The 453,898-nt window shown below is 60.9% G+C and carries 425 protein-coding genes, 8 tRNA genes, 1 other RNA gene, 5 pseudogenes and 1 riboswitch (2 of these 440 only partly in view); of the genes and pseudogenes, 207 read left to right on the forward strand and 232 right to left on the reverse strand.

The annotated features are described in order from the left end of the window. Both JL2886_RS01850 and JL2886_RS01855 read left to right on the forward strand, forming a co-directional pair. Positions 1 to 226, forward strand: partial view of a flagellar motor switch protein FliG gene (locus tag JL2886_RS01850; protein ID WP_065270460.1) — the final stretch only. The gene continues 920 nt to the left of window position 1, outside the view; the window shows 226 of its 1,146 coding nt (coding positions 921-1,146); the start codon falls outside the window, past its left edge; its stop codon occupies positions 224 to 226. 127 nt (positions 227 to 353) lie between these two features. Then, on the forward strand, positions 354 to 1,277 hold the full coding sequence (locus JL2886_RS01855; RefSeq protein WP_065270461.1) for a lysophospholipid acyltransferase family protein: 924 nt from the start codon (positions 354 to 356) through the stop codon (positions 1,275 to 1,277). 43 nt (positions 1,278 to 1,320) lie between these two features. Here the strand turns inward: JL2886_RS01855 and JL2886_RS01860 are convergent, their stop codons facing one another. After that, positions 1,321 to 2,028 carry a DUF1223 domain-containing protein gene (locus JL2886_RS01860; protein WP_335645289.1) on the reverse strand — a complete coding sequence of 236 codons (708 nt, stop codon included), beginning with the start codon at positions 2,026 to 2,028 and terminating at the stop codon, positions 1,321 to 1,323. Between the two features lie 245 nt (positions 2,029 to 2,273). Between JL2886_RS01860 and acnA the strand changes: the two genes are divergently transcribed. Together acnA and JL2886_RS01870 are read left to right on the forward strand one after the other, a co-directional pair. Further along, positions 2,274 to 4,961, forward strand: coding sequence for an aconitate hydratase AcnA (gene acnA / locus JL2886_RS01865; protein ID WP_065270462.1), 2,688 nt, complete (start codon positions 2,274 to 2,276; stop codon positions 4,959 to 4,961). Between the two features lie 103 nt (positions 4,962 to 5,064). Further along, positions 5,065 to 5,427: a DOPA 4,5-dioxygenase family protein gene (locus JL2886_RS01870; RefSeq protein WP_065270463.1), complete on the forward strand. Its 363-nt coding sequence runs from the start codon at positions 5,065 to 5,067 to the stop codon at positions 5,425 to 5,427. 66 nt (positions 5,428 to 5,493) lie between these two features. On the opposite strand, the gene JL2886_RS01875 is transcribed toward JL2886_RS01870, so the two are convergent. The 9 genes from JL2886_RS01875 to yajC form a co-directional block, all read right to left on the reverse strand. Beyond that, positions 5,494 to 6,033: a DsbE family thiol:disulfide interchange protein gene (locus JL2886_RS01875; RefSeq protein WP_065270464.1), complete on the reverse strand. Its 540-nt coding sequence runs from the start codon at positions 6,031 to 6,033 to the stop codon at positions 5,494 to 5,496. After that, entirely contained in the window at positions 6,026 to 6,187 is a 162-nt protein-coding gene (gene ccmD, locus JL2886_RS01880; protein ID WP_065270465.1) for a heme exporter protein CcmD, read from the reverse strand. The genes JL2886_RS01875 and ccmD overlap by 8 nt, the downstream gene beginning before the upstream one ends. After that, positions 6,184 to 6,915, reverse strand: a complete 732-nt coding sequence (locus JL2886_RS01885; protein WP_065270466.1) for a heme ABC transporter permease — start codon at positions 6,913 to 6,915, stop codon at positions 6,184 to 6,186. Before JL2886_RS01885 ends, ccmD begins: the two co-directional genes overlap by 4 nt. Before the next feature lie 82 nt (positions 6,916 to 6,997). Beyond that, a complete protein-coding gene (gene ccmB, locus JL2886_RS01890) occupies positions 6,998 to 7,654 on the reverse strand; it encodes a heme exporter protein CcmB (RefSeq protein ID WP_065270467.1) in 657 nt (218 codons plus the stop codon). Continuing rightward, the gene (ccmA, locus tag JL2886_RS01895; protein WP_065270468.1) at positions 7,651 to 8,268 is read right to left on the reverse strand and encodes a heme ABC exporter ATP-binding protein CcmA; all 618 of its coding nucleotides are present in this window, start codon (positions 8,266 to 8,268) and stop codon (positions 7,651 to 7,653) included. The genes ccmB and ccmA overlap by 4 nt, the downstream gene beginning before the upstream one ends. Before the next feature lie 58 nt (positions 8,269 to 8,326). Beyond that, positions 8,327 to 8,680: an Mth938-like domain-containing protein gene (locus JL2886_RS01900; protein ID WP_065270469.1), complete on the reverse strand. Its 354-nt coding sequence runs from the start codon at positions 8,678 to 8,680 to the stop codon at positions 8,327 to 8,329. A gap of 115 nt (positions 8,681 to 8,795) precedes the next feature. Continuing rightward, a complete protein-coding gene (gene secF, locus JL2886_RS01905; RefSeq protein ID WP_065270470.1) occupies positions 8,796 to 9,764 on the reverse strand; it encodes a protein translocase subunit SecF in 969 nt (322 codons plus the stop codon). A 1-nt stretch (position 9,765) separates the two neighbouring features. Next, positions 9,766 to 11,427, reverse strand: a complete 1,662-nt coding sequence (secD, locus tag JL2886_RS01910; protein ID WP_065270471.1) for a protein translocase subunit SecD — start codon at positions 11,425 to 11,427, stop codon at positions 9,766 to 9,768. 34 nt (positions 11,428 to 11,461) lie between these two features. After that, positions 11,462 to 11,776, reverse strand: coding sequence for a preprotein translocase subunit YajC (gene yajC, locus JL2886_RS01915; RefSeq protein WP_116560284.1), 315 nt, complete (start codon positions 11,774 to 11,776; stop codon positions 11,462 to 11,464). Positions 11,777 to 11,971: 195 nt separating this feature from the next. Here yajC and serS point away from each other — a divergent pair, with 195 nt between their 5' ends. After that, positions 11,972 to 13,264, forward strand: a complete 1,293-nt coding sequence (serS, locus tag JL2886_RS01920) for a serine--tRNA ligase (protein ID WP_065270473.1) — start codon at positions 11,972 to 11,974, stop codon at positions 13,262 to 13,264. Positions 13,265 to 13,359: 95 nt separating this feature from the next. Here the strand turns inward: serS and JL2886_RS01925 are convergent, their stop codons facing one another. The 5 genes from JL2886_RS01925 to JL2886_RS01945 form a co-directional block, all read right to left on the reverse strand. Continuing rightward, positions 13,360 to 14,022 (reverse strand): helix-hairpin-helix domain-containing protein, encoded by a 663-nt coding sequence (locus tag JL2886_RS01925; RefSeq protein WP_065270474.1) that lies wholly within the window; start codon positions 14,020 to 14,022, stop codon positions 13,360 to 13,362. A gap of 89 nt (positions 14,023 to 14,111) precedes the next feature. Continuing rightward, positions 14,112 to 15,065, reverse strand: a complete 954-nt coding sequence (locus tag JL2886_RS01930; RefSeq protein WP_065270475.1) for a fatty acid desaturase — start codon at positions 15,063 to 15,065, stop codon at positions 14,112 to 14,114. 244 nt (positions 15,066 to 15,309) lie between these two features. Continuing rightward, the gene (gene der / locus JL2886_RS01935; protein WP_065273481.1) at positions 15,310 to 16,776 is read right to left on the reverse strand and encodes a ribosome biogenesis GTPase Der; all 1,467 of its coding nucleotides are present in this window, start codon (positions 16,774 to 16,776) and stop codon (positions 15,310 to 15,312) included. 74 nt (positions 16,777 to 16,850) lie between these two features. Further along, positions 16,851 to 18,119 (reverse strand): PQQ-like beta-propeller repeat protein, encoded by a 1,269-nt coding sequence (locus tag JL2886_RS01940; RefSeq protein WP_237028407.1) that lies wholly within the window; start codon positions 18,117 to 18,119, stop codon positions 16,851 to 16,853. A 107-nt stretch (positions 18,120 to 18,226) separates the two neighbouring features. Beyond that, a complete protein-coding gene (locus JL2886_RS01945; RefSeq protein WP_065270477.1) occupies positions 18,227 to 18,898 on the reverse strand; it encodes a hypothetical protein in 672 nt (223 codons plus the stop codon). Between the two features lie 274 nt (positions 18,899 to 19,172). Between JL2886_RS01945 and JL2886_RS01950 the strand changes: the two genes are divergently transcribed. Both JL2886_RS01950 and JL2886_RS01955 read left to right on the forward strand, forming a co-directional pair. Beyond that, positions 19,173 to 20,423: an efflux RND transporter periplasmic adaptor subunit gene (locus tag JL2886_RS01950; protein ID WP_065270478.1), complete on the forward strand. Its 1,251-nt coding sequence runs from the start codon at positions 19,173 to 19,175 to the stop codon at positions 20,421 to 20,423. After that, entirely contained in the window at positions 20,420 to 24,226 is a 3,807-nt protein-coding gene (locus JL2886_RS01955) for an efflux RND transporter permease subunit (protein ID WP_065270479.1), read from the forward strand. The genes JL2886_RS01950 and JL2886_RS01955 overlap by 4 nt, the downstream gene beginning before the upstream one ends. 98 nt (positions 24,227 to 24,324) lie before the next feature. Here the strand turns inward: JL2886_RS01955 and JL2886_RS01960 are convergent, their stop codons facing one another. From JL2886_RS01960 to JL2886_RS01970, 3 genes are all read right to left on the reverse strand, one after another. Then, complete coding sequence (locus JL2886_RS01960) at positions 24,325 to 25,407, reverse strand: endonuclease/exonuclease/phosphatase family protein (RefSeq protein WP_065270480.1); 1,083 nt, start codon at positions 25,405 to 25,407, stop codon at positions 24,325 to 24,327. A 63-nt stretch (positions 25,408 to 25,470) separates the two neighbouring features. Further along, a complete protein-coding gene (locus JL2886_RS01965) occupies positions 25,471 to 27,288 on the reverse strand; it encodes an ABCB family ABC transporter ATP-binding protein/permease (RefSeq protein WP_065270481.1) in 1,818 nt (605 codons plus the stop codon). Between the two features lie 144 nt (positions 27,289 to 27,432). Then, positions 27,433 to 29,286, reverse strand: coding sequence for a LysM peptidoglycan-binding domain-containing protein (locus JL2886_RS01970; RefSeq protein ID WP_082995965.1), 1,854 nt, complete (start codon positions 29,284 to 29,286; stop codon positions 27,433 to 27,435). A 121-nt stretch (positions 29,287 to 29,407) separates the two neighbouring features. On the opposite strand from JL2886_RS01970, the gene JL2886_RS01975 reads away from it, so the two are divergent. Continuing rightward, complete coding sequence (locus JL2886_RS01975) at positions 29,408 to 29,950, forward strand: TIGR00730 family Rossman fold protein (RefSeq protein WP_065273483.1); 543 nt, start codon at positions 29,408 to 29,410, stop codon at positions 29,948 to 29,950. A 69-nt stretch (positions 29,951 to 30,019) separates the two neighbouring features. Here the strand turns inward: JL2886_RS01975 and JL2886_RS01980 are convergent, their stop codons facing one another. Then, on the reverse strand, positions 30,020 to 30,475 hold the full coding sequence (locus JL2886_RS01980) for a host attachment family protein (RefSeq protein WP_065273484.1): 456 nt from the start codon (positions 30,473 to 30,475) through the stop codon (positions 30,020 to 30,022). A 144-nt stretch (positions 30,476 to 30,619) separates the two neighbouring features. Next, positions 30,620 to 31,219 (reverse strand): superoxide dismutase, encoded by a 600-nt coding sequence (locus JL2886_RS01985; RefSeq protein ID WP_065270482.1) that lies wholly within the window; start codon positions 31,217 to 31,219, stop codon positions 30,620 to 30,622. 133 nt (positions 31,220 to 31,352) lie between these two features. Here JL2886_RS01985 and JL2886_RS01990 point away from each other — a divergent pair, with 133 nt between their 5' ends. Continuing rightward, the gene (locus JL2886_RS01990; RefSeq protein WP_065273485.1) at positions 31,353 to 32,123 is read left to right on the forward strand and encodes an FkbM family methyltransferase; all 771 of its coding nucleotides are present in this window, start codon (positions 31,353 to 31,355) and stop codon (positions 32,121 to 32,123) included. An 18-nt stretch (positions 32,124 to 32,141) separates the two neighbouring features. On the opposite strand, the gene JL2886_RS01995 is transcribed toward JL2886_RS01990, so the two are convergent. From JL2886_RS01995 to JL2886_RS02015, 5 genes are all read right to left on the reverse strand, one after another. Further along, a complete protein-coding gene (locus JL2886_RS01995; RefSeq protein WP_133245340.1) occupies positions 32,142 to 32,552 on the reverse strand; it encodes a hypothetical protein in 411 nt (136 codons plus the stop codon). 132 nt (positions 32,553 to 32,684) lie between these two features. Further along, on the reverse strand, positions 32,685 to 33,251 hold the full coding sequence (locus JL2886_RS02000) for a sarcosine oxidase subunit gamma (protein ID WP_065270484.1): 567 nt from the start codon (positions 33,249 to 33,251) through the stop codon (positions 32,685 to 32,687). After that, a complete protein-coding gene (locus JL2886_RS02005; RefSeq protein WP_065270485.1) occupies positions 33,244 to 36,273 on the reverse strand; it encodes a sarcosine oxidase subunit alpha family protein in 3,030 nt (1,009 codons plus the stop codon). The genes JL2886_RS02000 and JL2886_RS02005 overlap by 8 nt, the downstream gene beginning before the upstream one ends. Before the next feature lie 100 nt (positions 36,274 to 36,373). After that, the gene (locus JL2886_RS02010) at positions 36,374 to 36,715 is read right to left on the reverse strand and encodes a sarcosine oxidase subunit delta (RefSeq protein ID WP_065270486.1); all 342 of its coding nucleotides are present in this window, start codon (positions 36,713 to 36,715) and stop codon (positions 36,374 to 36,376) included. 106 nt (positions 36,716 to 36,821) lie between these two features. Beyond that, positions 36,822 to 38,066, reverse strand: coding sequence for a sarcosine oxidase subunit beta family protein (locus tag JL2886_RS02015; protein WP_065270487.1), 1,245 nt, complete (start codon positions 38,064 to 38,066; stop codon positions 36,822 to 36,824). Positions 38,067 to 38,312: 246 nt separating this feature from the next. On the opposite strand from JL2886_RS02015, the gene ccmI reads away from it, so the two are divergent. The 3 genes from ccmI to JL2886_RS02030 are packed head-to-tail and all read left to right on the forward strand — an operon-like array spanning position 38,313 to position 40,271. Continuing rightward, entirely contained in the window at positions 38,313 to 39,563 is a 1,251-nt protein-coding gene (gene ccmI, locus JL2886_RS02020) for a c-type cytochrome biogenesis protein CcmI (protein WP_065270488.1), read from the forward strand. Then, positions 39,560 to 40,033, forward strand: coding sequence for a Holliday junction resolvase RuvX (ruvX, locus tag JL2886_RS02025; protein WP_065270489.1), 474 nt, complete (start codon positions 39,560 to 39,562; stop codon positions 40,031 to 40,033). The genes ccmI and ruvX overlap by 4 nt, the downstream gene beginning before the upstream one ends. Before the next feature lie 4 nt (positions 40,034 to 40,037). After that, positions 40,038 to 40,271 carry a DUF1289 domain-containing protein gene (locus tag JL2886_RS02030; RefSeq protein WP_065273486.1) on the forward strand — a complete coding sequence of 78 codons (234 nt, stop codon included), beginning with the start codon at positions 40,038 to 40,040 and terminating at the stop codon, positions 40,269 to 40,271. 68 nt (positions 40,272 to 40,339) lie between these two features. Here JL2886_RS02030 and dusA read toward each other — a convergent pair whose 3' ends face one another. After that, positions 40,340 to 41,335, reverse strand: coding sequence for a tRNA dihydrouridine(20/20a) synthase DusA (gene dusA / locus JL2886_RS02035; protein ID WP_274840675.1), 996 nt, complete (start codon positions 41,333 to 41,335; stop codon positions 40,340 to 40,342). Between the two features lie 336 nt (positions 41,336 to 41,671). Between dusA and JL2886_RS02040 the strand changes: the two genes are divergently transcribed. From JL2886_RS02040 to JL2886_RS02055, 4 genes are all read left to right on the forward strand, one after another. After that, positions 41,672 to 41,761: transfer RNA gene (locus JL2886_RS02040), tRNA-Ser, on the forward strand. Positions 41,762 to 42,119: 358 nt separating this feature from the next. Beyond that, positions 42,120 to 42,953, forward strand: a complete 834-nt coding sequence (locus JL2886_RS02045) for an LOG family protein (RefSeq protein ID WP_237028408.1) — start codon at positions 42,120 to 42,122, stop codon at positions 42,951 to 42,953. A 3-nt stretch (positions 42,954 to 42,956) separates the two neighbouring features. After that, positions 42,957 to 44,336: an MBL fold metallo-hydrolase RNA specificity domain-containing protein gene (locus JL2886_RS02050; protein WP_065270491.1), complete on the forward strand. Its 1,380-nt coding sequence runs from the start codon at positions 42,957 to 42,959 to the stop codon at positions 44,334 to 44,336. A gap of 70 nt (positions 44,337 to 44,406) precedes the next feature. After that, positions 44,407 to 44,766, forward strand: a complete 360-nt coding sequence (locus tag JL2886_RS02055) for an STAS/SEC14 domain-containing protein (protein ID WP_065270492.1) — start codon at positions 44,407 to 44,409, stop codon at positions 44,764 to 44,766. Between the two features lie 11 nt (positions 44,767 to 44,777). Here the strand turns inward: JL2886_RS02055 and JL2886_RS02060 are convergent, their stop codons facing one another. From JL2886_RS02060 to JL2886_RS02105, 10 genes are read right to left on the reverse strand one after another with little or no spacing between them, the layout of a single operon-like run. After that, positions 44,778 to 45,635 (reverse strand): F0F1 ATP synthase subunit gamma, encoded by an 858-nt coding sequence (locus JL2886_RS02060; RefSeq protein WP_165832657.1) that lies wholly within the window; start codon positions 45,633 to 45,635, stop codon positions 44,778 to 44,780. After that, positions 45,589 to 47,133 (reverse strand): F0F1 ATP synthase subunit alpha, encoded by a 1,545-nt coding sequence (locus JL2886_RS02065; protein ID WP_065270494.1) that lies wholly within the window; start codon positions 47,131 to 47,133, stop codon positions 45,589 to 45,591. Before JL2886_RS02065 ends, JL2886_RS02060 begins: the two co-directional genes overlap by 47 nt. A 3-nt stretch (positions 47,134 to 47,136) precedes the next feature. Further along, positions 47,137 to 47,871, reverse strand: a complete 735-nt coding sequence (locus tag JL2886_RS02070) for a F0F1 ATP synthase subunit delta (RefSeq protein WP_065270495.1) — start codon at positions 47,869 to 47,871, stop codon at positions 47,137 to 47,139. Between the two features lie 2 nt (positions 47,872 to 47,873). Next, positions 47,874 to 48,119, reverse strand: a complete 246-nt coding sequence (locus tag JL2886_RS02075; protein WP_065270496.1) for a F0F1 ATP synthase subunit C — start codon at positions 48,117 to 48,119, stop codon at positions 47,874 to 47,876. Between the two features lie 13 nt (positions 48,120 to 48,132). After that, a complete protein-coding gene (atpB, locus tag JL2886_RS02080; RefSeq protein WP_065270497.1) occupies positions 48,133 to 48,801 on the reverse strand; it encodes a F0F1 ATP synthase subunit A in 669 nt (222 codons plus the stop codon). Continuing rightward, positions 48,801 to 49,088, reverse strand: a complete 288-nt coding sequence (locus tag JL2886_RS02085; protein WP_082995969.1) for an ATP synthase subunit I — start codon at positions 49,086 to 49,088, stop codon at positions 48,801 to 48,803. Before JL2886_RS02085 ends, atpB begins: the two co-directional genes overlap by 1 nt. Then, the gene (locus JL2886_RS02090) at positions 49,085 to 49,372 is read right to left on the reverse strand and encodes an AtpZ/AtpI family protein (RefSeq protein ID WP_065270499.1); all 288 of its coding nucleotides are present in this window, start codon (positions 49,370 to 49,372) and stop codon (positions 49,085 to 49,087) included. Before JL2886_RS02090 ends, JL2886_RS02085 begins: the two co-directional genes overlap by 4 nt. Next, complete coding sequence (locus tag JL2886_RS02095; protein WP_065270500.1) at positions 49,369 to 49,827, reverse strand: hypothetical protein; 459 nt, start codon at positions 49,825 to 49,827, stop codon at positions 49,369 to 49,371. The genes JL2886_RS02090 and JL2886_RS02095 overlap by 4 nt, the downstream gene beginning before the upstream one ends. After that, positions 49,824 to 51,278, reverse strand: a complete 1,455-nt coding sequence (gene atpD / locus JL2886_RS02100) for a F0F1 ATP synthase subunit beta (RefSeq protein ID WP_065270501.1) — start codon at positions 51,276 to 51,278, stop codon at positions 49,824 to 49,826. Before atpD ends, JL2886_RS02095 begins: the two co-directional genes overlap by 4 nt. Before the next feature lies 1 nt (position 51,279). After that, positions 51,280 to 52,155 (reverse strand): universal stress protein, encoded by an 876-nt coding sequence (locus JL2886_RS02105; RefSeq protein WP_133245339.1) that lies wholly within the window; start codon positions 52,153 to 52,155, stop codon positions 51,280 to 51,282. Between the two features lie 218 nt (positions 52,156 to 52,373). Between JL2886_RS02105 and JL2886_RS02110 the strand changes: the two genes are divergently transcribed. The 4 genes from JL2886_RS02110 (at position 52,374) to JL2886_RS02125 (ending at position 56,786) form a co-directional block, all read left to right on the forward strand. After that, entirely contained in the window at positions 52,374 to 53,333 is a 960-nt protein-coding gene (locus tag JL2886_RS02110) for an HlyD family secretion protein (protein WP_065270503.1), read from the forward strand. After that, positions 53,330 to 54,268, forward strand: coding sequence for an ABC transporter ATP-binding protein (locus JL2886_RS02115; protein ID WP_065270504.1), 939 nt, complete (start codon positions 53,330 to 53,332; stop codon positions 54,266 to 54,268). Before JL2886_RS02110 ends, JL2886_RS02115 begins: the two co-directional genes overlap by 4 nt. Further along, positions 54,265 to 55,410: an ABC transporter permease gene (locus JL2886_RS02120; protein WP_065270505.1), complete on the forward strand. Its 1,146-nt coding sequence runs from the start codon at positions 54,265 to 54,267 to the stop codon at positions 55,408 to 55,410. The genes JL2886_RS02115 and JL2886_RS02120 overlap by 4 nt, the downstream gene beginning before the upstream one ends. A gap of 131 nt (positions 55,411 to 55,541) precedes the next feature. Beyond that, positions 55,542 to 56,786 carry an MFS transporter gene (locus tag JL2886_RS02125; protein ID WP_065270506.1) on the forward strand — a complete coding sequence of 415 codons (1,245 nt, stop codon included), beginning with the start codon at positions 55,542 to 55,544 and terminating at the stop codon, positions 56,784 to 56,786. Between the two features lie 127 nt (positions 56,787 to 56,913). On the opposite strand, the gene JL2886_RS02130 is transcribed toward JL2886_RS02125, so the two are convergent. From JL2886_RS02130 to JL2886_RS02145, 4 genes are all read right to left on the reverse strand, one after another. Next, positions 56,914 to 58,407, reverse strand: a complete 1,494-nt coding sequence (locus JL2886_RS02130) for a globin-coupled sensor protein (protein ID WP_065270507.1) — start codon at positions 58,405 to 58,407, stop codon at positions 56,914 to 56,916. Between the two features lie 412 nt (positions 58,408 to 58,819). Continuing rightward, on the reverse strand, positions 58,820 to 60,220 hold the full coding sequence (locus tag JL2886_RS02135; RefSeq protein ID WP_065270508.1) for a TRAP transporter large permease: 1,401 nt from the start codon (positions 60,218 to 60,220) through the stop codon (positions 58,820 to 58,822). A 9-nt stretch (positions 60,221 to 60,229) separates the two neighbouring features. Continuing rightward, positions 60,230 to 60,901 carry a TRAP transporter small permease subunit gene (locus tag JL2886_RS02140; RefSeq protein WP_065270509.1) on the reverse strand — a complete coding sequence of 224 codons (672 nt, stop codon included), beginning with the start codon at positions 60,899 to 60,901 and terminating at the stop codon, positions 60,230 to 60,232. Between the two features lie 81 nt (positions 60,902 to 60,982). Further along, on the reverse strand, positions 60,983 to 61,999 hold the full coding sequence (locus JL2886_RS02145) for a C4-dicarboxylate TRAP transporter substrate-binding protein (protein ID WP_065270510.1): 1,017 nt from the start codon (positions 61,997 to 61,999) through the stop codon (positions 60,983 to 60,985). 500 nt (positions 62,000 to 62,499) lie between these two features. On the opposite strand from JL2886_RS02145, the gene acs reads away from it, so the two are divergent. From acs to JL2886_RS02185, 8 genes are all read left to right on the forward strand, one after another. Then, on the forward strand, positions 62,500 to 64,461 hold the full coding sequence (acs, locus tag JL2886_RS02150; protein ID WP_065270511.1) for an acetate--CoA ligase: 1,962 nt from the start codon (positions 62,500 to 62,502) through the stop codon (positions 64,459 to 64,461). A gap of 4 nt (positions 64,462 to 64,465) precedes the next feature. Further along, positions 64,466 to 65,149 (forward strand): adenylate kinase, encoded by a 684-nt coding sequence (locus JL2886_RS02155; RefSeq protein WP_065270512.1) that lies wholly within the window; start codon positions 64,466 to 64,468, stop codon positions 65,147 to 65,149. A 217-nt stretch (positions 65,150 to 65,366) separates the two neighbouring features. Further along, positions 65,367 to 65,651, forward strand: coding sequence for a DUF4212 domain-containing protein (locus JL2886_RS02160; protein WP_065270513.1), 285 nt, complete (start codon positions 65,367 to 65,369; stop codon positions 65,649 to 65,651). A gap of 2 nt (positions 65,652 to 65,653) precedes the next feature. Beyond that, complete coding sequence (locus JL2886_RS02165; protein WP_065270514.1) at positions 65,654 to 67,435, forward strand: sodium:solute symporter family protein; 1,782 nt, start codon at positions 65,654 to 65,656, stop codon at positions 67,433 to 67,435. Positions 67,436 to 67,564: 129 nt separating this feature from the next. After that, a complete protein-coding gene (locus tag JL2886_RS02170) occupies positions 67,565 to 69,388 on the forward strand; it encodes a DUF294 nucleotidyltransferase-like domain-containing protein (RefSeq protein WP_065270515.1) in 1,824 nt (607 codons plus the stop codon). Positions 69,389 to 69,413: 25 nt separating this feature from the next. Then, the gene (locus JL2886_RS02175) at positions 69,414 to 69,929 is read left to right on the forward strand and encodes a hypothetical protein (RefSeq protein WP_065270516.1); all 516 of its coding nucleotides are present in this window, start codon (positions 69,414 to 69,416) and stop codon (positions 69,927 to 69,929) included. Continuing rightward, positions 69,929 to 71,383 carry a 3'-5' exonuclease gene (locus JL2886_RS02180; protein ID WP_065270517.1) on the forward strand — a complete coding sequence of 485 codons (1,455 nt, stop codon included), beginning with the start codon at positions 69,929 to 69,931 and terminating at the stop codon, positions 71,381 to 71,383. Before JL2886_RS02175 ends, JL2886_RS02180 begins: the two co-directional genes overlap by 1 nt. 15 nt (positions 71,384 to 71,398) lie before the next feature. Beyond that, a complete protein-coding gene (locus JL2886_RS02185; protein WP_065270518.1) occupies positions 71,399 to 71,899 on the forward strand; it encodes a flavin reductase family protein in 501 nt (166 codons plus the stop codon). A 97-nt stretch (positions 71,900 to 71,996) separates the two neighbouring features. Here the strand turns inward: JL2886_RS02185 and JL2886_RS02190 are convergent, their stop codons facing one another. The 7 genes from JL2886_RS02190 to JL2886_RS02220 form a co-directional block, all read right to left on the reverse strand. Then, positions 71,997 to 72,983: an ABC transporter substrate-binding protein gene (locus JL2886_RS02190; RefSeq protein WP_065270519.1), complete on the reverse strand. Its 987-nt coding sequence runs from the start codon at positions 72,981 to 72,983 to the stop codon at positions 71,997 to 71,999. Positions 72,984 to 73,202: 219 nt separating this feature from the next. Beyond that, entirely contained in the window at positions 73,203 to 74,048 is an 846-nt protein-coding gene (locus JL2886_RS02195) for an ABC transporter permease (protein ID WP_065270520.1), read from the reverse strand. After that, complete coding sequence (locus tag JL2886_RS02200; RefSeq protein ID WP_065270521.1) at positions 74,045 to 74,962, reverse strand: ABC transporter permease; 918 nt, start codon at positions 74,960 to 74,962, stop codon at positions 74,045 to 74,047. Before JL2886_RS02200 ends, JL2886_RS02195 begins: the two co-directional genes overlap by 4 nt. 33 nt (positions 74,963 to 74,995) lie before the next feature. Next, positions 74,996 to 75,808, reverse strand: a complete 813-nt coding sequence (locus JL2886_RS02205) for an ABC transporter ATP-binding protein (RefSeq protein WP_065270522.1) — start codon at positions 75,806 to 75,808, stop codon at positions 74,996 to 74,998. 68 nt (positions 75,809 to 75,876) lie between these two features. Beyond that, the gene (hydA, locus tag JL2886_RS02210) at positions 75,877 to 77,331 is read right to left on the reverse strand and encodes a dihydropyrimidinase (protein ID WP_065270523.1); all 1,455 of its coding nucleotides are present in this window, start codon (positions 77,329 to 77,331) and stop codon (positions 75,877 to 75,879) included. A 38-nt stretch (positions 77,332 to 77,369) separates the two neighbouring features. Beyond that, a complete protein-coding gene (locus JL2886_RS02215) occupies positions 77,370 to 77,690 on the reverse strand; it encodes a hypothetical protein (protein WP_065270524.1) in 321 nt (106 codons plus the stop codon). Between the two features lie 57 nt (positions 77,691 to 77,747). Beyond that, entirely contained in the window at positions 77,748 to 78,998 is a 1,251-nt protein-coding gene (locus JL2886_RS02220) for a Zn-dependent hydrolase (RefSeq protein WP_065270525.1), read from the reverse strand. A 256-nt stretch (positions 78,999 to 79,254) separates the two neighbouring features. Here JL2886_RS02220 and JL2886_RS02225 point away from each other — a divergent pair, with 256 nt between their 5' ends. Next, the gene (locus JL2886_RS02225; protein WP_065270526.1) at positions 79,255 to 79,869 is read left to right on the forward strand and encodes a TetR family transcriptional regulator C-terminal domain-containing protein; all 615 of its coding nucleotides are present in this window, start codon (positions 79,255 to 79,257) and stop codon (positions 79,867 to 79,869) included. An 87-nt stretch (positions 79,870 to 79,956) separates the two neighbouring features. On the opposite strand, the gene preA is transcribed toward JL2886_RS02225, so the two are convergent. The 5 genes from preA to JL2886_RS02250 all read right to left on the reverse strand — a co-directional run bounded on the left by preA (position 79,957) and on the right by JL2886_RS02250 (position 84,443). Next, positions 79,957 to 81,261, reverse strand: coding sequence for an NAD-dependent dihydropyrimidine dehydrogenase subunit PreA (preA, locus tag JL2886_RS02230; protein ID WP_065270527.1), 1,305 nt, complete (start codon positions 81,259 to 81,261; stop codon positions 79,957 to 79,959). 54 nt (positions 81,262 to 81,315) lie between these two features. Continuing rightward, positions 81,316 to 82,650, reverse strand: a complete 1,335-nt coding sequence (locus tag JL2886_RS02235) for an NAD(P)-dependent oxidoreductase (RefSeq protein ID WP_065270528.1) — start codon at positions 82,648 to 82,650, stop codon at positions 81,316 to 81,318. Between the two features lie 152 nt (positions 82,651 to 82,802). Next, complete coding sequence (locus JL2886_RS02240; protein ID WP_065270529.1) at positions 82,803 to 83,447, reverse strand: cupin domain-containing protein; 645 nt, start codon at positions 83,445 to 83,447, stop codon at positions 82,803 to 82,805. 120 nt (positions 83,448 to 83,567) lie between these two features. Then, a complete protein-coding gene (locus JL2886_RS02245; RefSeq protein WP_065270530.1) occupies positions 83,568 to 83,966 on the reverse strand; it encodes a RidA family protein in 399 nt (132 codons plus the stop codon). Between the two features lie 213 nt (positions 83,967 to 84,179). Beyond that, positions 84,180 to 84,443, reverse strand: a complete 264-nt coding sequence (locus JL2886_RS02250; protein ID WP_065270531.1) for a DUF2312 domain-containing protein — start codon at positions 84,441 to 84,443, stop codon at positions 84,180 to 84,182. 214 nt (positions 84,444 to 84,657) lie between these two features. Here JL2886_RS02250 and JL2886_RS02255 point away from each other — a divergent pair, with 214 nt between their 5' ends. Then, entirely contained in the window at positions 84,658 to 84,876 is a 219-nt protein-coding gene (locus tag JL2886_RS02255) for a hypothetical protein (RefSeq protein WP_065270532.1), read from the forward strand. 128 nt (positions 84,877 to 85,004) lie between these two features. On the opposite strand, the gene JL2886_RS02260 is transcribed toward JL2886_RS02255, so the two are convergent. After that, positions 85,005 to 85,220, reverse strand: coding sequence for a hypothetical protein (locus JL2886_RS02260; RefSeq protein WP_065270533.1), 216 nt, complete (start codon positions 85,218 to 85,220; stop codon positions 85,005 to 85,007). Positions 85,221 to 85,547: 327 nt separating this feature from the next. On the opposite strand from JL2886_RS02260, the gene JL2886_RS02265 reads away from it, so the two are divergent. The 4 genes from JL2886_RS02265 (at position 85,548) to JL2886_RS02280 (ending at position 87,818) form a co-directional block, all read left to right on the forward strand. Then, entirely contained in the window at positions 85,548 to 86,411 is an 864-nt protein-coding gene (locus JL2886_RS02265) for an MBL fold metallo-hydrolase (RefSeq protein WP_082995971.1), read from the forward strand. A gap of 111 nt (positions 86,412 to 86,522) precedes the next feature. Beyond that, positions 86,523 to 86,951 carry a YeeE/YedE family protein gene (locus JL2886_RS02270; protein ID WP_065270535.1) on the forward strand — a complete coding sequence of 143 codons (429 nt, stop codon included), beginning with the start codon at positions 86,523 to 86,525 and terminating at the stop codon, positions 86,949 to 86,951. Beyond that, positions 86,951 to 87,382 carry a DUF6691 family protein gene (locus tag JL2886_RS02275; protein ID WP_065270536.1) on the forward strand — a complete coding sequence of 144 codons (432 nt, stop codon included), beginning with the start codon at positions 86,951 to 86,953 and terminating at the stop codon, positions 87,380 to 87,382. The genes JL2886_RS02270 and JL2886_RS02275 overlap by 1 nt, the downstream gene beginning before the upstream one ends. A gap of 10 nt (positions 87,383 to 87,392) precedes the next feature. Beyond that, a complete protein-coding gene (locus JL2886_RS02280; RefSeq protein WP_065270537.1) occupies positions 87,393 to 87,818 on the forward strand; it encodes a TIGR01244 family sulfur transferase in 426 nt (141 codons plus the stop codon). Positions 87,819 to 88,095: 277 nt separating this feature from the next. Here JL2886_RS02280 and JL2886_RS02285 read toward each other — a convergent pair whose 3' ends face one another. The 5 genes from JL2886_RS02285 to JL2886_RS02305 form a co-directional block, all read right to left on the reverse strand. Then, positions 88,096 to 89,421 (reverse strand): FliM/FliN family flagellar motor switch protein, encoded by a 1,326-nt coding sequence (locus tag JL2886_RS02285; RefSeq protein ID WP_065270538.1) that lies wholly within the window; start codon positions 89,419 to 89,421, stop codon positions 88,096 to 88,098. Between the two features lie 80 nt (positions 89,422 to 89,501). Then, positions 89,502 to 92,183 carry a sensor histidine kinase gene (locus tag JL2886_RS02290; protein ID WP_065270539.1) on the reverse strand — a complete coding sequence of 894 codons (2,682 nt, stop codon included), beginning with the start codon at positions 92,181 to 92,183 and terminating at the stop codon, positions 89,502 to 89,504. Beyond that, positions 92,183 to 92,575, reverse strand: a complete 393-nt coding sequence (locus tag JL2886_RS02295; RefSeq protein WP_065270540.1) for a hypothetical protein — start codon at positions 92,573 to 92,575, stop codon at positions 92,183 to 92,185. The genes JL2886_RS02290 and JL2886_RS02295 overlap by 1 nt, the downstream gene beginning before the upstream one ends. Positions 92,576 to 92,642: 67 nt before the next feature. Continuing rightward, positions 92,643 to 93,023, reverse strand: coding sequence for a response regulator transcription factor (locus tag JL2886_RS02300; RefSeq protein WP_065270541.1), 381 nt, complete (start codon positions 93,021 to 93,023; stop codon positions 92,643 to 92,645). Between the two features lie 96 nt (positions 93,024 to 93,119). Then, positions 93,120 to 94,418 (reverse strand): helix-turn-helix domain-containing protein, encoded by a 1,299-nt coding sequence (locus tag JL2886_RS02305; RefSeq protein WP_065270542.1) that lies wholly within the window; start codon positions 94,416 to 94,418, stop codon positions 93,120 to 93,122. 234 nt (positions 94,419 to 94,652) lie between these two features. Here JL2886_RS02305 and JL2886_RS02310 point away from each other — a divergent pair, with 234 nt between their 5' ends. The 8 genes from JL2886_RS02310 (at position 94,653) to JL2886_RS02345 (ending at position 101,599) form a co-directional block, all read left to right on the forward strand. Further along, positions 94,653 to 95,999: a substrate-binding protein gene (locus tag JL2886_RS02310; protein WP_065270543.1), complete on the forward strand. Its 1,347-nt coding sequence runs from the start codon at positions 94,653 to 94,655 to the stop codon at positions 95,997 to 95,999. Between the two features lie 159 nt (positions 96,000 to 96,158). Beyond that, on the forward strand, positions 96,159 to 97,181 hold the full coding sequence (locus JL2886_RS02315) for a branched-chain amino acid ABC transporter permease (protein ID WP_065270544.1): 1,023 nt from the start codon (positions 96,159 to 96,161) through the stop codon (positions 97,179 to 97,181). Positions 97,182 to 97,185: 4 nt separating this feature from the next. Next, positions 97,186 to 98,388: a branched-chain amino acid ABC transporter permease gene (locus JL2886_RS02320; protein WP_065270545.1), complete on the forward strand. Its 1,203-nt coding sequence runs from the start codon at positions 97,186 to 97,188 to the stop codon at positions 98,386 to 98,388. A gap of 13 nt (positions 98,389 to 98,401) precedes the next feature. After that, positions 98,402 to 99,157: an ABC transporter ATP-binding protein gene (locus tag JL2886_RS02325; protein WP_065270546.1), complete on the forward strand. Its 756-nt coding sequence runs from the start codon at positions 98,402 to 98,404 to the stop codon at positions 99,155 to 99,157. Between the two features lie 12 nt (positions 99,158 to 99,169). After that, complete coding sequence (locus JL2886_RS02330) at positions 99,170 to 99,925, forward strand: ABC transporter ATP-binding protein (RefSeq protein ID WP_065270547.1); 756 nt, start codon at positions 99,170 to 99,172, stop codon at positions 99,923 to 99,925. Positions 99,926 to 100,184: 259 nt separating this feature from the next. Next, on the forward strand, positions 100,185 to 100,445 hold the full coding sequence (locus JL2886_RS02335) for a PepSY domain-containing protein (protein ID WP_065270548.1): 261 nt from the start codon (positions 100,185 to 100,187) through the stop codon (positions 100,443 to 100,445). A gap of 78 nt (positions 100,446 to 100,523) precedes the next feature. Then, positions 100,524 to 101,066: a cytochrome b/b6 domain-containing protein gene (locus JL2886_RS02340; protein WP_065270549.1), complete on the forward strand. Its 543-nt coding sequence runs from the start codon at positions 100,524 to 100,526 to the stop codon at positions 101,064 to 101,066. Continuing rightward, positions 101,063 to 101,599 (forward strand): helix-turn-helix transcriptional regulator, encoded by a 537-nt coding sequence (locus tag JL2886_RS02345; RefSeq protein ID WP_065270550.1) that lies wholly within the window; start codon positions 101,063 to 101,065, stop codon positions 101,597 to 101,599. The genes JL2886_RS02340 and JL2886_RS02345 overlap by 4 nt, the downstream gene beginning before the upstream one ends. Before the next feature lie 31 nt (positions 101,600 to 101,630). Here the strand turns inward: JL2886_RS02345 and JL2886_RS02350 are convergent, their stop codons facing one another. After that, positions 101,631 to 102,434, reverse strand: coding sequence for a 3-hydroxybutyrate dehydrogenase (locus tag JL2886_RS02350; RefSeq protein WP_065270551.1), 804 nt, complete (start codon positions 102,432 to 102,434; stop codon positions 101,631 to 101,633). Next, the gene (locus JL2886_RS02355) at positions 102,431 to 103,939 is read right to left on the reverse strand and encodes a class I adenylate-forming enzyme family protein (protein ID WP_065270552.1); all 1,509 of its coding nucleotides are present in this window, start codon (positions 103,937 to 103,939) and stop codon (positions 102,431 to 102,433) included. Before JL2886_RS02355 ends, JL2886_RS02350 begins: the two co-directional genes overlap by 4 nt. A 99-nt stretch (positions 103,940 to 104,038) precedes the next feature. On the opposite strand from JL2886_RS02355, the gene JL2886_RS02360 reads away from it, so the two are divergent. The 4 genes from JL2886_RS02360 (at position 104,039) to aat (ending at position 107,389) form a co-directional block, all read left to right on the forward strand. Then, a complete protein-coding gene (locus tag JL2886_RS02360; RefSeq protein WP_065270553.1) occupies positions 104,039 to 104,575 on the forward strand; it encodes a LuxR C-terminal-related transcriptional regulator in 537 nt (178 codons plus the stop codon). A gap of 202 nt (positions 104,576 to 104,777) precedes the next feature. After that, positions 104,778 to 105,275 carry an acetyl-CoA carboxylase biotin carboxyl carrier protein gene (gene accB / locus JL2886_RS02365; RefSeq protein WP_065270554.1) on the forward strand — a complete coding sequence of 166 codons (498 nt, stop codon included), beginning with the start codon at positions 104,778 to 104,780 and terminating at the stop codon, positions 105,273 to 105,275. A 9-nt stretch (positions 105,276 to 105,284) separates the two neighbouring features. Continuing rightward, the gene (gene accC, locus JL2886_RS02370) at positions 105,285 to 106,634 is read left to right on the forward strand and encodes an acetyl-CoA carboxylase biotin carboxylase subunit (RefSeq protein WP_065270555.1); all 1,350 of its coding nucleotides are present in this window, start codon (positions 105,285 to 105,287) and stop codon (positions 106,632 to 106,634) included. A 122-nt stretch (positions 106,635 to 106,756) separates the two neighbouring features. Beyond that, positions 106,757 to 107,389 (forward strand): leucyl/phenylalanyl-tRNA--protein transferase, encoded by a 633-nt coding sequence (gene aat / locus JL2886_RS02375; protein WP_065270556.1) that lies wholly within the window; start codon positions 106,757 to 106,759, stop codon positions 107,387 to 107,389. Here aat and JL2886_RS02380 read toward each other — a convergent pair. The 7 genes from JL2886_RS02380 to JL2886_RS02410 form a co-directional block, all read right to left on the reverse strand. Beyond that, positions 107,353 to 107,718 carry a DUF2155 domain-containing protein gene (locus JL2886_RS02380; RefSeq protein ID WP_065273488.1) on the reverse strand — a complete coding sequence of 122 codons (366 nt, stop codon included), beginning with the start codon at positions 107,716 to 107,718 and terminating at the stop codon, positions 107,353 to 107,355. The genes aat and JL2886_RS02380 overlap by 37 nt on opposite strands. An 83-nt stretch (positions 107,719 to 107,801) precedes the next feature. Continuing rightward, a complete protein-coding gene (gene mlaD / locus JL2886_RS02385; protein ID WP_065270557.1) occupies positions 107,802 to 108,257 on the reverse strand; it encodes an outer membrane lipid asymmetry maintenance protein MlaD in 456 nt (151 codons plus the stop codon). A 55-nt stretch (positions 108,258 to 108,312) separates the two neighbouring features. Then, positions 108,313 to 108,699, reverse strand: a complete 387-nt coding sequence (locus tag JL2886_RS02390; protein WP_065270558.1) for an NADH:ubiquinone oxidoreductase subunit NDUFA12 — start codon at positions 108,697 to 108,699, stop codon at positions 108,313 to 108,315. 108 nt (positions 108,700 to 108,807) lie between these two features. Continuing rightward, positions 108,808 to 109,170 (reverse strand): RidA family protein, encoded by a 363-nt coding sequence (locus JL2886_RS02395; RefSeq protein ID WP_065270559.1) that lies wholly within the window; start codon positions 109,168 to 109,170, stop codon positions 108,808 to 108,810. 27 nt (positions 109,171 to 109,197) lie between these two features. Beyond that, positions 109,198 to 109,725 (reverse strand): hypothetical protein, encoded by a 528-nt coding sequence (locus JL2886_RS02400; protein WP_065270560.1) that lies wholly within the window; start codon positions 109,723 to 109,725, stop codon positions 109,198 to 109,200. Between the two features lie 7 nt (positions 109,726 to 109,732). Continuing rightward, positions 109,733 to 110,998 (reverse strand): ATP-dependent Clp protease ATP-binding subunit ClpX, encoded by a 1,266-nt coding sequence (gene clpX, locus JL2886_RS02405; protein ID WP_065270561.1) that lies wholly within the window; start codon positions 110,996 to 110,998, stop codon positions 109,733 to 109,735. 144 nt (positions 110,999 to 111,142) lie between these two features. Beyond that, positions 111,143 to 111,775 carry an ATP-dependent Clp protease proteolytic subunit gene (locus tag JL2886_RS02410; protein WP_065270562.1) on the reverse strand — a complete coding sequence of 211 codons (633 nt, stop codon included), beginning with the start codon at positions 111,773 to 111,775 and terminating at the stop codon, positions 111,143 to 111,145. A gap of 259 nt (positions 111,776 to 112,034) precedes the next feature. On the opposite strand from JL2886_RS02410, the gene JL2886_RS02415 reads away from it, so the two are divergent. Continuing rightward, complete coding sequence (locus JL2886_RS02415) at positions 112,035 to 113,042, forward strand: GlxA family transcriptional regulator (protein WP_065270563.1); 1,008 nt, start codon at positions 112,035 to 112,037, stop codon at positions 113,040 to 113,042. A 93-nt stretch (positions 113,043 to 113,135) separates the two neighbouring features. Here the strand turns inward: JL2886_RS02415 and katG are convergent, their stop codons facing one another. The 10 genes from katG to JL2886_RS02465 form a co-directional block, all read right to left on the reverse strand. Next, complete coding sequence (katG, locus tag JL2886_RS02420) at positions 113,136 to 115,352, reverse strand: catalase/peroxidase HPI (protein WP_065270564.1); 2,217 nt, start codon at positions 115,350 to 115,352, stop codon at positions 113,136 to 113,138. Between the two features lie 414 nt (positions 115,353 to 115,766). Beyond that, complete coding sequence (locus JL2886_RS02425) at positions 115,767 to 116,822, reverse strand: c-type cytochrome (RefSeq protein WP_065270565.1); 1,056 nt, start codon at positions 116,820 to 116,822, stop codon at positions 115,767 to 115,769. Further along, complete coding sequence (soxC, locus tag JL2886_RS02430; protein ID WP_065273489.1) at positions 116,806 to 118,089, reverse strand: sulfite dehydrogenase; 1,284 nt, start codon at positions 118,087 to 118,089, stop codon at positions 116,806 to 116,808. The genes JL2886_RS02425 and soxC overlap by 17 nt, the downstream gene beginning before the upstream one ends. Before the next feature lie 82 nt (positions 118,090 to 118,171). Further along, positions 118,172 to 119,869: a thiosulfohydrolase SoxB gene (soxB, locus tag JL2886_RS02435; RefSeq protein ID WP_065270566.1), complete on the reverse strand. Its 1,698-nt coding sequence runs from the start codon at positions 119,867 to 119,869 to the stop codon at positions 118,172 to 118,174. A 102-nt stretch (positions 119,870 to 119,971) separates the two neighbouring features. Next, the gene (gene soxA, locus JL2886_RS02440; protein ID WP_065270567.1) at positions 119,972 to 120,823 is read right to left on the reverse strand and encodes a sulfur oxidation c-type cytochrome SoxA; all 852 of its coding nucleotides are present in this window, start codon (positions 120,821 to 120,823) and stop codon (positions 119,972 to 119,974) included. A 77-nt stretch (positions 120,824 to 120,900) separates the two neighbouring features. Then, positions 120,901 to 121,230, reverse strand: coding sequence for a thiosulfate oxidation carrier complex protein SoxZ (gene soxZ, locus JL2886_RS02445; RefSeq protein WP_065270568.1), 330 nt, complete (start codon positions 121,228 to 121,230; stop codon positions 120,901 to 120,903). A 38-nt stretch (positions 121,231 to 121,268) separates the two neighbouring features. Next, positions 121,269 to 121,685 carry a thiosulfate oxidation carrier protein SoxY gene (gene soxY / locus JL2886_RS02450; protein WP_065273490.1) on the reverse strand — a complete coding sequence of 139 codons (417 nt, stop codon included), beginning with the start codon at positions 121,683 to 121,685 and terminating at the stop codon, positions 121,269 to 121,271. Between the two features lie 49 nt (positions 121,686 to 121,734). Beyond that, entirely contained in the window at positions 121,735 to 122,211 is a 477-nt protein-coding gene (gene soxX / locus JL2886_RS02455; protein WP_065270569.1) for a sulfur oxidation c-type cytochrome SoxX, read from the reverse strand. A gap of 124 nt (positions 122,212 to 122,335) precedes the next feature. Continuing rightward, positions 122,336 to 122,938: a thioredoxin family protein gene (locus tag JL2886_RS02460; protein WP_065270570.1), complete on the reverse strand. Its 603-nt coding sequence runs from the start codon at positions 122,936 to 122,938 to the stop codon at positions 122,336 to 122,338. Positions 122,939 to 122,967: 29 nt separating this feature from the next. Beyond that, complete coding sequence (locus JL2886_RS02465; RefSeq protein ID WP_065270571.1) at positions 122,968 to 123,705, reverse strand: cytochrome c biogenesis CcdA family protein; 738 nt, start codon at positions 123,703 to 123,705, stop codon at positions 122,968 to 122,970. 136 nt (positions 123,706 to 123,841) lie between these two features. Between JL2886_RS02465 and JL2886_RS02470 the strand changes: the two genes are divergently transcribed. The 11 genes from JL2886_RS02470 (at position 123,842) to mdoH (ending at position 138,171) form a co-directional block, all read left to right on the forward strand. Beyond that, positions 123,842 to 124,258, forward strand: coding sequence for a hypothetical protein (locus JL2886_RS02470; protein WP_065270572.1), 417 nt, complete (start codon positions 123,842 to 123,844; stop codon positions 124,256 to 124,258). 85 nt (positions 124,259 to 124,343) lie between these two features. Continuing rightward, positions 124,344 to 124,673, forward strand: a complete 330-nt coding sequence (locus JL2886_RS02475; protein ID WP_065270573.1) for an ArsR/SmtB family transcription factor — start codon at positions 124,344 to 124,346, stop codon at positions 124,671 to 124,673. A 240-nt stretch (positions 124,674 to 124,913) separates the two neighbouring features. Next, positions 124,914 to 125,972, forward strand: coding sequence for a YeeE/YedE family protein (locus JL2886_RS02480; protein ID WP_065270574.1), 1,059 nt, complete (start codon positions 124,914 to 124,916; stop codon positions 125,970 to 125,972). A 201-nt stretch (positions 125,973 to 126,173) separates the two neighbouring features. After that, complete coding sequence (locus JL2886_RS02485; RefSeq protein WP_065270575.1) at positions 126,174 to 128,204, forward strand: PhoX family protein; 2,031 nt, start codon at positions 126,174 to 126,176, stop codon at positions 128,202 to 128,204. Between the two features lie 161 nt (positions 128,205 to 128,365). Beyond that, positions 128,366 to 128,848 (forward strand): DUF302 domain-containing protein, encoded by a 483-nt coding sequence (locus JL2886_RS02490; RefSeq protein WP_065270576.1) that lies wholly within the window; start codon positions 128,366 to 128,368, stop codon positions 128,846 to 128,848. A 78-nt stretch (positions 128,849 to 128,926) separates the two neighbouring features. Then, on the forward strand, positions 128,927 to 130,546 hold the full coding sequence (locus JL2886_RS02495) for a thiamine pyrophosphate-binding protein (protein ID WP_065270577.1): 1,620 nt from the start codon (positions 128,927 to 128,929) through the stop codon (positions 130,544 to 130,546). Next, complete coding sequence (locus tag JL2886_RS02500) at positions 130,533 to 131,732, forward strand: CaiB/BaiF CoA transferase family protein (RefSeq protein WP_065273491.1); 1,200 nt, start codon at positions 130,533 to 130,535, stop codon at positions 131,730 to 131,732. Before JL2886_RS02495 ends, JL2886_RS02500 begins: the two co-directional genes overlap by 14 nt. Before the next feature lie 248 nt (positions 131,733 to 131,980). Next, positions 131,981 to 133,348 carry a tetratricopeptide repeat protein gene (locus tag JL2886_RS02505; protein WP_065270578.1) on the forward strand — a complete coding sequence of 456 codons (1,368 nt, stop codon included), beginning with the start codon at positions 131,981 to 131,983 and terminating at the stop codon, positions 133,346 to 133,348. 103 nt (positions 133,349 to 133,451) lie between these two features. Continuing rightward, a complete protein-coding gene (locus tag JL2886_RS02510) occupies positions 133,452 to 134,753 on the forward strand; it encodes an OpgC family protein (RefSeq protein WP_065270579.1) in 1,302 nt (433 codons plus the stop codon). Further along, complete coding sequence (locus JL2886_RS02515) at positions 134,750 to 136,255, forward strand: glucan biosynthesis protein (RefSeq protein ID WP_065270580.1); 1,506 nt, start codon at positions 134,750 to 134,752, stop codon at positions 136,253 to 136,255. The genes JL2886_RS02510 and JL2886_RS02515 overlap by 4 nt, the downstream gene beginning before the upstream one ends. Beyond that, entirely contained in the window at positions 136,252 to 138,171 is a 1,920-nt protein-coding gene (gene mdoH, locus JL2886_RS02520; RefSeq protein WP_082995972.1) for a glucans biosynthesis glucosyltransferase MdoH, read from the forward strand. The genes JL2886_RS02515 and mdoH overlap by 4 nt, the downstream gene beginning before the upstream one ends. Positions 138,172 to 138,192: 21 nt before the next feature. Here mdoH and JL2886_RS02525 read toward each other — a convergent pair whose 3' ends face one another. Together JL2886_RS02525 and JL2886_RS02530 are read right to left on the reverse strand one after the other, a co-directional pair. Next, complete coding sequence (locus JL2886_RS02525) at positions 138,193 to 139,002, reverse strand: alpha/beta hydrolase family esterase (protein ID WP_342455913.1); 810 nt, start codon at positions 139,000 to 139,002, stop codon at positions 138,193 to 138,195. A gap of 65 nt (positions 139,003 to 139,067) precedes the next feature. Then, the gene (locus JL2886_RS02530; protein WP_082995974.1) at positions 139,068 to 139,574 is read right to left on the reverse strand and encodes a rhodanese-like domain-containing protein; all 507 of its coding nucleotides are present in this window, start codon (positions 139,572 to 139,574) and stop codon (positions 139,068 to 139,070) included. Between the two features lie 297 nt (positions 139,575 to 139,871). Between JL2886_RS02530 and JL2886_RS02535 the strand changes: the two genes are divergently transcribed. From JL2886_RS02535 to selD, 7 genes are read left to right on the forward strand one after another with little or no spacing between them, the layout of a single operon-like run. Further along, on the forward strand, positions 139,872 to 142,733 hold the full coding sequence (locus JL2886_RS02535) for a monovalent cation/H+ antiporter subunit A (protein WP_065270582.1): 2,862 nt from the start codon (positions 139,872 to 139,874) through the stop codon (positions 142,731 to 142,733). 2 nt (positions 142,734 to 142,735) lie between these two features. Next, positions 142,736 to 143,086: a Na+/H+ antiporter subunit C gene (locus JL2886_RS02540; protein WP_065270583.1), complete on the forward strand. Its 351-nt coding sequence runs from the start codon at positions 142,736 to 142,738 to the stop codon at positions 143,084 to 143,086. Further along, positions 143,083 to 144,636: a monovalent cation/H+ antiporter subunit D gene (locus JL2886_RS02545; RefSeq protein ID WP_065270584.1), complete on the forward strand. Its 1,554-nt coding sequence runs from the start codon at positions 143,083 to 143,085 to the stop codon at positions 144,634 to 144,636. Before JL2886_RS02540 ends, JL2886_RS02545 begins: the two co-directional genes overlap by 4 nt. Continuing rightward, entirely contained in the window at positions 144,633 to 145,130 is a 498-nt protein-coding gene (locus JL2886_RS02550) for a Na+/H+ antiporter subunit E (RefSeq protein WP_065270585.1), read from the forward strand. The genes JL2886_RS02545 and JL2886_RS02550 overlap by 4 nt, the downstream gene beginning before the upstream one ends. Beyond that, positions 145,127 to 145,396, forward strand: coding sequence for a K+/H+ antiporter subunit F (locus JL2886_RS02555; RefSeq protein WP_065270586.1), 270 nt, complete (start codon positions 145,127 to 145,129; stop codon positions 145,394 to 145,396). Before JL2886_RS02550 ends, JL2886_RS02555 begins: the two co-directional genes overlap by 4 nt. Before the next feature lie 7 nt (positions 145,397 to 145,403). Then, a complete protein-coding gene (locus tag JL2886_RS02560; protein WP_065270587.1) occupies positions 145,404 to 145,790 on the forward strand; it encodes a Na+/H+ antiporter subunit G in 387 nt (128 codons plus the stop codon). A gap of 54 nt (positions 145,791 to 145,844) precedes the next feature. Next, positions 145,845 to 148,007 (forward strand): selenide, water dikinase SelD, encoded by a 2,163-nt coding sequence (gene selD, locus JL2886_RS02565; protein WP_065270588.1) that lies wholly within the window; start codon positions 145,845 to 145,847, stop codon positions 148,005 to 148,007. Here selD and mnmH read toward each other — a convergent pair. Continuing rightward, positions 148,004 to 149,071: a tRNA 2-selenouridine(34) synthase MnmH gene (mnmH, locus tag JL2886_RS02570; protein ID WP_065270589.1), complete on the reverse strand. Its 1,068-nt coding sequence runs from the start codon at positions 149,069 to 149,071 to the stop codon at positions 148,004 to 148,006. The genes selD and mnmH overlap by 4 nt on opposite strands. 162 nt (positions 149,072 to 149,233) lie before the next feature. Between mnmH and JL2886_RS02575 the strand changes: the two genes are divergently transcribed. Further along, positions 149,234 to 149,731, forward strand: coding sequence for a MarR family winged helix-turn-helix transcriptional regulator (locus tag JL2886_RS02575; RefSeq protein WP_065270590.1), 498 nt, complete (start codon positions 149,234 to 149,236; stop codon positions 149,729 to 149,731). A 169-nt stretch (positions 149,732 to 149,900) separates the two neighbouring features. On the opposite strand, the gene JL2886_RS02580 is transcribed toward JL2886_RS02575, so the two are convergent. From JL2886_RS02580 to ectA, 4 genes are read right to left on the reverse strand one after another with little or no spacing between them, the layout of a single operon-like run. Continuing rightward, positions 149,901 to 151,319: an aspartate kinase gene (locus JL2886_RS02580; protein ID WP_065270591.1), complete on the reverse strand. Its 1,419-nt coding sequence runs from the start codon at positions 151,317 to 151,319 to the stop codon at positions 149,901 to 149,903. 3 nt (positions 151,320 to 151,322) lie between these two features. Next, positions 151,323 to 151,724 carry an ectoine synthase gene (locus JL2886_RS02585; protein ID WP_065270592.1) on the reverse strand — a complete coding sequence of 134 codons (402 nt, stop codon included), beginning with the start codon at positions 151,722 to 151,724 and terminating at the stop codon, positions 151,323 to 151,325. A gap of 4 nt (positions 151,725 to 151,728) precedes the next feature. Next, positions 151,729 to 153,015, reverse strand: a complete 1,287-nt coding sequence (gene ectB, locus JL2886_RS02590; protein WP_065270593.1) for a diaminobutyrate--2-oxoglutarate transaminase — start codon at positions 153,013 to 153,015, stop codon at positions 151,729 to 151,731. A gap of 54 nt (positions 153,016 to 153,069) precedes the next feature. Further along, positions 153,070 to 153,600 (reverse strand): diaminobutyrate acetyltransferase, encoded by a 531-nt coding sequence (gene ectA / locus JL2886_RS02595; RefSeq protein WP_065270594.1) that lies wholly within the window; start codon positions 153,598 to 153,600, stop codon positions 153,070 to 153,072. 217 nt (positions 153,601 to 153,817) lie between these two features. On the opposite strand from ectA, the gene JL2886_RS02600 reads away from it, so the two are divergent. From JL2886_RS02600 to JL2886_RS02615, 4 genes are all read left to right on the forward strand, one after another. Further along, positions 153,818 to 154,300: a MarR family winged helix-turn-helix transcriptional regulator gene (locus JL2886_RS02600; protein WP_065270595.1), complete on the forward strand. Its 483-nt coding sequence runs from the start codon at positions 153,818 to 153,820 to the stop codon at positions 154,298 to 154,300. 158 nt (positions 154,301 to 154,458) lie between these two features. Beyond that, the gene (locus JL2886_RS02605) at positions 154,459 to 154,905 is read left to right on the forward strand and encodes a DUF2852 domain-containing protein (protein ID WP_065270596.1); all 447 of its coding nucleotides are present in this window, start codon (positions 154,459 to 154,461) and stop codon (positions 154,903 to 154,905) included. Between the two features lie 95 nt (positions 154,906 to 155,000). After that, positions 155,001 to 155,441, forward strand: a complete 441-nt coding sequence (locus JL2886_RS02610) for an RDD family protein (RefSeq protein WP_065270597.1) — start codon at positions 155,001 to 155,003, stop codon at positions 155,439 to 155,441. 146 nt (positions 155,442 to 155,587) lie between these two features. After that, positions 155,588 to 156,403 (forward strand): arginyltransferase, encoded by an 816-nt coding sequence (locus JL2886_RS02615; protein ID WP_065270598.1) that lies wholly within the window; start codon positions 155,588 to 155,590, stop codon positions 156,401 to 156,403. Positions 156,404 to 156,627: 224 nt separating this feature from the next. On the opposite strand, the gene JL2886_RS02620 is transcribed toward JL2886_RS02615, so the two are convergent. From JL2886_RS02620 to JL2886_RS02630, 3 genes are all read right to left on the reverse strand, one after another. After that, on the reverse strand, positions 156,628 to 158,982 hold the full coding sequence (locus tag JL2886_RS02620; protein WP_065270599.1) for a TRAP transporter large permease: 2,355 nt from the start codon (positions 158,980 to 158,982) through the stop codon (positions 156,628 to 156,630). Positions 158,983 to 158,999: 17 nt separating this feature from the next. Further along, a complete protein-coding gene (locus tag JL2886_RS02625; protein ID WP_065270600.1) occupies positions 159,000 to 159,947 on the reverse strand; it encodes a TRAP transporter small permease subunit in 948 nt (315 codons plus the stop codon). Between the two features lie 149 nt (positions 159,948 to 160,096). Further along, positions 160,097 to 161,179: a TRAP transporter substrate-binding protein gene (locus JL2886_RS02630; RefSeq protein WP_065270601.1), complete on the reverse strand. Its 1,083-nt coding sequence runs from the start codon at positions 161,177 to 161,179 to the stop codon at positions 160,097 to 160,099. Positions 161,180 to 161,459: 280 nt separating this feature from the next. Here JL2886_RS02630 and JL2886_RS02635 point away from each other — a divergent pair, with 280 nt between their 5' ends. The 4 genes from JL2886_RS02635 to ilvN all read left to right on the forward strand — a co-directional run bounded on the left by JL2886_RS02635 (position 161,460) and on the right by ilvN (position 166,387). After that, entirely contained in the window at positions 161,460 to 162,899 is a 1,440-nt protein-coding gene (locus tag JL2886_RS02635; protein ID WP_065270602.1) for a cache domain-containing protein, read from the forward strand. A 91-nt stretch (positions 162,900 to 162,990) separates the two neighbouring features. Next, complete coding sequence (locus JL2886_RS02640) at positions 162,991 to 163,623, forward strand: response regulator transcription factor (protein WP_274833384.1); 633 nt, start codon at positions 162,991 to 162,993, stop codon at positions 163,621 to 163,623. Between the two features lie 370 nt (positions 163,624 to 163,993). After that, entirely contained in the window at positions 163,994 to 165,745 is a 1,752-nt protein-coding gene (locus JL2886_RS02650) for an acetolactate synthase 3 large subunit (RefSeq protein WP_065270604.1), read from the forward strand. Positions 165,746 to 165,826: 81 nt separating this feature from the next. Further along, entirely contained in the window at positions 165,827 to 166,387 is a 561-nt protein-coding gene (gene ilvN / locus JL2886_RS02655) for an acetolactate synthase small subunit (RefSeq protein WP_065273495.1), read from the forward strand. 181 nt (positions 166,388 to 166,568) lie between these two features. Here the strand turns inward: ilvN and JL2886_RS02660 are convergent, their stop codons facing one another. Continuing rightward, positions 166,569 to 166,976, reverse strand: coding sequence for a hypothetical protein (locus JL2886_RS02660; protein WP_065270605.1), 408 nt, complete (start codon positions 166,974 to 166,976; stop codon positions 166,569 to 166,571). Between the two features lie 277 nt (positions 166,977 to 167,253). Between JL2886_RS02660 and JL2886_RS02665 the strand changes: the two genes are divergently transcribed. Then, complete coding sequence (locus tag JL2886_RS02665) at positions 167,254 to 168,012, forward strand: helix-turn-helix domain-containing protein (RefSeq protein WP_065270606.1); 759 nt, start codon at positions 167,254 to 167,256, stop codon at positions 168,010 to 168,012. 19 nt (positions 168,013 to 168,031) lie between these two features. Here the strand turns inward: JL2886_RS02665 and JL2886_RS02670 are convergent, their stop codons facing one another. The 6 genes from JL2886_RS02670 to JL2886_RS02695 all read right to left on the reverse strand — a co-directional run bounded on the left by JL2886_RS02670 (position 168,032) and on the right by JL2886_RS02695 (position 176,802). After that, positions 168,032 to 168,802, reverse strand: coding sequence for a DUF2189 domain-containing protein (locus JL2886_RS02670; RefSeq protein WP_065270607.1), 771 nt, complete (start codon positions 168,800 to 168,802; stop codon positions 168,032 to 168,034). 45 nt (positions 168,803 to 168,847) lie between these two features. Continuing rightward, positions 168,848 to 170,251 (reverse strand): amidase, encoded by a 1,404-nt coding sequence (locus JL2886_RS02675; protein ID WP_116560281.1) that lies wholly within the window; start codon positions 170,249 to 170,251, stop codon positions 168,848 to 168,850. Positions 170,252 to 170,361: 110 nt separating this feature from the next. Beyond that, positions 170,362 to 171,486, reverse strand: coding sequence for a peptide chain release factor 2 (gene prfB / locus JL2886_RS02680; protein ID WP_065270609.1), 1,125 nt, complete (start codon positions 171,484 to 171,486; stop codon positions 170,362 to 170,364). Between the two features lie 171 nt (positions 171,487 to 171,657). After that, positions 171,658 to 174,159, reverse strand: a complete 2,502-nt coding sequence (locus JL2886_RS02685) for a penicillin-binding protein 1A (protein ID WP_065270610.1) — start codon at positions 174,157 to 174,159, stop codon at positions 171,658 to 171,660. A 201-nt stretch (positions 174,160 to 174,360) separates the two neighbouring features. Next, complete coding sequence (locus JL2886_RS02690; RefSeq protein WP_065270611.1) at positions 174,361 to 175,581, reverse strand: N-acetylmuramoyl-L-alanine amidase; 1,221 nt, start codon at positions 175,579 to 175,581, stop codon at positions 174,361 to 174,363. Positions 175,582 to 175,659: 78 nt separating this feature from the next. Further along, positions 175,660 to 176,802: a pyridoxal phosphate-dependent aminotransferase gene (locus tag JL2886_RS02695; protein ID WP_065270612.1), complete on the reverse strand. Its 1,143-nt coding sequence runs from the start codon at positions 176,800 to 176,802 to the stop codon at positions 175,660 to 175,662. On the opposite strand from JL2886_RS02695, the gene JL2886_RS02700 reads away from it, so the two are divergent. Next, positions 176,801 to 178,180: a M48 family metalloprotease gene (locus JL2886_RS02700; RefSeq protein ID WP_065270613.1), complete on the forward strand. Its 1,380-nt coding sequence runs from the start codon at positions 176,801 to 176,803 to the stop codon at positions 178,178 to 178,180. The genes JL2886_RS02695 and JL2886_RS02700 overlap by 2 nt on opposite strands. Then, positions 178,177 to 178,941 (forward strand): DsbA family protein, encoded by a 765-nt coding sequence (locus JL2886_RS02705; RefSeq protein ID WP_065270614.1) that lies wholly within the window; start codon positions 178,177 to 178,179, stop codon positions 178,939 to 178,941. Before JL2886_RS02700 ends, JL2886_RS02705 begins: the two co-directional genes overlap by 4 nt. A gap of 108 nt (positions 178,942 to 179,049) precedes the next feature. Here the strand turns inward: JL2886_RS02705 and ispG are convergent, their stop codons facing one another. The 3 genes from ispG to hemA form a co-directional block, all read right to left on the reverse strand. Continuing rightward, on the reverse strand, positions 179,050 to 180,174 hold the full coding sequence (gene ispG / locus JL2886_RS02710) for a flavodoxin-dependent (E)-4-hydroxy-3-methylbut-2-enyl-diphosphate synthase (RefSeq protein WP_065270615.1): 1,125 nt from the start codon (positions 180,172 to 180,174) through the stop codon (positions 179,050 to 179,052). Between the two features lie 103 nt (positions 180,175 to 180,277). Continuing rightward, positions 180,278 to 181,489, reverse strand: a complete 1,212-nt coding sequence (locus JL2886_RS02715; protein WP_065270616.1) for a helix-turn-helix domain-containing protein — start codon at positions 181,487 to 181,489, stop codon at positions 180,278 to 180,280. A gap of 129 nt (positions 181,490 to 181,618) precedes the next feature. After that, entirely contained in the window at positions 181,619 to 182,842 is a 1,224-nt protein-coding gene (hemA, locus tag JL2886_RS02720) for a 5-aminolevulinate synthase (RefSeq protein ID WP_065273496.1), read from the reverse strand. Between the two features lie 385 nt (positions 182,843 to 183,227). Here hemA and JL2886_RS02725 point away from each other — a divergent pair, with 385 nt between their 5' ends. Then, a complete protein-coding gene (locus JL2886_RS02725) occupies positions 183,228 to 184,619 on the forward strand; it encodes a M20/M25/M40 family metallo-hydrolase (RefSeq protein ID WP_065270617.1) in 1,392 nt (463 codons plus the stop codon). Between the two features lie 100 nt (positions 184,620 to 184,719). Continuing rightward, positions 184,720 to 185,607 (forward strand): alpha/beta fold hydrolase, encoded by an 888-nt coding sequence (locus JL2886_RS02730; protein WP_065270618.1) that lies wholly within the window; start codon positions 184,720 to 184,722, stop codon positions 185,605 to 185,607. Between the two features lie 90 nt (positions 185,608 to 185,697). Here JL2886_RS02730 and JL2886_RS02735 read toward each other — a convergent pair whose 3' ends face one another. From JL2886_RS02735 to JL2886_RS02755, 5 genes are all read right to left on the reverse strand, one after another. After that, positions 185,698 to 185,922, reverse strand: a complete 225-nt coding sequence (locus tag JL2886_RS02735; protein WP_065270619.1) for an RND transporter — start codon at positions 185,920 to 185,922, stop codon at positions 185,698 to 185,700. A gap of 41 nt (positions 185,923 to 185,963) precedes the next feature. Continuing rightward, positions 185,964 to 186,040: transfer RNA gene (locus tag JL2886_RS02740), tRNA-Asp, on the reverse strand. Between the two features lie 75 nt (positions 186,041 to 186,115). Then, positions 186,116 to 186,192, reverse strand: a tRNA-Asp gene (locus JL2886_RS02745). A gap of 81 nt (positions 186,193 to 186,273) precedes the next feature. Beyond that, positions 186,274 to 186,350 (reverse strand) — tRNA-Asp (locus JL2886_RS02750). 221 nt (positions 186,351 to 186,571) lie between these two features. Further along, positions 186,572 to 187,570, reverse strand: a complete 999-nt coding sequence (locus JL2886_RS02755) for an aldo/keto reductase (protein ID WP_065270620.1) — start codon at positions 187,568 to 187,570, stop codon at positions 186,572 to 186,574. A 156-nt stretch (positions 187,571 to 187,726) separates the two neighbouring features. Between JL2886_RS02755 and JL2886_RS02760 the strand changes: the two genes are divergently transcribed. From JL2886_RS02760 to JL2886_RS19310, 3 genes and pseudogenes are all read left to right on the forward strand, one after another. After that, on the forward strand, positions 187,727 to 189,052 hold the full coding sequence (locus JL2886_RS02760; protein WP_065270621.1) for an MFS transporter: 1,326 nt from the start codon (positions 187,727 to 187,729) through the stop codon (positions 189,050 to 189,052). Positions 189,053 to 189,178: 126 nt separating this feature from the next. Next, on the forward strand, positions 189,179 to 189,448 hold the full coding sequence (locus JL2886_RS02765; RefSeq protein WP_116560280.1) for a glutaredoxin family protein: 270 nt from the start codon (positions 189,179 to 189,181) through the stop codon (positions 189,446 to 189,448). A gap of 382 nt (positions 189,449 to 189,830) precedes the next feature. Then, positions 189,831 to 189,956: pseudogene (locus JL2886_RS19310) on the forward strand (IS5/IS1182 family transposase); the annotation flags it as partial. Between the two features lie 18 nt (positions 189,957 to 189,974). Here the strand turns inward: JL2886_RS19310 and JL2886_RS02770 are convergent. The 8 genes from JL2886_RS02770 to JL2886_RS02805 form a co-directional block, all read right to left on the reverse strand. Next, positions 189,975 to 191,726 (reverse strand): AMP-binding protein, encoded by a 1,752-nt coding sequence (locus JL2886_RS02770; RefSeq protein ID WP_065270623.1) that lies wholly within the window; start codon positions 191,724 to 191,726, stop codon positions 189,975 to 189,977. Positions 191,727 to 191,738: 12 nt separating this feature from the next. After that, the gene (locus JL2886_RS19115) at positions 191,739 to 194,117 is read right to left on the reverse strand and encodes an amidase (RefSeq protein WP_082995976.1); all 2,379 of its coding nucleotides are present in this window, start codon (positions 194,115 to 194,117) and stop codon (positions 191,739 to 191,741) included. Position 194,118: 1 nt separating this feature from the next. Next, complete coding sequence (locus JL2886_RS02780) at positions 194,119 to 194,835, reverse strand: ABC transporter ATP-binding protein (protein WP_065270624.1); 717 nt, start codon at positions 194,833 to 194,835, stop codon at positions 194,119 to 194,121. Next, complete coding sequence (locus JL2886_RS02785) at positions 194,828 to 195,865, reverse strand: branched-chain amino acid ABC transporter permease (protein WP_065270625.1); 1,038 nt, start codon at positions 195,863 to 195,865, stop codon at positions 194,828 to 194,830. The genes JL2886_RS02780 and JL2886_RS02785 overlap by 8 nt, the downstream gene beginning before the upstream one ends. Further along, entirely contained in the window at positions 195,865 to 196,731 is an 867-nt protein-coding gene (locus tag JL2886_RS02790; protein WP_065270626.1) for an ABC transporter permease subunit, read from the reverse strand. The genes JL2886_RS02785 and JL2886_RS02790 overlap by 1 nt, the downstream gene beginning before the upstream one ends. Before the next feature lie 80 nt (positions 196,732 to 196,811). Then, complete coding sequence (locus JL2886_RS02795) at positions 196,812 to 198,032, reverse strand: ABC transporter substrate-binding protein (protein WP_065270627.1); 1,221 nt, start codon at positions 198,030 to 198,032, stop codon at positions 196,812 to 196,814. 52 nt (positions 198,033 to 198,084) lie between these two features. After that, a complete protein-coding gene (locus JL2886_RS02800) occupies positions 198,085 to 199,680 on the reverse strand; it encodes a flotillin family protein (protein WP_065270628.1) in 1,596 nt (531 codons plus the stop codon). 135 nt (positions 199,681 to 199,815) lie between these two features. Next, positions 199,816 to 200,922, reverse strand: a complete 1,107-nt coding sequence (locus tag JL2886_RS02805) for a substrate-binding domain-containing protein (protein WP_237028477.1) — start codon at positions 200,920 to 200,922, stop codon at positions 199,816 to 199,818. A gap of 106 nt (positions 200,923 to 201,028) precedes the next feature. Between JL2886_RS02805 and JL2886_RS02810 the strand changes: the two genes are divergently transcribed. Further along, positions 201,029 to 201,451, forward strand: a complete 423-nt coding sequence (locus tag JL2886_RS02810; protein WP_065270629.1) for a MarR family winged helix-turn-helix transcriptional regulator — start codon at positions 201,029 to 201,031, stop codon at positions 201,449 to 201,451. Between the two features lie 211 nt (positions 201,452 to 201,662). Here the strand turns inward: JL2886_RS02810 and JL2886_RS02815 are convergent. Continuing rightward, positions 201,663 to 202,582 (reverse strand): annotated as a pseudogene (locus JL2886_RS02815) (DDE-type integrase/transposase/recombinase); the annotation flags it as partial. Between JL2886_RS02815 and JL2886_RS19120 the strand changes: the two are divergent. Then, a pseudogene (locus tag JL2886_RS19120) lies at positions 202,576 to 202,899 on the forward strand (transposase); the annotation flags it as partial. The pseudogenes JL2886_RS02815 and JL2886_RS19120 sit on opposite strands and share 7 nt — an antisense overlap. Before the next feature lie 33 nt (positions 202,900 to 202,932). Here the strand turns inward: JL2886_RS19120 and JL2886_RS02825 are convergent. The 6 genes from JL2886_RS02825 to JL2886_RS02850 all read right to left on the reverse strand — a co-directional run bounded on the left by JL2886_RS02825 (position 202,933) and on the right by JL2886_RS02850 (position 207,588). Then, a tRNA-Arg gene (locus JL2886_RS02825) sits at positions 202,933 to 203,009 on the reverse strand. Positions 203,010 to 203,044: 35 nt separating this feature from the next. Next, entirely contained in the window at positions 203,045 to 203,521 is a 477-nt protein-coding gene (locus JL2886_RS02830) for a GNAT family N-acetyltransferase (RefSeq protein WP_065270631.1), read from the reverse strand. Between the two features lie 750 nt (positions 203,522 to 204,271). Then, positions 204,272 to 204,904: an alpha/beta family hydrolase gene (locus JL2886_RS02835; RefSeq protein ID WP_065270632.1), complete on the reverse strand. Its 633-nt coding sequence runs from the start codon at positions 204,902 to 204,904 to the stop codon at positions 204,272 to 204,274. A gap of 33 nt (positions 204,905 to 204,937) precedes the next feature. Beyond that, a complete protein-coding gene (locus JL2886_RS02840; RefSeq protein WP_065270633.1) occupies positions 204,938 to 205,873 on the reverse strand; it encodes an MYG1 family protein in 936 nt (311 codons plus the stop codon). A 197-nt stretch (positions 205,874 to 206,070) separates the two neighbouring features. After that, positions 206,071 to 206,382, reverse strand: coding sequence for an ETC complex I subunit (locus tag JL2886_RS02845; protein ID WP_065270634.1), 312 nt, complete (start codon positions 206,380 to 206,382; stop codon positions 206,071 to 206,073). 87 nt (positions 206,383 to 206,469) lie between these two features. After that, the gene (locus tag JL2886_RS02850; protein ID WP_082995980.1) at positions 206,470 to 207,588 is read right to left on the reverse strand and encodes a PepSY-associated TM helix domain-containing protein; all 1,119 of its coding nucleotides are present in this window, start codon (positions 207,586 to 207,588) and stop codon (positions 206,470 to 206,472) included. A gap of 168 nt (positions 207,589 to 207,756) precedes the next feature. Between JL2886_RS02850 and uvrB the strand changes: the two genes are divergently transcribed. Next, positions 207,757 to 209,949 carry an excinuclease ABC subunit UvrB gene (gene uvrB, locus JL2886_RS02855; RefSeq protein ID WP_065270636.1) on the forward strand — a complete coding sequence of 731 codons (2,193 nt, stop codon included), beginning with the start codon at positions 207,757 to 207,759 and terminating at the stop codon, positions 209,947 to 209,949. A 116-nt stretch (positions 209,950 to 210,065) separates the two neighbouring features. Next, positions 210,066 to 210,671, forward strand: a complete 606-nt coding sequence (locus JL2886_RS02860) for a hypothetical protein (protein WP_065270637.1) — start codon at positions 210,066 to 210,068, stop codon at positions 210,669 to 210,671. A gap of 107 nt (positions 210,672 to 210,778) precedes the next feature. Here the strand turns inward: JL2886_RS02860 and JL2886_RS02865 are convergent, their stop codons facing one another. Continuing rightward, complete coding sequence (locus tag JL2886_RS02865) at positions 210,779 to 211,186, reverse strand: universal stress protein (protein ID WP_065270638.1); 408 nt, start codon at positions 211,184 to 211,186, stop codon at positions 210,779 to 210,781. Positions 211,187 to 211,272: 86 nt separating this feature from the next. Beyond that, positions 211,273 to 211,593: an antibiotic biosynthesis monooxygenase family protein gene (locus JL2886_RS02870; RefSeq protein ID WP_065270639.1), complete on the reverse strand. Its 321-nt coding sequence runs from the start codon at positions 211,591 to 211,593 to the stop codon at positions 211,273 to 211,275. Between the two features lie 147 nt (positions 211,594 to 211,740). Between JL2886_RS02870 and JL2886_RS02875 the strand changes: the two genes are divergently transcribed. Together JL2886_RS02875 and JL2886_RS02880 are read left to right on the forward strand one after the other, a co-directional pair. After that, complete coding sequence (locus tag JL2886_RS02875; protein WP_237028409.1) at positions 211,741 to 212,409, forward strand: hypothetical protein; 669 nt, start codon at positions 211,741 to 211,743, stop codon at positions 212,407 to 212,409. A 23-nt stretch (positions 212,410 to 212,432) separates the two neighbouring features. After that, positions 212,433 to 212,918: a HugZ family protein gene (locus JL2886_RS02880; protein ID WP_065270640.1), complete on the forward strand. Its 486-nt coding sequence runs from the start codon at positions 212,433 to 212,435 to the stop codon at positions 212,916 to 212,918. 8 nt (positions 212,919 to 212,926) lie between these two features. On the opposite strand, the pseudogene JL2886_RS02885 reads toward JL2886_RS02880, so the two are convergent. The 4 genes and pseudogenes from JL2886_RS02885 to JL2886_RS02900 all read right to left on the reverse strand — a co-directional run bounded on the left by JL2886_RS02885 (position 212,927) and on the right by JL2886_RS02900 (position 218,491). Further along, a pseudogene (locus tag JL2886_RS02885) lies at positions 212,927 to 215,211 on the reverse strand (right-handed parallel beta-helix repeat-containing protein). 117 nt (positions 215,212 to 215,328) lie between these two features. Then, positions 215,329 to 215,733, reverse strand: coding sequence for a DUF4864 domain-containing protein (locus JL2886_RS02890; RefSeq protein ID WP_065270641.1), 405 nt, complete (start codon positions 215,731 to 215,733; stop codon positions 215,329 to 215,331). Positions 215,734 to 215,983: 250 nt separating this feature from the next. Continuing rightward, on the reverse strand, positions 215,984 to 216,637 hold the full coding sequence (locus JL2886_RS02895; protein ID WP_065270642.1) for a TrmH family RNA methyltransferase: 654 nt from the start codon (positions 216,635 to 216,637) through the stop codon (positions 215,984 to 215,986). Between the two features lie 273 nt (positions 216,638 to 216,910). Next, complete coding sequence (locus JL2886_RS02900) at positions 216,911 to 218,491, reverse strand: lysine--tRNA ligase (protein ID WP_065273500.1); 1,581 nt, start codon at positions 218,489 to 218,491, stop codon at positions 216,911 to 216,913. 271 nt (positions 218,492 to 218,762) lie between these two features. Between JL2886_RS02900 and JL2886_RS02905 the strand changes: the two genes are divergently transcribed. Continuing rightward, the gene (locus tag JL2886_RS02905; RefSeq protein ID WP_065270643.1) at positions 218,763 to 219,185 is read left to right on the forward strand and encodes a tellurite resistance TerB family protein; all 423 of its coding nucleotides are present in this window, start codon (positions 218,763 to 218,765) and stop codon (positions 219,183 to 219,185) included. Between the two features lie 133 nt (positions 219,186 to 219,318). On the opposite strand, the gene JL2886_RS02910 is transcribed toward JL2886_RS02905, so the two are convergent. Further along, a complete protein-coding gene (locus JL2886_RS02910) occupies positions 219,319 to 220,356 on the reverse strand; it encodes a calcium-binding protein (RefSeq protein ID WP_065270644.1) in 1,038 nt (345 codons plus the stop codon). 388 nt (positions 220,357 to 220,744) lie between these two features. On the opposite strand from JL2886_RS02910, the gene JL2886_RS02915 reads away from it, so the two are divergent. After that, the gene (locus JL2886_RS02915) at positions 220,745 to 222,220 is read left to right on the forward strand and encodes a methyl-accepting chemotaxis protein (protein ID WP_237028410.1); all 1,476 of its coding nucleotides are present in this window, start codon (positions 220,745 to 220,747) and stop codon (positions 222,218 to 222,220) included. A 108-nt stretch (positions 222,221 to 222,328) separates the two neighbouring features. On the opposite strand, the gene prpE is transcribed toward JL2886_RS02915, so the two are convergent. Then, on the reverse strand, positions 222,329 to 224,221 hold the full coding sequence (gene prpE, locus JL2886_RS02920; protein ID WP_065270646.1) for a propionate-CoA ligase PrpE: 1,893 nt from the start codon (positions 224,219 to 224,221) through the stop codon (positions 222,329 to 222,331). A 394-nt stretch (positions 224,222 to 224,615) separates the two neighbouring features. Between prpE and JL2886_RS02925 the strand changes: the two genes are divergently transcribed. Continuing rightward, complete coding sequence (locus JL2886_RS02925; protein WP_065270647.1) at positions 224,616 to 226,052, forward strand: amidase family protein; 1,437 nt, start codon at positions 224,616 to 224,618, stop codon at positions 226,050 to 226,052. A gap of 82 nt (positions 226,053 to 226,134) precedes the next feature. Here the strand turns inward: JL2886_RS02925 and JL2886_RS02930 are convergent, their stop codons facing one another. Further along, complete coding sequence (locus tag JL2886_RS02930) at positions 226,135 to 226,890, reverse strand: NAD kinase (RefSeq protein WP_065270648.1); 756 nt, start codon at positions 226,888 to 226,890, stop codon at positions 226,135 to 226,137. A 222-nt stretch (positions 226,891 to 227,112) separates the two neighbouring features. Here JL2886_RS02930 and glyA point away from each other — a divergent pair, with 222 nt between their 5' ends. Further along, positions 227,113 to 228,408 (forward strand): serine hydroxymethyltransferase, encoded by a 1,296-nt coding sequence (gene glyA, locus JL2886_RS02935; protein WP_065270649.1) that lies wholly within the window; start codon positions 227,113 to 227,115, stop codon positions 228,406 to 228,408. A gap of 179 nt (positions 228,409 to 228,587) precedes the next feature. Further along, positions 228,588 to 229,490 (forward strand): DUF817 domain-containing protein, encoded by a 903-nt coding sequence (locus tag JL2886_RS02940; protein WP_065270650.1) that lies wholly within the window; start codon positions 228,588 to 228,590, stop codon positions 229,488 to 229,490. A gap of 5 nt (positions 229,491 to 229,495) precedes the next feature. Here JL2886_RS02940 and JL2886_RS02945 read toward each other — a convergent pair whose 3' ends face one another. Beyond that, positions 229,496 to 229,861, reverse strand: coding sequence for a hypothetical protein (locus tag JL2886_RS02945; RefSeq protein WP_065270651.1), 366 nt, complete (start codon positions 229,859 to 229,861; stop codon positions 229,496 to 229,498). Between the two features lie 115 nt (positions 229,862 to 229,976). On the opposite strand from JL2886_RS02945, the gene JL2886_RS02950 reads away from it, so the two are divergent. Then, a complete protein-coding gene (locus JL2886_RS02950; RefSeq protein WP_065270652.1) occupies positions 229,977 to 230,735 on the forward strand; it encodes an alpha/beta fold hydrolase in 759 nt (252 codons plus the stop codon). Between the two features lie 57 nt (positions 230,736 to 230,792). Here the strand turns inward: JL2886_RS02950 and JL2886_RS02955 are convergent, their stop codons facing one another. The 4 genes from JL2886_RS02955 to JL2886_RS02975 form a co-directional block, all read right to left on the reverse strand. Continuing rightward, positions 230,793 to 231,185: a rhodanese-like domain-containing protein gene (locus tag JL2886_RS02955; RefSeq protein ID WP_065270653.1), complete on the reverse strand. Its 393-nt coding sequence runs from the start codon at positions 231,183 to 231,185 to the stop codon at positions 230,793 to 230,795. Positions 231,186 to 231,375: 190 nt separating this feature from the next. Beyond that, positions 231,376 to 233,049, reverse strand: a complete 1,674-nt coding sequence (locus JL2886_RS02965) for a bifunctional protein tyrosine phosphatase family protein/NAD(P)/FAD-dependent oxidoreductase (RefSeq protein ID WP_065270655.1) — start codon at positions 233,047 to 233,049, stop codon at positions 231,376 to 231,378. A gap of 197 nt (positions 233,050 to 233,246) precedes the next feature. Continuing rightward, on the reverse strand, positions 233,247 to 233,933 hold the full coding sequence (locus tag JL2886_RS02970; protein ID WP_065270656.1) for a Crp/Fnr family transcriptional regulator: 687 nt from the start codon (positions 233,931 to 233,933) through the stop codon (positions 233,247 to 233,249). Beyond that, entirely contained in the window at positions 233,930 to 234,388 is a 459-nt protein-coding gene (locus JL2886_RS02975; protein WP_065273501.1) for an Rrf2 family transcriptional regulator, read from the reverse strand. Before JL2886_RS02975 ends, JL2886_RS02970 begins: the two co-directional genes overlap by 4 nt. A 248-nt stretch (positions 234,389 to 234,636) precedes the next feature. Between JL2886_RS02975 and JL2886_RS02980 the strand changes: the two genes are divergently transcribed. Further along, positions 234,637 to 236,232 carry a class I SAM-dependent methyltransferase gene (locus JL2886_RS02980; protein ID WP_065270657.1) on the forward strand — a complete coding sequence of 532 codons (1,596 nt, stop codon included), beginning with the start codon at positions 234,637 to 234,639 and terminating at the stop codon, positions 236,230 to 236,232. A 15-nt stretch (positions 236,233 to 236,247) separates the two neighbouring features. Here the strand turns inward: JL2886_RS02980 and JL2886_RS02985 are convergent, their stop codons facing one another. After that, positions 236,248 to 237,282, reverse strand: a complete 1,035-nt coding sequence (locus JL2886_RS02985; protein ID WP_082995981.1) for an AraC family transcriptional regulator — start codon at positions 237,280 to 237,282, stop codon at positions 236,248 to 236,250. A 105-nt stretch (positions 237,283 to 237,387) separates the two neighbouring features. Here JL2886_RS02985 and JL2886_RS02990 point away from each other — a divergent pair, with 105 nt between their 5' ends. The 7 genes from JL2886_RS02990 to queF all read left to right on the forward strand — a co-directional run bounded on the left by JL2886_RS02990 (position 237,388) and on the right by queF (position 243,097). After that, the gene (locus JL2886_RS02990; protein ID WP_065273503.1) at positions 237,388 to 239,157 is read left to right on the forward strand and encodes an acyl-CoA dehydrogenase; all 1,770 of its coding nucleotides are present in this window, start codon (positions 237,388 to 237,390) and stop codon (positions 239,155 to 239,157) included. Positions 239,158 to 239,229: 72 nt separating this feature from the next. After that, positions 239,230 to 240,036: a crotonase/enoyl-CoA hydratase family protein gene (locus tag JL2886_RS02995; RefSeq protein WP_065270658.1), complete on the forward strand. Its 807-nt coding sequence runs from the start codon at positions 239,230 to 239,232 to the stop codon at positions 240,034 to 240,036. A gap of 330 nt (positions 240,037 to 240,366) precedes the next feature. Beyond that, entirely contained in the window at positions 240,367 to 240,702 is a 336-nt protein-coding gene (locus tag JL2886_RS03000) for a hypothetical protein (protein ID WP_133245338.1), read from the forward strand. Positions 240,703 to 240,857: 155 nt separating this feature from the next. After that, the gene (gene queC, locus JL2886_RS03005; protein ID WP_065270659.1) at positions 240,858 to 241,559 is read left to right on the forward strand and encodes a 7-cyano-7-deazaguanine synthase QueC; all 702 of its coding nucleotides are present in this window, start codon (positions 240,858 to 240,860) and stop codon (positions 241,557 to 241,559) included. Beyond that, positions 241,559 to 241,912 (forward strand): 6-carboxytetrahydropterin synthase QueD, encoded by a 354-nt coding sequence (gene queD, locus JL2886_RS03010; RefSeq protein WP_065270660.1) that lies wholly within the window; start codon positions 241,559 to 241,561, stop codon positions 241,910 to 241,912. The genes queC and queD overlap by 1 nt, the downstream gene beginning before the upstream one ends. Then, a complete protein-coding gene (queE, locus tag JL2886_RS03015; protein ID WP_065270661.1) occupies positions 241,909 to 242,616 on the forward strand; it encodes a 7-carboxy-7-deazaguanine synthase QueE in 708 nt (235 codons plus the stop codon). The genes queD and queE overlap by 4 nt, the downstream gene beginning before the upstream one ends. A gap of 16 nt (positions 242,617 to 242,632) precedes the next feature. Beyond that, a complete protein-coding gene (queF, locus tag JL2886_RS03020; RefSeq protein ID WP_065270662.1) occupies positions 242,633 to 243,097 on the forward strand; it encodes a preQ(1) synthase in 465 nt (154 codons plus the stop codon). A 1,237-nt stretch (positions 243,098 to 244,334) separates the two neighbouring features. Here queF and JL2886_RS03030 read toward each other — a convergent pair. Then, positions 244,335 to 247,238 carry a calcium-binding protein gene (locus tag JL2886_RS03030; RefSeq protein ID WP_065270663.1) on the reverse strand — a complete coding sequence of 968 codons (2,904 nt, stop codon included), beginning with the start codon at positions 247,236 to 247,238 and terminating at the stop codon, positions 244,335 to 244,337. Between the two features lie 587 nt (positions 247,239 to 247,825). Between JL2886_RS03030 and JL2886_RS03035 the strand changes: the two genes are divergently transcribed. The 9 genes from JL2886_RS03035 to JL2886_RS19845 all read left to right on the forward strand — a co-directional run bounded on the left by JL2886_RS03035 (position 247,826) and on the right by JL2886_RS19845 (position 257,044). Further along, positions 247,826 to 248,080 (forward strand): acyl carrier protein, encoded by a 255-nt coding sequence (locus tag JL2886_RS03035; protein ID WP_065270664.1) that lies wholly within the window; start codon positions 247,826 to 247,828, stop codon positions 248,078 to 248,080. A 334-nt stretch (positions 248,081 to 248,414) separates the two neighbouring features. Next, the gene (locus JL2886_RS03040; RefSeq protein ID WP_237028411.1) at positions 248,415 to 249,794 is read left to right on the forward strand and encodes a carbamoyltransferase; all 1,380 of its coding nucleotides are present in this window, start codon (positions 248,415 to 248,417) and stop codon (positions 249,792 to 249,794) included. After that, a complete protein-coding gene (locus JL2886_RS03045; protein WP_133245337.1) occupies positions 249,791 to 250,771 on the forward strand; it encodes a hypothetical protein in 981 nt (326 codons plus the stop codon). The genes JL2886_RS03040 and JL2886_RS03045 overlap by 4 nt, the downstream gene beginning before the upstream one ends. Continuing rightward, positions 250,768 to 252,459: an AMP-binding protein gene (locus JL2886_RS03050; RefSeq protein WP_065270667.1), complete on the forward strand. Its 1,692-nt coding sequence runs from the start codon at positions 250,768 to 250,770 to the stop codon at positions 252,457 to 252,459. The genes JL2886_RS03045 and JL2886_RS03050 overlap by 4 nt, the downstream gene beginning before the upstream one ends. Before the next feature lie 96 nt (positions 252,460 to 252,555). After that, positions 252,556 to 253,626 carry a cytochrome P450 gene (locus JL2886_RS03055; RefSeq protein WP_065270668.1) on the forward strand — a complete coding sequence of 357 codons (1,071 nt, stop codon included), beginning with the start codon at positions 252,556 to 252,558 and terminating at the stop codon, positions 253,624 to 253,626. Between the two features lie 97 nt (positions 253,627 to 253,723). Next, the gene (locus tag JL2886_RS19315) at positions 253,724 to 254,413 is read left to right on the forward strand and encodes a hypothetical protein (RefSeq protein WP_133245336.1); all 690 of its coding nucleotides are present in this window, start codon (positions 253,724 to 253,726) and stop codon (positions 254,411 to 254,413) included. Continuing rightward, a complete protein-coding gene (locus tag JL2886_RS03060) occupies positions 254,373 to 255,374 on the forward strand; it encodes an aKG-HExxH-type peptide beta-hydroxylase (protein ID WP_065270669.1) in 1,002 nt (333 codons plus the stop codon). Before JL2886_RS19315 ends, JL2886_RS03060 begins: the two co-directional genes overlap by 41 nt. Further along, positions 255,361 to 256,818, forward strand: coding sequence for a class I adenylate-forming enzyme family protein (locus JL2886_RS03065; protein ID WP_065270670.1), 1,458 nt, complete (start codon positions 255,361 to 255,363; stop codon positions 256,816 to 256,818). The genes JL2886_RS03060 and JL2886_RS03065 overlap by 14 nt, the downstream gene beginning before the upstream one ends. Continuing rightward, positions 256,808 to 257,044, forward strand: a complete 237-nt coding sequence (locus JL2886_RS19845) for an acyl carrier protein (protein ID WP_082995984.1) — start codon at positions 256,808 to 256,810, stop codon at positions 257,042 to 257,044. The genes JL2886_RS03065 and JL2886_RS19845 overlap by 11 nt, the downstream gene beginning before the upstream one ends. On the opposite strand, the gene JL2886_RS03070 is transcribed toward JL2886_RS19845, so the two are convergent. Then, on the reverse strand, positions 257,007 to 257,663 hold the full coding sequence (locus tag JL2886_RS03070; RefSeq protein ID WP_133245334.1) for a hypothetical protein: 657 nt from the start codon (positions 257,661 to 257,663) through the stop codon (positions 257,007 to 257,009). The two genes, JL2886_RS19845 and JL2886_RS03070, sit on opposite strands and share 38 nt — an antisense overlap. 646 nt (positions 257,664 to 258,309) lie before the next feature. On the opposite strand from JL2886_RS03070, the pseudogene JL2886_RS19130 reads away from it, so the two are divergent. After that, positions 258,310 to 259,066 (forward strand): annotated as a pseudogene (locus JL2886_RS19130) (IS5 family transposase). 327 nt (positions 259,067 to 259,393) lie between these two features. Continuing rightward, positions 259,394 to 260,239, forward strand: a complete 846-nt coding sequence (locus JL2886_RS03085; protein WP_082995985.1) for a tyrosine-type recombinase/integrase — start codon at positions 259,394 to 259,396, stop codon at positions 260,237 to 260,239. Positions 260,240 to 260,313: 74 nt separating this feature from the next. Here JL2886_RS03085 and JL2886_RS03090 read toward each other — a convergent pair. The 3 genes from JL2886_RS03090 to JL2886_RS03100 all read right to left on the reverse strand — a co-directional run bounded on the left by JL2886_RS03090 (position 260,314) and on the right by JL2886_RS03100 (position 261,632). Beyond that, positions 260,314 to 260,389 (reverse strand) — tRNA-Val (locus JL2886_RS03090). A 73-nt stretch (positions 260,390 to 260,462) separates the two neighbouring features. Beyond that, the gene (locus JL2886_RS03095; RefSeq protein WP_065270673.1) at positions 260,463 to 261,038 is read right to left on the reverse strand and encodes a histidine phosphatase family protein; all 576 of its coding nucleotides are present in this window, start codon (positions 261,036 to 261,038) and stop codon (positions 260,463 to 260,465) included. A gap of 123 nt (positions 261,039 to 261,161) precedes the next feature. Further along, complete coding sequence (locus tag JL2886_RS03100) at positions 261,162 to 261,632, reverse strand: Lrp/AsnC family transcriptional regulator (RefSeq protein ID WP_065270674.1); 471 nt, start codon at positions 261,630 to 261,632, stop codon at positions 261,162 to 261,164. A gap of 127 nt (positions 261,633 to 261,759) precedes the next feature. On the opposite strand from JL2886_RS03100, the gene putA reads away from it, so the two are divergent. Continuing rightward, complete coding sequence (putA, locus tag JL2886_RS03105; protein ID WP_065270675.1) at positions 261,760 to 265,200, forward strand: bifunctional proline dehydrogenase/L-glutamate gamma-semialdehyde dehydrogenase PutA; 3,441 nt, start codon at positions 261,760 to 261,762, stop codon at positions 265,198 to 265,200. A 72-nt stretch (positions 265,201 to 265,272) separates the two neighbouring features. Continuing rightward, positions 265,273 to 266,055, forward strand: a complete 783-nt coding sequence (locus tag JL2886_RS03110) for a rhomboid family intramembrane serine protease (RefSeq protein WP_065270676.1) — start codon at positions 265,273 to 265,275, stop codon at positions 266,053 to 266,055. 120 nt (positions 266,056 to 266,175) lie between these two features. Here JL2886_RS03110 and JL2886_RS03115 read toward each other — a convergent pair whose 3' ends face one another. Beyond that, positions 266,176 to 266,961 carry an inositol monophosphatase family protein gene (locus tag JL2886_RS03115; protein ID WP_065270677.1) on the reverse strand — a complete coding sequence of 262 codons (786 nt, stop codon included), beginning with the start codon at positions 266,959 to 266,961 and terminating at the stop codon, positions 266,176 to 266,178. Positions 266,962 to 267,205: 244 nt separating this feature from the next. On the opposite strand from JL2886_RS03115, the gene JL2886_RS03120 reads away from it, so the two are divergent. After that, positions 267,206 to 268,246: an NADP-dependent oxidoreductase gene (locus JL2886_RS03120; RefSeq protein ID WP_065270678.1), complete on the forward strand. Its 1,041-nt coding sequence runs from the start codon at positions 267,206 to 267,208 to the stop codon at positions 268,244 to 268,246. A gap of 66 nt (positions 268,247 to 268,312) precedes the next feature. On the opposite strand, the gene JL2886_RS03125 is transcribed toward JL2886_RS03120, so the two are convergent. Continuing rightward, entirely contained in the window at positions 268,313 to 269,218 is a 906-nt protein-coding gene (locus JL2886_RS03125) for a LysR family transcriptional regulator (RefSeq protein ID WP_065270679.1), read from the reverse strand. A 94-nt stretch (positions 269,219 to 269,312) separates the two neighbouring features. Here JL2886_RS03125 and metF point away from each other — a divergent pair, with 94 nt between their 5' ends. Together metF and JL2886_RS03135 are read left to right on the forward strand one after the other, a co-directional pair. Continuing rightward, complete coding sequence (gene metF, locus JL2886_RS03130; RefSeq protein WP_065270680.1) at positions 269,313 to 270,182, forward strand: methylenetetrahydrofolate reductase [NAD(P)H]; 870 nt, start codon at positions 269,313 to 269,315, stop codon at positions 270,180 to 270,182. 102 nt (positions 270,183 to 270,284) lie between these two features. Beyond that, a complete protein-coding gene (locus tag JL2886_RS03135; RefSeq protein WP_065270681.1) occupies positions 270,285 to 270,776 on the forward strand; it encodes a PaaI family thioesterase in 492 nt (163 codons plus the stop codon). Positions 270,777 to 271,196: 420 nt separating this feature from the next. Here JL2886_RS03135 and JL2886_RS03140 read toward each other — a convergent pair whose 3' ends face one another. The 3 genes from JL2886_RS03140 to JL2886_RS03150 are packed head-to-tail and all read right to left on the reverse strand — an operon-like array spanning position 271,197 to position 275,754. Beyond that, a complete protein-coding gene (locus JL2886_RS03140) occupies positions 271,197 to 272,279 on the reverse strand; it encodes a DUF2235 domain-containing protein (protein WP_065270682.1) in 1,083 nt (360 codons plus the stop codon). Then, on the reverse strand, positions 272,257 to 274,554 hold the full coding sequence (locus JL2886_RS03145) for a xanthine dehydrogenase family protein molybdopterin-binding subunit (protein ID WP_065273506.1): 2,298 nt from the start codon (positions 274,552 to 274,554) through the stop codon (positions 272,257 to 272,259). The genes JL2886_RS03140 and JL2886_RS03145 overlap by 23 nt, the downstream gene beginning before the upstream one ends. A 42-nt stretch (positions 274,555 to 274,596) precedes the next feature. Continuing rightward, complete coding sequence (locus JL2886_RS03150; RefSeq protein ID WP_065270683.1) at positions 274,597 to 275,754, reverse strand: type III PLP-dependent enzyme; 1,158 nt, start codon at positions 275,752 to 275,754, stop codon at positions 274,597 to 274,599. 132 nt (positions 275,755 to 275,886) lie between these two features. On the opposite strand from JL2886_RS03150, the gene JL2886_RS03155 reads away from it, so the two are divergent. From JL2886_RS03155 to JL2886_RS03225, 15 genes are all read left to right on the forward strand, one after another. Then, positions 275,887 to 276,330: an Lrp/AsnC family transcriptional regulator gene (locus JL2886_RS03155; RefSeq protein WP_065270684.1), complete on the forward strand. Its 444-nt coding sequence runs from the start codon at positions 275,887 to 275,889 to the stop codon at positions 276,328 to 276,330. 331 nt (positions 276,331 to 276,661) lie between these two features. Next, on the forward strand, positions 276,662 to 279,799 hold the full coding sequence (locus JL2886_RS03160; protein WP_065270685.1) for a valine--tRNA ligase: 3,138 nt from the start codon (positions 276,662 to 276,664) through the stop codon (positions 279,797 to 279,799). Positions 279,800 to 279,972: 173 nt separating this feature from the next. Beyond that, positions 279,973 to 280,266, forward strand: coding sequence for a DUF1330 domain-containing protein (locus JL2886_RS03165; protein WP_065270686.1), 294 nt, complete (start codon positions 279,973 to 279,975; stop codon positions 280,264 to 280,266). Positions 280,267 to 280,307: 41 nt separating this feature from the next. Beyond that, positions 280,308 to 280,790, forward strand: coding sequence for a TerB family tellurite resistance protein (locus JL2886_RS03170; RefSeq protein WP_065270687.1), 483 nt, complete (start codon positions 280,308 to 280,310; stop codon positions 280,788 to 280,790). Continuing rightward, complete coding sequence (locus JL2886_RS03175; protein WP_065270688.1) at positions 280,772 to 281,212, forward strand: TerB family tellurite resistance protein; 441 nt, start codon at positions 280,772 to 280,774, stop codon at positions 281,210 to 281,212. Before JL2886_RS03170 ends, JL2886_RS03175 begins: the two co-directional genes overlap by 19 nt. Further along, complete coding sequence (locus JL2886_RS03180) at positions 281,209 to 281,991, forward strand: phosphate/phosphite/phosphonate ABC transporter substrate-binding protein (protein ID WP_065270689.1); 783 nt, start codon at positions 281,209 to 281,211, stop codon at positions 281,989 to 281,991. The genes JL2886_RS03175 and JL2886_RS03180 overlap by 4 nt, the downstream gene beginning before the upstream one ends. 202 nt (positions 281,992 to 282,193) lie before the next feature. Continuing rightward, positions 282,194 to 282,940 carry an ABC transporter ATP-binding protein gene (locus tag JL2886_RS03185; RefSeq protein ID WP_065273507.1) on the forward strand — a complete coding sequence of 249 codons (747 nt, stop codon included), beginning with the start codon at positions 282,194 to 282,196 and terminating at the stop codon, positions 282,938 to 282,940. A 44-nt stretch (positions 282,941 to 282,984) separates the two neighbouring features. Further along, entirely contained in the window at positions 282,985 to 283,695 is a 711-nt protein-coding gene (locus JL2886_RS03190) for a transporter substrate-binding domain-containing protein (RefSeq protein WP_065270690.1), read from the forward strand. A gap of 128 nt (positions 283,696 to 283,823) precedes the next feature. Then, a complete protein-coding gene (locus JL2886_RS03195) occupies positions 283,824 to 284,705 on the forward strand; it encodes an ABC transporter permease (RefSeq protein ID WP_082995986.1) in 882 nt (293 codons plus the stop codon). Further along, a complete protein-coding gene (locus JL2886_RS03200) occupies positions 284,702 to 285,508 on the forward strand; it encodes an ABC transporter permease (protein WP_065270692.1) in 807 nt (268 codons plus the stop codon). The genes JL2886_RS03195 and JL2886_RS03200 overlap by 4 nt, the downstream gene beginning before the upstream one ends. Before the next feature lie 147 nt (positions 285,509 to 285,655). After that, the gene (locus JL2886_RS03205) at positions 285,656 to 286,975 is read left to right on the forward strand and encodes a glutamine synthetase family protein (protein WP_065273508.1); all 1,320 of its coding nucleotides are present in this window, start codon (positions 285,656 to 285,658) and stop codon (positions 286,973 to 286,975) included. 57 nt (positions 286,976 to 287,032) lie between these two features. Further along, entirely contained in the window at positions 287,033 to 287,713 is a 681-nt protein-coding gene (locus JL2886_RS03210) for a type 1 glutamine amidotransferase (protein ID WP_065270693.1), read from the forward strand. After that, positions 287,713 to 289,071: a glutamine synthetase family protein gene (locus JL2886_RS03215; protein ID WP_065270694.1), complete on the forward strand. Its 1,359-nt coding sequence runs from the start codon at positions 287,713 to 287,715 to the stop codon at positions 289,069 to 289,071. Before JL2886_RS03210 ends, JL2886_RS03215 begins: the two co-directional genes overlap by 1 nt. A 73-nt stretch (positions 289,072 to 289,144) precedes the next feature. Next, positions 289,145 to 290,455, forward strand: a complete 1,311-nt coding sequence (locus JL2886_RS03220) for an NAD(P)/FAD-dependent oxidoreductase (protein ID WP_065270695.1) — start codon at positions 289,145 to 289,147, stop codon at positions 290,453 to 290,455. Positions 290,456 to 290,663: 208 nt separating this feature from the next. Beyond that, positions 290,664 to 291,872, forward strand: coding sequence for a DegT/DnrJ/EryC1/StrS family aminotransferase (locus JL2886_RS03225; protein ID WP_065270696.1), 1,209 nt, complete (start codon positions 290,664 to 290,666; stop codon positions 291,870 to 291,872). A 209-nt stretch (positions 291,873 to 292,081) separates the two neighbouring features. Here the strand turns inward: JL2886_RS03225 and phaR are convergent, their stop codons facing one another. After that, positions 292,082 to 292,648, reverse strand: coding sequence for a polyhydroxyalkanoate synthesis repressor PhaR (gene phaR, locus JL2886_RS03230; RefSeq protein WP_065273509.1), 567 nt, complete (start codon positions 292,646 to 292,648; stop codon positions 292,082 to 292,084). A 227-nt stretch (positions 292,649 to 292,875) separates the two neighbouring features. Here phaR and JL2886_RS03235 point away from each other — a divergent pair, with 227 nt between their 5' ends. Beyond that, entirely contained in the window at positions 292,876 to 293,748 is an 873-nt protein-coding gene (locus JL2886_RS03235; RefSeq protein WP_065270697.1) for an NAD-dependent epimerase/dehydratase family protein, read from the forward strand. Positions 293,749 to 293,888: 140 nt separating this feature from the next. On the opposite strand, the gene JL2886_RS03240 is transcribed toward JL2886_RS03235, so the two are convergent. Continuing rightward, entirely contained in the window at positions 293,889 to 294,332 is a 444-nt protein-coding gene (locus tag JL2886_RS03240; RefSeq protein WP_065270698.1) for a phasin, PhaP, read from the reverse strand. A 133-nt stretch (positions 294,333 to 294,465) separates the two neighbouring features. Beyond that, positions 294,466 to 296,268 carry a PHA/PHB synthase family protein gene (locus JL2886_RS03245; RefSeq protein WP_065270699.1) on the reverse strand — a complete coding sequence of 601 codons (1,803 nt, stop codon included), beginning with the start codon at positions 296,266 to 296,268 and terminating at the stop codon, positions 294,466 to 294,468. 148 nt (positions 296,269 to 296,416) lie between these two features. Between JL2886_RS03245 and phaZ the strand changes: the two genes are divergently transcribed. Together phaZ and JL2886_RS03255 are read left to right on the forward strand one after the other, a co-directional pair. Continuing rightward, entirely contained in the window at positions 296,417 to 297,694 is a 1,278-nt protein-coding gene (gene phaZ, locus JL2886_RS03250) for a polyhydroxyalkanoate depolymerase (RefSeq protein WP_065270700.1), read from the forward strand. A gap of 4 nt (positions 297,695 to 297,698) precedes the next feature. Continuing rightward, positions 297,699 to 298,289 carry a DUF6151 family protein gene (locus tag JL2886_RS03255; protein ID WP_065270701.1) on the forward strand — a complete coding sequence of 197 codons (591 nt, stop codon included), beginning with the start codon at positions 297,699 to 297,701 and terminating at the stop codon, positions 298,287 to 298,289. A gap of 43 nt (positions 298,290 to 298,332) precedes the next feature. Here the strand turns inward: JL2886_RS03255 and JL2886_RS03260 are convergent, their stop codons facing one another. The 6 genes from JL2886_RS03260 to JL2886_RS03290 all read right to left on the reverse strand — a co-directional run bounded on the left by JL2886_RS03260 (position 298,333) and on the right by JL2886_RS03290 (position 303,395). Then, positions 298,333 to 299,091 carry an alpha/beta fold hydrolase gene (locus JL2886_RS03260; RefSeq protein WP_065270702.1) on the reverse strand — a complete coding sequence of 253 codons (759 nt, stop codon included), beginning with the start codon at positions 299,089 to 299,091 and terminating at the stop codon, positions 298,333 to 298,335. Between the two features lie 126 nt (positions 299,092 to 299,217). Continuing rightward, positions 299,218 to 300,350 (reverse strand): IS3 family transposase gene (locus JL2886_RS03265; protein WP_237028413.1). Its coding sequence is split into 2 segments (ribosomal slippage): positions 299,218 to 300,098 and positions 300,098 to 300,350, totalling 1,134 coding nucleotides; the frame shifts between segments, so codons are not numbered across the junction. 118 nt (positions 300,351 to 300,468) lie between these two features. After that, positions 300,469 to 300,906: a VOC family protein gene (locus JL2886_RS03275; protein ID WP_065270705.1), complete on the reverse strand. Its 438-nt coding sequence runs from the start codon at positions 300,904 to 300,906 to the stop codon at positions 300,469 to 300,471. After that, positions 300,906 to 301,898 (reverse strand): alpha/beta hydrolase, encoded by a 993-nt coding sequence (locus JL2886_RS03280; RefSeq protein WP_065270706.1) that lies wholly within the window; start codon positions 301,896 to 301,898, stop codon positions 300,906 to 300,908. The genes JL2886_RS03275 and JL2886_RS03280 overlap by 1 nt, the downstream gene beginning before the upstream one ends. Continuing rightward, positions 301,895 to 302,641, reverse strand: coding sequence for an alpha/beta fold hydrolase (locus JL2886_RS03285; protein ID WP_065270707.1), 747 nt, complete (start codon positions 302,639 to 302,641; stop codon positions 301,895 to 301,897). Before JL2886_RS03285 ends, JL2886_RS03280 begins: the two co-directional genes overlap by 4 nt. A gap of 88 nt (positions 302,642 to 302,729) precedes the next feature. Then, on the reverse strand, positions 302,730 to 303,395 hold the full coding sequence (locus tag JL2886_RS03290; protein WP_065270708.1) for a DNA-3-methyladenine glycosylase I: 666 nt from the start codon (positions 303,393 to 303,395) through the stop codon (positions 302,730 to 302,732). Between the two features lie 238 nt (positions 303,396 to 303,633). Here JL2886_RS03290 and thrS point away from each other — a divergent pair, with 238 nt between their 5' ends. From thrS to JL2886_RS03315, 5 genes are all read left to right on the forward strand, one after another. Further along, positions 303,634 to 305,580 carry a threonine--tRNA ligase gene (thrS, locus tag JL2886_RS03295; protein ID WP_065270709.1) on the forward strand — a complete coding sequence of 649 codons (1,947 nt, stop codon included), beginning with the start codon at positions 303,634 to 303,636 and terminating at the stop codon, positions 305,578 to 305,580. Between the two features lie 232 nt (positions 305,581 to 305,812). Next, positions 305,813 to 306,118 (forward strand): DUF2282 domain-containing protein, encoded by a 306-nt coding sequence (locus JL2886_RS03300; RefSeq protein WP_065270710.1) that lies wholly within the window; start codon positions 305,813 to 305,815, stop codon positions 306,116 to 306,118. A gap of 86 nt (positions 306,119 to 306,204) precedes the next feature. Continuing rightward, entirely contained in the window at positions 306,205 to 307,092 is an 888-nt protein-coding gene (locus JL2886_RS03305; RefSeq protein ID WP_065270711.1) for a DUF692 domain-containing protein, read from the forward strand. Next, positions 307,089 to 307,841, forward strand: a complete 753-nt coding sequence (locus JL2886_RS03310; protein WP_065270712.1) for a DNA-binding domain-containing protein — start codon at positions 307,089 to 307,091, stop codon at positions 307,839 to 307,841. The genes JL2886_RS03305 and JL2886_RS03310 overlap by 4 nt, the downstream gene beginning before the upstream one ends. Positions 307,842 to 307,856: 15 nt before the next feature. Continuing rightward, a complete protein-coding gene (locus tag JL2886_RS03315; protein ID WP_065270713.1) occupies positions 307,857 to 308,423 on the forward strand; it encodes a DoxX family membrane protein in 567 nt (188 codons plus the stop codon). A 70-nt stretch (positions 308,424 to 308,493) separates the two neighbouring features. On the opposite strand, the gene JL2886_RS03320 is transcribed toward JL2886_RS03315, so the two are convergent. Further along, entirely contained in the window at positions 308,494 to 308,811 is a 318-nt protein-coding gene (locus JL2886_RS03320; protein WP_065270714.1) for an arsenate reductase family protein, read from the reverse strand. Between the two features lie 220 nt (positions 308,812 to 309,031). On the opposite strand from JL2886_RS03320, the gene JL2886_RS03325 reads away from it, so the two are divergent. Beyond that, complete coding sequence (locus JL2886_RS03325; RefSeq protein WP_065270715.1) at positions 309,032 to 309,238, forward strand: cold-shock protein; 207 nt, start codon at positions 309,032 to 309,034, stop codon at positions 309,236 to 309,238. 58 nt (positions 309,239 to 309,296) lie between these two features. Here JL2886_RS03325 and JL2886_RS03330 read toward each other — a convergent pair whose 3' ends face one another. Then, positions 309,297 to 309,773 (reverse strand): dihydrofolate reductase, encoded by a 477-nt coding sequence (locus JL2886_RS03330; RefSeq protein ID WP_065270716.1) that lies wholly within the window; start codon positions 309,771 to 309,773, stop codon positions 309,297 to 309,299. 14 nt (positions 309,774 to 309,787) lie between these two features. Continuing rightward, positions 309,788 to 310,621, reverse strand: coding sequence for a thymidylate synthase (locus JL2886_RS03335; RefSeq protein WP_065270717.1), 834 nt, complete (start codon positions 310,619 to 310,621; stop codon positions 309,788 to 309,790). A 247-nt stretch (positions 310,622 to 310,868) separates the two neighbouring features. Between JL2886_RS03335 and JL2886_RS03340 the strand changes: the two genes are divergently transcribed. From JL2886_RS03340 to JL2886_RS03350, 3 genes are all read left to right on the forward strand, one after another. Further along, on the forward strand, positions 310,869 to 311,915 hold the full coding sequence (locus tag JL2886_RS03340) for a hypothetical protein (RefSeq protein WP_065270718.1): 1,047 nt from the start codon (positions 310,869 to 310,871) through the stop codon (positions 311,913 to 311,915). A gap of 7 nt (positions 311,916 to 311,922) precedes the next feature. Beyond that, positions 311,923 to 313,347 (forward strand): surface lipoprotein assembly modifier, encoded by a 1,425-nt coding sequence (locus JL2886_RS03345; protein ID WP_065270719.1) that lies wholly within the window; start codon positions 311,923 to 311,925, stop codon positions 313,345 to 313,347. A 72-nt stretch (positions 313,348 to 313,419) separates the two neighbouring features. Further along, positions 313,420 to 313,848: a VOC family protein gene (locus JL2886_RS03350; protein ID WP_065270720.1), complete on the forward strand. Its 429-nt coding sequence runs from the start codon at positions 313,420 to 313,422 to the stop codon at positions 313,846 to 313,848. Positions 313,849 to 314,287: 439 nt separating this feature from the next. Here JL2886_RS03350 and JL2886_RS03355 read toward each other — a convergent pair whose 3' ends face one another. The 3 genes from JL2886_RS03355 to JL2886_RS03365 all read right to left on the reverse strand — a co-directional run bounded on the left by JL2886_RS03355 (position 314,288) and on the right by JL2886_RS03365 (position 315,551). Continuing rightward, the gene (locus tag JL2886_RS03355; protein ID WP_197492335.1) at positions 314,288 to 314,785 is read right to left on the reverse strand and encodes a MarR family winged helix-turn-helix transcriptional regulator; all 498 of its coding nucleotides are present in this window, start codon (positions 314,783 to 314,785) and stop codon (positions 314,288 to 314,290) included. Between the two features lie 78 nt (positions 314,786 to 314,863). Continuing rightward, a complete protein-coding gene (locus tag JL2886_RS03360; RefSeq protein WP_065270722.1) occupies positions 314,864 to 315,136 on the reverse strand; it encodes a succinate dehydrogenase assembly factor 2 in 273 nt (90 codons plus the stop codon). A gap of 16 nt (positions 315,137 to 315,152) precedes the next feature. After that, a complete protein-coding gene (locus JL2886_RS03365) occupies positions 315,153 to 315,551 on the reverse strand; it encodes a helix-turn-helix domain-containing protein (RefSeq protein WP_065270723.1) in 399 nt (132 codons plus the stop codon). A gap of 100 nt (positions 315,552 to 315,651) precedes the next feature. On the opposite strand from JL2886_RS03365, the gene JL2886_RS03370 reads away from it, so the two are divergent. Together JL2886_RS03370 and JL2886_RS03375 are read left to right on the forward strand one after the other, a co-directional pair. Next, positions 315,652 to 316,854: a pyridoxal phosphate-dependent aminotransferase gene (locus tag JL2886_RS03370; protein WP_065270724.1), complete on the forward strand. Its 1,203-nt coding sequence runs from the start codon at positions 315,652 to 315,654 to the stop codon at positions 316,852 to 316,854. 16 nt (positions 316,855 to 316,870) lie between these two features. Next, entirely contained in the window at positions 316,871 to 317,281 is a 411-nt protein-coding gene (locus tag JL2886_RS03375; RefSeq protein ID WP_065270725.1) for a hypothetical protein, read from the forward strand. Positions 317,282 to 317,312: 31 nt separating this feature from the next. Here the strand turns inward: JL2886_RS03375 and JL2886_RS03380 are convergent, their stop codons facing one another. Then, entirely contained in the window at positions 317,313 to 318,665 is a 1,353-nt protein-coding gene (locus JL2886_RS03380) for an MATE family efflux transporter (RefSeq protein ID WP_082996143.1), read from the reverse strand. A gap of 203 nt (positions 318,666 to 318,868) precedes the next feature. Between JL2886_RS03380 and JL2886_RS03385 the strand changes: the two genes are divergently transcribed. Beyond that, complete coding sequence (locus JL2886_RS03385) at positions 318,869 to 320,161, forward strand: alpha/beta hydrolase family protein (RefSeq protein ID WP_065270727.1); 1,293 nt, start codon at positions 318,869 to 318,871, stop codon at positions 320,159 to 320,161. Positions 320,162 to 320,225: 64 nt separating this feature from the next. Here the strand turns inward: JL2886_RS03385 and JL2886_RS03390 are convergent, their stop codons facing one another. The 3 genes from JL2886_RS03390 to ppk2 form a co-directional block, all read right to left on the reverse strand. After that, positions 320,226 to 321,182, reverse strand: coding sequence for a nickel/cobalt transporter (locus JL2886_RS03390; RefSeq protein WP_065270728.1), 957 nt, complete (start codon positions 321,180 to 321,182; stop codon positions 320,226 to 320,228). A gap of 1 nt (position 321,183) precedes the next feature. Further along, entirely contained in the window at positions 321,184 to 321,837 is a 654-nt protein-coding gene (locus JL2886_RS03395; RefSeq protein ID WP_082995987.1) for a DUF1007 family protein, read from the reverse strand. 73 nt (positions 321,838 to 321,910) lie between these two features. Further along, positions 321,911 to 322,849, reverse strand: coding sequence for a polyphosphate kinase 2 (ppk2, locus tag JL2886_RS03400; protein WP_065270729.1), 939 nt, complete (start codon positions 322,847 to 322,849; stop codon positions 321,911 to 321,913). A gap of 165 nt (positions 322,850 to 323,014) precedes the next feature. Between ppk2 and JL2886_RS19825 the strand changes: the two genes are divergently transcribed. Together JL2886_RS19825 and JL2886_RS19830 are read left to right on the forward strand one after the other, a co-directional pair. Then, positions 323,015 to 323,500: an alpha/beta fold hydrolase gene (locus JL2886_RS19825; RefSeq protein ID WP_335645293.1), complete on the forward strand. Its 486-nt coding sequence runs from the start codon at positions 323,015 to 323,017 to the stop codon at positions 323,498 to 323,500. After that, entirely contained in the window at positions 323,490 to 323,894 is a 405-nt protein-coding gene (locus tag JL2886_RS19830; protein WP_335645294.1) for an alpha/beta fold hydrolase, read from the forward strand. The genes JL2886_RS19825 and JL2886_RS19830 overlap by 11 nt, the downstream gene beginning before the upstream one ends. A 46-nt stretch (positions 323,895 to 323,940) precedes the next feature. Here JL2886_RS19830 and JL2886_RS03410 read toward each other — a convergent pair whose 3' ends face one another. Together JL2886_RS03410 and JL2886_RS03415 are read right to left on the reverse strand one after the other, a co-directional pair. Further along, positions 323,941 to 324,549, reverse strand: coding sequence for a carboxymuconolactone decarboxylase family protein (locus JL2886_RS03410; protein ID WP_065270730.1), 609 nt, complete (start codon positions 324,547 to 324,549; stop codon positions 323,941 to 323,943). A 76-nt stretch (positions 324,550 to 324,625) separates the two neighbouring features. Continuing rightward, entirely contained in the window at positions 324,626 to 326,041 is a 1,416-nt protein-coding gene (locus JL2886_RS03415; RefSeq protein WP_065270731.1) for a pyridoxal phosphate-dependent decarboxylase family protein, read from the reverse strand. 146 nt (positions 326,042 to 326,187) lie between these two features. Here JL2886_RS03415 and parE point away from each other — a divergent pair, with 146 nt between their 5' ends. The 4 genes from parE to JL2886_RS03430 all read left to right on the forward strand — a co-directional run bounded on the left by parE (position 326,188) and on the right by JL2886_RS03430 (position 330,788). Then, positions 326,188 to 328,146: a DNA topoisomerase IV subunit B gene (gene parE, locus JL2886_RS03420; protein WP_065270732.1), complete on the forward strand. Its 1,959-nt coding sequence runs from the start codon at positions 326,188 to 326,190 to the stop codon at positions 328,144 to 328,146. Beyond that, positions 328,143 to 329,108, forward strand: coding sequence for a DUF4238 domain-containing protein (locus JL2886_RS19135; protein ID WP_082995988.1), 966 nt, complete (start codon positions 328,143 to 328,145; stop codon positions 329,106 to 329,108). The genes parE and JL2886_RS19135 overlap by 4 nt, the downstream gene beginning before the upstream one ends. A 529-nt stretch (positions 329,109 to 329,637) precedes the next feature. Further along, the gene (locus JL2886_RS03425; RefSeq protein ID WP_082995989.1) at positions 329,638 to 330,054 is read left to right on the forward strand and encodes a PaaI family thioesterase; all 417 of its coding nucleotides are present in this window, start codon (positions 329,638 to 329,640) and stop codon (positions 330,052 to 330,054) included. Positions 330,055 to 330,107: 53 nt separating this feature from the next. After that, positions 330,108 to 330,788 (forward strand): hypothetical protein, encoded by a 681-nt coding sequence (locus tag JL2886_RS03430; protein ID WP_065270733.1) that lies wholly within the window; start codon positions 330,108 to 330,110, stop codon positions 330,786 to 330,788. 15 nt (positions 330,789 to 330,803) lie between these two features. Here the strand turns inward: JL2886_RS03430 and JL2886_RS03435 are convergent, their stop codons facing one another. From JL2886_RS03435 to JL2886_RS03445, 3 genes are all read right to left on the reverse strand, one after another. After that, complete coding sequence (locus tag JL2886_RS03435) at positions 330,804 to 331,217, reverse strand: c-type cytochrome (protein WP_065270734.1); 414 nt, start codon at positions 331,215 to 331,217, stop codon at positions 330,804 to 330,806. 124 nt (positions 331,218 to 331,341) lie between these two features. Beyond that, positions 331,342 to 332,052, reverse strand: coding sequence for an ABC transporter ATP-binding protein (locus tag JL2886_RS03440; RefSeq protein WP_065270735.1), 711 nt, complete (start codon positions 332,050 to 332,052; stop codon positions 331,342 to 331,344). Continuing rightward, positions 332,045 to 333,331 carry a lipoprotein-releasing ABC transporter permease subunit gene (locus JL2886_RS03445; RefSeq protein ID WP_065270736.1) on the reverse strand — a complete coding sequence of 429 codons (1,287 nt, stop codon included), beginning with the start codon at positions 333,329 to 333,331 and terminating at the stop codon, positions 332,045 to 332,047. Before JL2886_RS03445 ends, JL2886_RS03440 begins: the two co-directional genes overlap by 8 nt. 447 nt (positions 333,332 to 333,778) lie before the next feature. Here JL2886_RS03445 and JL2886_RS19140 point away from each other — a divergent pair, with 447 nt between their 5' ends. Beyond that, positions 333,779 to 335,002: a spondin domain-containing protein gene (locus tag JL2886_RS19140; RefSeq protein ID WP_082995990.1), complete on the forward strand. Its 1,224-nt coding sequence runs from the start codon at positions 333,779 to 333,781 to the stop codon at positions 335,000 to 335,002. Positions 335,003 to 335,156: 154 nt separating this feature from the next. Here JL2886_RS19140 and proS read toward each other — a convergent pair whose 3' ends face one another. After that, a complete protein-coding gene (proS, locus tag JL2886_RS03455; RefSeq protein ID WP_065270737.1) occupies positions 335,157 to 336,512 on the reverse strand; it encodes a proline--tRNA ligase in 1,356 nt (451 codons plus the stop codon). Positions 336,513 to 336,682: 170 nt separating this feature from the next. On the opposite strand from proS, the gene JL2886_RS03460 reads away from it, so the two are divergent. From JL2886_RS03460 to JL2886_RS03475, 4 genes are all read left to right on the forward strand, one after another. Next, positions 336,683 to 338,047: an FAD-dependent oxidoreductase gene (locus JL2886_RS03460; RefSeq protein ID WP_065270738.1), complete on the forward strand. Its 1,365-nt coding sequence runs from the start codon at positions 336,683 to 336,685 to the stop codon at positions 338,045 to 338,047. Positions 338,048 to 338,183: 136 nt separating this feature from the next. Beyond that, on the forward strand, positions 338,184 to 339,254 hold the full coding sequence (locus JL2886_RS03465) for an AI-2E family transporter (protein WP_065270739.1): 1,071 nt from the start codon (positions 338,184 to 338,186) through the stop codon (positions 339,252 to 339,254). A gap of 1 nt (position 339,255) precedes the next feature. Then, positions 339,256 to 339,966, forward strand: coding sequence for an HdaA/DnaA family protein (locus JL2886_RS03470; RefSeq protein ID WP_065270740.1), 711 nt, complete (start codon positions 339,256 to 339,258; stop codon positions 339,964 to 339,966). 58 nt (positions 339,967 to 340,024) lie between these two features. Further along, on the forward strand, positions 340,025 to 341,575 hold the full coding sequence (locus JL2886_RS03475; protein WP_065270741.1) for a Ppx/GppA family phosphatase: 1,551 nt from the start codon (positions 340,025 to 340,027) through the stop codon (positions 341,573 to 341,575). A 71-nt stretch (positions 341,576 to 341,646) separates the two neighbouring features. Here the strand turns inward: JL2886_RS03475 and JL2886_RS03480 are convergent, their stop codons facing one another. The 4 genes from JL2886_RS03480 to JL2886_RS03495 form a co-directional block, all read right to left on the reverse strand. Then, entirely contained in the window at positions 341,647 to 342,024 is a 378-nt protein-coding gene (locus tag JL2886_RS03480; RefSeq protein ID WP_065270742.1) for a hypothetical protein, read from the reverse strand. A 31-nt stretch (positions 342,025 to 342,055) separates the two neighbouring features. After that, complete coding sequence (locus JL2886_RS03485) at positions 342,056 to 343,051, reverse strand: endonuclease/exonuclease/phosphatase family protein (RefSeq protein WP_065270743.1); 996 nt, start codon at positions 343,049 to 343,051, stop codon at positions 342,056 to 342,058. Further along, positions 343,032 to 343,730, reverse strand: a complete 699-nt coding sequence (locus JL2886_RS03490) for a molecular chaperone DjiA (protein WP_065270744.1) — start codon at positions 343,728 to 343,730, stop codon at positions 343,032 to 343,034. The genes JL2886_RS03485 and JL2886_RS03490 overlap by 20 nt, the downstream gene beginning before the upstream one ends. Positions 343,731 to 343,794: 64 nt before the next feature. Beyond that, positions 343,795 to 344,397 (reverse strand): VOC family protein, encoded by a 603-nt coding sequence (locus tag JL2886_RS03495; protein ID WP_065270745.1) that lies wholly within the window; start codon positions 344,395 to 344,397, stop codon positions 343,795 to 343,797. A gap of 275 nt (positions 344,398 to 344,672) precedes the next feature. Between JL2886_RS03495 and JL2886_RS03500 the strand changes: the two genes are divergently transcribed. After that, positions 344,673 to 345,167, forward strand: coding sequence for a VOC family protein (locus JL2886_RS03500; protein ID WP_065270746.1), 495 nt, complete (start codon positions 344,673 to 344,675; stop codon positions 345,165 to 345,167). A gap of 97 nt (positions 345,168 to 345,264) precedes the next feature. Here JL2886_RS03500 and scpA read toward each other — a convergent pair whose 3' ends face one another. Both scpA and JL2886_RS03510 read right to left on the reverse strand, forming a co-directional pair. After that, positions 345,265 to 347,391: a methylmalonyl-CoA mutase gene (gene scpA, locus JL2886_RS03505; protein ID WP_065270747.1), complete on the reverse strand. Its 2,127-nt coding sequence runs from the start codon at positions 347,389 to 347,391 to the stop codon at positions 345,265 to 345,267. Continuing rightward, entirely contained in the window at positions 347,357 to 348,289 is a 933-nt protein-coding gene (locus JL2886_RS03510) for a hypothetical protein (RefSeq protein WP_065270748.1), read from the reverse strand. Before JL2886_RS03510 ends, scpA begins: the two co-directional genes overlap by 35 nt. Positions 348,290 to 348,468: 179 nt before the next feature. Here JL2886_RS03510 and JL2886_RS03515 point away from each other — a divergent pair, with 179 nt between their 5' ends. Beyond that, a complete protein-coding gene (locus JL2886_RS03515; protein ID WP_065270749.1) occupies positions 348,469 to 348,927 on the forward strand; it encodes a DUF4174 domain-containing protein in 459 nt (152 codons plus the stop codon). Positions 348,928 to 348,931: 4 nt separating this feature from the next. On the opposite strand, the gene JL2886_RS03520 is transcribed toward JL2886_RS03515, so the two are convergent. The 8 genes from JL2886_RS03520 to JL2886_RS03555 all read right to left on the reverse strand — a co-directional run bounded on the left by JL2886_RS03520 (position 348,932) and on the right by JL2886_RS03555 (position 355,941). Continuing rightward, positions 348,932 to 349,432: a hypothetical protein gene (locus JL2886_RS03520; protein ID WP_065270750.1), complete on the reverse strand. Its 501-nt coding sequence runs from the start codon at positions 349,430 to 349,432 to the stop codon at positions 348,932 to 348,934. A 272-nt stretch (positions 349,433 to 349,704) separates the two neighbouring features. Beyond that, entirely contained in the window at positions 349,705 to 351,750 is a 2,046-nt protein-coding gene (locus JL2886_RS03525; protein WP_065270751.1) for an acetyl-CoA carboxylase biotin carboxylase subunit, read from the reverse strand. A 134-nt stretch (positions 351,751 to 351,884) separates the two neighbouring features. Then, on the reverse strand, positions 351,885 to 352,088 hold the full coding sequence (locus tag JL2886_RS03530; protein WP_065270752.1) for a hypothetical protein: 204 nt from the start codon (positions 352,086 to 352,088) through the stop codon (positions 351,885 to 351,887). 499 nt (positions 352,089 to 352,587) lie between these two features. Further along, positions 352,588 to 352,944: a hypothetical protein gene (locus JL2886_RS03540; RefSeq protein WP_065270754.1), complete on the reverse strand. Its 357-nt coding sequence runs from the start codon at positions 352,942 to 352,944 to the stop codon at positions 352,588 to 352,590. 69 nt (positions 352,945 to 353,013) lie between these two features. Further along, complete coding sequence (locus JL2886_RS19545) at positions 353,014 to 353,154, reverse strand: hypothetical protein (protein WP_165832697.1); 141 nt, start codon at positions 353,152 to 353,154, stop codon at positions 353,014 to 353,016. A gap of 214 nt (positions 353,155 to 353,368) precedes the next feature. After that, entirely contained in the window at positions 353,369 to 353,746 is a 378-nt protein-coding gene (locus JL2886_RS03545; RefSeq protein ID WP_243411479.1) for a DUF6497 family protein, read from the reverse strand. A gap of 304 nt (positions 353,747 to 354,050) precedes the next feature. Continuing rightward, positions 354,051 to 354,401, reverse strand: a complete 351-nt coding sequence (locus tag JL2886_RS03550; RefSeq protein ID WP_065270756.1) for a hypothetical protein — start codon at positions 354,399 to 354,401, stop codon at positions 354,051 to 354,053. A gap of 7 nt (positions 354,402 to 354,408) precedes the next feature. After that, positions 354,409 to 355,941: an acyl-CoA carboxylase subunit beta gene (locus tag JL2886_RS03555; RefSeq protein ID WP_065270757.1), complete on the reverse strand. Its 1,533-nt coding sequence runs from the start codon at positions 355,939 to 355,941 to the stop codon at positions 354,409 to 354,411. Positions 355,942 to 356,199: 258 nt separating this feature from the next. Between JL2886_RS03555 and JL2886_RS03560 the strand changes: the two genes are divergently transcribed. From JL2886_RS03560 to JL2886_RS03570, 3 genes are all read left to right on the forward strand, one after another. Then, the gene (locus JL2886_RS03560; protein WP_065270758.1) at positions 356,200 to 357,567 is read left to right on the forward strand and encodes a M10 family metallopeptidase C-terminal domain-containing protein; all 1,368 of its coding nucleotides are present in this window, start codon (positions 356,200 to 356,202) and stop codon (positions 357,565 to 357,567) included. Between the two features lie 124 nt (positions 357,568 to 357,691). Next, positions 357,692 to 358,894, forward strand: a complete 1,203-nt coding sequence (locus tag JL2886_RS03565; protein ID WP_065270759.1) for a multidrug effflux MFS transporter — start codon at positions 357,692 to 357,694, stop codon at positions 358,892 to 358,894. A 65-nt stretch (positions 358,895 to 358,959) separates the two neighbouring features. Then, positions 358,960 to 360,348: a helix-turn-helix domain-containing protein gene (locus tag JL2886_RS03570; RefSeq protein ID WP_065270760.1), complete on the forward strand. Its 1,389-nt coding sequence runs from the start codon at positions 358,960 to 358,962 to the stop codon at positions 360,346 to 360,348. A gap of 55 nt (positions 360,349 to 360,403) precedes the next feature. Here the strand turns inward: JL2886_RS03570 and JL2886_RS03575 are convergent, their stop codons facing one another. The 5 genes from JL2886_RS03575 to betC all read right to left on the reverse strand — a co-directional run bounded on the left by JL2886_RS03575 (position 360,404) and on the right by betC (position 365,829). Continuing rightward, positions 360,404 to 360,646, reverse strand: a complete 243-nt coding sequence (locus tag JL2886_RS03575) for a YdcH family protein (protein WP_065270761.1) — start codon at positions 360,644 to 360,646, stop codon at positions 360,404 to 360,406. 194 nt (positions 360,647 to 360,840) lie between these two features. Continuing rightward, on the reverse strand, positions 360,841 to 362,496 hold the full coding sequence (gene betA / locus JL2886_RS03580) for a choline dehydrogenase (RefSeq protein ID WP_065270762.1): 1,656 nt from the start codon (positions 362,494 to 362,496) through the stop codon (positions 360,841 to 360,843). Positions 362,497 to 362,606: 110 nt separating this feature from the next. Continuing rightward, positions 362,607 to 364,058, reverse strand: coding sequence for a betaine-aldehyde dehydrogenase (betB, locus tag JL2886_RS03585; protein WP_065270763.1), 1,452 nt, complete (start codon positions 364,056 to 364,058; stop codon positions 362,607 to 362,609). Beyond that, positions 364,055 to 364,321 (reverse strand): hypothetical protein, encoded by a 267-nt coding sequence (locus tag JL2886_RS03590; RefSeq protein WP_065273514.1) that lies wholly within the window; start codon positions 364,319 to 364,321, stop codon positions 364,055 to 364,057. The genes betB and JL2886_RS03590 overlap by 4 nt, the downstream gene beginning before the upstream one ends. After that, positions 364,321 to 365,829 (reverse strand): choline-sulfatase, encoded by a 1,509-nt coding sequence (gene betC, locus JL2886_RS03595; RefSeq protein WP_065273513.1) that lies wholly within the window; start codon positions 365,827 to 365,829, stop codon positions 364,321 to 364,323. The genes JL2886_RS03590 and betC overlap by 1 nt, the downstream gene beginning before the upstream one ends. A gap of 219 nt (positions 365,830 to 366,048) precedes the next feature. On the opposite strand from betC, the gene betI reads away from it, so the two are divergent. Beyond that, positions 366,049 to 366,624, forward strand: coding sequence for a choline-responsive transcriptional repressor BetI (gene betI / locus JL2886_RS03600; RefSeq protein ID WP_065270764.1), 576 nt, complete (start codon positions 366,049 to 366,051; stop codon positions 366,622 to 366,624). A 30-nt stretch (positions 366,625 to 366,654) separates the two neighbouring features. On the opposite strand, the gene JL2886_RS03605 is transcribed toward betI, so the two are convergent. Next, a complete protein-coding gene (locus JL2886_RS03605; RefSeq protein ID WP_065270765.1) occupies positions 366,655 to 367,575 on the reverse strand; it encodes a DMT family transporter in 921 nt (306 codons plus the stop codon). A gap of 113 nt (positions 367,576 to 367,688) precedes the next feature. Further along, complete coding sequence (locus JL2886_RS03610; RefSeq protein ID WP_065270766.1) at positions 367,689 to 368,294, reverse strand: LysE/ArgO family amino acid transporter; 606 nt, start codon at positions 368,292 to 368,294, stop codon at positions 367,689 to 367,691. 97 nt (positions 368,295 to 368,391) lie between these two features. On the opposite strand from JL2886_RS03610, the gene JL2886_RS03615 reads away from it, so the two are divergent. The 4 genes from JL2886_RS03615 (at position 368,392) to JL2886_RS03630 (ending at position 372,006) form a co-directional block, all read left to right on the forward strand. Next, positions 368,392 to 369,279 carry a LysR family transcriptional regulator ArgP gene (locus JL2886_RS03615; protein WP_065270767.1) on the forward strand — a complete coding sequence of 296 codons (888 nt, stop codon included), beginning with the start codon at positions 368,392 to 368,394 and terminating at the stop codon, positions 369,277 to 369,279. A 21-nt stretch (positions 369,280 to 369,300) separates the two neighbouring features. Further along, on the forward strand, positions 369,301 to 369,993 hold the full coding sequence (locus JL2886_RS03620; protein WP_065270768.1) for a nitroreductase family protein: 693 nt from the start codon (positions 369,301 to 369,303) through the stop codon (positions 369,991 to 369,993). A 13-nt stretch (positions 369,994 to 370,006) separates the two neighbouring features. Beyond that, positions 370,007 to 370,855 carry a hypothetical protein gene (locus JL2886_RS03625; protein WP_065270769.1) on the forward strand — a complete coding sequence of 283 codons (849 nt, stop codon included), beginning with the start codon at positions 370,007 to 370,009 and terminating at the stop codon, positions 370,853 to 370,855. A 119-nt stretch (positions 370,856 to 370,974) separates the two neighbouring features. Beyond that, a complete protein-coding gene (locus JL2886_RS03630; protein WP_065270770.1) occupies positions 370,975 to 372,006 on the forward strand; it encodes a DUF1036 domain-containing protein in 1,032 nt (343 codons plus the stop codon). 85 nt (positions 372,007 to 372,091) lie between these two features. On the opposite strand, the gene JL2886_RS03635 is transcribed toward JL2886_RS03630, so the two are convergent. Then, positions 372,092 to 372,832, reverse strand: a complete 741-nt coding sequence (locus tag JL2886_RS03635) for a YebC/PmpR family DNA-binding transcriptional regulator (protein WP_065270771.1) — start codon at positions 372,830 to 372,832, stop codon at positions 372,092 to 372,094. 250 nt (positions 372,833 to 373,082) lie between these two features. Between JL2886_RS03635 and JL2886_RS03640 the strand changes: the two genes are divergently transcribed. Further along, positions 373,083 to 374,858 (forward strand): SLC13 family permease, encoded by a 1,776-nt coding sequence (locus JL2886_RS03640; RefSeq protein ID WP_065273515.1) that lies wholly within the window; start codon positions 373,083 to 373,085, stop codon positions 374,856 to 374,858. 7 nt (positions 374,859 to 374,865) lie between these two features. Here the strand turns inward: JL2886_RS03640 and JL2886_RS03645 are convergent, their stop codons facing one another. From JL2886_RS03645 to mgtE, 4 genes are all read right to left on the reverse strand, one after another. After that, positions 374,866 to 376,644, reverse strand: coding sequence for an SLC13 family permease (locus tag JL2886_RS03645; protein WP_065273516.1), 1,779 nt, complete (start codon positions 376,642 to 376,644; stop codon positions 374,866 to 374,868). A gap of 179 nt (positions 376,645 to 376,823) precedes the next feature. Continuing rightward, entirely contained in the window at positions 376,824 to 377,639 is an 816-nt protein-coding gene (locus JL2886_RS03650) for a TIGR00282 family metallophosphoesterase (RefSeq protein WP_065270772.1), read from the reverse strand. 106 nt (positions 377,640 to 377,745) lie between these two features. Continuing rightward, complete coding sequence (locus JL2886_RS03655; protein ID WP_065270773.1) at positions 377,746 to 378,309, reverse strand: 5-formyltetrahydrofolate cyclo-ligase; 564 nt, start codon at positions 378,307 to 378,309, stop codon at positions 377,746 to 377,748. A 28-nt stretch (positions 378,310 to 378,337) separates the two neighbouring features. Next, the gene (gene mgtE / locus JL2886_RS03660) at positions 378,338 to 379,726 is read right to left on the reverse strand and encodes a magnesium transporter (protein ID WP_065270774.1); all 1,389 of its coding nucleotides are present in this window, start codon (positions 379,724 to 379,726) and stop codon (positions 378,338 to 378,340) included. A gap of 135 nt (positions 379,727 to 379,861) precedes the next feature. Here mgtE and guaD point away from each other — a divergent pair, with 135 nt between their 5' ends. After that, positions 379,862 to 381,148 carry a guanine deaminase gene (gene guaD / locus JL2886_RS03665; RefSeq protein WP_065270775.1) on the forward strand — a complete coding sequence of 429 codons (1,287 nt, stop codon included), beginning with the start codon at positions 379,862 to 379,864 and terminating at the stop codon, positions 381,146 to 381,148. A 26-nt stretch (positions 381,149 to 381,174) separates the two neighbouring features. Here guaD and JL2886_RS03670 read toward each other — a convergent pair whose 3' ends face one another. The 3 genes from JL2886_RS03670 to JL2886_RS03680 form a co-directional block, all read right to left on the reverse strand. After that, positions 381,175 to 382,515 carry an 8-oxoguanine deaminase gene (locus JL2886_RS03670; protein WP_065270776.1) on the reverse strand — a complete coding sequence of 447 codons (1,341 nt, stop codon included), beginning with the start codon at positions 382,513 to 382,515 and terminating at the stop codon, positions 381,175 to 381,177. A gap of 136 nt (positions 382,516 to 382,651) precedes the next feature. Next, positions 382,652 to 383,443, reverse strand: a complete 792-nt coding sequence (hisN, locus tag JL2886_RS03675) for a histidinol-phosphatase (protein WP_065270777.1) — start codon at positions 383,441 to 383,443, stop codon at positions 382,652 to 382,654. 65 nt (positions 383,444 to 383,508) lie between these two features. Continuing rightward, entirely contained in the window at positions 383,509 to 383,889 is a 381-nt protein-coding gene (locus tag JL2886_RS03680; protein WP_065270778.1) for a helix-turn-helix domain-containing protein, read from the reverse strand. 351 nt (positions 383,890 to 384,240) lie between these two features. Here JL2886_RS03680 and JL2886_RS03685 point away from each other — a divergent pair, with 351 nt between their 5' ends. Beyond that, positions 384,241 to 385,197: an NADPH:quinone oxidoreductase family protein gene (locus tag JL2886_RS03685; protein WP_065270779.1), complete on the forward strand. Its 957-nt coding sequence runs from the start codon at positions 384,241 to 384,243 to the stop codon at positions 385,195 to 385,197. A gap of 96 nt (positions 385,198 to 385,293) precedes the next feature. Here JL2886_RS03685 and JL2886_RS03690 read toward each other — a convergent pair whose 3' ends face one another. Continuing rightward, positions 385,294 to 386,175, reverse strand: coding sequence for a LysR family transcriptional regulator (locus JL2886_RS03690; RefSeq protein ID WP_065270780.1), 882 nt, complete (start codon positions 386,173 to 386,175; stop codon positions 385,294 to 385,296). 124 nt (positions 386,176 to 386,299) lie between these two features. On the opposite strand from JL2886_RS03690, the gene JL2886_RS03695 reads away from it, so the two are divergent. The 3 genes from JL2886_RS03695 (at position 386,300) to JL2886_RS03705 (ending at position 388,082) form a co-directional block, all read left to right on the forward strand. After that, a complete protein-coding gene (locus tag JL2886_RS03695; RefSeq protein WP_065270781.1) occupies positions 386,300 to 386,509 on the forward strand; it encodes a DUF1127 domain-containing protein in 210 nt (69 codons plus the stop codon). A gap of 205 nt (positions 386,510 to 386,714) precedes the next feature. Continuing rightward, on the forward strand, positions 386,715 to 387,491 hold the full coding sequence (locus JL2886_RS03700; RefSeq protein WP_065270782.1) for a Bax inhibitor-1 family protein: 777 nt from the start codon (positions 386,715 to 386,717) through the stop codon (positions 387,489 to 387,491). A 117-nt stretch (positions 387,492 to 387,608) separates the two neighbouring features. After that, complete coding sequence (locus JL2886_RS03705; protein ID WP_065270783.1) at positions 387,609 to 388,082, forward strand: GNAT family N-acetyltransferase; 474 nt, start codon at positions 387,609 to 387,611, stop codon at positions 388,080 to 388,082. 40 nt (positions 388,083 to 388,122) lie between these two features. Here the strand turns inward: JL2886_RS03705 and JL2886_RS03710 are convergent, their stop codons facing one another. From JL2886_RS03710 to JL2886_RS03745, 8 genes are all read right to left on the reverse strand, one after another. After that, on the reverse strand, positions 388,123 to 388,536 hold the full coding sequence (locus tag JL2886_RS03710) for a hypothetical protein (RefSeq protein ID WP_065270784.1): 414 nt from the start codon (positions 388,534 to 388,536) through the stop codon (positions 388,123 to 388,125). A 233-nt stretch (positions 388,537 to 388,769) separates the two neighbouring features. Further along, complete coding sequence (gene rpmG / locus JL2886_RS03715) at positions 388,770 to 388,937, reverse strand: 50S ribosomal protein L33 (protein WP_065270785.1); 168 nt, start codon at positions 388,935 to 388,937, stop codon at positions 388,770 to 388,772. 109 nt (positions 388,938 to 389,046) lie between these two features. Then, positions 389,047 to 389,460: RNase P RNA component class A (gene rnpB / locus JL2886_RS03720), an RNA gene on the reverse strand. A 60-nt stretch (positions 389,461 to 389,520) separates the two neighbouring features. Continuing rightward, positions 389,521 to 390,237: an N-acetylmuramoyl-L-alanine amidase gene (locus JL2886_RS03725; RefSeq protein ID WP_065270786.1), complete on the reverse strand. Its 717-nt coding sequence runs from the start codon at positions 390,235 to 390,237 to the stop codon at positions 389,521 to 389,523. Next, complete coding sequence (locus JL2886_RS03730; protein WP_065270787.1) at positions 390,237 to 391,013, reverse strand: hypothetical protein; 777 nt, start codon at positions 391,011 to 391,013, stop codon at positions 390,237 to 390,239. The genes JL2886_RS03725 and JL2886_RS03730 overlap by 1 nt, the downstream gene beginning before the upstream one ends. A 51-nt stretch (positions 391,014 to 391,064) precedes the next feature. Beyond that, positions 391,065 to 392,552, reverse strand: coding sequence for an Asp-tRNA(Asn)/Glu-tRNA(Gln) amidotransferase subunit GatA (gene gatA / locus JL2886_RS03735; RefSeq protein WP_065270788.1), 1,488 nt, complete (start codon positions 392,550 to 392,552; stop codon positions 391,065 to 391,067). 3 nt (positions 392,553 to 392,555) lie between these two features. Continuing rightward, complete coding sequence (gene gatC, locus JL2886_RS03740) at positions 392,556 to 392,843, reverse strand: Asp-tRNA(Asn)/Glu-tRNA(Gln) amidotransferase subunit GatC (protein ID WP_065270789.1); 288 nt, start codon at positions 392,841 to 392,843, stop codon at positions 392,556 to 392,558. Between the two features lie 111 nt (positions 392,844 to 392,954). Further along, the gene (locus JL2886_RS03745; RefSeq protein ID WP_065270790.1) at positions 392,955 to 393,587 is read right to left on the reverse strand and encodes a Spy/CpxP family protein refolding chaperone; all 633 of its coding nucleotides are present in this window, start codon (positions 393,585 to 393,587) and stop codon (positions 392,955 to 392,957) included. Positions 393,588 to 393,776: 189 nt separating this feature from the next. Between JL2886_RS03745 and JL2886_RS03750 the strand changes: the two genes are divergently transcribed. Continuing rightward, positions 393,777 to 394,469 (forward strand): metal-dependent hydrolase, encoded by a 693-nt coding sequence (locus JL2886_RS03750; protein WP_065270791.1) that lies wholly within the window; start codon positions 393,777 to 393,779, stop codon positions 394,467 to 394,469. Here the strand turns inward: JL2886_RS03750 and JL2886_RS03755 are convergent. The 3 genes from JL2886_RS03755 to JL2886_RS03765 all read right to left on the reverse strand — a co-directional run bounded on the left by JL2886_RS03755 (position 394,466) and on the right by JL2886_RS03765 (position 396,464). Beyond that, positions 394,466 to 395,074 carry a DNA-3-methyladenine glycosylase I gene (locus tag JL2886_RS03755; protein ID WP_065270792.1) on the reverse strand — a complete coding sequence of 203 codons (609 nt, stop codon included), beginning with the start codon at positions 395,072 to 395,074 and terminating at the stop codon, positions 394,466 to 394,468. The two genes, JL2886_RS03750 and JL2886_RS03755, sit on opposite strands and share 4 nt — an antisense overlap. A gap of 70 nt (positions 395,075 to 395,144) precedes the next feature. Beyond that, the gene (locus JL2886_RS03760; protein ID WP_133245390.1) at positions 395,145 to 395,993 is read right to left on the reverse strand and encodes an aminoglycoside phosphotransferase family protein; all 849 of its coding nucleotides are present in this window, start codon (positions 395,991 to 395,993) and stop codon (positions 395,145 to 395,147) included. 21 nt (positions 395,994 to 396,014) lie between these two features. Then, positions 396,015 to 396,464 (reverse strand): nucleoside deaminase, encoded by a 450-nt coding sequence (locus JL2886_RS03765; RefSeq protein ID WP_065270794.1) that lies wholly within the window; start codon positions 396,462 to 396,464, stop codon positions 396,015 to 396,017. Between the two features lie 61 nt (positions 396,465 to 396,525). Between JL2886_RS03765 and JL2886_RS03770 the strand changes: the two genes are divergently transcribed. The 5 genes from JL2886_RS03770 to JL2886_RS03790 all read left to right on the forward strand — a co-directional run bounded on the left by JL2886_RS03770 (position 396,526) and on the right by JL2886_RS03790 (position 402,154). Then, positions 396,526 to 397,653, forward strand: coding sequence for a pseudouridine synthase (locus JL2886_RS03770; RefSeq protein WP_065273517.1), 1,128 nt, complete (start codon positions 396,526 to 396,528; stop codon positions 397,651 to 397,653). Between the two features lie 164 nt (positions 397,654 to 397,817). Continuing rightward, positions 397,818 to 398,732 carry a 5-bromo-4-chloroindolyl phosphate hydrolysis family protein gene (locus tag JL2886_RS03775; protein ID WP_065270795.1) on the forward strand — a complete coding sequence of 305 codons (915 nt, stop codon included), beginning with the start codon at positions 397,818 to 397,820 and terminating at the stop codon, positions 398,730 to 398,732. Positions 398,733 to 398,757: 25 nt separating this feature from the next. Next, positions 398,758 to 399,948 (forward strand): toxic anion resistance protein, encoded by a 1,191-nt coding sequence (locus JL2886_RS03780; RefSeq protein WP_065270796.1) that lies wholly within the window; start codon positions 398,758 to 398,760, stop codon positions 399,946 to 399,948. Between the two features lie 124 nt (positions 399,949 to 400,072). Next, entirely contained in the window at positions 400,073 to 400,939 is an 867-nt protein-coding gene (locus tag JL2886_RS03785; protein ID WP_065273518.1) for a DUF2927 domain-containing protein, read from the forward strand. A 63-nt stretch (positions 400,940 to 401,002) separates the two neighbouring features. Beyond that, entirely contained in the window at positions 401,003 to 402,154 is a 1,152-nt protein-coding gene (locus JL2886_RS03790) for an SPFH domain-containing protein (RefSeq protein WP_065270797.1), read from the forward strand. 75 nt (positions 402,155 to 402,229) lie between these two features. On the opposite strand, the gene JL2886_RS03795 is transcribed toward JL2886_RS03790, so the two are convergent. Beyond that, a complete protein-coding gene (locus tag JL2886_RS03795) occupies positions 402,230 to 402,607 on the reverse strand; it encodes a CZB domain-containing protein (RefSeq protein WP_065270798.1) in 378 nt (125 codons plus the stop codon). 232 nt (positions 402,608 to 402,839) lie between these two features. Between JL2886_RS03795 and JL2886_RS03800 the strand changes: the two genes are divergently transcribed. Continuing rightward, positions 402,840 to 403,925, forward strand: coding sequence for a TFIIB-type zinc finger domain-containing protein (locus tag JL2886_RS03800; RefSeq protein ID WP_237028415.1), 1,086 nt, complete (start codon positions 402,840 to 402,842; stop codon positions 403,923 to 403,925). 110 nt (positions 403,926 to 404,035) lie between these two features. Here JL2886_RS03800 and JL2886_RS03805 read toward each other — a convergent pair whose 3' ends face one another. Further along, entirely contained in the window at positions 404,036 to 404,455 is a 420-nt protein-coding gene (locus JL2886_RS03805) for an Hsp20/alpha crystallin family protein (RefSeq protein ID WP_065270800.1), read from the reverse strand. A 136-nt stretch (positions 404,456 to 404,591) separates the two neighbouring features. On the opposite strand from JL2886_RS03805, the gene JL2886_RS03810 reads away from it, so the two are divergent. The 8 genes from JL2886_RS03810 to JL2886_RS03845 all read left to right on the forward strand — a co-directional run bounded on the left by JL2886_RS03810 (position 404,592) and on the right by JL2886_RS03845 (position 412,625). Beyond that, positions 404,592 to 405,275 carry a nitroreductase gene (locus tag JL2886_RS03810; RefSeq protein ID WP_065273519.1) on the forward strand — a complete coding sequence of 228 codons (684 nt, stop codon included), beginning with the start codon at positions 404,592 to 404,594 and terminating at the stop codon, positions 405,273 to 405,275. Positions 405,276 to 405,304: 29 nt separating this feature from the next. Continuing rightward, entirely contained in the window at positions 405,305 to 405,748 is a 444-nt protein-coding gene (gene dtd, locus JL2886_RS03815; RefSeq protein ID WP_065270801.1) for a D-aminoacyl-tRNA deacylase, read from the forward strand. Positions 405,749 to 406,105: 357 nt separating this feature from the next. Continuing rightward, entirely contained in the window at positions 406,106 to 407,689 is a 1,584-nt protein-coding gene (locus JL2886_RS03820; RefSeq protein ID WP_065270802.1) for an ABC transporter substrate-binding protein, read from the forward strand. Position 407,690: 1 nt separating this feature from the next. After that, positions 407,691 to 408,647: an ABC transporter permease gene (locus JL2886_RS03825; protein WP_065270803.1), complete on the forward strand. Its 957-nt coding sequence runs from the start codon at positions 407,691 to 407,693 to the stop codon at positions 408,645 to 408,647. After that, complete coding sequence (locus JL2886_RS03830) at positions 408,644 to 409,459, forward strand: ABC transporter permease (protein ID WP_065270804.1); 816 nt, start codon at positions 408,644 to 408,646, stop codon at positions 409,457 to 409,459. Before JL2886_RS03825 ends, JL2886_RS03830 begins: the two co-directional genes overlap by 4 nt. Beyond that, positions 409,456 to 411,093, forward strand: a complete 1,638-nt coding sequence (locus JL2886_RS03835; RefSeq protein ID WP_065270805.1) for an ABC transporter ATP-binding protein — start codon at positions 409,456 to 409,458, stop codon at positions 411,091 to 411,093. Before JL2886_RS03830 ends, JL2886_RS03835 begins: the two co-directional genes overlap by 4 nt. Before the next feature lie 108 nt (positions 411,094 to 411,201). Beyond that, positions 411,202 to 412,038, forward strand: a complete 837-nt coding sequence (locus JL2886_RS03840; protein ID WP_065270806.1) for an alkaline phosphatase family protein — start codon at positions 411,202 to 411,204, stop codon at positions 412,036 to 412,038. Positions 412,039 to 412,055: 17 nt separating this feature from the next. Further along, positions 412,056 to 412,625, forward strand: a complete 570-nt coding sequence (locus tag JL2886_RS03845) for a DUF4453 domain-containing protein (protein ID WP_065270807.1) — start codon at positions 412,056 to 412,058, stop codon at positions 412,623 to 412,625. Between the two features lie 16 nt (positions 412,626 to 412,641). Here JL2886_RS03845 and JL2886_RS03850 read toward each other — a convergent pair whose 3' ends face one another. The 4 genes from JL2886_RS03850 to JL2886_RS03865 all read right to left on the reverse strand — a co-directional run bounded on the left by JL2886_RS03850 (position 412,642) and on the right by JL2886_RS03865 (position 417,866). Continuing rightward, complete coding sequence (locus tag JL2886_RS03850) at positions 412,642 to 413,568, reverse strand: alpha/beta hydrolase (RefSeq protein WP_065270808.1); 927 nt, start codon at positions 413,566 to 413,568, stop codon at positions 412,642 to 412,644. A gap of 128 nt (positions 413,569 to 413,696) precedes the next feature. Next, positions 413,697 to 415,598: an acyl-CoA synthetase gene (locus JL2886_RS03855; protein WP_065270809.1), complete on the reverse strand. Its 1,902-nt coding sequence runs from the start codon at positions 415,596 to 415,598 to the stop codon at positions 413,697 to 413,699. 186 nt (positions 415,599 to 415,784) lie between these two features. Next, positions 415,785 to 417,584: an ABC transporter transmembrane domain-containing protein gene (locus tag JL2886_RS03860; RefSeq protein WP_065270810.1), complete on the reverse strand. Its 1,800-nt coding sequence runs from the start codon at positions 417,582 to 417,584 to the stop codon at positions 415,785 to 415,787. Positions 417,585 to 417,792: 208 nt separating this feature from the next. Then, a tRNA-Gly gene (locus JL2886_RS03865) sits at positions 417,793 to 417,866 on the reverse strand. 314 nt (positions 417,867 to 418,180) lie between these two features. Here JL2886_RS03865 and JL2886_RS03870 point away from each other — a divergent pair. From JL2886_RS03870 to JL2886_RS19145, 8 genes are all read left to right on the forward strand, one after another. Further along, positions 418,181 to 418,873, forward strand: coding sequence for a CbiX/SirB N-terminal domain-containing protein (locus tag JL2886_RS03870; RefSeq protein ID WP_065273520.1), 693 nt, complete (start codon positions 418,181 to 418,183; stop codon positions 418,871 to 418,873). Between the two features lie 386 nt (positions 418,874 to 419,259). Then, positions 419,260 to 420,123: a hypothetical protein gene (locus tag JL2886_RS03875; protein WP_065270811.1), complete on the forward strand. Its 864-nt coding sequence runs from the start codon at positions 419,260 to 419,262 to the stop codon at positions 420,121 to 420,123. Between the two features lie 97 nt (positions 420,124 to 420,220). Beyond that, positions 420,221 to 420,466 carry a helix-turn-helix domain-containing protein gene (locus JL2886_RS03880; protein ID WP_036560649.1) on the forward strand — a complete coding sequence of 82 codons (246 nt, stop codon included), beginning with the start codon at positions 420,221 to 420,223 and terminating at the stop codon, positions 420,464 to 420,466. Then, positions 420,466 to 421,758 (forward strand): type II toxin-antitoxin system HipA family toxin, encoded by a 1,293-nt coding sequence (locus JL2886_RS03885; protein WP_065270812.1) that lies wholly within the window; start codon positions 420,466 to 420,468, stop codon positions 421,756 to 421,758. The genes JL2886_RS03880 and JL2886_RS03885 overlap by 1 nt, the downstream gene beginning before the upstream one ends. 328 nt (positions 421,759 to 422,086) lie before the next feature. Next, complete coding sequence (locus JL2886_RS03890) at positions 422,087 to 422,389, forward strand: helix-turn-helix domain-containing protein (RefSeq protein WP_065270813.1); 303 nt, start codon at positions 422,087 to 422,089, stop codon at positions 422,387 to 422,389. Beyond that, positions 422,382 to 423,602 (forward strand): type II toxin-antitoxin system HipA family toxin, encoded by a 1,221-nt coding sequence (locus JL2886_RS03895; protein ID WP_065270814.1) that lies wholly within the window; start codon positions 422,382 to 422,384, stop codon positions 423,600 to 423,602. Before JL2886_RS03890 ends, JL2886_RS03895 begins: the two co-directional genes overlap by 8 nt. Before the next feature lie 306 nt (positions 423,603 to 423,908). After that, positions 423,909 to 424,106: a hypothetical protein gene (locus JL2886_RS03900; protein WP_054463755.1), complete on the forward strand. Its 198-nt coding sequence runs from the start codon at positions 423,909 to 423,911 to the stop codon at positions 424,104 to 424,106. A gap of 206 nt (positions 424,107 to 424,312) precedes the next feature. Next, entirely contained in the window at positions 424,313 to 424,843 is a 531-nt protein-coding gene (locus tag JL2886_RS19145; protein WP_082995992.1) for a uracil-DNA glycosylase family protein, read from the forward strand. Positions 424,844 to 425,030: 187 nt separating this feature from the next. Here JL2886_RS19145 and JL2886_RS03910 read toward each other — a convergent pair whose 3' ends face one another. The 4 genes from JL2886_RS03910 to JL2886_RS03925 all read right to left on the reverse strand — a co-directional run bounded on the left by JL2886_RS03910 (position 425,031) and on the right by JL2886_RS03925 (position 428,391). Continuing rightward, positions 425,031 to 426,167: a DUF4268 domain-containing protein gene (locus JL2886_RS03910; protein WP_065270816.1), complete on the reverse strand. Its 1,137-nt coding sequence runs from the start codon at positions 426,165 to 426,167 to the stop codon at positions 425,031 to 425,033. Further along, positions 426,167 to 426,910 carry a DUF6615 family protein gene (locus JL2886_RS03915; RefSeq protein ID WP_065270817.1) on the reverse strand — a complete coding sequence of 248 codons (744 nt, stop codon included), beginning with the start codon at positions 426,908 to 426,910 and terminating at the stop codon, positions 426,167 to 426,169. The genes JL2886_RS03910 and JL2886_RS03915 overlap by 1 nt, the downstream gene beginning before the upstream one ends. A gap of 2 nt (positions 426,911 to 426,912) precedes the next feature. Then, positions 426,913 to 427,653 (reverse strand): hypothetical protein, encoded by a 741-nt coding sequence (locus tag JL2886_RS03920; RefSeq protein ID WP_065270818.1) that lies wholly within the window; start codon positions 427,651 to 427,653, stop codon positions 426,913 to 426,915. 168 nt (positions 427,654 to 427,821) lie between these two features. Continuing rightward, positions 427,822 to 428,391 carry a hypothetical protein gene (locus tag JL2886_RS03925; RefSeq protein WP_065270819.1) on the reverse strand — a complete coding sequence of 190 codons (570 nt, stop codon included), beginning with the start codon at positions 428,389 to 428,391 and terminating at the stop codon, positions 427,822 to 427,824. 270 nt (positions 428,392 to 428,661) lie between these two features. On the opposite strand from JL2886_RS03925, the gene JL2886_RS03935 reads away from it, so the two are divergent. Next, a protein-coding gene (locus tag JL2886_RS03935; protein ID WP_237028413.1) for an IS3 family transposase occupies positions 428,662 to 429,794 on the forward strand; the annotation gives its coding sequence in 2 pieces (ribosomal slippage) (positions 428,662 to 428,914 and positions 428,914 to 429,794; 1,134 coding nt in all). A 357-nt stretch (positions 429,795 to 430,151) separates the two neighbouring features. Here JL2886_RS03935 and JL2886_RS03945 read toward each other — a convergent pair. Beyond that, positions 430,152 to 430,490, reverse strand: coding sequence for an Arc family DNA-binding protein (locus JL2886_RS03945; protein WP_065270821.1), 339 nt, complete (start codon positions 430,488 to 430,490; stop codon positions 430,152 to 430,154). A 102-nt stretch (positions 430,491 to 430,592) separates the two neighbouring features. On the opposite strand from JL2886_RS03945, the gene JL2886_RS19850 reads away from it, so the two are divergent. From JL2886_RS19850 to JL2886_RS03955, 3 genes are read left to right on the forward strand one after another with little or no spacing between them, the layout of a single operon-like run. Next, a complete protein-coding gene (locus JL2886_RS19850) occupies positions 430,593 to 430,769 on the forward strand; it encodes an Arc family DNA-binding protein (protein WP_394410439.1) in 177 nt (58 codons plus the stop codon). A 23-nt stretch (positions 430,770 to 430,792) separates the two neighbouring features. After that, on the forward strand, positions 430,793 to 430,984 hold the full coding sequence (locus JL2886_RS03950; RefSeq protein ID WP_027259529.1) for a hypothetical protein: 192 nt from the start codon (positions 430,793 to 430,795) through the stop codon (positions 430,982 to 430,984). Beyond that, a complete protein-coding gene (locus JL2886_RS03955) occupies positions 430,981 to 432,012 on the forward strand; it encodes a site-specific integrase (RefSeq protein WP_065270822.1) in 1,032 nt (343 codons plus the stop codon). The genes JL2886_RS03950 and JL2886_RS03955 overlap by 4 nt, the downstream gene beginning before the upstream one ends. Before the next feature lie 68 nt (positions 432,013 to 432,080). On the opposite strand, the gene JL2886_RS03960 is transcribed toward JL2886_RS03955, so the two are convergent. From JL2886_RS03960 to JL2886_RS04005, 10 genes are all read right to left on the reverse strand, one after another. After that, positions 432,081 to 432,154, reverse strand: a tRNA-Cys gene (locus JL2886_RS03960). A gap of 138 nt (positions 432,155 to 432,292) precedes the next feature. After that, entirely contained in the window at positions 432,293 to 433,906 is a 1,614-nt protein-coding gene (locus JL2886_RS03965; RefSeq protein WP_065270823.1) for an AMP-binding protein, read from the reverse strand. 1 nt (position 433,907) lies between these two features. Beyond that, positions 433,908 to 435,068 (reverse strand): acyl-CoA dehydrogenase family protein, encoded by a 1,161-nt coding sequence (locus JL2886_RS03970; RefSeq protein ID WP_065270824.1) that lies wholly within the window; start codon positions 435,066 to 435,068, stop codon positions 433,908 to 433,910. 86 nt (positions 435,069 to 435,154) lie between these two features. Next, positions 435,155 to 435,958, reverse strand: a complete 804-nt coding sequence (locus tag JL2886_RS03975) for an enoyl-CoA hydratase family protein (protein WP_065270825.1) — start codon at positions 435,956 to 435,958, stop codon at positions 435,155 to 435,157. Further along, the gene (locus JL2886_RS03980; RefSeq protein WP_065270826.1) at positions 435,955 to 436,410 is read right to left on the reverse strand and encodes a MarR family winged helix-turn-helix transcriptional regulator; all 456 of its coding nucleotides are present in this window, start codon (positions 436,408 to 436,410) and stop codon (positions 435,955 to 435,957) included. Before JL2886_RS03980 ends, JL2886_RS03975 begins: the two co-directional genes overlap by 4 nt. Positions 436,411 to 436,412: 2 nt before the next feature. Then, a complete protein-coding gene (locus JL2886_RS03985) occupies positions 436,413 to 437,168 on the reverse strand; it encodes an SDR family NAD(P)-dependent oxidoreductase (RefSeq protein ID WP_065270827.1) in 756 nt (251 codons plus the stop codon). Beyond that, complete coding sequence (locus tag JL2886_RS03990) at positions 437,165 to 439,459, reverse strand: bifunctional salicylyl-CoA 5-hydroxylase/oxidoreductase (protein WP_065270828.1); 2,295 nt, start codon at positions 439,457 to 439,459, stop codon at positions 437,165 to 437,167. Before JL2886_RS03990 ends, JL2886_RS03985 begins: the two co-directional genes overlap by 4 nt. Before the next feature lie 705 nt (positions 439,460 to 440,164). Then, a complete protein-coding gene (gene ptsP / locus JL2886_RS03995; RefSeq protein ID WP_065270829.1) occupies positions 440,165 to 442,405 on the reverse strand; it encodes a phosphoenolpyruvate--protein phosphotransferase in 2,241 nt (746 codons plus the stop codon). A gap of 43 nt (positions 442,406 to 442,448) precedes the next feature. Next, positions 442,449 to 443,687 carry an aspartate kinase gene (locus JL2886_RS04000; protein ID WP_065270830.1) on the reverse strand — a complete coding sequence of 413 codons (1,239 nt, stop codon included), beginning with the start codon at positions 443,685 to 443,687 and terminating at the stop codon, positions 442,449 to 442,451. 166 nt (positions 443,688 to 443,853) lie between these two features. Continuing rightward, positions 443,854 to 445,302: a TrkH family potassium uptake protein gene (locus JL2886_RS04005; protein WP_065270831.1), complete on the reverse strand. Its 1,449-nt coding sequence runs from the start codon at positions 445,300 to 445,302 to the stop codon at positions 443,854 to 443,856. 105 nt (positions 445,303 to 445,407) lie between these two features. On the opposite strand from JL2886_RS04005, the gene JL2886_RS04010 reads away from it, so the two are divergent. After that, positions 445,408 to 446,070 (forward strand): hypothetical protein, encoded by a 663-nt coding sequence (locus JL2886_RS04010; RefSeq protein WP_065270832.1) that lies wholly within the window; start codon positions 445,408 to 445,410, stop codon positions 446,068 to 446,070. Positions 446,071 to 446,391: 321 nt separating this feature from the next. Here the strand turns inward: JL2886_RS04010 and folE2 are convergent, their stop codons facing one another. From folE2 to JL2886_RS04025, 3 genes are all read right to left on the reverse strand, one after another. Next, complete coding sequence (folE2, locus tag JL2886_RS04015) at positions 446,392 to 447,495, reverse strand: GTP cyclohydrolase FolE2 (protein WP_065270833.1); 1,104 nt, start codon at positions 447,493 to 447,495, stop codon at positions 446,392 to 446,394. A 183-nt stretch (positions 447,496 to 447,678) separates the two neighbouring features. Further along, entirely contained in the window at positions 447,679 to 448,881 is a 1,203-nt protein-coding gene (gene metZ / locus JL2886_RS04020; RefSeq protein ID WP_065270834.1) for an O-succinylhomoserine sulfhydrylase, read from the reverse strand. A gap of 58 nt (positions 448,882 to 448,939) precedes the next feature. Beyond that, positions 448,940 to 449,016: riboswitch (SAM riboswitch) on the reverse strand. A 232-nt stretch (positions 449,017 to 449,248) separates the two neighbouring features. Continuing rightward, a complete protein-coding gene (locus JL2886_RS04025) occupies positions 449,249 to 450,199 on the reverse strand; it encodes a LysR family transcriptional regulator (protein ID WP_065270835.1) in 951 nt (316 codons plus the stop codon). 91 nt (positions 450,200 to 450,290) lie between these two features. On the opposite strand from JL2886_RS04025, the gene JL2886_RS04030 reads away from it, so the two are divergent. From JL2886_RS04030 to JL2886_RS04045, 4 genes are all read left to right on the forward strand, one after another. After that, on the forward strand, positions 450,291 to 451,355 hold the full coding sequence (locus JL2886_RS04030) for a maleylacetate reductase (protein ID WP_065270836.1): 1,065 nt from the start codon (positions 450,291 to 450,293) through the stop codon (positions 451,353 to 451,355). 44 nt (positions 451,356 to 451,399) lie between these two features. After that, a complete protein-coding gene (locus tag JL2886_RS04035; protein ID WP_065270837.1) occupies positions 451,400 to 452,674 on the forward strand; it encodes an ABC transporter substrate-binding protein in 1,275 nt (424 codons plus the stop codon). Positions 452,675 to 452,769: 95 nt separating this feature from the next. Continuing rightward, positions 452,770 to 453,489, forward strand: coding sequence for an ABC transporter ATP-binding protein (locus tag JL2886_RS04040; RefSeq protein ID WP_065270838.1), 720 nt, complete (start codon positions 452,770 to 452,772; stop codon positions 453,487 to 453,489). Next, on the forward strand, positions 453,489 to 453,898 hold the 5' portion of the coding sequence (locus tag JL2886_RS04045; RefSeq protein ID WP_065270839.1) for an ABC transporter ATP-binding protein. 298 nt of this gene lie beyond the right edge of the window; 410 of the gene's 708 nt are visible here — the first part of the coding sequence; it begins with the start codon at positions 453,489 to 453,491; its stop codon lies beyond the right edge, outside the window. The genes JL2886_RS04040 and JL2886_RS04045 overlap by 1 nt, the downstream gene beginning before the upstream one ends.

Raw genomic sequence — 453,898 nt, forward strand, 5'->3', positions numbered from 1 at the left:
CATCGCCTTTGCCAGCGCGGAAGAGGACGTTGCCTCTAGCGAATTCCTGCTGGAAAACATGTCGAACCGCATGGCCAACAACATCCGTGAAGAAGTCACCGAACGCGGCAAGGTCAAACGCGCCGATGGCGAAATCGCCTTCAGCCTGATCGTCAACGCCATGCGCGATCTGGTGAACAACGGGGAAATCGAACTGAGGTCCGAGGACGGCGAAGAGGACGAGTAAGTCCTGATCTCTCCCGCCGTCTCTACCAATACGCTTCGGGTACCCGGCTGACGGCTTGTACACAATGGCGGCCGGGATTAAGTAGACATGCTCTATGTGATCCCAGCCCAGCAGGCCCATACCCACAATGCCCGTCGCCGCCTCCGAGCTTTCTCCGGCCCAAAAAGCAAAGTATTTTGCCAGCAATCTTTTTTTGCGTGGCGTGATCGGCGCCATGGGGCTGATCCCCTATCGCGCGCGGCTGGCGGCCATGGGTCGTCTGGTGCGCGCCGCCGCGCCGCTGGCGGGCTTTGACCGGCGGATCCGCGACAATCTGGCCCTTGTCTGCCCCGACCTGCCGCCCGAGGAGGTGGACCGGCTCTGCCGCGAAGTCCCCGACAACGCCGGGCGCACCTTTGCCGAGCTCTATGCAGGCGCACCCTTCCTTGCCCGCGCCAAGGCTGCGCCAATCACCGGTGAGGGTCTGACCGCGCTCGAGAAAGCACGCGCTGACGGGCGCCCTGTGATTCTGGTCACCGGCCATTTCGGAAATTATGACGCTGCCCGGGCCGGGTTGATCGCACACGGTTTCCCGATGGGGTCGCTCTACCGGCGCATGGCCAACCCCTATTTCAATGATCACTACGTCCGTGCCATCGAAGGCAACGGCAAACCGATGTTCGAGCAGGGCAAACGCGGCATGGTCGAAATGGTCCGCCATCTGAAAAAGGGTGGCAATATCGCCATCGTCGCCGACCTGCACGTGCATGGCGGCGAGGAGATCCCATTCTTCGGCAAGCCTGCCGTCACCTCTACCGTTCCTGCGGAACTGGCGCTGAAATACGGCGCGGCACTGATCCCGGTCTACGGCATCCGGCAACCCAATGGCGTTGATTTCGAAATCCGCCTCAACCCAGAAATTCCGGCGTCAGATCCCATCACCATGACCCGCGCGATCTGCGACGATCTGGAAAGCGTCATCCGCAAGCATATGGGGCAATGGTTCTGGATCCACCGGCGCTGGAAAGCATACACGCCGCCGAAAAAGCCCAATACCGATCCCGCGGGATAATGCCGACCACGGCAGGTACAGACGCCCCAGGAATTGGCGCTGATTACTTCAGCTGCGCGGCGGCGATGATGGGACCGCTGCCAGCCTCTTGCACCAGCACGGCCAGCGACTGATCACCGGGCAGCGGTACCGTCAGGTTCAGGTCTTCCTGCCCGTCCCATTCTGCGATCTGCTGCCAGTCCTCGACGATATTGGCATAGGCCATGGTCCGCCCTGCCAGTTCTCCTCGGCTGATCGACACCCGGCGCAGCGGCGTGAACCGCACCACATCAACCCGCAGCGCCCCTTTGGGCAGCGCGCCGCGAGCCTGCACCGAGATTTCGACACCGGCCGCCGTTGCCGTCAGATCCAGCGCCACCGGCTGCGCGCCGGTCTGGTGCCGTTTGATCGCATCACCTACTTTCAGCGGGTCGGCGGCATGAACATCCTCCTGCCCCATCACGATCATCTGCGGAGTATGAACCATGTTACGGCCCATCGCCCGGGCATAATCCTTTTGCCGCTGAGTATAGGTCGGATCGGCAAAGACGTCCTTCCAGCCGATGTAATCCCAGTAGTCGACATGGAACGCCAGCGCCAGAACGTCCTCACGTTCTACCAGTTTGTGCATCAGGGCATCGGCCGGCGGGCAGGACGCACAGCCCTGCGAGGTAAAGAGCTCCACCACCACCGGCTGATCCACCTCTTCCGCACGGATCGCGGCAGGCATCGCAAGGCACAACACACTGGCAAGAGCGGCAAAACGCATCATTGTTCGGAGTACCCCTTTGGTCGTGATCCGCAGGCCAACTCTCGCTGGCCCCCCGGTGTACCCCAACCCAATTCTGAACACCAATCAATCATTCTTGAGACTTGGTTTACCCTTTGCATGCGCTCTTGTGTACTATTGCATACAAAAAATGCACCAGAAGGCGTTTCCCCTATTGAAAGAAGGCCGAACCTGTTGCAGATAGCCTGCAGCGAATTCCCCATTATCACATCCAGAGGGAGGCCAACATGCCTATCACCGTCGGACAGGACAATGCCAAGACGCGCCGCACGCTCAGCGCCGGTGGCAAGTCGATTTCCTATTACTCGATCCCCGCAGCCACCGAAGCCGGCCTCGGCGATTTCTCGAAACTGCCGGCGGCGCTGAAGGTCGTTCTGGAAAACATGCTGCGCTTTGAAGACGGCGGTTTCTCGGTCTCGCTCGAAGACATCAAGGCCTTTGCGGAATGGGGCGCCAACGGCGGCCAGAACCCGCGCGAAATCGCCTATCGCCCGGCCCGCGTGCTGATGCAGGATTTCACCGGCGTTCCCGCCGTTGTGGACCTTGCCGCCATGCGCGACGGCATCAAGGCGCTGGGTGGCGACGCCCAGAAGATCAACCCGCTGAACCCGGTTGATCTGGTCATCGACCACTCGGTCATGATCGACGAATTCGGCAACCCGCGCGCGTTCCAGATGAACGTGGACCGCGAGTATGAGCGCAACATGGAGCGCTACCAGTTCCTGAAATGGGGTCAGGGCGCCTTCAACAACTTCCGCGTTGTGCCTCCGGGAACCGGCATCTGCCACCAGGTGAACCTGGAATACCTGGCCCAGACCATCTGGACCGACACCGATCAGGACGGCAATGAAGTCGCCTACCCCGACACACTGGTCGGCACCGACAGCCACACCACCATGGTCAACGGCGCGGCCGTTCTGGGCTGGGGTGTTGGCGGCATCGAAGCCGAAGCCGCGATGCTGGGTCAGCCGATCTCGATGCTGATCCCCGAAGTCATCGGGTTTGAACTGACCGGCGACATGGTCGAAGGCACCACCGGCACCGACCTGGTTCTGAAAGTCGTGGAAATGCTGCGCCAAAAAGGCGTTGTGGGCAAATTCGTCGAATTCTACGGCGAAGGTCTGGACCGTCTGCCGCTGGCGGACCGTGCCACCATCGCCAACATGGCACCGGAATATGGCGCGACCTGCGGCTTCTTCCCGATCGACGCGGAAACCATCCGTTACCTGCGCAACACCGGCCGCGACGAAGACCGTATCGCGCTGGTCGAAGCCTACGCCAAGGAGAACGGTTTCTGGCGCGATGCGGATTACGCACCGGTCTACACCGACACGCTGTCTCTCGACATGAGCAGCATCGTTCCGGCAATCTCCGGCCCCAAGCGTCCGCAGGATTACGTGCCGCTGACCAACGCCCAAGCCGCCTTCCGTCAGGAGATGGAAAACACCTTCAAACGCCCGATGGGCAAGGAAGTGGCCGTCAAGGGCGAAGACTACACCATGGAATCCGGCAAGGTCGTGATCGCCTCGATCACCTCCTGCACCAACACCTCCAACCCCTACGTGATGATCGGCGCGGGTCTGGTTGCGAAAAAGGCGCATGAGCTGGGCCTGAACCGCAAGCCCTGGGTGAAAACCTCGCTGGCGCCGGGTTCGCAGGTGGTGTCCGAGTACCTTGAGGCCGCAGGCCTGCAAGAGCATCTGGACGCTGTCGGCTTCAACCTCGTTGGCTATGGCTGCACCACTTGTATCGGTAACTCCGGTCCGATCCAGCAGGAACTCTCCGACGCCATCGCCGAAGGCGATCTGGTGGCAACCTCGGTCCTGTCGGGCAACCGCAACTTCGAAGGCCGCATCAGCCCCGATGTGCGCGCCAACTACCTGGCCTCGCCGCCGCTGGTTGTCGCGTACGCGCTGGCAGGCACCATGGATATCGACCTGGCCAACGACCCGATCGCCCAAACTGCCGATGGCAAGGACGTCTTCCTGAAAGACATCTGGCCCTCGACACAGGAAGTCGCGGACCTCGTGCAGGAAACCGTAACCCGCGAGGCCTTCCTGTCGAAATACGCCGATGTATTCAAAGGCGACGAAAAATGGCAGGCGGTCGAAACCACCGATGCGGAGACCTATGACTGGCCCGCAACGTCGACCTACATCCAGAACCCGCCCTACTTCCAGGGCATGGGTACCGAGCCGGGCACCATCTCGAACATCGAGGGCGCCAAGCCGCTCTTGATCCTGGGCGACATGGTCACCACCGACCACATCTCTCCGGCGGGCTCTTTTGCGACCACCACACCGGCAGGTCAGTACCTGATCGAACGTCAGGTGGCCCCGCGTGAGTTCAACTCCTACGGTTCGCGTCGCGGCAACCACGAGATCATGATGCGCGGCACCTTTGCCAACATCCGCATCAAGAACGAGATGCTGGACGGCGTTGAAGGCGGCTACACCAAAGGCCCCGATGGCGAGCAGACCTCGATCTACGAAGCCTCGATGGCCTATCAGGAAGCGGGCACTCCGCTGGTCGTCTTTGGCGGTGAACAGTACGGCGCGGGCTCCTCGCGTGACTGGGCTGCAAAGGGCACCGCGCTGCTGGGCGTCAAGGCCGTGATCGCCGAGAGCTTTGAGCGTATCCACCGGTCCAATCTGGTTGGCATGGGCGTTATCCCGTTCGAGTTCACCGCTGGCGATACCCGCAAGTCGCTGAACCTGACTGGTGACGAAACCGTATCGATCCGTGGCCTCGACACCATCGAGCCGCAGCAGGAAGTGCCCTGCGACATCACCTACGCAGATGGCACCACCAAGACCATCACGCTGAAGTGCCGCATCGATACCGCACCCGAGATCGAGTACATCGAACACGGCGGCGTGCTGCACTACGTGCTGCGCAACCTCGCGAAGTCGTAAGGTCCGCGCCACATGGAATTGCAAAAGGCGGCCCCCTGGGGTCGCCTTTTCTGTTAGAGGCCTTACCGAGAATAGCAAAAGAATAAGGGAGGAGGATCAGAGCATGACCGACCCGACGAAGATAGGTCTGAAGGAGACTGGCTGCATCACCGGCTATCACGCCCATGTCTATTTCGACGCCGACACGGTGGAGCAGGCGCTGGTCCTGTGCCAGCGCGCGGCAGAGATCTTTGGCGTCAAGATGGGCCGCGTCCATGACAAGCTGGTCGGCCCGCACCCGATGTGGTCGTGCCAACTGGCCGCCGATCCGGAACAGTTTGCCCAGCTGCTGCCCTGGCTGGCGCTGAACCGGGACGGGCTGATTGTCTTTGCCCATCCCGAAACCGGCGATGAGCTGGCCGATCACCGAGATCACGGCATCTGGCTCGGCACCGGGCTGGAGCTGGATCTGTCCCTGTTTGCCTGATCGTTTCTCAACATACAAAAACGCCCGCCATTGGCGGGCGTTATTCCTCACAACCAAGCGGTCTGCTTACTGACCAGCCGCCTTTTCCATCGCGGGGCGCAGCGTCTTTTCAACGACTGAGCTAGTCAGTGGCCCGGCAAAGCGCAGCACAATCTTGCCTTCACCATCGATCACATAGGTCTCGGGCACGCCATAAAGGCCCCAGTCAATCGCCATGCGACCCTTTTCGTCCCGGCCAATCGCCGTGTACGGATCGCCCAGCTCGTTGAGGAAGGCCTCGGCGTTGTCCTGCTGGTCCTTGTAGTTAACGCCGTAGATCGGCACGCCTTCGGCCGAGAGCGCCTCCAGCGTCGGGTGTTCGGCGCGGCAGGGCGCGCACCAGCTGGCCCAGTAGTTCACCAGCTTGACCGTACCATCGCGCAGGGTCGCATCGTCGAACGATGGCTTGCCGGTAAATTCATCCAGCACCACCGGCGGTGCTGTCTGCCCTTCGCGGGCAGATGGCAGGCTTTCGGGGTCCTCGCGGAACATGCCTACCAGCGCTAGACCGACAAAACCGGCGAACACCACCACGGGCACCGCCATCAAAGGAGAGATCTTAGCCATTGCGCTTCACCCGGTTCTGCTCCAGCCGCTCCATTTCCGCGCGCACGCGGCGGCCACGCCACAGGGTGACGGCCACCAGAAGAACCAGCAGCAGAATCGACGCCGCGTAGGACGACAAGACAGTCTCCGAATATTTCCCCAGATCAGGCATCATGTGTCCAGTTTTTCCCGTGCCATCAGCGCCCGGATACGGCGGGCGCGAATTTCAGTTCCGGTGCGGTAGAACACCATTGCGAGAAAGAAAACCCCGAAGCCCAGCATGCAGACATAAAGCGGGTTGGAGAAAGCGTCCGCGACGTTTTCTTTCTTATCAAGGCTGAGCGAGGCGCCCTGATGCAGACCCTGGTTCCAGAAGTTCACCGCATAGCGGCTGAGCACCGCAAAGACCGAGCCGACAAGACACAGGATCGAGGTGAGATCCGCTGCCGTGTCCGGATCCTCAATCGCCTCCCACAAGGCGATATAGCCAAGGTAGAACAGGAACAGGACAAGGAAGGAGGTCAGGCGCGGATCCCAGGCCCACCAGGTGCCCCACATCGGCTGCCCCCAGATCGCCCCGGTCACCAGCGCGATCAGCGTCATCACGATGCCTACCGGCGCGGCGGCACGGGCCGCAAGGGCGCTGACGTGGTGACGGCGCACCAGCCAGATCAGCGAGGCGACAAGCATCATGAACCAGGCGTTGATCGCCATCAGCGCCGAGGGCACGTGCAGGAAGATAATCTTGACAGTGGAGCCCTGACGATAATCGTCCGGTGTGAAGAAGAAACCCCAGATCAGCCCCACGGCCATCAGCAGGCCCGAGATCATCCACAGCGCAGGCATCACCCGCTCGGTGGTGGTCAGGAATTTCTTCGGATTGGCGTATTCCCAAATCGACATGGTGGCTATCTTGTTCCCCGCTCCCAAAGTTTCAAGTCTCTGTTCCCTGCTCTTTCGTCGCAGCTCTTTCGCAGCATCCCGGTCAGCGCAGATTGATACGCAAGACCGCGGCGCTGGCAAAGGGCAGAAGCGCGATCACCGCTGCGGAAATCCCAGCCAGCATCAATAGCGGCGTCTGCACGGCCATGCCTTCGGCACCGCGGCGGGCGACTTCGGCGCCAAAGATCAGCGTCGGCACATATAGTGGCATCACCAACAGCGACAACAGGAGCCCACCGCGTTTCAGCCCCACAGTCAGCGCCGCGCCAAAGGTGCCAATCACCGACAGGGCTGGCGTCCCCAGAAACAGCGAAATCACCAGCCAGGAAAACCCCGGACCGGGCAGGTTCAGCAGCACGCCCAGCACCGGCGCCGCCAGCACCAGCGGCAGGCCCGTGGTGATCCAATGCGCCAGCGCCTTGATGGTGACAACAGATTCCAGCGGCAGCGGCGCGGTGGCCAGAAGATCCAGCGAGCCATCCTCCCAATCAAGCGCGAGCAGCCGGTCCAGCGACAACAGGCACGACAGCAGCGCCCCCAGCCACAACACGCCTGGCGCGATCCGGGTCAACAGCTCGGAATTCGGCCCCACCGAAAAGGGCACCATGACCGTCACGATCAGGAAAAACGCCAGCCCAAGGCCAAAGCCGCCCCCGGCCCGCACCGCAAGGCGCAGATCCCGCATCAGAAGAGCGATCATAAAAAGCCCTCGTCGAAATCATCCAGCGCGGGCAGGCGTGCCTTGAAGGCGCCCGCATCCAGCACCTCGGCCTCGTCAAGGCCAAGGTCGATATGGGTTGCGATCAATGCCGAACCGCCCTGCCCCAGATGCGCCCGCACCGCATCCGCGAACATGGTGACCGAGCGGGTATCAAGGCTGACGGTCGGCTCGTCCATCACCCAGATCGGGCGCCCTGTCACCAGCATCCGCGACAGGCCCAGACGGCGTTTCTGCCCGGCAGACAGCGCCCCGGCGGGCCGGTCCTGCAAGGCGGTGAGGTCAAAGGCCTCAAGCGCAGGCGTGATGGAGGCAGAGCCAAAGACCCGCGCCCAGAATGTCAGGTTCTCCGTGACCGTAAGCGCCGGTTTCAACCCGTCTGAATGGGCCGCATAGGCGATCTGATCCTCGGCGCCGTCGATCTGCCCTGAGAGCGGCGGTTGCAGCCCGGCGATGGTGCGCAACAGCGTTGTCTTGCCGATCCCATTCGGCCCCCGCAGGATCAGGGCACGGCCGGGCATAAGCTGAAAACTCAGCCCTTCCAGAACCGGCAACCCGCCACGGGCAATGCTGAGATCGGTTACATTCAATGTCATGAATAACTGACTATCCCATTGCGGCCCGGCGCAAAAGCCGTATTCCGCCCGGCCCGGTTCACACCGGCAATACGGCCAGGGCGATGCGGCGCCCTTCGGAGAGCAGAACGTTATAGGTGCGGCAGGCGGCGGGGGAATTCATCGTCTCCACCCCGATCCCGGCGCCTTCCAGCGCGCGGCGCAGATCTGCCGGGATATGCGCCACTTCGGCGCCGGTGCCGATGAACAGAACGTCAACCTCGTCCGCCAGCGCCAGAAGCGCCTCCTGATCATCATAGCCCCCCCAGGCCACCGTGCCACGGGTGCCGGTCAATACGGCGCCGTGATGCACCTCTCCGCCGATGCGAAAGAACCCCTCGCCATAGCCATCCACTGGCACGGCATCGGAATAGGTCACTTCATTCAGGCGCATGAGGCATCTCCCGGGAAACTGATTTGCCACTCTCCTACCACGGGGCAGGATGGGGCAAAAGCAAAAGGCCGCAAGCGATGCCTGCGGCCTTTGGTAGTCATTTGCTGCGCCCGGATCAGGCGTCGATATTGGCGAACTGATTGCCGGTCGGTGTCGAGGGTTTCGACCAGTCGCGTTTGACCCCCAGCCAGAGCAGGATGGTCGAGGCCACGAAGACCGACGAATAGGTGCCGACAATGACGCCCCAGATCATCGCAAAGACAAAGCCACGGATCACATCGCCGCCCAGCACATAAAGCGAGATCAGAGCGATCAGCGTGGTGACCGAGGTCATCATGGTGCGGCTCAGCGTTTCGTTGATCGACAGGTTCAGCACCTCGGCCAGCGACTTCTTCTTGTAGCGGCGCAGATTCTCCCGAACCCGGTCGAAGACAACCACGGTATCGTTCAGCGAATAGCCGACGATGGTCAGCAGCGCCGCGATGATCGCCAGGTCGAACTTGATCTGCAATTCCGAGAAGATGCCGATGGTCAGCACCACGTCGTGCACCAGCGCCGCAACGGCCCCCAGCGCGAACTGCCATTCGAACCGCAGCCAGATGTAGACCAGCACCGCACCAATCGCCAGAACCACGGCGATGACGGCTGTCTGCACCAGCTCTCCGGACACCTTGGGGCCCACGGATTCGACCGAAACGAACTTGATACCCGGCGCCACCGCATCCAACGCGGTGTTCAGCGCCTCGATCACATCGCCCGAAATCGCCTCGCCATCCGCCTGGGATTGGATGCGGATCATCGCAACGTGCTGGTCTTCGTCAAAGGTGGGGTCGAACACTTCGGTGATCGAAATATCGCCCAGCTCCAGCGGCGACATAGCATCGCGGTAGACCCCAACGTCGATGGCTTCGGTGCTTTCGGTGCGGATCGTGGTACCGCCGCGGAAGTCGATGCCAAAGTTCAACCCCTGAAGCATGAAGGAGGCAAAGCCCACTACCATCATCAGCGCCGAGACGCCCAGCCAGATCTTCCAGCGTTTGAAGAAATCGAAAGAGGTTCCTTCGGGAACAAGTTTCAGCCGCATCTTATACCTCAATCGTTTTCGGACGACGCCGTTCAAACCACATCACGATCATCACCCGGGTCACGAAGATCGCCGTGAACACCGAGGTCATGATGCCAAGGCCCAGCGTGATCGCAAATCCGCGTACCGGTCCGGATCCCATGGCGAACAGGATCACAGCGGTGATGAAGGTGGTGACATTGGCGTCAAGAATAGCGCTCAGCGCCTTGGAGTAGCCTTCGTCGATGGCGCGCGCCGGACCCCGGCCCGCTTTCAATTCTTCGCGGATCCGTTCGAACACCAGCACGTTGGCATCCACCGCCATACCGACGGTCAGCACGATCCCGGCAATACCAGGCAACGTCAGCGTACCGCCAATCAGGCTGAGTGCGCCAAAGATCAGCGCCACGTTCAGCATCAGCGCCAGATTGGCGAAGACCCCGAAGAGACCATAGGACAGCGTCATGAAGACCAGCACCGCGACAAAGGCAACAATGGTCGCGATCTTGCCCGCGTCGATACTGTCCTGCCCCAGTTCCGGGCCGATGGTGCGTTCTTCGAGGAACTCCAACCCGGCCGGTAGGGCACCTGCCCGCAGCAGAATGGCCAGGTTGGTGCTTTCCTCGATGGTGAAGTTACCGGTGATGATACCGGAGCCACCGGGAATATGCGCCTGAATGACCGGCGCCGAGACAACCTCGTCATCCAATACGATCGCAAAGGGCGAGCCGATGTTTTCCGCCGTGTAGTCTCCGAACTTGCGCGCACCCGATGTATTGAAGCGGAAGGTTACCGCCGGGCGGCCGTTCTGGTCAAAGGACGGCTGCGCATCCACCAGCTCCTCGCCGGTCACCACCGGCGCGGCTTCGACGGTATAGAACACGCCCTCTTCATCCAGCGACGGGATCACCTTGTTGCCGACACCGGCGCGGGCGTCGGCGTCATTGCCACGTCCCACAACCGGGTTGAACGTCAGCTGCGCGGTGGTGCCGATGATCTCTTTCAGCTCAGAGGCACTGCCGATACCCGGCACCTGGATCAGGATCCGGTCGGCGCCCTGACGCTGAATGGTGGGCTCACGGGTGCCGACCTCATCGATCCGGCGGCGCACGATTTCCAGCGACTGGCGCACCGTGCGGTCATCCGAGGCAAGGCGCTCGGCCTCGCTCAGCTCGATGATGATCACATCACCCTCGGCAGAAACGACAATATCCGTTGCCCCGCCGCCGGTGAGGCTGGTGACCGGACTTGCCAGCCCACGCACCACTTCCAGCGCCCGGGCCATGCCCTCGGGCTGGGAGATCTTGACGCGAATCTGCCCGTCCGGTGCCGGTTGCAGCCGGAAGGTGCCGATGGTGGCCCGCTCGGGGCGCAGTGCATCGCGCACCTCGGGCCAGAGCGCATCCATGCGCGCAGCATAGACATCGGCGACCTTGACCTCGGCCAGCAGATGCGCACCGCCGCGCAGATCAAGGCCCAGGTTGACCAGCCCCGAAGGCATCCATTCGGGCCATTGGCCTGCCTGTTCGAGCCGCTCCGGAGTCTCCCCCTTCATCTCGATCGCGGCGACGGCATCATTGGCCTGTTCGACACGGGTGTAGAACGCATTTGGCAGGGCTAGCAAAAGGCCGGCCACACAGACCAGCCAGATCAGCACCCTCTTCCAGAGATCGATTTGCAGCATTGCCCTGCCTTTTCAGATATTTAAGATCAGAAGCTTACGCTGCCGGCTCGGTCTTGGACAGCACCTGAGCGATGGTCGAGCGCACAACGCGGACCTTGACGCCCTCGGCGACTTCGACTTCGACCTCGTTCTCTTCCTTGATCTTGGCAACCTTGCCGATCAGACCACCCTGGGTCACCACCTGATCGCCGCGGCGCAGGTTCTCGACCATTTTCTGGTGTTCCTTCATCTTCTTCTGCTGCGGGCGGATCAGCAGGAAGTACATGATCGCAAAGATCAGAATGAGCGGGAGAAACTGGCCAATCGTATTTGCGTCCAAGGGGATATTCCTTCTGTCTGGAGAGCCCATGCGGGGCTGCCTTATTTTGCAGGCGAACCTATGCGCTGGTCTGGACAGTTGCAAGGCAAAGGCGGTGCGACGATGTGCAGATTCCGCCTTGCAACACCCTTATACAAACCCCGTTGTGCCCTCTTCCTCTTTGGCTGCGGCTCGGGCATAGGTTTGGCACTGATTCAACGTCGTCTCTTATACAGGAGCCACCCCATGCACGACATCCGCGCGATCCGCGAAAATCCTGCCGCTTTTGACGCCGCTCTGGCGCGGCGTGGGGATGCGGCTGTGTCCTCTGAGGTGCTGGCCCTGGACGAGGCGCGCCGGGCCAAGATCCAGGCCGCCGAAGAAGCACAGGCCGCCCAGAACAAGGCCGCCAAGGCCATCGGCGCGGCCAAGGCCAAGGGCGACGAGGAAGAGTTCGAACGCCTGCGCAGCGAAGTTGCAGGCAAGAAGGCCGAGGTTGCCGCGCTGCAGACCGAAGCCAAGGAGCTCGACGCCAAGCTGACCGACATGCTGGCCCGCCTGCCCAACAACCCCGCCGAGGATGTGCCGGATGGGGCTGATGAGGACGACAACGTCGAGGTCAACCGCTGGGGCACGCCCGCGGAATTCGATTTCACCGCCAAGGAACATTTTGAGATCACCGGCGTCGCAACAGCCATGGACTTTGAGACCGCCGCCAAGGTCTCTGGCTCGCGCTTCGTCTTCCTGAAAGGCGCAGTGGCACGCATTCACCGGGCGCTGGCACAGTTCATGATCGACACCCACGTCGATGAGAATGGCCTGACCGAGGTGAACTCCCCTGTTCTGGTGCGCGACGAAGCAATGTATGGCACCGACAAGCTGCCGAAATTCGGCGAGGACAGCTATCAGACCACCAATGGCTGGTGGCTGGTGCCGACCTCCGAGGTGCCGCTGACCTATTCCGTCGCAGAGGATGTGCTCGATGCCAGCGCGCTGCCGATCCGCATGACCTCCCATACCCTGTGCTTCCGCTCCGAAGCGGGCTCCGCGGGCCGCGACACCTCGGGCATGCTGCGCCAGCACCAATTCGAAAAGGTCGAAATGGTTTCGGTCACCCACCCTGACGAGTCCGACGCCGAGCAGAAACGCATGCTGCGCTGCGCCGAAGGGTTGCTGGAGAAGCTGGGCGTGCCCTATCGCACCGTGATTCTGTGCACCGGCGACATGGGCTTTGGCGCGCGCCGCACCTATGACATCGAAGCCTGGCTGCCCGGCCAGAATGCCTATCGCGAGATTTCCTCGGTCTCGACCACCGGCGATTTCCAGGCCCGCCGCATGAACGCGCGTTTCCGCCCCGAAGGCGGTGGCAAGCCCGAGTTCGTGCACACCCTGAACGGATCGGGGCTGGCCGTGGGCCGCTGCCTGATCGCGGTTCTGGAAAATGGCCAGCAGGCGGATGGATCGGTCAAACTGCCCGAGGCGCTGGCGCCCTATCTGGGCGGTAAGCTGACCCTGACGGCAGAGGGCGCACTGGCCTGAGCCCAGCTCCCCAGACCTGAAAACAAGAAAACCGGCCCCGAGAATGCGGGCCGGTTTTTCTTTGTCGTGCTACAGGCGCGTCGCAGGCGTTGGCTTCAACCCTTTGTCTTCTTGGATTTCTTCGCCTTTGCCGTTTTGTCCTTGGCTGGTTTGGCCTTTTCGGCTTTTGCCTTGCCCGGCTTTTCCTTTCCGGGTTTCTCCTTGGTGGCCTTATCGCTTGCATCCAGTTTTCCGCCGCTCTTCTTGCGGGCCAGGATGGCTTCAGCCTTGGCCTTTTCCCGCTCGATCGCCTTACGCGCCTTGGCCTTCACGCGTTTGGCTTTTTCCTTGGCCTTCACGCGCGCTTCGGCCATTTCCAGCGCCAGCGCCTCGGCCTTCTTGGCGGCCTTGCGCGCCTTGATCTTGGCCTTGGCAGCTTTTTCCTCGGCCGCGAGCCGGGCCGCCTCGGCGGCGGCGAGCGCGGCGTTCAGCTGGGTTGCATCCTCAGGCGGGACCTCACGGGTCACCTTCGCCGGCCTTGCGGCAGGGCGACCGGTGCGCACCGGCGCGGTCGGACGCTGCTGTGCGGGCGCAGCCACAGCCTGCGGTGCAACGGCGGCCTGCTTCAGGCGCGCGGCGCGCGCGGCCCCAATGCCGGGTACCTTGCTCAGATCTTTTTCGCTGATCGCTGCCAGCGCCTCGACCGACGTGATCCCCTGATCCTTCAGCGCCTTTTCCAGCGCGGGACCAACCCCTTTGAGATCCTTGAGAGCCGTCATTTCAATCTTCCTTTTCTTTTCCCGGCAGCTACACGGGCTGTCGGAATGGGCTGCCGTACCTGGCGTGCCCTTAGTATGCAATGCGCGTTTCAGGCCGGAAAGGGCACCAGGCGTTTTTGCTCTTCATCCCACAGTTTCAGGGACAAAGCGCGCAAAGCTTCATCAAATGAGATCCGCCGCAGCGCAAATTCAGGCGGCAGATTATAGTGGCACTTCCGCAGGCGATAGCTGGGGATCCGGGCGTTGAAGTGATGGATGTCGTGCAGGGTGATATTGGCGACGGCAAAATCGAAGAACCAGCCGAAATCCAGGCAGGAGGACCCCTGCAACGCTGCCTCCTGCGGGTTCAGATCCGGGCGACGATCCCAGTAGGTGTCTTCAAAGTTATGCTGCAGATAGACCAGAAATACCCCGATCATGCCGCCAAGGAAGGAAAACGCCAGCCACACCCACAGACCCGTCGGGCCTGCCACGTAATAAAGCAGGGAAATCAGCGCAATGATCACCATATTATGCAGCAGCACCCCCAGAATGCCGAACTTGGTGGTGTTCTTGGGCCAGCGGTAGCGAATGAAATAGGTAAAGGCCGATCCCACCGGCACCAGCACCAACGGATTGCGGTAAAGCCGATAGGTCAGCCGCTCCCAGAACCCCGCCTCCTTCCATTCGCGCAGGGTCATCGTGTGTATTTCGCCGGTTTCCCGGTGTTCCAGATTGCCGATATTGGCATGGTGCAGGTTGTGGTTTTGCTTCATCACCTCGAACGGCGCAAAGGTGAAAGGCGACAGGACGTGGCCCGCGATTTCGTTTTGCCTGCGGGTTTCGAACAGCGAATGGTGCCCGGTATCATGCTGCAGCACATAAAGCCGCACCGCCGCAAAGGCAAAGATCACCCCTGCTGGAATCAGGATATACCACCGCTCGACATAGGCGATGGCCAAGTAGAGGGATAGAAAGTAGACCGCGAAGGTGCCGAAATAACTCAATGCCGCCAGGCGGTTATCTTTCTTAGTATATTCACGCGTGTAAGTTCTCAGGTCCATGAGACTTCCCTTAAATACGCTCTGTGACGCCGGTGTAAAATCTCCGGGCGCTTGACGTTTAAAAACTCCATTGGCTGGGAAGATCAGAAAATCGGCTGACGCCCTGCCAATGCCATTTAATGTTAATGGCTTGGCAACGGATTTCAACGTGTGAAAAGGACCGGCCCGCAGATGCGAACCGGTCCAGCAAAAATTTTGGTCTTTGGCCTAGGGCGCGCAAGCCTCTAGAAGGCAGCGCCTGGAATCAGTCCCTGCGCCCTTCCAGGTGTTTGCGCAGCTTCGAGGGCGCGGCTTTCTTGCGGCCCTTGTAGGGGTTCTTGTCCGCCTGCCCGCGCATATAAAGCCGGATCGGCGTGCCGGGCATGTCGAAATCCTCGCGCAGGCCATTGACCAGATAACGGGTATAGCTGGCCGGGATTTTGTCCGGATGGGAACACATCACCACGAACCCCGGCGGGCGCGTCTTGGCTTGGGTCATATAGCGCAGCTTGATCCGCTTACCCTGCGGTGCGGGCGGCGGGTGCTGCTCCAGCATGCCAATCAGCCAGCGGTTCAACGCTGCGGTGGGCACCCGGCGGTTCCAGACGTCATAGGCGCGCATAATGGCAGCGTGCAGCCGGTCCAGCCCCTTGCCGGTCTTGGCCGACACCGTGACCAGCGGCGCACCGCGCAGCTGCGGCAGCAACCGGGCAAAGGCCTCTTTCAGGTTTTTCAGCTTTTCCTGCTTGTTGTCCTCGATGTCCCATTTGTTGACCGCGACGACAACCGCACGCCCTTCCCGCTCGGCCAGATCGGCGATCCGCAGGTCCTGCTGTTCAAAGGGAATGTCCGCATCGAGAAGCACCACCACGACCTCGGCGAATTTCACCGCGCGCAGACCGTCCGATACGGACAGTTTTTCCAGCTTTTCCTGAACCTTGGCTTTTTTGCGCATACCCGCAGTGTCAAAGACCCGCATCGGCGTGCCTGCCCAGTCGATCTTCAGCGAGATCGCATCGCGGGTAATCCCCGCCTCGGGGCCGGTCAGCAGGCGATCCTCACCAAGGATCTTGTTGATCAGGGTCGATTTGCCCGCGTTGGGACGGCCGACGACTGCCACCTGCAGCGGCTTGTCCATCGTTGGCTGAGGGACCTCGTACTCGGCATCCTCGTCGTCCAGATCCTCGTCCACAGACACGTCCGTCAGCGGAGCATTGTCCTGCGCGGTTTTTTCAAAACGTTCCGAAATCGGCAGCAGCTGGGAATAGAGATCATTCAGACCCTCGCCATGTTCGCCGGACAGGCGGATCGGCTCACCGAGGCCTAGGCCATAGGCTTCCAAAACCCCGGCATCGGCTGCGGAGCCTTCGGATTTGTTTGCCGCCAGAATGACATGCGCGGATTTCTTGCGCAGGATATCGGCAAACATCTCGTCCACCGGGGTCACCCCCGTGCGCGCATCAATCATGAACAAGCAGACATCCGCCATATCCACCGCCCGTTCGGTCAGGCGGCGCATGCGCCCTTCGAGCGAGTTGTCGGTGGCATCCTCAAGGCCGGCGGTGTCGATGACGGTAAACCGCAGATCGCCAAGGCGGGCCTCACCTTCGCGCAGGTCACGGGTGACCCCCGGCTGGTCATCGACCAAGGCCAGTTTCTTGCCGACAAGGCGGTTGAACAGGGTGGACTTGCCCACATTCGGACGGCCCACGATAGCGAGGGTAAAAGACATCGGACCCAACTTTTTGCGATTCAGACGCGCCCCATAGCGCATCTGCTGTCTTACGGCCAGAGCCGATCGACGCTTTAACGGAAGGCGAGAAGCTCCCCTTTCGAGGAAACCACATAAAGGGTCTTGCCCGCAACAACCGGCGCGGTCGTCGCGCCGCCGGGGGCCTCGATGCTGCGCGTCAGGTTGCCGTCACGGGGATCGAACATGCGAATCTGACCATCGTTGGAGGTGATGATCACCTGACCACCTGCCAGCACCGGACCATAGTGGGCCACCACAGCGCCGCGTTTAGAAGGCTTGTCCTTCAGATAGCCCGGCAGGTCCACAGCCCAGATCACCTCTCCGCTGGAGGCATCCAGACGCAGGAGCTGGTTGCGGTCGCTGATCTGGAACAGGCTGCCTCCGGCAGGCCAAACCGGCCCGATGGCCCCTTCCTGTGCTGTCCAGATGCGATCGCCATTGTTGGTATCGATCGCCACGGTGCGGCCCGAATGGTTCCCCACGAAGGCACGGTTTCCGACCACCACTGGCGCACCGGTGACATCGCTGATCCGCGCCAGCGTGGTGCCGACGCGCTGCCCCGCCACTGAGGCGTTCCAGCGGCGCACACCGCCACGGCGGAAGCTGGCGACCAGATCGCCGGAACCAAAGGCAAAGATGACGTAATCCCCGGCAATCACTGGCGACGGTGCGCCCAGCACGTTCGAGGGGCTCGGAACGCCTTCGACCTGCCATGCGATGCGGCCATCAGAGGTGTTGACGGCCCAACCGGTATCATCCCCGGCCACCAGATAAACCAGCCCGTCACGCACCATCGGCTCGCCCGAACCGGTGGCTTCCAGTTTTTGACGCCAGATCTGTTTGCCGGTGCTGGCCTCCAGCGCGGTCAGAACGCCATAGCCAGAGGAGATGTAAAGAACACCCTTGTCATAGGCCATGCCGCCGCCGGTTGCCTGACCTTCGCTTTCGCGGGCGGGAATCAGATCGCTTTGCCACAGAAGCTGACCAGAGGGAGACACCGCACTGACGCGGGCCGCGCTGTCCAGCGTGTAAATACGCCCATCAGCCACAACGGGGCGGGCCGTGATACGCTGGCGGCGGCTGTCGCCCTCGCCGATGGAAACGGCCCACTGCAATTGCGGCGCCGTCGACAGCGCCGGATGCGCGGTGCGCTGCGCCGGAAGCCCGTGCGTCTGCGCCCAGGAAGCGTTGACGGTCTGGCTGGGCAGGGAAATTGGCCGCGACTGGTTGACCACCTGGATATTGGCATCGGGACGGATGTCTTCGCGCTGCCCTTGCAGGATCACCTCGGGTTCGGCGCAGGCGGCCAGAACCAGAGCCATCGCGCTACCGCAAAAAAGCGCCCGCGCGCGAGAAATGGATTTAGCTGCCGTCATTGCCCTGCCCCGCAATTCGTTTCCCTCTCCGCGCACATTCCGCGCGGCGCCTTTTAACCTTCCGGCGCGTCTGCCGCGTCCGGTTTTCCACCAAGTGCTACAATCACTTGAGTTGCGCGGTCTTGCAAGTCCCGGCTGACAGTCGCATCCGCCGTAATCGCCTGCAGACGCGCGATTGCGGCCTCGGTCTCACCGGCTTCGATGTCCAGCAGTGCAAGTTGCTCGGACGCCAGCAGCGACAAAGGTGCACCGGGCTGTGCCAGGGCCTCATATTGCAGGCGGCGTTCTTCAAGGCTCAGCGTCTCTGCCTGCAGGGCCAGCGCCTTGAAGCTGGCGATGTGACGGTAAACCAGCGGCAGTTCGCCATCGGTGGCGACTTCACTGAGGACCGCAACGGCGGTCTCGGTATCCTCGGCTTCGGCCAGGGCGCCTGCGCGCATCATCTTGGCCACGGCAGCGCCGGTTTCAGAGCCAGCGGCCACCTGCGCCAGTGCCTCGGCGCGGTCTGCGGGTTCATCAGCTGCCAGCGCGGCAATCATGCCATCGCCAAGCGCCTGCGCTGCGGCGAGTTCCTGCGCCTTGTTATATTCGCGATAGGCGGCACCGCCCACGATGACCACCACGGCCAGACCACCGATCCAGCCATAGCGTTTCAGCATCAGGAACAGGCGGTCCCGGCGCACCTCTTCGGTCACCTCTTCGATAAAGCTGTCGGTGTCGCTCATGAAAATGTCCCCGATATGCCCGGTCTGTGCCGGAAAATTGTCTCACGTGACGCCTCTCTTAACGCGCCTTCGGGTACAAGCCAAGAGCCGCAATATCCGGCAATCCGTGCGCAAGCCTGAAACAATGGGTAAAAATATGAAGTGAACTGCTTTGTTTAGTATGGACAATGCCTACATGCTTACTATGACTTTTTCCCGGGTGTCTGGCGGAACCCTCTTGGAAAGCCGAGCCAATGGCTGCGGCTTGCTCAGTGTTATTTGAGAAAGGCCCGAAATGCGTTTGATACCCCTTCTGACCGCGATTGCCGTCACCGCCGGACTGTATTTCCTGGTCCTGCAGCGGGAGGATCTGTTTGCCTTCGCCCGTGGCGAGACTGCAGCCGAAGCAACAGAGACCGTTGAAAGCGAACCCTCTGCCGAAGGCGCGGCGAGTGTCACGGTCACTGCAGAAAAACGCGTCGGCGTCGTCGTCAAACGCAGCGAAGCGCGGCCGCTCGACAGCGCTGTGATCCTGCGCGGCCAGACACAGGCCGCACGTCAGGTCGAGGTCAAGGCCGAAACAACATCCACCGTGCTGTCAGAGCCGCTGCGCAAGGGCACGCAGGTCAAGGCGGGCGATCTGTTGTGCGAGCTGGATCCGGGCACCCGGCTGGCCGCGCACCAGGAAGCGCAGGCCCGTCTGCTCGAAGCGCGAGCCCGTACCCCCGAAGCCGAAGCCAAGCTGGAAGAAGCCAACGCCCGGCTCAAGGAAGCGACCATCAACCTGACGGCTGCGGAAAAACTGTCGCAGGAAGGCTATGCCTCGGAAACACGGCTGGCGGCGGCGCGGGCGGCCGAACGCACGGCCGTTGCCGGGATCGCTGCGGCGCAGGGTGGTCTGGAAACCTCGCGTGCGGGCATCGAATCCGCGCTGGCGCTGGTCGCCTCCACCAGCAAGGAAATCGACCGGCTGCGTATTACCGCGCCTTTTGATGGCCTCCTGGAAAGCGACACCGCAGAAATCGGCAGCCTGATGCAGCCGGGCAGCCTTTGTGCGACCGTCATCCAGCTGGACACCATCAAGGTGGTGGGCTTTGTGCCGGAAACCGAAGTCAACCGGGTGCATCTTGGCGCGCTGGCCGGGGCCGAACTGGCCAATGGCGCGCGGGTTCAGGGCGAGGTTACATTCGTCAGCCGCTCGGCTGATCCGACCACACGCACCTTTGAGGTCGAAATCACCGTCGACAACCCCGACCTGAAGATCCGCGACGGGCAGACCGCCGATATCGTGATCTCCGCAGAGGGCACCAAGGCGCATCTGCTGCCGCAATCGGCGCTGACTCTCAACAACGATGGGCGGCTCGGCGTGCGGATCGTGCGCGAGGATCAGACCGCCGGTTTCGTTCTGGTATCCCTTCTGCGCGACACGGCCGAGGGCGTCTGGGTCAGCGGCCTGCCGGAAAAGGCTGACGTGATCGTCGTCGGTCAGGACTTCGTCACCGAAGGGGTGCCCGTTGCGCCCACCTATCAGGAGGCGATGCAATGACCGGCATAGTCTCCTGGGCCGCAGACCGGGCCCGTATGGTTCTGGCCTTCATCGTGATCTCGCTCCTGGTGGGCGGGTTTGCCTATGTCAGCCTTCCAAAAGAAGGCGAGCCGGACATCGACATTCCGATGCTGCACGTCTCGGTGCAGTTTCCCGGCATTTCCGCCGAAGACAGCGAAAGTCTGCTGGTCAAGCCGATGGAATCGGAGCTTGTCGATCTGGACGGGCTGAAGGAAATGACCTCCACCGCGGCGGAGAATTACGCGGGTGTGCTGCTGGAGTTCGACTTTGGCTGGGACAAGAGCGCCACAATCGCCGATGTGCGCGATGCGATGAACACAGCGCAGGCGGATTTCCCGTCGGCGGCTGAGCAATACGTCATCAAGGAAATCAACTTTTCCGAATTCCCCATCGTCATCGTCAACCTGACCGGCGATGTGCCGGAACGGACCATGGCGCGCATCGCCAAGGATCTGCAGGACGATCTGGAATCGCTGGATGCGGTGCTGGAGGCCCCCATCGCGGGCAACCGCGATGAGATGGTCGAGGTGGTGATCGACCCGCTGCGGCTGGAATCCTACAACGTGACTGCGCTTGAACTGATCAACGTGGTGCAGAACAACAACCAGCTGATCGCGGCGGGAGAGGTTGAAACCGCGCAAGGCACCTTCTCGATCAAGATCCCGTCGTCCTTTGACGATGTGCGCGACATCTACGCCCTGCCGATCAAGACCAACGGCGACCGGGTGGTCAAGCTGGGGGAACTGGCGCAGATCAACTATACCTTCGAAGATCGCGAAGGCACCGCACGGTTCGACGGCGAAGACACCGTTGCCCTGCAAGTGGTCAAACGCAAAGGGTTCAACCTGATCGACACAGTGGATCTGGTGAAAGAAGCCATCGCCAAATCCGAGGAGAAATGGCCCGCAGAACTGCGCGCGGCGATCTCGCTTGGTACCTCCAACGATCAGAGCCGCGTGGTCGGCTCCATGGTCAGCCAGCTGGAAGGCTCGGTACTGACCGCGATTGCGCTGGTGATGATCGTGGTGCTGTCCTCGCTTGGCAGCCGGGCGGCGCTGCTGGTGGGCTTTGCCATTCCAACCTCTTTCCTGTTGTGCTTTGCACTGCTGGCAGTGATGGGAATCTCTGTCTCCAACATCGTGATGTTCGGTCTGATCCTTGCCGTGGGCATGCTGGTCGATGGCGCCATCGTGGTGGTGGAATACGCCGACAAACGCATCAGCGAAGGCACCGGCCCGATGCACGCCTATGTGGAGGCTGCGCAGCGCATGTTCTGGCCGGTTGTCTCCTCGACCGCGACGACGCTTTGCGCCTTCTTGCCAATGCTGTTCTGGCCCGGTGTGCCGGGTGAGTTCATGGGCATGCTGCCGGTGACACTGATCTTCGTGCTCTCCGCATCGCTGGTGGTGGCGCTGGTCTACCTGCCGGTCATGGGCGGCGTCTCCGGTCGTATTAGCCGGGTGTTCGAAGGCACCTCGCAAGGCCTGCGCGTTGTGCTGCCATGGTGGGCACGGGCGCTGCTGGTGCCGCCGCCGATCTGGGGCATGTTCGCCGGTCTGATGCAGATGCTGAACCCGGGCTACCTGCTGCCCGACGCCGCTGCTGCCGCCATGCCCGGTGCCATCCCGCCGCTCTTTGGCGCGCTGGTCTTTGTGCTGTCGGCCTTTGCCGCCTCCACCGCGCTGGGTGCAGCCCGGATCGAGCGCAAACCAAAGGTGGTCTCTGCAGGCTACCGCCATACGCCGTTCGGCTATTTCATCAAGTTCATCGCGGGCAATCCCATCATGCCTCTGGTCACGATCGCCGCGGTTGCCTTCAGCATCATGACGGTGTTCCAGATGTTCAGCGAGAACAACTATGGCGTCGAGTTCTTCGTGGAATCCGAACCGGAGCAAGCCACGGCATTTGTGAGGGCACGTGGCAATATCTCGCTGCATGAAAAGGACGAGATGGTGCGCCAGGCCGAAGAGGTCATCAAGGCGCATCCGGCGGTGATCAACGTCTTCTCTTTTGCGGGTGAAGGTGGTCTTGATACCGGTGGCCCCGGCGGCGGGCAATCGCCGCAGGATACCGTTGGTCAGGTCCAGTTCGAAATCATCCCCTGGGAAGATCGCCCGACGCAGACGGAAACCTGGTTCTTTGGTCTGCTGACCCGCGAGGTGACTGCTTCGGCCTATGACGGCCATACGGTAATCGACGAACTGAACGCCGAGCTGGAAAAACTGCCGGGCTTTGTGGCCGAATTAAAGGCGCTGGAGCAAGGCCCCGGGTCGGGCAAACCCATCCATCTGCGGATCAAGGGCGACGGCTGGGAGGACCTGACATCCGCCACCGAAACCGCGCGCGCCTATTTCGACGAAATGCCGGGGCTGACGCTGGTTGAGGACACCCTGCCCCTGCCCGGTATCGACTGGCAGATCGACGTGGATGTGGAAAAGGCGGGCCGCTATGGCGCCGATGTGGCCACCGTGGGCGCCATGGTGCAGCTGGTGACACGTGGTATCCTGCTCGACACCATGCGAGTGGACAGCTCGGATGAGGAAATCGAGATCCGCGTGCGCCTGCCCGATGAAGATCGTGTGCTGTCGACGCTGGACAACCTCAAGGTCCGCACCACCGATGGCCTGGTTCCGCTCAGCAACTTCATCACCCGCCAGCCGGTTCCGAAACTGGCGCAGATCAGCCGCGTGCAGCAGCAGCGGTATTATGATGTGAAGGCGGATGTGGAGCCGGGTCTCAGCAAAGTCGTCATAGCCGATCCCGAGACTGGCGAGGACAGGGTCCTGGGCCTGCTAAAAGCGGTCCCCGACACAGTGACGGTGGCCGAGGGGCAAATCACCGCTGCCAATGGCAACCGCTATACGATCTTCGCTCTGGATCAGGCCGATACGGCTGAAGAGCTCGGCACCGCCGTCGCAGAGAACGCCCGGATCCTGCCGGTTAACGCCAATGAACGGCTGGCTGCCATCACCACCTGGCTCGACACCGATCCCTTCCCCAAATCCATCACATGGGAATGGACCGGCGATCAGGAGGAGCAAGAGGAAAGCGGCGCCTTCCTGTCCAAGGCCTTTGCCGGGGCGCTGGGGTTGATGTTCGTGATCCTTCTGGCGCAGTTCAACAGCTTCTACAATTCGGCGCTGGTGCTGCTGGCGGTGGTGCTCTCCACCACCGGGGTACTGATCGGCATGATGGTGATGCAGCAGCCGTTCTCGATCATCATGACGGGCACGGGTATCGTGGCGCTCGCGGGGATCGTGGTGAACAACAACATTGTTCTGATCGACACCTATCAGGAGTTCAGCCAGCACATGCCTCGGATCGAGGCGATCATCCGCACCGCCGAGGCCCGCATCCGTCCCGTGCTGCTGACCACCGTCACCACCATGGCCGGTCTGGCTCCAATGATGTTCGGCATCAGCCTCGACTTCATCGACGGTGGCTACTCCATCAACAGCCCCACCGCGCTGTGGTGGAAACAGCTGGCGACCGCCGTGGTCTTTGGCCTTGGCATTGCCACCGTGCTGACGCTGGTGGTGACGCCATCGCTGCTGTCGATCCGGGTGTGGCTGTCGACCTACCTGTCGTGGATGGGCCGCCTGCTGGCGCGCATCACCGGTGGCCGGTCCAGCCGGATCGCGCAGGATATGCGTCTGGCCAAGAAAGCGCGCAAACTGCCCACGACCGAGCTGCTCTGGGAAGAGATCGACAGGAGCCCGGCAGACGACAGCGAGCCCGACACAGGACCGGGCACAGGCCCCGCCCTGCGCGCAGCGGAGTAAACGCCGTGTCTGCGCAGATAACCAGTTGAAAAAGGGCCTCGCAGGTGCGGGGCCTTTCTTTTCTCTGCGCAGCATTGCGCCTCTGGCGCCCGCACGACTTACAGCAGGGCGGTTTCATCCGCGGATACGTTTTCAATCTTCTTCTGCGCCAGCTCTTCATCGCCTGGGCCGGGCGAAGGTTCCGGGTGCAGCTGACGCGCCCGCGGCGTGTGCTGCAGAACCACCTGAATGGGAAAGTGATCCGAGCCGATGTTGCGGTGCCGCTTCATCGAAACCAGCGTGAAATCGCCCGAGCAGAAGACGTGATCCAGCGGCCAGCGCAGCAGCGGGTAGCCTGCGTGAAAGGTGCTGAAGATCCCCCGCCCGATGCGCGGATCCAAAAGACCGCTCAACTTTTGGAACAGCCGGGTCGATGCCGACCAGGCCACATCGTTGAGATCCCCCATGACCACCACCGGTCCCGCGCTGGCGTCAATGGTCTTGGCCACCAGCAACAGCTCTCCATCCCGTTCGGCAGAGGTCGGGTTCTCCGTCGGGCTGGGTGGCGCCGGGTGCAGGCAATGCAAGGCAACACGCTGTCCCGAAGCAAGAACCACGGAGCCATGCATCGAGGGCACGCCCTCCTCCACCAGAAAGTGGACCTGCGGGTCGATCAACTCGAGCCGGGAATAAAGATGCATGCCGTAGAGGTTATCAAGCGGCTGTTTGACCCTGTAAGGATACCCCGCCTCGATCTGCTCCAGTTGTTCTTCCCACCACGCGTCCGTCTCCACTGTCAGGACCAGATCCGGCTGTGTCTCGCGGATCAGGTCCAGCAGCGGCTGCGCGTTGCGGTTGGTCATCAGGACGTTGGCCACCAGAAGGTTCAACTGATCGTCAGGGCGCATCTGCCGCGCCGATTGGATCTGATAGGGAAAAAGCCGCGTATAGCGGATGATCCGTACGCACTGCAGCGCCGAGCAAAGCAGCAACAGAACGATCAGCGCTTTATCGCCCTGCCCCTGCCAGCCGTAGACCCAGACATAGGCCAGCAAGGCAGCAACGGTGACCGTAGTGATCTGCAAGGCCGGGAATTCAAAGCCCCGCACCCACCAGCCTTCGTGCCGCAGCAGCGGCAGCAGGGTCAAAAGCGGCACTGCGCAGATGAACAGAAAAAGAGCCCAGTCCAGTATCACGTTCATCTTACACTCTTTATCCCGTTCACCCTGCCGCGCGCCTTTGGAACGCCACCCGCTCTGACGGGCTCAGGCGACATCCTGATCCGCTTGCTGGCGCTGCCACAGATGGGCATAACGGCCACCGCGCGCAAGAAGATCCTCGTGAGAGCCTGCTTCCGCGATCTCCCCCTGCTCCAGCACCACGATCTGGTCCGCCTCGGCGACGGTGGAGAGGCGGTGCGCGATAGTGATCACCGTGCGCCCCTGCCCGGCCCGCGCCAGCGCTTCCTTGATCTCGCGCTCGGTATCGGTATCCAGCGCCGAAGTTGCCTCGTCCAGCAGCAGGATCGGCGGGTCCTTCAGTAGGGTACGGGCAATGCCGACGCGCTGTTTTTCACCGCCCGACAGCTTCAGCCCACGTTCGCCCACCTGAGTGTCATAGCCCTGCGGAAGACCGGCGATGAAATCATGGATCTGCGCCGCCCGAGCGGCGTCTTCGATCTCTTGCTGGGTGGCGCCATCGCGGCCATAGGCGATGTTGTAGCGGATGGTGTCGTTGAACAGCACCGTGTCCTGCGGCACAACGCCAATTGCGGCATGCAGGCTTTTCTGGCTGACGTTGCGCACATCCTGCCCGTCGATGGTTAGGGCGCCGCCGGTGACATCGTAAAACCGGAACAACAGCCGCCCGATGGTGGATTTGCCGGACCCGGTGGAGCCGACGATGGCCACCGTCTCACCTGGTTTGGCCTCCATGGTGATGCCCTTCAGGATCTCGCGCTCCGGGTCATAACCGAAATGCAGATCCTCCAACCGGATATGCCCCTTGCTGACCTTCAGCTCAGCCGCATTCGGACGGTCCTTCACATCCGGCGGCTGTTCCAGCAGGTCGAACATTTCGCCCATATCGACGAGGCTCTGGCGGATTTCCCGATAGACCGAGCCGAGGAAGTTCAGGGGCACTGTGATCTGGACCATATAGGCGTTGACCATCACAAAATCACCAACGCTGAGGCTGCCGTTCTGCACGCCGATGGCCGCCATCACCATTACCGTGATCAAACCACCGGTGATGATCACGCTCTGGCCAAAGTTCAGGAAGGCCAGCGAATAGGCGGTCTTCAGCGCCGCCTGCGCATAGGCACGCATGGCCCCGTCATAGCGGGCCGCCTCGCGCTCTTCAGCCCCAAAATATTTGACCGTTTCGAAATTCAGCAGACTATCGATCGCCTTTTGGTTGGCGTCAGTGTCCTGCTTGTTCATCTCGCGGCGCAGTTTCACCCGCCATTCGGTGACCGCCAGCGTGAACCAGACATAAAGCGCAATGGTGATCCCAACTGCCAGCAGATAGCGCGCGTCGAACAGCACCGTCAGAATGATGGCCACCAGCACCAGTTCCAGCACCAGCGGACCGATGGAGAACAAGAGGAACCGCAGCAGGAATTCGACGCCCTTGACCCCGCGTTCGATGATCCGGGACAATCCGCCGGTCTTGCGGGTGATATGATAGCGCATCGACAGTCGGTGAATGTGCTGAAATGTCTCCAGCGCCAGACCGCGTAGCGCCCGCTGGGTGACAGGCGCAAACACCGCATCCCGCAGCTGTTGGAATCCGTTCGTCAGCACCCGCGCCACACCATAGGCGACGGTCAGCCCCACCGCGCCGAGCGCCAGCGGCGGAACGCCTTCACCCGCCAACGCATCCACCGCGCCCTTGTACAGAACCGGCGTATAAACGGCGATTAGCTTGGCCAGGATCAACACCACCATGGCCAGCACGACCCGGTATTTCACGCTCTTCTGGTCTGCGGGCCACAGGTAAGGAACCACCTTGCGCAGGGTGCGCAGGCTTGAGCGGCGTTCCTCGGCCGAGATGGAATCGATGGTGGTGGGGGATCGTCTCATGGCGTTCCTACGGCTGGGCCTTCCGGCGGGCTGGCGATGTCTGATGCGTAACGCCTACTACATACCCCTAACACGAAGCTTGGAAAGGATACGCCGCGCCCCCTGTGGCTGGGGACACGGCGCGTTTCTGGTACACCGAACAAATCAGTCCGGCAGGTTGAACACCTGCCCGGGATAGATCAGGTCGGGATCGCGGATCGCATCCTGGTTGGCCTGGAACACCCGGACATAAAGGAACCCGCTGCCATAGCGTTCCTGCGAGATCGCCCAAAGGGTATCGCCCTTTTGCACCGTGATGGCCCGTACCAGCGGAACCGGCTGATCCGGCGCCTGTCCCGGCTGCTGCGTCTGCGGTTGCAGCACCTCGGGCGCCTCGCGTTTGAAGGGGGTTTCAAGACGACTCAGGACTTCTTCGCCGCTAGCGGAAATTTCATCCAGACGCAGAGTGTAGATGCCCGGTTCCACGGCAGCCAGCGCGCCGCCCCAGCGGCCATCCTCGGCCACGAGGAATTCGGTCTTGAGCGCATTGTCCACGTAGACCCGCACCAAGGCATCCGCGCGGCCACGCCCAGCCAGCAGTACCTCGCCGCTGTCGGAATAGCTGATGGTATCTAGCACGACCTTGCCATTCAGAACCGGCGTAGCGGGCTGCACCAGCTCTACACCATCTGCACCGGCCCTCAGCACGGCAACCGCCGTTGGCTCCGGCTGCGGCGCAGGAACGGTTTCCGCGCTGGCGAGTGTTTCATCGGCCACCGGCTCGCTTTGGGGCGGTGTGGTATCGTCGGGGCCAACAGTGCCGGTCTCGCCCTCCGCGGTTGCCACCTCGAGCTGTGCGGCCTCAGCCTCCACCGGTTGCTCCGGTGCTGCCGTTTCCGCCTCGACCTGCGGCGTGGTGGTTTCGGCTACGACGGGCTGTACTTCTCCCTCGGCTGCGACCGGAGCGGGCGCTCCGCTCTGCTCAGTCGACTGTTCCTGTGAAACGGCCTCAGATGTTTCAACCTGCGCAACCTCCACGGCCTCTTCGCTCTGCGGGGCTGCGGTGTCCTCGGATACTGCCGCAGGCTCGGCCTTGGGCTTCGCGGCATCCTCGGCATCCGCCACCTGCGGCTCTGGCGCCGCTGAGATCGGTGCCAAAATGAACTGATCCTCAGAGGGTTGCTTCTGATCCTCGAACCGCGCCAGAAGCGAGATCACCCGCGGCTGGTCGCTGGGCAGGATACTGGAAAATATCACGAAATCGCCGCTGCCCTGAACCTCGGTCTGTTCCAGAACCGTACCATCCAGCAGTACCTCGACCGCGGCTCCGGCCTGCGCACGACCTGCAACCACCAGGGCACCGTCGGGGTCGACCCGCACCAGATCCAGCGTCGGCGCTTCCAACAGCGGCGCCGCCTCTTCCACGGGCGCCTCTGCGGTGGTGGCGGGGTCTTCAGAAACGGCTGCCTCCTCGGTCGCGGTATCAGCAACATCCGCCTTTGGCGTATCTGCAACGGTGTCGCTTTCATCCGCTGCGGGAACCTCTGCCTCAGGTGCCTGGACTACCGCCGTTTCGCTCTTACCTGTCTCTGTTGGCTCCGCGGTTTCGACGACGGCGGCGGTCTCTGCCGGTGCCTCGGGTGCCTCTGTCGGCGCGATGATCTCGGCTTCGGCTTCTGCCGTCTCCTCAACTGCCGCAGGGGCCGCATCCTCTGCGGCTGCCTGCTGCGGCGCATCGGTCGCAGGTTCAGGCGCGCTTTCCGGAGCGGTCGCAGTTTCAGGTTCAGCCGCGGAATTGGCGGTGTCAACCGTGGTGGTCACGCCAACCGGCTCTTTGGCCGCAGGGGACACCGTCACCTCGGGCTGCACCACCGTGCGCGATGCGGCCTCGTCAGGCCCCTCGCCCCGGTCAAACACCCCCAGCTGCATCAGCACGACGCCGCCCACGATCACGACGACAGAAGCAATACCTCCCATCGCCAGGGGGCTGAGCCCCCCACTTCCAGATGTTTGCGCCATCTTGTTCCTTCCTTGTGCGAGATGTTTTCCCTCGCTTGGTTGAGCCAGCCTACCAATGGGGGTATCTGGGGTCAAAACAACATACCTGTTTCGCTGCCAAACCCTGTCGAAAGGCTATCTCATGAGCATAAAATCCGTCTGTGTGTATTGCGGATCACGTTTTGGAGCAATGGCCAGCTATGCCGCAGCCGCCGAGACCCTTGGAAAAGGGCTCGCCGCACAAGGTCAGCGGCTCGTGTACGGCGCCGGAGACGTCGGCCTGATGGGCACCGTTGCCCGGGCGGCGCAGGCTGCAGGTGGTGAAACCTTTGGGGTGATCCCGGTGCATCTGGAACGACGCGAGGTCGGCAAATCGGATCTCACAACCTATGTGGTGACCGAAACCATGCATGAGCGTAAGAAGGTCATGCTCTATAACGCCGACGCCGTGGTGGTGCTGCCCGGCGGCCCGGGATCGCTGGACGAGTTGTTCGAAGTGCTGACCTGGCGCCAGCTGGGCCTGCACGACAAACCGATCATCGTGGTCAACACCGATGGCTACTGGGACAAGCTGCGCGACCTTCTGGAGCACGTGGTGGCACAGGAATTTGCGGGCGCAGAGATGCAGGATTACCTGACCTGGGTCGACAGCGCTGAAGAAGCACTGGCCAAGCTGAACTCCTGAACCGGAAGGCACTCCGGTTCAGGACCAAACCCAGCCCCCTGGCCCCGGCAAAACGGGGACAGAGATCACTCAAACAGGTGCCAGCGCAGTTTTCACGGCCTCGGCAATTTCTGGCACCGGGTGTTTGGTTAGATCTTTCGGCAGTTCCGCAATCAGCAGTTTGCCGGCATCCCCGCTTAGCTCGGGGCGCAGCGCGCCAAGGCTGCGCGGCGGTGCAATCAAAACCAGCCCGGAGCAGGCCCCGGCGGCCACCCATTTGTTGACCAGCGATGCTACCCCGGCAGCGAAGTCATCTTCGGCCATCTGATGCCAGTCCGCAGGTTCAACCGCGCCAAGCGCAGCTCCTGCTGCCCCGCTGAGCCGTCCGGGTGCCTCTGACCCTTGCGCTCCGTTCGGCGGGTTGGCGATCTCGTCGGCGCGCATCACGCGCAGATCCGCATCTACCGTATCGCTGACGTTCTCCAGAAACAGCGCCTTCTGGCCGTCTGCAACGATGATCCATAGTCCTTTGGGCAATTTAATCATGCGTGTTCCCTTTCCTCCGTTCCGCTTCCTCTGTGCCGCCAGCCAACCGGAAAACATGGCAGGGAACCTTGACGCGTATCAAACTGCCACGAAAAAACCCGCGCCGGTCCGGCGCGGGTTTCGTATCTCGTATCCTGTCGCGGATTACATGCGCGAAGCGACGTTTTCCCAGTTGACCAGGTTGTCCAGGAAGTTGGTCAGGTAGGCCGGGCGCTTGTTGCGGAAATCGATGTAGTAGGAATGCTCCCACACGTCACAACCCAGCAGCGCGGTCTGGCCAAAGCACAGCGGGTTCACGCCATTCTCGGTCTTGGTGACTTTCAGGGCGCCATCGGTATCTTTTACCAGCCAAGCCCAGCCGGAGCCGAACTGACCTGCGCCTGCGGCCGAGAATTCTTCCTTGAACTTGTCAACCGAGCCGAAGCTTTCGACCAGTGCCTTTTCCAGCTCACCCGGCATCGCGGAGGCGCCCGGACCCATCATTTCCCAGAACTGGTTGTGGTTCCACAGCTGGGAGATGTTGTTGAAGATGCCGTTCTGGGCGACGGCGGATTTGTCGTAGGTGCCGACAATGATCTCTTCCAGCGTCTTGCCGTCCCATTCAGTACCGGCGATCAGCTTGTTGCCGTTGTCGACATAGGCCTTGTGGTGCAGATCGTGGTGGTATTCCAGGGTTTCGGCGGACATGCCCTTGGAAGCCAGCGCATCATGTGCATAAGGAAGATCGGGAAGTTCAAAAGCCATATCGGACCCCTGTCAATTTTGTTGCGTTCCTATGCAGATACATGCGGCGCAGCATTCGGCAGGTCAAGGGCCTAGACAAGAAATCCGCGCCATCTGACTGCGACGTCTATGTGCGCAAATGGGAGAGACCGCCATGATCGCCGAGGCCTGGATCCGCGCCCGCAAAGCGCTCTACCGCATGCGGGGCCACTATGCAGGTCAGTTGAACGGCGTTCCCTTTCGGCTGGATCCCTACCATTCCAAGTTCTGGCGCAAGGCCGCGGCAGGCAAGTGGGAGCCGGAGACCTTTCAGGTGCTGGATGCCCATCTGGGCAAGGACCACGATTACCTCGACATCGGCGCCTGGATCGGCCCCACCGTCCTATACGGCGCGCACAAGGCACGGCGGGTGATGTGTTTTGAACCTGACCCCGTTGCCTTCCGCCATCTGGCCTGGAACCTGGAGCTGAACGCCATCGACAATGTCTCGGCCTTTTCCGTGGCGATCAGCCAAGGCTTCGGTCTGGCGCGCATGGCATCTTTTGGTGGCGAAGCCGGAGACAGCATGAGCAGCCTTCTGAACGATGGCGATCACGGATCTGATGTGATGACCATCGGCTGGCAGGATTTCGCGGCAAAAGCGGATCTGTCGCGCGTTTCGCTGGTCAAGCTTGATATCGAAGGCGCCGAATTCGACGTGCTGCCGCAGATGATCCCCTGGCTGAAAGAGCAGCGCCCGGCGCTCTACCTGTCCACCCACGCGCCATTCCTGCCGGAAGAGACCCGCAAGGCGCGGATGGCAGAGCTGGCCGATCTTCTGTCCTTTTACGGCGAATGCCACCCTGACAATGGGGCGCAGGCCGGGTTTGAGGCTCTCACCACCACCCGCGCCTTGACGCAATTCCCCACGTTTCTGTTCAAGTGACGCGTCCTGCGGGGCAGATTATTTGACCCGCTTACACGCGCCGGTGCCGCGGTGACTTCCGTCTCCGCCATGAACGCGCGCGCTGATCGTCGCCTTGGACCGCGCTGCATCAAGCCGCACGGTGTAGGTCGCCGTGGCTGTCCGATTTCCCCGAACGGGCAAGCCCGTCAGGGTCCATTTCATGAGGTATTTCCGTTCCTTCACCACGCTGAATGTCACAGGCAACGGGGCCTTATTGACGTGGTGAATATAAGCATCGTAGGCCATCGCGGTTCCGGCGGCGTCATCCACCACATAAGCGGCCTTGTCCGGGATCCAGCCATAGCTGGTATGGGCTGTATATTCACATTCATAAACAATGGGCGCGCCTGCTGCGGCCAATGGCAGCGCGCAAAGCGACAGAGCCGCTGCTATAGTCACTTTAAACATGTCCAATCCTTGCTTCAAAATTCAGCGTCAAAACAGCAAAACAAACACCTGATTAAAAACAAAAAACGTGCCCCGAGATCCCGGGACACGTTATGGGATGGATCAATTTGGCACAACCCAGAAGGGCCGGGGTCAGTAGACGCCAACCTTCGATTGCGGGTGCGCAGCCGCCTTCAGCAGGTTGAAGACATATCCCGCGACAGAGCGGAAACAGACAATGTGGAAGGTCTCCTCTTCATCCAGCCAGAAGGCCGCAGCCACCTGCGCCATGCGGGTGCGGCGGAAATCGCCGGGGGTGAAGGCTGTCGCATCGAAATCCACCGGACAGACCTTGCCCAGAACCTCGCGCGCACCTGCGCCCGAGAGGTGGAAAAAAGTCCGCGCATCAGAGACATTCACCGCCAGAGCGTGCTCGCCCGACAGAGCTTCTGCCAGCGCCACGGTCTTGGCTTCGGCGTCGGCATATGGCAGCAGCAACAGCAACTCATCCGGGGACATCCAGGCCACGGCGCCGCTCTCGGTGGTGGTGATCCGGCGAGGCGCCGGCACATCTGCGCCGGTGGCCACCTTCACCGCCTGTTGCAGGGTCTTGGAGGACAGATCGCCGCGCAGGGTGATCATCCCCTGCAGACCGGCCTCTTCCAGCGTGGCCATTCCGGCGTAGCTGGCGCCGCCCAGGGCGCTCACAGGATTAGACATTCTGCTTTTCCCCTTCCTTGTCGTAGAAGACCGGATCGACGATCCGTGCCTTGAAAATGGTGCCATCGGTGCCGGGGAAGTCGAGAACCTCTCCCATGCGGTCGGGGCCGTGTTTCACCAGTCCCATCGCGATCCCCTTGCCCAAGGTCGGGGAATAATAGGTCGAGGTTACCCGGCCGATGGTGTTTTTCTGGCCATTGGCATTGACGCCATTGCCGACCGCGTAGGCGCCGTCCGGCAGCACCGACCCGTCGGTCGTCTCAAGCCCCACCAGTTTCCAGCGTTCCGGATCCGCCATATGGCTGCGCAGCTGCGCGCGCTTGCCGATGAAGTCTTCCTTCTTCTTGGAAATCGCCCAGTTCAGCCCCAGATCCTGCGGAATGACCGTACCGTCGGTTTCATCCCCGATCATGATAAAGCCCTTCTCCGCGCGCAGCACGTGCAGGCATTCGGTGCCATAGGGCATCACGCCAAACTCCTGCCCCGCCGCCATCAGCGCATCCCAGAAAGCCTGACCATCAGAGGCGGCGACTGCGATCTCGTAGGACAATTCGCCCGAGAAGGAGATCCGGTAGACCCGGCATTTGAAGCCGCCGATCTCTCCGTCCTTCCATTCCATGAAGGGCAACGCCTCCTTGGAGACATCCAGTCCGCCACCGGCCGCGCCGTTCAGCTTTTCCAGCACCTTGCGCGCCTTGGGACCGACCACCGCGATCTGAGCGTATTGCTCGGTCACATTGGCCACGTAGACTTTCCAGTCCCACCATTCGGTCTGCAGCCATTCTTCCATATGGGCATGAATGCGGTCGGCGCCGCCGGTGGTGGTGTGGCACAGCCAAGTGTCCTCGTCGATGCGGGCAACCACGCCGTCATCCGACAGGAAGCCGTTCTCGGAGCACATCAGACCATAGCGACATTTGCCGACTTTCAGGGTCGACATCATGTTGGTGTACATCATGTCGAGGAACCGCCCGGCGTCGGGGCCTTTGACGATCAACTTGCCCAGGGTCGAGGCATCCAGCATCCCGACGTTCTGGCGGGTGTTGGTGATCTCGCGGTTGACCGCCTCCTTCACGCTTTCGCCGCTGCGCACATAGGCGTAGGGGCGGCGCCAGTGGCCGACCGGTTCCCAGTCGGCGCCATTGCCATCGTGCCAGTCGTACATCGGCGTCTTGCGCAGGGGTTGGAAGATCTCGCCGCGCGCCTCGCCGCCGATCGCACCCATGGAAATGGGGTGATAGGGCGGGCGGAAGGTGGTGGTGCCCACCTGCGGGATTTCCGATCCGAGACTGTCAGCAAGGATCGCCAGACCGTTGATATTGCTGAGTTTACCCTGATCCGTCGCCATGCCAAGCGTGGTGTAACGCTTGGTATGCTCAACGCTTTCATAGCCTTCGCGGGCCGCCAGCTGCACGTCAGAAACCTTGACGTCGTTCTGGAAGTCGAGCCAGGCCTTCATGCGCAGGTTGATTTCCGCACGGGCGGGCATCAGCCAGACCGGCTGCATCGGCGCTTCGTCCTGCGCTTCGCCCTTGGCGGCAGTGGCATCGGCTTTGAACCCGGCCGCAGCGGCGGCCTTGGCCCCGGCCTCGGCGCCATCGGCCAGCACCGCATCCAGTGTCAGCGGGCCGCTGGCAGCGCCAGCGGTCACCACGAAACCTTCGCCATCTGCGCCGAGCGGCGGACGGGAGGGATCGGGGCGGAAATGCGCCTGCGCATCATCCCAGAGCAGCTTGCCGCCGCAATGGGACCACAGGTGCACCACCGGCGACCAGCCGCCGGACATCGCAACTGCATCGGCTTCGACCTCTTCCTGAGCGCCGCCCTGACCGTTCTGGGCGCAGATCGCGACCTTGGTCACATGTTTGCCGTCCTTGACCTTGGCGATGCCGCGGCCGCATTCGACACGGATACCAAGCGCGCGGACCTCATCCATCAGGGCGCCGCCACCGGCTTCGCGGGTGTCGAGCACCCGTACCACCTCGACGCCTGCACCATGCAGCGCCAGCGCGGTGCGATAGGCATCGTCGTTGTTGGTCGCTACCACCACGCGCTGCCCCGGGGTCGCGCCCCAGTTCACCACGTAGTCGCGCATCGCTGCGGCCAGCATCACGCCGGGCACATCGTTGCCAGCAAAGGACAGCGGCCGTTCAATGGCACCAGTTGCGGTGACGATCTGTTTTGCACGGATCCGCCACAGGCGGTGGCGCGGACCACCCTGCCCCGGTGTGTGATCGGTCAGCCGCTCGTATCCCAGAGCATAGCCGTGATCATAGACGCCCGAACCCATGCAGCGGTTGCGCAGGGTGACGTTCTCCATCGCGGTGAGTTCCGCCAGCGCCTGTTCCACCCAGGCTTCGGGATCGTCGCCATCGATGGTCCCGCCATCGACCGGCGCCCGACCGCCCCAATGGGCGTTCTGTTCGATCACCAGCACCTTGGCGCCCGAACGGCCCGCCGTCAGCGCCGCCTGAAGGCCTGCGACACCGCCGCCAACAACCAGAACATCAGCAAAGAAATAGAAGTGTTCGTAGGTATCCGCGTCCTTCAGTTCGCGGTCGGGTGCCTGACCCAGACCTGCGGATTTGCGGATGATCGGCTCGTAGACGTGTTTCCAGAAGGGTTTGGGGTGGATGAACGTCTTGTAATAGAAACCAGCAGGCAGGAACCGCGCCAGCTTGTTGTTCACCACGCCCACGTCGAACTCAAGGCTGGGCCAGTGGTTCTGCGACTGGGCGCTGAGGCCCGAGAACAGCTCGGTCGTCGTGGCGCGCTGGTTCGGTTCGAACCGCGCCCCGGTGCCGAGACCGACCAGCGCGTTGGGCTCTTCCGCGCCCGAGGCAACCAGCCCGCGCGGGCGGTGGTATTTGAAGGATCGGCCCACCAGCAGCTGATCGTTGGCGAGCAGGGCCGAGGCCAGCGTATCCCCGGCATAGCCCGTCATCCGCGTGCCGTTGAAGGTGAACTCGATGGGTTTGGAGCGGTCGATCAACCGGCCCTGATTGGCAAGACGCGTGCTCATGCTGCGAACCTTTCACGATAAAAGGCGGTGATAATCGGTGTGTGTCCCGCGAAACGGGCCACGCCCGGCTGCGGTCGGTCTGTGCGACGAAGTGCGTCTGTCATGACCTGGCATCCGAAAACTCGCGCCAGCTCCAGCCGGGGCGTTTGGCGGTGATCGCGTCGCGGATTTCCTGCGGCGGCTCGGTGGTTTGCGCCGAATAGGTGCCAAAAACCTCAAGCGTCATGGTGCAGCGGGCCGCGTGGAACCACTTGCCGCAGCCATTGACGTGCCGCCAGCGTTCGAAATGCACGCCTTTGGGATTTTCCCGCATGAACAGATAATCATGGAACTCATCATCCGAGGAGCCGGGACCAAAGCGCGTCAGATGCGCCTCACCGCCACCGTGCAGTTCGGTTTCTTCGGCTTTGACGCCGCAATAGGGGCATTCAAGGATCAGCATGGGCCATGCTCCGGTTTGGTCTGGTCTACTGCCCCCGAACCGAGGGCGGGGATCGGGCACGATGCGACGCAGGGCGTCACATTGGATGAACGAAGGGAAGCAACCATCAGTGCGCCACCCCGGCTGCGACGCTCTCGTCGATGAATTTGCCTTCCTTGAAGCGCATCATGGAAAATTCCTCGGCCAGCGGCGAATGGCCGGTTGCCATCAGCTCGGCCATGGCCCAGCCAGATCCCGGGATCGCCTTGAAGCCGCCGGTGCCCCAGCCTGCGTTGACGAAACAGTTTTGCACCGGCGTTTTCGAGATGATGGGCGAGCGGTCGCCGGTGACATCCACGATACCGCCCCACTGGCGCAGCATCTTCAGGCGCGACACCATCGGGAAGGTTTCGTTCAGCGCACGCACGGTTTCCTCGATGTGGTGGAAGGACCCGCGCTGGGTGTAATTGTTGTAGCCATCGGTACCGCCACCAATCACCATCTCGCCCTTGTCGGACTGGCTCATGTAGCCGTGCACGGTGTTGGCCATGACGACCACATCCATGCAGGGTTTGATCGGTTCAGAGACCAGCGCCTGCAGCGCCACGCTTTCGACCGGCAGGCGGAAGCCCGCCATCTGGGAAAGGTGCGAACAGTTGCCTGCAACCACCATGCCCAGCTTATCGCAATCGATCGCGCCCTTACTGGTGTCGACACCGATGACCCGGCCGCCTTCAGTGCGCACGCCGGTGACTTCACATTGCTGGATGATGTCCATGCCCATGGCCGAACACGCCCGGGCATAGCCCCAGGCCACCGCATCGTGACGCGCGGTGCCGCCGCGCTCCTGCCACAGGCCACCCAGCACAGGGTAACGCGGCCCTTCAAGGTTGATGATCGGCACCAGTTCCTTGACGCGCGCGGGTTCGATCCACTCGGTAGACACGCCCTGCAGCGCGTTGGCATGGGCCGTGCGCTTGTAGCCGCGCACCTCATGCTCGGTCTGGGCCAGCATGATGACGCCGCGCGGAGAAAACATGACGTTATAGTTCAGATCCTGGCTCATATCCTCGTATAGGGAACGCGCCTTTTCATAGATCGCCGCCGACGGATCTTGCAGGTAGTTCGAGCGGATGATGGTGGTGTTGCGCCCGGTGTTGCCGCCGCCCAGCCAGCCCTTTTCCAGCACCGCCACATTGGTGATGCCGAAATTCTTGCCAAGGTAATAGGCCGTGGCAAGGCCGTGCCCGCCCGCGCCGACGATGATCACATCATAGTGGCGTTTGGGCTCGGGGGCGCGCCAGGCGCGTTCCCATCCGGTGTGGTAGCGCAGGGCCTCCCGCGCGACTGCAAAGGCTGAATAGCGTTTCATGAGCGAATCCGATGATGCGTGTCTGTTCTTGGGTATGCCCGAGGGGCGGTTCAGGGCCGTGCCGTTTATCGTCGCATTTGTGCATAGTTGCGACATCACCTTTGTACCACGTCTGCGACCTTGCCGCACGGGGTCTGCCCAGCCCGACGACCGCCCCACTTACTGGGCACGACAGGGTGACGCAGCAGTTAGGTCTTTTTTCCGCGCCTGCGGAGATATAGATGGAGATCAAACATCGGAGTAAGCATGGTTTTCTGGATCCTCATCGCATTCATGGCCTTGGCCATCGCCGGATTGATGGCATTGGTTCTGTTGCGCAGCCGCGCAACGGGAGAGCCGCCTGCGGCCTATGACCTGCGCGTCTATCGCCAGCAATTGCGCGACGTGGACAAGGATCTGGCCCGTGGCGTGATCAACGAAGCCGACGCCGGCCGTATCCGCACCGAGGTCTCCCGCCGCATTCTGGCCGCCGATGCGCAACTGCAGGAACAGACCGAAGGCGCGCGGCAACCCCGGATGGCGACCCGCGCGGTGGCGGTGATCATCGTTCTGGGGATCTGTGGCGGAACACTGGCGATATACGCGACGCTGGGCGCACCAGGCTATGGTGACCTCAGCCTCAAGAGCCGCATCGCCATGGCGCAGGAGCGCGCCGACAGCCGCCCCAGCCAGGGCGAAGCTGAAGCCCAGGTGCCGCCTTTCCCGGCGCCCGAAGTCGAAGACAGCTACCGTCAGCTCGTCGATCAACTGCGCCAGACCGTGGCCAAGCGTGAAGACGACGCTCAGGGTCAGGCCCTGCTGGTACAGCACGAAGCGAACCTCGGCAATTTCATCGCGGCCTATCAGGCCAAGGAAAAGTATATCAACATCATGTCCGGCGATGTGGAAGCCGCCGATTTCGGCGAGCTGGCCGAGCTGATGATCATGGCAGCCGGTGGCTATGTCTCTCCCGAAGCGGAAAAGGCGCTAAGCCAGACGCTGCGACTGGACCCGGAAAACGGACCGGCACGCTATTACTACGGGTTGATGCTGGGACAGGTGGGACGGCCTGACCTCTCCTACCAGATCTGGGCGGAAACCCTGCGCAAGGGCAATGCCGATGATCCCTGGGTCCGCGGCATTCAAAGCCAGATCGAAGAGATGGCCGTGCGCGCCGGGGTCGATTATCAGCCGATCCAGCCCAAAGGCGCGCCGACCCCGCCCTTTGCTGGCGCCATGCCCGGCCCAGATGCGGCGGACGTGGAAAACGCCGCCGAGATGAGCGAAGCCGACCGGGCCGAGATGATCCGCGGCATGGTGGCTCGCCTGTCGGACAGGCTCGCGACCGAAGGTGGCACGGTTCAGGAATGGTCCCGTCTGATCGGGGCGCTGGGGGTGCTTGGCGATCTGGATCAGGCCCGCGTCATCTATGACGAAGCCCGCCAGACCTTTGCCGGGGACGCCGCCGCGCTTGACATGATCAACGACGCCGCCCGTCAGGCAGGGGTGTCAGAATGATCCTTGATACCTTTGAAGAATTCGCCGCCGCCCTGCCCTCTTACTCTGCGCTGGTCGGGCTGGATCTGGGCGAGAAAACCATCGGGGTTGCCGTCTCGGACCGGATCGGCGCGGTGGCCACACCGCTGGAAACCATCCGGCGCAAGAAGTTCACCCTCGACAGTGCGCGCCTGCTGGAGATCATCAAGGAACGCGAGGTGGGCGGCATCCTGCTCGGCCTGCCGCGCAATATGGATGGCAGCGAAGGAGCTCGCTGCCAATCCACCCGCGCCTTTGCCCGCAACCTGACGCGACTGACCGAACTGCCGATCGGCTTCTGGGACGAAAGGCTGAGTACAGTTGCCGCAGAAAAAGCCCTGCTGGAGGCGGATACGTCCCGCAAACGCCGCTCCGAGGTGATCGACCATGTCGCCGCCTCCTATATCCTGCAGGGAGCGCTGGATCGGATGAGGCATTTGGGCAATGGATGACGGCATGAGCGACAAGGTCTGGAAACGCGACGAAATTCAGTCGCCTTGCATCAAGATCTGTGTGGTTCACCCCGCAGAGCGGATCTGTACCGGCTGCTACCGCTCGATTGACGAAATTACCCAGTGGTCTCGGATGAGCAATGATGAACGCGCTGCGGTGATGGAAGAACTGCCGGGGCGTGCCGCCGGGCTGACCAAACGCCGTGGCGGTCGCGCTGCCCGGCTGGAGCGCAAATAACGCCGCCCGCGTACAGCGGTCAGTCAGCACAGGATTGATGGTTCACCGGTCTCCTGCTGACGGATGCCTCAGGCGGCAGAGCGCTCTGCCACCTGTGACAGCGCTTCCAACACCAAATCAGGACCGGCCCCCGGACGGTTCGCCCTCTCGGAGAGGATCCGCCGCCATGCACGCGCGCCGGGTTTACCGGCAAAAAGACCCAGCATATGTCGGGTAATCTGATGCAGCCGCGCGCCATCGCTCAACTGCCGCTCGATATAGGGAAGCATCTCATGCACCACGGCGGATGCGTCGCGCGGCTCGCCGGTGCCATAGATCACCGGGTCGGCAGCCGACAGAATATCGGCGGGCTGGTGATAGGCCGCGCGTCCGACCATGACACCATCAAGACCCCGGTCCAGATGTTCCCGCGCCGCGTCCAGGGAGGCAATGCCACCGTTCAGTGAGATATGCAGATCGGGAAACGCCGCCTTCATCTGATGCACCAGATCGTAATCTAGCGGCGGGATATCCCTGTTTTCCTTGGGTGACAGCCCTTGCAACCAGGCTTTGCGCGCGTGGATCGTCACGCGTCGGCAACCCGCAGCGCGAATTTTCTCCAGAAACACCGGCAGGATGTCCTGCGGTTCCTGCTCATCAACGCCGATGCGGCATTTCACGGTGACATCGACCTGCACCTTACCGCGCATGGCCGCCACGCACTCCGCCACCAGATCCGGCGTTTGCATCAGAACCGCCCCGAAGGCACCGGATTGCACCCTATCGCTGGGACAACCGCAATTGAGGTTCACCTCATCATAGCCCGCCTCTTCGCCAAGCCGCGCGGCCTCGGCCAGTTCCTGCGGCTCGGACCCGCCCAGCTGCAGCGCCACCGGGTGCTCCTCGGGATTGAAGGCCAGCAGATGCAAGGCCCCACCCCGCACCAGCGCAGGTGCGGTGACCATTTCTGTGTATAGGAGTGTCTCACGGCTCAACAGGCGATGCAGGTAACGACAGTGCCTGTCGGTCCAGTCCATCATCGGCGCCACGCTCAGGCGCGCGGCTTGTTCCAGCTTGGTATTCACAGCCTTGGCTCCATCCTCAATACGGCCTGCCTTCGGCGCAGGCCGGGGTGCCCAGTCGTACGCGATTCGACAGGGCTGGGGTGTAGCACATTTCACCGGAGGCAACAGGGAGCCACGGGAATCCCCCAGCGCCGTGAACGTCGCCCCCCTGCCCCAAACCAGATTTCGCGGCGAATAACCGCCCCGAACAAGGCAGGAATTGCCCACTGCGAGCATTGCAGACAGGCCATCCTGAAGGACCTTAGAACCGGACATTTCTCCCCTCGAAAAACATTGGATTTTTTGCCGAAAATGGTCTTGCAATCCCCCCCGAAATACATCAGAAGTGCGCCTCACGGAGAGGTGGCCGAGTGGTCGAAGGCGCACGCCTGGAAAGTGTGTAGGCGGGAAACCGTCTCCAGGGTTCGAATCCCTGTCTCTCCGCCATACCCCCCCCTTAGATGCTAAATTTTCAGAACCGGTTGTGGCTGGATTTCGTTGCCATTTCAGGCGACCATGTGGGCGTGGCCCAGCGCCGGGCGTCTACGTCTCCATGGCTAAAGGAGCGGTCACACGAACGCTCCACGCCATTGATCTTTGTCAACGTGCTGGACCTGTGGGCTGCGATAATGCCCCAGCGCCCGACAGAGCGGGCGCCCTGCGGAGGCACAGGGTGAAACACAGATCGAAACAATCGCATAAACCGGAGCCGGCGCACCCCGAGCGGCGGCAAACGGACCTGCCTTGGAAGACCCCGAAGCCCTCTCATGAAGATCCGGAGGCTCTGTCTCTGGTCCAGGCGATCATGAGGTCACCAGAGTACAGGCGCGCGGACGAGGACATCGATTACCTGCAAAGTGAAGACACCCGCGGCGTCCGGCTGCAGTTGGACTATCTCAAGGCAGAGCGGCTCCTTGAGCACCATCGGATCAAACACTCCATTGTGGTCTTCGGAAGCACCCGGATCCCGGAGCCGAAAGCCGCCCAGCGCAAGGTGGCAGAGCTCGAGGCGGTTCAGAACGGTCCTTCAGAGCACTGGCCTTCGGGCCTCGAACGCGATCTGAGGATCGCAAGGCGTCTACTGGACAAAAGCCACTATTACGAGGTTGCGCGTGAATTCGGACGCATCGTCGGGGCACAAGAGCAAACGAACGGCGACAAGCTGGCACTGGTTACGGGCGGAGGGCCGGGCCTGATGGAAGCCGCAAACCGCGGTGCGCATGATATGGACGCAACAACCGTGGGACTGAACATTACCCTGCCGCACGAGCAGTTCCCAAACCCCTATCTGACCCCCGGATTTTGTTTCCGGTTCCACTATTTCGCGATCAGAAAGCTCCATTTCCTGCTCCGGGCACGAGCCCTGGTGATCTTTCCGGGCGGCTATGGCACGCTTGATGAGTTCTTTGAGGCCCTCACCCTGATCCAGACCCGTAAGATCGCGCCGATGCCCCTTATCCTGGTCGGAGAAGACTACTGGCGCGGCGCCTTTGATCCCGAATTTTTGGTCGACGAGGGTGTCATCGCCCCCGAGGACCGGGACCTTTTCTGGTTCGCCGAAACGGCCGAGGAAATCTGGGAGGACATCCAACGCTGGTACGCCCGTGCCGGAAAATCCATCGTCGAACAGGAGGAATAGAGGATGCAAATTTCGTTTCACGGCGCCGCTGGTACTGTCACCGGGTCCTGCCATCTGGTGACGGTTGGCAACCTCAAGATCCTGGTGGATTGCGGCATGTTTCAGGGCGGCCACGAACTCAAGGAAGAGAATGTCGGCGACTTCGGCTTCGACCCTGCCTCTATCGACGTCCTGCTGCTTACCCATGCGCATCTGGATCATTGCGGACGCATTCCACTGCTGGTGAACCGGGGCTTCCGGGGCGACATCATCTGTACTGCCGCAACCCGGGATCTGGCCCGGCTGGTCATCCTCGATTCCGCGCATCTTCACGAAGAAGAGGCGCGTCGGCGGCAACGGCACTCCGAGAAAGGGCACAAACATCAGCCGCTCTATGACACGCTCGACGCGGTCATGAGCTTTGACCACTTCAATCGCATCGCTGACTACGGCGTGCCCATCCGCCTCGGGCACGACGCAAGCGCCATCTTCTATGAGGCGGGCCATATCCTCGGCTCGGCCAGCATCCTGCTTAGCGTCACCGAGGACGGGCGCAATCGCCGCATCCTGTTCTCGGGCGATATCGGCCCATCGGACAGGCCGTTCCTGAGTAATGCTCAGCCGCCGGGTGATGCGGATATCATCGTGATGGAGACCACCTATGGCGATCGCAATCACCGCTCGCTTGAGGCCTCGGTGGATGAATTGCTCGAAGCCATCTCTGATACGCAGGCACGGGGCGGCAATGTCATCATTCCAACCTTTGCCCTGGAGCGGGCGCAGGAGCTGCTCTTCTTCATGAATGAAGGCATCAAACGGGATATCCTGCCACAGGATTTGAGGGTATTTCTCGACTCCCCGATGGCGATTTCGGCCACAAAGATCTTTCGCAACCATCCCGAGGCGATGACCCGCGAAATCGCGGAGCAGATCCGGTCGGGGCAAGATCCCTTTTCACTGCCCGAGTTGGAATTCACGCGTGAGACGGCAGAATCGATGCAGCTCAACCACATACACTCTGGCGCGGTGATCATGGCGGGGTCGGGCATGTGCACGGGGGGGCGCGTCCGGCAACACCTGAGGCACAACCTCGCCCACGAAGAATGCAGTGTTATTTTCGTCGGCTTCGCTGCCGAGGGCACGTTGGCGCGTATCATCATCGACGGCGCTCAGTCGGTGAAACTGTTCGGCGATCACATCCCGGTCCGGGCTCGCATCCACACGATCAACGGATTTTCCGCCCATGCAGGCAAAAAGGAACTGCGCGCCTGGCATGAAAAGAACCGCACGCCCGACATTACCTTCCTGATCCACGGGGAAGAAGACGCACGAAAAACCTTTGCAAAGGGCCTTAAATCGGAGCGGATCGAGTTTCCGACCATGCACCAGAGTTTCGAAATCTGACGGCGCGTCGGGGGAAACGGCTTTCGGTGATACCCGCCACGCATAGGTAAACAGAAAGGACCGCAGGACGATGCTCAAAATCATGAACGAAAGCGAAGGGCCCGTCGTCGGTATACGGGCCTCCGGGCTTTTGCACGAAGAGGACTACACCACTTTGTTGCCCGAACTCGAAGCGCGTTTTGACACCTACGGCAAACTGCGCCTCCTGTTCTTCGCGGACAGCGGTTTTGAAGGGTGGGATATCAGGGCCGCCTGGGACGACATGTCTTTCGGGCTAAAGCATGCCTCGGATTTTGAACGTCTCGCCCTTGTCGGCGCGCCCGATTGGGTCGTCTGGTGCCTCAAGCTCAGCGCGTTCCTGATGAAGGGCGAGGTCAAGGTGTTCGATGGCGATGCGCTTGATGCCGCCTGGGCTTGGGTGCGGGCTTAACCCTGTGGGCGTTATTTGCCTTCGACCGCCTCGGAGCCAACGATGACATCGAGCATGTCCGATGTCGTCTGCTCCTGCAGGGCCTGCCGTTCCTCTCTGCGCAACTTGTCGAAACGGGAGTCGATATTGCGCGTCGCCGCATCCATGGTCAGCAGCCGCACATTGTTTTCACAGGCAAGGCTTTCCATCAATGCATGGGCGATCTTGGCAAAGAGATATTCCCCCGCGAGCCGGTCCAGCAGCTCTGGCGTGGGCAAATGGTGCAACGGCGGCGCAGCAGCGGCATTCTGCGGGGGATCTGCCGCGAGCGGCAGGACAGAGCGATGCACGACCGCGTAGGTGCCGCTTTTCTCATGCTGGGCAAAGACCACCCGCGCGTGTGTCGCCCCCATCAACCGGTTGGTCGCCCGCCGCGCAAGTTGCGTCACACCGCTCACTCGCGAAGTCATCGGCAGCGCAATCTCCGGCTGCATGTGCATCTCGCCCGCCAGGATCTGACCGCGCCGCCCGATCAGCACAAGCCTCTCTTCTGGCATGCGGATCTCTTGCACATGCTCCATGATGCGCGTGTTGAAGCCGCCCACGAATCCGTTTTCCGAGGTGATCACCAGCAGGACTGGCGCGCCAGTCTCGTCTGGTGTCTTGCGCCCGGGCAATTGGCTGAGGCTCGCGATCGCGCGGTCCACCGTGGCACAGAAAGCCTGTGTGCCGATCAGCGCATCCTGAGCTTCGCGTGCCCGCACAGCCGCCATGGATCGCATCGCCGTGACCAGAACGCCAAGCTGCCCGAGGCTTTCGAGCCGGGCCTCTATGCGGGCAAGTTCAACCACCTGACGCGCCCTCAGCGCGGTGGATGCGGTTGAACTCATCCGCGCAGGACCGCGCGAACTCACGCAGCGCATCGCGCGCCTCATCAGAAAGCGCATGCGTTTTGTCTATTTCGGCCACCACATTGGGGCGCTGGCTTGGCAGGCGCTGCGCCAGCATCTCCCGAAACTTGGGAATATCCGGCAGCGGCATCTCATCCAGCATGCCGTCGGATATGGCCAGCAGCAGGGCAACCTGCAGCGAAAGCGGCAAGGGCTGGTACTCGGGCTGCGCGAGGATCGCCCTTAACCGACGGCCATGAGCGATGGTTCTGGCAGTCTTGTCATCCACCATCGCACCAAAACGGGTGAAGATTTCCAGCTCAAGGTATTGCGCGTAGTCCAGCTTCAGCGATTGGGCGAGAGACTTGATCGCCTTGGCCTGCGTGGCGCCACCGACGCGACTGACACTCAATCCGACGTTCACCGCGGGCTTTTGCCCCTCATAGAACAGTTTCTGCCCCACGATGATCTGCCCATCGGTGATCGAGATCAGGTTGGTGGGAATATAGGCGGTCAGGTTCTCGGCCTGCGTTTCCGCAATCGGCAGGGCCGTCAGCGAGCCGCCACCAAGATCGGGCGCCAGTTTCGCAGCCCGTTCCAGCAAACGCGAATGCAGGTAGAAGACATCGCCGGGATAGGCCTCGCGCCCCGGGGGCTTGCGCAGCAGAAGCGACAATTGTCGGTAGACCATCGCATGTTTGGTCAGGTCGTCCATCACCAGCAGCGCATGCTGGCCCCGGTCGCGAAAATATTCGGCGATGCTACAGGCCGCAAAGGGGGTGATCCACTGCGCCCCGGGCGCGGCATCAGCGGCCCCCACAACGAAGATGCAGCGATCAATGGCCCCATGCGCGCGGATGGATTCGACCACGCGCGACACGGTCGAGCTTTTCTGCCCGATGGAGGCGTAGATGCAGACGACATCGGTGTCGCGCTGATTGATGATCGTATCGACCGCGATCGAGGTCTTCCCCGTCTTCCGGTCCCCGATGATGAGCTGACGCTGCCCCCGCCCAAGGGGGATCATCGCGTCGACCACAGTCAGGCCTGTCAGCAAGGGTTCGGTGACAAGATCACGATCAACGATGCCAGGCGCAGGTTTTTCGATCGGATCATACCGCGCCGCGACAACCGGCGGCCCACCATCCAGAGGTTCTCCAAGCGGTGATATGATACGCCCCAGCAGCCCATCGCCAACCGGAACCCGTGCGATAGTCCCGGTGTTGAAGACCCGGCTGCCTGCGGTGATTTCCTCGTAGGGCGACAACAGCACGCAGCCCAGGCTGTCTTCGGCGATAGTCATCGCCATTCCCATGCTGCCATCCTCAAAACGCAAAAGCTCATCAAGACGCGTCTGCCCCAATCCCGAAACATGCGCGACACCGTCCCCGATCTGCTCTACGCGTCCGACCTGCTCCAGCTCAGGCGCAAGACGGGTCTGCTCCAGCCGGTCGCGGGCGCCGGATATCCAATCAGAAAGCGGGGTTTCCAGAACCATGGCTCAGACCTCCAGCGACTGCGCGGCGCGTTTCAGCCGGTCGGCCACGGAAAACCGCAGGACGGCATGTGGGAAATGCAATTCCGCCCCACCAAGGATCTCGGCCTTTTCAGTGAAAACCACGGCTACGTCCGCCCCGAAATACTTGGACAGGCAGGCATTCCAGGCCGCCTTCTCCTCATCCGAGAGGCCATGAGCCATCACCACGGTCATTGCAGCATCCTTGGCCTGCAGGTCGACCTTGAGCGTGTCGAGATCGCCCTGTGCCAGACCGTCAAGATGGGCCTGAACCTGCGCAAGGGTTTCCGGAACTGTACAGGGACCACGAAGCGCCACCCGCGCCAGATCTGTCGCAAGCGCCTCAATCTGCTGCTTGAGCGATTGCAGCGCCTGATGTTTGTCCTCTTCGATTTTTGCACGCGCGTCTGTCAGCAGCTGCGCTGCCTCTTTGCGCGCCGCCTCAAGGCGTTTATCCCTTTCGGCCTCTAGGGATTTGTGAAAGTCGGCTTCCCGTTCCTGCCGCTCTGCGGCAAGCTGCGCAGTCTTGTCCTCATAGGTGCGCCGGACGGCCTGCGCTTCTTCCAGTTGGTCCTTGGCCGCATCGCTTGCGGCCTTGTCCGCCGCTTCACGCTCTTGGATGATCCTGCGGATCGGACGATAAAGAAACCGGCTCAGAAGCCAGATGACGATCAGGAAATTGACAGTCTGAAGTCCCAGTGTCCACCAGTCGATCTGCATTCTCAGCCCACAAACGGATTGGCGTAAAGAAGCAGCAGCGCGATGACGAGACAGTAGATCGCCATGGTTTCGATCATGGCGAGGCCAACAAACAGCGTCCGCGATAATGTCGCGGCGGCCTCTGGTTGCCGGGAAATTGCCTCCATCGCCGCAGCGATGGCACGCCCCTCGCTATAGGCGGGCATGATCGCACCGAATGACACGGCGACTGCCGCTCCGATGACGCTGACATGTTCGATATAGTCCATGATTTCCCTTTCCTTATGTCTCGACCGCGCCGACAGCGGCAGCGATGTAGACGGCGGCGAGAACGGTGAAGATGTAGGCCTGGATTATCCCGATCAGGATCCCGAGCAGCAAAAACGGGACCGGAACCAGTAGGCCGGTCAGAAACACCACGATGGCCAAGACGAACTCGTGGCTCATCATGTTGCCGAACAGGCGGATCATCAGCGAAAAGGTCCGCGTCAGCTCCGACAGGATATTCAGCGGCAGAAGAAGCGGGCTCGGCTCCAGATAGTGCCGCAGATATGGCCCCGTGCCGCGAATCTTCAGACCGTAGAAATGCACCGACAGGAAGACGATCAACGCCAGCGCGGCGGGCGTCTCAATATGTCCGGTGGGCGGTGTGGCACCGGGCAGCACAGCCGCAAGATTGGCAAGGCAGAGGAACAGAAATAGTGACCCAAGCAGCGGCAGGAAGGGCCAGGGATCACGCCCGAGGATCTCGCGCAGCTGTTTCACGATGGCGAGCAGCACAACTTCGAGCGCCGCCTGAACAGGGCCGGCATCATGGGCGGGTTTGCGCAAGGCGATGCCCAGGAACGCTGCCATGGCCAGCATCAACGCCCAGGTCGTGACCACGGCGCGGCTGATCGGCACCGGGCCGATGTGAAACAGGATATCGGGCAGCAGCGGGCTCGCGTCCATCAGCCTTGTCCTTTGACCCGCCGGATGGCGATCATGCGCGCCGCGATGAACCCCAGCAGCGTCAGGATCAGCGGCGCCGTGCCCTGCAAGGCCGCCAGGGCGAACACCCCGGTTGCCAGCACCAGCCGCAGGACAACGAACACCGCCGCGCGGCGCCATCCCGCATCGGCTTCGATTGCCGCAACCGTGCGCCCCAAAAGGACAAAATAGACAGCCCCCAGGACGAGGCCCGCAAGCAGCCAGGGAAGCAGGTTCAGGAATTGGCTCAACAAAAGGTATAATGTCATTTCTCATTCATCCTGTGCCATGCAAGGAAAAAGCCGAAACAGGCGCCCGCAAATGTCAGGGCGCCGCTGAAGGTAACACCGGTGCCCAGCTTACTATCAAGCCACCGGCCCAAAAAAACGCCGAGCAGCGTTGGCGCGACGATGAGCCAGCCCAGCGCGCCGATCATCGAAAGGTTCTTCCACAGGGGACGTTCGCCCTCCTCCTGCCATTTCTGGCGCCGGTCCTGGGTTGTGCGGATGACCTTCAGCATTTCATCGCGTTCGTTGTTGTCCGGATCGCTCATGATCGCGCCTCCCCTGCCCCCGGGCTGGCCCCGGCGTCCAGTCGTGGCGTGGTCGTCTCCTTGCGCGCGCCCCGCAGCAACCGTTCGATCTGGCGCATCGTGGCCAGATGCAGGCGGTGTTCGGATTTGCGCGTCACATCTTCGTCGCTGTCCTCGCGCTGCAATTCCGCAATCGCGCTGGACCCGAGATCGGAAAGCTGATCCTCGCGCCAGGCGCCGCGGGCGGCGATGTCGATCCTGCTCCCGCCCTGCACCGTGAGGATACCGCCCCGAATGACAACCACTCCGGAACGCGTCTTGGTCCGCCAGCTGACAACCGAAATTGGCAGGACCGTCAGGAAATCCGCATGTCCGGGCTGGATGCCAAAAGCGCCGGTATCGTCGTTTGCACGGACCGAGACGATGTCATCGACCTCCTCGACAATCTCCCTAGGGGTGGCGACGACAAGTTTCATGTGCTCTGCCGCAACTTGGCTTGCGCCGCCCGGGCGTCTTCCAGCGTGCCCACCATATAAAGCGCGCTTTCGTCCCAATCGTCGGTCTCGCCGTCCAGAATGGCCTCGCATCCGGTCAGCGTGTCTTCAAGACTGACCGAGACCCCGGCCCGTCCGGTAAATTGTGAGGTCACGACAAACGGCTGCGTCATGAACCGGATCAGACGCCGCGCGCGCCCGACGGCCTGCCGGTCCGTCGCGCTCAGGTCGTCGATCCCGAGCAGCGAGATGATCTCCTGCAGTTCCCTGTACTGCTCGATCAGGCGCCGCACCCGCTCGGCAGTATCATAGTGGCGCTGACCGATAATCAGGGGATCGTGGAGCGATGAGCTTGAGGCGAGCGGATCAATCGCGGGATACAGACCTTCGCTGGCCATGTCCCGGCTGAGCACGATAGCACTGTCGAGATGGGTGAAGGTTTCCGCGACCGCCGGATCGGTGAAATCATCTGCCGGAACATAAACCGCCTGGATCGAGGTAACCGCTGCGCTGCGGACCGAGGCAATCCGTTCCTCCAGCTCTGCGATTTCCGTCGCCAGCGTTGGCTGATAGCCCACGCGCGACGGCAAACGCCCCAGCAGGCCCGAGACCTCTGAACCGGCCTGAACAAAGCGAAAAACATTGTCGATCAGGAACAAGACGTCCTGCGCCATTTCATCTCGGAAATACTCGGCAACGGTGAGGGCAGAGAGCGCCACGCGCCAGCGCGCACCGGGTGGCTCGTTCATCTGACCAAAGACCAGAACCGTTCTGTCGATCACGCCGGAGCGTTTGAGGTCGAGCCACAGCTCATGTCCCTCGCGGGACCGCTCCCCAACCCCGGCAAAGACCGATTGCCCCTTGTAACGGTCAGCGATGGAGCGGATCAGTTCCATGATCAGAACAGTCTTGCCAACCCCGGCGCCACCGAACATGGCGGCCTTTCCGCCGCGTGCAAGCGGGGCAAGAAGGTCGATCAGCTTGATCCCGCTCGAAAAAACCTCGGTGCCTGCATTCTGTACCGACAATAGCGGTGCGCGCCGGTGAATGCCGCGGCGTGGCGTGCTTTCGGGCAGGTCCGGCCCCTTGTCGATCGTCTCTCCGACCACGTTGATCATACGGCCCAACACCTGCTCTCCAACTGGCACAGTGATCGGGCTGCCGGTCGCCAGGACAGGCATTCCGCAAGCCAGCCCCGCCGTTTCATGAATGGCAACGCAGCGCACATGGGTCGGGTCGGCGTGTTGTTGTACCTCCAGCAGCAGTTTGCTCGGGCGGTCCCACTGTACCTCAAGCGCGCTATTGATCTCTGGCAAATCGCCCTCTGCAAAGCGCACCTCAATGACGGAGCCGTCAATGCGGGAGACGGCCCCATGCGCGCCTGTGCTGTCGCTTGGCGAGGGTGTCTGGATATCTGCTACGGTCTCGCTCATCTCAATGCATCATAAACAGAGAACGTTGGGCATGGTGTATCATATAGCGCGTGACCCCTCCGAAAATCGCCTCCCAGCTGCGGAAATGACCATATCCACCCATGACGATCAGCCCGCAGTGCAGATCGACTGCGGCTTCTGCCAGCACGGCACCGACGGGCTCGGCGCCCTTGCGGCGGGTCTCGACCGTGCAGGGAACACCGTGCCAGGCAAGATGGTCGCGGATACTGTCGCTGTTCGGCTGGTCCTCATGCGGGTCCGCCACGTGCACGAGAAATACCTCCTGCAACGGCAAACCACTGGCGAGCCAGGCCGAGATCGCCCGCACGCAGGCGCTGCTGCCATCCCAGGCAATCATGACGCGGGATATATCTACCTGCTGGCCGTCTTCCCCCGGCAGATAGAGCACCGGGCGCCCTGACCGCAACAAGGCAGCCTCCAGAACATTATCCGCCATCAGAGTGTATCTAGCGGTCTCAGGCGTAAAGATCGTCGCATCTGCGCGTCTGGCCAGGGGGGTGATCATCTCCTGCGGCTCCCCCTTGATCCGGTGCCATGCGCCGCTGGCAGTCGACGCGAGCGACGGTTTTTGCCGCAGCTCCAACCCGGCCTCCTTACGTAGCTTGGCAAACAGCCGGCGCGACGCCTCGGCCGCGCTGCGCCCGTGATCTTCCATGCGGTCTCGGATGTCGGACAAAGGACCGTCCTGTTCGGTCGGCTCAATGCCTGTATAGATGAATGTCTCTTTCGGGTCCGGAAGCAGAAAGACCACGTCCAGATGGCAGGGCAGACGCTTGGCAAGGGTGATGGCCCGGCGCAGGCTTGACGGGTCATAGCGCCCCGGTGCAATCGGCATCACGATGTTCCGCATTGCCATGTTTTGTCCCTTTACCGACGCAGCCTTTTCCCAGGAGACCACCAAAAAGCTGGGATCGCCTCCAATTCCCGACCGACGATAAAGCGGTCCTGCGCCTACGCTTTGACATAAATCAGGGATCGCAGCTGCCGCCGTTCCTATGGTCGCGCCTATGAACCTGACGTTCAAAACATGTGCAGACTGGCTGAGGCTGTCATGACGGGGAGACCGGCATCGCAATGATGAGTTTCATGGTGCAGGCGACACGGGCGCTCTTCGCCCTGCCTTTTCTAATTCCGTCTTGTCAGGGACCCGATACGCATGTGGCGCTGGGCGTGCTTGCGCGCGAACGCGTTGCTCTCACCGCGACCGCCAACGAGATCATAACCGAGTTGCCCGTCGCTGAAGGTCAGAGCGTGACGGCGGGGACGGTTCTAGTCCAACTTGATGACAGGCTGGCGCAAGCCAACCTTGATGTGACGCTGGCAAACCGGGCGCAGGCGCAGGCCGATCTGGAGCGGCTGCAAACCGGCGCGCGCGAGGAAGAAATCGCGATTGCACAATCCCGGGTCGATGGAACCCGGGCCGTCTATCACGAGGCGCAGAGTACGGTCGAGCGCAACAGCCAGTTGCTGAAACGCGGGACGATCACGCAGGCCAGCCTTGATCAGGACATCGCGCGGCGCAATGCCGCGCTGGCGGAACTGCAAAGCGCCGAACAGGCCTTGCTGGAAATCGAAACCGGCGCGCGCGAAGAGGACATTCGCATTGCCGAGGCCAAGCTGAGAGCAGCCGATGCGCAGGTCGCTGCCGAGCAGATCCGGCTGCAGAACCTCACAATCGTCGCATCCCGTGATGGCATTCTCGACAACCTGCCCTGGAGCCTCGGAGAGCGCGTGCCGATGGGCAGCCCGGTGGCAATCCTGTTGACGGATGATCGACCCTTTGCCCGGATCTATGTTCCGGAACCCGCCCGGGCAGGCCTCAAGATCGGCGCAGAAGTGCAGGTTGAGGTCGATGGGATCGAGGGCCGCTTTTCCGGCACGGTTCGCTGGATCAAGTCCGAGCCTGCCTTCACGCCCTATTACGCCTTGAACAAGGAACAGCGCAGCCGCCTTGTCTATATGGCCGAAGTGGACATGCCACCGCAGGCCGGTGATCTTCCGGTCGGATTGCCCGTGACGGCCTATCTGCCATGAGCGGAGTTGTCGTGGAAACCCATGGGCTGACCCGCATGTTCGGGACCAAGACGGCGGTCGACAAGGTTGATCTGAAGATCACCAAAGGTACAGTCTACGGCCTGCTGGGCCCAAACGGATCGGGCAAGACCACCGCCATGCGCATGCTGCTTGGTTTGCTGAAACCCACCGCCGGTGAGGCTCTGGTTCTGGGTACGCGGCTTCCGGGCAATGCAGAACCGCTCAAACGCCACATCGGATATATGACGCAGGGTTTCACGCATTACCGCGACCTGACCGTTCTGGAGAACCTCGGCTTCATCGCCGATATCCACGATTTCGGCGGCCGCCGAAAACGCGCCCGGATCAAAGAACTGCTCGACACCTACGATCTGGCCGCGCAGGCCGATAAATTTGCCGGTGAGATGAGCGGGGGGCAGCGCCAGCGTCTTGCGCTGGCCGCGACGGTTCTGCACCGGCCCGAGTTGTTGTTTCTGGATGAGCCCACTGCCGCGGTCGATCCGGAAACACGGCGCAGTTTCTGGGAACAGCTGTTTGATCTGGTCGAGGGCGGAACCACGATTATCGTGTCCACCCACCTGATGGATGAAGCCGAACGCTGCCACCAGATCGCGATCCTGGATCAGGGGCGAAAACGGGCTGAAGGTGCGCCGCGTGATCTGATGGCGCGCGTGCAGGGGCGCGTCATCGAAGTCTCGGGTCCGGACCTGAGGTCCGTCCGCCGCCATCTTTCGACCACCACAGGTATTTTGTCGGTGGCGCAGGTCGGATCGCGGCTGCGTGTGCTTGTCGCCCCGGAAACCGATGATCCGCAAGCGACGGTGGCGGCGGCCGTTGCGGAGTTTGCAGAGATCCAAACGCAGCCCACGCGCCCCAACCTTGAGGACGTGTTCGTGCTGGCCACAGGGGAAAGAGTCGCGGAGAGGACGGCGTGATCTCCTACCGGCATATCCTCGCCATCATCCGCAAGGAGTTACTGCAACTGCGTCGGGACCGGCTGACCTTTGGCATGATTGTGATGATCCCGCTGATCCAGCTGGTCCTGTTCGGCTATGCGATCAACACGGAGGTGCGCCACATCCCCGCCGCCATCGTCGATCAGAGCAATACGGACGTCAGCCGCGCGCTGGTGCAGATGGTAGAAGCCACCCAGGTGGTCCGCTTTGAAAGCCGGTTCGCCACGGTGGCCGAGGCCGAAGGCGCGATCATGCGGGCCGAAGTCCGAGCGGCCTTCATCATTCCGAAGGACGTCAGCCAGCGCCTTGTCCGCAATCCGGCGGTGGGCGCACGGTTTTCCCAGGGCGCAACGGACACCACCGCGCGCCCCGTCGCCCAATGGATCGCGGATGGGTCGGACACGCTGGTGGCCGGCGCGATCCGGTCCCTGCGCACCATGCCGCTTGAGGCGCTGCTGCGCCAACCATCGACCCGTCCCACCCCCACCTTTGAAGTCGCCTTGTTTTACAACCCCGAGCAACGAACCGTGGTCAATATCGTGCCCGGCCTGGTCGGGATCATCCTGACGATGACGATGATCATGTTCACCGCCGCGGCAATCGTACGCGAATCCGAACGGGGCAATATGGAGATGCTCATCGCGACCCCCATCCGTCCGCTGGAGCTGATGATCGGGAAGATCGTGCCCTTTGTCGGGATCGGCCTGATACAGGTTACCATCATCCTCGGGCTTGGATGGGCCTTGTTTTCGGTCACCACCACCGCGTCGGTTTGGACCTTGCTGGTGGTGACCCTGCTTTTCATCATCGCGAGTCTGTCGCTTGGGCTGGTCATCTCCACGATTGCCAAGAACCAGCTTCAGGCGATGCAGATGACGATTTTCGTGCTGCTGCCCTCGATCCTTTTGTCGGGGTTCATGTTTCCCTACGAGGGCATGCCGGAAGGCGCGCAGCGCCTGGCCGATCTGCTGCCGGTCACGCATTTTCTGCGGATCATCCGCGGCGTCTTTCTACGCGATGCCGGATTGGCCGACGTTCTGCCCGACGCTGCCTGGTTGATCGGCTTTGCGGTGCTGGGAATGACCATTGCATCGCTGCGGTTCAGGAAAAGGCTTGATTGAATGCAGATGCTTGGAAACATGACACCGCAGAGAAGGGCGATGTCGAAACACGCCAAAGGAGCGGATCAAGGCCGATGATCGTGCAGCAACAGACCGGCGCAATTCAAGACCCCGAACTCAGGCACCGCATTATGGCAGGCTTTATCGGCAATGTCGTAGAATGGTACGACTTTGCGCTTTATGGCTACCTGGCGGGCATTATCGCGCCGGTGTTCTTTCCATCCCAAGACCCGACCGCAGGCCTGATCGCCACCTACGGTATCTTCGCGGCCGGTTTTCTGATGCGGCCACTCGGGGCGGCGGTCTTTGGCTGGTTCGGAGATCGCTATGGGCGCGCACGCACCATGCAGATCTCGGTAGCTATGATGGCGCTTCCGACCCTGTTGCTGGGACTGCTGCCAACCTATGCGCAGGTCGGCGTTCTGGCACCGGTGCTGCTGGTTCTGGTGCGGATCCTGCAGGGCATTTCTGTCGGAGGCGAGTTTTCCTCCTCTGCGACCTATCTGGTTGAAACCGCACCGACGGGACGGCGCGGTCTGACCGGCAGCTGGGCGAATATCGGCTCCATGACTGGATCGCTCCTGGGTGTCGGCGCGGCCGCGCTGGTCACTACCCTGTTTGATGCGCAAACCATGCAGGACGGCGCCTGGCGCCTCCCGTTTCTGGGCGGAGCATTGCTTGGCGTTACCGCCATCCTGATGCGGCGCAACCTGCATGGATCCGAACGTTTCGGCCAACATGACGCCGCACGCGAGGAAACCTCTCCCCTCTTGCAGGCCTTCACCACCAACCTGAAAGAAACCCTCCTCGCGCTGGGTTTTGCTGCCAGCTATGGGACGTGCTTTTACATCACCTTCGTCTACCTGCCGGAATGGCTGTCAGGTCAGAACCTGGTGGAGCGCAGCACAGCCTTGACCATCAACACCGCCATGACGATTCTAGTCATCCCCCTGATGCCGCTTGGCGCCATCGTCGGGGACAGGTTCCTCGCCCGGCGCACGTGGATCGCCGTGGCACTATTGGGGCTGGGTCTCTTGAGCTGGCCAATGCACCTTTGGATGCTGCAATCAGGTGGCGCGATGCTGCCGGTCGTACTGTTCCATGTGCTTGCCTTCGCCCTGCTTTCGGTTCCGCTTGGCTCTGGCCCGGCGTTGTTCGTAGAGATGTTCCCCGAAGAGGATCGCCTGTCTGGATATTCGGTTGCGTTCAACCTGGGGGTCGGCGTGTTCGGGGGCCTCACGCCAATGATCGCAACCAGCTTGATCGCCAGCACCGGGATCGCAACCGCCCCCGGGCTTTACATGATGCTGGCCTGCGCACTCGCAGTGTTATGCCTGGCCTTCGTCCCGGACCGCAGCCGTGCCGCGTTGCGCTGAGGCAAGCGCCGTCAACCTGCGAGGCTTGTCCGCAGAGTTCGCGCCGATCACGCGTCGCTTTGGGTTATCGGGCGCCCCCTTTCGGGCTGTTCTCCGCCCCCCACGGCCTACAGGCCGGGCATGAGCCTCAGTACCCGACGGCGCGCGGCAGCAACTCCAACGGAGCCTCCGACAGGCCCGCCCTGGTAACTCCGATAGGCACTGGTGCGTTCCCTGACACCCGGAAGGTTCCCACCAGATCCGACAGGACCTGTGTATCCTGCTGCAGGGACATGATGGCGGCAGCCGTTTCCTCGACCATGGCCGCATTCTGCTGCGTCACGGTATCAAGCTGCGAGACGCCAACCGAAATCTCAGACAGGCCTGTAGATTGAGCCCGCGCCGAGTTGACGATATCTGCCGTCAGCCCCGAAACCGTCTCAATCTCCTGAACGATACTGGTAAGCGCGGCCCCCGCCTGATCCACCATCGCGACGCCTGCATCGACATGCTGCGTGCTAGATGTCACGAGGCTTTTTATCTCTTTTGCGGAATTGGCGGCACGTTGGGCCAGGCCCCGCACCTCGGAGGCTACCACGGCAAAGCCACGACCGGCATCGCCTGCACGGGCCGCCTCGACCCCGGCATTCAGCGCCAGCAGGTTGGTCTGGAAGGCGATGTCGTCGATGACGCTGATGATCTGGGAAATCTGCACCGATGACTCCGAAATCTCGCGCATTTTCAGGACCGCCTGTTCGGCGACCTCATTTCCTGTTGCGGCGTTGTTCCGGGTGACGAGAACCACCTCTTCCGTCTTTGACGTCGATTCCGTTGAGGAACGCATGCTGTTGTTGATCTCTTCCACCGCCGCGGCGGTTTCTTCCAGCGTCGCCGCCTGGGTTTCGGTCCGGCGGGACAGATCCCCAGCAGACTGGCTGACCTCGCTGGCCACGCGGTTCAGATTGCCGGTCGAATCCTGAATGGTAACGATGATATCCCGCATAGAGCCCATCAACTCGTTGAACGACTGGCGCACCTGATCATACCGCGCGGGGTAATCGCTTTCATCCGGGCCGGGGATGCTCTGCGACAGATCCCGTTCCGACATCCGCTTAATTCCGTCACTCAGATACTTAAACGCCGTGTCCTGTTCTGCCTTCTGCGCCGCGAAATAGGCCTCAATCACCTGATAGGTGTCAAAGGCAAAGGCACGGGTCAATGTGCCAAGGATTTCCCCATGTTTGCGCTTGGCGAATTTACCCAAAAGCGCCCCAGAGCGTTCCAGCAAGCGCTGCTGGATATATGCATTGGCCCGCGAATAGCCGGAGAGGTACATCGAAAAGGGCAACTGGATCTTGAAATGCACCGTGCCGACACGTTCCGCTGAGGCGAAGTAGGCCTCGTCAAAGGTACCGGACAGAAGCCGCTGCCAGTGCTTTTTTTGCGCGGACCGGGCGTGGGCCATCACGCTGTCGTCCGGAAAGAATTGCGCGATCTCGGGATCTGCGACTGCGAACGAATAAAAATGTTCGAGGGCATCATCAAGGATCGGCATGACCATCTTGCCAGCCCGAACCAATTGTTCGTGGTCGTTCCCCGTCAAAGCAAACTTTGCAAGGGTATCCTGAGTGTCACGCACCATTGTTTGTCCTCACTACAATTTACAAGATCTCATCGTGATACAATTTTTCACGATGAATTTGCGGAATTAGCGCCTTCAATATTTAAGATTTAGACAATTGTGTTTCTCCGATCAAAAGTGCAGATGCGTGGCTGTAACATCCAAAAGGCGTAATCAAACGCGCTTTCGCATGTGGATTGGGATGTCTACTTACTTTTCAAACGGATAACGCTCAAAAAATGAGCACGCAGCAAAGTGATCGCATTGCGACCGCAGTTTCATTTATCGTACATTTAACGATCACACCGGCGTTTCGAATCAGGAAAAGCCAGTACCCCAAGGCATACCCGCTACCCATTTTCCGGCTTTCAAACAAAAAACCGCCCCTCACAGAATGAGGGACGGCATGCTTTCTTTGGGCTGCGGTTTGCGTTTATCCAGCCAGCGATGGCAGGTAGAGCACAATCCCCGGGAAGGCGACCAACAGCGCGATGGTGATGGCATCGGCGATGAAGAAGGGTGTCACGCCCTTGAACACGTCCTGCACCGTCAGGTCATCCCGTACCCCGGCCACAACAAAGCAGTTGAGACCGATTGGCGGTGTAATCAGGCAGAACTCAGCCATCTTCACCACCAGAATGCCGAACCAGATCGCACACATGGTGCCGTTCATGCCGAATGCACTATCCGCAGCCGACACGGCTTCGCCGCCGTTCAGCGCCATCACCGCCGGGTAGACAACCGGCAAGGTCAGCAGCAGCATCCCGATGGCGTCCATGAACATCCCCAGCACCGCATAGGCCAAGAGGATGCAGATCAGGATCAGCATCGGCGACATCTCAAGCGAGGTGATCCAGTCCGAAAACGCGCCCGGCAGATCGGCAAAACCGAGGAAGCGCACGTAGATCAGAACGCCCCAGATGATCGAGAAGATCATCACCGCCAGTTTCGCGGTTTCCAGCAGCGCCGACTTGAGCTCGGCCCATTTCATGCCGCGCCACAGCGCCATCAGGAAGACCACAAAGGCGCCGAGTGCGCCCCCTTCTGTCGGGGTGCCCCAGGCTTCGCCAAAGGGATTGTAGACAAAGAAGATGATGATCACGACCACGAACATGATCGGCAGCGCGCCCGGCAGGGCCGCAAACCGCTGCTTCCAGGTGAAGCCTTTGACCGGTGGGCCGACGGTTTTGAAGATCATCGCGATGCCGACGATCAGCAGCCCGTAGATCACTGCGGAGAAGGCGCCGGGGATAAAGCCCGCGAGCAACAGCTTGCCCACGTCCTGTTCAACGATGATGGCGTAGATCACCAAGATCGCCGAGGGCGGGATTAGCGAGGCCAGCGTGCCCCCTGCTGCCACAACGCCAGCCGCGAACTGCTTGTTATATCCGATGGCCAGCATTTCCGGGATCGCGATCCGCGCGAACACCGCCGAGGTCGCAACAGAGGCGCCAGACACGGCGGCGAAGCCGGCAGTCGCAAAAACGGTCGAAACCGCAAGTCCGCCCGGCAACCAGGCGATCCAGCGTTTGGCTGCCTCAAACAGCGCCTTGGTCAGACCTGCGTAATAGGCCAGATAGCCGATCAGGATGAAGGTCGGGATCAGCGACAATGCCTGGCTTGAGACCTTGGAATGCGGCACCTGTCCGGCGGTTTTAACGGCAATGGTCAGCGCCTTTGTAAAGCGGGAGGGATCATAGCCAAACTTGGCCCAGAAGATCCATGTCAGCCCCACCAGACCGGCCAGAGCTGCGGCAAAGGCAACGCGCATGCCGGTGACGACCAGGATCAGCAGAAAACCCGTGACCCACAGGCCGATTTCAATCGGTTCCATGTGCTTTTCCTATCCTTGAGAGTTTCGGCTGTCGGTGCTGTCGCCGGGCGCGTCGTCATGGCCGGTCAGCATCTCTGCCTCATGGGCGGCCTGCGCGGCGGCATCCTGAATCAGCGGCACAGCTGCCGGAGCGTCCAGCCCCAGAACCAGCGCCCGCCCATAGGCCCAAACCTGCAGCACAAGACGCAAGCACAGAACCGAGAAGGCCACCGGCGCCAGCAATTTGGCCGGCCAGAGCGGAATACCGATGTCGATCGAGCTGTCACGGCTCCACAGGGGCGCGGCGAAATCGAACGAACGCGCAAAATGCGCCCAGCTGCCCCAGACGAGGCAGATCATCAACGCAAGGATCAACAGCACCGAGAACAGTTCGAACAGCCACAGGGCCCGGCCGCGCAGGGCGCCGATCACGATATCCATACGGATATGACCACCTTCGCGCTGCACATAGGCAATGCCCATGAAGGCGATCAGCGGCATCGCCTGTTCGATCCAGTCGACATACCCCGGCAGCGGGGCGTTAAAGGCATTGCGCCCGCCCACAGAAACCACTGCCAGCACCATAAGAGAAAAGACCGCCAGACCGCTGATCAGCGCCAGCACCTGTTCGACCTGCAACAAACGTCTGTCAAGACGACTGACAAGACTGTCGTCTTCCAATACCGCGGCGTTTCCCGCCATGGCCCCCACCTTTCATTTCAAGAGAACGGAAACAAAAACAGGCCGGGAGAGTGGTCCCGGCCTGCTCTTGCAACGCGGGATTTAGTTGCCCGCGCGTGTGTCTTCCAGAGTTTTCATCACCAGGTCATAGAGTTCCTGGCCCGGAATGCCCTGAGCGGTCATGTCCTTGATCCACTGTTCACGGATCGGGTCGGCAGCCTTGGCGCGGAACGCGGCCAGCTGTTCTTCCGAAATCATGACTTTCTCAACGCCTTTTTCTTCCAGCACGCTGTCCCATTTGGTCAGCAGCTTGCCGTAGTTGTCGAGGTAATGCGCAATCGCCTCGTCAACCGAGCTGTCCAGCGCCTCACGCTCGGCATCGCTCAGCATGTCATAGGCGTCGGTGTTGACCACAACCGGGCAGTTCACGGTGCCGGGGTTCAGGTTCGCGGTCCACCAGTCTGCCTTGTTGATGGTGCCAAAGGACAGATGCGCGTGCTGCGCAAAGGCAACCGTGTCGACAACGCCCGATTCCATCGCGTTATAGGCTTCGGTCGCAGGCACCGAGGTCGGGACGCCGCCCACGGCTTCGAAGGCCTTGCCCAGACCACCGGTCGCGCGCACACGCATGCCGTCGAATTCAGCCAGCTCGTCGCGGGGCTCGCCGGTGCCGACCAGGTTGTACTGGGGCATGGGCGAAGTCATCAGCAGCTTGGCATTCCAGCGCGCCAGATCCTTGGCAGCGGCGGGATGTGCATAGACAGCGTGGCTGACGGCAACTTCTTCGGCCAGGTTGTTCACGCCCAGGAACGGCAGCTCCAGCACGGTGATCGACGGGTTCTTGTCGCGGTGATAGCCGGCGCAGAACTGTGCCATTTCGAAGGCACCGATGGAGATCCCGTCCAGGTTCTCACGCGGTTTCGACAGGCCGCCATAGCTGACGTTCATGGTAAAGGCGCCATCGGTCTTTTCGCTGACCAGTTCGGCCAGTTTCTCGACATGTTCGGTGAAGGCGCGGCGTTTGCCCCAGACCGACACGTTCCATTCGGTCGCAGCGGCCTCACCGGCAATCGCAAATCCCGCGGCAGCCGCCACGGCGGCAGTCAGAAGTTTATTCATGTTGTATCTCTCCCATTCTGCGTTCCTTGCAGTCGTGGACATTGTCCTTTGGAACGCTTGCGCAGTAAGCTACCTGTAAGGCGGCGCACTGCCAAGCCCCGGCCCGGACGTTTTGCTGACAGCTCCGTGAGCCCACCTCAGAACCCGGCAAAAGGTACGGCGTGCGGATCCGCGCGCGATTTGCCGCATGTCCGTACCGACAGCAACACCCCCTCCCTTCGGAAATCTTGCACAAAAGCCGCATACCCGCCCAAGCAGAGTGCCGGTATCGTTGACTCTCAATCACCCGTAAAAATTGGGTTTTGCACGGATTTCGCCCTGAAAATTTACAAGTGCAAGGCACACAGGAAATTCATTCACAAACAAATCGTTACTTTCCGGCCCCTTATTCACAAATTTTCAACTTTCCCTATTATGGCCGTCGAGGAAGGAAACGGTTTGACACCCGGCCCCCGTGGCTGTCCGGTGACAAACTGAAGGGAAGTCAGGGAGGACACCAGATGACCACGCAGCCTGAAGGCAAAGTGTATCCGCCGTCGGACGACGTTGTTGCGCGCGCCCATGTGGACGCCGCCAAATACGAAGAGATGTATGCGGCCTCGATCGCAGATCCCGAAGGGTTCTGGAGTGAACAGGGCAAACGGATCGACTGGATCAAGCCTTTCACCTCGGTGAAGGATGTGAACTACAACTTCGGCAACGTGTCGATCAATTGGTACGCCGATGGCACGCTCAACGTGGCGGCCAACTGCATCGACCGCCATCTGGAGACCCGCGGCGACCAGACCGCCATCATTTTCGAGCCGGACGACCCGAACGAGGCCGCTCAGCACATCACCTACAAGGAGTTGCACCGCCGCACCTGCCGGATGGCCAACATCCTGGAAACCATGGGTGTGCGCAAAGGCGACCGGGTCGTGATCTATATGCCGATGATCCCCGAGGCCGCCTATGCCATGCTGGCCTGCGCCCGGATCGGCGCCATCCACTCCATCGTCTTTGCCGGCTTCAGCCCCGATGCGCTGGCGGCCCGGATCAACGGGTCGGACGCCAAGGTTGTCATCACCGCCGACGAAGCCCCCCGAGGTGGCCGCAAGACGCCGCTGAAATCCAATGCCGACGCGGCGCTGCTGCATTGCAAGGACACGGTGAAATGCCTGGTTGTGAAACGCACCGGCGGCCAGACCACCTGGATCGACGGGCGCGATTATGATTACAACGAGATGGCGATCGAGGCGAACGACTACTGCAAGCCCGCCGAGATGAACGCTGAGGATCCGCTGTTCATCCTCTATACCTCCGGCTCGACCGGTCAGCCCAAGGGCGTGGTGCACACCACCGGTGGCTATCTGGTCTATGCGGCGATGACGCATGAGATTACCTTCGACTATCACGATGGCGATATCTACTGGTGTACCGCCGATGTGGGCTGGGTCACCGGCCACAGCTATATCGTCTATGGTCCGCTGGCCAATGGTGCCACCACGCTGATGTTCGAAGGCGTGCCGACCTACCCCGACGCCAGCCGCTTCTGGCAGGTCTGCGAAAAGCACAAGGTCAACCAGTTCTACACCGCTCCCACCGCTCTGCGCGCGCTGATGGGTCAGGGCAACGAATGGGTCGAGAAATGCGATCTGTCCTCGCTGCGCCTGCTGGGCACAGTGGGTGAGCCGATCAACCCGGAAGCCTGGAACTGGTACAATGATGTCGTTGGCAAGGGCAAATGCCCCATCGTCGACACCTGGTGGCAGACCGAGACTGGCGGCCATCTGATGACCCCCCTGCCCGGCGCCCATGCGCTGAAACCCGGCGCGGCGATGAAGCCCTTCTTTGGCGTCAAACCGGTGGTTCTGGACCCGCAATCCGGCGAAGAGATCGAAGGCAACGGTGTCGAGGGCGTTCTCTGCATCAAGGACAGCTGGCCCGGTCAGATGCGCACCGTCTGGGGCGATCACGAACGGTTCGAGAAAACCTATTTCGCCGACTACAAGGGTTATTACTTCACCGGTGACGGCTGCCGCCGCGACGCAGATGGCGATTACTGGATCACCGGCCGCGTCGATGATGTGATCAACGTCTCCGGTCACCGCATGGGCACCGCCGAGGTCGAAAGTGCGCTGGTGGCGCATGCCGCAGTGGCCGAGGCCGCCGTGGTGGGCTACCCGCATGAGATCAAGGGACAGGGCATCTATTGCTATGTCACCCTGATGAACGACCGCGAACCTTCGGACGAGCTTCTGAAAGAGCTGCGCACTTGGGTTCGGACCGAGATCGGCCCGATTGCCAGCCCGGACGTGATCCAATGGGCACCCGGCCTGCCGAAAACCCGCTCGGGCAAGATCATGCGCCGCATCCTGCGCAAGATCGCTGAAAACGACTTTGCCTCGCTGGGCGATACCTCGACCCTCGCCGATCCGTCGGTGGTGGACGATCTGATCGCCAACCGCGCAAACAAGGGGTAACCGCATGTCGACGAATGTGATGACCCGCCCTGCCGTTCTGATCCTTCTCGGCCCTCCGGGCGCCGGGAAGGGCACACAGGCCCGCATGCTGGAAGACAGCTTTGGTCTGGTGCAGCTGTCGACCGGTGATCTGCTGCGCGCCGCCGTGGCTGCAGGCACCGAGGCCGGCAAAGCCGCGAAATCCGTGATGGAATCCGGTGGTCTGGTCTCTGATGAGATCGTGATCGCCATCCTGCGCGACCGTCTGGGCGAACCCGACTGCGCCAAGGGCGTGATTCTGGATGGTTTCCCCCGCACCGCCGTTCAGGCCGAGGCACTGGATGCGCTGCTGTCCGAAACCGGTCAGAAGATCAACGCCGCCATCAGCCTCGAGGTCGACGATGATGCCATGGTGACCCGCGTGGCCGGGCGTTACACCTGCGGCGGCTGCGGCGAAGGCTATCACGACACGTTCAAACAGCCGAAAGTGGCTGGCACCTGCGACAAATGCGGCGGCACCGAGATGAAGCGGCGCGCCGATGACAATGCCGAAACCGTGGCAAGCCGTCTTGCGGCCTATCACGAACAGACAGCCCCGCTGATCGCCTATTACGACGGCAAGGGCGTGCTGCAGAAGATCGACGCCATGGGCCAGATCGATGCGGTCGCCGAAGGGTTGGCAAAGATTGTAAAGACCGCCGCGCCCTAGGCCCGGCCAAGACCCGGATCCCCGGTCGGCTCTGCGGCCGCCGGGGGGCCATCCCAAACCCTGAAATACCCGATGGACCCGCCAAAGCTCGCTTTGGCGACCAAAGGACTAATGCCTGATACCTGCCAGTTTCAACGCGGGCAACGCAGGCAAACAGAGAAGGCTTGCCCAGCGCCCGGCGCAAGGCAGGCAGAACCCGTAGCAAGGAGGAGCCGCCATGGCGGACCACACAACCAATGCCGCAAAGGCAGCCGAGGCCGACAAGGGCTATTGGCAGGCCAATGTGCGCATCATTCTCATCAGCCTGGTGATCTGGGCTGTCGTTTCATTCGGTTTCGGCATTCTGCTGCGCCCGATGCTCTCGGGCATCGCCGTCGGCGGCACCGACCTGGGTTTCTGGTTTGCCCAGCAGGGATCGATCCTGGTCTTCCTGGGCCTGATCTTTTTCTACGCCTGGCGGATGAACCGTCTCGACCGTGAATTCGGCGTCGAGGAGGAGTGATTATGGATCAGTTTACCATCAACCTGCTGTTCGTGGGCGCGTCCTTTGCGCTCTATATCGGCATTGCGATCTGGGCCCGTGCTGGCTCCACATCTGAATTCTATGCGGCCGGCCGGGGTGTGCATCCCGTCACCAACGGCATGGCCACGGCAGCGGACTGGATGTCGGCAGCCTCCTTCATCTCGATGGCGGGTCTCATCGCCTTTACCGGCTATGACAACTCCTCCTTCCTGATGGGCTGGACCGGTGGCTACGTGCTGCTGGCACTGCTGCTGGCGCCTTACCTGCGCAAGTTCGGCAAGTTCACCGTGTCGGAATTCATCGGCGATCGCTTCTACAGCCCGACCGCGCGTATCGTGGCGGTGATCTGCCTGATCGTCGCCTCCACCACCTACGTGATCGGTCAGATGACTGGCGTGGGCGTTGCCTTTGGTCGCTTCCTTGAGGTGTCCAACACCGCCGGTCTGCTGATCGGTGCCTGTGTCGTGTTCGCCTATGCGGTCTTCGGCGGCATGAAGGGCGTGACCTATACGCAGGTCGCGCAATATGTCGTGCTGATCATGGCCTATACAATTCCGGCCATCTTCATCTCGCTGCAGCTGACCGGCAACCCGATCCCGGCGTTGGGTCTCTTTGGCGATCACGTTGCCTCGGGTGAGCCTCTTCTGGCGAAACTCGACGCCATCGTGCGCGAGCTGGGTTTCAATGAATATACCGCCCACCACGCCGATACGCTGAACATGGTGCTCTTCACCCTGTCGCTGATGATCGGTACCGCCGGTCTGCCGCACGTGATCATGCGCTTCTTCACCGTTCCCAAGGTGTCCGATGCACGCTGGTCCGCAGGCTGGGCGTTGGTTTTCATCGCGCTGCTGTATCTGACTGCCCCGGCTGTTGGCGCCATGGCGCGTCTCAACATCACCGACATGATGTGGCCCAATGGCACAAACAGCGAAGCGGTCTCGGTCGAGCAGATCGAGAATGACGCCCGCTATGACTGGATGGCCACTTGGCAAAAAACCGGTCTCCTCGATTGGGAAGACAAGAACGGCGACGGCAAGATCCAGTACTACAACGACAACAACGCCGAGATGCAGGCCAAAGCGACCGAGAACGGCTGGCAGGGTAATGAGCTGACCAAGTTCAACCGCGATATCCTCGTGCTGGCCAACCCCGAAATCGCCAACCTGCCCTCTTGGGTGATCGGTCTGGTGGCTGCAGGCGGTCTGGCGGCGGCGCTGTCTACTGCGGCGGGTCTGCTGTTGGCGATCTCTTCGGCGGTGTCGCACGACCTGATCAAGGGCTCGATCAATCCGAACATCTCGGAAAAAGGCGAGCTTCTTTCGGCCCGTGTTGCCATGGCCGTTGCCATCGCGGTGGCCACCTATCTGGGCCTCAACCCTCCGGGCTTTGCAGCGCAGACCGTGGCGTTGGCCTTTGGTCTGGCGGCGGCCTCGATCTTCCCGGCGCTGATGATGGGCATCTTCACCAAGGTGAACAACAAGGGCGCGGTTGCAGGCATGATCGCAGGTCTGGTGGTCACGCTGATCTATATCTTCCTGCATAAGGGCTGGTTCTTCATCCCTGGCACCAACAGCTTCACGGATGCAGATCCGCTGCTGGGCACCATCAAATCCACCTCCTTTGGTGCGGTTGGCGCGATGGTGAACTTTGCGGTGGCCTACTTCGTGTCCAAATCGACCGACGCCATCCCGGCCGAGATCGAAGAGCTGGTGGAAAGCGTCCGCATCCCGCGCGGTGCAGGTGCTGCCCAGGACCACTGATCGAGGGTTTCCTCCCCGGGGCGGGCCGCCTCCCTCGGTATTATGGCCCGCCCTCTTTTCCTCACCATCCTGTCCGGGCACACTCGGGCAGGATGACTTTTATCCCGGCTTACGACACAGGCTTCTCCCATGCCCCTTTCTCCAGACGGTCTGATCCAGTTTCTGAAGACGGTTCACCCCTATGACAGCCTGGACGCCGCGCGCCTTGCGCAGCTTGCCCCCAAGTTCGAGGTGATCCACGCCAATGCAGGCGAAGAGATCTATGCCCTTGGTGCGCCAATGCAGGGTCTCTACCTCGTGCATCACGGCGAGGTGGAAGTCTTTGACGAGAACGGTATGGCCGTCTCCATCCTTGGGCCACGCAATTCCTTTGGCGAGCGTGGCCTCACCCGGGACGGCATCGCTGTTACCACCGCCTCGGCCAACGCCGAGAGCGCGCTTTTGCTCCTGCCGCGCGCCGATTTCGATGCGCTGATGCAGGCCGAACCCAAGGTCGCGCGCTTTTTCGACCGCCGCCGCCCGGGCGGACCTGCACAAAGCAGCCTTGCCACCCGCCGGGTTGCTGATTTCATGGCCACTCAGCCGATCACCTGCTCCAGCGGCCTCACCTGTCAAAGCGCCGCGCAATTGATGCGGGAGCATCATATCTCCTCGGTTTGCGTGACCGATGGAGACACGCTGGAAGGCATTCTCACCAACCGCGACCTGACCGAAAAGGTTCTGGCAGAGGGCCTGCCCATCTCCACCCCCGTTGCGCGGATCATGACGCGCGATCCGCTGACGCTGCCTTCCTCAGCCATCGCATCCGACGTGCTGCACGCGATGATGGAGCATCGGATTGGCCATGTTCCCGTGGTGGATGCGGGCAAGCTGTCGGGGATTGTCACCCAGACCGACCTGACGCGCCTTCAGGCGATGAGCTCGGCCGAGATGATTGCCGAAATCGCCAGCGCTCCGGATGCCGCTGCCATGGCCAGGGTCACCGACCGCATTCCGGCCCTGCTGCTGCAACTGGTGGCTGGCGGCAACCGGCACGAGGTGGTCACCCGCCTGATCACCGATATCGCCGATGCCGCCACCCGGCGCCTGCTGAAACTGGCCGAAGAGCGCCTTGGCCCGCCGCCCGTGCCTTACCTGTGGCTGGCCTGCGGGTCGCAGGGGCGGCAGGAACAGACGGGGGTTTCGGATCAGGACAACTGCCTGATGATCGATGATGCCATGCAAGAGGATGACGCCCCCTATTTCGAGGCGCTGGCGCAATTTGTCTGCGACGGGCTCAATACCTGCGGCTATGTCTATTGCCCCGGCGACATGATGGCGACCACCCCGCGCTGGCGTCAGCCCTTGCGCATATGGCGGCAGTATTTTGACGGCTGGATCAAGACCCCCGATCCCATGGCGCAGATGCTGGCTTCGGTGATGTTTGACCTGCGGCCCATCGGCGGCAACCGTGATCTGTTCAACGGACTGCAAGAGGAAGTGCTACAGGCGGCCAGTGCCAACTCCATCTTTACCGCCCATATGATTTCGAATTCGCTGAAACACACGCCGCCGCTTGGTCTCTTGCGCGGGATTGCCACTATCCGCTCGGGTGAGCATCGCAATACGCTGGATCTGAAACACAACGGCGTGGTGCCGGTGGTCGATCTGGGGCGGATCTATGCCTTGCAGGCGCGGCTCACCCCGGTCAACACCCGCGCCCGGTTGGAGGCGGCGGCGCTGACCTCGGCGCTTAGCCCTTCCGGCGCGCGGGATTTGCTGGATGCCTATGATCTGATTGCCGAAACCCGGCTGACCCATCAGGCAGACCAGATTCGCAGCGGTACAGCGCCCGACAACTTCCTGGCGCCCTCCGATCTGTCGGATTTTGAGCGAAGTCACCTGCGCGATGCCTTTGTCGTGGTAAAGACCATGCAATCGGCGCTGGGACACGGCAAGGGGATGCTGGGCTGAGGCCAGCAACGAGGGAGGAACACGGATGTTTCTGGAACTGATCGCGGTGATTTTTGCCGGTATTGCCGTCGCAGGCGTCGTCATGCTGGCGGGACGGATCAGCGGCGGACGGCTGCCAAAATGGCTGGCGCCTGTGGCCGCTGCCCTGGCAATGATCGGCGTTACGATTGCTTCGGAATACGGCTGGTACGATCGCACCCGCGCGTCCCTGCCCGATGGGGTCGTGGTGGCTGAAACCGGTCAGAACCGCAGCCTTTACCGGCCCTGGACCTATCTTGTGCCCTATACTGAACGGTTCGCCGCGGTTGATGTGGCCAGCGCGAAACGCCATGCCGAGCTGCCCGGGCAATATCTGGCAGAAGTCTATTTCTTTGGCCGCTGGTCCCCTGTCAGCACCCTGACCGCGCGGCTGGACTGCACCGGCTGGCGCCGCGCCGTGGTGGCCTCGGGCGGCGCCTTTGGGACGAATGATGCGACGGTTGACTGGATCACCCCGCCCGAAGACGACGGCCTTCTGACCACATTCTGCGGAGCGGTCTGATGCTGACACGGCTGAGCCTCAGACTGCGGATTTTCCTGTTTTTCTGCCTGATCGCGCTTGCCGCAATCGCCGCCGTCGTGGTCGCCCTGTGGATCGGTTATGCCCGGGCCGCCGCGCCAGAGCTTTTGGATGCCTTCGTGTTTTCCGGCGCGCTCAGCCTCTTTGCCATCCTTGGGATCTGCGCCGGGATCTGGCTTCTGTTTGATGAAAACGTCGCCAAGCCGATCGAACGGCTGGCCGCGCATCTGCGCGCACGGGCCCATGGTGGCGTCACTTCCGCGCTGGATCAGAACACGGCGCGCTACCTTGGCGATTTGGCCCCGGCGGCCTCGGATCTGGCTGGTCAGCTGGGCGCCGCGACCCTATCCACCGCCGAGGCTATCGCCCGCGAAACCGCGCGGCTGGAAGCGGAAAAGGCCCGGCTGACAACGCTACTCTCCGAGGTTCCCGTTGCTACCGTGATGGCGGCGCCCGATCACCGGATCGTTCTATATGACGCGCAGGCCGCGGCGGTTCTGTCCCAGATCGCCCCTGCCCGCCTAGGAGCCTCGCTGGGTGACTACCTCGAACGCGGCCCGCTGGAGGCCGCCCATAAGAAGATGATCCGCACCGGCAAGGAGGTCAGCGCCCGTATCACCGGCACCGATGGGCGCCAGACCTATGGCGTGCAGCTGAAACCGCTCGGGGATTCGCATGGCTATGTGGTGATCTTTGACAGCGCAGAGGCGGAAATCCCGCCCGAGGCCGCACGCCCGCTGATCTATGACTTTGCCCTGCTCAACCCTGAGGCGCGCAGGATCGAAGACCGCCCCCTGTCCGATCTGTCCTTTGCCGTGTTTGACACCGAAACCACCGGACTGCTGCCGCATAAGGACCACGTTGTGCAGCTGGGCGCGCTGCGGGTTCTGCGCGGCCGCATCGTCGAAGGTGAAACTCTGGACCTGCTGGTCAATCCCGGCGCGCCGATCCCGGCGGCCTCCACCCGGGTGCATGGCGTCACCGATGCCATGGTGAAAAACGCCCCCGACATCACAAGCGTTTCTACCACCTTCCATCATTTCGCGACGGGCGCGGTAATCGTCGCGCATAATGCGCCCTTTGACATGGCATTCCTGCGCCGCGCCGCCAAGAAAAGTGGCCTGACATGGGATCACCCGGTACTGGATACGGTGCTGCTGAGCGCGGTCCTGTTCGGCGCCTCGGTGCCGCATACGCTGGATGCGCTGTGCGACCGGCTGGATGTGACCATCCCCACGGCACTGCGGCATACCGCGCTTGGCGATGCCCGCGCCACGGCCGAGGTCCTGTGCCGGATGCTGCCGATGCTGGAGGCACGCGGGTTTACCACGCTGGGAGATGTGATCGCGCAGACACGCCAGCACGGTCGCCTTTTGCAGGACCTGAACCCTGTGGACAAACAGGGCGACGCATGGCAGGTCGGGAGCAAGACCTGACAGAAGGCGCGCGACATGCCGGAAACCACAATCACCCCCGGCCCGGAGACCCTCCGGGCCTATCGCGACGCACTGGGATGTTTCGCGACTGGCGTCACCGTGATCACCACCTTGACGGAAAACGGGCCGCTGGCGATCACCGCCAACAGTTTCACCTCGGTGTCGATGGATCCGCCCCTTCTGCTCTGGTGCCCGGCGCGCAGTTCCCTGCGGCACGATGCCTTTGTTTCGGCGCAGCGATTTTCCATTCATGTGATGGCGCAGGACCAACTGGATCTGGCGATCCATTTCGCACGCAGCGGCGATGATTTCGCCCCGGTCGACTGGCAGGCCGCCGAGGATGGGACACCACACCTTGATGGAGTGATTGCGCGGTTTGACTGCGCCGCCCACAGCGCCCATCACGCGGGCGATCACACGATCATCCTCGGCCAGGTGACCGGCTTCACCAGGCAGGCGGGCAAAGGGCTGGTTTTCAAACAGGGTCTTTACGGTGGGTTCCTGGAACAATCCTGAGGCGCCAGCCCAGGCTTCAACCAAACAGGCATGAAAAAACCCGCCACTGCAGAGCGCAGCGGCGGGTCAGTTTTGTCCGGGACGTGCCCGAAAAGCCTCATTTCAGGGCTGCATCGGTGATGGCATGGGTCCAGGCGCCTTCGGGCGTCTTGGTGATCACCGGGGCAGAACCGCCTGTCAGCAGGGTTTCAACCGTACGCTCATAGTCGGCCACATCCAGCGCGCCGTTGCTGCCTGCAGTCAGCTTGGCAACTTCGCTCATCATGCGCTTCTGGTGCATTTCGGTCTGTGCGCCCGAGGCGTCGTTGTCCAGAACGATCTCAGCCGCTTCATCCGGGTTCGACTCGGCGTATTTCCAGCCTTTCATCGAGGCGCGCACGAAACGCTCCATCTTGTCGGTAAAGGCTTCGTCGCTGAGGTTTTCCTCAAGCACATAAAGACCGTCTTCCAGCGTCGCGACACCCTGATCTTCGTACTTGAAGGTCACCAGCTCATCCGGGGAGACGCCTGCGTCAATGACCTGCCAGTATTCGTTGTAGGTCATGGTCGAGATGCAGTCGGCCTGACGCTGCAGCAGCGGGTCCACGTTGAAGCCCTGCTTCAGCACTTCGACGCCCATCTCCCCCTTGCCTTCGGTGGAAATGCCCAGCTTGCTCATCCAGCTCATGAAGGGGAACTCATTGCCGAAGAACCACACGCCCAGGGTCCGATTGGCCAGGTCCGCAGGCTCGGAAATGCCGGTGTCTTTCCAGCAGGTCAGCATCATGCCCGAGGATTTGAACGGCTGTGCGATATTGACCAGCGGCAGGCCCTTTTCGCGGGCTGCCAGCGCGGCAGGCATCCATTCGACGGTCACGTCAGCGCCGCCCCCTGCGATCACCTGCGTCGGAGCGATGTCCGGGCCGCCAGGCAGGATGGTGACGTTCAGATCTTCTTCTTCGTAAAACCCTTTGTCGAGCGCCACGTAATAGCCAGCGAACTGTGCCTGTGTCACCCATTTCAACTGCAGCTTAACGTCGTCGGCTGCCTGCGCGGCTCCGGCTGCGCCAAGCGCCAGCGCGGCGGCTGTCAGAATGTGTTTCATTGGTAGGTTCTCCCTGTTGTTATGGATAGAGCTTGCGCGAATTTGACCATTTGTTCAAAGTTTTTTTACTATATCAAACTTGGGCATCGCTGCCCGCGCGCAAGTATTAAGCAGCGCGCTGCGCCCATGTTATGCGCGGCATTTTTTCCGTTCAACCATGGGCCGCAGCGCCGTTCTTGCCACCACCCGAAGACGTATTTCCGGATGGTGGATCACTCTTCAACCCCGCTGCGAAGGGTGCCAGAAGGTCAGTGTTTTCTCGACCAGTGCGATCACGCCGTAAAAGGCGGACCCGGCCAGCGCGGCCACCAGGATTTCGGCCCATACCATATCCAGCGCCAGCTGGCCGACACTGGTGGAAATCCGGAAGCCCATGCCCACGGTGGGCGAGCCGAAGAACTCCGCAACGATTGCGCCCACCAGCGCCAGCGTCGTTGAAATCTTCAACCCGTTGAAGATGAAGGGCAGTGCGGCCGGCAGGCGCAGCTTGAAAAAGCTCTGCCAATAGCTGGCCGCGTAGGTTTGCATCAGGTCGCGCTGCATGGCCGAGGTTTCCCGAAGACCGGCAACCGTGTTCACCAGCATCGGGAAGAAAACCATCACCACGACAACCGCCGCCTTGGACTGCCAGTCAAAGCCGAACCACATCACCAGAATGGGCGCGGTACCAACAATCGGCAGGGCCGCGACAAAGTTACCCACGGGCAGCAGCCCCCGGCGCAGGAAGTCGCTGCGATCCACAGCCACCGCCATCAGCAGCGCTGCCACGCAGCCCATGATGTAGCCGGACAAAGCCCCCTTGATGAAGGTCTGGGAGAAATCCTGCCACAGGATCGGGATCGAGGTGGCAAAACGCGCCGCGATCAGCGAAGGCGCGGGCAGGATCACCATGGAAACCTCAAGCCCTCGTACCAGCAGTTCCCAGACGATCAGCACGGTCACGCCAAAGATCAGCGGAACGGCCAGCTTCACAGCTTGTGTCTTGGCCGCGGGACTATTGGCAAAACGGCTGTTGATCCACCAGCCCGCAATCCAGACCAGAGCAGCAAAAACAACTTCGATCATGCGCTCATCCCCATGCGTTTAAGAACAACCCGTTCGATCAGACCCAGAAGCGCCACCAGAAGCGCCGCAAGAATGGCCGCTGCGAACAGCGCCGACCAGATCTGCACCGTCTGCCCATAGTAGCTGCCCGCCAGAAGCCGCGCGCCAAGGCCCGCAACCGCACCAGTCGGGAGTTCCCCGACGATGGCACCCACCAGCGAGGCAGCGATGCCGATCTTGAGCGAAGCAAAGAGATACGGCAGCGAGGACGGCAACCGGAGCTTCCAGAAGCCCTGCGATGTGCTCGCACTGTAGGTCTTCAACAGGTCGAGTTGCATGCTATCGGGGCTGCGCAAGCCCTTTACCATGCCAACAACGACCGGGAAGAAACTGAGATAGGCCGAGATGATCGCTTTTGGCAGGATCCCCTGAACGCCTATGGAATAAAGCACCACGATGATCATTGGTGCCAGAGCGATGATCGGAATGGTCTGGCTGACAATGGCCCAGGGCATCACCGACATATCCATCACCTTAGAATGCACGATACCCACGGCCAGAAGGATCCCCAGGCCCGTGCCGATGGCAAAACCCAGCAGCGTCGCGGAGAGCGTCACCTGCCCGTGGTAGATCAGGCTGCGTTTCGAGGTGACCTTTTTCTGGACTGTGGTTTTCCACAGCTCTGCCGCGACCTGATGCGGCGCGGGCAGACGCGGGCGATCCTGCGCCCAGGTGTCTCCAATGGCAAATGTGTTCTTCGCCACCAGCCCAAAGGTGCCCATATCGCGGCGTTCCTTGGCAGTCGCCGGAGTGATTTCGGCCCCTGCCCTCTCTGCCTGATCCAGAACGCCCTTGATGTTCATCGGAACGCAGGCGGCGTACCAGAAGGCAATGATGGCAGCGACAACGGTGAGAACGGCAAAAAAGCTCTTCATGCCCTGCCCTCCCCATTCGGGATCAACGTGCGGTCATGCGTCATCGGAATGCCCCGCGCGCAGACCCTCACGCACCCGGTGCGCGATGTCGATAAATTCCTGACTGTCACGAATATCGAGCGGCCGTTCCTTTGGCAGGGTGCTTTCGATCACATCGGTGATCCGGCCCGGACGCGGCGACATCACCACGATCTTGGTGCTGAGGTACACCGCCTCGGGGATCGAGTGGGTGACAAAACCGATGGTCTTGTCCGTGCGCGCCCAAAGCTTCAGCAGCTGTTCGTTGAGGTGGTCGCGCACGATCTCATCCAGCGCGCCAAAGGGTTCGTCCATCAGCAGGATATCGGCATCAAAGGCCAGCGCCCGGGCGATACTGGCCCGCTGCTGCATCCCGCCGGACAATTGCCAGGGGTATTTGCCGCCAAAACCGGAAAGCTCCACCAATTCAAGGACCTGCGCGACGCGCTTGTCCTGCTCTTCCCTGGAGTATCCCATGATCTCAAGCGGCAGCTTGATGTTCTTGGCGATGGTGCGCCAGGGATAAAGACCCGCCGCCTGAAACACATAGCCATAGGCGCGTTTCTGGCGCGCCTCATCCGGGGTCATGCCGTTAACCGTGATGCTGCCACCGGTCGGGTGTTCCAGCGCCGCCATCACCCGCAGAAAGGTGGTCTTGCCGCAGCCCGAGGGGCCGATGAAGCTGACGAAATCTCCCTTGTTGATGGTGAGGTTTACATCCTTCAGCGCCTGCACCGGCCCGTCGTTGGTTTCAAACACCAGGTCCAGGTTGCGCGCTTCGACGACGGCCTGGGGGGATCCGGCCTGGGTAGTCGTTTCGTTGTTCATGTCGTTGCCTTAATAGGACGGGAGGCCGGGCCCCCATGTGCGGAGGCCCGTCTCCTGTTTGATAACAATTACACGCCGGTTGCCGGAATACCGGACCGTTCGACCGGACGCGGCGCGGACAGCTCTTTCCAGGTCGACAGCGCCTTGTTGACGGTGGTGTTGGCCTCGCGCTCGACGAACTTGCCGTGGCCTTCCTGCGTGCGGATCTCCCCGTCGTAGACGGCGACATGGCCGCGCGTCAGGGTAAAGCGCGGCAGGCCTTTGACCTCTTTGCCTTCAAAGACGTTGTAGTCGATGGAGGACTGCTGTGTCTCGGCGCTGATGGTCTTGGTCTTGTTCGGGTCCAGAACCACCAGATCGGCATCGGCGCCCACCAGAACCGCACCTTTTTTCGGATAGCAATTCAGGATCTTGGCGATGTTGGTCGAGGTGACGGCCACGAATTCATTCGGCGTCAGGCGGCCGGTTTCAACACCGTGGGTCCACAGCATCGGCATACGGTCTTCAAGGCCGCCGGTGCCATTCGGGATCTTGGTGAAATCGCCAACGCCATAGCGTTTCTGCTCGGTCGAGAAGGCGCAGTGGTCGGTGGCCACCACCGACAGCGAGCCGGACTGAAGGCCCGCCCAGAGGCTGTCCTGATGCTTTTTGTTGCGGAACGGCGGCGACATCACCCGGCGGGCGGCGTGATCCCAGTCCTGGTTGAAATACTCGCTTTCATCCAGCGTCAGGTGCTGAATCAGCGGCTCGCCCCAGACGCGTTTGCCCTGCATGCGGGCACGGCGGATGGCCTCGTGGCTGTCCTCGCAGGAGGTATGCACCACGTAAAGCGGCACACCGGCCATATCGGCGATCATGATGGCACGGTTGGTGGCCTCGCCCTCGACTTGCGGCGGGCGGGAATAAGCGTGCCCCTCTGGGCCGTTGTTGCCCTCGGCCAGCAGTTTGGCGCTCAGCTCGGCCACCACATCGCCGTTTTCAGCGTGCACCATGGCGATACCGCCCAGTTCCGACAGGCGCTGGAACGAGGAGTACAGCTCATCATCGTTCACCATCAGCGCGCCTTTATAGGCCATGAAATGCTTGAAGGTGTTGATGCCGCGGGTTTCGATCACGGTCTTCATCTCGTCAAAGACCTGCTCGCCCCACCATGTCACGGCCATGTGGAAGGAATAGTCGCAGTTGGCGCGGGTCGATTTGTTGTCCCAGCGTTTCAGCGCATCCAGCAGGCTTTCGCCCGGGTTCGGCAGGGCAAAGTCGACAACCATGGTGGTGCCGCCCGCCAGACCTGCGCGGGTGCCGCTTTCGAAATCATCCGAGGAATAGGTCCCCATGAAAGGCATTTCCAGATGGGTGTGCGGGTCGATCCCGCCCGGCATCACGTAACAGCCGGTCGCGTCCAACTGCTCGTCACCCTTCAGATCGGGGCCGATTTCGGTGATCACACCGTTTTCGATCAGCACGTCGGCCTTGTAGGTGAGGTCAGCCGTGACGATGGTCCCGTTCTTGATGACTTTACTCATGGTTTCTAACTCCCTGTTATTTATATGTTCGATCCGTTTCAGACTGAACTGAAACAACCGATTGCATGTCCGTGTACGCCGATGTCGAGCGGGCCGAAAACAGATTCAACGCAAAGCGAGAAGTAGCCCGCCAGCGGCAGATATATCACCCGGTAGTCGCCATTCGGCTGGGTGACGGCCCAACAGTCCTGTGTCAGGCCGCCGGAAAAATTGACGGTGACCTCTTCCGGCTCGCACAGCGCGCTGCGAAAGGCGGCAAGGGTTTTAAAGCCCACGTTACTGGTGATCGGGAATTCGGCGACCTCCGTCTCGATCAGATGTTTGATCCGATCGGGGATGGAGAGGTCGGCGCCGATCACCGTAGGACCATCCGCCGCAACAGCAGGGTCCGGAACATGGGCTTGAGGGTCACCGGATTATTCCACGATCTCAGCGGTTTCGACCACGGCGTGGAACAGGACGTTTGCCCCTGCTTCGGCCCAGTCCTTGCTGATCTCTTCGGCTTCATTGTGGCTTAGCCCGTCGACACAGGGGCACATGACCATTGCGGTCGGTGCCACGCGGTTGATCCAGCAGGCATCATGGCCGGCGCCCGAGATAATGTCGAGGTGGGAATAGCCCAGCCGCTCGGCGGCGCTGCGCACTGCCGTCACGCAGGCATCATCGAATTTCACCGGGTCAAAGCCGCCGACTTTTTCGAACTCGATCTCAACGCCCATGGCATCAGCGATTTCCTGTCCCTGCTCCCGCAGGCGCAGCTCCATGTCCTCGATCACCTCCAGCTCGGGGCTGCGGAAATCGACAGTGAAAACCACTTTGCCGGGGATCACGTTGCGCGAATTGGGGAAGACATCGATATGACCCGCTGCGCCAACCGCATGCGGCGCATGGGACCATGCGATTTCGTCCACCGCATCCAGCACCCGCGCCATGGCAAGGCCGGCATTGCGGCGCATCGGCATCGGGGTCGACCCGGTGTGCGCATCCTTGCCGGTGATCGTCACCTGCGTCCAGCTCAGCCCCTGCCCATGGGTGACAACGCCAATATCCTTGCCTTCGGCCTCAAGGATCGGGCCCTGTTCGATATGCAGCTCAAAGAAGGCGTGCATCTTGCGGGCACCAACTTCTTCGTCGCCGCGCCAGCCGATCCGCTTCAGCTCATCACCGAATTTCTTGCCTTCCGCGTCTTCGCGGTCATAGGCCCAGTCCTGTGTATGGATGCCGGCAAAAACCCCGGACGACAGCATCGCCGGGGCGTAACGGGTGCCTTCCTCATTGGTGAAATTGGTCACCACAATGGGGTGTTTTGTCTTGATATTCATATCGTTGAGCGAGCGGATTAATTCGAGGCCGCCCAAAACACCAAGCACGCCGTCGTATTTGCCGCCCGTTGGCTGGGTATCAAGGTGCGAACCCACATAGACCGGCAGCGCATCGGGATCAGTGCCTTCGCGGCGGGCAAACATATTGCCCATCTGGTCCAACCCCATGGTGCATCCGGCATCCTCGCACCATTTCTGGAACAAGGCGCGCCCTTCGGCATCTTCATCGGTCAGGGTCTGACGGTTGTTGCCGCCCGCAACGCCGGGGCCGATCTTGGCCATCTCCATCAGACTGTCCCACAGCCGATCGCCATTGATCTTCAGATTCTGTCCAAGCGACGTCATCGCAGCTTCCTTCCTGTTGGTCCCGTCTGTTTTGCGGGCTATTTTTGGCTTGGCGCCATTTTGGTGGCTTTGAAGCGTTGGTCAAAGTCTTTTCGGACCGGATTTGACCAACTGGTCAAACTCAAGCTACCATGAGGGCGCAGTCAGTCAAGAAATTGCGTCACCAGGACTGGGAAAACACTTGGTTTACAGGTGAAATGTGTGAAATAGAGGCGTTCTTCCGACGCCCGGACACCCAAGGACAGAAAACCCGCCAATGCCCAAGGACAGATCCCCAACCCGCATTCAGAAAAAGAATCGCGCCGCCATCCTCGACGCCGCGCTTGAGGTGTTTTCCACCCATGGTTTCCGTGGCGCCACCGTGGATCAGATCGCGGGTGAGGCCGGGCTGTCGAAGCCAAATCTGCTGTACTATTTCCCGTCGAAAGAGGCGATTTTCACCGCGCTGCTCTCGGAACTTCTGGATACCTGGCTGGACCCCTTGCGGGAACTGGATCCCGAGGGTGAGCCGCTGGAGGAAATGCTGGCCTATGTGCAGCGCAAATTGCAGATGAGCCAGGACTTCCCCCGCGAAAGCCGCCTGTTTGCCAACGAAATCGTGCAAGGCGCGCCGCGGATGCTGGAGGCGCTCTCGACCGATCTGAAACAGTTGGTCGAGGAAAAAGCTGCCGTGATCCAAGGCTGGATGGACGCGGGAAAACTGCAGCCCAGCCACCCCAAACATTTGATTTTTTCGATCTGGTCGCTGACCCAGCACTATGCGGATTTCGACGTTCAGGTCCGCACCCTGATGGGAGAAGAAGATCCGTTCGAGGCAGCACCTGCGTTTCTGGACACCTTCTATCGACGCATGCTGACGCCAACGGGTTAAACCACGTCGCACCACCCGAAACAGCAAAAGGGGCGCCCGCACCGGGCGCCCCTCTTTATTTGTTATCAGATTGTTAAGGGCGAAAGCTCACTCAGCAGCCGTGGCCGAGGGGTTGTTCGGATGCGTCGTCCAGTTGGCGTATTGATCCGACACCACCTTGCCGGTGCGCAGATCGACCTGACCGGCGGGCACCTCTTCCATGGTGATGCAGCCTTCGACCGGGCAGACGTTGACACACAAGTTACAGGCGACGCATTCGTCATCTTTCACCGTGAATGTGCGGTCTTCGCTCATCTCGATGGCCTGGTGCGAGGTGTCTTCGCAGGCGGCAAAGCAGCGACCGCATTTGATGCAGTCATCCTGGCTGATCTTCGCCTTGGCGACATAGTTCAGATCCAGATACTGCCAGTCGGTCACGTTCGGAACCGCCATGCCGATGAAGTCCTGGGTCGAGGTGTAGCCCTTTTCGTCCATCCAGGTGGACAGGCCCGAGATCATCTCTTTCACCACGTTGAAGCCATAGGTCATCGCCGCGGTGCAGACCTGAACGTTGCCCGCGCCAAGCGCCATGAATTCAGCCGCATCTTTCCAGGTGGTGACGCCGCCGATGGCCGAGATCGGCAGGCCATGTGTCTGCGGGTCGCGGGCGATTTCCGCAACCATGTTCATGGCAATCGGCTTTACCGCCGGGCCGCAATAGCCACCGTGGGTACCCTTGCCGCCGATGGTCGGCTCGGGCGCCATGTTGTCGAGGTCAACCGAGACGATGGAATTGATGGTGTTGATCAGGCTCACCGCATCGCCGCCGCCTGCCTTGGCCGCGCGGGCCGGGAAGCGCACATCGGTGATGTTCGGCGTCAGCTTCACGATCACCGGCTTGGAATAGTATTTCTTGCACCATTCCGTGACCATCTGGATGTATTCCGGCACCTGCCCCACGGCAGAGCCCATGCCACGTTCGGCCATACCGTGAGGGCAGCCAAAGTTCAGTTCGATCCCGTCCGCGCCGGTGGCTTCGACCTTGGGCAGGATCGCCTGCCAGGCTTCTTCCTCGCAAGGCACCATGATGGAGACGATCACCGCGCGGTCCGGATAGTCCTTCTTGACGCGGGTGATTTCCTCAAGGTTGGTCTCAAGGCTGCGGTCGGTGATCAGCTCAATGTTGTTGAGACCCAGCAGACGCCGGTCCGCGCCCCAGATCGCGCCATAACGCGGCCCGTTGACGTTGACCACTGGCGGGCCTTCGGAGCCGAGGGTCTTCCAGACCACACCGCCCCAGCCAGCCTCAAAGGCGCGGCGGACGTTGTATTCCTTGTCGGTCGGCGGCGCCGAGGCCAGCCAGAACGGGTTCGGAGATTTGATCCCCAGAAATTCAGTTGTCAGATCAGCCATTTATCTGTTCCTTTTCATGCTCGCCTGCTGTCCCTACCGGAACAGCGGGCTGGCTTAGCCCATCAGGCTGGAATGAATGTCCATTGCGGCATCGCGGCCCTCGGCCACGGCGGTCACGGTCAGGTCTTCGCCACCCGAGGCACAGTCGCCCCCGGCCCAGACACCTGCAACCGAGGTCCGCCCGGTTTCCGAGACCTTGATCTTGCCACCGTCGATTTCCAGCCCGTCGGGCTGTCCCTCAAGGGTCTGACCGATCGCCTTGTAGACCTGATCCGCTGCCAGGCGCAGGGTCTCGCCAGTGCCGGTTACGCGGCCATCCTTGACCTCTGTGTATTCCAGCTCAATCTCGGCTGCGGCGCCGTTGCCGTGGATCGCCTTGGGCATCACGTTGAACATCAGCTTGACGCCCTTGGAGGCCGCCAGATCCTGTTCAAACCGGCTGGCGCCCATGGCATCACGGCCACGGCGATAGGCGATGGTGACGTTTTCGGCGCCCAGCAGTTTCGACTGCACAGCCGCATCGACCGCGGTCATGCCGCCGCCAATGACCACGACATTGCGACCGACAGGCAGCGTGGTCAGATCATCAGCCTGACGCAGATCGGCGATGAAATCCACCGCATCGCGCACGCCATCCTTGTCTTCGCCTTCGCTGCGCAGCGCGTTGACGCCGCCAAGACCGATAGACAGGAACACCGCGTCAAAGTCGCCTTTCAGCGCCTCAAGCGACAACTCCGACCCGAGCTTTTTGCCGTATTCCATTGAAATACCGCCGATCTGCAGCAGCCAGTCAACTTCGCGTGCGGCAAAATCATTGGTGGACTTGTAGGCGGCAATACCGAATTCGTTCAGACCGCCGGCCTTGTCCTTGCTGTCATAGACGGTGACGTCGTGCCCGAGCATCGCCAGACGGTGCGCGGCCGACAGGCCCGCAGGACCGGCGCCGACAACCGCAACGCGCTTGCCCGTCGCCTCGGCGCGGGTGAAGGGATGCTCGCCCTTGGCCATAAGCGTATCGGTGGCATAGCGCTGCAGACGGCCGATCTCCACCGGCTTGCCTTCGGCGGTTTCGCGCACGCAGACCTCTTCGCACAGGGTCTCGGTCGGGCAGACGCGGGCGCACATGCCGCCAAGGATGTTCTGATCCAGAATGGTCTTTGCCGCAGATGTCGGATGTCCGGCCTGAATTTCGCGGATGAACTGCGGAATATCGATCGAGGTCGGACAGGCCGTCATGCAGGGCGCGTCATAGCAGAAATAGCAACGATCCGCGGCAACGGCGGCTTCGTGCTGATCATAGGGGGCATGCAGATCCCCGAAATTCTCGGCGATCTCTGGGGCGGACAAACGTCCAGCCTGGATCCCGGATGCCTGATGGCTACTCGCCATTGGGTGTCTCCCTGACTGTTATTTTTCTGCAAGTCAGAGTGCCACAGTTTGTTTTTTTATCAACTGGTAAAATTTTCGATGAGCCAAAAAATATCGGCCAATTCTGAGGAATGGCCGACATGCTGTTGATTTATATTACGAATGAGGCTTGCCTAGTTTTTCCCCATCTCGGTCAGATGCCCCGATTTGATCCAGACACGCGCCCCATCTGGACCCGCTTTGGCATCCAGTTGCCCGCCCGGCGGAAGGCGTAGCCAGTCCCAGCGGCCAAAGGTTTCATCCCCATCCTGATAGCTTCCTTCCAGCACAAACAGCTCAGCGCCGCCCTCGGCCGTGAAGGAGACTTCCAGCCCGGGGGCCCAGTTCACCAAACACACATCCTCGTGCGGATCGGAGTAAAGCGGCAGGTGCGGATCCTGCGCCTCAGTGGTGTCGACATGAACAGTCTGGCGGTCTTCGGGATCGAACTGGTGCAGTTTCACCAGGATCATCGCGCCATCTGCGGCCGCTGGCGCGTGGCGGGACGTGGGCGGGTTGCGCACGTAGGAGCCAACCGGGAAGTCCCCCGTTTCGTCCTGAAATACGCCGTCCAGCACGAGGTATTCCTCGCCGCCGTCATGGGTATGCGCGGAAAAGGACGAGCCCGGCGCAAAGCGCACGATAGTCGTGGCGCGGGCAACTTCCTCGCCGATCCGGTCAAGCATCTTCCGCTCGACCCCGGCAGCCGGGCTTTGCACCCAGGGAATATCGTCAAAATGAACCGCGACACGCTGTGAAAAATCGGCATTGATCCGCATCTGTGACTCCCCTCATCTGTCGGGGACAGATCTGGGGTATCCCGGGGGAATTTCCAACCGAATTCACCAAATTGTGTGTCGGCGGGCCAAAAACCAAAGGCATCTGGCCCGGCAGAGAGATCAGTTCGAAAGAACCGCAGTGGCTTCGATCTCGACCTTGGCTTCATCCTCGACCAGCGCCGAGACCACAACCATCGTCATGGCTGGGAAGTGATAGCCCATCACGTCACGGTAGGCTTTGCCCACTTCGGCCTGATGCGCCATATATTCCGCCTTGTCGGTGACATACCATGTCAGCCGGGTGATATCGCTGGCCGCGCCGCCCGCGGTCTCGACCACATCGAGGATATTGCGCAGCGCCTGGCTCATCTGACCGATAAAGTCTTTGGCCTCAAAGACCTGATCTGCGGTCCAGCCGATCTGCCCGCCAACGAACAGCAGTTTGCCCTCGGCGACCATGCCATTGGCATAGCCCTTGGCCGGCTTCCAGCCTTCGGGGTGCACATTGATTGCGGGCATTGCCTGTCTCCTCAATTCGGTTCTGTTTGCAGTGCTGCTGGCAATATCCGCCAGCGCGCAAAGTATTTCAAGCTTAAAATTTCATACCTGAAGCGATTTGCATAACAGGCGGCTTCCGTGCAGCGCCCTGCGGCGCTGATACCAGGGGCCAAAGAAAAACCGCGCACCCAAAGGAGATGCGCGGTAGAATTCAATCTGCAAAGCGGCTGGCAGTTACATGCCAAGCGCTTCTTTATACATGTCCAGCACCGCCTCTTCTTCGGCGATGTCGTCCTTGTCCCGCTTGCGCAGGGCGATAACTTTGCGCATGACCTTGGTGTCATAGCCGCGCGCCTTGGCTTCGGCCATCACCTCTTTTTGCTGTTCGGCGATGTCCTTCTTTTCTGCGTCCAGACGTTCGAAACGTTCGATGAACTGGCGCAGTTCCCCGGCGGTCACCCGGTAGTTTTCACTCTTTTCGTCTTCGGTCAGATCCATGTGCGGCTCCGTCAGCAAGGCATGTCATTGCGGTCGATAAAAGGGGATAGCGGTCCGGCCTGATCACCGCAAGCCGGGAAAGCCCGTCATTGTGCCTTCGGGCGATGTTTTGCGCGCTGCGCGGGCCCCTGATACCTGTCTCAGCCTGCAAGCATCTTGCATCCACAAGGCCAATCCGCTACCCGCAGCAGCATGCAAACCGCAGGAGACTGGCATGTTTGAAATCCTTGTCTGGGTGGGCGCGGCCCTGTCCGTGGGCGGTCTCTTGGGGCTGGTCTGGTGCATCCTGCGCGTCGCAAAGGCGCGGCGACAGAAACTGGACGACGAGGCGCTGCGCGCCGTGGTGCAATCCGTGCTACCGCTGAACCTTGGCGCTTTGCTGCTGTCGGTGATCGGGCTGATGCTGGTCATGGTCGGAATTTTCCTGTCCTGACCCCTGCCCTGCGCGCACTCCAAGGCCCCCTGCAATAGAACCTGCAAAACGCCTGAAGCGGACCCTACCAAGGATCCGCTTTTTCGTTGCTTACAAGTTTTGAAATGACCGCTCCGCGTGGTGGCAGCTCAGACCGGCATATTGTCGAACTGATCTTCCACCGCTTCTTCTTCCAGCTTGGCCTTGACCCGGCGCAGGGTGCCCGGAATGGCCGAGCCCGAAGCGCGCAGCCGGGTCAGCGCGCTGAAGAATTCATCCACCAGCCGTTCACGTGCCGGCCCCGATGCGGTGCGAATCTGTTTTTCAAGATGCTGCGCATTCTGCAGCAAAACTGCGTCTGTCATGTTTCATCCTCCCTGTCGTGCGGAACATTCTGGCAGGGGTTTGAAACAGAAATACAGCAAAACTCCTTGATTTGAGTCATCATCGGCGGAGGTTGGCGCAATATCGGGCAAATTGCACAGCAGACAGGCAATATATCGGCCAAAATACCGGCAAAAACAGCAGTCCCGGATAGATGTTTTGCGCCCCTACAGGACCCGGTTCTGGACGCGATTGAGCCAGATCAACACCGCCCTGCCACCGGGACAGCTAAGTTAACCACACGCGAAGGGTTGAAACACATTCTGATTTCAACATATGTATAGTGAAACGCAAGGGAGAGCCCCATCATGAATCCTATCGTCAAAGCCTTCTTCGACGAAGCGACCAATACTGTTTCCTATGTTGTCCGCGATCCCAACGGCAGCGCCTGTGCCATTATCGATTCGGTTCTGGATTTCGATCATGCGGCAGGCCGGACCGACACCAGCTCGGCGGATGAAATCATCGACTGGATCACCGCGGAAGGTTTGAAAACCGAGTGGATCCTGGAAAGCCACGTGCACGCCGACCACCTGTCGGCCGCGCCCTATCTGCAAGAGCGCCTGGGCGGCAAGATCGGCATCGGTGAGAACATCACCATCGTCCAGGATACCTTCGGCAAGGTCTTCAACGAAGGCACCGAATTCCAGCGCGACGGCAGCCAGTTCGATCAGCTGTTCAAGGAAGGTGATACCTTCATGATCGGCCAGCTGCGGGGCGAAGTGCTGCACACCCCCGGTCACACACCGGCCTGCCTGACCTATGTTATCGGCGATGCCGCCTTTGTCGGCGATACGCTGTTCATGCCCGATTTCGGCACCGCACGCTGCGACTTCCCCGGCGGCTCGTCCGAAACGCTGTTCAACTCGATCCAGAAGATTCTGGCCCTGCCCGATGAAACCCGCATTTTCGTCGGCCACGACTACAAGGCGCCGGGCCGGGACGAATACGCTTGGGAAACCACGGTCGGAGAGCAGAAAGCGCTGAACATTCACATTGGTCAGGGCAAAAGCGTCGAAGACTTCGTGTCGATGCGCGATGCCCGCGACGCGACGCTGGGCATGCCCCGGCTGATCCTGCCGTCGCTGCAGGTCAATATGCGCGCAGGCCAGATGCCCGAGCCGGACGATCAGGGCGATGTCTTCCTGAAGATCCCGGTCAACAAGATCTAACACCAGAACCCCGGTTGCAGCGCCGCGCCCCTGTTGGCCCGGCGCTGCAGCTTCAAAACACGCGCTGTCAGCACGAATATCCGCAGCGCAAAGACCAAGGAAACGCGAACAATGGAAACAGACTGGATCTGGGGCCTCGTCGGAGGCGGTATTATCGGCCTCGGCGGTGCCGTCTACCTTTTGGGCAATGGCCGGATCATGGGCGCCAGTGGTATTTTTGGCGGGCTCATCGATGGCAGCGGCTGGAACACCCTGTGGGAACGGCTGGCTTTTCTGGTCGGCGTGATCGTCACCCCGCTGATCCTCTGGCCGATCTATAACGTTGAGATCGACACCCATATGACCACCAATGTTGGTGTGATCATTGCGGCCGGCCTTCTGGTTGGCGTCGGAACCCGTATCGCAAATGGCTGCACCTCCGGCCACGGGGTATGCGGAATTTCCCGCCTGTCCCTGCGCGGCATCGTTGCCACCGTTTTCTACATTCTGGCCGGTGGTCTGACCCTGGCCATTTTCCGTCACGTTCTGGGGCTGATCTGATGCGTATTCTTCTTTCTCTTATCGCAGGCAGCCTGTTTGGCGGCGGACTTTTCATTTCCGGCATGACCGACACCACCAAGGTGCAGGGCTGGCTTGATGTCTTTGGCAACTGGGACCCGACCCTGGCCTTCGTGATGGGCGGCGCCGTTATTCCGATGTTCTTTGCCTGGCGTCTGACCCATGGCCGCAAACCGCTGGTGGGCGGCGATTTCCCGACCCTTCCGCGTCCGGAACTGGATCACCGGCTGATCACCGGTTCGGTTCTGTTCGGCATGGGCTGGGGCCTGGCCGGTCTGTGCCCGGGTCCGGCACTCGCGTCTTTGACCTACAACGGCTGGGGTGGGCTGATTTTCCTTGCTGCCATGTCGGCCGGTATGCTGGCTTCGGCGCCGATCGGCGTGCAACTGGACCGGATGGCCGCAAAGGCGTAAAGGATTGCCCATGCAAGCTCGTGACATAACGCCCCGCTACGCCGTCTCGCCGCAAATTTCGGTCGAAGACATTCCCGCAATCGCCGAAGCCGGCTTCAAACTGGTGATCTGCAACCGCCCCGATTCTGAGGTTCAGCCGAGCCATCAGGCCGCTGCCATCCGCGCCGCGGCCGAGGCTGCCGGGCTGCGCTTTGAAGAATTGCCGCTGACGCATCAGACCATGACGCCGGAAAACGTCGCGCGCCAGCGCGAGCTTTTCGAAGGCGCCGAAGGTCAGGTGCTGGCCTATTGCGCATCGGGCACCCGCTCTTCGGTAGTCTGGGCGCTGGGTCAGGCGCAGGAGATGTCCACCGACGAGATCCTCGCCAAAACAGCGGCGGCGGGTTACGCGCTGGATGGTTTGCGTCCTGCGCTTGAGGCTGCGGGCAAGTCCTGAGCCGACGCGAGACAGATCAAAGAATTATTTCCCACCCCCAACTATTAAGACCATCACTCACAACACTCAAAGACCTCAGCCCTACGGCTGGGGTCTTTTTCATTGCTCTGACATCGAGGGGCGAACTGCGGATCATGCCCCCCCCCTCTGGCATTTGCGAGGAGTGCCCCCAAATAGCAAAACCCGGCATCTAAACATGCCGGGCTCGTGTTTCGCTCATCCTGTTGCGAACGGGTCGGGAGGCCGCAGTTCAGCTGCGCCTGCCGTGATCGCCTTGTCAGCCAGAGCCAAGTCCAGCCAGTTTGGATATTTCCGCCGCAGCATCATCCGGGTTGAACTCATCCATCCCGGTGTCCGGCAACGCGGGCAAATCGCCTCCGAGGCCACCGCCCAGATCCCCGCCGAAGTTGCCGCCAAGATCTCCTCCTCCAAGGGCCGCCGCAAAATCGTTCTCCAGGTCCGCACCCAGATCTCCCCCCATATCGGAGCCGAGGTCACCACCAAGGTTGTTCATATCGCCCAGACCGCCGGTATCGAAATCACCACCCAGACCGGAACCGAGACCACCGCCGCCCATGCCGCTGTCCAGGGGGTCCTGCAGATCCTCGGCTGCAATGCCAAGATCAAGCGTGGGCATTTCGTCAGCGGCGGCAGGCATGGCGTCAGCCCCGACACCATCTGCAAACCCGGCTTGATCCGCTTCCATGTCATTCACCAGCTTGGTGCGCGGCTGATTGAGGCGAACCGCGCGCGCTCCATTCAACTGCCCAAGGCGCCCTTGAGCGATCGACTGACCGCTAACCGCCTGAAGATCCGTTTCATAAAGGAATGCCTGATCCAGCGGCAGCAGATCGCCAGTCTTCAATCCGGAAAATTCGTTGAGCGGCACCCGCATCTTGCAAAGAACGGCGGACAATTCGGCCCGCATGGCCCCAAGGTTGCGCCCAAGCGACGGACCGGAGCCGCCCCCCTTGCCCAGTTCCTCGGGCGTGGGTTCGGGCAGGATCAGGTTCAATTCGCCCTGCATGGCGCCGATGGCCAGATCAACAGTAAGGGTCAGAACGCGATAATCGTCGGCTTCAAGCCCCAGGGCCAGACTGCGCAGGTCCTCGACTTGGGCGCCAAACTGATAGCCAGAGAAGATGGCCTGGTCGGATTGGCCTTCCAACATCACGACCACCTTTTTCAAGGCGCTTTCGAGGAAGTCGGCCGTCATCGCAGCATCGGTCGGTGTGTAATGCCGCTCTGTAGGGGTTTTCCCCATGACCTGACCAATGGTCTGCTTCTGGATCAGAGCAGTGACGAGGGCGGCGTCCATTGTCGCAGCGCCAAGACGGCCATCAGGGCCATCCAGAACAACCAACAGATGCTTGTCAGACAGCATCTCGGGCAGTTCATCCGACGCACGGTTCACCTGGCGTGCAGCCAGAACCGCAAGCGGCAGTTCGCACAGCTCGGCTGCTGCCCGCGCAAGCGACCGCCGCAGCGCCTTGAGCGTCAGCGAACTGCTGAATGCTCCCGACCCCTCTTTGGTTGCCGCCAGCTTGCGGGCAAGAACCCCTGGCTTGCTTCCTGTCGAATCCTGTGTCGTCGTGTCAGACATACGTCGTGAACCTGAACCCTTAGCGCCTGTTGTCTCTGTTTTAGACTACGGAGGGTTACCAAGATCTTTATTTCTGGGCTTTATGCGGCTTTTTCACGGATACCGGAAAGGGTTACCCGGAAGGCGCCGCCAGAGGCGCCTGCAAGATAGGAAATATCGCCATCCAGGCGCTGCACAATCTCGCGGCAGATCGCCAGTCCCAGTCCGGCTCCGCCAGCCCGCTCCGGGCTAACCCTCGAAAACTTCTCGAAAATCATCTGCTGGAACTCGGGCGGAATGCCGCTGCCGTTGTCGATGAAATCGATCAGCACCTGCGAGCCCTCACGGGACACGTGGATGCTCAGCTCCGGATGTTCCGCATCGCAGTATTTCTGGGCATTGGCGATCAGGTTGATAAAGACCTGCGCCAGCCGGTCCAGATCCGATGAAATCTTAATATCTTCACTTGCAGGATCCCGCAGCACCCGCATTGGGGTATCAAATCCCGCTACGGCTGTGGAAACCGCATGATCCAGCACCTCTTTCAGCGTGCCACGGGTCATGTTGAGGCTGACCTGACCGCTTTCCAGCACGCTGAGATCCAGCAGATCGTTCAGCAGGCGCGTTAGCCGCAACGCCTCGTCATGGATGATGGTCGCATATCGGGCCTTACCCTCCTGCGCCAGGGTATCATCGTCCCGCAGGATTTCGGAAAAGGCCCGGATCGAGGTCATCGGCGTGCGCAATTCGTGGCTGACCTGGCTGAGGAAAGCATCCTTCTGGCGCGAAATCTGCGTTAGTTTTTCGTTGGTTTCCCGCAGCTTGCGCGCCGTCCTGGACAATTCGGCAGACTGCATTTCCAAACGGTTCGAATATTCCAGCATCTGCGCCGTCTCATCCGCCACCGCCAAAAGATCCTCAACCGAAACGGAAGAGCCACCAACGATCTGACCGATCATAGCGTGCGCTGCGGCCGCCCCGATCGACGCGCTGAGTTCGCGTTCCAGCCGTTCAAGGAACACCGGCGTCGGCTCTGGAAGGCTGCCCCGACCGCCCTGCCGGGCCAGTTCGCGCTGGAAGAATGCCTGTGCCTCGGTGGCGCCCAGAATCCTTTGCGACATCACCATCAGGTCTTCGCTCTGCGCCACCGAGCCGGTCCAGCCGCGCGGGCCGGATGAATGATCGAAGACATTGACGAATTGCGCGCCCTGCAGCCGCTCCATCGGGCTCGGGAAACTGGCCAGCGACACGATGCAGAACACCACGGCATTGAGCCCAATGGACCAAAGGACGGCATGCACCGTGGGGTCGAGCGCCTCTATCCCGAAAAGGGCGTGCGGGCGCAGCCATGACAGGCCGAACAGACCTTCGGCGAGCACCGCATCGGGTAGAACACCGCCGCCGAGGGTCGGCAGCAGCATGGTATAGGCCCAGATGCCAAAGCCGACGGTCAGCCCTGCCAGGGCGCCGCTACGGGTGGCGCCGCGCCAGAACAAGCCGCCCACCAGCGCCGGCAGCATCTGCGCCACCCCGGCAAAGGAAATCAGGCCGATCGCCGCCAGCGCGGCGCCGCCACCGGACAGCGTGTAATAGAAGTACCCCAGCGCCATGATCACCGCGATGGTCACACGGCGGGTAAACAGCACCACATCACGCACATCGCCCGAGACCGAGGCCCCCGCCGCGCCCTGCAGCCGCAGCCAGATCGGCATCACGATATGGTTCGACACCATGGTCGACAGGGCCATAGCCGCGACGATCACCATCGAGGTTGCCGAGGAAAAACCGCCAAGGAAAGACAGCATCGCAAGGTTCTGCTGCCCCTGATGCAGCGGCAGCGTCAGAACGAAAAGATCCGGGTTCGCCCCCGTCGGCAGCAGCTCAAGCCCGATGGCGGCGATGGGCACCACGAACATCGACATGAGCAGCAGGTAGGTCGGAAATGCCCAGGCCGCTATGCGCAGATGACGCTCGTCCTCGTTTTCGACGACCATGACCTGAAACATGCGCGGCAGGCAAACAAAGGCGGCAGCGGCAAGGAAGGTAATGGTGGCCCAGCGGCCCCCGTCCACCTGCCACTGGCCAATACGCGAGGCATCAATCCGCGCAAAGGTCTCGGGCAGCCCGCCAGCGATGCCCCAGACCACGAAGATCCCCACTGCCAGCAGGGCGACCAGCTTGACCACCGCCTCCAGCGCAATCGCCGTCACCACCCCGTGGTGGCGCTCGTTGGCATTGAGGTTACGGGTGCCGAACAGGATAGCAAAGACGGCAAGGCCCGCCGAGACCCAGAATACCGTCTTGGTCTCGTTATATCCGCGCAGGTGGTCAGCCTCGGCGAAGATTGAAAAAGACAGGGTAATGGACTGCAATTGCAGTGAAATATATGGCGTCACCCCGATAACGGCCAAGATGGTCACGCCGATGGCCAGCGTATTGGACTTGCCATAGCGCGCCGATAGAAGGTCGGCGATGGAGGTGACGCGCTGACTGCGCCCGACCCGCACCAGTTTGCGCAACCCCCACCACCAGCCCAGCATGACCAGCGTCGGCCCCAGATAGATGGTGATGAATTCCAGCCCCGACCGCGCTGCGTATCCCACCGCGCCATAAAAGGTCCAGGCGGTGCAATAGATCGACAGTGACAGCGTATAGGTCAGCGGCGAGCGCATCCAGGCGGCACTGCGCCCCCGACTGGCCATCCGGTCCGCAAGAAAGGCCACAAGAAATAGCAGCGCAACATAGGTAAAACAGACCAGGACCAGAACATTGAGAGAGGCCATCAGTCGCGCGGAGCCTCTGCGCTGCCCTGCTCTGTCCCAGAACCAACCGCCGCGTCCGGTGCCTGATAGGGCTCAGCTTCGGAATGCCCGCCTGCGGTCCAGTGTTCGGCCCAGCGGCGCACCGCTTCTCCAAAGGCAAGGCTGACCGCGATCAGGATCGCCCAGACCACAAAGATATAGATGATGGCCGAGGACATCGCCATGCCCCCATGGCTGCCCGGCGCAGGATAGGGATCGGGGTCGGGCCACATCAAAGGCATCAGGAACAGCAAGGCGCCCAGGATGGGCAACAGCCGGGCAATATCCATCAGGCGGCGGCGGCGATAGGTGCGCCGCTCGACAAAGGGAGCAGAGATCTCATCCTGCCGCCCGGCCCCATCGCCCCGGATCATGATCGCCCCCGGTCAGGGCGGCAGCCAAGGCTGCCTCCTGTTGAGGGCCAAATCCGACCGCTCGGGGTCATCCCTGGCTGGCCTGAGCGTGCAGGTCCCGCACGGCCGTCAGAACCTCGGAGTTGGAAAAGGGCTTGGTCATGAACCGGGTCACGCCAGCGCGTTCGGCCATTTCCCGGTCCTTCATCTGGCCGCGGGCGGTCAGCATCAGAACCGGCAAGGAGGCAAACCCGTCGACCTCACGCAGCTCGCGGATGATCTCAAGCCCGCTTTTGCCCGGCAGCATCAGGTCCAGAATCACCAGATCCGGTTGGGCCTCGCGTATCACCTCGACAGCGCCGGTCCCATCGGCGTAGGCATCAACCTGCCAGCCATCGCGCGTCAGAAGAAAGCGGATCGCCTCAGTGATATTCGGTTCATCCTCGATCAGAATTACGTGTCTGCTCATTGGCAGAAGGTCCTCCCAGCGCCGCTCCCCGGACCCATAGCGGTCCCGGCGCACATGCCCGTTTCACGTTAGAGTAGCCGCGCAGCCCCGCAGCTGTCAAAACTCTTCCTTCAGTATCGACGGCTCGCGGCGGGCCGGACATCCCCGGCGCGGGCAGATCCGGCAGCTGGCGCCCACAGGTTGCGCGCCTTCCGGCACTTCGCTTTGCGGCAGAATCAGCATCACCGCGTGATAGAGTGGATCGCTGTCGAAATCCGGTGTCACATGATCCCATGCCACTGCCAAACATTTAAACGCCAGCGCCGAGCGCCCCTGCTGCACCACGTTGCGGCGTACCGGCACGTGCGGGCGCGCCAACGCGGTATAAATCGGCCAGAGCGGGCATGAGGCGCCAAAACGCGGCAGGGCAAATCCGGTCACCGGTTTGCGCACCAGGATCGAGCCTGAGGCATCGCAGATCACCAGCCCGGCCTCCTGCCCCAGCACTTCAAAAGGCAGCAGACCGATACGGCGCAGCACCGTGGGCAGGTCACAGCCGAACTGTTCCGCCAGCACCCCGGGGCGAATACCTCCCTTGTCCAGTGCCACCCGCAATGGCTCCAGCGGCAGCGCAGCGGCATCGCGCTGATATTGCTCCAGTGCGCTGCGGGCGATCAGCCTTGCTGCATCGCTGACCAGTTCCGGCGCGCCAGAAACCAATTCCTCCGGGCTGCCGCTGCCGGTTTCCAAATCCGGGAAATGATAGCCTTGGGCGAGGAAAAAAGCCTCCGCCTCTTCATGCGGCACTCCGCGCCGGTCTGCGCCCGTATTGCTTTCGTCAAGAAAACTCACCAAGGCGCGGCTACTTTCGGCCAGCCGCAGGGAATCCTCGTTCAGGTTCTTGTGGAACCGGTCGCTCCACTCCGGCTCCAGCTCATTGGTTTCGGCCAGGATCGACGCGGTCGAGCGGATCGCCGCAGCGGTCGACAGGACCTCGTGCAGCGAAGCGGCCAGATGCGGATCGTGTGTCAGCCGGTCCGACAGGGTCTGCACCGTCCGCTCCAGTGTGGCGATGCGGCGGTGACTGGTGGCCAGCACCTCGGCCCAGCCGGGGAACCGGCCCGCGAACTCATCCGCCCGGTCCAGCTCGGCCACGGGCACGCCGCTATCTGCTGCTGCTTCGCGCAGGCTGGCGATCAGCGCCGCTTCGGCGCCCTCGCTCAACATCGAAGGTTCAACCCCCAGAACCTGCGCGATCCCGACCAGCAGTTTGCCGCCGATTCTGCGCCTGTTGTGTTCGATCAGATTGAGATACGAGGCCGAAATACCAGCCGCGCGGGCAAGTTCCGCCTGACGCATCCCGAGGATGAGCCGCCGTTCGCGGATTCTGCTGCCGGTCAGAGTGTCACGTGCCATTTTACAGGTCTTTCCCAAAAGGCCGCTATTTCAAGGGCTTTCCGCGGCGCGGCATAAGTTTCTTTACAGAATGCCGTGGAATACTGTTCATTTATTTACAGAATAAGCCTGCTTTACAAGGGATTTATTGCGCGATTTTACAAGCTGCCCTCATACTGATTTTGCACGAAAACCGTGCCGACGCCGAGCGGAAGTGAGGAGCTGCTAGGCGTTAAAATCTTAAGGGAGGATTACATGTCCAAATCTGATGTCTCGCGTCGCGGGGTACTGAAGTCCGGTGCCATGATGGGCGCTGGCGTTGCGCTTCCGACGATCTTCACTGCGTCGTCCGCAGCCGCTTACACCAACGAGCCGACCGGCAGCACCGTCACCCTCGGCTTCAACGTGCCGCAGACCGGCCCCTACGCCGATGAGGGCGCAGACGAGCTGCGCGCATACCAGCTGGCAGTCGAGCACCTGAACGGTGGCGGCGACGGCGGCATGATGAACACCTTCAGCTCGAAGGCGCTGAAAGGGAACGGCATCCTGGGCAAGGAAGTCAAATTCGTCACCGGTGACACCCAGACCAAATCCGACGCGGCCCGTGCATCGGCCAAGTCGATGATCGAAAAAGACGGCGCGGTGATGATCACCGGCGGCTCGTCCTCGGGCGTGGCCATCGCGGTTCAGGGCCTATGCCAGGAAGCCGGCGTGATCTTTATGGCGGGTCTGACCCACTCCAACGACACCACCGGTAAAGACAAGAAAGCCAACGGCTTCCGTCACTTCTTTAACGGTTACATGTCGGGTGCCGCCCTGGCGCCGGTGCTGAAGAACCTCTATGGCACCGACCGTAACGCCTATCACCTGACCGCCGACTACACCTGGGGCTGGACCCAGGAAGAATCGATCGCAGCCGCGACCGAGGCCCTGGGCTGGAACACCGTGAACAAGGTACGCACGCCGCTGGCCGCGACCGACTTCTCGTCCTATATCGCCCCGGTTCTGAACTCCGGCGCCGACGTTCTGGTTCTGAACCACTATGGCGGCAACATGGTGAACTCGCTGACCAACGCGGTTCAGTTCGGCCTGCGCGACAAGATCGTCAACGGCAAGCAGTTCGAAATCGTCGTTCCGCTCTACTCCCGCCTGATGGCGAAAGGCGCCGGCGAAAACGTGAAGGGCATTCACGGTTCCACCAACTGGCACTGGTCGCTGCAGGACGATGCATCGAAAGCCTTCGTGCAGTCCTTCGGCACCAAATACGGCTTCCCGCCCAGCCAGGCGGCGCATACCGTTTACTGCCAGACCCTGCTTTATGCAGATGCATGTGAGCGCGCGGGCACCTTCAACCCCTGCGGTGTGGCCGAGGCTCTGGAAGGCTTCGAATTTGACGGTTTGGGCAACGGCAAGACGCTGTATCGCGCCGAAGATCACCAGTGCTTCAAAGACGTTCTGGTTGTGCGCGGGAAAGAGAACCCGACCTCCGAGTTCGACCTCTTGGAAGTTGTCGAGGTCACCCCGGCCGCTCAGGTTACCTATCCGCCGGATCACCCGATGTTTGCAGGCGGTGCCCTTGGCACCTGCAACCCGGGCGCCTGATCCGAGTGAAAAGCCGGGCGCGTCTTGCGCCCGGCCCCTTTCAGAAACGTCCGTCCATTCATCTGCCATGCGGAGCGCCTCCGCACAGAACGCCGGGGCACGTCCCGCGAACGGTCGGACTCTATCACTTCCATACTGAAGAACCCGAAGGTGGGGACTATGGACGCAATCCTATTGCAAATCTTGAACGGGCTGGACAAAGGCTCGGCCTATGCGCTGATCGCGCTGGGTTTGACACTCATTTTCGGCACGCTGGGCGTTGTGAACTTCGCCCACGGCGCATTGTTCATGATCGGCGCCTTCTGCGCCGTGACCCTGCAGCGCATTCTGAACCTCAGCTTTGAGACCGTCGACGAAAGCCAGAAAGACTTTCTTGGCAACCCGCTGAAGGTCAAAACGCCCTATGTTGAATCCTGGTTCGGCCCCGAGGTGGGCGGCGCGATCATCGACTGGGCGGTGCCGCTGGCGATCCTGTTTGCGATCCCGATCATGATCTTCGTCGGCTACGTGATGGAACGTGGGCTGATCAAGCATTTCTACAAGCGCGAACATGCGGACCAGATCCTCGTGACCTTTGGCCTGGCCATCGTGCTGCAGGAAATCGTCAAGTATTTCTATGGCGCGAACCCGATCCAAACCCCGGCCCCCGAGGCACTTAACGGCGTTGTGAATCTCGGCGCGGTCATCGGCATGGACATCGTCTATCCGGTCTGGCGCGTGGTCTACTTCTTCTTTGCGGTGGTGATCATCGGTGGCATCTTCAGCTTCCTTCAATTCACCACCTTCGGCATGGTTGTGCGCGCCGGGATGGCAGACAGGGAAACCGTCGGCCTTCTGGGCATCAACATCGACCGCCGCTTTACCATCATGTTTGGTATTGCCGCTGCGGTCGCGGGACTTGCCGGTGTGATGTACACGCCGATCAACTCTCCCAACTACCACATGGGCATGGACTTCCTGGTTCTCAGCTTCGTGGTTGTGGTTGTGGGCGGCATGGGCTCCCTGCCCGGCGCCGTTCTGGCCGGCTTCCTTCTGGGGGTTCTCGAAAGCTTTGCTTCGATGAATGAAATCAAATCCATTCTCCCCGGCATCGACCAGATCATCATCTATGTGGTCGCGATCATCATTCTGCTCACCCGCCCGCGGGGCCTGATGGGCCGCAAAGGCGTGATGGAGGACTAAGCACATGTTCGGACTGGACAAAAAAGACACTCGAATGCTGCTGCTGGTCGCCATCCTGGCCCTGTGCGCACCATTCATCCTGAACCCCTTCCCGGCAGACAGCGCCATGGCGCAGTTCAACGCGGGCTATCCTGACCTGATGCAGCGTTTCGTGATCTTCGGGATCTTCGCAATCGGGTTCAACATTCTCTTCGGCCTCACCGGCTACCTCTCCTTTGGCCACGCGGCTTTTCTGGGGGTGGGCTCCTACTCGGCGGTCTGGATGTTCAAGCTGCTCAGCATGAACGTCGTCCCGGCCATCATCCTGTCGGTGATCATAGCGGGGCTGTTCGCGCTGCTGATCGGATTTGTGTCCCTGCGCCGCTCGGGCATCTACTTCTCGATCCTGACGCTGGCCTTTGCGCAGATGTCGTTCAACCTGGCCTATTCGGTGCTGACGCCGATCACCAACGGTGAAACCGGCCTGCAGCTGACGCTGGAAGACCCCCGCGTTCTGGGTGTCTCTGCCACCGCAGACGGCTCAATCCCCGTGACAAACTTCTTCGGGATGGAGATGCGCTCGACCTTTGAAATGGCGGTGGGTCCCTGGGCCTTCCAGTTCAACGCGGGCTACTACCTGTGCGCGCTCGTTATGCTGGCCTCCTTCTATCTGGCGATCCGCATCTTCCGCTCGCCCTTTGGCATGATGCTGCGGGCGGTGAAATCGAACCAGCAACGGATGAACTACACTGGCCTCAACACCCGCCCCTACACCCTGGCTGCCTTTGTGATCTCGGGCATGTACGCCGGCCTTGCTGGTGGCCTGATGGCTTCGATGGACCCGCTGGCAGGCGCCGAGCGCATGCAGTGGACCGCCTCGGGTGAGGTGGTTCTGATGACCATCCTCGGCGGTGCCGGCACGCTGATCGGTCCGGTTCTGGGCGCGGGCTTCATCAAATACTTCGAAAACATCTTTTCGAAGATCAACGACAACGTTCTGCACAGCTGGTTCAGCTTTATGCCCGACGGGATCGAAGACTTCATGGTCTTCATCGTCCACCCCTTCATCGGCAAAGGCTGGCACCTGACGCTGGGCATCCTGTTCATGCTGGTGGTGATCTTCCTGCCCGGTGGCCTCGTCGAAGGCGGGCAGCGCATTGCAGGCTGGTTCAAAGGGCGCAAGTCCAAGGACAGCTCGGCCAGCAAAAAAACCGAACCTGCGGAATAAGGAGACAGGATCAATGGGTATCCTCGAAGTCAAAAACGTGGGCAAACGGTTCGGCGGCCTTCAGGCGCTGTCGGATGTGAACCTCAGCGTCAAGGAAAACTCCGTTCACGCCATCATCGGCCCGAACGGGGCGGGCAAATCCACCCTACTGAACTGTCTGGTGGGCAAGCTGATCCCAGACACCGGATCGGTCATGTTCGACGGTCAGTCGGTGCTGGGCCGGGCGCCTTATGAGATCAACCAGATGGGCATTTCCCGCGTATTCCAGACGCCCGAGATCTTTGGCGATCTCACCGTATTGGAAAACATGCTGATCCCCTGCTTTGCCAAACGGGACGGGGCGTTCGAGTTGAACGCCATCGCCTCGGTCGCCAAGCAGAAGGATGTGCTGGAAAAGGCCGAGCAGATGCTGGTGGAAATGAACATGGCGGACAAGCGGCACATGCATGCCGCCGCCATGTCGCGCGGCGACAAACGGCGTCTTGAGATCGGCATGTGCCTGTCTCAGGAACCCCGCCTCTTGCTGCTGGATGAACCCACCGCCGGCATGGCACGGGCCGACACCAACAACACCATCGATCTCTTGAAACAGATCTCGGACGAGCGCGACATCACCATCGCAATCATCGAACACGACATGCATGTGGTGTTCAGCCTAGCCAACCGGATCACGGTTCTGGCGCAGGGCACGCCGCTGGTCGAAGACGATCCGCAGAACATCCGTGGCAACCCCAAGGTGCGCGAAGCGTACTTGGGCGAAAGCGCATAAGGAGAAACAGAGATGAACGTCAAACCGGATTTCTCCAAGAACGCCAATCAGGCGACAACGGCTCCGGCCTTCCTGTCAGTCTGGGACATGCACGCCTATTACGGCGAAAGCTACATCGTGCAGGGTATCAACTTTAACGTCCACGAAGGCGAGATCCTTGCCCTGCTGGGCCGCAACGGCGCGGGCAAGACATCCACCCTGCGGTCTATCGCCCGCACCGGCAGCCCGATGGTCACCCAGGGCGAGATCTGGCTGGACCACCAGCCGCTGCACAAGATGGAAAGCCATGAAGCGGCCGCCGCCGGTCTGGGTCTGGTGCCCGAGGACCGGCGCATCATCCCCGGCCTGACGGTCGAGGAAAACCTGCAACTGGCACAGATCGCCCCGCCCATCGGCTGGTCCATCGAGCGCCTTTACGATCTGTTCCCGCGCCTTGGTGAACGGCGCAAGCAGGAAGGCGTGACCCTTTCGGGGGGTGAGCAGCAGATGCTCGCCATTGCCCGCGCGCTGGCCCGGGACATCAAGGTGCTGCTGCTGGATGAACCCTATGAAGGCCTCGCGCCGGTCATCGTGGACGAGATCGAAAAGACTCTCATCCACATCAAGGAACAGGGCATGACCACGATTCTGGTGGAACAGAACGCGGTGCGCGCGCTGGAACTTGCCGACCGGGCGGTCATTCTGGACACCGGCGGGATCGTCTTTGACGGCACCGCCTCCGAGGTTCTGGAAAACGCCGAGCTGCGCGCCGAATATCTGGCGATCTGATCTCAATTCTCCCCGTCGCACTGGTGTTGTGACTGGTGCGGTTACCTCAAGACCGGTTCCCTTCGGAGCCGGTCTTTTTTGCGTCGGAGCAGGGAAATAGCGCAAAAACCTGCATAAACCAGGGTTATACGCGCCCGGTTTAGCCTCCGCATCCATCCCACGATCTATTCCAGATCCGCCCTGCCCGCTCCGATATGTCCACCACGGCCCGCATGGCGTGCCGCAGTCACATCAGACTGTCACATCAAGGAGACTTATCATGTTCAAACCTTCTGCCCGCATCCTGGCCCTCGCCCTTGTCCTGCCTCTGTCGCTGCCCGTCGCGGCGCTGGCCTCGGATGGCAAGCCCAGCGCCGAAGTCGAAGCGCAGATCCGCGCCACACTGACCGAACAGGGCTATGAGGTGCGCAAGATCGAATCCGAAGACGGCATGTACGAGGCCTACGCCCTGAAAGACGGCAAAAAGCTGGAGATCTATCTGAACGACAAGATGGAAATCATCCGCGTCAAGGAAGACTGATACCAGCCCGGGCGGAGCCGGGATGCACGTACCGCTCCGCCCGACCAAATGCCGCATCCATTCGATTGGGAGACCCTCATGCAACGTCACTATGTCTGGGATCCGCTGATCCGTCTGTTTCACTGGTCACTTGTCATTCTGTTCGCCGCAAATGCGCTGCTGACCGATCCGGACGAACGGATTCACGAGGTATTGGGGTACGTGATCGTTGGCCTGATCGGGGTGCGCATACTCTGGGGGGTGATTGGCAGCCGTTATGCCCGGTTTTCCAGTTTCCCTCCCAGTTTCTCGGGCGCTGTCGGGCAGCTGACGGATATTGCCACTGGGCGGGTGCGTCCGCACCGGGGCCATACGCCGCTTGGCGCCCTGATGATCTACAACCTGCTGCTGACGATCCTTGGCATCGGTCTCACCGGCTATCTGATGACCACCGACATGTTCTGGGGCATCGAATGGCCCGAAGAGCTGCACGAAGCACTGGTCACCTGGGCCGAAATCTCGGTCGTGCTGCATATCGCTGCGGTGATCTATGAAAGCCGCCGCACAAGGGTCAATCTGGCGCGTTCCATGGTCTCGGGGTACAAGGACCTACCGACGAGTCCCCCGGAGACCCAACAGTGACCAACAGCAGATTTGACCCGGCCCAACCCTCCGTTCTGATCGCCCTGATCGTCGTGCAGTCCATCTGCGCGGCGATCTTTCTGGGTGATATCATTGCCGATCTTCTGATGCCCGGCGCGATGAATACTGAAGGGCGGCACGCGGCGATCGAAGCGATTGCCACCTTCGGCCTGATCGCCGCCATCGTGGTCGAAGTCCGTATCCTGATGTGGCTCTTGCGGCGCAAGGCGCATCTGGAGCAAAGCCTGAAGAGCGCGCAGGGCGCCATTCAGGAAGTCATCGATACCGAATTTTCCGCCTGGAACCTGACCCCGGCAGAGCGGGATGTGGCGACCTTTCTAGTCAAGGGGCTGAGCACTGGCGAAATCGCCCAGATGCGCGGCAGCGCCGAAGGCACCGTCAAGGCGCAACTCAATGCCATCTACCGCAAATCCGGCAGCGGCAACCGCGCCGAGTTGATGAGCCTCCTGATCGACACGCTGATGGGTCACGGCAAGGACACCGCCCCGGAACCGCTGGCCAAATCGGGCTGACCAGCGCATCAGGGACAGTGAATTTTGGCGCCTACTGCGCGGTCCAGCCGCCATCAACCGGAATGGCGGTGCCGGTGACGTTATGCGCCACCGGAGCACAGAGCCACAGCGCCAGCGCACCGATTTCCGATGGATCCGACAGCCGTTTGCTAGGCTGTTTTTCGGACAGAAGATCGGCTATCCCCGCCTCTCTGTCGCCGCCCATCTGCGCCGCCCGCGCAGCCACCTGCGGTTCGATGATCGCGGTTTCGGTCCAGCCCGGACAGATGCAATTCACCGTCACGCCGCCGGTGTCCCGGCTGCCCTGATCGGCATACTCCAGCGCCGCCACCCGGCTAAGACCAACGAGACCGAATTTCGCGGCCACATAGGGCGCCTTGTCCTTGCTGGCGACCAACCCGTGGACGGAGGCGATATTGATCACCCGGCCAAATCCGCGCGCCGCCATGACCGGCAGCGCCGCCTGCATGATGTGAAAGGCCGCCGACAGGTTGACCGCTAGGATCGCATCCCAGGTCTCGCGCGGCATTTCGGCCAAAGGCGCAGTTTTCTGGATCCCGGCATTGTTCACCACGATATCTGCGCCGCCCCAGTCCGCAACGGCGCTCATCAGCGCGTCGATCTCCTCAGGCTGGCTCAGGTCCCCGGCAAAGAATCGCGCCTCGGGTGCCCCGGCCTCCTGCAGGGCCTCCGTCGCTGCCTGCGCGGTTGCTTCATCGGCGATGCCATGAACAGCGATACGGGCGCCCGCGCCCGCCAGTTCCTTTGCAATGGCAAGGCCGATCCCCTGAACCGATCCCGTCACCAGCGCCGTCTTTCCACTCAGATCCGTCATGCGTTTTCCTCCAGCATTTTGCGCAGCTCGGTCTTCAGGACCTTGCCGTAATTGTTCTTGGGAAGCTCCGCCGTGCGGATATAGGATTTGGGCCGCTTGAAGCGGGCGATCTGATCGTTGCAAAGCGCATCCAGCTCTGCCTCGGGTGCCGTCCCCACGATAAAGGCGACCACCTCTTCGCCCCAGTCGGCGTGCCTGCGCCCCACGACCGAGACCTCCTGCACATCCGGGTGCATCAGCAGCACTTCTTCGACCTCGCGCGGATAGACGTTCGAGCCGCCCGTGATGATCATATCCTTGGAGCGGTCCTGCAGCGTCAGATAGCCCGCCGCATCCATGACCCCCATGTCCCCGGTCATCAGCCAGCCGTCTTTCAACGTTTCTGCGGTGGCGGTCTCATTGTTCCAGTAGCCGGGCATCACCGCATCGCCGCGCACCATGATCTCTCCAACCTCTCCTGGCGGCAGCGGTGTGCCATCCGGCGATCCGATCTGCACCTCGACCGGGCTTTGGGCGCGGCCCACACCAGCCAGCCGGGCGCGCCATTCGGGATGGCTGCGGTCGATCACGTCATGACGGCTGAGCGCGGTGATCCCCATCGGGCATTCGCCCTGTCCGTAGATCTGTACAAAGACCGGACCGAAATGATCGACCGCCTCGATGATGTCCGCCAGATACATCGGGCCGCCCGCGTAGACGACCGTGCGCAGGCCGCGTCCGCTGCGCCCGGCCGCCTTGGCCTGCGCGGTCATGCGCGTCACCATGGTAGGCGCGGCGAACATCTGCACGCGGCCAAAATGCTCGGCCAGTTCGAAAATCTCATGCGGTTCAAATCCCCCCGACGGCGGGCAAACGTGCGCGGCGCCGACCAGCACGTGCAGCATGGCATAAAGGCCTGCGCCGTGGCTCATCGGGGCGGCATAGAGGATTTGATCCTCAGCGCTGGCCGCATCCACATCGTTGAGATAGGCCAGCGAAACCGTGATTAGCATCCGGTGGGTGATCATCACCCCCTTTGGCCTGCCTGTGGTCCCCGACGTGTAGAACAGCCATGCCAGATCCTGCGGTGCCCGGCGGACCGGCGCAGTCACAGGATCCGCAGCCAGCACAGCGGCCCCGTCTGCGCCGGAGAAGTCGATGATATCCAGCGTCACCCCGGCCTCGCGCAGGGCCGTATCCAGACCAGCCGAGGCAAAGACCAGCCGGGTGCCGGAATTTTCCAGGATATAGGCCGCCTCGCGCCCGTGGAGTTTTGCATTGACCGGCACCGCCGCGGCCCCAGCATACCAGATCCCGAAAAGGGCGATCAGGTAGTCCGGGCAATTCTTCATGAAGATCGCAACGCGGTCCCCTGGCTCTACCCCTTGCGAGACCAGCCAGCCCGCAACCTGCGCGGCCTTTTGGTGAAAGCTGCCGTAATCCGCCACCTGATCGCGGCCCAGAAACAAGGCAGGACGGTCCCCGCCCGCCGCAGCCTGACGGGCCAGCCACATTCCGATATTCATGCTAATCCTCCCTTAGCGCGCCCTGTTGAGCGGCAGAAATACATTTCCATGCGGCCCCGGCCTCTTCAATTCCGCAAAAATACCCGGTTAATAGAGGTCATGACAGATATCGCCTTTAGCCATGCGCCCGTCGGCCTTGCCGTGCTGGAACGCCGTGTGATCAAACGCTGCAATCTCCAGTTCGCCGCGACCTTTGGCGGGGAGCCAGCCGACTATGACGAAATGCTGATCGCGGATCTTTACCCCACCCAGGAAGAGTTCCGTCGTATTGGTGCGCTTTTGCAGGAAGAAGAGCACCGCACCGGCAGCTATAGCGACGAACGCATCATGCGGCGCAGATCAGGAGAACTCTTCTGGTGCCGGGTGCGTGGGCGATCCGTGTCCCCAGAAGCGCCGTTTCAGACCGGTGTCTGGTCCTTTGCCGATATCTCGGACGACCGCCCCGTGGTCAGCCTGACCCCGCGGGAACGCGAAGTCGCCATTCTGACCTGCAAGGGCCTGTCGGCCAAGGAAATCGGCGCCAAGCTGAACCTCTCCTACCGCACCATAGAAACCCACCGGGCGCACCTTCTGGAAAAGTTCGGCGCCCGCAAACTGCCCGAACTGGTGGCCAAGCTGACCGGGATGCCATTATGAGCCTTTAAGAGGCCGTAACAGCTGCCTTTGGCCAATCACAGGCCCCTCTGCAATTGCGAATCCCGCGCGACGCCCCCATGTTGGCGCTAATAGACCGCGCATGATCGGCAGCGCTTTCCTTGTGGTAAAGCTTGGCCTATAAGCGCTCTAATTTCCAGCCTGCGACATCTTCGCAGGCCTGTCGGAACCGGCTGAGGACAAAATGACAGAAAAATCTCACGAAGCTGACGTGGCATTCATCAAGGCGCTGGCGGAACTGCTGCGCGAAAACGACCTGACCGAACTGCAGGTCAAACGGGACTACGGTGAAGATGACAGCCTGAACGTGCGGGTTTCACGGCAAATCGCCGCCGCCCCTGCTCCGGTGCAGACGATCGCAGCGGCACCGGCCGCTGCCGCCGCACCGGCCCCGGCAGCAGCCGCTGCAGCTCCGGCACCGGAAGCCGCAGAAGATCCCGCCAGCCATCCCGGCGCGGTGACCTCGCCTATGGTCGGCACCGTCTATCTGCAGCCCGAACCCGGCGCGCCTTCCTTCATCAAGGTCGGTGACAGCGTCAAAGAGGGTGATACTCTGCTGATCGTCGAAGCGATGAAGACGATGAACCACATCCCCGCGCCGAAATCCGGCACGGTGAAGCGCATTCTGGTCGAAGACGGCGCCGCCGTGGAGTTCGGATCCCCCCTGGTCATCGTCGAGTAAGGATCCAGCATGTTTGACAAGATCCTGATTGCCAACCGCGGCGAGATCGCCCTGCGCGTGATCCGGGCCTGCCGAGAGATGGGCATCCAGTCCGTCGCCGTGCATTCCACCGCCGATGCCGATGCGATGCACGTGCGCATGGCGGATGAGTCGGTTTGCATCGGCCCGCCCGCCGGCAACCAAAGCTATCTGTCGATCCCGGCGATCATCTCGGCCTGTGAAATCACCGGCGCCCAGGCGATTCACCCCGGGTATGGCTTCCTGTCGGAAAACGCCAATTTCGTGCAGATCGTCGAGGATCACGGGCTGACCTTCATTGGCCCCTCGGCGGCGCATATCCGCATCATGGGCGACAAGATCACCGCCAAGGAAACCGCCAAGGAACTGGGCATCCCCGTGGTGCCGGGCTCTGAGGGCGGCGTGCCGGATCTGGCCACGGCCAAAGCCGCTGCGGCCGACATGGGCTATCCCGTGATCATCAAGGCCACCGCTGGTGGCGGTGGACGCGGCATGAAGGTGGCCAAGGACGAAGCCGAGCTGGAAATGGCCTTTTCCACCGCCCGCTCCGAAGCCAAGGCAGCCTTTGGCAATGACGAAGTCTATATGGAGAAATACCTCCAGAAGCCGCGTCATATCGAGGTTCAGGTCTTTGGCGACGGCAAGGGCACCGGTCTGCATCTTGCCGAGCGTGACTGCTCGCTGCAGCGACGCCACCAGAAGGTTTTCGAAGAGGCCCCCGGCCCCTCGATCAGCCCGGAAGAACGCGCCCGTATTGGCAAGATCTGCGCCGATGCCATCGGCAAGATGGGCTATTCCGGCGCTGGTACGGTCGAATTCCTTTACGAGGACGGCGAGTTCTATTTCATCGAGATGAACACCCGCCTGCAGGTGGAACACCCGGTGACCGAAGGTATTTTCGGTGTCGATCTGGTACGCGAACAGATCCGCGTTGCCTCGGGTCAGCCGTTGTCCTTTGGTCAGGACGATCTGCAGATCAATGGCCATGCCATCGAAGTGCGGATCAACGCTGAGAAACTGCCGAACTTCACCCCCTGTCCCGGCAAGATCACCGCGTTCCACGCGCCCGGCGGTCTGGGTGTACGGATGGATTCGGCGCTCTATGACGGCTATTCGATCCCGCCCTATTACGACAGCCTGATCGGGAAACTGATCGTGCACGGCCGCGACCGGCCCGAGGCGCTGGCGCGTCTCAGCCGCGCGCTGGGTGAGTTGATCGTCGATGGCATCGACACCACCGTTCCGCTGTTCCACGCCCTGCTGCAGGAGCGTGACGTGCTGGCCGGGGATTATGACATCCACTGGCTTGAGCACTGGCTGGAAGAAAACCTGCCCGCCTAAGGGCCGGGCTGCAAATGATCGCGACGGGGCGCGTCCATGCCCGCCCTGTCGCCTGAGGGCCTGCCAATAAGGCAAAGGCCACCAAGACGACCGAAGCCACCAAAGCCCCCGGGGGCACCCGCATGAGCCTTACGCCCGAACTCTTGCTGCATGCCTATTCCGTTGGCGTCTTCCCCATGTCAGAACACCGCGACGACCCGGAGATCTTCTGGGTTGATCCGAAACGGCGCGGCATCCTGCCTCTGGATGGGTTTCACATCTCCCGCTCCCTCGCGAAACGCATCCGCAACGGCGGCTTTTCGATCACCATCAACCGCGATTTCGCTGGTGTGGTCGCCGGCTGCGCCGACCGCCCGGATACCTGGATCAATGGCGAGATTTTCGACCGTTATATGGACCTGCACCGGATCGGCCATGCGCATTCGCTTGAGGTACGGCATGGCGATGAACTGGTTGGAGGCGTCTATGGGGTCTCGCTCGGCGCGGCGTTCTTTGGCGAAAGCATGTTCTCGCGCCAACGGGATGCATCAAAGGTGGCGCTGGCCTATCTGGTGGACCGGTTGCGGCAGGGCGGATTTGTTCTGTGCGACACTCAGTTCCTGACCGATCATCTGGCCTCGCTCGGCGCGATCGAGATCAGCCGTGCGGCCTATCGGCGGCAATTACGCGACGCCATGGAAGGGAGTGGCGATTTCACCCGCCCGCAGATACCGACGCCTCACTCGCTTTTGCAGCGGATGACCCAGACGTCATAGCGATTGTGATCCAGCGCGTTCAGCGCCGGGCTTGAGGCGATCATCCAGCCTTCAAAGAAGACTTCGCCATTGGCTGGGCTGCGCACGGTGAGGAAGGCATAGGCATCGCCGGTCGGGTTGTCAGCAGGATAACGGCATTCGCCCAAAGTCACGATCAGGCCCAGGATTTCTGCGCTGCCACCGACGGGGATCTCGGCATCCACCGTGCGCCCGTTGACCTTATCAAGGCCGCGCAAAACGGCAGCAGAGCCCGATGCGGCCTGTTCTTGTGCCGCCTGATCCTGTTCTGACAGCTCCTGCGTAATCACCGCCTGCGCCGCGGCATCCATCGCGGTCAGGCCGAACCCGGCACAAACAGCGCAGCCCCAAAGCAGCGCCGATCTGACAGTCCGCAGCCGGGCCGCGAGGTGCGTCACTGGTCTTCTCCACCACTTCCGGAAACGAATTTCACCAGAAGCGAAATCAGGCTGACCGCGCCCTGGGTGTCGAGGATCTCTTCCCCGGCCTCCAGGTTCAGCGGCGAACCACCGGGCATGATCTCGACGAAGTTACCGCCCAGCAACCCTTCGGAGGAGATCACTGCAGAGCTGTCGTCGGGAATCACGATGCCATTGTCCACGGTAAAACTGGTATCGGCGCGGAAGGTCTGCGGGTTCAGCTCGACCCCGGTGACGGTGCCGATCTTGACCCCGGCCAGCCGTACGTCAGTGCCGACAGTGACCCCTTCGAGAGAGCGGAAAGAGGCGCTGAGCGGATAGCCCGCCCCGCCGCGCGACAGGCCCGCAGCCTGTCCAGCGTAGACGGCAAAGGCAAGCGCCGCCGCAACGACAACGCCACCGGCCAGAACCTCTGTGGTATTATGGGACATATCGCCTGCCTAAATCGTTATTTGTCGTCAGCTGACACCGCAAAGATGTCAGGGGTTACTCGGGAACCCAGGCCTCGTAATCGCTGCGTCGCTCAGGCTCACCGCCCCGGCGGATTGATCCGGCCGGAGCATAGGCCAGCGCGGTGCCGGTCAGGTTTTCCTGATGCGGTTTTTCCCAGGTCTTATGCGCCAGCGGCTTGTCGCTCGGCACCTCGTCAAAGGTCCGGTGCAGCCAGCCATGCCAGTCGGGGCTGACGCGCGAAGCTTCGGCCTCACCGTTGAACATGACCCAGCGGCGGCTGTCATCGGCATTGCGGTAGAACACATTGCCCGCGTCATCCTCGCCCACTTTGATGCCTTTGCGGCGGGTGTAGATAGCGGTGTTGAGCGTGGAGCCGTTCCACCAGGTCACAGCGCGCAGAAGAGAGTTCAGGATTCCCATGGGTGCCTCCGAAAATGTTGCCCCTGATATGGCGTACTTTCGGCGCGAGGTCCAGTGGGTTGCCACCCTGTGGCTAACAGCATGGCAGGAATTGGCACGATCCCAGGCTTACTGGGGCAGAAGGGCCGTAACTTCGATTTCAATCCGGTACTTTGGATCGATCAGCCCGCATTCGATCATGGTTGCAGCGGGGGGATTATCCCCAAAGGTTTCAGCCAGCATCTGCCAGCAGGCGTCGAATTCAGCCCGGTCCGGCAGGTAATAGTTCACCCGCACCACATCGGCAAAGGAAGCGCCCGCCTCAGCCAGTGCCTTTGCAATGATATCCAGCGCCGAGCGGCACTGGGAGACAACATCCTCCCCCTGCCCCACAGTGCCTGCGACATGCACGAAACCGCCCGCTACAACGGCCCGGCAATAGCCGACCTTCTTCTCGAATTCGCCACCGGATGAAATGCGCTTGATGGTCATAGAATGCTCCTCTCTCAATTACGGTCACTAATCCCCAAACCGGATGCGTGCGGCAAGCCGTCTCTCGTTGCTGTAGAGAAACAGGGTATCTGAATACTGTCTGTACACGAACCAAGCGCCAGAACTGTAAAGAGTGTCCTTCAATTCAGTGGATAGCTCCATTGGCCAATACTTGGCGCAAGTGTCGATGTGGTCATAGTGATTTACAGGTGGCTCCGCCCGTGGGCTTTCGACCCACTGTCCGCCGAACCGGAATTGCCAACCCATTTCATCATCTATCCAAGTAGGCGGCTGTTCTGGCGCATCTGGCCCCAAACGCACGATGGCATATGTACAGTCCCAGGTCTCGGCATCTTTTGCGTGAAACCGACGTGTTGCCAGAACCTCTGCCACCGGAAGGTGCCCGGAAAAAACATCGCGCGCATATATCGGATCGTATGTCTGGCGGTTCTTCTCCGGCATCCAGGTGAAAAGATACCACCAAACCCCATAGAAAAAGGCGAACGTCAAAATGACGTTCGCCCCTCTGCGCAACAGCGCAAATGCGATCCACATCAGCGGGTTAACCGGCCGATGCGGATTCCTTTTCGTCAGCGTAGATCATCAGAGGCTGCGCATCCGATGTCACCGCTTCCTCGTTCACGACTACCTTGGTGACGTTCTCCATGCCCGGCAATTCGAACATGGTGTCGAGCAGGATATCTTCGAGGATCGAGCGCAGGCCCCGGGCACCGGTTTTGCGTTCGATGGCTTTCTTGGCAATTGCCATCAGCGCCTCGTCGGTGAAGTCCAGCTCGGTGTCTTCCAGCTCGAACAGGCGCTGGTACTGTTTGATCAGCGCGTTCTTCGGCTTGGTCAGGATGGTGACAAGCGCGTCCTCATCCAGATCTTCCAGCGTTGCCAGAACCGGCAGACGGCCAACAAATTCCGGGATCAGGCCGAATTTCAGCAGATCTTCGGGTTCAAGATCCTGGAAGATCTCGCCCACACCGCGGTCATCGTTGTCACGCACATCGGCGCCAAAGCCCATGGCAGAGCCCTTGCCGCGCTGCGCGATGATCCGGTCGAGACCGGCAAAGGCACCGCCGCAGATGAACAGGATGTTGGTGGTGTCCACTTGCAGGAATTCCTGCTGCGGATGCTTGCGCCCGCCCTGCGGCGGAACCGAAGCAACGGTACCTTCCATCAGTTTCAGCAGCGCCTGCTGCACGCCCTCGCCCGACACGTCGCGAGTGATCGAGGGGTTTTCCGACTTGCGGGTGATCTTGTCGACCTCGTCGATATAGACGATGCCGCGCTGCGCGCGCTCGACGTTGTATTCTGACGCCTGCAACAGCTTGAGGATGATGTTCTCCACATCCTCGCCCACGTAACCGGCTTCGGTAAGCGTGGTGGCGTCAGCCATGGTAAAGGGCACATCCAGAATACGCGCCAGCGTCTGCGCCAGCAGCGTCTTGCCGCAGCCGGTGGGGCCGATCAGCAGGATGTTGGATTTCGCCAGTTCGATATCGCTGGCGGTTTTCTGCGCGTGGTTCAAACGCTTGTAGTGGTTGTGCACCGCCACCGAAAGAACCCGCTTTGCCGTGGCCTGACCGATCACATAATCGTCAAGAACCTCGCAGATGTCCTTGGGCGTGGGCACGCCATCGGTGGCCTTCAGCCCCGACGCCTTGGTTTCTTCGCGGATGATGTCCATGCACAGTTCGACGCATTCGTCGCAGATGAACACGGTCGGTCCTGCAATCAGCTTGCGCACCTCATGCTGGCTTTTGCCGCAGAAGGAACAGTAAAGCGTGTTCTTGCTGTCGCCGCTTGAGTTCGTTGCCATGATCTACCTTTCAGTCCGCTCGGGCCGAAAAAGAGCCGTCAGCCCCCTTCGCCTTTTTGACAGCTTAAGACACTGCTCAAGCGGTCACAATGTCAAAGTGTGCCCCAAAGGGATAGGGGCACACACCCAGTTGATCTACCGGGCTTAGCTGGTTTCGTCGTCGCCTTTGCTGCGGCTTTCGACGATTTCGTCAATCAGGCCAAAGGCCTTGGCTTCTTCGGGCGACATGAAATTGTCACGCTCCAGCGCGCTTTCGACCTTCTCGTATTCCTGGCCGGTGTGCTTCACGTAAATTTCATTGAGGCGGCGCTTCAGCTTCAGCGTTTCCTCGGCGTGGATCATGATGTCGGTCGCCTGACCCTGATACCCGCCGGACGGCTGGTGTACCATCACGCGGCTGTTGGGCAGCGAAAAGCGCATGCCGGGCTCACCCGCGGTCAGCAGAAGCGAGCCCATCGAGGCCGCCTGACCAATCACCAGGGTCGAGACCTTGGGCTTGATGTACTGCATGGTGTCGTAGATCGACAGGCCCGAGGTCACAACACCGCCGGGGCTGTTGATATACATCGAGATTTCCTTGGACGGGTTTTCAGCCTCAAGGTGCAGCAGCTGTGCCACGACCAGCGAGCTCATCCCATCGTGAACCGGACCGTTGAGGAAGATGATACGCTCTTTCAGCAGGCGCGAGAAGATATCGTAGGCGCGCTCACCCCGGCTGGTCTGTTCAACCACCATGGGCACCAGAGTGTTCATGTATGTTTCTGTCGGATCAATCATTAGGACCTGCCTGCTTTGAATTATGTCCGCCATCATATCGGACCAACTGTTACCTGAGTCTTAGTGCTCGCCCAAAAGGCCTGCAAGGGGCGGTATGCGAATTTAAACCGCCTGCGCCCGTCCTGCCGCTCCTCCTGCGACCGGTTCCGCACCCCGGGTCGGCAGGTCGCTATTCGCGAATCCCCGGTCGCAATTCCCCGGCCTGCCTGCAAAACTCTGGCTTAAGACACAGAGACACTCCCGGCGGCGGATCCATGCCATGACAGATGACAGCTTCGTTCAAAAAGGTGCGGCGGCAAAGCTGGACGTGCCATTTGAAGGGGAACCGCAGGATTTCTATTTCCTGCTGCTGAAAAAGGCGACGATGCTGCCCGTCGCAGCCGCAATCGAACCTCTGCGGATCGCCAATCAGGTCACCAACACGCGGCTTTATCGCTGGTTCGTGATGACCGAGGATGGCGAACCGATCCGGTGTTCAAACGGGATGATGATTACGCCGGACATGCCCCTGCGCCCCCTGCCCGCCGACAGTCTTGGCTTTGTCTGCGCCGGCGTGGAACCCCAAAGCACCGCTGGCGAGGCCACGCTCAACTGGCTGCGCCGCGAAAGCCGCTTTGGCCGCTCCATCGGTGGCATCTGCACGGGCGCCTTTGCACTGGCTCAGGCCGGACTTATCAAGGATCAGAAATTCACCCTGCACTGGGAGAACCAGCCGGGGTTCATCGAACGATTTCCGCGCCTGACTCCATCCGCCAATACATTCGAGGTTTCGGGCCCCCTGATGACCTGCGGCGGCGGCAATGCCGCGACCGACCTGATGCTGAGCCTCATTGAAGCGCGCCACGGCAAACAGCTGGCCATTATCGTGGCCGACATGTGCCTGCATGCCCGCTCCGGCGGACAGGCCGCGCCGCAGAAGTCGAATTTCGCGGTTGCCATTGGCAGCCGCAACCAGCGCCTGCTTAACGCCTTGCAGCTGATGCAGGAAGCGATCGAAGAACCGCTTCAGATCGGCGATCTTTGCGCCCGATTGGATATCTCCCGTCGCCAGCTGGAGCGGCTTTTTGCCCGCTACCTGAACCAGAGCCCGATGCACGTCTATTGCGATATGCGGCTCAGCCATGCCTTTGCCCTGATGAATGAAACCTCGATGTCGGTGACCGAGATCGCGCTGGCTTCGGGCTTCAACAGCACCACGCATTTTTCTCGCCAGTTCAAACGCAAATTCGGTGCCAGCCCGCATTTCTTCCGTAAAGGCTGGTCCTGACACTCAACGGGCTGATGCCCGGCGCCCAAGTAAGAACGCCCCGGCAAATGCCGGGGCGTTGGTTGTTTTTCGGACAGATCAGACAGGCCGTGTTCAGGACAGATCGAAGCGATCTGCGTTCATCACCTTGGTCCAGGCCGCCACGAAGTCATTGACGAATTTCCCGCCATTGTCCGCCTGGGCATAGACCTCGGCCAGGGCGCGCAGTTGCGAGTTGGAGCCAAAGACCAGATCACAACGGGTGGCTGTCCATTTGACCTCTCCGCTGGCGCGGTCGCGGCCTTCGAACTCCTGTGCCTCGTCCGAGGTGGGTTTCCACTCGGTCGACATATCCAGAAGATTAACGAAAAAGTCGTTGGACAGGGTTTCGGGCTTATCCGTGAAAACACCATGGGTAGTCTGCCCGACGTTGGTGTTCAGAACCCGCAGGCCACCGACAAGCGCTGTCATTTCCGGTGCTGTCAGCGTCAGCAGTTGCGCCCGGTCCAGCATCATCTCTTCCGGCGCAACAGTGAACTGCGTCTTATGGTAGTTGCGGAAACCATCAGCCACCGGTTCCAGCACCTCGAAGGATTCCACATCGGTCTGCTCAGCCGTTGCGTCTGCACGTCCCGGTGTGAAAGGCACAGTGATGTCCTGCCCAGCCTTCTTTGCAGCCTGCTCGATACCAACCGAGCCACCCAGCACGATCAGATCTGCCAGCGACACCTGTTTGCCATCGCTGCGGCCTGCGTTGAAGGCGCCCTGGATCCCTTCCAGCACGCCCAGAACACGGGCCAGCTGTTCGGGTTGGTTGGCTTCCCAGTCCTTTTGCGGCGCAAGACGGATACGGGCACCGTTGGCACCGCCCCGCTTGTCCGACCCACGGAAGGTCGAGGCCGAGGCCCAGGCGGTCGAAACCAGCTCAGGGATGGTCAGATCCGAAGCCGCAATCTTCTCTTTCAGTTCGGCGATTTCCGCCTCACCAATGACCGGATGGGTCACGGCAGGGATCGGATCCTGCCAGATCAGATCTTCGGCGGGAACCTCATCGCCCAGGTAGCGCGATTTCGGCCCCATATCGCGGTGGGTCAGCTTGAACCAAGCGCGGGCAAAGGCATCTGCGAACTCTTCCGGGTTCTCGTGGAAACGACGCGAGATCTTCTCATAGGCCGGGTCCATGCGCATTGCCATGTCGGCGGTGGACATGAAGATCGGAACCTTCTTGGACGGATCCTCCGGATCCGGCGCCATATCCTCTTCCTGGATGTCCTTGGGCGTCCAGACCCAAGCACCGGCCGGGCTTTTGACCTTTTCCCATTCGTATTTGAACAGCACGTCAAAATAACCGTTGTCCCATTTGATCGGGTTCGACGTCCAGGCGCCTTCCAGACCCGAGGTGATGGTGTCACGGCCCTTGCCGGATTTGTAGCTGCTGAGCCAGCCAAAACCCATCGCCTCCATCGGCGCGGCTTCGGGTTCGGCGCCCACATGAGCGGCATCGCCCGCGCCGTGCATCTTGCCAAAGGTGTGGCCACCAGCGGTCAGCGCCACGGTTTCCTCGTCGTTCATCGCCATGCGGGCAAAGGTTTCGCGGATGTCGCGGCCCGAGGCGATGGGGTCCGGGTTACCGTCAGGACCTTCCGGGTTCACGTAGATCAGGCCCATCTGCACGGCGGCCAGCGGGTTTTCCAGCTCACGATCGCCAGAATAACGGCTGTTTTCCGTATCTGAGGTCGCCAGCCATTCGTCTTCGGCGCCCCAGTAGATGTCCTCTTCCGGCTCCCACACGTCAGCGCGGCCACCGGCAAAACCGAAGGTCTTGAAGCCCATATCCTCAAGCGCGCAGTTGCCCGCAAGGATCATCAGGTCGGCCCAGGAGATCTTGTTGCCGTACTTCTGCTTGATCGGCCACAGCAGGCGACGCGCCTTGTCGAGGTTGCCGTTATCCGGCCAGCTGTTCAGCGGCGCAAAACGCTGCTGCCCCGTGCCACCGCCCCCGCGGCCATCGCCGGTGCGGTAGGTGCCTGCGCTGTGCCAGGCCATGCGGATGAACAGACCGCCATAGTGACCGTAATCCGCCGGCCACCAGTCCTGGCTGTCGGTCATCAGCGCATAAAGGTCTTTCTTCAGCGCCTTCAGGTCGAGTTTATTGAATTCTCCTGCGTAATCAAAGGCCTGCCCCATCGGGTCGGACTTTGCGCTGTTCTGATGCAGGATCCGCAGGTTCAGCTGGTTCGGCCACCAATCGCTGTTGACGCGCGCGCCAAAGGTGGTTGTGCCGCCGTGCATCACCGGGCATTTGCCGCTGGGAATATCATTGCCGTCCATTTTTTCCTCCGATTATTGCTACGTTTCTGTCGTCGTGGCGCGACATCTGCCCCGGAATGGGCCATTCCAGAAGGACAAGTGTCTGTCAGGAGAAGAGCCTTTGCGTGGAGTGCAGAAACTCAGATCGGATCCGCAGCCCTAAAGGCCTCCCTCCTTTAACCTAGAAACGTTCTAACAAATCCGTGCGATAAAAATAAGTTATTTTTACTGATAGCAATCATAGCAAATTCCTATGCCTTTGTTCGCGGATGCGCGAACCACAGCGACCCAGCCAACAATCAATCCTGATCGGCAATAAAAAACAGGCGCGGAAGCGATCCGCGCCTGTTTTCAGAAATGTATTGCCAGGTGGACTGCCCGGCCCCGCCGCCCCATGAAGAGCGGCAATGCCAGAACCATATGGCCGTCAGACCATCAGCCGCCGAAAGACTTCAGATAGGCGATGACCGCTTCGATGTCGTCGTCTTTCTTCAGCCCAGCAAAGGACATTTTGGTCTTTTTCATGTATTTCTTCGGCTTTGCCAGAAAGGCAGAAAGCTCTTCTTCGGTCCAGACCAGACCGTCTTCATTGGCCGACTTCATGGCCTTGGAATAACGGAAGCCTTCCACAGCACCAGCAGCGTGACCAACGATCCCGTTCAGAACCGGACCGGTCTTGTTCTTGGCTTTGTCACCCACCTGGTGGCAAGACTTACACTTTTTGAAGACCTTTTCGCCATCTGCAACCAGTTCAGGGTCCAGCGCGGCAACCTCTTCCACCGGCTCAGCGGCGGCAGGCTCTTCCGCCTTGGCCTCTTCAACCACGGCTTCACCGGTTTCCGCCGGAGGGACTTCGCCGGTTTCGTCCGGGGTAACATCGAGAACCGCCGCACGCATGGTGATTTCCACGCTGTCCTTGCAGTTTTCCATGCAAGGCGTGTCGGTCCAGAAATGCGCTTCGGAGGTCAGGCGGTCATCGACGATGAAGCCATCCGCGTTGGGCATTTCCACATCCAGGAAGTTCTCGTTCGACAGGGTGAACTCGTCATCCACCAGATCGTTGGAGTACAGGATATAGGCCACGATGGCATAGACCTCATCCGGTTCCAGCGTCTGCGCCGCGCCAAAGGGCATCGAGCGGTTGACGTAGTCCCACGTCGTCGACAGATGCGGCCAGTAGGAACCGACCGTCTTCAGCGGGTCCTCGTGGTCCAGCGTGTCGGCACCGCCCGCCAGTTTCGGCCAGTTGCCAACGCCCTCGGCGAAATCGCCATGGCAGACAGCGCATTGTTCGGCAAAAATTTCTTCGCCGGTGAAGACATCACCGGAACCTTCGGGCAGGCCGGTGCCATCGGGACTGACGTCCTGGTTCCACGCAGCGATCTCTTCGGGCAGTGCCGGGCGGCCCAGTCCGAATTTCTCTGCATAGGCAGGCACCGCCAAGGCGGTGGCCACTGCTGTTGCTGCGATCAGATTAGGAAACTTCGACATTTTCCGCCTCTCCGTTTGCCTTCACCCACCAGGTCTGGATGGAATTGTTGTGATAGATCGAGTTCAGACCACGCACGTCGCGCAGCTGGGTCTTGGTCGGCTGCACGTAGCCCGAGCTGTCGCGGGCGCGGCTTTGCAGGAACATTTCCTGACCGTCCCAGTCGATATCGAGGTAGAAGCGCGTCAGCGCCTTATCGGTTCCGGGCGCCGCAAGGCGGGCCTCATTCCAAGTCTTGCCGCCATCAATGGAGACATCAACGCCGGTGATGTGGCCGCGACCGGACCAGGCCAGACCGGTGATGACCAGCGGACCCTTGCCGTGGGTGATCGGCGACTGCGGGCTGGGGCTGGTGACAACGGATTTCGCATCCATTTCCCAGGTCCATTTGCGGCTGGTGCCGTCGGCCAGCGTGTCGGTGTACTTCGAGGTTTCCTCGCGGGATTCAACCGGGCCGTTGGTGACTTCGATGCGACGCAGCCACTTGACCCACATGTTGCCTTCCCAGCCGGGAACGACCAGGCGCACCGGATAGCCGTGCTCTTTGCGCAGGGCTTCGCCGTTGGCCTTGAAGGCGACCAGAACGTCATCGAGCGCCTTGTCCATCGGGATCGAACGGCCGTTAGAGGAGGCATCGGCGCCTTCCACGTAGACCCATTTGTCCTTCAGATCGCCTGCTGCATCCAGACCGGCCTCTTCCAGCAGCGTGCGCAAGCTGACGCCGGAATATTCCATGTTGTGGATCATGCCGTGGGTGAACTGGGCGCCGTTCAGCTGGGCACCGGCCCATTCCATGCCCGAGTTCGCCGCGCATTCGCAGAAGTAGACGCGGTTTTCACGGGGAAAACGCTCCAGATCGGCGTAGGAGAAGACCAGCGGCGTGTCGACCAGACCGTTGATCATCAGGCGGTAGTCTTCTTTCTTCAGCTCGATCGCGCCCGAGTGGTGACGTTCGAACGCACAACCCTGCGGCGTGATGGTGCCATCCAGGGCGTGGATCGGGGTAAAGTTGATCGACGAAATCGTATCGGCGGTCAGCCATTCCACGTTGCGGCGGATCACATCCGATTCATAGCTGATCGGAAGACCATACGGGGTGGCGTCGACGCCATCACCCAAGCCGCTGGCCCATTCCTGGACTTCCGTGATCAGCGGGTCAGGCCCGGCCGCCTGGGCCGCACCAGCAACCGCAGATCCGGCCCCGGCCGCAGCCGCACCCGCCAGAAACTGACGGCGCGACGGGGTGAAACCCTTTGAATTATCGCTCATCTTGTTCATGCCTCCATATTTAGATGAGTGCCCTGGCAGGGCCCCATCGGCGCAAAATTTGCCCGTCAGGCGGCGGCGCTGATTAAGCGCCGACCACCTTGACCGAGTTGTTCGGGTTGACCGTGACGGTGCCCATTTTCTTGATGTGGTTTTCGACGACGTCCCAGATCTGCGGACCTTCGGTGCCTTCGTTGACGCTGGCCCAGCCGGCGACCATGTAGGTCTTCGCCGGATCGATCGCCTCACCGTTCTTCAGCAGCGTCATCTCGGTGATCCGTTCGCCCTGAGGTTTGGTGATGTCGATGCGGTAGCCCATGCCACCGATGCGCACCATGTCGCCGCCCTGCTGGTAATAGGGGTCCGGGTTGAAGATGTTGTCAGCCACGTCTTCCAGGATCACCTTGATGAATTCACCGGTCATCTCGCTGCGATAGGCGGCGCCATAGCTCATCGAGGTGACGTTCCAGATGTCTTCGCGGGTGATGTCGTCACCCGGCACCAGCGACGGGCCCCAGCGTACGCCGGGCGACATGGCGATATCAGCTTCACGCTCGCTCAGCAGCGCGTCGCAGATCAGATCATCCCAGGTGCCGTTGAAGTTGCCGCGACGATAGAGCAGCGAGTCGGTCTGGCCGATCACCTCTTCCAGTTCGGCCTTGAACGGCGCGCGCTGCTCGTCGATCAGCTTGGACACAACCGGATCGGGCGCGATCACATCCGAGAAGATCGGGATCAGCTTGTGCTTCAGACCCATCATCTGACCATCGCGCACGTCCAGATCCACGCGGGAGACGAATTTGCCGTTGGAACCGGAGGCGATGATGTGGGTCGTGCCCACCAGCACCGGTTCGGGCAGCGCATCGTGGGTGTGGCCCGACAGAATCACGTCGATACCGGTGACAACGCTGGCCATCTTCTTGTCCACGTCGAAACCATTGTGCGACAGGCAGACCACCACATCGGCGCCCGCTGCGCGCACCTCGTCCACCATCTCCTGCATATGCTCGTCACGGATCCCGAACGAGTATTCCGGGAACATCCAGCCGGGGTTCGCGATGGGCATATAGGGGAAGGCCTGACCGATGACGGCGACCTTGGCGCCGCCGCGTTCGAAGAACTTGTACGGCTTGAACAGCTCGGCCGGTTCGTCCCATTCGGAATCAAAGATGTTTTGCCCCAGCGCGGCAAAGGGCAGACCTTCGACGATCTCATTCACACGGTCGGAGCCCAGCGTGAACTCCCAGTGGAAGGTCATCGCATCCGGTTTCAGCGCGTTCATCACGTTGACCATGTCCTGACCTTCGGTCTTGTGACAGGTCATGGAGCCGTGCCAGGTGTCACCGCCGTCCAGCAGCAGCGCATCAGGCCGATCCGCACGGATGGCATTGATCACTGTCGACATGCGGTCCAGACCGCCTACGCGCCCGTATCCTTTGGCGAGGGAGGAAAAATCGTCATAGGTGAGCGCGTAAGCGGAAGGACTGCCAACCGCGATGCCATAGGCCTTGCGGAAGTCGGCACCGGTGATATGCGGCACCTGACCCTTGTTCGCGCCCACCCCGAGGTTGATCGAGGGTTCACGGAAATAGATCGGTTTCAGCTGCGCATGAATGTCGGTGACATGGATGATGCTGATATTGCCGAAGGTATCAAACTCCAGCAATTGATCCTGAGTCAGGCTTTGCTGCGCCGCAAGACGCCCCCAATTGCCAAAACCAGATGCCCCGACCAGGGCAGAGGCGGCCATCGAAACCTGCAGAAAATCACGGCGCGAGATCATGGTACTCTGATATCCTGTGTAAACATACGACATATTCGCATGTGTGAATATTGAAAGAACGAAAGACCCCGCACCATGAACTGGCACGGGGTCGTTCCGGGTTTAGTTACGGACAGACGGTCCTTCAACCGACAGGCCGTTGCCGCGCGAAGCGACATAAAGCTCAAGTGCGACGAAATCCTGCGAACCGGGCTTGTAGGTTTCGGCGCGGGTATCACGTACGCAGCCTTTGAAACGGGCATGAACGGTGTTCAGCTTGGCGTTTTTCAGGCGGTAGGCCGGGAAGCCATTGATCTGGCCTTGGCTCAGGTGGTCGGCGCGGATCATGTTGCCATAGTTGTCTTCATGGCAGTTCGCGCAGGACAGCTCGAGCTGGCCGGTACGCGTGTAATACATTTCCTTACCTTTTTCCCACATCGCCTGAACCGGACCATCGGTGGCAACGTTGACGGGCATGCCACGCGACTGGACAGAGATCAGAGCCTCCATCGACGCCATGTCACCGCCAGTGTATTTCCACTTGTCGGCGCCCATCTGGTTTTCGCGGCAGTCGTTGATCTGCATGGCCAGGGTGCGGACTTCGCCAGCTTCTTCGTTCCACTTGGGATAGACTGCGCGCACGCCTTTCATGCTGTCGGCAACATCGTCGTGGCAGGACGCGCAGGACTTGCCTTCGGATCCTTCGACGGTTTCCCAGCTGTCCATTGCTTGATCAACAAAGACCATCGCGGGGTTTTCGAAATCGTCCATCTGCAGGGCCTGGGTCTCGTCCGAGCGGAAGTGCCAGCCAGACATGACTTCGTCCAATGCGTCAGCGACTGCAGCCGGAGCCGCAGTCTTGGTGACCATTTCGATCTCTTCGTTCACCACGAGCGTGTCGTCGTCTGCGCCGGCGAAGGCGGCCATCGGCAGGGCCAGCACGGCGGCAATGGCAGTGAGTGCCTTATATTTCATTCCATATCCTCCCTTGGGTATCCGCCTCGCCCGCCGGAGTGGCGGACGAGACGCTTGCCTTTGAGATCCGGAAAGGATCAGGCGATCTTGATCGACTTCGCCGTGTCGTAGACGGATCCATCATCGTCATACCATGTGAATTTGAAGTCGCCTGCTTCAGGCACGGTGGCTTCAAACTCAATGTAAGGGTTGGTGGAAATCGCCGGTTCCATCGTGACGTCGATCACCATGGCGCCGTTAAACTCGCAAGTGAAACGGTTGATGATCGAACGCGGAATGACGTTGCCTTCCTTGTCCTTACGCTGGCCGCTTTCCATCTTGTGGCTGATCAGCGTCTTGATGGTGACGGCTTCGCCAGCAGCGGCTTTCTTCGGGACCTTGACGCGGGGTTTTACACCGGATGCCATGTCTTAACTCCTTGAATTCGGAAAGGGATGCGGGGCGATCAGCCGCCGCAGCCTCCGATGGTCACTTTCACAGCGGCGCTTGCCTTGGCAAAGCTGCCGTCTGCCATTTTGGCAATGGCCACGACGTCCTGGGTACCAGCAAGGCGGATCCGGGTGGATGCGGACTGGCTGGCGGCACCGGGGCCGAAGTTGAAGGTTGCAACGCCGGGGGTCGGGTTGCCGGTGGCCAGAACCATGATCGCGGTCGCGCCGGGGGCGTTAACCGAAATCGGCACGGTGTTGCCGTTTTCGGCAATCTCCGGCGCAGTCAGTTCAATACCGCTGTCGGCCATATCGGCACCGCCGGTGAACTCGGCGATCTTATCGTCTGCCGATGCGCTCAGGCGGTAGGGCAGAACCGTCAGCACGGCGGCGCCCAGGCCCATCGCCAGGGTTTCGCGACGTGAGAACTCCATCATTTGTCTCCTTTGACTTCGCTCGGACAAGCAGCTGGAAGCTGCTGTCTCACTCTTCTTTCAGCGTCGCGAGGAAAGCGACGACATCTTCAATCTCCTGGGCGGTCAGGATCGGCGGCAGCGGCTCTGCGCCCGCCTTACCGGTGTAGGCATCGCCCGGACGGATAAACCCGTCGACCTTGTAGAACGCAGGCATCATGGTGCCCTCGAAGGTCATTTTTGCATTCGCCACGAGGCCACGCAGCTCAGCTTCACTCCAGCGCTCCCCCGCGCCGTCCAGCATGGGGCCGATTTCGCCGTGGAAGGGCACGTCAGCCAGTGCAGTCACCTGATGACAGGCCACGCAGTTCCCCTTGGACTTGGTCCCGGCGATGATCGCACCGTTGGCCGCGTCGCCAGCAACACCTGTCAACGATTCGGCAATTGCGCCATCCTCGGTGAATTTCACGTCTTTCGGCGCGACTTCGCCCGCCTGCGACATGGTCCCGGCCAGACACATGGCCAGTGTCAGAGATAGTCTCTTCATGGTTCCTCCCGTTGGCTGCCACCGCGAAGTGGCCTGCTTAGCTATTGCATACCGTAGGCCACCGAAGGCCTGGGACGCAACAACAAATTCATTAATGTGAATTTTAATTCTCTTGCGCAAAGGATCAGTCTGTTGATCCATTGTTGCGCTCCTGAATGCGGCGCGCGTGATACCTTTGGAAATCCTCCCCATTATCAAGCTCGTACCGCTTCTCGTTGACCCAGGTGAACATATCGAGCGTGGTCCCCGCCCCAAAGGCCCCCGGCATGATGGAAACGGCCGCCTGCACCGCGGTCTGATCCTCGGGTACCTCTTCCGGCAGGAAAAGAATCGTCGGCGTGAACAGCACGTTCCACTTCCGCGCCATCTCCCGCTCCTGCAGGGTTTCGCCGTCGAAATCCGTCACCTCGGTGGATCCGTGCAGGTTCAGCTGAACGACGAAATAATTCTCTTCGATGTAGTTGCTGACTTCCGGACGCGGGAACACCTCCTCGTGCATCTTGGCGCAGTAGATGCAGCCCCGCTGCTCAAAGAAAAGAACCAGCCGCTTGCCCTCTGCATTCGCCTCGGCAAGATCTTCCTGAAGGTCCTTGAAGGTGTCACGCATCCATGCGGTTTTATGAAGGCCGTCGTCGCCCACCTCGACCGCTGCCACCGGCCCGGCCAGAAGCACTGGAAGCGCCAGCGCGGCAAGCGGTGCGGAAATCATTTTGAGTAATCTATTCATTGCCTTGTCTCTCCCATTTATGGTGACAGTCAGCCAATTGTGGACAGTCCGGGCATCCAGCGGATCATTGCATCGGCAATGTAGCTGACACCTCCGGTGACAATCAGCACAGCGAACAGGATCAGCATAACCCCCATCGCCTTTTCCACCCAAGCAAAAGCGGTCCGGTGCCGCGCCACCCAGGCCAGGAACGGCTTTGCAAACAGGGCGGCAACGACGAAAGGCGCCGTCATTCCAACGCCGTAGACCAGCAAGAGCAGGCCACCGCGCCAGATGTCCCCCATGCCGGAGGCGATCATCAGGATCGACGCCAGCGCCGGTCCCACGCAGGGAGTCCAGCCAAAGCCAAAGGCCAGCCCCATCAGATAGGCCCCAATCAGCGTGGAAGGCTCGGCCGAGCTTTCCATGCGTGCCTCGCGGTATAGGAGCGGAATGCGCATCACGCCCAGGAAATGCAGGCCGAACAGGACCAGCACCCCGGCGGCGCCATAGGCCAGAATATCCATGTAGCGCCCGAATAACTGCCCCAGCGCGGTAGCTCCCATGCCCATCAACATGAAAACCGTGGTGACACCAGCTGCGAAACACAGCGCAGAGATCACCAGCCGACGCTGCGCCCCCGGCGCAATGCGCCCGTCGCCGCGCAGTTCAGCCATCGAAAGCCCGCCCATGTAGGACAGGTAAAACGGCACCATCGGCAGGATGCAGGGCGTGAAAAAGCTCAACAAACCGGCAAACAGGGCCCCAAAGTACGATATTTCGAGCATCTCAGCTCCTTTTTTGGGCGCATTAGCCGATATTCGGGGACGGCGCGCCTTGTCTCATTCACATATTCAAATTAAGTTGTGTTACATAAAGAACCTACTCACTGCACCTTCGTCAACGGCTTCGAACGGCTTCATCATGGTTTTTGCGTCCACAGTTCCTCTGCGGCCCTTGCTGCTGCTGCGCCGGTTGCTGGCCGGTTTTTTTGTGCTGTGCACGCTCAGCCTACCTGCCCGGGCAGTGGAACTGGTGATGGTCGAACAGCATGGCTGCGAATGGTGCGCGCGCTGGAACGAAGAAATCGCGCCAATCTATCCCAAAACGGCCGAAGGCGCCTTTGCGCCGCTGCGCCGGGTGGATCTGCGCAATATGCCGGATGACTTGGAAACAACTCGTCGCGTTCTTTTTACCCCGACCTTCTTGATTGTGGAGGACGGTCATGAGAAGGCCCGGCTCGAAGGATATCCGGGGGCCGATTTTTTCTGGCCCCTGCTGGAGGCGCTGCTGCGCGATCATGCAGACTTTGCGCCGGATGGAGAAGTGGGCGACAGCTGACCGGTCTGGAGACCGACACGTCTGGCTGACTGGGACAAGTATAGATGTGCGGGGCCATTCGGCCCGCCACAAAGGAGAATGAGCGATGGGGTTGCCGCAATTTTCGGTAGACATGGCAGATGACGATCTTGAGAAGATGATGGACAACGCCACCACGGCGTCCAATTTCCTCAAGGCGATCAGCCACGAAGGTCGTCTCATGATCCTGTGCCATCTGGTCACCGGCGAGAAATCCGTCACCGAGCTGGAAGAGCTGCTTTCGGCGCGTCAGGCAGCGGTATCGCAGCAACTGTCCCGCCTGCGCCTTGAAGGTCTGGTTGTGCCGCGCCGCGACGGCAAGGCCATCTACTACCGGCTGGCAGACGACCGTCCGCGCCGCATCCTCGAAGTGGTCTACGACCTCTTCTGCAACTAAGCACGACCTAGATTTTCTCCCTGCCCTACCCGTCTTGTCCCGGTCCGGGGCCAGCAAGATACGCACGGCCTGAGCGACCTGTAGATCCTTCAACATCTGTCCGCTCGGTTGTGTTCCCGAGCTCCCATAGCTGACCACCTGCCCATCGACAGCAGGCGGCGACAGCGCGATGCCGCTTGCATCGCACACCTCCTTTCTGCATGACTCGAAGGATAGGAAACCTGCCGGGAGGGGCGTCTCATGTTTGATATGCTGACAGAACATCACCTGGCGGCCATTGCAGGCCTCGTAGGCGGAATCCTTCTTGGCCTTGCTGCCCGGCTGGGCAGGTTCTGCACGCTTGGCGCGATCGAGGACGTCCTTTATGGCGGCTCCACCCTGCGCATGCGTATGTGGATATTGGCAATCGGCGTCGCCGTTATCGGCAGCTTTTCCCTTATTGCAGCAGGACTTATGGATGAAAGCGAAAGTTTCTACCTCAGCATCAGATGGATGCCTCTGGCTTCAATCATCGGGGGTTTGATGTTCGGCTACGGAATGGCGCTCAGCGGCAATTGCGGCTATGGCGCTATCGCCCGACTGGGCGGCGGTGATCTGCGCAGTTTCGTCATCGTGCTGGTCATGGGCGTGTCCACCTATGTGGTTCTTTCCGGTCCGCTTGCGCCCTTGCGCAATTTCTTCTTTGAGCAGCATCAGGTCACGACCGATATTCCCCCCGGGCTGGCCCATCACGCCGCTGCCCTGACGGGTCTGCCACTGCACACCATCGGGCTTGCCGTCGGCGCCGTGCTGGTCATCGCCGCGCTTTGCGGACGCGAACTGCGTCAGGACAAGAGCGCGGTCTTCTGGTCCGTGATCGTCGGCCTTGCCATCGTTTCGGGCTGGGGCCTGACCAGCGAGGTCAACCAGACCGGTTTCGAAGCCCTCCCGGTGGTGTCGCATTCCTTTTCTGCCCCTCTGGGTGAGACTATTTTGTGGACCATGACCGGCAGCCTGCGCCCCTTGTCCTTTGCCGTCGGCTCCATCGCAGGGGTCTGGGCCGGGGCCTTCATCGGCTCGCTGATCAAGGGGCATTTTCGCTGGGAGGCCTGCGAAGACCCCCGCGAATTGCGCCGCCAGATCGTGGGTGCGGGCATCATGGGCGCAGGTGCCGTCATCGCCATGGGCTGCACCGTCGGTCAGGGGCTCAGCGCATTTTCACTGCTCGCCGTTTCCGCGCCGGTCACCTTCCTGGCGATTTTTGCCGGGGCGGCGATTGGCCTGCGGCAGCTGATCGAAGGCTTCCGCCCCGCCGAGTGATCCGGATTCGCCCCTTCGCCGACGCCGCCACAGCATGATATACGGGGCATCGGCTCCAGATGAAGTATCACGAACAGGCGAAAAACGGCCCAAGTTGTAACGGTTTGGTAAAACCTTGGAGCACGTCACGCAATTGTTACAGGTCCGCGCAACTTAGCACGCGACGACGCACCGTCGGCATCTGGAACTTTGGAGCAAGCCATGGACCGCAAGCAAATCATCAACGATCCCGAAATCGGCAACAAGGCGGAAGCCTATGAAGCCTTTGACGACATCCCTACCAATCCTCGGCTTGAACGCACCATCGGCGATGTGATCAACGCCCGCTATGGCCGTCGCGACCTGCTGAAGGGCATGCTGGGCGTCTCCGCCACCACCGCCCTTTTCGGCACCTCGGCCCTGATCGCCCCGACCGAAGCCGCTGCAGGCAGCCATGGCGCGGGTCGCTATAACTTCGAGGAACTGACCTGGGGCAACGACGAAACCCACCATATCGCCGAGGGCTATGACGCTGACATTCTGCTGCGCTGGGGAGATCCGATCACCGCCGATGCTCCGGAATTCGATGTGATGAACCAGACCGCCGAAGCCCAGCTGAAGCAATTCGGCTACAACAACGACTACGTCGGTTTCACCCCGCTGAACGCCGAAGGCACCCGCGGCCTGCTCTGCGTGAACCACGAATACACCAATGAAGAGGTCATGTTCCCGGGCCTTGGCCGTCAGGACAAGGCAGGCTTTGAAGGCATGACCAAGGAGCTGATCGACATCGAAATGGCCGCCCATGGTGGCACCGTGGTCGAGATCGCCAAGGGCGCAGACGGCAAATGGGCTGTGGTGCGCGATGGCAAGATGAACCGTCGCATTACCCCCCTCAATACCGAGATGACCATCGACGGCCCCGCCGCCGGTCATGACCGCATGAAAACCAACGCCGATCCTTCGGGTATTTCGGTCATCGGCACGCTCAACAACTGCGCCGGCGGCATGACCCCCTGGGGCACCTACCTGATGGCCGAAGAAAACTTCCACGGCTATTTCTGGACGGACGTGGTTGATGGCGATGGCAAACCCGATATCTCGGACCAGCCCGAAGCCAAGAACATGAAACGCTATGGCGTGCCGGGCCGCTGGTATGCCTGGGGCAAGTTCTATGATCGCTTCAACATCGACAAAGAACCCAATGAACCCAACCGCTTTGGCTGGGTTGTTGAAGTCGACCCGCTCAATCCGGGTGCCAAGCCAGTGAAGCACACCGCCCTTGGCCGCTTCCGCCACGAAGGCGCCGAAACCACCGTGTCTTCCTCGGGCAAGCTGGTCGTCTACATGGGCGACGACAACCGCTTTGACTACCAGTACAAATATGTCTCGAGCGGTGTGGTCTCCGACGATGCCGCCGCCAACAGCAAACTGCTGAGCGACGGTACGCTCTATGTGGCCCGCTTTGACGAAGACGGCAGCATCGAGTGGTTGCCGCTGGTGCACGGCACCGGCCCGCTGACCGCTGAAAACGGTTTTGCCAGCCAGGCCGATGTCCTGATCGACACCCGCCTTGCAGCCGATGCCCTGGGCGCCACGCCGATGGACCGCCCCGAAGACGCGCAGCCGCGCGGCGATGGCACCGCCTACATCATGCTGACCAACAACTCCAAGCGCACCGAGGATCAGGTTAACGCCGCAAACCCCCGTGCCAAATCGAACTTTGGTCACATCATCGAGGTCAAGGAAGAGGGTGGCGATCACGCCGCCACCCGCGGCACCTGGTCGATCCTGGTGCAATGCGGTGATCCCGAGCTGACCGAGGTGGGCGCCCAGTGGAACCCGGAAACCAGCGCCAACGGCTGGTTCGGCTCCCCGGACAACTGCGCCTTTGACGCCGATGGCCGCCTCTGGGTCTCCACCGACCAGGGCAGCAAATGGGGCAAGACCGGCAAATCCGATGGCCTTTATGGCGTCGAGACCGAAGGCGATCTGCGCGGCACCTCCAAGCTGTTCTTCCGCTGCCCCGTCGGCGGTGAGCTCTGCGGCCCCTACTTCACCGACAACGGCGAGACCCTGTTCCTGGCGGTGCAGCACCCCGGCACCGATGGCACCAAGGCCCTGAAAGGGTTCGAGCGCGCCTCGACTTTTGAGGATCCGGCCACCCGCTGGCCCGACTTTGACCCCAAGATGCCGCCGCGGCCCTCGGTCGTCGTGGTTACGAAAAAGGGCGGCGGCAAGATCGCTGTCTGATCCGGGTCAATCCCAGTTAAAGCCATAGGGAGCGCGCCCCAGATGGGGCGCGTTCTTTTTTCCACCCCCTCCGGAAGAAAAACCGCCCGACACCCAGATGTGAGGCCGCGTGATCGCGATCCGGTGTAGCCTTGGGGTTCCTGCAACTGACGGAGCCTTCGATGCCCATTCCCACACGCCTGCTGGCAATCCTCTTCATGGTCACTCTTTCAGTATCGGCAGCCCAGTCCGGGGAGATCGCCCCCCGGCAGGGATGGGACGTGCATGCGACATCCAAGTCCTACCAGACGTTGCTGAAGGACACGCTGGCGGCTGTGCGCGCCAACAAGATGGGCGTGGTCACCCAGGCAGGCCCCACCGCCGCTGCCGCCGCCCGTGGGATCACCATCCCTGGCAATAGGGTGATCGGCGTCTTCAACAATGATTTTGCGGTCAGGATCCTTGCCACATCTACCGCCGCCATGATCGAAGCCCCGATCCGCCTTTATGTCACCGAAGCCCCCGATGGCAGCGCCACCCTGTCCTACAAACGCCCCAGCCATGTCTTTGCTCCTTATCACGATGAAGGCGGTGATGCGCTCATGGAGCTTGCCAAGGATCTGGACAGGCGGTTCAAAAAGATCGCGATTGAGGCGGTGAACTAGGGTCACAGAGCCGTGAGGGTCCTTGCGCCCGGCGGTTGGACGGGCAATCTGGCCTGGATCAGTTAGGAACGGATTGTCATGACACAAGATATTCGCGCGGCCGATGTTCTGGCCCGCCGGCTCTATGAAGCCGGGTGCCGCCACGCCTTTGGCATGCCCGGCGGCGAGGTGCTGACCCTGGTAGATGCGCTGGAGGATGCCGGGATCACCTTTCACCTCGCCAAGCACGAAAACGCCGCTGGGTTCATGGGCGAAGGCGTGCATCACGCCGATGGCGCACCGGTCATTCTGGTCGCGACCCTCGGTCCCGGTGCCTTGAATGGCGTCAACGTGGTGGCCAATGCCCATCAGGACAGGGTGCCCATGATGGTGCTGACCGGCTGCGTCGATGCAAGTGAGGAACAGACCTACACCCATCAGGTGCTGGACCATCGCGCGGTCTTCGCCCCCATCACCAAGGCGACCTTCCGTCTGGATGCGGATGCGGCTGACGTGATCGCGGACAAGGCGGTCGCCATCGCGACCGAGCCGCGCAATGGTCCGGTGCATATCGACGTGCCGATCTCGGTCGCGGATGCCCCTACCAGGGATCGCAACTTCCGCCGCGCGCCTGCTGCGCCCACCCAGCCAGACAATGACACACTGGCGCAGGCGCGCAGCTGGCTGGCGCAGGCCGAGCGTCCCTTTGCCATCATCGGACTTGATGCGGTGGCCGAAGGCGCGGGTCCTGCCCTTCGCGCCTTTCTGGAGGCGCATCAGATCCCCTTTGTCACCAGCTACAAGGCGAAGGGCATCCTGCCCGAAGATCACCCCCTGTGCCTTGGCGGCGCCGGGCTGTCCCCCCTGGCCGACAGCCACCTGTTGCCGCTGGCGGCGCAGTCGGATCTGATCCTGTCGCTTGGCTATGATCCTATCGAAATGCGCCCCGGCTGGCGCAACGCCTGGGACCCAACCCACCAGCGCGTGATCGAGATCGCTGCCGAACCCAACACCCATTACATGCACCAGGCCAGCCTCAACATCGTGGCGCCGCTTACCCCCACGCTGGAAGCCCTGACGGAGAAAGCCGAAACGGCGCCAACGCGCTGGCCCGGCGGAGAGTTGAGCACCGCACAACAGGCGCTGCACGCCGCCTTTGATCCGCAGGATGACAGCTGGGGACCGGCGGGCGTGATCGCCGAATGCCGCGCCACTCTGCCTGCCGAGACGCTGGCCACCGCAGACAGTGGGGCCCACCGGATCCTGCTCAGCCAGATGTGGCAGTGCAACGAGCCGCGCGGGCTGATCCAGTCATCCGGGCTTTGCACAATGGGCTGTGCCGTGCCGATGGCGATCGGGCGCAAGCTGGCGCAACCGGACCGTCCCGTCGTCAGCTTTTCCGGCGATGCAGGCTTCCTAATGGTGGCCGGGGATCTGGCCACCGCTGCCGAATTGGATGTGGCGCCGATCTTCGTGGTCTTTGCCGATGCCAGCCTCGCCCTGATCGAGCTGAAACAGCGTCAACGCCAGCTTAAAAACCGGGGCGTCGATTTCGCCCGGCACGATTTTGCGGCGATGGGCCGGGCCTTTGGCGGCAACGGCGTGACGGTACGTAACCGAACGGAACTGCGCGCCGCCCTCACCGATGCCTTGGCTTCTGATCGTTTCACTGTCATCTCTGCCGAAATCGAACCCGGAGGATATGATGGACGCATCTGACACGCTGCCACACGGGGCCCTTGATGGGGTCAAGGTTCTCGACCTGTCGCGCATTCTGGCCGGCCCCACCTGTACCCAGCTGCTGGGCGATCTCGGCGCCACGGTCATCAAGGTGGAAAACCCCAAATCGGGGGGTGACGATACCCGCCAATGGGGCCCACCCTATGCCATGGACGCCGACGGCAACCCCACGGATCTGTCGGCCTACTACATGGCCGCCAACCGCAACAAACGCTCGGTCGCGGTGGATATCACCACGGCCGAAGGTCAGGCCGAGATCCGCAGGCTCGCTGCCGAGGCCGATATCCTGATCGAGAATTTTAAACCCGGCGGACTGGCGAAATACGGGCTGGATTACGCCAGCCTCAAGGATGAGTTTCCCCGGCTGGTCTATTGCTCAATCTCGGGCTACGGGCAGACCGGTCCCAACAACCACCGCCCGGGATATGATCTTGTGGCGCAGGGGTTTAGCGGCATCATGTCACTCACCGGCGATCCCGAGGGGCAACCCGTGAAGGTTGGCACCGGCATCGCCGATGTGATGTGCGGTATGTATGCCTGCATTGGCATTCTGGCTGCGCTGCGCCACCAGGAAAAAACCGGTGAAGGGCAGCAGATCGACCTCGCTCTGGTCGACAGCACCATTGCCTGGCTGATCAACGAAGGCGTCGCCTATCTCAACACCGGCACCTTGCCGACCCGGCGCGGCAACGAACACCCCAGCATCATGCCTTATGGCGTCTACGAGACCTCGGACTCCCACGTCATCCTGGCGGTGGGCAACGATGCCCAGTTCCGGCGCGTGATGGAGTTCCTCGGGCTCGAAGGCCTTGCAGACGATCCCCGTTTTGCCACCAACCCGGCGCGGCTGGAGCATCGCGCAGCGCTCAACGACATCATGATCCCGGCGCTCAAACGCTTCACCATGGACGAGGTGATCGCCGCGATGGAGGCCCGCAAGGTGACGGCCGGTCCAGTGCAGACGCTCGACCGGGTCTTCGCCTCCGATCAGGTGGCTGCGCGGGGCATGGCCATCGACATGCAGGCCGGGGACACTCCCGTGAAACTGCTTGGAAATCCGCTCAATTTCTCGCGCACCCCGGTCACATACCGCCACGCACCGCCCAGCTGCGGCGCTGACAGCGACCGGATTCTCGGCTCCGAGGACCCGTTTTCCAAGGCTTAGGCTATATTCTGCCCGGCACGATCCGGCCGAATGTTACAAAAACCGGCAAACGCCTGCCTTCGTGGTGGGCGTTTTGCGTTTCAAAAACCCGTCTGGCGGGAAATTGCCCGCAAATATTACAGGTTTCAGCGGGTTTCCCCACCTTCAAACACGCGCCTTCACCAAAGCGAGAGCGCCCGTCGCGCGATGAAAACCACTGTTCTAACCTTCCCCTAGTGAACAACACCGGTGGTAAGGATTGGACCCAAATGACACATGATCTCTTCGGACAGGAGACGAGCCTGAAAGATCCCGAAATGCTGGATCTGTGGAACGCGGTTCAGATCGGGGTTCTGTCGCACAGCGCAGAGGCCCCGGTGCATCTGGGCAAGCTGCTGGAGGCCGCCCCCGAATTCACCCTTGGGCAGGCTGCCAAGGGTTTGTTCCTGCTGCTGCTGGGCCGCCGCGAAATGCGCACCCCTGCCCGCGATGCGCTGGCTGCTGCCCGCATCGCCTATGCCTCTGCCCTGCCCCGGGAGCGGCTCTTCGCCGATGCGCTGGAGCTGTGGCTGGCGGGCCGCCCCACCGCCGCCGTTGAGAAGCTGGAGCAGGTCCTGCGCGGCCACCCTGCCGACAGCCTTGCCATGAAGATGAGCCAGGCGATCCGTTTCGTCCTTGGCGACAGCGCCGGGATGCGCCGGTCAGTGGAACGGGTGATGCCCGCCTATGCGCCGGATCACCCCGGGCGCGGCTATCTGCTTGGCTGTCACGCCTTCGCGCTGGAGGAAACCGGCGACTATAGTAAGGCGGAGACTGCGGGGCGTCAGGCACTCTGGATGGCGCCGGATGATGCCTGGGGCCTGCATGCGGTGGCGCATGTGCATGACATGACCGGCAACGCCAAGGCCGGGCTCGACTGGCTGACCGGCCGCGAAGAGGCCTGGAGCCATTGCAACAACTTCCGCTATCACGTCTGGTGGCACAAGGCGCTGATGCATCTGGACCTGGGCCAGACTGACACCGTTCTTGACCTTTACGACCGCGAGATTCGCCAGGACAAGACCGACGATTACCGCGATATTTCCAATGCCACCTCGCTGCTGATGCGGCTGGAATTGGAAGGCATTGCCGTCGGCAACCGCTGGGAAGAACTTTCCGACCTCTGCGCCGCCCGGACCGAGGATGGCAGCCTTATCTTTGCCGATCTGCACTACCTTCTGGCGCTGGCCGGGCGCGGGCGCCCGGATGAAACCACCCGGATGGTGCAGCGTATCCACGCCGATGCGGCAGCCGCAGGCGGGGACGAGGCGCGGCAGCGCATGGCAGATCCCGGCCGCGCCGCCGCCAGCGGGCTGGAGGCCTTTGGCGAAGGTGATTTCGCGCTGGCCTTTGACCACCTGGCGCAGGCCCGTGGCTCCATGCAACTGGCCGGTGGCAGCCACGCCCAGCGCGACGTTTTTGAACGCATGACCATCGATGCCGGGATCCGCGCAGGTCGCCTGAGCGAGGTATCCCGCATGCTGGACAGCCGCCGCGCCCAGCGCGGTGGCGCCGAGGACAACTATGCTCTGGCCCGCCGTGCCCTGATCAGCGAGGCGCGCAATCAGCCGGACAGCCGCAGCCTGCCGGCCGAGTGATCTGCGAAATGATCGGAGCGCGCCCGGATGCCGGTCCTGGCCTCGGGCGCGCCCTTACATCGCCGCCACAAAGTTTGATTGACAGGAAGGACACCGCTTAACGATGGCGCGTATTTCCAAGTTCCCCGCTCCCAAAGCAGAGATTCCGACCGTGGCAGGTCCGGCAGCGGCCAACACCCGCCGTGCGCCCGCATCGGAGCATGCCCCAGCCCCGGCAGGCGGGCAAAAACGCGTCCGCGACCCGCGGCTCGATTTCTATCGCGGCATTGCCATGTTCATCATCCTGGTCGCTCATATTCCTGGCAACCGCTGGACCGGCTGGATCCCGGCCCGGTTCGGGTTTTCCGATGCGACCGAGATTTTTGTCTTCTGCTCGGGCATGGCCTCGGCCATCGCCTTTGGTGGGTCCTTTGCCCGCCGGGGCTGGCTGATGGGCACTGCGCGGGTGGTATTCCGCTGCTGGCAGGTATTCTGGGCTCATATCGGCCTGTTCTTCTTTGTCGCCATGACCATGGCGGCGCTGGACCTGACCGGTGCCTTTGAAAAAAGCTACGTCAACTCGCTTAACCTTGGGCACTTTTTCAACGACCCCATGCCGCAACTGATGGGCCTGTTCACGCTCACCTATGTGCCGAACTACTTTGACATCCTGCCGATGTATCTGGTGGTCCTGGCCTTGATGCCGCTGATGATGGGGTTGGAGCGCATCGGCCTCTGGACCGTTGCCGCAGCTTCGGCGCTGATCTGGCTGGCCGCGAACCCCTATATGATCGGCCTTGGACCGGACGGAGCATCCCTGCCCGCCGAACCCTGGTCGGCGCGGGAATGGTTCTTCAACCCCTTCGGCTGGCAATTGCTGTTTTTCACCGGCTTTGCCTTCATGAAAGGCTGGCTTCCGGCGCCGCCCGTGTCGCGGGCACTGGTGCTTGTATCTGCAGCCTTCCTGATCTTCTCTGCTCCCTTTGGCTCCTGGAAGGTCTTCCTGTGGGTTGAGGCCTGGAACGACGATCTGGCCGCCGCCATCCGCCCGGCCTGGGCCTTCACGGACGAGTGGCGCGAGAAAACCGATTTCGGCCTGTTGCGCTATGCGCACTTTTTGGCACTGGCCTATCTCGGCTGGGTGGCCGCCGGAGCTGGTGGTCAGCGGCTGATCGCCTCCGGTCATTCGGGGCTGGCGCGGCTCTGGTCCTTTGCCCTGCGCATCATCACCAAGGTCGGGCAACAGTCCCTTGCGGTCTTCGTCTTCTCGATGGCCCTGGCCCGGCTGATCGGCTTTGCGCTGGATCAGACAGACCGGGGCATCCTGATCACCGCTGCGGCAAATATCGCCGGGTTCTGCCTGATCATCGCCTGTGCCTTTGCCGCCGCCTGGTTCAAATCCCACCCCTGGAGGGCAAAGCGATGAGTCGTCTTTCGCGCCGTAGTTTCCTTGCCGGTGTCTCCGGCCTTGCGCTGACAGCTCCGCTCGCGGCCAAAGCCGCCTCCGTTCCGTTCCGGCATCAGGATGTCATCGACAAGGCCCGCATGCTGGCACAGATGCCTTATCACACGCGTGCTAAGGTGCCGCAGGACTGGCTGGATCTCACCTATGAGGATTATCAGACCCGCTGGTTCCGCAGCCGCGACGCGCTGTGGAGCAAGACGGAACGCAGCTATAATGTCGATTTCTTCCTGCCGGGCCTCTATTTCCCCCGTGCGGTGCAGATGCACAGCGTCGCGGACGGGCTGGCGCAGCCTGTTGCCTTTGATCTGACCCTGTTCGACAAAACAGACAAGGCACCGGATCTCAGCACCGAAGGAGCGCTGGGGTATTCGGGCTTTCGCTTGCGCACCGAGCTGAGCGAGCCGGGCAAGAAGAACGAATTCTGCGTCTTTCAGGGCGCCAGCTATTTCCGCGCCATTGGCATCGGCCAGGCCTATGGGTTGTCGGCGCGCGGGCTGGCCCTTCACACCGGCGATGCCGAAGGAGAGGAATTCCCCGAGTTCACCGAATTCTGGCTGGAGGCCCCTGCCCCCGGCCAGCGCCACATGGTCGTGCATGCGCTGATGGATTCGCCCTCGGTCGCAGGCGCCTACCGGTTCACCATCACCCCCGGCGCCGCCTGCGTGATGGAGGTCGAAGCAACGCTGTTCCCACGCGAAGAGCTGACCCACGCGGGTATCGCGCCGCTGACCTCGATGTTCCTGTTTGATCGCACCAACCGTAACCGGTTCGACGATTTCCGCCCCGCCGTGCACGACAGCGATGGGCTTTTGATCGAGAATGGCAACGGCGAAACCCTGTGGCGACCACTGGCCAATCCGGCGCAGCTGCAGGTGTCCTCCTTTGTCGACGAGAACCCCCGAGGTTTCGGGTTGATGCAGCGCAGCCGCAACCTGTCGGACTTCGCCGATCTTGAGGCGCATTATCAGGACCGGCCCAGCCTCTGGGTCGAACCCAAGGGCGATTGGGGCAAGGGCGCCGTCACGCTGGTAGAGATACCGGCGGACAAGGAAATCTACGACAATATCGTCGCCTATTGGCGCCCGCGCACGCCCTATCCTGCCGGAGCCGAGGTGCGGCTTGATTACCGCCTGACCTGGGGCCCCGGCCCCACTGGTACGCTAGCGCAGGTGGTGGACACCGCCGCGGGCGCACGTGTCTTTGGTGACCCGGGGCGGATCATGACCGTGGATTTCGAAGATCATCCGCTTTTGGCAGGCGATCCCGAAAACTTCGACGTCGTGCTTTCCTCGCCGCATGTCGAGCTCAGCACCGGGGTCCTGCAGCGCAATCCGGCCACCGGTGGCCTGCGGCTCGCCTTCAGCTTTGAACCCGGTGACCGCTCCCTTGTGGAGCTACGGGCGGCGCTGCGCCGGGACGGGCAGCCTGCCACCGAAGTCTGGCTTTACAGGTGGACCGCATGAAAGATCTGATCTCCGCCCCCTCTGCGGCGAAGATGCTGCCGCCCGAACAGCCCATGGCGATGCCAGAGCAGAACTTTGGCGCCGCTTTCCGCGACATGAGCGCCCCCGGGACCGCGCCGCAGATGCGCGTGGCGCTCTGGCGGGTCATTGCCTTTTCCCCGGCGATGGTTGCAACCGCCTTGCTGACCTTCGTGATGCAAGGCTGGTTTGCCGATGGCGGCTTCATGATGATCGAGGTTCTGCTTCTGGCGCTCATTGCCTTCAATTTCTTCTGGATCTGCTTTTCGGTCTCCACCGTGCTCTTGGGCCTGTTCAGCCTGTGGCAGCGCAGGCAAGAGGCCGAACGCCGGGTTCCGACCGGTCCCATCGCACCCGACACGCCGCCGCTTACCGTTGCGGTGCTGGTGCCCGTCCACAACGAAGATCCGGCCGCCGTGTTCGGCAACGCCCGCACTATGCTGGAGGATCTGCATGCCTGGGGCGGCGCGCATGATTACGCCATGTTCATCCTGTCCGACACACGGGATGACCGCATCGCGGCGCAGGAACTGGCGGGCGTAGAGGCGCTGCGCGCCGCGCTGCCGCCCGGTATCCGGCTCTACTATCGCCGCCGCGAGGACAACACCGGGCGCAAGGCGGGAAATATCGCGGATTGGGTGCGCCGATGGGGCGGTGGCTATGACGCCATGCTGGTGCTGGATGCCGACAGTCTGATGACCGGCCGGGCGATTGCCCAACTGGCCGATGCGCTGCGACGTGATCCGGCTGCCGGGCTGATCCAGAGCTTCCCACAGCTGATCGGCGCCAGATCCGTCTTTGGCCGCATGCAGCAGTTTGCCAACGGGGTCTATGGCCTGGCCATGGCCGAAGGGCTGGCGCGCTGGGTCGGCGCCGAGGGCAACTACTGGGGCCATAACGCCATCCTGCGCACCCGCGCCTTTGCCGCCTGCGCCGGACTGCCCGAGCTGCAACAGACGTTCGGCGGCAAGACCCTGATCATGAGCCATGATTTCGTCGAGGCAGGGCTGCTACGTCGGGCCGGCTGGGGCGTGCATTTCCTGCCCCAGATCCAGGGGTCTTACGAGGAGACGCCGCCGACCCTGATCGACCACATCCTACGCGACCGGCGCTGGTGCCAGGGCAATCTGCAGCACCTGAAACTGCTGCGCGCGCAGGGTTTCTGCGCGATTTCACGGTTCCATCTCTTGCATGGGGCGATCGGGTACCTGATGGCGCCGATCTGGTTTGCGCTTCTGGTGATATGGGCGCTGATCGGTGAAGACGGGGAAACCTCGGCGCTGCAGTATTTCAGCCCCACCGACCCGCTGCGCCCCTCCTGGCCGGATATGTCAGAGCCGCGCCATGTCGCCGTGATCCTGGTTATCTATGCGATGCTGCTGGCGCCGAAACTTCTGGCCCTTGCCGCGCTGCCCCTGACTGGCACGCGGCTATCGGATTATGGCGGCGGTCGGCAGTTCGCGCTCTCCGTAGTCTCCGAAATCCTGCTGGCAATCCTTTATGCGCCGATCCTGATGGTGCAGCAGATGATCGCCGTCCTGCGTAGCGCCCTGCGCCTGCAACGGGGCTGGGCGCCGCAGGCGCGGGATGGCGGGCGCTATGGGCTGAAGACCATGCTGATCTGTCATGCACTCGAATTCACCAGCGGTCTTGCGCTCAGCGCCGGGATCCTGGCCGGGATGGTTTCCGTCTGGCTGGCGCCAATTGCCCTGTCGCTGGTACTGGTGCTGCCGCTGTCGGCCCTGTCGGGGATGCGTCCCGCGCTTCGACTCAGGTTCTGGATGGGTACGCGCGAGGTTTTTGCCGAACCCCGTATCGCCCGGACCGCCCGGACCTATCGCAAAGCGGTTGAACGCGTCTTTGCCGGGGCACCTGACCACCGTTCAGCGGCGGAATAGTAGAACCGCGTGCCCCGGGCGTCAGTCCGGGGTCCGCTCAAACCACTCGACGACCCGCGTCGGCCAGGTGTCCGGAATGCGGTGCCCCCCCGGACCGAGCGTCAGTTCAATATCGCCCCCGGATTGGCAATCCCAGCGGCGATGCAGCTCCGCTCCGGTAACCCACAAGCGATCAGGCGCGTCATCGGCGCAGCCGTTCACCTGCCGCCACAGGGCCAGCCCGGCAAAGATATCATCCTGTTCGCGCGTGCTGCTGCCCAGAATGCGCCCCTCCAGTGGTACGACCTTGTCGGCCCAGCCGTGAGTGTGCAGCAACCGGACAGGACCGGCGCAGGTCTCGGGCCGTGGCCGCCAGAATCCTCCCGCCACCGGAGCGAAGGCAGCAAAATCCCCGGGATGGGCGCAGGCGAGGTAGTTCACCATAAAGGCCCCGGCGGAAAATCCAGCAAGAACAACCCTCTGCCGATCGATGCCGAACCGCGACTCCGCATCGCCAAGGACCTGTTGCAGGAACTGCGCCTCATCCCGTCCCTCGGCGCCAGGCAGGAAGTTCCATGATCTCTTGCCATTCCAGCGCGGCAAGGCGGTCGGCGCGATGAGCGCATAGCCCCGCTCCTGCAGCCCCTTTACAAGGGCGCGGTTGCGCAGCACCCCGGCGCCCGAACCGCCATAGCCGTGCAGAAACACCACCGCCGGAGTGCCTTTTGCTTCCGCACTGTCTGAGGAACCCGGATCGGGTGTGGCGATGTGGTAGTCACCGGACGGCAGATCGCAAGCTTCTGCGGCAGCGCCGCAACTTGCCAATGCAGGGCGTGCGCAGAGCGCCGCCACGAACAACGAAAGAAGAGTTCCTCCGGCCCGGCGGAGGCGCAGGCTGCGCCGTCGGCGCGCGGGGCCTAGCCCTGCCACCGCGCCACCGGCAGGTTGCCCGCGATCCATCCCGGTCCGGCACCAGAGCCGAGCATACCTTCGGGTACATCCATGATCTGTGAAAACCCTGCCTCTGCCATGCGCCGCACCATCCGGGCCGAACGCACACCGCGGGCGCAGATCAGCGCCACCGGCGCGGCGCGGTTGCCACCCAATGCGCGGGACAGCGCCTCAGTAAAATCGTCACGACGCATGTCAATCTGGACGCTACCGACCGGAACGCCGGTACTGCGCCATTCCCGGGGGGTGCGGATGTCCACCAAGGTGATCGCCCCCGCTCCGGCAGCGGAAAACGGCTCGGCCACGGACAGGCGCGGACGGTCGTGATCCGGCGCGGGCCGATATCGCCAGGCCACCGCGCCGACCGCCGCAGCGCCCAGAAGAATGCCCGCAGAGGACAACAGCTTGCGCCGCGACATAGTGACCGGCCGCCCGCTGGCCTCCTGCGTCTCCGCACTGATTGGGTCTTGCATCTGCGTCTCTCCAATAACCGGGAAAACACGCCCCGCAGCGCCGTGTTTCAGGCGGGTGTCATCCCTTTGGACACCGTTCTAGCAGCATTTGTATTCCCGATCAGCACAGAGGGCGAATTTTGGCCATTCAAAATCTTGTCAACTCCGCCCCCCAGCCCCAAGTAGTGGCGCAATGTCCAACAATTCCAGCGTCATTTGCCCGATCTTCCTCAGAACCGGGCCTGCGGGGCTGGCACAGAAGCGAAAAATTGCTTAGGCAAAGTCAAAATTCGCCTAGCCCTACCAGGAGATCTGCACGTGTCCCTGTTTTTGATTGCGGCCCTGCCTTTTCTAGGAGCGGTCTTTCCCGCTCTGCTGATCCGGGCGGGGCGTAACGCCTCCGCTTCGGCGGCTGGTCTGACCACCTTCCTGGCCCTGACCGGCCTTCTGCTGCATGCCCCCGCTGTATTTCGCGGAGAGGTCATCACAGCCACATTCGACTGGCTGCCCGGTCTGGGGCTCAGTGCGAATTTCTTTCTGGATGGGCTTGGGTTTCTCTTTGCTACGCTGATCCTTGGGATCGGAATGCTGATCATCCTCTACGCGCGGTTTTACCTTTCACGCGAAGATCCTATGGGACAGTTCTACACCTACCTGTTGCTGTTTCAGGGTGCGATGGTCGGCATCGTCCTCTCAGATAACATCTTGTTGTTGCTGGTGTTCTGGGAGCTGACCTCGCTGTCCTCTTTCCTGCTCATCGGATACTGGAAACACCTTCCCGAAGGGCGTCAGGGCGCGCGCATGGCGCTGACCGTGACCGGCTCCGGTGGCCTAGCGATGATCGGGGGCATGCTGATCCTCGGCAATATCGTCGGCTCTTATGATCTTAGCGTGATCCTGGAGAACAAGGACCTTATCCAGGCGTCGCCGCTCTACATGCCCGCGCTGATCCTGATCCTGCTGGGCTGTTTCACCAAATCGGCACAGTTCCCGTTCCATTTCTGGCTGCCCCACGCCATGGCGGCGCCGACGCCGGTTTCGGCCTATCTGCACTCCGCCACCATGGTGAAAGCAGGCCTGTTCCTGATGGCGCGGATGTGGCCGGTTCTGGCCGGCACGCCGGAGTGGTTCTACATCGTGGCGACCACCGGCCTTGTGACGATGCTCATCGGTGCCGTGATTGCCCTGTTCAAGGATGACCTCAAAGGCTTGCTGGCCTTTTCCACCGTCAGCCATCTGGGCCTGATCACCATGCTTCTGGGCTTTGGCACCAAGATCGCAGCGGTTGCCGCCGTGTTCCACATCATCAACCACGCCACATTCAAGGCGGCGCTGTTCATGTCGGCCGGGATCGTCGATCACGAGGCGCACACCCGTGACATCAAACGTCTGGGCGGTCTGCGCCACCTGATGCCGGTGACCTTCACCATCGCCTTTGTCGCCGCCCTGTCGATGGCGGGTATCCCGCCCTTCAACGGCTTCCTGTCCAAGGAGATGATGCTGGAGGAAACCGTACACACGGTCTGGGCCGGATCGCACTATCTGGTGCCGGGCCTTGCACTGATCGCGGCGCTGTTCTCGGCAGCCTATTCCTTCCGCTTCATCGTTCATGTCTTCTTTGGCCCCAAGCGGGACGACTATCCCGCGCATCCCCATGATCCGGGTGCGGGCATGTGGCTGGCCCCGGCCTTCCTGATCACGCTGGTGGTGCTGATCGGCCTGTTCTCGGCCAAGATCGCCGGGCCACTGGTGGCCGTGGCCGCTGGCGCCGTGATTGGTGGAGAAGAACTGCCCTATTACTCGCTGAAACTCTGGCATGGTTTGACGCCCGCCCTTTACATGTCGCTGGTGGCTGTGGGCGGCGGTGGGCTGCTGCTCGCGCTGCACAAGCCCCTGATGCGCGCCTGGAACGCCGCCCCCCGCCCCGAGGCCAAGGATATCTTTGATGCCCTGATGGCGGTGCTGGCGCGTCTGGCCAAGGCGATCACCGACGGGCTGCACAATGGCTCCATCACCCGCTATGGCGCGGTGATGATCAGCTTTACCGTGGCGATCAGTTGGTATGCCTATTCCACCGGCACCACTGGCCCGGCAACCCGCAGCCTGCAGGAAATCGGCGCGATCCCGGCACTCGGGTGGCTCAGCCTGGTTCTCGCAACGCTGCTGATCGTTGCGCGTCACCGCAACCGCCTGCTGGCACTGGTCCTGATCGGCGTCGTGGGTCTGGTGGTCTCCATGTCGTTCAACTACCTGTCGGCCCCCGATCTGGCGCTGACCCAGCTGTCGGTCGAGGTTGTGACCATCGTGCTGATGCTTCTGGCGCTGAACTTCATGCCCAAGGAAACCCCGGTCGAGACCCCGGCGCTGATCCGGCTGCGCGATGGTGCCATCGCCGTTGTGGCTGGTCTTGGCGCAGGCGGGCTGATCTATGCGCTGATGACGCGCGATTTCGCGGCGCCCAGCATTTCCGAATTCCACCTCGCCAACTCTTACAAGGGCGGCGGCGGCACCAATGTGGTGAACGTCATTCTGGTGGATTTCCGGGGCTTTGATACCTTTGGCGAGATTATCGTTCTCGGCATCGCGGCACTGGTCATCTATGCCCTGACCGAGGCGGTTCTGGGCACCCGCGTGCGGGCCTATCTGCTGAACCGAAAACCGGATCTGCCGCAGGCAGGCGATGCCCACCCGATGATGATGGTGGTCGCGACCCGCGTGATGATGCCGCTGGCGTTGATGGTGGCGGCCTATATCTTCTTCCGGGGTCACAACCTGCCGGGCGGCGGCTTTATCGCCGGTCTGATCGCGGCCATTGCTGTCATCATGCAATACATGGCCTCCGGCTTTGCCTGGACCTCTGAACGGCAGCGGTTCTACTACCACGGCATCATCGGCTCCGGCGTGCTGATCGCCGCCGCGACCGGTATCGGCGCCTGGTTCAACGACATGCCGTTCCTGACCTCGGCCTTTGGCTATATCCACTGGCCGCCGCTGAAAGAATTCGAATGGGCCACCGCTGCGCTGTTCGACCTCGGCGTCTTCCTGGCGGTGGTCGGCGCGGTGCTCCTGGCACTGGAAAGCCTCTCCCGCTTTGCCTGGCAGCCGGGGATTTCCTCGGAGTACGCCATGGACATCAACCCGGCCCGCGATGACGAGCCCAAGAACGAAAACGAGGTCTGAGCATGGAACTTCTGGTTGCTTCGGCTGTTGGTATCCTGACCGCCGCAGGGATTTACCTGATCCTGCGCAAACGCACCTTTCCGGTGATTCTGGGCCTGTCGCTGGTATCCTATGCGGTGAACGTCTTCCTGTTCGCCACTGGGCGCCTGATGGTCAACGCGCCGCCCATCCTCAACAAATACGAGGAAGTCGCCTACACGGATCCGCTGCCGCAGGCGCTGGTTCTGACGGCGATCGTGATCTCTTTCGGGATGACGGCGGTTGTGGTGATGATCGCGCTGGGGGCCTTCCTGTCCTCGCGCGATGACCGCATCGACATGACCAGCGATACGCAGTCGGGAGAGGACGCATGAACCATCTTCTGATTGCCCCCATCGTTCTGCCCGCGATCGTTGCCCCCTTCATCATCATGGTGGTGCGCTACCATCTGGACCTGCAACGCATCTTCTCGATTGCCAGCACGGTTGCGATCGCCCTGATCACTCTGGTTCTGGCCAGCCAGGCCGCCGATGGCACGGTACAGGTCTATGAGCTCGGCGACTGGCCTGCACCCTTTGGCATCGTGCTGGTGCTGGACCGGCTGTCGGCGATGATGATCGTCCTGACGGCGGTACTGGCGCTGGCGGTGGTGCTATATGCCATCGGAACCGGCTGGGACGCGCGCGGCGCCAATTTCCACGCGCTGTTCCAGTTCCAGCTGATGGGTATCATCGGTGCCTTCCTGACCGGCGACGCCTTCAACCTCTTCGTTTTCTTCGAGGTCCTGCTGATCGCCTCTTATGGTCTGATGATCCACGCAGGCGGCGCCACAAGGTTCCAGGCCGGTGTGCAATATGTCGTCTACAACCTGCTGGGATCGACCCTGTTCCTGTTTGCTCTTGGCACGCTCTATTCCGTGACCGGCACGCTCAATATGGCCGATCTGGCCGTGCGGGTGGCCGAGCTTCCGGCCGAGGATACTGCCCTGTTGCGGGTCGGCGCGATCATGCTCTTGTTGGTCTTTGCCATCAAAGCCGCGGTGCTGCCGCTGCATTTCTGGCTGCCAGCCTCTTATGCCAACGCGCCTTTGCCAGTGGCGGCCCTGTTTGCGATCATGACCAAGGTCGGCGCCTATGCCATCCTGCGTATGTACACGCTGGTCTTTGGCCCCGAGGCCGAGATCACCGCGGGTCTGGCCGGAGACTGGCTGCTGCCTGCTGCGCTGCTGACGCTTGCCGTGGGGGCCATCGGTGTTCTTGGCGCGCGTGAGATCGGGCGGCTTGTCGCCTTTGGCGCCATTACCTCGATGGGGACCCTTCTGACGGCGGTGGCGCTGTTCACGCCAGCCTCGGTCGGTGCTGCGCTTTACTACACCGTGCATTCGACGCTTGCGACGGCCTTCCTGTTCCTGGTCGCCGACATGGTGATGGAGCGCCAGGGCGGCGAGATCGCCCCGAAACCGGTGATGAAGCAAAGCGGGCTGATCGCGGCGCTGTTCTTTGGTGGATCCATCGCCATGGCGGGCATGCCGCCTCTGTCTGGCTTCCTGGGCAAGCTTCTGGTTATGGATGCGGCGCGCGGGCATGATCTGGTCTGGTGGATCTGGGGCGTCATTCTGGTGTCGTCGCTGATTACCATCATCGGTCTGGCGCGGGCTGGCAGCCTGATCTTCTGGAAAAGTCACGGACTTGCTCCGCAAGAGGATGCTGAAAGCGAAGTGGAAGCGGATGACCCAGAAGAGGCGCCGGTGCAGGCGCAACGCGGTTCGTCCCTGCCTTTCGTGGCCAGCTTCGGCCTTCTGGCCGGGCTGATCCTGCTGACCGTCTTTGCAGGTCCGATGATGGACTACGCCGAGGCCACCTCCGCGCAACTCTTTGCGCCGGATACCTATATTGACACCGTCCTGGGGAGGACCGGGGAATGAAACTGATGCATCGACTTCTGCCGCACCCGGTGCTGACGCTGCTGCTGACCCTCACCTGGGTTCTCATCGTCAACAGCTTCACGCTCAACTCGCTGGTCTTCGGCTTTCTGCTGGGCCTGCTGATCCCCTTCCTGACCCAGCCGTTCTGGCCGCAGCAACTGCGCATGAAACATCCCGTCAAGATCGCGGCCTATATCCTGATCGTGATCTGGGACATCGTTGTTGCCAATATCACCGTGGCGCGGATCGTGGTGTTCAAGTCCAACGCAAAACGGCAGCCCAACTGGGTGACCGTGCCGCTGGAGCTGCGCACCCCCGAGGCGATCACCGTGCTGGCCGGCACCATCACCATGACGCCGGGCACCGTCACCGCAGACGTCTCCGCCGAAGGTCACGCCCTGCTGGTGCATTGCCTTGATTGCGACGACCCTGATGCGGTTCGGGACGAAATCAAAGAGCGCTACGAGCGCCGCCTGATGGAGATTTTCGAATGATTGAAACTGCGGCTCTTTTTGCTTTTGTCTGCTTTGCGCTGGCGCTGTTGATGAACCTCTGGAAGGTGATGTTCGCCGCCGCCATGGCTGATCGTATCCTTGCGCTTGATACCATGTTCATCAACGCAATCGCGCTGATGGTCCTTTATGGGCTGGCGCTCGGAACCGAGATCTTTTTCGAGGCGGCTATGATCATCGCCATGCTCGGTTTCGTTTCAACCGTGGCCTACGCGCGCTTTATCCTGCGCGGCAATATCATCGAGTGAGGCTCTTATGGATATGATACTCGACGTTCTGATTGCAGGCTTTCTGGTCATGGCCGGTGTGTTCGGCTTTGTCGGCTCCTACGGCCTGTTGAAACTCAATGACCCGATGTCGCGGCTGCACGCTCCGACCAAGGCGACGACGCTGGGCGTGGGCGGGGTTCTTCTTGCCTCGATGGTGCACGCGATCGCCTTTGAAGGGCGCCTGTCGCTACACGAATTGATGATCACGCTGTTTCTGTTCTTGACCGCCCCGGTGACCGCGCATTTCATCGCCAAGGTGCACATTCACCGTCGCGAGGAAACAGGCACTCTGCCTTCGGCTGGACCGGATGCGATCTGGGCCACCCACAACACCCCGCCGGAAGATCCCGAAAGCACAGATCAGCCGCAATAGCCCCACCCCGGGCCATTGGCCCACGGCCCCAGAAACAGAAAGTGAGCCACCGAAATGGATACCTCCCGCCTGCCCCAAACCAAAGATGTGGTTTTGATCGGAGGCGGGCATGCCCATGCGCTGGTGCTGCTGAAATGGGGGATGCGCCCGCTGCCCGGCGCGCGGCTGACGCTGATCAACCCCGGCCCCACCGCGCCCTATTCGGGGATGCTGCCCGGCTTTGTTGCCGGTCACTACGCGCGGGGCGATCTTGATATCGATCTGGTCCGGCTGGCGCGCTTTGCCGGAGCGCGGCTGGTGCAGGGCGCGGCCGACGGACTTGATCCCGAAACCCGCAGCGTCCGGGTGCCGGGGCGACCTGACATCACTTATGACGTGGCCTCGGTCGATGTGGGGATTACCTCTGACATGCCAAACCTGCCCGGGTTTGCAGAACATGGCATCCCCGCGAAGCCGCTTGGTAGTTTTGCCCGCCGCTGGGACGCGTTCCGCGGCGGCGATGGCCCTGCCCGCATCGCGGTGATCGGCGGCGGCGTGGCCGGGGCCGAGCTGGTTCTGGCGATGGCTCATTCCCTGCGCAGCCGGGGCCGCCTTGAACAAGCCACCCTGATCGATAGCGGCCCGGTTCTGGGCACCGCCAGCGCCGGGATCCGCGAGCGGCTGCGCCGCGCCTTTTCCGAGCAAGGCGTCACCGTTGTTGAAAACACCGCCGTCAATCGCATCCATTCCAGCCATATCGAACTCGAAGGCGGGCGCGAGGTTCTCTCGGGCTTCACCACCGGCGCTGCCGGGGCGCGCCCGCATGACTGGCTGGCCGATACCGGGCTTGAGGTACAGGACGGCTTCCTTACCGTTTCGGACAGCCTGCAAACCTCGGACCCGCAGGTCTTTGCCGCCGGGGATTGCGCCCATCTGGCCTATGCCCCGCGCCCCAAGGCCGGTGTCTACGCAGTGCGGCAGGCCCCGGTTCTGCTGCACAACTTGCGCGCCGCCATCACCGGCGATCCGATGCGCCACTACCGGCCGCAGAAGGATTACCTGAAACTGATCTCCATGGGCGCCAAGGAAGCACTGGGAGAAAGGTTCGGCACCCAGTTTTCCGGCCCGATGATCTGGCGCTGGAAGGACCGGATCGATCAGAACTTCATGGAGCAATTCCGCAGCCTGCCCGAAATGGAGGTTCCAGACCTGCCGCCCGAACATACGCTGGACCTGCCTGCAGTGCTGGGCGACAAACCCATGTGCGGCGGCTGCGGCGCCAAGGCCGGGCGCGCCGCCTTGCATGCGGCAGGCGTGTCGCGCGTGGCGAGTCTGCGTGAGGATGTCACCGCCCTGCCCGGAGATGATGCCGCGCTACTGACCATGGGCGACGTGCGGCAGGTGATCAGCACCGATCATCTGCGCGCCTTCAGCCTTGATCCCTTCGTGATGGCCCGTATCGCAGCGGTGCACGCGCTTGGCGATATCTGGGCCATGGGCGCCGCCCCGCAGGCCGCCACAGCCAACTTGATCCTGCCGCGTCTGGCGCCAGCCCTGCAGCAACGGACCCTGATTGAAATCATGACCGCCGCGCGCAGCGTGATGGAGGATGCAGGCGCCGAGATCATCGGCGGTCATACCTCGCTGGGGGATGAGCTGACTGTGGGGTTCACAGTCACCGGGCTTTGCAACCAGGATCCTGTGACCCTTGCCGGGGCGCAGCCGGGCGATGCATTGGTTCTGACCAAACCGCTCGGCTCCGGCGTAATCATGGCCGCCGAAATGGCAGGCAAGGCCGAAGGCGCCTGGGTCACCGCTGCGCTTGAACAGATGGCCCAGCCGCAGGCCGCAGCCTCCCGCATTCTGGCACCCGAAGCCCACGCGATGACCGACGTCACTGGCTTTGGTCTGGCCGGGCATCTCCTTGGCATCTGCGAGGCTTCAGGCGTCAGTGCAGAGATTGATTTTGCCGCCGTGCCGCTGATGGAGGGCGCCGCGCAGCTGGCCGACAGCGGCATCCGCTCCTCGCTATTCCCGGAAAACGCCGCGTTGCTGCCGGAATGGCTCACCAGTGGCGCGCAGGATCTGCTGTTCGACCCGCAGACCGCTGGCGGCCTGCTCGCGGCCCTACCGCAGGACAAGGCCGACGGGGTGCTGCAGCAGCTGAAAGAGGCAGGTTACCCGGCGGCGATCATCGGGAAGATTACCCAAGGCGCAGGGCAAATTGTTTTGACTTAAAAACCCTTTGCGGCCAGACCTTCAAGCGTGTCGCAGATAGTCGTGGCGGCAGATTGCAGCGTCTGATCGTCCAGATCCTTCAGCTGTACTTCTGCCACGGCATCAGCGCCGATGTTGCGGCGTGAACTGCGGTAGGCCGGATCGTAATGCTGCTCCATCAGGGCGCGCGCCAAGCCAGCCATATCGCCCTCTTCGATCAGGGACAGCCAGCCATCCACCACCGCATTCGAGCGACGCGCACGAAGCCGCTCCAGCATTTCGGACAGTGTATCCGCATCTGGCAGACCGTCGCTGTAGCTCCGCAGCAGGTAGCGGCAGCGTTCTTCGACCGAGGCGCTGACCTCGATCCGTGGCGCCTGTTTCATCAGGCTCCAGAGGCTGGGGGGAATGATCCGGTCTCCAACCTTGCTCGATTCCGCCTCGACAAGCACAGGGCGGCTGGGGTCCAGACGGCTCAGCGCACCCGCAAGCGCAGATTCAAAGGCCTTCTGGCCGGGCTGGTCCTCCGGCATGCCCCCCAAAAGCGAGCCGCGATGGTTGGCCAGCCCTTCCAGATCCAGCACCTGCGCGCCCAGTTCTGCCACATGCTTCAGAAGGTCGGTCTTCGCCGTGCCGGTATAGCCATCCAACAGCACAAGCCGGTAAGGCAGATCGTCCTCATACAACATTTGATGCACCAGCCTGCGGTAGGACTGATAGCCGCCTGAGATCATCTCGGCCCGCCAGCCGATCTGCTGCAAGAGATAGGTGAAACTGCCGGAGCGCTGCCCACCGCGCCAGCAATAGACCAGCGGCCGCCAGCCGCCTTCGTATTGGCTCAGCGTCTCTTCGATGTGCCGCGCGGCATTGCGGAACACCATGGCCGCGCCCAGCTTGCGCGCCAGAAAGGGGCTTTCTTGCACATAGATCGTGCCAACCTCAGCCCGTTCTTCATTGTTCAGGACCGGCAGGTTGATAGCACCGGGGACGTGATCCTCTGCAAATTCGGCCGGGCTACGCACATCAATGATGGTGTCATAGCCATGATCGTACATATCCTGAAGGGAAGAAAAACTTTTCACCATGAAACAGGGTCTAGCCCGCTGCATCCACAAGGGAAAGCGGGTTTTACGGACCCGGCTGCCGATTGACCGGCTGCGACACCGTATATGGTGGCCATTTACCCACTATTCTGGTTTATCTGTGCATCACAGTCGGACGAGACAGCAACAGCCGGAACAGGGTTTATGGACGCACAAGACGAGGATGATCACGCGTTGGATCTGCATCAGTTTCCCGGTCACCTGATCCGCCGCTTGCATCAGATTTCAGTGGCCCAGTTCACCGAAAAGGTCGCCGCCCACGATATCGACCTCACCCCTGTTCAATACGCCGCGCTGAAAGCCATTGATGCCAACCCTGGCATTGATCAGGCCTCTGTTGCGGGGCTTATTGCCTATGACCGGGCGACACTCGGCAAGGTGATCGACCGGCTGGAAGCGAAACAGCTGATCGACCGCACCGTCAGCCCGCGGGATCGCCGCGCGCGACAGCTGACCCTGACCGAAGCTGGTAAAGAGGTTCTAGCCCGGGCGCACCCCCTTGTACGCGAGGTGCAAGGCGAGATCCTGACCGGCCTCAGCCCTGAAGAGCAGGAACAATTCATGACGCTGCTGCAAAAGGCGACAGCCGCTGGCAACGAACGCAGCCGCGCCCCCCTGCGCAGACCGCCCCGGCAAAGCTAGCGCGTATAGCCTAAAAGGCATTCGCGTGGAGGCTTATGCTTTGGCCGCGTGTTTCGACAGCCCCGGAACACGTCTGTAAAAACGCAAAACGACCAGTTTTCAGAACGCGGGGCGCGAAACGCGCCACCCGACTGAAAACCGGTCGTTTTTGCCTAAAGCGCCTGCGCTCTTAGGCCGCTTTCAGCGCCTGGGACTCGGTGGCTCCGAAGAACTCCGAATGCAGCAGTGCAATGGCTGCGTCCTTATCCTCGCGCTGCAGGATGAACTGGGTGTCCACATTGCGTGGCCCCTGCGTTGCACCGCGCGGCAGAATATCCTTCTTCTCAAGGGCATTCATCCCGCGGGCCAGGACGTGCAGGCCACTCAGATCGCGTCCCACGACGGAGATCAGCGACAGCTTTTCGCTGTTGACCTCGGCCTGCGGGAAGCGGGCCAGCAGATCGGCCTCGACCCGGCGCATCGATTTTAGCGAGGCGTCCAGATAGTGGGTCACCGTATTGGCATTGGTCACCTTCGACACGATCCGCACGTTGTGGCGTGTCAGGATGTCCAACACCGCAGCGTCATAGCCTTTGACGCCGACCATGTCCTGTTCGAACAGCTCCAGCGCAATAATATCAAGGCCGGTGACGATTTCAGCCGCCGCCTTGGGTGCGGGCTGTTCGTCGATAACCGTGCCCGGATCATTGGGTTCAAAGCAGTTGGTGACGCGCAGCGGCACACCGGATTGACGCAGGGTCTTTGCCGCCGATGGGTGGATCGCCTCCATGCCGAGGTTTGCCATCTGGTCCGCCACGTCATAGTTGGTGTGGCCCAGTTTGCGGGCGTTCTCGGCACCGACCAGTTTCGGATCGGCAGATGACAGGTGGAATTCCTTGTGAATGATCGCCTCACGCGCGCCGGTCTGTGCTGCCAACTGCGAGAAGGTCACCTCGGAATAACCCCGGTCGAATTCCCGCATCAGGCCTTCGGCGCATTGCGCGTAGCCGGTGACGATGGGCATTTCCTGCGCCGGGTCGACCCCTTCCAGAGCCGTTTCAATCCGCTGTTCCAGCGACATATCCGCATCGCCGCGCCAGCCGGACAGATCCACCAGACGCGCATTGACGCCCGCCCGCTGCAACATCAGCACGGCAACCAGCGCCGAATGCGCCTCGCCGAGACCAGAGAGCAGCTCGCGGATCTGCAGCAGATGCGTATTCAGGCGGAAATGTCCGTAGGAGCACAGGCGCTGCAGGTCGATCAGGCAATTGCGGGCGCCTTCGATACGTTCCTGCACAAAGGCCGTTGCCTGGGCAACATCGCCGGCATTGTCCAGAACCGCCTCATGCGCGGCGATCATCGCGGCCGAGACCTCGTTCAGAGCATCGAACCAGCCGTGGTCATCCTCGGCATTGGCAAAGCGGGCATAGACACCGGGGGCACCGGTCTTCTTGTGCTCCAACAGTAGGTTGGTGATGCCACCAAAGGCGGACACCACGAAAATACGCCCGTATTCGGGCTCATCGTTCTTGATGAACAGCGTATCCCGTAGCTCGTTCAGGCGGGACATGGATGTCCCGCCGATCTTTTCTACAGTATGGGTCATGGCTTAAGCCTCGACGGTTTCTGGCGCCGCGTAGGATCCGTCTTCCCGGTGTACTTCGGTTCCCGTAACGGGCGGATTGAAGCAGCAGGCCATCACGAGCTGTTCGTCAGCCTTCAACACGTGGCGGTCGTGTTTGTCGAGCGCATACATCACGCCGGGACGGATGTGATGCGTCTCGCCGGTTGCCAGGTCGGTGATCGACCCGCTGCCCTGCATGCAATAGACGCTCTCAAAGTGGTTCTTGTATTCGAACGTATGTTCCGAGCCTGCCTCGAGGAAGGTGATGTGGAAGGAAAAGCCCATCCCATCATCGGCCAGAAGCATACGGACGCTGGTCCACTCCGCATCGCTGACCACGCGGTCGCGGTCTTTTTCAAGGATATCGTTATAGTCACGGACAATCATTGTCTTACTCCGCTGCAACTTTGGTTGTTCCGATCACGTCCCGCGCGGCATCCTTGAGAATGCTGAGGCCAGCTTCGAGCTGGGCGTCGGGCGTGGTCAGGGGGGCGAGGATCTTGACGACCTCATCATTGGGGCCGGAGGTTTCGACAATCAGGCCATTCTGGAACGCACGGGCGCAGATATCGCCAGCCAGTTCACCAGATCCGACATCGACACCGCGCATCATGCTGCGACCCTTGAGCCGCGAGCCGGGCACCATGTCGGCGATTTCCTGCAGGGCCTTTTCGACGATCTTCGCCCGGCGGGCGATGTCATCCTGAAAGGCGTTATCCGACCAGAATTTCTCGATCGCGACGCGGGCCGTGATAAAGGCATGGGTGTTGCCGCGGAAGGTGCCGTTGTGTTCGGCCGGGCCCATCACATCATGCTCGGGCTTCACCAGAACCAGCGCCATCGGCAGGCCAAAGCCCGAAACCGATTTCGCCATGGTGACGATGTCGGGGTCGATGCCGAACTCCTCGAAAGAGAAGAAAGTTCCGGTGCGGCCGCAACCGGCCTGAATGTCGTCGATGATCAGCAGAGCGCCTGCTTCCTTGGCAAGACGTGCAACGCGCTGCACCCATTCAGGGCGCGCAGCGTTCAGGCCGCCTTCGCCCTGCACGGTTTCCAGCAGGATTGCGGCAGGTGCGTCCAGACCCGAAGACGGATCGTTCAGCATCGCCTCCAGGTAATCGGCAGTGTCGGTGCCCTGCCCCATGTAGCCGTCAAACGGCAGACGGGTCACGTTATTGAGGGGCAGCCCGGCGCCGCCGCGGTGATAGCCGTTGCCGGTGGCGGCCAGCGCACCCTGCGTCACACCGTGGAACCCATTGGTGAAGGCCACGATATTGCTGCGTCCGGTCACCTTGCGGGCAATTTTCATCGCCGCTTCGACCGCGTTGGCACCGGTGGGGCCGGTGAACATCACCTTGTGGTCCATGTTACGTGGACGCAGGATGACGTTCTCAAAGGTCTCGAGGAAATCGGCCTTGGTATTGGTGTGCATGTCCAGACCATGGGCGATGCCATCGGCCTGCAGATGCGCGATCAGCGCCTCTTTCATGTCCGGGTCGTTGTGCCCGTAGTTGAGCGACGAGCAGCCGGCCAGAAAATCGATATAAGTTTGACCGTCGCGGGCAGTCATTTCAGAGCCCTGCGCGGAGGTAAAGACGGTATCGAAGCCACGGCAATAGCTGCGCGCCTCGGATTCCCGACGTTTGAATACAGTTGTGGTGGAGGTGTTCGTAGACATACGACCTCTTTTGGGTGGGAGAAAGTTTGAAGTGAAAACCGACGTCTGCGCGGCTCAAGCAGCCAGCTGAGCGCGCTCGTCCAGAGGGATGGTCACCAGGTTTTCCGTTTTATGACGATCCTGGAAGTGCAGCGCCTGCGTGTAGTAGGGCTGAATATCCAGACCGCTGTCCTGAAGCTTGGCGAACTTGCGGAACAACGCCCAGGAGGCGTCATTGTCGGCGGTAATCGTAGTTTGCAAGCGGGTGACGCCTTCGCAGGCCTCACGCTGCATGATCGATTGCAGCATCAGCGCGCCCAGACCGCGGCCGCGCGCCTTTTCGGACACGGCAACCTGCCATACAAACAGCGTTTCGGGGTCGTTGGGCATGACGTAGGCAGAGATCCACCCCACGGCCTCGCCCGACAGCTCGGCCAGTACGCATGTGTCGGCAAAATGATCGCACTGCAGCAAGTTGCAGTACATCGAATTCTCGTCAAGCGGCCTGCAGCTGCGGACCAGCTCCCAGATATCCGCGCCATCCGACGCTGTCGGTTTACGCAGTGTGGGCAGCGGGATCCGCCTCGGGTCAGCGTGGTATTGCATGTGTTCGCTCCTTTCGCTTCGGCAATCGAAATAGCAGCGCCTCACGAAAACTTCAATAGGCAAAGCAAAATTTGCGACACAAACGTCGCTTTTAGGCATTATGTCGCGGATATCGTCGTATTTAGCCCCCTGCATCCTTTATATTTCGAAGTGTATTCTGCTTTGAATAGCGTCATATCTTCCTATATAGTTTGATGATCAAAACAACGGAGTCTTCATGGATCGCATCGACAGCAGCTTGATCGCGCTTCGGCGCATCGTCCGGGCCACCGAATTGTTCGGACGCGAAATTCGGCAAACCACCGGGGTGACACCGGCCCAGTTCCGGGTTCTTCAGATCATCGGAGAACAGGGTTACAGCACCGCCAAGGCGATTTCGCTGCGGATGCGGGTGTCCCAGGGGACCATCACCTCGTTTGTCGACAAGCTGGTGCGTGACGGTCTGGTGCTGCGTGAAAAGTCGAGCCAGGACCGGCGGCAGACCAATATCCTGCTGACCGATGCCGGTCGTCAGGTCCTGACTGAGGCACCCGACCCGCTGCAGCAACGCTTTGTACGCAAGTTCAACGCGATGGAAGACTGGGAGCAGGCGATGCTGGTGGCGGGCCTTGAACGCGTGGCGGCGATGCTGGATGCCGACGACATCGATGCGTCCCCAGTGCTGGATACAGGCGACATCCGCCACGCCGTCGACCACTAGCCCATACTCGCGCTAATATTTATAATTTTATCCCTCCAAAACAGCACCCTACAAAGTAAATGTAAAAAACATTTACTTGCGGACTTGCAGGGCGCAGGCGAGCGTACGATATTGAGGATGTGAAGGCGATTTACATCAACCCAATACCGGAGGTTCCAATGACGAGTATCACCCCCACCGCAGCCGCCCCGCATGACCAGGGCTGGTTTTCCCGCAGCGAGGCCTGGCTGGACAGCAAGGGCAAAGGCGCCTGGATTGCTGCCATGGTGCTTGGCTTTGTGTTCTTCTGGCCAATCGGCCTCGCCCTGCTGTTTTACATGATCTGGAGCAAACGTATGTTCAACAAATCCTGCCGCCACCGCAAATCCTGGACCCGCCATGGCATGTCCGCCATGACCTCGAGCGGCAACAGCGCCTTTGACGCCTACAAGGCCGATACGCTGCGCCGCCTGGAGCAGGAACAGGACGATTTCAACGCCTTCCTGCAGCGCCTGCGCGAAGCCAAGGACAAGGCTGAGTTCGACGAATTCATGGAGCAGCGCGCCGCCGCCCCTGCCGAAGCGCAAGACATCAGCGACGAGGATATCGGCGACAAACGCCACTGATCCTGCTGACATCAGCGCCTCCCGCCCATAGATACGGGTGGGAGGCGCTAGCTTGCCTGCCTGCCCCCACACGCCCGCAAAACAGGACACCTGAGATGACCGCCCTGCCCGACCCGGATTACCAAGCTGAATTCTACGCATCGGTTGCCCCCAAACGGCTGCTGGCCTGGGTCGTCGACAGCCTGATCATATTCGGCCTGTGTATGGCGACAGTGGTGATGACTGCCTTTGTCGGTCTCTTCATCTGGCCGCTGCTCTATCTGACGATCGGCTTTGCCTACCGGACCATTACCATCGCCAACGGCTCTGCCACGCTGGGGATGCGCTTTGCAGGCATCGAGCTGCGTGACCTTTCCGGCCAGCGGATGGATCTGCAGATGGCCGCGCTGCATACGGGTGCTTATACGGTTGCTCTGGCCGTGCCGCTTTTGCAGGTGGTCTCGGTGATCATGATGCTGACATCGGCACGCGGTCAGGGGCTGGGCGATGCCATTCTCGGCACCGTGATGCTGAACCGGCGCAGCATCCAGCGATAGCGGTCAACTCGGGGCAAACATCCCGCTTGGCAATCACTGTTAAACCATTTGTGCAGACCGGCCTTGGCGGGCGGGTTGGTCGTTGCTATCGTGAACTCCAGCCTTATTGTGTTTTTTTGACAAGCCTTGGACTCAAGCCCGACCCTATGCGCCATACTCTTCCGATCGCACCGCAGTTCTATGTGACTGCGCCCCAACCATGCCCCTATCTAGAGGGGCGGATGGAGCGGAAGCTGTTCACGGCGTTGCAGGGCGATGGTGTCGAGCAGCTGAACAATAGCCTCTCGCAACAGGGGTTCCGGCGCTCTCAGAACGTGCTGTATCGTCCGTCCTGTTCGGAATGTTCGGCCTGCCTGTCGGCGCGCATCAACGTGGCAGAGTTCACGCCCAGCCGCAGCCAGAAACGCACCAGCAAGCGCAACGCGCACCTGGTCCGCCGGGCAACATCACCTTGGGCAACGGAGGACCAGTACCAGCTGTTCCGCGACTATCTGGACAGCCGCCACGCGGATGGCGGCATGGCCGATATGGACGTGTTCGAATATGCCGCAATGATCGAGGAAACTCCGGTGCGCAGTCGGGTGGTGGAATACACGAATCCCGAAGACAACGCACTGACTGCGGTGTCGCTGACCGATGTGCTCGAAGACGGGTTGAGCATGGTCTATTCCTTCTACAACCCGAACCTGCAGCAGAATTCGCTGGGCACCTATATGATCCTCGATCACATCGACATCGCGCGCGATGCAGGGCTGCCCTATGTCTACCTCGGCTACTGGGTCAAAGGCAGCCCCAAGATGGGTTATAAGGTCAAGTTCTCGGGCCTTGAGGTCTATCAAGGGGGTAAGTGGACAGCGATGTCCGAGGTTCAAGATACTGCGGACAGCCCTGCGACCGATACGATTTCCGAACAGGTCGCCAATATTCAGCTTCCCCAGCAGCCGGTCCACCGCGGGCGGTAACTCTCCAGCAGTCGGGGCCCTAGCCCCCAACCACGCAGCCAACGGCTGAAGGCGTCTCTTGGGGCTGCACGTGCGACTCCATAGCCCAACCTTGACGCTATCTGGCGGATCTCGCCGGGTCCGGCCTGTCTGCCTGTGCGCTCCTGTCACCACCATCTGCACCGCCGCCATGAAAAAGGGGCCCACGAGGGGCCCCTTAAGTCTTTGTGATATCCTGAACCGGATCAGCCCGGCATCAGCGCCGGTACGATTGTCACGATCGACGGGAACAGCCACAGGATCGCAAGACCCACCACCTGGATCAGCACGAAGGGAAGCACCCCGCGATAGATATGACCCGTTGTCACCTCCTTCGGTGCAACCCCGCGCAGGTAGAACAGCGCAAAGCCGAAGGGCGGTGTCAGGAACGAGGTCTGCAGGTTCACCGCAACCATGATGGTCACCCATTTCGGATCGAAGGAACCGCCGTAGATCACCGGCCCGACAATTGGGATCACGATGTAGATGATCTCAAGGAAGTCGAGCACGAAGCCCAGGAAGAACAGCACCAGCATCACGATCAGGAAGACCGTCATCTCGTTGTCAAAGCTCTTCAGGAACTGCTGGATGTAGTGCTCACCGCCAAAGGAGATCACCACCAGGTTCAGAAGCTGCGAGCCGATCAGGATGGTGAAGACCATCGAGGTCACCTTCGCCGTCTCACGCACGATCGGCGTCAGAACCCCGCCCTTGAACAGCACCCAGCAGCCAAACAGCAGGCCGAACAGCGCATAAAGGTAGGCCGCATAAGCGAAGAAGAAGGCCACCCAGCTTTCGAACGACACATTGTCCTGATTGATCCGCAGATCGAAGTTCACCCCGATCAGGATGCACAGGATCACCGCGAAGGTGGACCAGATGATCACCTTGCCCGAGCGTCCCTCGTCCTGCAAACGGCGATACGCCGCCAGCATGATGGCACCGCCTGCCCCCAGCGCCGCAGCGGGCGTCGGGTTGGTGATACCGCCAAGGATCGAGCCGAGCACGGCCACGATCAGAACCAGCGGCGGGAAGACCACCCGGATCAGATCGTTGCGCGCACAGCGGATCGCCGCCTCTTTACAGCCGTAAAGCGCGATCGCCAGCGGGATCAGCATCAGCAGCACCGTCGCCCCGGGGGACGTGGTCGGCGCGATCAGCAGAATGTCGACCAGTGCCAGCAGCAGAAGACCGATGGCCCCTACGATCAGCGGCTTGGTATCGCGCGACGGCGCGACACCGCGGCCAACGGCCAGAACCAGGCCCAGCAGAACGATGATCACCGCGATACCGGTGCCGATCGGCGCCGCGTTGGCAATCTTCTCAACCTCTGCCGCAGCGATCTCTTCCTCGCTCAGACGCTCAGCCGAGGCGACACCGCCAGCGGCATCAATCGCCTTCTGCTCTTCCACCGCTGCATCCCAGGCTTCCTGACCATGCAGTTCGATCATCGAGGCCTGACATTCCGCCCCGACCGAGGTGCGCAGCGACGCGGTCTGACCAGCGTCGGAGAAGCTGGACACATTGATGTTCTGCGAGCCAACAACGCCGAACGAGCCAAGCAGCACGGTGCCGACGATGATCGCAGCAGGCGCGCCCAGGAACCAGGTCAGTGCCTCGGTGCGGGTCACCGGTTCGTCACTGGCGCCGCCGAGCTCAACCGCAGGTGCCTTTTCCGGGTTCATCAGCGCATAGCCAAAGGCATAAAGCGCATAAAGAAGCGCCAGCATGATGCCCGGCAGCAGCGCCGCCTGGAACAGGGTCCCGACCGAAACGACCGCAGGCTCACCCAGGAAGGTCAGCGCATCGGTACAGCCCGCTTCCTGCGCACGGTTTTCCTGCGCAGTGGAGTAAAGATCCCCTGCCAGCGTGCCCAGAAGAACGATCACGATAGAGGGCGGGATGATCTGCCCCAGCGTGCCCGAAGCTGCAATCACACCCGTCGCCAGCTCCGGCGAGTAGTTGTTGCGCAGCATGGTGGGCAGCGCCAGAAGCCCCATGGTCACCACGGTTGCGCCCACGATGCCGGTCGAAGCGGCCAGGAAGGCCCCCACAACCACGATGGACACGGCCAGACCGCCGGGCAGCGGGCCAAAGACGCGCGCCATGGTGGTCAGCAGATCGTTGGCGATCTTCGACCGCTCCAGGGTGATCCCCATCAGAACGAACATCAGAACCGCCAGCAGCGTTTCAATCGACGCCCCTGCCAGAACCCGCTCGTTCATGCGGTTCACGATGAAGGAGACGTTGCGATCCATCGCGCTTTCCCAGCCCTGCGGGAACACATGCTCGGCAACGCGTGGAAGATCCGGATATCGGAAGATGGATATGACATCGGGTTTGACGCCCGAATTCACCAGATCCCGGTAGACCTGCGACGAGGTGTCGATGGCCTGGTGAACCAGAAGCCCGGCACTGTCGAGCGCCGCGATAATCCCGAAGGAGATGATGCCGGCGCCGCCGATGGCAAAGGCCACCGGGAAGCCGGAAAGAATGCCTCCGAAAAGGCAGAAGAATACGATGATCAGGCCGATTTCGACGCCATCAAGACCGAATAGCATGTCAGCTGTCCCTTAGTTTAATGCGCGCCTTCATAGGCTTCTTCGCCCTCTCCAAGGGTATCCTTGTCGAGGTATTTGTTTTCACTACCCTGACCTTCGACGAACTCGAGGAACGAGCGGTAGAAGAAGGCAATGGCGTGCAGGAAAACGATGCCTGCAAACGAGACCAGCAGGATCTTGAACAGGAAGTACCCGTTGAAGCCGTTCGGGCTGAATCCGATGGTTTCCACGTTCCAGCGCAGCGCACGTGCTTTCATCACCAGCCGGTCAAGCCCATCAGAGGCCGAAGGCTTCGGCACGATCAGGTGGCGCCACAGGAAGAACCAGCCATACATCCAGGTCAGAACGGCCGCAGGCATCATGAAGATCAGCGAGCCGATCATGTCGATCACCCGCTTGGCGCGGAAGCTGATGCCAGAGTAGATCAGGTCAACCCGCACATGGCCGCCCTGCACGAATGTGTAGGCAACGCACATACAGACCACCAGAGCGTTATAGAGCTTCAGCTCTTCGGCAAACCACGAGATGTCCATCTGCAGTTCGATCCCCAGACCGAAACTCATGTCCGGCCGGGCAAAGACCCGCTGCATGAAAACGATGATGATCTGCTGGATAACCATGATCAGACCGGCCCAGGCGAACAGGCGGCCGATGGTATTGGCAAAGCCTTCCAGCCCGCGCACCACGCCCCACATGACTTGGCGCTGGTAAATCCCCACCGCTGTCAGAACCAGAAACGCGGTAAACACTACAAAGAAGAACTCGACCGAGCCACCGAAGTAGACAAAGCGCATAAGCGACTGTTTGTCCTCTACGGACTCCAGCCCTCCGGTCCATGCCAGCCATTCGCTGGTATGGGAGAGCGCGTAGCCAAGATTGTAAAAGGCGCCAGCGATGTTCTGGACCAGCCAGACAAGACCACCCCACAGGGCGCCGAAAAAGGAAATGCCACTGTCGTCCTGCATTGTTCCCCCGGGATCATTGATTGCGGCGGGTCTTTAGATGAGCTGGCGGTGCTCCACAAGGAGCTGGCTTGCCCGGTTCGACCTGCTGCAATGGAAAAGGGATCCCCCGCACAATGGCGGAGGATCCGATGAAAGCGTAAGTACGCCGCTTAGCCCAGAACGCGGTCGCGCTGCGACACGTAGGTGCCCGAGGAAGTCTTGATCCAGGCGGAGGAGGACTTCATCGAAGCCATGGCGCTGTCGTGGATCTTCTTGTAGAGATCGTCGCCCATGTTTTCCGCATGCACTTCCATGGAAGCCTTACCGAAGGCATCCCAGACGGAGTCCGGGAATTCCATCAGTTTCACGCCACCGGCCTGCAGACGCTGCAGTGCGGCACCGTTGTTGGCCAGGAACTGTGCCAGGTTCCACTGGTGGCATTCAGCCGATGCGATTTCGATGATCTTCTGATGCGCGGGGCTCAGGCTCTCGAATACGTCGCGGTTGGTTGCAACCGACAGACCCGCACCCGGCTCGTGGAAGCCAGCGGTGTAGTAGGTCTTGGTGATTTCCTGGAAGCCGGCTTTTTCGTCCGCCCAGGGGCCGATCCACTCGGTGCCGTCGATGGCGCCAGAGGACAGAGCCTGGTACACTTCGGAACCCGGGATGTTCTGAACGGAAGCGCCCAGTTTACCCAGTGCCTTGCCGCCCAGACCCGGCATACGGAACTTCAGACCGTTGAAGTCTTCGGGGCTGTTGATCTCTTTGGAGAACCAGCCGCCAGCCTGCGCGCCGGTGTTGCCGCCCAGGAAGGATTTCAGACCAAAGATCTGACCCAGCTCGTCGTGCAGCTCCATGCCGCCGTCGAAGTAGTACCAGTTGGACAGTTCCTGCGCGGTCATGCCGAAGGGCACGGCGGTAAAGAAGGCATAGCCCGGGTGCTGACCAACGAAGTAGTAGTCGGCGCCGTGGTACATGTCAGCCTGACCCGAGGAAACGGCATCAAACACTTCAAACGCGCCAACCAGTTCGCCGGCGGCTTTGATGTCGACAGTCAGGTTGCCATCGGACATGGCGGTGACGTTGTCTGCAACGCGCTGCGCGGCGTCAAACACGCCAGCCAGACCACGCCCCCAGGTGGTAACCATGGTCAGGGTGCGCTTACCCTGAGCATAAGCCGGAGCTGCCAGAGTGGACGCAGCAGCGGCGGTACCGCCCAGAGCGGATGTTTTCAAAAAGGAACGACGATCCATGATGTTTTCCTCCCAGATATATGGATTGCCCGCAGCATAGCCTTGGGCGGATCGGTTCGAGTGGCGTCAGCCTAGCCACGGGGCCAAACTTGTGAATACCTAGTACTGCGTAGATCGGCGCTTTTTTGGTAAGTTTCAGTCCGATTGTTGCACTAATTTTGAGCGCAGGCTTCTTTTGTTACGCAGGTGACGGCAAAATCTGCCTCAAAGCCCCCTTTGCTTTCGGATTTCGATTGCGTAACGATTCGCCTTCCCTCTCTCACAGCCGCCGGACAGCCCTATGCCCCCGTTCTCCAGCCTGTTTTCCAGCCTGTTCCGACCGAATTATGCGCAGAAACTTTCGCTGCTGGCGACGCTGCCTCTTGTGGTGGCAGTGGCTGCGATTGCGCTCTTGGTGGCCAATCAGTCCCGCGCCCTCGCCGAGCGGGAAATCAAAGCCCTAGAGCGGCAGCTGATCGAAGCCAAAAAGGCCGAATTGCGCAACTATGTCACCCAGGCCCGCAATGCCTTTTCCCATATCTATGGTCTGGCTGCGCCGGATGATGCGGATGCAAAGGAACGGGTGACGCAAATCCTTAGCGCGATGATCTACGGCCAGGACGGGTTCTTTTTCGTCTATGATTATGACGGGAACAATCTGGTCAGCCCCCGACAGACCGAGTTCATCAATCAGAACTGGCGCGGGCTTACCGACAGCCAGGGCACGCCAGTCGTGGATACCTTCATCGAGCAGGCGCGCCAAGGCGCAGGCTGGCACAGTTTCATGTGGGAAAAACCATCAACTGGCGAAGAAGCGCAGATGGTAACTTACGTCCTTGGCCTGCAGGACTGGCAATGGGCGGTCGGGACCGGCGTCTTCATCGACGATGTACTGGCCTCGGTCGCCGCCAGCCGCGCCGAGGTGGAAGCCCGGGTGCGCCGGACGTTTATCTATATCGGCGGAATTACCCTTGTTGCACTGGTCCTTGTCTTTGCATCAGGCATGGTTCTGAACATCCGCGAGCGTCGCCTTGCCGATGCCAAGCTGAAGGAACTGACACAGCGGGTTTTCGACGCGCAGGAAGAAGAGCGTGGACGCGTGGCCCGCGAGCTGCACGACGGGATCAGCCAGCTTCTGGTCGGGGTACGCTATGCGCTGGACAACACCCGGCGGCGCCTGATGCGGGGCGATCACGATGGCGCTTCGGATCCGCTCGACAAGGGCATCGAACACCTTGGCATCGCCATCTCCGAAGTGCGCCGCATCAGCCGGGATCTGCGCCCGGGAGTGCTGGATGATCTGGGCCTTGGCCCTGCGCTGAAGGCGCTGACCGATGATTTTGCGGCCCGCACTGGAATCGAAACGGATTTTACCACTGTGGTGTTCCGCAACCGGCTGGATCAGGACGCCAAGATCGCCATGTACCGCATTGCGCAGGAGGCGCTGACCAATATCGAACGGCACGCGGATGCAAGCCATGTTAGTATAGACCTGCGTGGCCACGCCCGCGGCGCCACCATGCGCATCAGCGACAATGGCCGTGGCCTGCCCCAGAAAAAGCCCGAAGGCGAGCCGGGCATCGGCCTGCGCAACATGCAAGAGCGGATCGATCAGCTTGACGGCACCTTGCGGATTCTGTCATCACGGGGCACCCAGAGCGGCACGGTGATCGAAGCAACACTCCCTTTGAGCCATCTGCTGCCTCCGGGGAACGAAGCCGCTCCGAAACGCGTGTCGTAGTGGCAGATGCAGGATCCGTATCTCTGCCGGGTCCGAAGCATATAGGCAGTTGGGGGATGGCACTCTGCTGAAAGACGGAAATTGCGAGCCTGTGCGTGTCCTGATCGTGGACGACCACCCGATGGTCGCCGAGGGCATCCAGTCGATTCTCGAAAGCTACGATGACATCGCGGTGGTCGGATCATTGACCGACGGCGAAGAAGCGGTGAGCCGCGTCGCCGAGCTGGCGCCCGATGTGATCCTCATGGATCTCAACATGCCCCGGTTGGGTGGCCTCGGCGCCACTGAAATCATATTGGAGCGCAGCCCCAGCACTCGTATCCTGATCCTGTCGATGCACGACAGCCCGGAATATATCTCTACCGCGCTCAGCCATGGCGCCATGGGATATGTGCTGAAGGACGTGCCCACCGAAGAGATTAAGGACGCTATCGACGCGGTGATGCGCGGTGAACGCTACCTCTGCACCGGCGCCGAAGGGTCGCTGAAGCCCAAGGACAGCGGCCTGCGCGAGGCGCTGACCGGGCGCGAACAGACCATCCTCTTGGAACTGGCTCAGGGCAAATCCAACAAGGAAGTTGCCCTTGCGCTCGATATCTCGGTGCGCACCGTGGAAACCCACCGCAAGAACATCAAGCGTAAGCTGGGCATTTCCTCGACCGCAGGCCTCACCCGCTATGCGCTGCAACACGGCGTTCTACAGGGCACTGGCGTCGGGCTGTAGCCCCTGCACCCCACCCCATTCCCGGGGTATGCGACACCTGCGGCTGAGTCCCTGCGGCTCGGGTTTCGGTCACATTTCCGGGAGTCCCCTTTTGAGAAATGTCGCAACGCGCCCCTTGAGCGCAAGAAAATGTCGAAAGACGGGCATTTTTGATGGGTTTGCCTGTTGACGCCCCTGCCGGCCGGTCATAGTCTGCGCTTCAACGCAAAAGAGGAGCCTGGGGTAAATGACCTCCCTAGTCGTCATTGTAGGAACCAAGCGCATGGGCCGGTAACGGTTGACCATAATCTGACCCATGCGCCTCCGACCTAGAAAATCGGGGGCTTTTTTTATGCGGAATGGACGTTGCCGCCAACTGGAGCAAAAGCAGATGACACGTGAAATGACCGGCGCAAAAATGGTTGTTCAGGCCCTGAAGGATCAGGGCGTGGACACGGTATTCGGATACCCCGGTGGCGCCGTGCTTCCGATCTATGATGAAATCTTCCTGCAGAACGATATCCGCCACATTCTGGTCCGCCACGAGCAAGGCGCGGTTCACGCCGCCGAAGGATATGCGCGTTCGACCGGAAAGCCGGGCGTCGTTCTTGTCACCTCGGGGCCCGGTGCAACCAATGCGGTGACCGGCCTCACCGATGCGCTGCTCGATTCCATTCCGCTGGTGGTGCTGACCGGTCAGGTGCCGACCTTCATGATCGGCTCGGACGCCTTCCAGGAGGCGGACACCGTTGGCATCACCCGCCCCTGCACCAAGCACAACTGGCTGGTGAAGGACACCGATAAGTTGTCCGGCACCCTGCACGAGGCGTTCCATGTCGCCACCTCGGGCCGCCCCGGTCCCGTTCTGATCGACATTCCGAAAGACGTGCAATTCGCCACCGGAACCTACACGACACCGCGCCCCTCGGCCTCGCATTACCAGCCGCCGGTCAAGGGCGATATGGAAGAGATCACCGAACTGGTGGCCGCCATCGAGACCGCCAAACGCCCGGTGTTCTATACCGGCGGCGGCGTGATCAACTCCGGCCCCGGCGCCAGCCAGCTGCTGCGCGAACTGGTGGATGCCACTGGCATTCCCGTGACCTCGACCCTGATGGGCCTTGGCGCCTATCCTGCGTCTGGCCCGAACTGGCTCGGCATGCTGGGCATGCACGGTCTTTATGAGGCCAACATGGCGATGCATGACTGCGATCTGATGATCAATATCGGCGCGCGGTTCGATGACCGGATCACCGGCCGCATCGATGCCTTCAGCCCCAAATCGACCAAAGCGCATATCGACATTGATCCTTCCTCGATCAACAAGGTGATCCGCGTCGATATCCCGATCGTGGGTGATGTGGGCCACGTGCTGGAAGATCTGCTGAAGGTCTGGAAATCCCGCGGTCGCAAGACCAACAAGGAAGCGCTGGCCAAATGGCAGGCCAAGATCTCCGAATGGCGCGCGGTCAATTGCCTGTCCTACACCCCGTCCGAAGGCACCATCAAACCGCAATACGCGCTGCAACGCCTTGAGGAGCTGACCAAGGGTCACGACCGTTACGTCACCACCGAGGTTGGGCAGCACCAGATGTGGGCGGCGCAGTTCCTTGGCTTTGAGGATCCCAACCGCTGGATGACCTCAGGCGGACTTGGCACCATGGGCTATGGTTTCCCAGCCTCCATCGGCGTGCAGATGGCGCACCCGGACGCACTGGTGATCAACGTCGCCGGCGAAGCGTCCTGGCTGATGAACATGCAGGAGCTCGGCACCGCCGCGCAATACCGCCTGCCGGTAAAACAGTTCATCCTCAACAACGAACGCCTTGGCATGGTGCGCCAGTGGCAGGAACTGCTGCACGGTGAGCGCTACAGCCACTCCTGGTCCGAAGCACTGCCCGATTTCGTGAAGCTCGCCGAGGCCTTTGGCGCCAAAGGCATCATCTGCAAGGACCCCAAGGATCTGGACGATGCGATCATGGAGATGATCAACTACGACGGTCCGGTTGTTTTTGATTGCCTGGTTGAAAAGCATGAGAATTGCTTCCCGATGATCCCCTCGGGCAAGCCCCATAACGAAATGCTGCTGGGCGAAGCCGAAACCCAGGGCGCCATTCAGGCCGGAGGTGCGGTGCTGGTCTGATCCACGCCGCTCCCCCTTCACCGAATTGATGGGCCCGGCAATCGCCAACACGGCCCGATAGGAATGAAAAAGGACAATTCCATGTCTGCCCTACACATCAAAAAAGGCGCCAGCAAACATTCGGCGTATAACCTGCGGCCCACGTTTTCCGACGTACAGGAACGTCACACGCTGGCATTGCTGGTTGAAAACGAACCCGGCGTTTTGGCCCGTGTCATCGGCCTGTTCTCCGGCCGCGGCTACAATATCGAAAGCCTGACCGTCGCCGAAGTCGATCACACCGGACACCTCAGCCGCATCACCGTGGTCACCACCGGCACCCCGCAGGTGATCGAGCAGATCAAGGCGCAGCTGGGCCGTATCGTGCCGGTTCACGAGGTGCACGATCTGACCGTCGAAGGCCCTGCGGTCGAGCGGGAACTGGCAATCCTCAAGGTCGTGAGCGATGGCGACAAGCGGGTCGAGGCCCTGCGCCTGGCCGATATCTTCCGCGCCAATGTCGTGGACAGCACCCTGGAAAGCTTCATCTTCGAAATCACCGGCGCCCCAGACAAGATCGACGCCTTTGCCGATCTGATGCGCCCGCTGGGTCTGATCGAAATCGCCCGCACCGGCGTTGCTGCCCTGCTGCGCGGCACCTGATTGCCGCACCGGGAGGACCACCTGCCCCTTCCGACCACATGTCTTGCACCGAAGATGCAAAAGGCCGCCCAATCTGGGCGGCCTTTTTGCGACGTCCGGGTCAGTAGAAAATCACAGGGCCTGCAGCGCCAAGTCCGCCTGTAACAAAGCGCTGCGTCAGACTGTTCCGACAGTACGGGGGTTACCCGTACCGCGCGGCCGTGTGCCATTTTGAGAAAGCCGGAAAGGGTATCACATTGCCTTCCGTTACCACCTCGACACCGCCAGACGCTTCAAAACTCCGCCCTGCACCTGTTGCGCGAACCTGATGATCACCCGTCACCGCTGTTGAAGCCGCTTTTGGCAGCGGTGCTGCCTCGACCAGCATCTCGGACAGGTCAGGATACCCGACGTCATCCAGAATGACCGCATTGGCTGCCAACCGCATATTGCCTTTTTCGGTCAGGTCAAACTGTACCCAATCTCCCTTGCACACCGCCGTCTGTGAGGCATCTCTGTGCCGTGAATAATAGGCAAGATCCCCCTGATCCTCACACCAAATAATTGCTTTTCCGACGGCGACATCACTCCAAAGTACATATCCGATCATGTTGCAAGCCTCGTTCGTTTATCGCTCAATTCTGGGCCAATTGGAGAGGCGCCAACATGGCAAATACTGCGTCGGACTATTGCAATTTGTGTCAGCGAGGATAGTATCCCGACGTGATTTAGAGACAACATTGACGCGATAAAGCGACAACCCATCGCAAAATGGAAATATTTGTCGCGATCAACGGTCGGGGATTGAGGCCACAATGGCTGCCATAGCAACAGCAAGAGATGACAACCGCGCCCGGCAATCGCGTTCTCCCGCAGAATTGCGCGACATGTTTGGCGCCAACCTGCGTCATCTGGCACAGCAATATCCGTCAATCTCGGAACTGTCGCGGCGCCTTGGCATCAACCGGACGCAGTTCAATCGCTACATGTCCGGCGAAAGCTTTCCGCGGCCGGACGTTCTGGACCGGATCTGCTGCTTCTTTGATGTGGATGCGCGTATCCTGCTGGAGCCGGTCGACACAGTTGGCAAACAGGACAAGATCCTGCACGGCGCCTTTCTCAATGATTTTCTGGGCCATGGGATCGAGCAGCTGAGCGAGCAAATCTTCCCCTCTGGCTATTACCGTTTTACCCGGCGCAGCTTCATCAACGGGGACAGTTTTGTCGTTGGTCTGGTGCGCGTGAGCCGCGACGGAGGCGGCGTCGCCTATATCAAGGGTTTTGAGGCCAAGGATGCGATGCGGTTTCAGGGCCTGCCCGAAGACCCGGCATCGCGTGAGTTCCGCGGCGTGCTCAGCTGCCACGAGGACGGCGTCGCCTTTCTGATTTCACGGCGCCGTGCAATGACCTTTTCCTTCAACTATCTGGCGCGTGTGGCCTCGCTTGAAAACAATTTCTGGGTTGGCTACGTGGCCCGCACCGTGCGCGAAAGCGGCGATGAGCGGGTCACCCGGATGGTCTATGAATACCTCGGCCGCGACATGGGGCCTGCGCTGGCCGTGGCCCGCAATGCGGGCTTTGTGAGCGAAGAGGACCTGCTGCCCTACCACCGTCGCCTGCTGCGCATCAACGAACCGTTCTCCTGACCAGGGACGCCCTGCCGCCCTAGGTCGGTGATGTGGCGAGCCGGTAGATGTGCCAAGTGGCGTGGCCAAGCAACGGCAGCACCACCAGCAGACCGGCAAAGGCGGGCAGCATGGCCGCAAAGGTCAGCACCGCAATCAGCACCGCCCAGAGCATCATCAGCGCAAAATTCTGCTGCACATAGGTAAAGCTGGTGATCATAGCTGTGACAAAATCCACCTCTCTGTCCAGCAGCAGCGGCAGAGAGATCACCGTGATCATATAGAGCAGCAACGCGAACAACGCGCCAACAACCGTTCCGACTGCCAGCATCGTAAGCCCCTCGACCGACAGGAAGACATCCAGAGAGGTGGAGATATTGGTCATAGTGGACAGCCCCAGAAACAGGGCAAAGATCATGTGGCCAAGGAAAAACCAGAACAGAAACACCACAATGATGATGGCGCAGATCGACGGCAGCTGGCGGCGGCTTTGCTGCAGAACCACCCCCAGAATGGCCCGGGCGTCCATCGCCTGCCCCTGTTCGCGCCGGTGTGAGACCTCATAAAGCCCCACCGCCGCAAAGGGACCGATCAGCGGAAACCCGATGGCCGCCAGCACCAGCCAGAAGGTGGTGCCGGTCTGCGCGGTAACCCAGGCCATCGCCCAGCCCGCCAAGACGTAAAACCCGGCAAAGAACAACCCGTATCCGGGTTTTGCCAGGAAATCCGCCCAGCCGCGTCGCAGCGCCTCGCGCAGGATCCCTGCGGTCATCGGCTGCATTTCCGGTACACCAAATGCCTTTTCTGTCATCGAAACGCTTCCTCCCCGAAACGTTTCCCCTCCCCCGGGTCCTCCTTAACCCTGTGGAGGGGCGTTTTGCGGCCATTGCGTGGCCGCGTGATACTGCTGGCCCAGTGCCAGGATATTCTGATCCTGCCCCTGTGCGCCAAAGATCTGAATGCCCATCGGCAGGCCCGCCTCGCTGAACCCCGCAGGCGCGCCAAGGCAGGGCAGCCCCAGCAGGCTGACCGGCACCACCACCTGCATCCAGCGGTGATAGGTGTCCATCTCAACGCCTGCGATCTCGCGCGGGTAATCGATATCGACAGGGAACGGCCAGCATTGCGCCGTCGGCAGGATCAGGGCGTCGTAGTCCTGGAACAGCCGCGCTGCGGCCCGCTGCCAGTCAGAGCGCGCGTCAGACGCCTCCTGCACCTCTTGCGCTGTCATCGAAAGGCCGCGCTCCAGCTCCCAGATGGCAGTGTCCTTCAGATGCTCGCGGCGATCGTTGAACACCCGCAGCCCCGCTGCAACGGCAAAGGAGCGCAGGGTGATCCAGGCCTCCCAGATGCGTTCCGCCGGGAACGGCGGCGCCACGGCTTCAACCGTATGCCCCAAGTCTTCGAACGACTTGGCTGCCGCCTCGCATAGCTCAAGGATTCCCTGCTCCATCGGAAAGGCCCCGCCCCAGTCGCCAAGCCAGCCAATCCGCATCTTTTCGATCTCCGGCAGCGGCATCACCGGAGCCCCACCCGAGGCCAGCGGTTGACGCGGGTCCGGCCCGCTCATCACGTCCAGGAGCAGACCGATATCCTCGGGGCTGCGCGCCATCGGTCCAAGGGTCGCCAGAGGGTGCAGGAAGACGTCTCCCTTGGGTTCTGACGGCACCCAGCCCCAGGTCGGTCGGAAGCCGTAGACATTGTTCCAGCCAGCCGGGTTCCGCAGGGATCCCATCATGTCGGATCCATCCGCCAGCGCCACCATCCCGGCGGCCAACGCCACCGCTGAGCCACCGGAAGAGCCGCCACAGGTCCGCGTGGGATCAAATGGGTTGTTGGTCGCGCCATAGACCGGGTTGAAGGTATGGGAGCCAAGGCCGAATTCGGGGGTATTGGTCTTGCCGATCAGGATCGCCCCCGCCGCGCGCAGGCGCGATACGAACAGCTCATCCTCGGTCGGGACAAAATCCTTCATCAGGGGGGAGCCTTGGGTCGATGCGATGCCTTTGACGTTGGCAAGATCCTTGATCGCCATCGGCAGCCCGTGCAGCGGACCCAGCGGTACATTGGCGGCGCGCATCGCGTCGGCGCGGCGCGCCTCTTCCATCAGCTCTTCTGCCGGGCGCAGTCCCACGATGGCGTTCAGATCCGGGTTCACCGCCTCGATCCGCGCCAGGGTATGCTCCATCAGCGCGGCGGCAGTCAGGCTACCATCTTGCAATTGGGCCAGAATATCGCTGGCAGAGCTGTAATCTGTCATAGTCGGCGTGACTCCGTTCATTTGTTAAACAGAGCCTAGCCGCAGATTTTTACAAAGGAAAGCCGTGACTTGCCCCGAGGCTAACCTCGGGTCACCCTTAGGCCGCCGGATTACTCCGCCTGCGCGTCCGCGCGGCTCTTGCCGGACACGTTCATCGCCAGTGTCGCCGCCATGAAGCCGTCCAGATCGCCATCCAGAACGCCCTTGGTGTCAGAGGTTTCATGCCCGGTGCGCAGATCCTTGACCATCTGGTAGGGCTGCAACACGTAGGACCGGATCTGGTTGCCCCAGCCCGCGTCGCCCTTGTTCTCGTGGGCTTCGTTGATGGCCGCGTTGCGACGGTCCAGCTCCAGTTGATACAGGCGCGATTTCAGGGCCTTCATGGCGATATCGCGGTTCTGGTGCTGGGATTTTTCCGAGCTGGTCACCACGATCCCGGTGGGATGGTGGGTGATCCGCACCGCCGAGTCGGTGGTGTTAACGTGCTGACCGCCCGCACCGGACGAACGGTAGGTATCGATACGGATATCCGCCGGGTTCACTTCGATGTCGATATTGTCGTCCACCACTGGGTAGACCCAGACCGAACAGAAGGAAGTGTGACGCTTGGCAGCTGAGTCATAGGGTGAAATCCGCACCAGACGGTGCACACCGCTTTCGGATTTCAACCAGCCATAGGCATTGGGGCCGGAGATCTTGTAGGCGGCGGATTTGATGCCTGCCTCTTCACCAGCGCTTTCGGATTGAAGCTCGACCTTGTAGCCTTTCTTCTCGGCCCAGCGGACGTACATGCGCGCAAGCATCGAAGCCCAGTCGCAGCTTTCAGTGCCACCCGCGCCCGCATTGATTTCGAGGAAGGTATCGTTGCCGTCCGCCTCGCCGTCCAGCAGCGCCTCCAGTTCCTTTTCGGCGGCCTTGTCCTTCAGCGCCTTCAGAGCGTCCTCGGCGTCGGTGACGACCTCCTCGTCCTCTTCCATCTCGCCAAGCTCGATCAGCTCCATATTGTCGGCCAGATCCTGCTTGATGCCCTTGTAGGTATCAATCGCATCGACCAGCATCTGACGCTCGCGCATCAGTTTCTGCGCCGCTTCGGGATCGTCCCACAGTCCCGGATCCTCGACCCGGGCGTTGAATTCCTCCAGCCGGAACTCCGCAGTTTCCCAATCGAGCCGCTGGGCGAGAAGCTCCAGCGATTTTTCAATCTCGGTCACGATATTCTGGGTTTCAGCGCGCATCTTGGGAGTATCCTGTCATGACGTTCAGGCTGGCGTGATAGCCCAGAGACCAAGGCAGAACAAGGGTCTGCGCCTGTCCATCGTCAAGCAGTGCGCATAGGCGGCCGACAATCGCGCCCCGCGCGCAATACCCCCGTCAAAGCCGGTGCCCGCAAAGGCACAGGCGGGCGGTCAGTAAAGGCCGCCCGAACTGATGGTGCCAAAGCTGGCCTTTGGCCCCAGAACCGCGGTTCCACCGCTTGAGGTGGTAACCTTGCGCCCGGATTGTTCGACCTCTTCGATCAACGGCAGGCTGGAGCCCATGGCAAAGCCGCCATCGAAGGTCATGCCAAAGATCGGCTCAGCCCCGTCGCGGAAGTATTCCGCCACCACATAGGCACCCGAAGCATCATCCGGCAAAGGCGCGCCGGTATAGCGGTCGATCTTGATGAAATGGCCGCCTTCGGGCACTTCGAAGGGACCGCCGCCGAATTTTTCGACAGCCTTGGTCATGAACTGCTGGAACACCGGCCCGCACATGGTGCCGCCATAGGCGCCACGCCCCATCGGGCGGGGCTGGTCAAAGCCCATGTAGCAACCCGCAACGATATTGGAGGTAAAGCCGACGAACCAGACATCGCGCGAATCGTTGGTGGTGCCGGTTTTGCCCGCGGTGGGCACCGGCAGGTTGATCACGCTGGAGGCGGTGCCGCGGTCGACAACCCCCTTCATCATCGAGGTCAGCTGATAGGCGGTGATCGGATCCATCACCTGTTCGCGGTCGGCAACGATACGCGGTGCCCGTCCAGGCTCCAAGGAAGCCACGGCGCAATCTACGCAGTCGCGGTCATCGTGGCGGTAGATCGTCTTGCCAAAGCGATCCTGAATGCGGTCCACAAGGGTCGGCTGCACCCGCTGGCCGCCATTGGCGAACATCGCATAGGCTGCCACCATTTTGTAGAGCGTGGTTTCCTCGGCCCCCAGCGAGTTGGCCAGATAGGTGCCCATATTGTCATAGACGCCAAAGCGTTCCGCATAGCCCGCGACCACCGGCATGCCAACCTCTTGCGCCAGTCGGATGGTCATCAGGTTCCGGCTCATCTCGATCCCTGTGCGCAGCGGCGTCGGACCGTAGAACTTGTTACTGGAGTTCTTGGGCCGCCACAGACCCTGCGGCGTGTTGATCTCGATCGGGGCGTCGACGATGATCGTCGCCGGGCTGTATCCACTGTCCAGCGCCGCCGCATAGACGAAGGGCTTGAAGCTGGACCCAGGCTGTCGCTGCGCCTGGGTGGCGCGGTTGAACACCGAATGCTGATAGGAGAACCCGCCCTGCATCGCCAGAACGCGGCCCGTGTTCACGTCCATCGCAACGAAACCGCCCTGCACTTCGGGGACCTGCCGCAGCGACCAATGGCTAAAGGCATCGTCTTTCATCTCGGCGCGGACCAGCACCACGTCTCCACGGGTGAAGTTGTCCTTGAAATTGCCCTTCATCCACTTGATGTCAGAGCGCGGCACGCTGCCGGTTTCGGCAACGCCTTCTACGCCAACGGTCAGCGACCGGTCGGCCACTGTCAGCACCACGGCAGGCAGCCATTTCCCACCCAGGTCGATGTCGCGGGACACATCGGCTTGTCCCAGCGCCTCGCGCCAGGTCTCTTCGGAGGCGAGTTCCTCTTCGGTGAGGGTTACCCCTGTGCCCTTCCAGATCCCACGCGAACGGTCATATTTCTCCAGACCTTTGCGCATCGCCAGCGCGGCCTCTGTCTGCATTTCCTCGTCGATGGTGGCGCGGACGGTGAAACCACCGGTAAAGAATTCGCCTTCCCCAAAGTCCTGCGACAGCTGGCGGCGGATTTCATCGGTGAAATAATCGCGCGGCGGCAGAGCGGTACGGAAGCTTTCGAAATCGCCGTTCTGAACCGAGCGCAGCGGCTGTTCGACCTCCACCTTGTAGACGTCTTCGGAGATATAGCCGTTCTCGTACATCTCGCGCAGCACGTAGTTGCGCCGGGCCAGCAGCCGGTCCTTGCGCCGAACCGGGTGATAATCCGACGGCGCCTTGGGCATGGAGGCCAGCGTGGCAGCTTCGTGCGGGGCCAATTCGCCAAGGGTCTTGTTGAAATAGGTCTGCGAGGCCGCCGCGACCCCGTAAGAATTCTGCCCCAGGAAAATCTCGTTCAGATAGAGCTCAAGAATTCGGTCCTTGTCGAGCGTTTCCTCAAGCCGGGTGGCGAGGATGATTTCCTTGATCTTGCGCTCGGCCTTACGGTCACCGGACAGAAGGAAGTTCTTCATCACCTGCTGGGTGATGGTCGAGGCACCGCGTACGTTGGACCCGCGCGAGCGAACCGCTTCAATCGCGGCGGCAGCAATACCACGGGCATCATAGCCGGCGTGGGAATAGAAATTCTTGTCTTCGGCAGAGATGAAGGCCTGCTTCACCAGCGCCGGGATCTCGTGCGACGGGGTGAACAGGCGGCGTTCTTCGGCGAATTCGTCGATCAGTTGCCCTTCGCCCGAATAGATCCGGCTGATGGTCGGGGGCTGGTATTGCGCCAGGGATTCGTGGCTGGGCAGGTCGCGCCCATACATCCAGAAGACCGCGCCAATGGTCAGTGCAACCACCGCCACGCCAAGCGTGATGGTACTGAAAATGGAGCCGAAGAAGGATAGAATGAACCTGAGCACGGAATAAAGCCTCTCTCGCACGGTCCCGCCTATATAGAAGCCCCTGCGAATGGGGTCAAAACGGGAAGCGGCGAATATATGCCGCCGGTATCAGGAAAACCATAGAGGATTCGACGCCAAAGCAACAGGCGTGGTTGCATGCGAACCATGGGTCGGCACCTGCGCGCCGATCCCCATGGGCGCCTTTTTCCTGCTTTCCGGCTACTGGCGTACCAGTGGGCGCAGCGCATCATCGCGGATACGCCATTCGATCAGGCCAGACAGAACACCGCGCGCCGCCTGGGCGCGCCACTCCGGGTCCTTCAGATTCTTCAGATCGCGGGCGCTGGACAGGAAGCCTATTTCGATCAGGACCGACGGGATATCCGCCGATTTCAGTACCGAAAATCCGGCCGAGCGCATGGGCCGCCGGTTGAGCGGCCCGCCCTGCTCCGCCAGCCCTTCGACGATGGCGCGCGCCAGCGCCTCGCTGCGTGGCTGGGTTTCCTGCCGGGCAAGATCCAGCAGCACATCCGTCACCAGATCATCCGCCGCGCTGAGGTCTGTCCCAGACAATAGATCCGATCGGTCGTGCCGCTCGGCCAGGGTGGCCGATGCCTTGTCCGAAGCCTCTTTCGACAGGGTATAGATGGTCGATCCCCGCGCGCCGCCTTCGGAGAGGGAATCCGCGTGCAGTGAGATGAACAGATCCGCCCCGGCCTGATGCGCCAGCGCAATCCGGCGCTCCAGCGATACGAAGTAATCCCCATCACGGGTCAGCTGCACCGAAAACTGGCCCGAGCGCACCAGCATTTCACCGAGTTCAAAGGCAAATTGCAGCATCAAGGTCTTTTCATCGAGGCCGCCCTCGACCTGCGCACCGGGATCGATGCCGCCATGCCCCGGGTCCAGCACCACCAGCAGCGGCGCATTGTCGTCACGCGGGGCAGCTGGTGTCAGCGGCTCGGGCGCGGGCAGGTCCCAGCGCCGGTCCTGCGGAGCGCCAGCACTGGCGGCAAACTGTTCGGCATCTGTTTTGTCCAGCCTGACCGACAGGATCGCGCCCGCTGTCACCGGATCAACCTCCATCCCAGCAGCACTAACCTGCATCGGTCCGGCCAGCGCCAGAACCATGCGCGACCAGCCCGGCACATAGGTTCCGAACTGCACATCGCGCAGGTTTTCGCCTTGGATCAGGTTCTCCCGGCGCAGCCCCGTCCAGTCCACCTCCTGAAAGTCGAGCACCAGACGCGGAGGGTTGTCGAGCGTGAACAGGCGATAGGGCACCCCCTGACTAAGGTGCAGATCAATCTCTGCCCCCTGCCCCGCATCCCTGATGCGGCTCTGCTCGGCATCAATGCGCGCGAGCCCGGAAAACCCCTGCGCCATAGCCGCGCCGCCCAGAAACAGCGCCGCGATGATCGCCAATATCCTGCCTGTCATCCTGTTCCTGCCCATTCTGTTTTGCTTCTGACCAGCGGGTGTTTGCACCCACCGCCCCCATCGCCTTTGACGGGGACCTTAACGGTTTTCCATGAAACTGCGCAGACGCGACAGCCCTTCTTCGATATCGGCGGTGGAGCGCGCATAAGAGAACCGCAGCGTTGTGGCGCCCCGGACCGGATCGAAATCCAGCCCCGGCGTCACCGCAACCCCGGCCTTTTCCAGAATTTCGGCGGCAAATGCACGGCTGTCCTGCGTCAGCTCCGACACATCCGCGTAGACGTAGAATGCCCCGTCCGGCGGTGCGATCTTGCTGAAACCCGCCTTGGGCAGCCCCTCCAGCATTAGTTGCCGGTTGCGGGCATAGACCGCCAGGTTTGCCTGCAGTTCCTCCTCGCAATCCATCGCTGCCAGCGCCGCCACCTGGCTTGCGTGCGGCGCGCAGATGAACATGTTCTGAGCCAGACGTTCCACCACCCGCACATGATCCTCAGGCACCACCATCCAGCCAACGCGCCAGCCAGTCATCGAGAAATACTTGGAGAAGGAGTTGATCACATAGGCATCATTGGTCAGCTCCAGAGCGGTGACCGCTTTGGCCTCATATTCGATCCCGTGATAAATCTCATCCGAGATGAAGGCTGCGCCAACCTCTTGCGTCGCGCCGATCAGCGCCGCCATGGCATCGCGGTTCAGCATCGTGCCGGTCGGGTTCGCCGGAGAGGCCACCATCAGCCCGGCGAGATCAAGCCCGGAAAGATCGCTTGGCACTGGCTGAAGGCGGTTTTCCGCTGCCGTTTCAATATCCACCGGCGTCAGCCCCAGCGCATGCAGGATCTGCCGGTAGGACGGATAGCCCGGCGCGCCGATGCCGACCCTGTCACCGCTGTCAAAGAGCGCCGTGAAGGCCAGCAGGAACGCCCCTGACGAGCCGGAGGTCACCACCACGCGCCCGGGATCCAGATCCACATTATACCATTCGCCATACATGCGTGCGATACGTTCGCGCAACGCCGGAATCCCCAGCGCCACGGTATACCCCAGCGCGTCATTCTCCAGCGCCCTGACCAGCGCCTGCTGCGCCGCCACCGGCGCCCCGGTCGAAGGCTGGCCGACCTCCATGTGAATGATCCGGCGCCCGGCCTCTTCGGCCTTGCGGGCGGCCTCCATGACATCCATCACAATAAACGGATCGACCTCTGAGCGGGTTGAGTTTCGCATGATGTTCTCCCATGGTGCGCGCATGACTTTTGACCGTTTCTCTCGTCTGGCGTCAATCCCGGCTCTGGTGTTTTGCCTGCTAGCCTATGCGGCGACGGCTGTGCAGGCGGCATCGATCACCCTGTTGCGGGACGCAGATGTGGAACAGGCGCTGAACCGGCTTGCGGCGCCGGTTCTGCAGGCGGCGGGGCTCAATGCGCGGCGCACCAAAATCCTTGTGGTCAACGAGTCGAGCTACAACGCCTTTGTTTTGGATAGCCGAACGATTTTCGTGCATTACGGCCTGATCCTCAAGTCCGACAGCCCCGAGATGCTGCAGGCGGTTCTGGCCCATGAAGCAGCTCATATCGCAAACGGTCATCTGGCCCGGCGAATGCAGAACATGCGTTCGGCCGGAAGTGCCGCTGGGCTGGGCATGGCGCTGGCGGTTCTGGCCGCCGCTGCGGGCGCTGGCAGTGAGGCTTCGACCGGGATCGCGATCGGCACGCAAAGCTCTGCCCTGCGCGGCTTCCTGTCACACACCCGCGCCGAAGAGGCTTCGGCCGACCGCTCGGCGGCGGGGTATCTGAGCCGCGCCGGCGTCAATCCGCAGGGGCTGGTTGATCTGCACCAGACCTTTGCCGGACAAGAAGTGCTGAGCGCCCAGCATCAGGACCCCTACATGCGCTCGCATCCACTCAGCCGCGACCGCATCCGCGCGGCGCAGGCCTATGTCGCCAGCCACGGCACCGACATCGCGACCGATCCAGAGGCCGAGTATTGGTTCGCCCGGCTGCGCGGCAAGCTGTCTGCCTTCGTCCGCTCTCCGAAGTGGACGCTGCGGCGCGCAGGCAGCGAGAGCCACAAGGATGTCCGGCTCATGCGGGAGGCGATCGCCTATCACCGGCTCAACAATCGCAAGAAGGCGCTGACCGCCATAAACGGCGCCATCGCGCTGCGCCCCAAGGATCCGTTTTATCACGATCTCAAAGGTCAGATCCTGATGGAAAACCGCGACTGGAATGCCGCGCTTTCCAGTTACGGGCAGGCGGTCGCGCTGGCCCCCTCGGACCCGCTTGTGCTGGCCAGTTATGGCCGGGCGCAGCTTGCTGCCGGGCAGCCCCGGGCCGCGCTCAAATCGCTGGAAAAATCCCGCGGCATCGATTTTCGCAACACGGTGCTGCTGCGGGACATGGCGCAGGCCTATGCCAAAACCAAACAGACCGGGCTTGCCGCGCTGGTGACAGCGGAACGCTATGCCCTGCAGGGGCGTCTGGACGACGCCGGTCTGCATGCCAAACGCGCCACCGCGCTTTTGCCCACCGGATCGCCAGCCTGGCGCCGGGCGCAGGACGTGCTGGTGGCCTATGAGAAAACACAGAAAAGGAAACGAAAATGATCCGTGTTACACGTGCAGCAACAGGTGCTGCCACTGCTCTTGCGCTGCTTGGCGCCCCCGCGCAGGCGCTGGACCTTTCGAACATGAGCGCCGCCGAACGCGAAGCCTTTGGCGTCCAGGTGCGGGAATACCTGATGGAAAACCCCGAGGTGATCCTTGAGGCCGTGAACCTGCTGGAGCAACGTCAGGCCGCCGCCGAAGCCACCCGCGATCAGGCGCTGGTTGCCGACAACCTGCAGGAGTTGGAGAACGATGGCTATTCCTGGGTCGGCGGCAACCCCGAGGGCGACATCACCCTGGTCGAGTTCATGGACTATCGCTGTGGTTATTGCCGCCGCGCCGCGCCCGAGGTGGCAGAGCTGCTTGCCAAGGATGGTAACATCCGCTGGGTGGTGAAGGAATTCCCGATCCTGGGCGAAGCCTCGGTGCTGTCGTCGCGCTTTGCTGTTGCAACCAAACAGCTGGCTGGCGGCGATGCGTACAAATCCGTGCACGAAGCCCTGATGGAGATGACCGGCGAGCCGGGGGAAGTCGCCCTGCGCCGTCTGGCGGATGGTCTGGATCTGGATGCCGACGCCATCCTCGCCCATATGGATTCCGAGGACGTCACCCGCGAATTGCGCCAGACCCGCGATCTGGCCCAACGTCTGTCGATCTCCGGCACGCCCACATTTGTTCTGGGCGGTGAACTGCTGCGCGGCTACCTGCCTGCTGATCAGATGGAAGTCCTGGTGGCAGAGAACCGCAAGAACCGCGGCTGACCCGCGCTGCGACCGCAGCCCGAGAAACGCACTGAAACGCAAAACGGGGCGCCCTTGGCGCCCCGTTTTTGTTGGACCTGCATGTAGCACCGGTATGGGGCCGTCTGCTTATTCTGCGGCGGCTGCCTCAGCCGCGTTGATTTCTGCAGCCTTTTGTTCGACCTGTTCGACGATATGGTCGACCATCTCTTCGTTGCTCATCTTGTGGCTGGCTTTGCCCGCGAGATAGACCATCCCGGCCCCAGCCCCGCCGCCGGTAAAACCGACATCCGTCATCAGCGCCTCACCCGGCCCGTTCACAACGCAGCCGATGATAGACAGGCTCATCGGTGTATGGATATGGGCCAGTCGCTCTTCGAGCGCTTCCACCGTCTTGATCACGTCGAACCCCTGCCGCGCGCAGGAGGGGCAGGAGATGATATTGACGCCCCGGTGGCGCAAGCCCAGAGATTTCAGGATCTCAAAGCCGACCTTCACCTCTTCGACCGGATCGGCAGAGAGGCTGACGCGCAGCGTATCGCCAATGCCCATCCACAAAAGCTGCCCCAGACCGATGGCCGATTTGATGGTCCCGGAGACAAAGCCCCCTGCCTCGGTAATCCCAAGGTGGATCGGCGCATCCGTCGCCTCGGCCAGTTGCTGATAAGCGGCTGCCGACATGAAGACATCAGAGGCCTTCACCGAAATTTTGAACTCGTGGAAATCGTGATCCTGCAGGATGCGGATATGATCGAGACCGCTTTCGACCATCGCTTCGGGGCAAGGCTCACCGTATTTGTCGAGCAGGTGCTTTTCCAGCGAACCGGCGTTGACGCCAATCCGGATCGAACAATTGTGGTCGCGGGCGGCCTTGATCACTTCGGCGACGCGTTTTTCATCGCCGATATTGCCGGGATTGATGCGCAGACAGGCGGCGCCTGCCTCGGCTGCCTCAATCCCGCGTTTGTAGTGGAAATGGATATCCGCAACGATGGGCACCGGGCTTTCGCGCACGATTTCCTTCAGCGCCTTGGACGAAGCCTCATCCGGGACCGAGACACGCACCAGATCCGCGCCCGCCTCCGCGGCGGCCTGCACCTGGGCGATGGTCGCAGCGACATCGGTGGTCAGCGTGTTGGTCATGGTCTGCACCGCGATGGGCGCATCCCCGCCAATCGGCACGTTCCCTACATGGATCTGGCGGCTCTTGCGGCGCTCGATATGGCGCCAGGGTCGAATGTGATTCAGCGACATGCGGTCCGTCCCCTATGGTCCTGCTGCTCAGCCGGTAGATACGTGCTGCGGGCCGCGTCTGCAATGGCAGGCGCGGTCAGACACAGTAAAAGCGGAAAAAGGATCAGTCCTGCGCGCTGTCGACCTGCAGCTGCGCCACCAGGGTCGCAAGGGCGCGGTTGCGGTCATCCTCAAGATCGGCAACCTCGAACCGGCCCGAAATCGCATCCGGGGACAGATCGACATTCTTGGTCACCCGTCCACGCTGGCCCACGGGACCAAAATGCTGTCCATTGACGGCAAAATAGATGCCGCTGCTTTCCCCGGTCTTCAGGGTCGGTGCAACTTCGGTCAGGGGAATCTCGAACCGATCGCCCGGTTCCATGATCCCTTCGAAGATGACGCTGCCATCCGCGGCGGTCACCTCGACCCATGCCGGACGTACGGCAAGCATTTCCGCGCTTGGCGCCACCTCTTCGACAACCTGCGGTACCGTCAGCTGCTGCCCGGCGATGTCCGCAGGCAGGCTGGCCTCCGCCAGTTGGATGGAGGGCAGATCGGGTTCGGCAAAGTTGCCAAAGGTGCGCGGATCAAGCGTTGCAATCGGCGCGTCCCGGGCTTCGAGAACCGGAACATCCAGCGCCTGAGGGCGATAGAGCCGGTCCAGAGCCGCTGCCGCAGGATCCGTATCCGCATTCGCCAGGTTCAGCTGCGCGCCTTCCAGCGGGTCCACATCCGCCAGCACAAGCGGCGTTTGATCGACCGGTGCGAACTGCACCTGCTGCACTTCTTTCAGGATGCTCCAGCCGCCGTAGCCGATGCCAGTGATCAGCGCCGCCAGCACCATCAGCGATCCGATGGCGCGTGGCTCCACATGACTGAACAGACCACCCGCAGAGGGGGCAAAGGGCGTGTTGGGCGAGGTGAACGGATCGCTGCCCAGCCCACTCGCATTTGCCGCTTGTGCACCGGGTGCAGCCTTTGCCTTACGCACCGAAGCCTCGGCCGACATGCCGTGGGCAACCGTAAAGCCGCTTTCACGGCAGAAGGTTTCAAACGCCTCTTCGGGATCCATGTTCAGATAGCGCGCGTAAGAGCGCACATACCCGGCGATGAAGCCGGGCGTGTCAAAAACTGAAGGATCGGAATTTTCAATCGCAGCGATGTAAGACGCCTTGATGCGCAACTCTCGTTGCACATCAAGCAGGGATTTCCCCATGGTTGCGCGCTCGCCGCGCATCATGTCGCCAAGCCGCAGCTCAAAGTCGTCAAAACTTTTGGGCGCGGATGGCTCACCCTGCTCTTTTGATTTGCGCTGAGTAAGGCGCCCGATCATGCCTGATGTCCCATCTTTACCTGCCGCAACCGGATTTTGATGTCTGCAGAATCACCCTAACGACTCAAGCTGACCAATCCGTTGATGAAACGATAACACACTCAACAGTTTTGAACACAGAACTGTGCACTACCCGGCCAATTCGGCGCGATTCAGCGCACAATGCGACCAAAGACCGTCCATTGCCTTGACCAAAGCGTCGATTTCCAGCGGTCCATGCACCGGCGACGGGGTAAACCGCAGCCGTTCGGTGCCGCGCGGGACTGTGGGGAAGTTGATCGGCTGAACGTAAATGCCGAAATCCGACAGCAGCATATCGCTCAACTTCTTGGTGTGAACCGGGTCGCCGACGATAACCGGCACGATGTGGCTGCCGTGATCGATAATCGGCAGGCCCAGCCCCTTAAGGCGCATTTTCAGGATCTTTGCCTGTTCCTGATGCTTCTCGCGCAGCTCGGGCGCGGTCTTGAGGAAAGCCACCGAGGCCGCCGCCCCGGCTGCAACCGTCGGGGCCAGCGAGGTGGTGAAGATAAAGCCGGGTGCATAAGAGCGGATGGCGTCGCACATCTTGGCCGAAGCCGCGATATAACCACCCATCACGCCAAATGCCTTGGCCAGGGTTCCATTGATGATGTCGATACGGTCTGCCAGACCGTCACGCTCAGCCACACCGCCGCCGCGCGAGCCGTACATCCCCACCGCATGCACTTCGTCGAGATAGGTCAACGCGCCAAATTCATCGGCCAGATCACAGATCTCTTCGATGGGACCGAAATCGCCATCCATGGAGTAAATCGATTCGAAGGCAATCAGCTTGGGCGCCTCCGGATCGTCTGCTTCCAGCAGTTCGCGCAGATGAGCCACGTCATTGTGGCGGAAGATGCGTTTTGCACCGCCGTTGCGGCGCACGCCTTCGATCATCGAAGCATGGTTCAGCGCATCGGAATAGATGATCAGACCAGGGAACAGCTTGGGCAGGGTCGAAAGCGTTGCGTCATTGGCCACATAGGCCGAGGTGAACAGCAAGGATGCCTCCTTACCGTGCAGATCCGCCAGTTCGGCTTCAAGGCGTTTGTGATAGACGGTGGTGCCTGAGATGTTGCGGGTTCCGCCGGAGCCTGCGCCGGTTGCGTCGATCGCCTCGTGCATCGCGGCCAGAACCACCGGGTGCTGCCCCATGCCAAGGTAATCGTTACCGCACCAGACGGTGATATCGCTTTCGCTGCCATCGGGACGGGTCCAGACCGCATGCGGGAACTGTCCGTTCTTCCGTTCAATATCGATGAAGGTCCGGTAGCGGCCTTCTTCGTGAAGGCTTTCAATCGCTGCGTCGAGTTTCGCGGTATAGTCCACCGGCATCTCCATAGCTGTAAGTCTGGCACCCAGGGCGCTGGCGCGAAGGCAGTCCCATTCACATTTATGAATAACTACCCTAGACGCCGATTTTGATCAACTGCTTACGCAAAAGGCATGTTGCGCAACATTGATGCAGGTCAAATAGACCTAAGCAACTGAGCCCACAACCCGGCGCGGGCGGCTATTTCCTGACAATTGCGTGGCCCGCGGCGCTGAAAGGCGCCGGTCATAGAGGATCGGAAACTTTGGAAAATACCTGCATGGACAGCCGGCTATGGCGGTTCATCCCCTCGTCCAGCTTCCCCACTGGCGCCTCTTTGACGGCGCTGCTACGGTCCGCGACAAATCATCACAAACCATAATCAGAACGCAGGAGTGAGACATGTCATTGAATGAAGTGCTGGACCGGATCGACGCCGATGTGAACGCAGCAACGGACCGGCTGCTGGATCTGCTGCGGATCCAGTCCGTCTCGACCGACCCGGCCTACAAGGCAGAATGCGAAAAGGCGGCTGACTGGCTGGTGGCAGATCTCAAATCCATCGGCATCGACGCCGAAAAGCGCGTAACCCCCGGCCACCCTATGGTGGTGGGCCACGTGGGGCAGGAAAACAAGGACGCGCCGCATGTCCTGTTCTACGGCCACTATGACGTGCAGCCGGTCGATCCGCTGAACCTGTGGAAGACACCGCCGTTCGAACCGCAACTGGAAGAGACCGAAAACGGCACCGTCATCCGGGGCCGCGGCGCCTCGGACGACAAGGGGCAGTTGATGACCTTTGTCGAGGCCTGCCGCGCCTGGCAGGCGATCCACGGCTCCCTGCCCTGCCGCATCACCTTCTTCTTCGAAGGCGAAGAGGAATCGGGGTCGCCCTCGCTGGTGCCCTTCATGAAAGAGCACGCCGAAGAACTGAAAGCCGATATTGCGCTGATCTGTGACACCTCCATGGTGTCGCGGGGCGTACCCTCCATCGCCTCGCAGCTGCGCGGCATGCTGAAGGATGAATTCACCCTGGTCGGCCCGCGCATCGACCTGCATTCCGGCCACTATGGCGGCCCGGGCCTCAACCCGCTGCGCGAAATCAGCCGCATCGTCGCCTCCTTCTATGATGAGGAAACCGGCAAGATCGCCGTCGAAGGCTTCTATGAGGGTGTGAAAGAGGTGCCCGAGGACCAGATGCGCCAGTGGGAAGGCTGCGGCTTTGATGCAGACGACTACCTTGGCAACGCCGGTTACACCCAGGCCCATGGCGAAAAAGACCGCAGCATTCTGGAGCAGCAATGGGCGCGCCCGACGCTGGAAGTCAACGGCCTGTGGGGCGGCTACAACGGCGCCGGATCGAAAACCGTGATCCCGTCCGAGGCGCACTGCAAGATCACCTGCCGTCTGGTGGGGGATATGGACCCCGACGCGCTGCGCCTGAAAATCCGCAAGCATATCGAAGACCGCCTGAAGCCCGACTGCAAGGTGGTCTGGGACAACGATCTGGAAGGATCGCGTGCTTCGGTGATGGATATCACCCGCCCCGAATTCACCGCCGCCCGCGGCGCGCTGAGCGACGAATGGGAGCGCGAAGCGGTTTTCTGCGGCATGGGCGGATCGATCCCGATCGCGGGCTTTTTCAAATCCATCCTCGGCATGGAATCGATGCTGATCGGGTTTGCCAATGAAGATGACGCGATCCATTCCCCGAACGAGAAATACGACCTCAAGAGCTTTCACAAGGGTATCCGCTCCTGGGCGCGGGTTCTGGAGGCACTGACCCAGTCGTAAGCGGACAAGATAGGGGAGCGGCGGCTCCCCGCCATGCCCGGCCCTGTGGGCCGGGTATCTCTCATTCAGGGAAGTCACGCCACTCAGGGAGGTCAGGTTGATGGCCACAGAAATCGAAACAGGTCGCGCCGAGGTGAACGGCCAGGCGATTGCCTACACCCACCAAGGCAGCGGACCTGCCGTTCTGCTGCTGCATGGGTTCCCGCAAACCCGCGCCATGTGGGATACCGTGGCACCACGCCTTGCCGAACAGTTTACCGTGGTGACCGCCGATCTGCGCGGATATGGCGACAGCAGCAAGCCAGACGACATGACCGCGATGAGCTTTCGCGAGATGGGCTCCGATCAGGTGGCGCTGATGCGTTCATTGGGCCATGAGAGCTTTCACCTCGTCGGCCATGACCGTGGCGCACGCACGGCGCATCGCATGGCGCTTGATAGCCCAAACGCCATCGCTAGCCTAACGGTGATGGACATCGTCCCCACCCATCTACTGCTCGAAGACCTGCACCAAGAAGTCGCCCGCGCTTATTACCACTGGTTCTTTCTGGCGCAGCCCGCGCCCTTTCCCGAGCGGATGATCGGGGCGGACCCGGACTACTATTTTGAAAGCTGCCTGTTGGGCTGGGGCGGCGCGAGGCTGGAGGATTTCCCGGCCGAGGCGCTGGCGGCCTACCGCAAGAGCTGGCGTGATCCGGCCTGCATCCATGCGATGTGCAACGATTACCGCGCCGCAATCGATGTGGATTTCGCGCTAGATGCCGCTGATCTGAACTGTCAGGTCTCCTGCCCCGCGCTGGTCCTTTATGGCGCCACCGGCGCTATGGCGAAACAATACGATGTGGAGGCGACCTGGGCGCCCCGCCTAGCCAAAATGCGCGCTGCGGCCATTCCGGGCGGGCATTTCTTCGTGGACCAGCACCCATCGGAAACCGCGGAAGCGCTCCTGGACTTCTTAGTGAACAGCCAGCGTTCTGACATCCGGTGATCTTGGCACCGATGGTGTCGGCTACATGGGCACTGAGCCTCTGCAGGCTCTCCCAACCTTGGCCGATGATAGAAGGAAAATCGCGTCAGCCTACCCCTTGCGTGCGCGAAGGTCTCTTGCGGCCTTGAGCACCAACAGCACCAAGGGGGCGCCGTGCATCAGCAGATCGAACCAGTCGAGGGCGCGCTGCAATTCGCCTGCAAACAGCATCCTGAGCTTTTCCCACAGGTGCGGTTCGGGGAAGAAAGGCGCCAGCCCCAGAAGCAGTGCGACAATGATCGCAGTCGTCCAGTCGATGGAATCCAGCAGTTTCATGACGCTCGCATCTGATCCTGATTTTTCTAGGAAAAAGGAAGTGGCGCGGTTGACGGGGCTCGAACCCGCGACCCCCGGCGTGACAGGCCGGTACTCTAACCAGCTGAGCTACAACCGCGCATGGCCTATATAAGGCGTCCCGACCGGTCCCATTTCGGGAATTCCCATTGTCACATGGGACCAGACTTATGAGTGGCGCGGTTGACGGGGCTCGAACCCGCGACCCCCGGCGTGACAGGCCGGTACTCTAACCAGCTGAGCTACAACCGCGCATGGATCTCATATCATCTGCCTTTCGGCATCCCCCATCCGGAGCGGACCCTGGTATTGCCCAAGGCGGGCAGGCAGCAGTGGCGCGGTTGACGGGGCTCGAACCCGCGACCCCCGGCGTGACAGGCCGGTACTCTAACCAACTGAGCTACAACCGCTCGCTGCCCGTTCAGCATCTCTGCCGAACGTTGGGGTGTAATATTCCTAGGCCTCGGGTATCGTCAAGCGGTGTTTTGTCATTTTATCCGCTTTCGGCCAAAAAAATTCATCCCCAGATGTAAAGCATTGAAACCAAGAGGAAAGCTCCCTATCCCTCCCCGCACTCGCGAACCAAAGACCCGTATTCGCCCCTTCGCCGTGAACCAGAGCAACTGTCGGATCAGCAATAGCGCTCAGGGCCGATCCACTGCTCATCCGAATAGCGGTCGCCATGCGCCCATCCCACGGGCAACACAGTCTCGATCCGTTCCAAGTCCTCAGGCGTCAGCGTCAGATCCGCGCCCGCGACGCATTCCCCAAGGTGTTTGACGCTGCGGGTCCCGGGGATCGGGATCACGTGGTCGCCGCGGGTCAGCAGCCAAGCGTTGGCCAAAGCTGCCGCCGAGGTTCCCATCTGCGCCGCAAGTGCACGGAACTTATCGGTGATCCGCAGGTTCTCACTCAGATTCGGCTCCATGAACCGCGGGTTGCCAGCAAGGAACGGCAGTTGCGGGATCCGCGCCTTCGGAATCGGGTTGTCTGTCAGCAAGGAGCGCCCCACCGGCGAGAAAGCCACAAAAGCCACCCCGAGTTCGGCGCAGGCCTGTACCAGGCCAAGATCGGGGAACCGGGTCGACAAGGAATATTCCGATTGCACAGCCGCAACAGGAAAGGCCGTCATCGCCCGCCGCAGGGTTGAGGGCGCCACCTCCGAAAGACCGATCGCGCGTGTCTTGCCCTTTTCCACAAGGCGACCAAGGTTCGCCGCCGTTTCCTCGGGCGTGAAACGCGGATCGCGGCGGTGCGCATAGAACAGATCGACACACTCGACGCCCAGCCGCTGCAAGGATTTGTCCAGCTCTGCCTCAAGATGCTCTGCCGAGTTATCAAAGCACCGGTTGCCATCGGCATCGCGCGTGATCGTGGCCTTTGTCGAGATCACAAATTCATCACGCGCCCCGGGATTGGCGCGCAGATAAGATCCGATGGCGTTTTCGGATTTTCCCATGCCATAGATATTGGCGCTGTCCAGCAGCGTCACCCCCAGATCCCGGCAGCTGTCGAGAATGGCGTGGCTTTCGGCCTCATTGGTGGGGCCGTACATGTCTGAAAAGGACATCGCGCCATAGCCGATACATCCGACCTCTGGCCCCTGGGTTCCAAGTTTGCGCTGCTTCATGAGCTCTCTTTCCGGCTTCGATTATGTGTTCGTCCGGCGCATGGTGCCGAAAAGAAGCCCGTTTGTCGAACGCTCTTCCCCGTCGTTCTTGCCTGCCCTTTGACGCTCAGGCAGGATCAGGCCCATCGCCATTTCCCGCTCTGCGTGAGGACACCCATGTTCGACATCCTGTCAGACCGCACCTATCGCCATCTGTTCTTGGCCCAGGTCGTGGCGCTGATCGGGACCGGGCTTGCCACCGTTGCGCTGGGTCTGCTGGCCTATGATCTGGCAGGCGGCGGCGCGGGGCTGGTGCTCGGCAGCATCTTCACGATCAAGATGATCGCCTATGTGGGGATTGCACCCATCGCCGGGGCCTTTGCCGACCGTGTGAACCGCCGCGCCCTGCTGGTCACGCTGGACCTCGTGCGGGCGGCAGCGGCCCTGTTTCTCCCCTTCGTCACCGAGGTCTGGCAGGTCTATGTGCTGATCTTCCTGCTGCAATCCGCATCAGCTGCCTTTACTCCCACATTCCAGGCCACGATTCCGGACATCCTGCCAGAAGAGGACCGATATACCCGGGCGCTGTCGCTGTCGCGGCTGACCTATGACTTGGAAAACATTGTCAGCCCAACGCTGGCGGCGCTGCTGCTGACCGTCATGGTCTATGATACGCTATTCCTTGGTACGGTCGCTGGCTTTGTCGGCTCCGCCCTGCTTGTCGTCTCAGTGCTGCTTCCCAGCCCCAAATCCACCCAGCGGCGCGGTATCTACGACCGCACCACCCGAGGGATCCGAATCTATCTGGCCACGCCGCGGCTGCGCGGTCTTCTGGCGCTCAATCTTGCGGTCTCGGCGGCCGGAGCCATGGTGCTGGTGAACTCGGTGGTTCTGGTGCGCGGAGAGTTGGGCCTGAGCGAAAGCAATGTGGCCTGGGCGATGTTCGCCTTTGGCTTCGGCTCGATGCTGGCGGCGCTGCTGCTGCCCCCTGTGCTGGACCGGGTGCCGGACCGGCCAGTCATGCTGTCCGGCGCCGGGCTGCTGGTTGCGGCATTGCTGGGGCTGGCGGCCCTGGTGGCGATTACGGGCCTCAGCTGGGGCGCGCTGCTGATCAGCTGGTGTCTGGTCGGCGTCGGCTACTCGTCGGTAATGACCCCCTCCGGACGGCTGTTGCGCCGCTCTGCCCATGCCGAGGACCGCCCGGCCATCTTTGCCGCGCAGTTTGCCCTCTCCCATGCTTGTTGGCTTCTGACCTATCCGCTGTCTGGCTGGCTGATGACCGCCTTTGGCACGCTCACGGCGCTGATCCTGCTGGCGGCGCTTTCTCTTGTCGGGCTGCTGCTGTGCCGTTTCCTCTGGCCTGCCCATGCCCCCTCGGAGATACCCCATAGCCACGCGGATCTGCCGCCGGATCATCCACACCTGCTTGAGCACGGGGATGAGGCACACAAGCACGCTATCATCATCGACGATCTGCACCGCGACTGGCCGATGCGCGGCTGACAATCAGGCGCTCCCCACCCTGCTCCCAGCCGACGCACTCACCTCCCCCACGCCAACGTGATCCGCCCGACCTTGCGCAAGCCATGCCGGTATTCGAAACCCGCCGCGAATAGAAAGGATCCCCCTATGCCCAAAGCCGTCATATATCGCATGGATTTGCCCAATTACACCTGTGGCTTCGGCACGGCAGCCCTTGACCTGCTGCGTCGCGAAAAATTCGATATCGAAGAACATGTGCTCCGCACCCGCCGGGAAACAGATGTCTTCAAGGATAAGCACCACGTCACCACAACGCCGCTTGTGTTTATCGACGGGGAGAAAATTGGTGGCTTTACCGAGCTGAAGAAACACCTCAAGGCCCAGAAGCCGAAACCAAAACGGTTCTGGAAACGCTGATCCACAAGCCCCCCCGTCATGCCCGCGGAGCAAAGACGCGCATAAAGCGGGGGGGACATGACCACGTTGCCTGCCCTCTGTGCGCCCAAGGAAAGGCTTTCTGATCTCTTCATCAGCCCACTTCATCGCCGCCTTTAGGTCCTCGGAAAGAGTGTGCCAGTAGCCCTTTGTGACCCCAGCAGACCAAAGCTGGCATTTTCCGTCGTTGCATCCAGGCGTAAAGCAGGCGTTTCAAGGAGATGGGGTAGAGCATCTGATCTGCGAACAGCCGAACCGCACAGGGGTTGCCGAAGGATTCAACTCCTGAGTAGGACGAAGTCACAATGAACAAGACAATAAACAAATTCTCTCCCAAGGGCCGCGAGCGTGCAAAGCAACTGGTAACCGAATCGAGATCATGTTCGGCAGGATCAAGGACTGGCGGCGTGTGGCAACAAAGTATGACAGATGCCCCACGGCCTTCTTCTCTATTGTCGCTCTCGCAGCGGCTGTCATCTACTGGCTGTGAATTCAAAGGGGCCAGAGTCTAGGCCACGAGCTCAGCGACCATCTTTTCGCGCATCACGTACTTCTGTGGCTTCCCCGTGATCGTCATGGGAAGTTCATCAACGATCCGGACGTGCCGAGGGATCTTGAAATGCGCGATCTGACCCTTCAGTGACTCGCGAAGCTCCTCCTCCCCCAACTCCACACCGGGCTTTGCAATCGCCCATGCACAGACTTCCTCGCCCAAGGTGTCATGCGGAATGCCGAAGACTTGCACATCGCTCACCTTCGGATGCCGCATCAGGTATTCCTCGATTTCGCGTGGGTAGATGTTTTCTCCGCCCCGGATGATCATGTCTTTCACGCGGCCAACGATGGAACAGAAGCCTTCCTCGTCGAACACGGCAAGATCGCCGGTGTGCATCCAGCCATCCACGATGCTTTCGGCGGTCTTCTCCGGATCCTCCCAATACCCCTTCATGACCGAGTAGCCGCGGGTGCAAAGCTCTCCCCGGGTGCCAACCGGGACAATCCGCCCATCCGGATCGACGATCTTGATCTCCAGATGCGGATGAACCCGACCGACTGTCTCGCAGCGCTTCTCGGTGGGGTCGTCCACGAAACTCTGAAAGGAGACGGGCGAGGTTTCCGTCATCCCATAGCAGATCGTGACCTCTTTCATGTTCATTTCACAGTTCACACGTTGCATGACTTCAACCGGGCACGGAGCGCCAGCCATGATGCCGGTACGCAAACTGGAGAGATCACGGGGCGTATCGCCGAGGTCTTCGAGCATCGCAACGAACATGGTCGGCACCCCGTAGACCGCCGTGCAACGTTCCTTGGCCAGCGCGTCAAGGGTCTGCGCCGCATCAAAACCCTCGCCGGGGAAGACCATGGTCGCCCCTTTGCCGATGGCCCCGAGGACGCCCATCACCATACCAAAACAATGATAAAGTGGCACCGGGATAGCCAGCCGGTCCGTCTCGGACAGGCGAATGCGATCAGTCACGAAGCGGGCATTGTTGACGATATTGTAGTGCGAGAGAGTTGCGCCCTTCGGCATACCAGTCGTGCCAGAGGTGAATTGAATGTTGATCGCGTCATCCGGGCTAAGCGTCCTGTCGATCTCGGGGATGCGGAGCTGCTGAGCCGGGCCGCCGAGCTTCCTGAGCTCCTCGAAGGAGTAGGCCCCTGGACCCGGCTGGTCATCCATGATGATGACGTTTCGCAGATGCGGCAGAGTTGCCGAGCGAAGGCGGCCCGGTTCGCAATTTTCCAGCTCCGGAGCGAGATTGCGGAGCATGCCTGCATAATCGGAGGTCTTAAAGGATTTGGCCGCGATGATGGTCTTGCAGGCGACCTTGTTCAAAGCGTATTCCAACTCACCCAGGCGGTAGGCCGGGTTGATGTTCACCAGCACAAGCCCGACGCGGGCGGTTGCAAACTGCGTCAGAACCCATTCGAAGCGGTTGGGAGACCAGACCCCGACCCGGTCACCCTTTTCGAGACCAAGCGCCAGGAGACCGGAGGCAAGCTCGTCCACCGCGCGGTCGAGATCGTAGTAGCTCAACCGGATATTCTGTTCGCTGAACACGACCGCATCGCGGGGGCCGAACCTTGATACCGCGTCCCGCAACAGCTGGGGAATGGTGATGTAGGCAAGTGGCGGGGTCGATGGCCCACGGACATAGGATTGACCATCCTGCGGAGCGATGGTGTCCGTGGTTTTCTCGGTCTGGGGCGCCCAATCAGATATCCGTGTTGCCAGACTTTCGTTCAGGATTGACATGTAGATCCTCCCTTACATGTTGCGCCAATCGCCAGATTTCTCAAAGGCATCAGCCGCCTGATAGATCTTCATCTCTCCATAGTGTGGCCCCACCAGCATCATACCGATGGGCAGGCCCTCGCTCAGGCCGCAGGGGATACTCATCGCCGGCAGGCCGCCGTTGAAGGGCGCTGTGTTGGCGACCATTTCGAAGGCGCGCTGCACATAGAGGCTAAGCGAGCAATCGGCAGGCGGATGCGGTTGCGGCTTGATCGGCAGCGTCGGCATCAACAGCAGATCGTATTGCTTGAGCGCCGCCATGTAGCGTTCATTGCAGAGCCGCATGATGTTCTGCGCCTTGCCATAGAAGCGGCCCCGATACTGGCGCTGGAAATGCTCACCTACGAACATGCAGGCCTTTAGCGAATGGCTCAGCTCATCTGCGCGGCCATGCCATTGCGACATGTGGTCGGTCATGGAAGGCAGGAAAAGCCCCTTATAGTTGGTGCCCGTCGAATTGCCCCACATCATGCCATCCTGAAGGCCCTCAAGCGTGATCGCTGTCCAGGCATCCATGGCGGTATAATGTTCCGGAATCGACACCTCCTCAACCCGCGCACCGAGTTCCCGAAAACGCTCGGCGGCTTGCATGACCTTGGTATCCACATCGTATTCCGAATTCTCGTGGGCGAACCCTTCCATAAGGACTCCGATGCGCATCCCATGCGCGCCGCGCCCCAGAGCCTCGGTATAGCTATAGACTGTGGGCTTGTACTGGCGTGGATCGAGCCCGTCTTCGCCTGCCAGCACCTCCAGCAAAAGTGCATTGTCTGCGACCGTATTCGTCACCGGGCCGAGATGGTCGATGGTTTGCTCGATCGGCATTGCCCCGGTGTAGGGCACAAGCCCATGCGTAGGCTTCATCCCATAAACGCCGCAATTGGAGGCCGGGATGCGGATGGATCCACCCTGGTCTCCTGCGATGGCCATGTCGACCTCGCCCGAGGCGACAAGCGCCGCCGACCCGCCAGAGGAACCTCCGGCCATATATCCGCGTTTCCAGGGGTTGTGGATCGGCCCCTTGGCGTTGGTGTGCGAGCCGCCCGAGAGGCAGAAATTTTCACAATGTGCCTTACCCGCGATGACGGCGCCTGCATCCAGCATCCGGGTGACGATTGTGGCGTCGATCTCGGGTGTGTACCCCTCCATGATGGACGAGCCATTCATCATCGGCACGCCAGCCAGGCAAACCGTGTCTTTCAGCGCGATGCGCTTGCCCCGCAACTTGCCATCCGGTGCGCCGCGCACTTCGGTCTTCACATACCAGGCATTCAGCGGATTCTCGGTCGGGTTCGGGAACCGGCCGGGGCTGCGCGGATAACGGACCTCTGGCAGGTAGTCAGGCATCGCGTCGAGACGATCATAGGCCTGCATGTAGGGCTCGATGATCTCACGGTATTCCTCAAGATCCGCATCCGGCAGGTTCATCCCAAACCGGTTCGCCATTTCACGCATTTGCGAAAGTGTCGGTCGTCTTATGGTCATGTTGGTCCCCACACTTGCGGCAGCTGGTTCAATCGCCCGTGCCACCTGATACTGTGTCTGTTTTGCCTGATACTGAGCCTGTCCCGTCGCGGTCGGTCGTGCGGGCGACTGCCCCCCAGTTTGTCCTCGGGTAGATCTCGCCGCTCCGAACCCCAAGAACTGATCCACCTTTCCCTGATCCGAAAGATCTGCCTTGCTCAACTCTCCGGTGATCCGACCGCGTTCGAGCACGAGTACCCGGTCAGACAGATCGGAAATGAAGTCGAAGTTCTGTTCCACAAGCAGAATGGACAGCCCCCGGCTTTTTCGCAGATCAAGGAGTGTTTCGCCCATTTCCTCGATTATCGAAGGTTGGATGCCTTCGGTGGGCTCATCCAACAGCAGGAAATCCGGATCCCCCATCAGACAGCGGGCCAGGGCAAGAAGTTGCTGTTCGCCGCCAGAAAGGGCGCCTCCCTCGCGGTCCAGCAAAGGCCGCAGGCGCGGGAAATCCGAGAGCACGGCCTCCATCACGTCGTGCTCGGAGGCCCCTGCATATTCATGCCAGGCGAACCGCAGGTTGTCGCGCACGGAAAGCTGGGGGAAGATGCCTCTGCCCTGTGGCACGTAACCCATGCCAAGCCCTGCCCGTTCGAAAGGTGCCATCCCGGTGATATCCGTCGAGTGAAACCGGATTGCCCCGGACCCGGTTGGCAGGAAGCCCATCAACGTCTTCAGGAGGGTGGTCTTGCCCATACCATTGTGGCCGAGAATGCCCACGACCTCGTTTTCGACGACGGCAAAGTCGATCCCATGCAGGATTGGCACTTTTCCATAGCCGCCCGAGACGCTTTTGACCTTCAGGATTTCTGTCACATCCACTGTCATCTCAGTTCTTCTTTCCAAGATAGACGTTGCGAACCGTGGGATCAGACATGACGCGATCTACGTGATCTTCCATCAACACTTCTCCCTGGTGGAAAACCGTCACCATGTCGGCAATCGAGCGAATGAATTGCATGTCGTGCTCGACGATGATGATCGCCGCGGTCTTGTTCAGCTCATGGATGATGCCGGTCATGCGTTCCACGTCCTCGGCACTCATCCCGGCAGCAGGTTCATCAAGCAGCACCAACCAGGGGTCGCCGACCGCCACGAGGCCAAGCTCAACGCGCTGCCGTTCGCCGTGCGCCAACCGCCCCAGATCGTCGCGCGCAATCGATCCCAAGGCGAGGCGCTCGATGATCTCCTGCGTCTTCAGGTTGGCTTCCTGGACGTCATGAAACCGCCGGGCGGCAAGCCAGATGTTCTCGAACACGCTCAGGCTGTCCATGACATTCGGCGTCTGTGTCTTGATGCCGACACCGAGCGAGGCAATCTGATGCGGTATCCAATGGGTGGTCTCTATACCGCGCATGTAGACCTCGCCCTCAGTCGGGGTTTGGAGACCGGTGACGCATTTGAAGAAGGTGGACTTCCCGGCCCCATTCGGACCGATCAAGCAGCGGAGCTCTCTTGCACGGAGTTTGAAATCGACGTTGTTGGACGCCACTACGCCGCCAAAGCGCATGGTCAGCCCGTGGGTTTCAAGAACAACTTCAGCCATTCTGACGCTCCCTGTTTCTCATACGCCGTTGCTGGTGAATGCGTCCCAAGGGGCGGCGACCAAAGCTCACTTTCCATAGCCCCGCCAGCGCCGGGACGACGCCTTTGGGCAGGAAAAGAACGAAAAGAACCAGGATCAGGCCGGTGATCAACGTGTTGTCGATGACGCTCTGCTGTCCCAGAAGAAATTTCAGATAAGCCAGCCCGGCCGCGCCAAGAACCGGACCGAACCGGGTACCCAGTCCACCAACGATGCACCAGATGATGATCTCGGCAGATTGGCCAAGAGAAAACAGGCTCGGCGTGACAATCTCAGCCCAGTTCGCAAAAAGCGCCCCGGCCAGCCCGGCAATCGCTGCACCCGCAGCGAAGAGGACGGTTTTCCTGATCCGCACGTCATATCCCATCAAAGACATGCGGGTTTCGTTTTCACGGATACCGACGGCGACACGGCCGAAGCTTGACCTCAGCAAGGCAGAGACGAGGAAGTAGACCGCGCCCAGAAGGACGGCGCAGACATAGAAGTAACTGTCGCCCCAGATGTAGTCATCCGGGCGTCCGGGGATGTTCAGCGTCTGGAACCCCGGGATTCCGTTGAAACCACCCAGACGCGCGGTCCCGATCACGTATTGCGGCCCGGCGGTCGAGTTGATGAACTTGAACAGGATCAGCGTCACGACCAGAGTGATGACGCCGAGATAGACGTCATTCAGGCGCCCATAAAACATCATCGCCCCAAGCAGAGCCGCAAACACCGCCGGAACCATCACTGCGAGGATCATCGGAAGCGTGCTTTCACCGACATTGATGGCGGCAATGGCGTAGGTATAGGCGCCCAGCCCGAAAAAAGCGGCCTGGCCAAAGCAGAGGATGCCGCCGAAGCCCCAGATCAGGCCAAGACTTAACCCAAGCATCCCGTAGACGATCAGAACCGTCAGCGTGTAGGTGCCAATCATCAGGGGCATGACCCAGATCAGAACTGCGGTAACAAGGATGGTCGTGATGGCGTCTTTTGAAAGGCTCCCTTGCATCACAGCTTCCCCTTGAAGAATTTGCCGGTAATGCCCTGTGGCAAAAGGCGCAGCAGGATGACTGCGGCCACGAGGAGTGCAACTTCGCCGATGACCGGAGAGACGGCGAAGGTGAAGACTTGGTTGACGACGCCAAAGAGACCCGCGCTGGAGAACAGGCCCGCGATAAGCGACGGCCCGCCCGCGATCACCGTGATGAACGCCTTGGCGATATAGGCGCCGCCCGATGTCGGGACGAGCCCGACTAGCGGCGCGAGGACCGCGCCAGCCAAGCCGGACAGGGCAGAGCCGCAGAAGAAGGTTGCCATGTAGATGCGGTCCGGGCTGTAGCCCAGTGCCGCCGCCATGTCAGAGCGTTGCATCGTACCGCGCGCGATCAAACCTGCGCGTGTCGCCTTCAGGATCGTGAGCGTCCCGATAAGCAGCAGGATCGCGACCACGATGATGAAGAAGTTATAGCCGTTAACCTGATAATTTCCGATGGCAAAGCCGGGGATCGGTGTTGAGATCCCTGTCGTCGTATTGCCAAAGATCATTGTCGCCAGACCGATGAAGAACAGGCTCAACCCCCAGGTTGCGAGCATCGTGTCGACAAGCCGCCCATAGAGATGACGGATCACCAGCCGTTCGACCACGAGCCCGATAAGCCCGACGACAATCGGCGCGATCACCAGCATGGCGATGAAGATGTTCACGCCGAGGTTCACGGCTGTGATGGTGGCGTACCCGCCCATCATCATGAACTCGCCATGGGCAAGGTTGATCACTTTCATCATTCCGAAGACGACCGCGAGGCCGGCACTGATGAGGATCAGCGAGGCAACCGCGTAAAGCATCTCGACAAGTATGACGACGGTTAAATCCATGAGAAAGAAATTCCGTTGGAAGAGGAGTACAGTCCGAGTGTGCGGGGCGACCCTGCCGCCCCGCTAAAATCTGTGAGCGGTCAGATTTGGATTTCGTACTGGGTATTGTCGTTCGGATTGGCCTCCAGATCGCAGACGGCCTGAGTGTCGACCGGCTGTCGCTGTGGCAGTGTTTCAATCACTTTCATGCCCTGGTTTTCGAATTCCATGAGATGCACATCGAGAACGGCATGGTGTGTCTTCGGATCGACCGTAATTTTCCCAGCAGGACCATCGATCGACAGACCTGTCTCAAGGGCTGCAATCACGGCGTCGCGTTCGTGCGACCCTGCCTGGCGGACGGCTTCGGCCCAGGTCAGAATGCCCTGATAATGCGATACGGCGATCTCGTGGATCAGGTTGCTGTCACCATAGGCGGCTGCCCATTTCTCCTTGAAGGCGGCGTTCGCGGGAGTGTCGAGCTCCTGGCTGTAGTTGTAGGCCACCATGATCCCATTGCCCTCTTCCGGGGTCAGAACCTTATGCTCGTTGCCGACGCCAAGCGTGGTCGATGCCAGAGGGATGCGGTCTTTCATGCCGGCGGCAGCCCACTGACGGAAGAACGACAGGTGCGCACCCCCGACGAGCGGTGCAATGACGAGATCGGGACCAACCGATTGAATCTTGGCGATGGTTGAGCCGAAATCGCTCACATCCAGCGGGAAGAAATCGACACCGACAGTCTCACCACCGTTGTCAGCCACGAATTTCTGGATCCAGCGCGCGGTGATCTGACCGTAGTTGTAGTCAGCAGCGAGGATGTAGACCTTCTTGCCAGATTTGCTCATCGCGTAGGGAACGAGGGCCTCGACCTGCTGCGCAGGTGTCACTCCATTGATGAAGATGTTGCGGTCACAGACACCGCCCTCGTAGAGCACGTTGTAGAAATAGAGCGTCTTCGTCTTGCGCATTGTCTGGCGGATCGCCTCGCGCGAGGCGGACAGGATGCCGCCATGCACAACATCGACCTTGTCCTGGCGGGTCAGTTGCTGACCGTATTGAGAATAGAGCGCCATGTCAGATTGCGTATCATAGGCCGCAACCTCGACCTGCTTACCCAGAAGGCCGCCAGACGCGTTGATTTCGTCAACGGCCAGGCGCATCGCCATATCCATTGGCTTGCCGTAGGCATCGAATATGCCCGAGGTGTCGAGGATCGACCCCAATTTGATCGTGTCGGCGGCAAGGGCCACGCGAGGCAGCATCGAGGTGCCTGCGATGGCGGCTGTGCTGGCCAAGAAGTTTCGGCGGTTCAGGGACATATCAGTTTCCTTCCTGTTGTCGTTCCGGTTGGGGATCTGGACGGTTTGCCCGTCACTTCTCGGTCTTGGGTTTGTCTTTGATGCGGTTTGCATAGTCGGCAGTGCGACCGGCGAGGTTGGCATCGAAATCCAGTCCGATTTCCTCGCCCATCTGCTTCATCGCAGGCAGGCGCACGGCCATTCCGAGGATCTGATCCATGGCGGCACCGAATGCGCCATCGACCCCTTCTCCGGCGCCATTGCTTCCACCCGCGCCGGAAATCTGGTTGATCCGGATAGAGTCGATTTTTTCGACCGGCTTCATCATCTGCGTCATGATTTCCGGCAGGCGGTCCAGCTTGCGCTCTTCCAGGCGCATCCGGATCACCGCATCGCCAAGCGTATTCTCGGCCTGGTTCAGTGCGATGCGACCGGCGGCTTCCGCTTCCATCCGGACGCGCTCTGCCTCGCTCGCCTTGGTCTTAGCGGCGGCATCAGCCTTGGCCTTCTCCAGAAGCGTCTCCACATCCCGCTTGACCTTGGCCCCTTCGAGCGAAAGCTCTTTCTCCTGTTTCAGGTGGGCGATCTCGCGCTCGCGTTCGGCGATGGCACGTTCCTTCTGGGCCTGCACGCTTTCGGCCGCGAGGATGACCTTTGCTCTGGCCTCTTCCTCTTCGGCACGGGCTTCGGCCTCCTCCGCGCGCTTCTTGGCAATTTGAATGTCGTTGTTGATCTTCTCTTCTTCGAGCGTCCGGATGGCTGCCATCTCGGCCTTGCGCAGCGCCTCGTCACTTTCCACCTGCGTCGCTTTCACCCGTTTCTCGTTTTCGATCCGAGTGGTCTCGCTTGCGAGTTTTGCTTCATCGCGGGCGCGGTCTTCGCGGGACTTGGCGTCCGCCTCAAGCTTTGCCAGATGCTCTTGCAGGGCGATCTCTGCTTCACGTTCTGCACGCTGCAGTTCGAGTTGCCGCTGATGTTGCGCCAGGTGGCTTTCACGCACGGCGACCTCGGCCTCGGTTTCAATGCGGATGCGCGCCTTGCGTTGATCCGCGACAAGTTCGGCCAGTTGACGCATGCCTTGCGCGTTGAAGGCATTATTTTCGTTCCATTGGCTCAGATCGCTTTGATCGACAGCCAGCAAGGAGGCCGACACCAGGGTCAGCCCGAACTTGGAAGCCTGGGTATCAATTGCCCTAGCCACATCGTCGGAAAAACCGGAACGATCGAGGTGAATTTCTTCTAAGGTCCGAACCGCCGCCGCGCGCTGGATCGCATCCACGAGCGAGCCAGCGAAGACGTCCTTGACCGTGTCACCTCCACGGGCGATCCGAGAACCCAGCGCCTGAGCCGCCGTCGAGATCCCTTCTTTGGTCGGTGCGACGCGAAGCTCGAACTCGAACTGAACATCGGCCCGCATCTTGTCGCGCGTCAGGACGGCGTCGCGCCCCTCGCGGTTGATGCCAAAGGTCAGCGCCCCCATTGAGACTTTCTGAACCTGGTGCAGGATCGGCAGGGACAGGCACCCGCCGTCCGTTACGACACGCGATCCGCCGAAGCCGGTTCTGACCAGCGCCGTATCCAGAGTAGCTTTCGCGTAGTAGCGTTGAAGAAACCAGATCGCGACCAGAGCGACGATTACCAGCAGAACCAGCAGGACAACCCAGAGCAAAGCAAATCTCCCCATGTGACCGATCGTCGGAGGTGTCCGTCCGCGATCCATTCGTTCACAAAAGCGTGGGAGAATTTGATTTCCACTTCAAGTAAATAATTTGAAATGGAAATCATTTCACTTCAAGATGCTGTTTTATAACTCTTTAATGACTTCAAATTTCAGATTATCAGCCCGCGCAAGGTAGATCGGCGCCCGTTCACTCGTGTTCAAAGAGGAGAGCTTCCGACCGCTTCGGTGAATCACCGGCAACGCGGGAGAAACACTGTGCTCCCGCCAGACTGTTGCATGCCCCTGCATCAGCCCTGCCAGGAAATGGACCCCCTCGTAGGTCGACTGCCCGAGCGCGTTCAAAACCGGCGCCTGATCCCCGTGTACGTTGAAATATTTTTCCTTAAACGCCAGGTTCGCATCTGTCGGCAAACTTCCGAAATAGGAGGACGCGGCGAACAATCTTTTGCTGTTTTGCGCGCCGCAGCCCAGCAGGCCGTTCTCCTCGATTGCACAAGACAATCGCACCATCCGGTCATGAAGGTTTGCCTTGCCGAAAGCCCTGTTGAACGCGACGGCATCCTGCCCGACAAGCGAGATCAGCACGGCTTCCGCACCCGAGCGGGAGATCTCTTCGACGAACATGCTCATGCTCTTCAGGCCAAACGGCAGGTATTTCTCATAAGCCAACCCGACCGACATTTCCTGAAGCTTGCCCTTCGCGTAGCTATGCGAGGTTCTTGGCCAGACATAGTCGTTGCCGATCAGGGCCCAGCTTCGGGGCCGATACTCATTCTGGATGTGCTGCATCGATGGGCCGAGCTGTTCTTGCGGGGTTTCGCCAATGGCGAACAAACCGTCCGTGCGTTCACCGCCTTCGTATAAAGGCGTATAGATGTAAGGGATGCGTTGACGGACAATCTTGCTCAGACGCTGCCGGATCGCACTGATATGCATCCCGACGATGGCATCGATAGAGTTTGTTTCGATCAGATCGTTGACGGTTTCCTCGATCGAGATGCTCGCCTCCATGGCCGCATCGATCATGATGAGTTGCACCTTGCGGCCATCAATACCATTTGCCCGGTTCAGTTCCTCGACCGCGACCTGTGCGCTCGAGATGCAAGAAGGGGCCCAAAGACCCGCCGCACCACACAGTGGAATAAGGAGGGCGATCCGATAGGTACCGTTGCCGCGCAACACCGGATTATCCCGCAGCTCCTCAAGTTCAGTTGGAACAACTGGTAACACATTCAAATTGGCTCACCCCTTCCCTAGAGGATCAGGAACCGCTACATACCAATTGATCTTACTTTCCAAGTCAATTAATTTCGAGTTCTGTGGAGAAGTGACCCCTATGGAAACGCGCGAAAACCCTATTCAGGACTATCTGTCGTATGCTTTGGCGGCGGCACATCGGAAAATGTCGGCATCCTTGAATGCCCGGCTTAAAAAACACGGCATTCAGATCGAAGCCTGGCGCATCCTTGAAACGCTGGAAACGGACCAACGGCTAACCATGGGGCAGCTGGCTGAAGTTGTGCTGATGAATCCCCCTACCCTGACCAAACTGGTGGACCGTCTGGTTTCGGATGGTCTTGTTCATCGTCAAGTCGCGCAGGCAGATCATCGACAGATCAACGTGCTGCCGACCGCGCTCGGAAAAAAGCGGATGCTGCAGGTTCGTGAGGAAGTGCAGGATCAAGACGCCGCACTCGAGTCCCTGATTGGCAAGGACGATGCGGGCAAGCTCATTGAACTCTTGCGTGGGATTGCGTGAAGATAACCCTATGAAGGCAAGCGGTGTATCTGCCCCGGAACTTGGAGTAGCCCCCTGAAAGTGGTCCACCAACTGGGATAGTTTTATCCCGCAAATTGGAGGATCAGCGATGGCTGGCAAACGAGAGAAGCCCGAAGTGTTCGTCGTCGGAGATTTTGGGCCATTTGGCAGCCTGAGCGAAGAGAGGGTCTGGCTCATCTGGTTGGTTTGATTATGCAGCGTATCTTCGGTGAAGCAAGCGCCGGGTTTCGATAGTCTTTCGTTTGATCCTTTCTCGTTATTTCAGGATGGTCTGGCCGCGCCCGAAGTAGACATCGGCCGGGGTGAAGTTTTGCAGGCTCTCGTGGTATTGTCGGCGGTTGTAATGCTCGACGAGGGCGTCGATCTTCTGCCTGAGATCGCCGGGCAGGAAGTAGTTCGCCAGCAGGATGCGGTTCTTCAGGGTCTGATGCCAGCGCTCGATCTTGCCCTGGGTTTGCGGGTGATATGAGGCACCGCGGACATGATCCATCTGCCGATCTTCCAGCCAATCGGCCAACTCGCCCGAGATGTAACCCGACCCGTTGTCACTGAGAAGGCGGGGCTTGTGCAGAACCTTCGCCTGATCACAACCCGATGCCTGCAGCGCCAGGTCGAGCGTGTCGGTCACATCGCCTGACTTCATCGTCGTGAAAAGTTTCCAGGCGATGTTGTAGCGGCTGTAATCATCGAGGATCGTGGACAGGTAGAACCAGCCCCAGCCGATGACCTTCAGGTAGGTGAAGTCGGTCTGCCAAAGCTGGTTCGGTCGGGTCGTCTTATCACGGAACTCGTCAGAGGCGGACAGAACCACATAGGTCGGGCTCTTGATCAGGTCGTAGGCCTTGAGGATGCGATAAACCGAAGCCTCTGACACAAAATATTTTCCGTGTCAGTGAATCGCACGGCCAACTCGCGCGGCGACAGATCGCGTTCCTGCAGGGCTAGGTCCTTGATCTTCTCGCACACCGGCTCAGGGATGCGGTTCCAGACCCGCGACGGCCTGGGACTGCGATCTTTCAGCGCCTCAGGGCCGCCCGACAAATACCGATCATACCAGCGGTAGAAGGTCGTTCTGGGGATGCCGAGCTTGTCCAGCGTTCGCCTGGACGGACCGGTTGCGCCGATCCGGCGTGCGTATCTCAATGGATGGCAAGGGGCGGTTCCTCGACAACATCTTCGTTGAACGGCTCTGGCGATCTCTGAAATACGAGTGTGTCTACCTGCATTCCTGGGAGACCGGGTCGGAAGCGAAAGCAGGTGTCGGCAAGTGGATCGAGTTCTACAACCGCAAGCGCCCACATTCCGCCCTTGGCGGCCAACCACCCGCTGTGATCTATTGGCAGCGAAATGAAACAACCCAAACCGATCAGCAGATGCATAGAGTATGCTTAATTTACGCCAGGTCCTGTCCAACAAATGGGGAGTAGCTCACTTATGCCTAATTGGCACATTCCAAAGAATGGCGATCCCTCGAGGACTCGAACCCCGAACCTGCTGATTAGAAGTCAGCTGCTCTATCCAGTTGAGCTAAGGGACCGCTGAGGACCAGTTACGACACCCGCAATGCAAGGGTCAAGGCGCGGCTTGCAGGTCCAGATGCATAAAGACGGACCAGGGGTCTTCACTGTAGTCCCCAAAGGGCGGACACTCCGAAAATCCGTAGCTTTCATAAAGCTTTCGCGCCGGGAGGAACTCTGGGGTAGAGCCGGTCTCCAGGTAAATGCCAGAGGCGTTTTCCTGACGGGCAAGTTTCAGGAGATGTTCCAGAATGGCCCTGCCCGCGCCACTGCCGCGGGCCTCAGAGAGCGTGTGCATCGATTTCAACTCACGGGTGTTATCCGCCAGCCGCTTCAGCGCGCCCATACCGATCGCCTGACCATCGCGGCGCAGCAGGAAGAACTGCACGTCCGGACCTTCAAGACCACTGCCGTCCAGCGCGTGACAGCTCTCTTCCGGTGATTGCGCGGCCATCTGATCCAGGTGGCGCCGGATCAGAATCGCCGCATCGGGATCCGAAGGACGGGCCGGTACAATCACGGTATCAGGCATTTTGGGCTCTGTAAGTCGGGGCAAAGTTGTTTCCACGTGGCAAAAATTCAACATGATTTCAAAGCCTTATTTTACGCCTTTCCTCCCTCGGAGCAAGGATGCCGCGAAAATAAGGGCAAGATCCCGCGAACACCCTGAAATAGAAAAAGAAAAGCCCGCCGAAGCGGGCTCCACCTCAAGATCTGCGGGGGTAGGTCAGGCTGCGTTTTTCGCGAAAACCAAGAGGACAACATCTACAAGGAGTAATTCAATCCCTTGCTTGCGGGGATGTCGGAATGCCGGGATGTTTCCGTTGAGAATTTCCGAAAACAGGTACCCAAATCGATCGCCCCCACGCTGGCAAGCATAAAAGATCGGATGCAGAAGCGCCTTCGCCGGACACCGGTGTTGCCGGCAAACCGGCGATTTTTGCCAGTAGCTGATCAAGGTGCGATCGACCAAAGAGGACGTGCTGAACCGAGCCGCGTTCCGTCCTTAGGGTCAGCGGGAGGACAATTCCTCCGAGAGAGAACTTCAATTTGCCCTTTCGTTGCGCCGAGATATTTTGGGAGATCGCAAAGGGGGATCGCGGTCTGGAACGCCTCAATCATCGAAACCGTAGTGACTGTGTCAAATACCATCTTCCCGCTTTCAGGTAGCTTACGACACGGGTAAAGGCTTCGAGCGGTCATACGCGCTGTCTCACACGCAGGGCCGGATTGGGCCGAAATTGGCGCCTGTATTTCTTCAGCCGAATATTGCCGAGGCCAATCAGAAGCAGGAATTTGCCCAAACCTTGACTTGCTCCGCGAGCTTAAGGAGTTGGCCCTCAAGCGTCTTTCCGGTCACCCGTTTACGGGGCTTCAGGTCGTGATCGCCGTCTTCCAGCCAGTGCAGGGTCACGGCATTGGACAGATCGTATTCCTGCACCTCTTCCCGTGTGCCGAATGGATCGCGGGTGCCTTGGCAGATGAGGGTTGGACAGGTGATCTCGGCAAGGTTCTCGCCACGTCGATTGCCGGGCTTCTTCGGCGGATGGAACGGGAAGCCGAGGCACAGCATGCCTTTGATCCGCCCCGCGTCATAAAGGTCCTGAGCGATCAGGCTGGCCACGCGGCCGCCCATACTTTTCCCACCAATGATCAGCGGACCATCGCAGCCAAGCGCGTCAATGGCGGCAAGAAATTCTGGCGCGTAGGTGTCGGCCTTTGCCGGTGGGCGCTTAGAGCCGCCAGTGCGACGGGCGGACATGTAGCTGAACTCGAAGCGGGCGACGCGGAAGCCTTGGGCGTCCAGCCCTTCGGCAACCGTATCCATCCAAGGGGTGTCCATCGCTGCGCCAGAACCATGGGCCAGAAGGATCGTGGTTCGCCCCGTTTCGTCTCCGTTCAGCAGGAAATCCATCGCGCCCTCCTACGAGATCAGGCTGCGGCAAGATCAGGCTGCGGCGCCTGTGCGCTTAGCCTCTTCGACGGCGAGTTCAGCCATCTTAAGTGCTGCCTCACGGCTGCTGGCAACCGCGATGAACCGTCCGTTGTGACAGAACTTTGCGCCTTTGACGCTGCTGGCTTCTTCCAATGCCTCGTCGGTCAGGCCGGCCCATGCGGCGGGCAGGTCGGCGCGTTGCTCAAAGCTGTCACCGCTGATGCGAATACCGCCGATGGACCAGTCATTGTCACGGGGGGCCACCACGAACAACAGATGGTCCGCCCCAGTCGCCTCAATGGCCGAGCGGAAGGGCATGCCCATGGGCAATTCCAGAATACGCGAGGGGCCAGCATCGTGGATTGCCTTGGTGACCATGGCTTCGGCACGACGCTTGGCGGCTTTCTTGTTGATCGACGCCTCGACAAACGCCCGCGCGATCGGCAGCGCCTCTGCGAAGGCTTTATCGTCCGCGTCCGCGCTGCGGTTGTCGAAGACGGGCTTCAGGCTTTCCAACAGGACCGAGAGGGTCAAAGGCGTCAGCGGACCTGCGACCGAAGGGTTCATCGCGCCGTTGTCGATCAGATCGATGGGCAGGACAAAGCTCTGCTCAAAGCTGGCGTGGATGTCTTCCAGATCGGCCTCGGGGATCCCCAAAGCGCGGAGATAGTCAAGGCCGTAATGCTTCCAGATCAGACCGAAGGAACTGTAGGGCTGTTCGTCCTCACGCAGGGGATTGGGGCGCTGGTGGTGATCAAAGATGCCCGCCTCAGCGTCATACTCGCGGCCCACATCATAGATGATCTTGCCCTCACCGGGGGTGATCCACGCGGCGTCACGGGTGCGCACCACCTCCGCCTGCGGGAACAGGCGGGTCAGGATGACCGAGGAAAGAAGTTCGTCCGCGTGGAAACCGCCATTGTGGGTGACGAGGTGGGAAATGATCATGATGGGCACTCTGGCAGATCTGGAAATACAACGGGCGACCGGTTGGGTCGCCCTGAGGAAATCGCGTTCGGGGGAATCTCGGCGGCGATGCGACGAGCATCAACATACTGTGCGCCGCGCTCACCAAAATCTAAATCTGGGACTCCGCGAAATCTTTGCACCGATTCCGCGACAACCTTGCCCCGATTTACACAGGTTCAGTGGGTCCAAGGACCGCGCCGGTTGGTGGCGAAGTTATCGCCATAGCCGCCGGGGCGGATGTTGGTCTTGCGGGTCTTCGGTTCGACCACCTCGGCGGTGATGCCATGATCCTTGGCGTATTCCAGCGCCTCTTCCTTGCTGTCAAAGCGCAGACGGACCTGGCTTTGGGTATCGGCAGAGGAGGTCCAGCCCATCAGAGGATCAACCTCGCGGGCGCTTGCGGGTGCAAACTCCAGAACCCATTTCCGCGTCTTGGCCATGCCCGAGGTCATGGCGTTTCTCGCTGGCCGGTAAATACGCGCTTGCATTGCAGTCTCCTACTCATCCGATGCTGCCTATATGCGATGATCTGCGCGCTGCGGCAAGATCGATTTACCCTTAGTATTGCGACAATGCTAACCCGGTTGCCTGCTGCGCCTGCGCCGCAACAGCGGCTGGATCAGGCGGCGATAGCTGAGCGCCGCGCCGGTATAGGTCATCACCAGGGCAAATGCGGCCGCCAATCCCGCCAAAGTCTGCCCCAATAAGCCAAAAATCTCTCCGGTGTGCAGGAACCGCAGGAAGACCCGTGCCTGCTGGCCCGCACTGCGGTCAGAGAAGTCACTGCGCTCCAATACCGCCCCGTCCCGGGCATCCATGGTCAGCGTCACCTGTTTTGTCGGCTGGCGGCCGGTGCCGCTGTCAACGGTGATACGGATTTTTTCTGCAACCGGCAGCGCAACCTCCATCCGTCGCCAGTCCGGAATGGCAGCGCTGGCCTGCAACAGCGCCAGGTCGAGACCTGAGATCTCAGCCACGGCGTTCGACGCGCCCTGCCCTGCCCGCCGACGCAGCGCCGCCGGCTCTTCACCATAAAGGCGGAACACAAGATCGCTGGCCCAGGGGTAAGAGATCACCACGCCTGACACCACAATCGCCAGCAGGGGCACAAGCGCCCAGAAGCCGAAGACATGGTGCCAGTTGTAATCGCGGGCCTTGCTGCTAGGCAGGCCTTTGCGAAACCACAGGTTCATGCGGACCATCCGCCATTTCCACGCCCGGGGCCACCAAAGGTAGAGGCCGCTGGCCAGAAGGAACAGAAAGCCAAGGTTCGCGGCCCCTGTCACCGCCCTGCCCAGACCGCGCCCATCGCCAGAGAGCGCAAACCAACGGTGCACATGTTCAACCGTGGAAAAGAATGCAGCGACTCCCGCACCCTGTTCCGGCAGCAAATCGCCGGTGAATGGATCAAGAAACAGCGTGGAATTTCGCCCGACCTGCACGGCCACGGGGGCATCCGGATCTTTTGCAAAACGAAGCGCTGTCGCCCGCCCCCCTGTTTCAATCGCGGCGATGCCTGCCAGTTCATCCGCAGACAGCCTCTTTGCGCCCACTTCGGACACCGCGGGTGTCTGCGCCCAACGGGTGATCTGCGCCTCATAGGTCAGCAACAGCCCCGTCAGTGACAGCATCAGCACCACAAGGGCAACCATCAGGCCGACCGTCAAATGACTCCAGAAAATAAGCTTCCGCATGGTTTTGCCCCCGGATCGTTTTACGCCACTCTTTCTGCAACGCAGCAGGCCGCAATCTCCGTCGCAGTGCCGTGCAATTTTTCGGGAACTTGCCCAGGACTTGCCCCTGCCCCCTTGATCTGGAACAAAAAGAGATCAAGTGTATGGCCGCCAGACTGAGGAGCGCCAATGCCCTACGCCCATTCCGACAAATCGCTGCCGATGATGACCGAACGCGAGGCCGTCCAGCGCCCCAAGCTGGAAGGCGGCAAGAGCTTTGTGATGAACACGGAGTTCAGCCCGGCCGGGGATCAGCCCACCGCAATTGCGGAGCTGAGCGCCGGCGTCAACGAAGGTGAGCGCAATCAGGTGCTCTTGGGTGCCACTGGTACGGGCAAGACCTTCACCATGGCAAAGGTGATCGAGGAAACCCAGCGCCCGGCCATCATTCTGGCCCCGAACAAAACGCTGGCCGCGCAATTGTACGGCGAATTCAAAGGCTTCTTCCCGGAGAACTCGGTCGAGTATTTCGTATCCTTCTACGACTACTACCAGCCCGAAGCCTATGTGCCGCGCAGCGACACCTATATCGAGAAGGAAAGCCAGATCAACGAACAGATCGACCGGATGCGCCACTCCGCCACCCGGGCGCTTCTGGAACGCGATGACGTGATCATCATCGCCTCGGTCTCCTGTATCTACGGTATCGGCAGCGTCGAGACCTATTCGGCGATGACCCAGGATCTGAAGGTGGGCGAGATGTACGACCAGCGGCAGGTGATGGCCGATCTGGTGGCTCAGCAGTACAAGCGCAACGATCAGGCGTTCCAGCGCGGCTCCTTCCGGGTGCGCGGCGATACGCTGGAGATCTTCCCCGCCCACCTTGAGGACCGCGCCTGGAAACTGTCGTTCTTTGGCGAAGAACTGGAGGCGATCACCGAATTCGATCCGCTGACCGGGGAGCGCACCGGCAGCTTCGAACAGATCCGGGTTTATGCGAACTCTCACTATGTGACGCCGAAACCAACGCTGAACCAGGCGGTTATCGAGATCAAGAAAGAGCTGCGGATGCGGCTGGATCAGCTGGTCGGCGATGGAAAACTGCTGGAGGCGCAGCGGCTGGAGCAACGCACCAATTTCGACATTGAAATGCTGGAAGCGACGGGCCATTGCAACGGGATCGAGAATTACTCGCGCTATCTGACGGGCCGCGCTCCCGGCGAGCCGCCCCCTACCCTGTTTGAATTTATCCCTGACAACGCGATTGTCTTTGCTGATGAAAGCCACGTCTCCGTGCCGCAGATCGGCGCCATGTACAAGGGCGACCACCGGCGCAAGTTCACCCTGGCCGAACACGGCTTCCGGCTGCCTTCCTGCATGGACAACCGCCCGCTGAAGTTTGAGGAATGGGATGCAATGCGGCCGCAGTCGGTCTTTGTCTCGGCCACCCCCGCCGCGTGGGAACTGGAACAGGCTGGCGGCGTTTTTGCCGAACAGGTGATCCGACCCACGGGTCTGTTGGACCCAATGGTCGAAATCCGCCCCGTCGACATGCAGGTGGACGACCTGCTGGACGAGATCCGTAAGGTCTCTGCCGATGGCTTCCGTACGCTTTGTACCGTGCTGACCAAACGCATGGCCGAGGATCTGACCGAATACCTGCACGAGCAGGGTATCAAGGTGCGCTACATGCACAGCGACATCGACACGCTGGAGCGGATCGAAATCCTGCGCGACCTACGGCTTGGCGCCTTTGATGTTCTGGTGGGGATCAACCTCTTGCGGGAGGGCCTTGATATTCCCGAATGCGGGCTGGTGGCCATCCTGGATGCCGATAAGGAAGGCTTCCTGCGTTCTGAAACCTCGCTGATCCAGACCATCGGTCGCGCGGCGCGGAACGCCGATGGCCGTGTCATCATGTATGCCGACCGGATCACCGGCTCGATGGAGCGGGCCATCGGAGAAACCGACCGCCGCCGGGCCAAGCAGATCGCCTATAACGAGGAACACGGCATCACGCCGGAAACCGTCAAGAAGAACGTCGAAGACGTCATGGCGGGTCTCTACCAGGGCGATGTGGACATGAACCGCGTCACCGCCAATATCGACAAGCCGATGCATGGCGCCAATCTCGAAGCCCACCTCAACGGGCTGCGGGAGCAGATGCGCAAGGCCGCCGAGAACCTCGAGTTCGAGGAAGCCGCCCGCCTGCGGGACGAGGTCAAACGGCTGGAGGCCGTGGATCTGGCGGTCTCAGACGATCCGCTGGCCCGCCAGTCCGCCGTCGATGCGGCTGCTGAGGCTGCGGTGAAAACCCGTGGCAGGTCCACGGCGGGCAAGCCAGGACAACGCGGCGGCAATGTGAAACGAAAATGGAAGTGATCTGAGCCTGTTCAGATCCTGTGCAGGGGATTGCAAGACGCCTCCTGCCCCGGTTTGCCTCCTTGCCTGATCATCATTCTGTGCTAGCCTGACATTGGTACACAGGAGTTTTGTTTATGAGTATTTTTCGCGTTGCCATCCTTGGCCTGTTTGTGATCTCCGCAGGAGCACTTCACGCTGGCGGCGATGCAGGTTACGGAGGCAGCGGGTCCTCTGTCGGCCTGTCCGCCGCAACAAGCAAAAGCGTCGCCAATACCCTATCGCGGGGCTTCAGCCGCTGCGAAAATGTCGAATGGGTCTACCGCTACGATTGCTACCGGCTGGTTTACAAACGGTCTGGCGACAAACTGCTCGGCAACACGGCCTATTCCGAAGCGCAGAAGGCGCTGGACCTTGTCGAGAACACCCTTAGCGCTGCGATTGCCAAGAACCGCGATCCGGGTACGAAACCCAAACGTCGTGGGTTTGAGGTATACACTCCGGTCAAACCCTCTGCCCTGCCGAGGATGAAACAACAGACGCGGAAGGCGATCCAGCAAGCCGAAACCATCCTGCTGCGGGCGCCAGAGGAAAAACAGGTCTATTATTCCCGCATTGCCGATGCGCTGAATTCCAACAAGGCGCTGCTCCGCTCCGCTCTGTTGAAGGGCGTACAGCCGGGCAGCACAGCCGTGCGGCTGGCCGCCGTGGCTTTGCACCGTTTGGTCGGGCTGGCTGGATGATCAGACCTGTCGGTCCGGTTAGGCATCGGATCAAAACAGATCGGAGGCACGATACACGCGCCCCCGTTCTCGCTTCTGAAAGTTCAGGAATACCGTTTCAGATCACCTCAGCGTACCACATGCACGGCGCAACCGGCGTGCCGCACCACCTGCGCTGCGGTCGAGCCCAAGAGCAGATCCTGCATGCCCGGACGGTGTGACGCGATGATGATCAGATCGGGGTTGTTCTGCTCGGCCCAATCGAGGATCGACCGCCCCGAATGCCCTTCAATGACCAGACCCTTGGCATTGGGAAGGGTGTCCGCCAGTGCGGACAGCTCGCTTTCCAGCGCGGCGCGGGCCTCGGCCATGTAATCGGCCGGCATATAGGTGATCGCGTAGGACGGGATCTGTTCCACCACATGCAGCAGGGTGATCTTCGCCTCAGGCGTCGCCAAGAGGCGCGCCAGTTTCAAAGGCGCGGATACATCGCGGTCAGGGTCAAAGGAAATCGGTACAAGAATATTGTGATACATTGGGTCCTCCAGTCATTCGGGCTTGGGGACAACATGCCCGGCGCGTGCCCCCAAGGCCTTGATCCATATCAGTCTATTTGCAGATCTCAGTCAAAGGTGGCGGCAACTTCGTACATCACCGGTTCGAAACTGCGGCACAGGGCGCTGATCTGGCGGTTGCGTTCACGCATTTCCTCCGAGCGCAGCATCGCCATGAAATCCTCGCGCCGTTTCCACTGGGAATAGTTTGCGATCCGGGTTTGCGCATCATTCACATGCAGCCCCGCCGCAATGAACCCTGGCTGCCGGGAAATGAAATTGTCATAGGCGTCTGTCAGCGCATCCAGCAGATCCTGACAGGTTCCCGGTGTCATTTCAAAAGTGGTGATGACCGTCTGAATATCGGCCGTTTTGGAAATTGTCGGCATCGTTTCCTCCCGTGATTGGCCCTGAACACCTCCACCCTACGACGATTTTGCCGCAAACAAGACTGTTTTCCGCGTGCAACTTGAGTTTGCGGCAAAAACATCCAAAGGTAGTTTTCAAGTCAGCAAAGCAACCCAAGGGAGTTTCAATTGCGGATCTGGATCCTCTCCGGCCTGTTCAGCCTGCTTCTGGCGCCGCCCGCGCTGGCTGGGGCCTGGCTGCGTCAGACAGGCCAGGGTTTTGTTGCCGCCAGCGCCACCCTGCGGCAGACCGAGGATGGCACTCTGCGCCATGAGCTGGGGTATTTCGGGGAATACGGCTGGTCGCCGCGGCTGACCCTTGGGGTGGATCTGAACCAGAACGACCAGCAAACGGGCCACGCCCTGCTGTTTGCCCGGATCCCGCTGACCACCGGGGAAACCCGGCCCCGGCTGGCGCTGACAGTCGCGGGTGGCGGCAGTCACCAGCGTGGCTATTGGAGTCCCATGTCCCGCGCCACCCTGTCCTTCGGGCATGATTTCACGACCGCCCGCGCCAGCGGCTGGATCTCGCTGGATGCCAGTTACGAATACCGGGCCAGCCTCCCCGATCCGATCTGGAAACTTGATGCCACCTTTGGCCTCAACACCCGATCGGCCCTGTCGCCAATGCTGCAGATCGAAACCTCCCGCAGCGTCGGGGCGCCATTGAGCTATGCCATCACCCCAAGTCTGCGCTACCGGACGGCACCCGGTCAGGAACTGGTTGTGGGGCTGGAGCACAAACAGGCCAACAGGCAGAGCCTTGGCCTGAAAATATCCCTGTGGCATAGGTTCTGAAACAGGCTCAGGACAACAATCCGATGACAGATCCAATCCGCCCCACCGATGACGAGGCGCGTAGCCTTGCCCGGTCACTGATGGAGAACGCACGTTTCGCCGCCCTGGGTGTCATTACCGAGGATGGCACACCGCTGGTCACGCGTGTGGCCTTTGGCCTGTCGCCAGAAGGGCATCCGATCAGCCTGATCTCGACCCTCTCCTCCCATACGCGTGCTTTGCAGAACAACGCGGCCTGTTCCTTTCTCGTCGGGGAGCCGGGTGACAAGGGTGATCCCCTGACGCATCCCCGGCTCAGCCTGCAGGGCCATGCGCAGTTCATCCCCAATACCGGCGAAGAACACGCCCGCCTGGCCGCGCATTACCTGCAGGACCACCCCAAGGCGAAGCTCTACATCGGGTTTGGCGATTTTGCCTTTGTCCGGCTGGACGTGACAGCAGGACATCTGAACGGCGGCTTTGGCAAGGCCTTTGTTCTGACCCCAGAAGATCTGACGCCCCCCGCCTGAGTGGCGCGCTAGCGGTCCACCCGCACGATCACCTGCACCTCTCCTTTGACCGCGTCCTGCCAGTTCAGCTTGACCCGGTCCTTACCGCTACCCTGCTCGACCTCGGCATAGGGCATGGCATATCGTTTGCTGCCACCAGACGTGCTGATCGGCCCCAGAGCGGTAATCGCATCCACCTTGCGCGCGTGGCCTTCAAACGGCAGCTGCCCATCCGTGTCGATGGTCCAGGTCGTGGCGGCGCTGCCTTGGGTGTATTCCAGCCGCAGAGGACTGGCGGCGGGAGAGGTGATCCCGTGAAAGGTATTGCCTTCGAAAAAGACCATCTTGCTGCGGCTGAAATCCAGCCCGGAGAAACTGGTATCCACCCGTTCAGCCCGGTCTATGAAACCATTGATCGACCGGAACTTGTTGCCCGAGACCGTGACACCGTTCAAGAAATGCCCGGTGCCATAGGGTTTGACAACGATATAGCTGAACCAGGGCGCGACCTCACCAGACAGAAACACATTGTCAGTGATCGACAGGGCGCTGAAGGAAAAGCCTGAACTGAAATCCGGCGTCGGGTCCTGTTCGTTCGTCCATTCGACAAAACAATTGTCGATGTAATTGTCGGACACGGTCGTCGAACAATAGGTATTCGTCAGTACCAGCCCGGCGGTGCGCACGCCATTGGCGATACTGTCACCCTGAAAGAAATGGTTTCCGGTGACCGTATTATTCGCCCCGGCCAACAGCGCAAAATGGCGGAATTTGCTGGCACGGTTGTTGCGCAGCTTGGCATCATTGGCGTTGACGTTGATGGCCACGCTGCTCCGATCCGGCACATCAAGCGGCTCTTCGGCGGACAGAAACTGGCAATTGTCGACCAGAATGCCCTGACAGCCCGACCCGATCGAGGTGATCCCGCGATCCTTGGGCCTGGAGATGAAGCAATGATCGAGGCTGAAGACGGTGCCCGCCGACGGCAGGCGCAGGGCGCTGCAATGGGAATTGCACTGCACCTCGACCTCGGTCATGCCAAATTTGCTGAGTTGGCTGAAGCCGGAGAAATCCAGCAGATACTTGAAGTCCTTGAAGGTGAAATTCTGCGTGCCCACCGCGTCATAAAGCGGCGCGTTCAGCGTCAGCTCGCCCGCGCCAGTGTTTTTGGCCCGCACGTAGATTTCGCGCCCCACCCGCTGCCTTCGACCAACGCGCCAATGGGGATATTGGCGATATTGGCCACGTTGCGCAGCTTGCGCGGATCGCTGCTGTCGTAGGTCGCCTGAGAGCTCACGGTTTCGGTATCCCAGGCCGCGCCGCCCACGGCGGAAAACTGACCGTTGCGGATCACCCGACGGGTGGCATAAGAGCTGCGGTTCGGCACCGCCGCCTGCATGTCGATCGGTTTAGTCACGGTGATCATGCGCCCCCGCAGATCCAACGATTCATGATCCACGTTGTTGAGCAGCGCCTGAAATGCCTTCTTGAAGGCAAGCTCTTCGTCACCAAAGGCAGCGGCATAGGCGGGAAAATTGAAATTGCGCCGCATGAGCAGCATCTTGTCTGTCGGCATGGAGAGCGTGCCTTCGAACACCATCTCATTGTCCATCGACACCGTTTCGGCCAGATAGAATTCCCCTTCCGGCACCAGAACCCGGCGCCCGTCGGCGGCAGCATCGGCGGCTTCAAAGGCGGCTGTGTTGTCCTGAACCCCGTCCCCGATGGCACTAAAATCCGTCACATCCACAAGGCTGATGATATCACGCAGAAAGGCGCTTGTGATATCGGTGATCTCGATATCGTCGATCCGCACAACGCCGCCATTGGGGCCAATCAGGTCCAGTCCGAAATGCCCGTGGTCGGCGGCAAGCCCCCAGGGCATATCCACCCCACTGCGACTGCCGGTCCCGACGATGGCCGTGACTTCCACCACCTGCCCGTAGGACGCCAGCGTCCTGCTGATGCCGGTTTCGATCACCCCGGACAGGTGGCTGTTGTTGGCCTGCCCAGCCCAGCCTGCCACCCGCACGGTCGGAAGCGCGCCGCTGATCGCCTTGATGCGGGCGCGGACCTGCAGATAGCACCCCGGCAAGATCGGCGTCTTTCCCATGAAACGCAGCTTTTGCGTGCTGTCGAGCTTTTGCAGCTCAAGGCAGCCGCCAAAATCCGCATCCGCCGCCACATAGACCGCATTCGCCACACCATCATAGGTATCCGAGCCTGGCGTCCCATCGCCACTGGACCACTGATCCAGCCCTTCCTCGAAGGGTGAAGGCGCCAGTTGCAGCCCATCGGTAATCACCTTGTTCATGGGAAACCCTTTCCTATGCCACGACGCGCCAGCAGCGCAGATCGGAAAGGGTTTAGAATGTCCGGCTTAATCCCGCGTCAGACAGGCGCGCGCCGCTCCTGCACTGGTCACATGCCTTCAGGCATTGCCTTGTGGCACTTTCAGGATTTGCACGGCGTTGATTTTCCAGTCGCCGCCGCCCCCGACAACCTGATAATCCAGCAGGTGCAGCCGCCCGTCCTGATCTGTGATCAGCACCCGTTGCCAGAGGTTACCGGCGACCTCTCGCAGCTCCAGATAGCGGACCTGGTTTGGGCGCAGAACCATGGGATAGCCGCGCTCGACCATCTGACCAAAGCGTTCGGGCGTGCCAAACAGGCTGCGGATGCGGGGGGAGGCAAAACCGAAAGCCCGCGTGATATCATCATCGCGAAACGCCTCGATCTGGGCCCCGATCACGCCAGTGATCCGGTCCCTGTCCTCTGCCCCCGCAGGCAGCGCCAGAAGCACCAGCGAAAACACAAAACTTGCAAACCTGAACATTGGCGACCTCCGACGATACCTAGATTTTTGAGCTAGGTCAGGAATGCGGCAGGTCAAAAATTAGATGACAAGGGCGTAGCTTGCGGGCCGTCAAGAAAAAGGGCGCCGCATTGGGCGCCCTGTGCAGTTCGCGGCGCGCGTAGGTGGCGCTGGAACTCGGACCTCAATGAGCACTTAGAGGCCGGAGTGTCGGGTGCTGCTGTCTGCACGATTGGCAGCTTTTCTGCTGCGTCCGGTCAAACGGATGCCGTTATTCTTGCTCACGCGGTATAACGGTTGGAAGCGGTCTCGTTCGCTTGCCCTTATGCCGAGCGCGTCTGTATTGGCTTTGATACTCACGTCGCTGTTTAGTCACCTCGTAGAGAACGATTCCCGAACATGTGCCAAGGTTCAGGCTTTCGATCATGCCGAACATGGGTACTGCGACGCACATTTCGCTACGGCTGACTGCAGTTTCACTAATCCCGCGTTTTTCGTTCCCGAACCAAACAGCAAGTTTCGTGTGTTTGGTGAAGTCACCATCATGGAGGTAGACGTTAGATTTCCCCTTAACATGCGGAGACGTAACCACGGACACAAAGCCCTTGTGTTCGAGATGGTCCATGCACTCTTCGGTGCTGTCGAACCGTTTAACGAATGTCCATTTCACCGCAGACACGGAAGTTGACGACAAGGATTTTCTTTCCCGCATAGCCTGCCAATCGTTTGGCAGCGCTTTGCGTGGGTCAACAACGTAGGCCTTTTCTACACCGAGCGCGTTGACGTTTCGGATGACCGTTCCGATATTCTTGATGTCCACGGGATCTTCGATCACCGCAATCAAGTTCTTGCATCGAAAATCTTTGATTTCATCGGCTCGTTTTCGGACCGACGTCTTTTGTTTCTTTGGGGCTTCATTTTCCATATCTGCACTATACGCCGCGTAGACTGGTGAACAAGTTGGTAGGGTCCAACGAAACGATCCTTACCCCCTAAAAGCGAACGTTCGAGCTATCCCCGTGAAATGGCGCTTCGTCCATCACAGCCGACCTCAAGAGCAAGGGACACCCGAATATTGTGTCGCGCGCCTTTGTGGAATACGGCGTCATACCCACAACGCGGTTGCACCAACGCTGCACCATGAACAGCAAAGGGCGCCGCATTGGGCGCCCTTCTCATCCTTGGCTTGCGGTGACCTTCAGACCAGCTCGCCAGCCAGCGCCTTGTCGATCAGGGCAACGGTCTCTTCTACGCCGTAAAGGGCTACGAAGCCGCCAAAGCGCGGACCCTGGCTGGCGCCCAGCAGAACCTCATAAAGCGCCTTGAACCAGTCGCGCATGTTCTCCTTGCCGAAATGCTCGCGACCCACCTCAAAGACGATGCCTTGCAGCGCTTCGCCCGTGGTCTCTCCGTCCCAGGATGCCAGTTTGCCGCGGAATTCCTCCAGCGCGGCACGCTCGGCGTCGCTCGGCGCGCGGAACACTTTTTGCGGCTCGACGAAGTCTTCGTAGTATTTAACGGCAAAGCCCGCCGCCGCATCCAGATCGGGGTGGGTCTGCGGTGTCGCATCGGGCGCATAGCGGCGGATAAAGCCCCAGAGCGTTTCCTTGTCATGTGCCGACGCCACCGAGGCCAGATTCAGCAGCATCGAGAAAGGCACCACCATTTTGGATTCCGGCACGTCGCCGCCGTGGATGTGCCAGACCGGGTTGTTGAGCTGCCCCTTGAGATCCTGACCGTGGTAGGCCCGCAGCTGCTGATGGTATTCATCCATCGCCTTGGGGATCACATCGAAATGCATCCGCTTGGCCGTTTTCGGCTTTTGATACATGAAATAGGCAAGGCTCTCGGAAGAGGCATAGGTCAGCCATTCGTCGATCGACACGCCATTGCCCGAGGTCTTGGAGATCTTCTGGCCGTTCTCATCGAGGAACAGCTCATAAGTAAAATGTTCAGGCGCGCGCCAGCCCAGGATCCGGCAGATCTTGTCATAGATCGGCGTGTTGGTGCTGTGGTCCTTGCCGTACATTTCGAAATCGACTTCCAGCGCCGCCCAGCGCGCGCCGAAATCCGGTTTCCACTGCAGTTTCACGTTGCCGCCCGTGACCGGCAGGGTCCATTCCTTGCCGTCCTCATCGTCAAAGGTGATGCTGTGGTTTTCCGCATCCACCTTTTTCATCGGTACGTACAGAACGCGGCCAGTTTCCGGGTGGATCGGCAGGAAGATCGAATAGGTCTGGCGCCGTTCCTCGCGCAGGGATTTCAGCATGACCTCCATGATCTCGTCATAGCGTTCGCAGGCGCGCTTCAGGATCTCGTCAAACTGGCCCGAGCCATAGAATTCGGTCGCCGAGTAGAATTCATACTCGAACCCAAAGGTATCCAGGAACCGGCGCAGCATGGCGTTGTTGTGGTGGCCAAAGCTGTCGTGGGTGCCAAAAGGATCGGGAACCGAGGTCAGCGGCTTTTGCAGGTGGTCGTGCAGGCTTTCGGCATTCGGGACATTGCCCGGCACCTTACGCATGCCGTCCAGATCGTCGGAAAAGCAGATCAGCTTGGTCGGGATATCGGAAATCACCTCGAAGGCGCGCTTGATCATCGTGGTGCGCGCGACCTCGCCAAAGGTGCCGATATGAGGCAGACCCGAGGGGCCATAGCCGGTTTCAAACAGCACATAGCCCTTTTCCGGCGCGCCCTTGGCATAACGTTTGAGAATGCGGCGTGCTTCTTCAAACGGCCAGGCTTTGCTCGTCAGAGCGGTTTCGCGCAGTTCAGACATGTTGTTCTCCATCGGGGCCGCCAATCGGCCTATATCCGCTTTACCGGTATGCGTCTTGCATCCGGCCTCCTCCTCTATTGTGCCGGTGCGGCATAAGTCAATAAACACTGGCGCCAAACCCCGTCGCCCCGCGCAACAAAACCTGCCGGATCCGCCTGTCGGCGGCAAAACACCGCCCCGGGGGGCCGACCTGCGGACCGGCATGGTTGCACCCGCAGAAAACCCCGCATATCGTCCGTGATGTACAGTGGTTTTACAAAAGGTTGCCCCCATGAGCGAGCAAGCCCCCCATCCGATGACGCCGCAGGATTGCCTCGTGGCGCTGATGGTGGCGATTTCGGCCTCGGACGAGAACATCCGCACCGCCGAGCTGGTCAAGATACAATCCGCAGTCAACATGTTGCCGGTCTTTGCCGACTATGACATCGACCGGATCAACACGATCTCGCAGACCGTTTTCGACCTATTCGAGCAGGAGGACGGGCTGGACGCCCTGTTCGGCCTGATCCGGGACAACCTGCCAGAACGCCTGTTCGAAACCGCCTATGCGCTGGCCTGTGACGTGGCTGCTGCCGATGGCACGCTGGCGGAATCCGAGCTGCGCCTTTTGGAAGAAATGCGGTATGAGCTGAACATCGACCGCTTGCACGCCGCCGCCATTGAACGCGGCGCCCGCGCGCGGCACATGGTTTAGGCACGGCCCCACTTAGGACCCACACACAAGAACCTGCCCGGAGCAGCTTTATGCTCGGGACGTTCGCAAGCAAATTCTGACGGATTCTGACGGGCGCAAGGCGCGATACTCCACGCCCTGCGCCCTTTGACCATCACAGCATGGTATAATCCGTCAGGCCGAAATCTTCGATATCGCCATAGGTTCCAAGCAGCAGGCTGTTGCGCCCCCATTCCAGCAGGAACCCGCGGTCAAAGTATTCCCCGGCCCAGGGGCCTGAGCTGAACTCATCCTCCATATTGATAAAGGTGACCGTGATCTCTTTGCCGGTGCGGATAATCAGGTCGGCACCGTTGTTGTCAGTATCGTGGATCCAGTCGTGACCGGATCTCTTACCAAAGACAAAGGTATCGCGCCCGACAGTGTCATACATCTTGTCGTTTCCGCGGCCGCCGTTGACACGGTCATTGCCAGCGCCAGCCTCGATGTAGTCATCGCCTCCACCGCCAAAGATCTTGTCGCGTCGCCCGTCCCAGTAGCCGACGTCGCCATAAATCTCATCATCCCCTCGGCCGCCTTTCAGGGTGTCTTTCCCCAACCCGCCGCGGATGAAGTCGTTGCCGTTCCCCCCGCTCACGAAATCACGCCCTTCACCGCTGAGGATGGTGTCGTCCCCGGCGCGGCCAAAGATTTTGTCGCGGCCATCCATGTTGAACTGGGTGCCGTAGCCAAAGAACATCTGATCTGGGTCAATGACATCCACCGAAGGCACGCCATTGTAAACCCAGCCATTTCCATAAAGCAGTTCCTCTACGGTGCCATCAAGGCCACCGTTGTCCTCGAACTCCATCGCCTCGGTCAGATCGGTAACATCGATCCGTAGGCCCCGCATGTTGAAGATCTTGGCGGTCCCACCATCATCGGTCAGTTGCTCCACCTTGATGTGGCGAATCTCCCCGCCGGTAACCTCATCGCCCTGATAGGTGAAACCGACGCCCTTGATCGTCATCCGCAGGTCGAGCGGAAAGCCCGCAAACCCCAACTGCCCCTCAACGACCAGGGCGCGGTCAGTTGATGTCTTGATGGGGAAATCATCATTCCCGACGATTCCGTTGAAAAGATTGAAGATGTTATGCGGTTGGGCAAACCCCATCTCGTCTGCGTTCTGTCCCCAAGAAACCTTCGCACGCATTATTTCCACCCCTTAATACTGTCACCAGATTGAACTCTACATCTAGCTACCGCTAACAGATCGATGGATTTGTTCCAAGTATTGCGCCTCGCCTCCATTTCGCCGACCGATGGCTCAAATAGAAAATCAGCGTCTCAAACCGGATAACGCGTTCAGACGGCTGAAAACTTAGGCAATCACCTTTGCCGACTGTTGCACGGCAGGCATACACAAAAGCAGCATAGCGAATTAACATCCGTAAAAAATTCGCAAAAGTTAATGGAGCCGCCCGCGGCTACTGCAACCATAAGGATTGCAAAACACTTCGGAAGATCCTGAAAAGATTGTTTATCCTTCCGCTTCACCGAAAATTTTGAAAAACATGCCCACACCTCAAATCGTTTATTGATTGCAACAATTCAACGTTTTGCACGTATCGACAGACCCTTTTTCCTGCCGATTACTAAGGCAAGAGCTATTATGTGAGGACGATTTGATGTTGAAAATTATCAAGCCCCGAACTCGGCGGGAAAGAAAGTTCGAAGAACAGCAGGCGGTTCTGGACGTCATCGACAGGACACAGGCCGTTATCGAGTTTGCGACAGACGGCACAATCCTAAAAGCAAACAAGAATTTCCTCGAAACCCTGGGCTATGAACTCAGCGAGATCGAAGGGCATCATCATTCGATGTTCGTCAAGGCCGAAGACGCGCAATCGGCGGATTATGCGACCTTCTGGTCGGGATTGGCATCGGGGGAATATTATTCGGACCGCTTCGAACGAGTTTCGAAATCCGGCGAACCTGTCTGGATACAGGCAACCTATGCGCCCGTATTCGACTCTGAAGGCAAGGTGCGCAAAGTCATCAAGATTGCCACCGACGTGTCCGATGCCAGCGCCCGCCAGGAAGCCATGGATGGCATCCTTACCGGGCTTGAGGCCATCAGCCAGGGCGATCTGCGGCACCGGGTCGAGGTATCAGACATCAAAGAGCTGAGCACCCTTGGCGCCACCTTCAATGCGGCCATCGAAAAACTGGAGCAAGTGGTTCTATCGGTCAAACAGGTTGCATCGACAGTCTCCGCAGCCGCCGACGGGATCGAAGGCTCTTCAGGGGAACTGTCGTCACGCACGGAATCGCAGGCGGCGACATTGGAAGAAACCGCCGCCGCAGTGGAAGAGCTGTCATCAGCGGTGAATTCCTCGGCCAATCTGGCGCAGGATGTCAAAGGCATCGCAGATACGGCGCAGCGGACTGCTAAGGACAGCAATAAAGTCATGGACCGGGCCGTCGACGCGATGGAGGCGATCAAGCAATCCTCCGAGGAAATCGGAAGCATCGTCTCCCTCATTGACGACATTTCGTTTCAGACCAACCTTCTGGCTTTGAATGCCGCCGTCGAGGCCGCCCGTGCCGGAGAGGCAGGCAGGGGGTTTTCGGTGGTTGCGGCCGAGGTTCGAACCCTGGCCCAGCGCTCGGGCAGCGCTGCAGGGGAAATCAAAAAGCTGATCGAACGCAGCTCTTCGCAGGTGCATTCGGGTGTGGATGTCGTGGCACAGGTCGGCCAGGAACTTCAGACCATCATTGGGGGCGCATCGGACATCTCCGAACGCATCGGCCATATCGCCAGTGGCGCCAAGGAACAGGCAGCCGCCTTGCAAGAGATCAACGTTGGCATCGGTCAGCTCGATCAGGTCACGCAGCGCAATGCCGCAATGGTGGAAGAAACCAGCGCCGTCAGTCTGGACCTGTCGCACAACGCCCGGCTGCTGCAGCAGCGTGTCGCTACTTTCAAGGTCGGCGGTGACGCGGGGCAAGGCACCGTCCGGGCCGTCCAAGCCACCCCGGAAACGCCCCTACAAACACACCGTCCGGCGGCCTGAGACGGGGGTTTCAAAACCCTCCGCGAGCACTGGCTTTCTTAGACCCCCAACGAACAAACCGCGCCGCAGCAATGCGGCACGGTTTGGTATTCTAGCCTTCAGAGAGGTTCAGCCCTTGGCGTAGCCGATGCTTTGCAGGGCGTCCTTTATCTCATCCAGGATGGCCGGATCGTCGATGGTTGCGGGCATCTTGTAGGGAGTGCCGTCTGCGATATTGACCATGGTGCCACGCAGGATCTTGCCAGACCGCGTCTTGGGCAGGCGGTCCACCACCACAGCAAGTTTGAATGCCGCAACCGGGCCGATCTTTTCGCGTACCAACTTCACGACCTCAGAGACGATCTCTTCGCCCGGGCGGTTGGTGCCCGCGTTCAGGCAAAGAAAGCCAACCGGCATCTGCCCCTTCAACTGATCACTAACGCCGATCACCGCGCATTCGGCAACATCGGGGTGCGAGGCCAGAACCTCCTCCATGCCGCCGGTGGACAGGCGATGGCCGGCAACGTTGATCACATCGTCAGTGCGCGCCATGATATAAAGGTAACCATCCTCATCCTTCATGCCTGCATCGCCGGTTTCATAGTAGCCTGGGAAGGTGGTGAGATAGCTTTTCTTGAAACGTTCCTCGGCATTCCAGAGGTTTGGCAGGGTGCCCGGCGGCAAGGGCAGCTTCACCGCGATGGCGCCAAGTTCACCTGCAGGCATCGGATTGCCGCCCTCATCCAGGATATCCACCTCATAGCCCGGCATCGGCACGGCGGGCGAGCCAAGCTTGGTCGGCAGTTCCTCGATCCCCAGCGGGTTCGCAGCGATGGACCAGCCGGTTTCAGTCTGCCACCAGTGGTCGACCACCGGCACCTTCAGCTGGTCCTGCGCCCAGGTGATGGTGTCGGGGTCAGCACGTTCGCCCGCGAGATACACCTGTTTCAAGCAGGACAGATCGTATTTACCAACGAATTCGCCCTTGGGGTCTTCGCGCTTCACGGCGCGGAACGCCGTAGGAGCGGTAAAGAAGCTCTTGACGTTATGCTCGGAAATCACCCGCCAGAAAGTACCCGCATCGGGGGTGCCCACAGGTTTACCTTCGAACACGATTGTGGTGTTGCCATGGATCAGTGGCCCATAGCAGATGTAGCTGTGCCCGACGACCCAGCCCACATCAGAGGCCGCCCAGAACACGTCGCCCGGATCTACGTTATAGATGTTCTTCATAGACCAGTTCAGCGCCACCAGCTGCCCGCCGGTGTGGCGGATCACGCCCTTGGGTTGCCCCGTAGTCCCGGAGGTATAGAGGATATACGCCGGGTGGTTGCCCTCGACCGGCACGCAATCGACCGGTTCGACCCCGTATTGGAAGCCGTGCCAGTTGACATCACGCCCTTCGACCAGCTCGGCAACCTCTTGTTCACGCTGGAAGACCACGCAGAAGTCGGGCTTGTGCGTGGCCAGATCAATGGCCCCATCCAAGAGCGGCTTGTAGTGGACCACCCGGCCCGGCTCCAACCCGCAGGAGGCAGCGATGATCGCCTTGGGAGTGGCATCGTCGATGCGCACCGCCAGTTCGTTTGCCGCAAAACCGCCAAAGACCACCGAATGCACCGCGCCGATACGGGCGCAGGCCAGCATCGCCTCAAGCGCCTCGGGGATCATCGGCATGTAGATGATGACGCGGTCACCCTTTTCAACACCCTTAGCCCGCAGCGCGCCGGCCAACGTGGCGACGCGGTTGCGCAGCTCGACGAATGAAATCTCGCGCTTGGTATGGGTGATCGGGCTGTCATAGATGATCGCCGTCTGCTCACCCCGTCCGTTTTCCACGTGGCGGTCAACGGCGTTGTAGCAGGTGTTGACCATGCCGTCGGCGAACCATTCATACAGCCCGCCGCCAAGATCGCTCAGCGCCCGGCTCGGAGCCTGGTCCCAGTCGATCGCTTTCGCGGCCTCCATCCAGAACCCCTCAGGATCCGATTTCCAGCTGGCATATACGTCTTGATACGACATGGCGTCCTCCTCGCTCCTCGATGCAAAAGAGTTATGCCCAAGCGATGCGCCCGAGCAAGCCGCCGAAGGAACGTGGCGTCACAGTGTAGCAGAAATTTGCAATTTCGGCCTGTTACGCCCTGCAAATATATGCAAACGCGGCGGAGCCTTACGTATTACGGCGCGATTTCTGAAAAACTGCAAAGTTGCAAAGCCGATTTGGCTAAGGCCTGCCGCTACGCCTTCGAATCAATGCGCAGCACTCCACGCGTCAGGACGCCCATCTTGCGTTCCGCGCGACATCCGCACAGCCCTGCCCGTTCCCGCAGCAAGTCGCAAAATGATCCCTGGTTTTGCCGCATATCCCCTTGCAACCCGACGCGCGGCGTCTAACCTGCCGGCAGGAGAATTACATATGACACAAAGCGATATCTGGCGTCTCAGCGCCACCGAATTGACCACCCAGACCCGTGCCGGGGACATTTCCGTCGAGGCTGCGGTTCAGTCCTCGATCGACCGCATGCAGGAAGCAAATCCCGCGCTCAATGCGGTGGTCGAAGACCTGAGCGCCGAGGCACTGGAACGCGCCCGGACCCTCGACAAGGCACGCGCTGCAGGCGCTGCGCCCGGCCCGCTGCACGGGGTGCCAGTCACCATCAAGATCAACGTCGACCAGGCGGGTCATGCAACCTCGAACGGGGTCACCGCGCTAAAGGATCTCATCGCCCCGGCGGATGCCCCGGTAGTCGAGAACTTGCACAAGGCCGGTGCCGTGGTGATCGGGCGCACAAATACACCGGAGTTTTCCTTCCGCGCCGATACCGACAACCCGCTGCACGGGCGCACCTACAATCCCTGGGGGCGGCATATTTCGCCGGGTGGCTCTTCTGGCGGTGCCGGGTCTGCGGTGATGGCCGGGATCGGCGCGCTGGGGCATGGCAATGACATCGGCGGCTCGCTGCGCTTTCCGGCTGCGGCCAACGGCGCCGTCACGGTAAAACCGGGCCTTGGCCGTGTGCCCGCCTGGAACCCCAGCCAAAAGGCAGAGCGCGGCATGCTGGCGCAATCCATGTCGGTGCAGGGTCTGATCACCCGCTCAGCCGAGGATCTGCATCTGGCAATGCCAACGATGATCGCCGCCGATGCGCGCGATCCCTTCCACGTGCCCCTACCCTGGCGCGGGGAGGAACCCGAAGGACCGATCAAGGTCGCCTTTACCCGCAATACCCATGGCTATGATCTGCACCCCGAGGTCGAGGCGGCGCTGCTGACCGCCCGCGATGCGCTGAACGATGCCGGTTACGTGGTGGAAGAGGTCGAGCCGCCCAATGTGTTCGAGGCAGGCCGCAATGGCTATCGCGCCCTGATGGGCGAGGTCTACGCGATGATGAAAAAGGACGTGGATGCCGCCGGATCGCAAACCGTGCGCGACATCTTCGAGGTCTACTTCCAGGAGTTCCCGCCTTTCATGGGCGATGAGCTGCTACAGATGATGGCCAAGCGCAGCCATTACGCGCGGGAATGGTCCCTGTTCCAGCAGGACTATCCGCTGGTGCTGACCCCCTTCCTGCCGCAACCCTTTTTCAAACCGGATCGCGACACCGAAGGCGCGGAAGGCGTGCACGAGGTGCTGGGCTGCGCGGTCTATTCCTATGCGATGAACTTCATGGGGCTGCCCGCAGGCTGCGTTCCCTCCCGGCTGGCGCAGCTGGAGCAAGGCCCGCAGCCGATCAACGTCCAGATCGTATCGCCGCGCTGGCGCGAAGACATGGCGGTCGATGCCTGCGCCGCGATCGAGGCTCGCGTTGGCCGTATGCATCTGCCGCTGTGGGAGATGATGGATCAGGGCTGACACAGCCTGCCCCAACCTTGAACACCTTATAAAAGGGGCGCTGCAAACCGCAGCGCCCCTTTTCACATCTTAGTCTTCCGGATCAGGTGAACTGCTCCGAGATCAGCCGCTCTTCCAGCCCGTGGCCGGGATCAAACAGGATTTTGTGCCGGATGCTCGTATCGGTACGGATTTCCACCCAATCAATATTCTTGAAAGAAATCGAATCCGCCTCGGCCATCACCGGGCGTTTGTCGGCTTCCAGCACGTCAAAGCGCACATTGGCGGTGCTGGGCAGCAGCGCCCCGCGCCAGCGCCGCGGGCGGAAGGCTGCCACGGCGGTGAGGGCCAGCACATCGGCCCCGATCGGCAGAATGGGACCATGGGCCGAATAATTGTAGGCGGTGGAGCCAGCAGGGGTGGAAACCAGCGCCCCGTCGCAGACCAGTTCGGCCAGCCGCTGGCGCCCGTCGACCGAGATCTTCAGCCGCGCCGCCTGTGGTCCAGCGCGGAGCAGCGACACCTCGTTGATGGCAAGCGCGTGGTGGATCTTTCCGTCCCGGTCCATTGCCGTCATCGATAGCGGGTTGATGATTTCCTGTTCCGCCTCCCGCAGCCGCTCGATCAGGGCCTCTTCGTGGTATTCGTTCATCAGGAAGCCGACGGTGCCGCGGTTCATGCCGTAGACCGGCGCGGGCAAATCGACGGTTTCGTGCATGGTGCGCAGCATGAAGCCGTCTCCGCCCAAAGCCACGATCACTTCCGCCTCGTGCGGCGGGACATTTCCATAGCGGTCGACCAAAGCCTTGAGCGCGGTTTGCGCCACCTTGGCGGAGCTGGCCAGAAAGGCGATTCTCATGAAGCTATTCTCATTGGGGCCACCCTGAGGTCACGACTGGGGGCGCAGGGCGCGGAAATCTGTTTCCGGTGGTGCGCATTCGGTTCCGAAACAAGCACAGCTGCCCCACAAAGACCAGAGTGGCCGTTCTGCCGCAGGTAATAGTCGCTTTACGGGCTTTTAGATCGGCCGTGTTTCCGATAGGAAATCGCGCAATCCCACCTCCAACCCGACGGAGCCAGCATGACCGAGACCACCCGTGACCCCGGTTTTTTCACCCAGTCCCTCGCCGATCGCGATCCCGAACTGTATTCTTCGATCACTGACGAGCTGGGCCGCCAGCGCGACGAGATCGAGCTGATCGCATCGGAGAACATCGTTTCTGCCGCAGTGATGGAAGCACAGGGATCCGTGCTGACCAACAAATACGCCGAAGGCTACCCGGGGCGCCGCTACTACGGTGGCTGCCAGTATGTCGACGTGGCGGAAAACCTGGCGATCGAACGCGCCAAGGAACTGTTCGGCTGCGGCTTTGCCAATGTCCAACCGAACTCGGGCAGCCAAGCCAACCAGGGCGTCTTCCAGGCGCTGATCAAACCCGGCGACACCATCCTTGGTATGGATCTCGCCTCGGGCGGTCACCTGACCCACGGCGCCGCGCCCAACCAGTCGGGCAAATGGTTCAACGCCGTGCACTATGGCGTGCGCCGCGACGACAACCTGATCGACTATGATCAGCTCGAAGCCATGGCACTGGAGCACCAGCCCAAGCTGATCATCGCCGGCGGCTCCGCGATCCCGCGGGTCATCGACTTTGCCCGCTTCCGCGCAATCGCAGATAAGGTTGGTGCCTATCTGCACGTGGATATGGCCCACTTCGCCGGTCTCGTGGCCGCAGGTGAGCATCCCTCGCCTTTCCCGCACGCGCATGTGGTGACCACCACCACCCACAAGACCCTGCGCGGTCCGCGCGGCGGCATGATCCTGACCAACGATGCCGATATCGCCAAGAAGGTGAACTCTGCCATCTTCCCCGGTATCCAGGGCGGCCCGCTGATGCACGTGATCGCAGCCAAGGCTGTTGCGTTCGGAGAGGCCCTGCGTCCCGAGTTCAAAAGCTACCAGAAGCAAGTGCGCGCCAATGCGGTGGCCCTTGCAGATCAGCTGATCAAGGGCGGCCTGGACATCGTCACCGGCGGCACCGACACCCATGTGATGCTGGTCGACCTGCGCCCCAAGGGCGTGACCGGCAATATCGTGGACAAGGCCCTCGGCCGTGCGCATATCACCACCAACAAGAACGGCATCCCGTTTGACCCGGAAAAGCCCACCGTGACCTCGGGCATCCGCCTTGGCACCCCGGCGGGCACCACCCGCGGCTTTGGTGAGGAAGAGTTCCGCCACATCGCCGACCTGATCGTAGAAGTGGTCGACGGTCTGGCCGCCAACGGTGAAGACGGCAACGAGGCCGTGGAAGAGGCCGTACGCGGCAAGGTCGCGGCCCTCTGCGCCCGCTTCCCGCTCTACCCGAACCTCTGATCCCAGAACGGTTCTTTATGCTTCCAGTGCCCGGCGCGATGACATCGCCCGGGCATTTTTCTTGCCGAATGTCAGTTTATCGGGCAATGGATATTCCCAAGGAGGAGTACGGCGCCTGACAGGACCGTCTCCGCCCTGCACAGTTTGGTAACCATTTATTTTGTTTGAGATCTTGTAACATGGCGAATTTTCCCGCCGGTCCCAACCGCACCCGCCGCCTTGAACGCCGACTTGGCGATGCCATGCGGGCCCGCCTGCCCTTTGCCGTGGCAGAATTTGTTATGTTCGGCCTCAAGCAAGCCTGGGCCGCCATATTCGGAGCCTTGCTCCTGTTCGGCATTCTCTTCAGCAATCACATCTGGCAGCCGAACTGGGTGCTCGCGCGCTATGACGCGCTGCTGATGTACGCGCTGGCCTTGCAGGCGTTGCTTTTGTGGACCGGGATGGAAAGCTGGCGCGAAGTTCGCGTGATCCTGCTGTTTCACCTGACCGGCACCGCAATGGAGATCTTCAAGGTCCATATGGGCAGTTGGAGCTATCCGGGCGACGGTCTGTTCAAGATATATCAGGTACCGGTTTTTTCCGGTTTCATGTATGCCTCGGTGGGCTCCTATATGGCGCGGGTTATCCGGCTGTTCGATATGCGCTTTGCCCCCTATCCGCCCTACTGGATGCCCCTTCTGCTTGCGGCGGCGATCTATGGAAATTTCTTTGCCCATCACTTCCTGCCGGACATGCGCGTCATGCTTTTTGCGGCAACGGTGATCATTTTCCTGCGCACCCGTATCTGGTTTACCATCGGGCATAACCGCTATTGGATGCCCCTCCCGCTTGCGGCCTTTCTATCCAGCTTTTTCCTGTGGCTGGCTGAAAACATCGGCACCGGCACGCGCACCTGGCTTTATCATGGGCAGGCTCCGACAGATTGGGTGAGCCTTGCCAAGATGGGGTCTTGGTATCTGCTGCTGTACGTAAGCTTTGCCACGGTTACCCTGGTCTTCCGCGAGGCGCTGAGCGATAAGGCGCTGCACGCCTCGCGTCCCCGTGTCAAAGCCCCCACCGGCGCAGCAAAGGCGCCCTAGCTGCGCTAGACGAACCCGCGCCAGCGCAACACGAGGATCAACAGCGCCACGACGGCCAGCAGGGAAAACGCCATGCTGCCCAGCATCTGCAACAGCCGGTCCTTGCGCCGCTCCGCCAGATTGATGCTGCGCAGATGAGCCGTAACCTCGCGGCTGGCTCCATGCAACGCCGCCTGATCCAGCGTCAGGCTCAGCTTCGGATGCTCCAGCAGCGGCAGGGCTTCGGCCAGTCTCATTCCCTGTCGGTAGATCCGTCGCGGCAACTGGCGGCGCGCCTTGCGTAGGGCCAAAGGCAGATCACCCGAGGCCTGCGTACGCTCGGCCAGCAGGCTGCGGATTTCTTCGATTTCCTCAAGGACGGTCTGTGACATCGTTCTGGGCTCCGGTCCGGCGGCGTCCTGCCTGCCAAGGCGCAACCTACCGCGTTCACATAGCTGGCTCAATGGGGCTGGCGCCGCTGCGCCATCGCGTTTATCACCTGCCCCCATGCTGAACACGATCCTGCACGGTACCCCGACTGACCGCCCGCCTCTTCTGATCGCCCACGGGCTTTATGGCTCGGCCCGCAACTGGGGCGTCATTGCCAAACGCCTGTCCGACGAGCGCCAGGTGATCGCAGTGGATATGCGCAACCATGGCAACAGCCCCTGGAGCGACAGCCACAGCTATCCCGATATGGCCGAGGATCTGGCCGAGGTGATCGCGGCCCACGGCGGACAGATGGATGTGATCGGCCACTCCATGGGCGGCAAGGCCTCGATGATGCTGGCGCTGCTGCACCCGCAGGCGGTGCGGCGCCTGCTGGTCGCCGACATTGCCCCGGTCAGCTATACCCACAGTCAGATCCAGTTCATCGAAGCCATGCGGCAGGTGGATCTGGAACAGGTGACGCGTCGCTCGGATGCCCATGCACAGCTAGCTAAACTGGGTGTGGAACCAGCTTTGCAGAGCTTTTTCACGCAATCGCTTGATATTCAGGAAAAACGCTGGCTGCTGAACCTTGATGCGCTGGCCAATCATATGCCCGACATCATGTCCTTTCCGCAGGTTGAGGCCAGCTGGGACGGGCTTGCGCTGTTTCTGTCCGGCGCCAATTCGGACTATGTGCTGCCGGAGCACAGGCCGCAGATCCGGGCCAAGTTCCCCAACGCACGGTTCGCCAAGATTCCCGATGCCGGGCACTGGCTGCATGCAGAAAACCCGCGCGCCTTTGAACATACGGCGCGGGCCTTTTTCAACGCCTGAACAGGCTGTGTCATGATCCGGGCCACCCTGATCCTGGGACGGCCCGGATGATCGCGATTACATGCCCTTGTCTACCGGCTCTTCGATCGAGGCACCCGCTGCTGCCCAATCGGACAGGCCGCCGGTGTTGTAAACGGTTTCATAGCCCATATCCTTGAGCAACTTGCCCGCAAGGGCCGCCCGGCCACCGCTGGCACAATGCAGCAGGATCGGACGATCCATCTTCAGGGTGTCGTCGTGGAACGGGCTGGCAGGATCGGCGCGGAATTCCAGCATGCCGCGGGGGATATGGTGCGAACCCCGCACCCGGCCATTGGCCGACAGTTCCGGCGCATCACGGATATCCAGCAGCAAGGCGCCTTGCTCCAGCAGTTTCTGCGCCTCTTCCACCGGCAGGCGCTCCACGGCGGCGTTGGCGTCTTGCATCATCTGTTGCAGAGTCAGGGGCATGGCAGTTTCCTTTTCTTGATCAGCAGGTTCAGCCGCCCATCCATCATCGGCGGCTCCTCTCGCAGCACGCTACGCGCGAAGCCATCCGGGCGGCAACCCCGCACAGGCCGCGCCTCAACCAGCCGTGATCGCCGCCCTGCCGAAAGTGTGCCCACGCCAACCAGAACAAGGTTGCCGTGGGCCGGTTTCCTCAGCGCGCGCTGATCTTTTCCGGTTTCGCCATCCATTCGCGCCCCTTCAGCATGGCCTTCCAGTAGATCGGCGGCAGGATCTTCTCCTTCAGCAGCCAGGCTGTGCGCGAAGGCTTGGTGCCGTCCAGCAGGAACTTCGGGAAACTCGGCAGCATGGCGCCGCCATAGCCGAACTCGGCCAAGACGATCTTGCCACGCTCAACCGTCAGCGGACAGGAGCCATAGCCGTTGTATTGCGCAACCGGCGCCTTGCCTTCGATATCCGCCGCCAGGTTTTCCGCCACGATGGGCGCCTGAATTCGTGCCGCGGCAGCGGTTTTGGCATTTGGCGCGTTCATCACATCGCCCAGCGACCAGATATTGTCATAGCTCGTGTGGCGCAGGGTGGACTGATCCACATCGACCCAGCCTGCGGCATCGGCTAGCGGCGACACCCGGATGAAATCCGGCGCCGTCTGCGGCGGGCAGACATGCATCATGTCAAACTCCATCTCGACCCGCTCGACTGGCGTGTCCGGCTTGGCCACATCAAACCAGGCCTTGCGTGCCTCGCCATCGACCGCCACCAGATTGTGGAAGAAGTTCAGATGAGCGCCGTATTTCTTCACATAGCCTTCGAGCGCGGGCACATAGTCCTTGACCCCGAACAGCACGCCACCGGCATTGTTGAAATGAATGTCGATATCCTTCAGCACCCCGTTTCGCAGCCAGGCATCGCCCGACAGGTACATTGCCTTTTGCGGCGCCCCGGCGCATTTGATCGGCATCGGCGGCTGGGTGAAGATCGCCCGCCCCTTTTTCAGCCCCCGCACCAGCTCCCAGGTGTAGGGCGCCAGATCGTAGCGGTAGTTTGAGGTGACGCCGTTTTTGCCCAGCGTTTCAACCAGTCCTTCGACCTTGTGCCAATCCAGTTTCAGCCCCGGACAGACGACCAGCCGGTCGTATTTCACCACCCGGCAGCCATCCAGAACGACGGCATCGTCCTTGGGCTCAAAGGCCGCGACCGCCGCCTTGATCCAATGCACGTCCTTGGGGATAAGCGATCCCATGGTCCGCACCGTGTCTTGCGCGTCAAAGATGCCGCCACCGACCATGGTCCAGCCCGGTTGATAATAATGGATATCCGCCGGATCGATGATCGCGATGTCAAGATCCGGTTTGCGGGATTTCAGGCTGGAGGCCACCGAGATCCCGGCCGCGCCGCCGCCGACGATGACCACGTCGAACCGCGCATCCGCCCGGTCGGTCGGCGTTTTGCCGCCATTGGCAATCCGGCGCACAACCCCGCCCATGTCATAGCCAGCCGCATTGGTCGTGGCGAGGATATCCGCAACGCTGAGCCGGTCCGCCTGCGACAGCGACCACAAGGTTGCCGATCGGGTGCCCGAGCGGCAATAGGCCAGCACCGGCCCCGGCAACTCCGTCAGGGCCGCACCGAACCCGGCGGCGTCCGCATCGCTGACCTTGCCCGACACGATCGGCAGGTAGCGCGCCTCAAGCCCCAGCTTTTCAGCCGCAGCCTGAATTTCGTCAAAGGTGGGCTGATCCGCCCCCTCCCCGTCCGGCCGGTTGCAGATGATCGCCCGATACCCCGCATCGCGGATCGCGGGCAGGTCCGCGATGGTGATCTGCGGGCTAACCGACAGGCCGCTCGTCAATGTCTTGAAGTCCATGGTGTCTCCTCACGTCTGGTGGCGCGCGACCAGCAAAACCAGCCCGTACAGCTCCCGATAGTCAGATCACCGGACCTGACATCGGCAAACACTGCAGCCCCCTCTCACAAAACTACATTCATTTTATAAGTTTTGACGCTACACCCGTCGGTGACTTAGTCACCAAAGCCGCAGATGCCGGACATCACCCCGGGGCATCACGCCTTTGCGGCGTCTTCCGCCAGGCTCAGCAGAGCCTCGCGATCCTGAATATGGACGCTTCCCCGCGCCTGCCGAATCCATCCGCGGCGCTGGAATTCCTGCAATTGCCGCGACACCACCTCGCGGGCGGTGCCCAGTTCGACGGCGAGCCGCTGGTGCGTGGTCTCGATCCGGTCATCGCCTTTGGAAATCTCCAGCAGCCGCTGCGCCAGCCGCACGTCCATCCGCTGGAAGGCGATTTCATCGATCACCAGAAACAGATCGGTAATCCGCCGCGAAAAGGCGGTGAAGACAAAATTCCGGAACGAGGGTGACTGCGCCACCAGATCGTCAAAAACCAGACGTGGCACGGCGGCGGCCCGCACCTCGGTTTCCGCGATACCTTCGGCGGAATATTCCGCATAGCCCATCAGGCAGGCGGTGGTGAGAACGCAGCTTTCGCCGCCGCCCACACGGTAGAGGACGATCTCACGGCCACTGTCCGACAAATGCTGAACCCGGACGGTGCCTTCCAGCAGGAACAGCATATGCTCGGCCGTTTTGCCCGGCCCAAACAGAACAGTCCCCGCAGGCACATCGATCAGGGTGCTGCGCTGTAGCAGCACCTGTCTGGCCGGGGTTTCCAGCTGCGACAGGCCGGGGAACAGATCGACCCAATCCCGGCTTTCGCTCTCCGCGGTCACGTTGCGCTCTCCGGTCGGGGGTCCAGCGGCGCGATCCGGGCCAATAGGTCGCCCCTGTTCGAAGCGATATCTGCGATGGTCACTTCTTCCAGCACCGCCATGAAGGCCCGGGTAGCCTCCTGAATCTTTCGGGAGAGTTTGCAAACCCCCATCAGCGGGCAGGTATTCTTGTCGGGGTTGAAACACTCCACCACTTCCATCGGCCCCTCGGTCAGGCGCACCACATCCGCGACCACGATTTCGTGAGCAGGCCGCCCCAGACGAAAACCGCCGCCGCGCCCGCGCTGGGTCTGCAGGTAGCCCGCCTTGCCCAGTTCATGCACGATTTTCACCACGTGGGGGCGCGACAGCCCATGGATCTGCACCATGTCCTCGACCCGCACCAATGCGGGCGCCTTCAGCGCTGCCAACTGCAGGGAACGCAAGGCATAATTGGTATATCTGGTCAGTTTCATGATTGTCTCCCCGGCGCCGCAGGGTACGCAGCAGGGCCAGTATAGAACCGCAGTCACGGCAGCGAAAGTGCAGCCGCGGCGCACGTGTTCTCCCAATATCACCACGCGGCCAAACCGGCGCATCCGGCCTGAATAGCGAGGCCGGAAAATGCTGAGTGACATTAACTCTATTCTTACAAGTTTTATGAAATTTGTGAGCCAGCACGTCACGCTGCATTCGAACAAACCTCGGACCAACAAGGCGCAATATGAACGACTGGACTTCCGGCTATGTGGCCGATCTTGATTACACACATGACTTTTTTCGCGAACTGGCGCCGTCCCACCTCGCCTTCTGCGCCGTCTCTCAAGGGAAGAAACACGGGCTGAACCGATCCAAGCTGACATATTGCGAACTGGGCTGCGGCCAGGGCGTTTCGGCAAATCTGCTGGCAGCGGCCAACCCGCATATCGAATTCCACGCGATGGATTTCAACCCGGCTCATATGGTTGGCGCCCGGGCACTGGCCGAAGAGGCACAGCTGGACAACATGCATTTCCACGAACAGTCGTTCGAAGACTTCGCCAATGCGCCGGGCCTGCCCGAAACCTTTGACGTGATCGCGCTGCACGGGGTCTATAGCTGGGTGTCCAAAGAAAACCAGCAGCATATCCTCGACTTCCTGTCGAAGCGGCTGAAATCCGGCGGCATGGTCTACATCAGCTACAACACGCAGCCCGGTTGGGCGGCGGCCGTGCCCCTGCGCCGCATCCTGGTGGACCGCACGGCACAAGGCAGTGGTCCCCTAGCCGAGCGGATCAGCGATGCGATCCAGCACCTGGAACAACTGGATCAGGCCGGAGCGGGGTATATTTCCTCTAACCCGTCGCTGTCCGCATGGATTGAAAAGATCAAGAACATGTCGCCCAACTATCTGGCGCATGAGTATCTCAACAGGGACTGGACCCCGTTCCATTTCGCCGATGTGGCCAGCGACATGTCCCAGGCCAAACTGTCCTTCATGGCCTCGACCGATCCGATGGATCATCTGGACGACGTGTCATTTTCCGCCGAGCAGCTGGCCCTTCTGAACGCGGAAACCGATCCGGTGCGCCGTCAGGGCCTGCGGGATCTTTTGCTGAACGAGCAATTCCGCACCGACCTGTTTATCAGGGGGGAACTGCCCCACACGGCACGCGGCGCCATCGGCGCCTGGTTTGAAACCACGCTGGCGCTGTCGCGCCGCTATGGCGGTGGGCGACTGACCTTCAAGGGGCGTCAGGGAGACCTGCCGCTGCAACCAGAGCAATACGCGCCGGTGCTGACGGCGCTGCAGGACGGTCCGCAAACCGTGCGCAACCTGCTGGATCAGGGCGCTTTCGGGCAGAACACATGGGAGGCAATCACCCGTATCCTGACCGTTCTGATCGGCGCAGGCCACATCACTCCCTGCTTGCCGCAGGAAGGTCTGGAAGAGCGCGCTGCGCATTGCCGCGCCTTCAATACCGCCGTGTGCAAACGCGCTGAAGACAGCGAAACCCTGCGCTTTCTGGCTTCACCCGTGACCGGCGGCGGCATAGAAATGGACCGGTTTGAACAGCTGTTCCTGCTGGCCCACAGCGAAGGGCTGGAAACACCGAATGAATGGGCCGAGCTTGCCTGGCAGATCCTCGCGCCGCAAGGCTATCGCCTGCATGCCGATGGCCGCATTCTGGAAACACCCGAGGAAAACCTTGCGGTTCTGCGGGTACGGGCCAACACGTTTGCAGCCCAGCGCCTGCCGCTCTGCGAAAGCCTCGGCCTCACGCTTGAGCCACCAATGCCGAACCCAGAGGCCCAGCCCCACTCGCAGGCTGTCGCCTGACGGGGCCAGCGGCTCCTACACATCCGACCTCCGGTAGCTGCCGGGGGTCGTACCCGTCCAGCGTTTGAAAGCGCGGTGGAAATTCGCGGCAGAGGCAAAGCCCACGTCCTGCGACACCGCCTCGATGCTCTTTGCCCCAAGTGACAAATCGCGGATGGCAATATCGCGCCGCAAACCGTCCTTGATCTCCTGAAACGAAGTGTTTTCGGCATCAAGACGCCGGATCAGCGTGCGGGGCGTCAGGTTCAGCACACGCGCCGCATCTTCCAGATTGCAACTCAGCCGCTCTGATTGCAGCAGCAGCTCACGCACGCGCAACATCACCGCATGCTCCCGGAAGCTGGTAAAGATCCAGTCCCGCGGCGCCCGGATCAAAAACTCCTGCATCTCTGCCTCGCTGCGCGACACTGGCAGCCGGTCCAGCGTTCCGTCGAAGGTCAGCGAGGAACTCACCTCACCAAACCTGACCGGCGCGGGAAACAGGATAGGGTAATCCTCCGCAAACTCAGGCTTTTGGAAGGCAAAGCTGACCTCCCGCAGCGGCAATTCTCGCCCTGCCACCCATGAGGCAATCCCATGGGCAAGCTTCAGCAATAGCATATGCCCGAACCTGTTCTGGCCGCCATCGCCCTGCGGCTCCAGAACAATCTGCAGCCTGTCCTCCCCGGTCTCAAGCCGCACGCGGCAATCATCCAGGACCAAGTTCCAGAACGAGCTAAAGCGAAACAAGGCCGCCGAAAGCGACGACGCCCCGAGCACCGAGGTACAGAGCAGTTTCAGCGCCCCGGACCGGACCGGGCGGCTCCACAACCCCATCATTTCATCGCCGGTTTCACTGGCCACCAACTGGTAAAGCCGCACGATCTGGTCATGGGTGACACGCCCCAACGGCTGCGCCGCATCATCCAATCCGATCTGATCAAGGAATCCCGCAAGCTGGCCCGGCGCGCAATGCACCCGCAAGGTCGACAGCCAATCTTCGAGAAAGGCCCGCGATACCGTCGGCAGGATCAGTGCGCCCTGCGCATGTTCCGGGGGGAGCGGCGACATGGTAATTGTCACTTTTAGCAAGTTTCGCGTCCACAGGGGATATAGACCACACTCAGACCAATGTCTATCTGGCGGGAATGGCAACCGCTAAAGAAAGGCCGCCCCATGACATTTGATGCCCCGGTCAAAGACATGATTTTCAATATCCAGCATCTTGCGGGATGGTCAGAGGTGACCAGCCTGCCTGCCTATGACGGGCTGGAACTCGAGGATGCGGCGGCTGCCCTCACCGAACTTGCTCGGTTCACGGTCGAAGAGATTGCCCCGCTCAACGCACCCGGCGACCAGTCCGGCGCACGTCTTGAAAATGGCCGGGTGATCCTGCCCGATGGCTTTACCGAGGCCTATGGCAAGTTCGTCGAAATGGGCTGGCAAAGCCTGCCCCATCCGGAGGATTTCGGCGGTCAGGGCCTCCCCCGCGCCGTCGGCGCCGCCGCTACGGAAATGCTGAACGCCGCCAACATGAGCTTTGCCCTTTGCCCCCTGCTGACCGATGGCGCGGTCGAGGCGCTGCTGACAGCCGGGTCAGAGGAAACCAAGGCGATCTATCTTGAAAATCTGGTGTCCGGCAAATGGACCGGCACCATGAACCTGACCGAACCGCAGGCCGGCAGCGATCTGGCTCTGTTGCGCAGCCGCGCCGAACGGCAGGACGACGGCAGCTATGCGATCACCGGCACCAAGATCTTTATCACCTATGGTGAGCATGACATGGCCGAAAACACCATTCATCTGGTGCTGGCCCGCACGCCGGATGCCCCCGCAGGCGTCAAAGGCATCAGCCTGTTTCTGGTGCCGAAATATATGGTCAGTTCCGACGGCACCCCAGGCACGCGCAACGCCGTGAACTGTGCCAGCATCGAACACAAGCTGGGCATCACCGCCAGCCCAACCGCAGTCCTGAACTTCGAAGGCGCCACCGGCTTTTTGATCGGCGAAGAAAACTCCGGGCTACGCTACATGTTCGAGATGATGAACTCCGCCCGCTATGCCGTTGGTCTGCAAGGGGTTGCCATTGCCGAACGCGCCTATCAGCAGGCTGTCAGCTTCGCCCGAGAACGCATTCAATCAAGCCCGGTCGATGGCTCCAGCCGCGAGGCGGTGGCAATCATCAACCACCCCGACGTCCGCCGGATGCTGATGCGCATGCGCGCAGTGACCGAAGGCGGCCGAGCGATGGCGGCCTTTACCGCAGGCTGGCAGGATCTGGCCAAACATTCCGCAAGCAGCGATGACCGCGCTGCCGCCACCGCAATCTCGGAGTTCCTGACACCGCTGGTCAAAGGCTTCTGCACCGAAATGGGTGTTGTGGTCGCCTCGACCGGGGTGCAGGTGCACGGCGGCATGGGCTTTATCGAGGAAACCGGCGCGGCCCAGCACTACCGCGACGCGCGCATCCTGCCGATCTATGAAGGCACCACCGCGATCCAGGCCAATGATCTGGTGGGCCGCAAGACACTGCGCGATGGCGGCGAAACCGCGCTGCGGCTGGCCGGGATGATCGCGCAGACCGAGACGGATCTGGCGCAAGGCTCTGCCGAGGCGAAATCGGTCGGCGCGCGGCTGTCCGATGCGCGGCAAGCCTTTGAGTCTGTGGTTCGCCACATGGCCGCAACCGGCAAGGAAGACCCCAAGGCGGCCTTTGGCGCCGGAGTGCCCTATCTGATGCTGGCGGGCAACCTGGTGGCAGGCTGGCAGCTGGCGCGCTCCCTGATGGCTGCCGAAACCGCATTGCAGGCAGGCGAGGACCCGGCCTTCATGCAGGCCAAGATCGCCACGGCGCGTTTCTACGCCGATCACATCCTGATCGATGTCGGTGCGCAAGCCGACCGGATCCTCAAGGGCTCGGACAGCCTGCTGGCCGCGGTGCTCTGACCTCCCCCAATCCCTGGCAGGTGGCCCTAGGGGCCGCCGCCCTTTTCCCACATTTTCCGAAAGGACATCCCCATGACCGTCGAAATCGACATCTCCCGTTTCACCAACCTGGCCATTGACGCGCAGGAGGATGGCGTCTGGGTGGTGACACTGAACCGGCCGACCAAACGCAACGCACTGGATATCGACACCATCGAAGAACTGGTTGAGTTCTTCTCACTGGCGCCGCGTGCCGGGGTCAGGGCAGTGGTGCTGGCCGGGGCTGGTGATCACTTCTGCGCTGGTCTCGACCTCATTGAGCACCACGACGAAGACCGCAGCCCGGCCGATTTCATGCACGTCTGCCTGCGCTGGCACGAAGCCTTCAACAAGATGGAGTACGGCGGCGTTCCGATCATCGCAGCCCTGCAGGGCGCGGTTGTCGGCGGCGGGCTGGAGCTGGCCAGCTCGGCCCATATCCGGGTCATGGACCAGACCACCTATTTCGCCCTACCCGAAGGCCAGCGCGGCCTGTTCACCGGCGGCGGCGCCACCATTCGCGTGACAGATTTGGTCGGCAAATCCCGCATGATCGACATGATGCTGACCGGCCGAGTCTACAAAGGCCAGGAAGCCAGCGATCTGGGTCTCGCGCAATATATCGTCGAAGGCTCCAGCCTGGACAAGGCAATGGAACTGGCCCGCCGCGCTGCCGAAAACCTGCCCCTGTCCAACTTTGCCATCTGCTCGGCCGTCAGCCACATGCAGAACATGTCGGCACTGGATGCGGCCTATGCCGAGGCCGTGGTGGCCGGCGTGGTGAACACCCAGCCCGACGCCCGCGCGCGCCTGGCGGCCTTTGCCGACAAAAGCGCCGCCCGCGTGCGCCCCGACAGCTGATCTCAGCCGTCCTTTGGAACTCATGGCCCGGGCGGCCCCGCCCGGACTACATGCCTCCCCGACCGCGCGTGCCGACGAGCGACGAATGCGCGCAGCTCGACAGAGAGCACATCGCAGCAGCTGGTGTCTCACAAGTTGAAATCCCCCCGCTACGACAGACCAACTGTCTGTTCCGACGTTAAAATTCGGTACCACTTGCCCCAATCCGTCCACGGACCCCCGGTTTCTGTAGGACATCCGGGACTATTTGCTCTAAATTGATCATCATAAATGCCTTGAACTTCACCTCGCCACCGGGTCCAAAGCCGTTGCTGGTTGGGAGAAGACAAGATGACCGCGATCGAAGGGTTTTACAGGGCCGAATTCATGACACCAGAGCACCACGGGTTCGGTGTTCTGGCCATCGCGAATGGAACCGCCCGCGGGGGCGACTCGATCATGTCCTATGTTGGCAGTTGCGACTGCTCCGGCGGTGATGTGACCCTTGACCTGGAGGTCTGCCGCCATTCGCATCTGGGACAAATGCAGCCGATTTTCAAAACGGACTGTTGCACCCTGTGCATCACGGGCAAGCAGATCGACGGCGGCCGGATCGCTGGCACCGGACACAGCCCCGAAGCCCCTGACATTCCGTTCAAATTGATCCTGACCAAGCTGCGCGATTGATAAGGCGACGCAGCGCGCGTTGCGCCAGTGCCGTAAGGCAGTGACCGGCGAACGCCGGATCCCAAATAGGTGTCTTGCCTCCCCCGCGACGCGTTGATAGGCAGCGCCACGAAATCCGGTCGCAGCCTACCCGGATACCAAAACAAGGGCCCAACATGAAAACACTTGTCATCTGCTCAGGCGGACTCGATTCCGTGTCGCTTGCGCATATCGTCGCCGCCGAGCGTCAGCTCACCCGGCTTGTTTCCTTTGACTATGGCCAGCGCCACCGCAAGGAACTGGACTTTGCCGCCGCTGCCGCGCAGCGCCTTAATGTCCCCCACCACCTGATCGACATGCGCCCCATCGGCGCCGCGCTGACCGGATCAGCGCTCACCGACGACATCGACGTCCCCGACGGTCATTACGCAGAAGAAACGATGCGCATCACCGTCGTGCCAAACCGCAACGCCATCATGCTCGCCATCGGGTTCGGCGTTGCCGCCGCAAACGGGGATGAGGCCGTCGCCACCGCCGTACATGGCGGCGATCACTTCATCTATCCCGATTGCCGTCCCGGGTTCACCCGCGCGTTCGAAACCATGCAGAAAGCCGCGCTAGACGGCTATGCCGACGTGGAACTCTACACGCCCTTTGTGGAACGCAGCAAAGCCGACATCGTCGCCGATGGCGCCCGCCACGGCACCCCCTTTGCCGAGACCTGGTCCTGCTACAAGGGCGGTGATCTGCATTGCGGGCGCTGCGGCACCTGTGTTGAGCGCCGCGAGGCCTTCCACCTCGCCGGGGTCGCGGATCCGACAGCCTATACCGACCCGGACTACTGGCTCTCCGCCATTGCCGGAAAGGAGGGGCACTGATGTTTCGCATCCGCAAGGAGTTTCATTTCTCCGCCTCGCATCAGCTTTCCCATCTGCCGGACGACCACCAATGCGCGCGCCTGCATGGGCACAATTACATCGTCGTGGTGGAACTGGCCGCCGAGGCACTGAACGACGACGGGTTTGTCCGCGATTATCACGACCTGAAACCGCTCAAGACCTATATCGACGAGACCTTCGATCACCGGCACCTGAACGAAGTGCTGGATGTCGCCTCGACGGCTGAAAACATGGCCCGCCATTTTCACGACTGGTGCGCGGCCCGCTGGCCTGAAACCAGCGCGGTTCTGGTGAGTGAGACGCCCAAGACCTGGGCCGAATACCGGCCATGACCCTGCGTATTGCCGAGATTTTCGGCCCCACCATCCAGGGCGAAGGCGCCCTGATCGGTGAGCCGACCGTATTCGTACGCGCAGGGGGCTGCGACTATCGCTGCAGCTGGTGCGACAGCCTGCACGCGGTGGACAGCGCCTATCGCCACACCTGGACACCGATGAGTGACGCGGAGATCTGGGACGAGGTTCTGCGCCTGTCAGGCGGGCAGGCCCTGACCGTCTCGCTCAGCGGCGGCAACCCCGCGATCCAGGATTTCGCCCCACTCATCGCGCGCGGCCGGGCGGCGGGCTACCGGTTCGCCTGCGAAACGCAAGGATCGGTTTCCCGGCCCTGGTTCGGCGACCTTGATACGCTGGTGCTGTCCCCGAAACCGCCCTCAAGCGGTGAGAGCGTCGACTGGGCAGCCTTTGCCGCCTGCGTGAAGGCCGGGCAGACTGCCCGCCAGATGGTGATGAAGATCGTCATCTTTGACGAGGCCGATTATGATTGGGCCAAGGACGCCCACGCGCGCCACCCCGACCTGCCGCTTTACCTGCAACCGGGCAATCCCGATGTAGACCCGGAATCCCCTGTGGATCCCCAGGATCTTGCGGACCGGCTGGAATGGCTGACCGAACGCGCCATGACAGATGGCTGGTTCACCCCCCGTATCCTGCCGCAACTGCATGTCCTGATCTGGGGCAACAAGCGCGGCGTCTGACCGATTGGAGCTTTCCATGACAAACGATATCTACAGCAATCTCAAACAGCTGGGTGGCGAAACCCGTATTCCCACTAGCCCCGAAGAGGCGGAACTGGAGCGGGTGCCCAACCCGCAGGCAGATGTGGACTACAACGTGCGTTTCACCGCGCCGGAATTCACTTCGCTCTGCCCGATGACCGGACAGCCGGATTTTGCCCATCTAGTGATCGACTATGTGCCCGGTGACTGGCTGGTGGAATCAAAATCGCTGAAGCTGTTTCTGACCTCCTTCCGCAATCACGGTGCCTTTCACGAGGACTGCACAATCTCCATCGCACGTCGGCTGGTGGATTTTCTTGATCCCAGATGGCTGCGCATCGGCGGCTACTGGTATCCGCGTGGCGGCATTCCGATTGATGTCTTCTGGCAAACCGGCCCACTGCCTGAGAGCGTGTGGATCCCGGACCAAGGCGTGCCGCCCTATCGCGGACGGGGTTGATCGCCTAGCGGCAAAAAACACAACAATCCACCTAGGGGGCGTCAGGCCTGACGCCCCAGCCAATCGCGACGATTAGGGAAAAGACATCGCGCAAGGCCGCAATTGTGTCACCGGGTCGCTATGGCCAATGGTTGGCCAGCCGCCGGTGAGAATTCACCCTAACCAGATCTCCCCAGCAGATTTCCGAGATGGCGACGCTATGCGCAGACGCATCGCCATGCGAGAACTGGCCTGAAAACTTTTCTGCCGCGCAGAGATGATTTTGGCATACAAACGAAGGGGGAATGGTGGGTGATGAGAGACGGAAACAAACCTGAAATTACTGCAGGAATTCAGATCCGCAGTGTCCCACGCCAGCAGTGGAACCCGGATATAGAAAACAATCACTTACAGAACCGGTGTCCCACGAAAACCATCTTCGCCCAGTCGGCAGCTGGCTCGCGGCATTGCTGTCTCCGCAGCCTCGGAAACTTGCTGGGGCTCCGGTCTAAGGCAGCCATTTCCAGAGCTTCCGTTAGATATTTCGGCGCACCTTCCCCTGCGATCGATTTACCCCTCTGGGATCACATCCCACCGGCCTTGGCTGCTCGGCGGATTGTGGAAACCCTCAAAGGTTTCCAGTTTTCCTGTCAGGCAGTGCGGAACTGTTTTCGCCGAGTTTGCTAGGTTCGCCTCACCTAAATCAAGCGTTCGCCGGAGCAAGCTCCCGCAAGGCACGCGCCATTTCCAGATAGCCGGAATATCCATACTGCGCGTGCATGCTTTCATACCATGCGGCCCAAGGCTCTCGGCGCTCCTCTGCGAACACGTCGCTCCAGAACCCCTTACGAACACTTACCTGGCCATCGGGCAACCTCGAAACCTCTATCCGCGCCTCACTCATCAAAAGCCTCCTTTTGTGGTCTGCCGAAGTCATCAGCGGCACAAGGCGCCAAGCGACCCCCCGTCTCCTGCCCTTCATATTCCACGTTCTGGACCTTGTAGAGCCTCTTAACGCCATTCCGTTGCCTGTAAGCAGAAAGACATACCTTCAGGCTTGCACTCCAACGTTGTCCTATCCGTGGCAGATTTTGCAGCCGCAGCGCGGGCAGGCAAGTCGCGACGATCCGAAGCGTGGGATCCCCAGCTTTTACGCCGCTCTCGGCATAGCTGTCACAGAGCCCCTAGGACAATCCAGCTGGGAAAGGCGAAGCGCGTTCACCACCCTAATCATGGAACAAAGCCCAACTACCGTAACTTAGAGCATATCATCGCCGTAAATTACGTAGTTCTGGACATCTGAAAGGGTAACAAGAATGTCATCATATCCGTCGTTGTTCATGTCACCCGCTGCAGCAGCGGTAGAGTCCACGTAGTTGGTGGATGTGTCATCTGCCGGGCGAATGACAAAACCGCCGGTCCCCGCGGCGATATCAGACAGATGAATAGCCTCAGTCGAACCCGTCCCGAAAATCACGTAAACGCCAAGCGCCTCTCCAGTGTTCACGTCGCTGCCCGTAATGGCAATGTCGTCGCGCCCGTCGCCATTTACATCTCCGAGGAACGTTACGGAGCTGCCAATAGCAGACAGTTCCTGTGTCCCCATGATTTCGACCCCGCGCGAGCCGAGGTCATCCAGTTCAACGGCAGCAGGGTTTGCACTTCCAAAGACAACATAGGCTGCGCCTGTGTTTTCCCGATCGCCGCGATCTGCGTAAGGCAGGCCAATCAGGATGTCGTCCAAACCATCGTTGTTGAAGTCGCCTCCACCTGACAGTTGGGCACCGCCAGTTTCCGCCCATTCCAAGTCATCGGCATATTGCAGATGCGAGCGTATCTGGAACCCATCGTCGGAAAACCCGTCTTCAAGGAATACTGGCGAACCCTGGCTCCGGCCTTGCACCACAAAGAAGCTCTCCGTCTTATCGGCGACGTGCCGCATGGCGATCACCATGTCATCCAGCCCGTCCCCATTGGTATCTCCAGCGGAGCTGACACTGGCGCCCGTCGCCAATCCATCTGCAGAGTCGATTACAAAGCCCCCTTCCCCACCTTCGATAGGGTGCACGCTGGATAGGGAAGTATCCGTGATGACGTAGCCAATCAGGTGATTGAAATCGGTATCATCAATCACGCGCGAGCTGTCCATGACCAGAGCATCGCTGTTGCCGTCACCATTTATGTCACCTAGCGCGGCCCCATTAATCCCCAGTGTTCCAAGAAATTCTCCGGCGCCTTCGATCAGGCTGGTATTCGGCTCTGTTCCATCTGCAAGTGTCACATTGGAGGAGCCGGTGTAGACGAAGGTCGCGCCGATACCTTCAAAGTTGGAAACGCCCATGACGAAGTCAGCACGCCCATCATCATCAACGTCTTCCAGCACACCGATGAAGTTGGCAAGATCCAGCCAGTTTCCGGTATCAAGCGTCACCGTGAACCCGGTACTTCCCGAGGCAGCCTCTGCCACGTTGACAAGATCCGCCTGTGATGCAGCACCGTACAGCACATGATATTCGTAGGCAGATTGGCTACTTCCCCTGACAAGCAGATCCGAACGCCCGTCACCGTTGAAATCACCTAAGCGACCTCCAGGATCTTCATCCGTCAATGGCGTCATTCCAGTGAGTTCAAAGCCTCTGAAATTCCCGGACAAACCAGCAAGGTCGGAGCCAGGAGTGCCACCGCCGGAGGACGCGCTAGTGGAAAAGCTTGAGAGTGTCACGCTGGACAGGTAGGTATGATTTGACTCCCCGGTGTCGGGGTTAACTGACCCCTGGCGGTCATAGTGAATAACCGTATCCGTAGCCCCGACGCCCTGCCCGCTTTCAACCCAGATCGAGGCCCCGTCCCGGTTCCCGTCTGATGCAGCATAGGTTCGCAAGCTATCCGCAGTAAACCGCTGACCGCCTACTGTCAGGATGTCCTCGGCGCTGAAGTCGCGGACCGTATCATCCCCGTCTGCGCCAAAGGCACCGGCCGACTGTACAAAACCCCAGTAAGAATTCGTGACGGTGTAGGAGGCCCCGACGGTGTTGAACCGGAAATGATCTTCACCTTCGCCCCCCCAATACACATCATCGCCACTATAGCCCACGAGCGTATCGTCCCCGCCGTCTCCGGTCAGCAAGTCGGCACCTGCTCCTCCTCGCAGGACATCGTCGCCGCTACCGCCATAAAGGGTGTCATCACCACTGTCACCGTAGAGGAAGTCGCCACCGCTTTGACCGCTAATGTAGTCATCTCCCGCCCCACCAGCCATCGTATCGCGCCCCCCTGCCCCTGAGAGAGTGTCCGCTCCACGACCACCAAGAAGAGCATCACTGCCAGCCATGCCAGCCATGCTGTCATCTCCGTCGCCACCAATCAGGTAATCGCCTCTACCGCCGCCCAACAGCGTGTCTGCCCCGTCCCCACCATCAAGCTGATCGCGCCCAGCATTGCCCCGCAGTTCGTCATCACCGAAATTGCCAAACAAACGGTCGTCAGCCTTACCTCCGATCAGACGGTCGTGACCCCCACCACCTTTGATTTTGTCTTTCCCGCCGCCGCCAAGCAGGATGTCGTCGCCTCCGTTTCCGACGAGTCGGTCCCGTTTACCTCCGCCCGATATGAAGTCGTCGTCCGCTCCGCCAATTATCTTATCCTTGCCATTCATGCCGCGGAGGGTGTCGTTCCCACCTCCGCCAAAAAGGCGATCGTTCTTACTGCCACCGCTCGCGTGATCATTCGCAGCACTGCCAGAAAATCGCATCGACTGCTCCAACTCATCCACAATCGAGCCAAAAAGGTCGGTGAAGTTGAAGTCTACAGCACTCCGGGACTGCACATCCAAATTGGATGGCGTCTCGAACAAGGCCGCCATGGCATCCGGGCGCCCAGCATTGAGTTCAGAACGTGCGGTCAGGAAATCGGCAAGGCTCCATTCCAATTCGTCCATGACCGCCTGAAGCTCACCCGAGCTAGAGTAATAACGCATCTCGGAGACAAGACCGTCATAAGGCACATTGTCCGTACCAAATTCGATAGGAGAAGCATCCACTTCGACTCGACGGCCGAGCTCATCCACAAAGACAATGGGGCCAGCGGCAACCTGTTCCTGAACCCGCCCTAGGAGGGCACTGTTGAAAAAATGGGTCTCTGTTCCAAGAAGGCGAAGCCGCATAACACAATCTGCCTGTTCTATTGGTTTCGAATGGGCGCTCACAAAAACACGCGCGGTAGCCCATGGTTGCGGTAATTTGCATCTCAGATCAAGGTTTAGGCACCATCTCACACAGGCTCGCCCTGGACCGGGAACGCATGACAACTCTGGCGCAAGCCCCATATCGCGCCCTATGCGCTATCCGCACAAAGCAAATCCAGATGACTGGAGCTGCAGAGCCTAAAGAACTGCCGACAGCTCTCAGCCCGTAGGAGACATTCGTGCAGCAATACGGAACAGGAAGCTCCCGGCAGGTTGGGCGGTGAGTCGTCGTTTGCAGCGCTGGTCACGGATAGTAGCGATGCGCAGGAAGCGGGCGTTGCAACGTCAACCTTCTGACGTACTCAGCCAACGCTTCATGCTGCGTTGCCGAGCACAAAAGCTGCAGTTCGCCGCAGGCGCATCATCTAAGCTTGGCGGACAGGCAGCAATCCGGCACAAGTCAAACGATACAGGGAGATGGTGTCACGCTTGGCCTTGTTGTAACATGCTTTCCCTTGTTGTAATGCGGGTAAGCAATTGTGAGACAGCGAGGAAAGGATGCTGCGGTGCCAGAAAACGCCGTTTCCGACAAGACGATGCGCGACTTCCTGCGCACCTCCATCGCGCGGATCGCCAAGCTGCCTGTCGAGGAGATCGATGACGCGACCGCAATCCAAGACTACGGGCTGACCTCGCTAGAGGTGGTGGTCCTGAGCGGCAACCTCGAAGACGCATTTGGACTCGAGATTGACCCGGCACTGGTCTTCGAATTCCGCACCATCGACGTTGTCTGCGCGAGCCTCGCTGGCAGCAGGGCCTGAACGCGTGGCTGGGGCGCGGTTCTACATCGGTCTTTCTACATCCGGACACGACCCGTCCTTTGCCGTCGTGGACAGCGACGGGCGGCTTCTGTTTGCCGAGTCGAGCGAGCGGTACCTCCAAGACAAAAGAGCCTGGGGCGCGGCACCGGACCTCCCGGCGCATATGCTGCCTGTAATCCATAACCTCTGTGGCACTGCGCCCGAGGTGACTATCGCCACGACCTGGCAGCATGCTAAGCCAGAGTTAGACGCTCCTCCCGACAGCGGCCACGCTTCCCTGATTTCCGAGGCCGACGCACGCTGGCTCAATGCACTGCAGAGGCAGGCATTTTCCATGGCCGGAGCTCATCTGCGCAATTCGCTCGGCCTACCGCGGGAAACGGTCATCCGCCGGTTCGACCACCACCTGACCCATGCCCTAGCGGCCAGCCTTAGCTGCGAGGCAGAGGACGCGACCTGTCTGGTGATGGATGGTGAGGGCGACGTCGGGTCAGTCAGCGTGTTCGACATGACGGCCCGCCGCCTGTCACGGCGCTGGCGCTCTTGGGGTCCGGGCAGCATTGGGGCCTATTATGGGTGGGCCACAGACATGTGCGGCTTCGACTGGCGGCTCGGGGAGGAATGGAAGGTTATGGGCCTGGCCGCCCTAGGTAAGCCGGACAGGGCAATCACCAGCGCCATGGCTGACCTGTTGCAATTCGACAGGGGCCGCCCCCTTCCCGCATCCGCTGCCGCTCTGGACGCGGCGGAGGCTCTGATCACTCAGCATCGGCGGTGCCGCACGGATCCCGATGTTGAAAAATTCGCTGACTTGGCCGCAAGCGCGCAGTCCGCCTTCGGGCGGATGGCGGACCAGGTACTGCAGGCGGTGCAGACAGAGGTAGGCGGCCCCCTCATCCTGACTGGCGGCTGCGCGTTGAATTCCGCCTATAACGGGACGATCCTCCGACGGTTTGCCTTCGACTCGATTCACGTTCCCAGCGCCCCGGCCGATGACGGGAATGCGATCGGCGCGGCGCTTGCGGCTTGGCTCGAAGACTACCCCGACCGGCGGTTGCCGGTTCAGACATCGCCATACTTGGGATCAACCTCTCAGAGCCGTTCGATTGAAGGCATGCTGCGCAACTTCACCGGTGCCGATATAACCCGCGTCGGCACTCAATCCCCGCAGCGCGTTGCTGAACTGCTGGCAGCCGGGCAGATTGTCGGGGTAATGCGCGACCGCGCGGAATTCGGCCCCAGATCTCTTGGACACCGATCGATCCTGGCCAACCCGACTGACAGGGGGATGAAAGAGAAGATCAACGCCCGGGTCAAGGGCCGTGAGGCCTACCGCCCCTTTGCTCCGGTCGTGCTGGAAGAGCAGGCGGCCGACTGGTTCCACGACGCCCAGCCGTCGCCCTACATGTCGTTTGCCCTGCAGTGGCGCAAGGCTGTGCGCGAGCGGGTGCCTGCGGTGGTGCATGACGACGGAACGGGGCGATTGCAGACCGTAAGCCGTGACGGCGCGCCGTGGATGCACGATCTGGTCTCTGCCTTCGGTGCCCTGTCGGGCACACCGGTCGTTCTGAATACCAGCTTTAACGTGATGGGTAAGCCGATCGTCCATTCGGTTGAAGACGCGATCGCTGTCTTTGCGACCACTGGCCTGGATGCGGTGCTGATCGACGACCTGCTGATCCGGAAACGTGCGCAAAGCGAGAACAGTGCATGATCAATCCAACTCCCCGTCTGACCGCCGCTCTCAGGAAGGCCAGCTCGGACGATCCGGGGGAACGGCTTTCAGCCTCCCGAACGCTGGTGGCCCACGGGTTGATCAATACCGCAGAACCCGTTCTGCAGGGCCTCGCCGACAATGAGGCGCTCGCGGGCGAAGCGACGGTGCTGCTGTCGGCCTGCCGCTACATCCGGCGTGTCCTGAGCGAGGCAGATATGAAAGATAACAGCGGCAACGCGGCACTGTCCAACGAGGCCGAGCGGGACATCCTACTAGGACAGAGCTTCGACGATTTCTACCTTCTGAAGCGCGCGCAGGGCAGTTCCAACCTGATCGTCGTCTTTACCGGCATGGCGCGCAGCTTCGGGGTTTCTCTCGCACTGCTGCTGCGCATTCTGAAGCGCTTTGACAGCCATGTCATCTTTCTTCAGGACACGCGTGAGCAATACTACTTCAACGGCGTCGCAGGCCTTGGCGGCACCTATGCCGCCACTCTGGACGCGCTCAGGCAGCGGGCCGCTGAGATCGGCGCCCGGAACATCTGGTGCCTAGGCCAGTCGGGTGGCGGCTATGCCGCGATCCAAGTCGCAATCGATCTGCGGGCCCGCGGTGTTCTGGCCTTCGTGCCCGCAACGAGCCTCGAAACCCTGCAGGTGAACGGAACGCTGCCTGCCGACGGGCCGGACAACGATACCGGGAAGGCCCTGCCCCGCCCATTGGATCTGGTCGTGCAGTTGCAGCGGGCAGACATTGTGCCGCATATCTCGATCGTCTACGGTGCCTTGGCAGAGCAGGATGCCGTCCAAGCACAGCGGTTGGTTCATCCGGCGGTCGAACTGGTCCCCATCGAGGGGTTTGCCGATCACGCGGTGTTCTCCAAGGTGGTGGCGGACAACCGTCTGGACGACATGATCCAGCACCTTTTCGCCAGCCAACCCCACGATCCCCGCGTCAAGAGCGAGACGAGCGCATGAGTTTCGCCCGCGAAATCCTGACCCTTGCCAATGCCCGGCCCGAGGCTCCAGCCCTGCGCTTCCTGGAACGGGGCGAACGGGAGACCTATGCTGCCAGCCGGGGATTCCTCGTTCAGACCGCCCAGAAGATCTCGGAACAGCTCGTGGCAAACGGCCTGTCCGGGGCACGGGTCCTGCTCGCCTTCGAGGCAGGTCCCGAGTTCATCGAGACGTTGCTGGCCTGCCTATTCGCTGGAACCGTCGTCGTCCCGGTCCCCATGCCGCGGCATCGCGGCCGAACCAGTCGACTGGACTATATCGTGGCGGATTGTGACGCTTTAGCGGTGCTATGCCGGGCCGCGGATATCGAGACCCTGGCCGCACATGTCGGGGCCGGACGCGGCTCCTACATGCCACGCATCCTCTCCTATGAGGACCTCTGCGCCGGAGATGCCATTCTGGACTCGAAAGCCTGCCCGGGAGTGTCGGGGGCTGCAGAGGACGTGGTGCTGATCCAGTATACGTCCGGTTCGACCCGGCAGCCCCGTGGCGCGATGGTCACCAACCGGAACCTCGTAGAGAATGGCAGGCTGGTCCGCCGTGCCTGGCGGCTGGACACCGAAACTATGCTCAACTGGATGCCGCATTCCCACGACATGGGGCTGATGGGCGGCATTCTCTACCCGATGCTCTGGGGCGAGATGAGCATCCAGATGCCGCCGTTGTCCTTTGTCCAGCGACCCGCACGCTGGCTCCAGGCGATCTCGGACTGGCGGGCGACGATGAGCGGCGGTCCGGCCTTTGCCTTCGACCTGGCGCTGAAATCCACCGACGTTTCACGGCTCTCCGGGCTGGACCTCTCCTGCTGGCGGCGGGCGTTTTGCGGGGCCGAGCCGGTCCCGCAAAAGCTGCTGACCCGGTTCCGCCAGCGCTTGGCTCCTGCCGGTCTGGCCCCAGAAAGCGTGTTCGCCTGCTATGGCATGGCCGAGGCGACGTTGTTCGTCGCGGGGGCGCCCGATACCCAAAGTGGCGCGGAGCCGGTTGCCGAGATACCGGCGTCTCAGTCCCCGGTCGCCCCCTGCCCGGCAAATTTTGGCCTGCGCGACAGGATCCGTATCGTCAATCCTCGAACCCACGAGCTCATCACCGAAGACGGCCAGTCCGGCGAGATTTGGTTTTCATCGGCCTCGGTGGCCCGGGGGTACTTTGCCAGGCCCGTCTCTCAAGACACGCCCTTTGACGCGGTAACTGTACCCGATGACGGCCGCCGGTACCTGCGTACCGGAGATCTCGGATGTCTCGAGAATAGCCAGCTCTATGTTTCCGGGCGCCTGAAGGATACTTTGATCGTGAACGGGGAGAATGTCGCTGCGCCCGACGTGGAATGGTTGGCCGGGGAAGCCCATGCTGGTCTGAACGCCCTCGCCGCGGCCGCGTTCGAGGGGGACCAGCCCGGCAGTGCCGTACTGCTTGTCGAGGTCAGGGACAGGCTGTCGGACATTGGGAATATCGAGGAACTGCAACGGCGGATCGCCATGATCTTGCGGAGCGAATTCGGGCTCGACCCGGTCGAGGTGCAGATCCTTAAGCGCGGTCTTCTCGAACGCACGACCAGCGGCAAGATTCGCCGTCACGCCGTGCGCCGCAGCTATCTGGCCGGGGCCTTTACCCCGCAAGGGCAGAATGGCGCCAGAGAGACGACCGACTGAACGGTGGGGGAACGGATGCAACACACAAAACCGAACAGTACCAGATCGTTCCGGGTCATTACTGACCCGCCTGCCGCCCGCAACGTGAGCCGATCAATGGCCTTCAGCGTGGTTGATCTGCCGGGCTACTACCGAAACATGGCAGATCTCGCGGGGCTGGAACTGAACGCACTGATCCGCGTGATCGACAGCATTCCGTTCTTCTCAAACGGCCCTCGCCACCTCCTGTTGCGCCGCGTCATCCTGCAGGTGCTCCGGGAAGACAGGATCGATGCCTGGCAGCCGATCGTGGATGAAGAGGTCGACACAGCAATCTCACGTCTTGGAAACTCGGCCGTCGTTGACCTGGTCGAGGATTTCGCTGACCCGCTGTTCGCAAGAGTGATGACTCGCCTTTTTGGATTGCCAAGGGATCAGGCCGACAATCTGAACCGCTGGGCGGAAACCGTCCGCTTCGTGTCCGAACTCCTCTTGCCGATCCGGCGGGTGCGCCAGATGAACGATGCGGCCGACCAGCTCCTCGAAGCGATTAGGAGCAAGGACGCTCGGACAAGGCGCCTGCGTGATACATCAATCGCAAGCATGCTCGAACGGGCCGCCGGAACTGACCTGACGGCTGAGGAAGTCGACGCCCTGATAGCCGGTCTGTTCATCGCGGGGCAGACCACCGCGCATACGCTGTCTAATATTCTGCTGCTGGTACTGCGCCTGGACCCAGAGCAACGGCCCCTGCCCACTGACCCGGCCCCGCGCCGGAACGCGGTCGAAGACCTGATCCGACGGGGCGGGGCACCGCAATACCTGCTGCGCATCGCCCGGGAAGACAAGACCGTGGGCGGGCACGACCTGGAAGTCGGCGATCCTGTCCTAGTGCATATTCCATCGGCGAACCGGTTGACGGATGGTGCAGGAATCCCACCCGCTACGACTGGCGGCTGTCCTTTCGGCCAAGCGCCGGATGTGAAACCCCATTTCAGTTTCGGCGCGGGCATCCACCATTGCCCAGGGGCGCCCCTGGCCCGGATGCTGATCGACACGGCGCTGCACAAGCTGCTGAACGCGTTTCCGGAGATCGAACTGCTAGATCCCGAACCCGAAATGTTCGGCACGGACATCATCAAGAGCCCCCGGTCCCTCTCCTCCCGCCTGACCGCCACGGCCTCATAGTCCGGTTCCGGAAACGACGGCGTTGTCACGCTAACCCCAGTCTTCCGCACGTCAATCCTGTACGGAGAGGCTCAGCCAAAGCTACCTGCGTGCGGATGTGGGCGTTCTGCTGGGCATAGGCATTCTCGGCAAGCGCCCTTCCCTACCGGTGGTCCTGGGGCTCGTCGCCGCCATGGTCGGTGTGTGGATGATTAACGGTAGATCCCGTGCTCTCGCTGCGAGAGCGTCGAGTGGGAATTGCGGCAAGAAGGTCCGGTTTGTCCCGCATCCCTTCCGTTCGATGATGTTTGTCGGCTGCACCTGCGGCGAAGGTCTGCTCCTTCCATTGCTCGTGCAGCAAGGGATCATCGCCCTGGTGGAAGACTCCCAGACTTTACAAAAGTCACTAACTGCCCTGTTGCGTTATTCGTACCGGGTACATCGATGGACTTCCAACACAGGCGAAAGCCAGTGGCCGAACTCCCGAGATCTGTCCTTCATCAGTGCTCAAGAACCACTGACAGTGCTGCGGAAGGCGCCAATGCTGCTTGTGCCCTGGAAGTCTCCGCAGCGGGAAAACTCCCCCCGCCAGACAGAAGCGAAGCCACAAACAGCACTTGATAGTACAACGGTTTACGCCGCATATATTGGTTCGGAGCAGCTAGGCATAGCAGCGTTTAACCGCCCCCAGCCGCAGCTTCATGAAATCGCAAACTTATCGAAAAACAGTATCGTGTTAGTGAAAGTTATTTTCTTAGGTACATATTATGGAAATCCAGTTTGGAACAACCTTTTTCCCGAATGCTGATGATCTTCGGGAAACGATCACTCGACTATTCTGCAGGCTTGAGACCTCATTGCAGCACCTGCTGCTTGAGGTCTGGGACGCTCCCGAAAACACAGCGAGAGCAGAAGAAAAACTCAAGCGTATTTTCTCCGATCACGGGCGCCCCGATAGCCTTGTGTTTGCCGCCCATGACGCGATGTTGAATGCTGCACTCGCACAGGACGAATCCAGCTTTGAACAGGCCTGCCTGCAATTCCTACAGCTCCCCGATCCCGTCCAGGCGACCGGCCTCAGGGTACTCGGCCTGTCGAAAGAAGAGCTGGGCCTCAGTGCATGTAACCTTCTTCGTCGTGTGTTTCGCGATGATGCTGGGCTTACATCTGACCTGAGCGCTCCCGGTGCCAAGGCGAAGAAACAAGCTGCTGCCAAGATCAATCTAGCGATAAACATGCTGGACCAGTACGCGCCCGATTGGGCCAAAGAGTTCGATCTCCTCGTGACGCAGGTATACCTTGGCGTTAACAGAGATCCGAAGAAGAGCGGCTTTGGCGGCGCCACGGTCTTTGCAGCCTTCGGTTCCATCCTCGTGAACTCTGACCAGATTGATATTCTGCCAACGGTTCTGATGACGCTGGTGCATGAAAGCTCTCATGCCAAACTGTTCCTATATCATCTGGATGACCCTGTTATCCTGAATGAAGATAACGAGCTCTTCAGCTCTCCCCTCCGCTCCACGCCGCGCCCGATGGAGGGGATTTTCCATGCGGCCTGGGTCTCGGCACGCATGGTGCAATCTGCGAGGGCTATGCTCGACAACGGCTTTTGCGGGCCGGACGCCGAAGAACTGCGCCGCCAAAGCAGGCAGGCGGCGATCATCTTTCGGGATTGCGCTACCCAAGTCGAACAACATGCCCGTTTGACGCCTCTGGGACACCGGTTGTTTGATGATGCACAAAGGGCAATGTCAGATGCATGCTCCTGAAACGATCGGCGCGGCCTTTCTTAAACAGGTCGAAATAAACCCGGGCGCCATACTTTTCGAAACTCGGAGCGGAACAGGGATCGGCTCCCTCACCTACGCAGACTTCAAAATGCGCATCGAGTTGACGATGTTAGCCTTTGCCGGAAAAGGCGTTGCCGCTGGCCAGGTGGTAGGGCTTGCCAACACCAACCAGATTGACACGTTTGCTGCAATTCTTGCGCTATGGGCATTGGGGGCCTCGCCTCTGGTGCTCGATTTCAGAAGCCCGCCTTCGGACATTTTGGAAAGGGCTGGGAGGGCGCGCGCTGTATGTGTCTTTTCAGACTTCAGGAAGCTGACCCAGAACGAAGGGATTCTGGAGTCTCCCAGAGGGGGGCAAGCGACACAAACTTCGGGAGAGCTGGTTTTCCCGGCCACGCCGCACGTCACCGCAGATTTCATCATGAGTTCTGGAACAACCGGTGTTCCGAAGCTGCACCCGGTGTCACATGAGGAGCTTTTGAGTGCCACTGACCGGATGGCCACGGGCGGAGAAAGAGGCGATTGGGGAAATGCAGTGTCCTGTCTCAATCTCAGTTTTCCGGGAACGCGCTACATCTGGTATCGCAACGCGATCAGCGGGCGAAAGATCATCACTGTCCCGGTGTTCTTCGACTATGGGGAACTCGATGCGGCTCTTCTGCATGAGGATGCAGAAGAAGCCACTTTGCCGCCGGTATTGATCCGCGGTCTGGTCCAGCACATCAAAGCGCAAGGGCTGGTCGGGAACAGGCCACGCTATGACAGGCTGGTCAAAATGCAGAGTATCGGCGGCCCGCTGCTTGGCTCGGTTCTGACTGAAGCCAAGTCCATCCTTTCGGACAAGCTCTGCGTTACCTATTCTTCGACGCAAACGGGCATCATATCCCGTCTGGAAGGGGATGCGATTGACAGCTATCCGACCTCAGTCGGGAAACCGCTTCCACATCATCATATCAGGATCGTCGATGACGAAGGCTGCCCTCTGCCCAACAACCAGGTTGGCCATATTGAAACGCAGGTAAATGGCAGTGCCGCTCGCCCAGGTGATCGTGGCTACCTGGACGACGAGGGATATCTCTATGTTGTGGGAAGAGTGCAGGAGTACTTTTGCCGAAACGGCGTTTCCTTCAACGCACCGGACCTGGAGAACCGGGTCCAGGAAGTTACTGGCGCGGCGCTTTGTTGCATAATTTCCAGCCCGAGCGAGGCCGGTGATGACGATCAGATCGTTGCGGTCATCGAAGCCGAGCCAAGCAATCTCAGTGATTTCAAAACCCGGTTGAGAGCGCAGCTATCCCCGCTAACAAGGCCGGACAGAATCGTACTGATGCCGGTGCTTCCAAAGACATCTGGTCTCAAAGTCGCAAGGGCACACTTGCAGCAGGAGATCAAGGACAATCCGGAGACATGCCATGTCATCTGAGCTGAGGGCTTGCGTCGAAAACTCATTCAAAGCTTGTTTTCCCGATGCCGAATTGTCGAAAGACAGCGATTTTTTCGATCTAGGCGGGGATTCCCTGAAAGCGGTTGGCCTGTGTCGTCTTATTGCCGAAACCCTCGGCATGGAGGTTCATCCATCCATTCTGTTTTCTCATTCCACCCCGGCCACGCTTACTGCTGCTCTTCGGCGCGAATACGGGACCCTATGAATTTTTCGATGTTGGCGATGAGGTAAGGGAGGTTTTCCGCCTCGAAGTATTTGCCATGCCCACAGGGAAGGCTGGCTTGCTCATATGCCGGAAACAGGTTTTCAACCCGTCTCTTGGTCACACACTGGTCCTGCATGAAGGGGTTTCGTTCGGGTGCTTCCGCGCCGAAATTTAGCAACACAGGAACAGGTATTGCGTAGTCGGGAATGGCATCAATCGCAGCCACGGATTTGATGTCGTGACCAAGTTCCAGAAGACGCCGTGCAAAACAGATTGCAAATGGCGCCCCTTGGCAATTCCCACCAACAACCGCGATCTCCTTGGGGAGCATGCCTGTCAGCGCGTCCGCTAGATGGTGCGCCATGTCGGCGCCGATTTCATCCCGCTCAGGCGAGGGTTTCATGATAAGATTAAGAGAGCGAAGCGCAAAAAACGGCCGTTCCGGATCCAGTGTGGCGTGAAATCTTGCAGGTTCATGCGCCGCATTGAAGAACCATAGGATCGGTGGGAGAGTTCCGGCTGAATTCAGGTACCTTACAACACCACGGGGGCCGACGGCCCGGCCCGGCCAATTTTCGGTCAAACGCGAAATCGAACGAAAAGTTTCGTCGATCTGCATGTTTGAAGTCATCATAAGGTCTATTTTCTCTAATGTATCGGCGGCCAAAGCCTACGCGCACATGCAGCTGCCCACCAGTTAGCGGGCCGCCGCGTTCTTCAGAATTTGGAATTTCGTGCGGGATTGACTTAGAAGCCACCGCCTGGCGGGGCTGGTTCACCGACTTTCGGAGCGGCCGCTGCCTTGCTGCCCTTCAATGTCAGGATTTTATTGGGATTCAATTTCATGGTAACTTCCTTTCTCAAAAGGATTTGATCACACAAAGTTATTCTGCTCGCTATGCCAGCAGAGACAGACAAAAGGTTTCAACTCGCCGTGTCAATGAGATTTTGAAGCCTATTTATAAGGCCTCAAATCGGCGCTGAAAAGGCCGGTATGAGGTAGCCCTGTCGAAGTTGTCAGTGGGCTGCAATCTGCGCTTCCACGACCTTTTCACAGGGTCCAGCATCGCCTTATTAGGCGGCAGTGCTTGGAATGTCATGAGACGGATAATCTGCGGGACGCATTCGGAGCTGCAGCAGGTCATTGATGCGCCGTTTGCGAACGCCATGATTGGGCTGGAAGCGGTTACTACCGGTCCTAGGGTCAGGATGCATTGATTTTCAACGCGCTACGTGATTCACGGCTCGGAAAGCGGAGCGGTGACATGAGCGACCTTTACTGGCTGACCGACGAGCAGATGGCCAAACTTGCCCCTTTTTCCCGAAGTCGCACGGCAAGCCACGGGTTGATGACAGACGGGTGTTGAGTGGGATTATCTTCATCAATCGCAATGGGTTGCGCTGGCGGGATGCGCCGCGGGAATATGGTCCGCACAAGACGCTGTACAGCCGATGGAAGCGTTGGAGCGAAAAAGGCATCTTCGCGCAGATGATGGTCGGCCTGGCTGCCGAACACGGCGAGGAAAAGACCGCGATGATCGACGCGACCTATTTGAAGGCACATCGCACTGCGACCAGCATGGCCGCGAAAAAGGGGGGCGTGGACGCCTGATCGGTCGGACCAAGGGCGGCATGAACACCAAACTGCATGCCATCTGCGATAGCCAAGGGCGGCCGCTCAACCTGTTCGTCACCGCCGGTCAGGTCAGCGACTACATCGGCGCGCGGGCGCTGCACAGCAGCCTGCCAAAGGTCGACTGGTTGCTCGGGGATCGTGGCTATGACGCCGACTGGTTCAGGGACGCGTTGAAAGACAAAGGGATACGCGCCTGCATCCCCGGCAGAAAGCAACGCAAGACCCCGGTCAAATACGACAAGCGCCGATACAAACGACGCAACCGCATCGAGATCATGTTCGGCAGACTCAAGGACTGGCGGCGTGTGGCGACACGCTATGACCGCTGTCCCAAGGTATTCCTCTCAGCCATCGCCCTCGCTGCAACCGTCATCTACTGGTTATGAATCCTGACCCAAGTCATGGTAGATGTGGAAACCCTGCCGGTCCCCAGACGGACGAAGAAAAACGAAAAAGGCCCCCGACAATGGTCAAGATAGAACTGCCAGGGCTGATCCGCGAACCGATGCCATCTGGCAATTCTCGCCTGCGAGTGCGTGTAGCCGGAGATAAAAGGCGTCGGATCACCCTCAAGGTCGGATTGGACAGCCAACACTTTATGGAAGCCTACCACGCTGCCCGCGCCGGAGTGCTATACGAGCCTCCAGCGCGTCCGGCGGACATGGCAGTACAGAAGTCAACAGAATGGCTGTGGCTGCTTTTTCCTGGAGCACATGGAAGCCATGGAAACCGCAGGGGAAATCAAGGCAGCAACTGTTAAACAGCGTCAGCATGTACTCGGGCGCTTCCTGGACCACGAAGTCGATGGCGCGCTATTGCGCGAGTACGACGCTGGCGTCCCGCAGGAGGTGATTGTCGAGTTCATTGACACCCTGATCGAGAAGCCCGGCGCCCGAAAGAACACAATCGGTTCCCTACGCGCGATGTATAAGTTCGCCGATGAGCGCGGATATGTTCGCCCCAACCCGGCCAAGGGGATCAGCACCACATACAGATCAGCAGGCGGCGCCACCCCCTGGACAGTCGATGACCTCAAAAAATTCCGCGAGCGCCATCCCTTTGGGACGATGGCTCATCTGGCACTGACCGTCTTTATGTTCACCGCCTGCCGCGTCTCTGATGCAATCTGGATCGGACGAAACAACGAATCCACCAGCAACGGTATCCGTTGGCTTGGCTGGCAACCACGAAAGAAGGGATCCACGTATGTGGAAATCCCGATCATGCCCCCACTGGCCAAAGCTATCGCTGCGCAGAACGTCTCTCATGTGGATGGGTGCTACCTGCTCAGCTCACACGGCACGCCTTTTTCCTCAAGTGACAGCTTCAGGAACCGGTTCAAGACTTGGTGCAGAGAAGCCAGTCTGCCGGACCGAAGCCCACACGGCATTCGAAAAGCGGCTGGCCACCTATTGGCGCTGGAAGGCGCCACGCAACATCAGATCATGGCGGTGCATGGGCACTCCCAAGCAGCCACCTCAGAGATCTACACCAAGGACGTAGAACGCCGACGACTGGCCGCTGATGCGGTTGCTAAACTAGCCAGTATGAAATGGTAGGTGTCCCACGCCGCCAAACTGCCCCCAGACATGGGACACTCACGCATTGATTCAATTGATCATTAGGGAGGGTATGGTGGGTGATGAGAGACTCGAACTCCCGACATCTTCGGTGTAAACGAAGCGCTCTACCAACTGAGCTAATCACCCGATGAAGCGGGATTTAGAGAAATCTCCGTGGCAGCGCAAGAGCTTCCTCGCGTTTTTTGTCACAAAAATTCGCTCAGCGTAAAACCGTTTCACGGCGCTGCTCCAGAACATAGACGCAGCCCTGTCCATTCGACAATTTTGCCTGCTCCGATCTGTCCAATCCGCATATGATTCCGCGCATCACCTGCCCAAGAAGACCATGCGCCACCACAACCGAAGGCGCACTGAGCGTTTGCAGGAAATCCAGGGTCCGCGCATGGAAGCGCTCGTACCCCTCACCGCCGGGCGCCGCGCAGAACATATCCAGCGGCGTAGTGTTCCGCGCAAAGATATCCGGGTAGTCCTGCTCCAGATCCACCAGCCGGTGGCCCTGAAAATCACCGGCGTGAACTTCGGCCAGACGGGCGTCCGTGGTGAATTCGCGACCTGCCAGAGCGATCTCTGCGGTCTGCTGCGCGCGGCCCAGAGGCGAGACATAGCACGGCGGGTTTTCCGCACTCAGGATCGGCTGCATCAATTCGGCCTGACGCTGCGCATGTTCCAGCCCCAGCGGGCTGAGACGGGACTCCAACTGTCCCTGAACGCGGCGCTCGGCGTTCCATTCGGTCTGCCCGTGGCGCAATAGCCAGATTTTGGGATACTCGCTCATGTAATGCTGCCTCATTTTTTTACCGAGCGAGGCGCCCCGGCCTGCCCGCTGTTGGAGGCACGATGGGGGAATTTCCTGGGTCTGCCCATCCCAACGCGCGCAACAGCACCCCCTGTACGCCACCTAAAGTTGAGCGAGGGCGCCGTCTTCCTTGACCGCCTGCATCGCCACATAGGTCGAGGTCGAGGCAACATGCGGCAGCGAGGAAATCTTCTCGCCCAGCACCGCGCGATAAGCCGACATCGAATGGGTGCGCACCTTCAAAAGGTAGTCGAAATGGGAGGCCATCAAATGCACCTGCTCAATCTCCGGGATCCGCGCCACGGCAGCGTTGAATTTGGCAAGCGCCGCCTCGCGGGTGTCTTCCAGCTTGACCTCGACAAAGGCGACGTGATCAAGCCCCAGCCGGATCGGATCCAGCAAGGCCCGGTAGCCGGTAATGATGCCTTCGGCCTCCAGCCGTTTCAGGCGGGTCTGGGTCGGCGATTTCGACAGACCAATGCGACGGGCCAGATCCGCGACCGAAATCCGACCATCCTCGCCCAGTACATGCAGAATCGCGCGGTCATATCTATCAAGATCGCTATAGTTCAATTGACCCTCCTACAGCGTAATTTCGCGGCAATTGACCTGAGTATCCCCCACAATCAGGCGAATGTCCCGCAATATTTGCTGTATTCTGAGCATCAGACTTTTTGCGGAACATACTGGAGCCTTCTGCATGACACACGCCCCCGCCCCCCAGAGCCCCGACACACAGCAGGATCAACTGCGTTATCGCATTGATGCAGGCACCTACGTCGATCAGGACGCCATGCGCGACCAGTTGGTTGCCACCGCCGCCCTGCCCGCAGCCGAACGTGCGGCGATCTGCGCCAATGCGGCCGCCCTGGTGCGGGATATCCGTGGCCATTCGGCCCCGGGGCTGATGGAGGTGTTCCTGGCGGAGTACGGTCTGTCGACCGATGAAGGGATCGCCCTGATGTGTCTGGCCGAGGCACTGCTGCGGGTGCCGGATGCCGATACCATCGATGCCCTGATCGAAGACAAGATTGCGCCGTCTGACTGGGGCAAACACCTTGGTCATTCCTCCTCTTCGCTGGTCAATGCCTCCACCTGGGCGCTGATGCTGACCGGCAAGGTGCTGGATGAGGCCAAGCCAAGCCCGGTGCGCGCCCTGCGCGGCGCCGTCAAACGTCTGGGTGAGCCGGTGATCCGCACCGCCGTGGGCCGCGCGATGAAGGAAATGGGCCGCCAGTTCGTTCTGGGCGAAAGCATCGAAAGCGCGATGAAGCGCGCCGCCGGAATGGAGGCCAAGGGCTACACCTATTCCTACGACATGCTGGGCGAAGCCGCGCGTACCGAAGCGGACGCCTCCCGCTATCACCTGTCCTATTCAAAGGCGATTTCTGCCATTGCCGTGGCCTGCGGCAGCGATGACATCCGCAAGAACCCCGGCATTTCCGTGAAACTCTCGGCGCTGCACCCGCGTTATGAACTGGCGCAGGAAGCCCGGGTGATGCAGCAACTGGTGCCGCGGCTAAAGGCGCTGGCGCTGCTGGCCAAGGCCGCAGGTATGGGGCTGAACGTCGATGCGGAAGAGGCCGACCGCCTGTCGCTGTCGCTGGAGGTGATCGAAGCGGTGGTGTCGGATCCGGCGCTGGCAGGCTGGGACGGTTTTGGCGTCGTGGTGCAGGCCTATGGGCCGCGCACCGGGCTGGCGATTGATGCGCTTTACCAGATGGCCGAAAAATACGACCGCCGCTTCATGGTGCGGCTGGTCAAAGGCGCCTATTGGGACACCGAGATCAAGCGCGCCCAGGTCGAAGGCATCGACGGCTTCCCGGTCTACACCAACAAATCGCTGACCGATGTGTCCTATATCGCCAACGCGCGCAAACTGCTGGGCATGACCGACCGCATTTACCCGCAATTTGCCACCCACAACGCCCATACGGTCAGCGCCATCCTGCATATGGCCAGCGACAGCAGTGTCTACGAATTCCAGCGCCTGCACGGCATGGGCGAAACCCTGCACCAGATGGTCAAGGAGCAGAACGGCACCAACTGCCGGATCTACGCGCCCGTTGGGGCGCACCGTGATCTGCTGGCCTATCTGGTGCGGCGTCTGCTGGAAAACGGTGCCAACAGCTCTTTCGTGAACCAGATCGTGGATGAGAACGTCCCGCCCGAGGTGGTGGCTGCCGATCCCTTCGATGCGGTTGCCGATGTCAGCCGCAGCATCCCCACCGGCCCCGAGATGTTTGCGCCCGAGCGCAGCAACTCCATGGGGTTTGATCTGGGCCACGCGCCGACGCTGGCTGCCATCGAAGCCGCCCGCGCGCCCTGGCGCGATCACCAATGGCAGGCAGGCCCCTTGCTGGCAGGCACAGCCACACCGGATGCCCCCGAGGATGTGACCAACCCCTCGGATCTGACGCCGGTGGGACAGCTGACCCCATCGAGCGCGGCGGATATCGAAACGGCGCTCGCATCCGCCCAGCCCTGGAACGCCTCTGCTGCGGATCGGGCGGCGGCCCTCAACAAGGCGGCAGATCTGTACGAGGCAAACTACGGCGAACTCTTCGCGCTGCTGGCACGGGAGGCGGGTAAATCCATCCCCGACGCGGTGGCCGAACTGCGCGAAGCAGTGGACTTCCTGCGCTACTACGCCGCCCGCATTCCGGATGCTGCGCCAGCCGGGATCTTCACCTGCATATCACCCTGGAATTTCCCGCTGGCGATCTTCTCGGGGCAGGTCTCTGCCGCGCTGGCGGCTGGCAATGCCGTGCTGGCCAAACCGGCCGAGCAGACGCCTCTGATCGCTCAACGCGCCGTGGAACTGTTGCATGAGGCAGGCGTTCCGCGCTCCGCCCTGCAACTGGTGCCCGGCCCCGGCTCCCGCGTTGGCGCGGCGCTGACCTCGGATCCGCGCGTTGGCGGCGTGGCCTTTACCGGCTCAACCGCAACAGCCCTGCGTATCCGCCGCGCCATGGCGGCAAACCTGAAACCCGGCGCGCCGCTGATTGCTGAAACCGGCGGGCTGAACGCCATGATCGTGGATTCCACTGCGCTGCCGGAACAGGCCGTGCAATCGATCCTCGAAAGCGCCTTTCAATCCGCAGGCCAGCGCTGCAGTGCGCTGCGCTGCCTCTATGTGCAGGAAGACATCGCGGATGATTTCCTGAAGATGCTGAAAGGCGCGATGGACACGCTGACCCTTGGCGACCCCTGGCATCTGTCCACCGACAGCGGCCCGGTCATCGACGCAACCGCACGGGCGGGCATTCTGGCCCATATCGACGCCGCGCGCGCCGAAGGTCGGGTGATAAAAGAGATGCAGACACCGCAGGGCGGCACCTTTGTGGCACCGACCCTGATCGAGGTACCCGGCATCGCCGCGCTGGAGCAGGAAATCTTTGGCCCGGTGCTGCATGTGGCGCGTTTCAAATCGAGGGACCTGGACCGGGTGATCGCCGAGATCAACGGCACCGGTTATGGGCTGACCTTTGGCCTGCACACCCGGATCGATGACAGGGTGCAGCATGTCTGCGATCGGATCCACGCGGGCAATATCTACGTCAACCGCAACCAGATCGGCGCCATTGTCGGCAGCCAGCCCTTTGGCGGCGAAGGCCTGTCCGGCACCGGCCCCAAGGCGGGTGGCCCCTTCTACCTGTCGCGCTTCTGCGCGCCGGATCGTCAAAACAGCGCAGAGACCTGGTCAGGCGCCGCCTCCCAACTGCCCGGCGCACTCGGGACGGCTACGGCGCCGGTCACCACCTCTCTGCCCGGGCCGACCGGCGAATCCAACCGGCTGACCGTCACCGCCCGCCCGCCGCTTCTGTGCATAGGTCCGGGAGCCAAAGCTGCCGCCGCACAGGCCAAGGCGGTCATGCAGCTTGGCGGCACCGCCATTCAGGCAAACGGCATGCTGGACCTGCAGCAGCTTGAGAGCCTTCAGGACATCGCTGGCGTCCTGTGGTGGGGCGATGAGGACACCGGTCGCCGGATCGAAGAGACCCTCGCCAAACGCGACGGCCCTATCGTGCCACTAATCCCCGGGCAGCCCGACCGCGCCCGGGTCCTGGCCGAGCGCCACGTCTGCGTCGATACAACTGCGGCCGGCGGCAACGCCGCGCTGCTGGGCGGCAACGCCTGACGGCAAGGCTCCGGCAACAGCTTTGCCCGATAACCGCTTGACGCTGGGCCGAAACCGGCCCAGCGTTCCCGCATGTTTCCGCTGCGTGATCACAATCCATCCGGGCGCACGCCCTATGTCGTCTACCTGCTGATGGCAGTGAATATCGCGGTGTTTCTTTATGCCGTGACCACCTACACCAGCCCCCGGCTGATGGCAGGCTTCTACTATACCTACGGCATCGTTCCGGCTGAACTCTCCTACGGTCGCCATCTCAGCAGCTTGTTCACCTCGATGTTCCTGCACGCGGGTTTCATGCATCTGGCCGGGAATATGCTGTTCCTTTGGATTTTCGGCGACAACCTTGAAGACGAGATGGGCCACCTGCCCTTTCTGGGTTTCTACCTATTGGCAGGGCTGGGCGCCGGACTGATCCACGTGATGGCAGGCCCACTGTCCAACGTGCCCACGGTCGGGGCATCCGGTGCGATTGCCGGGGTCATGGGGGGCTACCTTCTGATGTTTCCAAAGGCGCGGGTGGATATCCTTCTGGTGCTCATCATCTATTTCCGGGTCTTTTCGATCCCCGCCTTCATCATGCTGGGGGTCTGGCTGGCCCTGCAATTCATCGGCGGGCTTGGCGCTGATCCCAACACTGGCGGGGTCGCCTATTGGGCGCATACGGGCGGTTTCGTCGTTGGCATGGCGCTCTGCCTGCCCCTGTGGATGAAACGCGGCGGCCCTGTGTTCTGGAACCGTACCCATGGTCGCCCCGATCATCCTGATACCCATTACACCTATAGCCCGAGCCGCATTCCCCGCCTGCCCCGCAAGAGCCGCCATCCGCATTCAAGGCCGGGTCCTTGGGGCAAATAAACCAATCCTGCCCAGGTGGATAAATGAAGAAGCGCGCGCAACCGCTGGGATTGCACGCGCTTCTTCATGTGGAATTCTTGTGGACGGCCTGGGGATAACCCCGGCACCCCTGTCTTGGGATCAGCCCCGGATCACTTTCGCAAAGGCTTCGAACATCGGCTCGTTCGCGCAGACGACTTCGCCGGATTCGAGAATGCTCTCCTCGGGGTCCAGCGCCTCGATCAACCCGCCGGCCTCTTTGACGATAATGATGCCAGCCGCCATGTCCCAGGCGTTCAGGCGACGTTCCCAGAACCCTTCGTAGCGGCCAGCCGCCACATAGGCCATGTCCAGCGCCGCAGCGCCCCAGCGGCGCACACCGGCGCAGGCGGGCATCAGCCGCGCCAGATCCTGCAGGGTCGCAGGCAGATCCGAGCGGCCACCAAACGGCAAACCGGTTGCAAAAATGGATTCGATCATCCGGTGACGGCCCGACACCCGGATGCGTGTGTCGTTCATCCAGGCACCGGCGCCCTTTTCGGCAAAGAACATCTCGTCCTTGGCGGCATCATAGATCACTCCGGCCACGATCTTACCCTTGTGCTCCAGCGCGATCGAAATCGCCCAATGCGGCAGGCCATGCAGGAAGTTGGTGGTGCCATCCAGCGGATCCACGATCCAGCGGCGGGTGGGATCCTCGCCGGGGGTCTCTCCGCCCTCTTCGGCCAGCCAGCCGTAGGTCGGGCGCGCGCCCATCAGCTCATCCTTGAGGATCTTTTCCGCGGCGATATCCGCCCGGGACACAAAGTCACCCGCGCCTTTCATCGAGACCTGAAGGTTCTCAACCTCGCGAAAGTCTTTCACGAGGGAGCGGCCTGCCTTGCGGGCGGCCTTGATCATCACATTAAGGTTCGCGCTGCCAATCATATCTGCAGACTCCTGTGTCGGTCGGGGAGATGCCGGTCAAACCGTGCCTATACGCGCCCTGCCCCTTCTTGCCAAGAGCCAATACCCTGCAATTCCGGGACAGCGTCTTTGCCTTCTTTGCCGTCGGGTTATTTTCGAGGATGGTTGCATTCCGCAAAACTGAACTACACAGTTCAGATAAGCCGCATCGCCCCAGTGAGACACAGGTGAGACGGACAGTGACACAATGGATAGGGAGATCCAAATGACCGAACAGATGCAGCGTATCGTGCTGGCCAGCCGCCCGGACGGCGAGCCCACGGATGACAATTTCCGCCTTGAAACCGTTGACCTGCCGCAGCCCGGCGAGGGCGAAGTGCTTGTTAAATCGCACTATATGTCGCTGGATCCCTATATGCGTGGCCGCATGGACGATGCCAAGTCCTATGCCGCGCCGGTGCCTATCGGCGGCACCATGGAGGCCGGCGCCGTGGGTGAGGTCATCGCGTCGAACAGCCCGCACTTCAAACCGGGCGATTTCGCCTTTGGCATGCTGGGTTGGGCCAGCCACGGCTGCCTGCCAGCCAAGGAACTGCGCAAGCTGGATCCGGCGCAGGGTCCGATCACCGCAGCGCTTGGCGTGCTGGGCATGCCCGGTTTTACCGGATGGCATGGCTTGACCGCCTATGGCCGACCTGAAGCGGGCGAAACCCTGGTGGTGGCCGCCGCAACCGGTCCCGTTGGTTCAATGGTCGGACAACTGGCCAAACTGGCAGGCCTGCGCGTTGTCGGCATCGCGGGCGGCGCCGACAAATGCAAACTGGCGACCGAGACCTTCGGCTTTGACGCCTGCCTGGACCACCGTGCCTATGCGGATGCAAAATCCCTGCGCAAGGATCTGGCCGAGGCCTGCCCCAAGGGCATCGACATCTATTTCGAAAACGTCGGCGGCAAGGTGCTGGAGGCGGTGCTGCCGCTGATGAACCCGCATGGGCGTATCCCGATCTGCGGCATGATCGCCTGGTACAACGCCGGCGGTCTGGGCGCAGGCGCATCGGATGTGGCGCTGACCGGGCCGAACATCTGGCGCAATATCCTGGTGAAATTCCTGTCGGTGAACGGCTTCATCATCTCGAATCATTTCGACCGCTACCCGGAGTTCCTGAAAGAGGTCGCGCCCAAGGTTGCCTCGGGTGAGATCCGCTTCCTTGAGGACATCGCCACTGGTCTGGAAAACGCCCCCGAGGCGTTCCGCTCGCTGCTGAAGGGCGGCAATACTGGCAAGCAGATCGTCAAACTGATCTGACCGCCTGTTTACGTCCAAGAAACCGCCCCCGCCGAGATCAGCCCGGCTGGGGCACTGCCAAACGCGTTATTGCTGCTGCAGCTTGCGCGCCTCGACCTTGGCCAGGCGGATCAGCTCTTGCATATAGGGCTTTTCGCGGTCCTCGCTGCGCACCGCAGCATAGAGCCTGCGGGTAATCCCCTCTGCGGTCAGCGGCCGGGTCACATAGTCCGAGGAATACTTGACCTCGCGCACCACCCAATCCGGCAGAACTGACACCCCTCGGTTCGATGCCACCAACAAGAGGATCACGGCGGTCAGCTCAACCTGGCGGATGGATGCAGGTTCAACCCCCGCCGGGGTCAGAAGCTGGCTGAACACATCCAGACGGGATTTTTCCACCGGATAGGTGATCAGCGTCTGGTCCTTGAAATCCTCCGCGTCGATATAGGGTTTTACCGCCAGCGGGTTCTGCGATGAGGCGACGAAAACCGGCCGGTAATCAAACAACTCGATAAATTCGATGCCGGGCAGCGTATCCGGGTCGGACGAAACTACCAGATCCACCTCTTCCTTTTGCAGCGCGGGCAGCGCGTCAAAGGCAAGGCCGGGGCGAATGTCCACGTCAACGTCCGACCAGCTCTTGCGAAAGGCCTCAAGCACGGGGAACAGCCATTCGAAACAGGCGTGGCATTCGATGGCGATATGCATCCGCCCGGCGTGACCCTCGCGCAGGTTGGAAAACTCGGCCTGTGCGGCCTCGACCTGCGGCAGGACCTGTTCGGCCAAACGCAATAGCCGCAGCCCGGCAGGCGACAGTTTCATCGGCTTGGAGCGGCGCAGGAACAACTCCACCCCCGCTTGTTCCTCCAGCCCCTTGATCTGATGGCTGAGCGCGCTTTGCGTGATGTTCAGCTGCTCGGCCGCGCGGGCCAGACCGCCGGCTTCGTGGATGGCCTTGATCGTGCGCAGATGGCGGAATTCGATGTGCATTCTATCGCGTCGCTCATGTTGTTCTTGAGAATTATGAGTTTGTCTCACAATGCTGCGTGTGCAACAAGAGGTCAAATCAGTCGGAGATCCCCTAATGAAGACCCCTGACATCTCGTTCGAGTTCTTTCCGCCGCAGTCGCTTGAGGCTTCTTTCCGCCTTTGGGACACGGTTCAGGTTCTGGCACCGCTGGACCCGCGCTTTGTATCCGTCACCTATGGCGCCGGTGGCACCACCCGCGATCTGACCCGCGATGCTGTGGCAACGCTGCATAAATCCTCGGGCCTAAATGTGGCCGCGCACCTGACCTGCGTGCAAGCGACCAAGGCCGAAACGATGGAGATCGCGGACCGCTTTGCCGAGGCAGGCGTGTCTGAAATCGTTGCCCTGCGCGGCGACCCGCCAAAGGGCGAAGGCAAGTTCACGCCGCACCCCGACGGGTTCGCCAATTCGGTTGAACTGATCGAGGCCCTGGCGGACACCGGCAAATTCACCGTGCGTGTCGGTGCCTACCCCGACCAGCACCCCGATGCCGCAACCGCCCAGGCCGATGTCGACTGGCTGAAGCGCAAGCTGGACGCAGGCGCGGACGAAGCGTTGACGCAGTTCTTCTTCGAACCCGAAACCTTCTTCCGCTTCCGCGATGCCTGCGAAAAGGCGGGCATTGACGGCTCGAAACTGACGCCGGGCATCCTGCCGATCGAGAACTGGAAAGGCGCCCGCAATTTCGCCCGCCGCTGCGGCACCAAGATCCCCGCCTGGGTCGAGGATGCCTTTGAAAAGGCGCTGCGCGATGACCGCGCTGATCTGCTGGCCACCGCGATGTGCAGCGAGCTCTGCACCGAGTTGCTGGAAGGTGGCGTCGAGAAGCTGCATTTCTACACGCTGAACCGTCCTGAGCTGACCCGCGATGTCTGTTTTGCCCTTGGCATCACGCCCAAGGTCTCGCTCGAGAACGTGGCGTAAGACTTGCTGGCGCCGTAAGCCGCGCCTAGCCTCATTCCAAAATGGAACTCTGATTGCCCGGCCTTGGCGCCGGGCACTTCAATTGGATGGGGCATCTCTTTCATGTTCATTGCAAAATCGCCTGCGGACCTGCTGCCGATGTCGGAAATCACCCAGCTTTCGGGCCTTGAATTCATGCAAGGCATTCTGGATGGCAAACTGCCCGGCCCGCCCATCGGCGCGCAGCTGGGCTATGCTCTGCACGAGGTTGGCGACGGCCGCATTGTCTTCCGCGGCACGCCGGAGTTTGCATATACCAATCCCATGGGCACCGTGCACGGCGGCTGGTATGGCACGCTCTTGGACAGCGCCATGGCCTGCGCGGTGATGACCCGCGTGCCCAAGGGATCCGCCTATACGACGCTGGAATACAAGATCAACATCTTGCGCTCAATTCCACTGGGCGTCACAGTGGATTGCATCGGCGTCACCGATCACGTGGGACGGTCGACCGGCGTGGCCCATGGCGAAATCCGCGGCGTCGAGGATGGCAAGCTCTATGCGACAGGTTCAACCACCTGCATCGTGATGAAACTGCCGCCCGCAAAAGGCTGATCGATACCTTGTGATCTTCAGTCTAGTTCGAACAGATCTCCAACCGCTTGCCCACCCTGTTCCTCGCTCCGGTGCCAGCCGATCCACATCGGTGCCTCACAGATGCCTCGCTCCAACAGCGCGGCAGAAAGAGCCTTGGCTAGCTTTTCGGGGGCACCAGACAAGCGATGCCTCTTTACGTAACAATCAACGCGCCAGTGCGAATTTACCCCTTCCGAGTAGTCAGGACGCCAGACAAAAAACCGGGCAACCGGTGTCAGTGTGGCGCCACTTCCTACTCGGTTTCCACGTCGATGGTAGATATCCCCAACTTGGTGTTCCTCACTGATCTGACACTCGGCTTCGTAGCTATCTGCTAAATCAAAGCGTTCTATTCGCATAGGAAAGCATTCCTCCACGCCCCTTGATCAACACGAAGGCTTAGCGTGCTGCGCGCGAGGGCCAGAACAGGCGCCAGGCCGAGCGCTTTTCCTTGATCACAAAACCCTTAGCACTGCTGTGCAGACGCTCGCTCGGGTCCTTGCCCACCGGACGGCGACTGCGCAGCAAGAAGATCTTACCCCAGCCGCGCCAGGTGCCGACCGATGGCGCGCCGGGATCCACCGGGAACCGCATGCGCCAATCCTGCGGCAGCGGCAATCCGCAATCCTCGGCCTTTTCCAGCATCCAGACCAGCGACAGGTTCGCGAGCGGCCGCGCCGCCTCAAAACCGCCAAGCTGCCCGCCCACATCCCCATGGGCGCCGCGGAACCACATCTGCTCCACCCGGCCGTTGAACCCGTCGGGACAGGACCACAGCACCGGGGCAAAGACGTCGCGGGTCTCCTCCAGCGCCAGCGCATGATAGCCATTCTTCACATGCGGGCCCAATTCGTCGTTGTGAAACCCATGCGGGTCCTTGGACCAGCGCCACAGTACCGGCAGGCGAAAGCCCAGCGCCTTGACCGTGTCCCAGACGCCGATCATTTCGATCTGGGTTTCAGCGTGGCAATAGGCATCGTGAAAGGCGCGCGCGATCTCCGCGTCCTGCCCCTGCTGGTAATGGCGGTAGGCGGTGCGAATATTGCGTTCGGTGGCGTGTTCGGGCCGCAGCAGGCCCACCTCGCCGATCACCCCGGCCAATGAGCGTACCGCATAGGCCCCGCGGCTGTATCCGATCAGGAAAATACTGTCGCCAGGCCGGTAGCGCGAGGCGAGATAGCCATAGGCACGACGGATCTGCCGGTTGATCCCTGTGCCCACCATGACATCCCGCGCACTGGACCAGCCAGTCCATTGCACACCGGTTTCGTAGAATACGGAAACTTCCGGGCCGACCTCCTTGCACAGAAGGTAAGTCTGCCCGGCATGGGATTCGTGGCCCGGCCGCAGCGAGGTCATGGTCCCGTCCAGAATGATCACATGGGCCTGCGGCCCGCGCAGCGCGGTCTCGGCGGAATGCTCGGACCGCAAAGGCCGTCCGAGCCATCCAAAGACACGTTTACTCAGCTGCGACAGAGACATCCCTTAGCACTTCCCATAGTTTCAACGGCGTGAACGGCATGTCCATCTGGTGCACACCGCGTGCCCAGACCGCATCCTGCACCGCATTGGCGACCGCCGCCATGGCGCCCACGGTTCCAGCCTCGCCGCAGCCCTTCATCCCCATCGGGTTCTGGGTCGAGGGCACGGCCTCGGTCGCAAAGCCGATCATTGGCATATCTGACGCCCGTGGCATGGCATAGTCCATGAACGTTGCCGTGAGCAGCTGCCCCTCTTCGTCATAGACCACATGTTCCAGCATTGCCTGACCCAGGCCCTGCGCAACACCGCCATGCACCTGCCCTTCGGCCAGCGCCGGGTTGATCAGGTTACCAAAGTCATCCACCACAGTATAGCGGTCAACCTCGGACGCGCCGGTTTCGGGGTCGATCACCACCTCACAGATATGAGCCCCGTTCGGGAACGAGCGCCCCGGCAGCGTGGCCCGCGCCGAGTGACGCAGCAACTCGGTCCGGCCCTGCGCGCGGGCCATCTCGGCCGCTTCAAGTACGGTGGGGGTAACGTTGGATCCCGGCGCGCGGAAGGTTTCACCATCAAATTCGATTGCGTCTTCCTCGACGCCCATTTCATCGGCGAGGAAAGGCGTAAAGGCCGCGACCATCGCATCGACGGTGGCAAGGGTAGCATTGGCCTGCGTGGTGACCGAACACGACCCGCCTGTGCCGCCGCCCTTGGCGATCAGGTCACTGTCGCCCTGCACCACGTGGATCTGGTCTGCGGGAATGCCGGTCTGATCCGCAAGGAACTGCGCGTAAACGGTTTCATGCCCCTGTCCGTTGCTTTGCGTGCCGACATAGATATTCACCCGGCCGTCCTCCAGAAACTCCACTTCCGCGCCTTCCGAAGGATCACCCAAAATGCTTTCGATATAGTAACACAGGCCGACGCCCCGCAGTTTGCCCGATGCTGCATCTGCAGCCTTGCGGGCCGGATAGCCTGCCATATCAGCCTCTTCCGCGGCGCGGCTCAGCACCCGGTTGAAATCGCCGACATCGTAGCTTTCGCCAGTGACGGTGGCATAAGGAAAGGCTGCCGGGGCGATGAAATTGCGGCGCCGCAGCTCCCAGGGATCAACGCCAAGTTCACGCGCGGCCCGGTCCATCACCCGCTCCAGCACATAAATCGCCTCGGGGCGGCCGGCGCCGCGATAGGCATCAACCTGGGTGGTGTTGGTATAGATCCCTTCGACACGCAGCCAGGCGGTCTGGATGTCATAAACCCCGGCCAGAACGCGGCTGAACAGGGTCGTCTGGATGATCTGGCCGAAAGGCGCGTTGTAGGCGCCAAGGTTGCAACGGGTGTTCACCCGATAGGCGGTGATCTTCAGATCCGCATCAAAGGCCAGTTCCGCCAGCGAGGTCAGATCGCGCCCACCATTGTCCGACAGCATCGATTCCGTGCGGTCCCCAACCCAAAGCACCGGCCGTCCCAGAACCTTCGCCGCATGGGCAACCGCATAATATTCCGGATAGGGCTGCGATTTCATGCCAAAGCCGCCGCCCACATCCGGGGTCACCACATGTACCTGCTCTTCTTCAAGGCGCAGTTTCTTGGCGAGGTTGGATTTGACGCCCCAGACTCCCTGCCCGCCAAAGGTGAAATGCAGACGGTCGTCCTTCCATTCGGCAAAACAGCCGCGCGGCTCCATAGAGTTGACGATGACCCGGTTGTCCTCGACTTGCAGCGCCACGGTATGAGCCGCCTCGGCAAAGGCGGCTTCTGTTGCGGCCTCATCGCCCATACCCCAGTCAAAACCAAGGTTATCGGGCACATCCGGGTGCAGCGGCTCACCGCCCGGCGCGATGTCCATTTTCACCGGCAGATCGTCGATTTCCAGCTCGATCAATTCTCCGGCATCACGGGCCTGATCCATGGTTTCGGCCACGACGACCGCCACAGGTTCGCCGACATGGCGCACCCGATCATGGGCCAGCATCGGGCGGTGCGGCGCCGCTGCGCCCGATCCGTCGCGATTCTTGATCAGGATGCCATCGATTCCGGTGTCATAACCCGCCTCAAGATAGTCGGCATAGGTCACCACCATCTGTACGCCCGCGGCGGCGCGGGCATCTTCGACGTCCAAACGGGTGATCGTGCCATGCGCCACGGGGCTGCGCAGAACCCAGCAGCGCAAGGCGCCCTGGGGCGCAGAATCCTCGATATAGCGACCGTGTCCCGTCAGGAACCGGACATCCTCGACCCGTTTCACCGGCTGGCTTTTTCCGAACTTTTCCATGCTCATCCCCTTCGCGCGCTCAGTGCTGCTTTGGGGCCGACATTAGCCTCGCGTGCCAGCTTGTCCAGAGAGCTCGATCACGGTGGCCACATCCGAAAGGCCATAGCCATTGAATTGCGTGCTCATGGCGGAAGAATAAGCACCAAGCCCGGGGAACAGCACATAATCGCCTGTCACGCTGTCTTCGGGCAACGGCAGACCATCCGGAAGACGGTCCAGGCTGTCGCAGGTCGGGCCGAACACGATGCGCGGTTTGCGCGGCGCCGACCGGTGCTGCCCTTCGGCGCTGACCACGGTCACGCGCCCGGGCAAACCCATGTCGCGGAAGTCGACCAGCCCGCCATAGATCCCATCGTTGAGGTAGACCACGCCGCCGCCCTGGCGGAGGCCTTTGATGCGGGCGGCAAGGGTAAAGGCCTCAGACACCATCGCCCGACCCGGCTCGCAGATCAGCTCTGGCGCGGCGTCACCAAAGGCATCGCACACAGCAGTCCCAATGGCTGAAAACACCGTCTCAAGATCCGGCGCCACGCCATCGCGGTTGGCGGCAAAGCCACCTCCGACGTTCAGCCGCGCCACCTTTACCCCGGCAGCATCGACGATCCGGCGTGCGGCGTGGATATATTCGACCCAAGCCGAGGCATCCTCACATTGGGTGCCGGGATGAAAACACAGGGCCGGTGTCCAGCCCTCTGCCGCAACCCGTTGCAGCAGCGCGATCGCCTCTTCCGGGGCGGCGCCGAACTTGCTGCCAAAATCATAGGCCGCCCCCTGTACCGGCAGGGCAAAGCGCACCGCGATCTCGCAGTCGCGCGGCACATCGGCCAGCTTGTCCAGCTCGCTCGCCTCATCCACCGACCAGCTGGCCACGCCATGAGAGATACCCGCCGCGATTTCCACATCCGAACGCACCGGGTTATTGTAATGCATCACCGCATCCGCACTGGCCGCGCGCACCGCCTCCATTTCCGCAGGCGAGGCCACATCAAAGGCCGACACCCCGGCGGCCACCAGATTGGACAGAACCGCAGGATGGGGGTTCGCCTTGACTGCATAGGTCACCAGCCCCGGAAAGCCGGTCAGGAACCGGTCCGCCACCTCGTGCAGCACCCGCGGCGAGAAATAGAGGATGGGATGATCCGGCTGCCGCCGCGCAAGATGCGTTTCGGGGTCAAGCCAGAGCGGGGGAATATGCTGCATAAGATCAAAGCCTTGTTGGACGGACTGCGTGCCGATTGACGGTTTTCTTGCATTTTCGCCCGGTTGCGCGTCGATTTCCCCCGTCACTATTGATAGTATGACGGAAATTCCCGTCATTATGGTGCATACAAAATGCAGATAGACGAAACAGATCAGCGACTTCTGGCGCTTTTGCGCGACAATGCCCGCCGCCCGGTGGCCGAACTGGCGCGTCACCTCAATCTTGCGCGCACCACCGTTCAAACCCGGATCGAACGGCTGGAAACGCTGGGCGTTATCGCCGGGTACACGCTGAAGATCTCCCCTGCGGTGCGCCCGCCCCTGCAGGCGACGGTGCTGATCTCCATCGAACCCCGCAGCGGCCCCGAAGTTCTGGCCCGTCTGCGCAGCCTTCCGGGGGTCGAAGTGGTGCATACGACCTCGGGCCGGTTCGACCTGTTGGCGCAGGTCGTGGCCCAAACCACGGATGAACTGGACGAAACCATCGACCGCATTGGCGAGGCGCGCGGCGTTCGCTCTTCAGAAAGCCTGATCCACCTGTCGACCAAACTGGACCGCAGCGGCAGCCGGGGCTAGGCGCCGCGCCCATCCTTCAACACCGGTGAAAACAGAATTTACGGGGTGCCAAAAGTAGTGCGCCCGGCCGACTTTGCGGGCATCCGCATCAAAGTCTGGCCGGGCGTCTCGTGAATGGCGGACCGAGGGGAGGACCCGCTGTTCTCTTCATAAACCACCTTAGCGGCTCAGAGTTAAACCACCGTTACCGCCCCGCGCGTTGACGGCGCCAAAACCCGCATTACTCCCCCCGCCTGCCTTATTTTCCTGCCCGCCTTGGCACTTTCCCTTTGCCGCCCCGTTCTATATGGGAGAACGCGACGAAAAATGACACGCACGCAGGACCAAACCGATGGCGATGGAAAAGACATTCAACGCAGCCGAAGCCGAAAGCCGTCTTTACGCGGCCTGGGAAGAGGCGGGCTGTTTCAAGGCAGGCGCAAACGCGAAGCCCGAGGCTTCCACCTATTGCATCATGATCCCGCCCCCCAATGTCACCGGCGTCCTGCACATGGGCCATGCTTTTAACAACACGCTGCAGGACATCCTGATCCGCTGGAAACGCATGCAGGGCTTTGACACCCTGTGGCAGCCTGGACAGGACCACGCCGGCATCGCCACCCAGATGGTTGTGGAACGCGAACTGGCGAAGAACCAGCAGCCCTCCCGCGCCGAACTCGGCCGGGAAAAGTTCCTGGAAAAGGTCTGGGACTGGAAAAGCCAGTCCGGCGGCACCATCGTCAACCAGTTGAAACGCCTCGGCGCCTCCTGTGACTGGTCGCGCAACGCCTTCACCATGTCCGGCGCCCCCGGTGCCCCGGAAGGCGAAGAGGGCAACTTCCACGATGCCGTCATCAAGGTCTTTGTGGAGATGTTCAACAAGGGCCTGATCTACCGCGGCAAGCGGCTGGTGAACTGGGACCCGCATTTTGAGACCGCGATTTCCGACCTTGAGGTGGAGAATATCGAGGTTGCGGGCCACATGTGGCACTTCAAATACCCTCTCGCGGGCGGTGCAACCTATACCTACGTCGAAAAGGACGAGGACGGGAATGTCACGCTCGAGGAAGAGCGCGATTACATCTCCATCGCCACTACCCGCCCCGAAACCATGCTGGGCGATGGCGCCGTGGCCGTGCACCCCGATGACGCGCGCTATGCCCCTATCGTAGGCAAGCTGGTCGAGATCCCAGTGGGCCCCAAGGAACACCGCCGCCTGATCCCGATCATCACCGATGAATACCCCGACCCCGACTTCGGCTCGGGTGCGGTGAAGATCACCGGCGCACATGATTTCAACGACTATCAGGTGGCCAAGCGCGGCGGTATCCCGATGTACCGCCTGATGGACACCAAGGGCGCGATGCGTGCCGATGGTGCGCCTTACGAAGAGGCCGCAACCACGGCCATGGCCGTCGCCAAGGGCGAGCAAACCCTTTCGGAGGCCGAAGCCGACGCCATCAACCTTGTGCCCGAGGACCTGCGCGGTCTGGACCGCTTTGAGGCCCGCAAGGCCGTAGTGCAGCAGATCACCGACGAAGGTCTCGCGGTGATGGTGAAAGAGGCCAAGACGGACGACGAGGGCAACCTGGTCGAAACCATGGTGCCGCTGGTCGAGAACAAGCCGATCATGCAGCCCTTCGGCGACCGCTCCAAGGTGGTGATCGAACCGATGCTGACCGACCAGTGGTTCGTGGACGCTGAAAAGGTCGTCGGCCCGGCGCTGGAGGCCGTGAAGGACGGCACCGTCAGGATCTTGCCGGAGTCGGGTGAGAAGACCTATTACCACTGGCTGGAAAACATCGAACCCTGGTGCATTTCGCGCCAGCTGTGGTGGGGCCACCAGATCCCGGTCTGGTACGGCTTTGACCTCTCCGGTGAAGGGTTCACCGATGACGAGGGCGATGGCGCGCTTGATCTGGTCGAAAGCCTGCGCCTGATGTGGGAGCAGAAGCTGCTGATCGGCGAAGAGCCGCGCCATTGCGCCGCTGATTTCGACAGCGTCAAACCGCAATTCGACGACATTCTGGTTGGCCTGCCGACGCCGCTGAACCACGCGCAGGTGGTTGAAGTCGAAACCCGCGCCGATGCGGTCAAGGCCTTTGCCGCCGCGCTGGCCGAGTATGAAACCACCCAGGATCCGACCAAACTGATCTACCCGGTCTGGCGTGACCCCGATGTGCTCGACACCTGGTTCTCTTCCGGTCTGTGGCCAATCGGCACGCTGGGCTGGCCTGAACAGACCGAGGAACTTGGCAAATACTTCCCGACCTCGACGCTGGTCACCGGGCAGGACATCCTGTTCTTCTGGGTTGCCCGCATGATGATGATGCAGCTGGCCGTCGTGGATCAGATCCCGTTCGACACTGTTTACCTGCATGGCCTTGTGCGCGACGCCAAGGGCAAGAAGATGTCGAAATCCACCGGCAACGTCATCGACCCGCTGGATATCATTGACGAATACGGCGCCGATGCGCTGCGTTTCACCAATGCGGCGATGGCGAGCCTCGGCGGGGTGCTGAAGCTCGATATGCAGCGGATCGCCGGCTACCGGAACTTTGGCACCAAGCTGTGGAACGCCATCCGCTTTGCCGAGATGAACGAGGTCTTCGCCGATGCGGTGCAGCAGACCGATGTGGCCGATCTGAAGCCCGCGCAGGCCGTCAACGCCTGGATCATCGGCGAAACCGCCCGCGTGCGTGAGGAAGTGGACGCGGCGCTAGAGGCCTATCGTTTCAACGATGCGGCGCAGGCGCTTTACGCCTTTGTCTGGGGCAAGGTCTGCGACTGGTATGTGGAGCTATCCAAGCCATTGTTGCAGGGTGAAGACGCCGCAGCCCAGGCCGAGACCCGCGAGACCATGCGCTGGGTCATGGATCAGTGCCTGATCCTTCTGCACCCGATCATGCCCTTCATCACCGAAGAGCTGTGGGGCCAGACCGGAACCCGCACCAAGATGCTGGTGCATGCTGATTGGCCTGCCTACGCCGCCGCTGACCTGGTCAATGCCGAGGCCGACCGGGAGATCAACTGGGTGATCTCGGTCATCGAGAACACCCGCTCTGCCCGCGCGCAGATGCATGTGCCTGCGGGCCTCAAGGTCGCCATGTTGGTGACCGAGATCGACGAGGCCGCCCAAACCGCATGGGACCGCAACGAGGCGCTGATCAAACGCCTTGCGCGGATCGACAGCCTGACCAAGGTCGACAGCCTGCCGAAGGGCTGTGTCTCGATCTCGGCGCCCGGCGCTTCCTTCGGCCTGCCGCTCGCCGATATCATCGACATCGACGAGGAAAAGGCACGCCTTGAGAAAACCCTTGGCAAACTGGCCAAGGAACTTGGCGGCCTGCGCGGACGGTTGAACAATCCGAAGTTCGTGGCCTCCGCCCCCGATGAGGTGGTGGAAGAAGCGCGCGAGAACCTTGCCGCCCGCGAAGAGGAAGAAACCAAGATCAAAGAGGCGCTTGCCCGCCTTTCTGAACTCGGCTGACATACCCCTTGAAGCCGCCCGCGCAAAACGGGCGGCTTTCACTAGGCGCAACCCCGTTACTTAACGAATTTTTTGGATTTTCCGGAACCGAACGGGGAAATTCAGGCCAAGGCGGCCATTGTTTTTGTTTCGCTTCTGTTTCAGCTTATCAAAAAGACAAAAAAGGATTCCGAATGCCAAAGGGATATTGGGTTGCCCATGTCGATGTTGACGATATGGAGCGTTACAAGGACTACGTGGCGGCCAATGCGGCGCCCTTTGCCGAATACGGCGCGAAATTCCTGGTGCGCGGCGGCGCGAAAGAAGTCCGCGAAGGACAAACACGCGCCCGTACCGTCGTGATCGAATTCAAGGATTTCGACACCGCAAAGGCCTGCTACGACTCGGTCGCCTATCAAGACGCCAAGGCGCTGCGCGATCCGGTCTCGACCGGCGACATGGAAATCATCGAAGGCTACGACGGTTAGAAACTGTTGGCCCCACCGGCGTTGCAGGGTATCCTGATCTCATGCTCAAAAAGCTCTTTCAAGCCTTCCGCCCGCCGCAGCCCCCTGCGCTGCCGGATCCCGACGCTGAACTGGCCCTCGGGGCGCTGATGGTGCGCGTGGCGCAATCCGACCGGGAATATCAGCTGGAAGAGATCAGCCTGATCGACCGGATTCTGGCGCGGTTATATCAGCATAACGCCATTGAAGCGGCCAAGGTGCGCGCCAGCTGCGAAAAACTGCACGCCGCAGCGCCCGAGACCGATACATTTGGCCGCCTGATCCGCGAAACCACCGGGCTTGACGAACGGCTCGCCGCGCTGGACGCCCTGTGGGAAGTGGTGCTGGCGGATGGCGACGAACACGAGGGCGAAGTCAAGATCGTGGAAGACGCCCGCAAGGCCATGGGCCTGTCCTATGCCGACAACGAAACCGCGCGGGAGCGGGCGCGCCGCAAACTCGCCAACGCCTCAGAGGAAACTCAGACTTGTTCCAGGACCTCCTGAACCGCCTTCTGTCCCCCGCGAAGGTCACCCTCGCGGATGAGGACGCCCGACTGGCCCTCTGCGCCCTTCTGGTGCGCGTCGCACGATCGGATCACAACTACTCCGAAGAGGAAAAGGACCGGATCGACCGCATCAACCAATCCCGCTACGGGCTGGACATGGGAGGCGCGATCCTGCTGCGCGAAGAGGCAGAGGCGATGGAGGCCGAAGCCCCCGACACCGTCCGTTTCACCCGCGCCATCAAGGATGCCGTACGCTATGAGGACCGTACTGCGGTGATCGAGGCGCTGTGGATGGTCGCCTTGGCTGACGGCCACAGAGATGACAGCGAGGATACGTTGCTCCGGCTCTCCTCCAGCCTGCTTGGGGTGAACGACCGGGACAGCGCCCTGGCCAGACAACGTGCGGAGGCTGCACTGTGATTGCTTTTCTTGGAATGTACGACCGCCCGGAAACCGCCGAGGCCAATGACCGTCTTTGGGCGGCAATACGTGAGGCGCTGGACGGCGAATGGGACGTCCCGGAGACGCTGGACCGCAAAAGCGATCCCTGGAGCGCCTGGACGGCAAAGAACCTGCTGCTGGCCCAGACCTGCGGCTGCCCGCTACGCACCCGCCTATACGGCGAGGTACAGCTGATCGGGACCGCCGATTACGGCCACGCAGGCTGCGCGCCGGGGCATTACTACAGCGTCTTTGTTGCCCGCAAGGATGCAGATGTCTCCCGCCTGAGCCAGCTTGATGGCAAGGTCTTTGCCTATAACGACGGCCTGTCGCAATCCGGCTGGGCCGGACCGCTGATCCATATGCAGGATGAAGGCATGCTGCCCGGCGAATTGCTGGAGACTGGTGGCCACCGGGAGTCTGCTCTGGCCGTGGCAGAGGGGCGCGCCGATTTTGCCGCCCTTGATATCCTATCTTGGGAATTGATGCAGCAATACGACGATTTCGCCGCCGACCTTCAGGCCTTTGAGCGCACCGCGGAGACCCCCGGCCTGCCCTATATCACGGCCATCGGGAACGCTCCGGACGTGCTGTTCAAGGCGATTGAAACCGCGATTTCCAACCTCGACGAGGACACGCTGGCGACGCTGCACCTCAAGGGTATCGTACAAATTCCCATGTCCGATTATCTGGCGGTGCCGACACCGCCCGGCCCAGTGCTGACCGGACAAAAGATCCGCGCCCGCGCCAAGGCCTGATGCATTGTCCGTTTTGTCGGCAGGCCTGACCGTTTCGCAGGAAACCACGGATCTTTGTGCGGTTTGAACATTGCAATTCGGCTTTTTTTGGGTCCAATAAGACAAAATTTTATCCAACCGGACGACGCGCACCTTGACCGAAACAACGACCAAAGCAACGCCTGCGAGCAAAACTGCACCCGACGCCACTCCGGTTCTGGAGATGCGCGGTCTGCATAAATCCTATGGCGATCTGGAGGTCATCAAGGGCGTCGACATCACCGCCCCGCGCGGCGCCGTGGTGTCGCTGATCGGCTCATCCGGGTCTGGCAAATCGACGCTGCTGCGGTGCTGCAACCTTCTGGAAGACAGTCAGCAGGGGGAAATCCTGTTCAAGGGCGAGCCGATCAAATGGGTCGGCAGCGGCCTGAGCCGTCGCCCTGCCGACGCAAAACAGGTTCTGCGCATCCGTACCAACCTGTCGATGGTGTTCCAGCAGTTCAACCTGTGGTCCCATATGACCATCCTGCAAAACGTGATGGAGGCGCCGCTGACGGTGCTGAAACGCGACCGCGCCGAGGTTGAAGCTTCTGCGCGCAAATATCTCGACAAGGTCGGCATCGGCGACAAATGCGACGTTTACCCGGCGCAACTGTCGGGTGGCCAGCAGCAGCGCGCCGCCATCGCCCGCGCTCTGTGCATGGAGCCCGAAGCCCTGCTGTTCGACGAACCCACCTCGGCGCTCGACCCGGAACTGGAGCAGGAAGTCGTCAAGGTGATCAAGGATTTGGCCGCCGAAGGCCGTACCATGATGATCGTGACCCACGACATGAAGATGGCAGAGGACGTCTCCGATCACGTCGTGTTCCTGCATCAGGGATTGATCGAGGAGCAAGGCACCCCGGCCGAGGTCTTTGGCAACACCAAATCCGAACGACTGAAGGCTTTCCTGTCTTCGACCAAACGCTAAAACCAATAAAACGACCAATAACCAACCAAAACGGGAGTATACTCATGAAATCCATTCTTCTCGGCACCGCCGCCCTGGCCCTGACCGCAGGCGTGGCACTGGCAGATACCGTGCGTCTGGGCACCGAGGGCGCCTACCCTCCCTACAACTTCATCAACGACAAGGGTGAAGTGGACGGGTTCGAGCGCGAGCTGGGTGACGAGCTGTGCAAACGCGCCGAGCTGACCTGCGAATGGGTCACCAACGACTGGGATTCGATCATCCCGAACCTGACCTCGGGCAACTACGACGCGATCATCGCGGGCATGTCGATCACCGAAGAGCGTGAGGAAGTCGTCGACTTCACCCAAGGCTACACACCGCCGTCGCCCTCGGCCTATGCGGCGATGTCCAGCGACGTGGACCTGACCGGTGGCATCATCGCCGCCCAGACCGCAACCATCCAAGCCAACCACGTGGTCGACACCGGCGCGACCTTGGTGGAATATCCGACCCCGGATGAAACCATCGCAGCCGTGAAATCCGGCGAAGCCGATGCCGTTCTGGCCGACAAGGATTACCTGGAGCCGGAAGTCGAAGCCTCTGACCTGGTCTTCGTCGGTGACGATGTACCGCTGGGCGGTGGCATCGGCATGGCCTTCCGCGAAAGCGATGACGAGCTGCGCGGCAAGTTCGACGCCGCCATCACCTCGATGAAGGAAGACGGCAGCCTGAACGAGCTGATCACCAAATGGGAAGTCGGCGGCACCTGGTAAGCCACGCCTGCCCTTTCCAAGAGACTGGCAAAGGGGGGCACTGCTCCCCTTTGCTGTATTCCCCCCGTTGCGCGCATGATCCGGCTCCGTCAGGAGGGATGCGGGTGACATAGACGACGAGGTCAGCCATTTTCTCCTATTGCTCAGACCCGGCCACCCTGGAGGGCCTCCAGTGGCTGTCATGTTACCTGACCACCGGAAAGCACATGGGTTTTTATCTCGCTTTCGGGACGGTCCTGCTGCTGCTCGCCATCACCGCGCCGCTGGCGCTCCTGTTCGGCTTTGGTGGCGCTATTGCAGCCCGCTCTCACTTCCCGCCCCTGTCCTGGCTGGGCAAGGGATACATCGCCATCGTGCGCGGTGTGCCCGACATTGCCTTCTTCCTATTCTTCGTCATCGCGCTGGATCAGGGAATTGAATGGCTGCGCCACAAGGTCAAATGCCCGGACTGGGATCAACCGATCCGCCAGGGCAGCGATTTTCTGGTCTGCGACATCGCCAAGATGCCGCTGGGCACCTCGCCGCAGTGGATCCACGAAGTCTACGGCTTCTCCCTTGCGGTGGTGACCTTCGCTATCGTGTTCGGCGCCTTTGCGGCCAACGTGCTCTATGGCGCGATGAACGCGGTGCCGCGACCGCAGATCGAAACCGCCGAGGCCTATGGCATGACACGCAGGCAGGCCTTCTGGCGCATTCAGGTGCCGCAGATGTGGACCTATGCCCTGCCCGGCCTGTCGAACCTCTGGATGGTGCTGATCAAGGCGACGCCGCTGCTGTTCCTTCTGGGCGTCGAGGATATCGTCTACTGGGCGCGTGAACTGGGCGGCTCCAAGACGGCCAAGTTCACCGATTACCCGCACGGCGACTGGCGCATGTGGTATTTCCTGGCGCTGCTGGTCTTCTACCTCGCCTTTACCAAGGTGTCAGAGGTGGTGTTGGCCCGGATCACGACCCGCCTGTCGCATGGGCAAGCCACCCTGGGCGGAGAAGCGCAGAGGAAAGCCAAATGAGCTGTATCGAGACCATTCAGGCCTATGCCTTCCGCTCGCTTGGTTACGGGGAACGCCTGCTGCCGCGCAGTGATTTCACCCTGTGCGAACATTTCACCCTGATCGGATCAGGGATGATCTGGAACATCTATTTCGGCACCATTGCGGTGATTACCGGCTTCTTCTTTGCCAATCTCCTGGCGGTGGCGAAGAACTCCTCCTCCGCGGTCTGGCGCAAACCGGCAGAGTGGTTCATCTTCGTCTTCCGGGGATCGCCACTCTTCATCCAGTTCTTCTTTGCCTATTTCTTATTCCTGGAAATGAAGGGCTTCTCGCCCATCCTTGATGCCTTCTCCTCGGCCTGGTTGGGGGCGCTGGTGGTGTTGTTCTTTAACACCTCGGCCTATAGCGCCGAAATCTTCTATGGTGCGCTGCGATCGATCCCCAAGGGCGATATCGAGGCGGCGGACGCCTATGGCCTGTCGGGCTGGCACCGGTTCCGGCGCATCATGTGGCCCACGATGATGCGTCTCGCCTGGCCGTCCTACACCAACGAGGCGATTTTCCTGTTCCACGCCACGACGCTGGTCTTCTTCTCCGGCTTCCCGGCCTGGCGGCAAAAGGGCGATGCGCTCTACTACGCGAATTACTTTGCGGACAAGACCTTCAACCCCTTTGTGCCCTATCCGATCCTGGCCTTTTATTTCATCCTGCTGACGCTTTTGATCATAGGTCTGTTTGGCCTTGTGAACAAAAGACTGAACCGGCACGTACCGAAGGAAAGACGGGTCAAAATGCGGTTCAGGCCAAGCCTTATCCGCTGAACGCCGCCACGGAATAGCACTTTGAAAATGGCTCCTTCGGGGGCCATTTTTTGTGCGCAGGCGTGGCTGCGACAATTTTTGATCAAATTTTGATTGCGTCTTTACGCGGCTCGGGTAGAACTATGGGCAGAAACAATGGAGCCCCCCATGGACCTGTCCGGCCTAAGAACCGTCCGCATTGCCGCCTGTGACATGAACGGACAGATGCGCGGCAAGCGCATGCCCGCAAGCGCAGCACATAAGTTGGATGATGGCACCGCGCGCATGCCGGTCTCGGTGCTCAACGTGGATATCTGGGGTCGCGACATCGAAGACAGCCCGCTTGTGTTCGAGACCGGCGATGCCGATGGTATCCTGCTGCCCACGGACCGGGGCGCCGTGCCCATGCCCTGGCTCAGCACGCCGTCCGCCCTGGTTCCGATGACCATGATGCTTGAGGATGGAACGCCGTTCATGGGCGACCCCCGTCAGGTTCTGGCCCACGTTCTGCAGCGCTATGCGGCACGGGGATGGAGTGTGGTTGCCGCCACCGAAATGGAATTCAACCTTGTGGATGATGGCGGCGCCCAACCCGGCCCACCGATTGATCCGCTCACCGGACGCGAGCTGGACCAGCAATCGGTTCTGTCGGTGGCCGAGCTCGACGCCTTTGACGCCTTCTTTTCCGATGTCTACGAGGGCGCCGAGGCGATGGGCATTCCCGCCAAGGACGCCATCTCCGAAGCCGGCCTCGGCCAGTTCGAGATCAACCTTGACCATCAGGATGCCATGCGCTGCGCCGACGATGCCTGGCTGTTCAAGGCCTTGATCAAAGGTCTGGCACGCAAACACGGGTTTGCCGCGACCTTCATGGCGAAACCTTATGCCGAGGAAGCCGGTAATGGCATGCACGTGCATTTCTCGGTGGTGGACGAAGCCGGAAACAACATTTTCGACAATGGCACCGACGCCGGGTCAGAGCTGCTCCTGAACGCGGTGGCCGGTTGTCTGGCCGCCATGCCCGCCAGCACCCTGATCTTTGCGCCCCACGGCAATTCCTATGACCGGCTGATCCCCGGCGCCCATGCACCAACCAGCGCGGCCTGGGCCTATGAAAACCGTACTGCCGCAATCCGCATTCCCGGCGGCAGCCCCAAGGCGCGCCGGATCGAACACCGCGCCGCAGGCGGGGACATCAACCCCTACCTGATGCTGGCCACTGTACTTGGCGCGGCCCTTGTCGGGATCGAGGACGCAATGCAGCCGCCTGCCCCCTCGAGTGGGAATATCTATGACATCAAGGGCCTGCCGCAGCTTGCCGCGACATGGCAGGAAGCAATCGACCTGTTCGAGAGCGATCCCATCATCGCCCGCATCCTGCCAAAAACCGCGATCCGCAATCTGGTGATGACAAAACGGCAGGAACTGGAGGAATTCGCCCGCCGCCCTAAAGAGAGCCACTGGCTGTCCTGGCTCGAAGCGGTATGATCCCTTGCCTGGCCTTTATGGCTCGGCTACAATAAATTTGATCAAATTTGGTGACCCATGAAAATCGGCATTCTGCAAACCGGCCATGCCCCGGACGACCTGATCGACAGCTCAGGTGATTACGACCAGATGTTCTGCGACCTGCTGGCCGGGCACGGTTTTGAATTCCAGACCTGGGCCGTGGTCGATGGGGCGTTCCCGGACGGTCCCGATGCGGCGGACGGCTGGATCATCACCGGATCCAAACACGGCGCCTATGAAGACCATGACTGGATCCCGCCGCTAGAGGAGTTGATCCGCAAGATCGACGCCGCGAAACGCCCCATGGCAGGGATCTGTTTCGGACATCAGATCATCGCACAGGCCCTCGGCGGCAAGGTCGCCAAATTCGATGGCGGCTGGGCGGTGGGTCATGTGACCTATGAACAGGACGGCCAGCCGGTGACCCTGAACGCCTGGCATCAGGATCAGGTTGTGACCCGCCCCAAAAGCGCCCGGGTGCTGGCCGGCAACGATTTCTGCGAAAACGGAATCCTGGCCTACGGTGACCACATCTGGACCGTGCAGCCCCACCCCGAATTCTCCAACAGTTTCGTACAGGGCCTGATCGAGAAACGCGGCCGCGGCGTAGTGCCGGACCCCATTCTGGAGCGCGCAGCCGCAGGCCTCAGCACCCCCGTAGACAACCTTAAGATCGCAACCTTCCTCGCAGAGTTTTTGAAGAAAGAGAGGACCTGATGTCCGCCTGGCTCGATACGCTTCCCGACGCCGCCAAATCCTACCTGGAGGGCCGTCGTCTTGACGAGGTGGAATGCGTTATCTCGGATCTGCCGGGCATCGCCCGCGGCAAGGCTGTCCCGGCCACCAAATTCGCCAAGCAGGAATATTTCCACCTGCCCGACAGCATCTTTTACCAGACTATTACCGGGGACTGGGGTGAGGCCGCCGACGAGGATGGCTTCATCGAAAAGGACATGACGCTTTATCCCGACATGACCACCGCCACGGCGGCGCCGTGGACCGGGGACTGGACGCTTCAGGTCATTCACGATGCCTTTGACCGCGACGGCAACCCAATTGCCTGCTCGCCCCGCAACGTGCTGAAACGCGTTGTGCAACTTTACCACGACAAAGGCTGGGAGCCGGTGGTTGCACCCGAGATGGAGTTCTTCCTGGTTGCACGCAACGTCGACCCGGCCCATGAGATCAAACCGATGATGGGCCGCTCGGGCCGCCCCGCGGCGGCGCGGCAGGCTTACTCCATGACGGCCGTGGACGAATTCGGCCCGGTGATCGACGATATCTACGATTTCGCCGAGGCACAGGGGTTCGAGATCGACGGCATCACCCAGGAAGGCGGCGCCGGGCAGCTGGAAATCAACCTGCGCCACGGCGACCCGGTGAAACTGGCGGATGAGGTCTTCTACTTCAAACGCCTGATCCGCGAGGCCGCGCTGCGCCACGACTGTTTCGCCACTTTCATGGCCAAACCGATCGAGAATGAGCCCGGATCGGCCATGCATATCCACCATTCGATCATCGACAAGGCCACCGGAGAGAACATCTTCTCCGGACCCCAGGGAGGTGAAACCGACGCCTTCTATCACTTTATCGCCGGTCTGCAGAACCACCTGCCTGCCGGGATCGCAGTGATGGCACCCTATGTGAATTCATACCGCCGCTACGTGAAGGATCACGCCGCGCCGATCAATCTGGAATGGGGCCGCGACAACCGCACCACCGGCATCCGGGTACCGCTGTCCAGCCCCTCGGCCCGCCGGGTGGAAAACCGCCTCGCTGGCATGGATTGTAATCCGTATCTGGGGATCGCCGTGTCGCTGGCCTGTGGCTATCTTGGCCTGATCCAGGAAGAGCGCCCGCGCCGCCAGTTCAAGGGCGATGCCTACGAGGGCGAAGGCGATATTCCGCAGGTCATGGGCCAGGCCCTGGATCTGTTCGATACGGCCACCGAACTGCACGAAATCCTCGGCCCCGAGTTCGCGCGCGTCTATGGCATCGTCAAACGCAGCGAATACGAGGAATTCCTGCAGGTGATCTCTCCCTGGGAGCGTGAACACCTGCTGCTGAACGTCTAGGCAGCAACCGTTCCTGCCCACTTCCCGACCACCGTGCCGCTGCTGCGGCGCGCCCGCCCGCATGAGGTATTCTATGGCTTTGAACCTGCTTTATTCCAACGACCGCAAGGGTCAGTACCCTGCCAGCTGGTACAATGCGACGGCGACAGAGCAAAAGCCCTATGACGCCCTGCGCGGGGATATACGGGCCGATGTCTGCATCGTCGGCGCGGGCTACACCGGCCTGTCCGCCGCGCTGCATCTGGCGGAGGCAGGCATGGAGGTTGCGCTTCTCGACGCTCACCGCGTCGGCTTTGGCGCCTCCGGGCGCAATGGCGGGCAGCTCGGCAGCGGACAGCGGATGGATCAGGAAGATCTGGAAAGCTTCATGGGCGAAGCCGAGGCCCTGAAGCTCTGGCGGCTGGGGGAAGAGGCCAAGGATCTGGTCAAATCCCTGATCGCCCGGCACGATATCGACTGCCACCTGAAACCCGGCGTGGCCTGGACCGGCTCCTCATGCAGTGAGGTGTCGCATCTGCACGACTATGCGCGCCACCTGCAGGATTGGTACGGCTACGATCAGATCGAAGTTCTTAACGACGACGCATGCCTCAAGCTTTGCCCTTCGCCCGATTACAAGGGGGGCTTTCTGGATCATGGCGCCGGGCATCTGCACCCGCTGAACTATGCGCTTGGCCTCGCCCGCGCAGCCGAGGCCGCAGGCGCCAAGATATACGAGCAGAGTGAGGCGCTGGAGATCACCGAAGGCGCCGAGGTCACTGTGCGCACCGCCGAAGGCACGGTCACGGCAGACCACCTGATCCTGGCCTGCAACGGCTATCTTGGCGGACTCAACCGCCAGGTCGCGGCCAAGGTCATGCCGATCAATAATTTCATCGTCGCAACCGAGCCTTTGGGGGATCGCGCCAATCAGGTGTTGACCCGCGACGTGGCGGTGGCGGACAGCAAATTCGTGGTCAACTATTTCCGCCTCAGCCATGACAAGCGGCTGCTGTTCGGCGGCGGCGAAAGTTATGGCTACCGCTTCCCCGCCGATATCGAAGCCGTGGTGCGCAAGCCGATGCATCAGATCTTTCCGCATCTGAGCGACGTGCGCGTCGATTACGCTTGGGGCGGCACGCTGGGCATTACAATGAAACGGATGCCCTATCTGGCACGGCTGGCGCCAAATGTCCTGTCGGCCTCGGGTTATTCTGGCCATGGGGTCGGCACCGCCACCCACGCCGGGCAATTGATGGCGCTTGCCATTCAGGGGCAGGCCGAGGGTTTTGACACCATGGCACGGGTTCCCGCTCCGGCCTTCCCAGGCGGACCGCGCATGCGCTCACCGCTGCTGGCCCTCGCCATGACCTGGTACGCGCTGCGCGACCGGCTTGGTATTTGATCCGGCTCTGATCCCCTCCTCTTTTACCATCCCCTGCCGGGACCGACGGCCAGAACGCACCCCGTGCCTTCTGGCCGTTGTCGCTCTGCGCGCCTTCGCAACAGTTCTGTGAAATTTTCACCCCTGCGCCGGGAAATGCACCGTCGGCCTTGGCTTTGCGCGCCCATTGTTTTAGATTTATGAAATGATCCATTTGGGAAATTGAAATATGACGCAGCCACCGAATGTTCACGACGCCGAACCGATCCCCGCAGCAGCCCGCGAAGCCATTGATGCGCTGATGCAATCCGGCGATCTGTTTCGCTATACCGCGCCCCAGGATGCCCCTGTTGCCCTGCTGGAACAGGAATTCGCGGAACTCATTGGCTGCAAATATGCCCTCGCCGTCTCTTCCTGCTCGGCTGCGCTGTTCCTGTCGCTGAAGGCGCTGGACCTGCCGCGCGATGCCCGCGTCCTGATCCCCGGCTTCACCTTCGCCGCGGTGCCCTCTTCGGTGGTACATGCCGATTGCGTTCCGGTCCTCTGCGAAGTTGGCGAGAACTACCGCATCGACATGGCCGCTTTTGAGGCCCGTCTGGATCAGGATATCGCGGCCGTCATCATCAGCCACATGCGCGGTCACACCTCGGATATGGACGCGATCATGGCGCTTTGCGATGCGCGCGGCATTCCGGTGATCGAAGATGCGGCGCATTCGCTTGGCACCACCTGGAACGGTCAGAACATCGGCACCATCGGCCGGATCGGCTGCTTCTCCTTCCAGTCCTACAAGATGCTCAACGCAGGTGAAGGCGGCATCTTGATCACCGATGATGCCGAACTGGTCGCCCGCGCAGTCATCATGTCCGGCGCTTATGAGCACAACTGGCAAAAGCACAAAGGCCCCCGCGGCGAAAACACCCCGGATCTGGCGCAAGCCTTTGCCAAGTGGCAGAACCAGCTGCCGCTTTATAACCTTCGGATGAGCAACCTGTCCGCTGCCGTCATCCGCCCGCAGATCCCGGAACTGGCCCGCCGGGTCCGCGACGGTCTGAAGAATCACGATTACGTCGCCGCCCGTCTGAACGCCGCGCCCTATTTCGATGTGCCCGCCCCGCTGGCGCCCGAACAGCGCGCCCCGGACTCGATCCAGTTCAACCTGGTTGGCATGACCGAGGACGACATCAGAGCCTTTGCCAAATCGGCCGCGGAAAAAGGCGTCAAGGTGCAGGTCTTCGGTCTCTCCGAGGACAACGCCCGCGCCTTCTGGAACTGGCAGTTCCTCAAGGACCTGCCCGAGCTGCCGCAGACCCGCGCCATGCTGATGAAAGCCTGCGACGTGCGCCTTCCGGTCCGCCTCACCAAGGATGAGCTGGACGTGATCGTCGACATCCTGCTCACTGCCGCCAGCGAAACCATGGAACGGGTCGCCGCCTGAACCGGCCCTGCGGTCTGCTCCGCCGGGCGACCGCCCGGCGCCGAGTCCAACGGATCCGGATCCCCCCAATGGGGTGTCCGGGATCGGGCGGGAGCCTGCCGCCCCTTGCCGACTTATCGCGCAGTAAAGCCTGACCCAAGATACGAAAAAACCCGGGCTTGCCCCGGGTTTTTCTCTTTCCTCCGATCAGACGCTTTCTCGTGCGTCCGTCACTTTATCTTCGACAGCTTGTCCTGCAATTCGCTCAGCTGGCGCTTGATCGATTCCAGATCTTCTTCGCCATCAGCATCCGATTTCGCGCCTTCCGGTTCCGGGCCGCTGCCGCCGCTCCAGCCGCCGGACAGGCCACCGGTCATTGCCTTGAGGAAAGCTTCCTGCTGAACCTTCATCGCTTCGAACCCAGGCATCGTGGCCATCGGGTTCATCGCCGACATGTTTTCCATCATCTTGGACTGGCTGTCGCGCAGCATGTCGAATGAGGTCTGCAGGAACTGCGGCATTACCCCGCCGCCTGGCACCATATAGCTGCGGACCAGATCATTCAGCACATTCACCGGCAGCACGTTTTCGCCGCGGCTTTCGTGTTCTGCAATGATCTGCAGCAGATACTGGCGTGTCAGGTCGTCCCCCGTTTTCAGGTCGACGATCTGGACCTCGCGTCCATCCCGGATAAACCCAGCAATATCCTCCAGCGTGACGTAGTCGCTGGTCTCCGTGTTATACAGCCGACGGCTGGCGTAGCGTTTGATAAGCAGGGGTTTTTCCTGTTCCGCCATGGTCATACCTCCCCAGACATGATGCATTGCAGAAACCCTATGCGAGCGCAGAACAAAAGAAAAGCCTCGCGCCGCTTTGGAAAACAATTGTTCTCACTGTCCCTCTGATCCGCCTTTGTGAACCATCGGTCAAAACTGTCTTCACATCAAGAAAACCACCTTGACCTAAAGTATACTTGAGATTTTACCTCAGACCTCACAATCAGTTTCAGACCGAAGGACGAAACATGCGGGTATTGTTGCTTGGCGCGACAGGATCAATCGGAACCGCCATCACGCGTGAACTGGTCGGCCGGGGCCATCAGGTGACCGGTCTGGCCAGATCAGAGGCCAGCGCGCAGAAGATCGCCGCCCTTGGCGGTAGCCCCCTGCCCGGTGACCTGCGGCAGCCTGAGGCATGGGCGCCCGTGGTGAAAGAGGTCGATGCCGTTGTGCAGGCCGCCGCGACCTTTGATCAGGACATGGGAGAGACCGACGCGCGTGCCATAGAGGCGATCCTTGATCATGCCGCGGATCGAGACACCCCGCTGCGATTGATCTATACGGGCGGCTGCTGGCTCTATGGCGCAACCGGCAACCGTATTGCCGATGAAACCTTGCCCAAACGGCCGATTGCCAGTTTCGCCTGGATGACAGAACAAAGCCGGACAGTACTGCAGGCGAAGGGGGTTTCAGGCGCCGTAATCCACCCCGGGATGGTCTATCATGAAGACGGCGGCGGCGTCTTCGAACGCTACCTGACCGCAGCCCGCAGCGACCAGCCGATCGAAATCTGGGGCAGTTTAAATACTCGCTGGCCGCTGGTGCATCGTTACGATCTGGCGGTGGCCTATCGCATCCTGTTGGAGCGTCCCGATCTGACGGGGGAATTCAACGCCTGCGCCCAAAGCGGCGTCGCGGCATCGGACATCGTCGCCCATATCGCGCAGCAGACGGATCATGCGGGCGGGTATATGGTGCGCACGCTCAAACACGTTCTGTGTAAATACGGGGCCTGGGCCGAGGGGCCGACGCTGGACCAGCAGATGTGCGCGGAAAAGCTGCGGCGCCTGTGTGGCTGGACACCACGATACCGTTGTTATTCGATGGCCACCTTCTGACAGCCTGCATCGGCGGCCACAAAAGCAACAGTCCGAAAAAACCGTTCCACAATATAAAAAGGGCAGGCCCGCGTGGCCTGCCCTTTCATCACAATCCGGCACTGATTGGGAGGAGAGCTGGTGCCGTCTTGTGGACTTTCTTATTTGGTTGCAGCTTTCTTGGCTGCGGTGGTCACCTCTTCGGTGGCCTTTTTCACGGCGGCAGTCGCTTCTTCGCTCATATCCTTGCCTGCGGCCATCAGCAGCTCGACGGTGTCGGTCTGTGCTTTCTTGGCAACTTCGGCAAAGGCAGCCATGTTTTCGGCAGCCACTTCAGCAGAGGCGCTGGCGAAATCGGTTGCGGCTTTGGCATAGTCGGCAGGCTCGGCCTGGACTTTGGACATCGCGCCCATCTTGGACAGGGTGTCTTTGGTCCATTTGGTCGAAATCTCGGCGGACTGCTCGGCAGCACCGATCGCAACGGCGGCCAGCTTTTCATTCAGAGCAGCAGAGCTCTTGAAGGCATCTTCCATGGCCTTGGTGTCCATGGGGAATGCGCCCATCATGTCTTTCATCATCGCGGTAAAATCTTGGGTCTTAGCCATCGTACTAGTTCCTCTCGTTGCCGTGGCAGGGAGATGCCCGCCCGCTGTGTCTGACAACAATATGCTTTCTGCATCGCAGCATTTCAAGAATTTTTTGCTGCAATGCAGAAAAATTATGGGAACCGCAGCAATATCAGGACTTTACCATCTTGCGCACATAGTCGCCCGGGGCCTGCACCAGTGGCGGATGGGTCGAATCACCCGGTTCGCGGGCTGGAACCTGCTTGCCGGAACGCTTTTTCAGCCAGGCTTCCCAGCGCGGCCACCAGGACCCTTCATGGAAGGTTGCGCCTTCCATCCAGGCAGCGGCATCCAGTTTCAGATCGTCATTGGTATAGTGACCATACTTGTTGCGGGTGGGCGGGTTCACGATGCCCGCGATATGGCCCGACTGGGAAACGATGAAGTTCTTGCTGCGCGATCCCATCTGCTGCACGCCGCGATAGCAGTCCTTCCAGCGGGCGATGTGATCCGTTTCGCAGGTGACGGCCATCAGCGGAATGTCGACATCTTTGAGCTGCAGCTTGTGCCCCAGCAGCTCAAAACCGTCCTTGGCAAACTGGTTTCCCTGACATAGCCCACGCAGGTATTGGATCGCCATCTTGCCCGGCAGGTTGGCGCCATCGCCGTTCCAGTAGAGCAGGTCAAAGGCAGGCGGCGTCTCTCCCATCATATAACTGCGGATCGCCGGCCCGTAGACCAGGTCATTGGCGCGCAGGAAAGAGAAGGTCCGCGCCATGATATAGGAGGGCAGCATGCCATCGTCGCCGATCTGCTCCTCGATGGCATCCACGAAATCGTTTTGCAGGAAGGGCGTGAATTCCCCCTGATCGTCAAAATCGGTCAACGCGGTAAAGAAGGTCGCCGATTTCACCGATTTGTCGCCGCGCTGTTTCAGCAGTGACAGGGTCAGACCCAGCGTTGTGCCAGCGATGCAATATCCGACGGCGTTGATCTGTTTGACCTTGCAGATCTCCTTCACCTGCTCGATCGCGGTCAGGAAACCGTCCTGCACATAATCCTCAAGCCCCACATCCGAATAAGAGGCATCCGGATTGACCCAAGAGACCACGAACAAGGTATAGCCCTGATCGGTGACCCATTTGATCAGGCTGTTCTGCGCCTTGAGGTCGAGAATGTAGAACTTGTTGATCCAGGGCGGGAACAGCAGGATCGGCGTTTCATGCACCGTATCCGTGGTCGGGCGGTACTGGATCAGCTCCATCATGCGGTTGCGATAGACGACTTCACCCGGGGTGGTGGCCAGATTGCGGCCAATTTCAAAGGCGGTATCATCCGCCAGCCGGACCACTAGCTCGCCATCATTGGCTTCGAGATCCGCGACCAGATTTTCCAGCCCTTTGATCAGCGACTGGCCCTCGGTCTCCAAAGCCCGCTCCAGCGCATCCGGATTGGTGGGCAGAAAATTGGTCGGCGCCATCATGTGAATGATCTGGTCCGCGAAATAGGACAGCCGCTGCCGGTCAACCCGGTCCAGATCGCCCGCCTCGTCAACAGCCTCGCGGATAGCGGCGGCATTGGTCATGTACTGCTGTTTGATAAAGCGGAAATAGGGGTTCTTGTCCCACATCGGATTGGTGAAGCGGCGGTCCGAGGGTGCATCGTCGCCTTCCCCGTCCTGCTGCCCGGCCAGCGCCTGCTGGGCCTCGGCGAAATTCAGCACCGATTTGCCCCAGTATTCGATCTGATGTTCCAGCAGCTTTGCCGGGTTTTGCAGCATAGAAGCCCAGTAAGACGTTGCTGCACGTGCGAACAATTCCTGATTCGGACCGTCCAGTCCGGGATGATGCGGCTTCTTGCTTGCCATCACCTCGACCAGCCGTTTCGACAGATGTTCTACCTTTTCTAAATTTTCCTTAAGTCGATCAATGTGTTCTGGAGAAGTTCCGGCACCCTGCACGTCACTTGTTGTCATCTTAAGGAATCCCCCCTAATCTTTCTGCTATGCAGAATACTTGCTCAGGTAGTCTACGAGAAAGTGACAGCAAGTTCTAATCTCTGCACTTAATCCGCCCATGATTTATGATAATGGGTTGCAGGGCGGACACCTAAAGGAGACACCCATGCGCTACATGATGTCCTACGACCTGATGGAAACGACCCGGAACATGAACCAGTGGCTGGGGGCGACCGCATTGTCGATGGCATCCTATCCGGCGTTTTCCGCGATCCCCAATCCGGCGCTCAACTGGCTGGCCGCATGGGGTGAGGTCACGGAGCGCACCTTTCAGCGCATGGTTGCCCGCCCCGACTGGGGTATCGGCACCTTCACCTGTGAAGACGGCAAGGACCATACCGTCGAAATCGACACGGTTCTGGAGCGCCCCTTTGGCGATCTGATCCACTTCCGTGTCGTCGGCCGCGAAGTGCAGCCGCGCAAGGTGCTGCTGGTGGCGCCAATGTCCGGACACTACGCAACCCTGCTGCGCTCGACCGTCAAAAGCCTGGTGGAAAACTGCGAGGTCTATGTCACCGACTGGCACAACGCCCGGGACATCCCGGTCTCCGCTGGCAAGTTCGACATCGAGGATTACACCCTTTATCTGGTGGATTTCATGCGCGAGATGGGTCCTGAAACCCATGTCATCGCCGTCTGCCAGCCCGCCCCGCTGACCCTCGCCGCCACCGCCTATCTGGCCGAGCAGGACCCCGAAGCGCAGCCCTCCTCCCTGACACTGATCGGTGGCCCGGTGGACCCGGATGCAACGCCGACCGAAGTCACCGATTTCGGCCGCCGCGTCACCATGGGCCAGCTTGAGGAGACCATGATCCAGCGGGTCGGTTTCAAATACGCAGGCGTCGGCCGCAAGGTCTATCCGGGCCTGTTGCAACTCTCGTCCTTCATGTCGATGAACATGGACCGCCACTCCAAAGCCTTCATGGATCAGATCCAGCGGGTCAGCAGCGGCGAAGCCTCTGATCACGACGCCCATAACCGGTTCTATGACGAATATCTGGCGGTGATGGACATGACTGCGGAATTCTACCTGTCGACCGTGGACCGCGTGTTCAAGAAAGGCGAGATCGCCAAGAACGAATTCGTCGTCGATGGTCACAAGGTCGATATCGGCAAGATCACCGATGTGGCGGTCAAGACCGTCGAAGGTGCCAATGATGATATCTCCGCCCCCGGGCAATGTATCGCGGCGCTGGACCTTTGCACCGGCCTGCCGGATTCGAAAAAGGCCAGCCATGTGGAACCGGGCGCCGGTCACTACGGGATCTTTGCGGGCCGCAGCTGGCGCAACAACATCCGGCCCTTGGTGATCGAATTCATGAATGCCAACAGCCGTCCAAAGGGTAAGGCAAAGCGGAGCAAACCCAAGATCGCAGCGGTCTGATCCGATGGCGTCGGAGCAGGACCATTCAGGCCGCGCCTTCTCCTGTTCTTGCGGGACAATGCAGGGATACATCACGCCAGAGGCGCTGAAGTCGGGCACTCATATCGCCTGTTTCTGCGCCGATTGCCGTGCCAACGAGCTCTATCACCACAGGCCGGATCCTGCCCCGGGTCCGGTGGCGCTCTTCCAGATGTCGCCGGATGGCATCCACATCACCCAAGGCGCGGAGGAACTGCGCCTGATGCGGCTCAGCCCCAAGGGGTTGTTTCGCTGGTACGCAGGCTGCTGCGGCATGCCCTTCGCCAACACGCTCGCGAAACCCGGCCTGCCCTTCGCCGGGATGCGTACCAATCTGTTCGACCAACCCGAGATATTCGGCAAGATCCGCACCCGCGCCTTTGAACCCCAGCCGGGAAGACCGCCCCGCACCAAGGGCGCCGGGACGATGGTCTATGCCCTGTTCCGCCGCATGATCACCGCGCGCCTGTCCGGCAAGTGGAAAGAGACTCCTTTCTTTGAGATCGAAACAGGCCGCCCAGTGAGCGAGCCAATCGTGCTGAGCAAGGCAGACCGAGATGCCCTGACACAGGGCTGAAGCCCCCCTCGCCACACATCAATACTCTGCCGGGAACGCCGGATCAGGCCTGATGGGCCGCGTCTGGCGCGCGCGACAACCAGTACAGCAGCGCCCGGTTCACCGCCTCGGGCTGCTCCAGCACCGGCAGATGCCCTGCACCAGAGATCACCTCCAGCTCCGCATGCGGGATCAGACCGGCGAGAAATTCATGCCGTTTGACGGGCGTCAGTCGGTCATATTCGCCGCACAGGATCAGCGTCGGGACATGACAGCGCCGGGCCACGCCCTGCTGATCCATGCGCCGCTGCAAGGCCCGGCTTTGCGCGACGAAAAGATCGCTGCCCAGATGCATCCCCATCTGCCGCACCGTGTTCAGGACCTCCAGCCGCCCAGGTCCGGGCGCCAGGCAATCCGCAGGCAGGGCCTTGGCAAGCATCTCTTCCAGCCGCCCGGTGCGGGCCGCCACGATCATCGGCTCCCGTTCGGCGGCCTGCGCCGGAGTTTCCGCCAGAGGCGTGGTGTCCATCAGACACAGGCGGCTGACCCGATCCGGCGCACGGCGCAGGATCTCAAGCGCGATAATCCCGCCCATGGACAGCCCGGCCAAGGCAAACCGTTCGGGCAGCATGTTCAGGATGTGCGCGGCAATCGCCTCAATCCGGTCACCGCCCAGCAGTGGCGCCACCGTGACCGGCAGATAGGCCGAAAGCGCCTCGATCTGCGGAGCAAAGACGCGCGCATCGCACATCATCCCGGGCAGCAGCACCAGCGGTTCTAATCCAAGCTGGGCCGAAGCATCCGGGGAGGTGGTGTATTGCATCTGCGGTGCCTCGCTGTTCTGCGCCCTGCAGTCTGCCGCAAGGTCACACAGGTATCATACTGCAACAGAGGTGGTCCTGCTTTTTCGACCAGTTTGCAGCCTTTTTAAGGTGGATCAGGGTTTCATTTAGGCTGCCATTCTCATCGGTTCTGTTTTGCTTTCATAGGCCTCGTTGGGGGTCAATATGCCGTGGGTCGAATGCGGGCGCTCGGAGTTGTAATAGGTCTGCCATTTGCCGATCCCAGTCCGCATTTCTGATCCCGTTTCAAAGGCGTTCAGATAGACGCACTCGTATTTCAACGACCTCCACAGCCGTTCGATCATGCGATTGTCGCGCCAAGCGCCTTTCCCGTCCATGCTGATCTTGATCTTTGCGTCTGTCAGCACGTCGATCCACGCACCGCTGGTGAACTGACTGCCTTGATCGCTGTTGAAGATTTCCGGCGTACCGTACTTGGTAATGGCCTCTTTCAAAGCCTCGACGCAAAAGTTCGCATCCATGCTGTTCGACAGCCGCCAGGACAAAACCTTGCGGCTGTACCAATCCATGATGGCCACAAGGTATAAGAACCCGCGCCGCATCGGTATGTAGGTAATATCTGCGCACCAGACTTGGTTGGGACGATCAATCACCATATTGCGCAGCAGGTATGGCCAAATCCTATGCTGTGGATGCTTCTTGCTGGTATTGGGTTCCTGGTAGATTGGCACCAACCGCATAAGCCGCATCAAACGCCGGACGCGGTGTCGGCCACAGCGATGATTGTTACGCTTCATAAAACGGGCCATCTGACGCGATCCGTACCAAGGCGTTTCCAGAAATTGCTTGTCGATGATTTCCATGAACCGCAGGTTCTCGGCGCTTTCGCCAACGGGCCGATAGTAAAGCCGTGACCGCGACAACTGCAACAGTTCGCACTGTTTACGAAGGCTTAACGGATGATCCCGGCTCACCATTTCTTGCCTCGCGTCCCGAGCAACTGATGCGAGGCTTCGGCTAAAAAATCCCGTTCCACCACCAACTGGCCGATCTTCGAATGCAGCTTGTCCACGTCGACGGCACTGACCTGCCCAGGGGCCGGACCCCGGCGCGTAAATGCTGTCGTCATGTTCTCTATCGCTGCCCGCTTCCAAGTGCCGATCTGGGTCGGATGCACGCCGTATTTCTTGGAAAGTTCCGCCAGCGTCATCTCCTCGCGGATCGCTTCAAGCGCGACCTTAGCTTTGAACTCAGGCGAATGGTTCTTTCGTTTCTTCATTCTGGATCACTTCTTTCGTCATGCGATCCACCTTAACGACTGGTCCGAATTTCCGCGACCACCTCTAACTTTGCAGAGAGTTTTTTGAAATTGCAAGAAGTTAGAGGCCAATTAGAGATCAATCTGCCTCGGGAAATCCATTCCAGCGAAAGGCGCCATCTTCAGACAGGGGCGAAAACGGATTATGGGCGATTTCCCAGATATGGCCATCCGGCGCGCGGAAGTACCCGATGTATCCGCCCCAGAACACCTCGCCCGCGGGGCGCAGCACCTCTGCCCCCGCAGCTCTGGCGGCCTCCATCAGCACGTCCACCTCTTCGGCGCTGCGGGTGTTGTGGCTGAGCGTCATCGCCCCGGTGCCCAGCGCCTCTACCGGAAGGCCGATATCCTCGGCCAGTTTTTCAATCGGATAAAGGCCCAGCGTCTGCGAAATCAGATCGAAGGCAACGACCCCATCCGGGCTTTGCGCCCTTTGCCAGCCGAGCGCCTCGTAAAAGGACGTCGCCACCTCCATATCCGGCACCCCCAGTGTGATCAGGCTGATCCTCTGTTCCATCACTTCACCTCCAGATCGGCCAGCCAGGACAGGATATCCTCAACGGCGGCCTCGGTTTGGCCCGGCGACATGATATCCCCGGCCATGACATGCGCATAGGGATCATCACCAGGACCGGGCGTGTGGTTCTTCACCTCGACCGTCCCGCCCCAGCGCGCCGCCACTCCAGTGGTCAAATCCGGACGGACCACGCGGTCCTGCAGGGAATACCAGAAAAGCGCCGGAATCTGCGCTTTCTCCACTGGCAGCGCCATCACCGCGCGCACCAGCGCCGCCATCGGCATCGCCGCCACGGATGGGTAAGAGGTGGTCCAGAACCGACCATGTTCCAGGCTGCGCGCCGGAAAATTGCGCTCTTTCCCCACCAGCAACGGCAGCCAATAGCGCGCAGCGGGCCAGGTTAGCAGCGGCGCTGCCGGATGATTGACGCCGTAGTTCGGGGAAATCATTGCGAGCCCCACCAGATCCTGCGAGAGCGCCGGATCAAGCGCCGCGGCGGTCATCAACGTCGCCCCTGTTGAGGTGGCGATCACCACCACCCGATCGCCGACCGCGCGCGCCGCCGCCAGGGCCTCGGCCACATCCTGCATCCAATCGTTGACCGTTGGTTCGGCCATCGCCGCGCCGGGGCGCCCGTGGCCCGCCAGCCGGGTATAGACAAGGTTCGCACCCAGCGCCGCCGCAACCCGATCCGGCACCGGGCGGATTTCCTCGGAGGTGGCAGAGAAGCCGTGGATATAGACCACCGACAGCGGCGTACGCACTTCGGGCTGCCCGGCCCAGATTACCCGTTTTTCCGCACCGGGCGTGATATCGGAATAGGCGCTTTCGACGGTCTCGAAATAGACCCCCACCCCTTCACCAAAGCGGCGCGGCTCGAAGGAGGCTGAAAGGTCCACCGGCTCATAAGGCCCAAAGGCCCAGAGCGCCGCCCCAGCGGCCGACAGGGCCAACCCGGCGCGGACCAGCCATTTTGCCCCCCGCCGTATCATGAAACGCCAAGCACCTCTTCCAGCGCCGCCTCGATCAGCTTCAGGCAGGCCTCATCGGAAAACCGGTGGTCTGCGTCCTTGACCAATGTCAGCCGCATGTCTTCGCATTCCGCATGATCGAGCAGCCGCAGCGCGGTCTCGGTGGAGACAGCCGTATCGGCCGTGCCTTGCAGGCAGCGCACCGGAAAAGGCAGCGCCAGCGGGCTGCGCAGGACCAGGCGGGTGCGCCCATCCTCGATCATCCGTTGGGAAATACGGTAAGGCTCCATGTAATCACTGGGCAGCTCCACATATCCCTGCGCGTCGAGTTCGGCCTTCTGCGCCTCGGTGAAACTCGCCCAGTATCCATCCTCGGTGAAATCCGGCGCGGCAGCTATGGTGACCATCCCGGCGATGCGTTCGGGTACGGCGCGCGCCAGAAGCAGCGCCTGCCAGCCGCCCATGGAAGAGCCGACCGGCACGATGGGTCCTTCGGTCAGCGCCGCGACGGCCGCCAGCGTGTCTTCGTGCCAATCGCCGATGCAGCCATCCTCAAACTTTTCCGAGCTTTCCCCGTGACCCGAATAATCAAACCGCAAAAAGGCGCGCCCCTGCGCCTGCGCCCAGGCCTCCAGATGGATGGCCTTGGTGCCTTCCATGTCGGATTTCAGCCCGCCAAGGAATACGATCACCGGCCCCGCACCCTCGGTCTTGTGATAGGCGATGCGCCGCCCTTGGGGCGTCTCCAGATAGTTGGCCGTCATCTCGCGAGTCCTTCTGTCATGTCTTTCGCCAATCCTCTGCCATGTCGTGGCGCCATATGCAAAACCGGCCATCCACCGGCGGGCGAGCCTATATGCTGAGCGCGAGAATGCGGGAAATCTCTGCCAGAGGCCGCCCCGACTGCGCCTGCCATGTATTGAATGCCTCTTGCGCCGCCAGCATGGCCTTTCTTGATCCCGGCGGGCCCGATATCACCCTTTCGGCAACAAGCCGGGCGACCACGTCTTTGGTGAAGACATAGCCATCGCGCCCCATCTGCCGCAGGACATAGCCGCCGGTGGTGCCGCCCAACCGGGACCCTTCGGATTTGAGCCACAATAGCAGTTCCCCAAACCGGTCATCCGGCCAGTCGGCGATCTTGCGGCCAAAACCACCCGCCTCTGCCGAGACCTCTTGAATGAAAACCGCGTTTTCCTGAATGGCGCGCAGTTTCGGGGCGTTGCGAATGATCCGCTTGTCCTGCAACAGCGCATCAAACCATTCATCGGACATCAGTGCCACGCGCCCCACCTCGAACCCCTCGAAGGCGGCAACGATATCGTCCTCTTTGGCCTCGATCATCTTTGTGTTCATGCCGGTCGAAAAGATCCGCATCGCCATGGTCTGCAGCCAGATTGCGTCCGGGATCTCTGCCACCTCCGCCTTGGGACGGATCGTCGGCAGCATGGCCGCAATTGCCTCGGGGCCGCCATGGCGATCCGCCGCCAAGTCCAATATCTCTTCAAAACTATGCATGGTGCTCTTTCTAATCGGGCAATCGGACAAAACACCCGGGGATCGTGACCCCGCGCCCATCAAAAGGCAAGAATGGAAAGAAAACCAATATGCTGTGGCTTCTTCGTCTTTACTCAAGGTGACGCCAAGACAGACTGCAGTGGTTGACAGCGCCAGCGCCTCGGTCAAAAAGGGGCACAGACACCATAACCCGCAACCGGGCGTTCAGTGGGCGCCAAACCGACGAGGAGCAGCCGATATGGCCCAGATCTCTCTCACCCTTCCCGATGGCAATGCACGATCCTATGACGCAGGCGTAACCCCTGCCGAGGTCGCTGCCGACATTTCGACCTCGCTGGCAAAAAAGGCGATTTCGGCCACCGTCGATGGCAAGCATTGGGATCTGCAATGGCCGATCAATGCCGACGCCTCCATCGCCCTGCACACCATGAAGGACGAAGACCAGGCGAATGAGCTGATCCGTCACGATCTGGCGCATATCATGGCGCGCGCGGTGCAGGAAATCTGGCCCGAGACCAAAGTCACCATCGGCCCGGTGATCGAAAACGGCTGGTACTATGACTTCGACCGCGCCGAACCCTTCACCCCCGAAGACCTTGGCGCCATCGAAAAGAAGATGAAGGAAATCATCAACAAGCGCGAACCCGTGACCACCGAGGTCTGGGACCGCGAACGTGCGGTGAAATTCTATGAAGCCAACAACGAGCCTTACAAGGTCGAGCTGATCGACGCCATTCCCGGCGACGAGCCGCTGCGCATGTACTGGCACGGCCACTGGCAGGATCTGTGCCGGGGTCCGCACCTGCAGCACACCGGACAGGTGCCGGGCGATGCCTTCAAGCTGATGTCCATCGCGGGCGCCTATTGGCGCGGAGACAGCGACCGCGCCATGCTGCAGCGGATCTATGGCGTTGCCTTCACCGGCAAGGAAAAGCTGAAAGCCTACCTCACCATGCTTGAGGAAGCTGCCAAGCGCGACCACCGCAAGCTGGGCCGTGAAATGGACCTGTTCCACATGCAGGAAGAGGCCCCCGGTCAGGTGTTCTGGCACCCCAACGGCTGGAAGGTCTACACGACCCTGCAGGACTATATGCGCCGTCAACAGGAACGCGGCGGCTATGTCGAGGTGAACACGCCGCAGGTCGTTGACCGCAAACTGTGGGAAGCCTCGGGCCACTGGGACAAGTACCAGGAAAACATGTTCATTGTCGAAGTGGACGAAGACCATGCCCGGGAAAAGGCGGTAAACGCGCTGAAGCCGATGAACTGCCCCTGCCACGTGCAGGTATTCAATCAGGGTCTGAAATCCTATCGCGATCTGCCGCTGCGCATGGCCGAGTTCGGCTCCTGTGCGCGCTATGAACCCTCGGGGGCGCTGCACGGCATCATGCGGGTGCGCGGCTTTACACAGGACGACGGCCACATCTTCTGCACCGAGGATCAGATCGAAAGCGAAACTGCGCGTTTCATCGACTTCCTGTCGAAGATCTACGCCGACCTTGGCTTCCACGACTGGACCATCAAACTGTCGACCCGCCCCGAGAAACGCATCGGCAGCGACGAAAGCTGGGACTTCGTGGAAAAGGCACTTGGCGATGCCTGCAAGGCGGCCGGCTATGACTTCGAGATCCTCGAAGGCGAAGGCGCCTTTTATGGTCCCAAGTTGGAATTCACCCTGACCGATGCCATCGGCCGGAACTGGCAGTGCGGCACGCTTCAGGTGGACCCCAACCTGCCCGAACGCCTCGAAGCGACCTATGTGGGTCAGGACGGCGCCAAGCATCGTCCCTTCATGTTGCACCGCGCAACGCTCGGCTCTTTCGAACGTTTCATCGGCATCCTGATCGAGGAACACGCGGGCAAGCTGCCGTTCTGGCTGGCGCCGCGTCAGGTGGTTGTCGCCTCCATCACCTCGGAAGCCGATGATTACGTTGCAGAAGTCGTGGAAACGCTGAAGGCCGCAGGCGTGCGCGCCGAGGCGGACATCCGCAACGAGAAGATCAACTACAAGGTCCGCGAACATTCGCTGGGCAAGGTGCCGGTGATTCTGGCGGTCGGCCACCGCGAGGTCGAAGAGCGCACCGTTTCCGTGCGGCGCCTCGGTGAAAAACAGACCAAGGTCGAAACCCTCGCCGATGTAACAAAATCGTTGGGCCTTGAGGCCACGCCGCCGGATCTGCTGTAACAATTGCGGCTACCGCTATCAAAAACCGGCTCCCAATCGGGGGCCGGTTTTCATTTTATAGTTGATTAACGTTCCCAATCAGATGGTTAAACACTATCAGACTGTCACACTTCCTGACGCCCGCGTGACACACAGCCTCGTGAATTTAAAGACCTCCGGACCTGGGTTAGGGTTTTCACGTACCCCAAGGGTATACTCGATATACCGCAAAACCCGTTGAGGAGGACTTCATATGTCGAACCACGCAAAATCCCTCGCCGTCGCCAGCGCGGTTGCCGCTGCCCTGACCGCTGCAACCACCATGCCTGCCGCTGCGCAGAGCAAGGAAAAGTGCTACGGCATCTCCCTGGCCGGCCAGAACGATTGCGCCGCCGGCCCCGGCACCACCTGCGCGGGCAGCTCGGTCGTTGACTATCAAGGCAACGCCTGGACCCTGGTCGACGCAGGCACCTGCGCCGAAATCGAACTGCCGGAAATGGCAGACGGCACCGCGCGCAAAGGCTCGCTGGAGCCGCTGGAGCGCGACCTGCCCGCATAAGAATTGATTTCGTGAAGGGCGCGCGCCTGCCCGCCCTTCACATTTTCGCCCCGCCCCAATCCACGACCAGACGAGCAGGACACGCCATGCTGGACGCCGTACATCCCGACAGACTGCCGACGACCCCCGGCGTGGGGTACAAGCCGCAGCATTTTGATGCCCTGACCCGTTCTGTGACGGATGAAAACGGCCCTGGTCCGGTACGCTGGCTGGAAATCCATGCCGAGAATTACATGGGCGACGGCGGCCGCCCCATCGCGCAGCTGCGTCATCTGGCGGAACGGTTTGCAATCTCCGTGCATGGCGTGGGTCTGTCGATTGGTGGTGAAGCGCCGCTGGACCGTGACCACCTTGCGCGGTTGAAAAAGCTGGTCAACTGGCTGAACCCGGCGAGCTTCTCTGAGCATCTGGCCTGGTCCACCCATGACAGCCATTTCCTGAACGATCTGCTCCCCCTGCCCTATACCACAGAGACGCTAGAGCGGATCTGCGATCACATCGACCAGTTGCAGACCACCATCGGACGCAGCATGCTGCTGGAAAACCCCTCCAGCTATCTCGCCTTTGACGAAAGCGACTGGTCCGAGCCGGAATTCCTGGCCGAGATCAGCCGCCGCACGGGCTGCGGTCTGCTGCTGGACGTCAACAACGTCTTTGTCTCGGCGACCAATCTCGGGTTCTCACCCACAGAATACATTGATGCCTTTACGCTTGATAACATTGGCGAAATCCATCTGGGCGGGCACGACGAGGATGAAGACGATCATGGCGCGCCGCTGCTGATCGACAGCCACGGGCGCGAAGTCGTCGACCCGGTGTGGTCCCTGCTCGACTACACGCTGGAGAAATCCGGGCCCAAACCCGTTCTGATCGAATGGGACACGGATGTACCGGACTGGCCCATCTTGCGGGACGAGGCCCTGCGCGCGGATCAGGCCCTGTCGAAAGTTGCCCCGGCACAGGTGGCGAGATGAAACTGTCGCAAACAGGTTTCGTCAGCGCCTTGCTGGCGCCGGATGCCCCGATTCCGGATGGGCTGTCAGATGGTGTTGGCCGTCCGGCTGGTAGCCGGTTTTCGGTCTACCGCAACAATGTGGCGGCCTCTCTGACAGAAGCCCTGCACGAAGGGTTCCCGGCGATCGCGGGCCTTTTGGGCAAGGAGAACATGGACGGGCTGGCCGGGCTTTACTTTCGCAAGCACCCGCCCGCCTCGCCCCTGATGATGCATTTCGGCGGCGATTTCCCTGATTTTCTGGCCGGGATGCAGCAGCTGAACCATCTGGGCTACTTGCCCGATGTGGCCCGTCTCGAACTTGCGCTGCGCCGCTCCTACCACGCAGCCGACGCAATGCCCGCCGCACGGGATGCGCTGGCCGGGATGTCCCCTGATGTGCTGATGTCACTGAAGGTGGGAATTGCCCCGGCGGTGGAACTGCTGCGCTCCGACTGGCCGCTGTATGACATCTGGCGTTTCGCCACGCAGCCCGGCGCCCCCAACCCCCGGGCCAAGGCGCAGGACGTTCTGATCACCCGGCCCGAATTCGATCCCATCGCCCAGCCGCTGCACCCCGGCGGCGCTAATTGGATCGACGCCCTGATCCAAGGTCAAAGCATCGGGGCAGCCTATGAGGCGGCCCTGCAAGCGAGCCCTGATTTCGACCTCTCCCAACCGCTGACCCTGCTCTTAGAGGGCGGCGGGCTGACCGATCTTATGATCTCATGACATAAAGGAAAACCAATGCGTTCTGTTGTTTCGCTCCACAACGCGGTCTTCGGCCTCATCGAAACCGCGGGAAGCTGGCTGTTGCCTGCCCTCACCCGTTTCGTCTTTGCTGCAACCCTTCTGATGTACTTTTGGGTCTCCGGCGTCACCAAGCTGGGTGATGGCATTTTGGGCCTGTTCAGCCCCTCCATGGGCGCCTATGCGCAGATCTTCCCGAAGCAATTCGAAGCCGTCGGCTATGACGTTTCGCAGCTGGGCGCGTTCCACTGGCTGGTCGTCATGGCGGGCACCTGGGCCGAATTCATCCTGCCGCTGCTGCTGATCATCGGCCTGTTCACCCGCCTTGCCGCGCTTGGCATGATCGGCTTTGTCGTGGTGCAGTCCCTGACCGATATCTACGGTCACAACGGCACCGACCCGAAAACGCTTGGCGCCTGGTTCGACCGCTTCCCGGACGGCATTATTCTGGATCAGCGTCTGCTGTGGGTCTTCCTGCTCAGCGTACTGGTGATCAAAGGCGCCGGTGCCCTGTCGCTTGATGCCGTGCTGAACCGCAAATTCGCGGCGAGCAATCCGGCCTGATCCCAGCCGACATTGTCGCGCGCCATTTCCGCCATCCCCGCTAAAAACGGGGATGGCGTTTCTCGTTGCCCTATTCGGGCAAAAGCGCCTGCTGAACGCTCTTGTCCCAGCCAAGGTACAGCTTGCCATCATCTTCGATCAGCGGCCGTTTCATCAGCGCAGGATGGGCGCGCAAGAGGTCAAGCGCCGGGGTTTCCCGTTCAGCCTCACTGAGCCCCCGCCATGTGGTTGAGCGCGTATTGACCAGTTTGCCTTCAAATTCAGCATAGGCGCGCTCCAGAACATCATCCGGCACGCCATCGGCCCTGACATCCACCAGTGTAGCCTCTGGCAAGAGTTTCAGTGCCTTACGGCAAGTATCACAGTTCTTCAGTCCAAAAAGCTGCATCGTATCATTCTCTTTCGCTTTGGATCGTTTCCCGTAATTTACGGAAGATTTTGAGGTCTGGTCTTGATTTTTTGTTCACGCATGTAACAGTCGGACTTGCCTAGACATTTTTCGGACGCCGTATAGCTCCTCACGCAGCATTGTCCGGCGCCGAAGAAAGGCAATTGTGAACGCCTTGGCAATATCCGGGGCGCGTATAAGGTAGAAGGAGACACGGAACATGCCAAGTGGCACCGTGAAATGGTTCAATAACACAAAGGGTTACGGATTTATCGAACCCGACACAGGCGGCAAGGATGTCTTTGTTCACATCTCTCAGGTCGAACGTTCCGGATTAAAGGGACTCTCTGACAATATGAAAGTCGGTTACGAGTTGACTGAAGGTCGCGATGGCCGACAGATGGCCGGCGAAATCACCGAACTCTGACGGGGGTGAGGCGGCGCGCACCGGCACGCCGATCCACGCGACACCTCACCGGGCCATCTTATCGTCTGAGGTACTCCACCAAAGCGCAGGCCGGATCTGCCGCCCGTAAGGCGGTGGTTCCGATGGGGTTCCAATCCGCCTCGCTGAAATCGGGGAAGAACGTATCAGCGCCTTCGACGCCAACATCGACTTCGGTGATCAGCAGGCGATCAGCCAGCCCCATCATCGCAGCATAGATCCCGGCGCCGCCGATGCCATAGACGCGCCGGTATCCCTGTGCATAGGCCATATCGATGGCCTCCCCGATCGAGGCGCAGACGGTATCCGCTGCGGCAGGATCTGATGACACAACGATATTCAGGCGGTTTTTCAGCGGCTTGAACGGCAGGCTGTCCCAGGTCCGGCGCCCCATCACGATGGCACCGCCCAGTGTTTCACGCTGAAACGCCTTCAGATCCTCGGGCGCGTGCCAGGGTATCGTGTTGTCCTTGCCAATGGCGCCATCTCGGGCGCGGGCCGCGATCAGTGTAATCATCTCTGCTGCCCCCGTTAAACCGCGACCGGCGCCTTGATGGCCGGATCGGGATCGTAGTTCAGGAACTCAAAGTCCTCGTAGCGGAAGTCGAAAATCGATTTCACGTCCCGTTTGATCCGCAGCTGCGGCAGGGGTTTCGGCGTCCGCGACAGCTGCTCCTGCACCTGATCCATATGGTTTGCATAGATATGCGCATCCCCCATGGTGTGAATGAAATCGCCCACCTCATAGCCCGTCACATGCGCCAGCATCGCCTGCAACAGCGCGTAGGAGGCGATATTGAACGGCACGCCCAGGAACATGTCCGCCGAGCGCTGATAGAGTTGCAGATGCAGCTTACCGCCTAGGATCCGTACCTGCCACAGGGTATGGCATGGCGGCAGCGCCATATCCGGCACATCGCCCGGGTTCCAGGCCGACACGATCAGGCGGCGGCTGTCGGGCGAGGTTTCGATCATCTTCACCAGATCCGCGATCTGATCGACACTGCCCGCGCGATAGAGGGCTTCGTCCCCCGTGGTTCCGGGCACCAGATCCAGACGCGGGAACCGGCGCCACTGATAGCCATAGACCGGTCCCAGATCGCCATTCTCATCCGCCCATTCATCCCAGATCGACACCCCGTTCTCCTTCAGGTAGCCGATGTTGGTATCCCCGGAGAGGAACCACAGCAACTCGTGAATGATCGAGCGCAGGTGTAGCTTCTTGGTGGTGACCAGCGGGAACCCATCGGCCAGAGAGTAGCGCGCCTGCATGCCGAAACAGGACAGCGTCCCGGTCCCGGTGCGGTCACTGCTGCGGGTGCCATTCTCCAGAATGTGGCGCAAGGCGTCGTGATATTGCTGCAAAGGTCGTCCCCTCCCCGGCCGCGCCCGGTTGCCGGGCTGTTTCGCCTTTGGTCATACCCGTTGCACCGGCTCGCGCCAAGGCCTTGCGCCCCAGCGCCTGCTGCCAACACCCCGAAGACGAACTATGGCATTCAGGCCAGCCCCGCCGACAAAGTTTTCCCCATCCCGCAAATCCGTTGACTTTTGGGGAGCTGCGGCAAATTGTGAGAAAAAACCGCCCAGAAGTTCGAGCAGAGGCAGGCACATCATGAATAAGATTACTGGCGCATTTATTGCGGCGCTTGCGCTATCGGCGTGCGGCAACGGGAATCCGTTCACCGAAGACACGACTGATAACGGCGGCGACACTGGCACCGACACCGGAACAGATACCGGTATCGACGGGGACGGCCGCCCGCCGGGGACCCCCTCCCCGACCCCCGACACCTCCATCTTCCGCCGCGAAGGTACCAGCACCGAAGACGCCTATATCGGCAATGGCTACGCCACCGAAATCAGCTATGACAGCAACAACGATACGTTCTCGGTGGACAACCTCGCCTTTGACGGGGACGGCACCTATGCCCGCGGCACCGCCGTCAGCAGCCTTGGTCCCTTTGCAGTCTACGAAGCCGACGCCCAGTACAGCGACATCACCGACAACGAGCCAATCAACCAGTTCACCCACCGGGCGATCTACGGCGTCAGCACATCGGGCAACAGCAAATTCGCCATTGTCCGCACAGGCGCCTATGCCGATTATGGCTTTGGCGGCTTCGTCTATCAGCGCGATAACTCCGTCACCCTGCCCAGCAGCGGACAGGCCCAGTACAACGGTTCCCTGGCCGGCCTACGGGACTACAACGGCGCCGCGGGATTGGAGTACACCACCGCCGACGTGCAGATCGCTATCGACTTTGACGACTTCAACCCGGCGACCGGCGGGCGCGGCGATGCGGTGAGGGGCAGCCTGACCAACCGGACCATCTACGACACTGCCGGCAATGACATCACCAATGACGTGATCAACCGGATCAACGTCGACAATAACCTGACCCTGTCCAGTATTCCGGTTGCCGTCTTTGATGTCGGCCCGAACAATCTGGATGACAACGGCGAAATCATAGGCACCCTGCAAAGCACCTATGTCGATGCCAACGGCACGGCCCAAACCTATGAAACCGGCAATTACTACGCGGTGGTCTCGGGCGACAATGCCGAGGAAATCGTAGGTGTCGTGGTGCTGGAAAACTCGCTTGACCCAGCTGCAAATTCCGTCCGCGAGACGGGTGGCTTCATCGTCTACAATAACTGAGCCTGTGATGCCTCGCGTTCAGCCGCTCAGCCAGGGTCTGGGCAGGGCTGCACTGGTCCTGCTCTGCGCGACGGTTCCGGCTTCGTTCGGGGCCGTGACCACGGCTGCGCCTTCGGGTGAAACGGTGCTGACCCCGGCTCAGATGCGCGCTGCGGCGACGCAGCTCTTGAAGGTCAGCAATCCAAAACAGGCTTTGGCCCTGGCCGAGGCGCTGATCTCACGCGACCCAGAGGACCGCACCGCGCTCCTCATCAAATCGCGGGCGGCGCGGGATCTCGGCGACTATCCCACCGCACGAAAAACAGCCAAACAAGCCTGGTCACTGGCCGAGACCGACAGCGACCGATACGCAGCCGCCCTGATCATGGCGCAAGCGCTTTCCTCGGGCGGACAACGCACCATGGCGCAATTCTGGCTGCGCCGCGCCGTGGAACATGCCCCGGACGAACAGCTGGAGCGCCGCGCAGTGCGCGATTTCCGGTACCTGCGCGCCAGCACCCCCTGGCTGCATCGGTTTTCCTTTTCGGTTTCTCCCGAATCCAACATCAACAACGGCTCCTCCGAGCGGTCCTCGTTCCTGAATTACGAGCTGGCAGAGGTGCTTCTGGGCCAACCCGTGGAGTTCGAGCTGGGCGGCACCCAGATGGCGCTCTCTGGAATCGAATACGCAGTAGGCCTGCGCTCCCGATACCGGTTTCACGAAACCGAAACCCGGGCTCATGACCTCGCCTTCTCATTGGATGCGCGTAGCTATACCCTCTCTTCCGAAGCCAAGGCGCAGGCGCCCGGCGCCGAGGGCAACGACTTTGCCTTTGCCACCTATCAGATGGGCTATGGATTGCGTGGCATCAATCTGGACCGTAGGGGCGAATTCCGCCTGGCCGCGGATCTGGGGCAAAGCTGGTATGGCGGCGAGGAATACGCCCGCTTCCTGCGCCTTTCTGCCGGGCAAAGCTACAAGCTGGACCGCGGCCGCCGGATCAACGCGCGCCTGTCGCATGAAATTCAGGACGGTGTCGCGACCAGCGACCAGGACACCTGGCGCGCAGATCTTTCCTACAGCTTCAAGCTGCCCTCTGGCGCAACGCTCTGGACCAACCTGTCTCTGGCCGGGGCAACGTCAAACTATGCCCCCGACGAATTTGAGGAGGTCGGCCTGCGCACCCAGCTGACGCTGGGCAAGCCGATCCTCGGCGCGACGGCGCAATTCGGTCTTTGGGGGCGGATCCGGGATTATGACGTCTCCCCGCACAGCCCGGACGGGCGCCACGATGACCGCTACCAGGCAGATGTCTCGCTCACCTTCAACAAGATTGATTACTACGGTTTCAACCCGACGGTCAGCATTTCAGCATCCAAGCTCGACAGCAATATCGGCCTCTATGAATCGCATCGCTTCGGCGTGAACTTCGGCATTCAGTCGGCTTTCTGACGCTGGCCCCCTCGACTTTCCGGACCTGAAGGTTACTGTCGGCCCGAACGTGATCAGATCAGGGAAAATCACATGCCCCTTACCTATTTGCACACTATGGTCCGCGTTAAGGACCTTGAGAAATCCATGGCCTTTTACAAGCTTCTGGGCCTTGTAGAGACGCGCCGCTATGACAGTGAGCAAGGCCGGTTCTCTCTCATCTTCCTCGCGCCTCCGGGTCAGGAAGATGCCCCGATCGAGCTGACCTACAACTGGGATGGCGACGACGGACTGCCCAGCGACAGCCGCCATTTCGGCCATCTCGCCTATGGCGTCGATAACATTTACGAGATGTGCCAGCACCTGATGGACAATGGCGTCACCATCAACCGCCCGCCGCGCGACGGGCGCATGGCCTTTGTGCGCTCCCCCGACAATATCTCGGTCGAGCTGCTGCAGAACGGTGAAGCTCTGGAACCGGCAGAGCCCTGGGCCAGCATGGAAAGCTCCGGCCACTGGTAAACCCGCCGCCGGGCGCGGCCCCGGCAGGGTCCACTACAGGACACCAGAACAGAACACGTGAAAAAGGCGGCCCCGTTCCCGGGGCCGCCTTTTTCTGTTTTTGTCGCCTTTATTGTCGCTCAGCGCCGCGGTGATCTGCGGGCAGCGCGTGTACCTCTATACGCCCCCTGCCGTGTTCGGTCTGTCGGGGCCTTGATCTTTGCTGGCTAAACACCGTTTCCCTTTGGGGCCATGTATTGATCTGTTGAGGCATTCTTGCCTGTGCGACACTCACCCTCGCGGCTGAGCTCCTGTAGGTCGCAAACGGTTCACTCTTGAATTCTTCAAGTCGGGGTTTTGGCTGCGTTTTACAGCCGTACTAGGGTCTTCTTAACAGGTAGATCGAGCAGCCTTTCTGGCTGCATGGCAGCGGCTTTGGACCAAACGGTCCAGCACCAAATCAGTAGATGTAGCGGATCTGGTCAGACCAGTAGCGCTCCACACGTTTCAGCGAGGCGGTAATGTCTGCAATACCCTCTCCGCTGATGACACCTTTGCCTTCCAGGCCTTCTGCGTGACGCGAGAACAGCCCAGCCACGATATCGCGGATTTCCCGGCCACGCGGCGTCAGACGCACACGCACCGACCGGCGGTCGATTTCGCAGCGCTGGTGATGCATGTATCCCATGTCGACCAGCTTTTTCAGGTTGTAGCTGACGTTGCTACCTTGATAGTAGCCACGCGTCTTCAGTTCGCCAGCGGTGACTTCATTGTCGCCGATGTTGAACAGCAATAGCGCCTGGACGGCGTTGATTTCCAGAACGCCTACGCGTTCAAATTCATCCTTGATCACATCCAGCAACAACCGGTGCAGACGTTCTACCAGCGCCAGTGCTTCAAGGTAGCCAGTCATGAACCCTTTTCGGTCCTGCTGGCCAATTGGCAATTCCATACTCATTCGCATCTCCGACTCGAATTTGCTGAGAGACAGAATGCCTACAATTTCCGAAAAATCAGTTAAGCTGAATTTTTATGATTATTGATAGGTTTGCGCAATGTGTTGAACCAGCTCAGAAAACGCTTCGGGCGCCGAGACCTGCCCCGTAACCCATTGATATAAATCCTGATCATTTTCATGAAGCAGCCGGTCATAGAGGTCGAGATCCGCCTCTGACATGGCCGCAAGGTTGGCCTCAGCATAAGCGGACAGAAGAATATCCATCTCTTTGATTCCACGCCGCATCGACCGCATCTGCAAACGCTTCAGCCGGTTTTCGCGTGTTTCTGCCCCAGGGGTCTGTCCGCTCATGTGAGTCGCTCTCGTCTTATTGTGCTGCGTTTTGTAGCAGGTTCCGCAGTTTCTTTTCCAGACGCGCAGCGCGGTCCGAACCGGCGCGCAGCTCGGCGCGCAACTCGCGCAGCTCGCTCAGCACGGAAGAGAAATCGCCAGCTTCCAGTTCCAGCTCGCCCGGCTCGGGCATGCCGTCGCCTTCGCCCGTCAGCAGCCAAGTCATCGACACGTTCAGCAAGCCGGACATCATCGACAGTTTATTGGCGCGCGGCTCGGACAGGTCCTGTTCCCAGCCCGACAGGGTGCTTTTCTTGACGCCCAGACGTCGCGACAGCTGACCCTGGCTCATGCCTGCAGCCTCTCTTGCAGCTGCCACACGATCGCCGAACGTCGCGGCCTCCGGTCCGAACCAGTCTGTAGTATCGTTAGCCATTATGGCTCTCCCTTAATTGAACGCGCCAATGCCGCTTGATCGCGATTTGGCCGCACCCTATGACAGTTAACAGCAACATACAAACCGGGGCCACTCCGCCATGTCTTTTCTGTCAGCAACACTTTCTCGCGTAAAACCGTCACCCTCGATCGCCATCAGCACCCTTGCCGCCGAGCTGAAGGCGCAGGGGCGCGATGTGATCGGTCTGAGCGCCGGTGAGCCGGATTTCGACACGCCCCAGAACATCAAGGACGCCGCCGTCGCTGCCATCGCGGCAGGCAAGACGAAATACACCGCCCCCGATGGCATTCCCGAACTGAAACAGGCGATCTGCGCCAAGATGAAACGCGATCACGGGCTGGACTACACCCCGAAACAGGTCTCGGTCGGCACCGGCGGCAAACAGACGCTTTATAATGCGCTGATGGCGACGCTGAACCCGGGCGACGAAGTGATCATCCCGGCGCCTTACTGGGTCAGCTATCCCGACATGGTGCTGCTGGCTGGCGGAACCCCGGTCCCGCTCGAAGCCTCGCTGGAAAGCGATTTCAAACTGACGCCCGAGCAGCTCGAAGCCGCGATCACCCCGAACACCAAGTGGTTCATCTTCAATTCGCCCTCCAATCCCAGCGGTGCGGGCTACAACCGGGCCGAACTGAAAGCGCTGACCGATGTTCTGATGCGCCACCCGCACGTCTGGGTGATGACCGACGACATGTATGAACACCTGGTCTTTGACGGGTTCGAATTCTGCACCCCAGCCGAGGTGGAGCCGGGCCTTTACGAGCGGACCCTCACCTGCAACGGCGTGTCCAAGGCCTATGCCATGACCGGCTGGCGCATTGGCTATGCGGCGGGGCCTGAGCATCTGATCGCCGCCATGCGCAAGGTGCAGTCGCAATCGACCTCGAACCCCTGCTCGATCAGTCAATGGGCCGCCGTCGAGGCGCTGAACGGTTCGCAGGATTTCATTGCCGAAAACAACGTCGCCTTCAAACGCCGCCGCGATCTGGTGGTGGCTGCGCTGAATGATATCGACGGGATCACCTGCCCAACCCCGGAAGGGGCCTTCTACGTCTACCCCTCCATCGCCGGACTGATTGGCAAGAGCACGCCCAAGGGCACCGTCATCAGCGATGACGAAGCCTTCGCCACCGCGCTCCTGGAAGAGCAGGATGTGGCCGTGGTCTTTGGCGCGGCATTCGGTCTGTCGCCGAATTTCCGCATCAGCTACGCCACCTCGGACGAAGCGTTGGTAGAGGCCTGCCGCCGCATCAAAAGCTTCTGCGACACCCTCAGCTGAACCGGAGAGACCGCCTATGTCCGCTGCGCTGCCCGAGTATTACTTCCGTGTCCGCGAAAACGGGGCCTTTGTGTTCCGTGTGGATACGGAGAACCGCCAGCGCCGGATCGACATGGATCAGATCGCCGTTGTGAACACACGCAATGGCGAGATCCGCCCGCATGGGGACCGCCAGCTTTCCGCCCGCGACATGGAGGCGATCGAGACCTGGATGGCAGACCGCATCGCCACGCTGGCGCGGCGGGACATTGATGACATTCACCGGGCGGTGGACCATTTGAACCTCACCGCCCATTGGGTGCAAAGCAAGGCCACCGACGAACAGCTGGATGAAGTCTCGGATGCATTGTTAATGGCGATGCACGACCTGCGCTCGGTTCTGGTGCGCAAGAAGGCCGACCAGCTGATGAAATCTCGCAAGGACTAAACCGGCCCGTCGCCGTTTCCCGTGGCCCTGATCAGATCGCGGCGGCAGGTACCCTATGGGCGGCCTGACGCCAGAACCGGATTAGCAGGAAGAACCCGGCACAGCTGAGCCCCAGCGCCAGCCCGTACCAGACCCCGACACCCCCCCAGCCAAAGGTAAAGCCGAACAGGTAGGAGGCCGGGATGCCGACCACCCAATAACTGAGCGCGGCGATCACCATCGGAACGCCGGTGTCCTGCACCCCGCGCAACAGCCCCAGAACCACCACCTGCATACCATCCATCAGCTGAAACAGCGCCGCCGCGGCCAACAGCCCGGCCCCGATAAGCAGGATTTGCGGCTTGTCCGGATCCTCGGTGCCCAGAAACAGCGAAATCAGCGGATCCGGCGCGGTCAGGAACAGCACGATCGTTGCAACCGACATGGCCAGCGACAGGGCGATGACCACCTTCGCCCCACGCGCCATATGTGGCCAGTCGCGGCGCCCATAGGCGTTACCGGACCGGATCGTCGCCGCATTGCTGAGACCGAGGTGCACCATGAAGGTGAGGCCCGACAGCGTGATCGCAATCCCATGCGCCGCCAAGGTGGCCGTGCCCAGCCAGCCCATCATCATCGCAGAGGCGGTGAACAGGCTGATCTCACTGAGATTGGTCAGCCCGATCGGCACGCCAAGGCGGAAGACCTCTCGCAACATCTCCCAGTCGGGGCGGTGAAAATTACGCATCAGCTCGTGCTCGGCCAACGCCTTCAGGGCGTATGCAAGCACTGCCACCAGCGACACAAGCTGCGTCAGCACCGAGGCAATCGCCGCACCCGTAATGCCCAGCTCTGGCGCGCCCCAGTGGCCAAAGATCAGCGCGTAGTTCACCACGGCATTGACAAGAGCCGCCAGCACCGTAACCCAAAGCACGACCTGCGTGCGCTCCAGCGCCGCCAGATAGGATTTCAGCACCATCACCAGGAGCGCCGGGAACAGCCCCCAGCCTGCAATGCGCAGATAGGCCGAGGCATCCGCCGCCACCCCCGGTTTCTGCCCCAGCATCAACAACAGCGGCTCGGAATACCACAGCACCGGCATTGCCAGAACGCCGTAGGCCAGCGACAGCCACAGCCCCATGCGGGTGGAGCGTCGGATCTGGCGCTCTTCCCCCGCGCCTGCTGCGGCCGCCACCAGCGGCATCACGGCAAAGGCAAAGCCGGCCCCCAGCATGAAAAAGACAAAGAAACAGGATCCGGCCAGCGTCACCGCCGCCAGTTCATCGACGCCATACCAACCCAGCATTATGGTATCGGTCATGTTGATCGCGAACTGGGCCACATGGCCGCCGATCAGGGGCAGGCCCAGAACCGCCACGGCCCGGGCGTGTGCACGATATGTCATCACAGTTTCCATGCTCTCGCATTAGGGCCGCCCGCCGCCTCTGGCAAGAGGTTGCGTCTCATCTTGAAACGTTCCTCCCTGGCTGCCAGTCCAACACTGCCAAACCCGAATGACGCAGTGTCACGCGGAAATTGCACAACATCCGCTACACATGTCGTGACCACGGGCTACCGTGGGGCCATTGGTTTCAACAGGAGAGCATTATGCGCGAACAGATTGCAGCGATCGGACTTGCGGCGGGACTGGCTGCGGGCACGGCGGCAGTGGCCGAAAACCGGATTGACCGGATCCGCCCCGATGCGCCCGAACTGGCGGCCTTTGGACCCCATCCGATCGGGGTACAGACGCTGACCTTCACCCACCCTGGACAACACGACATCCTCAATACAACGGCCGACAGTCAGCCGATCTATGACCGCCCTCTGACAGTCGAAGTCTGGTATCCGGCCGCGCCCGGCACCGAACCTGGCGGCAGCTATCGCACCGTCCTGCGTGATGGTGCGACCGAAGTCACGTTGCAGGGCCGTGCCGCCCGCGCGGCAGAGCCCGCAACCGGCGCCCGCTATCCGCTGGTGGTGATCTCTCACGGCTATCCCGGCAACCGCTTCCTACTGTCGCATCTGGGCGAAAACCTGGCCTCCAAAGGCTATGTGACCGTCTCCATCGACCATACCGACAGCACTTACTCCGATCAGGCGGCCTTTGGCTCGACCCTGCTGAACCGCCCCATCGACCAGAGGTTCGTTATCGATCAGATGGCCGCGCTTGATGGACCGCTGGGCGCCATCACCGATGTCTCGCAGACTGGGGTGATCGGCTATTCCATGGGGGGCTATGGCGCCCTGATCTTTGCCGGGGCGGGCGTCACCCAAGCCTCGACCGAATACAGCTGGGGCACGCCCGCCGGGCTGCTGTCGCGGCACCTGGCCGGATCGGACAGCCACAAGGCGCTGGTGGACGAGCGGGTCAAGGCGGTGATCTCCATCGGTCCCTGGGGCATGAACACCGGGTTCTGGGATGCCACCGGGCTAGCAGGCGTGGAAAAGCCAGTGATGATGATGGCGGGCAGCGCCGATGATGTGTCGAAATACCCCGCCATGCGACAGATCTTCGAAGGCATGGTCAACACCGACCGGCATCTTCTGACCTTTGAGGCAGCCAACCACAATGCCGCCGCCCCGATGCCCGCCCCGATCGAAAGCTGGCAACCGGTGGAAACACTCGATTTTGTGCCGTTTGAACACTATGCGGATGCGGTCTGGGACACCAACCGGATGAACAATATCGCACAGCATTTCGCCACGGCCTTCATGGATCTGCACTTGAAAGGCGCCGAGGACAAAGCCGCGTATCTGGAGCTGATCCCGCGCGCGGCGGATGGCGTCGTCGACACGGACGATGCGGGCAAGGAAGGCCCCGGTCATACCTATTGGAAAGGCTTTGCGCCGCGCACCGCGCAGGGGCTGACCTTTGAAACCCTGCCAAAGGGCGAATAGTCACTTAGACAGCCAAGCCCCGCTGCCGGAGCAACCGGCTGGCGGGGCTGATCAGAACGACAGATCAGATCGCCCGCAACATGATCTGAACTGCCAGAAGCGCGATTACCCCTCCGGCCAGCAATTCAAGCCCCGCCGCCAGAGCCAGCGCGCGGCGCCCCTGCATCCGGTCCAGTGCACCCTGTCGCAGGCTGACCGAGGCAATGGCCACCGCCACAGTCACACTGGCCGTGCCAAGCCCCATGGCAAAGGCACCGGCGATCCCCGCGGGCAGCACATCCATGCGCCATGTCACCAAGAGAAGGAACACCGCACCGGTACAGGGACGCAGCGCCACCGCGCCGATAATCGCCAGCGCATCGCGCAGCCCGTGAACCTGTGCCGCCTCTTCCAACGTCGGGCCATGCCGGTGACCGCAGCTTGGGCAGGCATCTGCTGAATGATCGTGATCATGGTCGTGGCTGTGCATATGGCCGTGGTCACAGGCCGCGACCAGCCCATCCACCTTCGCAGCAGAAGGACTTTGGCGCAGGCGCAGCAGGCGGCGCGTCCCGCGCTGGAACAGGTACACGCCCACCAGCGCGATCAGACCATAGGACAGCGGCGCCAGGACCTCCTCTGCGATGCTGGTCATGCGCTCCCGGCCCCAGTCCATCACGGTCAGGCCGCCTGCGACCAGCACAACCGCCGTCGCCGCCTGCGCCAGCGAGGAGGCCACCGCCAGCGCCGCCAACCGCCCCATGGCCACCGAGCGGTCCATACCGTAGCCGCCGATCACCAGCTTCCCGTGCCCCGGCCCTGCTGCGTGAAAGAACCCGTATGCGAAACAGAGTGACAAAAGCGAGATCAGCGCACCCGGTTGACCGGCCTTCAGCGCCCGCAGGCCCCGCGCCAGCGCCGATTGCGCCTCGCGCTGGCCAGAAACCGCCCAGCGCGCCACATCCTGCGCGCCGCCAAACCCCCAAAGCCAGATTGCAATGACAAGGACCGCGAGTGCGGCGAGTGCTGTAAGGACTCGCATCTCAGTCTCCGCAGATCAGACGGACCGTATCGGCAAAGGCCTCTCCGACCTCCGGATAGGCGGCCTCGGCCTGATCAGCAGGCATGGCATACAGCAGCTCTTCGACCAGCGTGTATGCACGGTCGAGATCCGGTTCGGTGATTTCGGCCCGACACCCTGCCCCGACCGAGACGCCCTGGTTGACCGTATAGGCCGTGTAGTAAGTGGGATCATAGGCCCGGATCACAACGGCCTCCGCCGGGACCGGCGCCTTCAGCCCGCGCCGGTGGCGGGTGGTGATCCGCCCGTCCACCACTTCGGTCGACAGGTGTTCTGGCGCCGTCAGGGCCAGCGGCGCCTCGTTCCGGGTCAGGTAGGTGTCCCCGGCATAGCCTGCGCTCCACTTGAGATCAAAGCCCTTGAGACGTGCCAGCTCATCATCGGTCAGGACGCCGTCCGCATCCGGGTCCAGCCCCAGATCCTCGAAAATCAGCAGCGAATAGAATTCGTCGTAGGCCCAAGTGACCTCGACCGCCTCAAGCGCTCCGCCCGCGCCAATCTGCACCGCCAAACCGGTATCCACAAAGATATGCGGATGCGCCTGCACAGCAGCAGGCGCAAGAGCGGCGCAGGTGGCAAAGACCGGCCCTGCAAGGCGTTTTTGCAGCGTTTTCATGTCCTTTGGTTTAGCCGCAAGCCCCGCCCCCAACAAGACGGCATCCCGCCGCGCCAAGGTGGATCGGCAAAGGTCAGCGCAGCCGGGAATTGGGGTGCAGCGCCTTCCCTAGAATATGGTCCGAGCGGTGGATCACATGATGTGCCTGACCGATGATCAGCGGATCCGGCGCCGTGGCGATTTCAGGGTCCTTTCCAGGATAATCCAGCGTGCTGAGGAAATGGCGCATGCAGTTCAGCCGCGCCCGTTTCTTGCAGTTGGATTTCACCACCGTCCACGGCGCATCTGCGGTGTCGGTGTAAAAGAACATCGCCTCTTTCGCCTCGGTATAGTCATCCCATTTGTCCAGCGAGGCCTTGTCGATCGGTGACAGCTTCCACTGTTTCAGCGGGTCAGTCTCGCGCGATTTGAACCGGCGCAGCTGTTCGTCCTGCGTCACCGAGAACCAGTACTTGTATAGCCGGATACCCGAGCGCACCAGCATCTGTTCCAGATCCGGTGTTTGGCGCATGAACTCCAGATATTCGCTCGGCTCGCAAAAGCCCATCACCCGCTCGACCCCGGCGCGATTGTACCAGGAGCGGTCATAAAGCACGATCTCGCCGCTGGTGGGCAGGTGTTGCAGGTAGCGTTGGAAATACCATTGCCCGCGCTCTTCGTCGGTCGGCTTGTTCAGCGCCACGACGCGTGCATGGCGGGGGTTCAGGTGCTCGGTAAAACGTTTGATCGTGCCGCCCTTGCCCGCCGCATCACGCCCTTCGAACAGCATGACGAACTTTTCCCCGGTCTCCAGCGCCCAGTGCTGAACCTTCAGAAGCTCCGCCTGCAGCTTTGCCTTCTCTTCTTCATAGGCTTTGCGGGCCATTTTGCGGGCATAGGGGTACTTGCCGCTTTCAAAGGCGCGGCGGATTTCCTCAGGCGCGGGCGGGCGCGGCGTAGCGCTTGGCTGGGGGGTGCTGGTGTTCGCGGCGGCTGGCCCTGCGGGAACTGGCTGTGCGGGGGGTGTGGACATATGGAACTCCTTACAATCACATTTGCCGCCAGCTTACCGGCTTTGCTACGCGAGCGCGCTGACCTGTATCAAAGGACCGGCGCAAATTGGCTGTCACGTGACGAAATCGTTGCGCCCTGTGCGGTCTGGCATCAGCCTGTTCTTGATAGCGCGGAGGATTTCAGCATGCAGGCAGGTTTCGAGACACTGAACGGCAAAGCCTTTTTCGTCCGCCGCTGGGGCGACCCTGCCCTGCCGCCACTGCTGATGCTGCACGGGTTTCCCGAATATGGCGGCGCCTGGCAGGAACTGGCCGAACGCCTGTGCCACAGGTTTTACTGCATCGCACCGGATCAGCGCGGATATGGCCAAAGCTGGGCGCCGCAGGACGTAGGCGACTATGCCACTTCCAGATTGGTTGCCGACATGGCGGATCTGATCCCTTCGTCCGGCGCCCCGGTCACCGTGCTGGGACACGACTGGGGTGCAGCAGTGGCCTATGGTCTGGCGATGTTCCGACCCAATCTGGTGTCTCGACTGATCATCGCCAATGGTGTGCACCCGGTGCCCTTCCAGCGGGCGCTGGCTGCCGGTGGACCACAGGCCGCCGCCTCGCAGTATAATCGCCGACCTGCGGCGCGACGGATCGGAGGCAGATCTAATGGCCAATGATTTCGAAAAGCTGCTAGCGCTGTTTGGTGCCCCGATGGATATGAGCTGGCTCAGCGGTGAACGGCTGAAGGTCTACAAGGTGGAATGGTCCCGCCCCGGCCGCCTTCGCGGCATGGTGAACTGGTACCGGGCCTCGCCCTTGCAACTGGCCCAGCCCGGCAGCCCGATCCCAATGCCGGACCTGCCGCTGAACCGGTTGCAGGTTCCCCAGCCGCATCTGCTGATCTGGGGCGCGGATGACAGCGCCCTTTTGCCGGAAGCGACCGAGGGGCTTGAGGATTTCGCCCCCAACCTGACACGCATCACCCTGAAGGGCTGCGATCACTGGCTGCACCATCAAAGACCCGATGAGATGAGCCATGCGATCCTGACATGGTCAGAGCAGAGCGTCTGACGCGGGACTGGATCGCAGGCGCATCTGTCTTGCGTCTTGTCGCGGCTTACTTGTGCCCCCAGTCGTTCGGATCTTCCGAATTGTTGGGGCTGAGGCCCAGCACATCGCCATCGGTCGAGCAGCCAAGCCCCAGAACGGTCCGGTTGGCGTAGGAAAAATAGGCTGTGACCTGATTGATTTCGAGGATCTCCCCATCGTCAAACCCGGCATTGCGCATCGCCTGAATGTCGGATTGCTCAACACTCGCAGGCGCCTCGGTCAGCTTGCGCGCATAGCCCATCGCAACCTTCTGCGCAGGCTCCAGCGGTGCCGCCTCGGGATCGCGCGCCTCGATCGCAGCCCGGATAGCCAGACCGCGTTCTTCGTCCTGCAACAGGCGCTGCAGCCCGGCAAAGTGATGCTCCACGCAATAGGCACAGTCATTCAGAGAAGAAACCCAGACGCCAAGCACCTCCAAGAACCACTTGGGAATGGTATTGCCGGTATGGTGCAGGACGTTCTTGTAGATCGCCATATGCCCTTCCATCGAATGCGGGCGCAGGCTGTGCACCATCATGATGTTATCGACATTGCCGCCCGGCCCGGTCACCCGATCATAAAGTTTCTTCAGCTTCCCGGTGGCCTCGTCAAAGGGGACGGTTCTGATCCACGCCATATGCACTCTCCTCTTGCTTTGCGGCAGCTTAACCAACCGCAGCGCCGGGGAAAGAGGCAAAGCCGAAACGAAGTGATCACAAATCGGACAGTTCTGCCCGGCGCGCCACCGCGGCAATGGCCGCAGTGATATCCTCGTCCCGCGTGCGGTGGTTCGTCAGCGCGGCGCGCAGCAGGACCCGGTCCCCCATGCGTGTGGTGGAAAATACCGCTTCGCCGCTTTCCTGCAGGTCCTGGGCGATTGCAGTATTAAGCCGCGTTTGCTCCGCAGCAGGCAGATCCTTCCGCGCGGTGAAGACGCAGACGTTCGACACCACCGCAGCGCCCAGCGCCATGCGCGGCTGTTTCTCGACCTCATCGGCCATCAGAGCCGCAAGTCGGCAGTTGTCGGTGATCGCTGCAGCAAGCGCCTCTTCACCATGCATTTCCAGCGCGCACCAGACCTTGAGGCCCCGATTGCCGCGTGACAGATCGATGCCATAGTCGCAGAACCACGGATCGCCGCCTGCCAACCCGCGTTCACCGCCTTCCAGATAGGCTGGGCGGGCGGCAAAGGCGGCGCGATGGGCGGCCTCATCCGCGATCAAAACCAGACCGCAGTCATAGCCCACATACATCCATTTATGGAAATCGAGCGCTATACTGTCGGCCCGCCCGATCCCGTTGCTCAGGCCGCGCCATGGCTCTGCCGCGATGCGCGTCCAGGCGCCAAAGGCCCCGTCCACATGCAGCCACAGCCCGTGATCCACTGCCAGATCCGCAAGGGATTCGAGATCGTCGAACAGGCCCAGATCCACAGAGCCAGCAGTCCCGACAAGAAGGAAGGGCACCGCACCTGCTTCCCGGTCCGCCGCGATCATGTCGGCCAGCGCCGCGGGGTCCATCTGCCCGTCCACCAGTGGCACCTGCCGCAGGTTCTCCGCGCCAACCCCGATCAGCTCCAGCGCCTTGCGGGTCGCATTATGCACCCCGACGCCTGCATAGGCCGTGAGCCGCACCGCGCCCTGCCCTGTCTGCCGCACCTCGGGCAAGGCCCGCACCCGCGCGGCCTGAAAGGCAATCACCGTTGCCTGCGACGTGCCCGTGGTCAGAACGCCACTGGCGCCCTCTGGCATCCCCATCCGGCGGCGGGTCCAGTCGATCACAGCGCGCTCCATATAGACCGCGCCGTGATCGCGCCCGCCGACATTGGCATTGACCACCGCGCCCGCCATGCCCGCGATCAAATCGGAGGCCAGCCCAGAGCCCTGCACCCAGCCCCAGAACCGGGGATGCACATTGCCACCATGATGGGGCAATACATCCTGCTCGATCCGTCCCACCAGATCACCGCCCTGCCCGATCCGATAGCGCGCAGGCAGATCTTCGGGAACCGGTTGCCAGGGACGGTCACGGATCTGTTCCAGTTGGTCCAGCGATGCCTCCAGCATCCGGTGCGCCTCGGCACAGAATGCGGTCCAGTCCTTTGGGTCCAGCCCATCACCCTTGCTCATGCCCGTTCCCTCTCTCGCGCGATTTGCCTCCTTACATGGCACAGCGCCGCAGGGTTATCCACAGGCCCCGTCGCCCTCTTCCCCGCGGCGCTGACACCTGCCATAATGCCCCTTAACCAAAAGCAACCAAGAGCAGCCCGAAACAGATGCCCAACGATCTCCTGAGCACGCCTGACGCCGAAACCTATGACGCCTCCTCGATCGAGGTTCTGGAGGGGCTTGAACCCGTCCGCCAGCGGCCCGGCATGTATATCGGCGGCACTGACGAACGCGCGCTGCACCACATGGTGGCCGAGATCCTCGACAACTCGATGGACGAGGCCGTCGCCGGCCATGCCAACCGGATCGAGGTGGAGTTGCACGCCGATTACTCGGTTACCATCCGTGACAACGGCCGCGGCATCCCGATCGACCCGCACCCCAAGTTTCCCGACAAATCCGCGCTTGAGGTGATCCTCTGTACCCTGCACGCGGGCGGCAAATTCTCGGGCAAGGCCTATCAGACCTCGGGCGGCCTGCACGGGGTTGGCTCCTCGGTGGTGAACGCCCTGTCTGATCTGATGGTCGTGCAGGTGGCCAAGAACAAGGAACTGTTCGAACAGCGCTTCTCCCGCGGGATTCCGCAGGGGCCGGTGGAAAAGGTCGGCGCGGCCCCCAACCGGCGCGGCACATCGGTCACCTTCCACGCGGATGAGCAGATCTTTGGCTCGCACCGCTTCAAGCCCAAGCGGCTGATGACGCTGGTGCGCTCCAAGGCCTACCTCTTCTCGGGCGTGGAAATCCGCTGGAAATCCGCCATCGACGACGGCGAAACCCCGACCGAGGCGACCTTCCACTTCCCCGGCGGGCTCAGGGATTACCTCTCCGAGGTGCTGGGCAAGGCCACGACCTATGCCGATGCGCCCTTTGGCGGCAAGGTGGAGTTCCGCGAAAAATTCGGTGAGCCGGGCTATGTGGAATGGGCGATCAACTGGACGCCTGCCCGCGACGGCTTCATCCAGAGCTACTGTAACACCGTCCCCACCCCCGAAGGCGGCACCCATGTCGCCGGTTTCTGGGCCGCGATCCTGAAGGGCATCAAGGCCTATGGCGAGCTGGTCGGCAACAAGAAGGCCACGCAAATCTCGCGCGAAGATCTGATGACCGGGGGCTGCGCGCTGGTTTCCTGCTTTATCGCGGACCCCGCATTCGTCGGCCAGACCAAGGACCGCCTGTCGACCGAAAGCGCCAGCAAGATGGTGGAAAACTCGGTCCGCGACCACTTTGACAACTGGTTGGCCGCCGATACCAAATCCGCGGGCGCCATCCTCGATTTCCTGATCCTGCGGGCCGAGGAACGCCTGCGCCGCAAGCAGGAGAAGGAGACCCAGCGCAAGAGCGCCACCAAGAAGCTGCGCCTGCCGGGCAAGCTGACCGATTGCACGTCAAAAGACCGGCGCGGCACCGAACTCTTCATCGTGGAGGGCGACTCGGCCGGTGGCTCGGGCAAGGGCGCGCGCAGCCGCGAATATCAGGCGCTCTTGCCGCTGAAGGGCAAAATCCTGAACGTCCTTGGTGCGGCGTCAAACAAGCTGGGATCAAACCAGGAAATCAGTGACCTTTGCGAGGCGCTGGGGGTTGGCCTTGGCACCAAGTTCAACCTCGATGATCTGCGCTATGACAAGATCATCATCATGACCGATGCGGATGTCGACGGCGCGCATATCGCATCGCTGCTGATGACCTTCTTCTTCACCCAGATGCGGCCACTGATCGATGGCGGTCACCTCTACCTCGCCTGCCCGCCCCTGTTCCGCCTGACGCAAGGCGCGAAACGGGTCTATTGCCTGGATGAGGCCGAGCGGGACAAATGGCTGGAAAAGGGTCTGGGCGGCAAAGGCAAGATCGATGTTTCCCGCTTCAAGGGTCTGGGTGAAATGGATGCCAAGGACCTGAAAGAGACCACGATGGACCCCAAGACCCGGAAATTGATCCGGGTGACGATTGACGAGGACGAACCGGGAGAGACCGGCGATCTGGTGGAGCGTCTGATGGGCAAGAAACCCGAACTGCGGTTCCAGTATATTCAGGAGAACGCGAAGTTCGTGGAGGAGCTGGATGTGTGAGTGAACCCAAGCGACATCACATCCTTGCAGAGACATATCAGAAGCACTTCATTCAAGAAGGCAACTGCGTTTGGGTCCACGACAAATTTACGAGAAAAACGTTTACCACACAACCTATCAATGTGGCGGTCAGGACAGATTTCAATACGGCACTCACTCCGGCAGGAGGATTGGATAGAAAGACCATAGAATCTTTCTTTTCCAATTTTGAGGCAGACTATCCTGCAACCATTGCGCAACTGCGGTCTGGTGTCCAAACTACAGATAGCATTAATCACGCAATCGCTTTCATGAATTTGCAAGTCATTCGCTCGCCTGTGTTGCGCCAATTGATGAGTGATCTCTTAATGCAATTTTCTCCTAAAGATAATGCAGCTTTGAGAGCCTATGGCGTGCATGATGTCGGCTTAAAATTACTAGAACAAGCCCGATCAGGCGACGTTGATGCTAAGATCAAAATCGGACTTCAGTCTAGCAAACATCTTGGCCTGGGCGTCATGAATGCTCTGAAAGACGTCGCCTACCGCACCATTCGATTAGACACACCAATCAGCCTGGTAAGCAGCGATAACCCCATAGTATACTTTTCTGTAAAACGAGAACGCGGAAAGTGGCGTAGCGGATTACCGTTGCCGAGCACTCGGATACTGTGTTTTTTCCCTCTGGCAAAAGACATTCTTCTTTTCGGTGACACCGAAAAACCGCCCTTCGAGCAGTTGTTTTCAGAGCGCCCTTCGCAAGTCTGTAATTCAGTGGCTCTCGTTAAGAGAGTTAATGCAATAAACGCACTGACTGCTGAAAGAACCATCATTGCTCCTACAGAGCGCGATCTGAGCAAGACCCTTTCCGCAATCGAGAAAAAAAATGTTAAACCAAACACTCTTTTTTCAATGTGTACCGAACTGGCCAAGGTTGCCATCCGAATAAACAATGAGCATTGGAATATCCGTTCCTCACAATAGGCCCGTGCCTGACCTTGGGGAGGCGTGAAGCGCCTTCCCGGGGGGAAGGTCAGGCGCGGGCCGTACCGCTGCGCGCCACGCCCCAAGGGGATACCCTGCAGGCACTGCATCTTGGGGCAGGTGTTGCAGCGTGGGGCTCCGCCCGTTCTTGCCTCAAACAGTCCCCCGGACTGTTTGCCCCTTCGGGATCCGGCGTGAACTCCCGGATGTAAGGTCAGGCGCGGGCCGTGCCGCTATGCCCCACGTCCCATGGGGCCACCTTGCTGGCGATGTATCTTGGGGTAGCTGTCGCGGCGCAGGGCTCCGCCCGTTCTCGCCTCAAACAGTCCCCCGGACTGTTTGTCCCTTCGGGATCCGGCGTGAACTCCCGGATGTAAGGTCAGGCGCGGGCCGGGCCGCTAAGCGCCACGCCCCAAGGGGTACCCGGCAAGCGGTGCATCTTGACTTCCCTCCTCCCTAGGCTGCCTGAAATCACCGTGGCTTTCGCGCGGGGCAGCGGCTAACCTCCGGCCAAAACAGGGAGACAGAAATGACCGCCACCATGACCCCCGCGGATCTGCAATCCGTTCTGGCCGAAGGCTTTGCCGATTGGGTGCAGGCGCTGGATCTGACGGTGACCGAGGCCAGCCCGGAACAGACCACCCTGCGCATGCCGCTGACGCCGAACCTTGCCCGCATGGGCGGGATCGTCTCGGGGCAGGCGTTGGCGGCGCTGGCCGATACTTCGATGGTCCTGGCGGCCTTTGCCCATCAGGGCGGCGTGCGCCCGCTGGCAACCACCGATCTGCACACGCAATTCCTGCGCCCCGGGGTGGGCAGCGCGATCCTCTGCCGTGCGCAGGTAGTGCGGGCGGGCAAGGCGCTGGTCTTTGCCCGCGCCGAGATGAGCGAAGAGGACAGCGGCAAACTGGTCGCCACCGCCACCGCCAGCTTCTTTGCCGCCTGAGGTGAGGCGCAAAACGGCTATACCGCCCTTCCTTGCTGCGCTAGCGTGACCTCATGATCCTGCGTCTTTTCCTGATTGCCCTGATCCTCGCCTCCTGCGGGCGCGAGCTGACGCAGCAGGAGCGTGCCTTTCTGTCGGACATTCACGGCAGCGACCTGAAGCCGGAAAAGGTACGCATCATGGATGGTGCGCCGGTGGCGGCGACCACCTTCCGCCGCAAACCGCGCCCGCGCGTGGCCTGCCGCGAACGTATCCTGCCGCCAGTGAAGGACGAGATCGTCACATCCTCCCCCGCAGCGGTGACGCTGTTCAACCGGATCTATTATATCCGCGACTGGTACACCGAGAATTACCTGCCCGCCTACCCCGAGCGCCTGTATCTGGTGGAGGCGATGCTGCTGGCCCATGAGGTGACCCATGTCTGGCAATGGCAGAACCGGGCCCGCACCGGATATACCCCACTGCGGGCCGCAGCCGAGCATCGCGGCAACCCCGATCCCTATCTGTTCGAGCTGGACCAGAGCCCCGATTTCCTGAGCTATGGCTATGAACAACAAGGCGCCATCGTCGAGGAATACGTCTGTTGCCGCGCGTTGGCGCCGCAGGGCGCCCGCACCCAGCGTCTGCATACCATGCTGAAGGATGTGATGCCGGTTTCGGACCTGCCGCAAAGCCGCCAGAGCGACGTCTACCTGCCCTGGAAAGGCGCCGATCTGCGCGGCATCTGTAGCTGAGGCATATGCTGCGGCTCAGCCTTCGGCCTGGATGCTTTCGAGATAGGTCATCAGCGCGGCCAGCGGGCGCGGTGTCGGCGTCAGGGTGCCTTCGACCTCAACCGGAATCAGCTCGCCTTCCAGCAGGGCGCCGAATTCTGGCATGTATTCGGCGCTGACCTTGCCGCGTCCGTAGCCATCGATCTGCGACAGCACTGCAGCGCGCGGGAACGCACCGTCATGGCGCGCGTTGATCTTGCGCAGGTCGGGCGCTTCAAGCGTGGTCTCACGCTGGGCGAGATTACCATTTTCGCCATGGCACAGCGCGCAGTTCTGATTGAACAGGATCTGTCCTTCCTGCGCGGTGGGCATGCTGTTGACGATTTCGGTGCAGGCCACGGCAAGCCCGGCCACAAGCGGCAGCATGCAAAGGATCGTTTTGGTCTTCATGGCATCGTTCCTGTCGTTCTGGCCGCAACCGTCTCAGTCAGGGGCACTGTAACCGGCAGGTTTTGCAGCGTAAACCGGCGGCGGCAGAGATGCGCCCAGAAACCGGGGCCGCGTGCGCACGGGCCTATTGCGGCGCGGCCGCCACCGCCCCGTCCTCCAGATGCAAAACCCGGTCCATCCGCGCGGCAAGGTCAAGGTTATGGGTCGCGATCAGCGCCGACAGGCCAGAACTGCGCACCAGATCCATCAAGACGCCAAAAACCTGATCCGACGTCCCCGGATCCAGATTTCCGGTCGGCTCGTCCGCCAGCAGCACACGCGGCTGGTTGGCCAGAGCCCGGCAAAAGGCAACCCGCTGCTGCTCGCCCCCGGACATTGCTGCCGGACGGTGCCCGGCGCGGGCCGAAAGGCCGACAAGATCCAGCAACTCTGCCGCACGCGCCCGAGCCGCCTTCTGACTGGCGCCATTGGCCAGTTGCGGCAGGACGATGTTTTCTGCGGCGGTGAATTCGGGCAACAGGTGGTGGAACTGGTAGATAAAGCCCACATCGCTACGCCGCAGGCCGGTGCGCGCCCGCTCGCCCAGCCCGGTGACATCCTGCCCGCCGATGCACAGGCTGCCCTCGTCCGGGGTATCCAGCAGACCGGCGATATGCAGAAGGGTCGACTTGCCTGCGCCAGACGGTGCAACAAGGGCCACGACCTCGCCCGGTTTCAAGGCCAGATCGACGCCCCGCAGGACATCCACCTGCGCCGCGCTGCCCCGGTTATAGGACTTGCTGATGCCTTTCAGCTCCAGCGCCAGTGCGCCTGCCTGCGATACCTGATCATTCATAGCGCAGGGCCTCCACCGGGTTCAGCCGGGCCGCCCGCCGCGCCGGAAAGATCGTCACCACGAAGGACAGGCCAAGCGACAGGGCAACGGCCGAGAGCACATCTGGCAGGTTCAGCTCTGCCGGAAGCGCATAGATGCCCCGGATCGACGGATCCCAGACCCCGCCGCCCATCGCGTAGTTCACGAAGGAGAAGATCGGATCAATATAGATCGCGAAGAGGCAGCCCAAGACCACACCGCAAAGTGTACCAATCACACCCGTAAAGGCACCACAGATGAAGAACACCCGCATCACCGATCCTTCGCTCAGGCCGATGGTGCGCAGGATACCGATATCGCGGCCCTTATTCTTGACCAGCATGATCAGCCCCGAAACGATGTTCATCGTGGCGATCAGCACCAGAATGGACAGGATGATAAACATCACGTTGTCCTCCACCTCCAGCGCGCGCAGGAACCCGCCAGAGGCATCGCGCCAGGTCCAGGCCCCGATCCCCTGTCCCGCCGCGCGCAGCAGCGGCAGCACCAATAGATCGACCTTTTCCGGGTCAGCCACCATGACCTCGATCTCGTCAGCCACGCCTTCGCGGTTGAAGAACGCCTGCGCCGCGTCAAACGGCATATAAAGCCGGGTGCGGTCGATGTCATAGCGCCCTGCCGTGAAGATATAGACCACCTCATAGGCGTTGATGCGCGGGCTGGTACCAAAGGGGGTCTTGACCCCGTTGGGAGAGATCAGCTTGATCCGGTCGCCGACACTGACGCCTAGTTCGCGCGCCACGCCGGACCCGATCGCCACGCCATCCCCGAACCGCTCCAGATCGCCAAGGCTTTCCTCGCTTTGGGCGACGCCGGGAATGGCCTCCAGATCCGCGGCAGCGATACCAAAGACCTCGACCCCAGCATTGCGCTGGCGCAGGTTGGCCATCACCTGCCCCTTGATCAGCGGCGCAGCGCGGATCACACCGGGCACCTGCGACGCTGCTGCGGCCATCTCGGTGTAGTCTTCCAAGGTCCGGTCGATATTACCTTCTGCCGTTACCTGCCCATGAGAATAGAGCGTCACATGCGCGTTGGCGCCCAGGATGGTGCCGACAAACTCAGACCGAAAGCCCGAGCGCACCGACAACGTGGCGATCAGCGCGAACACCGCCAGAGTGATCCCGATCAGGCTGATCCAGGTCATCACGCTGACGCCGCCCTCGGCCCTGCGCGCACGCAGGTAGCGCCAGGCGATCATCCATTCAAAACGTGAAAACGGCGGAGGTGTCGTGGCCATGTGTGGTCCTGCCCGGGAGATTTGCGGACAACCTGTGCTGTCCGGCGTGCAGGGTCAAGGCAAGGCTGCATTGCCAAGGCGGTTTTGGTTTCATGGCTGGCCATCTCGCGACGGTTCCGCGCGGCGGCGGGTCCCCTGCTCTCACTCGGGAAGCCACCAAAAGACGCTCGCTCCCCACCTACGCAATTCTACTTATGATTGCAAATCATTAGCGATTCATCCGATTGCATACATTCAAATATGCCCGAATATATCGGCGACAAAATCTCGCCAAAAATGTTACTTTTTAGTTTATTTTCAGCGCTTTAACCAGACGAAAAGTAACCATTCCGTGACTTCACCCCCAGGATCACAGCGACGTCAGAGACTGTGAGGGAGCCCCCCCTTGGCATCTCCTCAATTCCCCCAGAAAGTGCGCAAACTTCAATTCAAACTGAGGATAACTCAATGACCGATCTTCGCATCGTCGCAACCAACACCTCTGCCCACGGCGGCACCTACACGACCCCTTTCTGGTTCGCCGCCCACGACGGCAGCTTTGACCTCTACAACACCGGCGAAGCTGCATCGGCTGCTCTGGAAGCCCTGGCCGAAGACGGTAACTTCGCTCCGGCAAACGAAGCGGTTGTGGCCGCAGACGCGGATGCCGTAACTGGCGCAGTGCTGGGTGCAGGCACCCCGCCGATTCTGGCACCGGGCGAAACCGCAACCGCAGAATTCTCCGTCGACGGTTCCTCCAACGGTCACCTGTCGCTGGCCGCAATGGTCATCCCCTCGAACGACGCCTTTGTCGGCACCGCAGACTCGCTGCAACTGTTCGACGAAAACGGCCACTTTATGGGCGAGCAAAACATCTCCTTCGCAGGCAGCGACGTGCTGGATGCGGGCACCGAAGTGAACTCCGAGATCGCAGAAGAAGTGCCGCTCCTGGGCCAGATGGCTGCCAACACCGGCACCACCGAAGGTGGCGTGGTCAGCGCGCATGAAGGTTTCCTGCCCGAAGGCGAAGGCAACATCCTGGGCGGCACCAACGCGCTTGGTGAACACATCGACGCGGTTGCGGCAGACTTCACCCGTGACGGCGCGCAAATCGCCGACATCCACATCAATGAATACGCTGTGACCGAAGGCTCCAATGGTTTTGACTTCTTCCGTGGTTCCTCCGTGGATGATCTGGTCAACGGCGCCGGTGGCCGTGACGTTCTGATCGGCCGTGGCGGCTGGGACGAGCTGGACGGCGGCGAGGGCAACGATGTCCTGATCGGCAACAGCGGCAACGACATGCTGACCGGCGGCGAAGGTAACGACATCCTGAAAGGCGGTCGCGGTAGCGACACTCTGGATGGTGGCGCTGGTCGCGACATCCTGAAAGGCAACAAGGGCAGCGACGTGCTGGACGGTGGCGCTGGCCGTGACCGCATGAATGGTGGCCACGATGCGGACCTCTTTGTGTTCCAAACCGGCTACGACCGTGACCGCATCATTGGCTTCGATGCGAACGAAGACACGATCGCGCTGCACATCGAAGGCGTCGAAAGCTTTGACGATCTGAGCGGTCTGGCCACCGACCACGGCAACCGCACCATCCTCGACTTCGGAGAAGGCGATGCGCTGGTAATCAAGGGCGTGACCTTTGATGAGCTGAGCGCAGCAAACTTCGACTTCCTCTAAGCACGCGTGCGCAGCAAGCTTTTCGGTTTGCTGCGCAACGTCCTGTAGGAATGGCGATAGATACAAAAAGGGGGGCATCACTGCCCCCCTTTTCCATTTCAGTCTCGCGTTTGGAGGTTTCAGCCTAGTACCTCAACCCTCTGCGCGCCGCCGCTTAGAAGCCGCGGCCCGAGGCGTGCTCGGCGTAGATCTCGGCGATCCTTTTCACGGCGTCTTCCGGGGGCAGTTCCACGCTTTCGCCAGTCCGGCGCGAGGTGAGTTCCACCACGCCGTTCTTCAGCCCGCGCGGACCGACCGTAATACGCCAGGGCAGACCGATCAGGTCCATGGTGGCGAATTTGCCGCCCGCGCGTTCCTTGCGGTCATCATACAGTGGGTCAAGACCAACCGCAGTCAGCGCGGCATAGATCTTGTCACAGGCCGCGTCGGCTTCTTCGTCGCCTTGCTTCAGGTTGACGATACCGCAGTGGAACGGGGTCACGCCTTCGGGCCAGATGATGCCCTTGTCGTCATGGCTTGCTTCGATGATCGCGCCAACCAGACGGGACACACCGATGCCATGGCTGCCCATGTGTACAGGGATGGATTTGCCATCGGGGCCTTGCACCGTGGCCCCCATCGGTTCGGAATACTTGGTGCCGAAGTAGAAGATCTGACCGACCTCAATACCACGGGCACTGCGCTGACGCTCGGCCGGAATCTGGTCGAACAGAGTCGCATCATGGGTTTCGTCGGTCCGGGCATAAAGCGCGGTGAATTCTTCCATTACTGCGCGGCACTGGTCGTGATCATCATAGTCGATATTGCGCTGGCCAAGGCGGATATCGGTCACCGCGCTGTCGTAGAACACTTCGCTCTCGCCTGTGTCGGCCAGCACCAGGAACTCATGCGTATCATCGCCGCCAATGGGGCCAGAGTCCGCGCGCATCGGGATCGCCTGCAGGCCCATGCGCTCATAGGTACGCAGGTAGCTGACCAGATGACGGTTATAGGCGTGCAGCGCGTCTTCCTTGGTTAGATCGAAGTTATAGCCGTCCTTCATGTAGAATTCGCGTCCCCGCATCACGCCGAAACGCGGGCGGATCTCGTCGCGGAATTTCCACTGGATCTGGTACATGGTCAGCGGCAGATCCTTGTAGCTGCTGACATGGCTGCGGAAGATATCGGTGATCAGCTCTTCGGCGGTGGGTGTGAACAACAGGTCGCGCTCGTGCCGGTCGGTGATGCGCAGCATTTCTTCGCCATAGGCATCATAGCGGCCGCTTTCGCGCCACAGGTCTGCCGATTGCATGGTGGGCATCAGCACCGGGATATGGCCCGCGCGCATCTGTTCCTCATGGACGATGCCTTCGATTTTCTTCAGAACCTTGAAGCCCAGCGGCAGCCAGGAATAGATCCCGGCGGCGGACTGTTTGATCATGCCGGCCCGCAGCATGTAGCGGTGGCTGACGATCTGGGCCTCTGAAGGCGTCTCTTTCAGAACAGGCAGGAAGTAACGGGACAGGCGCATGTCGCTCTCATTCGTTCAAAGGGGTTTTCAAGCGGTCTAAGCCATCGCCGCGCCTCAGGCAATCGGGCTTTGGAGTGGCGGCAGCGGTCAAACCGGATATTAGCCCGGAAACCACTTGAACCACCGGTCAGTTTTGTAAATGCTGGTTCAAATTTATTGCGGAGGCCCAGATGCGCGACACCATTACCGAACCCGCCCGGGAAATCCCCGTCGTGCATCGCACCGATGTGCTTGTCGTAGGCTCTGGTCCCGGCGGGCTGGCGGCGGCACTGGCAGCAGCGCGCTGCGGGGTCGATGTGACCCTGCTGGACCGGTTCGGCTGCTTTGGTGGCAATATCACCGCTGTCGGCGTCGAAGGTTTTGCCTGGTACCGGCACGAGCAGACGGTTGAGGCTGGTGGCATCGGCTGGGAATTCGAGGAACGCGCCAAGGCGATGGATGCCGCCGTACCGGAAAGCCAGTCCCTGTCTTACGAGCTGGACGCCGAAGGCTTCAAACTGGTCGCCGATAGACTGGTCGAGGAAGCAGGCATTCACCCGATGCTGCACCGCATGTTCGTGGCCCCGATCCGCGAAGGCAACCGGATCACCGGCGTGATCGTCGAATCAAAGGCAGGGCGCGAGGCGATCCTGGCTCAGCGGGTGATCGATGCGACAGGAGACGCCGATATCGCGCAGATGATGGGCGCCCCCACAATCAAGACACCGATCGAGGAAATGCAGGCCGCCAGCGTGATGTTCCACATCGCAGGCGTCGACAAGCAGAAGTTCATGGAAGGGGTCAAGGCCGACCCGCAGACCTACAGGGACTGGTCCACCGGGGAGTGGGAGGTGGAGACCTCCGGCAAGGAGGACGAGATGTTCTCTCCCTTCCTCGCCAAGCCCTTTGCGCAGGCGCTGCGCGACGGGTTGATCCCTGCGCATCTCAATACTATCGGCGGCACTTGGGGGGCTGTTCATGACAGTGGTGAGATGACCTATATGAACCTAGTGCATCTGGCAGGCTGCGACGGCACCGACCCGGACAGCATGACCCGGTTCGAGATTGAAGGACGCAAGCAGGCCATGCACGCGATCAATGCGCTGAAGGCATATACACCTGGCTGCGAAGGCGCACGGCTGCGCAATTTCGGCATGACCATCGGCATCCGTGACACCCGCAAGATCGACGCCCATCACAACATGACCGAGGATGAGACCCGCAATCAGGGCCGGTTCGAAGACACCATCGGCATCTACCCGGAATTCATCGACGGCTATGGCATCCTGATCCTGCCCACCACCGGGCGCTATATGCAGATTCCCTATCGCGCCATGCTGCCCAAAGGGGTGGAAAACCTGCTGGTGACCGGCCGCGCCATCGGCGGCGACAAGGTCGCCCATGCCGCCACCCGCAATATGGCCTGTTGCGCGGTGGCCGGTCAGGGCGCGGGCGTTGCCGCGGCACTATCCGTCAAATCCGCCTGCAGCCCGCACGCGGTGGACATTGCCGCCGTACAAGGTGAACTGACCCGTCAGGGCGTGCGCATCCACTGACGCAGACCGTGCAGAAACGCCCCTGCCCCACCCGGTACTCATTTGGCGGCACTTGCCGCTTGGCTGTTGCATGAGGCAACCGCATGGGCAATGACTGGGGTAATTGGAGAACAGATCTCAGAGAGGCGCTTGGCATATGGCACTTCCGGCGAAGAAGCAGTTTCAATACTGGGGCGTTGCCGCCGTGGTTTTCGCAATCGTCCTCTGGGCTTTGGGAGACGTGCTGCTACCCTTTGTGCTGGGCGCGGCGATTGCCTATCTGATTGATCCCATTGCCGACCGACTAGAGGCCGCGGGCCTCAGCCGTACCGCCGCAACTGCGGTGATTACTATCGGCGCCATGCTGGTCTTCATGCTGCTGCTGCTGGTGGTGGTGCCGACGCTGATCTACCAGCTGAGCGATCTGATCCGGGTTCTGCCCGAAGCCTTTCGCGATCTGCGCAACTTCGCGCAGGAACACTTCCCGTCGATCTTCACCGAAGGTAGCCGCGCGCAGCAAACCATCGCCTCCATCGCAGGCACCCTTCAGGGCAAGGGGATCGAGCTATTTGAATCCCTCGTCGGCTCGGCCGTCTCGGTCGTCAACCTGCTGGTGCTTTTCGTGATCGTTCCGGTTGTCTCGGTCTATCTGCTGCTGGACTGGGACCGGATGATCGAACGGATCGACGCACTGCTGCCCCTGGACCATGCGCCGGTGATCCGCAAGCTGGCCGGTGAGATTGACGATGTGCTTGCCTCTTTCATCCGCGGCATGGGCACGGTCTGCCTGATCTTGGGCGTTTACTACGCCGTCGCCCTGATGCTGGTTGGTCTGAATTTCGGACTGGCGGTGGGGTTCATCGCCGGGCTCGTCACCTTCATTCCCTATCTGGGGGCGCTGGTGGGCGGCGCTCTGGCTATCGGACTTGCCCTGTTCCAGTTCTGGGGTGAATGGTGGTCGATCGGGCTGGTGGCCGGGATTTTTGCACTGGGTCAGGTGATCGAGGGCAACTACCTTACTCCGAAACTGGTCGGCGGATCCGTTGGCCTGCATCCGGTCTGGCTGCTGCTGGCCCTGTCGGTCTTTGGCGCGCTTTTTGGCTTTGTTGGTATGCTGGTTGCCGTGCCTGTTGCGGCAGCCTTGGGCGTAGTTGCACGTTTCCTCACGGGACAGTATCTGCACAGCCGTCTGTACCAGGGACTGAGCCACCGGGATTCGAAAAAGTAATATGGCGCAACAACTCAGCTTTGACCTGCCCGCCAAAACGGCTTTGGGCCGGGACGACTTTTTTGTCGCCCCGTCGAATGCCATGGCTGTGGCGCTGCTGGATCCGGGGTTTTCATGGCCCAGTGGCAAACTGGTTCTGACCGGTCCTGCCGGATCGGGAAAGACGCATCTGGCCCATGTCTGGGCCAGCCAGTCCGGCGCCCGGATCGTATCGGCGGCAGATCTGACCGAGGCGATGGTGCCCGAGCTGGCAACCGCGCCCGTGGTCCTGGAGGACGTGCCGCAGATCGCCTCTGACAAATCCGCCCAGGAGGCCCTGTTTCACCTGCACAACTTGGTGCTGGCGAACGGGTTTGCCCTGATGATGACGGGGCGCGCGGCACCCAACCTTTGGGGGCTGAGCCTGCCGGACCTGCAAAGCCGTGTTCAGGCCGCCACACATGCCGAGCTGCAGCCGCCGGACGATGCCTTGTTGGCTGTGGTTCTGGCGAAGCTCTTCAATGACCGCCAGATCACCCCGAAACCCGACGTGATCCCCTATCTTGTGGCCCATATGGATCGTTCGTTTGCTGCGGCAGCCCGGATCGTCGAACAACTAGACCGGCTGTCGCTGGCGGAAAAACGCAACCTGTCGCGCCCCCTGGCGGTGCGGCTGATGTCCGAAGACCGCAGTGTTGCGGGCGAAACCCGGATTGCCGGGACCGGCGGTTGACCCCGGCCCCACCCTAAACCATCCTAGATTCGAGACCCAAGACGGAGCGCCGACACCCGTGACCGAGGATCCTGCCACCCCCGACGCCACCGCCGACTGGGGGCCCTTTGGCCGCCCGCTGTTCGATGATCCCGATTCAAGGGCGCTGTCCCGGGTCGGGGTGGTGGATGTCGGATCAAACTCCGTGCGTCTGGTCGTCTTTGACGGCGCGGCCCGCAGCCCGGCCTATTTCTACAACGAGAAGATCATGTGCGCCCTGGGGGCTGGCCTCTCGGAAACCGGGCGCCTGAACCCCGAGGGACGCAAACGCGCGCTGGCCGCGCTGCGCCGGTTCCAACACCTTGCCGATGGGATGGGGTTGCCACCCCTGTCGGTGGTCGCCACAGCTGCCGTGCGCGATGCCGAGGATGGCCCGGAGTTCTGCGCCGATGTGCTTCGCGAAACCGGGCTAAAGATCTGGGTGATCGACGGTCAGCAAGAAGCGCGCCTGTCCGCACAGGGCGTGTTGTTGGGCTGGCCCGGCTCTTATGGCCTGGTCTGCGATATCGGCGGCTCCTCGATGGAGCTGGCGGAAATCCACGACGGCGAGGTCGGCAAACGCGTCACCTCCTCTCTTGGCCCGCTGAAACTGCGGGACATCAAGGGCGGGCGCCGGGGGCGCAAGGCTCATATCGCCGAGGTCATGGCGGAACTGCGCGAGGAAATGGGCAAGCAGACCGACCGTCTGTTCCTGGTCGGCGGCAGCTGGCGCGCCATCGCCCGCATCGACATGGCCCGGCGCGGGTATCCGCTGAAGGTTCTGCACGAATACCGGATGAGCGCCAAGGACGTGCGCGCCACCCTGAAATACATCGAGAAACGCGACATCGAAGAGTTGCGCGCCGAAACCGGCATCTCCAACGCGCGGATGTCCTTGGTGCCCTATGCGATCGACGTGCTGTCCCGACTGGTCAAGACCTTCAAGCCCAAGGATATCGCCGTATCAAGCTATGGCATCCGCGAAGGGCTGCTCTACGAACAGATGCCCCAGCGCCTACGCGAACGCGACCCGCTGGTCGAAGCCAGCCGTTTTGCCGAGGCCAAGGACGCCCGCATTCCCGGCTTTGGCAAGACGCTCTATGATTTTGTCATCCCGCTGTTTAGCAATGGGCCGCACACCAAGAAACGCCTGATCAAGGCTGCCAGCCTGCTACATGATGTCAGCTGGCGCGCCCACCCGGATTACCGCGCCGAGGTCTGTTTCGACAATGCCACCCGCGCCAACCTCGGCGGGCTGAAACATTCCGAACGTGTCTTCCTGGGGCTGGCGCTGCTGCATCGCTACCGCAACAAACGGCAGGGCACCGCCTTTGAGTATCTATACGATCTTCTGGATGAAAAGGGGCAGAAAGAGGCGGAAATCCTGGGCAAGGCGATGCGGTTTGGTGCCATGCTGATGGTCAGCGAAAACGGCGACATCGGCAAGCTGAAATGGCAACCGCGCAAGAAGCACCTGACGCTGGAACTGCCGAAAGCCTCCGAAGCCCTTTATGGTGAGGTCGCCGAGGCCCGCCTGAAATCGCTCTGCGACACGCTGGAGGCAGAGCTGACCGTCAAAATTGTTGGCTAACCCGGTCGGCTGCGTAGACCGATTGGGTCGACGGATGACAAAGGGGCGCGTCACCCTACGGCTTGCGCCCCTTAGAGATCGGTAACGCCGTTCTCCGGGACTTCGTCTTTCTCTTCAGGAGAGGGCGCCTCTGGCTTCTTGCGGATGATGATATCGCCATTGGGCAGGATTTCCGGCAGCTCGTAGCTGCTCCAGTCCTCGACCTCGGCCGCAATGGCTGCCAGCGACGGTCCCATCTCGGCCAGGAAGTCCCGCATGGAGGGGCCGATTTCCGCGGCGAGCCCTTCCAGATCTTCCAGCGCGGGGGCCATTTCCTTGCGCAGCCCTTCCCAGAACAGCTCAGCGCCCTTTTCCATCAAACCCTTACCATTCTCCTCGCTCTCCTGCGCCGCCACAGGGGCGGACAGGCACAGCAGGCAGGCGGCACTTACATGTAAAAACCGTTTCATGGGTCCAATATAAGCTTCCTATGCGATGATTTTAAGTCAGATCGATATCGAGGCTGACAGGGAAATGATCCGAGGCCATGAGCAGCGCCTCGCGTAGGACCTCATCGGCATAGCAATCAGCGTCCTCGAACGGGTGCCAGATCCGCCAGCGAGGATTATAGGCCGTCAGGCTTTGTGAAATCATCACATAGTCAAGGCACGCCCGGAAGAACCGTTTCTTTTCCTCATCATAAAACCGCGCGGTGCTGGGCACGATGCCTGGCCGGGGCTTTTTCAGGCTTTCGGCATGGGGGTCGGTCAGATCCTGCCCCATGATAATCTCAACCGAGGATTGCCCGAATAGGCGCTCGTATTCATCCAGACCCGGACCATCGTTCAGATCGCCCATCAGGATCAGATCATCCCCTGCCGCGATATGATCGGCAATGCGCCGGTGCAGCCAGATCGCCTGTGCCAACTGCGTGCGCCGGTTCTCAATGGCGCGCTGGATGATGGCGTCATGTCCCTTCACCCCATAGGGCGCCTTGGACTTTAGGTGCGCGCCGATCATCCGCAGGGTCTTCCCCCCGGCTGTCGTGACGTTCAGCTCCAGCGGCGGCTTTGAAAACCGCACATGTTCCGGGATGGAATCGGTGTCGAGGTCCAGCTCGAAACGGGTATCGAAACGCGGCGCTTCCTTGCTGCTCCGGGCATCGTGTTCGGCGCTCAGCACCGCAGGGTCATACATCAGGGCGATTTCCTGATGGGTATCGGTGGCAAAGCCGCTGATCACCTCGCTGGCGCGCAGCCCCGCTTCGGCGGCAAAAGCGCCAAGAGCGCGCACGGTCCGCTGCCGCCGCCCGGTATTGGGCGCCTCGATCACCATCACCGCATCGGCATCGAGGGTCTGGAAAACATGCGCCAGCGATACCCCTTGGGTGTAGCGATCCACCCCGTGCCGCCCCGAGGGTTTATTGTCCAGAATCAGCTGGTCATTCTTGTCGAAGAGGTGTGAAAACCACTCGATATTATAGGTGACCAGCCGCATGTGCCCCGCATCCGTTGATCTCGTCCCAGGCACGGTTGATGTCGATCATCCGCTTTTCCGCCAGACGCACCGCCTCTTCGGGGACTCCCCGAGCCAGCATCGCATCGGGATGGGTTTCCCGCACCAGCTTGCGCCAGTGCTTGCGGATTTCATCAATCGGCATATCCGCCGACACCCCCAGCACCGTATAAGGATCCTTTGGCGCATCGGTCACAAACCGCGCGCGCAGGGCGATGAACTGTTGCGGAGTCTGACCGAAGATGCGGCTGACCTCTTCTAGAAACTCATTCTCGCCGGGATGATAGAACCCATCTGCCAGCGCGATGTGAAACAGCCCTTCCATCAGATCGCAAAGGGTCGCCGGATCATTGGCAAACATGCGCTGGATACGCGCCGCATAGTCCTGATAGCCCGCCACATCGGTGCGCGCCATGTTGAACACCCGCGCCGCGCCTGCCTCGTCATCGCGGGCGATCTGGAACACCTCGCGAAAGGCAGTCACCTCATCCCGGGTGACCTGCCCGTCCGCCTTGGCCATCTTGGCCCCCAGCGCGATCACCGCGATGGCAAAACCCACGGTACGTTCAGGTGGCGCCCGCAGGCGGTCAAAAACATCCGCCAGGCTTTCACCCTTGGCCAGCGCGCCCAGCGCATCAGATATGCGGCTCCAAAGAGACATAAGAAAAGCCTAATGCGGTTTGCGCGACCTGTCAGGACCACAGGCACCGGAAACAGATGATTTTTTAACGCAGCAGACGAATACCGTGCGGCGTGTCGAATTCTGCCTCCATGGCGGCAGGTCCGGTTTCAAACACCAACCGACCGTCGTTGAGCGGCAAAAGCGCTTCAAGATCGGCCGCATCGGGATGCGCGATCACAAGGCGCCGCAACGCGCAGCCCTGCTGCTCCAGCCGAGGCGCGGGATGGGCGCTGTGCCATTCGATGAGCGCTGGAAACAGATTGTCAAAAGGCAGCTTGCCATCGGCGGGCACTGCCATATCCCAGACCAGATCGCCTCGGGTCAGCGGCACCGAGATCCCGGCCCCATCCGGCATCCGCTCCAGCAACTCCGGCAGGCCGGTTGCGCGGCAGATCCAGTTGGTCAGGCGCGGCATCCCGGAGAAACGATCGAGATCGAACCAGCGCGGACTGCGTTCCGGCGTTGCCTCGGGATCAATGGCGATGGCCTCCAGATAAAGCCCGTCCGCCAGCCCCAAAAGCCGGTTGTGCGTGCCGAATACCGGGTGCTGCCCGCCTGTCTGAAGCGGCACGCCAAGCGCGGCTTCGACATGGGCCGTGGCCTCCGCAAGCGTTTCACCGGCGACGGCAATGTGATCCAGTTCCATGGCTAAGCCCCTGTTGCGACTGATTTGTGTCGTTGTCTTTCGCGCGGACCCTAGCAAATTCACAGCGGAAGGAAACCCGCCACCTGAGCCGAAGGGCGCATAGCAACATCGCGGGTCTGACTGGGGGGCCGATTTCAGCTTGACCTAAAGTCAACTTGAGAAATTAGGCTTGGAATCATCAGGCGCCCTGCCCGGCCTCGCGCCGCGCAGAAACGCGCATCTTGACATACAGCACAGACCCGCGGGGCCACGCCCCGCCGGAACCGGAGAAGATCATGCACGACCAACTACCCCCGGAACAATGGGCCGCTCAACATATCCTTGGCATCTATGAAACCCACCTGCCGGTGCGGGATCTGGACCAGTCGCTGGCGTTTTATTGCGGCCAGTTGGGGTTGCCGCTGGCCCGGCGGCTGCCGGAGCGCAATGTCGCGTTTCTCTGGGCCGGGCCAAAAGAAACCGGGATGCTGGGGCTTTGGGGCGCGGGCAGCGCGCCGCTGAGCATGCAGCTGCATTTTGCCTTTCGCGCCACGAAAGAGGCTGTGCTTCAGTCCTTTGAGCGCCTGCCGACCCAGGGCATCACACCGCTTGGATTTAATGGCGCACCGGCGGATGAGCCTGTGGTTCTGGGCTGGATGCCTGCTGTCTCTGTCTATTTCAAGGACCCGGACGGCCATTCCATCGAGTTGTTGCATATGCTGGATGAGGCGCCAGATACGGATTTTGGCGTGGGCGGTTATTCCGTATGGGAGAACCGGAAGCACCGCTGATCCTGACGAGGGGAAGGCGGCTGCAACAGAAAACCCGGCGCCACGGGGCACCGGGTGTCTCTTTTTCAGGCTTGCGCCAACGCGCGGATCGCAGGGATCAGCTGCGCGCCTCGCGGATCAGTTTCAGGATATCCTGCGCCGCCTCGGGGATATTGGTACCGGGGCCGAAGATCGCCTTGACGCCATTGTCATAGAGGAACTGATAGTCCTGCTGCGGAATAACACCGCCGCAGATCACGATGATATCCTCTGCGCCTTGCTCTTTCAGCGCCTGAACCAGCTGCGGCGCCAGCGTCTTGTGACCTGCGGCCTGGCTGGAGATCCCGACCACATGCACATCGTTGTCGATAGCATCCTGTGCGGCCTCATCCGGGGTCTGGAACAGCGGGCCTACGTCGACATCAAAACCGATATCAGCAAAGGCGGTCGCGATCACCTTGGCGCCGCGGTCGTGACCGTCCTGCCCCATTTTCACCACCAGAAGACGCGGGCGGCGTCCTTCATCTGCAGCGAATTCATCGATCGATTTCTGGATCGCAGCAAAACCTTCGTCGCCTTCGTACGCGGCGCCATACACACCGGCCAGGGTTTTCACCTCGGCGCTGTGACGGCCGAATTCCTTTTCCATCGCCATGCTGATCTCTCCGACCGAAGCCCGGGCGCGGGCAGCTTCGACTGCGGCGGCCAGAAGGTTGCCACCTTCCTTGGCCACGCGGGTGACTTCATCCAAGGCAGCCGTGCAGGCCGCATCGTCGCGGGTGGCGCGGATCTTTTCCAGCCGCGCGATCTGGCTTTCGCGGACCTTGACGTTATCCACGTCCAGAATGTCGATCGGGTCTTCTTTTTCCTTGCGGTACTTGTTGACGCCGACGATCACCTCTTCGCCGCGGTCGATCATCGCCTGGCGACGGGCAGCGCTTTCTTCGATGCGCAGCTTGGGCATGCCAGAGGCGACCGCCTTGGTCATGCCGCCCATTTCCTCGACCTCTTCCATCAGGGCCCAGGCCTTGTCGATCAGCTCATTCGTCAGGCTTTCCACGTAGTAGGAACCGGCCAGCGGGTCGACCACATTGGTGACGCCGGTTTCTTCCTGCAGCACCAGCTGGGTGTTGCGCGCAATGCGGGCCGAGAAATCCGTCGGCAGGGCAATCGCTTCGTCCAGCGCGTTGGTGTGCAGTGACTGGGTGCCGCCGAGGACAGCCGACATCGCTTCATAGGCGGTGCGGATCACGTTGTTATAGGGATCCTGCTCTTGCAAGCTGACGCCCGAGGTCTGGCAGTGGGTGCGCAGCATCTTGGAACGATCATTCTTGGCGCCAAAGTCGGTCATCACCCGGTGCCACAGGGTACGTGCGGCCCGGAGTTTAGAGATCTCCATAAAGAAGTTCATGCCAATGGCAAAGAAGAACGACAGACGGCCCGCGAACTTGTCCACGTCCATGCCGGCCTCGATCGCCGCGCGCACGTATTCGCGCCCATCGGCCAGCGTATAGGCGAGTTCCTGCACCAGGTTCGCGCCGGCTTCCTGCATGTGGTAGCCGGAGATCGAGATGGAGTTGAATTTCGGCATCTCGTTCGACGTATATTCGATGATGTCCGAAATGATCCGCATCGAGGGTTCGGGCGGATAAATATAGGTGTTGCGCACCATGAACTCTTTCAGAATGTCGTTCTGAATGGTGCCCGCCAGCAGGCTCTTGTCGTGGCCCTGCTCTTCACCTGCGACGATGAAGTTCGCCAGGATCGGGATCACCGCGCCGTTCATGGTCATTGACACCGAGACCTTGTCGAGCGGGATACCGTCAAAGAGGATTTTCATGTCCTCGACACTGTCGATGGCAACGCCGGCCTTGCCGACATCGCCCACCACGCGGGGGTGGTCGCTGTCATAACCGCGGTGGGTGGCCAGGTCGAAGGCAACCGAAACGCCCTGCTGACCGGCGGCCAGGTTGCGGCGGTAGAATGCGTTACTTTCTTCGGCGGTGGAGAATCCGGCGTATTGCCGAATGGTCCAGGGGCGGCCCGCATACATGGTCGCCTTCACGCCGCGCGTGAACGGGCCGAACCCTGGAAGCGTGCCCATATGGGGCAGCGCCTTGGTGTCTTCCTCGGTGTAAAGCGGCTTGACGTCGATCCCTTCGAGCGTCTGCCAGGTCAGGTCCTCAAGCGGGCGGCCACGCAGCTCTTTTTCAGCCAGAGCCCGCCAATCGTCTGTCTTCGTCATGGGGTCTTCCTCTCGTCAAGTCGGTACGGAGCGGGTTTTGTCCCGCCACCTGTTTTTCCGGGTCATACATTATACGGGCCAGGCCATCGGCGCCCGAGGCCAGCCACATGAGATCATCAGCGTAACGCTCGCGCAGCACCGCGCTTTGCACCTCGTCCAGGGGGCGCCAGCGACCCTCTCCTTCGGGCAGGCTCCGGGCGGCCGAGGTTGGGATCATGCCGCGCAGCTCTTCCAGCCGCGGGGACGCCGCATGGCGCATGCGGGCGTTTTCGCGTGGCGCCTTGCACCCGGTCAGCAGCTCCAGCTGCAACTCAGGGCGGCCCCCAAAGGTTTCAAAGGGCAGCACCCGGATTTCAGTATCCGGCATGCTACAGGCCATGTCGGTCAGCACATCACGCCAGCTGCGGGTGCTTTCCAGCAGCCGGTTCAGCTGCCCTGTCGCAGGCACCCGATGCCCGCGCGCCACCGCATAGGTCAGCGCCGAGGTCCAGTAGGCTTCGAGGCTGCGCAGGTTCACCGCCAACACCGACACCCTGCCATCAAAGGCCTCGTTGAAGCGCGCCAGACGTTCTCCGATCCCGCAGTAGAGCCCGGCAAGGCGCAGGTTTTCCCGCACGCTGCCGATCATGTTCTCGTCGCTGATCAGCAACTGCTCGGTACCCGCATCGCGGCTCTGGTCCAGACGCATCCGAAGCCGCCCACGCGCCCGTTTGGAGGCCGCCGCAGCGCTGCCCACGGACGGGGTTGGCTGAATGCCGTGAAACAGCCCGTCCCGGGTCAGATCCGGCCCCCAGACCTCCAGCCGCTGTTCGGCCAGCGTGGCGGCATTGAACCGCAGATAATCCTGAAACGAGGTGGTGGCGCACCGATGAGCACCGACATGAACAATTACTTGCATCGCTTTTCCAGTCCTTTGGACGGGGTCCGTTTTTGCGGACCATCAGAGGGAGACGGACGGATCATGCCCTCTTCACCCTCTCAAAGCGGTTAATGTCCTCTGAATTTTTTTCGGCTCGAACACATTCGGCCATCGCATTCGCACTGGCGCGGCATATATTGACAGCAACAGGAGAGATCATGAAACCAATCCTAGCCCTTGTTCTGACAGCTTTTCTTCCCTGCGCCACCATTGCAGCCGGTGCCAGCGCCGAGGAAGCAACCACCGCCGATACCACAGGGTGGATCGAACCGGAGTACAAAGGCGATCTGAGCGATTTCCTGTGGCACAAACGGCCCGTTGTGGTCTTTGCCGACAGCCCCGAGGATCCGCGATTCCATGACCAGATGGAACGGCTGGCAAAACGTGCGGCGGATTTGCTGGACCGGGACGTGGTTGTTCTGACCGACACCGATCCCAGCGCGCGGTCCGATCTGCGCAAGAAACTGCGCCCGCGCGGCTTTATGCTGGTGCTGGTGGGCAAAGACGGCGGTGTGAAACTGCGAAAACCGCATCCCTGGACAGTGCGGGAACTGACCCGGACCATCGACAAATTCCCATCGCGCCTGCGCGAGGTCGAAGAACGCCGCGGCAGCTGAGGCGTCAGCCGCTGCCGCGCACGTAGATCAGCGCCCCAGCCTGCCGGTCGAGCACGATCATCGCATCGCCATCCGGCACGAAAATCAGCTGCGAAGTCGGGTTCATGATGGCCTGATAATAGACGCCCTTGACCAGTTCGGTCATGCAGTGTGCCCCAGCCAAACCGGAGTTCAGCACGCTGATCCCCTGCGGCAGATCGCGAGACATGATTTCCTCGGTCAGCGCGTTGGGTGTTTTGCCCCGAACATCGAAATAGACCGGTTTGCCTGCCGAGAGCATATTCATGCCCGTCGCCATCGACCGTGCCCGGGACACCAACGAGCTGATGCGCGGGCTTTCGATGTAGAAGACCGCCGCAGTGCAACTGCTTGAGGATTCGAAGAAATAGGTCTCGCCCAGCTTGACCCAGGGCGCGATCTGAGCGCGCACTTCCTCTTCCTTGTCCAGCGCACAGGCCGCCAGCACCAAAAGGCCCGACAGCAGACTGACAGCAATGCGGATCATGTGGCGCCTCCGGAAACCCTTGATACCTCTCGCGTGCGGGCTGGACGCGGCACGAAACCGCCCCCACCATGCAGGAGCGGTCGCGGGCCCATCGCCCCGTCCGGATCAATCTGCCAGCCAATTCTGAAGAATTCGTGCATGGGTTGTCATACCCGGCATAAAAAAGGGCAGCCCCGGCCTCAGGGCGATGCCCTGTCCGGCCTCGCAGGCGGACTCGCGCGGCAGATCGCCCCGCAAAACCTCCGGCAAGTATGGCTGCCCCCTGCTGCACCTTATTCGAACTCCATGATGACATCGTCCACGGCGAGGCTGTCACCGGCGCTTGCGTTGACCTTGGACACAATCCCCTTGCGTTCGGCGCGCAGGATGTTTTCCATTTTCATCGCTTCAACGGTGCAAAGCGGCTGGCCTTCCTGCACTTCCTGGCCAACCTCGACATCGACCTTCACGATCAGGCCAGGCATCGGGCAGAGCAGCATCTTGGAGGTGTCCGGCGGCAGCTTCTCGGGCATCAGGCGCGCGAGTTCCGCCTGACGCGGCGTGCGCACGTGCACCTTCAGATCGGCGCCGCGGCTGCGGATGCGGAAGCCGCCAGAGATCTTGCCAACCTTCAGAACCAGTCCGCTGTCATCCGTAGAAACCCGCGCCAGCTGATCGCCCGGCGTCCAGTCCGAAGCCACCCGGACCGTTTCCCCGTCGGCAAAGCGCACGGTGGAGCCGGAGGGATCTGCCTCGATTGTCACATCGAAGGACTGGCCCTGAAGCGTCACAACCCAATCGGTTCCCACCTTGCGTTCGTGGTTGTCCATACGGCCCGACACACGAGTGCGGCGGATTTCGGCGACGCGGTGCATGGCTGCGGTGGCAGCTGCGATGCGGCGCAGCTCTGCCTCGGGCAGTTCGACGCCTTCAAACCCGTCCGGGTACTCTTCGGCGATAAAGGCGGTGGTCATGTCGCCGCTGACGAATTTCGGATGATCCATCACAGCCGACAGGAACGGCAGGTTGTGACCGATGCCCTCAACCTCGAACCCGTCCAGCGCATCACGCATGGCGGCAATCGCTGCCTCACGGGTCGGTGCCCAGGTGCAAAGCTTAGCGATCATCGGATCGTAATACATCGAGATCTCGCCGCCCTCGTAGACGCCGGTGTCATTGCGCACTGCGACGGTGCCTTCGGGCGCTTCGCCCTGCCATTTGCCGTTTTCCAGCAGCGGGCCAGAAGCTTGCTCTGCCGGGGGACGATAACGGGTCAGACGACCGATGGAGGGCAGGAAGTTGCGATAGGGATCTTCGGCGTAAAGGCGGTTTTCAATCGCCCAGCCCGTCAGTTTCACATCATCCTGAGTAATGCTGAGCGGCTCACCACCGGCGACACGGATCATCTGCTCGACCAGATCGACACCGGTGATCAGCTCGGTCACAGGGTGTTCCACCTGCAGGCGGGTGTTCATTTCCAGGAAGTAGAAGTTCTTGTCGCCATCAACGATGAATTCCACCGTACCAGCAGAGGCATAGCCCACCGCCTTGGCCAGGGCAACGGCCTGCTCACCCATCGCCTTGCGGGTGGCTTCATCAAGGAAAGGCGACGGCGCTTCTTCGACAACTTTTTGGTTGCGGCGCTGGATCGAGCATTCGCGCTCCCCCAGATAGATGCCGTTGCCGTGGGTGTCGCAGAGCACCTGAATTTCGATGTGGCGCGGCTGTGTGACGAATTTCTCGATAAAGATCCGGTCATCGCCAAAAGAGTTCGCCGCCTCGTTCTTGGAGGACTGGAAACCTTCGCGGGCCTCTTCGTCGTTCCAGGCGATCCGCATCCCCTTGCCGCCGCCGCCGGCAGAGGCCTTGATCATCACCGGGTAGCCGATCTCGTTCGAGATCTTCACCGCCTCATCGGCGTCCTCGATGAGGCCCATGTAGCCGGGAACCGTGCTGACGTTTGCCTCCTGAGCAATCTTCTTGGAGGTGATCTTGTCACCCATGCTTTCGATGGCCCCTACGGGAGGGCCGACAAAGGCCACGCCCTCGGCGGCCAGCGCCTCGGCGAATTTGGAGTTTTCAGACAAGAAGCCATAACCCGGATGCACCGCTTGGGCGCCGCTCTGACGGATGGCGTCCATGACCTTGTCGATCACGATATAGGACTGGTTCGCGGGCGGCGGGCCGATGTGCACGGCCTCATCCGCCATCTGAACATGCAGCGCCTGCTTGTCCGCATCAGAATAGATGGCAACGGTCTTGATGCCCATTTTGCGCGCCGTCTTGATGACGCGGCAGGCGATCTCGCCCCGGTTGGCGATCAGGATCTTATCAAACATTGGCAGTCCCTTGTTCTCTTTTGAGCCGGAATGCAGAACGCCGCCCCCGGGACGTACCCGGGCGCGGCATCTGCGCGGTGGTTGAACCGGCCTCAAGGGGCCGGAATGTCAGGGCAAGGGCCGCGGCGATGCGATCAGCATTTGCCAGGGTTTTCCTTGCAGTAGATGAGATTTGCAGCTGTGCCGACAGCGGCGCCGGTGACCGGGTTGCCGTCGAGCAAAAGCGAGCCGAGCGCGCCTGCGCTGGCGCCATAGACGACCTGCTCGCCGGTTGACTGCCCACAGGCCGCCAATCCGCCGCACAGGGCCAGGAGCGAGAGTATCCGTGTTGCCTGCATTGCCGTTTTCCTTTTCTGACCGAATTTATCTGGCCAGAAAAGATTGCAGGACGCCCAACGAGCCGCAACGCGCGGGGCCTCTGGGTGCCGGAATGAGCGATGGACCGCCCGCTTTCCCGCAGCCTGTGGCGGGGTTCCGCGCACTGGATGCACTCAAGGAACGGGCAAATGTTGCGGCGCAAAAAAAGAGGCAGGCCGCGGATGGGGGCGCGGTCCTGCCCATCCAAGTCAAGGGACTGGAACAGATGCGTGACAGCGCGAGCATTCCGTACTGTCACATCCAGAATGCAGCTATTGGCAGGGGTGGAAAGCCCGGTGTTCTGCAACGCCACTGACTGCGCAGCTTCCCGCTGAAAGGCGCGCCCCATGTGCGAATTCACGCCGACGCAGCGCACAGAATCCCGGCATTGGCCGCCAAACAGGCGGGCGGACGGACCACCAGTCACCGGGCCTGACGCGCAGTTGCGCAGCGCCGTGATATGGCAGCCCGCCAGAGCCATCAGTCTGCGGTCCCGTCAAAGGCTTCAGGGAAGGACAAACGCGCGACATCCACATCGATGACAAGCAGCGCCTCGTAATCTTCGGGATCAAAGGGCTCTTCGGCAGCCACGACTTCGCGCCCGAACAGCCAGCTCAGCCGCCCGGCATCAAGGTTGCCCCGTTCGAAAGGCTGGTCGCCAAAATTCTCCCACAGCGCCCGCATAAAGGCTGCATCGGCCCTGCGGTCCGGCGGACGCCGGTCGCGGAACCGCTCACGCTGAGTGATCGGCGTGACCCCTTTGGGGTTTGGACGACGAATGGTGAACTGGAAATCGGTACCCGGAAGACGGCCGGGAAACCCGCGGTGTTTCAGCATGGTGATGCCTCCAGTCCGGCACCCCGCGCGGCGACTGGGGCCGGCCACAGGGCCGGACCCCTGACGATGTTACTTGTATTTGCCGGTATAGGTCGGTTCGACCGAGATGGGCTCGGGCTCAACCACGACAAATTCTTCTTCTTTTGAGCCGCATGCAGCGACGGTCGCCAGCAAACCTGCCAGCGTGAAAAGCTTGATGCTCTTGGACATTTCTGTCTCCTGATTATTGTCCTGAAACCTGCAAGAGGGTTCACCTCTGCAGGGGTCGACCTCAATGTGCGGGCAGCATTTGCACTGCCCGGCCACATGATAGCCGACCGACGGACCTTTTCACATCGAAAACACGCAGAGCGATAGCTTTGTGATCGCAAAGCCGCAGGCAAAGGTGCACTGCAGCAAGGGGGCGCAAGATCTTGTAGATACATCAGAAACCCTCCCAGATGCAGGTGTCGCCACTCGGACGATAGGCTTCGAAATACTGGGTGGCGGCGGGATCCTGCGCACCAAAGGGCACAGCGCGATCGGCAAATGAGATGACGATACGTTCCGGCTGCAGCGCGTGTTCCTGCATATAGGAGAGCGCCAACTCCTGGCACAGGTGATCCATATCGGCCATCGCCTGATCATGGGTGGCTGTGCCGCCATTGCGGGAAATCTGCGGCGCCACGAAACGCAAGCGCAGCCACAGTGCACCAGGATCACGATCCAGCAGCACTTCAGACAGGATGACCGGCTGACCAGAAGGTACGGAAATGGGCGCCACTCCGGCCTCACCTGCCGAAGCGGCAGACGCTGCGAGCATATTCAGGAAACCAGAAACGACGGCCACAAAATATCCGCAGCCCCGACCCCAAAAACGATGGGCTCCTCCTGCCGGGGCTGCAGGCGCTGCGCACGCGGCGCGCGCTGTCCTTATGCCGATGAGGCGGATCATGGGGCCGATTCGCCCTCTGTGTCAAACGTTGTTACAAATTTGTGCAAAATGATTTGCCCAAGCGGCATTCTTTGGCGCCGCACAAATCTCGCACACGCATATGCAGAGTTGGGGATTGCCACCTCTCCCACCACTCGTACAGGATCACCGGAAAGGGCGCACATCAGGAAAGTCACAGATCCGCCCCCTGCCCTCGCGCCGCATGGCGCAGCCAGCGCCCGCGGTTTGCCGGTTTTTCCAGCACAGCTTCAATCCGCTCGGCCAGCACCGGAGACACCAGCCCCAGGACGCGACCGCCAGCCGTAACCCTGACGCCCTCGGCGGTCTGCGCCACCCGAACCACCGGAGAGAACCCCCGCACGTCCCGCAACGCCCGCCACATATCCTGCCGGATCTGATGCGCCAGCCGCAACGGATCCGCCTTGGGCAGATCCGCGGCCACCGCCACATCGAACCGAGGCGGGCGCTGCCGACAGAGTGTCAGAGCCCCCTCCTCGCGCAGGATATGCCACGAACGCGCCATCAGCAGATCACAACGGGATGTTGTCGTGTTTCTTCCACGGATTCTCGAGCTTCTTGTTACGAAGGCTCGCGAATGCCCGGCTGACCCGCTTGCGGGTGGATTGCGGCATGATCACCTCGTCGATGAAGCCGCGCTCTGCCGCGACAAAGGGGTTGGCGAAGCGGTCTTCGTAATCCTTGGTGTGAGCCGCGATCTTGTCGGCATCGCCCAGATCGGCACGGTGAATGATTTCGGTCGCGCCCTTGGCGCCCATCACAGCGATCTCGGCTGTCGGCCATGCGTAGTTGAAATCGCCGCGCAGGTGCTTGGAGGCCATCACGTCATAGGCACCGCCATAGGCCTTGCGGGTGATGACGGTCACTTTTGGAACCGTGGCTTCGCCATAGGCAAACAGCAGCTTGGCACCGTGTTTGATGACACCGCCATATTCCTGCGTGGTGCCCGGCAGGAAGCCCGGCACGTCGACCAGCGTCAGGATCGGGATTTCGAAACAATCGCAGAAGCGCACAAAACGCGCTGCCTTGCGGCTGGAGTCGATGTCGAGGCAACCGGCCAGAACCATTGGCTGGTTGGCGACAACACCCACGGTCTGCCCTTCGAGGCGAATAAACCCTGTGATGATGTTCTTGGCGAAATCTTCCTGGATCTCGTAGAAATCACCTTCGTCCGCGACCTTGGTGATGAGTTCCTTCATGTCGTAGGGCGTATTCGGGTTTTCCGGGATCAGGGTATCGAGGCTTTCCTCGATCCGGCCCGGCTCATCAAAGAAGGGGCGCACCGGCGGCTTTTCGCGGTTGTTGAGCGGCAGGAAATCGACCAGGCGGCGCACTTCGGCCAGTGCTTCGACGTCGTTTTCAAAGGCGCCATCGGCAACCGAGGATTTCTTGGTGTGGGTCGACGCACCGCCCAGTTCCTCGGCGGTGACGACCTCATTGGTAACGGTTTTCACCACGTCGGGGCCGGTCACGAACATGTAGGAGCTGTCTTTGACCATGAAGATGAAGTCGGTCATGGCAGGCGAATAGACCGCGCCGCCCGCGCAGGGGCCCATGATAACCGAGATCTGCGGCACCACGCCCGAGGCCATGATATTGCGCTGGAACACCTCGGCATAACCGGCGAGCGAGGCAACGCCTTCCTGAATGCGGGCCCCGCCCGAGTCGTTGATGCCGATCACCGGCGCGCCGTTTTGCACGGCCATGTCCATGATCTTGCAGATTTTCTGCGCGTGGGTTTCGCTGAGCGAGCCGCCAAAGACGGTAAAGTCCTGGCTGAAAACATAGACCATACGGCCGTTGATGGTGCCCCAGCCAGTAACAACACCATCGCCGGCAGGCTTTTGTTTTTCCATACCAAAATCGGTGCAGCGGTGCGCGACGAACATGTCGAACTCTTCAAAGCTGCCTTCGTCCAGCAACAGATCAATCCGTTCGCGCGCTGTTAGCTTGCCGCGTCCATGCTGCGCATCGATCCGCTTTTGCCCACCGCCCAGCCGCGCGGTACCGCGGCGCTCTTCCAGCTCGGAAAGGATATCTTTCATGGCACAGGTCCCCTATAGATTTCCGGGCGACCATAGCCCGGTGGCAGTCTGGGCCAAAGCCCTTTGTCGCAAATTTGCAAATCATTTGCATATGCCATAAGCAAATTTGCATATTTCGCAAAATCCTCGGCATTTTCCGGCTGCAAACCGCCGGTCTTGGCGCACCGCGCGCTAGCGCCTCTTTCCTCAACCCCGACCCGGCAGTAAGCTTCTGATCAGTATCCGTCGACCCCGGTAACCAGTGAGGAAAATGATCAGATGCTGAGCCAAGCGGAAATCATCAAGGCCCTGCAATTCGCCCGCTTTTACGACAGCGATCCGATGAACTCGACTGGCGCTCCGCGGCTCGAGATCACCTATCAATATGCCGGCACGCAGCAGCCGGGTGACCTCCCCACAGACACCACCTACAGCGGCTGGCGGGATTTCACCGCCGCCGAGGAGGCCAATTTCGAGGCCGCGCTGGCGCATATCGAGAGCTTTCTGAATGTCGAATTTACCGAGGTCAGCGGTGAAGACGATCCGGATATCAACGTCGGCGCAGTCACCCTGTCCGGCAACACCTCGGGCTATGGCGGTTACGGTGTCAGCTTTTTTGACACCACCATCACCGAATGGGACGGCTTCGTAGTCTTTGACGAGAGCCGCGATCTGTCCTCGGCCGATGCAATGAATCTGCTGCTGCACGAACTGGGCCACGCGATGGGCCTGCGGCACACATTCGACCCGGACGCCAACCTGCCGGAGGAATACGACAGCAACCTTTATTCCATCATGTCCTACACTACCAACCCGATCAACGGGCAGGACAGCGATGCGATGATGCTGTTCGACGTCCTGGCGCTGCAGGACATCTGGGGCTCAGCCGACTACAACACCGGCGACACCCGCTACACCGGATCGCGCACCAATACCGTTGATGCGATCTGGGACAGCGGCGGAGAGGACACCCTTGATGCGAATGGTCGGGCGGATGGCGTTGTCTTTGACTTGCGCGCGGGCAGCTTCTCCAGCTTTGATGCCGAAAGCGACGTGGTGATCACCTTTGGCAGCGAGATCGAGAACGCCACCGGCGGGCTTGGCGATGACCACATTACCGGCAATGGCGGCAACAACACCCTTCTGGGCGGTGGCGGCAAGGACACGATCTTTGGACAAAGAGGCAGCGACCTGCTCGAAGGCGGCGCCAGCCGGGATCGCCTGTTTGGCCAGGGTGGGCGCGATGATCTGGAAGGCAACGCCGGACGGGACGTTCTGCGCGGCGGCAACAGCAAGGATTTCCTGAGCGGAGGTGGACACCGGGACCGGCTGTTCGGCGGCAGTGGCAACGATACGCTGAAAGGCAACGGCGGCAACGACATCCTGAACGGTCAGTCCGGCAATGACAGACTGTTCGGCGGTCGCGGAGATGACAAGTTCGTGTTCAACAACAGCTTCGGCAACGACACGATCAGAGATTTTGCCGATGATTTGGATAGCCTTGAGATCACTGGCCACGGCGATCAGGCCACCCTCCTTGCCGCGGCAAGTGACACGGACAAAGGCGTTTTGTTCGACTTTGGCGCCGACACCCTGTTAGTTAACGGCATTACGCTGGCCGATCTCAGCGACGATATTCTGATCTGACGGCATCGCCATTCGGCGCGGGGGCACATTGATGGCCCCGCCCGCGCACAGGGGGTGTGTAATATCACCAATAGACAATTTGTCGCTGCTGCACTAACCCCTTAGCATGACAACTACTCCGCGCATGAACACCTCTCCCCGGGCGCCCCGAACGGCGCCCCATATCGGTACGCTCATCCTTCTGGCCGGCATCTCTGCCCTCGCGATGAATGTCTTTCTGCCTTCCCTGCCGGGCATGGCAGTATATTTTGAGGTCGACTACCGGCTGATGCAGCTCTCCGTCGCGCTTTATCTGGCGGTGAACGCGGTGGTGCAGATTCTGGTTGGCCCGATTTCGGACAAGATGGGCCGCAGGCCTGTGATTCTTGCCAGTATTATCCTGTTCCTGCTGGCCACACTCGGCTGCATCTTTGCCCCGAATGCGGAAATTTTTCTGTTCTTCCGAATGGCACAGGCTGCGATTGCCGCCACCATGGTGCTGAGCCGTGCCGCAGTGCGTGACATCTATGACACCGACAAGGCTGCCAGCATGATCGGCTATGTCACCATGGGCATGGCTGTGGTCCCGATGATCAGCCCCGCGATCGGCGGGATTCTGGACCAGATCTTTGGCTGGCAGGCCAACTTCTGGCTGCTGGTGGTGCTGGCACTGGGCACCTACGCGCTGACCTATTTCGATTTTGGGGAAACCGCGCAGAAAAGCGGCAAGACCCTGCTTGCGCAGTTCAAGGAATACCCCGAACTGTTCCGCTCGCCGCGCTTCTGGGGTTATTCGCTGGCCTCTGGACTGGCCTCCGGCGCCTTCTTTGCCTACCTCGGCGGCGCACCCTTTGTCGGCACACAGGTCTATGGCCTTGACCCGGCGACGCTCGGCATCTGTTTTGCCGCGCCCGCAGTCGGGTACTTCCTGGGGAACTTTGTTTCCGGGCGCTTTTCCATGGCCTTCGGCGTCAACCGTATGGTGCTCTGGGGCTGTATCATCAACGGGGTCGGCGTTGCTATCTCTCTAGGGATCGCGCTGGCCGGGCTGGACAGTCTTTATACCTTCTTCGGCTTCATGACTTGCGTCGGCCTCGGCAATGGTATGGCGATCCCGAATGCCACTGCGGGCGCGATTTCCGTGCGCCCGCACCTGGCCGGGTCTGCCTCGGGCCTTAGCGGTGCCATTATGATTGGCGGCGGTGCAGGCCTCAGCGCGATGGCGGGCTGGGTTCTGGTGCCCGGCGCCACAGCCGTGCCGCTGCTTGCTATCATGTTTGTCACAGCCGTGCTGGGACTTCTGGCCATCATCCTCGTGATCCAGCGGGAAAAATCTCTGCAGCTCTAGCGCCTTGCCCCATCGGGTTTGCAATTATACACTGAACGTGGAGATGATTTGCAAAGGTAGACCCGATGGCCACCCAAAAGCTTTATGCCGGAGCCAAGCTGCGCGAAATGCGGACCCGGCTTGAGCTGACGCAAAAGGATTTTGCCGCCAAGCTGGGTGTCTCCCTGCCCTATCTCAACCAGATGGAGAACAACAACCGTCCGGTGTCGACCACCGTGGTGCTGGCTCTGGCGCAGGAATTCGGCATGGATGTCACCGAGCTGAGCACCGGTGACAGCGAGCGCCTGGTCAGCGACATGCGCGAGGCGATGGCGGACCCGGTTTTTGCCGATGACCCGCCGCCCTTAGCCGATCTGCGCCTGACCGCATCGAACGCACCGGCGCTGGCGCGCGCCTTCCTGACGCTGCACCGGGCCTACCGGCAGACCCACGAACGGCTTGCCTCTCTTGATGAGGCACTGGGGCGCGAGGATGCCCGCATCCAGGCCAGCCCCTGGGAGGAAGTGCGCGATTTCTTCCATTATTGCGACAACTACATCGACGCGGTGGACCGGGCCGCAGAACGCTTTGCTGGCGCGGCAGATGTGCGCGCTGCGGCGCTATCGGCGCTGGAAAACGCCGGGATCACGGTTCAGATGACGGATATGACCGGGCTGCGCAGCTACGACGCCGAGAGCCGCACCTTAAGGCTCTCAAACCGCAGCGCCCCCTCTACTCAGGTATTTCAGCTGCTGCTGCAGGTGGCGCTGCTCAGCCAGGACAGCCTGCTGGAGGCGACGCTGGATTTTGCCCGCTTCCAGACCAGCGAAGCCCGCGCCATCGCCAAGATCGGCCTCGCCAATTATTTCGCGGGCGCCGCCCTGATGCCCTATGGCCGGTTCCTCGCCGCTGCGCAGGAGACCCGCCACGATCTGGAGCGACTGGCCACCCATTTCGGCGCCTCGATCGAACAAGTCGCGCACCGGCTATCGACCCTACAACGGCCGGGCGCCAAGGGGATTCCCTTCTTCTTTGTGCGGGTGGATCAGGCCGGCACCATCACCAAACGCCATTCTGCGACAAGGCTGCAATTTGCCCGCTTTGGCGGTGCCTGCCCACTGTGGAACGTGCACCGGGCTTTTGAAACGCCGGGCCGGTTCCTGCGCCAGCTGGCCGAAACCCCGGATGGGGTGCGCTACCTGTCGCTGGCCCATGACGTATCCAAACCGGGGGGCTCCTTCGGCTCTCCGGTACGGCGCTATGCCATCTCCCTGGGCTGTGAGGTGCGCCATGCCGATGCGCTGATCTATGCGGATACGCTGGATGTGAACAACGCCTCTGCCTATGAGCCGATCGGCATTTCCTGCCGCATCTGCGAACGCAAGGACTGCCATCAACGGTCTGTTCCGCCGTTGGAGCGCCGTCTTAGCATCAATGCCGATGCGCGCGGCGTACTGCCCTACGAGGTCAGCTGACACAAAATGGGGCCCGCATTGCGGACCCCGGAACTTTTTACCAACGCTCTGTGCTTCAGGCCTTTTCGGACAGAAGGCTCCAGATTTCGTCCTTGAGTGCGGCACGTTTCTTGCGCATCTCAACCTCGGCCAGTTCCTCGACCGGCTCCACATTGGTTTCGGCACGGTGCACGGCGCGGTTCACCTCGTGATACTCATCCGCAAGCTTGGCGAAATGAGCATCGGATTGTTTCAACTGGCTGATCAGCTCCGTCTTGTCGGGGAATTCCTGGGCCAGTTCATGAGGCGTGTTGGACATCTGTTCGCTCCTTTATCTGTATTGTTTGACAGGACATTAGATGCTGGTTTGAAGCCTCACTTTGACCGGGATCAAATCAAAGGCCCGCAAGCAACATTTCTGCTGCGCTTGAAACAGAGGTGCATCAGATCCAACAAAAAACCGCCCCGCTGCGTGGTGCAGGGGGCGGCCTTATCAAACAGAAATTGAGGGGCTTACCTCTGTGCGGCTTGCCAGCCCGGATGGAACCAGGGTTCGGCATTTGAAGACGGCAGGCGGCGCCCCAGAATGTGATCTGCGGCCTTTTCGCCGGTCATGATCGACGGACCGTTGAGGTTGCCATTGGTAATGCGGGGGAAGATCGAACTGTCCGCCACCCGCAGGCCATCGACGCCGATGACGCGGCATTCGGGATCCACAACCGCCATCGGATCATCCTCTGCGCCCATCTTGCAAGTGCCACAGGGGTGATAGGCGCTTTCGGCATGCTCGCGGATGAAACTGTCGATCTCATCGTCACTCTGCAGTTCATTGCCGGGCTGGATCTCATGCTTGACGAATGGTTTGAAGGCATCCTGCGAAAAGATCTCCCGCGTCAGACGGATGCATTTGCGGAAATCCTCCCAATCCTGCTCGGTGCTCATGTAGTTGAACAGGATCTTCGGCGCCGCCTTGGGATCGGAGGAACGCAGGCTGACATTCCCGCGCGAGGGTGATCGCATGGGGCCGACATGGGCCTGGAACCCGTGCCCTTCGGCGGCAGCCTGACCGTCATAGCGCACCGCCATCGGCAGGAAGTGGTACTGGATATCCGGATACTCCACCCCCTTGTCCGAGCGGATGAAGGCCGCGCTTTCGAATTGGTTGGAGGCGCCAAGACCTGTCTTGGTGAACAGCCACTGCGCCCCGACCAAACCTTTGCCCAGAAGGTTCCAGTATTTGTAAAGGGTAATCGGCTGGCTGCAGGCCATCTGCATGTAGACCTCAAGGTGGTCCTGAAGGTTCTGCCCCACGCCCGGACGATCCGCCACTACGTCAATCCCGTGTTCGGCCAGATGGGCCGCCGGTCCGATGCCGGACAGCATCAGCAGTTTCGGCGAGTTTAGCGAGGACGCCGAGACGATCACTTCGCGGTTTGCCCGGATCACCTCGACCTTGCCGCCGCGCTCCACCTCGACCCCGGTGGCACGCCCCTCTTCGATTACGATGCGGCGCGCCAGGGCGCGGATGACATCGCAGGTGTCGCGCTTCAGGGCCGGCCTAAGATAGGCATTGGCCGCTGACCACCGCCGTCCCTTCCAGACGGTCATCTCCATTGGGCCAAAGCCTTCCTGCTGCTGACCGTTATAGTCCCCGGTTACCGGATAACCGGCCTGCCGCCCGGCCTCGACAAAGGCATCGTGCAGCGGATTGTCGCGCGGGCCGCGGCTGATGTGCAGCGGACCATCGGTGCCGCGCCAGTCAGGATCGCCGCCGTGGCCACCATCGTGCCAGGTTTCCATCCGTTTGAAATAGGGCAGCACATCCGCATAGGACCAACCCCGGGCGCCGCTTTCGGCCCAGTGGTTGTAATCGCCGGCATGGCCGCGCACATAGACCATCCCGTTGATCGAGGAAGAGCCCCCAATCACCTTGCCACGCGGGCAGACCAATTCGCGCCCGCCCAGATGCTGTTCCGGTTCGGATTTATAGCCCCAGTCATAAAGCGACATGTTCATCGGATAGGACAGCGCCGCAGGCATCTGAATAAAGGGCCCCATATCGGTGCCCCCGTGCTCGATCACCAACACCCGGTGCCCGGCCTCGCTCAGCCGGTAGGCCAGCGCACAACCAGCAGATCCGGCGCCCACAATCACATAATCAGCGTTCATCGCATTTCTCCGTCACCGGTCAACGACCCGTCAAAACCTGGCCTGCCCCCTGCCCCGGTTGCCCTTCCGGGCGACGGGGCGGGTGGGTGGGCGTTGACCGGAAGGGCAATTCAGAAGGCCGCTTCGACATCGCCCATGCGCACATAGACGGATTTGACCTGGCTGAAGTGTTTGATGGCTTCCTTGGAGTTCTCGCGCCCCACACCGCTGGCCTTGACCCCGCCAAAGGGCGCCTCGACCGGCGCGTCGTTGTAGGAGTTGATAAAGCAGCTGCCCGCCTCCAGCGCCCCGATCACCCGGTGAGCCCGAGTGAAGTCACGAGTAAAGACACCTGCGGAGAGACCGAATTCCGTGGCATTGGCGCGTTCGATCACCTCTTCCTCGGTTTCGAAATCCAGAACCGACATCACCGGACCAAAGATCTCTTCACGCGCGATCACCATATCGTCCGTCACATCGGCAAAGACGGTCGGCGCAATGAAATAGCCGGGTCGGTCCACACGTTCGCCGCCGCAGATCAGGCGCGCGCCCTCGGCCTTACCCTTTTCGATATAACCCAGAACGATCTCCATCTGCCGTTCTGACACCATGGGGCCAAAGTTGACCGCCTCGTCCTGCGGATCTCCCAGAACCGCGCCTTTGGTCCGCTCGGCCAACCGCGCGAGGAATTTCTCCTTGATGCCCTTTTGCACAAAGACCCGGGTGCCGTTCGAGCAGACCTGCCCGGAAGAATAGAAGTTGCCGTTGATCGCACCGCCAACCGCGTTTTCAATATCGGCATCGTCAAAAATGACCAGAGGCGACTTGCCGCCCAGCTCCATGGTGACGTGCTTCATGTCGGCCGCGGCGGCAGCGTAGACCTTTTTGCCAGTCGGTACCGATCCGGTCAGCGACACCTTGTCGACGCGCGGGTCGGCAACCAAGGCTCCGCCAACTTCGCCCATGCCCTGAACCACGTTGAACACCCCGGCAGGTAGGCCTGCCTCGTGCAGAATCTCGGCAACTTTCAGGGCGCAAAGCGTCGTTGTCTCGGAAGGTTTGAACACCATGGCATTGCCACAGGCCAGCGCCGGCGCCGCCTTCCAGCAGGCGATCTGCGTGGGATAGTTCCAGGCGCCGATCCCGACGCACAGCCCCAGGGGTTCGCGCACGGTATAAACCCAGTCTTCGCCCAGCGGGATATGCTCGCCAGTCAGGCTGGCGGCCAGACCGCCGAAATACTCCAGCGCATCTGCGCCAGAGGTCGCATCCGCCACCAGCGTTTCCTGCAAGGGCTTACCGGTGTCATAGGTTTCCAGCACCGACAGCTCGTGATTGCGTTCGCGCATGATGTCGGCGGCGCGGCGCAGGATACGGCCGCGCTCGGTACCCGTCATCTTCGCCCAGGCCTTTTGCGCCGCCTGAGCCGAGGCGAGCGCCTCTTCGACGATCTCGGGCGTGGCCGTATGGACCACGGCGATCTGTTCACCGGTGGCGGCATAGATCACAGGGATCGGCGTGCCCTTCGTGTCTTCGACATATTCACCGTTGATGAAATGGCTTGCTTTGGGTTGCGGGGTCATTCGTCAAACCACCTCTTGTACATTTGCTTCAAAAACTCTGTCGACAGGGGCACGTCTGCTTCGGCGAGGACTGCATCGATGCCACAGCGCGGGCACATGGCCGTGAACCCGGCAGGACGATCCGCAAAGGAGTTTTCCTCGATCCATTCGTCGATCTCTGTCGGATCGAAGATCGCACAACAATGGAAACACCCCGCCCGGTCGCTGTTTTCCAGGCTCTCCCTGTGCCGGGTGCTGAAAGTATGGGCCTGATCAAGATCCATCATTCCCCCCTCGGGAAACGGGCGTTTTCCTCAACCACGTTGAGGTCCATGTGATTGCGCATGTAGCGTTCGGAGGCCTTTTGCAGCGGCTGGTAATCCCAAGGGTAATAGCCACCCTGCCGCAGCGCCTCGTAGACGACCCAGCGGCGGGCCTGACTGGCGCGGACATCGGCGTCATATCGGGCAAGGTCCCAACGGGCTTCGGACTTGGCGCGCAGGGTTTGCAGGGTTCCGGCATGGGCCGGATCCTCCGCCAGATTGCGCAGCTCCTGGGGGTCGGCCTCCAGATCGAACAGCTGATCGGGATCCAGCGCGCAGCGGTTGTATTTCCACTTGCCATAGCGCAGCGACACCAGCGGCGCATATGATGCCTCAGCCGCGTATTCGATCGCTACCGGCGCGATGCGCTCCTCCCCCTTGGCCAGCGGCACAAGGTTCTCGCCGTCGGTCCAGGGGGCGATCTCCTCCATCGACACCCCAGCCAGAACACCCAGCGTCGGGGTGACATCCAGCGTCGACACCGGCGCATCGATACGCCCGGCGGGCAGATCCGGGGCCGAGATCATCAGCGGCACGCGCGAAGAGCCTTCAAAGAAGCTCATCTTGAACCAAAGTCCGCGCTCGCCCAACATGTCGCCGTGATCGGAAACGAACAGAATGATCGCCTCCTGACGGGTGGTTTCCAGCACCTCAAGGATTTCACCGATCTTGTCATCCAGATATGAGATATTGGCGAAATAGGCACGGCGCGAGCGGCGGATGTCTTCTTCGGTGATGTCGAAGCTGCGCCAGTCGTTGGCGTCAAAGATGCGCTTGGAATGGGCGTCGTGGTCCTCATACTCCATCGCCGGGACCTCGGGCAGCAGATGCTCGCAATCCTCGTAAAGATCCCAGTATTTTTTGCGCGCGACATAGGGGTCGTGCGGATGGGTAAAGGACACGGTCATCGCCCAGGGCCGGTCATCCTTGCCCCGTGCCAGATCGTAAAGCTTAGCCTTGGCGTGATAGGCGACTTCGTCGTCATATTCCATCTGGTTGGAGATTTCCGCGACGCCCGCCCCGGTCACTGAGCCCATATTGTGATACCACCAGTCGATCCGCTCGCCCGGCTTGCGGTAATCCGGCGTCCAGCCGAAATCGGCCGGGTAGATATCCGTGGTCAGGCGCTCCTCGAACCCATGCAGCTGGTCAGGGCCGACAAAATGCATCTTACCGCTGAGGCAGGTGTAATAGCCCGCACGGCGCAGGTGGTGCGCGTAGGTCGGGATATCGCTGCGGAATTCGGCGGCGTTGTCATAAACGCCAGTGCGCGAGGGCAATTGCCCGGACATAAAGCTGGCCCGCCCCGGTGCACAAAGCGGCGAAGCGGTATAGGCATTGGCAAAACGCGTCGAGCGCGCCGCCAGTTTCTTCAGATTGGGCGCATGCAGCCAGTCCACCGGACCATCCGGAAACAACGTCCCGTTCAACTGGTCCACCATCAGGATCAGAATATTGGGTGCAGTCATGCGCCTCTCCTGTTTCATTTTGTGCAGAGCTCCGGCCAATCCGGAAAACGGCAGCTGTTGCTGCGGGTCCTGCCACGCGCGATCTGCACGGCACCCCGGTTCTGTTCTGCCCTACCACGACTTGCCGGTAAGCCAAACAGTTTTTTGTACCGCCATACAAGTTATTGAAGCCACATAACATCGCTTGTATCCGGCGCGCATGTAACGCAAAACTGCGTTATGGGACGAAAACGCATCCGAGATATCCGCAACGAAGAGCTGATCGAAGCCACCATCGTTGCCGTGCACAAGCGCGGTTATGGTGTTGTGACCATGGCCGAAATCGCCGCTGAAGCCGGAGCCTCGGCGGCGTCGATCAACTATTACTTCGGCTCCAAGGAAGGGCTGATGGAAGCCACGATGCGGCATCTGTTGCGCAAGCTGCGGACCGCCATGGTCGAAGGCTACGCCACCGCGCGCACGCCGAAAGAACGGCTATACGCGGTGATGGATGCGAATTTCTCCGACAATCTGTTCACCGTGACGCAATGCAGCCTGTGGATGCAGTTCTGGGCCAATGCGCCCTACTCGCCGCGCCTATCGCGGCTGCACCGCATCAACAGGACCCGGGTGCGCAGCCATTTTCTGGCCGAACTGCGGCATCTTCTGCCCGAGGCAGAGATTGAAACCGCGCGGCAGGCCCTGCAGTGCTATATGGACGGTGTCTGGCTGCAGACCGCGCAGTCCGAGGGCCCGGTCGATCCCGAAGCCGCACGGCGCGCAGCGCACAGAGTCGTGGATCTGGCCCTGTCGTAAGACCGGCCCAACTGCCTACAGGCAGGACTTTCAGACCTTGGTCGCAGGCACCGGCGGCGTGATGGCGCGACGCTTCAGCACCGCCTCGCGCCAGGTGATGAAACTGATTGCTCCAAGGATCAGCGCGCCGCCCGAGACCACCCAGATATCGATCGCCTCGTCAAACACCAGCGCGCCCAGAAGCGTCGCCCAGATCAGCTGCAGGAAGGTCACCGGCTGCGTCACCGCAACCGGCGCCGCCGAGAAGGCAAGCGTCATCGTGTAGTGCCCCGCCGTGGCGAAACAGGCCACCGCAAAGAGAATGCCAAGCTCGGCCAGTGTCGGGGTCACCCAGACCGCCGCCGCAAAGGGCGCCAGCCCCGCCGTCACCCAAAGCGACAGCATGGCTACCACCACAACCGGATTGGTGCCGTCCACGGTGAATTTGGCCAAGAGGTAAGAACCACCGAACACCACCGCCGCTGCCAGCATCGCGATATGCCCGTGGGAGATTTCCCGAAACCCCGGCCGCAGGATGATCAGTGCGCCAATCAGCGCCGCGATGATCGCCGCGATCCGGCGCAGGGCCAGTTTCTCCCCCAGAAACACAGCCGCGCCGATGGTTACGTAAACTGGCGCCAGATAGTTCATCGCCGTAACCTCGGCCAGCGGGATCTGAGTCATGGAAAAGAACCACAGCATCACCCCAAGCGTATGCAAAACGCCGCGTCCAGCAAACAGTCCCAACAGCTTGGGCGTCAGCTTGGCCTGACGCAGCGCGCCAATCATCGGGATCAGGAACACCAGCCCCAGAAGGTATCTGAGGAAAGCGGATTCAGCCGGGGGGATCCGCCCGCCCAGGTATTTGACCAATGCGGTAACCGCGACAAAGTTCAGCCCGGTCACCAGCATCCAGAAAATGCCCATCACGGGATTAGTGTCCCGGTCTTTTGTCTGCTGCGCATCACTCATGACGCCAGACAGAACACCCAAACGGCAAAGGGTACAACCCTGAACATGGCAATTATTTTCGGCATCCACCCTTGCCCGCGAAGCGCTCTGCCTCGCCCAGCACTTGCCCTCCCTCAGATCAACAGGAGGTTCGCTGCAATGGCCCACATTGTCAGCCCGACAACTGCCTCAAGCACCTGCCAGGACCGGGGCTTGGCAAACACAGGCGCCAGCAGACCCGCGCCATATCCAAGGGAAAAGAAGAACGTGAAACTTGCCAAAACGGCCCCAAGGCCAAAGATCAGCGGCGCCGGATCCTGCGCCGAGATCGTGCCCAAGAGAACCACCGTATCGAGATAGACATGCGGGTTGAGCCAGGTCAGCGCCAGCACCGTCGCCAGAACCGGCAGCAGCGGCGCGCTCTGATTGCCTTGCCCCGCCGCCTCCAGCACGGCGCCGCCGCGCCAGGCCGCCAGCAGACTGCGCGCGCCATACCAGATCAGGAAAGCGGCCCCGCCAAAGCGCATGATGGCCTCGATCCCCGGCAGCGCCTGTGTCAGCGATCCGACCCCCAGAACCCCGGCATAGATCAGTACCGCATCCGAGCCCGCACAGGTCAGGCAGATCCAGAATACATGCTGCCGCCGCAGCCCTTGCCGCAGCACAAATGCGTTCTGTGCCCCGATCGCAAGGATCAGGCTAAAGCCAAGGGCAAATCCGGAAAAAAGGCTGGCTGACATGCGGGGCTGACTTTCTGCTGGAACTCTTCGCGCTTTGACTATGCGCTCCAGTCCGGATAATCCAATTAAATATGATAACCCAGATTAAGCACAGCTAATGAAACTCGACCCCAATCACCTTTCTGCGCTCCGGGGCGTTTTACACCATGGCTCGTTCGAGGCTGCGGCGCATGCCCTTGGGGTGACGCCCTCGGCCATTTCACAGCGGATCAAGGCGCTGGAGGACCGTACCGGCATCGCACTGGTCCTGCGCGGCGCGCCCTGCACCGGCACGGCGGCGGGGCTGAGGATTGCCAAACATGCCGAGGATATCGGCCTTCTTGAGGCGCAGCTGGCGCGGGAGCTGGCGCTGGAAAACGGCACGACCCCGGTGCGGCTGCGCATCGCGGTCAATGCCGACAGCCTTGCCAGCTGGTTCATCGACGCGATGGCCGGAACTGACGGCGTGCTGTTCGATCTTTTAGTGGACGATCAGGATCACAGCGCCGACTGGCTGAAGCGCGGCGAGGTCTCAGCCGCGGTCACCGCCAGCACCCGGCCCGTACCCGGGTTCGATGCCTACCCGCTCGGCACGCTGGACTATGCGGCAACCGCCAGCCCGGACTTCATGGCGCGCTGGTTTCCAGACGGCGTCACGCCCGAGGCCGCTGCCAAGGCGCCCTGCATGATCTTTAACGCAAAGGACAGGCTGCAGCAGCAGTGGCTGGAGCGGAACGTCGCACCCCGGTTGTCGCCGCCCGCGCACTACCTGCCCTCTACCCAGGCTTTTATCGAAGCCGCAGCTGCCGGTCTCGGCTGGGGCATGAACCCGCTTTCCATCATCGGGGAAGAGCTGCACAGCGGGCGTCTGGTGCCACTCATCCCCGACACAATCCTGCCGGTTCCGCTCACGTGGCAGGTGGCGCGGGTGATGGCGCCTGCCCTTGCGGAGGTCACCCGGTCTGTGCAGACATCAGCGCGACGGCATTTGACCCAAGACCGTTAAGACCAATCGGAAAGACCCCTCATGTTTTCACAAGACTCTCTCAGCTATGATCCGCTGCCATTGCCCGACCGGGCCGCGTACACGGATGCGCAGATGCAGGAAAAGGCGACTGAGTTTCTCGCCCATATGCAGCGGCGTCACACGGTGCGCGATTTCACAGATCAGCCGGTGCCCCGACAGGTGATCGAGGACTGCATCCGGGCGGCGGGCACCGCGCCATCGGGCGCCAACCACCAGCCCTGGTTCTTTGCGGCCGTTTCGAACCCGGAACTGAAGGCCCGGATCCGCGCCGAGGCTGAGGAAGAAGAACGCAAGTTCTATGCAGGCGGCGCTGGCGATGAATGGATCAAGGCGTTGGAGCCGATCGGCACCAATGAAGACAAACCGCATCTGACCATCGCGCCCTGGCTGATCGTGGTCTTTGCCCAGCGCTGGGGCGAGTTTGCGGACGGCACCCGTTACAAGAACTACTACGTGCCCGAAAGCGTGAACATTGCCACCGGCGTTTTGCTGACGGCGCTGCATACCGCTGGTCTGGTCAGCCTGACACACACGCCGAACCCGATGAAGTTCCTCAATGGCGCCCTGGGTCGCCCGGCCTCGGAAAAGCCTACGATGATCATCGCTGTAGGCCATCCGGCAGAAGATGCTATGGTTCCCTCAGTCGCCAAGTTCAAAAAACCTCTGGAGGAGATTTGCCAGGTCTTCGAATGACAGAAAGCCCGGTATGACACCCGGGCCAGCCTCTCTGCGGCGCAGCCTTGGCCTGCACGTGGTTCTGCCACGGGCCGGGGTTCTGCTGGTCTGGCTGGCCCTCAATCATTTCTTCTGGCTGCCCGTGTCACTGGCCTGGGGGTTGATCGCGGCGGATGGGGTGTTGCTGGCGTGGCAAAGCCGCGATTTGCTGCGCAGCACCGATGGACACATCCGCAGCACCGGGTCGATGGCGCCGGTCTGGGGCAGCTATCTGGTTCTATTGTTTGCAGGATTTGCGACACTAACGCAGTGGTGGGGCGCCTTGCTGACCGCCGGACAGGTGGAGACCCTGCCCTATGCCAAGCAGCAGGAACAGGCGCGCCAGCAGCTCTATAGTCTGACCCTGTCCGATGATGGCCGCACGCTGATCTTTACAGGCGAAATCACCCACGGGCTGACCCGGCGCATTGCAGCAACGCTGGACGCGGCACCAGAGGTCCGCTCCCTGCATCTGACCGGCCCCGGCGGGCTGATCTACGAGGCGCGCGGCGTGGCCAAGCTCATCCGGACCCGTGGCCTTGATACCCAGGCTGCCGACCTCTGTGCCTCTGCCTGCACAGTGATCTTTGCCGCTGGGCAGGAGCGCCTCCTCGCCCCCAAAGGACAGCTCGGATTTCACGGCTATGCACTGATGTTCGAAGGCGGGCTGCCGCAACTGGACCTGAAGAAAGAGCAGGAGAAGGACCTGTCCTTTTTCCTGCAGCAGGGCATCAGCGAAGGGTTTGTGCAGAGGGTCTTTGAGGTGGCCAACTCCGACCTTTGGATACCGGAGCACGCGGAACTGCGCGCGGCGGGCGTGATCACCGCCGGGGCCGACTGAAAAGCTCAAAACGCCACAATTGCGGTGCCTTTTATGGCGCTGACACGTTACAGGCCGGTTTTTCTTGCGCGACGCATTCCCCGTGCCTAGCCTGAAATCGTTCAAATTCAGGATATGTTATGCGCTTTGTCACTGCCGGTTTATGCCTCGCCTTCTCTGCCGCTCCTGCCTTTGCAGGCCTTGAAATCTGCAACGATGCCGGGCGCAGCCTCAGCGTGGCGATCGGATACGCCGATGGCGACACCTGGGTATCCAAGGGCTGGTGGAACATCGATGCGGGCGATTGCAAGACGCCGCTCGGCGGGGATCTGAAGAATCGCTACTACTACTACCGTGCCAATTCTTCGGGTTCGGCCTTTGCCAGCGGTGATTTCACCTTCTGCACCACCTCACAGGCCTTCACAATATCGGGAGATTCCGAGTGTGCTGCACGGGGATATGAGAGCACCGGCTTCCGCAAACTGGACACCGGCAAGACCGCGAAACAGTTCACCCTGACGCTGGTGGACAATTCCACCAGCAAGAGCGAAACCACACCGAAGCCCGCCCCTCCGCCACCTGCACCTGCTCCAGCCACAGGCCCAGCCCCGGCGGGCACCTATGGCGAGCCCTATTCCAACATGGCCAACCTGCAGGACTGCACCTATGAGGGCGCCCGCACCTGCAGCTTTCACGCCGACGGCACCAAGTTCTACGTCTCCGATGACGGGCGCACGCCGCAGTTCGTCTTTGCCATCATGGAGAAACTGGACCCCGGGACGCCCATCGAGGTTCAGGGCGATCTGGAAGCCATTTACGACCGCAGCGCGGATGTTGTGCTGCGCGATATCACCATTCGTCCCTGGACCAACGCGGATTCGATCCTGAACCGGATGCAAGGCAGTTGGTACTCGGTCGATGATCCCAATTCCCAGTTCAACATTCTGGGGTCTGAGCGCGACAACACATATGACGGTGCCATCACCGGACGCGACTATATTTCCGTGTCAGACTGGTGCGACAGTTTTCAGGGCGCAGGCCCCTACCTTTACGCGCGCGAAGAAGAGACCGGCGAGAGCTACTGCTATGCCATCGACAGCATGTCCGATTTCGAAATGACGCTGATGTATCTGCCCGGCGGTAATTTCCTGAGCTACCGCAAGCTGGACTGACCTTTCGGCCCAAAGGAACTTAAACGCAAAAGGCCCGCCAGATTGGCGGGCCTTTTTATTCTACTGCGAAGCGTATGATGCCGCGTTACAGCTGCGCCATGACCTCGTCCGAGGCTTCGAAGTTGGTGGTGACACGCTGCACGTCGTCGTCATCTTCAAGCGCATCGACCAGCTTCATCAGCTTCTGCATGCCTTCCAGGTCCAGCTCGGTGGTGGTGGTCGGCTTCCAGATCAGCTTGGTCGATTCAGACTCGCCCAGTTCCGCTTCGAGCGCGTTGGACACATCGTTGAGATCGGTGTCGGCGCAATAGATGATATGGCCGTCTTCCGAGCTTTCGACATCCTCGGCGCCCGCTTCGATGGCAGCCATCATCACGGTGTCCGCATCGCCAACCGAAGCGGGATAGGTCACCTCACCCTTGCGGTCGAACATGAAGCCGACCGAGCCGGTCTCGCCAAGGTTGCCGCCGTTCTTGGTAAAGGTCGAGCGCACCGTCGAAGCGGTCCGGTTCTTGTTGTCGGTCATCGCCTCGACGATCACCGCAACGCCGTTCGGCCCGTAGCCTTCATAGCGGATCTCGTCATAGTTTTCCGCATCGCCGCCGATCGCCTTTTTGATCGCGCGTTCGATCACGTCCTTGGGGACCGATTGGCTCTTGGCCTCTTTCACCGCAAGACGCAGGCGCGGGTTCTTTTCAGGATCCGGGTCGCCCATCTTCGCGGCCACGGTGATTTCCTTGGCCAGCTTGGAAAAAAGCTTTGAACGCGCGGCGTCCTGACGACCCTTGCGGTGCTGAATATTCGCCCATTTTGAGTGGCCTGCCATGCGCCAGCCTCCATTTCTACCGATTGATCTTGTCGGGGCGTTTGATACAGCCCTGCATCGCGGGCCGCAAGAGATTGGTGCCAAAGCCACCTCAGCAGCACGCCTCAAAGCTTGAGGCACACAAATCCATCCGGCTTTCAGGCCAGTGCTGGCATCGGCTGCAGCTTTGCGCGACACTGCCCCCATTACCGGAATGACTGTCCCGGCGTTTGCAGGGCTTCATGCCGGATTTAACCAGGGACAGGCAGCAATGACATTTGACCAAGGCATTCTTTTCACCATCTTCGCAGCGGTCTTCGGGATGCTGCTCTGGGGGCGCTACCGCTATGATCTGGTGGCCTTTTCAGCGCTGATGGTGGCGGTGGTGATCGGCGTCGTCCCGGCCAAGGATGCCTTTGCCGGTTTCGGCCATCCCGCCACATTGGTGGTGGCGCTTGTGCTGATCGTTTCGGCCGGGCTGGTGCGGTCCGGTGCCGTCTTCCTGATCACCCGCACGCTGGTCGACAGCAGCCGCGCCCTGGGCCTGCATATCAGCTTGATGGGCGGGATCGGCGCGGTCCTGTCGGCCTTCATGAACAATGTTGCTGCGCTCGCCCTGTTGATGCCGGTGGATATCCAGACCGCGCGCAAGGCGGGCCGCGCGCCGGGGCTGAGCCTGATGCCGCTGAGTTTTGCGACGATCCTTGGCGGTATGGTCACGCTGATCGGCACCCCGCCCAACATCATCATCGCCTCGATCCGCCAAGACACCCTTGGTGAGCCCTTCCACATGTTCGATTTCGCCCCGGTCGGCCTTGTTGCCTCGGTTGCCGGTCTCGCCTTCGTGGCCCTGATCGGCTGGCGCCTTATCCCGCAGCGCGAGAACGCCGCCGGCGCGTCAGAGGCGCAGATTGCCGATTACATCGCCGAATTGACAGTGCCCGAAGAGTCACCCCTGATCGATAGGCGCCTGGGAGAGCTGGACAGCGAGGCGGAAAAGGCGGACGTGGCGGTTCTAGGCCTGATCCGGGACGGCAAACGACTTTATGGTCGTGCCGCCGCATACAGCCTGCGGGCCGCCGACACGCTTGTGATCGAGGCCACGCCCGAAGCGCTGGACGAGTTCCGCACAGCGCTGTCGCTCGATTTTGCCGATGCCGCACGGCAGGAAAAGCTGACCGCCGCGGGCGAAGGGCTGGAACTAGTCGAGGTGGTGGTGCCGGAAACCGCGCGCGTCAACGGGCGCAGCGCCCAGGCCGTCGGCCTTGCCTGGCGGCAAAGCACGGTCCTGTTGGGCATTTCCCGGCAAGGGCGGCGCCTGACCAGCCATATCCGCCAGACCACCATCGAGCCGGGCGATATCCTGTTGCTGCTCTGCCCGCGCGACCGCAGCGCCGATGTGACCGAATGGCTTGGCTGCCTGCCACTGGCCCAACGGGGCCTATCCGTCACCGCCAATGATAAAACATGGATGGCCATCGGCCTGTTTGCCGCGGCTGTAGCGGCGGCCTCGGTTGGCCTTGTCTACCTGCCAGTGGCACTGGGGTTGGTGGCAATTGCCTATGTGCTGACAAAGATCCTGCCGGTGGCGGAAATCTATGATCACATCGAATGGCCTGTGGTCGTTCTTCTGGGCTCGATGATCCCACTCGGCGCCGCGCTGGACAGTTCCGGCGGCACACAGCTGATCGCCAACGGCCTGATCGGTCTGACCGAAGGTCTGCCTGCCTGGGCGATCCTGACCGTACTGATGGTCGTGACAATGACGCTATCGGACGTGCTGAACAACACGGCCACGGCTATTGTTGCGGCCCCGGTGGGTATCCAGATGGCAACGGCGCTGAATGTCTCGCCGGACCCGTTCCTGATGGCGGTCGCCGTGGCGGCCTCTGCGGCCTTCCTGACCCCAATCGGACACAAGAACAACACGCTGGTGCTGGGCCCCGGTGGCTATCAATTCGGTGATTACTGGCGCATGGGCCTGCCGCTGGAAATCCTGGTGATCGCGGTTTCGATCCCGGCCATCCTGTTCTTCTGGCCGATGTGATCGCGCCTCAAAGAGGCCAGAACAGCGGGATAAGGGCCGAGGCCAGCAGGCCGATGCTGAGGTTCAGCGGAATGCCCACGCGCAGGAAATCGGTGAACTTGTAGCCACCCGGACCATAGACCAGCATATTGGTCTGATAGCCGATGGGCGTCGCAAAGGACGCCGAGGCTGCCACCATCACCGCAACAACCAGCGGACGCGGATCCAGCCCCATCGCCTGGGCAAGCCCGATGGCGATGGGGGTCACCACCACCGCCACCGCATTGTTCGACACCAGCTCGGTCAGCACCGACGTCAGCAGATAGACCGCCCAGACCAGCAGGAAGGGCGGCAGGCCGGACAGGCCCGGTGCGATGGCATTGACGATCAGCGCAACCGCGCCCGAGCTTTCCAGCGCAGCGCCAATCGCCAGCATCGAGAAAATCAGCGCCAATAGCCGCCCGTCGACAAAGGAAAACGCCTCATCCGCGTCGATGCAGCGGCTGACCAGCACCAGCGCCACCGCGACAACCGACAACATCAGGATCGGCGCAACGCCCAGCGCGGCCAGCAGCACGATCCCCAGGAGCGCAGCAATCGCAAAGGGTGCGTGGCTACGGCGATAGGCCCGCTGCGTCGGCTGGGACACATCGGCCATATCGGTGTCTGCCGCCAGACGCTGAATATCCGCTGGGGCGCCTTCCAGCAGCAGGGTATCTCCGACCCGTACCACCAGATCGTCGAGCTGCACACCGATGTTCTGATTGCGCCGGTGCACCGCCAGCACATAAACACCATAGCGGCGACGCAGGCGCATGGCACCCAGCGAGCGCCCGACCAGACGGCAACCGGGAGTGATCAAAACCTCGACAGTCTTGGTCTCCACCGCGGACACCTGATCGACGCGCTTCAGCTCTTTATTGCTTTGCAGGCTCAGAAGTTCGGTCATCTGGGTGCGCAGCACCACCCGATCCCCGACCTGCAGTTCGACGCCCTTGAGGTTCCGCCGCAGCGAGACATCGCCGCGGATGACGTCGATCAGGCGCACGCCCGGACGTTTGAACAACTGAACGCCGGAAACCTCACGGCCGATCAGGTTGCTTTCGGGGGGAATGACTGCCTCGGTGAAGAATTTCATCTTCGAGCGGTCGCTCAGCAGGTTGGCCAGGTTATCCCGGTCCGGCAGCAGTCGCGGCGCGATGAAGCGCAGGTAGACCATGCCCCAGACCACAAGAATAACCCCTAGCGGCGTGACTTCGAAAATGCTGAAAGCCGCCAAACCCTGTGCCCGCGCCACACCATCCACCAAGAGGTTGGTCGAGGTGCCGATCAGCGTCAGCGTGCCACCCAGGATCGCCGCATAGCTGAGCGGGATCAGCATCTTGGAGGCCGAGACATCCAGCGTGCGGGAGATCTGGATGAACACCGGGATCATAACCACCACGACCGGCGTGTTGGAGACGATAGCAGAGGCGCCCACGACGAAGGCCATCAACATGGCAACGGCCAGCTTGGGGCTGACCTCGGCCTGTTTGCGGGCAATCGCGGTAAAGGCATCCAGCGCTCCGGTGCGCACCAAGGCTCCCATGATGATGAACATCGCCGCAATCGTCCACGGCGCCGGGTTGGAAAGCACCGGCAGCGCCGCATCATAAGGCAGAACGCCGGTGATCAGCATCAGAGACACCCCGGCGAGGGCCACCACCTCGGTCGGGTAGGTTTCCTTCAGAAAGGCCAGAAACATCAGTGCGACGATCAGAAGGGTGATCAGGGCGCTGCCGTTCTGAGCGACTTGAAAGACATGCATGTGCGGCAAATATCCCACCTGGTTTGCGATGCTGCGGTCCCGCCCATTATGCCAGACCGGCACAGAGTGTCCCCGATCCTAAATTGCGGGGCAAGCACTTCTGCACCCCGGCCACAAGCATTTGGCATCTCACGATGATTTCAATGCACATTTGGTGGCCGGAGCGACAGGTCAGTGGATCAGACCGGCGCCGCGCCTTGCAGCAGACCACCATCCCGGACCATGTGGATTTCCTTGGCCGCGCCGGTGCGGTCGTCTGTTACGATAAAGACACCCGACAGGGTCGCCTCCCCTTCCGCCGGGGTGAAGCGGCTTTTGGGCATGCCAGTCAGGAACCGGCGCATCGGTTCGGCCTTGTCCATGCCGATGACTGAATTGTAGTCGCCGCACATGCCCGCATCGGTCTGATAACCGGTGCCTTCGGATAGGAGTTGCGCATCAGCGGTGGGGACATGAGTGTGGGTGCCTACTACGAGCGAGGCCCGGCCATTGCAGAAATGACCCATCGCCATCTTTTCCGAGGTCGCCTCGCAATGCATGTCGACGATCACCGCCTGCGCCAGCCCGCCGCGCGGATGCGCCTTCAGCACGCCTTCGACGGCGCCAAAGGGATCGTCATAGGCCCGTTTCATGAACACCTGACCCAGCGCCTGCGTTACCAGCACCTTGCGCCCGCCGGGCGCGTCGAACAGGCGATATCCCCGCCCCGGTGCGCCTTTTGCGAAATTCAGTGGCCGGATGATGCGCGGTTCCTTTTCGATGAACTGCATCATGTCCTTTTGGTCGAAGGCATGATCGCCAAGGGTCAGACAATCAGCCCCGGCGTCAAGCAGAAGCTTGGCGTGATCGCCGCTGAGCCCCATGCCATTCGACGCGTTCTCGCCGTTGACCACAACAAAATCCAGCCGCCACTCCTTGCGCAGTCGCGGCAGGTTTTCGGTGATGGCACGGCGCCCCGCGCGGCCCATCACATCGCCTAGAAACAGAATTCTCATGGCTCAGTCCTAGGCGGCGCTGCGGCGAGGAACAAGCCCCCGCTGCGCGCTATGTGGCGTTTTTCACCTCAAATACCGCGAGCCACATGCGGCCTAAGCCCCTTCCCTATCGGGAAAACTGGAGGATACGGCTTTCGGTCACGATCATGTCAAGCGGCTGATCGGTCGGCTCCAGCGGCAGATCTTCCGCCTCCTGCGCGTCAAAGGCAAAGCCGATGGCCAGCGTCGCCCGCTTGCTGCGCAAGAGCTCCAGCGTGCGGTCATAAAAGCCGCCACCATAGCCAAGCCGCCCGCCGGACAGATCAAAGGCCACCAGCGGCACAATCAGGATCTCGGGTTCAAAGAAGTCATCCACCGCAGGCACCATCGCCCCGAACGGTCCCTCGCGCAGCGGCGCATCGGGCTGCCAGCGGCTAAACCGCAAGGGCAGGCCTGCACCTTCGATCACCGGTACGCCGACGGCTCCATGGGCTGCGGCTTCGGCCATGGCAGGCAGCGGATCAATCTCGGTTCGGATCGGCATGTATCCGGACAGTGGAACACCGCGATACCCGGCCAGCACCTCGGACAGATGCCCGGCGGCACCGGGTTTGCCCATGTCGAAGGCCTCTTTGCGCCGGGCAAAGGCCGCCTTGCGCGCTTGTGCCTTGATCGCTGCCAGATCCGCCATTGCTCCCTCCTTTGCCGGGATTGAATGCCTAGAGAAGAACCAGCCCAGCCAGACCGAGGAAGGCAAAGAATCCGACGATATCGGTCACCGTCGTCACAAAAGCCCCCGAGGCAAGTGCCGGGTCCACATTCATTTTTTCCAGCATAACCGGCACCACGGTCCCGGCGAGGCCTGCCACGACCAGATTGATGACCATCGCGACGCCGATCACCGCGCCAAGCTGCGGCGAGCCGAACCACAACAGCCCGACACAGCCCATCACAACGGCAAAGATCAGACCGTTGACCAGCCCCACCAGAACCTCGCGTCGGATCACCCGCCAGACGTTTGATCCCGTCAGGTCGCGTGTGGCCAGTGCGCGCACCGCCACCGTCAGCGACTGGGTGCCGGCATTGCCGCCCATCGAGGCCACGATGGGCATAAGCACGGCCAGGGCCACGAACCGGGCGATGGTATCTTCGAACATTGAAATCACCATCGACGCCAGCACCGCTGTTACCAGGTTGACCGCCAGCCAGGGGAACCGCCGCTTGGTGGTGTCAATCACCCGGTCCGACAAGCTGCCTTCGCCGACACCGGCCAGGCGAAGGATATCTTCTTCGTGCTCCTCATCCAGAACCGCCATGGCATCGTCGATGGTGATGACACCCACAAGACGCCCCTCGTCATCGACCACCGGGGCCGAAATCAGGTGATACTGGTTAAAGGCATAGGCCACGTCTTCCTCGTCCTGATCGGCGGGAATGACCTGGAAGGTTTCTTCCCTGAGATCGGTAAGCGGTACCTCGCGTCGGGCCGACATGATCCGGCCAAGGGTGACATTGCCCACCGGATGCAGGCGCGGACTGACCATGACCACGTGATAGAACTGCGCCGGAAGGTCCGACCTTTCGCGCATGAAATCAATCGCCTGCCCAACCGTCCAGTGTTCCGGCGCCATCACCACTTCGCGCTGCATCAGGCGGCCGGCGGAGTTTTCCGGGTAGCTCAGCGATTGTTCGATGGCGACCCGGTCGGAGTCCTCCAGCGCGTCGAGAATGGCTTCCTGCTGCGGCTCCTCAAGGTCCTCCAGCAGGTCGACCACATCGTCGCTGTCCAGATCCCGGACTGCTTCGGCCAAAACCTGCGGGTTGAGGATCGCGATCACTTCCTCGCGGATCGCCTCGTCCAGTTCTGACAGGATTTCGCCGTCGAATTCGCGGTCATAAAGCCGGATCAGCCGGGCCCGATCATAGGCGTTCACCTGCTCCAGAAGGTCGGCGATGTCAGCCGCGTGCAGCGGCTCCATCAGGTTCGCCAGCTCGGCCTTGTCGTTGGTATCCACAGCATAAAGGATCTGCGCCACGCGGCGGCGATCCAGCATATAGGCGTCGTCCTGGCCCTTGTCGGTCCCGATGGTCTCGTCGCCTGTGCTCATACGCTGCCCCTTCCGATGCTTGTCCCATGAATAGAAGAAGCTGCTACCGGAAAACAATGACAATGACACAATTTACCGCCGCGCGCGCCGCGCGTATCCTGCATGCGGTGAATTCGCACGAAAGGACAGCACATCATGAGCAACGCCCACATCCTGCGGGGACAGGTCCTGTCCTTTCAAGGCTCCCCCTTTGCCACCGAAGCACCGCAGGAAGCGGCAAGGCTGAGGGAGGCAGTGGCCGTGCAGGATGGGAAGATTACCGCCGTCGGCAGCTTTGACGATCTGCGCCAGAGGTTTCCCGCAGCCGCGTTGCACGATCACGGGGAGAAGCTGATTCTTGCCGGCTTCGTCGATGCGCATGTGCACTATCCACAGACCGCCATCATTGCCAGCTGGGGCAAGCGGCTGATCGACTGGCTGAACAGCTATACCTTCCCCGAGGAGATGCGCTTTGGTGATCGTGCCTATGCCGATGAGATCTCAGCCCGCTATCTGGACCTGACCGCTGCCCATGGCACCACCACGGTCTGCAGCTATTGCACCATTCACCCCGAAAGCGTCGATGCCTTCTTCACGGCGGCGCAGGCGCGCGGGCAACGGGTTGTCGCGGGCAAGACCTGCATGGACCGCAACGCCCCAGAAGGGCTGCAGGATACGGTTCAGTCTGCCTATGACGACAGTGCCGCGCTGATCGCGCGCTGGCACGGGGTCGACCGGCTGGATTATGCGATCACGCCGCGGTTCTCCCCCACCTCTACCCCTGAACAACTAGAGGCCATCGGCGCCCTCTGGGCCGCCAATCCCAGCTGCCTGATGCAAACCCATCTGAGTGAACAAACGGATGAGATCGCCTGGGTCAAGGATCTGTTCCCGGATGCCCGCGATTATCTGGACACCTACGAGGCCTTTGGCCTGTTGGGCGCGCGCGGCCTTTACGGACATGCCATCCATCTGGAGCCGCGCGAGCGCGACCGGCTGCGCGAACATGGCGCCGCGCTGGTGCATTGTCCCACCTCGAATACCTTCATCGGGTCGGGGCTGTTCGATATGGCCGGACTGATGGCCGAGGGACAGCGGATCGGCCTTGCCACCGACACCGGCGGCGGCTCCAGCTTTTCCATGCTGCGCACGATGGCGGCGGCCTATGAGATCGGTCAGTTGCGCGGCACGCCGCTGCACGCGGCCCAGCTGTTGTGGCTGGCAACGCAAGGCTCGGCCACGGCGCTGCGGTTCGAAGACAAGATTGGCAATGTCGTCCCGGGCATGGAGGCCGATCTTGTGGTGCTCGATCTCGCCTCCACCCCCGCCATCGCCCAGCGCGCCGCCCGCGCCGATGACATCTGGGAGGCCGCCTTTGCCACCATCATGATGGGTGATGACCGGGCCGTGTCCGAAGTGTGGATCGGCGGGCGGCAGGTCTGACGACCCGCCCCGCCAGAAACCCTCCGTTACGCCTTCTCGGCCACGGCGCGGGCCAGCTGACCATGGCGTTCGATCAGCCGCGGCAGATCAAGGCTGGTGACCTCGCCTGCAGAGATGATCTGACGCCCTTCCACGAACAGATGCTTGACCTGTGTCGGCCCGGCCAGCAGCAAGGCCGCCGGGTCCCAGCTGCCGCTGGAAGCAACACCGGTCACATCCCAGACTGCCACGTCGGCGCATTTGCCGGGGCTGAGCCGACCGCAATCGGGACGACCCAGAATATCAGCGCCGCCACGGGTGGCGATTTCCAGCGCCTCATAGGCGCTCATGGCGTCAGCGCCCTGCGCAACCCGCTGTAGCAGCATGGCCTGCCTCGCCTCGCCGATCAAGTTGGCGATATCGTTGCTGGCCGAGCCATCAACGCCCAGCCCCACCGGCACCCCGGCATCGCGCATCGTCCGCACCGGGGCAATGCCGCTGCCAAGGCGGCAATTGGAACAGGGGCAATGCGCCACGCCGGTCCGGGTGCGCGCAAACAGATCGATCTCCTGCGCGTCCAGCTTGACGCAATGGGCGTGCCAGACGTCATCGCCGGTCCAGCCCAGTTCCTCGGCATATTGCCCGGGCCGACAGCCGAACTGCGCCTCGGAATAGGCGATATCCTCATCGTTTTCGGCCAGATGGGTGTGCAGCATCACGCCCTTGTCGCGCGCCAGCAGCGCCGCATCCCGCATCAGGTCGCGGCTGACGGAAAACGGCGAACAGGGCGCAAGCCCCACCCGGCACATGGAGCCCTCAGAGGCGTCGTGAAAGCCATCAACCACGCGGATCATATCTTCAAGAATGGCCGTCTCTTGCTCGACCAGGCTATCCGGCGGCAATCCCCCGTCGCTTTCGCCGATGCTCATGGCACCCCGCGTTGGGTGGAACCGCAGGCCCACCTCCCGGGCGGCATGGATGGTATCCTCCAGCCGCGCGCCATTGGGATAAAGGTACAGATGGTCAGAGCTGAGCGTACAGCCGGAGAGAGCCAGTTCCACCAGCCCCAGCTGGGCAGAGACGAACATCTCCTCAGGGCCGAAACGCGCCCAGATCGGATAGAGCCGTTGCAGCCAGCCAAACAGCAGCGCGTCCTGCGCCCCGGGCACTGCGCGCGTGAGGTTCTGATAAAGATGGTGGTGCGTATTGACGAGACCCGGCGTCACCACGCAGCCCCGGCCAGATACGATCTGCCCTGTGGTGCGCAGCCCCTGTCCCACCTCGGCAATCTGACCGCCCCGGATCAGAACATCTGCATCGTGCAATACGCGGCCCGCATCATCCATGGTGATGACGGTGGTCGCATTTTGAATCAGGATTTCCTGCATCGGTTCACACTCCTTTGTCACCCGTTTCGGTTTTGGAAGTGTGAACTGGCCCGACAGAATACGGGTAAAGGACTCGGGCCGTGGCGGTGCTATACAGCACTGCCATGGCCGCGCTCAAGCCCCGGACGGGACCTGATCAGCTGTTTTTCAAAAGGGCCAGCGCCGCCGCGTGCAACTCGGCATTGGCGGCGGCCAGCACCCGGCCGCCTTCATGGGCCGGGCCGCCCTGCCAATCAGTGACGACACCGCCTGCGGCCTGAATCACTGCAATCGGCGCCTGCACGTCATAGGCATTGAGCCCCGCCTCGATCACAAGATCGATTTGCCCCGCCGCCAGCAGCGCATAGGCGTAGCAATCCATGCCATAGCGCGTCAGCCGCACCTTTCCAGAGACACGTTCGAACCCGGCACGTTCTTCCGGCGTGCCAACTTCGGGGAAGGTGGTGAAAAGGATCGCCTGATCCAGCGCCGTGCCGTTGCGGGTCGCCAGATCGCGCGCACCCTGTGGCCCGGTCATCTGCGCCAGCCCGGCCGCGCCGATAAAGCGTTCGCCGGTGTAGGGCTGATCGATCACGCCCAGCACGGGGCCGTCTGCCTCGGACATGGCGATCAGCACCCCCCAGGTCGGCGTGCCGCTTATGAAACCGCGGGTGCCATCGATAGGATCCAGAACCCAGGTCCGGCCAGAGCTGCCTTCGACGGGAGCGAATTCCTCGCCCAGGATACCATCATCAGGGCGCAACTGCGCCAGCACCGCCCGCATCGCCAGTTCCGCCTCGCGATCAGCGACGGTGACCGGATCGAACCCGTCCTCCAGCTTGTTGTCCGCTCCAAGAGTGGCGCTGCGAAAATACGGCAGGATCGCTGCGCCGGCCGCATCGGCCATCTTCTGCGCAACGTCCAAATCGGAATCAGGATTCTGTGTCATGCGATGGCGGTGCCATCTGGCCGCACGCTATTCAAGAAAAAAGACCCCGAAGGGTCTTTTCACTTTCAGGCTGCGTCGCTGAGCACACGGGCCAGCTCGAACAATCGCCTGCGCTGGTTCTCGGGGATCGCGTAATAGGAACGCACCAGATCCAGCGCCTCTTTATCGCCCATCAGATCCTCAGGCACCGACGCCTTGTCCGCCTTGTCGGCAGGGGCCTTATCCTCTTCCTGTAGACCATCAAAGAAGAAACTGACCGGGACGTCCATCGCGTCAGAAATATCCCAAAGGCGGGAGGCGCTGACCCGGTTGGCACCGGTTTCATATTTCTGAATTTGCTGGAACTTGATGCCGACTTTCTCGGCCAGTTGCTGCTGTGTCATACCAATTAGCCAGCGACGGTGACGGATCCGTTTGCCGACATGCACATCTACAGGATGAGCCATGTGCTATCTCCTAGTTATACCAAAGTGGTTCGCGCCCAAGTAGCCGCGATGATTGCTAAATCCGTCAGGATATCAACACTGGCCCGCGTTACCGGACCTTCTAAAACCGCGACAGAGGCTCAACCCCTCAGCTGAGCTTACGACCTCCACGGTTGAATTCAAGTGCGACAAAGGTCAGTCGCGGTTGAAGATATCCAAATACATGATTTCATGCATCATTTTGTCATGCTAATGCGACCAACAACATGTGAAATAATGCCTCCCCATAAATAGCGAGGTGAATTTGCGGCGTCTGTTGTCAAACAGTCACGCAACGAATCACCTTTCGCGCGGCAAAACCAAGAGGACATCATGCAGGCTTATCAGGTCACCGCCTTCGACGCCGCCCCGGAACTGATCGAAATTGCCTGCCCGGCTCCGGCTGCAGGCCAGATCGCTGTCAGGATCGAAGCCTGCGGGCTGAATTTCGCGGATCTGCTGATGCAGAAAGGCACTTATCAGGACACCCCCACCCTGCCCTTCGTACCGGGCTTGGAGGTCTCTGGCACGGTAACCGCGCTGGGAGAAACGGTAACAGAGTTCAAGATCGGTGACCGGGTTGCAGTCTTCTGCGGTCAAGGTGGCTTGGCTGAAGAAGGTGTGTTTGACGCCAGCCGCGCGGTCCGCATTCCGGACAGCATGAGTTTTGAACACGCCGCCGCGCTGCAGATCGCCTATGGCACCAGCCTGGTGGCGCTGGATCACTGCGCCCGGTTGCAACCGGGCGAAACCCTGCTTGTCACCGGCGCCGCCGGAGGCGTTGGGCTGACCGCAGTGGAGATTGGCAAGCTGATGGGCGCCCGCGTTATTGCTCATGCGCGCGGCGCCGACAAACTGGAGGTGGCCCGGGCCGCTGGAGCGGATCACGTGATCGACGACAGCGAGGATCTGCGCAGCATCGTAAAGGACCTGGGCGGCGCCGATGTTGTCTATGATGCGGTCGGGGGCCCGGTGTGGAAAGCTGCCTTTAGGGCGACCAATCCCTGCGGGCGGCTGCTGCCGATCGGATTTGCCAGCGGCGAAGTGCCCCAGATCCCGGCCAATCATCTTCTGGTCAAGAACCTGACCGTGATCGGCTTTTATATCGGCGGCTACATGAAAGCCAGGCCAGAGGTCATTCAGCAGGCCTTTGCGACCCTGTTCGACTGGCACGCAGCAGGCCGGATCAAACCGCATATCAGCCACGTCCTGCCACTATCGCAGGTCGCGGAAGGAATGGAGCTGCTGCGCAGCCGGGCCTCGACCGGGAAGGTCGTTATTACCCCGTGACAGGTAAATAGAACCGGGAAATCGCCATCGCACGGTTATAGGGCCATGGCGATCACATCCCTTTTCGAGAGCCTTTTACTCCCTCAGCCCCTTTGATCAGCCCGCCGCGCGCAACTGCGCCGGACGCAGAGCGGCAAACCCCTGCCGGATGATATTGGCAAGATCGCCAACATACTCGGCCCGCACCCGATCCGCGCCATAAAGGTTGATCTGCTGCACCGGCAAGGCAGGCAGCACGCCGCCGTGTTCGATGACCTCCTGATGGGCCGGTTGGGTACCTTCCAGCAGTACACCAATGGCAAGGTCAGCACTCACCGTGGCCTCAACCGTGCGGTCGGATTCGCTGTCCACCGCCATATCCCACTCGATCCCAACCTCATCCAGTGCCGCGGTTGCAGAGGCCCGAAAAATACAGTTGCGGCAAAAGCCAAGACGCAGCGGTTGCTGGCGCCAGGCGGAGCCGTTCACCGCCCCGATCCAGCGCAGCGGCATTTCGTGGATGGGCTCGCCGCCCTCGCCTGCAGTTCCCTCGGTCGTCAGGATCAGGTCATAGGCCCCCTTGGCGAAGCCGGCCTTCAGATCGCGGGTATTCGAGGTCACCAGATTGACGCTGACGCGGGGAAAGCTGGTGTTGAACCGCTGTAGCACGCGCGGGATGACCGGATAGACCACGTCATGCGGCACCCCCAGAACAACCTCACCTTCAAAAGCCTGATCGGTCAGCCGGGTGATCACCTCGTCATTGAGCGCGACCATGCGGCGAGCATATCCGAGCAGCTGTTCCCCCGACGGGGTCAGGGCAATGGAGCGCCCCGACCGGTCCAGCAGTTCAAGCCCCAGCAACTCCTCCAGCCGTTTCAACTGCATCGAAACCGCCGATTGAGTGAGATGCAAAAAACCTGCTGCGCGTGTCACGCCACCGTTGTCTGCCACTGCCACAAATGAGCGCAGCGTCGTCAGGTCCAAATTTCTAATCATCACGACCTCTGATGAAAGATATCAAAAACATTCGTTTCCAATATTAATCACACTCCCCCATATACATCAACAGAATTGATAAAGACCCACAACACCATCACGAACGAAAGAAAGGACAAGAGCCATGACCTATATCTCCACCACCTCGGTCAGCCCAAAACCCCGCCGCAGCCTCGCGGATCGCATCAAAGGCGCATTCGCTCTGACCCGCCAGCGGCGCGCGCTGGCCAAACTGGATGCTGAGGCGCTGGCAGACATCGGCATCAGCCGCGACGCCGCCAAGGAAGAGGCCCGCCGCCCGTTCTGGGACGCACCGGATTCCTGGACGCGCTGACAGAGACCTCACAGATGACAAATGACGACTGAAGGCGCACCCGCTGTAATGGTGCGCCTTTTCATGTTTTTGCGGCAAATCTTTTCATCGCAGACTTGAACCGTATGGGCTTTGACCCGATATTTGACGGGAATGTTGTGCATGGCCGTTGAACCGGCTGTTCCGCGCAACTGGGGAGACTTTTTGAAAACGGAGACCATGATACATGGCACAGTTTGACACCATTCGTTCTACAGCAGGCGCACGCACTGCCGAGATCGATGCGGGCCTACGCGCCCATATGAACAAAGTCTACGGCACCATGTCCGTGGGCACGTTCATCACCTTTCTGGCCGCCTGGGCCATCGCGGGCCTCGCGGTGACAACCGATCCGTCGGCCGCCTCTGCACAGCTGAGCGCCGACAAGTACCTGACCAGCCTCGGCTATGCGATCTACGCGTCGCCGCTGAAGTGGGTGATCATGTTCGCGCCACTCGCCTTCGTGTTCGGCTTTGGCGCCGCCATCAACCGCCTGTCCGCCTCGGCCGCACAGCTGGTGTTCTACACTTTCGCAGCCGTCATGGGCCTGTCGATCAGCTCGATCTTCCTGGTCTTCACCGGTGAATCGATCGTTCAGGTGTTCCTGATCACCGCCATCGCGTTCGCGGGCCTTTCCCTGGTGGGCTACACCACCAAGAAAGACCTTTCCGCGATGGGTACCTTCCTGATCATGGGTCTGATCGGCCTGATCGTGGCTTCGGTGGTGAACATTTTCCTGGCGTCCTCCGCCATGGCCTTTGCCATCTCGGTGATCGGCGTTCTGATCTTTGCAGGCCTCACCGCCTATGACACCCAGAACATCAAGAACACCTACCTGCAGATGGCCGAATCCGGCGATCAGGAGTGGCTGGGCAAAGCCGCGATCATGGGCGCCCTCAGCCTGTATCTGGACTTCATCAACCTCTTCATGATGCTGCTTCAGCTGCTTGGGAACCGCGAATAACGCCACCGGCCATACCAAGATTTCAGCAAGGGGCGGATCACAGCGATCCGCCCTTTCTTTATGCCCAGCCGTTTCTTTTTTGGCTGGGCCTTTTGAACGAACCACAGGATTTAGAAGATGAAGATTACCGATATCACTGCCCGCGACGCAGGGCGTATTGTTCCCTTGCTGCGGGACCTCCATGCACAGCACGCGGAAGAACAACCCCTCCGCTACCCGTCTGCCCCGGCGGACAGTGACATTGCAGACTGGCTGTCGGACTGGATGGAAAAGGACGGGATACAGGCCATCGCCGCGCAAAGCCCCGCAGGCGCCCTAATGGGCTATGCTATCTATGAGATCGAAGACCAGCCTCACCTGCCGGTGATGCGCGGCGGCAAACGGATCCAGTTGCATCATATTGCCGTGGATCCGCCATTCCGCCGTCTGGGAGTTGGTCAAGCACTGGTGACAGAAGTGAAATCCCGCTGTCAGACACTTGGCATCGACACGTTGACCACAAGCTTTGCCGTCTTTGACACGGCCTCAGCCGGGCTGATGAGCAGCATGGGATTGCAGCCGGTTACGACCGTCGCGGAATGGCGCGCCTGAGGCTCATCTCCACAAGCCCCCAGACCAGCTGAGAGGGGGCTCAGGAGCAGCTTAGACCGGTGGCAAGGGCAACCGTGCCCCGGTCGCTGCCGAGCACCTGAACCTCGCCCGAGACGCTGCAGCCGCTTTCGCGCGCCGCAATGGTCTGGAAATCCGCAGGGGTCATGTCAGGCAGGTTGCCAATCACGCTATGCGCAGGGGCGCTGAGCACCGCGAGCCCGGTCGAGCCCGCCCGTACAACGGAGAGCGACAAGGCCCGGCCCTGCACCTCGACCCGCAGGGTCTGGCTGCCCGAGCGCGGCGCAGTCGCAGGCTGCTGAGTTCGACCAGCGGTCAGGGACAGCGGCCCGGCCATCACCGGCGCCGGAACCGGCACCACGCCCGCAATCGTCGCCTCCGGAGAGGGCGCCACGGCCACGGCAAAAACCACGCTGAACAAGATACGCCTGAACATACTATCACCCACTTGTCTCATTTACCCACGTAAACAAGTTACGACCGAAATGAGGCGAAAAGGGGAACTATCCTTTCGTACAGGCGGCTAAACTATTGGGTAATTTTTTCAAATTCGAACAAGCTCTCACCTGCCCTGCGCCTGCGACGACCGCCGAAAACCCGGCTCCAAACACGAAAAAGGGCCACGCGCGCGGCGTGACCCTTTTTGAAAATCCTGTATGCCGGATGGGCTTACTTGATTTTGCCTTCTTTGTACTCGACGTGCTTGCGCGCAACCGGATCGTATTTCCGGATGACCATTTTTTCGGTCATGGTGCGTGCGTTTTTCTTGGTCACGTAGAAGTGGCCCGTGCCCGCGGTCGAGTTCAGGCGGATCTTGATGGTCGTCGGCTTCGCCATGGTGCTTCTCCTGCGTCCGAAAAGGCAGGGGGCCTCTCGGTAAATTCCTATATGAGCGTGCGCTTTTACCTGCACTGCCCCCCAAGTCAATAGGATTCGGGGGGATATTTTGCGCAGAAGGCCTGTAAGCCGGATTCTGTCCCGAGACTTGCGCCTCATGGACGGCCATTCATCTGCGATACGCATTACTGCGTACCTCTAGCTGCCAACCCGGCCCCTCTTGGCTAAAGCATGCCTAGCGGCGGTATCCCGTTGCCGGGACCTACCCGCGCGGGGGCCCTATTTGGCGTTGCTCCCGGTGGGGCTTGCCGTGCCGCCCCTGTTGCCAGGGGCGCGGTGGGCTCTTACCCCACCGTTTCACCCTTACCGCGCCCTGATCCGTTGCCGGGGGCACGGCGGTTTCATTTCTGTGGCGCTATCCGTCAGGTTGCCCTGCCCGGGCGTTACCCGGCACCGTTGCTTTAGGGAGTCCGGACTTTCCTCGCGGAGGGCGAGCCCCCAGCGCGGCCGTCCAGCCTTCTGCGCAGGGCTGCACCTAGGCCCTGGGGGCTGACAGGTCAAGGGTGGTTGCAGCCGGTCTCATTCAGACCCAGAGGTCTGCCTGGCCCAGCGGCGCGAAATCCTCCGCACAAAGCGCCCCGCGGGCCTGGGGACGATAGCGCAGCCGCACAGCTGCCAGCAGCGTCTCATCCTCCACCGGGGCGGTATATCCGATGTCGCGGGCATAGGCGCGGAAACGCGCCATATCGGCGCTCTCTGACTCCATCAGGCTCTGCCCTGCCGCCTCCGCTTGCGCTACCTGCCGGGCGAGCCCCTGACGGGCCAGCCGCGCCCAGTCAAACCGGGCACCCGGATCGCATTTGCGTCCCGGCGCCATGTCCGAATGGCCGATCACCCCCTCGGGCGCGATATCCCAGCGGCGCAGGATATCGCCCAGCAACCGCTCCAGCCGCGTCATCTGCGGTTCGGAAAACGGATGATCGCCGCGATTGTCCAACTCGATACCGATTGACCGGGAATTGAGATCCTCCAGCCCGCACCATTCGCCAGCACCGGCGTGCCAGGCGCGCTGCGCCTCCTCCACCATCTGCCAGAGGGTACCATCCTGTCCGATCAGGTAATGAGCCGACACCTCGGCCGCAGGATCACACAGCCGCTGCAGGGCAGCCTCAGCCGTCTCCATTGCTGTGTAGTGCAGAACCACGAAAGCCGGCGTCAGACCGTCACGACGCGGACCGAAATTGGGGCTGGGATGCCAGATCGCCCCGGCCTCATCCCCTGCCCTGCCAGTTCCGGACATCAGGAGTCTTCGCGCAGGACCAGACGATAGGGGGACGGGTCCCAGCCGCAGGCATAGCCATCCCCATCCGGGTCCAGCGCGTAGCGGTCGCGTTTGGGGCCGCCGGCCTCAAGAAACGCCACCTGCGCCAGTTCGGGCGAGGCATAGCCCGCGCAGTTGCGCGACGAGCGGGCCTTCAGATTGATACCCGTGCGGCTGAAGATGCGGTTGCCCGGCGGGTTGGAAGTGCTGAGCGCGTATTGAACGATATTGGGATCCCGGTTGCCCGCAGAGACCGTGGGCAGCGCCGTCGGCTCCACCACCTGATACTGGGCGCGCTGCCGCTTCAGACGCTCGGCATCGCTTTCGATGGTCTGGCGCGAGGACACCGCATCAAAGCTGTTTTCGTCCGACAGACGCGGGTTGCCGCCGACGATCTGCGGCGCCGGGTTGTCCGGGCTCGCTTCAAGCGGCGCCTGACCAGAGTTGGCCTGCGCCGCACTCAGGGCTGCTGCCGTTTCGCGAGCGATATCGGCATTGCTGCCAGTGCCAACCGAGGCTCCAGCCGCAGCGACCGAGGTTGCGCTGCTCTGATCTGTCGGCATTACCAGAGGCGCGCCGACAACCTGGGGCGCGGGGATCAGCGGATCGCCGTTGATCGTAGTGCCCTGCGCCGGACGGGCGGCGAAGGGATCGCCGTCCACGCCCACCCCGGCCGCGCTGTCCGGCACTGGCGGGCTGCAAGCTGCAAGGGCCAGAAGACTGCCAGCGGCGGCGAGGGAGACGAAGACGCGCATCGGGATCACCTGTTTATGGTCGTATGGTTTATGCTCTTGTTTGAGCCGGTTTTACCACCATTTCCCCGGCTTTGCCACAAACCCGGCGGCCTGCTCTAGCGCATAGGCGGTGTTCAGCAGATCGCCCTCTTCCCAGGGGCGGCCGATCAGCTGCAGGCCCAGCGGCAGACCCTGTGCATCGACACCCGCAGGCACAGAGATGCCCGGCAGGCCCGCAAGATTCACAGTGACGGTAAAGACGTCATTGAGGTACATCTGCACCGGATCCGCATCGGTCATTTCACCCAGCCCAAAAGCAGCAGAGGGCGTCGCCGGTGTCAGGATCGCGTCCACGCCTGCCGCAAAGACATCTTCGAAGTCCTTCTTGATCAGGGTGCGAACGCGGCGGGCGCGGTTGTAATAGGCATCATAGAAGCCTGCCGACAGCACGTAGGTGCCGACCATCACGCGGCGCTGCACCTCGTGGCCAAAGCCTTCGGCGCGGGTCTTTTCGTACATCTCGGTGATGCCGTCGCCAGCCTCCAGCATGGCGCGGTGGCCGTAGCGCACCCCGTCATAGCGTGCCAGGTTCGACGAGGCTTCGGCCGGGGCGATAACGTAATAGGCAGGCAGCGCGTATTTGGTGTGCGGCAGCGAGATGTCGACGATCTCGGCGCCCGCGTCCTTCAGCATGGCAGTGCCATCGGCCCAGAGCTTTTCGATCTCGGCGGGCATGCCGTCCATGCGGTACTCTTTCGGGATACCGATCTTCTTGCCCTTGATGTCGCCGGTCAGCATCGCCTCGAAGTTCGGCACGGCCAGATCGGCGCTGGTGCTGTCCTTGGGATCATGCCCGGCCATGGCTTCGAGCATGATCGCCGCATCGCGCACCGATTTGGTCATCGGTCCGGCCTGATCCAGCGAAGAGGCAAAGGCCACGATGCCCCAGCGCGAGCAGCGCCCGTAGGTGGGTTTGATGCCGACGGTGCCGGTAAAGGCCGCAGGCTGGCGGATCGAGCCGCCGGTGTCGGTGCCGGTGGCCGCAAGGCACAGGTCCGCTGCAACAGCCGCAGCCGAGCCGCCCGAGGAGCCACCCGGTGTCAGCTTGGCATCGCTGCCGTCACGCCGCCAGGGGCTGACCACATCGCCATAGGCAGAGGTTTCGTTGGATGAGCCCATGGCGAATTCGTCCATGTTCAGCTTGCCCAGCATCACGGAACCCGCATCGACCAGTTTCTGCGAAACGGTCGACTCATACTCGGGCTTGAAGCCTTTAAGGATGTTGGAGGCCGCCTGGCTGTCCACGCCCTTGGTGCAGAACAGATCCTTGATCCCGACCGGCAGGCCGCACATGGCAGGCGCATCGCCTTCCTTGATGCGGGCATCGGCTGCCTTTGCGCGCTCCAGCGCGATCTCGGGCGTCTTGTGCACGAAGGCGTTCAGCGCATCGGCGCCTTCGATGGCCTTCAGGCACGCTTCGGTCAGCTCGACTGAGGTGGTGTCGCCTTTGCGCAGGGCATCGCGGGCCTCGGCCAGGCCCAGTTTGTTCAGATCGCTCATGTCTTACTCCACCACCTTGGGGACCGCAAAGAAGCCCTCGCGGGCGTCGGGGGCATTGGCCAGGATCTTGTCCTGCTGATTGCCATCGTTCACCACGTCCTCGCGCCGCTTCAGACGCTGCGGCGTGACCGAGGTCATCGGCTCGACCCCTTCCACGTCCACTTCGTTCAGCTGTTCGATGAACCCAAGGATGGTGTTGAACTCGTCTGCCAGCGCAGGCAGCGCGTCCTCTTCGACCTTGATCCGGGCCAGTTTGGCCACTTTGGCGGCAGTGCTTTGGTCAATCGACATGGAAACCCTCATCTCGTGTTACAGACGCGTTTACCGCCGCGCCGTCCGCGCCGCAAGCGGGTCTGCACCGAAAACGGGTGTCTATACACAGGCTGGGGAGGGCAAGAGCGCTCATTCGCAGTTATTGTGCATCCGCCACATCGCGGGATCATGACCATCCGGCACCTTGTCGCAGGGATCAGCCGCGTAGCCGCGCAAGCGATTATAGGCGGCAATCTGTTCGCCCGAGAGAAACTGCACCGTCTGCAAATGCCGGGACAGGTGGACATACCGCAGATCCGCCCGCGCCGCGCCTGCTTCGGAGACCAGACGCCGCAACTCATCGGCGTCGGGGTTGCCTGAGGCAAAGGCCTGATCAAGACGTTCTTCGGCCGCAATGAAGTCCTCTGCGGCCCGCTGCGCCTCGGCTGCCATTTCGTGATGGATCTGGCGCACCTGCTCGATCTGCGCCGCGCTCAGCCCGATCTGCGGCGCCAGTTCCAGAAGATGCGCAGGCCCGGGCCAGCCATTCAGTTCCGCCGGAAGAGCAAAGCCCCAGCCTTTGCCCGCGCGCAACTCTGCGATGTCCGCATCCGAAAGGCTTTTGATTCGCCGACTTTGCTGCCCCGCATAGGGCTGCGCCTCATCACCCTGATGCTGCTGGTGCCCCTGGTGCCCTCCCGCGCCCTCGGCATGGCCGGGCGCAGCGGATATCGGCGCAAGTGCCAGCAGGCTCAGAAGAACGGCGGCCTTCGACCCGATCATTGTCACAGCACTGCCTCCCATCATGTTCTGACGCCCATGAGGGCACATTCACCGCTAGAGCACAAGTTTGCTGCGAAACACTGTGGACCGGGTGCCCCTGACCGGGCCTGCAGGACAGCAAACCGATGGAAACAGGCATTCAGCGTGCTAGGGTGAGAGCAGACAAATCAAGGAATTGGGAGAGACACCATGAAGATCATCTGGCTGGGCCACGGCAGTTTCCGTTTTGAAACCGAAGGAAAGGTGCTGCTGTTGGACCCCTGGCTGACCGGCAACCCCAGCCTGCCCGAGGACCAGCATGATGCCGCCATCGAAGGCGCCACCCATATCATCCTGACCCATGTTCATTTCGACCATGTGGTCGATGTGCTGCCGCTCGCGAAAAAACTGAACATTCCCGTGGTTGGCCAATATGACATCATGGGCTTCTGGGGCGAAACCGAAGGGGTAGAAACCGTCGGCTTCAACAAGGGTGGAACCGTCGATCTGGGCGGGCCGAAACTGTCGATGGTGCCTGCTTCGCACAGCTCGACCTTTGCCACCCCCGAAGGCCCGCGCACCGGCGGGTCGGAAGTGGGCTATGTGCTGCAGGCCGAAGGCAAGACGATCTATATTTCTGGGGACACCGCGATCATGGCCGACATGGACTGGATCGGGGATTACTACAAACCCGATATCGGCATTCTCTGTGCTGGCGGTCACTTCACCATGGACATGAAGCAGGCGGCCTATGCGGCCAAGCGCTACTTCGACTTCAAGACGGTAATCCCCTGCCACTACAAGACCTTCCCCCTGCTGGAGCAATCCGCAGAGGATCTGAGTGCAGGCCTGCCCGGTGTCGAGGTGATCGAACCTGAGGTCATGACCGCACTTGAGGTCTAAACCGGCTTTGTGAACGCCGCCCGCGCGCGGGCGGCCTTTTCTCTGCAGCAGCAGCCCAGCGCGTGGTCATTGATCAGCCCCGTCGCCTGCATGAAGGCAAAAACGGTGGTGGGGCCGACAAACTTCCAGCCACGTTTCTTCAGCGCCTTTGACAGCGCCACGGAGTCCGGGCTGGTCGACCTGGTCTGCGGCTCGGGCAGGCTGTCCGGGTCCGGCTCAAAGCTCCAGAAAAACGCGGCGAGCGATCCGGCTTCTTCGACCAGCTCCTGCGCGCATTTCGCATTGTTGATCACGGCTTCGATCTTGCCCCGGTGGCGGATGATCCCAGCATCCTGCAACAGGCGCTCCACATCCGCATCGGTGTATGTGGCGATGACATTCCAATCAAAGCCCGCGAAAGCGGCGCGAAAATTCTCACGCTTGGCCAGAATGGTGCGCCAGCTGAGGCCGGACTGGAAACTTTCAAGGCAGATCTTTTCGAACAACCGGATATCGTCGCCCACCGGATAGCCCCATTCCGCATCGTGATAGGCATCAAATTCAGGTGCGCTGGCGCTCCAGCCGCAGCGTGGTTGCCCATCTTCTCCCACGACAATATTGGCCATCGGATTTCTCTCCGTTCAGAAATCGAAACAAAAAGAGAACATGTCACGGGGCGCATGGGCCGTCCAGTGCCTAAACGCGCGACAGGTCTTGCCCCGTCGCGCAAGACAGCAGCGCCGCCAGCAGGTCCAGTTCATCATCCTGCGCCAACCGCCCTTTACTGCGCCAGGCAATGGAGAGCGCGCATTTGACCGCTGCCCATTGCAAAAGACGCTGACGATCCACCGCAAATCCTACTGACCAGAGATCGGCCAGCATCCCGATCCGACGCGGGTCGCGGGTCAAATCGGGGTTCCCATAGGGATGGCGAAAGGCATTGGCCAACTCGTAGGTCCGCTCTCCAACGATCCCCTTGGCATCAAAGGCGCAATACCCGCGCGGCGTCTTCATCACGTTGCCATGGTGCAAATCCCCGTGCAGCGGGCGCACATCTATCTGCGTGTTGAGAAGTTCGCAGGCCAGGGTCTGGCACGCGGCGATCGCCGCCTTGTCTCCCGCCGCACAACTCGGCGCAGGTTTCAGATGGAACAGCGCATCAAAACGATCTTCCAGACGGGGATAGCCCTCTGGCGCCTGCCCCGTACCGGGATGCAGGCCAGAGGCGACCCTCACCAGCTCGCGTGCAGCCGTTTCGTCCTCACCAGCAATTGCGAGATCGGCAAGCGACGGCCCCTCCAGCCATTCGATCAGCGCTGCATCCGGGCGCAGGCCATAGACCCGGGCCGCGCAATCCTCCGGCGCAGCCTGCAGAAACCGGAAACCGTCGGCCTCGCTGCCCATGCCCCGGGCGCCGTAGTATTTCAGCACCGCGGCACCGCCCCCGGCGCGGGAGACTTTCCAAAGGCTGGCAATGGCAGTGGTCGCGATCCACTCCGGTGCCATCACCCTGAACGCGGCAAGGACGTCTTCCGGCGGTTTCACATGCCCTTCCACTCCGGCCCCCTATCGTTTCGCGGTGAAGAACTCTTTCAGAATGGCAGCACAGTCCGCTTCGGCAATCCCTTCGTAGACCTCGGGCACATGGTGTGCCTGCGGGTGTGAAAACACGCAGGCCCCATGGGCAACGCCGCCGGATTTGGGATCAGAGGCGCCGTAGTAGACCCGGGCGATGCGCGCCGCCGCGATGGCCGCCGCACACATGGCGCAGGGCTCCAGCGTCACATAAAGATCATATCCCGTCAGGCGCTCCCCTCCCGCTGCAGCGCAGGCGGCGCGGATCGCCAGGATCTCGGCATGGGCAGTAGGATCGTTCAGCTCCCGGGTGCGGTTTCCGGCCCGCGCCGCGACCGTTCCGTCCGGCGCAATCAGAACCGCGCCCACCGGCACCTCGCCGCGCGCGGCGGCAGCGCGGGCCTCTTCCAGGGCCAGGGTCATGTGAGAACGGAAAACCATGGCCTTCCCTGCCGTAGAATGCCCGCTTTCGCAAGACGCCAGAATGCTCTATGGCGAGGGGATGAGCAAAACACCCGCATCCCCCAAGCGCCCGCACCGCCCCAAAGGCCCGGCAGGCAAAGCCGCGAAACCGTCGCGTCCCGACGCCGCTGCAGGCGACAAGAGCACGGGCACACCCGAAGGCGACCGGATCGCCAAGGTTCTGTCGCGGGTCGGCGTTGCCTCGCGGCGCGAGGCCGAGCGGATGATCGCCGAGGGGCGGGTTGCGGTGAATGGCAAGGTGATCGACAGCCCCGCGCTGAACGTCACAGCGCGGGACCGGATCCTAATCGACGGCCAGCCCCTTCCCGAGGCAGAAGCGCCGCGCCTGTGGCTTTATCACAAACCCGCCGGACTGGTGACCACCACCAGCGACGAGATGGGCCGCACGACCATCTTTGACGAACTTCCCGAGGATCTGCCGCGGGTGATGACCGTCGGGCGGCTTGACCTCAATTCCGAAGGGCTGCTGCTCCTGACCAACGATGGCGGCATCAAGCGCAAGCTGGAACTGCCCTCGACCGGCTGGCTGCGCCGCTACCGGGTGCGTATCAAGGGTCGCCCGCAAGAAACGGATTTCGAGCCGCTCCGCAAAGGGCTGGTGATCGACGGCGAGACGTTCCAGCCCATGACCGTGGCGCTGGACCGCCAGCAGGGGGCGAACGCCTGGCTGACCGTGGGACTGCGCGAAGGCAAGAACCGCGAAATCCGCCGCGCCATGGAGGATATCGGGTTTTCCGTCAACCGCCTGCTGCGCCTGTCCTACGGCCCGTTCCAGCTGGGCAATCTGAAACCCGGGGAAGTCGAAGAACTGCGCCCCCGGGTGATCCGCGATCAGCTAGGTCTCGAAGACGAAACCGAAGAGACGCCACAGACCGACCGCCCCCAGCGGCGCAAACCGATGCGCGGCAAGCGCCCCGGCGGCCGCAAACCCGGCACTGACGCCCCTGCCCCCTATAGCGGCGGCGGCGCTGGCAAACCGCGTGGCAAATCGCAGGCCAAGCCACAAGGAGCCCCGACGGGCAAATCCGGCCATACTGGCGGCGGCAAGCCTGGACAGCCCGGCAAACCGGATACCCGCGGCAAGGGACGCGGCGGCAATGGCGCAAAGCCCGGCAATCGTCCAATCGGCAAGAATCCCCGCCGCTGAGGCATTTGCCCGACACTTCCCCCTAGCAAGGCGGCCTGCAATCCCTTAGATTTCAGGCATGTAAATCGTGTCATGGGGGAACCCGCGTGCAGAAAGTCGCCTTCGCCGCCCTGCTTGTTCTGATGTTCGGACTGAGCACCGGATGGATTGTGGGAGGCTGATCCATGGCACAGAGGTATGGCGGCAAATACAGCCCCGATGGCGCCGGTGATCCGGCCGCCTTGGGTGACACATCCCCGCCAACGGGCAAAACCAATTCCTTTCGCAGCGCACAGGTCGATCCTGTCGGCGCCCGTGCCAATACCATGTTCGTGCCTGGGGGCGTGCTGCTGATCTTGTCGCTGAACGACGGGGCCACCGGTCTGGCGCTTGGCGGGATTGCAGCTGCCCTCTGGACCGGGGCCGCCTTTCTTCTGCGCGAAGGGTTGCGGGCCGAAACCGCCTTTGCCGCGCGCCGTGTCGCGCGCAAACCGGCCTTGCCGCGCAAGATCCTCGCCTCGGTTTTGACCGGCGCCGGGGCCGCGCTGGCCGCCTGGAAGGCAGAACCGGGGATCATGATCGCCGCCGTCTACGGGCTGACAGCCACCGGCCTGCATCTGGCCGCCTTTGGCCTTGACCCTTTGCAGGACAAGGGCGTGGAGGGCGTGGACGATTTCCAGCAAAGCCGCGTTGCCCGCGCCGTGGATGAGGCCGAAGCCTACCTTGACGCCATGCGGGACGCGGCGCTTAGGGCGCGTGACCGGCAGCTGGAGGCGCGTGTGGATCAGTTTCAGGCTGTCGCCCGGGACATGTTCCGCACCATAGAAGAAGACCCGCGCGACCTGACCGGTGCGCGCAAGTATCTGACCGTCTATCTGCAGGGCGCGCGCGATGCGACCATCAAATTCGCAGATATTTATGCCCGCAGCCAGGATCCGCAGGCCCGTAGTGACTACCTTGCCCTGCTGGAAGATCTGGAACAGAATTTTGCAGCCCGTACGCAAAAGATGCTGCTCGAAGACCGCAGTGATCTGACCATCGAAATCGACGTGCTGCGCGACCGCCTGCAGCGCGAAGGGGTCCGCCTGGACCGCAATTGACACTTTGACCCGAGGAACGCCACCGATGTCCGAGACCGTTCAGAAGAAAGCAATCGAAGCCGAGGCCATGGTCACGGAGGTGACGGGCGTCGCGCTTGCGGATCCCACGGGTGACATCCAGCCGCTGGAGCAGGCGGATGAAGTCACCAGCGAAGCGATCCGCAGCCGCATGGGCGAAATCGACATGAGCGACAGCAACTCGATCATCGGGTTCGGATCCGGCGCGCAGGCCGAATTGCAGACCATCAGTCAGGCGATGCTGGCCGATGTGCGCAACAAGGATGTCGGCCCCGCCGGGGACTCTCTGCGGGATATCGTCACCACGATCCGCGGCTTTTCCGTCTCGGAACTGGATGTACGTCGCAAACCCACCTTCTGGGAACGCCTGCTGGGCCGCGCCGCGCCCTTTGCTAAATTCACCGCGCGCTATGAGACCATCCAGGCGCAGATCGACAAGATCACCGATGATCTTCTTGGCCATGAACACGGGCTCCTGAAGGACATCAAATCGCTCGACATGCTGTATGAAAAGACGCTGGCCTTTTACGACGAGCTGGCGCTCTATATCGCTGCGGGCGAGGCCAAGCTCGGAGAGCTGGACAGCAGCGAAATTCCCGCGCTGGAAGAAGCCGTCGCAGCAGCCGCCGAAGCCGACCAGGTGATCCGCGCGCAGGAACTGCGCGATCTGCGCGCCGCCCGGGACGATCTGGAACGCCGGGTGCACGACCTGAAGCTGACCCGGCAGGTCACCATGCAGTCGCTGCCCTCGATCCGCCTGGTGCAGGAGAACGACAAATCGCTCGTGACCAAAATCAACTCGACGCTGGTCAATACCGTGCCGCTCTGGGAAACCCAGCTGGCGCAGGCGGTCACCATCCAGCGCTCGGCCGAGGCTGCTGCAGCGGTGCGCGATGCCAATGATCTGACCAACGAGCTGCTGACCTCCAACGCGGCCAACCTGCGCGAAAGCAACAAGGCGATCCGGCAGGAAATGGAACGCGGTGTGTTCGATATCGAAGCGGTGAAACAGGCCAATGCTGATCTGATCGGCACCATTCAGGAAAGCCTGCAGATCGCCGATGAGGGCAAGGCCAAACGGGCCGCTGCCGAGGGCGAGCTGAAAAAGATGGAAGCCGAGCTGCGCGATACGCTGGCCGCCGCCAAGGCGCGCCGCGATGGCATCGGCGACAATGCCGGTACAGCGGTTCCGTCCTGACCCGATGATCTGGCAAAGACGTCATAGGTCGGCGGCGATTTGTGCCGAAGGCAGCGCCGGGCGGGCAATATACGCGCCTGTGCGCCTTGCCGCGCTTTTGGGGCTGGGCCTGCTTTCGGCCTGCATGCCCGTGGGCCGCAGCGAGTCCGTCGTGCCAAAACCGCGTCCGGCTGCCATGGTCGCGCCCGCTGCGCCTTCGGCCGCCAGCGCAGAGTTGCGGCAATATTACCGTGTCCTGCAGCAGGACCTGCTGACGCGAGGCCTTTTGCGCACCGATGGCGGCGGACCCGATACGCCTTATGATGCCGAGGATCTGGCGGAAAACTTCGAAGCGATTTCCTTTTTCAACGAATACGCCGGGCGCGGTGGCGGCGCCACAGGCGGCCTGAGCCGCTGGTCCGGGCCGGTGCGTTTGCAAGCAGAATTCGGTCCCTCAATCCCTGAAAGCCAGCGCCGCGCCGATGGCGGGCGGGTTGCCGAATACGCGGCGCGGCTGGGCCGGATCACCGGCCACCCGGTTTCGGCGGTGGCGAAGCGCGGCAATTTCCACGTCCTCTTTGCCAGCAAGGACGACAGCGCTTTTGTTGCCAAGCGGGTGCGCGAACTGCTGCCCAATATCAGCCAGAACGATTTCCAGCTCTTCGTGAACCCGCCGCGCACGCATTATTGCTTTGTTCTGGCCGGCGGCGCCCAGGGCAGCCCCTTCGACTATATTCGCGGCGTTGCGCTGATCCGCGCGGAGCATCCCGATCTGGTCCGGCAAAGCTGCATCCACGAGGAAATCGCACAAGGCCTGGGCCTGCTCAACGACAGCCCCCGGGCGCGCCCGTCGATTTTCAACGACGATGACGAATTCGCCTTTCTGACCAGCCATGACGAAAAGCTGTTGCAGATGCTGTATGATCCAAGACTGAAAACCGGGATGAGCGCCGAAGAAGCCCGCCCGATCACCCGCATTATCGCCCGCGAAATCATGGGACAGCCCCTGTAAGGTGGCCCATGCGCCCACCGATGAGGCTTCCCGCAGGCACACCGTAGGAAGAGGACCTGAGATATGGGTATTTTCGACTTTCTCACCGGAGAGTTCATCGACGTCATTCACTGGGTCGATGACACCCGCGACACCATGGTCTGGCGGTTTGAACGCGAAGGCCATGAGATCAAATATGGCGCCAAGCTGACGGTACGTGAAGGACAGGCAGCCGTGTTCGTGCACGAAGGCCAGCTGGCGGATGTCTTTACCCCCGGTCTTTACATGCTTGAAACCAACAACATGCCGGTGATGACAACGCTGCAGCACTGGGACCACGGGTTTCAATCGCCGTTCAAATCCGAAGTCTATTTCGTCAGCACCACCCGGTTCAACGACCTGAAGTGGGGCACCAAGAATCCGATCATCTGTCGCGATCCGGAGTTCGGCCCGGTGCGTCTGCGCGCTTTTGGCAGCTACTCGGTGCGGGTGGTGGATCCGGCGCGCTTCCTGACAGAGATCGTCGGCACCGATGGCGAATTCACTATGGATGAAATCAGCTTCCAGATCCGCAACATCATCGTGCAGGAGTTCAGCCGCGTCGTTGCCAGCTCGGGCATTCCGGTGCTGGATATGGCCGCCAATACCGCCGATCTGGGCAAACTGGTCGCGGCCGAGATTTCCGCCACCGTGGCCGAATATGGCCTGGCGATCCCGGAGCTATATATCGAGAACATCTCTCTGCCGCCTGCGGTCGAACAGGCCATGGACCGGCGCACCCAGATGGGGATCGTGGGCGATCTTGGCCAATACACCCAGTTCGCCGCTGCCGAGGCGATGGACGCCGCAGCCCGCACCCCGAACAGTGGCATGGGCGCCGGTTTGGGAATGGGGATGGGCATGGCGATGGCCCAGCAGATGGGCAATGCCATGTCGCAGGGTGCAGCGGGTCAGCCGTCAGGTCCCTGGGGCGCCCGCCCCGCGCCCGCTGCGGCGCCGATGGCCCCGCCGCCGCCCCCGGTCGAACACGTCTGGCATATCGCGGAAAACGGTCAGACCTCGGGGCCCTATTCCAAGGCGCGTCTCGGACGCATGGCGCAGGAAGGGCAGCTGAAGCGCGACACCCACGTCTGGACACCCGGCCAGGATGGCTGGCAACGGGCCGGTGATGTCGCCGAACTGGCGCAGCTTTTCACCATTCTGCCGCCTCCGCCCCCGCCGCCTCCGGCGGGCTGACTCCGGGGCGCCAAGCGCGCGCTCCGAGCCTTAACTGTCGGCCTGACACAACTGAGCCGGGCCGACATGTCGTCACTATTGCAGGCTCTTGCGCCAGACCATCATGTGTTTGGTGAGTTCCTTGGTCTTTTCATCGAACGGCTTGCCCAAATCCAGATCGTGTTTGGCCGCATCCAGATCGCCGCGTTCGATCTTTTGTGCGATGGCGCCGGCAAATTGGTGGAACTCGGAATGCAGTTTCTTCGCACGCACATAGTTGGCATCCCCTGCCATACCGGCTTCCGTACTAGGCGAATGCAGCCACTGGCCGAATTTGCACTTGTCATCACAGCAGATGTCACGCGAAGGCGTTTCAAGTCTGCCGCTGATGGTGCCCGTGCGAAGGTGAAGTTTCCATGTGCTATGGGCCTTGATGGCTTCGGAAATCTCATCCTGGATAGCCGCTACAGACATACTCATACTCCTTGTTACTGAACACTTCTGCCGTAGCCCTTCACAGGTTAATCAAACATTAAGCTCACATCTCAACCCTCACCGTGAATTCCCCTTGATCGACTCGGTTCCGCCGGGAAACATAAATAAAAATCAATTAAATAAACAACGACCGGAAAAAATCGTTACAATTTGAGAGAGCGCCGTGCCATCTTCCCCTCCGCCTACCACCGAAAACACTGATTCTGCCGCTGTGCCAGATGAAACCCATCGTTTTCCCTGCGAGCAATGTGGCGCCGATTACCGGTTCGACCCGCAATCCGGAACCCTGACCTGCAGCCATTGCGGCCATACCGAGGAGATCAACGGGGGCCCCTGGCGCGGCGGCGCCCTGCGCGAGTTGGACTTTCGCGCCGCGCTGGATCGTCAGCTGCCAGAGGCCGACATGGAAACCACCCGGGTTTCCAAATGCCCCAACTGCGCGGCCGAGGTGGAATTCGATCCCACCACCCACGCCCGCGAATGCCCATTCTGCGCAACGCCCGTGGTCACCGACACTGGCGAAAGCCGCCACATAAAACCCAAGGGCGTATTGCCTTTCTCCATCGACGAACGCGCGGGCCACAAAGCCATGACAGACTGGCTTGGCCGCCTGTGGTTCGCGCCAAACGGGTTGAAGGAATACGCCCGCAAGGGGCGCCGGATGGAGGGGATCTATGTCCCCTACTGGACCTATGACGCCGACACCCGCAGTTCCTACTCAGGCCAGCGCGGCACGGTCTACTACGTGACCGAAACCGTCATGGTCGATGGCAAACCGCAGGCCAAACAGGTCGCAAAGGTGCGCTGGCGACCGGTGTCAGGTCGGGTCAAACGCTTCTTTGACGATGTGCTGGTGCTGGCGTCGAAAAGCCTGCCCAAACGCTATACCGATGCGCTGGAACCCTGGGATCTGTCGGCGCTGGAGCCGTATCAACCGCAATATCTAGCCGGGTTCCGGGCCGAAGCCTATGCGATCTCTTTGCAGGACGGTTTTGAGGAGGCCCGCGCCCATATGGACCGGGTGATCGAACGGGATGTGCGGTTTGATATCGGCGGCGACCGTCAGCGAATCTCGCATATCGACACGCAAGTCTCGGACGTTACCTTCAAACACATTCTGCTGCCGGTGTGGCTGGCGGCCTATAAATACCGGGGCAAGACCTATCGTTTTGTGGTCAACGGACAATCCGGACGGGTTCAGGGCGAACGCCCCTACTCCGCCTGGAAAATCGCAGGTGCAGTTGCCGTCCTGGCTGTCCTGATCGCCGCAGCAATCTATATCGGGAACCAGCAGTAAACCTGCGACGTACAAGACCCCCGGACATGCCGATGCGCACAGCCCCGATCCGGGGCTATGCGCCGCGTGTCGCCGGACTGCCCGGCATTCTGTCCAAGGCCAAAAAAGCCTCAGGGTTTGGAGATCTTGATCTTCTTCGCGGTCTCTGGCTGTTCCAGCGCCTTCTTGGGAACGCTGATATGAAGCACACCATCCTCCATATGCGCCGCTGCCGCAGCGCCATCAGCATCTTCCGGCAGGCGGAAGGCACGGCGGAATGCACCATACTGGCGCTCGCTGAAGTACCAGGTATCGCCTTTCTTCTCGGTCGAGGTCTTCTTTTCGCCGCTGATGGTCAGAACGCCATTGTCCACGGTCAGTTCCACATCCTCATCGGTGACACCCGGTAGTTCCATGGTGATGTCATAGGCTGCATCCCCCGAAGAGGCCTCGGTCGCCGGGCTCAGCCAATCTGCAACCCGGGCACCAAATGCACGAAAGGGATCATAAAGCGACGGCCAGAAACCGCTTTGTTCGGTCTTTTCTACCATTGATCTTCCTCCTGTTTCGAACGCGGGCAGCGTATCTCAACCGGTGAGGTCTCGATTTGATCCATCTCAATTCTGGCCTTGAACCCCGTGGCACCGCTGGCCATTGTGGCGCCGCACCACAGCAGGAGAGATGCAGATGACCACGAAGTCAGCCGATCTGACCGAACTGGACGCCCTGATGAAGGACCGTCACAGCTGCCGGGCCTTCCGCCCGGATCCGGTTGACCGGGAGGTGATCGAGCAGATCCTGCGCTGCGCCCAGAAGGTGCCCTCCTGGTGCAATGCCCAGCCGTGGAAAGTGACCATCACCTGCGGCGCCGAAACCGACCGGCTGCGCAACGCGCTGACAGAGGCTGCCATGGCCGGTGGGCATGCGCCCGACCTGAGCTTTCCGGATGGCTATTCGGATGAATATCAGGCGCGGCGCCGGGAATGTGGCTGGGCGCTGTACGAAGCGGTCGGAGTGACCAAGGGTGACCGCGCCGGATCTGCCCGGCAGATGATGGAGAACTTCAACCTTTTCGGCGCGCCCCATTGTGCGATCCTGTCCTCACCGGCCGAACTTGGCCCCTATGGCGCAATGGACAGTGGCGGTTTCGTTGCCGCCTTTACCCTAGCGGCGCAGGCGGCAGGGGTCGCCAGCGTCACGCAGGCCGCGGTCGCCTCCTTTGCGCCGATGCTGCACGAGATGCTGGAGATCCCGCAGGACCGGCTGATCCTCTGCGCGATCAGCTTTGGCTATGCCGACCCGGATCATCCGGCAAACAGATTCAGAACCACCCGGGCCCCCCTGCCCGAATTCACCGACTGGCGCGGCTAAGTCATCGACAGAAAAGGACGACAATCCCCATGCGAGCCCTCATTCAGCGCGTCAGCGAAGCCTCAGTCACCGTCGATAACGAAGTGACCGGAGAAATCAGTGCCGGACTGCTGGTGCTGGTCTGTGCGATGGAGGGCGACACCGAAGCCGCAGCCGATCATCTGGCGGCGAAGATTTCCAAGCTGCGCATCTTTCAGGACGACGCGGGCAAGATGAACCGCTCGGTCCGCGATATCGGCGGCGCGGTTCTGGCGGTGAGCCAATTCACCCTGGCGGCAGATACCAGACGCGGCAACCGGCCCGGGTTTTCCGATGCCGCCGATCCTGAAACCGGCGCGCGGCTTTATGCCTATTTCTGCGAGGCGCTGACCGGTCTTGGCCTGCCGGTGGCCACCGGGCGGTTCGGCGCCGACATGAAGGTGCGCCTGCTGAATGACGGCCCCGTTACGATCTGGATGGACACCACCGCGTAAGAATTTTTCCGACCAGACCGGTCCTTTGCCCACGTGTTGTCGGGGGCGATTCTCTCTTCTGCCGCCGCGATTTGGCCAGATCTGCACGTAATCCCGGCATCGCACTACGAATGCGCAAAACCGGCATACGCATGTCGTTTTTGGTGAATTTTTGCCTTCCCCCGGTTTTCATTCACAAAAATGCGGCATACCACTGGCAAAACGCGACCTGTCGCTGGCATGTGTCCCGCCGCTTTGGCCCCGGACGCCGCTGCGGAACAGGTATTAATGCTTGCTAGGCCGCCGCAAATGCGCAAATCTTGAATAGCCAATCAAGAAAAAGCTGTTTGAAGCGGCAAATTCAACTGGGAGACTTCAATGAAAGATCAACTGTATTTCCTCGCGCGTCAGGCTGCCACGGGCATGATGAGCCGCCGCGAATTCATGGGCCGCGCCGCTGCGCTGGGTCTCACCGCTGCTGCAGCCAACTCGCTGCTGTCCACCGAAGTCATGGCCGCAGGCCCCCAAAAAGGCGGCACCATCCGCGTCGGCCTGCAGGGCGGCAGCACCACCGACAGCCTGGACCCGGCGCTGGCCACCAATCAGGTTGCCCTGTCGCTGATCCGTCTTTGGGGTGAATCCCTGGTCGAGCTGGCCGACGACGGCGGCATCCAGGGCAAGGTCGCGGAAAGCTACTCCGCCTCCGCAGACGCACGTGTCTGGACCTTCAAGATCCGCCAGGGCATCACCTTCTCCAACGGCAAACCCGTGACCGCCGAAGACGTGGCGCAGACCCTCGACCGTCACTCCGGCGAAGACACCAAATCCGGCGCACTGGGCATCATGCGCAGCATCACCAACATCTCGACCGAAGGTGACAGCGTCATCATCGAGCTGGACAGCCCCAACGCCGACCTTCCCTACCTAATGACCGACTACCACCTGGCCATCCAGCCCGGCGGCGGCAAGGACGATCCGGCAGCCGCAATCGGCACCGGCCCCTATATCCTGAAAGAAGTCGATATGGGCGTGCGTTTCGTTGCCGAGAAGAACCCTAACTACTGGGGTGATCTGGGCAATGCTGAAACCATCGAATACGTGGTGATCAACGACAACACCGCCCGCGTTGCCGCGCTGCAATCGGGTCAGGTCGACATGATCGACCGGGTGCCCCCGCGCACCGCGAAACTGGTTGACCGCGCGCCGAACATCAACGTGCATTCCACCAGCGGCCCCGGCCACTACGTGTTCATAATGCACTGCAACACTGCACCGTTTGACAACAACGACGTGCGGATGGCGCTGAAATACGGCATCAACCGTCAGGAAATGGTCGACAAGATCCTCAATGGCTACGGCACGGTCGGCAACGACTCCCCGATCAACTCGTCCTATCCGCTTTATACCGAGTTCGAGCAGCGCGAGTTCGATCCGGACAAGGCGATGCACCACCTGAAGAAATCGGGTTACGACGGTGAGATCCTGCTGCGGACTTCGGACAACTCCTTCCCCGGCGCACCGGATGCGGCGGCCCTGTTCCAGCAGTCCTGTGCAACCGCAGGCATCAACGTCAACGTCAAGCGTGAGCCTAACGATGGCTACTGGTCCGAGGTCTGGAACAAGCAGCCCTTCTGCACCAGCTACTGGGGCGGTCGTCCGACCCAGGACCAGATGTACACCACCGCTTATCTGTCGACGGCGGACTGGAACGACACCCGGTTCAACAACGAAAAGTTCGACCAGCTGCTTCTGGCGGCTCGCGCCGAGCTGGACACCGCCAAGCGGACCCAGATGTATGCCGACATGGGCGCCATCCAGCGCGACGAAGGCGGCCTGATCTGCCCGATGTTCAACGACTTCGTCGATGCGACCTCGGATAAGCTGGCAGGCTGGGTCGACGGTGCAAAAGGCTTTGCCCTGATGAACAGCTACGCACCGCACAAAATGTGGGTGAAGGCATAACATGCCCCTCCTGTTAAAACTTTTGGCCCAGCGCATTGCGCTGGGTCTTCTCCTGCTGTTTCTGGTTTCTGCCCTGATTTTTGCCGGGACAATGATCCTGCCCGGTGACGTTGCGCAATCGATCCTGGGACAGTCCGCCACGCCCGAGGCGCTGGCCAACCTGCGTGCCGAGCTTGGCCTGAACGAGCCCGCGCTGCAGAGATATTTTGACTGGCTCGGCGGTATCATGACCGGCGATCTGGGAACCGCCCTGACAAGCGGCAGTGACATCGCAGAAAGCATCGGCAAGCGCCTGTCGAATACGCTTTTCCTCGCTTTCTGGGCTGCCGTCATCGCGGTGCCTCTGGCAATCTTCCTTGGCCTGCTGGCCGTGCGGTTCAAGGACCGTTGGCCCGACAAGCTGATCTCGGCTGTCACGCTGGCCTCGATCTCGATCCCGGAATTCCTGATCGGCTATGTGCTGATGTACCTGATCGCGGTCAAACTGCGCTGGTTCCCGTCGGTTGCGATGATCAACGACAACATGTCGCTGGGTGAAAAGCTGAGCTCCATTGCCCTGCCCGTTGCGGTTCTGACCCTCGTCGTTCTGGCGCATATGATGCGCATGACCCGGGCTGCGATCCTCAATGTGATGCAATCGGCCTATATCGAAACCGCCGAGCTGAAGGGCCTCAACGGCTTTCAGGTGATCTTCCGCCACGCCTTCCCGAACGCCATCGCGCCAATCGTCAACGTTGTGATGCTGAACCTTGCCTATCTGGTGGTTGGTGTCGTCGTGATCGAAGTCGTCTTCGTCTATCCCGGCATGGGCCAGTATCTGGTCGATCACGTGTCGAAACGGGACGTTCCTGTGGTGCAGGCCTGCGGTCTGATCTTTGCCGCCGTCTACATCGGTCTCAACATGGTTGCAGATATCGTTGCCATCCTGTCGAACCCGCGTCTGAGGCATCCGAAATGAAAAATATCCCCATTTCCGCCCTCATCGGGCTGTTCTTTACAGCGCTCTACTTCCTGATGGCCATCCTGGCGCCGCTGATTGCCCCCTATGGCATGGCCGAGGTCGTCGGTGACGTCTGGGAGCCGTCCTCGTCCGAATTCTTGCTCGGCACCGACAACATCGGCCGCGATCTGCTGACCCGCATGATCTATGGCGGGCGCACCACCATCTTCATCGCAACCATGGCCACGGTGGTTTCCTTCACCCTTGGTTCGGTTCTTGGCTTTTTTGCCGCCGTCACCGGTGGCTGGGTTGATCAGGCACTGTCGCGCTTTGTCGATCTGGTGATGTCGATCCCGACGCTGATCTTTGCCCTTGTGGTTCTGTCGGTAACGCCGGTCACCGTGCCGATGCTGATCATCGTAATGGGCCTTCTGGATTCCACCCGCGTCTACCGTCTGGCCCGCGCCGTTGCGGTGGATATCGAGGTGATGGACTATGTCGAAGCCGCCCGTCTGCGCGGCGAAGGCACCGTCTGGATCATCTTCCGCGAAATCCTGCCCAACGCCCTGTCACCGCTGGTGGCTGAGATGGGCCTGCGCTTCATCTTCATGGTTCTGTTCGTATCCACCCTGTCGTTCCTGGGTCTGGGCGTGCAGCCCCCCGAAGCGGACTGGGGCGGCATTGTGAAAGAGAACAAGGACGGTATCGTCTACGGCATTCCCGCCGCACTGATCCCGGCCTTTGCCATTGCCACGCTGGCGATCTCGGTCAATCTGGTTGCTGACTGGGTGCTGAACCGAACCACCTCGCTGAAAGGAGGCCGCGGATGAGCGATCCACTGATTAAAGTCCGTGACCTGAAAATCGGGGCAACGGTCTATCCGCCGGGTGAACGGCCGCATGACATCGAAATCGTGCATGGCGTCAGCTTTGATCTGGAAAAGGGCAAGGTACTCGGTCTCATCGGGGAATCTGGCGCCGGCAAATCCACCATCGGCCTTGCCGCCATGGCCTATGGCCGCGGCGGTGTGAAGATTACCGGTGGAGAGGTCTGGATCAACGGGCGTGATATCCTGAAATCCTCGCTGCGCGATGTGCGCCGCCTGCGCGGCGGTGAAGTGACCTATGTGTCGCAATCCGCAGCTGCTTCGTTCAACCCGGCCAAGAAGATCATGGAGCAGGTGACCGAGGCCGCGGTGGAGCAAGGCAAGTTCTCCAGGAAAGACGCCGAGGCCCGTGCCCGCACCCTGTTTGCCAAGCTGGGCCTGCCGGATCCGGACAATATCGGCGAACGCTACCCGCACCAGGTGTCGGGCGGTCAGCTGCAGCGTTGCATGACGGCGCTGGCGCTCTGCCCCGAACCCGATCTGGTGGTCTTTGACGAACCGACAACCGCACTGGATGTGACAACCCAGATCGACGTGCTGAAGGCGATCAAGGAAGCGATCCGCGATACCGGTGTGGCGGCGCTCTATATCACCCACGATCTGGCGGTGGTGGCACAGGTCAGCGATGACATCATGGTGCTGCGTCACGGCGACATGGTCGAATACGGCGATGTGGATCAGATCATCAATGCACCGCAGGAAGACTACACCAAGGCGCTTGTCTCGGTCCGCTCGATCGAGCACGAGGAGAAGGCCCCGTCAGGCGATCCGGTCCTCAGCATCCGCAACATTAGCGCGCGCTACAAGGGCACCAAGTTCGACGTGCTGCATCACGTCAACGCCGATCTCTACCCCGGCCAGACGCTGGCGGTGGTGGGTGAATCCGGTTCCGGCAAATCCACCCTCGCCCGCGTGATCACCGGCCTTCTGCCGCCGCGCGAAGGGGAAATCGAGTTCGCAGGCCGCGTGCTCTCACCTGATCTGGCAAGCCGGACAAAGGATGATCTGCGCGAATTGCAGATGATCTACCAGATGGCGGATGTGGCGATGAACCCACGCCAGACCGTGGGTACTATCATCGGGCGCCCGCTGGAGTTCTACTTCGACATGAAGGGCGCCGAAAAGCGCAAGCGGATCATCGAACTTCTGGATGAGATCGAACTGGGCGAAAGCTTCATCGACCGCTACCCGGCCGAGCTGTCGGGCGGTCAGAAGCAGCGTGTCTGCATCGCGCGGGCACTGGCGGCCAAACCCAAGATGATCATCTGTGACGAGGTGACATCGGCGCTCGACCCGCTGGTGGCGGACGGCATTTTGAAGCTGCTGCTGAACCTGCAGAAGATCGAGAACGTCGCCTATCTGTTCATCACCCACGATCTGGCGACGGTGCGGGCGATCTCGGACAATATCGCCGTGATGTATCAAGGCCGCGTGCAGCGCTATGGCAGCAAGACCGAGGTGCTGTCTCCGCCGTTCGACGATTACACCGATCTGCTGCTTGGGTCGGTGCCGGAAATGCGGCTGGGCTGGCTCGAAGAAGTCATCGCGAACCGCAAGATGGAAAGCGCCGGGAACTGATCCGGCGCCTCGGTCACAAAACACCACAGGCCCGCGCAGCTGCGTGGGCCTGTGCCGATAAGGGCGGTCTCACCCGCCGGGCAAATGCCAAGACAAGGATTGCCAATCATGGACAACAAACTCCTCCTCATCATTCTGGACGGTGTGCCGTGGCGCAATTTCCGCCGCCTGTTCGGAAATCTAGAAGGCTGGGTCGACAGCGGTGATGCCCGCGTCTGGAAACACCGCGCCGTGCTGCCGTCGATTTCCGCCAGCTGCTATGCCTCGATCCACACCGGTGTTGCCCCGGCGGAACATGGCTGCACCGGCAACGGCAACGTTTTCCGCCTGTCGCATAAGGACGTCTTCAGCCAGGTCCGCAGCGGCGGTGGCACGACCGGAGCCGTGGCGCATAGCTTCTGGTCCGAATTCTTCAACCGGCACCCTTTCGATTTCGTGCGCGACATCGAATACGATGAACCCGAAAGCGAGACCATCAACCACGGTCGTTTTCACAGCATGACCGGTTACGGTCTCATCAATCAGATGACGCCCTCGGATGTGGATCTCTTCGGCACGCTCACCAACCTCGCCCACCGGTTCGATCTGAACTATGGCATGCTGCACACCTGCACGCTGGACAGCATGGGGCACCGGTTCTTCCACGACTGCCAGGAGATGGACCATGCCTGCGCGGTCATGGACGAGATGCTGGCGCCCTTCATTCCGCGCTGGCGCAAGATGGGTTACGAGGTGATCGTCACCGCCGACCACGGACAGGACGAACGCGGCCACCACGGCGGACGCAGCCCGCTGCAACAGGAAACCGCGCTCTATTATTTCGGCGATGCCGAAGGGCCCCATGCGGACACCGTCATCGACCAACTGCAACTGGCACCAACAATCCTGAACCGGTTGGGGGCGCCCATCGCCGATACAATGAAGGCCAAACCCTTTCTGAGCTGATGTAAACGGAGCCCCCCATGCTGAAACCCGCAGTTGCCTGCCTTGCCCTATGCGCCGCTCCGGCAGCCGCGGGCGATTTCTGTCATGATCTGTGGTACACGCGGAACGCCATCATGGACCGGGCCGGGTATTGTTTTGGCTCCGCTTTGGGTCAGGCGGTGTTCGGCACGGGGCCCTGCATCGGCAAATCGGTCAGCCTGACGCCGCAGGATCAGCAACGTGTCGCGCAGATCCAGGGAATGGAGCGCGACATGTCCTGCCGGGTGAATACCAAACAGCACCATCTGGATCTGGATGATTTGCATATCCGCAGGCTGCTGTCGGATCTGCCGATCCCGGACGAGATACAGGGCGCGTGCCTCGGCTGGATGGGCCCCGCGACCGCGCTGCATGCCGGGCATAGCGAAGCCAGCCCCGTGATCGGGCAGATCCTGCCCGATGACACCGTTTCCTATAGCCACTGGCCCGATGCGGGCTGGACCTACGTCACCACATCTGCGGGACATGGTGACTGGCGCGTCAAAAGCGGCGGCTGGCTGAACTATGAAAAGGCCGGAGAAGTCCCCTGCCGGGATTTCGCGGGCTGATCACCCGCCCCCAACCCTAATCGTAAGGCCAGATTTCCTGGCCCAGCGCCTCAATGGCGAGCGAGATACGTTCGAAACTGTCGCGAGCGCGGCCAACTGAATGGCGCGCGCGCAGATAACCGTGCACCAGCCCTTCTTCGTTGATCCAATGGGCCTTGCCCCCGGCCGCGAGGATGCGGTCCCGGTAATCGCGACTGTCATCGCGCACAGGGTCGCAATCGGCGCTGATCAGAATGGTCGCGGGCAGTCCGGAAAAGTCGCCGTCCTGCAGCGGCGCATAGGTGGGATCGCCTTGGGGCACCTTGCCATCCTTGCAGCGTACCCCCTGATAAAACAGGATTTCATCCCTGGTCAGCATCGGCGCCTTGGCATGCTCGAGGTAGGATCCCGCATTCACATCGCCGCCAAAGGCCCCATAGATCAGCACCTGCCCCAGAATGCGATCCGTCCGCCCCCGGGCATGATGGGCCACCGCTGCACAGAGGTTGGCGCCAGCGCTGTCGCCAGAGAGGACAATACCGCCCTCATATTCTGACAGGATCCATTCAAAGGCCGCCCAGGCGTCATCGAACATCGCCGGGTGCATATGCTCGGGCGCCAGACGATAGTCGACTGCAACCACGCGATATCCGGTCTGGGCGCAGATCTCGGCGCAGACGTCATCGTGGCTTTCCAGCCCGCCAACGACAAAGCCGCCACCATGGCAATACATCACCGTGCGCGTCGGGTCCCCGGCAATATAGATCCGCACCGGCACCCCATTGACCTGCCGGTCCTCGGTCTCGACCACATCAGGGCGGGGCGCCAGAAAACTGCGGGCCATGGCGTTGTAGATCTCGCGTTGCTCCGGAACCGAACGCTCTGCCGTATCCGCCGGATAACAGTCATTGGTGCGGCGAATGAACGCCCAGGTTTCCGCGTCGATCAGTTGTTCGTAGTCCATGATCTGGAAGCCTCCCTTTTGCCTGCTGAGGCAAACCCTAGGCCACGCCATAGCAGGAAGGGAATGCCCAAAACGACACAAAGCGCCCTTTCCGGCGCTTTGTGCAGAATTCTGATATCAGACCAGAGTCAGCCCTGATCCTGCGGCAGATGCTCCCACGGGCGGGTAAAGCCCCCCAGAACCTGACCGATTTCGCCGTCGCTGGCACCGTTGGCCTCGACCTGCGCGACAAGGCCGCGCTTCTTGTCGTCGATCACTGCTTCAACGCGGGTCGGCAGCCCCGCCTTCAGCAGCGCTTCGTTGTAGATCCGGGTGATGGCATTCTTGCGCAGGTCCGGTTTGAACACCTTGCCAACGGCCGTCTTCGGCAGCTCGTCCAGCACCGTCAGATGTTTCGGGATCGCCGCGCGTTCGTGGATGTGCACCTTGCAGTAATCCATCAGCTCTTCAGCCGTGGCGCTGGCACCATCGACCAGTTCCACAAAGGCACAAGGCACCTCACCAGCGTGAATATCGGGTTGTCCGATCGCCCCGGCAAAGGCGACGGCCTCATGCCCGAGGAGCGCCTCTTCGATCTCGGCGGGATCGATATTGTGACCGCCGCGGATGATCAGGTCCTTGGCCCGCCCGGTGATCCAGACATAACCATCGGCGTCGACACGCCCCAGATCGCCGGTGCGCAGGTATTTATCGTGGAAATAGAGATCAGCGTTCTTTTCCGCCTCGGTATAGGTATTGCCCGCATAGACACCGGGGTTGGACACGCAGATCTCCCCGACCTCGTCGGTGCCGCATTCCACCAGTCCGCCGGCAGTGGATTTGATGATCTTCACATCGGTATAGGGGAACGGAATCCCGATCGAGCCGATCTTCTTTTCGCCATCCACCGGGTTACAGGACACCAGGCATGTGGCCTCGGTCAGACCGTAGCCTTCGACAATATTGACGCCGGTGGCCTTTTCAAACCGGCGGAACAGTTCGACCGGCAGCGGCGCCGAGCCGGAAAAAGCCGTTTTCACCGTCGACACATCCGCATCAACCGGGCGCTGCATCTTGGCCGAGATCGCGGTCGGCACGGTGATGATAAAGGAAATCTTCCAGCGTTCGATCAGCTTCCAGAAATTGTCGAACACCCCATCGCCGCGATAGCCCTGCGGCGTCGGGAAAACCACATGTGCGCCCGAGGCCACTGCTGCCATCACGATCACATGGCAGGCAAAGACGTGGAACAGGGGCAGCGGACACATGATGTTGTCCTCTTCGGTAAAGAGCAGGCTATGCCCGATCCAGCCGTTGTAGATCATCCCCGAATAGGTGTGCTGCGCCACCTTGGGCATGCCGGTTGTACCACCAGTGTGGAAATAGCAGGCGACGCGATCCTCGGTGCTATCGGCAAACTGCAGCGTGGTGGGCTGACGGCGCACTTCCTTGGTGAAGCTCTTGTAATCGGCGTGGGCCAGCTGCGCCTTATTCTCCAGCTTTGGCCGCACCAGGGGCACGATCCAGGATTTCGGCGGCGTCAGATAGCGGTTCAGGTCCACCTCAAGGATGGTGTTCACATGCGGCGCATGGCGCACCGCCTCGGCCACCTTCTGGGCCACGTCGGTCTTCGGGAAGGGTTTGAGCGTCACCACGACCTTTGCGTTGGTTTCCCGCAGGATCGAAGCAATCTGCTCCGGCTCCAAGAGCGGGTTGATCGGGTTCACGATCCCCGCAACGGCACCCGCCAACATGGTCACCAGCGTTTCGGTGCAGTTCGGCAGGATATAGGCGACAACGTCCTTCTCCCCGACGCCCAGCTCGCGGAACAGATTGGCCGCTTGGGTGACCTGATCCTTGAGCTGGCTCCAGTTCAGGGTTTCCGCCTTGTCCTTCGGGCCGGAAAACAATTGATAGCTGATTGCATTATTGGTCGGGAACTTGCCTGCCGTGCGGTCCAGCAACCCGTAAAGAGTGGTCGGCAGGTCCCGCGCCTCCCACGGCATCTCGTTTTCAACTGCCTTGCAATCTTCCACTGTGGCAAACGCCATTGCTTTCCTCCCCTGCCCCCTGTCCCGGGGGATTATCTCCTACGATCAAGATGGTTGTAAAACCCGCGCTGTGCAAGCGCAGCGCAAGGGTCACGTCAAGGCAGGGGCGCATTTAACGCTGCGACAAATCATTAGCTTACGAAAGGGAAACCGGCCCGTGGGGCGGAATGTGTCCGTGCAGGAAGGTTACTCTGCGGCAAGCCCGTCAGTGAACTGGAGGCGCGCCAGACGCGCGTAAAGCCCGCCTTCGGCAACCAGCGCATCATGCGTGCCGGTGGCCACGATGCGGCCCTCCTCCATCACCACGATCCGGTCGGCCTTTTTCACCGTCGCAAGCCGGTGCGCTACGATCAGCGTGGTGCGGCCTTGGCTCAGCTCATCCACGGCAGCCTGCACCAGACGCTCGCTTTCGGCATCCAGCGCCGAGGTTGCCTCGTCCAGCAGTAGAACCGGCGCATCGCGCAGGATGGCCCGGGCGATGGCGATCCGCTGTTTCTGACCACCAGACAGCATCACACCGCGCTCGCCCACATAGCTGTCATAGCCTTCGGGGAGGGCCGAGATGAAATCATGCGCAGCAGCGGCGCGGGCCGCGGCTTCGACCTCTGCATCAGTGGCATCAGGGCGACCAAAGCGGATGTTTTCCCGCGCGGACGCGGCAAAAATAATCGGATCCTGTGGCACCATGGCGATATGTTTGCGGAAGGCATCCCGGCGCAGATCACTGAGCGCAACACCATCCAGGCGCACCGCACCGGCGTTCGGGTCATAAAACCGCTGGATCAGCTGAATGATCGTCGTCTTGCCTGCGCCCGACGGGCCGACAAAGGCCACCGTTTCACCGGGTTCGATGGAGAGAGAAACATCGTCCAGCGCCAGCACATCGGGGCGCGCGGGATAGCGGAACATCACGTTTTCAAAACTGATTTCGCCGCGCACCGGCTCAGCCAGCGCCTTGGGCGCGCCGGGATCGTTGACGGCATCCTCGGCATTCAGCAGCTCGACCAGCCGCTCGGTGGCCCCGGCCGCCCGTTGCAATTCGCTCCAGATTTCCGACAGGGCGGCGACGGAGCCCGCCACCAGAACCGAGTAGATGACGAATTGGATCAGGGTTCCTTCGGTCATCACACCGGCGCGCACGTCGATGGCGCCCATCCACAGCACCCCGACGATGCCGGAAAACACCAGGAAGATCACGATGACCGTCAGAAACGCCCGCGTGCGGATCCGCTTGCGCGAAACGTCATAGGAGGTTTCGGTCATCTGCGCGAATTGCAGGCGGCTTGCGTCCTCATGAGTAAAGGCCTGCACGGTCTGCACCGCACCCAGCGCCTCTCCGGCATTGCCAGAGGAGGCCGCGATCCAGTCTTGGTTTTCGCGGCTGATAGCTCGCAAGCGCCGTCCCAGCACCAGAATCGGCACAATAACGGCGGGGACGATCAGCAGCACCAGACCAGTCAGCTTGGCCGAGGTCAGCAACATCAGGAACAGCCCGCCGCCAAACAACAGCATATTGCGCAGGGCAATGGAGACGGACGAGCCGAGAACCGACTGGATCAGCGTGGTGTCGGTGGTGATCCGGCTCAGCACCTCGCCGGTCATGATCCGTTCGTAGAACACGGGGCTCATGCCGATGACCCGGTCGAACACCGCCTTGCGGATATCAGCCACTACCCGTTCACCCAGCCGCGTCACCAGCGCATAGCGCAGGCCAGTGCCCACGGCCAAAAGGGCCGCCATCGCCAAGGCGGCCATGAAATACTGGTTCAGCAGCGCATTGTCGGAGATACGGAAGTTGTCCACTACCCGGCGCACCGCCAGCGGCAGGCTTAGCGACACGCCAGCAGTCAGGACCAGTGCGCAGGTGGCAACGAACATCAGCGCCTTGTAGGGGCGCATAAAGGGCCACAGCGCCGCCAGCACTCCGATTTTGCGCGAACTTTGCCGCTCTTCTTTCGCGTTCGGGGCTGCCGTCTTGCGCGCCATTGCTGATCCTTATGACAATTTCCGGGCAAAGCCATGAGCCTTGCGGTCCAGTGTGGTTCATGGCCCTCACGGCCCCGCAGGTCAAGCGTTCCGCCCAAGGGCATCTGGACGCACACCGTGTCAAAAACCGCAAACAGCCCCTGAAACTGCAACCAACCAACGCAAGACCATGCCGGTACAACTGGAAAACTATGCTTGGGGGAGTTTCTGGAGCGGGTAGCGGGAATCGAACCCGCACCTTAAGCTTGGAAGGCTCTTATGATACCATTTCACCATACCCGCTCAGAGTAAGCCGTGATTTATTTCAAGCCGCAGGTGAGGTCAACCACCTTCTTGGCTTCAAAAGCCCGGATACGGCACGAGGCGCCCTAGGAGTGCAAAAACTTCAATATCAAAGGAGCTTGCGCGGAATACTTGCCCGATCCCGAGGGCCGCATTGCCCGCCCCAGCGGTCAAATCGCATCAATGCGCACCCGGCTGCGGCTCTGATCTTTCGGCCCCTGCCACAATCAGGATAGACAGGCGCTTGAGCGGCCCTAATTGTCACCCTACGCCATCGTTTTGCCGCCACAATCGCTGCCTTGGAAACCACCTCCATGACCACAAAGACCGCCATTCTGACATCCCACGGGCAACCTTCGGCGCCAGAGCCGCCGGAACGCGCCCTTGCGGCGTTGGCGGCAGAGGTGGCGGTGCATCTGCCAAGTTGGGATATTCGCTCCGCCACCCTGGCCAATCCCGGCAGGCTCGATGCGGTGATGACAGATGGCGCGATCATCTATCCCTTTTTCATGGCACGCGGCTGGTTCACCGCCAAGGTCCTGCCCGAGCGGCTGTCGGGACGTGATTACACAATGGCCTGCCCCTTTGGGCTGGATCCCTCCCTGCCGGAGCTGACCGCAGCTGCCCTGCAAGACGCGCAAAGAGAGGCCGGATGGGCCGACGCCCCCCTCTCCGTGCTGCTCGCTGCGCATGGCTCAGCCCGCGGCCCCAAAGCCGCCGAAGCCGCAGAGGCGTTCGCCACCCACCTGCGCGCGCTTCTACCCAGCGCGCAGATCAGCCCCGCCTTTGTGGAGCAAGCCCCCGGCATCGACACGGTTGCACGCACCCTGCCCCGCCGGACCCTGTGCCTGCCGTTTTTCGCTCAGGCCGGTGATCACGTACGCGAGGACATTCCAGAGGCTCTCAACAGCGCCGCGTTCGCGGGACAGGTCCTGCCGGTTGTCGGCGCCCTGCCCGGCACCCCTGCCCTGATCGCAAAGGCCATTGCCGCCGCCAACAGCGGGTAAGACCAGCCAATCAATCGGCAAGCCATGACAAACGCATGCCAGCTAGCCGACATCTGCTTGTTTTCTGGAGCTATGTCGCTGTTGGTATTTGGAGGCGAGTACCGGAATCGAACCGGTGTACACGGATTTGCAATCCAGAAAGAGCGTAAGCGAAAACAACGACTTAAGGGTGCAAAACACCCCCTGACAAAAAGTGAACAAAAAGCGAAAGTTTCAAAGCCAAATTCACCGGTTCAAAACGAAAAAGGCCCCGTCACAGCGGCAACTGTGAACCGGGGCCAAATAGAAAAAGCCTGTCAGCTTTCGAAGCATATTAGCATGAGCCAGCGCCACATCGCAAACGCTCAGCCAGCTTTTTCGTGGCCTCTGACCGGTGAGGTGGTCCAATGAGCTGGCGCATCGCAAATGAATGCGCCGAGCGCCGCTTTGGCAGCGCCGCGCGCAAGCAGATCATCATGTTCCTGGCAGATAAGGCGAGCGATGACGGCTCGGGCATCTGGTGTTCCAAAGGGACGATTCAGCGCCACACAGAGCTCAGCGAGAGCACGGTGAAGCGCACCATCATCGACTTCCTGCGTGAAGGCATCTTGATCGAGACGGGGCGGCGGCAATGCAAGAACGGCTACACCGTTATTTACCGCATCGTTCTGGAACGCGTGGCCGCGCTCGAGCCCACGGCAGAACCCGACATTGAGACGGGGGTCACCGTGAACCCCGTCCAGTCTGAACCCGGTACGGGGTCCACGGTGAACGGGGTACGGGGTTCACGGTGGACCCCAAACCATCCTAAAACCATCCATAAACCACCTACGCGCAGGCGCGAGGCGGCGGCGGAGGTTGAAGATCTTGAAGCTGAGAAGATCTTGGCGGCCTATCCCGAGGACAGGATCCGAGACCGGCGGACCAGTCTCTGCCTGATCGCAGCGGCTGTGAAAGCCGGTGTGACGCCCAATGACCTGCTGCAGGCGGTCAAAGCCTATGCCAAGGAAAGCGAGGGCTACACGCGCAGCAAGGTCTGTTTCTCGGACAATTGGTTCAAGATGCGCCGGTGGGAGAAGGGACTGGCCCAGGTACAAGCGGACCGCGAGAAGGCACGAGAGGCTGAAGCCAAGGGGCGTGCCAGCCTCGCCGAGTGGATCCACGAGCGCCATCCCCTGTGCCGCCACATCACAAACCGGCAGATCGAGGACTTGATCGCGTCAAGGATGGTGACGCCCGAACAGGTTCGCGCTGCGGGACTGCAGGCGTGAGTGTGGCTCGATTGTTACGCTGTGGCGTAAAAAGTAGATATTTACGTTGCAGCGTAATTTGTTCTGATTTACGCTGTGCCGCAAAAGGAGCCGCATCATGGACCTCACAGCACGAACGGCCGAGCAGATCGGCGAGGCACTCCGCCGGACGCGCAAAGCGCGCGGCTGGACCCAAAGCGATATCAGCGCGCGCACGAATTTGCGCGTCGCGACGATCTCGTCGCTGGAGAATGGCGACGCGGGAACCAAACTCGCCACAGTGCTCGCTGTCATGGCGGCACTTGGGCTTGAGTTCCGATTGGTGGAGCGCGGTGGCTCGCTTGAGATCGAGGATATCTTCTGATGGCCAAACACGGGCGTAGCGGCACGATGCAAGTGCTTCTGAACGGACGGTTGGTAGGGGCCTTGCGTCTTGCAAGTTCAGGCGCAATCAGCTTCACCTATGATCCGGACTGGCTGTCGTGGGAACACGCCATGCCGATCTCGCTCTCCCTGCCGTTGCGCGAAGAGGCGCACCAAGGCGGACCTGTAATCGCTTATTTGGAAAACCTGCTGCCGGATAATCAGGCGATACGCGAACGCGTTGCCGCTCGGGTGCGTGCTGGCGGTACGGACGCATGGCACATGCTGGAGAAGATCGGCCGTGATTGTGTCGGGGCTTTGCAGTTTGTTTCGGGTGAGATGCCCGAAGTTGGTGCACTCGAGGGTGAGCCAGTATCTGAAGCGCAGATAGCGGATATGCTGCGTAACCTCGCAAGCGCTCCGCTAGGCTTGGACGAGGAAGACGACTTCCGCATTTCCATTGCGGGCGCTCAGGAGAAAACAGCTCTGCTGCGCCACGAGGGCGCGTGGATACGTCCATCGGGACTTACCCCTACAACCCATATCCTAAAGACGCAGCTTGGCGTCCTGCCAGCGGGGATTGATTTGTCCGACAGCGTCGAGAACGAGTATTTCTGCATGAGCTTTTGCCGCACCATGGGCATGGATGTGGCGCAGGTCGAGATTGCCGATTTCGAAGACGTGCGGAGCCTTGTTGTGACGCGGTTTGACCGGCGCTGGACCAAGGATGGCCGATTGATCCGCCTTCCGCAGGATGACTTTTGCCAAGCGCTCTCAGTCCCGCCCAGTCAGAAATACCAAATGGATGGCGGGCCGGGGATCACCGAAGGGATCGGGTTGCTGACAGGCAGTGATGACCCCGAGGCGGATCAGCGCGTGTTCTTCCGCGCGCAAGTGCTGTTTTGGCTTTTAGGGGCGACAGATGGGCACGCGAAGAATTTCAGCATCGCACTGCGCCCTGGTGGTTTCCGTTTGACCCCGCTTTATGACGTGCTGAGCGCACAGAAAGCTGTGGATGACGGTCAAATACGTCAGAACCGGATGCGCCTCGCGATGGCGGTCGACGGGCACTATCGAATCAATGAGGTGGTACCTCGTCATTTCCTGCAGGCTGCAAAGGCGGCTGGCTTTGGTGTGGCGCTGGCGGAAGAGGTCTTGTCGGACATCGCGACGGAGCTTGAACCCGCCTTGGACAAGACACTAGCCGACCTGCCGGATGGGTTTCCGCACCTATTGGCGGAAGCCATTGTTGCTGGCGCAAGACGTCGGGCGGCTGCCTTTCATGCCGTATGATCCGCAGATCATATTTCCGCTTTATGATCGGTAGATCATAGCTTCAAAGCTGGTGACGCCTGAGCAGGTGCGCGCGAGGGGCTGCAGGCGTGACTTTCGAAGGCAGGGACCGCAGTCGTTCCGCGCGAACAGACGCGTTGTATGAGTGTGGTGAGGTGACCGAGTTGTGTTTCGTGTTGGTAACCTTAATGCTCTCAATGTTATATTGAGATAACATAAGATGTGACTGGAGTGGCGGCGTTGGGTTATGGAGCCAAGCGGTGGAAATTGACATTAATGTTTGATCAGCGTAACATTTAGGCGCTTAGTGTCGCTTGGAGGTATCATTATGGCAGTTTCGATCAAAATACCCAGGGCGGCACGTAAAGAGCTCGTGACACTTGGGGATAACATTCGCGTTGCACGACTGCGTCGCAAACTGACCGCTGAGATTGTTGCGCAGCGCGCTGGCACAACGCGGCAGACCATCGCGAAGATCGAAAGCGGGAACCCCGCCGTTAAAATCGGCACTTACGTGGCCGTGTTGCAGGCGCTTGGCCTCCTGAAAGGCTGGGGGGATATCGATGACCCGGTTGGCGAGCAGATGGCCCTGGATGACCTCCCGCAGCGTGCGAGATTGAAAAATGGTTGAGGTCTGGATCGACTGGAAGGGACTGAAACAGGTCGGCACGCTCCACCGTACAGCGGGGCGCGGCCGAGAGCGGGTGTCCTTTACCTATCATGACGATTGGCTTGCCGACGAAAATGCCTTTGGGCTTTCGCCGGACATGCCTCTCGTTAAAGGGCAATTCGTGCCTGAGGCAGGGCAGGACATGCTTGCACCGCTTGGGGATTCTGCCCCCGATACCTGGGGGCGAACGGTGATGCGGCGCTTTGAGGGGCGCATGGCAGAGGCCGAGGGGCGACGTCCGAGAACTCTGCAAGAAACCGACTACCTGCTAGGGGTGAATGACGAGACTCGTTTGGGTGCGCTGCGCTTCAGGGTTGATGGGGAGTTTCAAGCCCGCGAAGGCACCGGCGTGCCTGCGCTCGTGAGCCTCGGGGATTTGCTTAATGCGTCTCACCGCGTTCTGCGCGGGGAAGAGACTGCTGAGGATCTTCAAATGCTGTTTTCCCCGGGCAGTTCACTAGGGGGCGCTCGGCCAAAGGCCAGCATCCTCGACCAACACGGCCGTCTGTCTGTCGCCAAGTTCCCGAAAGAGACAGACACCTATTGCGTAGAAAGATGGGAAGCCGTCGCACTGGAACTGGCAAGGCGCGCCGGAATTACGGTCTCAGACCACACGCTTGAGATGGCGGGCGACAAGCCGGTTTTCTTGTCCCATCGGTTTGACCGGAACGATGACGGCAGGATCCCGTTCATGTCGGCCATGGCGATGTTGGGCGGCAAAGATGGCGAAAGCTACAGCTATTTGGACTTGGCCGATATCATCACCTCAGAAAGCGTCACACCCGACCAAGACCGCGAAGAGCTCTACCGGCGGGTCGCCTTTTCCATTCTCGTGACGAACCTCGATGACCATATGCGCAATCACGGATTTCTGCGTGGGCGGGGCGGCTGGCACCTTTCACCGGCCTACGACATCAACCCTGTGCCGAACCAACCGCGCGTACTGAAGAGCTACGTTGATGACGACAACCCGGATGCCAGTATCGCCCTGCACCGCGCGCAACATGAATCCTATCTTCTCGAACGCAGCGAGGCAGATCGTATCATTGTGGAGGTAGCCGAAGCGACGATGGCTTGGCGTGACGTTGCCCGTGCCTTGGGGGCTCCGGAGCGGGAGATCAGGGAGATGGCAACAGCCTTCGAACACGAGGAAGCGGATTTGGCGCGCGAGTGAACTGAGCCGCTGTTGAATTGGATTGACGAAAGCCGTTTGGCTGCAGCGGGATTTTGAAGTCCTTGGCCATTCCGATGCGTGATGACGTGGCAGGTCGATTTTGGAGTGCCGAACTCAGACCCTCAACGCCGTGTTTCTGATTGCTGAACATAAGCGGGCAGCCGCGTCCGACGCGGTGCAAGCCCCGCTTCAACAAGAAAATTCCCCTGCGCCAGCGCATTCCTCGCGAGGCAAGTTTCTCGCTGACAGCCCCTTGGTGCCAGCTTTGGTCATGTTCATCGAAACACTCAAAGTGAGGATCAAAAAATGGCTACTCAAACTCTGAAACTGAACGTCAAATCCGGCGAAAAAGATGGCAAGAACTTCTGGGACCGCTGCGGTGTCCTCTTCGTCAACACCGACGACAGTGGCAACATCACCTCGATCAACGTCAAACATAGCATGTTCCCCGATGTCGAAATGGTCGCCTTCCCGCGCCGCGATGAAGAACCGGTCACCGAATGACCTCAGTGCCAGGGCGGGTTGCCCGCCCTGGCTTTCTTCTGAGGCGATAGAACTAAGCTGTAGTTCGGCTTTCAGGTGAAATTTCGTGGGCATGGCCGATTGATTTCTGCGGTATTCACTTCGCTATCGGCTGGACTGTAAGGATGTATTCGCACCCCGTCGCCGGTGCCCTTGGGTTTCCGATCATGGTCGGCTAGGTTTTCGAGATGTGTAGGAACGCTGCTGATTTCAGATTTGTCGATGTACATCCAAGAGTACTGCTTGTCGGGGCCTGTCCTGGACGTGAAGAAGAAAGGGACGGACGGCCTTTCGCTGGGCAGTCCGGACAAAACCTTGAAATCATGCTCCGATGTTTGCAGGTCCTGCATCCGCTGGTTTTTCCATCGTCGCAACTGGATGCCTACAGCTTAGTCAATGCACATTCACTGCCAAGATATCCCGAGCGCGAGGGATATGATGGGAGCACGCAGCCACGCAAACAGGACGTTCTGGCACCCGAGAACCGAGCTAGGCTCATTGCCCGTTTGCAACGCGTTCAGCCCGAAATCATCGTTTATCTGGGAAAGGCGGCACAGTTCGCCCACGAAGTGTTTGAAGCGCATATGCCTGACATAAGAGCCTACCGAACAGGGCACCCATCAACCCAAGCTTGGAATACTCCGCGCCAATATCGAGGCATGCCGAGAGAGGACAAGATCCGCCGCTGGGCTGAAGACCAGTTCGCTGCAGTTGAGTGAAGTCGGCGGACGGCCCAAAGCATGCGAAAATTGGGCTGCCTCAGTTGTGAGGTCGCACTCTCGATAGGATCCCCGACGTCGAAATGGTCGCCTTCCCGCGCCGCGATGACGATTCGGTCACCGAATGACCTCTGTGCTGGGGTGGGTTCACCGCCCTGGCCATCATCGCTGAAACCTGGACCCTCAGCTAGGTCGCTTCCTCTTGCGACCGAACCTGACGGTTCAGGCGCGAAAGGGGTTCACTGAAGGCCGCTTCCAGTTTTTGGATATGAGCCGCAAGCCAACCAATCATCTCGGGCCATGCTTCTCGGTTGAAGCCGTCAAAGGGTTGAGCGTAGACGATGCGGCTGGCCTTTTTATCGTCCATACGTCGCCAATCAAGCTCTGCACCGAACGCCGCCTCGATCATGTCTTTCTGTCCATACAATTGATCAAACAGCCATTTGTTCTCTGCGGTTTCTGACCGCTGCAAGCTTATCTCGACCCGCGCTTCATCTCTCGAAAAGATCATCTGATAGGGGCAAGACCGGGTCCCAGATCCTGCGCTGAGCCAATGATCCTTGGTCGGGCTGATATTCTGGTAAAGTGTAACGCCGTCGACACGCAGCTGTTCAAGGGCTGCTTCCCAGAAGTCCAAGCGCAGCTTATGCCGCTTCTTCTGTGTGTCCTGGATGGCTTTCTCTTCGTTTTCTTTGCTCGACATTCCGATCATAAAGTCTGCCGCCTCAGGCGTAGGTATGATCTGCTGAATGTCGACCATCAGCTCGTCGCCAAACGAATATGGGGTCACCTTGAAGCATTGTGCGCGAATTCCGCGGCTGAGGAGCCAAAGGACTGTTGCCGTGACCTCGCGACGAAAGTTCGCTGCGATGAAGATCATCCGCTGGTCATTGCCTGGGTTGAGGACAGTTTCTTCCAATTCCTCAACCTCCATGAACTCGCAGATCCGCACGGCCGCATTGCCACCGCCCGCATAGCGGTCGAGGTATTGTTGGTAGATATCGACGATCTGGGTCTTGGTCAGGCCCGAAACGTAGGCGGTGTACTTAAGCGCCTGCCACGTCACATCTCGCCCGCTGTCATCAAGCTTGTTCTCGATCACAACGAGGTTGCCGTCCTTGTCGAGTGCCAAGAGATCCAGGCGTTCGCGGGTTTCATCGAATCCGTCGAACTCCTTTTGAATGATTAGCAATTCCTCCCCGAGGGCATCAGGTTGGTTGGCCAGCCACTCCTGCAAGTGGTCACGCTCGCGCAGGTTCAAGTCAGAAAAGCGCTTCTGGGTCAGGCGGGACAAACGATTTTGGTTCAAATCAACGCGGAACATCACTCACCTCGAAAATCGGAGAAATCTATAATTGCAACACCAGCCAGATCATGCTGGAGAATGTACTGGGACATAAAACTACGGTCGCGGATGCGCTCAAAAATCTGACGCCTATCCCCTGGCATCGAGCGATCTGCCTCGCCAGGATCAATGCCCAGTGCGCCCATAGCGTTACAGTTGCCGGACGGTGTGAATAGGCGGTGCCAGGGCTTTGAGTGCTTCTTCAACTTGCTTAGAGCGTTGCTCTTTTCTGCTTCAACTTTCTTGGCACACGCGATCGAGCACCCCCAATAGCTTCGCCCCCGATAGGGGTGTTCGCCGCCCCCGTTGAGGAGGCTGGAGTTAGTGCCGTGGTCGTGGTTGAAGAAAACATAGAGTGGGACGCTCGTCCCCGCGTTGGCAATCAATTTTGCCGACTGCCCCGATTTGGGGTCTAGACCGCCATAGTCCGATCCTTTGCTGGCGTGATACAATCTCTTGGCCTGGACACGGAGGCCCAGATCGCACCACGGCGTGCGCACGATCCATTCCCAATCGGCACCGTTGATGCCTTCCTCAGTTTTATTGAACATCGTGACGCTCAAGCCGTGCTTGGCATGATCGCGGGCCATGCGAAGCAATAGCATTTCGGTGAGAGTCTCTTCCTGAAGTGACAAGCCCTGCTTGAAAGCATGACCCTGTTCGTTCCAAACCCATGCGGCGCGTCGACGCAAATAGTCGCGAAGTGTTATGGGGGCAGCCATTGTCAAACCTCGACAGAAACCGAGTCAGAATCGTCGCTTTTCATTTTGTCAATGAACCACTTCACGATCCCAGGAAGTTTATCCGTGCCGCCAGTCAACGCGGTGACGCCAAGGTTAATTGCCTGCTTTCCAACTTCATTGCCTGCACCTTTAACAGCATGCTCAAAGAATAGGCGGAAAAGGTTCTGATTGTCCTGAGCGTGCAATGCTTCTTTGTGTTCATTAAGCTCCGTTTCGATCTTCTCGCGCGCAGATTCCGGCATCACCTCAAATGCAATTGCCAAGAACTTGTCGCCGGAGAGCACTAGGATCGAGCTGTTAAAGGATGAATCGACGATCCCAAAATCTTTCTGAACCAGATCCTTGGCAAACTCCCGAAGAAATCCATCCTCGATCTGGATGCGGACCTTGTTGTTTTCAAAAAGCTCTTCACCTTCCTCACGCACGCGATCCGTGATGATCTTGCGTAGTCGTTTTCGGGCCGTGTCTTCATTCGCGAGGTGGCGAAAGGAGATTTCGTCCATCATGGACCGCATTTTGCTTCTTGTGGCACGCAACTCCTGAGACAAAGCAAAGGCGCTCGGAGGCTCTTCCCAGGACCAACTTTCACGATGCTCGATCAACAGGCGCAACACTAATAGGTCGATTTCCCGTTTCGGCATGGTCGTGTAGCCATTCTCCAGGTAGATTTCGAGAAAGGCTTTGGCGAAGGCCTCAAGGTCTATTTCTTCGGTCAGATTCATTGGTCTGTTTCCTAATTCTATGCGTTCGAGCTGTGGCCATGATGAAAAAACTGAGGTGACGCTTTAAAGCGTCACAGCCTGCTGGATTCGCAGGGTGCTTTTGCGAAAGGCGAGAAAATTTTCTCTCGCTCAAATCAACGTGGAACAAAGGCTACCCCTCAAGCATGGCTAGTTGCCCCGAACCGCAGACATGAGCTCAGAAAAGTCTGACACAACATCATACTTTATGCGGTCATTCGGGACGCTGTTCGCGATCTCCTCAAAGAACTTCCTAGCGCATTTGATTTTCTCTCGCTCCAGCTCGCGGAACTTGAGAGACGGCTGAGAACCCTTTGTTTCAGCAACAAAATAGACATGTTGCACCGATTGCTCTTTGAAAGCAATCGCCCAGTCGGGGTTGTAGTCACCGACAGGCGTTGGGATGAGAAAACCCTGCGGTAGCTTCGAGTAGACGACGATTTCATCGCTTGTATCCAGGTCTTCGACAAATTTGCGTTCGACTCCAGAATCGACGACAGCATAGTCATAGATGTGGTTTCGCAACTTCCCGACGGCCTGCGTCAGATCAGTGCCACTCTGGGTCGCGGGGAAAATATCTGTGTCGTATTTGTCGGCAGTTGCATCATAGGTCAGATGCTCGATGACAGTCGTGGCTTTCTGCTCTTTGATAATGCGTGAGGCCTCGGAGATGAACTGTTCCGGATTGGCCTGGAACGTCGAAAACTTCGCAGCACTCATTCCGGTCAGGATTTCTCCGATCGTCCCTCGCGTCAACTCCGCACCTTCGGCAAGTTTGCCGATGACGTCGTATGAAACAAGCGAGTGGGCAGAGCTGCTTTTTTCGCTGCGTATACCCGATTGTTTAAACGCAGCTCCGGTTCGAAGTTGGGCCTCAGTCAGCTCATCCGAAAGTTTGCCTTCGGTGACGACGTATTGCAGAGGAGAGGTGGTCGCGGAAATTCGGACCAGTCGTTAAGGTGGATCGCATGACGAAAGAAGTGATCCAGAATGAAGAAACGAAAGAACCATTCGCCTGAGTTCAAAGCTAAGGTCGCGCTTGAAGCGATCCGCGAGGAGATGACGCTGGCGGAACTTTCCAAGAAATACGGCGTGCATCCGACCCAGATCGGCACTTGGAAGCGGGCAGCGATAGAGAACATGACGACAGCATTTACGCGCCGGGGTCCGGCCCCTGGGCAGGTCAGTGCCGTCGACGTGGACAAGCTGCATTCGAAGATCGGCCAGTTGGTGGTGGAACGGGATTTTTTAGCCGAAGCCTCGCATCAGTTGCTCGGGACGCGAGGCAAGAAATGGTGAGCCGGGATCATCCGTTAAGCCTTCGTAAACAGTGCGAACTGTTGCAGTTGTCGCGGTCACGGCTTTACTATCGGCCCGTTGGCGAAAGCGCCGAGAACCTGCGGTTCATGGAAATCATCGACAAGCAATTTCTGGAAACGCCTTGGTACGGATCGCGTCAGATGGCCCGTTTTATGAAGCGTAACAATCATCGCTGTGGCCGACACCGCGTCCGGCGTTTGATGCGGCTTATGCGGTTGGTGCCAATCTACCAGGAACCCAATACCAGCAAGAAGCATCCACAGCATAGGATTTGGCCATACCTGCTGCGCAATATGGTGATTGATCGTCCCAACCAAGTCTGGTGCGCAGATATTACCTACATACCGATGCGGCGCGGGTTCTTATACCTTGTGGCCATCATGGATTGGTACAGCCGCAAGGTTTTGTCCTGGCGGCTGTCGAACAGCATGGATGCGAACTTTTGCGTCGAGGCTTTGAAAGAGGCCATTACCAAGTACGGTACGCCGGAAATCTTCAACAGCGATCAAGGCAGTCAGTTCACCAGCGGTGCGTGGATCGACGTGCTGACAGACGCAAAGATCAAGATCAGCATGGACGGGAAAGGCGCTTGGCGCGACAATCGCATGATCGAACGGCTGTGGAGGTCGTTGAAATACGAGTGCGTCTATCTGAACGCCTTTGAAACGGGATCAGAAATGCGGACTGGGATCGGCAAATGGCAGACCTATTACAACTCCGAGCGCCCGCATTCGACCCACGGCATATTGACCCCCAACGAGGCCTATGAAAGCAAAACAGAACCGATGAGAATGGCAGCCTAAATGAAACCCTGATCCACCTTAAAAAGGCTGCAAACTGGTCGAAAAAGCAGGACCACCTCTACTCTCTTTGGAACGACCCTCGTTGAAGGGGGGGATCGCTCCACATCTTGGTCGCCACCGCCCCAGCCATTGATTTTGTTGAACCAGCTACCCAACGCCACTGTGATAGCAAGAACATGCGGCATAGCCGCGATCAAACAAATTGGATTTAGGCAAAAGCCGAAGAATAGCAGTTGATTGAGGACCATCACAACTATGAAGGTCCAAGTATAGGTTGAGGCAACGTGTTTCGTGCGCTGCCAAAGTGTTTTGGGCATTTTTTTCTCGGCAGATTCTAGAGGTTAAACGTTCAATTCGCTAACCATTGCCGCCTTTCTGATTGCTCTGATGAATCGCCTCCATCCGAGCGGTAATGTCGCTCGCGATGCTCTCGTACAGCGCCGCTTGGCGCTCTCTCGCTGAGCCCGGTTTAGGCGTTCTGCGTCGTATTCTTTTGGCAAGCCAAAAAAGAAGCCTTGCAGCAGGATCGGTGACGTTTTCCGGTACAGGGGCCGGATAGTTTTCTTCGAGGAGGGCAACGACCTCAGCATTCATGCTGCGATGGTTAGCCTCAGCCGCGAGGCGTATTCGATCGCGCAGGCCGTCTGGCAGACGCACGATGAATTTATCCTGATTTTGAGAGCTTTGTTCTGGCATGGTGGCACTGTGCCATAAAAAGCAATTGACGCAATAGTGGCTAAGTGCCACTAACGGGTTGTGGTTTCAACCTGGAGGCGTTTCATGAAAAGTCGTAAACCAATGCAACTTCGGCTTCCGCAAGAGCTCAAAGAGTGGATCAAGGCGGAGTCAGATCGCAATGGAAACTCCCAAAATTCAGAAGTGATCCGCGCCATTCGCGCGGCGAAAGACAGGAGGTCCACACTCGGATCAGTTGGGAATATCAATATGGATCAGGGTGATAGTGCGCGTTGTTAACAATTAAGAGAGGTGTCGATCATATGACCAAAGCAAGTGTGCAGACAAAGGCGAGACAGGCAGCCTCCGCCTTCATCCGCGAGGCGCGGGAGGCAGGTTGGCAGCGGGCAAAATTTGAGATCAAGCCTGATGGCAGTGTCATCGTCGATGCCAACATGGTCGCGCCAGAGGCGGCAGACGACTTTCTCAACAGTGACCTGAGAATGGGCGAATGACTCGCAAGAGCTTGCCCAAATACGTCTACAATGACCGGGGGTATCTCCGGTTCATCCGGCGTTCGCGCGGTATCTCGGTCATGATGCACGAGGAAGCGGGCACGCCGGAATTTTGGGATCATTACAATCGTCTGCTGAAAGGAAAACCCGCGCCAGCGCCGGTGAAACGCAATTTTGAGGCGCTGATTCTTAGCTACTACGAGAGCGACGCCTACAAGAAGCTGAAGCCTCGGACGAGGTCCGATTATCGGCGGTATATCAGCCACATTCGTGAGATCTGGGCCGACAAAGACCCGGCCAGGATCGAAACCCATCACATCTATGAATTGCACCGGGCCAATGCGGATCATTGGCGGCAAGCCAACTATCTTGTCCAGGTCATGGTCGTCCTGATGAATCACGCCCGGTTGATCGGCTTCATCAAGAAAGAGCACGGCAATCCGGCGAAGGGTATTCCGCTTTTCAAGCAGCAGAGCGACGGCTGGGAGCCTTGGCCAGATGATGTTCGGGCCGAGTTCGAAGCGCTGGCCTCAAAGAGGGCGCGGCTGGTTTACGAGCTTTGCGTTGGAACAGGCCAGCGTATTGGCAATGTCGTGAAGATGAAATGGGAGCACTTCTCCGATGAAGGATTCGATTTCACGCAGGGCAAAACCGACAAGCCTCTTTGGATCCCGCTCACCGACCGCCTGAAAGCCCATCTCGACGGGCTCGCACGAACGGACGGCACTGTTGTGACCGACGCCAAGGGTCGACCAGTGAGCTACCGGATTGTTGCGGAAGAAATGCGCACCATCAAAAAGAAGATGAAGCACGAGAAGGCGAGCTACTACAAAACGCACGGGCTCAGGAAAAATGCGACGATCGAGCTGTATCTGGCTGGATGTGATGACGAGATGGTCAAGGCGGTCACCGGCCACTCGGGCGTCGAGATGCTGAAAAAGTACGGTGGCCCGATCCGGCAAAGAGAGCTCGCGAAGCGCGCTCAAGAGGCAAGAAATCAAATGGAACGAAGCAAGACCGAAACGTGAAAGTTTCAACGGTTGTTTCAAAAATGGAAGTGAAGGAGAGTGAATATGACGCAAGTCATTGATTTTATTGGAGGCGAGTACCGGAATCGAACCGGTGTACACGGATTTGCAATCCGCTGCGTCACCACTCCGCCAACTCGCCTTCTGCCCTGTCGCCAAGGTCTTTGTGGTGTGGCGCTGGAAGTAGCGTGATTCATTTCCAAGCACAAGGCCAAACCTGCATTCCGCGCCAATCATGGACGGCACTTGTCCCATCTTCGGGACAAGCGCCAGCGAAGGTTCAACCTTTCAGGCGGAACCTCTGGATTTTTCCGGTTTCCGTCTTGGGCAGCGCTTTGGTGAAGACTACTGAACGCGGGTACTTGTAGGGCGCAATGCTCGCCTTCACGTGGTCCTGCAACAGCTTCACCAGCGCATCCGAGGGCATGTGCCCGGCGGTCAGCACCACATGCGCCTCGACGATCTGGCCGCGCGCCTCGTCCGGGGCGCCGACAACGGCGCATTCAGAAACGGCTTCATGCGCCAGAAGCGCGGCTTCCACCTCGGGGCCGGCAATATTGTAGCCGGAGGAGATGATCATATCGTCATTTCGGGCGGCGAAATGCAGGTAACCCTCTTCATCCATGACAAAGCTGTCGCCAGTGACGTTCCAGCCGTCCTGGACATAGGTTTTCTGGCGCTCGTCCGCCATGTAACGGCAGCCGGTTGGCCCCTTGACCGCAAGGCGGCCAATCTCTCCGCGCGGTGCCTCATTCCCATCGGCGTCCAGCACCCGCACCTGATAGCCTGAGACGGGTTTGCCGGTGCAGGCCGGTTTGTGGTCGGTGAACCGGTTGGTGATGAAGATATGCAGCATTTCCGTGGCGCCGATGCCGTCCAGCATCGGCTTGCCGGTCTTTGCCATCCACTCGTCATAGACCGGCGCCGGCAGGGTTTCCCCCGCCGAAACAGCCGCCCGCAGCGACGACAGATCGGCGCCTTCCTCCATCGCCTGCAGCATCACCCGATAGGCAGTGGGCGCGGTGAAGCAGACGGTCGCTTTGTATTTCTCAATGATTTCAATCAGGTTTGGCGGTGATGCATTTTCCAGCAGCGTTGCGGCAGCGCCAAAGCGCAGCGGGAAAATTGCCAATCCGCCAAGGCCAAAGGTAAAGGCCAGCGGCGGCGAGCCGACAAAGATATCCTCCGGCTGCACATCAAGCACTTCGCGCGCATAGCCATCCGCGATGATCAGAAGATCGCGGTGGAAATGCATCGTCGCCTTGGGGGATCCCGTGGTGCCCGAGGTAAAGCCCAACAGCGCTACATCATCGCGCCCGGTTTCAACCGCATCAAAGGTCACCGGTTTTTCCAGCGCCAGACGGTCAAGTTCCGCATCGTGGTTGGAGGTGCCGTCAAAGCCGACCACCGAGGTCAGGAAGTCCGAGGTCTTGGCGCAGGAAACCAGCTCATCCATCAGCCGCGTATCGCAAAGCGCGTGGCTGATCTCGGCCTTGTCGACGATGGCGGCCAGCTCTCCGGCGCGCAGCATCGGCATGGTGTTGACCACCACCGCGCCCGCCTTGGTCGCGGCCAGCCAGCAGGCCACCATGGCCGGGTTGTTGGCTGAGCGGATCAGCACCCGATTGCCCGGTTTAACGCCCAGATCCTCGGTCAGCACATTGGCCAGACGGTTGGTCCAGTCAGACAGTTCCTTGTAGGTGCGGCGCCGTCCGTTACCGATCAGGGCGGTGTGATCGCCAAAGCCCTTTTCCACCATGGCATCGGTCAGCTCGACCGCGGCGTTCAGCCGTTCCGGGTAGTCGAAGCCCTCTAGCAGGAAGTCCGGCCATTGGTCCGCAGGTGGCAGGTTATCGCGGGTGAAGGTGTCGCTATGTGCGGTCGGTCCCAGCATCTCATTTGCCTCCTTCAAAGGCGCCAAGTGTCTGGCGCGCGATCACCACCCGCTGGACGTCCGATGCGCCCTCATAGATGCGCAAGGCGCGGATATCGCGGTAAAGTTCCTCGACCTTCTGACCATGGCGCACACCGTCCCCTCCGTGCAACTGCACCGCCTTGTCGATGACCTGCTGCGCCTGATCGGTGGAAAAGAGCTTCGCCATCGCCGCTTCGCGGGTCACCCGGGCTGCACCGGAATCCTTGGTCCACGCGGCGCGGTAGACCAGCAGAGCCGCCGCATCCACATCCAGTGCCATATCGGCGATATGCCCCTGCACCATCTGCAGATCGAACAGCGGCGCGCCCTGGACCTGGCGGCTGGTGACGCGGCTCAGTGCCTCGTCCAGTGCCCGGCGGGCAAAGCCAAGGGCCGCAGCCGCAACGGTGGAGCGGAAAACATCCAGAACCGACATGGCGATCCGGAACCCCTGCCCCGGTCCACCGATCATTGCGCTTGCCGGGATCCGGCATTCGGTGAACCGCAGGGTGGCGAGCGGGTGCGGCGCAATCACCTGCTGGCGCTCGACCACCTCGAACCCCGGCAGCCCGGCAGGGACGATGAAGGCGGACAATCCCTTGGCGCCCGGCCCCTCTCCGGTGCGGGCAAACAGGGTGTAAACGTCTGCAATCCCGCCGTTTGAGATCCAGGTCTTTTCTCCATTCAGCACATATTCATCGCCATCCAGCGTCGCTGTCATTGTGGAATTTGCCACATCCGAACCAGATTGCGGTTCCGTGAGCGCAAATGCCGAAATCGCCTGCCCGGAGCGGGTCAGCGGCAGCCATTCTGCCTGTTGCGCTTCGTTGCCGAACAGGGAAATCGCCCCGGTTCCAAGACCTTGCATGGCAAAGGCAAAGTCGGCGAGCCCATCGTGACGGGCCAGAGTTTCCCGGATCAGGCACAGGCTGCGCACATCCAGGGTTTCACCGGCTGGCGCGCCGGAATGCTGCGCCCAGCCGCCCTTTCCAAGCGCCGCCACCAGCGCCCGGCAGGCGGCATCGGTGTCCGAATGGTCGATCCCGCTGACGGTCTCGGCCGCCCAGGCATCCAGATCCGCTGCCAGCGTTCTGTGCCGGTCCTCGAAGAATGGCCAGTTCAGAAATGTCCGGTCCGCCATGATGAAACTCCCCTTTGGCTGTCTTGTGCAGCTCTTCTCCGTCAATGCGAAGCCCGCCGCGGCATAGACCGGGCGGGCGATAGAACTCAGTCTCCTTCGAAGACCGGTTTTTCCTTGTTTACAAAGGCATGGTAGGCGCGCTCAAAGTCCGCTGTCTGCATGCAGATAGCCTGCGCCTGGGCCTCGGCCTCGATCGCCTGTTCGATGGACATCGACCACTCCTGCGCCAGCATTGTCTTGGTCATCATGTGACCAAAATTCGGGCCCGCCGCGATCCGCGTCGCCCACTGACGCGCCTCTGCGGTCAGTTCTTCGGCCGGGACCAGCTTGTTATGGAAACCCCAGGCGGCGCCTTCCTCGGCGCTCATCGAACGGCCAGTATATAGCAGTTCAGCCGCGCGGCCCTGACCGATAATCCGGGGCAGGATGGCGCAGGCCCCCATATCACAGCCCGCCAGCCCGACGCGGGTGAACAGAAATGCCGTCTTGGCCTCCGGCGTGGCAATACGCAGATCCGACGCCATCGCGATGATCGCCCCGGCGCCCACGCAGATACCATCAATCGCCGCAATCACCGGCTTGCCGCAGTTCACCATCGCCTTTACCAGATCGCCAGTCATCCGCGTAAAGGCCAGCAGTTCCTTCATGCTCATCTTGGTGAGGGGGCCAATGATATCATGTACATCGCCGCCCGAGCTGAAGTTGCCGCCATTGGAGGCAAAGATCACCGCCTTGATGTCATCGTCATAGTGCAACTCGCGGAACCAGTCGCGCATCTCGGCATAGCTGTCAAAGGTCAGCGGGTTCTTACGCTCGGGCCGGTCCAGCGACACGGTCGCAATGCCATCTTCAACGTGGCAGAGAAAATGTTTGGTATCCGTATTGATCATCGACTTTCATCCTTGTTTTCCAAACGGCGGGCGACAGCATCCAGCGCCTCGGCCATGGTCTGGGCCGCCTCGGGGGGCACATCCGCAAACATCTTGTCGATCCAGGCCTCGTGCGCTTCGGCCTGCCGTGCGAATTCGGCGCGGCCCTGCTCGGTCATCCGTACCAGGCTGGCGCGGCGATCACCGGGAACCGGTTCGCGCTGTACGTGGCCATCCTCGACCAGACGTTCGATGATGCCGGTCACATTGCCGTTCGACACTTTCAGCACGCCAGAGAGCTGGCTCATCTTGAGCCCGTCTTCGTGCTGGACCAGCGCTGCCATCACATCGAAACGCGGCAGGGTGGTCGAAAAATCGCGGCGCAGGTTTTCGCGGATCTCGCTTTCCACCGCGCGGGTCGCCTTCAGCACCCGCAGCCACAGCCGCAATCTGTCTTTTGAGGTTTCCGCCACGTTCAGATCTCGCCTCCTGATATGGGCAGGGCAGAACCGTTCACCGATCCCGCCCCCTCGCTTGCCAGCCACAACGCCGCTTCGGCAACCTCGGCAGGCTGGATGAAACGACCCTGCGGGTTGCTGGCCCGCAGTGATTTTTCCGCCTTCTCCGGGGTCATCCCGGTCTTGGCAACGATATTATCCACCGATCTTTGCAGGAGCGGCGTTTCAATGAAACCCGGACAAATCGAATTTACCGTGATGCCGGTGCGTGCCAGTTCCAGCGAGAGCGCCCGCGTCAGCCCGATCACGCCGTGCTTTGCCGCGCAATAGCCTGAAACATAGGGGTATCCCTTCAACCCCGCGGTCGAGGCGATGGCGATCATACGGCCCCAGCCTGCCTCTTTCATCCCCGGCAGCGCCGCCTGCCAGAGGTTGAAAACCCCCGCCAGATTGACCGACAAAGCCGCGCCGAAATCCTCGGCGCTCATCCGATCAAAAGGTTTGGAGGGCGCCGCCCCGGCATTGGCTAGGGCAATGGCGACCGGTCCGTTCTTGGCCGCCGCCTCGGTGAGCGCTGCCTCAACGGCAGCGCGGTCGGTGACATCGCAGGTCAGCGGCAGGGCCTTGGTCGCCGCGCTGACCTCTTCCAGGGGCTCCATCCGGCGCCCCAGGATGGTCACGCGGGCGCCCTGGCCCGCGAACTGTGCCGCCAGTTCGGCGCCAACGCCAGAGCCACCGCCAGAGATGACGACGTGTTTGCCCGCGACACTCATGCCCGGACCACCTCTGCGTCGCGGTCCGCCAGACGCCAGGCCTGATCCCGGCCCGCCTCGTAGGGCAACGGCCAGGCGGCCTGTCGATCCCCGATCCGGGTTGCCTCGTGAAGCGTCCAGTAAGGATCCGCCAGATGCGGACGCCCCACGCAGATCAGATCGGCGCGGCCTGCCATCAGGATCGAATTCGCATGATCGGCCTCGTAGATATTGCCGACAGCCATGGTCGCGATACCTGCTTCGTTGCGGATACGGTCCGAAAACGGCGTCTGGAACATGCGTCCATAGACCGGTTTGGCGTCGATCGAGGTCTGACCGGCAGAGACGTCGATAATATCGGCGCCAGCCTCCGAGAATGCCTTGGCGATCTCGACCGCCTCTTCCGGGGTTACGCCTTCGTCGCCGATCCAATCGTTGGCAGAGATCCGGACGGACATCGGTTTATGGGCAGGCCAGACGTCACGCATCGCCTTGAAGACCTCCAGCGGGTAGCGCAGGCGGTTTTCCAGCGAGCCGCCAAACTCATCCTCACGAATATTGGATTTTGGCGAAATGAAGGAAGAGATCAGATAACCATGCGCCGCATGAAGTTCGATCATGTCAAATCCGGCGCGCTCTGCCATCTCGGCCGAAGCGACGAATTCGGCCTTCACGGCCTCCATTTCTGCGCGGGTGATTTCGCGCGGGGTGGCGTTATTCGGGGACCAGGGCAAGGGTGAGGCTGAGACCAGATCCCAGTTACCCTCTTTCAAAGGCGCGTCCATCACTTCCCAGCCAACCTGTGTCGAACCCTTGCGGCCCGAATGGCCGATCTGGCAGCAAATCTTGGCCCGGGTCTCGTTATGCACGAAATCAGTCAGACGGGTCCAGGCGGCTTCATGTTCGGGCGCGTAAAGACCGGGACAGCCGGGGGTGATCCGTCCTTCGGCGCTGACGCAAGTCATTTCGGTATAGACCATCCCGGCGCCACCCTTGGCGCGCTCACCGTAATGGATCAGGTGCCAGTCCGTCGGGCAGCCATTCACCGCCTTGTACTGCGCCATCGGGGAGACAACGATGCGGTTCTCCAGCGTCATGTCACGCAATTTATAAGGGGCAAACATCGGCACACGCACCGGCGCATCGGCCGGAACACCCGCCCGTTCCTGGAACCACTTTTCTGCTGATTTCAGCCAGTCCGGGTCGCGCAGGCGCAGGTTTTCGTGGGAGATCCGCTGCGAACGGGTCAGCAGAGAATAATTGAACTGAACCGGATCCATATCCAGATAACGTTCAACTTCCTCAAACCATTCCAATGAGTTACGCGCGGCCGACTGCAAGCGCAGCACATCAAGGCGCCGCTCGTCCTGATAGCGCTCAAAGGCGCGTTCCATCGACGGCTCGACCGTCAGCAGCTCGGCCAAGGCAATGGCACTGTCAAAGGCCAGCCGCGATCCGGACCCGATCGAGAAATGCGCCGTGGCAGAGGCATCGCCCAACAGCACGACGTTTTGATGGTGCCATTTTTCGCAGAGCACCCGCGGGAAGTTGATCCAGACAGCCGATCCGCGCAGGTGGTCGGCGTTGGACATCAGGTTGTGACCACCCAGATGGTCGGCAAAGATCTCTTCGCAGGTGCGAATAATCTCTTCCTTGCTCATGTCCTCAAAGCCCCAGTTGTCCCAGGTCTCCGCAGAACACTCCACGATCACGGTCGCCGTATCCGCATCGAATTGATAGGCGTGGATCCAGACCCAGCCGTGTTTGGTGTTTTCGAACACAAATGTGAAGGCGTCATCGAACTTCTGATGGGTGCCCAGCCAGATAAACTTGCACGGGCGCACGTCGATATTGGGTTTAAAGTGTTCCGCGAACTCATTGCGGACGCTGGAATTAAGCCCATCACAGGCAACCACGATGTCATAGTCATCCTGATAGTCCGCTGCCGGTCCGACCTCGGTCTCAAACTGCAGGTTCACCCCGAGCTCCCGCGCGCGCTCCTGCAGGATCAGCAGCATCTTCTTACGCCCGATCCCGGCAAACCCGTGACCGCCGGACACCGTACGCACGCCGTTGTGCACCACCGCGATGTCATCCCAATAGGCAAAGTTCCGACGGATTTCGGCGGCGCTTTCTGGGTCATTTTCCGTAAGATTTTCAAGCGCATCATCGGAAAGAACAACACCCCAACCAAAGGTGTCGTCCGCCTTGTTACGCTCAAACACCGTGACATCAGCGTCCGGCTGACGCAGCTTCATTGAAATCGCGAAGTAGAGCCCCGCGGGACCACCTCCCAAACAGGCAACTTTCATGATCCTACCCTCCGCATGAGATTGTTATGTTGGGATCAGGATAAGCGAGACGACAAACACTTCAAGCTTAAAGTTTCATGCTTGAAATTTAAACGCCCCATTCCGGGGCCCGTCGTTTACCACTTAGCAACCAAGAGAAGGTAAAATTGAATGCAAATAATCTGAGATTTACAGGGCGTGCAGAGACCCTATCCCCCCGATTGGTTTGCCTTTTGTGTTTTTACATCAATACAAAGGCATCATACATTAATGTGGATAAACTTGGGATAACTTTGGGATAAAACATCCCGTTTGGCGAGATCGTGAGCCACATCACTATGCGATCCGGCGCCCCACTGCCAATCTGACGCAGACCTCACCGGATATACTTCGAACCTTCGCCAGAACAGAAGCCCCTCCTGTGGATGAACATGTGGGCAACATTTGAATGAACCTGGCAAACCAGTCAAAATTATTGATTTTTGTAAATTTTTAGAGGCCAAGGACGATTATATGTCAAATTATCTAATATTTTAGACAACTCTTACCCCCCTACAGTTTAATCTGAATCACCCCCTGTCCTCCCCTAAAACCCAGCATCACAAACGGTTCGGCTGACTGTAGCGGCTAATGGGACAAGCGCCTGGCCAATCTGCGGCAACCCATCAGAAAAAGGCCCCGTTTCCGGGGCCGCACCATTATTTACTGTCAGGAAGGTCGCCGCGCTCAGAGTTCCCGCAGGTATCGCATCACAGCAGGTCTGACGGATTGATCGCCCCGGTGGCGGGAGTCCGAAATAATCTTGCGAACATCCGAAAGGTTAACACGCATTAACAAAGACTTGACCGGCCCAATTGAAGCAGGCCGCATCGACAGCGTCCGGATACCCATCGCAGCAAGACAGACAGCCTCGATCGGCCGCCCGGCGTCTTCGCCACAGAAACTCAGCGGTGTTTCGAACCGGTCGCAGCGCTCCACGATCTGCTCGATAAAGGTCAAAAAGCTGACGTTCAGCGTGTCATAGCGTTTTCGGACGCGCTCATTCTCTCGGTCGGCAGCAAAGAAGAACTGCTTCAGATCGTTGCCGCCGATCGAGAGGAAATCGACTTCTTCAAAGAACTTGTGCGGCGCAAATGCCAGAGAGGGGGTTTCCAGCATCGCCCCCACTTCCAGCCGTTCCGGCAGCGCGTGGCCAAGGATTCGCTCGCGCTCCAGCGTCTTGTCGATCTCCTGGCGCGCAGCACGGTATTCTTCGAATTGCGCAACAAAGGGGAACATAATCGACAGCGGCCGCCCATTGGCCGCCCGCATCAACGCCTGCAGCTGCATGCGCATGACGCCCGGTTTATCGAGACCCACCCGGATCGCCCGCCAGCCAAGCGCTGGGTTCGGCTCATCCGTCGGCTTCATATAGGGCAGAACCTTGTCCGAGCCGATGTCGAGCGTCCGGAACACCACCCGCTTGCCGTGCGATGCATCCAGCACCCGCTGATAGAGCGTCACCAGTTCGGACCGCTTAGGCATCTGATCACGCACAAGAAACTGCAGCTCGGTACGGAACAGCCCCACCCCTTCGGCGCCGGACCCTTCGAGCGACGGCAGATCCGCCATCAACCCGGCGTTCATCAGCAAGGTGACATGTTGTTCGTCTTGCGTAATGGCGGGTTTTTCCCGGATCGAGGCATAGCGCTCCTGGGCATCGGCCTGCATCGCGATCTTGTCCCGAAAGGCGCTAACCACGGTTTCATCCGGGCGCAGGTGCACGACCCCCTGATCGCCATCCACCATGATATGATCGCCGTTCAGCGCCTCGGTGGTGATGCGTTTGGCGTTCACCACCAGAGGAATCGCCAAGGCACGCGCCACGATCGCCGCGTGCGAGCCGACGGAGCCTTCCTCCAGCACGATGCCGCGCAGCGAGCGACCGTATTCCAGCAACTCGGCCGGGCCGATATTGCGGGCAATCAGGATCGGGTCCACTGGCAGATCGGCGCCGGTTTCGGCGCCCTGCCCGGTCAGAATCCTAAGCAGGCGATTCGATAGATCATCAAGATCGCTCAGCCGTTCGCGCAGGTAGGCATCCTGCACCTGAGACATACGCGCCCGGGCCTGGGACTGCTCCTTTTCAACCGCGGCCTCGGCGCTCAACCCACGCGATATGTCTTCTTCCATGCGCCGCATCCAGCCTTTGGAATTGGCGAACATGCGATAGGTTTCAAGAACTTGCAGCTGATCCTTGTCTCCGTTTTCAGAGATCTTCAGCATCTTGTCGACGCCGACGCGTAGCTCTTCCACTGCTTCGTTCAGGCGCTCAAGCTCTCGGTGCGGATCATCGGCAATCGGGTTGGTTACCACGACGCGCGGTTCGTGCAGCCAGACATGGCCTTCGGCAGCGCCTTCCTGCGCGGCAGTTGCACTCAGCAGAACCGGCTGCTGGTGCATCGGAGACAAGGCTGCGCCCTCCCCGACAAAGGCACCGAGTTCCGCCATTTCGGCGATCACCATCGCCACCACTTCGAGCGCGTAAACCGCATCAGAGGAGAATTCGCGCGCTTCCTTGGACTGGACGACGAGCACGCCCATCATCTCGCCCAGACGTTGGATCGGAATGCCGAGGAAGGAAGAATACCGCTCTTCGCCGGTTTCCGGCATATAGCGGAACCCCTTGGCGTTCGGGGCATCGGGGGTATTGACCACCTTGCCGTACCTGGCCACCCGGCCCACCAGACCTTCGCCAATCCGCATACGGGTCTGGTGCACGGATTCGACGTTCAGACCCTCTGTCGCGCAAAGCTCAAGCGTCTCGTCATCGCGGAACAGGTAGACCGAGCAGACCTCGGTCCCCATGCTGTCGGCAATCAGGTGAGTGATCTTGTCCAGACGGGCCTGGCCAGGGTCATCCCCGGCCATGGCCTCGCGCAGGCGGCCTAGCAACCTGCGGCTCTCGGATTCAGTACTTTCGACCATGGGCCCTGTTCACGTGGTTATTGTGCAGGCAGCCCATGCACGATCAGGCTGCCTTATCCAGTTCAAAGGCATCATGCAGTGCCTGAACAGCAAGTTCCATGTATTTCCGGTCGATGAGCACGGAAATTTTGATCTCTGAGGTTGTAATGACCTTGATGTTGATCCCCTCATCCGAGAGCACCTTGAACATCTTGGCCGCCACGCCCGATTGCGAGCGCATGCCAATCCCCACGACCGAAACCTTTGCAACGTCCTTGTCGGCAACCAGTTCGGCGTAGTTGAGATCGCCCTTTTCCTTGCTCTCCTGCAAGGCCTGTTCGGCGCGCGCCACCTGATCGGTGGGGCAGGAAAAGGTCATATCCGTGCGGCCTTCGTCCGAGATATCCTGCACGATCATGTCCACATTCACGCCTGCATCCGACAGGCAGGTAAAGATGGTTGCCGCAATGCCGGGACGGTCGGCGACCGATTGCACGGTCAACTTGGCTTCGTCGCGGGAATAGGCCACACCGGCCACAACGTTGGATTCCATGATGTCCTCCTCGGCACAGACCAGCGTGCCAGCATTGTCATTTTGTTCTTCGAAACTGGACAGGACGCGCAGCCGCACCTGATAGCGCATCGCCAGCTCGACTGAGCGGGTCTGCAGGACCTTCGCCCCCAGAGAGGCCAGTTCCAGCATCTCTTCGAATGCGATCTTGTCAAGCTTGCGGGCCTTATCGCAGATGCGTGGGTCCGTGGTATAGACGCCGTCCACATCCGTGTAGATATCGCAGCGCTCGGCATCGAAGGCCGCCGCAAAGGCCACCGCCGTGGTGTCCGAACCGCCCCGACCCAGCGTGGTGATGCGCCCTTCGGGGCTGATGCCCTGGAAACCGGCAACAACGGCCACGCGCATGCCTTCGGCGAATTTGGCGCTGATATTCTCGGTCGGGATTTCTTCGATCCGCGCCTGGCTGTGGGCGCTGGTCGTCTTCAGCGGCACCTGCCAGCCCTGCCAGCTGCGCGCGGGAACATCCATTTCCTGCAGCGTCAGCGCCATCAGACCGGCGGTGACGTTTTCGCCGGAAGACACCACTGCGTCATATTCGCGGGCGTCAAACAGCGGCGAGGTTTCATTGACCCAGCCAACAAGCTCATTGGTCTTTCCCGACATGGCCGATACGATGACAATGACATCATAGCCTTTGGCCACTTCGACACCGACCCGCTTTGCCGCGCGTCGGATCCGGTCGAGGTTGGCGACAGAGGTGCCGCCGAATTTCATTACTAGAACGGGCATGGGGCATTCGTCTCCGTGCGCTCGCAGATTCCGATCACCGCCTCATAGGGGAGGTCCGTGATCAGGGCAAGACTGCGGATTGTAGCAATACAAGGGCCAAACCGCCGCAGGGGGCTCTGTCTGAGGCCCAATCCACCTTACACGACCCCAGAGCTCCGGCGCGGTGTCAGTTGCGCCAGAACCGCAACGTCAGGATCGCGTAGACCGCCATCAGTTCCAGACGCCCGATCAGCATGGCCGCGCTCAGGATCCATTTGGCCGCATCATTCAGGGTGGAAAAATTGCCCGCAGGCCCGATGATATCGCCCAGCCCCGGCCCGACATTGGCCACTGCGGTTGCCGCGCCCGAGACGGCTGTGATGAAGTCCAGCCCTGTCAGAGCCAGCCCCCAGGACACGACCCCCAGCGTCACCACGAAGAACATGAAAAAGGAAATCACCGAGCTGAGGACATCCGGCCCGACCGGGCGTCCGTCAAAGCGCGGAATGAAGATACCGTTGGGGGAGCGGATACGCTGGATCTGAACCCGGATCGAGGCAAACAGGATCTGATAGCGGAACACCTTAACCGAACAGGCTGTGGAACCCGCGCAGCCACCGATCAGACCGATGAAAAAGAACACCATGATCAGGAAGCTGCCCCATTCCATGTAATCGACGCTGGCATAGCCGGTGCCGGAAATGATCGAGGTGATGTTGAACAGCGCCTCGCGCAGAGCCTGTTCTGGGTGGTGCGGGAAGATATAGAGCAGCACGCTGGCGGTCACGATGATCAGCACCAGAATAGTACCCAGAAAGGCGCGGATCTGGCTATCGCGCAGCAGCGGCTGCCCCTGCCCGTTGATCAACTGTACGTAGCGCACGAAGGGCAGCGCCGCCATGATCATGAAGAACGATGCCGCGTATTCGGCCGGACCGGAGAAGGTGCCGAAAGAGGCATCGTAGTTCGAAAAGCCACCGGTCGACATGGTGGTCAGGGCATGCACCAGCGCATCGAACAGTCCCATGCCCAGCACCACATAGACCACCATGCATAGCAGCGTCAGCGCCACGTAGATCAACGAGATCTGACGTGCGATCGTCTGCGCACGGGGCAAAATCTTCCCCATGGTATCAAAAGCTTCGGAGCGGAAGATCTGCATACCCCCGACCCGTAGCTCGGGCAGAAACACCATGGCGACGACAATGATACCAATCCCGCCGAGCCACTGCAGGATACCTCGCCACAAGAGGATCCCCCGTGGCAGGTCATCAAGGCCGGAGATTACCGTGGACCCGGTGGTCGTCAGCCCCGACATCGCTTCGAAAAACGCATCTGTAAAGCTGAGCTCGGTCGCCCCCATCATCAGCGGGATCGCACCGAACACCGGCAGCGCCGCCCAGACCGAAGTGGTCAGCAGAAAGGTCTGACGAATGCTAAGCCCCTGCCGCACTGAATTGCCACAGCTGAGCGCCAGCAGCCCGCCCGCCAGAATGGTGATCAGGCCGCTTTCAAGAAACACCGGCCATTCGCCCTGCCCATCGTAAAGATCGATCAGGAACGGAAAGACCATCATGGCGCCAAGAATGACGACCAACAGGCCAATGACATATGCGACCGGGCGAAGATCCAACATGACGGGCAGCGTTGGCGCCCCCTGCGCAAAGTGTCAAGTCAAAGGCGGCGTCATGCCTTCTCGGCGTCACTCTTTGCCGCGGAGCGCTCTGGCAGCGCCGGAGGCTTGGACGGCGCGCGTTTTGCCTTGGACGCGGTGGATTGTGCCGGTGCCGCTGTGGTGGCTTCAGCCTTATTCGCCTGTGGCGGAGTGGATGCCGCAGCGGACGGCTTGGCTGTCGCCTTGGCCGCAGCTGTGACCGCTGCGGGCTTTGTTGCTGCCGGTTTGGCCGAGGAAGGTTTCGTAGGGGAAGCTTTTGCCTGTGCGGGTTTTGCTGCTGCGGTCTTGGTGGGTGTTAGTGTCACCTGTGCAGGCTTAGCAGGCGATGTTTTGGGCGCGGTCGTCTTTGCCGCTATCGACTTAGGCGTTGTCGCCGCAGGCTTGGTTGTCGTCGCCTTGCGGGCCACTGCCTTGTTCTCAGTCTTACTCGCAGTCGCTGTGGTGGCAGCCGCCTTGGGCGTTGCGGGTCTGGCCGCGACCGGTTTCTCTGAGGCAGGTTTGGCAGCAGGCGATTTGCGCGCCGTAGTCCTGGCCGCCGGGGCGGCTTTACTTTTGCGTGCCGGACGCCGCGCAGGGGTCTTGGTTTTGGCGGCCGAACGTTCGCCGGTTGCCCGTTTCGCAGGTGTTTTCGCTTTTTGCGGCGCCGGGGCCGGAGCAGCAACAGCAGCCGGTCTGAACACCGCCGTTCCGGCGGTCATCAGTACATGCGTCAGGCGTATCTGTTCATAAGGCGCCTGAACCGCCAGCGCCGTCATCGCACGCCAGCATCGCAACTGTGTCCCGGCGGAATAGCCGACCCATTGCGGCAGCGTTGCAGGCTGATCTTGGAGGATGGGCGAAAAGAACATCGGGAACTCCTTACATCAAAGAGATCCGGCATTGATATCTGGCCAGCAGAAGGATTCCGTAGCCATCAGGGTCCGGACCTGATGGAAGGCTAACACGAGAATGCGGCAACGCAGCAAAAAATGCGGCATTGCCGCGGAAATTCGTGCTTGAGTGATACCGGAACAGGCAGGAGGCGGCGCAACGTGCGCCGCTGCCAACCTGTTACCCCCGATGGATCAGGGTCGAGAACAGACCCGGATCAAGGCTGGTTTCGGCAAACAGTGGCCCTTGGGTCAGCACGCTGACAGCATCGTGGCTGTGCAGGCTTTCCTGATGGCTGGCCACCACGCGAAAATCGCCAATGCGCGGATCGCTTTGCAGGGCTTCGCAGAACAGGCGCGCAGCATCCTCGACAAAGATCGGGTTGGCAGCGTTCAGTTCGGCAAAGGCCTGTTCGTCCTCGCGCTTGACCATGACCTGAGTCTCGGTGGGCACCGCGCGGCGACAATGATCGATCAGATCCTCGAACCACAGGCAGGGGGCCTCGGGGTCGATCTGCACCGACAGCCGCGCCACCGACCGCTGCGAATGCGGGGTTGCCAGTTGCCCGCGCGACTGGCGCGCGTGTTCCGACAATTCCAGCGAACAGGGGCAGGTTGAGGAATAGACATAGTCCAGATGCACGATCTTGTTGCGCACCCCATCCCGATCCACCAGCTCCAGCGCGATATCGTAATATTGATAGCCCGACAGGCCCGAACGCAGGCTGTCGATCTTCACCGGGAAGGAGAACCGCATCTGGATGCGCGCGTCCATGCTGCCGAGATCACTGAGGTAATCCTCAAGCGCGGCCTCGATCACCTCAAAGCTAAAGGTCTTTTCTGCGTGTTTGTAAAAGGACCGCATGATCCGGGACATGTTGATGCCCTTCTTGTCGGCCTCAAGGCTGACGGTGCCAGTCACGCTGGTTTCCAGCGTCAGATCGCCATTGTCCCGTGTGTGAAAGCGAATCGGCAGGCGGAAGTTGGAGATGCCCACATGCTGGATCTGCTCATTGGCGCCGCGGATCAGGCTGGAAGGGCCGTTCTGCAGGTCGGGCAATGTGGCGCGATAGCCCTCATCCGCCACAAAATCCTCGGGGTAGTTGCGCGACAGATCGGGGTAGTTCTGCACCGCCCGCTCTGGCAGAAGCCGGGCAACGGCTGGGTCAAGCTGCGCAATTTCCGTCTGGGTGGCTGTCGCGGCCCATTGGCGAAGCGTCTCAAGAGCCGCCTCTGCCTCGGTCCGGTCCGGTGTCTCGTCCACGCCGCGCATATGGATATTCATACGACCACTTCCTCCGCTGCTGCTACGCCCCGGGGCGCAGCGATGTTCAGTATTACTCTGTTACGCGGGAAAACACAAAATGGATCAGACAAATACGGCAGGTTCCGGCCCGGAACTGACCCCGCACCACAAGTAAGCCCGCCCGGGCCCGCGAACAACGCGGGCCACAGCGCCCCCAAGACTTCAGCCGCCGCAGGCGTCCAATGCCTGCGTCAGATCCGCAATCAGATCCTCCGGATCCTCAAGCCCAACCGAGAAGCGCACCAGACCCGGCGTGATGCCCAGCGCCACCTTCTGATCATCGGGCAGCCGCTGGTGGGTGGTGGTGGCCGGATGGGTTGCGATGGATTTCGCATCGCCGAGATTGTTGGAAATCACCGGAATCGTCAGGGCGTTCAGGAAGGCAAAGGCCGCCTCCTTGCCACCCTTCAGATCCAGCGACAGGACCGTTCCGCCCTTACCGCCCAATTGCCGCTGCACCAGCGCGTTCTGAGCATGATCGGCTAGGCCGGGATAGATCGTGCGCGCCAGCTTCGGATGCCCCTGAAGGGCAGTCGCAATCTGCAGCGCCGTTTCGGCCTGTGCATTCACCCGCAGGGAAATCGTCTCCAGCCCCTTTAGCAGCGTCCAGGCGTTGAACGGGCTAAGGGAACCGCCGGTGTGCTTCATATAGGGCTCAACCGTGCCGCGGATGAAATCGCGTGTGCCAAGGATGACACCGCCCAGAACCCGGCCCTGACCGTCGATATGTTTGGTGGCCGAGTAGACCACCACATCCGCGCCTTGTGCGATGGCGTCAGAGAAGACCGGCGTAGAGAACACGTTGTCCACCACTACCGTCGCGCCGACGGCATGGGCGATTTCCGCGACCGCAGCCACGTCGATCACTTCCAGCGTCGGGTTCGACATGGATTCAAAGAATACCGCCTTGGTGTCCGGTCGTACCGCAGCGCGCCATTGCTCCAGATCGGTTCCATCGACGGATGTCACTTCGACTCCGAAGCGGGTCAGGATGTTTTCAAGGATATAAAGGCAAGAGCCAAACAGCGCCCGCGCCGAAACAACGTGATCGCCCGCCTTAAGAAGCGAGGTCAGCGCGCCATTGACCGCTGCCATGCCAGAAGCGGTGGCAAAGGCATCCTCGGCGCCCTCAAGCGCGGCGATCCGCTCTTCGAACATCGCCACGGTCGGGTTGCCATAGCGGGCATAGATGAACTCATCCGGGCCGGTTTCGATGAACCGGGCCTCGGCCTGCTCGGCGCTGTCATAGACAAAGCCCTGAGTCAGGAAGATCGCTTCGCTCACCTCGCCCCATTGGCTGCGGCGGGTGCCGCCGTGCACCAGTTTGGTGCGGCTGTTCCAGTTGCTGTCTTTCGTGTCGTTCATGGCACACACTCCTGCACGTCGGCGCAATAAAAAACCCCATCCGGCCAAGCGAAAGGGGTTCCTTTGCGTCCTGACCTCTTTAGCGGTGTGTTTAACGTGGCCCGCAATCCGGTAACAAATCCCACACGTCCAAGATGGCAAACCTCAGAAATTCGGCGGGACAGAAACCGGAGAATTAACCGATTTCTTTCATGGGGTCTTTGCCGCGACCCTGCCCCTCTCACCAGCAGTTCGATTGGGGCGACCCCAGACGACCGGTAAGGCTTGCGCCTTAACGCAGGCCGCCGCAACTGCGCAAGTCCAAATGCACCGCCCCTGGTCAGATTGAGCAGGCCTCGCACTCGCGTGCCGCCCACACAGGCAGGTGTCACCGTCTCCAGACGGCTTCGCGGCCGCGAACGTCGATCCTGTCGGCCAGACCGGAAAACTCACCCTTGAGGAACTTCTGAAACCGGGACACCGCGGGGCGCACCGGGCGGTCGTTGCGCCAGAGCAAACCCAGTTGCCGGTCCGGGTGCTCAAGCTTCACCGGCAGCGCTGTGACCATATTGGACGGTCGCTGCATGAACACCACTGAATAAGGCAGCACCGTCAGCGCATCCGATCCGGACATGATGCGCAGGATCGCCGCCAGCGAGCCGCCAGTAAAACTGACGCGGAAATCGGTGATGCCTACGATCTCCAGCGCGTTTTTCAGGTCCGCATAAAGGGGACTGCCCGCCGGGGGGGCGATCCAAGGGTATTGGGCGATATCTTCCAATCGAAACGTGGATTTACGCGCCAATGGGTGCGACGGCGCGCAGGCAATCACGTTGCGGCCACGCAGGATCGGTTCAAACGACAGCTCTTCCGGGATGTCATCGCCGCGCATCGGGCAGATCGCCAGATCGATGTTCCCCGTCTTCAGCTGTTCAGACAGCTCCGCGAAATAGCCATAGCTTTGCTGAATCGCCACATCTGGGAAAGCAGATTGGAACGACGCGATCATGTAGGAGATCACTCCATCCATGAAGATGGGCGTCCCGGCGATCCGCGCAGTGCCCGCCTTGCCCCCTGAATAAAGCTCGGCTGCGATGCGCGCCGCCTCACTTGCCTGACCGATCACCCGGCCCTGTTCGGCCAGCGACAGACACAGCTCGGTCGGCCGCAGCGGCCGGATACCCTTTTCAAATAATCGTGAACCGAGCCGCGACTCCAGCATCGCAACCGTGCGCGACAGGCTGGGCTGGGACTTGTTTAGCGCGGCCGCGCCTTCACTTAGCCCGCCCGAGTCGACGATCGCTGCCAGGATGCGCAGGTGATTGGGATCGATGTACATAACATCGTGGTATATTAAATGCCGTAATCTCGATCAACAGACCATTCACTGAGGTTTAACGTCCGGCACAACCGGAGGAGAAAGGTCTGAAATGACACAAGAGGCAGAAACCGCAACAGATGGTGTGCGCGTTGTATTCCAGGCTGGGGTGAAGGACATCCTTGTCGCAGAGACTCAGCGGCTGGGCGCGAAGAACGCCCTGGTTCTGTCCACCCCTCAGCAATCCGACGCAGCGCTGGAAATGGCCGAAACACTGGGCGAACTGGCCGCTGGCGTTTTCTGTCAGGCGGCGATGCACACCCCCGTCACCGTCACCGAAGCGGCCATGGCCCACGCCAAAGAGGTCGCAGCGGACTGCATCATCTCAATCGGCGGCGGCTCGACCATCGGGCTGGGCAAGGCAATCGCCTATCGCACAGGCCTGCCGCAGATCGTGATCCCGACCACCTACGCCGGCAGTGAAGCGACGCCGATCCTCGGCCAGACCGAGAACGGCATCAAGACGACGCTGAGCCACCCCGAGGTGCTGCCCGAAGTCATCCTCTATGATCCCGAGCGCGTCGCAACGCTGCCGGTTGCCATGACCGTGACCTCGGCGCTTAACGCCATGGCGCATGCAGCCGAGGCGCTTTATGCGCGCGACCGCACCGAAAAGACGGTGCATTTGGCCATCGACGGGCTGAAGGCCTTCGTCGGCGGTCTGCCCCGCGTTCTGGCCGCGCCTACGGATCTCGCAGCCCGCGCCGAGACGCAGCGCGGCGCATGGGCCTGTGGCACGGTGCTAGGCCAGGTCGGCATGGCCCTGCATCACAAGCTGTGCCACACGCTGGGCGGCTCATTCGACCTGCCCCACGCCGAAACCCACGCAATCGTTCTGCCCCATGCCATTGCCTATAACGCCCGCGCGGCAGCGACCGAACTGCTGCCGATCTGCGATCTTCTGGGCGGCGAGAATGCCGGGCGCGCCTTGTATGATTTTGCACAAAAACTGGGGGCGCCGCTGGCACTGCGCGATCTGGGTCTGAAGGAGGAAGACCTGGACCGCGCCGCCGAACTGGCCACCACCAAACCCTACCCCAATCCGCAGCCTGTCACGCGCGACGATATCCGCGCGCTGTTGCAGGCGGCCTGGGCGGGAACACCACCCGCCCACTGAACCGGGGCTTCGCGAACACTTTTGATGACGTCAGGGAGGACATCATGATTACACGCCGTAAACTGCTCAAATCCACCGCCGCCACCGGCCTCACGCTTGCTGCCGGGGGGCTGGCGGCACCAGCTCTGGCCCGGGATGCCAAGATCCGGCTGGGCTATGTCAGCCCGCAATCCGGCCCGCTGGCCGCATTTTCGGACGCCGACCGGTTCATCATCGAGGGTTTTCTAGCCTCGGATGCAGGCAGCAACTTCGAAGTGATCGTCAAGGACAGCCAGTCCAACCCCAACCGCGCTGCAGAGGTCGCCAAGGAACTGATCATCGACGACGAGATCGACATGATGCTCGTCGCCTCTACCCCCGAGACGACCAATCCGGTCGCCACCACCTGCGAGGCCGAGGAAATCCCGGTGATCTCCACCGTGGCCCCGTGGCAACCCTATTTCATCGGTCAGCAAGGCAACCCGGGCGATCCCGGCAGTTGGCGGCCGTTTGATTTCAGCTTCCATTTCTTCTGGGGACTGGAAGACGTGATTTCCACCTTCACGGCAATGTGGAACCAGCTCGACACCAATAAATCGGTTGGCGCGATCTTCCCCAACGATGGCGATGGCAACGCCTGGGGCGATCCCAACGTGGGCTTCCCGCCAGTGCTGGACGCCCAAGGGTATAAGCTGACCGACACCGGCCGCTACCAGAACCTCACCGATGACTTCAGCGCCCAGATCAATGCCTTCAAGGCGGCAAATGCTGAAATCGTCACCGGCGTGCCGATCCCGCCGGATTTCACCACCTTCTGGACACAGGCCAAACAGCAGGGCTTCACCCCCAAGGCCGCAAGCATCGGCAAGGCCATCCTATTCCCGCAGGCGGTCGAGGCTCTGGGCGATCAGGGGCACAACCTGTCCTCCGAGGTCTGGTGGTCACCGAACCATCCGTTCTCTTCCTCCCTGACCGGGCAATCCGCTGCCGATCTGGCCGCAGGCTATAGCCAGGCGACGGGCAAGCAGTGGACCCAGCCCATCGGTTTCGTGCACGCGCTGTTCGAAATGGCGGCCAGTGTCATGGGTCGCGTCGAAGACAGCCGCGACCCGGATGAAGTTGCAGCCGCGATCGCCGCAACGCAGCTGGATTCGATGGTCGGACGCATCGCATTCGACGGCAAGGGCCTGCCGCCGTTCGCCGCCGCGAATGTCGCCAAAACCCCGCTTGTGGGCGGTCAGTGGCGGCTTCAGGACGATGGCAGCTATGATCTCGTGGTGGTGGACAACTCCGATCACCCGGAGATCCCGACCGGCGGCAAGATGGAAGAGATTTCCTGATCCCATCCTGCCCTTGCGGGTCCTGCTGCACGTAGGACCCGCGCCCTCCCCCGGCCTTTTCACACCCCGTCCTGCGGACTGGCAAAGGACCTTTCATGTCGATCCTCTCTCTCCAATCGGTTTCAAAAAGCTTTGGCGCCCTGACCGTGACCGACGATGTCACCTTCGAGGTGCCACAGGGCCAGGCGCTGGGTATCATCGGCCCCAATGGCGCCGGGAAATCGACGCTGTTCAACCTGATCACCGGCAACCTGACCGCCAATTCTGGCACCATCAATTTCGAAGGGCGCGACGTCACCCGCACCTCGGCAATGGACCGCTGCATGGCGGGAATCGGGCGTTCCTTCCAGATCCCGCAGCCGTTCGAAAAACTGACCGTCTACGAAAACCTTCTGGTCGCCGCCACCCATGGCCGCCGCCTGGGTGAGGCCGCCGTGCGGGACGATTGCGCCGATATCCTGGAACGCACGGAGATGATCCGGCGTGCCAACACCCCGGCCGGACAGTTGTCGCTGCTGGAGCGCAAGCGTCTGGAACTGGCCCGCGCCATGGCGACCCAGCCCAAACTGTTGCTGCTGGACGAAATCGCAGGCGGCCTGACCGAGGCCGAGTGCCAGTCGCTGATCGGTACCATCCGGGACATCCACGCGCAGGGCGTGACGATCATCTGGATCGAGCATGTCCTGCACGCGCTCACCTCGGTGGTGGAGCGCCTGCTGGTGCTCGATTTCGGCAAGGTCATCGGTCTGGGTGACCCCGACGCCATCATGGCCAGCCGCGAAGTGCAGCAAATCTATCTGGGGATCGAAGTCTGATGTCATTGCTGGAAACCCATAACCTGACCGCCCACTACGGTGATTTTCAAGCCCTGTTCGGGGTGGATATCACCCTTGAAGAGGCGGAAACCGTGGCCATCATCGGCGCCAATGGCGCGGGCAAGACGACACTGATGCGCTCGATTGCCGGGGTGCTGCGCAATGCGGCCGAGGCGGTCACCTACGATGGCCGCCCCGTTGGCGCGCAGCCCGCTGATGAAATCATGGCGCAGGGCGTCGCCATGGTGCCCGAGGGGCGCAAGCTGTTCCCCTCTCTCTCGGTCGAGGAGAACCTCCTGATCGGGACCTACGGGCGCAAGAAAAGCGGCCACTGGACGCTAAACACCGTCTACGATCTGTTCCCCATCCTGCGGGAGCGCCGCAACAGCCCCGGCACGGCCCTGTCGGG

Source organism: Phaeobacter gallaeciensis (genome assembly GCF_001678945.1).
GTDB classification, from domain to species: domain Bacteria; phylum Pseudomonadota; class Alphaproteobacteria; order Rhodobacterales; family Rhodobacteraceae; genus Phycobacter; species Phycobacter gallaeciensis_A.

Bases quoted from the DNA above. Each gene is read 5' to 3' on its own strand.
- JL2886_RS01855 (WP_065270461.1), top strand. From the start codon at position 354: ATGCCCGTCGCCGCCTCCGAGCTTTCTCCGGCCCAAAAAGCAAAGTAT.
- JL2886_RS01860 (WP_335645289.1), bottom strand. From the start codon at position 2,028: ATGATGCGTTTTGCCGCTCTTGCCAGTGTGTTGTGCCTTGCGATGCCT.
- acnA (WP_065270462.1), top strand. From the start codon at position 2,274: ATGCCTATCACCGTCGGACAGGACAATGCCAAGACGCGCCGCACGCTC.
- JL2886_RS01870 (WP_065270463.1), top strand. From the start codon at position 5,065: ATGACCGACCCGACGAAGATAGGTCTGAAGGAGACTGGCTGCATCACC.
- JL2886_RS01875 (WP_065270464.1), bottom strand. From the start codon at position 6,033: ATGGCTAAGATCTCTCCTTTGATGGCGGTGCCCGTGGTGGTGTTCGCC.
- ccmD (WP_065270465.1), bottom strand. From the start codon at position 6,187: ATGATGCCTGATCTGGGGAAATATTCGGAGACTGTCTTGTCGTCCTAC.
- JL2886_RS01885 (WP_065270466.1), bottom strand. From the start codon at position 6,915: ATGTCGATTTGGGAATACGCCAATCCGAAGAAATTCCTGACCACCACC.
- ccmB (WP_065270467.1), bottom strand. From the start codon at position 7,654: ATGATCGCTCTTCTGATGCGGGATCTGCGCCTTGCGGTGCGGGCCGGG.
- ccmA (WP_065270468.1), bottom strand. From the start codon at position 8,268: ATGACATTGAATGTAACCGATCTCAGCATTGCCCGTGGCGGGTTGCCG.
- JL2886_RS01900 (WP_065270469.1), bottom strand. From the start codon at position 8,680: ATGCGCCTGAATGAAGTGACCTATTCCGATGCCGTGCCAGTGGATGGC.
- secF (WP_065270470.1), bottom strand. From the start codon at position 9,764: ATGCGGCTGAAACTTGTTCCCGAAGGAACCTCTTTCGATTTCTTCAAA.
- secD (WP_065270471.1), bottom strand. From the start codon at position 11,427: ATGCTGCAAATCGATCTCTGGAAGAGGGTGCTGATCTGGCTGGTCTGT.
- yajC (WP_116560284.1), bottom strand. From the start codon at position 11,776: ATGGGCTCTCCAGACAGAAGGAATATCCCCTTGGACGCAAATACGATT.
- serS (WP_065270473.1), top strand. From the start codon at position 11,972: ATGCACGACATCCGCGCGATCCGCGAAAATCCTGCCGCTTTTGACGCC.
- JL2886_RS01925 (WP_065270474.1), bottom strand. From the start codon at position 14,022: ATGACGGCTCTCAAGGATCTCAAAGGGGTTGGTCCCGCGCTGGAAAAG.
- JL2886_RS01930 (WP_065270475.1), bottom strand. From the start codon at position 15,065: ATGGACCTGAGAACTTACACGCGTGAATATACTAAGAAAGATAACCGC.
- der (WP_065273481.1), bottom strand. From the start codon at position 16,776: ATGTCTTTTACCCTCGCTATCGTGGGCCGTCCGAATGTGGGCAAGTCC.
- JL2886_RS01940 (WP_237028407.1), bottom strand. From the start codon at position 18,119: ATGGCTCTGGTTCTGGCCGCCTGCGCCGAACCCGAGGTGATCCTGCAA.
- JL2886_RS01945 (WP_065270477.1), bottom strand. From the start codon at position 18,898: ATGAGCGACACCGACAGCTTTATCGAAGAGGTGACCGAAGAGGTGCGC.
- JL2886_RS01950 (WP_065270478.1), top strand. From the start codon at position 19,173: ATGCGTTTGATACCCCTTCTGACCGCGATTGCCGTCACCGCCGGACTG.
- JL2886_RS01955 (WP_065270479.1), top strand. From the start codon at position 20,420: ATGACCGGCATAGTCTCCTGGGCCGCAGACCGGGCCCGTATGGTTCTG.
- JL2886_RS01960 (WP_065270480.1), bottom strand. From the start codon at position 25,407: ATGAACGTGATACTGGACTGGGCTCTTTTTCTGTTCATCTGCGCAGTG.
- JL2886_RS01965 (WP_065270481.1), bottom strand. From the start codon at position 27,288: ATGAGACGATCCCCCACCACCATCGATTCCATCTCGGCCGAGGAACGC.
- JL2886_RS01970 (WP_082995965.1), bottom strand. From the start codon at position 29,286: ATGGCGCAAACATCTGGAAGTGGGGGGCTCAGCCCCCTGGCGATGGGA.
- JL2886_RS01975 (WP_065273483.1), top strand. From the start codon at position 29,408: ATGAGCATAAAATCCGTCTGTGTGTATTGCGGATCACGTTTTGGAGCA.
- JL2886_RS01980 (WP_065273484.1), bottom strand. From the start codon at position 30,475: ATGATTAAATTGCCCAAAGGACTATGGATCATCGTTGCAGACGGCCAG.
- JL2886_RS01985 (WP_065270482.1), bottom strand. From the start codon at position 31,219: ATGGCTTTTGAACTTCCCGATCTTCCTTATGCACATGATGCGCTGGCT.
- JL2886_RS01990 (WP_065273485.1), top strand. From the start codon at position 31,353: ATGATCGCCGAGGCCTGGATCCGCGCCCGCAAAGCGCTCTACCGCATG.
- JL2886_RS01995 (WP_133245340.1), bottom strand. From the start codon at position 32,552: ATGTTTAAAGTGACTATAGCAGCGGCTCTGTCGCTTTGCGCGCTGCCA.
- JL2886_RS02000 (WP_065270484.1), bottom strand. From the start codon at position 33,251: ATGTCTAATCCTGTGAGCGCCCTGGGCGGCGCCAGCTACGCCGGAATG.
- JL2886_RS02005 (WP_065270485.1), bottom strand. From the start codon at position 36,273: ATGAGCACGCGTCTTGCCAATCAGGGCCGGTTGATCGACCGCTCCAAA.
- JL2886_RS02010 (WP_065270486.1), bottom strand. From the start codon at position 36,715: ATGCTGATCCTTGAATGCCCCTATTGCGGCGTCAAAGCCGAAGAAACC.
- JL2886_RS02015 (WP_065270487.1), bottom strand. From the start codon at position 38,066: ATGAAACGCTATTCAGCCTTTGCAGTCGCGCGGGAGGCCCTGCGCTAC.
- ccmI (WP_065270488.1), top strand. From the start codon at position 38,313: ATGGTTTTCTGGATCCTCATCGCATTCATGGCCTTGGCCATCGCCGGA.
- ruvX (WP_065270489.1), top strand. From the start codon at position 39,560: ATGATCCTTGATACCTTTGAAGAATTCGCCGCCGCCCTGCCCTCTTAC.
- JL2886_RS02030 (WP_065273486.1), top strand. From the start codon at position 40,038: ATGAGCGACAAGGTCTGGAAACGCGACGAAATTCAGTCGCCTTGCATC.
- JL2886_RS02045 (WP_237028408.1), top strand. From the start codon at position 42,120: ATGAGGTCACCAGAGTACAGGCGCGCGGACGAGGACATCGATTACCTG.
- JL2886_RS02050 (WP_065270491.1), top strand. From the start codon at position 42,957: ATGCAAATTTCGTTTCACGGCGCCGCTGGTACTGTCACCGGGTCCTGC.
- JL2886_RS02055 (WP_065270492.1), top strand. From the start codon at position 44,407: ATGCTCAAAATCATGAACGAAAGCGAAGGGCCCGTCGTCGGTATACGG.
- JL2886_RS02060 (WP_165832657.1), bottom strand. From the start codon at position 45,635: ATGAGTTCAACCGCATCCACCGCGCTGAGGGCGCGTCAGGTGGTTGAA.
- JL2886_RS02065 (WP_065270494.1), bottom strand. From the start codon at position 47,133: ATGGTTCTGGAAACCCCGCTTTCTGATTGGATATCCGGCGCCCGCGAC.
- JL2886_RS02070 (WP_065270495.1), bottom strand. From the start codon at position 47,871: ATGCAGATCGACTGGTGGACACTGGGACTTCAGACTGTCAATTTCCTG.
- JL2886_RS02075 (WP_065270496.1), bottom strand. From the start codon at position 48,119: ATGGACTATATCGAACATGTCAGCGTCATCGGAGCGGCAGTCGCCGTG.
- atpB (WP_065270497.1), bottom strand. From the start codon at position 48,801: ATGGACGCGAGCCCGCTGCTGCCCGATATCCTGTTTCACATCGGCCCG.
- JL2886_RS02085 (WP_082995969.1), bottom strand. From the start codon at position 49,088: ATGACATTATACCTTTTGTTGAGCCAATTCCTGAACCTGCTTCCCTGG.
- JL2886_RS02090 (WP_065270499.1), bottom strand. From the start codon at position 49,372: ATGAGCGATCCGGACAACAACGAACGCGATGAAATGCTGAAGGTCATC.
- JL2886_RS02095 (WP_065270500.1), bottom strand. From the start codon at position 49,827: ATGAAACTTGTCGTCGCCACCCCTAGGGAGATTGTCGAGGAGGTCGAT.
- atpD (WP_065270501.1), bottom strand. From the start codon at position 51,278: ATGAGCGAGACCGTAGCAGATATCCAGACACCCTCGCCAAGCGACAGC.
- JL2886_RS02105 (WP_133245339.1), bottom strand. From the start codon at position 52,155: ATGGCAATGCGGAACATCGTGATGCCGATTGCACCGGGGCGCTATGAC.
- JL2886_RS02110 (WP_065270503.1), top strand. From the start codon at position 52,374: ATGATGAGTTTCATGGTGCAGGCGACACGGGCGCTCTTCGCCCTGCCT.
- JL2886_RS02115 (WP_065270504.1), top strand. From the start codon at position 53,330: ATGAGCGGAGTTGTCGTGGAAACCCATGGGCTGACCCGCATGTTCGGG.
- JL2886_RS02125 (WP_065270506.1), top strand. From the start codon at position 55,542: ATGGCAGGCTTTATCGGCAATGTCGTAGAATGGTACGACTTTGCGCTT.
- JL2886_RS02130 (WP_065270507.1), bottom strand. From the start codon at position 58,407: ATGGTGCGTGACACTCAGGATACCCTTGCAAAGTTTGCTTTGACGGGG.
- JL2886_RS02135 (WP_065270508.1), bottom strand. From the start codon at position 60,220: ATGGAACCGATTGAAATCGGCCTGTGGGTCACGGGTTTTCTGCTGATC.
- JL2886_RS02140 (WP_065270509.1), bottom strand. From the start codon at position 60,901: ATGGCGGGAAACGCCGCGGTATTGGAAGACGACAGTCTTGTCAGTCGT.
- JL2886_RS02145 (WP_065270510.1), bottom strand. From the start codon at position 61,999: ATGAATAAACTTCTGACTGCCGCCGTGGCGGCTGCCGCGGGATTTGCG.
- acs (WP_065270511.1), top strand. From the start codon at position 62,500: ATGACCACGCAGCCTGAAGGCAAAGTGTATCCGCCGTCGGACGACGTT.
- JL2886_RS02155 (WP_065270512.1), top strand. From the start codon at position 64,466: ATGTCGACGAATGTGATGACCCGCCCTGCCGTTCTGATCCTTCTCGGC.
- JL2886_RS02160 (WP_065270513.1), top strand. From the start codon at position 65,367: ATGGCGGACCACACAACCAATGCCGCAAAGGCAGCCGAGGCCGACAAG.
- JL2886_RS02165 (WP_065270514.1), top strand. From the start codon at position 65,654: ATGGATCAGTTTACCATCAACCTGCTGTTCGTGGGCGCGTCCTTTGCG.
- JL2886_RS02170 (WP_065270515.1), top strand. From the start codon at position 67,565: ATGCCCCTTTCTCCAGACGGTCTGATCCAGTTTCTGAAGACGGTTCAC.
- JL2886_RS02175 (WP_065270516.1), top strand. From the start codon at position 69,414: ATGTTTCTGGAACTGATCGCGGTGATTTTTGCCGGTATTGCCGTCGCA.
- JL2886_RS02180 (WP_065270517.1), top strand. From the start codon at position 69,929: ATGCTGACACGGCTGAGCCTCAGACTGCGGATTTTCCTGTTTTTCTGC.
- JL2886_RS02185 (WP_065270518.1), top strand. From the start codon at position 71,399: ATGCCGGAAACCACAATCACCCCCGGCCCGGAGACCCTCCGGGCCTAT.
- JL2886_RS02190 (WP_065270519.1), bottom strand. From the start codon at position 72,983: ATGAAACACATTCTGACAGCCGCCGCGCTGGCGCTTGGCGCAGCCGGA.
- JL2886_RS02195 (WP_065270520.1), bottom strand. From the start codon at position 74,048: ATGATCGAAGTTGTTTTTGCTGCTCTGGTCTGGATTGCGGGCTGGTGG.
- JL2886_RS02200 (WP_065270521.1), bottom strand. From the start codon at position 74,962: ATGAAGAGCTTTTTTGCCGTTCTCACCGTTGTCGCTGCCATCATTGCC.
- JL2886_RS02205 (WP_065270522.1), bottom strand. From the start codon at position 75,808: ATGAACAACGAAACGACTACCCAGGCCGGATCCCCCCAGGCCGTCGTC.
- hydA (WP_065270523.1), bottom strand. From the start codon at position 77,331: ATGAGTAAAGTCATCAAGAACGGGACCATCGTCACGGCTGACCTCACC.
- JL2886_RS02220 (WP_065270525.1), bottom strand. From the start codon at position 78,998: ATGACGTCGCTTGGACAGAATCTGAAGATCAATGGCGATCGGCTGTGG.
- JL2886_RS02225 (WP_065270526.1), top strand. From the start codon at position 79,255: ATGCCCAAGGACAGATCCCCAACCCGCATTCAGAAAAAGAATCGCGCC.
- preA (WP_065270527.1), bottom strand. From the start codon at position 81,261: ATGGCTGATCTGACAACTGAATTTCTGGGGATCAAATCTCCGAACCCG.
- JL2886_RS02235 (WP_065270528.1), bottom strand. From the start codon at position 82,650: ATGGCGAGTAGCCATCAGGCATCCGGGATCCAGGCTGGACGTTTGTCC.
- JL2886_RS02240 (WP_065270529.1), bottom strand. From the start codon at position 83,447: ATGCGGATCAATGCCGATTTTTCACAGCGTGTCGCGGTTCATTTTGAC.
- JL2886_RS02245 (WP_065270530.1), bottom strand. From the start codon at position 83,966: ATGCCCGCAATCAATGTGCACCCCGAAGGCTGGAAGCCGGCCAAGGGC.
- JL2886_RS02250 (WP_065270531.1), bottom strand. From the start codon at position 84,443: ATGGATCTGACCGAAGACGAAAAGAGTGAAAACTACCGGGTGACCGCC.
- JL2886_RS02255 (WP_065270532.1), top strand. From the start codon at position 84,658: ATGTTTGAAATCCTTGTCTGGGTGGGCGCGGCCCTGTCCGTGGGCGGT.
- JL2886_RS02260 (WP_065270533.1), bottom strand. From the start codon at position 85,220: ATGACAGACGCAGTTTTGCTGCAGAATGCGCAGCATCTTGAAAAACAG.
- JL2886_RS02265 (WP_082995971.1), top strand. From the start codon at position 85,548: ATGAATCCTATCGTCAAAGCCTTCTTCGACGAAGCGACCAATACTGTT.
- JL2886_RS02270 (WP_065270535.1), top strand. From the start codon at position 86,523: ATGGAAACAGACTGGATCTGGGGCCTCGTCGGAGGCGGTATTATCGGC.
- JL2886_RS02275 (WP_065270536.1), top strand. From the start codon at position 86,951: ATGCGTATTCTTCTTTCTCTTATCGCAGGCAGCCTGTTTGGCGGCGGA.
- JL2886_RS02280 (WP_065270537.1), top strand. From the start codon at position 87,393: ATGCAAGCTCGTGACATAACGCCCCGCTACGCCGTCTCGCCGCAAATT.
- JL2886_RS02285 (WP_065270538.1), bottom strand. From the start codon at position 89,421: ATGTCTGACACGACGACACAGGATTCGACAGGAAGCAAGCCAGGGGTT.
- JL2886_RS02290 (WP_065270539.1), bottom strand. From the start codon at position 92,183: ATGGCCTCTCTCAATGTTCTGGTCCTGGTCTGTTTTACCTATGTTGCG.
- JL2886_RS02295 (WP_065270540.1), bottom strand. From the start codon at position 92,575: ATGATCCGGGGCGATGGGGCCGGGCGGCAGGATGAGATCTCTGCTCCC.
- JL2886_RS02300 (WP_065270541.1), bottom strand. From the start codon at position 93,023: ATGAGCAGACACGTAATTCTGATCGAGGATGAACCGAATATCACTGAG.
- JL2886_RS02305 (WP_065270542.1), bottom strand. From the start codon at position 94,418: ATGGCACGTGACACTCTGACCGGCAGCAGAATCCGCGAACGGCGGCTC.
- JL2886_RS02310 (WP_065270543.1), top strand. From the start codon at position 94,653: ATGTCCAAATCTGATGTCTCGCGTCGCGGGGTACTGAAGTCCGGTGCC.
- JL2886_RS02315 (WP_065270544.1), top strand. From the start codon at position 96,159: ATGGACGCAATCCTATTGCAAATCTTGAACGGGCTGGACAAAGGCTCG.
- JL2886_RS02320 (WP_065270545.1), top strand. From the start codon at position 97,186: ATGTTCGGACTGGACAAAAAAGACACTCGAATGCTGCTGCTGGTCGCC.
- JL2886_RS02325 (WP_065270546.1), top strand. From the start codon at position 98,402: ATGGGTATCCTCGAAGTCAAAAACGTGGGCAAACGGTTCGGCGGCCTT.
- JL2886_RS02330 (WP_065270547.1), top strand. From the start codon at position 99,170: ATGAACGTCAAACCGGATTTCTCCAAGAACGCCAATCAGGCGACAACG.
- JL2886_RS02335 (WP_065270548.1), top strand. From the start codon at position 100,185: ATGTTCAAACCTTCTGCCCGCATCCTGGCCCTCGCCCTTGTCCTGCCT.
- JL2886_RS02340 (WP_065270549.1), top strand. From the start codon at position 100,524: ATGCAACGTCACTATGTCTGGGATCCGCTGATCCGTCTGTTTCACTGG.
- JL2886_RS02350 (WP_065270551.1), bottom strand. From the start codon at position 102,434: ATGACGGATCTGAGTGGAAAGACGGCGCTGGTGACGGGATCGGTTCAG.
- JL2886_RS02355 (WP_065270552.1), bottom strand. From the start codon at position 103,939: ATGAATATCGGAATGTGGCTGGCCCGTCAGGCTGCGGCGGGCGGGGAC.
- JL2886_RS02360 (WP_065270553.1), top strand. From the start codon at position 104,039: ATGACAGATATCGCCTTTAGCCATGCGCCCGTCGGCCTTGCCGTGCTG.
- accB (WP_065270554.1), top strand. From the start codon at position 104,778: ATGACAGAAAAATCTCACGAAGCTGACGTGGCATTCATCAAGGCGCTG.
- accC (WP_065270555.1), top strand. From the start codon at position 105,285: ATGTTTGACAAGATCCTGATTGCCAACCGCGGCGAGATCGCCCTGCGC.
- aat (WP_065270556.1), top strand. From the start codon at position 106,757: ATGAGCCTTACGCCCGAACTCTTGCTGCATGCCTATTCCGTTGGCGTC.
- JL2886_RS02380 (WP_065273488.1), bottom strand. From the start codon at position 107,718: ATGGATGCCGCGGCGCAGGCGGTGATTACGCAGGAGCTGTCAGAACAG.
- mlaD (WP_065270557.1), bottom strand. From the start codon at position 108,257: ATGTCCCATAATACCACAGAGGTTCTGGCCGGTGGCGTTGTCGTTGCG.
- JL2886_RS02390 (WP_065270558.1), bottom strand. From the start codon at position 108,699: ATGGGAATCCTGAACTCTCTTCTGCGCGCTGTGACCTGGTGGAACGGC.
- JL2886_RS02395 (WP_065270559.1), bottom strand. From the start codon at position 109,170: ATGACCATCAAGCGCATTTCATCCGGTGGCGAATTCGAGAAGAAGGTC.
- JL2886_RS02400 (WP_065270560.1), bottom strand. From the start codon at position 109,725: ATGTGGATCGCATTTGCGCTGTTGCGCAGAGGGGCGAACGTCATTTTG.
- clpX (WP_065270561.1), bottom strand. From the start codon at position 110,998: ATGGCAACGAACTCAAGCGGCGACAGCAAGAACACGCTTTACTGTTCC.
- JL2886_RS02410 (WP_065270562.1), bottom strand. From the start codon at position 111,775: ATGATTGATCCGACAGAAACATACATGAACACTCTGGTGCCCATGGTG.
- JL2886_RS02415 (WP_065270563.1), top strand. From the start codon at position 112,035: ATGACAGATGACAGCTTCGTTCAAAAAGGTGCGGCGGCAAAGCTGGAC.
- katG (WP_065270564.1), bottom strand. From the start codon at position 115,352: ATGGACGGCAATGATATTCCCAGCGGCAAATGCCCGGTGATGCACGGC.
- JL2886_RS02425 (WP_065270565.1), bottom strand. From the start codon at position 116,822: ATGTCGAAGTTTCCTAATCTGATCGCAGCAACAGCAGTGGCCACCGCC.
- soxC (WP_065273489.1), bottom strand. From the start codon at position 118,089: ATGAGCGATAATTCAAAGGGTTTCACCCCGTCGCGCCGTCAGTTTCTG.
- soxB (WP_065270566.1), bottom strand. From the start codon at position 119,869: ATGATCTCGCGCCGTGATTTTCTGCAGGTTTCGATGGCCGCCTCTGCC.
- soxA (WP_065270567.1), bottom strand. From the start codon at position 120,823: ATGAAATATAAGGCACTCACTGCCATTGCCGCCGTGCTGGCCCTGCCG.
- soxZ (WP_065270568.1), bottom strand. From the start codon at position 121,230: ATGGCATCCGGTGTAAAACCCCGCGTCAAGGTCCCGAAGAAAGCCGCT.
- soxY (WP_065273490.1), bottom strand. From the start codon at position 121,685: ATGGAGTTCTCACGTCGCGAAACCCTGGCGATGGGCCTGGGCGCCGCC.
- soxX (WP_065270569.1), bottom strand. From the start codon at position 122,211: ATGAAGAGACTATCTCTGACACTGGCCATGTGTCTGGCCGGGACCATG.
- JL2886_RS02460 (WP_065270570.1), bottom strand. From the start codon at position 122,938: ATGAATAGATTACTCAAAATGATTTCCGCACCGCTTGCCGCGCTGGCG.
- JL2886_RS02465 (WP_065270571.1), bottom strand. From the start codon at position 123,705: ATGCTCGAAATATCGTACTTTGGGGCCCTGTTTGCCGGTTTGTTGAGC.
- JL2886_RS02470 (WP_065270572.1), top strand. From the start codon at position 123,842: ATGGTTTTTGCGTCCACAGTTCCTCTGCGGCCCTTGCTGCTGCTGCGC.
- JL2886_RS02475 (WP_065270573.1), top strand. From the start codon at position 124,344: ATGGGGTTGCCGCAATTTTCGGTAGACATGGCAGATGACGATCTTGAG.
- JL2886_RS02480 (WP_065270574.1), top strand. From the start codon at position 124,914: ATGTTTGATATGCTGACAGAACATCACCTGGCGGCCATTGCAGGCCTC.
- JL2886_RS02485 (WP_065270575.1), top strand. From the start codon at position 126,174: ATGGACCGCAAGCAAATCATCAACGATCCCGAAATCGGCAACAAGGCG.
- JL2886_RS02490 (WP_065270576.1), top strand. From the start codon at position 128,366: ATGCCCATTCCCACACGCCTGCTGGCAATCCTCTTCATGGTCACTCTT.
- JL2886_RS02495 (WP_065270577.1), top strand. From the start codon at position 128,927: ATGACACAAGATATTCGCGCGGCCGATGTTCTGGCCCGCCGGCTCTAT.
- JL2886_RS02500 (WP_065273491.1), top strand. From the start codon at position 130,533: ATGGACGCATCTGACACGCTGCCACACGGGGCCCTTGATGGGGTCAAG.
- JL2886_RS02505 (WP_065270578.1), top strand. From the start codon at position 131,981: ATGACACATGATCTCTTCGGACAGGAGACGAGCCTGAAAGATCCCGAA.
- JL2886_RS02510 (WP_065270579.1), top strand. From the start codon at position 133,452: ATGGCGCGTATTTCCAAGTTCCCCGCTCCCAAAGCAGAGATTCCGACC.
- JL2886_RS02515 (WP_065270580.1), top strand. From the start codon at position 134,750: ATGAGTCGTCTTTCGCGCCGTAGTTTCCTTGCCGGTGTCTCCGGCCTT.
- mdoH (WP_082995972.1), top strand. From the start codon at position 136,252: ATGAAAGATCTGATCTCCGCCCCCTCTGCGGCGAAGATGCTGCCGCCC.
- JL2886_RS02530 (WP_082995974.1), bottom strand. From the start codon at position 139,574: ATGCAAGACCCAATCAGTGCGGAGACGCAGGAGGCCAGCGGGCGGCCG.
- JL2886_RS02540 (WP_065270583.1), top strand. From the start codon at position 142,736: ATGGAACTTCTGGTTGCTTCGGCTGTTGGTATCCTGACCGCCGCAGGG.
- JL2886_RS02545 (WP_065270584.1), top strand. From the start codon at position 143,083: ATGAACCATCTTCTGATTGCCCCCATCGTTCTGCCCGCGATCGTTGCC.
- JL2886_RS02550 (WP_065270585.1), top strand. From the start codon at position 144,633: ATGAAACTGATGCATCGACTTCTGCCGCACCCGGTGCTGACGCTGCTG.
- JL2886_RS02555 (WP_065270586.1), top strand. From the start codon at position 145,127: ATGATTGAAACTGCGGCTCTTTTTGCTTTTGTCTGCTTTGCGCTGGCG.
- JL2886_RS02560 (WP_065270587.1), top strand. From the start codon at position 145,404: ATGGATATGATACTCGACGTTCTGATTGCAGGCTTTCTGGTCATGGCC.
- selD (WP_065270588.1), top strand. From the start codon at position 145,845: ATGGATACCTCCCGCCTGCCCCAAACCAAAGATGTGGTTTTGATCGGA.
- mnmH (WP_065270589.1), bottom strand. From the start codon at position 149,071: ATGGTGAAAAGTTTTTCTTCCCTTCAGGATATGTACGATCATGGCTAT.
- JL2886_RS02575 (WP_065270590.1), top strand. From the start codon at position 149,234: ATGGACGCACAAGACGAGGATGATCACGCGTTGGATCTGCATCAGTTT.
- JL2886_RS02580 (WP_065270591.1), bottom strand. From the start codon at position 151,319: ATGACCCATACTGTAGAAAAGATCGGCGGGACATCCATGTCCCGCCTG.
- JL2886_RS02585 (WP_065270592.1), bottom strand. From the start codon at position 151,724: ATGATTGTCCGTGACTATAACGATATCCTTGAAAAAGACCGCGACCGC.
- ectB (WP_065270593.1), bottom strand. From the start codon at position 153,015: ATGTCTACGAACACCTCCACCACAACTGTATTCAAACGTCGGGAATCC.
- ectA (WP_065270594.1), bottom strand. From the start codon at position 153,600: ATGCAATACCACGCTGACCCGAGGCGGATCCCGCTGCCCACACTGCGT.
- JL2886_RS02600 (WP_065270595.1), top strand. From the start codon at position 153,818: ATGGATCGCATCGACAGCAGCTTGATCGCGCTTCGGCGCATCGTCCGG.
- JL2886_RS02605 (WP_065270596.1), top strand. From the start codon at position 154,459: ATGACGAGTATCACCCCCACCGCAGCCGCCCCGCATGACCAGGGCTGG.
- JL2886_RS02610 (WP_065270597.1), top strand. From the start codon at position 155,001: ATGACCGCCCTGCCCGACCCGGATTACCAAGCTGAATTCTACGCATCG.
- JL2886_RS02615 (WP_065270598.1), top strand. From the start codon at position 155,588: ATGCGCCATACTCTTCCGATCGCACCGCAGTTCTATGTGACTGCGCCC.
- JL2886_RS02620 (WP_065270599.1), bottom strand. From the start codon at position 158,982: ATGCTATTCGGTCTTGATGGCGTCGAAATCGGCCTGATCATCGTATTC.
- JL2886_RS02625 (WP_065270600.1), bottom strand. From the start codon at position 159,947: ATGCAGGACGACAGTGGCATTTCCTTTTTCGGCGCCCTGTGGGGTGGT.
- JL2886_RS02630 (WP_065270601.1), bottom strand. From the start codon at position 161,179: ATGGATCGTCGTTCCTTTTTGAAAACATCCGCTCTGGGCGGTACCGCC.
- JL2886_RS02635 (WP_065270602.1), top strand. From the start codon at position 161,460: ATGCCCCCGTTCTCCAGCCTGTTTTCCAGCCTGTTCCGACCGAATTAT.
- JL2886_RS02650 (WP_065270604.1), top strand. From the start codon at position 163,994: ATGACACGTGAAATGACCGGCGCAAAAATGGTTGTTCAGGCCCTGAAG.
- ilvN (WP_065273495.1), top strand. From the start codon at position 165,827: ATGTCTGCCCTACACATCAAAAAAGGCGCCAGCAAACATTCGGCGTAT.
- JL2886_RS02660 (WP_065270605.1), bottom strand. From the start codon at position 166,976: ATGATCGGATATGTACTTTGGAGTGATGTCGCCGTCGGAAAAGCAATT.
- JL2886_RS02665 (WP_065270606.1), top strand. From the start codon at position 167,254: ATGTTTGGCGCCAACCTGCGTCATCTGGCACAGCAATATCCGTCAATC.
- JL2886_RS02670 (WP_065270607.1), bottom strand. From the start codon at position 168,802: ATGACAGAAAAGGCATTTGGTGTACCGGAAATGCAGCCGATGACCGCA.
- JL2886_RS02675 (WP_116560281.1), bottom strand. From the start codon at position 170,251: ATGACAGATTACAGCTCTGCCAGCGATATTCTGGCCCAATTGCAAGAT.
- prfB (WP_065270609.1), bottom strand. From the start codon at position 171,486: ATGCGCGCTGAAACCCAGAATATCGTGACCGAGATTGAAAAATCGCTG.
- JL2886_RS02690 (WP_065270611.1), bottom strand. From the start codon at position 175,581: ATGACAGGCAGGATATTGGCGATCATCGCGGCGCTGTTTCTGGGCGGC.
- JL2886_RS02700 (WP_065270613.1), top strand. From the start codon at position 176,801: ATGATGTTCTCCCATGGTGCGCGCATGACTTTTGACCGTTTCTCTCGT.
- JL2886_RS02695 (WP_065270612.1), bottom strand. From the start codon at position 176,802: ATGCGAAACTCAACCCGCTCAGAGGTCGATCCGTTTATTGTGATGGAT.
- JL2886_RS02705 (WP_065270614.1), top strand. From the start codon at position 178,177: ATGATCCGTGTTACACGTGCAGCAACAGGTGCTGCCACTGCTCTTGCG.
- ispG (WP_065270615.1), bottom strand. From the start codon at position 180,174: ATGTCGCTGAATCACATTCGACCCTGGCGCCATATCGAGCGCCGCAAG.
- JL2886_RS02715 (WP_065270616.1), bottom strand. From the start codon at position 181,489: ATGATCGGGCGCCTTACTCAGCGCAAATCAAAAGAGCAGGGTGAGCCA.
- JL2886_RS02725 (WP_065270617.1), top strand. From the start codon at position 183,228: ATGTCATTGAATGAAGTGCTGGACCGGATCGACGCCGATGTGAACGCA.
- JL2886_RS02730 (WP_065270618.1), top strand. From the start codon at position 184,720: ATGGCCACAGAAATCGAAACAGGTCGCGCCGAGGTGAACGGCCAGGCG.
- JL2886_RS02735 (WP_065270619.1), bottom strand. From the start codon at position 185,922: ATGAAACTGCTGGATTCCATCGACTGGACGACTGCGATCATTGTCGCA.
- JL2886_RS02755 (WP_065270620.1), bottom strand. From the start codon at position 187,570: ATGAAGCAGCGCAAACTTGGAACCCAGGGGCCAGAGGTCGGATGTATC.
- JL2886_RS02760 (WP_065270621.1), top strand. From the start codon at position 187,727: ATGTTCGACATCCTGTCAGACCGCACCTATCGCCATCTGTTCTTGGCC.
- JL2886_RS02765 (WP_116560280.1), top strand. From the start codon at position 189,179: ATGCCCAAAGCCGTCATATATCGCATGGATTTGCCCAATTACACCTGT.
- JL2886_RS02770 (WP_065270623.1), bottom strand. From the start codon at position 191,726: ATGTCAATCCTGAACGAAAGTCTGGCAACACGGATATCTGATTGGGCG.
- JL2886_RS19115 (WP_082995976.1), bottom strand. From the start codon at position 194,117: ATGACAGTGGATGTGACAGAAATCCTGAAGGTCAAAAGCGTCTCGGGC.
- JL2886_RS02780 (WP_065270624.1), bottom strand. From the start codon at position 194,835: ATGGCTGAAGTTGTTCTTGAAACCCACGGGCTGACCATGCGCTTTGGC.
- JL2886_RS02785 (WP_065270625.1), bottom strand. From the start codon at position 195,865: ATGCAAGGGAGCCTTTCAAAAGACGCCATCACGACCATCCTTGTTACC.
- JL2886_RS02790 (WP_065270626.1), bottom strand. From the start codon at position 196,731: ATGGATTTAACCGTCGTCATACTTGTCGAGATGCTTTACGCGGTTGCC.
- JL2886_RS02795 (WP_065270627.1), bottom strand. From the start codon at position 198,032: ATGTCCCTGAACCGCCGAAACTTCTTGGCCAGCACAGCCGCCATCGCA.
- JL2886_RS02810 (WP_065270629.1), top strand. From the start codon at position 201,029: ATGGAAACGCGCGAAAACCCTATTCAGGACTATCTGTCGTATGCTTTG.
- JL2886_RS02830 (WP_065270631.1), bottom strand. From the start codon at position 203,521: ATGCCTGATACCGTGATTGTACCGGCCCGTCCTTCGGATCCCGATGCG.
- JL2886_RS02835 (WP_065270632.1), bottom strand. From the start codon at position 204,904: ATGGATTTCCTGCTGAACGGAGACGAAACGGGGCGAACCACGATCCTT.
- JL2886_RS02840 (WP_065270633.1), bottom strand. From the start codon at position 205,873: ATGATCATTTCCCACCTCGTCACCCACAATGGCGGTTTCCACGCGGAC.
- JL2886_RS02845 (WP_065270634.1), bottom strand. From the start codon at position 206,382: ATGCAAGCGCGTATTTACCGGCCAGCGAGAAACGCCATGACCTCGGGC.
- JL2886_RS02850 (WP_082995980.1), bottom strand. From the start codon at position 207,588: ATGCGGAAGCTTATTTTCTGGAGTCATTTGACGGTCGGCCTGATGGTT.
- uvrB (WP_065270636.1), top strand. From the start codon at position 207,757: ATGCCCTACGCCCATTCCGACAAATCGCTGCCGATGATGACCGAACGC.
- JL2886_RS02860 (WP_065270637.1), top strand. From the start codon at position 210,066: ATGAGTATTTTTCGCGTTGCCATCCTTGGCCTGTTTGTGATCTCCGCA.
- JL2886_RS02865 (WP_065270638.1), bottom strand. From the start codon at position 211,186: ATGTATCACAATATTCTTGTACCGATTTCCTTTGACCCTGACCGCGAT.
- JL2886_RS02870 (WP_065270639.1), bottom strand. From the start codon at position 211,593: ATGCCGACAATTTCCAAAACGGCCGATATTCAGACGGTCATCACCACT.
- JL2886_RS02880 (WP_065270640.1), top strand. From the start codon at position 212,433: ATGACAGATCCAATCCGCCCCACCGATGACGAGGCGCGTAGCCTTGCC.
- JL2886_RS02890 (WP_065270641.1), bottom strand. From the start codon at position 215,733: ATGTTCAGGTTTGCAAGTTTTGTGTTTTCGCTGGTGCTTCTGGCGCTG.
- JL2886_RS02895 (WP_065270642.1), bottom strand. From the start codon at position 216,637: ATGGAAAATGAAGCCCCAAAGAAACAAAAGACGTCGGTCCGAAAACGA.
- JL2886_RS02900 (WP_065273500.1), bottom strand. From the start codon at position 218,491: ATGTCTGAACTGCGCGAAACCGCTCTGACGAGCAAAGCCTGGCCGTTT.
- JL2886_RS02905 (WP_065270643.1), top strand. From the start codon at position 218,763: ATGAGCGAGCAAGCCCCCCATCCGATGACGCCGCAGGATTGCCTCGTG.
- JL2886_RS02910 (WP_065270644.1), bottom strand. From the start codon at position 220,356: ATGCGTGCGAAGGTTTCTTGGGGACAGAACGCAGACGAGATGGGGTTT.
- prpE (WP_065270646.1), bottom strand. From the start codon at position 224,221: ATGTCGTATCAAGACGTATATGCCAGCTGGAAATCGGATCCTGAGGGG.
- JL2886_RS02925 (WP_065270647.1), top strand. From the start codon at position 224,616: ATGACACAAAGCGATATCTGGCGTCTCAGCGCCACCGAATTGACCACC.
- JL2886_RS02930 (WP_065270648.1), bottom strand. From the start codon at position 226,890: ATGAGAATCGCCTTTCTGGCCAGCTCCGCCAAGGTGGCGCAAACCGCG.
- glyA (WP_065270649.1), top strand. From the start codon at position 227,113: ATGACCGAGACCACCCGTGACCCCGGTTTTTTCACCCAGTCCCTCGCC.
- JL2886_RS02940 (WP_065270650.1), top strand. From the start codon at position 228,588: ATGGCGAATTTTCCCGCCGGTCCCAACCGCACCCGCCGCCTTGAACGC.
- JL2886_RS02945 (WP_065270651.1), bottom strand. From the start codon at position 229,861: ATGTCACAGACCGTCCTTGAGGAAATCGAAGAAATCCGCAGCCTGCTG.
- JL2886_RS02950 (WP_065270652.1), top strand. From the start codon at position 229,977: ATGCTGAACACGATCCTGCACGGTACCCCGACTGACCGCCCGCCTCTT.
- JL2886_RS02955 (WP_065270653.1), bottom strand. From the start codon at position 231,185: ATGCCCCTGACTCTGCAACAGATGATGCAAGACGCCAACGCCGCCGTG.
- JL2886_RS02965 (WP_065270655.1), bottom strand. From the start codon at position 233,049: ATGGACTTCAAGACATTGACGAGCGGCCTGTCGGTTAGCCCGCAGATC.
- JL2886_RS02975 (WP_065273501.1), bottom strand. From the start codon at position 234,388: ATGAAACTGACCAGATATACCAATTATGCCTTGCGTTCCCTGCAGTTG.
- JL2886_RS02980 (WP_065270657.1), top strand. From the start codon at position 234,637: ATGAACGACTGGACTTCCGGCTATGTGGCCGATCTTGATTACACACAT.
- JL2886_RS02985 (WP_082995981.1), bottom strand. From the start codon at position 237,282: ATGTCGCCGCTCCCCCCGGAACATGCGCAGGGCGCACTGATCCTGCCG.
- JL2886_RS02990 (WP_065273503.1), top strand. From the start codon at position 237,388: ATGACATTTGATGCCCCGGTCAAAGACATGATTTTCAATATCCAGCAT.
- JL2886_RS02995 (WP_065270658.1), top strand. From the start codon at position 239,230: ATGACCGTCGAAATCGACATCTCCCGTTTCACCAACCTGGCCATTGAC.
- JL2886_RS03000 (WP_133245338.1), top strand. From the start codon at position 240,367: ATGACCGCGATCGAAGGGTTTTACAGGGCCGAATTCATGACACCAGAG.
- queC (WP_065270659.1), top strand. From the start codon at position 240,858: ATGAAAACACTTGTCATCTGCTCAGGCGGACTCGATTCCGTGTCGCTT.
- queD (WP_065270660.1), top strand. From the start codon at position 241,559: ATGTTTCGCATCCGCAAGGAGTTTCATTTCTCCGCCTCGCATCAGCTT.
- queE (WP_065270661.1), top strand. From the start codon at position 241,909: ATGACCCTGCGTATTGCCGAGATTTTCGGCCCCACCATCCAGGGCGAA.
- queF (WP_065270662.1), top strand. From the start codon at position 242,633: ATGACAAACGATATCTACAGCAATCTCAAACAGCTGGGTGGCGAAACC.
- JL2886_RS03030 (WP_065270663.1), bottom strand. From the start codon at position 247,238: ATGCGGCTTCGCCTTCTTGGAACAGAGACCCATTTTTTCAACAGTGCC.
- JL2886_RS03040 (WP_237028411.1), top strand. From the start codon at position 248,415: ATGGCCGGAGCTCATCTGCGCAATTCGCTCGGCCTACCGCGGGAAACG.
- JL2886_RS03045 (WP_133245337.1), top strand. From the start codon at position 249,791: ATGATCAATCCAACTCCCCGTCTGACCGCCGCTCTCAGGAAGGCCAGC.
- JL2886_RS03050 (WP_065270667.1), top strand. From the start codon at position 250,768: ATGAGTTTCGCCCGCGAAATCCTGACCCTTGCCAATGCCCGGCCCGAG.
- JL2886_RS03055 (WP_065270668.1), top strand. From the start codon at position 252,556: ATGGCCTTCAGCGTGGTTGATCTGCCGGGCTACTACCGAAACATGGCA.
- JL2886_RS03060 (WP_065270669.1), top strand. From the start codon at position 254,373: ATGGAAATCCAGTTTGGAACAACCTTTTTCCCGAATGCTGATGATCTT.
- JL2886_RS03065 (WP_065270670.1), top strand. From the start codon at position 255,361: ATGCATGCTCCTGAAACGATCGGCGCGGCCTTTCTTAAACAGGTCGAA.
- JL2886_RS19845 (WP_082995984.1), top strand. From the start codon at position 256,808: ATGTCATCTGAGCTGAGGGCTTGCGTCGAAAACTCATTCAAAGCTTGT.
- JL2886_RS03070 (WP_133245334.1), bottom strand. From the start codon at position 257,663: ATGCAGATCGACGAAACTTTTCGTTCGATTTCGCGTTTGACCGAAAAT.
- JL2886_RS03085 (WP_082995985.1), top strand. From the start codon at position 259,394: ATGGAAGCCATGGAAACCGCAGGGGAAATCAAGGCAGCAACTGTTAAA.
- JL2886_RS03095 (WP_065270673.1), bottom strand. From the start codon at position 261,038: ATGAGCGAGTATCCCAAAATCTGGCTATTGCGCCACGGGCAGACCGAA.
- putA (WP_065270675.1), top strand. From the start codon at position 261,760: ATGACACACGCCCCCGCCCCCCAGAGCCCCGACACACAGCAGGATCAA.
- JL2886_RS03110 (WP_065270676.1), top strand. From the start codon at position 265,273: ATGTTTCCGCTGCGTGATCACAATCCATCCGGGCGCACGCCCTATGTC.
- JL2886_RS03115 (WP_065270677.1), bottom strand. From the start codon at position 266,961: ATGATTGGCAGCGCGAACCTTAATGTGATGATCAAGGCCGCCCGCAAG.
- JL2886_RS03120 (WP_065270678.1), top strand. From the start codon at position 267,206: ATGACCGAACAGATGCAGCGTATCGTGCTGGCCAGCCGCCCGGACGGC.
- JL2886_RS03125 (WP_065270679.1), bottom strand. From the start codon at position 269,218: ATGCACATCGAATTCCGCCATCTGCGCACGATCAAGGCCATCCACGAA.
- metF (WP_065270680.1), top strand. From the start codon at position 269,313: ATGAAGACCCCTGACATCTCGTTCGAGTTCTTTCCGCCGCAGTCGCTT.
- JL2886_RS03135 (WP_065270681.1), top strand. From the start codon at position 270,285: ATGTTCATTGCAAAATCGCCTGCGGACCTGCTGCCGATGTCGGAAATC.
- JL2886_RS03140 (WP_065270682.1), bottom strand. From the start codon at position 272,279: ATGTCTCTGTCGCAGCTGAGTAAACGTGTCTTTGGATGGCTCGGACGG.
- JL2886_RS03145 (WP_065273506.1), bottom strand. From the start codon at position 274,554: ATGGAAAAGTTCGGAAAAAGCCAGCCGGTGAAACGGGTCGAGGATGTC.
- JL2886_RS03150 (WP_065270683.1), bottom strand. From the start codon at position 275,754: ATGCAGCATATTCCCCCGCTCTGGCTTGACCCCGAAACGCATCTTGCG.
- JL2886_RS03155 (WP_065270684.1), top strand. From the start codon at position 275,887: ATGCAGATAGACGAAACAGATCAGCGACTTCTGGCGCTTTTGCGCGAC.
- JL2886_RS03160 (WP_065270685.1), top strand. From the start codon at position 276,662: ATGGCGATGGAAAAGACATTCAACGCAGCCGAAGCCGAAAGCCGTCTT.
- JL2886_RS03165 (WP_065270686.1), top strand. From the start codon at position 279,973: ATGCCAAAGGGATATTGGGTTGCCCATGTCGATGTTGACGATATGGAG.
- JL2886_RS03170 (WP_065270687.1), top strand. From the start codon at position 280,308: ATGCTCAAAAAGCTCTTTCAAGCCTTCCGCCCGCCGCAGCCCCCTGCG.
- JL2886_RS03185 (WP_065273507.1), top strand. From the start codon at position 282,194: ATGCGCGGTCTGCATAAATCCTATGGCGATCTGGAGGTCATCAAGGGC.
- JL2886_RS03190 (WP_065270690.1), top strand. From the start codon at position 282,985: ATGAAATCCATTCTTCTCGGCACCGCCGCCCTGGCCCTGACCGCAGGC.
- JL2886_RS03200 (WP_065270692.1), top strand. From the start codon at position 284,702: ATGAGCTGTATCGAGACCATTCAGGCCTATGCCTTCCGCTCGCTTGGT.
- JL2886_RS03205 (WP_065273508.1), top strand. From the start codon at position 285,656: ATGGACCTGTCCGGCCTAAGAACCGTCCGCATTGCCGCCTGTGACATG.
- JL2886_RS03210 (WP_065270693.1), top strand. From the start codon at position 287,033: ATGAAAATCGGCATTCTGCAAACCGGCCATGCCCCGGACGACCTGATC.
- JL2886_RS03215 (WP_065270694.1), top strand. From the start codon at position 287,713: ATGTCCGCCTGGCTCGATACGCTTCCCGACGCCGCCAAATCCTACCTG.
- JL2886_RS03220 (WP_065270695.1), top strand. From the start codon at position 289,145: ATGGCTTTGAACCTGCTTTATTCCAACGACCGCAAGGGTCAGTACCCT.
- JL2886_RS03225 (WP_065270696.1), top strand. From the start codon at position 290,664: ATGACGCAGCCACCGAATGTTCACGACGCCGAACCGATCCCCGCAGCA.
- phaR (WP_065273509.1), bottom strand. From the start codon at position 292,648: ATGGCGGAACAGGAAAAACCCCTGCTTATCAAACGCTACGCCAGCCGT.
- JL2886_RS03235 (WP_065270697.1), top strand. From the start codon at position 292,876: ATGCGGGTATTGTTGCTTGGCGCGACAGGATCAATCGGAACCGCCATC.
- JL2886_RS03240 (WP_065270698.1), bottom strand. From the start codon at position 294,332: ATGGCTAAGACCCAAGATTTTACCGCGATGATGAAAGACATGATGGGC.
- JL2886_RS03245 (WP_065270699.1), bottom strand. From the start codon at position 296,268: ATGACAACAAGTGACGTGCAGGGTGCCGGAACTTCTCCAGAACACATT.
- phaZ (WP_065270700.1), top strand. From the start codon at position 296,417: ATGCGCTACATGATGTCCTACGACCTGATGGAAACGACCCGGAACATG.
- JL2886_RS03255 (WP_065270701.1), top strand. From the start codon at position 297,699: ATGGCGTCGGAGCAGGACCATTCAGGCCGCGCCTTCTCCTGTTCTTGC.
- JL2886_RS03260 (WP_065270702.1), bottom strand. From the start codon at position 299,091: ATGCAATACACCACCTCCCCGGATGCTTCGGCCCAGCTTGGATTAGAA.
- JL2886_RS03275 (WP_065270705.1), bottom strand. From the start codon at position 300,906: ATGGAACAGAGGATCAGCCTGATCACACTGGGGGTGCCGGATATGGAG.
- JL2886_RS03280 (WP_065270706.1), bottom strand. From the start codon at position 301,898: ATGATACGGCGGGGGGCAAAATGGCTGGTCCGCGCCGGGTTGGCCCTG.
- JL2886_RS03285 (WP_065270707.1), bottom strand. From the start codon at position 302,641: ATGACGGCCAACTATCTGGAGACGCCCCAAGGGCGGCGCATCGCCTAT.
- JL2886_RS03290 (WP_065270708.1), bottom strand. From the start codon at position 303,395: ATGCATAGTTTTGAAGAGATATTGGACTTGGCGGCGGATCGCCATGGC.
- thrS (WP_065270709.1), top strand. From the start codon at position 303,634: ATGGCCCAGATCTCTCTCACCCTTCCCGATGGCAATGCACGATCCTAT.
- JL2886_RS03300 (WP_065270710.1), top strand. From the start codon at position 305,813: ATGTCGAACCACGCAAAATCCCTCGCCGTCGCCAGCGCGGTTGCCGCT.
- JL2886_RS03305 (WP_065270711.1), top strand. From the start codon at position 306,205: ATGCTGGACGCCGTACATCCCGACAGACTGCCGACGACCCCCGGCGTG.
- JL2886_RS03310 (WP_065270712.1), top strand. From the start codon at position 307,089: ATGAAACTGTCGCAAACAGGTTTCGTCAGCGCCTTGCTGGCGCCGGAT.
- JL2886_RS03315 (WP_065270713.1), top strand. From the start codon at position 307,857: ATGCGTTCTGTTGTTTCGCTCCACAACGCGGTCTTCGGCCTCATCGAA.
- JL2886_RS03320 (WP_065270714.1), bottom strand. From the start codon at position 308,811: ATGCAGCTTTTTGGACTGAAGAACTGTGATACTTGCCGTAAGGCACTG.
- JL2886_RS03325 (WP_065270715.1), top strand. From the start codon at position 309,032: ATGCCAAGTGGCACCGTGAAATGGTTCAATAACACAAAGGGTTACGGA.
- JL2886_RS03330 (WP_065270716.1), bottom strand. From the start codon at position 309,773: ATGATTACACTGATCGCGGCCCGCGCCCGAGATGGCGCCATTGGCAAG.
- JL2886_RS03340 (WP_065270718.1), top strand. From the start codon at position 310,869: ATGAATAAGATTACTGGCGCATTTATTGCGGCGCTTGCGCTATCGGCG.
- JL2886_RS03345 (WP_065270719.1), top strand. From the start codon at position 311,923: ATGCCTCGCGTTCAGCCGCTCAGCCAGGGTCTGGGCAGGGCTGCACTG.
- JL2886_RS03350 (WP_065270720.1), top strand. From the start codon at position 313,420: ATGCCCCTTACCTATTTGCACACTATGGTCCGCGTTAAGGACCTTGAG.
- JL2886_RS03355 (WP_197492335.1), bottom strand. From the start codon at position 314,785: ATGAGTATGGAATTGCCAATTGGCCAGCAGGACCGAAAAGGGTTCATG.
- JL2886_RS03360 (WP_065270722.1), bottom strand. From the start codon at position 315,136: ATGAGCGGACAGACCCCTGGGGCAGAAACACGCGAAAACCGGCTGAAG.
- JL2886_RS03365 (WP_065270723.1), bottom strand. From the start codon at position 315,551: ATGGCTAACGATACTACAGACTGGTTCGGACCGGAGGCCGCGACGTTC.
- JL2886_RS03370 (WP_065270724.1), top strand. From the start codon at position 315,652: ATGTCTTTTCTGTCAGCAACACTTTCTCGCGTAAAACCGTCACCCTCG.
- JL2886_RS03375 (WP_065270725.1), top strand. From the start codon at position 316,871: ATGTCCGCTGCGCTGCCCGAGTATTACTTCCGTGTCCGCGAAAACGGG.
- JL2886_RS03380 (WP_082996143.1), bottom strand. From the start codon at position 318,665: ATGACATATCGTGCACACGCCCGGGCCGTGGCGGTTCTGGGCCTGCCC.
- JL2886_RS03385 (WP_065270727.1), top strand. From the start codon at position 318,869: ATGCGCGAACAGATTGCAGCGATCGGACTTGCGGCGGGACTGGCTGCG.
- JL2886_RS03390 (WP_065270728.1), bottom strand. From the start codon at position 321,182: ATGCGAGTCCTTACAGCACTCGCCGCACTCGCGGTCCTTGTCATTGCA.
- JL2886_RS03395 (WP_082995987.1), bottom strand. From the start codon at position 321,837: ATGAAAACGCTGCAAAAACGCCTTGCAGGGCCGGTCTTTGCCACCTGC.
- ppk2 (WP_065270729.1), bottom strand. From the start codon at position 322,849: ATGTCCACACCCCCCGCACAGCCAGTTCCCGCAGGGCCAGCCGCCGCG.
- JL2886_RS19825 (WP_335645293.1), top strand. From the start codon at position 323,015: ATGCAGGCAGGTTTCGAGACACTGAACGGCAAAGCCTTTTTCGTCCGC.
- JL2886_RS19830 (WP_335645294.1), top strand. From the start codon at position 323,490: ATGGCCAATGATTTCGAAAAGCTGCTAGCGCTGTTTGGTGCCCCGATG.
- JL2886_RS03410 (WP_065270730.1), bottom strand. From the start codon at position 324,549: ATGGCGTGGATCAGAACCGTCCCCTTTGACGAGGCCACCGGGAAGCTG.
- JL2886_RS03415 (WP_065270731.1), bottom strand. From the start codon at position 326,041: ATGAGCAAGGGTGATGGGCTGGACCCAAAGGACTGGACCGCATTCTGT.
- parE (WP_065270732.1), top strand. From the start codon at position 326,188: ATGCCCAACGATCTCCTGAGCACGCCTGACGCCGAAACCTATGACGCC.
- JL2886_RS03425 (WP_082995989.1), top strand. From the start codon at position 329,638: ATGACCGCCACCATGACCCCCGCGGATCTGCAATCCGTTCTGGCCGAA.
- JL2886_RS03430 (WP_065270733.1), top strand. From the start codon at position 330,108: ATGATCCTGCGTCTTTTCCTGATTGCCCTGATCCTCGCCTCCTGCGGG.
- JL2886_RS03435 (WP_065270734.1), bottom strand. From the start codon at position 331,217: ATGAAGACCAAAACGATCCTTTGCATGCTGCCGCTTGTGGCCGGGCTT.
- JL2886_RS03440 (WP_065270735.1), bottom strand. From the start codon at position 332,052: ATGAATGATCAGGTATCGCAGGCAGGCGCACTGGCGCTGGAGCTGAAA.
- JL2886_RS03445 (WP_065270736.1), bottom strand. From the start codon at position 333,331: ATGGCCACGACACCTCCGCCGTTTTCACGTTTTGAATGGATGATCGCC.
- JL2886_RS19140 (WP_082995990.1), top strand. From the start codon at position 333,779: ATGACCGATCTTCGCATCGTCGCAACCAACACCTCTGCCCACGGCGGC.
- proS (WP_065270737.1), bottom strand. From the start codon at position 336,512: ATGCGCCTGTCCCGTTACTTCCTGCCTGTTCTGAAAGAGACGCCTTCA.
- JL2886_RS03460 (WP_065270738.1), top strand. From the start codon at position 336,683: ATGCGCGACACCATTACCGAACCCGCCCGGGAAATCCCCGTCGTGCAT.
- JL2886_RS03465 (WP_065270739.1), top strand. From the start codon at position 338,184: ATGGCACTTCCGGCGAAGAAGCAGTTTCAATACTGGGGCGTTGCCGCC.
- JL2886_RS03470 (WP_065270740.1), top strand. From the start codon at position 339,256: ATGGCGCAACAACTCAGCTTTGACCTGCCCGCCAAAACGGCTTTGGGC.
- JL2886_RS03480 (WP_065270742.1), bottom strand. From the start codon at position 342,024: ATGAAACGGTTTTTACATGTAAGTGCCGCCTGCCTGCTGTGCCTGTCC.
- JL2886_RS03485 (WP_065270743.1), bottom strand. From the start codon at position 343,051: ATGCGGCTGGTCACCTATAATATCGAGTGGTTTTCACACCTCTTCGAC.
- JL2886_RS03490 (WP_065270744.1), bottom strand. From the start codon at position 343,730: ATGTCTCTTTGGAGCCGCATATCTGATGCGCTGGGCGCGCTGGCCAAG.
- JL2886_RS03495 (WP_065270745.1), bottom strand. From the start codon at position 344,397: ATGGAACTGGATCACATTGCCGTCGCCGGTGAAACGCTTGCGGAGGCC.
- JL2886_RS03500 (WP_065270746.1), top strand. From the start codon at position 344,673: ATGCACGACCAACTACCCCCGGAACAATGGGCCGCTCAACATATCCTT.
- scpA (WP_065270747.1), bottom strand. From the start codon at position 347,391: ATGACGAAGACAGACGATTGGCGGGCTCTGGCTGAAAAAGAGCTGCGT.
- JL2886_RS03510 (WP_065270748.1), bottom strand. From the start codon at position 348,289: ATGCAAGTAATTGTTCATGTCGGTGCTCATCGGTGCGCCACCACCTCG.
- JL2886_RS03515 (WP_065270749.1), top strand. From the start codon at position 348,469: ATGAAACCAATCCTAGCCCTTGTTCTGACAGCTTTTCTTCCCTGCGCC.
- JL2886_RS03520 (WP_065270750.1), bottom strand. From the start codon at position 349,432: ATGATCCGCATTGCTGTCAGTCTGCTGTCGGGCCTTTTGGTGCTGGCG.
- JL2886_RS03525 (WP_065270751.1), bottom strand. From the start codon at position 351,750: ATGTTTGATAAGATCCTGATCGCCAACCGGGGCGAGATCGCCTGCCGC.
- JL2886_RS03530 (WP_065270752.1), bottom strand. From the start codon at position 352,088: ATGCAGGCAACACGGATACTCTCGCTCCTGGCCCTGTGCGGCGGATTG.
- JL2886_RS03540 (WP_065270754.1), bottom strand. From the start codon at position 352,944: ATGCTGAAACACCGCGGGTTTCCCGGCCGTCTTCCGGGTACCGATTTC.
- JL2886_RS19545 (WP_165832697.1), bottom strand. From the start codon at position 353,154: ATGTCCAAGAGCATCAAGCTTTTCACGCTGGCAGGTTTGCTGGCGACC.
- JL2886_RS03545 (WP_243411479.1), bottom strand. From the start codon at position 353,746: ATGCTCGCAGCGTCTGCCGCTTCGGCAGGTGAGGCCGGAGTGGCGCCC.
- JL2886_RS03550 (WP_065270756.1), bottom strand. From the start codon at position 354,401: ATGGCGCGTTCGTGGCATATCCTGCGCGAGGAGGGGGCTCTGACACTC.
- JL2886_RS03555 (WP_065270757.1), bottom strand. From the start codon at position 355,941: ATGAAAGATATCCTTTCCGAGCTGGAAGAGCGCCGCGGTACCGCGCGG.
- JL2886_RS03560 (WP_065270758.1), top strand. From the start codon at position 356,200: ATGCTGAGCCAAGCGGAAATCATCAAGGCCCTGCAATTCGCCCGCTTT.
- JL2886_RS03565 (WP_065270759.1), top strand. From the start codon at position 357,692: ATGAACACCTCTCCCCGGGCGCCCCGAACGGCGCCCCATATCGGTACG.
- JL2886_RS03570 (WP_065270760.1), top strand. From the start codon at position 358,960: ATGGCCACCCAAAAGCTTTATGCCGGAGCCAAGCTGCGCGAAATGCGG.
- JL2886_RS03575 (WP_065270761.1), bottom strand. From the start codon at position 360,646: ATGTCCAACACGCCTCATGAACTGGCCCAGGAATTCCCCGACAAGACG.
- betA (WP_065270762.1), bottom strand. From the start codon at position 362,496: ATGAACGCTGATTATGTGATTGTGGGCGCCGGATCTGCTGGTTGTGCG.
- betB (WP_065270763.1), bottom strand. From the start codon at position 364,058: ATGACCCCGCAACCCAAAGCAAGCCATTTCATCAACGGTGAATATGTC.
- JL2886_RS03590 (WP_065273514.1), bottom strand. From the start codon at position 364,321: ATGGATCTTGATCAGGCCCATACTTTCAGCACCCGGCACAGGGAGAGC.
- betC (WP_065273513.1), bottom strand. From the start codon at position 365,829: ATGACTGCACCCAATATTCTGATCCTGATGGTGGACCAGTTGAACGGG.
- betI (WP_065270764.1), top strand. From the start codon at position 366,049: ATGGGACGAAAACGCATCCGAGATATCCGCAACGAAGAGCTGATCGAA.
- JL2886_RS03605 (WP_065270765.1), bottom strand. From the start codon at position 367,575: ATGAGTGATGCGCAGCAGACAAAAGACCGGGACACTAATCCCGTGATG.
- JL2886_RS03610 (WP_065270766.1), bottom strand. From the start codon at position 368,294: ATGTCAGCCAGCCTTTTTTCCGGATTTGCCCTTGGCTTTAGCCTGATC.
- JL2886_RS03615 (WP_065270767.1), top strand. From the start codon at position 368,392: ATGAAACTCGACCCCAATCACCTTTCTGCGCTCCGGGGCGTTTTACAC.
- JL2886_RS03620 (WP_065270768.1), top strand. From the start codon at position 369,301: ATGTTTTCACAAGACTCTCTCAGCTATGATCCGCTGCCATTGCCCGAC.
- JL2886_RS03625 (WP_065270769.1), top strand. From the start codon at position 370,007: ATGACACCCGGGCCAGCCTCTCTGCGGCGCAGCCTTGGCCTGCACGTG.
- JL2886_RS03630 (WP_065270770.1), top strand. From the start codon at position 370,975: ATGCGCTTTGTCACTGCCGGTTTATGCCTCGCCTTCTCTGCCGCTCCT.
- JL2886_RS03635 (WP_065270771.1), bottom strand. From the start codon at position 372,832: ATGGCAGGCCACTCAAAATGGGCGAATATTCAGCACCGCAAGGGTCGT.
- JL2886_RS03640 (WP_065273515.1), top strand. From the start codon at position 373,083: ATGACATTTGACCAAGGCATTCTTTTCACCATCTTCGCAGCGGTCTTC.
- JL2886_RS03645 (WP_065273516.1), bottom strand. From the start codon at position 376,644: ATGCATGTCTTTCAAGTCGCTCAGAACGGCAGCGCCCTGATCACCCTT.
- JL2886_RS03650 (WP_065270772.1), bottom strand. From the start codon at position 377,639: ATGAGAATTCTGTTTCTAGGCGATGTGATGGGCCGCGCGGGGCGCCGT.
- JL2886_RS03655 (WP_065270773.1), bottom strand. From the start codon at position 378,309: ATGGCGGATCTGGCAGCGATCAAGGCACAAGCGCGCAAGGCGGCCTTT.
- mgtE (WP_065270774.1), bottom strand. From the start codon at position 379,726: ATGAGCACAGGCGACGAGACCATCGGGACCGACAAGGGCCAGGACGAC.
- guaD (WP_065270775.1), top strand. From the start codon at position 379,862: ATGAGCAACGCCCACATCCTGCGGGGACAGGTCCTGTCCTTTCAAGGC.
- JL2886_RS03670 (WP_065270776.1), bottom strand. From the start codon at position 382,515: ATGCAGGAAATCCTGATTCAAAATGCGACCACCGTCATCACCATGGAT.
- hisN (WP_065270777.1), bottom strand. From the start codon at position 383,443: ATGACACAGAATCCTGATTCCGATTTGGACGTTGCGCAGAAGATGGCC.
- JL2886_RS03680 (WP_065270778.1), bottom strand. From the start codon at position 383,889: ATGGCTCATCCTGTAGATGTGCATGTCGGCAAACGGATCCGTCACCGT.
- JL2886_RS03685 (WP_065270779.1), top strand. From the start codon at position 384,241: ATGCAGGCTTATCAGGTCACCGCCTTCGACGCCGCCCCGGAACTGATC.
- JL2886_RS03690 (WP_065270780.1), bottom strand. From the start codon at position 386,175: ATGATTAGAAATTTGGACCTGACGACGCTGCGCTCATTTGTGGCAGTG.
- JL2886_RS03695 (WP_065270781.1), top strand. From the start codon at position 386,300: ATGACCTATATCTCCACCACCTCGGTCAGCCCAAAACCCCGCCGCAGC.
- JL2886_RS03700 (WP_065270782.1), top strand. From the start codon at position 386,715: ATGGCACAGTTTGACACCATTCGTTCTACAGCAGGCGCACGCACTGCC.
- JL2886_RS03705 (WP_065270783.1), top strand. From the start codon at position 387,609: ATGAAGATTACCGATATCACTGCCCGCGACGCAGGGCGTATTGTTCCC.
- JL2886_RS03710 (WP_065270784.1), bottom strand. From the start codon at position 388,536: ATGTTCAGGCGTATCTTGTTCAGCGTGGTTTTTGCCGTGGCCGTGGCG.
- rpmG (WP_065270785.1), bottom strand. From the start codon at position 388,937: ATGGCGAAGCCGACGACCATCAAGATCCGCCTGAACTCGACCGCGGGC.
- JL2886_RS03725 (WP_065270786.1), bottom strand. From the start codon at position 390,237: ATGTCCGGAACTGGCAGGGCAGGGGATGAGGCCGGGGCGATCTGGCAT.
- JL2886_RS03730 (WP_065270787.1), bottom strand. From the start codon at position 391,013: ATGCGCGTCTTCGTCTCCCTCGCCGCCGCTGGCAGTCTTCTGGCCCTT.
- gatA (WP_065270788.1), bottom strand. From the start codon at position 392,552: ATGAGCGATCTGAACAAACTGGGCCTGGCCGAGGCCCGCGATGCCCTG.
- gatC (WP_065270789.1), bottom strand. From the start codon at position 392,843: ATGTCGATTGACCAAAGCACTGCCGCCAAAGTGGCCAAACTGGCCCGG.
- JL2886_RS03745 (WP_065270790.1), bottom strand. From the start codon at position 393,587: ATGATCGGGTCGAAGGCCGCCGTTCTTCTGAGCCTGCTGGCACTTGCG.
- JL2886_RS03750 (WP_065270791.1), top strand. From the start codon at position 393,777: ATGAAGATCATCTGGCTGGGCCACGGCAGTTTCCGTTTTGAAACCGAA.
- JL2886_RS03755 (WP_065270792.1), bottom strand. From the start codon at position 395,074: ATGGCCAATATTGTCGTGGGAGAAGATGGGCAACCACGCTGCGGCTGG.
- JL2886_RS03765 (WP_065270794.1), bottom strand. From the start codon at position 396,464: ATGGTTTTCCGTTCTCACATGACCCTGGCCCTGGAAGAGGCCCGCGCT.
- JL2886_RS03770 (WP_065273517.1), top strand. From the start codon at position 396,526: ATGAGCAAAACACCCGCATCCCCCAAGCGCCCGCACCGCCCCAAAGGC.
- JL2886_RS03775 (WP_065270795.1), top strand. From the start codon at position 397,818: ATGGCACAGAGGTATGGCGGCAAATACAGCCCCGATGGCGCCGGTGAT.
- JL2886_RS03780 (WP_065270796.1), top strand. From the start codon at position 398,758: ATGTCCGAGACCGTTCAGAAGAAAGCAATCGAAGCCGAGGCCATGGTC.
- JL2886_RS03785 (WP_065273518.1), top strand. From the start codon at position 400,073: ATGCCCGTGGGCCGCAGCGAGTCCGTCGTGCCAAAACCGCGTCCGGCT.
- JL2886_RS03790 (WP_065270797.1), top strand. From the start codon at position 401,003: ATGGGTATTTTCGACTTTCTCACCGGAGAGTTCATCGACGTCATTCAC.
- JL2886_RS03795 (WP_065270798.1), bottom strand. From the start codon at position 402,607: ATGTCTGTAGCGGCTATCCAGGATGAGATTTCCGAAGCCATCAAGGCC.
- JL2886_RS03805 (WP_065270800.1), bottom strand. From the start codon at position 404,455: ATGGTAGAAAAGACCGAACAAAGCGGTTTCTGGCCGTCGCTTTATGAT.
- JL2886_RS03810 (WP_065273519.1), top strand. From the start codon at position 404,592: ATGACCACGAAGTCAGCCGATCTGACCGAACTGGACGCCCTGATGAAG.
- dtd (WP_065270801.1), top strand. From the start codon at position 405,305: ATGCGAGCCCTCATTCAGCGCGTCAGCGAAGCCTCAGTCACCGTCGAT.
- JL2886_RS03820 (WP_065270802.1), top strand. From the start codon at position 406,106: ATGAAAGATCAACTGTATTTCCTCGCGCGTCAGGCTGCCACGGGCATG.
- JL2886_RS03825 (WP_065270803.1), top strand. From the start codon at position 407,691: ATGCCCCTCCTGTTAAAACTTTTGGCCCAGCGCATTGCGCTGGGTCTT.
- JL2886_RS03830 (WP_065270804.1), top strand. From the start codon at position 408,644: ATGAAAAATATCCCCATTTCCGCCCTCATCGGGCTGTTCTTTACAGCG.
- JL2886_RS03835 (WP_065270805.1), top strand. From the start codon at position 409,456: ATGAGCGATCCACTGATTAAAGTCCGTGACCTGAAAATCGGGGCAACG.
- JL2886_RS03840 (WP_065270806.1), top strand. From the start codon at position 411,202: ATGGACAACAAACTCCTCCTCATCATTCTGGACGGTGTGCCGTGGCGC.
- JL2886_RS03845 (WP_065270807.1), top strand. From the start codon at position 412,056: ATGCTGAAACCCGCAGTTGCCTGCCTTGCCCTATGCGCCGCTCCGGCA.
- JL2886_RS03850 (WP_065270808.1), bottom strand. From the start codon at position 413,568: ATGGACTACGAACAACTGATCGACGCGGAAACCTGGGCGTTCATTCGC.
- JL2886_RS03855 (WP_065270809.1), bottom strand. From the start codon at position 415,598: ATGGCGTTTGCCACAGTGGAAGATTGCAAGGCAGTTGAAAACGAGATG.
- JL2886_RS03860 (WP_065270810.1), bottom strand. From the start codon at position 417,584: ATGGCGCGCAAGACGGCAGCCCCGAACGCGAAAGAAGAGCGGCAAAGT.
- JL2886_RS03870 (WP_065273520.1), top strand. From the start codon at position 418,181: ATGACCACAAAGACCGCCATTCTGACATCCCACGGGCAACCTTCGGCG.
- JL2886_RS03875 (WP_065270811.1), top strand. From the start codon at position 419,260: ATGAGCTGGCGCATCGCAAATGAATGCGCCGAGCGCCGCTTTGGCAGC.
- JL2886_RS03880 (WP_036560649.1), top strand. From the start codon at position 420,221: ATGGACCTCACAGCACGAACGGCCGAGCAGATCGGCGAGGCACTCCGC.
- JL2886_RS03885 (WP_065270812.1), top strand. From the start codon at position 420,466: ATGGCCAAACACGGGCGTAGCGGCACGATGCAAGTGCTTCTGAACGGA.
- JL2886_RS03890 (WP_065270813.1), top strand. From the start codon at position 422,087: ATGGCAGTTTCGATCAAAATACCCAGGGCGGCACGTAAAGAGCTCGTG.
- JL2886_RS03895 (WP_065270814.1), top strand. From the start codon at position 422,382: ATGGTTGAGGTCTGGATCGACTGGAAGGGACTGAAACAGGTCGGCACG.
- JL2886_RS03900 (WP_054463755.1), top strand. From the start codon at position 423,909: ATGGCTACTCAAACTCTGAAACTGAACGTCAAATCCGGCGAAAAAGAT.
- JL2886_RS19145 (WP_082995992.1), top strand. From the start codon at position 424,313: ATGTGTAGGAACGCTGCTGATTTCAGATTTGTCGATGTACATCCAAGA.
- JL2886_RS03910 (WP_065270816.1), bottom strand. From the start codon at position 426,167: ATGTTCCGCGTTGATTTGAACCAAAATCGTTTGTCCCGCCTGACCCAG.
- JL2886_RS03915 (WP_065270817.1), bottom strand. From the start codon at position 426,910: ATGGCTGCCCCCATAACACTTCGCGACTATTTGCGTCGACGCGCCGCA.
- JL2886_RS03920 (WP_065270818.1), bottom strand. From the start codon at position 427,653: ATGAATCTGACCGAAGAAATAGACCTTGAGGCCTTCGCCAAAGCCTTT.
- JL2886_RS03925 (WP_065270819.1), bottom strand. From the start codon at position 428,391: ATGAGTGCTGCGAAGTTTTCGACGTTCCAGGCCAATCCGGAACAGTTC.
- JL2886_RS03945 (WP_065270821.1), bottom strand. From the start codon at position 430,490: ATGCCAGAACAAAGCTCTCAAAATCAGGATAAATTCATCGTGCGTCTG.
- JL2886_RS19850 (WP_394410439.1), top strand. From the start codon at position 430,593: ATGCAACTTCGGCTTCCGCAAGAGCTCAAAGAGTGGATCAAGGCGGAG.
- JL2886_RS03950 (WP_027259529.1), top strand. From the start codon at position 430,793: ATGACCAAAGCAAGTGTGCAGACAAAGGCGAGACAGGCAGCCTCCGCC.
- JL2886_RS03955 (WP_065270822.1), top strand. From the start codon at position 430,981: ATGACTCGCAAGAGCTTGCCCAAATACGTCTACAATGACCGGGGGTAT.
- JL2886_RS03965 (WP_065270823.1), bottom strand. From the start codon at position 433,906: ATGCTGGGACCGACCGCACATAGCGACACCTTCACCCGCGATAACCTG.
- JL2886_RS03970 (WP_065270824.1), bottom strand. From the start codon at position 435,068: ATGGCGGACCGGACATTTCTGAACTGGCCATTCTTCGAGGACCGGCAC.
- JL2886_RS03975 (WP_065270825.1), bottom strand. From the start codon at position 435,958: ATGATCAATACGGATACCAAACATTTTCTCTGCCACGTTGAAGATGGC.
- JL2886_RS03985 (WP_065270827.1), bottom strand. From the start codon at position 437,168: ATGAGTGTCGCGGGCAAACACGTCGTCATCTCTGGCGGTGGCTCTGGC.
- JL2886_RS03990 (WP_065270828.1), bottom strand. From the start codon at position 439,459: ATGAAAGTTGCCTGTTTGGGAGGTGGTCCCGCGGGGCTCTACTTCGCG.
- ptsP (WP_065270829.1), bottom strand. From the start codon at position 442,405: ATGGTCGAAAGTACTGAATCCGAGAGCCGCAGGTTGCTAGGCCGCCTG.
- JL2886_RS04000 (WP_065270830.1), bottom strand. From the start codon at position 443,687: ATGCCCGTTCTAGTAATGAAATTCGGCGGCACCTCTGTCGCCAACCTC.
- JL2886_RS04005 (WP_065270831.1), bottom strand. From the start codon at position 445,302: ATGTTGGATCTTCGCCCGGTCGCATATGTCATTGGCCTGTTGGTCGTC.
- folE2 (WP_065270833.1), bottom strand. From the start codon at position 447,495: ATGAATATCCATATGCGCGGCGTGGACGAGACACCGGACCGGACCGAG.
- metZ (WP_065270834.1), bottom strand. From the start codon at position 448,881: ATGAACGACACGAAAGACAGCAACTGGAACAGCCGCACCAAACTGGTG.
- JL2886_RS04025 (WP_065270835.1), bottom strand. From the start codon at position 450,199: ATGTACATCGATCCCAATCACCTGCGCATCCTGGCAGCGATCGTCGAC.
- JL2886_RS04030 (WP_065270836.1), top strand. From the start codon at position 450,291: ATGACACAAGAGGCAGAAACCGCAACAGATGGTGTGCGCGTTGTATTC.
- JL2886_RS04035 (WP_065270837.1), top strand. From the start codon at position 451,400: ATGATTACACGCCGTAAACTGCTCAAATCCACCGCCGCCACCGGCCTC.
- JL2886_RS04040 (WP_065270838.1), top strand. From the start codon at position 452,770: ATGTCGATCCTCTCTCTCCAATCGGTTTCAAAAAGCTTTGGCGCCCTG.